The organism is Cupriavidus sp. Met-2, from assembly GCF_049843575.1.
Classification (GTDB): Bacteria; Pseudomonadota; Gammaproteobacteria; order Burkholderiales; family Burkholderiaceae; genus Cupriavidus; species Cupriavidus metallidurans.
In genome coordinates this window covers 1-452317 of the sequence record NZ_JBBHZL010000001.1, presented here as the reverse complement: position 1 = coordinate 452317, position 452317 = coordinate 1, and the positions used below count along the sequence as shown (strand labels likewise).

At 64.4% G+C, this 452317-nt stretch carries 425 protein-coding genes, 3 tRNA genes, 1 other RNA gene and 1 pseudogene (1 of these 430 cut by a window edge); 206 read left to right on the top strand and 224 right to left on the bottom strand.

Annotation, left to right across the window (positions count from 1 at the left end; genetic code table 11):
* From fdhD to WD006_RS02135, 4 genes are all read right to left on the bottom strand, one after another.
* A protein-coding gene (fdhD, locus tag WD006_RS02150; RefSeq protein WP_011515418.1) for a formate dehydrogenase accessory sulfurtransferase FdhD crosses the window boundary here: on the bottom strand, positions 1-683 show its 5' portion. Its footprint begins 163 nt before the window's first position; only the first 683 of its 846 coding nucleotides appear in the window; it begins with the start codon at positions 681-683; the stop codon falls past the left edge of the window.
* Between the two features lie 16 nt (positions 684-699).
* Positions 700-3573: a formate dehydrogenase subunit alpha gene (gene fdhF / locus WD006_RS02145; protein ID WP_011515417.1), complete on the bottom strand. Its 2874-nt coding sequence runs from the start codon at positions 3571-3573 to the stop codon at positions 700-702.
* 88 nt (positions 3574-3661) lie between these two features.
* Complete coding sequence (locus WD006_RS02140) at positions 3662-5218, bottom strand: formate dehydrogenase beta subunit (RefSeq protein WP_011515416.1); 1557 nt, start codon at positions 5216-5218, stop codon at positions 3662-3664.
* The gene (locus WD006_RS02135) at positions 5215-5724 is read right to left on the bottom strand and encodes a formate dehydrogenase subunit gamma (RefSeq protein WP_011515415.1); all 510 of its coding nucleotides are present in this window, start codon (positions 5722-5724) and stop codon (positions 5215-5217) included. The genes WD006_RS02140 and WD006_RS02135 overlap by 4 nt, the downstream gene beginning before the upstream one ends.
* Before the next feature lie 143 nt (positions 5725-5867).
* On the opposite strand from WD006_RS02135, the gene WD006_RS02130 reads away from it, so the two are divergent.
* The gene (locus WD006_RS02130) at positions 5868-6959 is read left to right on the top strand and encodes a substrate-binding domain-containing protein (protein ID WP_029308395.1); all 1092 of its coding nucleotides are present in this window, start codon (positions 5868-5870) and stop codon (positions 6957-6959) included.
* A 51-nt stretch (positions 6960-7010) separates the two neighbouring features.
* Here the strand turns inward: WD006_RS02130 and WD006_RS02125 are convergent, their stop codons facing one another.
* The 4 genes from WD006_RS02125 to WD006_RS02110 form a co-directional block, all read right to left on the bottom strand.
* Positions 7011-8741 (bottom strand): M30 family zinc metallopeptidase, encoded by a 1731-nt coding sequence (locus WD006_RS02125; protein WP_375198923.1) that lies wholly within the window; start codon positions 8739-8741, stop codon positions 7011-7013.
* Between the two features lie 208 nt (positions 8742-8949).
* Positions 8950-9900: a polyphosphate kinase 2 gene (ppk2, locus tag WD006_RS02120; protein ID WP_011515412.1), complete on the bottom strand. Its 951-nt coding sequence runs from the start codon at positions 9898-9900 to the stop codon at positions 8950-8952.
* A gap of 94 nt (positions 9901-9994) precedes the next feature.
* Complete coding sequence (locus WD006_RS02115) at positions 9995-11035, bottom strand: transporter (RefSeq protein WP_029308396.1); 1041 nt, start codon at positions 11033-11035, stop codon at positions 9995-9997.
* 68 nt (positions 11036-11103) lie between these two features.
* A complete protein-coding gene (locus WD006_RS02110; protein WP_011515410.1) occupies positions 11104-12648 on the bottom strand; it encodes a sigma-54 interaction domain-containing protein in 1545 nt (514 codons plus the stop codon).
* 234 nt (positions 12649-12882) lie between these two features.
* On the opposite strand from WD006_RS02110, the gene WD006_RS02105 reads away from it, so the two are divergent.
* Both WD006_RS02105 and WD006_RS02100 read left to right on the top strand, forming a co-directional pair.
* The gene (locus WD006_RS02105) at positions 12883-14274 is read left to right on the top strand and encodes a GntP family permease (RefSeq protein WP_011515409.1); all 1392 of its coding nucleotides are present in this window, start codon (positions 12883-12885) and stop codon (positions 14272-14274) included.
* Between the two features lie 9 nt (positions 14275-14283).
* A complete protein-coding gene (locus WD006_RS02100) occupies positions 14284-15060 on the top strand; it encodes a 3-hydroxybutyrate dehydrogenase (RefSeq protein ID WP_011515408.1) in 777 nt (258 codons plus the stop codon).
* Positions 15061-15126: 66 nt separating this feature from the next.
* Here WD006_RS02100 and WD006_RS02095 read toward each other — a convergent pair whose 3' ends face one another.
* Genes WD006_RS02095 through WD006_RS02085 form a run of 3 tightly spaced genes read right to left on the bottom strand, consistent with a single transcriptional unit; the run spans position 15127 to position 17941 of the window.
* Complete coding sequence (locus WD006_RS02095; protein ID WP_011515407.1) at positions 15127-16224, bottom strand: Zn-dependent alcohol dehydrogenase; 1098 nt, start codon at positions 16222-16224, stop codon at positions 15127-15129.
* A 32-nt stretch (positions 16225-16256) separates the two neighbouring features.
* Positions 16257-16925: a TetR/AcrR family transcriptional regulator gene (locus WD006_RS02090; protein ID WP_011515406.1), complete on the bottom strand. Its 669-nt coding sequence runs from the start codon at positions 16923-16925 to the stop codon at positions 16257-16259.
* On the bottom strand, positions 16922-17941 hold the full coding sequence (locus tag WD006_RS02085; RefSeq protein ID WP_011515405.1) for a ferredoxin--NADP reductase: 1020 nt from the start codon (positions 17939-17941) through the stop codon (positions 16922-16924). Before WD006_RS02085 ends, WD006_RS02090 begins: the two co-directional genes overlap by 4 nt.
* A 172-nt stretch (positions 17942-18113) precedes the next feature.
* Here WD006_RS02085 and WD006_RS02080 point away from each other — a divergent pair, with 172 nt between their 5' ends.
* Positions 18114-19196, top strand: a complete 1083-nt coding sequence (locus tag WD006_RS02080) for a ferritin-like domain-containing protein (RefSeq protein WP_011515404.1) — start codon at positions 18114-18116, stop codon at positions 19194-19196.
* An 84-nt stretch (positions 19197-19280) separates the two neighbouring features.
* On the opposite strand, the gene WD006_RS02075 is transcribed toward WD006_RS02080, so the two are convergent.
* The 4 genes from WD006_RS02075 to xseA all read right to left on the bottom strand — a co-directional run bounded on the left by WD006_RS02075 (position 19281) and on the right by xseA (position 23784).
* Positions 19281-20615, bottom strand: coding sequence for an MFS transporter (locus WD006_RS02075; protein ID WP_011515403.1), 1335 nt, complete (start codon positions 20613-20615; stop codon positions 19281-19283).
* A gap of 172 nt (positions 20616-20787) precedes the next feature.
* A complete protein-coding gene (locus WD006_RS02070) occupies positions 20788-21531 on the bottom strand; it encodes a TetR/AcrR family transcriptional regulator (protein WP_029308397.1) in 744 nt (247 codons plus the stop codon).
* Between the two features lie 159 nt (positions 21532-21690).
* A complete protein-coding gene (sodB, locus tag WD006_RS02065; RefSeq protein ID WP_008640957.1) occupies positions 21691-22269 on the bottom strand; it encodes a superoxide dismutase [Fe] in 579 nt (192 codons plus the stop codon).
* 129 nt (positions 22270-22398) lie between these two features.
* Entirely contained in the window at positions 22399-23784 is a 1386-nt protein-coding gene (gene xseA, locus WD006_RS02060; protein WP_049799652.1) for an exodeoxyribonuclease VII large subunit, read from the bottom strand.
* A 1018-nt stretch (positions 23785-24802) separates the two neighbouring features.
* Here xseA and WD006_RS02055 point away from each other — a divergent pair.
* The 7 genes from WD006_RS02055 to WD006_RS02025 all read left to right on the top strand — a co-directional run bounded on the left by WD006_RS02055 (position 24803) and on the right by WD006_RS02025 (position 30041).
* Positions 24803-25423, top strand: a complete 621-nt coding sequence (locus WD006_RS02055; RefSeq protein WP_011515398.1) for a MotA/TolQ/ExbB proton channel family protein — start codon at positions 24803-24805, stop codon at positions 25421-25423.
* Positions 25424-25440: 17 nt separating this feature from the next.
* Positions 25441-25872, top strand: coding sequence for an ExbD/TolR family protein (locus WD006_RS02050; protein WP_011515397.1), 432 nt, complete (start codon positions 25441-25443; stop codon positions 25870-25872).
* Between the two features lie 131 nt (positions 25873-26003).
* The gene (gene lpxK, locus WD006_RS02045; RefSeq protein ID WP_029308399.1) at positions 26004-27122 is read left to right on the top strand and encodes a tetraacyldisaccharide 4'-kinase; all 1119 of its coding nucleotides are present in this window, start codon (positions 26004-26006) and stop codon (positions 27120-27122) included.
* Positions 27103-27312, top strand: coding sequence for a Trm112 family protein (locus WD006_RS02040; RefSeq protein WP_008644998.1), 210 nt, complete (start codon positions 27103-27105; stop codon positions 27310-27312). Before lpxK ends, WD006_RS02040 begins: the two co-directional genes overlap by 20 nt.
* 17 nt (positions 27313-27329) lie before the next feature.
* Positions 27330-28139 carry a 3-deoxy-manno-octulosonate cytidylyltransferase gene (gene kdsB / locus WD006_RS02035; protein WP_011515395.1) on the top strand — a complete coding sequence of 270 codons (810 nt, stop codon included), beginning with the start codon at positions 27330-27332 and terminating at the stop codon, positions 28137-28139.
* 334 nt (positions 28140-28473) lie between these two features.
* On the top strand, positions 28474-29139 hold the full coding sequence (gene adk / locus WD006_RS02030) for an adenylate kinase (protein WP_011515394.1): 666 nt from the start codon (positions 28474-28476) through the stop codon (positions 29137-29139).
* A 143-nt stretch (positions 29140-29282) separates the two neighbouring features.
* Positions 29283-30041 (top strand): 3-hydroxyacyl-CoA dehydrogenase, encoded by a 759-nt coding sequence (locus WD006_RS02025; RefSeq protein WP_011515393.1) that lies wholly within the window; start codon positions 29283-29285, stop codon positions 30039-30041.
* Between the two features lie 48 nt (positions 30042-30089).
* Here the strand turns inward: WD006_RS02025 and WD006_RS02020 are convergent, their stop codons facing one another.
* Entirely contained in the window at positions 30090-30884 is a 795-nt protein-coding gene (locus tag WD006_RS02020) for a helix-turn-helix transcriptional regulator (RefSeq protein ID WP_011515392.1), read from the bottom strand.
* Positions 30885-31008: 124 nt separating this feature from the next.
* Between WD006_RS02020 and WD006_RS02015 the strand changes: the two genes are divergently transcribed.
* Positions 31009-31779: a class I SAM-dependent methyltransferase gene (locus tag WD006_RS02015; RefSeq protein WP_029308400.1), complete on the top strand. Its 771-nt coding sequence runs from the start codon at positions 31009-31011 to the stop codon at positions 31777-31779.
* A 36-nt stretch (positions 31780-31815) separates the two neighbouring features.
* Here WD006_RS02015 and WD006_RS02010 read toward each other — a convergent pair whose 3' ends face one another.
* Positions 31816-32721: a LysR family transcriptional regulator gene (locus WD006_RS02010; RefSeq protein WP_011515390.1), complete on the bottom strand. Its 906-nt coding sequence runs from the start codon at positions 32719-32721 to the stop codon at positions 31816-31818.
* Between the two features lie 97 nt (positions 32722-32818).
* Between WD006_RS02010 and WD006_RS02005 the strand changes: the two genes are divergently transcribed.
* On the top strand, positions 32819-33841 hold the full coding sequence (locus WD006_RS02005) for a bile acid:sodium symporter family protein (protein ID WP_008645010.1): 1023 nt from the start codon (positions 32819-32821) through the stop codon (positions 33839-33841).
* A 119-nt stretch (positions 33842-33960) separates the two neighbouring features.
* Here WD006_RS02005 and WD006_RS02000 read toward each other — a convergent pair whose 3' ends face one another.
* Positions 33961-35454 (bottom strand): N-acetylmuramoyl-L-alanine amidase, encoded by a 1494-nt coding sequence (locus tag WD006_RS02000; protein ID WP_011515388.1) that lies wholly within the window; start codon positions 35452-35454, stop codon positions 33961-33963.
* Complete coding sequence (tsaE, locus tag WD006_RS01995) at positions 35448-35981, bottom strand: tRNA (adenosine(37)-N6)-threonylcarbamoyltransferase complex ATPase subunit type 1 TsaE (RefSeq protein ID WP_017513177.1); 534 nt, start codon at positions 35979-35981, stop codon at positions 35448-35450. The genes WD006_RS02000 and tsaE overlap by 7 nt, the downstream gene beginning before the upstream one ends.
* A 16-nt stretch (positions 35982-35997) precedes the next feature.
* On the opposite strand from tsaE, the gene queG reads away from it, so the two are divergent.
* Positions 35998-37182, top strand: a complete 1185-nt coding sequence (queG, locus tag WD006_RS01990; protein WP_029308401.1) for a tRNA epoxyqueuosine(34) reductase QueG — start codon at positions 35998-36000, stop codon at positions 37180-37182.
* Between the two features lie 20 nt (positions 37183-37202).
* Here queG and WD006_RS01985 read toward each other — a convergent pair whose 3' ends face one another.
* A complete protein-coding gene (locus tag WD006_RS01985; RefSeq protein WP_008645019.1) occupies positions 37203-38096 on the bottom strand; it encodes an AEC family transporter in 894 nt (297 codons plus the stop codon).
* 160 nt (positions 38097-38256) lie between these two features.
* Here WD006_RS01985 and WD006_RS01980 point away from each other — a divergent pair, with 160 nt between their 5' ends.
* The 6 genes from WD006_RS01980 to plsY all read left to right on the top strand — a co-directional run bounded on the left by WD006_RS01980 (position 38257) and on the right by plsY (position 42749).
* On the top strand, positions 38257-38874 hold the full coding sequence (locus tag WD006_RS01980) for a chalcone isomerase family protein (protein ID WP_011515384.1): 618 nt from the start codon (positions 38257-38259) through the stop codon (positions 38872-38874).
* A 103-nt stretch (positions 38875-38977) separates the two neighbouring features.
* The gene (locus WD006_RS01975; protein WP_008645024.1) at positions 38978-39958 is read left to right on the top strand and encodes a tripartite tricarboxylate transporter substrate binding protein BugE; all 981 of its coding nucleotides are present in this window, start codon (positions 38978-38980) and stop codon (positions 39956-39958) included.
* A gap of 185 nt (positions 39959-40143) precedes the next feature.
* Entirely contained in the window at positions 40144-40623 is a 480-nt protein-coding gene (locus tag WD006_RS01970) for a methylated-DNA--[protein]-cysteine S-methyltransferase (RefSeq protein WP_008645026.1), read from the top strand.
* A complete protein-coding gene (gene xerD / locus WD006_RS01965; RefSeq protein ID WP_011515383.1) occupies positions 40620-41528 on the top strand; it encodes a site-specific tyrosine recombinase XerD in 909 nt (302 codons plus the stop codon). Before WD006_RS01970 ends, xerD begins: the two co-directional genes overlap by 4 nt.
* A 22-nt stretch (positions 41529-41550) precedes the next feature.
* A complete protein-coding gene (ybaK, locus tag WD006_RS01960; RefSeq protein ID WP_011515382.1) occupies positions 41551-42042 on the top strand; it encodes a Cys-tRNA(Pro) deacylase in 492 nt (163 codons plus the stop codon).
* Between the two features lie 98 nt (positions 42043-42140).
* Positions 42141-42749: a glycerol-3-phosphate 1-O-acyltransferase PlsY gene (plsY, locus tag WD006_RS01955; protein ID WP_008645034.1), complete on the top strand. Its 609-nt coding sequence runs from the start codon at positions 42141-42143 to the stop codon at positions 42747-42749.
* 74 nt (positions 42750-42823) lie between these two features.
* Here the strand turns inward: plsY and WD006_RS01950 are convergent, their stop codons facing one another.
* Together WD006_RS01950 and WD006_RS01945 are read right to left on the bottom strand one after the other, a co-directional pair.
* The gene (locus WD006_RS01950) at positions 42824-44107 is read right to left on the bottom strand and encodes an ATP-binding protein (RefSeq protein WP_011515381.1); all 1284 of its coding nucleotides are present in this window, start codon (positions 44105-44107) and stop codon (positions 42824-42826) included.
* Positions 44104-44838, bottom strand: a complete 735-nt coding sequence (locus tag WD006_RS01945) for a response regulator (protein WP_008645039.1) — start codon at positions 44836-44838, stop codon at positions 44104-44106. Before WD006_RS01945 ends, WD006_RS01950 begins: the two co-directional genes overlap by 4 nt.
* A gap of 283 nt (positions 44839-45121) precedes the next feature.
* Between WD006_RS01945 and WD006_RS01940 the strand changes: the two genes are divergently transcribed.
* Genes WD006_RS01940 through WD006_RS01925 form a run of 4 tightly spaced genes read left to right on the top strand, consistent with a single transcriptional unit; the run spans position 45122 to position 54524 of the window.
* Positions 45122-46552, top strand: coding sequence for an MdtA/MuxA family multidrug efflux RND transporter periplasmic adaptor subunit (locus tag WD006_RS01940; protein WP_035833015.1), 1431 nt, complete (start codon positions 45122-45124; stop codon positions 46550-46552).
* Between the two features lie 21 nt (positions 46553-46573).
* Positions 46574-49729 carry an MdtB/MuxB family multidrug efflux RND transporter permease subunit gene (locus WD006_RS01935; RefSeq protein WP_011515379.1) on the top strand — a complete coding sequence of 1052 codons (3156 nt, stop codon included), beginning with the start codon at positions 46574-46576 and terminating at the stop codon, positions 49727-49729.
* The gene (locus tag WD006_RS01930) at positions 49729-53031 is read left to right on the top strand and encodes an efflux RND transporter permease subunit (RefSeq protein WP_375198922.1); all 3303 of its coding nucleotides are present in this window, start codon (positions 49729-49731) and stop codon (positions 53029-53031) included. The genes WD006_RS01935 and WD006_RS01930 overlap by 1 nt, the downstream gene beginning before the upstream one ends.
* Entirely contained in the window at positions 53031-54524 is a 1494-nt protein-coding gene (locus WD006_RS01925; RefSeq protein WP_375198921.1) for an efflux transporter outer membrane subunit, read from the top strand. The genes WD006_RS01930 and WD006_RS01925 overlap by 1 nt, the downstream gene beginning before the upstream one ends.
* A gap of 51 nt (positions 54525-54575) precedes the next feature.
* On the opposite strand, the gene WD006_RS01920 is transcribed toward WD006_RS01925, so the two are convergent.
* Complete coding sequence (locus WD006_RS01920) at positions 54576-55475, bottom strand: LysR family transcriptional regulator (RefSeq protein ID WP_286879619.1); 900 nt, start codon at positions 55473-55475, stop codon at positions 54576-54578.
* A 182-nt stretch (positions 55476-55657) separates the two neighbouring features.
* Between WD006_RS01920 and WD006_RS01915 the strand changes: the two genes are divergently transcribed.
* Together WD006_RS01915 and WD006_RS01910 are read left to right on the top strand one after the other, a co-directional pair.
* On the top strand, positions 55658-56119 hold the full coding sequence (locus tag WD006_RS01915; protein WP_011515375.1) for a PACE efflux transporter: 462 nt from the start codon (positions 55658-55660) through the stop codon (positions 56117-56119).
* Between the two features lie 106 nt (positions 56120-56225).
* Positions 56226-57782, top strand: coding sequence for a D-alanyl-D-alanine carboxypeptidase/D-alanyl-D-alanine-endopeptidase (locus WD006_RS01910; protein ID WP_011515373.1), 1557 nt, complete (start codon positions 56226-56228; stop codon positions 57780-57782).
* 68 nt (positions 57783-57850) lie between these two features.
* Here the strand turns inward: WD006_RS01910 and WD006_RS01905 are convergent, their stop codons facing one another.
* From WD006_RS01905 to WD006_RS01875, 7 genes are all read right to left on the bottom strand, one after another.
* Positions 57851-58843, bottom strand: coding sequence for an L-threonylcarbamoyladenylate synthase (locus tag WD006_RS01905; protein WP_011515372.1), 993 nt, complete (start codon positions 58841-58843; stop codon positions 57851-57853).
* Positions 58844-58858: 15 nt separating this feature from the next.
* Entirely contained in the window at positions 58859-60103 is a 1245-nt protein-coding gene (locus tag WD006_RS01900) for a 5-(carboxyamino)imidazole ribonucleotide synthase (protein WP_011515371.1), read from the bottom strand.
* A 29-nt stretch (positions 60104-60132) separates the two neighbouring features.
* Entirely contained in the window at positions 60133-60630 is a 498-nt protein-coding gene (gene purE / locus WD006_RS01895) for a 5-(carboxyamino)imidazole ribonucleotide mutase (protein ID WP_008652146.1), read from the bottom strand.
* A gap of 21 nt (positions 60631-60651) precedes the next feature.
* A complete protein-coding gene (locus WD006_RS01890; RefSeq protein ID WP_008652147.1) occupies positions 60652-61560 on the bottom strand; it encodes a phosphoribosylaminoimidazolesuccinocarboxamide synthase in 909 nt (302 codons plus the stop codon).
* Between the two features lie 102 nt (positions 61561-61662).
* Positions 61663-62727: a class II fructose-bisphosphate aldolase gene (gene fba / locus WD006_RS01885; RefSeq protein WP_008652148.1), complete on the bottom strand. Its 1065-nt coding sequence runs from the start codon at positions 62725-62727 to the stop codon at positions 61663-61665.
* A gap of 120 nt (positions 62728-62847) precedes the next feature.
* A complete protein-coding gene (pyk, locus tag WD006_RS01880) occupies positions 62848-64287 on the bottom strand; it encodes a pyruvate kinase (protein WP_008652150.1) in 1440 nt (479 codons plus the stop codon).
* An 83-nt stretch (positions 64288-64370) separates the two neighbouring features.
* Positions 64371-65567: a phosphoglycerate kinase gene (locus WD006_RS01875; protein ID WP_029308405.1), complete on the bottom strand. Its 1197-nt coding sequence runs from the start codon at positions 65565-65567 to the stop codon at positions 64371-64373.
* 377 nt (positions 65568-65944) lie between these two features.
* On the opposite strand from WD006_RS01875, the gene WD006_RS01870 reads away from it, so the two are divergent.
* Together WD006_RS01870 and WD006_RS01865 are read left to right on the top strand one after the other, a co-directional pair.
* The gene (locus tag WD006_RS01870) at positions 65945-67051 is read left to right on the top strand and encodes a helix-turn-helix transcriptional regulator (protein ID WP_029308406.1); all 1107 of its coding nucleotides are present in this window, start codon (positions 65945-65947) and stop codon (positions 67049-67051) included.
* Positions 67052-67073: 22 nt separating this feature from the next.
* Positions 67074-68192 (top strand): helix-turn-helix transcriptional regulator, encoded by a 1119-nt coding sequence (locus tag WD006_RS01865; RefSeq protein WP_375198920.1) that lies wholly within the window; start codon positions 67074-67076, stop codon positions 68190-68192.
* Positions 68193-68243: 51 nt separating this feature from the next.
* Here the strand turns inward: WD006_RS01865 and WD006_RS01860 are convergent, their stop codons facing one another.
* From WD006_RS01860 to WD006_RS01840, 5 genes are all read right to left on the bottom strand, one after another.
* On the bottom strand, positions 68244-68567 hold the full coding sequence (locus tag WD006_RS01860; protein ID WP_011515367.1) for an AzlD domain-containing protein: 324 nt from the start codon (positions 68565-68567) through the stop codon (positions 68244-68246).
* Entirely contained in the window at positions 68564-69364 is an 801-nt protein-coding gene (locus WD006_RS01855) for an AzlC family ABC transporter permease (protein WP_011515366.1), read from the bottom strand. The genes WD006_RS01860 and WD006_RS01855 overlap by 4 nt, the downstream gene beginning before the upstream one ends.
* A gap of 187 nt (positions 69365-69551) precedes the next feature.
* Positions 69552-70877, bottom strand: a complete 1326-nt coding sequence (locus WD006_RS01850; RefSeq protein WP_008652156.1) for an MFS transporter — start codon at positions 70875-70877, stop codon at positions 69552-69554.
* A 36-nt stretch (positions 70878-70913) separates the two neighbouring features.
* Positions 70914-72431 (bottom strand): amidase, encoded by a 1518-nt coding sequence (locus WD006_RS01845; RefSeq protein ID WP_011515365.1) that lies wholly within the window; start codon positions 72429-72431, stop codon positions 70914-70916.
* Positions 72432-72655: 224 nt separating this feature from the next.
* Positions 72656-75595 (bottom strand): DEAD/DEAH box helicase, encoded by a 2940-nt coding sequence (locus tag WD006_RS01840; RefSeq protein ID WP_035822026.1) that lies wholly within the window; start codon positions 75593-75595, stop codon positions 72656-72658.
* Positions 75596-75731: 136 nt separating this feature from the next.
* On the opposite strand from WD006_RS01840, the gene WD006_RS01835 reads away from it, so the two are divergent.
* The 6 genes from WD006_RS01835 (at position 75732) to WD006_RS01810 (ending at position 80186) form a co-directional block, all read left to right on the top strand.
* Entirely contained in the window at positions 75732-76652 is a 921-nt protein-coding gene (locus WD006_RS01835; RefSeq protein ID WP_011515363.1) for a branched-chain amino acid transaminase, read from the top strand.
* 59 nt (positions 76653-76711) lie between these two features.
* A complete protein-coding gene (locus WD006_RS01830) occupies positions 76712-76906 on the top strand; it encodes a zinc-finger domain-containing protein (RefSeq protein ID WP_008652632.1) in 195 nt (64 codons plus the stop codon).
* 115 nt (positions 76907-77021) lie between these two features.
* A complete protein-coding gene (gene waaF, locus WD006_RS01825; protein ID WP_008652635.1) occupies positions 77022-78044 on the top strand; it encodes a lipopolysaccharide heptosyltransferase II in 1023 nt (340 codons plus the stop codon).
* Between the two features lie 10 nt (positions 78045-78054).
* Positions 78055-78495 carry a YybH family protein gene (locus tag WD006_RS01820; RefSeq protein WP_011515361.1) on the top strand — a complete coding sequence of 147 codons (441 nt, stop codon included), beginning with the start codon at positions 78055-78057 and terminating at the stop codon, positions 78493-78495.
* Between the two features lie 17 nt (positions 78496-78512).
* A complete protein-coding gene (locus tag WD006_RS01815) occupies positions 78513-79550 on the top strand; it encodes a YheT family hydrolase (RefSeq protein WP_011515360.1) in 1038 nt (345 codons plus the stop codon).
* Positions 79551-79613: 63 nt separating this feature from the next.
* Complete coding sequence (locus WD006_RS01810) at positions 79614-80186, top strand: DUF2946 family protein (protein WP_011515359.1); 573 nt, start codon at positions 79614-79616, stop codon at positions 80184-80186.
* 44 nt (positions 80187-80230) lie between these two features.
* Here WD006_RS01810 and WD006_RS01805 read toward each other — a convergent pair whose 3' ends face one another.
* On the bottom strand, positions 80231-81922 hold the full coding sequence (locus WD006_RS01805) for a beta-barrel assembly-enhancing protease (RefSeq protein ID WP_029308408.1): 1692 nt from the start codon (positions 81920-81922) through the stop codon (positions 80231-80233).
* A gap of 163 nt (positions 81923-82085) precedes the next feature.
* On the opposite strand from WD006_RS01805, the gene moaC reads away from it, so the two are divergent.
* The 5 genes and pseudogenes from moaC (at position 82086) to WD006_RS01780 (ending at position 85406) form a co-directional block, all read left to right on the top strand.
* A complete protein-coding gene (gene moaC / locus WD006_RS01800) occupies positions 82086-82565 on the top strand; it encodes a cyclic pyranopterin monophosphate synthase MoaC (RefSeq protein WP_011515357.1) in 480 nt (159 codons plus the stop codon).
* 967 nt (positions 82566-83532) lie between these two features.
* Positions 83533-83661: pseudogene (locus WD006_RS01795) on the top strand (cyclic pyranopterin monophosphate synthase MoaC); the annotation flags it as partial.
* Positions 83662-83839: 178 nt separating this feature from the next.
* Entirely contained in the window at positions 83840-84085 is a 246-nt protein-coding gene (locus WD006_RS01790) for a hypothetical protein (protein ID WP_011515350.1), read from the top strand.
* Between the two features lie 320 nt (positions 84086-84405).
* Entirely contained in the window at positions 84406-84870 is a 465-nt protein-coding gene (locus tag WD006_RS01785; protein WP_011515349.1) for a hypothetical protein, read from the top strand.
* Positions 84867-85406, top strand: a complete 540-nt coding sequence (locus WD006_RS01780) for a glycine zipper family protein (protein ID WP_011515348.1) — start codon at positions 84867-84869, stop codon at positions 85404-85406. The genes WD006_RS01785 and WD006_RS01780 overlap by 4 nt, the downstream gene beginning before the upstream one ends.
* 22 nt (positions 85407-85428) lie before the next feature.
* Here the strand turns inward: WD006_RS01780 and WD006_RS01775 are convergent, their stop codons facing one another.
* The 9 genes from WD006_RS01775 to recA all read right to left on the bottom strand — a co-directional run bounded on the left by WD006_RS01775 (position 85429) and on the right by recA (position 94972).
* Positions 85429-87216 (bottom strand): PglL family O-oligosaccharyltransferase, encoded by a 1788-nt coding sequence (locus tag WD006_RS01775; protein WP_011515347.1) that lies wholly within the window; start codon positions 87214-87216, stop codon positions 85429-85431.
* Between the two features lie 230 nt (positions 87217-87446).
* Entirely contained in the window at positions 87447-88151 is a 705-nt protein-coding gene (locus WD006_RS01770; RefSeq protein WP_269750006.1) for a pilin, read from the bottom strand.
* A gap of 39 nt (positions 88152-88190) precedes the next feature.
* Positions 88191-88739 carry a pilin gene (locus tag WD006_RS01765; RefSeq protein ID WP_011515345.1) on the bottom strand — a complete coding sequence of 183 codons (549 nt, stop codon included), beginning with the start codon at positions 88737-88739 and terminating at the stop codon, positions 88191-88193.
* A 368-nt stretch (positions 88740-89107) separates the two neighbouring features.
* On the bottom strand, positions 89108-89803 hold the full coding sequence (locus WD006_RS01760; RefSeq protein ID WP_011515344.1) for a TerC family protein: 696 nt from the start codon (positions 89801-89803) through the stop codon (positions 89108-89110).
* A 313-nt stretch (positions 89804-90116) separates the two neighbouring features.
* Positions 90117-90998, bottom strand: a complete 882-nt coding sequence (gene sucD / locus WD006_RS01755; protein WP_008646503.1) for a succinate--CoA ligase subunit alpha — start codon at positions 90996-90998, stop codon at positions 90117-90119.
* 58 nt (positions 90999-91056) lie between these two features.
* Positions 91057-92223, bottom strand: a complete 1167-nt coding sequence (gene sucC / locus WD006_RS01750; protein WP_008646502.1) for an ADP-forming succinate--CoA ligase subunit beta — start codon at positions 92221-92223, stop codon at positions 91057-91059.
* A gap of 89 nt (positions 92224-92312) precedes the next feature.
* Complete coding sequence (locus WD006_RS01745; RefSeq protein WP_029310252.1) at positions 92313-92984, bottom strand: DUF2889 domain-containing protein; 672 nt, start codon at positions 92982-92984, stop codon at positions 92313-92315.
* A gap of 339 nt (positions 92985-93323) precedes the next feature.
* Positions 93324-93794 (bottom strand): recombination regulator RecX, encoded by a 471-nt coding sequence (gene recX, locus WD006_RS01740; RefSeq protein WP_029308413.1) that lies wholly within the window; start codon positions 93792-93794, stop codon positions 93324-93326.
* A gap of 116 nt (positions 93795-93910) precedes the next feature.
* A complete protein-coding gene (gene recA / locus WD006_RS01735) occupies positions 93911-94972 on the bottom strand; it encodes a recombinase RecA (protein WP_008646499.1) in 1062 nt (353 codons plus the stop codon).
* Positions 94973-95211: 239 nt separating this feature from the next.
* On the opposite strand from recA, the gene WD006_RS01730 reads away from it, so the two are divergent.
* The 5 genes from WD006_RS01730 (at position 95212) to WD006_RS01710 (ending at position 100115) form a co-directional block, all read left to right on the top strand.
* Complete coding sequence (locus WD006_RS01730; RefSeq protein WP_011515340.1) at positions 95212-95901, top strand: response regulator; 690 nt, start codon at positions 95212-95214, stop codon at positions 95899-95901.
* 21 nt (positions 95902-95922) lie between these two features.
* Positions 95923-97497, top strand: a complete 1575-nt coding sequence (locus tag WD006_RS01725) for a sensor histidine kinase (RefSeq protein ID WP_011515339.1) — start codon at positions 95923-95925, stop codon at positions 97495-97497.
* Entirely contained in the window at positions 97494-97814 is a 321-nt protein-coding gene (locus tag WD006_RS01720; protein ID WP_011515338.1) for a DUF4212 domain-containing protein, read from the top strand. The genes WD006_RS01725 and WD006_RS01720 overlap by 4 nt, the downstream gene beginning before the upstream one ends.
* Positions 97815-98172: 358 nt before the next feature.
* A complete protein-coding gene (locus WD006_RS01715) occupies positions 98173-99870 on the top strand; it encodes an MFS transporter (RefSeq protein ID WP_011515337.1) in 1698 nt (565 codons plus the stop codon).
* A 168-nt stretch (positions 99871-100038) separates the two neighbouring features.
* Positions 100039-100115: transfer RNA gene (locus WD006_RS01710), tRNA-Met, on the top strand.
* 362 nt (positions 100116-100477) lie between these two features.
* On the opposite strand, the gene panP is transcribed toward WD006_RS01710, so the two are convergent.
* Together panP and WD006_RS01700 are read right to left on the bottom strand one after the other, a co-directional pair.
* Entirely contained in the window at positions 100478-102136 is a 1659-nt protein-coding gene (gene panP / locus WD006_RS01705; RefSeq protein WP_011515334.1) for a pyridoxal-dependent aspartate 1-decarboxylase PanP, read from the bottom strand.
* Positions 102137-102263: 127 nt separating this feature from the next.
* Positions 102264-102887, bottom strand: a complete 624-nt coding sequence (locus WD006_RS01700) for a response regulator transcription factor (protein ID WP_011515333.1) — start codon at positions 102885-102887, stop codon at positions 102264-102266.
* A 329-nt stretch (positions 102888-103216) separates the two neighbouring features.
* Between WD006_RS01700 and WD006_RS01695 the strand changes: the two genes are divergently transcribed.
* A complete protein-coding gene (locus WD006_RS01695) occupies positions 103217-103651 on the top strand; it encodes a universal stress protein (protein ID WP_011515332.1) in 435 nt (144 codons plus the stop codon).
* A 54-nt stretch (positions 103652-103705) separates the two neighbouring features.
* On the opposite strand, the gene WD006_RS01690 is transcribed toward WD006_RS01695, so the two are convergent.
* Together WD006_RS01690 and WD006_RS01685 are read right to left on the bottom strand one after the other, a co-directional pair.
* Positions 103706-104752 (bottom strand): serine/threonine protein kinase, encoded by a 1047-nt coding sequence (locus tag WD006_RS01690; protein WP_011515331.1) that lies wholly within the window; start codon positions 104750-104752, stop codon positions 103706-103708.
* Between the two features lie 11 nt (positions 104753-104763).
* Positions 104764-106386, bottom strand: a complete 1623-nt coding sequence (locus WD006_RS01685) for a DEAD/DEAH box helicase (RefSeq protein WP_011515330.1) — start codon at positions 106384-106386, stop codon at positions 104764-104766.
* 239 nt (positions 106387-106625) lie between these two features.
* On the opposite strand from WD006_RS01685, the gene WD006_RS01680 reads away from it, so the two are divergent.
* From WD006_RS01680 to WD006_RS01610, 15 genes are all read left to right on the top strand, one after another.
* Positions 106626-108308: a ClcB-like voltage-gated chloride channel protein gene (locus WD006_RS01680; RefSeq protein ID WP_011515329.1), complete on the top strand. Its 1683-nt coding sequence runs from the start codon at positions 106626-106628 to the stop codon at positions 108306-108308.
* Between the two features lie 165 nt (positions 108309-108473).
* Positions 108474-108851, top strand: a complete 378-nt coding sequence (locus WD006_RS01675) for a hypothetical protein (RefSeq protein WP_011515328.1) — start codon at positions 108474-108476, stop codon at positions 108849-108851.
* A 63-nt stretch (positions 108852-108914) separates the two neighbouring features.
* A complete protein-coding gene (gene miaB, locus WD006_RS01670) occupies positions 108915-110267 on the top strand; it encodes a tRNA (N6-isopentenyl adenosine(37)-C2)-methylthiotransferase MiaB (protein WP_011515327.1) in 1353 nt (450 codons plus the stop codon).
* Between the two features lie 20 nt (positions 110268-110287).
* The gene (locus tag WD006_RS01665) at positions 110288-111283 is read left to right on the top strand and encodes a PhoH family protein (protein WP_011515326.1); all 996 of its coding nucleotides are present in this window, start codon (positions 110288-110290) and stop codon (positions 111281-111283) included.
* A 2-nt stretch (positions 111284-111285) separates the two neighbouring features.
* A complete protein-coding gene (gene ybeY / locus WD006_RS01660) occupies positions 111286-112023 on the top strand; it encodes an rRNA maturation RNase YbeY (RefSeq protein ID WP_011515325.1) in 738 nt (245 codons plus the stop codon).
* A 144-nt stretch (positions 112024-112167) separates the two neighbouring features.
* Positions 112168-113055 carry an HlyC/CorC family transporter gene (locus WD006_RS01655; protein ID WP_011515324.1) on the top strand — a complete coding sequence of 296 codons (888 nt, stop codon included), beginning with the start codon at positions 112168-112170 and terminating at the stop codon, positions 113053-113055.
* A gap of 92 nt (positions 113056-113147) precedes the next feature.
* A complete protein-coding gene (lnt, locus tag WD006_RS01650; RefSeq protein ID WP_011515323.1) occupies positions 113148-114680 on the top strand; it encodes an apolipoprotein N-acyltransferase in 1533 nt (510 codons plus the stop codon).
* Between the two features lie 483 nt (positions 114681-115163).
* Positions 115164-116117 (top strand): glycine--tRNA ligase subunit alpha, encoded by a 954-nt coding sequence (gene glyQ, locus WD006_RS01645; protein WP_011515322.1) that lies wholly within the window; start codon positions 115164-115166, stop codon positions 116115-116117.
* On the top strand, positions 116114-116734 hold the full coding sequence (locus WD006_RS01640) for a hypothetical protein (protein ID WP_011515321.1): 621 nt from the start codon (positions 116114-116116) through the stop codon (positions 116732-116734). Before glyQ ends, WD006_RS01640 begins: the two co-directional genes overlap by 4 nt.
* Before the next feature lie 30 nt (positions 116735-116764).
* The gene (gene glyS / locus WD006_RS01635) at positions 116765-118888 is read left to right on the top strand and encodes a glycine--tRNA ligase subunit beta (RefSeq protein WP_011515320.1); all 2124 of its coding nucleotides are present in this window, start codon (positions 116765-116767) and stop codon (positions 118886-118888) included.
* Positions 118889-118923: 35 nt separating this feature from the next.
* The gene (gmhB, locus tag WD006_RS01630) at positions 118924-119505 is read left to right on the top strand and encodes a D-glycero-beta-D-manno-heptose 1,7-bisphosphate 7-phosphatase (RefSeq protein WP_011515319.1); all 582 of its coding nucleotides are present in this window, start codon (positions 118924-118926) and stop codon (positions 119503-119505) included.
* 29 nt (positions 119506-119534) lie between these two features.
* The gene (locus WD006_RS01625) at positions 119535-120296 is read left to right on the top strand and encodes a lysophospholipid acyltransferase family protein (protein WP_011515318.1); all 762 of its coding nucleotides are present in this window, start codon (positions 119535-119537) and stop codon (positions 120294-120296) included.
* A complete protein-coding gene (locus WD006_RS01620; RefSeq protein ID WP_011515317.1) occupies positions 120293-121171 on the top strand; it encodes a M48 family metallopeptidase in 879 nt (292 codons plus the stop codon). The genes WD006_RS01625 and WD006_RS01620 overlap by 4 nt, the downstream gene beginning before the upstream one ends.
* A 363-nt stretch (positions 121172-121534) precedes the next feature.
* Positions 121535-121942, top strand: a complete 408-nt coding sequence (gene gloA, locus WD006_RS01615; protein ID WP_008644047.1) for a lactoylglutathione lyase — start codon at positions 121535-121537, stop codon at positions 121940-121942.
* Between the two features lie 6 nt (positions 121943-121948).
* Complete coding sequence (locus tag WD006_RS01610; RefSeq protein ID WP_011515315.1) at positions 121949-122854, top strand: DMT family transporter; 906 nt, start codon at positions 121949-121951, stop codon at positions 122852-122854.
* Positions 122855-122919: 65 nt separating this feature from the next.
* Here the strand turns inward: WD006_RS01610 and trpS are convergent, their stop codons facing one another.
* From trpS to WD006_RS01585, 5 genes are read right to left on the bottom strand one after another with little or no spacing between them, the layout of a single operon-like run.
* Positions 122920-123948: a tryptophan--tRNA ligase gene (gene trpS, locus WD006_RS01605; protein WP_011515314.1), complete on the bottom strand. Its 1029-nt coding sequence runs from the start codon at positions 123946-123948 to the stop codon at positions 122920-122922.
* Positions 123949-123990: 42 nt separating this feature from the next.
* Positions 123991-124827: a 16S rRNA (adenine(1518)-N(6)/adenine(1519)-N(6))-dimethyltransferase RsmA gene (rsmA, locus tag WD006_RS01600; RefSeq protein ID WP_011515313.1), complete on the bottom strand. Its 837-nt coding sequence runs from the start codon at positions 124825-124827 to the stop codon at positions 123991-123993.
* 3 nt (positions 124828-124830) lie between these two features.
* Positions 124831-125907, bottom strand: a complete 1077-nt coding sequence (gene pdxA, locus WD006_RS01595; RefSeq protein WP_011515312.1) for a 4-hydroxythreonine-4-phosphate dehydrogenase PdxA — start codon at positions 125905-125907, stop codon at positions 124831-124833.
* Positions 125908-125923: 16 nt separating this feature from the next.
* A complete protein-coding gene (locus tag WD006_RS01590) occupies positions 125924-127405 on the bottom strand; it encodes a peptidylprolyl isomerase (protein WP_011515311.1) in 1482 nt (493 codons plus the stop codon).
* A gap of 9 nt (positions 127406-127414) precedes the next feature.
* Positions 127415-129889, bottom strand: a complete 2475-nt coding sequence (locus WD006_RS01585; RefSeq protein WP_029308415.1) for an LPS-assembly protein LptD — start codon at positions 129887-129889, stop codon at positions 127415-127417.
* Between the two features lie 182 nt (positions 129890-130071).
* Between WD006_RS01585 and WD006_RS01580 the strand changes: the two genes are divergently transcribed.
* The 18 genes from WD006_RS01580 (at position 130072) to WD006_RS01495 (ending at position 146949) form a co-directional block, all read left to right on the top strand.
* Complete coding sequence (locus WD006_RS01580) at positions 130072-131118, top strand: aminoglycoside phosphotransferase family protein (protein WP_011515309.1); 1047 nt, start codon at positions 130072-130074, stop codon at positions 131116-131118.
* An 11-nt stretch (positions 131119-131129) separates the two neighbouring features.
* On the top strand, positions 131130-131927 hold the full coding sequence (locus tag WD006_RS01575) for an AzlC family ABC transporter permease (RefSeq protein ID WP_011515308.1): 798 nt from the start codon (positions 131130-131132) through the stop codon (positions 131925-131927).
* Positions 131924-132247 carry an AzlD domain-containing protein gene (locus WD006_RS01570; RefSeq protein ID WP_011515307.1) on the top strand — a complete coding sequence of 108 codons (324 nt, stop codon included), beginning with the start codon at positions 131924-131926 and terminating at the stop codon, positions 132245-132247. The genes WD006_RS01575 and WD006_RS01570 overlap by 4 nt, the downstream gene beginning before the upstream one ends.
* On the top strand, positions 132244-132951 hold the full coding sequence (murU, locus tag WD006_RS01565; RefSeq protein ID WP_029308416.1) for an N-acetylmuramate alpha-1-phosphate uridylyltransferase MurU: 708 nt from the start codon (positions 132244-132246) through the stop codon (positions 132949-132951). The genes WD006_RS01570 and murU overlap by 4 nt, the downstream gene beginning before the upstream one ends.
* A gap of 128 nt (positions 132952-133079) precedes the next feature.
* Positions 133080-134477: an aminopeptidase P N-terminal domain-containing protein gene (locus WD006_RS01560; protein ID WP_011515305.1), complete on the top strand. Its 1398-nt coding sequence runs from the start codon at positions 133080-133082 to the stop codon at positions 134475-134477.
* Positions 134474-134938: a hypothetical protein gene (locus tag WD006_RS01555; protein ID WP_011515304.1), complete on the top strand. Its 465-nt coding sequence runs from the start codon at positions 134474-134476 to the stop codon at positions 134936-134938. Before WD006_RS01560 ends, WD006_RS01555 begins: the two co-directional genes overlap by 4 nt.
* Positions 134916-136169, top strand: a complete 1254-nt coding sequence (locus WD006_RS01550; protein WP_011515303.1) for a UbiH/UbiF/VisC/COQ6 family ubiquinone biosynthesis hydroxylase — start codon at positions 134916-134918, stop codon at positions 136167-136169. The genes WD006_RS01555 and WD006_RS01550 overlap by 23 nt, the downstream gene beginning before the upstream one ends.
* A gap of 203 nt (positions 136170-136372) precedes the next feature.
* Positions 136373-137437: a tRNA dihydrouridine synthase DusB gene (gene dusB / locus WD006_RS01545; protein ID WP_017513201.1), complete on the top strand. Its 1065-nt coding sequence runs from the start codon at positions 136373-136375 to the stop codon at positions 137435-137437.
* Positions 137434-137667 (top strand): Fis family transcriptional regulator, encoded by a 234-nt coding sequence (locus WD006_RS01540; protein ID WP_008646031.1) that lies wholly within the window; start codon positions 137434-137436, stop codon positions 137665-137667. Before dusB ends, WD006_RS01540 begins: the two co-directional genes overlap by 4 nt.
* 22 nt (positions 137668-137689) lie before the next feature.
* On the top strand, positions 137690-139264 hold the full coding sequence (purH, locus tag WD006_RS01535) for a bifunctional phosphoribosylaminoimidazolecarboxamide formyltransferase/IMP cyclohydrolase (protein WP_011515301.1): 1575 nt from the start codon (positions 137690-137692) through the stop codon (positions 139262-139264).
* Positions 139265-139390: 126 nt separating this feature from the next.
* Positions 139391-139936 carry a crossover junction endodeoxyribonuclease RuvC gene (ruvC, locus tag WD006_RS01530; RefSeq protein WP_008646027.1) on the top strand — a complete coding sequence of 182 codons (546 nt, stop codon included), beginning with the start codon at positions 139391-139393 and terminating at the stop codon, positions 139934-139936.
* 114 nt (positions 139937-140050) lie between these two features.
* Entirely contained in the window at positions 140051-141229 is a 1179-nt protein-coding gene (locus tag WD006_RS01525; RefSeq protein WP_011515300.1) for a glycerophosphodiester phosphodiesterase, read from the top strand.
* A gap of 54 nt (positions 141230-141283) precedes the next feature.
* Complete coding sequence (gene ruvA, locus WD006_RS01520; protein WP_011515299.1) at positions 141284-141865, top strand: Holliday junction branch migration protein RuvA; 582 nt, start codon at positions 141284-141286, stop codon at positions 141863-141865.
* Positions 141866-141934: 69 nt separating this feature from the next.
* On the top strand, positions 141935-143002 hold the full coding sequence (ruvB, locus tag WD006_RS01515) for a Holliday junction branch migration DNA helicase RuvB (RefSeq protein WP_011515298.1): 1068 nt from the start codon (positions 141935-141937) through the stop codon (positions 143000-143002).
* Positions 143003-143203: 201 nt separating this feature from the next.
* Positions 143204-143815, top strand: a complete 612-nt coding sequence (locus tag WD006_RS01510; protein ID WP_011515297.1) for a hypothetical protein — start codon at positions 143204-143206, stop codon at positions 143813-143815.
* Positions 143816-143861: 46 nt separating this feature from the next.
* Positions 143862-144446, top strand: coding sequence for a BPSL1445 family SYLF domain-containing lipoprotein (locus WD006_RS01505; RefSeq protein ID WP_011515296.1), 585 nt, complete (start codon positions 143862-143864; stop codon positions 144444-144446).
* A 236-nt stretch (positions 144447-144682) separates the two neighbouring features.
* A complete protein-coding gene (locus tag WD006_RS01500; protein WP_034397972.1) occupies positions 144683-145888 on the top strand; it encodes a tyrosine-type recombinase/integrase in 1206 nt (401 codons plus the stop codon).
* On the top strand, positions 145885-146949 hold the full coding sequence (locus WD006_RS01495; protein ID WP_034397974.1) for a PDDEXK nuclease domain-containing protein: 1065 nt from the start codon (positions 145885-145887) through the stop codon (positions 146947-146949). The genes WD006_RS01500 and WD006_RS01495 overlap by 4 nt, the downstream gene beginning before the upstream one ends.
* 161 nt (positions 146950-147110) lie before the next feature.
* On the opposite strand, the gene chrA is transcribed toward WD006_RS01495, so the two are convergent.
* From chrA to WD006_RS01465, 6 genes are read right to left on the bottom strand one after another with little or no spacing between them, the layout of a single operon-like run.
* Positions 147111-148310 carry a chromate efflux transporter gene (gene chrA / locus WD006_RS01490; RefSeq protein ID WP_034397976.1) on the bottom strand — a complete coding sequence of 400 codons (1200 nt, stop codon included), beginning with the start codon at positions 148308-148310 and terminating at the stop codon, positions 147111-147113.
* On the bottom strand, positions 148310-149047 hold the full coding sequence (gene arsH / locus WD006_RS01485) for an arsenical resistance protein ArsH (protein WP_169901184.1): 738 nt from the start codon (positions 149045-149047) through the stop codon (positions 148310-148312). Before arsH (WD006_RS01485) ends, chrA begins: the two co-directional genes overlap by 1 nt.
* The gene (gene arsC / locus WD006_RS01480; protein ID WP_034397978.1) at positions 149025-149447 is read right to left on the bottom strand and encodes an arsenate reductase (glutaredoxin); all 423 of its coding nucleotides are present in this window, start codon (positions 149445-149447) and stop codon (positions 149025-149027) included. The genes arsH (WD006_RS01485) and arsC (WD006_RS01480) overlap by 23 nt, the downstream gene beginning before the upstream one ends.
* Positions 149448-149456: 9 nt before the next feature.
* On the bottom strand, positions 149457-150533 hold the full coding sequence (arsB, locus tag WD006_RS01475; RefSeq protein ID WP_034397980.1) for an ACR3 family arsenite efflux transporter: 1077 nt from the start codon (positions 150531-150533) through the stop codon (positions 149457-149459).
* Between the two features lie 7 nt (positions 150534-150540).
* Positions 150541-151035 (bottom strand): arsenate reductase ArsC, encoded by a 495-nt coding sequence (locus tag WD006_RS01470; protein WP_060544805.1) that lies wholly within the window; start codon positions 151033-151035, stop codon positions 150541-150543.
* A 4-nt stretch (positions 151036-151039) separates the two neighbouring features.
* Complete coding sequence (locus tag WD006_RS01465) at positions 151040-151363, bottom strand: ArsR/SmtB family transcription factor (protein ID WP_060544806.1); 324 nt, start codon at positions 151361-151363, stop codon at positions 151040-151042.
* A gap of 379 nt (positions 151364-151742) precedes the next feature.
* Here WD006_RS01465 and WD006_RS01460 point away from each other — a divergent pair, with 379 nt between their 5' ends.
* On the top strand, positions 151743-152252 hold the full coding sequence (locus WD006_RS01460) for a JAB domain-containing protein (RefSeq protein WP_048257694.1): 510 nt from the start codon (positions 151743-151745) through the stop codon (positions 152250-152252).
* A 72-nt stretch (positions 152253-152324) separates the two neighbouring features.
* Here WD006_RS01460 and WD006_RS01455 read toward each other — a convergent pair whose 3' ends face one another.
* Positions 152325-154628, bottom strand: coding sequence for an ATP-binding protein (locus WD006_RS01455; RefSeq protein ID WP_060544807.1), 2304 nt, complete (start codon positions 154626-154628; stop codon positions 152325-152327).
* 548 nt (positions 154629-155176) lie between these two features.
* Here WD006_RS01455 and WD006_RS01450 point away from each other — a divergent pair.
* The 3 genes from WD006_RS01450 to WD006_RS01440 all read left to right on the top strand — a co-directional run bounded on the left by WD006_RS01450 (position 155177) and on the right by WD006_RS01440 (position 159281).
* Positions 155177-156007, top strand: coding sequence for a DUF932 domain-containing protein (locus tag WD006_RS01450; RefSeq protein WP_060544808.1), 831 nt, complete (start codon positions 155177-155179; stop codon positions 156005-156007).
* Positions 156008-156087: 80 nt separating this feature from the next.
* Positions 156088-158154 carry a ParB/RepB/Spo0J family partition protein gene (locus WD006_RS01445; protein ID WP_060544809.1) on the top strand — a complete coding sequence of 689 codons (2067 nt, stop codon included), beginning with the start codon at positions 156088-156090 and terminating at the stop codon, positions 158152-158154.
* Between the two features lie 812 nt (positions 158155-158966).
* The gene (locus WD006_RS01440) at positions 158967-159281 is read left to right on the top strand and encodes a DUF736 domain-containing protein (protein ID WP_048257698.1); all 315 of its coding nucleotides are present in this window, start codon (positions 158967-158969) and stop codon (positions 159279-159281) included.
* Between the two features lie 275 nt (positions 159282-159556).
* On the opposite strand, the gene WD006_RS01435 is transcribed toward WD006_RS01440, so the two are convergent.
* Entirely contained in the window at positions 159557-159844 is a 288-nt protein-coding gene (locus WD006_RS01435) for a helix-turn-helix domain-containing protein (protein ID WP_072061696.1), read from the bottom strand.
* 319 nt (positions 159845-160163) lie between these two features.
* On the opposite strand from WD006_RS01435, the gene WD006_RS01430 reads away from it, so the two are divergent.
* From WD006_RS01430 to WD006_RS01380, 11 genes are all read left to right on the top strand, one after another.
* A complete protein-coding gene (locus tag WD006_RS01430) occupies positions 160164-160514 on the top strand; it encodes a DUF2958 domain-containing protein (RefSeq protein ID WP_028699139.1) in 351 nt (116 codons plus the stop codon).
* Between the two features lie 344 nt (positions 160515-160858).
* Positions 160859-161626 (top strand): DUF2285 domain-containing protein, encoded by a 768-nt coding sequence (locus WD006_RS01425; protein WP_060544810.1) that lies wholly within the window; start codon positions 160859-160861, stop codon positions 161624-161626.
* A gap of 112 nt (positions 161627-161738) precedes the next feature.
* Positions 161739-162023 carry a helix-turn-helix transcriptional regulator gene (locus WD006_RS01420; protein WP_048257332.1) on the top strand — a complete coding sequence of 95 codons (285 nt, stop codon included), beginning with the start codon at positions 161739-161741 and terminating at the stop codon, positions 162021-162023.
* A gap of 26 nt (positions 162024-162049) precedes the next feature.
* Positions 162050-162892 (top strand): replication initiator protein A, encoded by an 843-nt coding sequence (locus tag WD006_RS01415; protein WP_004883059.1) that lies wholly within the window; start codon positions 162050-162052, stop codon positions 162890-162892.
* Positions 162893-163157: 265 nt separating this feature from the next.
* The gene (gene parA / locus WD006_RS01410) at positions 163158-163796 is read left to right on the top strand and encodes a ParA family partition ATPase (protein WP_004883061.1); all 639 of its coding nucleotides are present in this window, start codon (positions 163158-163160) and stop codon (positions 163794-163796) included.
* Positions 163793-164068, top strand: coding sequence for a hypothetical protein (locus WD006_RS01405; RefSeq protein WP_048257333.1), 276 nt, complete (start codon positions 163793-163795; stop codon positions 164066-164068). Before parA ends, WD006_RS01405 begins: the two co-directional genes overlap by 4 nt.
* A complete protein-coding gene (locus tag WD006_RS01400) occupies positions 164065-164610 on the top strand; it encodes a DUF2840 domain-containing protein (RefSeq protein ID WP_048257334.1) in 546 nt (181 codons plus the stop codon). The genes WD006_RS01405 and WD006_RS01400 overlap by 4 nt, the downstream gene beginning before the upstream one ends.
* Positions 164607-165206, top strand: a complete 600-nt coding sequence (locus WD006_RS01395; RefSeq protein WP_077176576.1) for a S26 family signal peptidase — start codon at positions 164607-164609, stop codon at positions 165204-165206. The genes WD006_RS01400 and WD006_RS01395 overlap by 4 nt, the downstream gene beginning before the upstream one ends.
* Positions 165203-165646, top strand: coding sequence for a hypothetical protein (locus tag WD006_RS01390; RefSeq protein ID WP_077176575.1), 444 nt, complete (start codon positions 165203-165205; stop codon positions 165644-165646). The genes WD006_RS01395 and WD006_RS01390 overlap by 4 nt, the downstream gene beginning before the upstream one ends.
* Entirely contained in the window at positions 165643-167625 is a 1983-nt protein-coding gene (locus WD006_RS01385) for a relaxase/mobilization nuclease domain-containing protein (RefSeq protein WP_060544811.1), read from the top strand. Before WD006_RS01390 ends, WD006_RS01385 begins: the two co-directional genes overlap by 4 nt.
* Positions 167626-167701: 76 nt before the next feature.
* Complete coding sequence (locus tag WD006_RS01380; protein ID WP_048257316.1) at positions 167702-168010, top strand: antibiotic biosynthesis monooxygenase; 309 nt, start codon at positions 167702-167704, stop codon at positions 168008-168010.
* An 80-nt stretch (positions 168011-168090) separates the two neighbouring features.
* On the opposite strand, the gene WD006_RS01375 is transcribed toward WD006_RS01380, so the two are convergent.
* Positions 168091-168444: a DUF3817 domain-containing protein gene (locus tag WD006_RS01375; protein WP_200900573.1), complete on the bottom strand. Its 354-nt coding sequence runs from the start codon at positions 168442-168444 to the stop codon at positions 168091-168093.
* Positions 168441-169064 carry a TetR/AcrR family transcriptional regulator gene (locus WD006_RS01370; RefSeq protein ID WP_152678089.1) on the bottom strand — a complete coding sequence of 208 codons (624 nt, stop codon included), beginning with the start codon at positions 169062-169064 and terminating at the stop codon, positions 168441-168443. The genes WD006_RS01375 and WD006_RS01370 overlap by 4 nt, the downstream gene beginning before the upstream one ends.
* A gap of 192 nt (positions 169065-169256) precedes the next feature.
* On the opposite strand from WD006_RS01370, the gene WD006_RS01365 reads away from it, so the two are divergent.
* The 9 genes from WD006_RS01365 to WD006_RS01325 all read left to right on the top strand — a co-directional run bounded on the left by WD006_RS01365 (position 169257) and on the right by WD006_RS01325 (position 178970).
* On the top strand, positions 169257-170438 hold the full coding sequence (locus tag WD006_RS01365; protein ID WP_048257318.1) for an efflux RND transporter periplasmic adaptor subunit: 1182 nt from the start codon (positions 169257-169259) through the stop codon (positions 170436-170438).
* Positions 170439-170502: 64 nt separating this feature from the next.
* Complete coding sequence (locus WD006_RS01360; RefSeq protein WP_060544813.1) at positions 170503-173640, top strand: efflux RND transporter permease subunit; 3138 nt, start codon at positions 170503-170505, stop codon at positions 173638-173640.
* Positions 173633-175030: an efflux transporter outer membrane subunit gene (locus WD006_RS01355; RefSeq protein ID WP_048257319.1), complete on the top strand. Its 1398-nt coding sequence runs from the start codon at positions 173633-173635 to the stop codon at positions 175028-175030. Before WD006_RS01360 ends, WD006_RS01355 begins: the two co-directional genes overlap by 8 nt.
* A gap of 89 nt (positions 175031-175119) precedes the next feature.
* Complete coding sequence (locus WD006_RS01350; RefSeq protein WP_060544814.1) at positions 175120-175992, top strand: SDR family oxidoreductase; 873 nt, start codon at positions 175120-175122, stop codon at positions 175990-175992.
* Positions 175989-176321, top strand: coding sequence for a DMT family transporter (locus WD006_RS01345; protein WP_048257321.1), 333 nt, complete (start codon positions 175989-175991; stop codon positions 176319-176321). The genes WD006_RS01350 and WD006_RS01345 overlap by 4 nt, the downstream gene beginning before the upstream one ends.
* A gap of 84 nt (positions 176322-176405) precedes the next feature.
* Complete coding sequence (locus WD006_RS01340) at positions 176406-177176, top strand: SDR family NAD(P)-dependent oxidoreductase (RefSeq protein WP_048257322.1); 771 nt, start codon at positions 176406-176408, stop codon at positions 177174-177176.
* Between the two features lie 48 nt (positions 177177-177224).
* Positions 177225-177689 (top strand): nuclear transport factor 2 family protein, encoded by a 465-nt coding sequence (locus tag WD006_RS01335; RefSeq protein WP_060544815.1) that lies wholly within the window; start codon positions 177225-177227, stop codon positions 177687-177689.
* Positions 177690-177765: 76 nt separating this feature from the next.
* On the top strand, positions 177766-178710 hold the full coding sequence (locus WD006_RS01330; protein WP_048257324.1) for a LysR family transcriptional regulator: 945 nt from the start codon (positions 177766-177768) through the stop codon (positions 178708-178710).
* Positions 178707-178970, top strand: a complete 264-nt coding sequence (locus WD006_RS01325) for an EexN family lipoprotein (RefSeq protein ID WP_060544816.1) — start codon at positions 178707-178709, stop codon at positions 178968-178970. Before WD006_RS01330 ends, WD006_RS01325 begins: the two co-directional genes overlap by 4 nt.
* Here the strand turns inward: WD006_RS01325 and WD006_RS01320 are convergent.
* Positions 178937-179116 carry a hypothetical protein gene (locus WD006_RS01320; protein ID WP_048257325.1) on the bottom strand — a complete coding sequence of 60 codons (180 nt, stop codon included), beginning with the start codon at positions 179114-179116 and terminating at the stop codon, positions 178937-178939. The two genes, WD006_RS01325 and WD006_RS01320, sit on opposite strands and share 34 nt — an antisense overlap.
* An 87-nt stretch (positions 179117-179203) precedes the next feature.
* On the opposite strand from WD006_RS01320, the gene WD006_RS01315 reads away from it, so the two are divergent.
* The 13 genes from WD006_RS01315 to WD006_RS01255 are packed head-to-tail and all read left to right on the top strand — an operon-like array spanning position 179204 to position 191521.
* Positions 179204-181207 (top strand): conjugal transfer protein TraG, encoded by a 2004-nt coding sequence (locus tag WD006_RS01315; RefSeq protein WP_060544817.1) that lies wholly within the window; start codon positions 179204-179206, stop codon positions 181205-181207.
* Complete coding sequence (locus tag WD006_RS01310; RefSeq protein ID WP_048257327.1) at positions 181204-181668, top strand: ribbon-helix-helix protein, CopG family; 465 nt, start codon at positions 181204-181206, stop codon at positions 181666-181668. The genes WD006_RS01315 and WD006_RS01310 overlap by 4 nt, the downstream gene beginning before the upstream one ends.
* Entirely contained in the window at positions 181665-182732 is a 1068-nt protein-coding gene (trbB, locus tag WD006_RS01305) for a P-type conjugative transfer ATPase TrbB (RefSeq protein WP_060544818.1), read from the top strand. The genes WD006_RS01310 and trbB overlap by 4 nt, the downstream gene beginning before the upstream one ends.
* The gene (locus tag WD006_RS01300) at positions 182729-183112 is read left to right on the top strand and encodes a TrbC/VirB2 family protein (RefSeq protein ID WP_048257309.1); all 384 of its coding nucleotides are present in this window, start codon (positions 182729-182731) and stop codon (positions 183110-183112) included. The genes trbB and WD006_RS01300 overlap by 4 nt, the downstream gene beginning before the upstream one ends.
* Entirely contained in the window at positions 183109-183381 is a 273-nt protein-coding gene (locus WD006_RS01295) for a VirB3 family type IV secretion system protein (RefSeq protein WP_004883097.1), read from the top strand. The genes WD006_RS01300 and WD006_RS01295 overlap by 4 nt, the downstream gene beginning before the upstream one ends.
* Positions 183382-183393: 12 nt before the next feature.
* Complete coding sequence (gene trbE / locus WD006_RS01290) at positions 183394-185844, top strand: conjugal transfer protein TrbE (protein ID WP_060544819.1); 2451 nt, start codon at positions 183394-183396, stop codon at positions 185842-185844.
* Positions 185841-186578: a P-type conjugative transfer protein TrbJ gene (trbJ, locus tag WD006_RS01285; RefSeq protein WP_060544820.1), complete on the top strand. Its 738-nt coding sequence runs from the start codon at positions 185841-185843 to the stop codon at positions 186576-186578. Before trbE ends, trbJ begins: the two co-directional genes overlap by 4 nt.
* A gap of 12 nt (positions 186579-186590) precedes the next feature.
* Positions 186591-186917, top strand: coding sequence for a hypothetical protein (locus WD006_RS01280; RefSeq protein WP_060544821.1), 327 nt, complete (start codon positions 186591-186593; stop codon positions 186915-186917).
* Positions 186914-188278 (top strand): P-type conjugative transfer protein TrbL, encoded by a 1365-nt coding sequence (trbL, locus tag WD006_RS01275; RefSeq protein WP_060544822.1) that lies wholly within the window; start codon positions 186914-186916, stop codon positions 188276-188278. The genes WD006_RS01280 and trbL overlap by 4 nt, the downstream gene beginning before the upstream one ends.
* Positions 188279-188308: 30 nt before the next feature.
* Positions 188309-189013 (top strand): conjugal transfer protein TrbF, encoded by a 705-nt coding sequence (trbF, locus tag WD006_RS01270; RefSeq protein WP_048256810.1) that lies wholly within the window; start codon positions 188309-188311, stop codon positions 189011-189013.
* Entirely contained in the window at positions 189010-190011 is a 1002-nt protein-coding gene (gene trbG / locus WD006_RS01265) for a P-type conjugative transfer protein TrbG (protein WP_060544823.1), read from the top strand. Before trbF ends, trbG begins: the two co-directional genes overlap by 4 nt.
* A gap of 2 nt (positions 190012-190013) precedes the next feature.
* Positions 190014-191282, top strand: a complete 1269-nt coding sequence (locus tag WD006_RS01260) for a TrbI/VirB10 family protein (RefSeq protein WP_060544824.1) — start codon at positions 190014-190016, stop codon at positions 191280-191282.
* On the top strand, positions 191279-191521 hold the full coding sequence (locus tag WD006_RS01255; protein WP_048256813.1) for a DUF2274 domain-containing protein: 243 nt from the start codon (positions 191279-191281) through the stop codon (positions 191519-191521). The genes WD006_RS01260 and WD006_RS01255 overlap by 4 nt, the downstream gene beginning before the upstream one ends.
* Positions 191522-191884: 363 nt before the next feature.
* Here WD006_RS01255 and WD006_RS01250 read toward each other — a convergent pair whose 3' ends face one another.
* The 4 genes from WD006_RS01250 to tyrS form a co-directional block, all read right to left on the bottom strand.
* Entirely contained in the window at positions 191885-192559 is a 675-nt protein-coding gene (locus tag WD006_RS01250; protein WP_011515295.1) for a histidine phosphatase family protein, read from the bottom strand.
* Positions 192560-192620: 61 nt separating this feature from the next.
* Positions 192621-193268 carry a YbhB/YbcL family Raf kinase inhibitor-like protein gene (locus WD006_RS01245; RefSeq protein ID WP_011515294.1) on the bottom strand — a complete coding sequence of 216 codons (648 nt, stop codon included), beginning with the start codon at positions 193266-193268 and terminating at the stop codon, positions 192621-192623.
* A 33-nt stretch (positions 193269-193301) separates the two neighbouring features.
* Positions 193302-193772, bottom strand: a complete 471-nt coding sequence (gene dtd / locus WD006_RS01240) for a D-aminoacyl-tRNA deacylase (protein ID WP_011515293.1) — start codon at positions 193770-193772, stop codon at positions 193302-193304.
* A gap of 13 nt (positions 193773-193785) precedes the next feature.
* The gene (tyrS, locus tag WD006_RS01235; RefSeq protein ID WP_011515292.1) at positions 193786-195027 is read right to left on the bottom strand and encodes a tyrosine--tRNA ligase; all 1242 of its coding nucleotides are present in this window, start codon (positions 195025-195027) and stop codon (positions 193786-193788) included.
* A gap of 218 nt (positions 195028-195245) precedes the next feature.
* On the opposite strand from tyrS, the gene WD006_RS01230 reads away from it, so the two are divergent.
* Together WD006_RS01230 and WD006_RS01225 are read left to right on the top strand one after the other, a co-directional pair.
* On the top strand, positions 195246-196640 hold the full coding sequence (locus WD006_RS01230; protein WP_011515291.1) for a M23 family metallopeptidase: 1395 nt from the start codon (positions 195246-195248) through the stop codon (positions 196638-196640).
* A gap of 2 nt (positions 196641-196642) precedes the next feature.
* Complete coding sequence (locus WD006_RS01225) at positions 196643-197785, top strand: anhydro-N-acetylmuramic acid kinase (RefSeq protein WP_011515290.1); 1143 nt, start codon at positions 196643-196645, stop codon at positions 197783-197785.
* Between the two features lie 91 nt (positions 197786-197876).
* On the opposite strand, the gene erpA is transcribed toward WD006_RS01225, so the two are convergent.
* The 5 genes from erpA to rplM form a co-directional block, all read right to left on the bottom strand.
* Complete coding sequence (gene erpA / locus WD006_RS01220; protein ID WP_008646009.1) at positions 197877-198245, bottom strand: iron-sulfur cluster insertion protein ErpA; 369 nt, start codon at positions 198243-198245, stop codon at positions 197877-197879.
* 108 nt (positions 198246-198353) lie between these two features.
* Complete coding sequence (locus WD006_RS01215) at positions 198354-198848, bottom strand: bactofilin family protein (protein WP_011515289.1); 495 nt, start codon at positions 198846-198848, stop codon at positions 198354-198356.
* Positions 198849-198871: 23 nt separating this feature from the next.
* Positions 198872-199627: a DUF6776 family protein gene (locus tag WD006_RS01210; RefSeq protein ID WP_011515288.1), complete on the bottom strand. Its 756-nt coding sequence runs from the start codon at positions 199625-199627 to the stop codon at positions 198872-198874.
* Between the two features lie 218 nt (positions 199628-199845).
* A complete protein-coding gene (gene rpsI / locus WD006_RS01205) occupies positions 199846-200238 on the bottom strand; it encodes a 30S ribosomal protein S9 (RefSeq protein WP_008646004.1) in 393 nt (130 codons plus the stop codon).
* Positions 200239-200252: 14 nt separating this feature from the next.
* Positions 200253-200681, bottom strand: coding sequence for a 50S ribosomal protein L13 (rplM, locus tag WD006_RS01200; RefSeq protein ID WP_008646003.1), 429 nt, complete (start codon positions 200679-200681; stop codon positions 200253-200255).
* Between the two features lie 759 nt (positions 200682-201440).
* Between rplM and WD006_RS01195 the strand changes: the two genes are divergently transcribed.
* Positions 201441-201863, top strand: a complete 423-nt coding sequence (locus WD006_RS01195) for an OsmC family protein (protein ID WP_011515284.1) — start codon at positions 201441-201443, stop codon at positions 201861-201863.
* 82 nt (positions 201864-201945) lie between these two features.
* Here WD006_RS01195 and rnpB read toward each other — a convergent pair.
* The 5 genes from rnpB to WD006_RS01170 all read right to left on the bottom strand — a co-directional run bounded on the left by rnpB (position 201946) and on the right by WD006_RS01170 (position 206551).
* Positions 201946-202286: RNase P RNA component class A (gene rnpB / locus WD006_RS01190), an RNA gene on the bottom strand.
* Between the two features lie 35 nt (positions 202287-202321).
* Complete coding sequence (locus WD006_RS01185; protein ID WP_011515283.1) at positions 202322-203110, bottom strand: DUF3025 domain-containing protein; 789 nt, start codon at positions 203108-203110, stop codon at positions 202322-202324.
* A 5-nt stretch (positions 203111-203115) separates the two neighbouring features.
* Positions 203116-204150, bottom strand: coding sequence for a dihydroorotase (gene pyrC, locus WD006_RS01180; RefSeq protein ID WP_011515282.1), 1035 nt, complete (start codon positions 204148-204150; stop codon positions 203116-203118).
* A gap of 32 nt (positions 204151-204182) precedes the next feature.
* The gene (locus WD006_RS01175; protein ID WP_011515281.1) at positions 204183-205481 is read right to left on the bottom strand and encodes a glycerate kinase type-2 family protein; all 1299 of its coding nucleotides are present in this window, start codon (positions 205479-205481) and stop codon (positions 204183-204185) included.
* Positions 205478-206551 carry a tartrate dehydrogenase gene (locus WD006_RS01170; protein ID WP_024569481.1) on the bottom strand — a complete coding sequence of 358 codons (1074 nt, stop codon included), beginning with the start codon at positions 206549-206551 and terminating at the stop codon, positions 205478-205480. The genes WD006_RS01175 and WD006_RS01170 overlap by 4 nt, the downstream gene beginning before the upstream one ends.
* A gap of 129 nt (positions 206552-206680) precedes the next feature.
* Between WD006_RS01170 and WD006_RS01165 the strand changes: the two genes are divergently transcribed.
* On the top strand, positions 206681-207511 hold the full coding sequence (locus WD006_RS01165) for a class II glutamine amidotransferase (RefSeq protein ID WP_011515279.1): 831 nt from the start codon (positions 206681-206683) through the stop codon (positions 207509-207511).
* Positions 207512-207619: 108 nt separating this feature from the next.
* On the opposite strand, the gene WD006_RS01160 is transcribed toward WD006_RS01165, so the two are convergent.
* The 6 genes from WD006_RS01160 to WD006_RS01135 all read right to left on the bottom strand — a co-directional run bounded on the left by WD006_RS01160 (position 207620) and on the right by WD006_RS01135 (position 213429).
* Complete coding sequence (locus WD006_RS01160) at positions 207620-208354, bottom strand: amino acid ABC transporter ATP-binding protein (protein WP_008645995.1); 735 nt, start codon at positions 208352-208354, stop codon at positions 207620-207622.
* The gene (gene gltK / locus WD006_RS01155) at positions 208351-209034 is read right to left on the bottom strand and encodes a glutamate/aspartate ABC transporter permease GltK (protein ID WP_008645994.1); all 684 of its coding nucleotides are present in this window, start codon (positions 209032-209034) and stop codon (positions 208351-208353) included. The genes WD006_RS01160 and gltK overlap by 4 nt, the downstream gene beginning before the upstream one ends.
* Positions 209035-209045: 11 nt before the next feature.
* Complete coding sequence (locus WD006_RS01150; RefSeq protein WP_011515278.1) at positions 209046-209774, bottom strand: amino acid ABC transporter permease; 729 nt, start codon at positions 209772-209774, stop codon at positions 209046-209048.
* A gap of 65 nt (positions 209775-209839) precedes the next feature.
* Complete coding sequence (locus WD006_RS01145; RefSeq protein WP_011515277.1) at positions 209840-210739, bottom strand: glutamate/aspartate ABC transporter substrate-binding protein; 900 nt, start codon at positions 210737-210739, stop codon at positions 209840-209842.
* A 303-nt stretch (positions 210740-211042) separates the two neighbouring features.
* Complete coding sequence (locus WD006_RS01140) at positions 211043-212350, bottom strand: Glu/Leu/Phe/Val family dehydrogenase (protein ID WP_011515276.1); 1308 nt, start codon at positions 212348-212350, stop codon at positions 211043-211045.
* Positions 212351-212484: 134 nt separating this feature from the next.
* The gene (locus WD006_RS01135) at positions 212485-213429 is read right to left on the bottom strand and encodes a LysR family transcriptional regulator (protein ID WP_024569482.1); all 945 of its coding nucleotides are present in this window, start codon (positions 213427-213429) and stop codon (positions 212485-212487) included.
* Positions 213430-213606: 177 nt separating this feature from the next.
* On the opposite strand from WD006_RS01135, the gene WD006_RS01130 reads away from it, so the two are divergent.
* Positions 213607-214161 carry a cysteine dioxygenase family protein gene (locus WD006_RS01130; protein WP_029308419.1) on the top strand — a complete coding sequence of 185 codons (555 nt, stop codon included), beginning with the start codon at positions 213607-213609 and terminating at the stop codon, positions 214159-214161.
* A 63-nt stretch (positions 214162-214224) separates the two neighbouring features.
* Positions 214225-214683: an Lrp/AsnC family transcriptional regulator gene (locus tag WD006_RS01125; protein ID WP_011515272.1), complete on the top strand. Its 459-nt coding sequence runs from the start codon at positions 214225-214227 to the stop codon at positions 214681-214683.
* 67 nt (positions 214684-214750) lie between these two features.
* Here WD006_RS01125 and WD006_RS01120 read toward each other — a convergent pair whose 3' ends face one another.
* From WD006_RS01120 to WD006_RS01105, 4 genes are all read right to left on the bottom strand, one after another.
* Complete coding sequence (locus tag WD006_RS01120) at positions 214751-215530, bottom strand: ABC transporter permease (RefSeq protein WP_035833021.1); 780 nt, start codon at positions 215528-215530, stop codon at positions 214751-214753.
* Positions 215527-216372, bottom strand: a complete 846-nt coding sequence (locus WD006_RS01115) for an ABC transporter ATP-binding protein (protein ID WP_011515270.1) — start codon at positions 216370-216372, stop codon at positions 215527-215529. The genes WD006_RS01120 and WD006_RS01115 overlap by 4 nt, the downstream gene beginning before the upstream one ends.
* Entirely contained in the window at positions 216369-217427 is a 1059-nt protein-coding gene (locus WD006_RS01110; RefSeq protein WP_011515269.1) for an ABC transporter substrate-binding protein, read from the bottom strand. The genes WD006_RS01115 and WD006_RS01110 overlap by 4 nt, the downstream gene beginning before the upstream one ends.
* 182 nt (positions 217428-217609) lie before the next feature.
* Positions 217610-219502 (bottom strand): ABCB family ABC transporter ATP-binding protein/permease, encoded by a 1893-nt coding sequence (locus tag WD006_RS01105; protein ID WP_011515268.1) that lies wholly within the window; start codon positions 219500-219502, stop codon positions 217610-217612.
* Between the two features lie 87 nt (positions 219503-219589).
* On the opposite strand from WD006_RS01105, the gene WD006_RS01100 reads away from it, so the two are divergent.
* Positions 219590-219994 (top strand): acyl-CoA thioesterase, encoded by a 405-nt coding sequence (locus WD006_RS01100; protein ID WP_008645967.1) that lies wholly within the window; start codon positions 219590-219592, stop codon positions 219992-219994.
* Positions 219995-220075: 81 nt separating this feature from the next.
* Here the strand turns inward: WD006_RS01100 and WD006_RS01095 are convergent, their stop codons facing one another.
* From WD006_RS01095 to clsB, 7 genes are all read right to left on the bottom strand, one after another.
* Positions 220076-220852, bottom strand: a complete 777-nt coding sequence (locus WD006_RS01095) for an enoyl-CoA hydratase (RefSeq protein ID WP_011515266.1) — start codon at positions 220850-220852, stop codon at positions 220076-220078.
* Between the two features lie 34 nt (positions 220853-220886).
* Positions 220887-221843 (bottom strand): DegV family protein, encoded by a 957-nt coding sequence (locus WD006_RS01090; protein WP_008645964.1) that lies wholly within the window; start codon positions 221841-221843, stop codon positions 220887-220889.
* 113 nt (positions 221844-221956) lie between these two features.
* Positions 221957-223156 (bottom strand): acetyl-CoA C-acyltransferase, encoded by a 1200-nt coding sequence (locus WD006_RS01085; protein ID WP_029308421.1) that lies wholly within the window; start codon positions 223154-223156, stop codon positions 221957-221959.
* A 21-nt stretch (positions 223157-223177) separates the two neighbouring features.
* Positions 223178-225604 carry a 3-hydroxyacyl-CoA dehydrogenase/enoyl-CoA hydratase family protein gene (locus WD006_RS01080; protein ID WP_011515264.1) on the bottom strand — a complete coding sequence of 809 codons (2427 nt, stop codon included), beginning with the start codon at positions 225602-225604 and terminating at the stop codon, positions 223178-223180.
* A 113-nt stretch (positions 225605-225717) separates the two neighbouring features.
* Positions 225718-227505 carry an acyl-CoA dehydrogenase C-terminal domain-containing protein gene (locus WD006_RS01075; protein WP_011515263.1) on the bottom strand — a complete coding sequence of 596 codons (1788 nt, stop codon included), beginning with the start codon at positions 227503-227505 and terminating at the stop codon, positions 225718-225720.
* Between the two features lie 90 nt (positions 227506-227595).
* Positions 227596-228186 carry a TetR/AcrR family transcriptional regulator gene (locus WD006_RS01070; RefSeq protein ID WP_008645958.1) on the bottom strand — a complete coding sequence of 197 codons (591 nt, stop codon included), beginning with the start codon at positions 228184-228186 and terminating at the stop codon, positions 227596-227598.
* 382 nt (positions 228187-228568) lie between these two features.
* A complete protein-coding gene (gene clsB, locus WD006_RS01065) occupies positions 228569-229918 on the bottom strand; it encodes a cardiolipin synthase ClsB (protein ID WP_063834255.1) in 1350 nt (449 codons plus the stop codon).
* Positions 229919-230011: 93 nt separating this feature from the next.
* Between clsB and mobB the strand changes: the two genes are divergently transcribed.
* Positions 230012-230521 carry a molybdopterin-guanine dinucleotide biosynthesis protein B gene (mobB, locus tag WD006_RS01060; protein ID WP_011515260.1) on the top strand — a complete coding sequence of 170 codons (510 nt, stop codon included), beginning with the start codon at positions 230012-230014 and terminating at the stop codon, positions 230519-230521.
* A 16-nt stretch (positions 230522-230537) separates the two neighbouring features.
* Here mobB and WD006_RS01055 read toward each other — a convergent pair whose 3' ends face one another.
* From WD006_RS01055 to WD006_RS00980, 16 genes are all read right to left on the bottom strand, one after another.
* Positions 230538-231293 (bottom strand): endonuclease/exonuclease/phosphatase family protein, encoded by a 756-nt coding sequence (locus WD006_RS01055; protein ID WP_011515259.1) that lies wholly within the window; start codon positions 231291-231293, stop codon positions 230538-230540.
* Entirely contained in the window at positions 231290-231781 is a 492-nt protein-coding gene (nudB, locus tag WD006_RS01050) for a dihydroneopterin triphosphate diphosphatase (RefSeq protein ID WP_008645954.1), read from the bottom strand. Before nudB ends, WD006_RS01055 begins: the two co-directional genes overlap by 4 nt.
* Positions 231782-231857: 76 nt before the next feature.
* Complete coding sequence (locus tag WD006_RS01045; protein WP_011515257.1) at positions 231858-232793, bottom strand: hypothetical protein; 936 nt, start codon at positions 232791-232793, stop codon at positions 231858-231860.
* Positions 232794-232971: 178 nt separating this feature from the next.
* The gene (gene aspS, locus WD006_RS01040) at positions 232972-234780 is read right to left on the bottom strand and encodes an aspartate--tRNA ligase (protein ID WP_011515256.1); all 1809 of its coding nucleotides are present in this window, start codon (positions 234778-234780) and stop codon (positions 232972-232974) included.
* Between the two features lie 48 nt (positions 234781-234828).
* Positions 234829-235536 (bottom strand): DUF502 domain-containing protein, encoded by a 708-nt coding sequence (locus WD006_RS01035; protein WP_011515255.1) that lies wholly within the window; start codon positions 235534-235536, stop codon positions 234829-234831.
* 14 nt (positions 235537-235550) lie between these two features.
* The gene (locus WD006_RS01030; RefSeq protein ID WP_011515254.1) at positions 235551-235880 is read right to left on the bottom strand and encodes an FmdB family zinc ribbon protein; all 330 of its coding nucleotides are present in this window, start codon (positions 235878-235880) and stop codon (positions 235551-235553) included.
* 223 nt (positions 235881-236103) lie between these two features.
* Positions 236104-237540 (bottom strand): sodium:solute symporter family protein, encoded by a 1437-nt coding sequence (locus tag WD006_RS01025; RefSeq protein WP_011515253.1) that lies wholly within the window; start codon positions 237538-237540, stop codon positions 236104-236106.
* 334 nt (positions 237541-237874) lie between these two features.
* A complete protein-coding gene (gene ubiB / locus WD006_RS01020; RefSeq protein ID WP_011515251.1) occupies positions 237875-239452 on the bottom strand; it encodes a ubiquinone biosynthesis regulatory protein kinase UbiB in 1578 nt (525 codons plus the stop codon).
* Between the two features lie 41 nt (positions 239453-239493).
* Positions 239494-240165, bottom strand: a complete 672-nt coding sequence (locus WD006_RS01015) for a ubiquinone biosynthesis accessory factor UbiJ (RefSeq protein ID WP_011515250.1) — start codon at positions 240163-240165, stop codon at positions 239494-239496.
* Positions 240166-240285: 120 nt separating this feature from the next.
* Positions 240286-241275, bottom strand: coding sequence for a Tim44 domain-containing protein (locus WD006_RS01010; RefSeq protein ID WP_011515249.1), 990 nt, complete (start codon positions 241273-241275; stop codon positions 240286-240288).
* A 62-nt stretch (positions 241276-241337) separates the two neighbouring features.
* Positions 241338-242069 carry a bifunctional demethylmenaquinone methyltransferase/2-methoxy-6-polyprenyl-1,4-benzoquinol methylase UbiE gene (ubiE, locus tag WD006_RS01005; RefSeq protein WP_011515248.1) on the bottom strand — a complete coding sequence of 244 codons (732 nt, stop codon included), beginning with the start codon at positions 242067-242069 and terminating at the stop codon, positions 241338-241340.
* A gap of 35 nt (positions 242070-242104) precedes the next feature.
* On the bottom strand, positions 242105-242521 hold the full coding sequence (locus WD006_RS01000) for a gamma-butyrobetaine hydroxylase-like domain-containing protein (RefSeq protein WP_011515247.1): 417 nt from the start codon (positions 242519-242521) through the stop codon (positions 242105-242107).
* Between the two features lie 70 nt (positions 242522-242591).
* Positions 242592-244502 (bottom strand): ABC transporter ATP-binding protein/permease, encoded by a 1911-nt coding sequence (locus tag WD006_RS00995; protein ID WP_008644384.1) that lies wholly within the window; start codon positions 244500-244502, stop codon positions 242592-242594.
* Positions 244503-244652: 150 nt separating this feature from the next.
* The gene (locus tag WD006_RS00990) at positions 244653-245087 is read right to left on the bottom strand and encodes an HIT family protein (RefSeq protein WP_011515246.1); all 435 of its coding nucleotides are present in this window, start codon (positions 245085-245087) and stop codon (positions 244653-244655) included.
* Between the two features lie 78 nt (positions 245088-245165).
* Positions 245166-249140 carry a DUF3683 domain-containing protein gene (locus WD006_RS00985; protein WP_029308422.1) on the bottom strand — a complete coding sequence of 1325 codons (3975 nt, stop codon included), beginning with the start codon at positions 249138-249140 and terminating at the stop codon, positions 245166-245168.
* A 169-nt stretch (positions 249141-249309) separates the two neighbouring features.
* The gene (locus WD006_RS00980) at positions 249310-249888 is read right to left on the bottom strand and encodes a YqaA family protein (protein ID WP_011515244.1); all 579 of its coding nucleotides are present in this window, start codon (positions 249886-249888) and stop codon (positions 249310-249312) included.
* Between the two features lie 249 nt (positions 249889-250137).
* Between WD006_RS00980 and WD006_RS00975 the strand changes: the two genes are divergently transcribed.
* The 8 genes from WD006_RS00975 (at position 250138) to WD006_RS00940 (ending at position 258273) form a co-directional block, all read left to right on the top strand.
* Positions 250138-250632: a (2Fe-2S)-binding protein gene (locus WD006_RS00975; protein WP_017513308.1), complete on the top strand. Its 495-nt coding sequence runs from the start codon at positions 250138-250140 to the stop codon at positions 250630-250632.
* An 11-nt stretch (positions 250633-250643) separates the two neighbouring features.
* On the top strand, positions 250644-253022 hold the full coding sequence (locus WD006_RS00970; protein ID WP_011515242.1) for a xanthine dehydrogenase family protein molybdopterin-binding subunit: 2379 nt from the start codon (positions 250644-250646) through the stop codon (positions 253020-253022).
* A gap of 16 nt (positions 253023-253038) precedes the next feature.
* Entirely contained in the window at positions 253039-253839 is an 801-nt protein-coding gene (locus WD006_RS00965; protein WP_011515241.1) for an FAD binding domain-containing protein, read from the top strand.
* Between the two features lie 76 nt (positions 253840-253915).
* On the top strand, positions 253916-254812 hold the full coding sequence (locus tag WD006_RS00960; RefSeq protein ID WP_008644391.1) for an AAA family ATPase: 897 nt from the start codon (positions 253916-253918) through the stop codon (positions 254810-254812).
* An 89-nt stretch (positions 254813-254901) separates the two neighbouring features.
* Positions 254902-256101 (top strand): vWA domain-containing protein, encoded by a 1200-nt coding sequence (locus tag WD006_RS00955; protein WP_049799650.1) that lies wholly within the window; start codon positions 254902-254904, stop codon positions 256099-256101.
* The gene (locus WD006_RS00950; RefSeq protein ID WP_029308423.1) at positions 256092-256661 is read left to right on the top strand and encodes a CoxG family protein; all 570 of its coding nucleotides are present in this window, start codon (positions 256092-256094) and stop codon (positions 256659-256661) included. The genes WD006_RS00955 and WD006_RS00950 overlap by 10 nt, the downstream gene beginning before the upstream one ends.
* Positions 256634-257680: an XdhC family protein gene (locus WD006_RS00945; protein ID WP_029308424.1), complete on the top strand. Its 1047-nt coding sequence runs from the start codon at positions 256634-256636 to the stop codon at positions 257678-257680. The genes WD006_RS00950 and WD006_RS00945 overlap by 28 nt, the downstream gene beginning before the upstream one ends.
* A complete protein-coding gene (locus WD006_RS00940; RefSeq protein ID WP_011515237.1) occupies positions 257677-258273 on the top strand; it encodes a nucleotidyltransferase family protein in 597 nt (198 codons plus the stop codon). Before WD006_RS00945 ends, WD006_RS00940 begins: the two co-directional genes overlap by 4 nt.
* Positions 258274-258319: 46 nt before the next feature.
* On the opposite strand, the gene otsA is transcribed toward WD006_RS00940, so the two are convergent.
* The 3 genes from otsA to otsB are packed head-to-tail and all read right to left on the bottom strand — an operon-like array spanning position 258320 to position 262405.
* Positions 258320-259714: an alpha,alpha-trehalose-phosphate synthase (UDP-forming) gene (otsA, locus tag WD006_RS00935; RefSeq protein WP_029308425.1), complete on the bottom strand. Its 1395-nt coding sequence runs from the start codon at positions 259712-259714 to the stop codon at positions 258320-258322.
* Between the two features lie 31 nt (positions 259715-259745).
* On the bottom strand, positions 259746-261608 hold the full coding sequence (locus WD006_RS00930; RefSeq protein ID WP_011515235.1) for a glycoside hydrolase family 15 protein: 1863 nt from the start codon (positions 261606-261608) through the stop codon (positions 259746-259748).
* Entirely contained in the window at positions 261605-262405 is an 801-nt protein-coding gene (gene otsB / locus WD006_RS00925) for a trehalose-phosphatase (RefSeq protein WP_029308426.1), read from the bottom strand. The genes WD006_RS00930 and otsB overlap by 4 nt, the downstream gene beginning before the upstream one ends.
* 193 nt (positions 262406-262598) lie before the next feature.
* Here otsB and ilvA point away from each other — a divergent pair, with 193 nt between their 5' ends.
* Positions 262599-264134, top strand: a complete 1536-nt coding sequence (gene ilvA, locus WD006_RS00920) for a threonine ammonia-lyase, biosynthetic (protein WP_008644404.1) — start codon at positions 262599-262601, stop codon at positions 264132-264134.
* Between the two features lie 11 nt (positions 264135-264145).
* A complete protein-coding gene (queF, locus tag WD006_RS00915; RefSeq protein ID WP_011515232.1) occupies positions 264146-264979 on the top strand; it encodes an NADPH-dependent 7-cyano-7-deazaguanine reductase QueF in 834 nt (277 codons plus the stop codon).
* Between the two features lie 12 nt (positions 264980-264991).
* Here the strand turns inward: queF and WD006_RS00910 are convergent, their stop codons facing one another.
* Positions 264992-266398, bottom strand: coding sequence for a carbohydrate porin (locus tag WD006_RS00910; protein WP_227874058.1), 1407 nt, complete (start codon positions 266396-266398; stop codon positions 264992-264994).
* Positions 266399-266599: 201 nt separating this feature from the next.
* Between WD006_RS00910 and WD006_RS00905 the strand changes: the two genes are divergently transcribed.
* The 5 genes from WD006_RS00905 to WD006_RS00885 are packed head-to-tail and all read left to right on the top strand — an operon-like array spanning position 266600 to position 271885.
* A complete protein-coding gene (locus tag WD006_RS00905) occupies positions 266600-267292 on the top strand; it encodes a TetR/AcrR family transcriptional regulator (RefSeq protein WP_011515230.1) in 693 nt (230 codons plus the stop codon).
* A 17-nt stretch (positions 267293-267309) separates the two neighbouring features.
* On the top strand, positions 267310-268272 hold the full coding sequence (locus WD006_RS00900) for an HlyD family secretion protein (protein WP_011515229.1): 963 nt from the start codon (positions 267310-267312) through the stop codon (positions 268270-268272).
* A complete protein-coding gene (locus tag WD006_RS00895) occupies positions 268269-269255 on the top strand; it encodes an ABC transporter ATP-binding protein (protein ID WP_011515228.1) in 987 nt (328 codons plus the stop codon). The genes WD006_RS00900 and WD006_RS00895 overlap by 4 nt, the downstream gene beginning before the upstream one ends.
* Positions 269252-270406 carry an ABC transporter permease gene (locus WD006_RS00890; RefSeq protein WP_011515227.1) on the top strand — a complete coding sequence of 385 codons (1155 nt, stop codon included), beginning with the start codon at positions 269252-269254 and terminating at the stop codon, positions 270404-270406. Before WD006_RS00895 ends, WD006_RS00890 begins: the two co-directional genes overlap by 4 nt.
* A gap of 12 nt (positions 270407-270418) precedes the next feature.
* Positions 270419-271885: an efflux transporter outer membrane subunit gene (locus WD006_RS00885; protein WP_011515226.1), complete on the top strand. Its 1467-nt coding sequence runs from the start codon at positions 270419-270421 to the stop codon at positions 271883-271885.
* A gap of 71 nt (positions 271886-271956) precedes the next feature.
* Here the strand turns inward: WD006_RS00885 and WD006_RS00880 are convergent, their stop codons facing one another.
* From WD006_RS00880 to WD006_RS00870, 3 genes are all read right to left on the bottom strand, one after another.
* On the bottom strand, positions 271957-273156 hold the full coding sequence (locus tag WD006_RS00880) for a pyridoxal phosphate-dependent aminotransferase (RefSeq protein ID WP_011515225.1): 1200 nt from the start codon (positions 273154-273156) through the stop codon (positions 271957-271959).
* Positions 273157-273236: 80 nt separating this feature from the next.
* On the bottom strand, positions 273237-274106 hold the full coding sequence (locus WD006_RS00875) for a 3-keto-5-aminohexanoate cleavage protein (protein WP_011515224.1): 870 nt from the start codon (positions 274104-274106) through the stop codon (positions 273237-273239).
* An 11-nt stretch (positions 274107-274117) separates the two neighbouring features.
* A complete protein-coding gene (locus tag WD006_RS00870; RefSeq protein ID WP_011515223.1) occupies positions 274118-275443 on the bottom strand; it encodes an aspartate aminotransferase family protein in 1326 nt (441 codons plus the stop codon).
* A 203-nt stretch (positions 275444-275646) separates the two neighbouring features.
* Between WD006_RS00870 and WD006_RS00865 the strand changes: the two genes are divergently transcribed.
* Positions 275647-276543 (top strand): MurR/RpiR family transcriptional regulator, encoded by an 897-nt coding sequence (locus WD006_RS00865; protein WP_008644433.1) that lies wholly within the window; start codon positions 275647-275649, stop codon positions 276541-276543.
* Between the two features lie 12 nt (positions 276544-276555).
* Here WD006_RS00865 and WD006_RS00860 read toward each other — a convergent pair whose 3' ends face one another.
* From WD006_RS00860 to WD006_RS00840, 5 genes are all read right to left on the bottom strand, one after another.
* On the bottom strand, positions 276556-277464 hold the full coding sequence (locus tag WD006_RS00860) for a glutamate/aspartate ABC transporter substrate-binding protein (protein WP_017510969.1): 909 nt from the start codon (positions 277462-277464) through the stop codon (positions 276556-276558).
* 144 nt (positions 277465-277608) lie between these two features.
* On the bottom strand, positions 277609-278970 hold the full coding sequence (locus WD006_RS00855) for an MFS transporter (RefSeq protein ID WP_008644436.1): 1362 nt from the start codon (positions 278968-278970) through the stop codon (positions 277609-277611).
* An 83-nt stretch (positions 278971-279053) separates the two neighbouring features.
* Entirely contained in the window at positions 279054-279263 is a 210-nt protein-coding gene (locus WD006_RS00850; RefSeq protein ID WP_011515220.1) for a DUF2783 domain-containing protein, read from the bottom strand.
* A gap of 25 nt (positions 279264-279288) precedes the next feature.
* Entirely contained in the window at positions 279289-281043 is a 1755-nt protein-coding gene (locus tag WD006_RS00845) for an FAD-dependent oxidoreductase (protein WP_029308428.1), read from the bottom strand.
* Positions 281044-281146: 103 nt separating this feature from the next.
* The gene (locus WD006_RS00840; protein ID WP_008645261.1) at positions 281147-282106 is read right to left on the bottom strand and encodes an MBL fold metallo-hydrolase; all 960 of its coding nucleotides are present in this window, start codon (positions 282104-282106) and stop codon (positions 281147-281149) included.
* 217 nt (positions 282107-282323) lie between these two features.
* On the opposite strand from WD006_RS00840, the gene WD006_RS00835 reads away from it, so the two are divergent.
* The 12 genes from WD006_RS00835 (at position 282324) to WD006_RS00780 (ending at position 293016) form a co-directional block, all read left to right on the top strand.
* Positions 282324-283109, top strand: a complete 786-nt coding sequence (locus tag WD006_RS00835; protein ID WP_011515218.1) for an IclR family transcriptional regulator — start codon at positions 282324-282326, stop codon at positions 283107-283109.
* The gene (locus WD006_RS00830; protein ID WP_011515217.1) at positions 283106-283912 is read left to right on the top strand and encodes an IclR family transcriptional regulator; all 807 of its coding nucleotides are present in this window, start codon (positions 283106-283108) and stop codon (positions 283910-283912) included. Before WD006_RS00835 ends, WD006_RS00830 begins: the two co-directional genes overlap by 4 nt.
* A 183-nt stretch (positions 283913-284095) precedes the next feature.
* Positions 284096-285595, top strand: a complete 1500-nt coding sequence (locus WD006_RS00825; protein WP_011515216.1) for a lytic transglycosylase F — start codon at positions 284096-284098, stop codon at positions 285593-285595.
* 229 nt (positions 285596-285824) lie between these two features.
* On the top strand, positions 285825-286643 hold the full coding sequence (locus WD006_RS00820) for a class I SAM-dependent methyltransferase (protein WP_011515215.1): 819 nt from the start codon (positions 285825-285827) through the stop codon (positions 286641-286643).
* 193 nt (positions 286644-286836) lie between these two features.
* Positions 286837-287166, top strand: coding sequence for an ArsR/SmtB family transcription factor (locus tag WD006_RS00815; RefSeq protein WP_011515214.1), 330 nt, complete (start codon positions 286837-286839; stop codon positions 287164-287166).
* A 3-nt stretch (positions 287167-287169) separates the two neighbouring features.
* Entirely contained in the window at positions 287170-287658 is a 489-nt protein-coding gene (locus WD006_RS00810) for an ArsI/CadI family heavy metal resistance metalloenzyme (RefSeq protein ID WP_011515213.1), read from the top strand.
* 65 nt (positions 287659-287723) lie between these two features.
* Positions 287724-288236: an arsenate reductase ArsC gene (locus tag WD006_RS00805; RefSeq protein ID WP_011515212.1), complete on the top strand. Its 513-nt coding sequence runs from the start codon at positions 287724-287726 to the stop codon at positions 288234-288236.
* Entirely contained in the window at positions 288233-289297 is a 1065-nt protein-coding gene (gene arsB, locus WD006_RS00800) for an ACR3 family arsenite efflux transporter (RefSeq protein ID WP_011515211.1), read from the top strand. Before WD006_RS00805 ends, arsB (WD006_RS00800) begins: the two co-directional genes overlap by 4 nt.
* 9 nt (positions 289298-289306) lie before the next feature.
* Positions 289307-289729: an arsenate reductase (glutaredoxin) gene (gene arsC / locus WD006_RS00795; protein WP_011515210.1), complete on the top strand. Its 423-nt coding sequence runs from the start codon at positions 289307-289309 to the stop codon at positions 289727-289729.
* Complete coding sequence (arsH, locus tag WD006_RS00790; RefSeq protein ID WP_011515209.1) at positions 289726-290490, top strand: arsenical resistance protein ArsH; 765 nt, start codon at positions 289726-289728, stop codon at positions 290488-290490. Before arsC (WD006_RS00795) ends, arsH (WD006_RS00790) begins: the two co-directional genes overlap by 4 nt.
* A gap of 18 nt (positions 290491-290508) precedes the next feature.
* Positions 290509-291702 (top strand): MFS transporter, encoded by a 1194-nt coding sequence (locus WD006_RS00785; RefSeq protein ID WP_011515208.1) that lies wholly within the window; start codon positions 290509-290511, stop codon positions 291700-291702.
* Between the two features lie 783 nt (positions 291703-292485).
* Positions 292486-293016 (top strand): hypothetical protein, encoded by a 531-nt coding sequence (locus tag WD006_RS00780; protein ID WP_035820231.1) that lies wholly within the window; start codon positions 292486-292488, stop codon positions 293014-293016.
* Positions 293017-293208: 192 nt separating this feature from the next.
* Here the strand turns inward: WD006_RS00780 and WD006_RS00775 are convergent, their stop codons facing one another.
* The 8 genes from WD006_RS00775 to WD006_RS00740 all read right to left on the bottom strand — a co-directional run bounded on the left by WD006_RS00775 (position 293209) and on the right by WD006_RS00740 (position 302042).
* Entirely contained in the window at positions 293209-293334 is a 126-nt protein-coding gene (locus WD006_RS00775) for a hypothetical protein (RefSeq protein WP_011515206.1), read from the bottom strand.
* A gap of 123 nt (positions 293335-293457) precedes the next feature.
* Complete coding sequence (locus WD006_RS00770) at positions 293458-293850, bottom strand: hypothetical protein (RefSeq protein WP_011515205.1); 393 nt, start codon at positions 293848-293850, stop codon at positions 293458-293460.
* Positions 293837-295840 (bottom strand): putative integrase, encoded by a 2004-nt coding sequence (locus tag WD006_RS00765; RefSeq protein ID WP_011515204.1) that lies wholly within the window; start codon positions 295838-295840, stop codon positions 293837-293839. The genes WD006_RS00770 and WD006_RS00765 overlap by 14 nt, the downstream gene beginning before the upstream one ends.
* 4 nt (positions 295841-295844) lie before the next feature.
* Positions 295845-297485 (bottom strand): tyrosine-type recombinase/integrase, encoded by a 1641-nt coding sequence (locus WD006_RS00760; protein ID WP_051722973.1) that lies wholly within the window; start codon positions 297483-297485, stop codon positions 295845-295847.
* Positions 297482-298678, bottom strand: coding sequence for a site-specific integrase (locus WD006_RS00755; protein WP_011515203.1), 1197 nt, complete (start codon positions 298676-298678; stop codon positions 297482-297484). The genes WD006_RS00760 and WD006_RS00755 overlap by 4 nt, the downstream gene beginning before the upstream one ends.
* A 187-nt stretch (positions 298679-298865) precedes the next feature.
* Positions 298866-299732, bottom strand: coding sequence for a hypothetical protein (locus tag WD006_RS00750; protein WP_011515202.1), 867 nt, complete (start codon positions 299730-299732; stop codon positions 298866-298868).
* 232 nt (positions 299733-299964) lie between these two features.
* The gene (locus WD006_RS00745; RefSeq protein WP_011515201.1) at positions 299965-300510 is read right to left on the bottom strand and encodes a single-stranded DNA-binding protein; all 546 of its coding nucleotides are present in this window, start codon (positions 300508-300510) and stop codon (positions 299965-299967) included.
* A 275-nt stretch (positions 300511-300785) separates the two neighbouring features.
* A complete protein-coding gene (locus tag WD006_RS00740; protein ID WP_011515200.1) occupies positions 300786-302042 on the bottom strand; it encodes an MFS transporter in 1257 nt (418 codons plus the stop codon).
* Between the two features lie 274 nt (positions 302043-302316).
* Between WD006_RS00740 and uvrA the strand changes: the two genes are divergently transcribed.
* Complete coding sequence (gene uvrA / locus WD006_RS00735; protein ID WP_011515199.1) at positions 302317-305184, top strand: excinuclease ABC subunit UvrA; 2868 nt, start codon at positions 302317-302319, stop codon at positions 305182-305184.
* A 53-nt stretch (positions 305185-305237) separates the two neighbouring features.
* On the opposite strand, the gene WD006_RS00730 is transcribed toward uvrA, so the two are convergent.
* Positions 305238-306914 (bottom strand): Na/Pi cotransporter family protein, encoded by a 1677-nt coding sequence (locus tag WD006_RS00730; protein ID WP_011515198.1) that lies wholly within the window; start codon positions 306912-306914, stop codon positions 305238-305240.
* A 279-nt stretch (positions 306915-307193) separates the two neighbouring features.
* On the bottom strand, positions 307194-307766 hold the full coding sequence (locus WD006_RS00725; RefSeq protein WP_011515197.1) for an adenine phosphoribosyltransferase: 573 nt from the start codon (positions 307764-307766) through the stop codon (positions 307194-307196).
* A gap of 126 nt (positions 307767-307892) precedes the next feature.
* On the opposite strand from WD006_RS00725, the gene WD006_RS00720 reads away from it, so the two are divergent.
* Together WD006_RS00720 and WD006_RS00715 are read left to right on the top strand one after the other, a co-directional pair.
* Entirely contained in the window at positions 307893-308471 is a 579-nt protein-coding gene (locus tag WD006_RS00720; RefSeq protein ID WP_017511030.1) for a DJ-1/PfpI family protein, read from the top strand.
* 58 nt (positions 308472-308529) lie between these two features.
* Positions 308530-308958: a ribbon-helix-helix domain-containing protein gene (locus WD006_RS00715; RefSeq protein WP_011515195.1), complete on the top strand. Its 429-nt coding sequence runs from the start codon at positions 308530-308532 to the stop codon at positions 308956-308958.
* Here WD006_RS00715 and WD006_RS00710 read toward each other — a convergent pair.
* Positions 308948-310927 (bottom strand): monovalent cation:proton antiporter family protein, encoded by a 1980-nt coding sequence (locus WD006_RS00710; protein ID WP_029306755.1) that lies wholly within the window; start codon positions 310925-310927, stop codon positions 308948-308950. The genes WD006_RS00715 and WD006_RS00710 overlap by 11 nt on opposite strands.
* A 150-nt stretch (positions 310928-311077) precedes the next feature.
* Between WD006_RS00710 and WD006_RS00705 the strand changes: the two genes are divergently transcribed.
* The 11 genes from WD006_RS00705 (at position 311078) to WD006_RS00655 (ending at position 320445) form a co-directional block, all read left to right on the top strand.
* Positions 311078-312061, top strand: coding sequence for a KpsF/GutQ family sugar-phosphate isomerase (locus WD006_RS00705; RefSeq protein WP_011515193.1), 984 nt, complete (start codon positions 311078-311080; stop codon positions 312059-312061).
* A gap of 3 nt (positions 312062-312064) precedes the next feature.
* The gene (lptC, locus tag WD006_RS00700; protein WP_011515192.1) at positions 312065-312691 is read left to right on the top strand and encodes an LPS export ABC transporter periplasmic protein LptC; all 627 of its coding nucleotides are present in this window, start codon (positions 312065-312067) and stop codon (positions 312689-312691) included.
* 62 nt (positions 312692-312753) lie between these two features.
* Positions 312754-313398 carry a lipopolysaccharide transport periplasmic protein LptA gene (gene lptA, locus WD006_RS00695; RefSeq protein ID WP_011515191.1) on the top strand — a complete coding sequence of 215 codons (645 nt, stop codon included), beginning with the start codon at positions 312754-312756 and terminating at the stop codon, positions 313396-313398.
* 25 nt (positions 313399-313423) lie between these two features.
* Positions 313424-314215: an LPS export ABC transporter ATP-binding protein gene (gene lptB, locus WD006_RS00690; protein WP_011515190.1), complete on the top strand. Its 792-nt coding sequence runs from the start codon at positions 313424-313426 to the stop codon at positions 314213-314215.
* 123 nt (positions 314216-314338) lie between these two features.
* Positions 314339-315817: an RNA polymerase factor sigma-54 gene (locus WD006_RS00685; protein WP_011515189.1), complete on the top strand. Its 1479-nt coding sequence runs from the start codon at positions 314339-314341 to the stop codon at positions 315815-315817.
* Positions 315818-315867: 50 nt separating this feature from the next.
* A complete protein-coding gene (gene hpf / locus WD006_RS00680; RefSeq protein WP_008650960.1) occupies positions 315868-316221 on the top strand; it encodes a ribosome hibernation-promoting factor, HPF/YfiA family in 354 nt (117 codons plus the stop codon).
* A gap of 476 nt (positions 316222-316697) precedes the next feature.
* A complete protein-coding gene (gene ptsN / locus WD006_RS00675; RefSeq protein ID WP_017511024.1) occupies positions 316698-317153 on the top strand; it encodes a PTS IIA-like nitrogen regulatory protein PtsN in 456 nt (151 codons plus the stop codon).
* Between the two features lie 68 nt (positions 317154-317221).
* Positions 317222-318193 (top strand): HPr(Ser) kinase/phosphatase, encoded by a 972-nt coding sequence (hprK, locus tag WD006_RS00670; protein WP_008650955.1) that lies wholly within the window; start codon positions 317222-317224, stop codon positions 318191-318193.
* A 205-nt stretch (positions 318194-318398) separates the two neighbouring features.
* On the top strand, positions 318399-318740 hold the full coding sequence (locus WD006_RS00665; RefSeq protein ID WP_017511023.1) for a PsiF family protein: 342 nt from the start codon (positions 318399-318401) through the stop codon (positions 318738-318740).
* A 114-nt stretch (positions 318741-318854) separates the two neighbouring features.
* Positions 318855-319745 carry an RNase adapter RapZ gene (rapZ, locus tag WD006_RS00660; protein ID WP_011515185.1) on the top strand — a complete coding sequence of 297 codons (891 nt, stop codon included), beginning with the start codon at positions 318855-318857 and terminating at the stop codon, positions 319743-319745.
* A 46-nt stretch (positions 319746-319791) separates the two neighbouring features.
* Positions 319792-320445: an LON peptidase substrate-binding domain-containing protein gene (locus WD006_RS00655; RefSeq protein WP_011515184.1), complete on the top strand. Its 654-nt coding sequence runs from the start codon at positions 319792-319794 to the stop codon at positions 320443-320445.
* A 21-nt stretch (positions 320446-320466) separates the two neighbouring features.
* On the opposite strand, the gene mutY is transcribed toward WD006_RS00655, so the two are convergent.
* The 3 genes from mutY to mutM all read right to left on the bottom strand — a co-directional run bounded on the left by mutY (position 320467) and on the right by mutM (position 324918).
* The gene (gene mutY, locus WD006_RS00650) at positions 320467-321618 is read right to left on the bottom strand and encodes an A/G-specific adenine glycosylase (RefSeq protein WP_029306756.1); all 1152 of its coding nucleotides are present in this window, start codon (positions 321616-321618) and stop codon (positions 320467-320469) included.
* Positions 321619-321748: 130 nt separating this feature from the next.
* The gene (locus WD006_RS00645; protein ID WP_029306757.1) at positions 321749-323692 is read right to left on the bottom strand and encodes a dynamin family protein; all 1944 of its coding nucleotides are present in this window, start codon (positions 323690-323692) and stop codon (positions 321749-321751) included.
* A gap of 332 nt (positions 323693-324024) precedes the next feature.
* Complete coding sequence (gene mutM, locus WD006_RS00640) at positions 324025-324918, bottom strand: bifunctional DNA-formamidopyrimidine glycosylase/DNA-(apurinic or apyrimidinic site) lyase (RefSeq protein ID WP_011515181.1); 894 nt, start codon at positions 324916-324918, stop codon at positions 324025-324027.
* 270 nt (positions 324919-325188) lie between these two features.
* Here mutM and WD006_RS00635 point away from each other — a divergent pair, with 270 nt between their 5' ends.
* The 7 genes from WD006_RS00635 to pth all read left to right on the top strand — a co-directional run bounded on the left by WD006_RS00635 (position 325189) and on the right by pth (position 331417).
* Positions 325189-327096, top strand: a complete 1908-nt coding sequence (locus WD006_RS00635) for a tetratricopeptide repeat protein (protein ID WP_011515180.1) — start codon at positions 325189-325191, stop codon at positions 327094-327096.
* Positions 327097-327181: 85 nt separating this feature from the next.
* Positions 327182-327796, top strand: coding sequence for a lipoprotein insertase outer membrane protein LolB (gene lolB / locus WD006_RS00630; protein WP_011515179.1), 615 nt, complete (start codon positions 327182-327184; stop codon positions 327794-327796).
* Positions 327793-328671, top strand: coding sequence for a 4-(cytidine 5'-diphospho)-2-C-methyl-D-erythritol kinase (ispE, locus tag WD006_RS00625; RefSeq protein ID WP_011515178.1), 879 nt, complete (start codon positions 327793-327795; stop codon positions 328669-328671). The genes lolB and ispE overlap by 4 nt, the downstream gene beginning before the upstream one ends.
* A 67-nt stretch (positions 328672-328738) precedes the next feature.
* Positions 328739-328815, top strand: a tRNA-Gln gene (locus WD006_RS00620).
* A gap of 95 nt (positions 328816-328910) precedes the next feature.
* Positions 328911-329864, top strand: a complete 954-nt coding sequence (locus WD006_RS00615) for a ribose-phosphate pyrophosphokinase (RefSeq protein WP_008650936.1) — start codon at positions 328911-328913, stop codon at positions 329862-329864.
* Between the two features lie 170 nt (positions 329865-330034).
* Positions 330035-330646: a 50S ribosomal protein L25/general stress protein Ctc gene (locus WD006_RS00610; RefSeq protein WP_011515177.1), complete on the top strand. Its 612-nt coding sequence runs from the start codon at positions 330035-330037 to the stop codon at positions 330644-330646.
* 174 nt (positions 330647-330820) lie between these two features.
* Positions 330821-331417 (top strand): aminoacyl-tRNA hydrolase, encoded by a 597-nt coding sequence (gene pth / locus WD006_RS00605; protein ID WP_011515176.1) that lies wholly within the window; start codon positions 330821-330823, stop codon positions 331415-331417.
* Between the two features lie 123 nt (positions 331418-331540).
* Here pth and WD006_RS00600 read toward each other — a convergent pair whose 3' ends face one another.
* From WD006_RS00600 to WD006_RS00580, 5 genes are all read right to left on the bottom strand, one after another.
* Positions 331541-331801, bottom strand: coding sequence for a YfhL family 4Fe-4S dicluster ferredoxin (locus WD006_RS00600; RefSeq protein ID WP_008650933.1), 261 nt, complete (start codon positions 331799-331801; stop codon positions 331541-331543).
* 66 nt (positions 331802-331867) lie between these two features.
* Positions 331868-332353 (bottom strand): pantetheine-phosphate adenylyltransferase, encoded by a 486-nt coding sequence (gene coaD / locus WD006_RS00595; RefSeq protein ID WP_011515175.1) that lies wholly within the window; start codon positions 332351-332353, stop codon positions 331868-331870.
* Between the two features lie 211 nt (positions 332354-332564).
* Positions 332565-333197, bottom strand: a complete 633-nt coding sequence (gene rsmD, locus WD006_RS00590) for a 16S rRNA (guanine(966)-N(2))-methyltransferase RsmD (RefSeq protein WP_011515174.1) — start codon at positions 333195-333197, stop codon at positions 332565-332567.
* A gap of 108 nt (positions 333198-333305) precedes the next feature.
* Complete coding sequence (locus WD006_RS00585) at positions 333306-334670, bottom strand: M16 family metallopeptidase (RefSeq protein WP_011515173.1); 1365 nt, start codon at positions 334668-334670, stop codon at positions 333306-333308.
* A gap of 8 nt (positions 334671-334678) precedes the next feature.
* Positions 334679-336193 (bottom strand): M16 family metallopeptidase, encoded by a 1515-nt coding sequence (locus tag WD006_RS00580; RefSeq protein WP_011515172.1) that lies wholly within the window; start codon positions 336191-336193, stop codon positions 334679-334681.
* Positions 336194-336253: 60 nt separating this feature from the next.
* Between WD006_RS00580 and ftsY the strand changes: the two genes are divergently transcribed.
* Positions 336254-337516 carry a signal recognition particle-docking protein FtsY gene (gene ftsY, locus WD006_RS00575; RefSeq protein ID WP_029306758.1) on the top strand — a complete coding sequence of 421 codons (1263 nt, stop codon included), beginning with the start codon at positions 336254-336256 and terminating at the stop codon, positions 337514-337516.
* A gap of 71 nt (positions 337517-337587) precedes the next feature.
* Here ftsY and maiA read toward each other — a convergent pair whose 3' ends face one another.
* Positions 337588-338235, bottom strand: a complete 648-nt coding sequence (gene maiA, locus WD006_RS00570; RefSeq protein WP_011515169.1) for a maleylacetoacetate isomerase — start codon at positions 338233-338235, stop codon at positions 337588-337590.
* 4 nt (positions 338236-338239) lie between these two features.
* Complete coding sequence (locus WD006_RS00565; protein WP_029306759.1) at positions 338240-338941, bottom strand: fumarylacetoacetate hydrolase family protein; 702 nt, start codon at positions 338939-338941, stop codon at positions 338240-338242.
* A gap of 174 nt (positions 338942-339115) precedes the next feature.
* Between WD006_RS00565 and WD006_RS00560 the strand changes: the two genes are divergently transcribed.
* The 5 genes from WD006_RS00560 to ybiB all read left to right on the top strand — a co-directional run bounded on the left by WD006_RS00560 (position 339116) and on the right by ybiB (position 344307).
* Complete coding sequence (locus WD006_RS00560; protein WP_024569516.1) at positions 339116-339751, top strand: ANTAR domain-containing response regulator; 636 nt, start codon at positions 339116-339118, stop codon at positions 339749-339751.
* A 363-nt stretch (positions 339752-340114) separates the two neighbouring features.
* Positions 340115-341419, top strand: a complete 1305-nt coding sequence (locus tag WD006_RS00555) for a CmpA/NrtA family ABC transporter substrate-binding protein (RefSeq protein ID WP_011515166.1) — start codon at positions 340115-340117, stop codon at positions 341417-341419.
* Positions 341420-341529: 110 nt separating this feature from the next.
* Positions 341530-342399: a nitrate ABC transporter permease gene (ntrB, locus tag WD006_RS00550; protein WP_049799764.1), complete on the top strand. Its 870-nt coding sequence runs from the start codon at positions 341530-341532 to the stop codon at positions 342397-342399.
* A gap of 16 nt (positions 342400-342415) precedes the next feature.
* Positions 342416-343219, top strand: coding sequence for an ABC transporter ATP-binding protein (locus WD006_RS00545; RefSeq protein ID WP_011515164.1), 804 nt, complete (start codon positions 342416-342418; stop codon positions 343217-343219).
* Positions 343220-343317: 98 nt separating this feature from the next.
* A complete protein-coding gene (ybiB, locus tag WD006_RS00540) occupies positions 343318-344307 on the top strand; it encodes a DNA-binding protein YbiB (RefSeq protein WP_011515163.1) in 990 nt (329 codons plus the stop codon).
* Positions 344308-344347: 40 nt separating this feature from the next.
* Here ybiB and WD006_RS00535 read toward each other — a convergent pair whose 3' ends face one another.
* Entirely contained in the window at positions 344348-345223 is an 876-nt protein-coding gene (locus WD006_RS00535; RefSeq protein WP_011515162.1) for a pirin family protein, read from the bottom strand.
* Positions 345224-345554: 331 nt separating this feature from the next.
* Here WD006_RS00535 and rpoH point away from each other — a divergent pair, with 331 nt between their 5' ends.
* Complete coding sequence (gene rpoH / locus WD006_RS00530) at positions 345555-346490, top strand: RNA polymerase sigma factor RpoH (RefSeq protein ID WP_008642691.1); 936 nt, start codon at positions 345555-345557, stop codon at positions 346488-346490.
* A 53-nt stretch (positions 346491-346543) separates the two neighbouring features.
* Here rpoH and WD006_RS00525 read toward each other — a convergent pair whose 3' ends face one another.
* The 5 genes from WD006_RS00525 to WD006_RS00505 all read right to left on the bottom strand — a co-directional run bounded on the left by WD006_RS00525 (position 346544) and on the right by WD006_RS00505 (position 350712).
* Positions 346544-347158 carry an SCO family protein gene (locus WD006_RS00525; RefSeq protein WP_011515161.1) on the bottom strand — a complete coding sequence of 205 codons (615 nt, stop codon included), beginning with the start codon at positions 347156-347158 and terminating at the stop codon, positions 346544-346546.
* 84 nt (positions 347159-347242) lie between these two features.
* A complete protein-coding gene (gene cyoE / locus WD006_RS00520) occupies positions 347243-348169 on the bottom strand; it encodes a heme o synthase (protein ID WP_080710331.1) in 927 nt (308 codons plus the stop codon).
* Positions 348170-348177: 8 nt separating this feature from the next.
* Positions 348178-349281, bottom strand: coding sequence for a COX15/CtaA family protein (locus tag WD006_RS00515; RefSeq protein WP_011515159.1), 1104 nt, complete (start codon positions 349279-349281; stop codon positions 348178-348180).
* 5 nt (positions 349282-349286) lie between these two features.
* Positions 349287-349943, bottom strand: coding sequence for an SCO family protein (locus WD006_RS00510; RefSeq protein ID WP_029306760.1), 657 nt, complete (start codon positions 349941-349943; stop codon positions 349287-349289).
* A gap of 7 nt (positions 349944-349950) precedes the next feature.
* The gene (locus tag WD006_RS00505) at positions 349951-350712 is read right to left on the bottom strand and encodes an SURF1 family protein (RefSeq protein WP_080710330.1); all 762 of its coding nucleotides are present in this window, start codon (positions 350710-350712) and stop codon (positions 349951-349953) included.
* Between the two features lie 57 nt (positions 350713-350769).
* On the opposite strand from WD006_RS00505, the gene WD006_RS00500 reads away from it, so the two are divergent.
* On the top strand, positions 350770-350979 hold the full coding sequence (locus WD006_RS00500; RefSeq protein WP_008642681.1) for a twin transmembrane helix small protein: 210 nt from the start codon (positions 350770-350772) through the stop codon (positions 350977-350979).
* A 100-nt stretch (positions 350980-351079) separates the two neighbouring features.
* Here WD006_RS00500 and WD006_RS00495 read toward each other — a convergent pair whose 3' ends face one another.
* The 8 genes from WD006_RS00495 to WD006_RS00460 form a co-directional block, all read right to left on the bottom strand.
* Positions 351080-351940, bottom strand: a complete 861-nt coding sequence (locus tag WD006_RS00495) for a cytochrome c oxidase subunit 3 (RefSeq protein ID WP_008642679.1) — start codon at positions 351938-351940, stop codon at positions 351080-351082.
* A 97-nt stretch (positions 351941-352037) separates the two neighbouring features.
* Positions 352038-352265, bottom strand: a complete 228-nt coding sequence (locus WD006_RS00490; RefSeq protein WP_011515156.1) for a DUF2970 domain-containing protein — start codon at positions 352263-352265, stop codon at positions 352038-352040.
* Positions 352266-352267: 2 nt separating this feature from the next.
* Positions 352268-352864: a cytochrome c oxidase assembly protein gene (locus WD006_RS00485; RefSeq protein ID WP_011515155.1), complete on the bottom strand. Its 597-nt coding sequence runs from the start codon at positions 352862-352864 to the stop codon at positions 352268-352270.
* A 36-nt stretch (positions 352865-352900) separates the two neighbouring features.
* A complete protein-coding gene (locus tag WD006_RS00480; RefSeq protein WP_017511745.1) occupies positions 352901-353047 on the bottom strand; it encodes a cytochrome oxidase small assembly protein in 147 nt (48 codons plus the stop codon).
* 71 nt (positions 353048-353118) lie between these two features.
* Positions 353119-354729, bottom strand: coding sequence for a cytochrome c oxidase subunit I (gene ctaD / locus WD006_RS00475; RefSeq protein WP_011515154.1), 1611 nt, complete (start codon positions 354727-354729; stop codon positions 353119-353121).
* A 42-nt stretch (positions 354730-354771) separates the two neighbouring features.
* Positions 354772-356040 carry a cytochrome c oxidase subunit II gene (coxB, locus tag WD006_RS00470; protein WP_008642668.1) on the bottom strand — a complete coding sequence of 423 codons (1269 nt, stop codon included), beginning with the start codon at positions 356038-356040 and terminating at the stop codon, positions 354772-354774.
* 61 nt (positions 356041-356101) lie between these two features.
* A complete protein-coding gene (locus WD006_RS00465; protein WP_011515153.1) occupies positions 356102-356617 on the bottom strand; it encodes a DUF2244 domain-containing protein in 516 nt (171 codons plus the stop codon).
* A gap of 263 nt (positions 356618-356880) precedes the next feature.
* Positions 356881-357882, bottom strand: a complete 1002-nt coding sequence (locus tag WD006_RS00460) for a methyltransferase domain-containing protein (RefSeq protein ID WP_029306762.1) — start codon at positions 357880-357882, stop codon at positions 356881-356883.
* A 228-nt stretch (positions 357883-358110) separates the two neighbouring features.
* Here WD006_RS00460 and WD006_RS00455 point away from each other — a divergent pair, with 228 nt between their 5' ends.
* Together WD006_RS00455 and trmL are read left to right on the top strand one after the other, a co-directional pair.
* Positions 358111-358647 (top strand): ComF family protein, encoded by a 537-nt coding sequence (locus WD006_RS00455; protein WP_231138497.1) that lies wholly within the window; start codon positions 358111-358113, stop codon positions 358645-358647.
* A gap of 52 nt (positions 358648-358699) precedes the next feature.
* Positions 358700-359170, top strand: a complete 471-nt coding sequence (gene trmL / locus WD006_RS00450; protein WP_011515150.1) for a tRNA (uridine(34)/cytosine(34)/5-carboxymethylaminomethyluridine(34)-2'-O)-methyltransferase TrmL — start codon at positions 358700-358702, stop codon at positions 359168-359170.
* Positions 359171-359183: 13 nt separating this feature from the next.
* Here trmL and WD006_RS00445 read toward each other — a convergent pair whose 3' ends face one another.
* From WD006_RS00445 to WD006_RS00425, 5 genes are all read right to left on the bottom strand, one after another.
* Entirely contained in the window at positions 359184-360167 is a 984-nt protein-coding gene (locus WD006_RS00445) for a Bug family tripartite tricarboxylate transporter substrate binding protein (RefSeq protein ID WP_011515149.1), read from the bottom strand.
* A gap of 6 nt (positions 360168-360173) precedes the next feature.
* A complete protein-coding gene (locus WD006_RS00440; protein ID WP_008642656.1) occupies positions 360174-361202 on the bottom strand; it encodes an NAD(P)H-dependent glycerol-3-phosphate dehydrogenase in 1029 nt (342 codons plus the stop codon).
* A 118-nt stretch (positions 361203-361320) separates the two neighbouring features.
* A complete protein-coding gene (gene secB / locus WD006_RS00435) occupies positions 361321-361839 on the bottom strand; it encodes a protein-export chaperone SecB (RefSeq protein WP_008642655.1) in 519 nt (172 codons plus the stop codon).
* A 177-nt stretch (positions 361840-362016) separates the two neighbouring features.
* Positions 362017-362274: a glutaredoxin 3 gene (grxC, locus tag WD006_RS00430; RefSeq protein ID WP_008642652.1), complete on the bottom strand. Its 258-nt coding sequence runs from the start codon at positions 362272-362274 to the stop codon at positions 362017-362019.
* 78 nt (positions 362275-362352) lie between these two features.
* Complete coding sequence (locus WD006_RS00425; protein WP_011515147.1) at positions 362353-362766, bottom strand: rhodanese-like domain-containing protein; 414 nt, start codon at positions 362764-362766, stop codon at positions 362353-362355.
* Positions 362767-362910: 144 nt separating this feature from the next.
* Between WD006_RS00425 and gpmA the strand changes: the two genes are divergently transcribed.
* The 3 genes from gpmA (at position 362911) to WD006_RS00410 (ending at position 366339) form a co-directional block, all read left to right on the top strand.
* Complete coding sequence (gene gpmA, locus WD006_RS00420) at positions 362911-363657, top strand: 2,3-diphosphoglycerate-dependent phosphoglycerate mutase (protein ID WP_011515146.1); 747 nt, start codon at positions 362911-362913, stop codon at positions 363655-363657.
* A 197-nt stretch (positions 363658-363854) separates the two neighbouring features.
* Positions 363855-365462, top strand: a complete 1608-nt coding sequence (locus WD006_RS00415) for a S41 family peptidase (RefSeq protein WP_011515145.1) — start codon at positions 363855-363857, stop codon at positions 365460-365462.
* A gap of 124 nt (positions 365463-365586) precedes the next feature.
* The gene (locus WD006_RS00410) at positions 365587-366339 is read left to right on the top strand and encodes a HesA/MoeB/ThiF family protein (RefSeq protein ID WP_029306763.1); all 753 of its coding nucleotides are present in this window, start codon (positions 365587-365589) and stop codon (positions 366337-366339) included.
* A 216-nt stretch (positions 366340-366555) separates the two neighbouring features.
* Here the strand turns inward: WD006_RS00410 and bfr (WD006_RS00405) are convergent, their stop codons facing one another.
* From bfr (WD006_RS00405) to WD006_RS00360, 10 genes are all read right to left on the bottom strand, one after another.
* The gene (bfr, locus tag WD006_RS00405; protein WP_008645854.1) at positions 366556-367035 is read right to left on the bottom strand and encodes a bacterioferritin; all 480 of its coding nucleotides are present in this window, start codon (positions 367033-367035) and stop codon (positions 366556-366558) included.
* A 145-nt stretch (positions 367036-367180) separates the two neighbouring features.
* On the bottom strand, positions 367181-367423 hold the full coding sequence (locus WD006_RS00400) for a bacterioferritin (protein WP_234725296.1): 243 nt from the start codon (positions 367421-367423) through the stop codon (positions 367181-367183).
* A gap of 299 nt (positions 367424-367722) precedes the next feature.
* Entirely contained in the window at positions 367723-369480 is a 1758-nt protein-coding gene (gene ptsP / locus WD006_RS00395) for a phosphoenolpyruvate--protein phosphotransferase (protein WP_029306764.1), read from the bottom strand.
* A 50-nt stretch (positions 369481-369530) separates the two neighbouring features.
* The gene (locus WD006_RS00390) at positions 369531-369800 is read right to left on the bottom strand and encodes an HPr family phosphocarrier protein (RefSeq protein WP_008645869.1); all 270 of its coding nucleotides are present in this window, start codon (positions 369798-369800) and stop codon (positions 369531-369533) included.
* Positions 369769-370224 carry a PTS sugar transporter subunit IIA gene (locus WD006_RS00385; protein WP_008645870.1) on the bottom strand — a complete coding sequence of 152 codons (456 nt, stop codon included), beginning with the start codon at positions 370222-370224 and terminating at the stop codon, positions 369769-369771. The genes WD006_RS00390 and WD006_RS00385 overlap by 32 nt, the downstream gene beginning before the upstream one ends.
* Positions 370225-370348: 124 nt before the next feature.
* Positions 370349-371302 carry a glutathione synthase gene (gshB, locus tag WD006_RS00380; protein ID WP_029306765.1) on the bottom strand — a complete coding sequence of 318 codons (954 nt, stop codon included), beginning with the start codon at positions 371300-371302 and terminating at the stop codon, positions 370349-370351.
* A gap of 24 nt (positions 371303-371326) precedes the next feature.
* Positions 371327-372622: a glutamate--cysteine ligase gene (gshA, locus tag WD006_RS00375; RefSeq protein WP_011515140.1), complete on the bottom strand. Its 1296-nt coding sequence runs from the start codon at positions 372620-372622 to the stop codon at positions 371327-371329.
* 462 nt (positions 372623-373084) lie between these two features.
* A complete protein-coding gene (locus WD006_RS00370; protein ID WP_029306766.1) occupies positions 373085-374617 on the bottom strand; it encodes an ammonium transporter in 1533 nt (510 codons plus the stop codon).
* A gap of 31 nt (positions 374618-374648) precedes the next feature.
* Positions 374649-374987: a P-II family nitrogen regulator gene (locus tag WD006_RS00365; protein ID WP_008652254.1), complete on the bottom strand. Its 339-nt coding sequence runs from the start codon at positions 374985-374987 to the stop codon at positions 374649-374651.
* Between the two features lie 52 nt (positions 374988-375039).
* Positions 375040-375840, bottom strand: coding sequence for a TorF family putative porin (locus WD006_RS00360; protein ID WP_011515137.1), 801 nt, complete (start codon positions 375838-375840; stop codon positions 375040-375042).
* A gap of 552 nt (positions 375841-376392) precedes the next feature.
* On the opposite strand from WD006_RS00360, the gene WD006_RS00355 reads away from it, so the two are divergent.
* On the top strand, positions 376393-376650 hold the full coding sequence (locus WD006_RS00355; RefSeq protein WP_008652257.1) for an accessory factor UbiK family protein: 258 nt from the start codon (positions 376393-376395) through the stop codon (positions 376648-376650).
* A gap of 82 nt (positions 376651-376732) precedes the next feature.
* Positions 376733-378271, top strand: coding sequence for a YifB family Mg chelatase-like AAA ATPase (locus WD006_RS00350; protein WP_011515136.1), 1539 nt, complete (start codon positions 376733-376735; stop codon positions 378269-378271).
* Positions 378272-378322: 51 nt separating this feature from the next.
* On the opposite strand, the gene WD006_RS00345 is transcribed toward WD006_RS00350, so the two are convergent.
* The 3 genes from WD006_RS00345 to WD006_RS00335 form a co-directional block, all read right to left on the bottom strand.
* Positions 378323-378463, bottom strand: coding sequence for a hypothetical protein (locus tag WD006_RS00345; protein ID WP_155877842.1), 141 nt, complete (start codon positions 378461-378463; stop codon positions 378323-378325).
* 81 nt (positions 378464-378544) lie between these two features.
* Entirely contained in the window at positions 378545-379189 is a 645-nt protein-coding gene (locus tag WD006_RS00340; protein WP_011515135.1) for a LysE family transporter, read from the bottom strand.
* 42 nt (positions 379190-379231) lie between these two features.
* Positions 379232-379819 (bottom strand): hypothetical protein, encoded by a 588-nt coding sequence (locus WD006_RS00335; RefSeq protein ID WP_029306767.1) that lies wholly within the window; start codon positions 379817-379819, stop codon positions 379232-379234.
* A gap of 132 nt (positions 379820-379951) precedes the next feature.
* Here WD006_RS00335 and WD006_RS00330 point away from each other — a divergent pair, with 132 nt between their 5' ends.
* From WD006_RS00330 to WD006_RS00320, 3 genes are all read left to right on the top strand, one after another.
* Entirely contained in the window at positions 379952-380449 is a 498-nt protein-coding gene (locus WD006_RS00330; protein ID WP_011515133.1) for a SoxW family protein, read from the top strand.
* Positions 380450-380577: 128 nt separating this feature from the next.
* A complete protein-coding gene (locus WD006_RS00325) occupies positions 380578-381117 on the top strand; it encodes a TlpA disulfide reductase family protein (RefSeq protein ID WP_008652614.1) in 540 nt (179 codons plus the stop codon).
* Positions 381118-381270: 153 nt separating this feature from the next.
* Positions 381271-383379 (top strand): ATP-dependent helicase, encoded by a 2109-nt coding sequence (locus WD006_RS00320; RefSeq protein WP_011515132.1) that lies wholly within the window; start codon positions 381271-381273, stop codon positions 383377-383379.
* Positions 383380-383416: 37 nt separating this feature from the next.
* On the opposite strand, the gene cmdF is transcribed toward WD006_RS00320, so the two are convergent.
* The 4 genes from cmdF to WD006_RS00300 all read right to left on the bottom strand — a co-directional run bounded on the left by cmdF (position 383417) and on the right by WD006_RS00300 (position 389940).
* Positions 383417-385018, bottom strand: a complete 1602-nt coding sequence (gene cmdF / locus WD006_RS00315) for a tyrosine 2,3-aminomutase (protein WP_011515131.1) — start codon at positions 385016-385018, stop codon at positions 383417-383419.
* A 136-nt stretch (positions 385019-385154) separates the two neighbouring features.
* Entirely contained in the window at positions 385155-386480 is a 1326-nt protein-coding gene (locus WD006_RS00310) for a sigma-54-dependent transcriptional regulator (protein ID WP_008652608.1), read from the bottom strand.
* A gap of 45 nt (positions 386481-386525) precedes the next feature.
* Positions 386526-388532 carry a sensor histidine kinase gene (locus WD006_RS00305; protein ID WP_011515129.1) on the bottom strand — a complete coding sequence of 669 codons (2007 nt, stop codon included), beginning with the start codon at positions 388530-388532 and terminating at the stop codon, positions 386526-386528.
* A gap of 118 nt (positions 388533-388650) precedes the next feature.
* Positions 388651-389940 carry a dicarboxylate/amino acid:cation symporter gene (locus WD006_RS00300; RefSeq protein ID WP_011515128.1) on the bottom strand — a complete coding sequence of 430 codons (1290 nt, stop codon included), beginning with the start codon at positions 389938-389940 and terminating at the stop codon, positions 388651-388653.
* A gap of 449 nt (positions 389941-390389) precedes the next feature.
* Between WD006_RS00300 and WD006_RS00295 the strand changes: the two genes are divergently transcribed.
* The 7 genes from WD006_RS00295 (at position 390390) to WD006_RS00265 (ending at position 396124) form a co-directional block, all read left to right on the top strand.
* Complete coding sequence (locus WD006_RS00295) at positions 390390-390710, top strand: (2Fe-2S) ferredoxin domain-containing protein (RefSeq protein WP_008641760.1); 321 nt, start codon at positions 390390-390392, stop codon at positions 390708-390710.
* Between the two features lie 134 nt (positions 390711-390844).
* Positions 390845-391489, top strand: a complete 645-nt coding sequence (locus WD006_RS00290; RefSeq protein WP_011515126.1) for an alpha/beta hydrolase — start codon at positions 390845-390847, stop codon at positions 391487-391489.
* Positions 391490-391532: 43 nt separating this feature from the next.
* Positions 391533-392726, top strand: a complete 1194-nt coding sequence (locus tag WD006_RS00285) for a D-alanyl-D-alanine carboxypeptidase family protein (protein ID WP_008641765.1) — start codon at positions 391533-391535, stop codon at positions 392724-392726.
* Positions 392727-392743: 17 nt separating this feature from the next.
* Positions 392744-393052 carry a YbeD family protein gene (locus WD006_RS00280; protein WP_008641766.1) on the top strand — a complete coding sequence of 103 codons (309 nt, stop codon included), beginning with the start codon at positions 392744-392746 and terminating at the stop codon, positions 393050-393052.
* Positions 393053-393056: 4 nt separating this feature from the next.
* Entirely contained in the window at positions 393057-394250 is a 1194-nt protein-coding gene (locus WD006_RS00275; protein WP_008641768.1) for a class I SAM-dependent rRNA methyltransferase, read from the top strand.
* A gap of 403 nt (positions 394251-394653) precedes the next feature.
* The gene (locus tag WD006_RS00270) at positions 394654-395631 is read left to right on the top strand and encodes an NAD(P)H-dependent flavin oxidoreductase (protein ID WP_008641770.1); all 978 of its coding nucleotides are present in this window, start codon (positions 394654-394656) and stop codon (positions 395629-395631) included.
* Between the two features lie 40 nt (positions 395632-395671).
* Positions 395672-396124 carry a YbaN family protein gene (locus WD006_RS00265; RefSeq protein ID WP_011515125.1) on the top strand — a complete coding sequence of 151 codons (453 nt, stop codon included), beginning with the start codon at positions 395672-395674 and terminating at the stop codon, positions 396122-396124.
* Between the two features lie 50 nt (positions 396125-396174).
* Here WD006_RS00265 and WD006_RS00260 read toward each other — a convergent pair whose 3' ends face one another.
* The 7 genes from WD006_RS00260 to WD006_RS00230 form a co-directional block, all read right to left on the bottom strand.
* Positions 396175-397437, bottom strand: coding sequence for a phenylacetate--CoA ligase family protein (locus WD006_RS00260; protein WP_011515124.1), 1263 nt, complete (start codon positions 397435-397437; stop codon positions 396175-396177).
* Positions 397438-397451: 14 nt separating this feature from the next.
* A complete protein-coding gene (locus tag WD006_RS00255; protein WP_008641776.1) occupies positions 397452-398267 on the bottom strand; it encodes an ABC transporter ATP-binding protein in 816 nt (271 codons plus the stop codon).
* A gap of 62 nt (positions 398268-398329) precedes the next feature.
* A complete protein-coding gene (locus WD006_RS00250; protein WP_011515123.1) occupies positions 398330-399667 on the bottom strand; it encodes an ABC transporter substrate-binding protein in 1338 nt (445 codons plus the stop codon).
* A gap of 64 nt (positions 399668-399731) precedes the next feature.
* Positions 399732-400808, bottom strand: a complete 1077-nt coding sequence (locus WD006_RS00245) for a branched-chain amino acid ABC transporter permease (RefSeq protein WP_011515122.1) — start codon at positions 400806-400808, stop codon at positions 399732-399734.
* Positions 400809-400820: 12 nt separating this feature from the next.
* On the bottom strand, positions 400821-401735 hold the full coding sequence (locus tag WD006_RS00240) for a branched-chain amino acid ABC transporter permease (RefSeq protein ID WP_011515121.1): 915 nt from the start codon (positions 401733-401735) through the stop codon (positions 400821-400823).
* Positions 401736-401775: 40 nt separating this feature from the next.
* Positions 401776-402717 carry an ABC transporter ATP-binding protein gene (locus tag WD006_RS00235; RefSeq protein ID WP_011515120.1) on the bottom strand — a complete coding sequence of 314 codons (942 nt, stop codon included), beginning with the start codon at positions 402715-402717 and terminating at the stop codon, positions 401776-401778.
* Positions 402718-402733: 16 nt separating this feature from the next.
* Positions 402734-404698, bottom strand: coding sequence for an AMP-binding protein (locus tag WD006_RS00230; RefSeq protein WP_011515119.1), 1965 nt, complete (start codon positions 404696-404698; stop codon positions 402734-402736).
* Positions 404699-404954: 256 nt separating this feature from the next.
* Here WD006_RS00230 and WD006_RS00225 point away from each other — a divergent pair, with 256 nt between their 5' ends.
* Positions 404955-405632 carry a Crp/Fnr family transcriptional regulator gene (locus WD006_RS00225; RefSeq protein WP_024569295.1) on the top strand — a complete coding sequence of 226 codons (678 nt, stop codon included), beginning with the start codon at positions 404955-404957 and terminating at the stop codon, positions 405630-405632.
* A gap of 107 nt (positions 405633-405739) precedes the next feature.
* Here WD006_RS00225 and WD006_RS00220 read toward each other — a convergent pair whose 3' ends face one another.
* The 4 genes from WD006_RS00220 to WD006_RS00205 all read right to left on the bottom strand — a co-directional run bounded on the left by WD006_RS00220 (position 405740) and on the right by WD006_RS00205 (position 411047).
* Positions 405740-406594 (bottom strand): 3-hydroxybutyryl-CoA dehydrogenase, encoded by an 855-nt coding sequence (locus WD006_RS00220; RefSeq protein ID WP_011515117.1) that lies wholly within the window; start codon positions 406592-406594, stop codon positions 405740-405742.
* Positions 406595-406650: 56 nt separating this feature from the next.
* Complete coding sequence (locus WD006_RS00215; RefSeq protein ID WP_011515116.1) at positions 406651-407088, bottom strand: HIT family protein; 438 nt, start codon at positions 407086-407088, stop codon at positions 406651-406653.
* Positions 407089-407177: 89 nt separating this feature from the next.
* The gene (icmF, locus tag WD006_RS00210; protein WP_029306768.1) at positions 407178-410459 is read right to left on the bottom strand and encodes a fused isobutyryl-CoA mutase/GTPase IcmF; all 3282 of its coding nucleotides are present in this window, start codon (positions 410457-410459) and stop codon (positions 407178-407180) included.
* A gap of 249 nt (positions 410460-410708) precedes the next feature.
* Positions 410709-411047, bottom strand: coding sequence for a DUF2917 domain-containing protein (locus WD006_RS00205; protein ID WP_011515114.1), 339 nt, complete (start codon positions 411045-411047; stop codon positions 410709-410711).
* Between the two features lie 160 nt (positions 411048-411207).
* Here WD006_RS00205 and WD006_RS00200 point away from each other — a divergent pair, with 160 nt between their 5' ends.
* Positions 411208-412608 carry a PLP-dependent aminotransferase family protein gene (locus tag WD006_RS00200; protein ID WP_029306769.1) on the top strand — a complete coding sequence of 467 codons (1401 nt, stop codon included), beginning with the start codon at positions 411208-411210 and terminating at the stop codon, positions 412606-412608.
* On the opposite strand, the gene WD006_RS00195 is transcribed toward WD006_RS00200, so the two are convergent.
* The 3 genes from WD006_RS00195 to WD006_RS00185 form a co-directional block, all read right to left on the bottom strand.
* Positions 412609-414018 (bottom strand): amino acid permease, encoded by a 1410-nt coding sequence (locus WD006_RS00195; protein WP_011515112.1) that lies wholly within the window; start codon positions 414016-414018, stop codon positions 412609-412611.
* Between the two features lie 196 nt (positions 414019-414214).
* Positions 414215-415732: a CoA-acylating methylmalonate-semialdehyde dehydrogenase gene (locus WD006_RS00190; protein WP_008641802.1), complete on the bottom strand. Its 1518-nt coding sequence runs from the start codon at positions 415730-415732 to the stop codon at positions 414215-414217.
* Between the two features lie 40 nt (positions 415733-415772).
* The gene (locus WD006_RS00185; protein ID WP_011515111.1) at positions 415773-417104 is read right to left on the bottom strand and encodes an aspartate aminotransferase family protein; all 1332 of its coding nucleotides are present in this window, start codon (positions 417102-417104) and stop codon (positions 415773-415775) included.
* 290 nt (positions 417105-417394) lie between these two features.
* Here WD006_RS00185 and WD006_RS00180 point away from each other — a divergent pair, with 290 nt between their 5' ends.
* Complete coding sequence (locus WD006_RS00180) at positions 417395-418840, top strand: PLP-dependent aminotransferase family protein (protein ID WP_029306770.1); 1446 nt, start codon at positions 417395-417397, stop codon at positions 418838-418840.
* Between the two features lie 17 nt (positions 418841-418857).
* Here the strand turns inward: WD006_RS00180 and WD006_RS00175 are convergent, their stop codons facing one another.
* The 4 genes from WD006_RS00175 to leuC all read right to left on the bottom strand — a co-directional run bounded on the left by WD006_RS00175 (position 418858) and on the right by leuC (position 422956).
* The gene (locus tag WD006_RS00175) at positions 418858-419445 is read right to left on the bottom strand and encodes an acyloxyacyl hydrolase (protein ID WP_029306771.1); all 588 of its coding nucleotides are present in this window, start codon (positions 419443-419445) and stop codon (positions 418858-418860) included.
* Between the two features lie 554 nt (positions 419446-419999).
* The gene (locus WD006_RS00170) at positions 420000-420878 is read right to left on the bottom strand and encodes an alpha/beta fold hydrolase (RefSeq protein WP_029306772.1); all 879 of its coding nucleotides are present in this window, start codon (positions 420876-420878) and stop codon (positions 420000-420002) included.
* A 13-nt stretch (positions 420879-420891) separates the two neighbouring features.
* Positions 420892-421545 (bottom strand): 3-isopropylmalate dehydratase small subunit, encoded by a 654-nt coding sequence (leuD, locus tag WD006_RS00165; RefSeq protein WP_029306773.1) that lies wholly within the window; start codon positions 421543-421545, stop codon positions 420892-420894.
* Positions 421538-422956 carry a 3-isopropylmalate dehydratase large subunit gene (leuC, locus tag WD006_RS00160; protein WP_029306774.1) on the bottom strand — a complete coding sequence of 473 codons (1419 nt, stop codon included), beginning with the start codon at positions 422954-422956 and terminating at the stop codon, positions 421538-421540. Before leuC ends, leuD begins: the two co-directional genes overlap by 8 nt.
* Positions 422957-423090: 134 nt before the next feature.
* Here leuC and WD006_RS00155 point away from each other — a divergent pair, with 134 nt between their 5' ends.
* Complete coding sequence (locus WD006_RS00155) at positions 423091-424017, top strand: LysR family transcriptional regulator (protein ID WP_029306775.1); 927 nt, start codon at positions 423091-423093, stop codon at positions 424015-424017.
* Between the two features lie 130 nt (positions 424018-424147).
* On the top strand, positions 424148-425185 hold the full coding sequence (gene dmeF / locus WD006_RS00150) for a CDF family Co(II)/Ni(II) efflux transporter DmeF (RefSeq protein ID WP_029306776.1): 1038 nt from the start codon (positions 424148-424150) through the stop codon (positions 425183-425185).
* Between the two features lie 22 nt (positions 425186-425207).
* Here dmeF and WD006_RS00145 read toward each other — a convergent pair whose 3' ends face one another.
* From WD006_RS00145 to glmU, 14 genes are all read right to left on the bottom strand, one after another.
* Positions 425208-426191: a quinone oxidoreductase family protein gene (locus tag WD006_RS00145; RefSeq protein ID WP_029306777.1), complete on the bottom strand. Its 984-nt coding sequence runs from the start codon at positions 426189-426191 to the stop codon at positions 425208-425210.
* 80 nt (positions 426192-426271) lie between these two features.
* The gene (locus tag WD006_RS00140) at positions 426272-426715 is read right to left on the bottom strand and encodes a GNAT family N-acetyltransferase (RefSeq protein WP_008641821.1); all 444 of its coding nucleotides are present in this window, start codon (positions 426713-426715) and stop codon (positions 426272-426274) included.
* A gap of 361 nt (positions 426716-427076) precedes the next feature.
* Positions 427077-427151, bottom strand: a tRNA-Cys gene (locus WD006_RS00135).
* A gap of 84 nt (positions 427152-427235) precedes the next feature.
* Complete coding sequence (bfr, locus tag WD006_RS00130) at positions 427236-427712, bottom strand: bacterioferritin (protein ID WP_011515102.1); 477 nt, start codon at positions 427710-427712, stop codon at positions 427236-427238.
* 60 nt (positions 427713-427772) lie between these two features.
* Positions 427773-427901 (bottom strand): hypothetical protein, encoded by a 129-nt coding sequence (locus WD006_RS00125; protein WP_267880297.1) that lies wholly within the window; start codon positions 427899-427901, stop codon positions 427773-427775.
* 24 nt (positions 427902-427925) lie between these two features.
* The gene (gene ribA, locus WD006_RS00120; RefSeq protein WP_011515101.1) at positions 427926-428522 is read right to left on the bottom strand and encodes a GTP cyclohydrolase II; all 597 of its coding nucleotides are present in this window, start codon (positions 428520-428522) and stop codon (positions 427926-427928) included.
* Between the two features lie 409 nt (positions 428523-428931).
* A complete protein-coding gene (locus WD006_RS00115) occupies positions 428932-429375 on the bottom strand; it encodes a type IV pilin protein (RefSeq protein WP_011515099.1) in 444 nt (147 codons plus the stop codon).
* 2 nt (positions 429376-429377) lie between these two features.
* The gene (locus WD006_RS00110) at positions 429378-432758 is read right to left on the bottom strand and encodes a pilus assembly protein (RefSeq protein WP_029306778.1); all 3381 of its coding nucleotides are present in this window, start codon (positions 432756-432758) and stop codon (positions 429378-429380) included.
* Positions 432758-433354, bottom strand: a complete 597-nt coding sequence (locus WD006_RS00105) for a pilus assembly PilX family protein (protein WP_011515097.1) — start codon at positions 433352-433354, stop codon at positions 432758-432760. The genes WD006_RS00110 and WD006_RS00105 overlap by 1 nt, the downstream gene beginning before the upstream one ends.
* A complete protein-coding gene (locus WD006_RS00100) occupies positions 433351-434079 on the bottom strand; it encodes a PilW family protein (protein ID WP_029306779.1) in 729 nt (242 codons plus the stop codon). The genes WD006_RS00105 and WD006_RS00100 overlap by 4 nt, the downstream gene beginning before the upstream one ends.
* A gap of 11 nt (positions 434080-434090) precedes the next feature.
* Positions 434091-434633 carry a type IV pilus modification PilV family protein gene (locus tag WD006_RS00095; RefSeq protein WP_011515095.1) on the bottom strand — a complete coding sequence of 181 codons (543 nt, stop codon included), beginning with the start codon at positions 434631-434633 and terminating at the stop codon, positions 434091-434093.
* On the bottom strand, positions 434624-435244 hold the full coding sequence (locus tag WD006_RS00090) for a GspH/FimT family pseudopilin (protein WP_234710825.1): 621 nt from the start codon (positions 435242-435244) through the stop codon (positions 434624-434626). Before WD006_RS00090 ends, WD006_RS00095 begins: the two co-directional genes overlap by 10 nt.
* Positions 435245-435767: 523 nt before the next feature.
* A complete protein-coding gene (glmS, locus tag WD006_RS00085) occupies positions 435768-437606 on the bottom strand; it encodes a glutamine--fructose-6-phosphate transaminase (isomerizing) (RefSeq protein WP_011515093.1) in 1839 nt (612 codons plus the stop codon).
* Positions 437607-437620: 14 nt separating this feature from the next.
* Entirely contained in the window at positions 437621-438985 is a 1365-nt protein-coding gene (gene glmU, locus WD006_RS00080) for a bifunctional UDP-N-acetylglucosamine diphosphorylase/glucosamine-1-phosphate N-acetyltransferase GlmU (RefSeq protein WP_008641833.1), read from the bottom strand.
* Positions 438986-439272: 287 nt separating this feature from the next.
* On the opposite strand from glmU, the gene WD006_RS00075 reads away from it, so the two are divergent.
* Positions 439273-440079 (top strand): DUF6279 family lipoprotein, encoded by an 807-nt coding sequence (locus WD006_RS00075; protein ID WP_035821838.1) that lies wholly within the window; start codon positions 439273-439275, stop codon positions 440077-440079.
* A gap of 17 nt (positions 440080-440096) precedes the next feature.
* Here the strand turns inward: WD006_RS00075 and ttcA are convergent, their stop codons facing one another.
* From ttcA to WD006_RS00060, 3 genes are all read right to left on the bottom strand, one after another.
* Positions 440097-441041, bottom strand: coding sequence for a tRNA 2-thiocytidine(32) synthetase TtcA (ttcA, locus tag WD006_RS00070; RefSeq protein ID WP_011515091.1), 945 nt, complete (start codon positions 441039-441041; stop codon positions 440097-440099).
* Positions 441042-441156: 115 nt separating this feature from the next.
* Positions 441157-441555 carry a dihydroneopterin aldolase gene (locus WD006_RS00065; RefSeq protein WP_008641837.1) on the bottom strand — a complete coding sequence of 133 codons (399 nt, stop codon included), beginning with the start codon at positions 441553-441555 and terminating at the stop codon, positions 441157-441159.
* Positions 441556-441576: 21 nt separating this feature from the next.
* Positions 441577-442395 (bottom strand): SDR family oxidoreductase, encoded by an 819-nt coding sequence (locus tag WD006_RS00060; protein ID WP_029306781.1) that lies wholly within the window; start codon positions 442393-442395, stop codon positions 441577-441579.
* A 16-nt stretch (positions 442396-442411) separates the two neighbouring features.
* On the opposite strand from WD006_RS00060, the gene WD006_RS00055 reads away from it, so the two are divergent.
* Positions 442412-443608: a class I SAM-dependent methyltransferase gene (locus tag WD006_RS00055; RefSeq protein ID WP_029306782.1), complete on the top strand. Its 1197-nt coding sequence runs from the start codon at positions 442412-442414 to the stop codon at positions 443606-443608.
* Between the two features lie 25 nt (positions 443609-443633).
* Positions 443634-443828, top strand: coding sequence for a DUF2905 domain-containing protein (locus tag WD006_RS00050; RefSeq protein ID WP_008641842.1), 195 nt, complete (start codon positions 443634-443636; stop codon positions 443826-443828).
* Between the two features lie 26 nt (positions 443829-443854).
* Here WD006_RS00050 and WD006_RS00045 read toward each other — a convergent pair whose 3' ends face one another.
* The 4 genes from WD006_RS00045 to WD006_RS00030 form a co-directional block, all read right to left on the bottom strand.
* A complete protein-coding gene (locus WD006_RS00045; protein ID WP_011515088.1) occupies positions 443855-445099 on the bottom strand; it encodes a multifunctional CCA addition/repair protein in 1245 nt (414 codons plus the stop codon).
* A gap of 3 nt (positions 445100-445102) precedes the next feature.
* The gene (locus WD006_RS00040; RefSeq protein WP_011515087.1) at positions 445103-445792 is read right to left on the bottom strand and encodes a glutathione S-transferase family protein; all 690 of its coding nucleotides are present in this window, start codon (positions 445790-445792) and stop codon (positions 445103-445105) included.
* A gap of 168 nt (positions 445793-445960) precedes the next feature.
* Complete coding sequence (locus WD006_RS00035; protein ID WP_011515086.1) at positions 445961-446983, bottom strand: complex I NDUFA9 subunit family protein; 1023 nt, start codon at positions 446981-446983, stop codon at positions 445961-445963.
* 100 nt (positions 446984-447083) lie between these two features.
* Positions 447084-449051, bottom strand: a complete 1968-nt coding sequence (locus WD006_RS00030; protein ID WP_011515085.1) for a lytic transglycosylase domain-containing protein — start codon at positions 449049-449051, stop codon at positions 447084-447086.
* Between the two features lie 138 nt (positions 449052-449189).
* Here WD006_RS00030 and WD006_RS00025 point away from each other — a divergent pair, with 138 nt between their 5' ends.
* On the top strand, positions 449190-449798 hold the full coding sequence (locus tag WD006_RS00025) for a 5-formyltetrahydrofolate cyclo-ligase (RefSeq protein WP_035821843.1): 609 nt from the start codon (positions 449190-449192) through the stop codon (positions 449796-449798).
* A gap of 5 nt (positions 449799-449803) precedes the next feature.
* On the opposite strand, the gene WD006_RS00020 is transcribed toward WD006_RS00025, so the two are convergent.
* The 4 genes from WD006_RS00020 to WD006_RS00005 are packed head-to-tail and all read right to left on the bottom strand — an operon-like array spanning position 449804 to position 452250.
* A complete protein-coding gene (locus WD006_RS00020; RefSeq protein WP_011515083.1) occupies positions 449804-450604 on the bottom strand; it encodes a Mut7-C RNAse domain-containing protein in 801 nt (266 codons plus the stop codon).
* 51 nt (positions 450605-450655) lie between these two features.
* Positions 450656-451018 carry a TfoX/Sxy family protein gene (locus tag WD006_RS00015; protein ID WP_011515082.1) on the bottom strand — a complete coding sequence of 121 codons (363 nt, stop codon included), beginning with the start codon at positions 451016-451018 and terminating at the stop codon, positions 450656-450658.
* Between the two features lie 6 nt (positions 451019-451024).
* Complete coding sequence (metF, locus tag WD006_RS00010) at positions 451025-451855, bottom strand: methylenetetrahydrofolate reductase [NAD(P)H] (protein ID WP_011515081.1); 831 nt, start codon at positions 451853-451855, stop codon at positions 451025-451027.
* Between the two features lie 47 nt (positions 451856-451902).
* The gene (locus tag WD006_RS00005) at positions 451903-452250 is read right to left on the bottom strand and encodes a phage holin family protein (RefSeq protein ID WP_011515080.1); all 348 of its coding nucleotides are present in this window, start codon (positions 452248-452250) and stop codon (positions 451903-451905) included.
* Between the last annotated feature and the right edge of the window lie 67 nt (positions 452251-452317).

Sequence of the window (452317 nt, the reverse complement as noted above, 5' to 3'; positions counted from 1 at the left end):
ACCATCTCGTAGCTGGCGCGGCTGGTGACGATCACTGCGCCATGACTCACGTCCTCGCCGCCCCGCGCCAGCGCGCCGGCCAGTTTGTCGAGTGCGTTGTGGCGGCCCACGTCCTCGCGCACCAGCGATACGTCGCCATCCGCGCGCAACCACGCTGCCGCGTGCGTGGCACCGGTATCGCGCAGCAGCGCCTGCCGCTTGTGCAGCGCGGCGAAGGCATCATCGAACACCACGGGATCGAACACCGCAGTGCTATGCACCTTCCGCGGCGCGCGCATGACCTCCTCGAGCGATTCCGTGCCGCAGAGACCGCAACCGGTACGTCCCGCCAACGCCCTGCGCCGGCTCTTGAGCGTGACGAACGCAGCGCTGGCGATCTCCAGCTTCACCGTCACGCCATTCTCGGCGGCTTCCACCTCGATACCGTAGATGTCGCGCGCGCTGTCGACCACGCCCTCGGTCAGGCTGAAGCCGATCGCAAAATCCTCCAGGTCCGCCGGCGTGGCCAGCATCACCGCGTGGGAGATGCCGTTGTACTCGAACGCCACCGGCATTTCCTCGGCCAGATGATCGATCTCGGCGGAGGCGGCACCCTGCCGCCAGCGCGTGACCGCACGCGTGTGCTGCACTGGCAATACTCCAGCTTCACCCAGGCCGTTCTCGTCAGGCATGTCTCGCTTCATCGCCGTGCTCCCTGGCTCATCGCGTCGGTGTGGGTTCGCCGGCCGCGCGCAGATGTGCCAGCTGTTCCTCGTTGAAGGCATGGTAGTTGCGCTGCCACGTGGAGGGCTGCGCCACCGGCATCACCTGCACGGCCGTCACCTTGTACTCCGGGCAATTAGTGGCCCAGTCCGAGTTGTCGGTCGTGATCACGTTGGCGCCGGACTCGGGGAAGTGGAACGTCGTATAGACCACGCCGGGCTGCATCCGCTCGCTGACGATCGCTCGCAGCACCGTTTCACCGGCACGGCTCTGAATCCCGACCCAGTCGCCGTCCTTGATCCCGCGTTCCTCCGCATCGTGCGGATGGATCTCGAGGCGGTCCTCATCGTGCCAATGCACGTTGTGCGTGCGCCGTGTCTGCGCGCCAACGTTGTATTGGGACAGGATGCGCCCCGTGGTCAGGATCAGCGGGTACTTTCGGTTGACCTTTTCGCTGGTCGGCACGTACTTCGTGATGATGAACTTGCCCTTGCCGCGCACGAAAGTGTCCACGTGCATGGTCGGCGTGCCCTCCGGGGCCTCGGCATTACACGGCCACTGGATGCTGCCAAGTTCCTCAAGCTTCTTGTAGCTGACACCCGCAAACGTGGGTGTGAGGCGCGCAATCTCGTCCATGATCTCGGACGGATGGTTGTAGTGCATCGGATAACCGAGCGCGTTCGACAGCAGGATCGTTGCCTCCCAGTCCGAGTATCCGGCCTTCGGCGGCATCACCTTGCGCACGCGCGAGATCCGGCGCTCCGCGTTGGTGAACGTGCCGTCCTTCTCCAGGAACGACGAACCCGGCAGGAACACGTGTGCGTACTTGGCGGTTTCGTTCAGGAAGATATCCTGCACGACGATGCACTCCATCGACGACAGCGCTTCGGCCACGTGCTGCGTATTTGGGTCGGACTGGACAATGTCCTCGCCCTGACAGTACAGACCCCGGAACGATCCGGTAATCGCCGCTTCGAACATGTTCGGAATACGCAGACCGGGCTCGGGGTTGATCTCGACATTCCACGCGGCCTCGAAGCTGCCACGCACCGTCGAGTCCGACACATGACGGTAGCCCGGAAGCTCATGCGGGAACGAGCCGATATCGCACGACCCCTGCACGTTGTTCTGGCCGCGCAGCGGATTGACGCCCACGCCTTCGCGACCGATATTGCCGGTGGCCATGGCCAGATTGGCGATGGCCATTACCGTGGTCGAACCCTGCGCATGTTCGGTCACGCCCAGACCGTAGTAGATCGCAGCGTTGCCGCCGGTGGCGTAGAGGCGGGCTGCGCCACGCAGTTGTTCGGCCGGCACACCGGTCTCCGCTTCGAGTGCCTCGGGCGAGTTCTCGGGCAGCGCGACGAAATCTCGCCATTGCTGGAACGCGCGGTCCTCGCAACGCTCGGCGATGAATTGCTCGGCCAGCAGCCCCTCCGTGACGATCACGTGCGCGATCGACGTCACCACCGCCACATTGGTGCCCGGACGCAATTGCAGGTGATAGTCGGCGCGGATATGCGGCGATTCCACCAGATCGATGCGGCGCGGATCGACCACGATCAGCCGGGCCCCGGCGCGCAGGCGTCGCTTCATGCGCGAGGCGAACACCGGGTGCCCGTCGGTCGGATTGGCGCCGATGACCATGATCACGTCGGCCTTGGCCACCGAGCGGAACGTCTGCGTGCCGGCGGATTCACCGATGGTCGTCTTCAGGCCGTAGCCGGTGGGGGAATGGCAGACACGCGCGCAGGTGTCGACGTTGTTGTTGCCGAATGCGGCTCGCACGAGCTTCTGCACCAGATAGCCTTCCTCGTTGGTGCAGCGCGACGAAACGATACCGCCAATCGAATCCTTGCCGTGCTCGGCCTGGATGCGTCGGAACTGCGACGCCGCGTATCCGATCGCCTCCTCCCACGACACTTCCCTCCACGGGTCGGTGATCCTGGCGCGAATCATCGGCTTCAGGATGCGGTCCTTGTGCGTGGCATAGCCCCACGCGAAGCGGCCCTTCACGCAGGCATGACCCTCGTTGGCGGCGCCGTCCTTGTACGGCACCATCCGCACGACCTCGTTGCCCTTCATCTCGGCCTTGAACGAGCATCCCACGCCGCAGTACGCGCACGTGGTGATCTTGCTGTGGGACGCCTGGCCCAGCTGGATCACCGACGTTTCCGTCAGCGTGGCGGTGGGACACGCCTGGACGCAGGCGCCACACGACACGCAGTCCGATTCCATGAACGGCTGGCTGGTGCCGGCCGCCACACGCGAATCAAAGCCCCGGCCGCTGATCGTCAGCGCGAACGTGCCTTGCGTCTCCTCGCAGGCACGCACGCAGCGATTGCAGACGATGCACTTGGATGGGTCATACGTGAAGTACGGATTCGATTCATCCTTGGCCAGATGCGTGTGCGTGGCGATCGGCGGGGCAGTGCCGGCGCCATCGTTGTATCGCACTTCGCGCAGGCCCACCACGCCGGCCATGTCCTGCAACTCGCAGTTGCCGTTGGTCGGGCAGGTCAGGCAATCGAGCGGGTGATCGGAGATATAGAGCTCCATCACGCCACGGCGCAGATCGCCGAGCTTTTCGCTTTGCGTGCGCACCTTCATACCCGCTTCAACGGGCGTGGTGCAAGAAGCCGGGTAGCCGCGCCGGCCTTCGATCTCCACCAGGCACAGGCGGCACGATCCGAATGCCTTCAGCGAATCGGTGGCGCAGAGCTTCGGCACGCCCACGCCCGCCTCGGCGGCGGCGCGCATCACGGAGGTGCCGGCTGGCACGGTGACGGATACCCCGTCGATTTCCAGCGTAACCTGCGTTTCGGCGTCGCTGGCCGGGGTACCGTAGTCGAAATCGTCTCGAGCGTTCAAGGGATGTCTCCCGTCTTTCACTGCTGTGAGGTCGCGCGCTCCTGAGGAGCGCGTCGTGCTTTTTTTGATTGCCGCGCTCAGGCCGCGTTCAGGCTGCCTTCGCAGCCTTGCCCGACAGGCCGAAGTCTTCCGGAAACTCGTCCAGTGCAGACAGCACCGGGTACGGCGTCATGCTGCCCATCGCGCAAAGCGAGCCGTTGACCATCGTGTCGCAAAGATCGCGCACCAGCGCCACGTGCTTCACGGGCTGGTCGCCGGCGATGATGCGGTCCATCACCTCGACGCCGCGCGTGGACCCGATCCGGCATGGTGTGCACTTGCCGCACGACTCGATCGCGCAGAACTCCATTGCGTAGCGCGCCATCTTCGCCATGTCCACGGTCTCGTCGAACACCACGATACCGCCGTGCCCCACTACCGCGCCGAACGCCGCGTACGCCTCGTAGTCGATCGGTGTGTCGAATCGTGACTCGGGCAGGTACGCGCCGAGCGGCCCGCCCACCTGCACCGCGCGGATTGCACGTCCGCTGCGCGTGCCGCCGCCATAGTCGAGCATCAGCTCGCGCAGCGTCACGCCGAACGCCTTTTCGACCAGACCACCCTGGCGGATGTTGCCGGCCAACTGGAACGGCAGCGTGCCGCGCGACCGGCCCATGCCGAAGTCCTGATAGAACTTCGCGCCGCGCGCGAGAATCACTGGCACGGTGGCCAGGGAGATCACATTGTTGATAACAGTAGGCTTGCCGAACAGCCCCTCCAGCGCAGGCAGTGGAGGCTTGGCGCGCACCACGCCGCGCTTGCCTTCCAGGCTTTCGAGCAGCGCGGTTTCCTCGCCGCAGACGTAGGCGCCGGCGCCCTTGCGCACTTCCAGCTGGAAGCAGCGGCCGCTGCCGCGAATGTCGTCGCCAAGCCAGCCGGCACGCGTGGCGATCTCGATCGCTGCCTCGGTCGCGGCAATCGCGTGCGGATACTCGGATCGCGTGTAGATGTAGCCCTGCTCCGCCCCGACGGCCAGACCCGCGATCACCATGCCCTCGATCAGCATGAACGGGTCGTCCTCCATCACCATGCGGTCGGAGAATGTGCCCGAGTCGCCCTCGTCGGCATTGCACACCACGTACTTGACGTCGGACCGGGCGCCGAGCACGGTCTTCCATTTGATGCCGGTAGGGAACGCCGCGCCGCCACGGCCGCGCAGGCCCGAATCGACGACCTCCTGCACGATCTCCGCGGGCGCCATCGACAGCGCGCGGGTCAGCCCGACGAAGCCCTCGTGCGCGATGTAGTCGTCAAGCGACAAGGGGTCGGTAATGCCAACGCGCATGAACGTCAGCCGCTCCTGCTTCTTCAGGAACGGAATCTCGGCAGTCGCGCCGTGGCTTAGCGCATGGCTGCCGCCGTGCAGGAATCCCGCGTCGAACAGCGCGGACACATCGTCCTCGGTGACCGGGCCATACGCCACCCGGCCCGCATCGGTCTGCACCTCGACGAGCGGTTCCAGCCAGAACATCCCACGCGAGCCGTTGCGCACGATGCGCACATCCGCGCCGCGCTTTTCCGCCTCGCGCGCGATGGCCTGCGCCACTTCATCGGCGCCCAGCGCCAATGCGGTGGAGTCGCGGGGTACAAAGATCGTCGTGCTCATGCCTGGGCCTCCTCGCGCTCGCGGACTGCGTCGATCAGCTTGTCGAATCGCTGCATGTCGACGCGCCCATGCAAACGATCGCCGATCGTCATTGCCGGGCCGCAGGCGCACTGGCCGAGGCAGTAGACCGGCTCGAGCGTGAACTGGCCATCCGCGGTGGTCTCGTGGAAGTCGCACCCGAGTGCCTTGCGCGCATGGGCGGCAAGCGCGTCGGCGCCGACGGACTGGCAAGCCTCTGCGCGACAGACCTGCACCACGGTACGGCCAGCCGGCCGCTCGCGGAAGTGGTGATAGAACGTGATCACGCCATGGACCTCGGCGCGCGACAGATTGAGCGCGCGTGCGACGACCGATACCGCATCGGCCGGAATGAAACCCTGGCTGTCCTGGATGTCGTGCAGGATCGGCAGCAGCGCGCCTGGCATATCGCGCCGGGCGGCCACGATGCGTGCGACGGCGTCGGCAACGCCCGCGGCGTCACCGCCGGTGGGGATGGTATCTGGCATGAACTGTGTCTCCGTACCGTTTTGCGGCACCCACCGATATCGGCTTTTTTCTACATATTTGGTGGTACCGAGGCTGGCTTTTTTGCCGCTTTGTGCGACTATAGGACCGTGGTTTGCCCCGTTCAATATGCTATTTTCCGCATATGCTCCGCATTTCGATCCACCCCCACCTGCAGATTCGCGACGACACGGCCCGGACACCGGCGCCAGCGCTCGACGTATCGCGACTCGTGGCGTTGCTCGGCCATATCGAAGCCACCGGCAATATCGCCCAGTCGGCGGAAGCGGTGTCGTTGTCATATCGCTACGCCTGGGGAATCCTGCGCGATGCGGAGACCCTGTTCGGCGGCGCGCTGATCGCCAAGACACGCGGGCGCGGATCGGTGCTGACGCCGCTGGCGCAGCAACTCGTCTGGGCCAGCAAGCGCATTGCCGCGCGGCTGTCGCCCACACTGGAAAGCCTGGCCTCGGAACTCGAGATCGAACTCAAGAAGCTGATGGCCGAGTCCGACCCGGCCGTGCGCATCCATGCCAGCCACGGATTCGCGGTGGCCGCGCTACGCGATTTTCTCGATGAACAGAAGGTGCGGCACGACCTGAAGTACTGCGGCAGCCTGGAAGCCGCCGCCGCGCTGGCCGAAGGCGCCTGTGACATCGCCGGCTTCCACGTGCCGATCGGCGAGTTCGAGGAAGAGACACTGCGGCGATTCACGCGCCTGCTGCATCCGCAAACCCACTGCCTGATTCACCTGGCCACGCGCGCGCAGGGGTTGTTCGTGCGGCCGGGCAACCCGCTCAATGTGTTGACGCTGGAAGACCTGGTGCGCCCCGACGTGCGCTTCGTCAATCGCCAGATGGGCTCTGGCACCCGGTTGCTGCTGGACCTGATGCTCGCAAGGCGCGGCATCGACAGCAGCCGCATCGAAGGCTTCAACAACGGCGAGTTCACCCACGCCGCGGTGGCCGCATATATCGGCAGCGGCATGGCCGATGTGGGTTTCGGCGTGGAGACGGCCGCGCGCCGCTTCGGGCTGGAGTTCGTGCCGGTGCTCAAGGAGCGCTACTTCTTCGCCATCGAGACGAAGGCGCTGCAGAACCCGGCGCTGACGGGAGCGGTGAACGCGATGAAGAGCGGGAGTTTCCGGGAGCGCGTCAATGCGCTGCCCGGCTACGATGGCGAGATGACCGGACTGGTGCAGTCATTCGAGGAAGCGTTCCCGGGAATGCTGCCGTAGGCGCGTGGCGGGGAAATCCCATCCACGCGCCTGACGCGCCTGACTCCCGAATCAATACACCACGACCGACAGCGCCGCACCCGCCGGCACGCGCACCTTGTCGCTGTACACGCCGTTGCTGTCGCTACGCGCAGCCGCGTAAGTGCCATAGCCCTGCAGGAAGATCGGGGCGATGGCCGGCAGTTTTCGCAGCGCCGCATACGCCGGCAGCGACGGATCGATCTGTGGCAGCACATACACGCCATCCGTCCGGCCCGGGTAGCCAAAGCCGGCGGGCGCCGACGCAGCCGGCAGCGCAGCGGTCGTGGTCACCTTCCAGTTCAGCAGGGCCTGTTCAAACGTCCAGCCCGGTTGTGCCGCGCGAATCGCCTGATCGAGCACGGTCTTAGAACCCGTCGTGGCGCGCGTCAGCAGATCCTTGTAGAACGCCAGGCCTAGCTGGCGATTGAGGAAGCCTCCAAGGCTGCCGGACACCGAATAGCTTTCGCACGACGCGCCAAATCCCGTGAACTGCAGCACGTTGCAGTTATAGGCGCCATAGCGATAGAAGTCCGGCAGGCGCAGATCGCGGATGGGGTTGTACGTCGGATCGATATCGTGACTCTGGAAGTCCTCCATCTGCATCGCCGTCATTTCCTCGAGCCAGGTATCGTAGGCGTACGCAGCCCCCATGCTGACCTGGCGGCGATAGAAGTTCTGCATGTGCGTGCCTTCGTGCGCCATGACCGTCTTGACCGATTGCAGACCGGACGCGCCGCCGAGAGACAGGGTCTCGCTGTCCAGGTAGAGCGAGATCGCCTCGTTGCTGTTCTGTGCGCTGCTCTTCAGGAAGTTGTGCATGCTCCAGAAGTAGCCGACCGTACCGAACGGCTGGCCGTCGCGGTTGAAATTGAGAATGACGATGTCCAGCGGCTGGCCGTCGGGCAACATGGTGCCGCCGTAGCTGTTGGGTCCCCAGACCGGGCCGCCGATATTGACGAGCTTGTCGTAGATGCCACCGCTGTTCGCGAACGCGGCGGCCAGACCGTCGACCATCGCCTGCGTGATGTTTCCGGCAGTGAACTCGGCGTCCTCGACCCAGAAGTTGACTCGCACATTGCCCGGGGCCGTCACCTGCGTGCGCAACGTGGCCGGACGCGTGGTCTTGTCAGTGTGATACCAGCTCTTCTGCGCCCCCACAGCCAGACCGACCGTCGCGGATAGCGGCGCCGACACTCCCATTGTGCTCAGCCGTGGCTCCGGCCCGTTCTGCAGGGTGTCCACCCAGCCCGCGCGGTTGTACTCGCCGATGGCGCGCTGTGTGGCTTCGGCGTCCGAGACCGCGCTCAACGCCTGGGGCGATAGCATGTCCGCCGCCACACTCGACGAGACCGAGGCCGGCATGGCGACCAGCGTGTTCGACAGATTGGTCAGCATCAGCGAGATTGACCGTCCGGCCACGCCGGAGATGGCGTACTGGACGTCCATGTCACTGCTACCCGGAGCGCGACCCCAGATACCGGTGCCGGCTCCCGCATAGCTGCTGGCGGAGGCTGCGCCGCAGCCGCTGCACGACGGGTCAAGGCCGGTGACCAGCAACGGCGCAGGCGCAGCGGGGGGTGTGGTGGTGGTGGTGGTGGTGGTAGTGGCGGTAGAGGGCGTGGCGGTGGTGCCAGACCCACCATCGCCACCGCCGCCACAGGCTGCCAGCGCCAGCACACTCATCGCTGCCAACCCGGCCCAGCCAGAAACACGCGGAAAGGGTCGTACGCACGCGGACGCGCGTGCCAGGTTTTGACGCATCAAGGGGACTCCCGAGGAAAAGTAGACGGTCCCCAGTGATGCCGACGCGCCCTTGCGCGTCGTCCCCGGGGTCACCCTTGGATATCGACGCGCCCATGGCTGCGCTTGAGACCCGAATCACCCCGGTGCAGCGCAAGATTTGCGATAACGCAGGGTATCGGTCATCTCGGGAGCGCCGCGGCCGGGAGTCCGGGCGCGGCGTCCGGTGTCAGTAGATTTCCGGCACGATCATGTTGCCCGGCACGGGATGCCGCACGTAATCGGCATGACGCTCCCGCTCCGGCAGGAGGACGCTCTGCTGTTGCGGCTCCACGTACGGCATCTGCTGCAACAAGTGATGAATGCAGTTCAGGCGCGCGCGCTTCTTGTCGACCGCCTGCACCACCCACCACGGCGCCTCGTCGATGTGCGTGCGCTCGAGCATCACTTCCTTGGCGCGCGTGTACTCTTCCCAGCGACGGCGTGACTCCAGATCCATCGGGCTCAGCTTCCACTGCTTGAGCGGATCGTGGATCCGGCTCAGGAAGCGCAGATGCTGCTCGTCGTCCGTGATCGAGAACCAGTACTTGATGACCTGGATACCAGAGCGCACGAGCATGCGCTCGAACTCAGGCACCGAGCGGAAGAACTCCTCATACTGCTCGTCGGTGCAGAAACCCATCACGCGCTCGACGCCCGCGCGGTTGTACCAGCTACGGTCGAACAGCACCATTTCGCCGGCAGCCGGCAGATGCGACACGTAACGCTGGAAGTACCACTGCGTGCGCTCGCGATCGTTCGGCGCCGGCAGCGCGGCCACGCGGCAGACACGCGGATTGAGGCGTTGCGTGATCCGCTTGATCACACCACCCTTGCCCGCCGCATCGCGCCCTTCGAAGAGGATGACGACCTTGTGGCCGGTTTCGACCACCCAGCTCTGCAGCTTGACCAGTTCGCCCTGCAGGCGGAACAGTTCGCGGAAATAGCGATGGCGTTCGGCGCGCTCGACATCGTCGCCGTTGAGGTTGCTGTTGTCCCCCGGGCCACCAATATCGCCATCCAGCACACGCTGGATCAGTCCCGGGTCACGATCTTCGAGCTCGAGTTCGAGCTCTTCGTCATAGTAATCCGCCACTTCCTGGTGGATGCGGCGGATCAGCGCCTCGTCGTTGTAATCCATGGCTTTCCTCCATCACGTACGCCGGACTGACGTACGGCTGTGCGCCGGAAATCGTACGCTTTCAGTGTGGCACTTGCATGAATCGACTGCCAGCCTACTCGGCCTGCTTGCGGAATGCCCAGCGCCCGGCCAGCACCGTGAAGCTGGCCACCAGCACCACAAGCACCCAGAAGCCGTGCGGATGATCCGCCAGAGGAATCCCGCCCACGTTCATGCCGAAGAAGCCGGCCACGATGTTGATCGGCAGCGCCAGCACGGTAACCAGCGTCAGCGTGAACAGCGTGCGGTTGGTCTGTTCGTTGAGCTTGGCGGCGATCTCTTCCTGCAGCAGCTTGATCCGCTCCACCAGCGCGGCAAGGTCGTTCAGCACCAGCGAGAACTCTTCGGTCGACTCGCGCAACTCGCGTAAATCCCCTTCGAGCAGCCACGCCGGCGGACGGTTCAGCAGACGGAACAACGCGCCGGGCTCCGGCGCCAGCAGGCGCTGCAGTCGCACCAGACCACGACGCATCGCGCCCAGGTCCGCGCGGTTCGAGTGCAGCCGCTGGGACAGCAACTGGTCCTCGATCTGGTCGACATTGATACCGGTCTCGCGCACGATCTGCACGAGCACGTCGGCCTGATCGCGCAGCAGGTGCACCACCAGATCCAGCGGCGAGCGGAATGGCTCGCCCCTGCGCACCGCGGCGCGCAGGCGGTCCACCGAACGCAGCGGCCGTGCGCGGGCCGTCACCAGCAGCCGGTGATCGGCATGGGCCCACAGCGTGGAAATGTCGGTGGAGACGACGCCGAAGTTGTAGATCACATCGTTGACCACGGCCAGCAACGCATCGTCCTGACGCTCGATACGTGTCGAATGCGAGCCCTGCCGCAGCGCTTCGAAGAAGTCTTCTGGCAGGCCGAGCTGGCCTTTCATCCAGCGCTCGCAGGCGCTGTGGGACAGGTTGAAGTGAAGCCAGAGAAACGGCTGGTCGTGGCGTGCCGTGGTCGGCGCGGCATTGCCGTGCTGATGCAGCCAGGCCGCCGCGCCTGTCGAGTCGATCTCCCGCAAGGGCTGCCCCGGCTCGAACAAGAAACCGCTGACCAGACCGACCGGATCTGACCCGTAGCCCGACTCGACAATGCCCGATTGCATGAAGACTCCCGTGGATCGAAATAACTGTGTGACGCGCGACGTTAGCATGGCGCCGTGACGTCCCCGAACTACCTGGCCTTTCCGGCCGCCAGCTTCTTGTAGAACGCCGCGCGGCTGAGCCCGATGCGGGCGGCGGCCTCGGCTACACGGCCTCCGCAGGCGTCCAGCGCCTGATGCAGGAAGGCCGCTTCGAACTGCGCCATGGCGTCGGCATAGGATTGCGCGGGCACCGCGGTCTGAACGCCGGGGACGTGGGCGATGGCCACGTCTGCTGCCACCTCCGGCGGCACGGGTGTCTCCGGAATCACTGTCGTCGGATGGGGTGCGGATTCTGGTGCCGATTGAGGGCCCGCATGGATGGCGGACGGCACGCGCCCCAGCCCAAGCAGCGGCGCCAGTGTCGCGGCGTCGATCGCATCCTCGTCGCACAGCATCACCACACGCTCCAGCACATTGCGCAGTTCGCGTACGTTGCCCGGCCAGCCGTACTCGCCGAGGAGCTTCAATGCGTCCGCGCCCAGCCCCATCGGCTGCCGGGCAGCCTTGATGCAGAGTTCCTCGATCATTGCGTAGGCCATCGGCACCAGATCGCCCAGTCGCTCCCGCAGCGGCGGCAGTTCGATGGTCAGCACGTTGAGCCGGTAGTAGAGGTCCGGGCGGAACCTGCCTGCCGCCACCAGCCCCGGCAGGTCGGCGGACGTGGCGGCAATGATGCGCACATCGGATCGCACGATCCGGTTGGAGCCAAGCGGTTCGAATTCGCGATCCTGGAGCGCGCGCAGCAACTTGCTCTGCAGCGCGAGCGGCATGTCGCCGATTTCATCGAGAAACAGCGTGCCGCCATCGGCCAGCTCGAACTTGCCAACGCGGCCCTTGCGGTCGACACCGGTATAGGCGCCCGGCGCGGCGCCAAAGAACTCCACTTCGAGCAACGTGTCGGGAATCGCCGAGACATTGACGGTCACGAGCGGCTTTTCGGCACGCGCCGAGCCAGCGTGAATGCCGTGCGCCAGCAGTTCCTTGCCGGTGCCGGTCTCGCCGAGCAGCAGCACCGGCGATTCCACCTGGGCCGCCCGGCGCGCCTGACGCTTGACCTCCTGCGCCGCCCGGCTGGTGCCAACGAAGCTCGCGAACGTGTACTTGGCGCGGCGCGCCTGATCCAGCGATCGCCGCGCGGCAGCCAGTTCGGCCTGCACCCGCGCGTAGTGGGCATAGATCGGCGTGAGAGCCTTGAGCTCGTCGAACAATGCGAAGCCCACACCGCCGATGGTCCGACCCTCGTCGTCCTTGATCGGCAGGCGCGTGACGATCATCGGCTCGCGCCCTGTCTCCAGGATGTCCAACAGGATCGGCTTGCCGGTTGTTACGACCTCGCGCATCAGGCTGTGCGGAATCACCTGCTCGCAATCGAGCCCGATCGCATCCTGCGGATTGCTGAAGCCAAAACGCGCCGCGTAGCGCTTGTTGATCCACACCACGCGCGCCTGGTCGTCCACGACGAAAGTCCCCTCGCTAAAATTCTCGAAGGTGCGGAAAAGCGACTCCATGGCCCGCCGTGCGACATCGTCGTAGTCGAGCAGCAGCGCGCCGCCCGGTTCGGCGATCTTGTGCATGTTCCCGTTTTCGATTCTCGATTTGGAGACGCGAAGTGTCTCATATCAGAGACTCAAAGGTCTCCCGGGAGAACCCGACATCTCCATCGGGAGACATTTTCCATCAAACCGTCATATATATGACGTATAGATAACTTATCTGCTGGGCATGGAACGTGCTGAACAAGCGGCCCCCAAAAGTTGCCCCTTGCGCCACATCCAGGGGGTATCCAATAACAAGTCTTCGGAGACCTCATGTCTTTCGTCATCGTGCTCGCCGCCCTGGCGTTCCTGATGTTCGCCGCCTATCGCGGCTACAGCGTCATCCTGTTCGCACCGATCGCCGCGCTAGGCGCAGTGCTGCTGACCGACCCGTCAGCCGTCGCTCCCGTATTTACCGGCATCTTCATGGAGAAGATGGTCGGCTTCGTGAAGCTCTACTTCCCGGTGTTCATGCTGGGCGCCGTGTTCGGCAAGGTCATCGAGCTTTCTGGCTTCTCCGAGTCGATCGTCGCCGCGGCGATCCGCTATATCGGCCGCTCGCGCGCCAATGCCGTGATCGTGGCGGTCTGCGCGCTGCTGACCTACGGCGGCGTGTCGCTGTTCGTGGTGGTGTTCGCGGTCTACCCGTTCGCCGCCGAACTCTATCGCCAGAGCAATATCCCGAAGCGCCTGATGCCGGGCGCCATCGCACTGGGCGCGTTCTCGTTCACGATGGATTCGCTGCCGGGCACGCCGCAGATCCAGAACATCATCCCGACCACGTTCTTCAAGACCACGTCGTGGGCCGCACCCGTGCTGGGCGTGGCGGGCTCGCTGTTCATCATCATCGTTGGCCTGTCGTACCTTGAGTGGCGCCGTCGCGTGGCCGCCGCCAATGGCGAGGGCTACGGCACCAACCTGCTGAACGAACCGCAACGTGTGGAAGGCGGCAAGCTGCCGCCGCCGCTGCTGGCCATCCTGCCGCTGATCGTGGTGGGTGTGTCCAACTTCTGGCTCACGCGCATGATTCCGCTCTGGTATGGCGAGGCCAACAGCGTGTCGCTGCCCGGCCTGGCCAAGCCGGTGGAAACCAAGATCGCCAGCGTGACCGCAATCTGGGCCGTGGAAGCCGCGCTGCTGCTCGGCATCGTAGTGGTGCTCGTGACGGCATTCGGCGCGGTGCGTTCGCGCTTTGCCGAAGGTACCAAGAGCGCCGTGTCGGGCGCGCTGCTGGCCTCGATGAACACCGCATCGGAATACGGCTTCGGCGGCGTGATCGCCGCGCTGCCTGGCTTCCTGGTGGTGAGCGATGCGCTGCGCAGCATTCCCAATCCGCTGGTCAATGCGGCGGTGTCGGTCAGCACGCTGGCGGGTATCACGGGGTCGGCGTCGGGCGGCATGAGCATCGCGCTGGCCGCCATGTCGGACGTCTTCATCCAGGGCGCGCACGCCGCCCAGATTCCGCTGGAAGTCCTGCACCGCGTGGTGTCGATGGCCAGCGGCGGCATGGACACGCTGCCGCATAACGGCGCGGTGATCACACTGCTGGCGGTCACCGGCCTGACGCATCGCCAGTCGTATCGCGACATCTTCGCGATCACGATGATCAAGACGATGGCGGTGTTCTTCGTCATCTTCGTGTTCTACGCCACCGGTCTGGTCTAAGGAGCGGCAATGGTCAATCTGCAAGGCAAGACCGCGCTGGTCACCGGCTCCACCAGCGGCATCGGACTGGGTATCGCCGAAGCGTTGGGCCGCGCTGGCGCGAACATCGTGCTGAACGGCTTCGGCGATGTCGACGCGGCGCTCGCCACAATCGCGGCAACTGGCGCGCAATCGGCCCATCACCCGGCGGACATGCGCAAGCCCGATGAGATCGAAGCGATGATCGCCATGGCACGGGAACGCTTTGGCACCGTGGACGTGCTGGTCAACAACGCTGGTATCCAGCATGTGGCGCAGGTGGAGGACTTTCCCGCGCAGAAGTGGGACGACATCCTGGCCATCAACCTGACGTCGAGCTTCCACACGACGCGGCACGTGATTCCCGCGATGCGGGCCCGTAACTGGGGTCGTATCGTCAATATCGCGTCGGTGCACGGGCTTGTCGGCTCGGCCGGCAAGTCCGCCTACGTGGCAGCCAAGCATGGTCTCGTCGGGCTGACCAAGGTCACCGCGCTGGAAACGGCCGGTACCGGCATCACCTGCAACGCGATCTGTCCCGGCTTCGTGCTGACGCCGCTGGTAGCGGCGCAAATCGATGCGATCGCGAAGCGAGACGGTATTTCGATGGAAGCGGCCCGGGCACGGCTGCTGTCGGACAAGCAGCCCTCGGGGCAGTTCGTCACGCCGGAGCAGTTGGGCAATCTGGTGCTGATGCTCTGTTCGCCGTTCGGCGATCAGGTGCGCGGCGCGGCCTGGGCCATGGACGGCGGCTGGACCGCGCAATAGCTGTAGCAGTCGCGACACCGCGCGCCACGCCGCATCCGGCATGGCGCGCGGCAGATTGGCGGCGTCTTACAACCCGCCTACCCCAGGGAATGTGATCACGCTTCGCGCCACGCTTCCCGACTGCATGGCGATGAACCCCTCATTGATATCCTCCAGCGAGATCCGCTGCGAAATCAGATCGTCGAGCAGCAGCTTGCCCTGCATGTACAACTCGACCAGTCGAGGGATATCCAGACTCAGGCGGTTCGAACCCATGAACGAGCCCTGGATGCGCTTCTCTTTCAGGAAGTCGAGTGCGGGCAGTTCGATCCTCGCATCCGGACGGAACAGGCCGATCACCGTCGCCGTGCCACCGGGGGCCAGCATCGCGTAGCACTGCTCGGCGGTCTGCTTCAAGCCGATGCATTCGAAAGCGAATTCGGCACCGCCGCCGGTCAGTTGCATCACCTGCGCGACCGGATCCCCATCGCCCGCATTGACAACGTCGGTCGCCCCGAACTTGCGAGCCAGTTCCAGCTTGGCAGGCAGCATGTCCACGGCGATCACACGCGACGCGCCGGCAATCACCGCGCCGTTGATCACGGACAGCCCGACACCGCCGCAGCCGACCACCACCACGGTGCTGCCCGGCGGCACCTTCGCGCTATGGAAGACCGCGCCAGTGCCGGTGATGACCGCGCAGCCGAGCAGCGCCGCGCGATCGAGCGGCATATCGTCGCGAATCTTCACCAGCGCGTTCTCGTGCACGAGGATCTCTTCGGCGAAACCGGAGAGATTGAACACCTGGCTGAGCGGATTCCCCGCCAGGCGCAGACGGTTGGCCTTGCCGGGCGGAAGCTTCACCTCCGGGTTCTGGCACAGCACCTGATGGCCCGACGCGCATACCGAGCAGTGGCCGCAATAGACCGACAGGCAGCCCACCACATGATCGCCCGCCTTCAGTCCGGATACCTGCGTGCCAACGGCCTCCACCACGCCCGACACCTCGTGCCCAAGCACGGCGGGCAGTGGTAGCGGATAGGTGCCCTGCATCATGTGAAGATCACTATGGCACAACCCCACGGCCGCCGTTCGCACCCGCACCTCGCGCGGACCCGGTTCGGCAATGGCAACGTCATGGATCACGAGCGGCGCGCCTGCTTTTTCCATCACTGCGGCTTTCATCTTCTGTGTCTCCTTGGTTGAATCAACTTGCTTCACGGAGCCGGGACGTGCGGCGGCCCGGCCAGATAGCGTTGCAGCATCGCGGCAAGGCGAGGCTCGAGCGCCGCGTCCTCCATGCCGATGCCATGCGGCACTTCCAGCGCGATGCTCGTAAGGGTACTGACCACCAACCGGATCGCCATCCGGATCTCATCCTCGGCCCAGTCGCGCCCTTCCGCGCTCAGATGGCCGGACAGGCAGGGCACCATGACATCGAGAATGCGCTGGTTGGCATCGCGAATAGGCCCCCATAACGGTCCACCACTGGCGGCATGTCGCAGGTAGGCTGCGAACACACCGGCATATGAGCGAAAGGTGGCAACGTAGAACGCGATGATGCGTGCGCAGATGGCATCAGCCGGTCCGTCATGCCAGACCGGATCTTGCGCCATTTGCGCATCGAGCCCGGCCCGGAGTTCTGTCAGCATATCCTCGAGCACCAGCGCACAAAAGGTCTCCTTGTCGCGAAAGCGCGTGTAGAACGCGCCCACCGACGTGGAGGCCGCCTGGGTCAGTTCGGCCAGCGAGAAGCCGGTCAGGCTGCCGGATGCGTTGATCAACCCTCGCCCCGCCGCAAGCATGGCTCGCAGGGAGGCCTCGCTGCGCTCCTGGCGCGGCGCGCGCAAACCTTCCACGGTCTGCATCGGAATGGTCGGATTCATACGTCGTAGGTGATGATCAATGGACGATCGTGACGCGGACGAGCCTGGCACGCCAGTATCCAACCAGCGGCGAGTTCGTCAGGGCTGAACACGTCGTTGTGCGCATGGGCGACTTCGCCATCGAGGCATTTTGCGGCGCACGATCCGCAGTAGCCTTCCTCGCACGCGTATGGCACATCGAGCCCGGCCTCCAGCATGGCCTGCAGCAGCGACTGGCCGCCCTCCACCCGCACCGTATGCTGTTCGCCCTTCATCGTCACGCGCGCATCGCATGAGGTCATCGCTGCCGTGGCGGTAACCGCGGCGCTGGCGACCACGGGCGCGGCGTCGAAACGCTCCAGGTGCACACGCCCACCCGCCACGCCGGCTTCGCCCGCGGCCTGCTGAATCATGGCCATGAACGGCGCGGGACCGCAAAGATAAAGGTGGAAGTCCGCATTGCGCCGCAGCATTTGTCCGAGGGTCTGCGCGTCGGGGATGCCGTGCTCGTCATCGTAGTGCCACCGGACAGTGAGCCGTTCCGGATGATCCGCCACCAGCCTGGCGATGGCCTGCCCAAAGATGACGCTCGCGGCATCACGATTCGCATAGAAGAGCGTGATGTGGCGCGCGGTGGTGGCTAGTGCGGAGCGAATCATCGACAGGACTGGCGTGATGCCACTACCCGCCGCGCAGAACACCAGCGGCGCCGCGCCATCGTCACACACGAAGCGCCCGGTGGGCTCGCTCACGTCCAGCACGCTGCCGGGGCCCACGTTCGCGTGGAACCAGTTGGACACCCTGCCTTGCGCGACCCGCTTTACCGTCACCACCGGTAGCCCAAGGGACTCCGGCGCACTGGACAGCGAGTAGCTGCGCATCAGGGTTTCCCCGCCGACGTCCACCCGGAAGGTCAAATGCTGCCCCGCACGATATCGAAACGCGCCGCGCAGCGGCTCGGGTATCGCAAGCGCGAACGAACGTGCGTCTTCGGTCTCCGCAACCACATCGGCAACGGTCAGGCGATGGAACTGCATCCGCGTCTCCTCGTTCTGCGGAACCTGTATCGGGTCCTTGCATTAATCAGAAACAGAATTATTCTTCTGTTTATAGTCGGAAGCCCCCGCAAGAACAAGGCCGATCTTCCCGGCTCCGGCGCAGCAGGTCACGATGATCGGCCAAACCCCAAGGCAAGCCAAAGGAGACGTCATGACATCGATGCACCGTTACACCCTGCCTGTGGACCAGACCGGCTGGTCCGTCGGCAGCCAGGTAGCGACAGAGTTCAACTGGGAATACGACAATGGGTCGTCCAAGCTGCTGCAGCTCTACGAGACGAGCAAGAAACAGCAGTGGAACGCGAGCGACCGGATCGACTGGTCCCAGGAACTGGACCCGGAGAACCCGCAGGAACTCGATGACCGCATGATCCCGATCTACGGCACCAAGCTGTGGGACAAACTGGGCCATAACGACCGCATCGAGGTACGCCGCCACCAGCAGGCACATTCGCTGTCGCAGTTCCTGCATGGCGAACAGGGCGCATTGATGGTCTCCGCGCGCATCGTGCAGATGGTGCCTGGCATGGATGCCAAGTTCTACGCAGCCACGCAGACGATGGACGAAGCCCGCCACGTCGAGGCCTATTCGCGTCTGCTGCACGAGAAGGTCGGCCTGCTCTACCCCATCACGCCCGGCCTGAAGTCGCTGCTGGAAACCACGCTGACCGATTCGCGCTGGGACTTCTGCTACCTCGGGATGCAGGTGCTGGTGGAAGGGCTGGCGCTCGCCGCCTTCCAGCGCATTCGCGACTTCGCGAAGAACCCGCTGGCCGCTTCGATCAATGCCTACGTGATGCAGGACGAGTCGCGCCACGTCGCCTTCGGCCGCACCGCGCTGCGCGGCTACTATCCACAACTGACGGAGGCCGAACAACGCGAACGCGAGGACTTCGTGATCGAAGCCTGCCAGTTGATGCGCGAGCGCTTCGACCAGAAAGAAGTCTGGGGCCGGCTGGGCCTGCCCGAGGACGAATGCGCGCAGGCGGTACGCGATTCGGAAACCATGCGGCTGTTCCGCCAGCGCCTGTTCAGCCGGATCGTGCCGACGGTCAAGGACATCGGCCTGTGGAGCCAGCGCGTGCAGGACGCGTTTGCCGCCATGGGAGCGATCGAGTTCGCCAACGTCGACGTCGAGGCCCAGTTCGCCAACGATCACAAGGTGGCCGAGGAATTCGACGCGCGCCGCCATGTGATGGACACCATCAAGCAGGCCAGCGACAGCGCGCACTGAGTCCGTGCAAGTGAAAAAACCCGGCAAGTATTTGCCGGGTTTTTTTTCGTGCCAGAGATTCGCCGGCAAGCCGGCCTCTGCTCGTTAGCCTTGCAGCCGTCGCAGCGAGCGCTCGGGATGCTGACCCAGCCAGCTCATCACGAATCCCGTCAGCATCACCGCGCCGCCCAGTGCAAAGCCAAGTTCGTATCCATGGGCAAGGTCACCCGGATGCGCCTGCACGAACCATCCCATCGTGATCGGCGCGATGGCGCCCGCACAGGTGGAAATCGCGACATTGAGCGCGACGATGGCGCTGCGCTGCGCGTCGGGCGTAATCTCGGCCAGGATCGCCGGGCCGAACGAGAACACCATGTTCGGCAGCGTGGCGGCAGCGGTGAGCAATACCAGCCGATAAGGCGTCGGCATCGGCACGAACGCAGGCACCAGCAGGCCCAGCCCGCCCACGCCGACGCAAACGGCGCCGAACAGCACGCGGGCCACACGCGTGGATGCGCCACGCTGCAACATGCGCTGCGAGAGCCAGCTCAGCGTCATGCTGATGGGGATGCCCGCGGCAACCTGCAGGGCGAACACTTTGCCCGCGCTGATGCGATCGAAGCCGAGCGCCTGCTCCAGATATGAAGGAATCCAGGTCAGCACCAGCGCAAGGCTCCAGTACGCTGTGAAGCCGACGAAACAGGCAGACAGGATCGTGGGGTCGGTCAGCAGCTTGCGGTAAGGCACACGTCGCGGCAAGGTATCAGCGCGCGGGGCCCCGTCATCGGCGGCGGCCGAGCTCAGCGTGCCCTCGCGGCCGAAACAAAGCCAGCCCAGCCCCCACACCGCCGACGCAATCGCCAGCATGATGAAGTTGGTGCGCCATCCCCAGTTGTGCGAAACATAGGGCACAAGCAGGCCCGCCAGCAGCAGCCCAATGACCGCGCCCTGGTTGATCAGCGTCACCGGCAGATTGCGCTTGTCATGCGGGAACCACTTGAACAAGGCATGTGCCGAAACCGGAAAGCTCGGTCCCTCGCCAGCGCCCAGCGCCACCCGCGAGGCCAGCAGCACCCATGACTTCGTCGCGAAGGCGACCGGAAGCTGGACCACCGACCAGATGAACGCCATGCACAGCAGGATCCATCGCGAAGCCACCCGGTTGCCGATAAAGCCGACCACGACCGCTGACAGCGAGAACAGCCAGAAGAAGCTGCCGGCGATCACGCCGAAGCTCGTGGGCGTCAGATGAAAATCCTCCATGATCGGCACGGCCAACATGCCCAGCACGACCTTGTCGAGGAAGTTGATGGCGGAGAAGGCAGTCAGCCAGATGGCGATGGTCCATGCCTTGCGTGGCTGGTAGACATTGGACGGGCCGCTTTCCTCAGCCTCTTGCGGCAACACATTGCCTCGTGACGATGTCAACGCTTCTGCCATATTCGTGGTCTCCTTGCGTGCTCGCGCGCGCACCGGGGGCGCGCCGGAAGGCATGTGCCATCCGACCGGATTACGAACGGTAGTGCTATTTTTCGGTTCAGACAGCAGAGGGCAAATACTGATAGGGTTTCGCTCGAGAAACGCCTAACGCGAGACGCGCGATGACCGGAGGCTAGCGCTTGCTGCGGCGAGGCGTCGCGGAGGCGACAGGCGCGACTGCCTCAGGCAATCCGAGATAGCGGACCATCATGCGATCCAGGTGGAGCGCCAGAGCATCGTCATCGAGATGCAGCGGCCCCGGATCGTTGAGCAGGATGTTGGCGAGCGTGCCCACCATGAACTGCAGCGCGGCGCGGACTTCGAACTCCGCTGTGTCCTTGGGCCGATCGCCCAACTGCGCCGCGAGCGACGGCACGACCAGCCCGTAGATCCGCCGGTTGGCATCGCGCATCGGGTTGTCGCGCGCGTCACGCGCCGAGTAGTGCCGCAGGAATCCCCTGAACAAACCACGATTCAGCCGAAACTGGCTGACGTAGCTGCCGATGATGCGCTGGACGATTGCCTGCGCGGGGCCCGTCTGCCAGACAGGCTCCTCGTCGATCGAGCGTTGCATGACGTCCTCCGCCTCGCGCAACGCCACTTCGAGCACATAGCCGAGAAAGGCCTCCTTGTCCTTGAAACGCCCATAGAACGCGCCAATCGACGTGCCCGCCCTGGCAACGGTCTCGTTCAACGAAATGTCGTCGAGATTGCCGCGCTCCTCGGCCAGTGCGCGGCAGGCCGCCACCATCTTCTCCAGGCTCTTTTCGCTACGCGACTGCAACGGAGGACGTACCACCTCGTCGGCGCCTCGCTTGGCCGACCTGGCGCGGGATGCGGTAGCGGACCGGGTCGTGGGCTTGGTAGGCGTGGGCATGGCAGTGGGTGAAGACCGTTCGGGAACAGAGTGGATTATGCGGCAATTCACCCTGTACCAAACACGACGAACTGGCCTCCGTTCATCACCCTCGCCCCAAAGAAACAAGGCCCTCGCTAAGGAGGGCCTTGTTACTCAGCTTCGACTTGCCGAATTCGCTCAGGCGAAGTTCTTCGACGCGAAGTCCCAGCTCACGACGTTCCAGAATGCCTCGACGTACTTCGGACGAGCATTGCGGTAGTCGATGTAGTAGGCGTGTTCCCACACGTCGCAGGTCAGCAGCGGCTTGGCGTCGGTGGTCAGCGGGGTGGCGGCGTTGGAGGTCGACACCAGGTCCAGCGAGCCGTCGGCCTTCTTGACCAGCCAGGCCCAGCCCGAACCGAACGTGCCCACTGCCACCTTCGTGAATTCTTCCTTGAACTTGTCGAACGAACCCCACTTGGCGTTGATCGCGTCAGCCAGGGCGCCGGTCGGCTGGCCACCGCCGTTCGGCTTCATCGATTCCCAGTAGAACGTGTGGTTCCACACTTGGGCGGCGTTGTTGAAGATGCCGCCGGACGACTTCTTGACGATCTCTTCCAGCGATGCGCTCTCGAACTCGGTGCCCTTGATCAGGTTGTTCAGGTTCGTGACGTAGGTCTGGTGATGCTTGTCATGATGGAACTCCAGGGTCTCCTTGGAGATATGCGGAGCGAGGGCATCATGCGCGTACGGGAGAGAAGGGAGCTTGTGTTCCATTGTTCTGTCTCTGCGGTTTGTGGTGGGGAGAACTGCCGATTGTAGGTGACTTGCCAGACCCGCGCAAACGACGTCGGAAAGCCCCCTGCCCTCATGTTAGTTTCCCCGGCACAGGGCCGGGGGAGGTTGTCAGAAGCTCGCCAGCTTGGCCTGCACACCGGCGATTTCGATGTCGGCAACCCCGTCCGCCAGATGTGCTTCGACAATGCTGCCTGCACGCAACTCGACCGGCGACCGCAGGGCGCGGCCACGATTGTCAAGCAACACCGCATAGCCACGCTCAAGCGTTCGTTGGGGCGCCAGCAGTTCCAGCGCGCCCGACGCACGCGCCAAGCGTGCCGTCTCGCGCTCATGCCGCCGTGCGGCCGCAGCTGCCATGCGTGCCGCCAGGCGGCCCAGCTCCGCCTGCGCCGCACCAATGTCGGGCTTGCAGGCACGCCAGCGCATTGCCAGCACGTCCACGCGGTGGCGCTGTACGGCCACCGTATCGCGCAGTGCCGAGCGCATGTGCCGGGCCAGATTGTCGACCTGGGCGCGACGCTCCTGCAACTGCGCCTGCGGGCTGCGCAACCTGCGTCCGAGCCATTCCAGATGCTGCGCGCGACGCTCGAGTTGCCGGTCCATTGCCTGCGCCAGCGCATCACGGGCACGGCGCGTGGCCTGAAGCAGATGCGCGCGGTCGGGGCTCACCAGTTCCGCCGCGCCGGTTGGCGTCGGCGCGCGCACGTCGGCCACGAAATCGGCAATCGTGAAATCGGTTTCGTGACCGACACCGGAGACCACGGGCACGGCACACCGCGCGATGGCATGCGCCACCACTTCCTCATTGAACGACCAGAGGTCTTCGATGCTGCCGCCGCCCCGGCAGAGGATCAGCACGTCGCATTCGCGCCTCGCGCTGGCGGTGTCGAGCATCGCGGCGATTTTTTCCGCAGCGCCCGCCCCCTGGACTGGCACCGGATAGACGATCACCGGCACATGCGGGGCGCGGCGTTGCAACGTGGTCAACACGTCGCGCATCGCAGCGGCCTGCAGCGAGGTCACCACGCCGATCACACGCGGATGATCCGGAATGGGGCGTTTCCGCTCAGTATCGAACAGACCTGCCTGCGCCAGTTTTTCCTTGAGCCGCAAGAACGCCTCGTAGAGATTCCCGAGCCCGGCACGACGCATGGCTTCGACGCCGAGTTGCAGTTCACCACGCGCCTCATACATCGACACCAGCGCGCGCACCTCGACAGCCTCCCCTTCGCGTGGCGAAAAGTCGACATGCTGATTACGCCCGCGAAACATCACACAACGAATCTGCGCGCGTGCGTCCTTGAGCGAGAAATACCAATGCCCACTGGCCGCCCGCGTGAAATTCGAGATCTCTCCCCGGACCCAGGCGAGTGGAAAGCTGCGTTCGAGCACGCCGGCGATGGCGTGATTCAGTTCACTGACCTGGATCACATCACGGGTGCGCGTGGGCGGCTGAGACGGCATCGCGCGCGGAAAGTTCTCGTTGTCTGGCATGGTTCGCAGCCGCGCACGCGGCCTGGGATGGACATGTCCACAGCATACCGGCAATGTCAAGGGGCACCTCCCCCTTCACGCGCGCCTGGCCGCAATCCGCATGTTCTGGTGCAAGCCTTTGATTCTTATGATTTTTTGGACGGCGCAAAAAACAGGCAATGTAAGAGAAAACCTTACGCGTCAACGACTTACCGAAAGGCCCCTTGGCTTGTTCACAAAGTTATCCACAGAAGCTTTGGATAAATGATTTGTCAAGCGTCAATCCTGTGGATAATCGCGGCGATAGCGTCACGACTCAAGCTGCAGCAATGTCGGCCCCGCGAAATGTCCTCACCACGTCACGAGGGGCCGTGGCACCGCAAATGCCTATTTTTTGGGCAGCCAGTAGCAGGGCCAATCGAATCAACGGTTTACGTTGCTTCTCCCGTGCTTATCCACAATGCGTCCACAGTACTGTCCTGAACAGATGTGGAAAGTGACGGGGTTACCGGATCGACTGCCGGACCGGAGTCACACCTAAACTGCACATTTTTTAGGCAGACCTCGCTTCCCCCTTTCCGATCAAGGACTTAGCACGCTTTTCCGATAACTTTCCACAACCGATCCACAATCCTGTCCCGCGTCTGTGTGGAAAGTCGTCGCCACGCCCATCCAATGCGGTCGGAAGCGGTCGGAACAGGTGCTGGCAACCGTTGCGCCGAAGCCTGCACAAAAAACAGGCAGACCACACGCCTTCCTTTGCGATCAATGGGTTAGCGTGCTTTTCCGCGTGCTTTCCACAATCGGTCCACAGTCCTGTCCCGCACAAATGTGGAAAGTCGCCGGCGTGCGGCGATGCGCACGGCAGACACCGCGTACTTGCGCGGCTTGCCCCGCGCCAAGTCGCGGGGTAGAGTGGCGCCTGCAATTTTTCGAGCATTGCCGCTGCGCGGGGCGCGTCCCGGCGCATCAAAGGCTGCCACGCATCAATCGTTCTGATTTCGGGTCTGTCGTTGGTTTGTAGAATTCGGGGGTCCACGTGTTTTCCATCATTCAAGCGGCCGGCTGGCCGATCTGGCCGTTGCTGCTCGCGTCGGTCATCGCACTGGCGCTGATCGTCGAGCGGTTCATTTCCCTGAAGCGCAGCAAGATCCTGCCGCCCAAGCTGTACGAGGAGGCGCTCTCCGCCGCCCAGCAGCGCAGGGCGACGCCCGAGGTTGTGAACAACCTTGAGCAGAACTCGCCGCTTGGCCGCGTGCTGGCCGCCGGCCTGCGCCACGTGGTGCTGCAACCGCAGACGTCGCGCGACGCCGCCAAGGACGTGGTCGAGGAAGCCGGCCGCGTGGTCGCGCACGAACTCGAGCGCTACCTGAACGCATTGGGCACGATCGCCTCGGTGGCCCCGCTGATGGGCCTGCTCGGCACGGTCATCGGCATGATCGAGATCTTCGGCAACCAGGGCGGCACCGGTGCCAATCCGGAGCAGCTCGCGCACGGGATCTCGGTGGCGCTGTACAACACCGCGTTCGGCCTGATCGTCGCCATCCCGGCGCTGATTTTCTGGCGCTATTTCCGCCGCCGCGTGGACGACTACGTGGCCGAGCTGGAATTCCGCGCGACCTCGTTCCTCGACGCCATCCTGCCCCAGCGGCGGGTGTAACACCGCGGGAGCGCGCCATGCATTTCCGTTCCCGTCAGCGACGCGAGGAGCCGGAGATCAACCTGATCCCGCTCATCGACGTGTTGCTCGTGATCCTCATCTTCCTGATGATCACGACCACGTATTCGCGCTTCACCGAACTTCAGATTCAGTTGCCGACGGCCGATGCCGAGCGGGCGCAGCAGCGCCCGACCGAGATCGTCGTGTCCGTTTCGGCGCGCGGGATCTATTCCGTCAACAAGCAGGTGCTGGAGCAGACGGATGTCACCAGCCTCGCCGACCAGTTGCGTAGCGCAGCCGGTCCGGCCAGCAACGGGCAACCGCCAGTGGTCATCGTCAACGCCGATGCCCAGGCCACTCACCAGGCCGTGATCAATGTGATGGAGGCCGCGCGCCTTGCAGGTTTGTCGCGGCTGACGTTCGCCACCCAGAGCAGTCAGAAGCGATAAGGCGCTGGACGCCCGCAGTCCCGGCGCGGCGAACGGCAGGCTTGCGACAAGCGTCGGGCAATGCCCATAATGTCTGCATTCGCCCGGCGCCACCCTAGCGGTGGCGCCGCCCGCTCCCGTCCCCGATCTTCATGGCCGCTCCCCAACACACCCTCGCCGACTTCGTCACCGACCAGTGGCAGCGCCGTAGCTGGTTTACCTGGCTCATGTGGCCGCTGTCGCTGCTGTTCGGCCTGATCGCGCGCATTCGCCGGTACGGCTATCAACAGGGATGGTTCAAGTCGACCCGTCTGCCGATGCCGGTCATCGTGGTTGGCAACGTGACCGTGGGCGGCACCGGCAAGACCCCGGCCGTGATCGCGCTGGCCCATGCGCTGGCGGAAGCCGGCCTGCGCCCGGGCGTGGTTTCGCGTGGCTACGGCGTGAAGCTGAACCACCCGCGCCGCGTCAAGCCGACCTCGAAGGCCGCCGACGTCGGCGACGAGCCGCTGCTGATCGCACGCGCCGCGGACGTCCCGGTGTGGGTCTTCCCGGACCGCGCCCTGTGCGCGCAGGCCATGCTCGTCTCGCATCCCGGCGTCAACGTACTACTGCTCGATGATGGCCTGCAGCACTACAAGCTCCAGCGGGACTTCGAGATCGTAATGTTCGACACGCGCATGGGCGGCAACGGCATGATGCTGCCGGCCGGCCCGCTACGCGAACCGCTGACCCGGCCACGCGACGCCACGCTGATCAACGATCCGAATTTCCGCGCCACGCCAGACAAACCCGACGTCTACGGCATGCGCCTGGAGCTCGACGAAGCCTGGCAACTCAACGATCCGACGATGTCGTGCGACGTGTCCAAGTTCGCGGACAAGCGGGTGCTGGCGGCAGCCGGCATCGGCCACCCGGAACGCTTCTTCGCCAGCCTGCGTCAGGCGGGGCTATCCCCCGCCACGCTGCCGCTGCCGGACCATTACGATTTCGTGCAGGACCCGTTCGCGGACAATCCTGCCGCGCTCGAAGCCGACGTGATCCTGATCACCGAGAAGGATGCCGTAAAATGCGAGCGCTTCGACGACCCGCGTATCTGGGTCGTCCCCACCACGCCCGTGATCGACGCGGGCCTGATCGATAAAATCCGCCGCGTCGTGCAGGCGCGCAACCCGGCCATCGCCACACCCGTCACCGTGGGGCAATCCACCGCCACCGGGATGGCCGACGGTCTCGACAAGGAACACCAAGATGGACAACCGGCTGCTTGAAATCCTCGTTTGCCCGCTGTGCAAGGGCAAACTGGAATACGATCGCGCCGCCCAGGAACTGATCTGCCACGCCGACAAGCTGGCCTACCCGATCCGTGATGGCATTCCGGTCATGCTGGCGGACGAAGCGCGCCAGACCGTGCCGGGCCGTGTGGTACCGGTGGAACCCTCGGCGCCGGCCGGCAATTGATGGGCAAAGGTCGCACGATGAGCATCCCGACCTTTACCGTTGTCATCCCTGCCCGCCTCGCCTCCACGCGGCTGCCAAACAAGCCGCTGGCCGACATCGGCGGCCATCCGATGATCGTGCGCGTGGCTGAACGCGCCCACGCGTCGTCGGCCCAGCGCACCGTGGTGGCAACGGACTCCCAGGAAGTTGCGCAGGCCTGCGCCGCGCATGGCGTCGAAGCCGTGCTCACGCGTGCCGACCATCAGTCCGGCACCGACCGGCTGTCGGAAGTGGCGGCACAGCTCGGGCTGGCCGATGACGCGATCGTCGTCAACGTACAGGGCGACGAGCCGCTGATCGAGCCGACGCTGATCGACGAAGTCGCGCTGCATCTGGCGGCTCACACTGACTGCGCGATCGCCACGGCAGCGCATCCGCTGGACGACGTGGCCGAAGTATTCAACCCGAACGTGGTGAAAGTGGTCTGCGACAACGCGGGCCGCGCGCTCTATTTCTCGCGCGCGCCGATTCCGTGGGCACGCGATGCCTGGTCTGCCGTGCCGGCCCAGCCCGCGGCCACCGCGCAAGTCCCGCTGCCGGCCATGCCGGTGCTGCGTCACATCGGCATCTATGCCTATCGCGCGGGCTTCCTGCGCCGCTTCCCGACGTTGGCGGTCGCGCCGGTCGAACAGACCGAAGCGCTCGAGCAACTGCGTGCCATGTGGCATGGCGAGCGGATCGGCGTCATGGTGACGGCGGCTGCACCGGCGCCGGGCGTGGACACACCGGCGGACCTGGAACGCGTGCGTGCGCTATGGGTGCAGGGCATGGCTCAGGAAGGGCCGTGACAACATTCGCCCGCTGAAGTTCACACTGCTGCAACTTCGGCGGGGGCCGAATCCGTACGGCCCATGGCATAATGCTTGCCGAAACAGAGTCCGTGAGGCGCGTTCGCCGCTCTTCACAAAGACTCGGTGGGGAGATAGAGATCGAGCCCGACCGGATGCGCGCGTGCCCGCTGGCACCTGCTGCGCGCCCGGCGCGTCGAGCATGACCTGACTCCGGCACATGGCTCGACTCGCACAGTCTGGCCTGACCGCGTAAGTCCTGCGTCAAGTTGCGGCGGTACCCTCCTTCCATCCCTCCCGCCAGACCGAATTCAAATACCTTGAGGACCCGTAAATGCGTTTGATCCTGTTGGGCGCACCTGGCGCCGGCAAAGGCACGCAAGCCAAGTTCATCTGCGAGAAGTTCGGCATTCCGCAAATCTCCACGGGCGACATGCTGCGCGCCGCGGTGAAGGCGGGCACGCCGCTGGGCATCGAAGCCAAGAAGGTGATGGACGCGGGCGGACTGGTGTCGGATGACATCATTATCGGCCTGGTGAAAGACCGTCTTAAGCAGCCTGATTGCGAAAAGGGCTACCTGTTCGATGGTTTCCCGCGCACGATTCCGCAGGCCGAGGCAATGAAGGAAGCCGGCGTGGCGATCGACTACGTGCTGGAAATCGACGTGCCGTTCGACGCCATCATCGAGCGCATGAGCGGCCGCCGCGTGCATGTGGCGTCGGGCCGGACATACCACGTCAAGTTCAACCCGCCGAAGGCCGACATGGTCGACGACGAAACGGGCGAAGCACTGATCCAGCGCGACGACGACAAGGAAGAGACGGTGCGCAAGCGCCTGGACGTGTACTCGCAGCAAACCCGTCCGCTGGTCGACTACTACTCGAACTGGGCCGCCAACGGCGATGCCTCGGCGAAGGTATCGCCGCCGAAGTACCGCAAGATCGCGGGTCTTGGCGAAGTCGACAAGATCACGGCAAGCGTGTTCGACGCGCTGAAGTAAGTCGCGAAGCGCTTTCAGCATCAAGAAGAAGCGGCCCTGGGCAACCGGGCCGCTTTTTTATTTGCCGATCGGTTCGCGCGGTTCGTACAATAGCCTCCAATTGACGTTAACGTAAACGGCATTCACAACGAGGAGACAGGCGCATGGACATTCAGGGCAACGTATTCATTGTCACGGGCGGCGCATCCGGGCTCGGCGCGGGCACGGCGCGCATGCTGGCGGCTGCGGGCGGCAAGGTCGTGATTGCCGACCTCAACGAAGCCGCGGGCACGGCGCTGGCCACGGAGCTCGGCGGGCAGTTCGTCAAATGCGACGTGGCGTCGGAGGCCGACGGTCAGGCGGCCGTGGATGCCGCGCGGAAGCTTGGCCGGCTCTCCGGGCTGGTCAACTGCGCGGGTATCGCCGTGGCCGCCAAGACGGTCGGCAAGAACGGACCGCATCCGCTCGATGCGTTCGAGAAGACCATCCGCGTCAACCTGATCGGCACCTTCAACATGATTCGCCTCGCCGCCGCGGAGATGGTCCAGAACACTCCCGATGCCGAAGGCGAACGCGGCGTGATCATCAATACGGCCTCGGTGGCCGCGTTCGATGGCCAGATCGGCCAGGCTGCGTATGCGGCATCGAAGGGCGGCGTGGTGGGCATGACGCTGGCCATCGCGCGCGATCTTTCCCGCGACGGCGTGCGCTGCCTGACCATCGCCCCGGGGTTGTTCGAAACACCGATGCTGCTCGGGATGCCGCCAGAGGTGCAAGAGGCGCTCGGCAAGATGGTGCCGTTCCCGCCGCGCCTGGGCCGCCCCGCGGAGTACGCCAAGCTGGTCCAGTCGATCATCGGCAATACGATGTTGAATGGCGAAGTGATCCGCCTGGATGGTGCAATCCGCATGCAGCCGAAGTAAGCCCGCGCGTCGCGCGATGCAGGGCGACTCGCGGCGAATCGCGCCGAATCAGGGTGTTTCCGGCAGCAGCATCACCAGCATCATCCCCGGTGCAGCCGGGGGTACCAGCGTGAGTTGCTCGAAGTAGACCAGGCCGCGCATCGGGTGATGAAACCCGCGCCGGCCGCCTTGGCGCTCGTCGACGTCCTGCGAACGCCAGGCCGCCGCGAACGCGGGGCTGTCTTCCATGAGCCGCTCGATCAGTGCGCGTGTCGGCGGATCTTCGGCATGACGCAAGCTGTGGACACGAAACTCGGCCACGAGCCGTGCGGCGCGGTGCGGCCAATCCTCCACCAACGCCTGCAACGCCGTCGGCAGGAACATCGCTCGCAGCAGGTTCCGCTCTCCGGACGCAGCATCGAGCCAGCCGACGAACAGGTCGGCGGCCGCTGCATTCCATGCCCGGGCGGTCCATTGGCGATCCAGCAGATAGGCAGGCCCCGAGATTGCCTGAACGCTCGCAAGCAGTGCGACGGGCACGGCGGGCTCGGCATCCTGGCGCGGTTCGGGCTTGCCAGCCAGCGCGAACAGATAGGCGCGTTCAGCGCGAGACAGTCGCAGGGCCTCGGCCAGACTGCCCAGCGCGCGCACGGACATCGCCACCGGTCTCCCCTGCTCCAGCCACGTGATCCATGTGGCACTCAATCCCGAAAGCTGCGCAACTTCCTCGCGCCGCAATCCCGGTGTGCGGCGCCTGCGGCCCGGCGGCAGGCCGACGTCGCTTGGCGTCAGCCGCTCTCGGTGGGTGCGCAGAAATGCGCCGAGTTCGGCCTCGCGACTGACTTGAGTGGGTTCGATAGACATGGCTGGTGGTGCTTATACCAGGATAAATCTGTGACTTGTACCGGGAAAAGACCGCATCTACAGTACGTGAACCCCCGGGCCCGGGCAATCCCCATCGCCAATCCGACAAGAATCGAGGCACCCCATGCAACAACAGGAACTCGTCGCCGCCCAGTTCGGCGCCACCGCCAATGCCTACCTGACCAGTGCTGTCCATGCTCAAGGCGCCGATCTCGAACAACTCAAGCAAGCGCTGGCTTACCTGAAGCCCGTGGCGCATAGCCGCGTGCTCGACCTGGGCTGCGGCGCAGGCCACGCGAGCTTTGCTGCTGCAACGGTTGCCAACGAAGTGGTGGCTTACGACCTGTCGGCGGAAATGCTCGAAGTCGTGGCAGGTGCGGCACGCGATCGCGGCCTGGGCAACGTCAAGACGCAGCAGGGTGCCGCCGAGCAACTGCCGTTCGACGACGCCAGCTTCTGCGCCGTGGTCTCACGCATGAGTGCCCACCACTGGCGCGACGTCCCCGCCGCGCTGCGTGAAATCCAGCGCGTGCTGAAGCCGAACGGCAAGGTAGTGCTGATCGACATCGTCGGCGCCGAGGACCCGCTTTGCGATACATGGCTGCAATCCGTGGAATTGCTGCGCGACCCATCGCACATCCGCGACTACACGCCGACCGTGTGGACGCAAATGTTCGAGGCAGCCGGATTCCAGGTAGAGGTGTCGCCGGTCTGGCGCATCGACATCGAATTCACCAGCTGGGTGGCCCGGATGCGCACGCCAGAAGTTGCGGCAGCCGCGATCCGCCACCTGTGGGAAAAGGCGCCAGCCGAAGTTTGTGATCGCTATCGCGTGCAGCCCGACGGCAGCTTTGCGCTGGAAGCGGCAATGTTGGCCGCCTCTCCCCGCGCGTAACAGCCCTCCCCTCAGCCCTCCCCTCGCCCGTCGCAGTCAGCCGGTCGCGGTTTCGGCCGGGATCGGCATGGTCTGGACCATGTTCCAGACCGCAGCCGCCGCCGGTGACAGCGACCGGTCCTCGCGACGGACCATGACGATGCTGCGTTCCTCGCGCGGCGTCAGCGGCTTCGAGACCAGCGGGGACGCCTCGGGCAACGGCAACGAGAAGGACGGCAGGACCGACGCGCCGATCCCCGCCTCCACCATGCCGAATACGCTGGCGGAGTGCCCGAGTTCCTGCACCACCTGCGGCACCGCGCCATGACGAGCGAAGATCCGGTCGATCAACGGCCGGCTGCCGGAGGCAAAATCGAGCAGCACCAGGCGCTCGCCGTGCAACGCGGTCCAGGGCACCGAATCCGCCTCGGCCAGTGGATGGTCGCGCCGACATACGAAACAGAACGGATCGGTGGCGAGCGGCGCGATAGTCAGCCCCTCGCGCGCCATCGGATCGATCAACACCCCGAAATCGACCGCGCCGGCGCGGATCTGCTCGAGGCCGTCGGCCTGGACGTTGTCGCGCACGAACAACCGGATATCGGGATACTGGCTCGCGCAGGCCGCCACATACATCGGCATTAGTCGCGCCGAGATCGTCGGCGCACTGGCTATCACAACCCGGCCGCGATAGCGTTCGCCGGACTGCCGTGTCTCTTCCAGGGTGTCGTCAAGCTGGCCCAGCAGCCGCTCCAGCGCTGGTACCAGTGCCGTTCCAGCCTCCGTCAGCACGACTTCCCGAGTCGTACGATCCAGCAGACGTACGCCAAGTGCCTCTTCAAGCTCGGCAACACCCCGACTGACCGCCGGCTGCGTCAGCCCGACGGCATCCGCTGCCCGGCTGAAACTGCCATGCCCCGCCACCGCCAGAAAGACCCGCAACTGCCGCAGTGTGTAATTCATGCAACGTTGAAATGAATGAATGAAATAAATGAATTTGCATTCTAGACAGGACGAGGGTCCAATACCAAGCGGAAACCCTTACGCACTATCCCTATCAATGTCCGCCATTCTCGCCCCCTTCAAAAAGATCTACGACCTGATCGACGGGTTCGTGCTGATCATGCTGACCGCTATCGGCATCGCGCTGATTGCCCCTGAAATCGGAACCGGTGACGGCCCGCTGCGCCTTGGCGTGGTCACCAATCTCGGTGTCGCCTTGGTGTTTTTCCTGCACGGCGCCGCATTGTCGCGCGACAAGCTGGTAGCGGGTGCCAAGCATTGGCGTCTGCATGTCTTCGTGCAGTCTTTCACGTATATCGTGTTCCCGATCGTCGGCGTGCTGCTGATGCTGTCGCTGCGCAACACGCTGCCGCCCGAGTTGCTGCTGGGCGTGTTCTATCTGTGCGCACTGCCGTCCACGGTATCGTCGTCGGTGGCGATGACGTCGATGGCACGTGGCAACGTGCCCGGCGCCATCTTCAACGCCACGATCTCGGGCCTGATCGGCATGGCGCTGACCCCGTTGCTGATGGGCCTGGTGATCAGCGCCAGCGGCGCGTCGATGCCGCTGGGTCGCGCGCTGATGGGCGTGGCGCTGCAACTGCTGCTGCCGTTCGCGCTGGGTCAGGCCGCGCGCCCGTTGATTGGCAACTGGCTGGCCAAGAAGAAGCAGATCACCAACAAGATCGACCGTGGTGTGATCGTGCTGATCGTCTACTCGTCGTTCTGCGACGCCACCGCTGCTGGCCTCTGGCACCAGTACCACTGGCAGACCATCGGCGCAGTGATGGGTATCGCGGCCGTCCTGCTGTTCGTGATTCTGGGCACCACCACGTTCACGGCGCGTCGCCTGGGCTTTTCGGTGGAAGATGAAATCACGGCCGTGTTCTGCGGCTCGAAGAAGAGCCTTGCCAACGGTATCCCGATGGCCAAGATTCTGTTCGCCGGTCATCCGGCCCTGGGCCTGCTGGTGCTGCCGCTGATGGTCTATCACCAGCTCCAACTGATTGTCTGCTCGGTCATCGCCGCACGGTACGCAAACCGCGATGACGTGGAAACGCGTGAGGCGGTGCGTGCCTGAGACGTGCCTAATGCGTGCCTGAGGCAGGCTCGTTGATCAAATGAAAACGGCGCCCCAGGCGCCGTTTTCTTTTTGCATGGTGAAGGGTGGCCCGCTGCCGCATTGACCACCTTCGACCATCACACCGATGGATTCTTCGACAGCGGCGGATTGCGCGCGAAGTACGCCTTGATGCCTCGCAGGATGGCGTTGGCCAGTTGCTCCTGATGGCTGTCGTCGTTGAGCTTGCGCTCTTCCTCGGGATTGCTGATGAACGCGGTCTCGATCAGGATCGACGGAATATCCGGCGCCTTGAGCACCGCAAATCCCGCTTGCTCCACGCTGCCCTTGTGCAGCTTGTTGATCCCACCGATCTCCTGCAGCACGGACCTGCCTACCTGCATGCTGTCGTTGATCTGTGCCGTTGTGGACAAGTCCAGCAGCACGCGCGCCACCTGGGCATCCTTGTTGCCCATATTGGCACCGCCGATCAGATCGGCATTGTTTTCCTTGTTGGCCAGCCAGCGCGCGGCCGAGCTTGACGCGCCGCGTTCGGACAACGCGAACACCGATGCCCCACGCGCCTCGGGAGACAGGAAAGCGTCGGCGTGAATCGACACGAACAGGTCCGCCTGCACGCGGCGGGCCTTTTGCACGCGCACGTTGAGCGGCACGAAGAAGTCCGAATCGCGCGTCATCATCGCGCGCATATTGGGCTGCGCGTCGATCTTCGCGCGCAGGCGCGTGGCGATTTGCAGCACGACATCCTTCTCGCGCGATCCCGCGGCACCTATCGCCCCCGGGTCTTCACCACCATGGCCGGGATCGATGGCCACGGTCAGCAGGCGGCGCATCTTGAATTCGCTGGGTGGCGGCAGATTGGTCCGCGCCGTCGGCGGCGGCGCCACGGGCGCGGGAGACGGCAGGGGGGGCCTGGGCTTGACGCCGGCCAATGCGGGTGGCGGAGCGGTAGTCGGCGACGGAAGCTGGTCCCGATCCTCGAACTTGCGCACAATCGCGCCGATTGCATCCTCTTCCGCACCAGCGGGCGCGCCGGACACACCATCGGTACCAGCAGGCGGCGGCGCGGCGGCGAATCGCCGCTGCTTGTCCTCGGTATCACGCACGAGCTTCCAGAGCGGGTCGGGCGGATTGACCGGATACAGGTCGAATACGAGACGATTGCGGTAGTCGCTGATCGGCGCAAGCGTGAACACCTGCGGCGAGACGTCTTCCTTGAGGTCGAACACCATCCGCACCACGCGCGGGCGGTTCTGTCCCACGCGCACGGACTGGATATACGGATCGTTCGGCGTGATCTTCGCCACGAGTTCGCGCAGCGTCGGCGACAGGTCGAGCCCGTCGATGTCGACCACGAGACGGTCCGGGTTGCGGATCATCTGGTGCACGGCCACCAGGCGCTCGTCGGACTCGATGGTTACCCGCGTGTAGTCCTCGGCCGGCCACACCCGCACCGCGACAATGCCGGCGCCAAAGGCGATCTGCGGCCCGGCGATGGTCAATACGACCGTACCGGCACTGACTTTCAGCGCCTGCGCCATCCATTTGCGGCGGGCCTTCAGCAGTCCGTCGGGTCCATCGGGTCGGTCGGTTGCGAGTCGCTTGATCAGCATGCGTTCAGCAGGGTAAGTCCAGTGGGAGTATAGGCGCGCAGCGTTGCCATGCGGCGATCCGCGCCCGCATCGGCCCCGTTATCGGCCCAATGTGAGACACGATTGTCCGATTGGAGCAACACATGGAGGTCAGGTTCCCCCAGCAGGCGGCCCGCCTTTTCCGGCCACTCCACGAGATTGAGCGCCGGTTCGGCAAAACAGTCGCGAAATCCTGCGTCGATCCACTCCTCGGGGTCGGCGAAGCGATAGAGATCGAAGTGGTAGACCGTCAGCGGCGATCCATCGGCACGCAGCACTTCATAGGGTTCGCACAGCGTGTAGGTGGGGCTACGCACCTTGCCGGCGTGTCCGAGCGCGCGCAGCACGGCACGCGTCAGCGTGGTCTTGCCCGCGCCAAGGTCTCCGGACAACTGCAGATGGATCGTGCGCGGCGGCATCGCGCGCGCGGCGGTGGCCAGCGCCGCGCCAAACCGTTCGGTGGCGGCTTCGTCCGGTAGCGGCAGAATGCGTTCTTCGAGCAGGGGCATTGCGTACAATTCAGGAATGATCGACCGAGCAGTTCCCGCCTCCTCCCCCGCGAAAGACCCCGTTCCGGTGCCGTCCACGTCGTCCCCGCAAGCTGCCAGGGACTCTCTGGCGTCGCTGGTGGCACAGATTCGTGCCTGGGGGGGGGAGCTCGGATTCGATGCGATCCGCATCGCCGATGTCGATCTGCGGCACGCCGAAGCGGGCCTGTTGGCGTGGTTGCAGGCGGGCTACCACGGCGACATGGATTATATGGCCAACCACGGCACAAAGCGCGCCCGCCCGGCCGAACTGGTGCCCGGCACCGTGCGCGCCATCGTCGCGCGCATGCCCTATCTGCCCATGCAGCGTGACGACGGCTGGCGCCGACACGAACTCGCCCGCCTCGACGACCCCTCGACTGCCGTGATCTCGCTTTACGCACGTGGCCGCGACTATCACAAGGTACTCCGCAACCGGCTGCAGCAGCTGGCGGCCCGTATCGAGACCGCGATCGGCGCGTTTGGCTACCGCGTCTTCACCGATTCGGCCCCGGTCATGGAAGTGGCGCTGGCCAGCCAGGGTGGCCTGGGCTGGCGCGGCAAGCACACGCTGCTGCTCGACCGCGATGGTGGTTCGATGTTCTTTCTCGGCGAGATCCTCGTCGATATCCCGTTGCCCGCCGATTCGGCCGAGGCCCCGCACTGTGGCAACTGCCGCCGCTGCATTGACATCTGTCCGACCCAGGCCATCGTGGAGCCCTATCTGGTGGATGCGCGGCGTTGCATTTCCTATCTGACGATCGAACACAAGGGCGCTATTCCCGAAGACCTGCGCGCGCCGATGGGCAATCGCGTCTATGGTTGCGACGATTGCCAACTGACGTGCCCTTGGAACAAGTTCGCTCATCGCGCCACGTTGCCGGACTTCGACGTGCGCAATGGCTTCGACGCGCCCGACATGGCAACACTATTCGATTGGAGCGAAGCAGAATTCAACCAGCGGCTCGAAGGCAGCCCGATCCGGCGGATCGGTCATGAACGCTGGCTGCGCAACCTGGCCGTGGGCCTCGGCAACAGCCTGCGCGCCGCGGCGGTGAACGATCCGGCGCTGGCCGAACGCATCCGTGCCTCACTCCGCGCGCGGCTCGATGCGGCCACGCCATTGGTGCGCGAGCATATCGAATGGGCGCTCGCGCAGGACCGGGCCCCTGAGCGCGGCTAGGCGGCTAGGCGGCCAGGCCGCTAGCTCACCAGCGACAGCCACACCGGCGTGGTCACGATCGCCACGACAGTCATCGCGGAAATCGTCGCCGCCACCATCGGACCATTGCCGCCCATGCGCACGGCCAGGATGTACGAACTCGATGCCGTGGGCAGCGACGCATAGACCACCACGATCTGGTACTGCAATGGGGTCAGCGGCAGATACTTGCCCACCAGCCACGCGAAACAGGGCATGGCAAGCAGCTTCACGCCGCTCCACCACGCCATCGGGCCGGCCGTGCCGGTAGCCCCGCTCATCTGCAGCCCCGCGCCGACGGTCATCAGCCCGAGCGCGGTGGAAGCTGAACCAAGCCGGTTCAGCGTCATCGCCACCACCTCGGGCGGATGCAGGCCCAGCAGGTTCGTGACCAGCCCGGTGGCCGTGGCCAGGATCAGCGGATTCCGGACCAGTTCGCGCAGCACACGCGCCTCGCCATGTTTCGCCAGCGCCCACACCGCCACGACGTTGCACAGCGGCACCGTCACCCCGACGACCAGCGCCATCAGCGCCAGGCCCTCGCCATTGCCAAGCCGCGCGGCCAAGGCCAGGCCAATGTAGGAATTGAAACGGAAGGCTGTCTGCAGGCCCGAGGCGAAATCCGCCGGGGCCGGCCGCAACACCCACTTGACCAGATAGCCGGTGGCCATGCCGAAGACCATCGTGAGCAGGGCCAGGCCGAGCATGGCGGACGTCGACGAGAAGTCGAATTTGGCGCTGTTCGTCGATTGCAGCAGCAGCGCCGGGAACAGGACGAAGTAGACCAGACGCTCCACTCCGGCCCAGAAACCGCGGTCGAATGGGGTGTATCGAACCAGCAGCCAGCCAATCAAAATCAGGCTGAAATCCGGGACCAGCAGGAGTGCGGAAGACATTGTCTCGTTTGTTTTGTCGTTTTCATCACATCTGCTCGTTTGCCTTGCATCATGAAATGTGCAGCCTAGGGCAGATACGGATGGGTATTTTTTCAGAATTCCGGCAGCATGGCACGCTGTATTTCGTCTCGCCCGCGGTTTGCCCGCCGCCCGTCGCACCATGAAGTCCCTGAAGTCTCCCTCCCGTACGACCGCCCTTTCCCGCCGTTTCGCCGCCACGCTGTGCGCGACGCTGGCGCTTTGGACGCTGATGCCACCTGCATCGGCGATGGTCATCGAGGGGGTTCGCTTCGACGACGCGACGCGGCTCGGCGGCAAGGAACTGGCGCTCAACGGCGCCGGCTTGCGCTCGGTATTCGTGATCAAGGGCTATGTAGCGGGCCTGTACCTGCCCGAACGCGCGCGCAATGCAACGGTGGCGCTGGCCACGCGCGGGCCCAAGCGGCTGCAACTGCGCGTGCTGCGGGAAGTGGAGGCGGAGTCGTTCATCAAGGCGCTCAACGAAGGCTTGCGCGAGAACCATTCCGAGCTGCAGATGAGAATGCTGGCCGATCGCCTGGCGCAGCTCCAGCAGACCATGACCGAGATGGGCGCCGCGCACCGTGGCGACATCATCAATTTCGACTTCACGCCCGAAGGCGGCACCGTGGTGGCGCTGAACGGCATCCCACGCGGCCAGGCCATTGCCGGCGAAGACTTCTACCAGGCCGTACTGCGCATTTTCCTGGGCGACCACCCGGTAGACCGCAACCTCAAGCGCGGCCTGCTGGGCGGCTGACCCACGCACGCCGCCGTGCCGCGCAAATCCGCGCGAGGCACGCCGGCGATTCCAACCCCGGGCGTGATCCGCCCGGCTTTCACGTACGGGAGATCCTTTCCTCATGCAAGCTCGCAAAACCGCATTGATCGCTGCCGTCGCGGCGGCTGCCTCCGTGGCGTCGGTGGCTCACGCGCAGAGCAACTATCCGACCAAGCCGATCCGCCTGATCATTCCGTTCGCGCCGGGCGGCACCACCGACATCGTCGGCCGTGGCGTGGCGGATCAGATGAGCCGCATCCTGGGCCAGACGGTCGTGGTGGAAAACCGCGCGGGCGGGGGTGGCTCGATTGGCGCCGACTCGATCGCCAAGGCAGCACCGGACGGCTACACGATCGGCATCTCCACCGTGTCGACGATGGCGGTGAACCCGGCGTGCAACCCGAAGCTCTCCTACGACCCGATCAAGGACTTCAAGCCCATCGCCAACGTGGCCAACGTGGCCAATGTGATCGCCGTGAACCCGAACTTCCCGGCCAAGGATTACAAGGAGTTCCTGGCGGTGCTGAAGGCCAACCCGGGCAAGTACTCGTACGCGTCGTCGGGCACCTGCGGCTTCGGCCACATGCTCGGCGAGCAGTTCAAAGTCTCGACCAAGACGTTCATGGTGCACATTCCGTACCGTGGCGCGGGCCCTGCACTGAACGACGTACTGGCTGGCCAGGTGCCGATCATGGTGGACAACCTGCCGTCGTCGATGCCGTACATCAAGGCCGGCAAGCTGCGCCCGATCGTGGTGGCCTGGAACAAGCGCGTCGAGGGGCTGCCTGACGTGCCGACCTTCGGCGAAATGGGCCTGAAGGAGCCGAACGACCCGGCCTGGTACGGTCTGGTTGCCCCAGCCGGCACGCCTGACGACGTCATCAACAAGCTCAACGCCGCGGTGGTGAAGGCGCTGCAGGACAAGGCCTTCGTCCAGCGCCTGCAGGCGGCTGGCGCCGAACCGTCGGGCAATACGCCGGCGCAGCACGCTGCCGAAATCAAGAAGGAATTCGACAAGATGAAGAACCTGGTGAAGGTTCAGAACATCAAGCTCGAGCAATAAGCGGGTATCCGCAGGTAGCGAGAAAGGACCTCCACGGAGGTCCTTTTTTGTTGCGCCTGACAGACGCGGCACCAGCGTTCTTCCCCTGTCTGCCCCCGCCGAGCGGGCGGGTAGTCCCATTGCATTCGATATGCATCTGGAATCAGCATAAAATCGCTCATCGCCACGTTATCCCGCCATCCACCATGCAACATCACTTCGATGCCGTCCTGCCCGCGCCATTTGGCAAGGTCGGCGTACGTGTCGATGGCACGCAGGTTCACGAAATCGTCTATCTGCCCGACAGCTTTGCCGAGGTCCCGCCAACCAGCGCGTTGACAAAGCGCGTGGCGGAACAGCTCGACGCCTACTACGCCAATGCAGACACCGTGTTCGACCTGCCGCTGGCACGGCGTGGCACGGACTTCCAGCGCAAAGTCTGGGCGGCCATCAGCGCGGTGCCGCGTGGCGGCCTGACGACCTACGGCACCATCGCGAAATCGCTGCAGAGCATGCCGCGCGCCGTGGGCCAGGCCTGCGGACAGAACTGGTTTCCGATCGTGGTGCCGTGCCATCGCGTGGTGGCGGCCAACGGACTCGGCGGCTTCGCGCATCATGGCGAGGAAGGATTCCATCTGGGCGTGAAGCGCTGGCTGCTGCGCCATGAAGGCGCGATGCTGCTATGACGGCGGCACTCGATGGCGACCTGTCGCTGGTCGACCGGTTCTGCGATGCGTTGTGGCTCGAAGATGGCCTGGCACGCAATACGATCGACGCCTACCGGCGCGACCTGGCCATGCTGGCGCGCTGGCTGCACGAGTCCGGCACCACGGCGTTACTGGGCGTCGACGACACCGCGCTTTCCGGATACTTCGCCGCGCGTCACCTGGAGACGCGCGCTTCCTCGGCCAATCGCCGCCTGACTGTGTTCCGCCGTTTCTATCAGTGGGCCCTGCGCGAGCACATGATCGAGGCCGACCCCTGCCTGCTGCTGCGCCCCGCCAAGCAGCCACCCCGGTTCCCGAAGACGCTGTCCGAGGCACAGGTGGTGGCGCTGCTGGAAGCCCCCGATATCGAAACGCCGCTGGGCCTGCGGGACCGCACCATGCTCGAACTGATGTATGCGAGCGGGCTGCGCGTGTCCGAGCTCACGAACATGAAGACCATCGAAGTCGGCCTGAATGAAGGCGTGGCGCGCGTGGTTGGCGGCAAGGGCAACAAGGAGCGGCTGGTGCCATTCGGCGCGCAGGCCGGCGACTGGCTGCATCGCTACCTGTCCGATGCGCGCCCCACGTTGCTGGCGGGCCGCGCGTGCGACGAACTCTTCGTCACGCAGCGCGGCGAGGGCATGACGCGCCAGACGTTCTGGCACCTGATCAAGAAACACGCGCGTGACGCGGGCATTCACGCCCCGCTCTCCCCGCATACGCTCCGGCACGCCTTTGCCACGCACCTGCTTAATCACGGCGCCGACCTGCGCGTGGTGCAGCTGCTGCTGGGGCACGCCGATATCTCCACCACGCAGATCTACACGCACGTCGCGCGCGAGCGCCTGCGCGAACTGCACCTGCATCACCATCCGCGCGGCTGACCCGCGCGACCGACCACGCGATATGAGCAAGAGCAAGCACGTCTCCGAAACCCCCGCCACGCAAATGCTGCGCAAGCACGGCGTCACGTTCGGCGAGCACACCTACGACTACGTCGACCACGGCGGCACGGGCGAATCGTCACGTCAGCTCGGCGTGCCCGAGCACGACGTGGTCAAGACACTGGTAATGGAAGACGAAGCGGCCAAGCCGCTGATCGTGCTGATGCATGGCGACTGCTCGGTGTCGACCAAGAATCTCGCACGGCAGATCGGCGCCAAGAGCGTGCAGCCATGCAAGCCCGACGTGGCGCAGCGCCACAGCGGCTATATGGTTGGCGGCACGTCGCCCTTCGGCACGAAGAAGAAAATGCCGGTCTATGTCGAGGCGTCGATATTGACGCTGGACAAGATCTACATCAATGGCGGCCGCCGTGGATACCTGGTCAGCGTCGCGCCGGCGGTACTGGAGGCGCTGGTTGACGCCAAGCCGGTGGAATGCGCGCTGCCGGACTAACGCCGCGTCCGCGTATAGGGGAAAGTCACGGAGTTGGATGACCCGGCGCCGCGCTACAATCGCGCCAGCCTGAAATTCCTAGCCTTATTCCCACAGAAATGATCAACCTGCTATTTGCCGTCATCGCTTACCTGATCGGATCGGTGTCATTCGCCGTCGTGGTCAGCAAAGTCATGGGCCTACCCGATCCGCACAGCTATGGCTCCGGCAACCCCGGCGCCACGAACGTGCTGCGCACCGGCAACAAGAAGGCGGCCATTTTCACGCTGATCGGCGACGCGCTGAAAGGCCTGGCGGCGGTGCTGCTGGCCAAGCACTTCGGCCCGGCATACGGCGTGGACGAGACCGGCATCGCGCTGGTGGCGCTGGCCGTGTTCCTCGGCCACCTGTTCCCGCTCTACCATCGCTTCGCGGGCGGCAAGGGCGTGGCCACGGCCGCCGGCATCCTGTTCGCCATCGATCCGATTCTCGGCGCCGGCACGCTGGCCACGTGGCTGATCATCGCGTTCTTCTTCCGCTATTCGTCGCTGGCCGCGCTGATCTCGGCGATCTTCGCGCCGTTCTTCTATGTACTGATGAATGGCGTGGACATCATGGCCGGCGCGATCCTGGTGATCAGCGTGCTGCTGATCGCGCGCCACCGCGCCAATATCGCAAAGCTGCTGGCGGGCAAGGAAAGCCGGATCGGGGAGAAGAAGAAGGTTTGAACGTCTGAAGCACAAGCTGTGCTCCCCTCTCCCATTCGTGGAAGAGGGGGAAAACCATCGGCAGATTTATCGCATCAAGCCGCCTGCGCCATGGCCGCGAACGGAAACACCATTTCCACGCGCAGGCCGCCTTCCTCGCGGTTGGCAATGGACAGGCGTCCGCCGGCCTGCCGCACCAGGCGATCGACGATCGCCAGGCCCAATCCCGAATGCGCATTGCCGCCACGTGCCGGATCGAGCCGCACGAACGGCATCGTCACGCGTTCGATCGCGTCATCCGGAATCCCCGGTCCCTCATCCTCAACAATCAGCTTCCAGCCTTCCTGCGTGCGGCTCGTGGCCACACACACCGGCGGCTCACCGTAGGCGTAGGCGTTGTCGACGAGATTGCCGATGATCCGGTCGAGCTGAGTGGCGATCATGCGGAAGCCATCGCCCGCGTTCAGTTCCAGCACCACCTTCCTGTCCTGCTCCTGCAAGGATGCCGCCAGTTCGCCGATACGCTTGTCCACCGGCACGGGCCGCGCGGTAGGCTCGCTGCTTTGCGCGAAGGTCAGGAACTGCTCGACGATCGCCGACATCGACTCCACATCGCGCGTCACGCCGGCAGCGGCCTTCGGATCCGACAGCATCTCCGCACGCAATCGTAGGCGCGCGAGCGGGGTTTTCAGGTCGTGCGCGATGCCGGCCAGCATTGTGTTGCGTTCCTGATCGATGCGCACGAGGTCTGCGACCATGCGATTGAAACGCTCGATCAGTTGCCGCAGTTCATGCGGTCCGCGCTCGCGCAGCGGCGACACCAGTTGCTGGCGCGACAGCTTCTCCGCCGCCTCGGCCATATCCCGCACAGGGCGCTGGATCTGCCACGCGATCAGCAATGCGAAGATGATCGCTATCCCTACCACCAGCACCACGCCCGGCAACAGTCGATTGTCCGGCGGCGGGTTGTGCACGAACAAGATCGGCATGGCGATCCATCGATTACGCTTGGGAAGCTTGATCCACAGCCGCGGCGTGGACAGTTCGTCCTCAAGCCGCACCTCGGTACCCGGCGGCAGGCGCCGCGTGAACTGCTCCACCAGCCGGCGCGCCCGGCCGGCCTGCGGAACGGAGGCGTGCTCGTCGGCGGTGGAGGCATCCGCCACCTCCACCAGGCTCGGCAGGGGCAACGGCGGCGTCGCATCGAGCGCCCGCTGGATACTGTCGAGCTGGAAGATCATCTGCTCGACCGAATAGTCGATCTGCTGCTGGCGCCGGTCCATGCGTAGGATGGCCAGCCACGAAAAGTGGCTGATCACCAACACGGCCGCGATCAGCAGCGCGATGCGGCCAAACAGGGTATCGATGCGAAGCTTCATTGCGGAATGCTGTCCTCGGCCTCGTCCGGCACAAAGGTGTAGCCGCGGCCACGTACGGTCTGGATATAGCGCGGGCGCTGGGCGTCCTCGTCGAGCAGGCGGCGCAGGCGCCAGATCTGCACGTCGATGCCCCGGTCGCTGATGCCGTTGGCGGTGCCGTACATCAGTTCGACGATGCGCTCGCGGGAGAGCACTTCAAGCGGATGCGACAGCAGCAGCTTGAGCAGCGCGAATTCGGTGTCGCTGATGGAAACGGACTGGCCGCTGCGTTCGAGCGAGCGCTGGCGGAAGTTCACCCGGAACGGGCCGAACACCACGGATTCCCGATCCTCGGGTGCGGCAGCCGGGCGGGCCAGCTTGCGGCGCAGCACGGCATTGATCCGCGCCAGCAACTCGCGTGGCGAGAACGGCTTGCCGAGGTAGTCGTCCGCGCCGATCTCCAGCCCGACGATGCGGTCGATCTCGTCGCTGCGCGCGGTCAGCAGGATCACGGGGATATCGTCGTTCTTGGCGCGCAGATTGCGCAGGGCGGTCAGGCCGTCGACCTTTGGCATCATCAGGTCGAGCACGATCAGCGCCGGGCGCTCGCGCTCGAGTCGCGCCTGCAGGCCGTCGCCATCATGGAGCACGGAAACCGCGAATCCCTGGGATGTCAGGTACTCGCGCAGCAGGTCGCGCAGTTCGGGATCGTCATCGACGACGAGAATCTGGGTGGGCTGGTTTGTACGCATAGGCACATGATAGTCAGGCCGGACATGCGGCTTTGCAAATGTCCCGGACCGTTTTGTTTCCGGAGGTTACACCCACGTCGTTGGTAATCCGCTGTAATAAAAGCAGGGCGCGGCGAAACAGGTGGGATGGGAGCCGCACATTATGCTTCAGGCCATCCCCCTGACGGCGAGGCACCCTGCCCGTGCGATGCGGCATACTGCTGCAACTTCGACGTCACAATGCTTGTGCGAATACCGTTGGCACGCCCCACTTTTTCGTCGTGCCGCTCCCAGGATTCCGGTCATGTCCAACCCAGAACAAGGTCAACCCACTCCTCCCAATCCGCCCACACCGGGCGGTAATACCCGGTCGCGTCGCCGCACATGGATCGCCGGCGCAGTCATCGTCGTGCTAGCCGGTGCCGGCTGGTACTGGCACGGCCATCGCAAGGCCGCGCAGCAAGCCGGCGCCACGAGTGCCGGCGCGGCCAGTGGCGCTGCCGGGATGGGCGCGGGCAAGCGGGGCCCCGGAGGCGCTAGCGGCGCCGGTGGCCCTGGCGGCCCGGGCGCGCAGCAGCGCTCGCCAGTGGTGGTCAACCGCGTGACGCGCCGCAACATGGACGTGGTGCTGAACGGCCTGGGCAACGTGACGCCGGTGGCCAACGTCACGGTGCGCGCGCAGGTCTCCGGCCCGCTGCTCAAAGTGCTGTTCAAGGAAGGCCAGATGGTCAAGGCCGGCGACGTGCTCGCCGAAATCGACCCGCGCCCGTTCCAGGCCACGCTCGACCAGGCTGTCGGCCAACTCGCGCGCGACCAGGCATTGCTCCAGAACGCCCGCCTGGACCAGAAACGCTACAAGACGCTGCTGGCGCAGGACTCGATCTCGAGCCAGCAGGTAGATACGCAGGACGCGCTGGTGCGCCAGTACGAGGGGACGGTCAAGACCGATCAGGGTAACGTCGACAACGCGCGCATCCAGCTTGGCTACACGCGCATCGTCGCGCCGACGTCGGGCCGCATTGGCCTGCGTCAGGTCGACCCGGGCAATATCGTCAATCCAAGCGACACCAACGGCATCGCCCTGATCACCCAGATCCAGCCGATCGCGGTGCTGTACACGATCCCCGAAGACAACCTGCCCTCGGTGCTGAAGAAGCTCAACGCCGGCGAGAAGCTGGCGGTGCAAGCCTGGGACCGCCAGATGCGCAACCAGCTCGGTGAAGGCACGCTGCTGACCACGGACAACCAGATCGACACCACCACGGGCACCGTCAAGCTCAAGGCAATCTTCGCGAACACCGACGGCATGTTGTTCCCGAACCAGTTCGTCAACGTGCGCACGCGCATCGACACGCTGGAAGACGCCACCGTGATCCCGATCGCGGCGATCCAGCGGGGCCAGCAGGGCACGTTCGTGTATGTCGTGGATGACCAGAGCACGGTCAAGGTGCAGGTCGTCACGCTCGGGCCGGGCGACGGTAGCCACAGCGCCGTGCTCAAGGGCCTGGAGCCCGGGCAGCGCGTGGTTGTGGATGGCGCGGACCGCCTGAAGGAAGGCATGACCGTCGAGGCGGTAGACCCGGCGGCACGTGCCGCGGCGCTCACGCCGGCGAGTTCGCCACGCGCCCGCGGCCGTCGCGGCGGCGGCGCGAGCGGCGTCCACGGTGCCAGCGGCGCGCGGGCAGCCAGCGGCGCCCATGGCTCGGGCGCGAGCCCGCAGCAGGCACAGCCGTAAGGCGAGGAGTCGAGGAGCGGCATGAATCCCTCACGCATCTTTATCGAGCGGCCAGTCGCCACAGCGCTGCTGATGGTGGCCATCCTGCTGTCGGGGCTGGTCGCATTCCGGCTGCTGCCGCTCTCGGCCCTGCCCGAGGTGGACTACCCGACCATCCAGGTCACCACGCTCTACCCCGGCGCCAGCCCCGACGTGATGACCTCGTCGGTCACCGCGCCGTTGGAACGCCAGTTCGGCCAGATGCCTGGCCTAAAGCAGATGTCGTCGTCCTCCTCCGGCGGCGCATCGGTGATCACGCTGCAGTTCGAGCTGACACTGTCGCTCGACGTGGCCGAACAGGAAGTGCAGGCCGCCATTAACGCGGGCAGCAACCTGCTCCCGGCTGACCTGCCAATGCCGCCGATCTACAGCAAGGTCAACCCGGCCGACGCGCCGATCATGACGCTGGCGATGACGTCCGACACGCTGCCGCTGCCCAAGCTGCAGGACATGGTCGACACGCGCGTGGCCGCCAAGATCTCGCAGATCCAGGGCGTGGGCCTGGTCACGATCAGCGGGGGCCAGCGCCCCGCCGTGCGCATCCAGGCCAATCCGACGGCGCTGGCCAACCTCGGCATGTCGATCGACGACCTGCGCACCGCCATCGGCAATGCGAACGTGAACGGCGCCAAGGGCAGTTTCGACGGCCCCGCGCGCGCGTCGACAATCGACGCCAATGACCAGCTCAAGTCGGCCGACGAATACAAGCAGATCATCATCGGCTACCAGAACGGCGCGCCGATCCGCATCACCGACGTGGCCGACATCGTCGATGCGGCCGAGAACAGCCGCCTGGCCGCATGGGCCAACGCCAAGCCGGCCATCGTGCTGAACATCCAGCGCCAGCCCGGCGCCAACGTGATCGAGGTGGTCGACCGCATCAAGACGCTGATGCCCCAGTTGCGGGCGTCGCTGCCGGCCTCCGTGCAGGTGCAGCAGCTGACCGACCGCACCACCACAATCCGCGCCTCGGTCAAGGACGTCGAGTTCGAACTGCTGCTGGCCGTCGCGCTGGTGGTGATGGTGATCTTCATCTTCCTGCGCAACCTGTCCGCCACGATCATCCCGGGGGTGGCGGTGCCGCTGTCGCTGGTGGGCACGTTCGGCGTGATGTACATGGCCGGCTTCTCGATCAACAACCTCACGCTGATGGCACTGACCATCGCCACCGGCTTCGTGGTGGACGACGCCATCGTGATGATCGAGAACATCATGCGCTACATCGAGGAAGGCGATCCGCCGATGGAAGCGGCGCTGAAGGGCTCGAAACAGATCGGCTTCACCATCATCTCGCTGACGTTCTCGCTGGTGGCCGTGCTGATTCCACTGCTGTTCATGGGCGACGTGGTCGGCCGGCTGTTCCGCGAGTTCGCCATCACGCTCGCCGTGTCGATCCTGATCTCCGCAGTGGTCTCCCTGACGCTGACGCCGATGATGTGCGCGCGTCTGCTGCGTCACGTGCCCGAGAGCGAAATGTCCCGCTTCCACGTGGTCACGGGCCGCTTCTTCGACAGCGTGATCGAACAATATGGCCGCGCGCTGAACTGGGTGCTCGAGCGCCAGACGGCCACGCTGCTCGTCGCCGTGGGCACACTGGTGCTGACCGGCCTTCTCTACGTGGTGGTGCCGAAGGGTTTCTTCCCGGTGCAGGACACGGGCATGATCCAGGCGATCACCGAAGCCGCGCAGACCAGTTCGTTCCAGTCGATGGGCCGCAAGCAGGAGGCGGTGCAGAAGGTGATTCTCGAGGACCCCGCCGTGGATAGCGTGTCGTCGTTCATTGGTGTCGACGGCACCAACACGACGATCAACGCGGGCCGCATGATCATCAATCTGAAGCCGAAGGACGAACGCGACTCGATGGCAGTCGTGACCGACCGGCTGCAGGCCTCGGTGCAGAAGCTTGGCGGCGTGGCGCTGTACATGCAGCCGGTGCAGGACCTGACAATCGAGGACCGCGTGGCCCGCACGCAGTACCAGTTCACCGTCGAGGACCCGGACCCAGCCGTGCTGGCCGAATGGGTACCGAAGCTGATTGAGCGGCTGAAGCAGGAGCCGGAACTGCGCGACGTGGCCAGCGACCAGCAGAACAACGGCCTGCGCGCCTACGTGGAGATCGACCGCGACGCCGCCGCGCGTTTCGGCATCACCACCGCGGTCATCGACAGCGCGCTCTACAGCGCGTTCGGCCAGCGGCTGGTCTCGACGATCTTCACGCAGTCGAGCCAGTATCGCGTGGTGCTGGAAACGATGCCGCAATTCCGGGTGAGCCCGGAGTCGCTGTCCGCGCTGCGCCTGCCGTCGTCGTCGGGCGGCCAGGTGCCGCTCGGGTCGATCGCGCACATCTCGGAGCGCACCGGCCCGCTCGTGATCAATCACCAGGGCCAGTTCCCGTCCGCGACGATCTCGTTCAACCTCGCGCCGGGTGAATCGCTTGGCGCGGCGGTGGACAAGATCACCAAGGTCGAGAGCGAGATTGGCCTGCCGATCTCGATGGCCACCGAGTTCCAGGGCGCCGCTCTGGCCTTCCGCGCGTCGCTCTCCAACACCCTGTGGCTGATCCTGGCCGCTGTGGTCACGATGTACATCGTGCTCGGTGTGCTGTATGAAAGCACGATCCATCCGGTGACCATCCTCTCGACGCTGCCGTCGGCCGCCGTCGGCGCCCTGCTGGCGCTGCTGGTGTCGGGGCAGGATATCGGCATCATCGCGATCATCGGCATCATCCTGCTGATCGGTATCGTGAAGAAGAACGCGATCATGATGATCGACTTCGCGCTTGAGGCCGAGCGCGAAGGCGGCATGAAGCCGCGCGATGCGATTTTCCAGGCCTGTCTGCTGCGCTTCCGCCCGATCCTGATGACGACGATGGCCGCACTGCTGGCTGCGTTGCCGATGATGCTCGGCACGGGCATCGGCTCGGAACTGCGCCGTCCGCTGGGTATCACGATGGTGGGTGGCCTGCTGGTCAGCCAGGTGCTGACGCTGTTCACCACGCCGGTGATCTACCTGGCGTTCGACCGCGTCGCGATCCGCCTGAAGGCCTGGCGCCGCAACCGCTTCGGTGACCCCGATGAGGGCGGCACCGGAGAGGATGGCGGCCAGCAGCCGCACCGTCCGCAGGAGCCGAACGTCTGATGAACCTGTCGGCCACCTTCATCCATCGCCCGGTTGCCACCGCGCTGCTGACCATCGGCATTCTGCTGGCGGGCATCGCGGCGTTCCGGCTGCTGCCGGTCTCGCCGCTGCCGCAGGTGGACTTCCCCACCATCTCGGTGTCTGCGTCGCTGCCCGGCGCCAGCCCCGAGACGATGGCCGCCACGGTGGCCACGCCGCTCGAACGCGCGCTGGGGACGATTGCCGGTGTCACGGAAATCACGTCGAACAGCTCGCTCGGCTCCACACGCGTGACGCTGCAGTTCGACCTGTCGCGCAACATCGACGGCGCGGCCCGCGACGTGCAGGCCGCGATCAATGCATCGCGCGCCACGCTGCCCACGAGCCTGCCGAACAACCCGACCTATCGCAAGGTCAACCCGGCCGACGCGCCGATCATGATCATCGGCCTGACCTCGCAGACGATGTCACGTGGCCAGCTCTACGATGCGGCGTCGACGATCCTCGCGCAGAAGCTCTCGCAGGTGGAAGGCGTCGGGCAGGTGACCATCGGCGGCTCTTCGCTGCCGGCTGTGCGCGTGGAGCTGAATCCCACGTCGCTGAACAAGTACGGCATCTCGCTGGAAGACGTCCGCAACACCATCAGCGCCACCAACGCCAACCGGCCGCTCGGCGTGCTGGAGAACAGCAACAACGCGTGGCAGGTCTATGCCAACGACCAGGCGATGGCGGCCAAGGACTACATGCCGCTGATCATCCGCTACGCCACGCCGGGCACGTACTCGTCCGCGTCGGCCGGCGCGCTGATCGCCAGCACCGCCAACGCCGCCGCCGGCGGCAATGTCAGCACGAAGACCGTCAACGGTGTCACCACGACCACCATCACCACCAGCAGCGGCACCACGACGATCACCACCGGAGCCACCGGCGGCAGCAACGGCGCGAAGGGGCCAAACGGCTTCGCGGTGCCGATCCGCCTGCAGGACGTGGCCAATGTGGTCGACTCGGTACAGGACATCCGCAATGCCGGCTCTGCCAACGGCAAGCCATCGGTGCTGCTGGTGCTAAACCGCTCGCCCGGCGCCAACATCATCGAGACCGTGGACCGCGTCAACGACATCCTGCCGCAGTTGGGCAAGATGATCCCGGCCGCGATCTCGATGGACGTGATGATGGACCGCACACCCACCATCCGCGCCTCGCTGCGCGAGGTGGAACAGACGCTGATCATCTCGGTGGCTCTGGTGGTCATGGTCGTGTTCCTGTTCCTGCGCAACGTGCGGGCCACGCTGATTCCGAGTGTGGCGGTACCGGTATCGCTGGTCGGCACATTCTCGGTGATGTACCTGGCCGGGTTCTCGCTGAACAACCTTTCGCTGATGGCGCTGACCATCGCCACGGGCTTTGTGGTCGACGATGCGATTGTGGTGCTGGAGAACATCTCGCGCCATATTGAGGAGGGCATGAAGCCGCTGGCCGCCGCCTTGCGCGGCGCGCGCGAGGTCGGCTTCACGGTGCTGTCGATGAGTCTCTCGCTGATCGCCGTGTTCATCCCGCTGCTGCTGATGGGTGGCATCGTCGGCCGACTGTTCCAGGAGTTCGCGATCACGCTGTCGGTCGCCATCCTGGTGTCGCTGGTCGTGTCGCTGACCACCACGCCGATGATGTGCGCGCGGCTGCTGCGCCCAGTGCACGAAGAATCCCAGGGCCGTTTTCATCACGCAACCGAGCACGTCTTCACATGGATGCAGCAGGCCTACGCACGCACGCTGGGCGCGGCGTTGCGCCATAGCACGTTGGTCTGGATCGTTCTGCTGGCCACGGTGGCACTGAACGTCTGGCTCTACGTGATCGTGCCAAAGGGCTTCTTCCCGCAGCAGGACACGGGCCGCCTGATCGGCTTCATCCGCGCGGACCAGGCCACATCGTTCCAGGCGATGCGCACCAAGCTCGACAACTTTATCCAGATCGTCCAGACCGACCCGGCCGTGGTCAACGTGGTCGGCTTCACGGGCGGCTCGCAGCGCAATACGGGACAGATGTTCGTCACGCTGAAGCCGCTGTCCGAGCGCAAGGAATCCGCCGATGCAATCATCGCGCGGCTGCGTGGCAAGCTGGCGAAGGAGCCAGGCGCCAGCCTGTTCCTGCAGTCGGTGCAGGATATCCGCGTCGGTGGGCGACAGAGCAGTTCGCAATACCAGTTCACGCTGCAGTCCGATGACCTGGACGTGCTGCGCGAGTGGGAGCCAAAGGTTCGCGCGGCAATTTCGAACATCAAGGGCATCGAGGACGTCGACACCGATACCAATGACAAGGGCCTGCAGACGTCAGTGATCATCGACCGCGACACCGCGTCGAAGCTCGGCGTCAGCGCGCAGCAGATCGACGCGATCCTCAACGATGCCTTCGGGCAGCGCCTGGTCTCGACGATCTACCACCCGCTCAATCAGTACCGCGTGGTGATGGAACTCAGCTCCGAGTATCTGCAGGGGCCGCACGCGCTGCAGGATGTCTATGTCGTCACCGGCGGTGGCAAACGCGTGCCGCTCGCGGCCTTTACGCGTGTGATGCCGACCAGCACGCCGCTCGGCGTGAACCACCAGGGCCAGTTCGCGGCGTCGACGATCTCGTTCAACCTGGCCGAAGGCTATTCGCTGTCGCAGGCTACCGACGCGATCAAGGATGCGCTCGCGCGGATCGGCGCGCCGGAGACGTTACAGGCCAATTTCGCGGGTGGCGCCAAGGCGTTCCAGGATTCGCTCAAGAGCCAGCCGATCCTGATTCTGGCGGCGATCATCACGATCTACATCGTGCTGGGCATCCTGTACGAGAGCTACGTGCATCCGCTGACAATCCTGTCGACGCTGCCGTCGGCGGGCGTGGGCGCGCTGCTGGCCCTGCTGCTGTTCAAGACCGAGTTCAGCATCATCGCGCTGATCGGCGTGATCCTGCTGATCGGCATCGTGAAGAAGAACGCGATCATGATGATCGACTTCGCGATCGACGCCGAGCGGCGTGACGGCCTGAGCCCGCGCGACGCGATCTACCGCGCCTGCCTGCTCCGTTTCCGCCCGATCATGATGACCACGATGGCAGCGATGCTGGGCGCGATTCCGCTGGCACTGGGCCGCGGCGATGGCGCCGAACTGCGCGCGCCGCTCGGTATCTCGATCGTCGGCGGCCTGCTCGTCAGCCAGTTGCTGACGCTGTACACCACGCCTGTGGTTTACCTCACGCTGGATCGCTGGCGCCTCAAGGTCAAGGCCTGGCGCGAGCGTCGTCGCACCCAGGCAAGCGGCACCACGCCGCGCCTCGAACACTGATGAAGGCAATTGCCATGTCTCGAAGCCAATTCTCGTTCACCGTCGTCGCGCTGGCTTGTGCCCTGCTGACCGGTTGTGCGGTCGGCCCTGATTACCAGCGGCCCGATGCGCCCGTGCCCAAGGCTTTCAAGGAAGCCAGCGAGGACATGCCCGCATGGACCGGCGACTGGAAAACCGCCGAGCCGCAGGACATCATGGCGCGCCCCGACTGGTGGCGCGTATTCGACGATCCCGTGCTCGACGCGCTGATGTCTCAGGTCAAAATATCGAACCAGAACATCAAGGCGGCGGAAGCACAGTATCGCCAGGCCACGGCATCGCTATCCGCGGCACGCGCGGGCTACTTCCCGACGGTCGGCGCCAACGCCGGCGTTTCGCGCGGCGCGACGAGCAGCAATGGCCAGATCATCAACGGCCAGAACCTGACGCTGTCCGCCAACTGGGAAATCGACGTGTGGGGCCGCGTGCGCAGGCAGGTGGAAAGCGCCCAGGCCGGCGCGCAGGCCAGCGAGGCCGACCTGGCTTCGATCCTGCTCTCCACGCAGGCAACGCTGGCGCAGAGCTACTTCCTGCTGCGCGTGGCGGACGCCCAGCACGCGCTGCTGGACCGCACCGTGGCCGACTACGCGAAGTCGCTGCAGCTCGTGCAGAACCAGTACAAGGCGGGCACCGCACAACGCTCGGACGTGCTGCAGTCGGAAACCCAGCTCAAGTCCGCGCAAGCACAGCAACTCGATATCCAGATCACGCGGCAGCAGCTCGAACATGCCATCGCGGTACTGGTCGGCAAACCCCCGGCGGACCTGACCGTGGCGACCGTCGACAACCGCGACACGATTCCGCGCGTACCGGTGGCCGTGCCGTCGCAGTTGCTGGAACGCCGCCCCGATATCTCGGCTGCGGAACGGCGCATGGCATCTGCGAACGCCAATATTGGCGTGGCCGAAGCGGCCTACTACCCGACGCTCTCGCTATCCGCCACAGGCGGGCTGACGGCCAGCACCCTGGCGCGCTGGCTCTCTCTGCCTGACCGCGTCTGGTCAATCGGTGCCGGTCTGGCCGGCACCGTGTTCGACGGCGGCCTGCGCCGTGCCAATACAGCAATTGCCGTGGCCCAATACGACCAGACCGTGGCGAACTATCGGCAGACCGTGCTGGGCGCGTTCCAGGAGGTCGAGGACAACCTCGCCTCGGCCCGCGTGCTCGAACAGGAGTCGATCGTCCAGAACGACGCGCTGCGCTCGGCACGCGAAGCGCTTTCGCTGGTCAACCACCGCTACAAGGCCGGCACCGCAGCGTTGCTGGATGTGCTGACGGCACAGACCGCGGCCTATACGGCGGAGAACACCACATTGACGATCATGGGGCGGCAGTACACCGCGGCCGTCACGCTGATCAAGGCGCTTGGCGGCGGATGGCATGGACCGGATATGGAGGTGGGGAAGGCCGATAGCGCCCCGCCGGCTACCGCGCCCGCATCGACAGCGCAATAACAGACTCGGTGGCGGACTCAATAGCGGACTCGGTAGCGGCGCTGCAGCGCGCTACCGCCCCTCCGGCATCGGCAACGGCTGCTGACTGACCCGCTCCCGCAACCATGTGGCCGCCTTGCCCAGCGGCCGCTGCTTGTGCCACACGATTTCCATCGCCACGGGCCAGTCCTGGTCCTGGAAGGTCATCTGCGGCGATACCAGCCCGGCAGCGGCGGGCGAGTTGGCCGCCACGTGCCAGGGCACAAACGCCCAGCCGAGCTTGCGCTTGACCAGTTCGACGATCACCCACTGGCTTTCCACCCACCAGACTTCGGCCGCCACACGCAGCCGTTTCTTTTCCTCGCTGTCGCTGCGCGTGGCCACCATCAACTGCCGGTAGCGTTTCAACTCTTCGAAGTCCACGCGCGGCTGGGCGGCAAGGGGATGGTCGGGCGCGCAGATGATCGGCATCGGCACCCAGCCCAGCGCATGGAAGCCGAGTTCGGGCGGCAGGATCTCCTGGCGCCACATGATGCCGAGGTCCGCGCACTGGCTCAGCACCAGCCGGCTCACGTCCTCCATCAGCGGAAACAGCAGTTCGAGTTCGACCGACGGGAAGCGTTGCGAGAACTCGTCGAGCAGCACGCCAAGGGTCTCTTCCGGATATAGCTCGTCGACGGCCAGCGTGAGGCGGGACTCGACACCTTCGCCCAGGCTCTTGGCGACGCCCCGAAAGTGCTCGCAACGCTCCAGAATCACACGCGCCTCGACCAGCAGCCGCTCGCCGGCCGGCGTCAGAACCGGATAGCGGGCGGTGCGGTCGAACAGCGCGTTGCCGAGGTCGATCTCCAGATTGGCGACGGCGGCGCTGACGACGGACTGTGCCTTGCCAAGTTGGCGGGCCGCCGCGGAGAAGGATCCGGTCTCGGCTGCGGCGGCAAAGGCTTGCAACTGTTCGAGGGACAGGCTCATGGTGTGCGTTCTCGTTGGCTTTCTCCCCTCTCGCACAAGCAGGAGGGGGCGACGGGGGCAGACGGTGGCGAAAGCCGGTCGCAGGGGGAATCCCCTTCTATCGGAATAACCGATACTACCCAACTTGCGATTAGCTGTCCCGCCGATAGAATGCGCTCCATCGTTTCACAAAGGAGAGCTTCATGCGCACCACCGCAGACCGGATCCGTCACACCGTCGGTTTCGAGCTGATCGGGTTGCTGATCTTCGCCCCGCTTGCCAGCCTGGTATTTGGCTACGCGCTGCACCAGATGGGTCTGGTGGGCGCGGTCGCGTCACTGATCGCTGCCGTCTGGAATTACGTCTACAACATCCTCTTCGACCGCGGGATGCTGCGCTTCACCGGCCAACTCCGGAAGACGCCGGCGATTCGCGTGCTGCACGCAATCCTGTTCGAGGGTGGCCTGCTGCTCGTGTTCCTGCCATCGGTGGCGTGGTACCTCGACATGACCCTGCTCGACGCGTTCATCATGGACATCGCCGTGGCCGGCTTCTACATGGTCTACGCGCTGGTCTACAACTGGGTCTATGACGCGGTCTTCCCGATCCCTGGCCTCAAGGCGAAGGAGGATAGCCAGCCTGCCGATTGCCCGTCGGCCAACTAGGAACCGCGGAAATCCGACCGTGCGACGCGCGGTCGACCTCAGCAACAAAATGCGGCCAGAAACGGCCGCATTCACGTCATCCATCGGGCATGGGCCATGCGTTAACATGAGCGCCATGCCAATCCGCCCCTCCCTGCTCCGCCGCAGCCTGTCTCCCGTTATCGCAACGGCCGCGCTGCTCGCCTTCGGCCTGACTGGAGCCCAGGCCAAACCCGTCAAATCCGTCAAAGCCACCAAACCGTCGGTCCAGCGCGTCAGTGCAGAAGCCGCGGACCCGGCCGCCGCGCGCACCGGCCTGCCCGCTACTGTCACCACGGCGCTGCGCCGCGCGCATGTGCCGCTGTCGGCAGCAAGCTTCTACGTGATCAAGGTCGGCGCGCCGCGCCCGCGTGTGAGCTGGAACGCCGAGGCGCCGATGAACCCGGCGTCGACGATGAAGCTGGTCACCACGTTCGCCGGCCTGCAATTGCTCGGGCCCGACTATCGCTGGCTCACTTCGCTCTACGCCGATGGCCAGCCGGGTCCGGACGGGGTGATCAACGGCAACGTCTATCTGCGCGGCCGGGGAGACCCGAAGCTGGTGCCCGAGGAGATGGCCAAGCTGGTCAACACGGCGCGATCGACAGGCGCAACGGCCATCAACGGCGATCTCGTGCTCGACCGCAGCTTCTTCGCGGATACCCAGGACAACAGCTACACGATCGATGGCGAGACGCAACGCGCCTACAACGTCAATCCTGATGCGCTGCTTTATGCCTTCAAGACGCTCACCTTCACGATCACGCCCGACGCCGCCGGCCGCGCCGTCGACGTGGCCGTCACGCCGGCGCTGGCGCAATTGCGTGTGGATAACCGCCTGACGCTCGTCAACGGCCGTTGCGGTGACTGGCGCGCACGTGCCAACCCAAGCATCACGCCGCAGTCAGACGGCACCATCGTCGCCGCGTTCGACGGCAACTACTCCGCCGATTGTGGCGAACACGTGGTCAACCTGGCCACGCTCTCGCACAGCGATTTCATCTGGGGCGGCTTCGTGGCCGAATGGCAGGCGGCGGGTGGCCGCTTCGTGCGTCCGCCCGGGCTGCGTGGCGGCACCGTGCCGCGCGGCGCGTTCCTGCTGGCGCGGCACTACGGCCAGCCGCTCGGCGAGATCGTGCGCGACATCAACAAGTTCTCGAACAACGTGATGGCACGTCAGCTCTTCCTGACGATTGGCGCGGAGATCGACCGGAGCGGCCCAGCCAGCACCGAGAAGTCGACGCGCGTGATCAAGCGCTGGCTATCGCGCCAGGGACTGGACATGCCGGATCTGGTACTGGAAAACGGCTCGGGACTGTCACGCGAGGAACGGATCAGCGCTTATGACATGGCGCGTCTGCTGCAACAGGCACTGGCCAGCAATGTTGGGCCGGTGCTGATGGACTCCCTGCCGATCCTCGGCGTGGATGGCACCCTGCGCAATCGCCTGACCCGGGCCAATGCGGCCGGCAATGCCTACCTGAAGACGGGCACACTGCAGGACGTACGCGCGCTGGCGGGCTACGTCGACGCGCTCGACGGGCAGCGTTATGTGGTGGTGGCGTATATCAATCACCCGAACGCATCGGGAGCGCAGGAGGCGCACGATGCGTTGATGCAGTGGGTGTATAAGGGCACGCCTTGAGGTGAGGGTCTTGTGACAGGCGTGGTGGGGGATGGAGCGCCTGGCCTTCCCCTCGCCTTCCCCCAACCTCAGCAATCCTCGAACGCAGCCGCGGCGCGACCCAACCGGTCCCGCACCCCGTCCCATTCGAGACTCTCCGGCAAGGGTTCGAACACCAGCCGCTGGAATCCTTCCTTGTCGAGCCGGCGCAACAGCCGGTACAACTCCTGCGCGTAAGCATCCGGCGTGGCCGGTGCTTCAACGAACGTGCAGCGCGGATCGCTGGTTGCCGGCGCGCGACCCACCCAAGCCAGCCTGCCATCGGCGGACAGCCCATGCAGGTACTGCGGCAAGGCATCGGCCTGGGCCAGCGTCAGCGTGGTGCGGGGCGCGTAATGGGCCTTGAGCGTGCCCGACGCGCGCGGCGCGGCGGCGTCCGGCGGTAGCGGCATGGTGCCGAGCACGTCGGCCATCATCGCCGCCGTGATCGCGCCCGGGCGCAGCAGCACCGGGCCAGCCGTATCCAGGCGGGACAGATCGACGATCGACGATTCGATGCCAACGTCCACGCCATCGCCTTCGAGCACATAGACCGATCCACCGAACTCGTCGCGCACATGCTCGGCCGTGGTCGGGCTGACCTGGCCGAACTTGTTGGCCGATGGCGCAGCAATGCCACCCCGGCCACGGCGGAAGCGCGACAGCAGTGCCTGCGCCACCGGATGCGACGGGCAGCGCAAGCCGATGCTGTCCTGCCCACCGGCAACCGCTGCCGGGATGTGGGCGGCGCGTTTCAGGATGATCGTCAGCGGACCGGGCCAGAACGCATCGATCAGCTTCTGCGCGGCTTCGGGTACGTCGTCGCTCCAGTAGCCGACATCGGCGCCATCGACCACGTGAACGATCACCGGATGGTTCGACGGACGGCCCTTGGCGGCGAAGATACGCGCCACGGCTTCAGGATTCTCGGCATCGGCACCGAGACCGTAGACGGTCTCGGTCGGGAAGGCCACCAGCTCGCCGGCTTCGAGCAGGCGGACGGCTTCGTCCAGCTCCGCGGCGGTGGGCATACGTGAAGACATCGCGAACTACCGGTTTCAGCTGGGGATGTGCAGCGCCTTGGCGGCGGCATCGAACGTGCGGTCGGCCGCTTCGGCGTGGTCGCCAACGCAGTTCACGTGCCCCATCTTGCGCGACGGGCGCGCATCGTTCTTGCCGTAGAGGTGCAGCTTGGCGCCGGGCTGCGCCAGCACCTCATCCCACGCGGGCGTACGCTCCAGGCCGAACTCGAACCAGCAGTCGCCAAGCAGGTTCAGCATCTTGCCGGCCGAATGCTGGCGGGTGCTGCCCAGCGGCAGGCGAGCCATCGCGCGGACCTGTTGCTCGAACTGGCTGGTCTCGCAGGCATCCATCGTGATGTGCCCCGAGTTATGCGGGCGCGGCGCCATTTCATTGGCCACCAGCGTGCCATCGGTCAGCACGAAGAATTCGATGCAAAGCACGCCGACGTAGCCCATTTCCGAAGCAATCGTCGCCGCGGCGTTGCGGGCGCGTTGGGAAATATCGTCCGACACGCTCGTCGAAGGCATCGTCGTCGAAAACAGGATGCCATCGCGGTGCACGTTCTCGGCCAGCGGCCACGTGGCGGTGGAGCCATCGGCGGCACGCGCGGCCAGCACCGACACCTCGTACGCCAGCGGCAGCATCCGCTCGAGCACGCACGGTACATGCTGCATGGCCTTCCATGCGGCGCGCACGTCGTCGCGCGACTTCACGCGCGCCTGGCCCTTGCCGTCGTAGCCCATCCGCGCGGTTTTCAGGATGCCCGGCAGCACTTCGTCAGGCAGCCGGTCCACATCGGCATCGTGCTGGATCACCCAGTGCGGGGCCGGCGGCACGCCGGTACGGTCCGCACAGGAGGCGAAGAACTTCTTTTCGCCGATGCGGTTCTGCGCGATCGACACGCAGTAGCCGCGCGGCGCGACGAACACGCCGGCTTCCTCCAGACGCTCGAGCGAGATCGACGGCACGTTCTCGAACTCGGTGCTCACCGCCTCGCACAGGCTGGACAGTTCGGCCAGCGCCGCATCGTCGGTGTATGCCGCGCAGATGTGCCGGTCAGCCACGGAGCCGGCCGGGCTGTCCTGGTCCGGATCGAGCACGCAAACGCGGTACCCCATCGACTGCGCCGCGTGCGTGAACATGCGGCCGAGCTGGCCGCCGCCGAGCATGCCGAGCCAGGCGCCCGGCAGGATCGGCGAGTTCGGACTGTTCACGCCGAACTCGGCGCGCGACTCGGGGGTATGCGCTTCGGACAGGTGGGGATGGATATCGGTCGGCATGGCTCAGGCTACGGTGAGACTTCAGAAAGTTATACGGGCAGCGTCATCGCGCGCGCGGCTTCGGTCTGCTTTGCGCGGAACGCTTCCAGCGCGCTGGCCAGCGCGTCGTCAGTGGTGGCCAGCGTGGCGATCGCGTGCAGCGCCGCGTTGGCGGCGCCGGCCTCGCCGATGGCGAAGGTGGCCACGGGCACACCCTTCGGCATCTGCACGATCGACAGCAGCGAGTCCTCGCCGCGCAGGTACTTCGACGGCACCGGCACGCCGAACACCGGCACGATGGTCTTGGCGGCGATCATGCCCGGCAGGTGCGCGGCACCGCCGGCGCCGGCGATGATCGCGCGGATGCCACGGCCGCGCGCCGCTTCGGCATAGCGGAACATGTCATCGGCCATCCGGTGCGCCGACACCACCTGCGCTTCGAACGGCACGTTGAAATCCTTGAGCATGGCCACGGCGTGCTGCATCACGTCCCAATCGGAACTGCTGCCCATTACCACGCCAACCACAGGCTTCGATTCGTTGCTCATCGTCAATTACCTTTCCTGCCCTTACTGCAGCGCTTCGCCGGTCAGGCGGGTCAGCGCTTCCTTGTACTTGTCGGCGGTCTTCTGCACCACGTCTTCCGGCAGCTTCGGCGCCGGCGCGGTCTTCGGCCACGGCTTGCCGTCGATGCGTACGGCTTCGAGCCAGTCACGCACGAACTGCTTGTCGAACGACGGCGGGTTGGTGCCCACCTGATACGAATCGGCCGGCCAGAAGCGCGACGAGTCGGCCGTCAGCACTTCGTCCATCAGCGTCAGCGTGCCGTTTTCGTCCAGACCGAACTCGAACTTTGTGTCGGCGATGATGATGCCGCGCGTGGCGGCGTAGTCGGCGGCTTCCTTGTACAGACGGATCGAGATGTCACGCATCTTCGCGGCCAGTTCCTTGCCGATGCGGGCCTCGACTTCATCGAACGAGATGTTCTCGTCGTGCTCGCCCATCTCGGCCTTGGCCGCCGGCGTGAAGATCGGCTCGGGCAGCTTCTGCGCGTTCTGCAGGCCGGCCGGCAGGGCGATGCCGCACACCTTGCCCGTGGCCTGGTAGTCCTTCCAGCCGCTGCCGGCGAGGTAGCCGCGCACCACCGCTTCCACCAGGATCGGCTTCAGGCGCTTGACCACCACGGCACGGCCCTTCACCTGCTCCACCTCGTTCGGCGCCACCACGGACTCAGCGGTCACGTCGGTCTCATGGTTCGGCACGATGTGCGCGAGCTTCTTGAACCAGAAGTTGGCCATCTGGTTCAGCACGCGGCCCTTGGCCGGAATCGGCTCGCCCAGGATCACGTCGAAGGCCGACAGACGGTCGGTGGTCACGATCAGCAGCTTGTCGTCGCCGACAGCGTAGTTATCGCGGACCTTGCCTTTGCCGAGCAGCGGCAGGGACTGGATGGAGGATTCGTAGAGGGCGTCGGACATGGTGTGAAAACGGCTGCGGCTGAAAAACAAGCGGGGCTTCGAGCGCGATGCGAAGCCCCATGAAGAAGCAAAGCCCCGCACCAGGCGGGGCAACGACACAATTTACTGCACGACCTGGGCGAGCTTGCCGGCCTTGTACTGCTGGGCAACGTCGGTCAGCGACACGGCCTTGATCTTGCTGGCCTGGCCTTCACAACCGAAGGCGATGTAGCGGGCCTTGCACACGAGCTTGGCGGCTTCGCGGGCCGGCTTCAGGTACTCGCGCGGGTCGAACTTGCTCGGGTTCTCCACGAAGAAGCGGCGGATCGCGCCGGTCATCGCCAGACGGATGTCGGTGTCGATGTTGATCTTGCGCACGCCGTACTTGATCGCTTCCTGGATTTCCTCCACGGGCACGCCGTACGTTTCCTTCATGTCGCCACCGAACTGGCGGATTTCAGCCAGCAGTTCCTGCGGCACCGACGACGAACCGTGCATCACCAGGTGAGTGTTCGGAATGCGGGCGTGGATTTCCTTGATGCGCCCGATGGCCAGGATGTCGCCCGTGGGCTTGCGCGTGAACTTGTACGCGCCGTGCGAGGTGCCGATGGCGATGGCCAGCGCGTCGAGCTGGGTGGCCTTGACGAAGTCGGCGGCCTGCTCCGGATCGGTCAGCAGCATCGAGTGATCGAGCTTGCCTTCGGCGCCAATGCCGTCTTCCTCGCCGGCTTCACCGGTTTCCAGCGAGCCCAGGCAACCCAGTTCGCCTTCCACGGTCACGCCCAGCGCGTGGGCCATCTGCACCACCTTGCGGGTCACGTCGACGTTGTACTCGTAGTCCGACGGGGTCTTGCCGTCTTCCTTCAGCGAGCCATCCATCATCACCGACGAGAAGTTCAGGTCGATGGCGGCCTTGCAGATCGCCGGCGACTGGCCGTGATCCTGGTGCATCACCACCGGGATGTGCGGATAGGCTTCCACGGCGGCTTCGATCAGGTGACGCAGGAAGTGCTCGCCAGCGTATTTGCGCGCGCCTGCCGATGCCTGCATGATCACCGGGGCGTTGACCTCGTCGGCGGCCTGCATGATGGCCTGAACCTGCTCGAGGTTGTTCACGTTGAAAGCCGGCAGACCGTAGTTGTTCTCGGCGGCATGGTCCAGCAACTGGCGCATGGATACGAGTGGCATGTCTAACTCCTGAATGTAAATAGCTTGGGGTATTTCTGAATTCTTATCGTTGCTGCGCCAAACAGGCTCGCGCATCGGGCGCGGTCATGTCTGTCTGGCGCGCCACATGGGGCGCGCGTCCTACCGGGTGCCCACCCTCACGATCTTGAGCGTATTCGTGCCGCCGGGCTGGCCCATCGGCTCGCCGATCGTCAGCACGATGAAATCGCCGCGCTGCACCACGCCCTGGGACAGCAGCAGTTCCTCGGCCTGCTCAAGCGCCACGTCGCGGTCCGCGCTCGACTGCAGCGGCAGCGGCACCACATTGCGATAGAGCTGCATCTTGCGTTGCGACGCCAGGTTCGGCGTCATCGCGTAGATCGGCACATGAATGCGGTGACGGCTCATCCACAGCGCCGTGGCGCCGGAATCGGTCAGCGCCGCGATCGCCTTGACACCTAGATGATAGGCGGTGAACAGCGCACCCATCGCGATCGACTGGTCGATCCGCGCGAAGGTCTGGTTCAGGAAGTCGGTGTCGAGCTGCACCACCTCCGACTTCTCGGCTTCCAGACAGATCGCGGCCATGGCTTCGACCGTTTCCACCGGATAGCGGCCGGCAGCGGTCTCGGCCGACGTCATCACGGCGTCGGTGCCATCGAGCACGGCGTTGGCCACGTCGGACACTTCGGCCCGCGTCGGCACCGGGTTGACGATCATGCTCTCCATCATCTGGGTGGCGGTGATCGTCAGCTTGTTGGCCTCGCGGGCCAGCTTGATCATGCGCTTCTGCAGCGCGGGCACGGCGGCGTTGCCAACTTCGACGGCCAGATCGCCGCGCGCCACCATGATGCCGTCCGACGCCAGCAGGATTTCCTCGAGCACGCCCGGACGAATCGCCTCGGCCCGCTCGATCTTCGCGATCATGCGCGCCTTGTGGTTGTGCGGCTGGCCTGCCACGTTGGTGAGCTGGCGGGCCATTTCCATGTCAGTGGCGTTCTTCGGGAAGCTCACGGCCACGTAGTCCGCGCCCAGCGCCATGGCGGTCTTGATGTCCTCCATGTCCTTGGCGGTCAGCGCCGGCGCCGACAGGCCGCCACCCTGACGATTGATGCCCTTGTTGTTGGACAGCTCGCCACCGATACGCACCGTGGTGAAGATCTCGTTGCCGAGCACGCGGTCCACCACCAGCACGATCAGGCCGTCGTTGAGCAGGAGCAGGTCGCCCGGGCCCACATCGCGCGGCAGATCCTTGTAATCCAGGCCCACGCGCTCCTGATTGCCCATCTGGCAGGCCGAATCGAGGATGAACGCGTCGCCCGGCTTGAGCGTGATCTTGCCGTTCTCGAACTTGCCCACGCGGATCTTGGGGCCCTGCAGGTCGGCCATGATGGCCACCTCGCGCCCGCAGGCCGCCGCCGCCTCACGCACCAGGGCGGCGCGATCGATATGGTCCTGCGCGGTGCCATGCGAGAAGTTCAGGCGCACCACGTCAACCCCTGCTCCGATCATGCGGGTCAACACTTCCAGCGTGCTGGATGCGGGGCCAATCGTGGCGACGATCTTGGTGGAACGTGTCATGCGGGCAGCTTCCTTGGTGGGGGGCGCTTGGTTTTTCTGGAAACTGGCCGGACGGGGGTGTCCCGCGCCGGCCTGTCGGGTCATCAGCCTGCGGCGCGCTGTTCCAGCACTTCGAATGCGGGCAGCTTCTTGCCTTCCAGGAATTCCAGGAAGGCGCCGCCACCGGTCGAGATATACCCGACGCGATCGGCGATGCCGTACTTGGCGATGGCGGCCAGCGTGTCGCCGCCACCTGCAATCGAGAATGCCTTCGACGTGGCGATGGCTTCGGCCAGCACCTTGGTACCGTTGCCGAACTGATCGAATTCGAACACGCCGACCGGACCGTTCCAGACGATCGTGCCGGCAGCCTTGAGCTGGTCGGCCAGCATCGCGGCGGTCTTCGGGCCGATGTCGAGGATCATGTCGTCGTCGGTAACGTCCTTGACGTCCTTGACCGTCGCCGCAGCCGTGGCGCTGAACTCCTTGGCGCAGACCACGTCGACGGGAATCGGCACCGATGCGCCGCGCGCGGCCATGATGTCGATGATCGTCTTGGCGTCACCCACGAGGTCGGCCTCGGCGAGCGACTTGCCGATCTTCAGGCCAGCGGCCAGCATGAACGTGTTGGCGATGCCGCCGCCGACGATCAGGTTGTCCACCTTGTCGGCCAGTGCCTTCAGGATGGTGAGCTTGGTCGAAACCTTCGAGCCGGCCACGATGGCCACCAGCGGACGCGCCGGCTGGCCCAGCGCGCGGCCCAGCGCGTCGATCTCGGCGGCCAGCAGCGGGCCGGCGCAGGCGATCGGGGCAAACTTGGCGATACCGTGAGTGGTGGCCTCGGCGCGGTGGGCGGTGCCGAACGCGTCGTTCACGTAGACGTCACAGAGCTTGGCCATCTTCTGGGCCAGCTCGTCGCTGTTCTTCTTCTCGCCCTTGTTCACGCGGCAGTTTTCCAGGAGCACGATCTGGCCAGGCGCCACCTCGACACCGTCGACCCAGTTCTGGACCAGTTTCACCGGCTTGCCGAGCAGTTCGGACAGGCGCGTGGCAATCGGTGCCAGCGAATCCTCCGGCTTGAACTCGCCCTCGGTCGGACGGCCCAGGTGCGACGTCACCATGACGGTCGCGCCGGCTTCCAGGCAGGCCTGAATGGCCGGCACCGACGCGCGGATGCGGGTGTCTTCGGTGATATTGCCTGCGTCGTCTTGCGGCACGTTCAGGTCGGCACGGATGAACACACGTTTGCCGGAGATTTTGCCTTGGGAAATGAGATCGGTAAGACGCAGGACAGAGGTCATGGCGATAAGAGCGGGACGTGGGCGACATGCGCCGCCCGTGGAAATCGGGAAAACCGGCATTTTACCTGATCGTTACTACCGTACGACGCGATCTGCCCGTTTCGCGGCATATCCGTCACATGCCATGCCCAGCCCGGAACATCCCCTACCGAAGGGGGGGCACCCGATTGCACGCTCAACAACCGGGTTGGAGTAATGTACGCATTAATGTACTAAACGTATGCATGGCCAGACACTCACGTCAATTCTGGTGGTTTTAGTACATCACTGCAGGTCCGGCGCAACCGGGCCATAAGAAATATGACCCGCGGACCCGGGACACCCCGGCTACCAAGAGGCCAAGAATAAGCGCGGCGAATGCAAGGGGGTAGTCTGAAATGGATCAAGCGACCATGCATGGCGCGATCCGGGGGCTTTACGAGGGCATCCTGGACCCGGCAGCCTGGCAGCAAAGTCTGCGTGCGTTAACGGCAATAGCCGGCACGACGCACGCCTCCATGATGGTATGGGACACGGTCCGCGACCAGGTGACCGTCAACGAGGTGGTCAACCCGGTCGAGGAATTGTTTCTCGCCTATGAAAACGATTTCCAGGCCATGGACCCGGCCAAGGCGTTCGCACCCAGGCTGGTGCCCGGCGCCTGGTATGTCGATGCGCGCGACCTGGGCCATCAGGCCATGGCGCGTCATCCGTTCTATGGCGAGTTCTTCCACAAGTTCGAATTGGGTTCATACATGGCCTGCCTGGTAGAGCGCCAGCCGCACTACAAGGTTTACTTCTCGATGCAGCGCTCGCTGGCGCAGGGCAACTTCAGCGGCGATGACGCGCAGCGGCTCGATTGGGTGGTACCGCACATGCGCAGCGCGATCGCGATCCGCGACCGCACGCTGGCGCTGTCGACGATGACCACGCTGGCGACGCGGCTGATCGAACGACTGGCATTCGCCGTGGCCGTCTATTCGCCCGACCGGCGGCTGCTGCTGGCCAATACGGCTGGTGAACGCTGGGCACGCCGGCTCGACCCGTTGGGCAAGACCACCGAGTGGCAGCTTTCGCGCAGCTTCATGGAGATGCTGCACGGCGCCTGCGATCCCGCAAAACCGCAGGCCGCCATGGCGGCCCGCGCCACCGGCCCGAATGGCAGCCAGGCCGAAGTGCTGGTGCTGCCCCTGCCGGCCAGCCACGCCTTTGCCTCGACATGGCAGACGCCCGCGGCGCTGGTTGTCGTGCATGAGGCGGGCGCCCCGTCGGTGCTGCTCGACTCGGTCATGCGCAACCTGTACGGCCTGACACCCGCCGAGACCCGGTTGGTCGCGCGGCTGGCCACGGGCGAAGGGTTGCCCGAAGCCAGCCGGCAGATGCGCATCCGGCACGAGACCGCGCGCACCCAGCTCAAGGCGATCTTCCTCAAGACCGGCTGCACCAGCCAGGCACAGCTGACGCACTTGCTGACGCGACTCGCCACCACGCTCGACGGAGGTTGATCGAGTGATGGTGACAGAGGACATGCACGAGACCATTCGTGGTCTCTATCAAGGCGTTCTGGAACCGCAGGCCTGGCAGCGCAGCCTGTCCGCGCTATGCGACCTCAGCCAGAGCGAGCGCGCCTCGCTCCTGGTTTTCGACCCCGCGAGCGGCAGTGTGAGCGTGCGGCAGACGGCCGCGCTTGCTGCCCTTGCCTCGCAGGCAACGCCCCACGATTCGCCGCAAACGCTTTCCTTCAACGAACGGCTGAACGTGGGCGGTTGGTTCATTCATCGACGCGACACGGGATTCGCTGCAACCCTCGGCGCCTTTCCGCAGGAGGACATCGCCGGCGTTGCACCCGCTTCGATGATGACCTGCCTGATCGACAGGCAGCCCGGCCACGAGATCTACCTGTCGCTGCAGCGTCCGGCCGGCGCCGATGGTTTCCTGGAAGCCGATGCCCGCGCCCTGGACTGGATCATTCCGCACCTGCGCGAAGCAGTGGCCATGCGCGACCGCGCGCAGGCCGCCAGCACGCATGGCCGCGTGTCAGCCAATCTGCTGAACCAGTTGCCATTCGGCGTGATCGTCTTCACGGCTGCCGGCGAGCCACTGCTGGCGAATGCGGCAGGCGAGCCGTGGATCGGCCGACTGATGCCGATACGCGCGGACGGCGCCGCCGACGGCACGCTGGTACCGGCTGGACAAGGCTGGCGGCTCTCGAAGCCGTTCCACGAAGTCATGCGCGGGCTCACCGATGCGGGCGCGCCGCTGGAGGCTGGCGCCATTCACGCCGTGAGCACGGACGGCCACGAGGCCCAGATCGTTGCGATGCGACTGACGCCGGGCACGCCGCTGTCCTCGGCATGTCTCGGGCAGCCCCTGCTGGTGGCGATTCACGAAAGCCACGGCACGCCGCGGACGGTCCCCACCGTGCTGCGCGACCTCTACGGCCTGACGCCAGCGGAAACGCGGCTCGCCGCGCTGCTGACCACAGGCATCGGCCTGCCGGAGGCGAGCATCCAGCTCGGCATCAAGCGCGAGACGGGCCGGTCCCAGCTCAAGTCGATCTTCACCAAGACCAACACGAGCACGCAGGCGCAGCTTGCTCACCTGCTCACGCGACTGGGCAGCGTGCTGGCCGAACCCGCGCGGTAGCAGCCCGATAGCAGCCCAATAGCCGGTTCGGGGCCGGCGCTGCCGGCCTGGTCAGCCGAGCAGGCGCAGCGCCGTGTAGACCCCCATGCCGACGACGATCATGCCGACCATGCGCTTCGTGAGCAGATAGCAGGCGGTGGCCGCAATGCCGGCCATCAGCTTGTCGTTGGTCGGCGAGAACGAGAAATGCCCTTCGAAGCTCAGGAACTCGGGCAGGATGATCGCTGCCAGCGCGGCGGCTGGCGCGTAGCGCAGCGCGCGCTGGATACGATCGGGAACGGTCACGTGCTCGCCCGCCATCAGGAACAGCGCGCGCGTCACTACCGTGACCAGCGTCATGCCGATGATCGAGATCCAGATTTCGAGGTGGCTCATGTCTGGTCTCCGGCCTGGGGTTGCGCGGACTTGCGCGCGCGAATGCCGCGCAGCGTGGCGCGCGCGGCCATCTCATCGCTGGCCATGCCCGCCGCGATTGCCCCGATGACCGCCACCACCAGCCCCAGCCGGTACGGCAGGTCGAAACACAGCAGCGCCAGGACCGAGGACACCGCCACGGCCAGCAACGTCGAGCGCGAATTGATCGTGGAAACCATCACCGGGATCAACGCCATCATGCCGGCCAGCGCCAGCCCCCAGCTATCGGGGAACAGGCTCGCCAGCAGGATGCCGATGATCGACGATACCTGCCACGTGACGCAGTTGAAGAGCGCCATGCCCCAGAAATACCCTTCCTTGCCCGGCGCGTAGCCCGGCTCGGTGTAGCGCTGCATGAAGTAGACGAAATGCAGATCGCCATTGAAGAAGCCGAGCACGGTCCGGCGCCATAGCGGCAGGTAGCTGAAATGCGGCTGTAGCGCCGCGCTGAAGATCACGAAACGCAGGTTGACCACGGCGCTGGTCAGCAGCACGGTCCAGATCGGCATGCCGGCGGCGAACAGCGGCAGTACGGCCAGTTGCGCGGACCCCGCATAGACCAGCAGCGACATGCCGATCGCCTCCGGCACGGTCAGCGCCGACTTGCTCATCGCCACCCCTGTGACCAGCCCCCAGGAAAAAATCGCGGGCTGGAAACGGGCGAAGAAACGCGCGCCTTCGAGAAAGGCATCGCGCTCCACCTCGGCGAAGCGGTGCCAAAGGCGCTGCCACACCGGGGACAATGGTCGGGGTGTCATGACTTGGATGTGAAGAGGAGACGCAACGGCAGCCCGTCTGTCGTGGCTTGGCCGTCTTGAAGGACCATCGGCCACGCAGTGCGTGGCCGACAGCGAAAGAGCCATTATAGGCGTGTGACAGCCGCTGGTAAGTGGCGGCTTAAAAGTGTTGTTTCGGGGTCAATCCGCGGGCGTCGGCATCCCGGTTTCAGGCGGGGCGTCCGGCGGTCGGCGCCACCGTCACGGGCTCGGCCGCAGCCTGCTGTTTCGCCTCGCCGTCATCGCCGCCACCAGCCTGGCCCAGATCGATACCGGACGTTTCCGGCAACATCGCGGCGGACACCATCACCAGCGCATAGCCAACGCCCGCCACCATCGCGATCGCCAGCGCCAGCGTCGTGCGGCCACTGTTGAGCCAGCCTACAGCCAGCGGGAAGAACGAGCCGATCACGCGGCCGAGGTTGTACGACACACCATAGCCCGTGGCGCGGATGCTGCTCGGATACGACTCGGAGATCGTCGCGCCGATGCCCGAGAACACGCCCTGCATCAGCACGCCGAGCGGGAAGCCGAGGAACAGCATCGACGTGTTCGATACCGGGATGACCATGTAGATCATCGCCATCACGAACGCGCCCGCCGCGAATGCCATGTAGGTCAGGCGTCGGCCCCAGCGGTCCGTTGCGTACGCGCCGGCCACGTAGCCCACCAGCGAGCCAAGGATCGTCACCGCCAGATAGGAACTCGTGCCGAACACCGACAGGCCGCGCTCGGTCTTCAGGAACGTCGGCAGCCATGTGGCGATGGCGTAGTACGCGCCCAGCATCCCGCCCGAAAGCAGGCTGCACAGCACCGTCTTGCGCAGCAGCGGGCCCCGGAACACGCGCGCGAGATCGGCCGCCGCAGATACGTTGCCGCGTTCCGCGCGGCTCTTGAGAAAGACCTCGGGTTCCTGCAGGTTACGGCGCAGATAGACCACCACCAGCGCCGGCAGGATGCCCAGGAAGAAACAGACGCGCCACGCCACTTCCGGCTCGAACAGGTTGAACGTGATCGCGTAGGCAATGGCCGCGCCACCCCAGCCGAACGAATAGCTGCTGGCTGTGAAGCCCGAGTACTTGCCGCGGTGCGCGGGATTCCGGATCAGCTCGGTCACCAGCACCATGCATAGCGACGACTCGCCGCCGAAACCCAGCCCCTGCAGCATGCGGAACATCATGAGCTGTTCGGGCGAGGTGGAGATACCACACAGGAAGCACGACACCGCGAACACCAGAATCGTCCAGCGAAGCACGCGCACGCGGCCAAAGCGGTCGGCCAGCAGTCCCGCGCCGATCGCGCCGACCAGTGATGACACCAGCGTCCACGTGACGATGGCGCCCGCCATCGACTTGCTCATGCCCCACTGGGCCAGCAACGTGGAAATCAGGAACGAATAGATCATGAAGTCGAACACGTCGACCGCATGACCCAGGAAGGCGCCGTAGAACCCCTTGCGCTCGGCGCGCGACAACTCTCTGAACCAGTCCAGCATGGTCTTTCTCCCCTTTTACCGTTGTGAACTTGCGTGTCAGGCGCGCGGCTGGCGGAACACGTGGCCGGCTGCCTCAAGCTGCTGCGCGAACCGCAGCGATGTCAGGTCGCCAAACCGGCGCGCCACGATCTGCACGCCAACCGGTAACCCATCGCTGGCCGGACCGATCGGCGCCACCGTGGACGGCAATCCACACAGCCCCGAATGGCCGGCCCAGAACAACTGCGACGTCAGCGGCCATGCCGTGCCGTTCACATCGATCGTCCGCTGCCACGGTTCGCCGGCCTCGTCGAGCGGGAACGCCGTGGTCGAGGCCGCCGGGCACAGCAGCACGTCGTAGTCGGCGAAGAATCGCTCCCACGCGTCCGCGAACCGGGCGCGAGCGTGTTGCAGCAATAGCCAGTCGCGATGACTCAGCGTGGCGCCAGAGAACTGCAGCGTGGCGTAGTCTTCGTCGTTGCCGGCATCGCCTGCCTTGGCGAGCGCGTCGGCGAATGCCGCATCGTCCATGTAGAGCGAAGTGGTGGCACGCAGTAGCAGCACATAGGTGCGCCAAAGCGCCGCCGCATCGAAGTCCGGACGCACGTTCCAGTCCACGCGCGCGCCCTGCCCGGTCAGCCAGTGACCAAGGCCCTCGATCGCGCCGCTCACCGTGGCATCGACCTCCGCCAACGGATGCGTGGGCAGCACGGCCACGCGAAAATCGGCCAGCCGGGCGTGATCGCACGCCGGCAGATCGAGTTTCCAGGCGGGAAGTTCGGCCGCGTCGGGGCCGGAGATGGCTCGCAGGATCAGTTCGAGGTCATACGCGCTCCGGGCCACGGGGCCGGCCACGTTGATGTCCTGCCCGGCAAACCCTGCCGCTGCGTTGCCGTGGCCGCGCAGTGGCACGATGCCGTGGCTGCTCTTGTGCGAGAACACCCCGCAGTAGTGCGCCGGGTTGCGCAGCGACGAACCGATATCCGAGCCAATGTCGAAGTAGCTCATGCCGGCGCAGACCGCCGCCGCGCTGCCGCCGGAAGACCCGCCCGGCGTGCGCGACAGGTCGTGCGGATTGCGCGTGGTGCCATAGATCGCGTTGTAGCTCTGCCAGTCGCGCAGCCCGAGCGGCACATTGGTCTTGCCGAGCAACACGGCGCCCTGGGCACGCAGCCGTTCGACCACCACCGCATCGCTGCCGGCCCGATGCGCGCGCCGCGCAGGGCTGCCGCAGGTAGTCGGCCAGCCAGCCACGTCAAAGGACTCCTTGATCGAGAACGGAATGCCGTCGAGCGGTCCAAGCGCCTGCCCGGCCCGGCGGCGCGCATCGCTCTGCCTGGCGGCGTGACGGGCTGCCTCGAAATCCGCCAGCACCATTGCATTGATTTCGCCATTGCGGGCGGCCCAGGCCGCGTGACAGGCATCGACCAGCGCCTGCGCGGTGGTCTCGCCGCGCGCGAGTTGCGCGGCCGCCTGGTGAACCGGATGAAAGCTCGCCTCGGGCTGAACGGCGTCAGCCGGAGACAGGTCTGGCAGGGTCACGGTAGCTCCGTTGTCATCTTGGACCGAGCCCATCAGGCTTGGGGCGGTGGGTCGGTCTGTGGGGGCGATTGGAGAAGCAATCGGTATACTATATTCACAACACCACAGACCACAAGGCAGTATTTGTGCCAGGGTGGATGCACCGCAACAAGGCAGGAAAAGGGAAATGAGGGGAAATCAGGTGGCGGATTGATGGTGCGATGCACCATGCATGGGAGCCGTTTTGTATACCGTTTGGTGCCTGAGCGGCGTATCGCTCATCGCCGCAGCAGCCCTACCAGTTCATCGACATCGGGCAACGGCACATCGCGGCCGATCGCCTCGCCATCCATCGCGTCGAGCACGCCGTCCGCCAGCGCCCGCTTGCCCTGGTGCAGATCGACGATGCGCTCCTCGATCGTGCCGGCCGCGATCAGCCGGTAGACCGTGACCGGCCGCTGCTGGCCGATGCGGTGCGCGCGGCCCATCGCCTGATCCTCGGCAGCCGGGTTCCACCAGGGATCGGCAATCACGATGTAGTCGGCGGCGGTCAGGTTCAGGCCGAACCCGCCTGCCTTCAGGCTGATCAGGAACACATCGCCCTCGCCCGCCTGAAATGCCGCCACGCGTCGCGTGCGCTCGCCGGCCGGTGTCGCGCCGTCGAGGTACTGCCACGCCAGACCCGCGTCAACGAGCGCCTGCCGCAGCATCTGCAGGAAATCGACGAACTGGCTGAAGACCAGCGTCTTATGCCCGTTGGCGGCCAGCGTGGCCGCCAGTTCGGCGAATGCCCGCACCTTGGCGCCGGGCTGCCCTACATCGGGCGTGACCAGTCGCGGATCGCACGCGGCACGGCGCATCCGCATCAACTGGGCAAGCACATGGATGCGCGCCTCGGGCTCGGTCATGGCAGCGGGCGCCTTCTTGTCCTTGCGCGGACGCAGCAGCGCCCGTTCCGCCTCGGAAAGCGCCTGCCGGCGCAGCGCCTCGTAGTGGGCGGCTTCCGTGGGCTCGGGCGTGACGCGAATCACCAGTTCCGTGCGCGGCGGCAATTCGTCGAGGACCTGCGCCTTGGTCCGGCGCAACACGAACGGGGCAATCATGCGCCGGAGCCGCTGACGCGGATCGCGTGCGCCGCTGCGTTCGATCGGATTCGCGAAATGCTCGTTGAAGCGTGCCAGCGAGCCAAGCAACCCCGGCACGCAGAAACGCATCACGGCCCAGAGTTCGGCAAGACGGTTTTCGACTGGTGTACCGGAAAGCGCGATGCGGCAATCGGCCGGCAGCGCGAACATCGCCTGTGCGCGGCGCGAAGACGGATTCTTGAACGACTGCGCCTCGTCAGCCACGACCGTATGCCAGTGACGGTCGCAGAAAGCCTTGCGGGCCTGTTGCAGCAGGTTGTACGAGACGATCACCAGATCGTGCGCGGCGGCCTGCCCGACGATCGCCTCGCGGTCGCCATCGGCATAGACGTGGACCCGCAACGCCGGGGCGAAGCGACGCGCCTCTGTGGCCCAGTTGCCGCAGACCGAGGTTGGCGCGACAACCAGGGCCGGGCCACCCGCCGCCCGCGCCAGCAGCACGGCCAGCGACTGCAGCGTCTTGCCCAGGCCCATGTCATCGGCCAGGCATGCGCCAAAGCCGGCTTCTGCCAGCGACATCATCCAGCGGAAGCCTTCGAGCTGATACGGCCGCAACTCCGCCACCAGCGTCGGCGGCACCGGCGCATCGTGACCACGCGCGGCACGCAGTTGCTTCACGCGGGTGCGGAAGTGCGCGTCGGGGTCGATACCGGCGCCAGCCAGCACGTCGTCGAGCCAGGGCGCGGCCACCAGCGGCACACGGATGCCGTCCCGGACGCCATCGCCCACGCCGGCCAGATCGCGCAGCCGGTCTCGCAACTGGCGGGTCAGCGCCACGTAGACGCCGTGCGCCATCGGCATGAAGCGGCCCGCATGGCCGTGCGCCCACGCGACCAGTTTTTCGAGCGAGATCACCAGCCCCTCGGCCACGCGCAGTTCGCCCACGAGCTTGAACCATTCGCTGCCGGTCTCCACGCTGACGGCAAGCTGCGCGATATCAGCCGGCAAGACGCGCAACTCACGGCCACGCGGCCATTCGAGATCGATCACGCCGGCCAGTCCGGGCAACACCTCGATGGCGGTCAGCGCGTCCTCGGGATCGTCCAGCGTCCAGGTGTGCTCGCCGCCTGCGGGGGCCTGCTGCACGAGGAACGGCAACGCCTCGAATACCTCGGCCACGTGCGCGTGCTCGGCATCGAGATCGCGGTACGTCACGTGCGTCTCGCCGCCAATCGTCGCCATCAGTTGCGCGCGGCCGTGGCCCGGCGCGAGCCTGGGCCCGAGCACGCCAAGCGGCGTCACCACCAGCCGCAGGCTGATGCCGCGCCCAACCGGCGCCACCTCGGCACGCAGCCGCGACTCCGGGTCGCGCTCGCGTGCCTCGCCCGAGCTGTCGGCGTGAATCTGGAAGTGGCCCGCCAGCGCGCGCAACGTGCTGTCGAGCCGCGCCTGGGCATCGGCCGGCACGGAGAGTCCGCCCGCGATGAGCTTGGCCGCGCCCTGCTGCGCCGGCGTGAAGCGGACCACGCGCAGCCGGCGCGGACCATCCTGCAGCACGGTGATCTGGCGTAGCGACTCGGCTTCCTGACGCGCGGCGGCGGGCAGGAAGTCCTCCATGGCCAGCGCCTCGCGCAGTGGCGGCACGATCCGCAGCACGTAGCGGTCGCCCTCGCGCACCGCCTCGAGCGAAGGCGCGGACTCGACCACTTCCATCGGCACCGTCGGCGCATGGGACAGCACCACGGCCGGATGCCCCACCAGCGCCACCACGGCGGCGGCGCGGTCCAGCACGTGACGCCGGTTGCGCGATGCGTCCCGGCGGATGGCACGGGCGACGCGGACATCCCACTGTGGCAGGGTGTCGTCCTCGGCCACACGGGCCAGCGGCACCGGCCTGGGCTTGCTCCAGCCACGCGCCCCGTGAGTCTGCTCCAGCGGCTCGATCGTCCCGACCACACCGTCTGCATCGAGGGTCAGCGCCCAGAGCAGGCGGCGTCCGTCGCCGGTGCCGGCGGCTTCATCCACGCCCCCCGCCAATGCCTCAAGTGCGCAAAGCGTGGCCTGCCAGCCGCCATCCGCGACGGAATCGGCATCATGATCGGCACGCTCGACGGGGAGTTCGGGTTGGGACACGCGGCTGCGGAACGGTGGAAGGTCGGAAGGTGCGATTGTAGAACGCTCTATCCGCCGCCCTTCGTTGGCACGCAAGGACGCGCGGCTTACAATGGTGCCTTTGCGACATTTACCTGGGCTGCAGAGGGAGACGACCATGTCGATGGCAGATCGCGACGGCAAGATCTGGATGGATGGCAAGCTGATTGAGTGGCGTGACGCAAAGATTCACGTACTCACGCACACGCTGCATTACGGCATGGGTGTATTTGAAGGCGTGCGCGCCTACAAGACGCCGGAAGGCACCGCGATTTTCCGCCTCAAGGAGCACACGCGCCGCCTGTTCAACTCTGCCAAGATCTTCCAGATGGCCATGCCGTTCGACGAGGCCACGCTCGAAGCCGCCCAGCGCGAAGTTGTGCGCGCCAACAACCTTGAGTCGTGCTATATCCGTCCGCTGGTGTGGATCGGCTCCGAAAAGCTCGGTGTGTCGGCCAAGGGCAACACGATTCACGTGGCGATCGCCGCCTGGCCCTGGGGCGCGTATCTGGGCGAGGAAGGCCTGGAACGTGGCATCCGCGTGAAGACCTCGTCGTTCACGCGCCATCACGTGAATGTGTCGCTGGTGCGCGCCAAGGCATCGGGCTACTACATCAACTCGATCCTGGCCAACCAGGAAGCCACCGGCCTGGGCTACGACGAAGCCCTGCTGCTGGATACCGAAGGCTACGTGAGCGAAGGCTCTGGCGAGAATGTGTTCATCGTGCGCAACGGCGTGATCTACACGCCGGACCTGGCCTCGTGCCTGGACGGCATCACGCGCGACGCCACGCTGACAATCGCCCGTGACCTCGGCATCGAGGTGCGCGAGAAACGCATCACGCGTGACGAGATGTACTGCGCTGACGAAGCGTTCTTCACCGGCACCGCCGCCGAAGTGACGCCGATCCGCGAGCTGGACGACCGTGTCATCGGCGAAGGCCGCCGCGGCCCCGTTACCAAGCGCATCCAGGACGCGTTCTTCGCGGCCGTGGGTGGCACCGACGAAAAGTACAAGAAGTGGCTGACGCTGGTCTGATCGACGGCGCCGACCCTGCATTTCCAATCGACATCCCTGCAAGACAGAAAAGCAACACCATGACTCAAACCGCATCCGTCGTAGAAATCGGCGCAGAAGACATGCCGCTGCATTGCCCCACGGCCAACACCCCGGCATGGAACTACCATCCCCGCGTCTTCCTGGACGTGGCAGACACTGGCGAGGTCAGGTGCCCGTACTGCGGCACCGTGTACAAGCTCAAGCCGGGCACCGTACTGAAGGGTCATCACTGACCCGCCCGGCCCTCGCCAATTCCTGTCGTTTCGACCTGACGCCCCGGGCCGCCCAGCGCCCCGGGGCGTTGACATGCCCGGGCACCGCATCACAGGGCCACGCAATACCCACAATATGAGAAAAGCCCTCGTCATTGCCCCGAACTGGATCGGCGACGCGCTGATGGCGCAGCCGCTGTTCGCGCTGCTCAAGGCCCGTCACCCGCAACTGGTGATCGACGCGCTCGCCCCCAAATGGGTGGCGCCCGTGCTGGCGCGCATGCCGGAGATCGGCAAGGTCTTCCCGACCGATCTGGCACACGGCAAGCTGCAATTGAGCGCGCGCCTGCTGTTCGCGCAACAGCTCAAGCACGAAGGCTACGACATGGCCTACGTGCTGCCGAATTCGCTGAAATCCGCGCTGATTCCGTTTCTGGCCGGCATTCCACTGCGCATCGGCTATCGTGGCGAAGCACGCTTCGGCATGCTCAACGTGCGCCACGCCAATCCGCCGCGTGACAAGCGGCCGCCGATGGTGGAGCACTACGCGCGTCTGGCGCTCAAGCCCGGCGCCCGCCTGCCCGAGTCGATTCCCGACCCGAAGCTCAAGAGCGATCCCAGGCGCATGGCCGCCACGGCCGAGCGCTTCGGCATCGCGCCGGGCACACGTCTGATCTCGTTCTGCCCGGGTGCGGAGTTCGGCCCGGCCAAGCGCTGGCCGGCCGCGCACTTCGCCGCGCTGGCGCAGATGCTGCGTCGCTCGTTCCCGTACGCGCAGATCATCGCGCTCGGCTCGGCCAAAGATGCCGAGATCGCCGACGAGATCGTCAAAGGCGCGCCGTTCGTCAGGAATCTGTGCGGTCAGACATCGCTCGACGATGCCGTGGACCTGCTGGCGCTCTCAGAGGCCGCGGTCTGCAACGACTCGGGCCTGATGCACGTCACCGCCGCCCTGAACCGGCCGCAGGTAGCCGTTTTCGGCTCCAGCGATCCGCGCCACACGCCCCCGCTGTCACAGGCAGCGAGTATCATGTGGCTTCAACTCGAGTGCAGTCCCTGCTTCAAGCGCGAGTGCCCGCTCGGCCACCTGCGCTGCCTGAAGGAGATCGAGCCCGAAATGGTATTTGTCGAGCTGCGCAAGCTCCTGCACCGCCCCTGACTCATCCAACATGCCTCGTTTCGCCCGCCTGTTCGATTCCGCCGAAGACATCGTCGATGCCTTCCGTGAAGCCATGAAGTTGCGCGACGCCGATGGCGCGTTGCGGCTGTGGCTGGATGAAGACTCTGTCACGTGCGTGATGCCCGACGGCCAGCGCCTGATCGGCCACGACCAACTGCGCCAGGCATTCGCGCTGTTGCTCGAGGAGCAGCCCGTGCTGATCGATGCGATCGAGACCAGCAGCCATGCGTCGCTGGCCGTGTCGATCTTCGACGTGACGGAAGCGCTGCGATTCGGCACTGACCGCGTGGAGGCCGACCTCTACGTGCACACCACCTACGTGCTGATGCAGAACCACGAGGGCTGGCGCCTTGCCCACATCCACTGCAGCCCGGCGAATGCCGTGCAGGTAGCGGCCGTGGCGGCGGCTCCGGGGCAGGCACTGCACTGATCCCCGCGCAAGACGCCATGCTGTTCGGCGAAGCCTTTCAAACGCCATGGTGGCTGCGCGGTGGCCACGCGCAGACGATCCTGCCGGCACGCTTCACGCGCCACCGGCGCATCGTGTTCCGGCGCGAACGCTGGGACACCCCCGACGGCGACTTCATCGACCTGGACTGGACCACCCACCCGACCACCCCGGGCGCGCCGCTGGTGGTGATGTTCCACGGTCTCGAAGGCGATTCGCGCAGCCACTACGCGCAAACGCTGATGGCCGCGCTGCGCGAGCGCGGCTGGCAAGGCGTGATCCCGCACTTCCGGGGCTGCTCGGGTGAACTGAACATCGCGCCGCGCTTCTACCATTCGGGCGACTCGGCCGAGATCCGCTGGGTGCTGGAACGCGTGCGGAATCAGGTCCACACGGTGCAACCGGGACGACAGATGCTGGCCGTGGGCATCTCGCTGGGCGGCAATGCGCTGCTGCGTTATCTGGGCGAGGAAGGCAGCGGAGCGAACTTCCTTTCCGCCGCCGCGTCCGTCTCGGCACCGCTGGATCTGGCCGCCGGCGGCGCGGCGCTGTCCAGTGGCTTCAACATGATCTACACGCGCATGTTCCTGCAGACGCTCAAGCGCAAGTCGCTGGCGAAGCTGGAACAGTTTCCAGGTCTGTACGATCGGGAAACGATGCTCGGCAGCCGCGATCTCTATGCGTTCGACAACGTCGTGACCGCGCCTCTGCACGGCTTTCGCGACACGGACGATTACTGGGCGCGCGCATCGAGCAAACCGATCCTCGGCGAGATCCGCGTCCCGACGCTAGTCCTCAACGCCCGCAACGATCCGTTCCTGCCCGCCCGGCATCTGCCGGGCCCACGCGAGGTCAGCGCCGACGTGCTGCTGGAACAGCCCGAGCACGGCGGCCACGTCGGCTTCATGACGCCACGCGAGGGTCTGCTGGGCCAGTTGCCGCTGCTACCCTTCGCGGGCCATATCGAATGGCTGCCCACACGCATCCTTGATTATTTCGACAGCGTGCGCGCGACCCAAGCAACACCAGCCACCTGAGGCGGCGCATCTCCGGCCCAACGCCGGAACCGCCACACTGGCAGAGACAAGAAGGAGACAAACATGGATGAGGTGGTCAAGCAGGCCATGGCGCGCTGGCCCAATGTGCCGTACTGCTACGGCTGGCTAGCACTGGACCGGCGCGGACAATGGCGGATGCGCAACGAGTTCGCGCAGCAGCATGGACTCTCGGGCGATCCGATCCGGCACGAGGCGTTGATCGGTTTCATCGAGCGCAACTACACGCACGACGAACGCGGCGCGTGGTACTTCCAGAATGGTCCGCAGCGCGTGTTCGTATCACTGATGTACACGCCGTGGGTGGCGAGGCTGCACAACGGCCGGCTGACCACGACGTCGGACCGTCCGTTCACGCCGACCGCCTGCTATACGGATGAGCAAGGCAACGTGGTCTTCGCCGGCACGGTGCAGGGTGTCGACAATGCCGTGCAAGTCGCGCTGCTGCACGACCATGATCTCGAAGCGTTCAGCGAGGCGTGCGACTGGCATGGTGAAGCGTGCGGCGCCACATTGGGGGTGTTCCATCACGACGGCGTCGACATCGACATCGAACCGGTGACGGAAGCGGAATTACCCAAGCGCTATGGCTTTGTGCGAACGCCGGTAGCCGAGTAAGGCTTTTCTCCTCTCCCCACGCCTGGGCCAATCACCCAGGCCGATCAGTTCGGCATCCCCTTGTTGTCCTGCTTCTCTTCCTTGAACTGAAGCTGTAGCTGATGCAGACGCGCATCGACTTCGGACAACGTGTAGAAGTCGCCATCACCGGCCTTGCGCGCGATCTGGAGTTGTTCGATAGCTGCCTGGTACGAGCCATCCATCGCATACTTCTCGGCCATCGCCTGATGCTGCTGCAGGCGCTTGCCTTGCGCCGCGTAGGCACGCGCGAGCAGTTCCCACCATTCGGATCGGCTGGTTTCCTCGCGCGTGCGGGACCGCAGGAACGCTACGGCATCGTCTAGCTTGTTCGCTGCGACAAGCGTGTCGGCATAGGCCAGCGCCGCCGCGTGAGACAGCGGAAACGCGCGCATCGTGGCCATCGCCTGCGTCAGCGCATCCTGCGTCCTCCCCTCGGCACGCGCTAGTTCCACCGCCATCACATCCAGCATCGGACTGCCCGACGTCGCACCCGGGATATTTCCGTAGAGGCGACGCGCCTCCGCAAGCGCCTTCTCGGCATCGGCAAAACGGCCCAGCCGCTGATTGGCGAAGGCGATGCCGTAGTAGACCGCCGGCAGTCGCACCGCGGACGTGTTGCTGTTCACCTGGGCCTGGAAGACGGCCAGCACGTTGCGCACATCGTTCGGTGTGGGCTCCTGAATCACGCGTGCCCGCGCGCGGGCGAACTCGTACTCGGGCGTGTTCGGAATCTTGTGCGGGGGCACGTGACTCACGCGGTCCTGCATGTCGGCGATACGTTCGGAAGTCAGCGGGTGGGTACGCACATAGGCCGGCACGGAATTGTCCGAAATGCCCATCACGCGTTGCAGACGCTGAAAGAAGTCGGGCATCCCCTGGGGATCGAATCCCGCCGCCGTCATGATCTGGAAGCCAACGCGGTCAGCCTCGCGCTCGGCGCCGCGCGAAAACGAAAGCTGGTTCGCGACGGCCGCGCCCTGCCCGCCCATCGCCAGCGCCGCCGCGGCATCGCCGCTCTTGGTGGCGGCCAGGCCGGCCAGCACCATCGAGGCCAACGCGATCCACATCGACTGGTTCTGATTGGTGATGCCGCGCGCAATGTGCCGCTGCATCACGTGGCCGATTTCGTGCCCCAGCACCGACGCCAGTTCGGATTCGGTCTCCGACTGCACCAGCAGCCCGGTATGCACGCCGATGTAGCCGCCCGGCATGGCAAAGGCGTTGATCGAGCGATCCCGCACGCCAAACAGCTCGAAGCCGGTGGCAAAGGTGCCCGAACCGTTCGAGCCCGAGATGTTCTGCCGGCGGGCCGCCTGGACGAGCCTGTAACCAAGCGCATTCAGGTAGTCGTTCATAAGCGGGTCGGAGACATAGTCGGGATCCCGGCGGATGTCGCGCATGATCCGGTCGCCGAGGCGCTTCTCCATATCCGGCGACAGCGAAGCCGTCGACGGATCACCAAGATCGGGCAACTGATTGCCTGAACTCTCCACCACCGTGTTGGCGCTGCGCAGCCCGAATTCGGACTTCTGGCCGGCCCGCACGCTCCGGTTGAGGTTGTCGTAGACCTGATCGCTGGCGTCGCTTGGAGGGGGTGGCGCGGCTGGGGCAATACTCGTCGTGCCTGCCGGCTTTGCGCCCGTTCCCTGCACGCCCTGAGGCCACGCCGGAGCAGCCATTGTCAGCACCAGCACGGCGGCCAGCGCACGCGTCATATGTGATGCGCGCGAGGCTGGCGCGGCGGCTGCGAGTGGGCGAGCACTCGGCCGGGCTGACAGGCGGAAAGGCCGGAGGGTCTTGGGCATGTTGCTATGATAGCGGCCTGCGGATGACGTTCCCATCGGGCAAGCCCCAGCACACATTTCCTCCTGTTTCGCCATGAGCCAGCTCACACATTTCGACAACGCCGGACAAGCCCATATGGTCGACGTCGGCAACAAGGCCAACACCCATCGCGTCGCCGTGGCAACCGGCACGATCACGATGCTGCCCGCGACCTTCGCGCTGGTGCGCGACGGCAGCGCCAAGAAAGGCGACGTGCTCGGCATCGCCCGCGTGGCGGCGATCATGGCCACCAAGCGAACCGCCGACCTGATCCCGCTCTGCCATCCGATTGGCCTGACCAAGGTGGCGGTCGACTTCGCACTCGACGAACCGAGTTCGACAATCGCCTGCATCGTCCGCACCGAGACCCACGGCCAGACCGGCGTGGAAATGGAAGCGCTGACCGGCGTGCAGGTGGCCCTGCTGACCATCTACGACATGTGCAAGGCCGTGGACCGGGGCATGGTGATGGGGAACGTGAAGCTGCTGGAAAAGCACGGCGGCAAGTCGGGGGATTGGGTGGCGGGCGCTTGATTTCAAAGGGAAATCTTAGCCAAATGCAGCCCAATCTTGCCAACCTGCTAGGTAACGTGAGGCCCGGAAGGTCAACCCTGCAAGGGCCTCAATAGACACATTCACTTCGGTTTGTCCAACGTTTGTCCAAGTGAGGTCAAACGATGGCATCAATTAGGCGTAGAGGTAACGTGTGGCAGGCTCGGGTTTCCCGCAAAGGTTTCCCTGCTGAAGTCGGCACGTTTGAAACCAAGGGAGCGGCAGAACGCTGGGCTCGCACCATAGAGTCCGAGATGGACCGTGGCGTGCATGTCAGCCGCCAGGAGGCCGAGCGGGCCACCTTAGCGGAGGTCATTGGGCGGTACATCGAGGAGGTCTCCCCGCTGCACAAAGGGCACGACACCGAAGTAATCAGATTGCGTGCCTTGCAGCGGTCCCGGCTGGCTGAGTACAGCATGTCCACCCTCAGCCCCAAGGTTGTAGCTGAGCATCGAGATAAGCGGCTTGGTGAGGTCTCCAAGTCCACCGTTACCCGAGAGCTGGCAATCCTCAGCGCCATCATCAATCACGCCAGGCGGGAACCCGATGGACCCTCCGTTGGTCGGGGCCTGAGAACTCTATCCAAGTACCGAGACGCGTCTTCCCTGCGCCGTTCGCGCCTACAACCACGATGCTCGACTCACACTGAACTGCGCTTGCGTCCTGCCTCTGATTGGTTGATGGGGGAAATTGGACGGTCTTCATTTTTGGCTTCTAGATGGTTTGAGTACGCTGCGCTATACATTATGCCCAAGCTTCCACGTCCCCCAGAGGAGCGCATGAAACACGTATGTTGACCCTCAGCTTCCCTTGAACTCGCTCCTAGAATTCGCTACAGTCCGCCCCGGACGAGGCGCTTTCAGCTTGTCCAAATTTTGTCCAACCGGCGTTGGAAAAACCGAGTGAAGTTGCCACGTCAACCCACCCTAAGTCGTTGATTTATAAAGACGTGCAGGTGGCCCTGCTGACCATCTACGACATGTGCAAGGCGGTGGACCGGGGCATGGTGATGGGCAACGTGAAGCTGCTGGAAAAGCACGGCGGCAAATCGGGGGATTGGGTGGCGGGAGGCGCGTAACGACTCGGCTGCGTAGCCGGGCTTCGCGTTCCCGGTCACCGACGCCGCTTATGTCCCACCGAAATATCGCATATGACATTAATGTCGTAACTGCATTCGACCCCCACTACCGTCGCGCCTATATTGGAACGAACGCTTTAACGCCGGGGACAACAGCCACCTGAGGGGAGGTGGAAAAGTGAAGACACTCCTGATGCTAGCGGCCGCTTGTGCCGCGCTAGGTGCCGGCATGGCCCACGCCGGTAATGGTCCGAGAGATATGTACCTGGATGGCGCGAGGACGCCAGATCCGTACACCGATGGCGCCAAGGCCACCCGCTTTGACGTCTATACCGATGGGGCAAGCGTGCTTGGCACACGTGATGTGTTCAGCGATGGCTCGAGCACTATTGACAAGCGAGACGCATTCACCGACGGCGCCTGAAAGGCGTCTTCACAGGTGGCGAGATGGGCGCCGGAATACCAGGCCAGGGCAACGTCCCTGGCTTTTTCTTGTCCACATTAGCCGGCACCCATGACGTACCGTGGACGTATCGTGATTCACGACACCGAACCGCCACGTACCTGTCACCGCATATCCCGCCCGTAATAAAGGTAACGCCACATTTCGGAATGACCCGGGCCACCCCTGCCTGAGGCAAATTGCTATTCAATGTAATTGGATTGACGCGCGCCGCTGGCCTCGGTACGCGAGATCAGGACAAGATGCGTTAACAGCGAGACAGGCCAGGCAGGGGGTACATCATGAACGGGCGCAAGCTTTGCCAGATAGCGCTGGTGGCAGCGGCGGCATTGGCATTCGTCAGCACGTCCGCGCAGGCGCACGGCGGTGGACATGGCGGTGGCGGCGGACACGCGCATGTTGGTGTCGGCGTCGTCGTCGGACCGGGTTGGGGCTGGGGCTGGGGTCCTGGATGGGGCTGGGGCCCCGGCTGGTATGCGCCCTATGGTCCTTACTACTATCCCGGCTACTACCCGCCTTACTATCCGCCCGCCGCAGCAGTCGCCCCTTCCGAGCCTCCGCAATACGTCGAACAGGGCAACGTGAGCAACCACGGCGCGCCCGGCGACGCCAATGCGTGGTGGTACCACTGCAGCCGGCCGGAGGGCTATTACCCCTACGTCAAGGATTGCCCCGGAGGATGGCAACGCGTGCCGCCTCAGCAGCCGTCATCTTCGAATCCCTCTAACCCCGGAGTGTCTTCATGAACTTGCGTACCCTGAGCTTGCTGACCCTGGCCACGACAGCCTCGCTGGGCCTGGGAGCCTGCGCGGTGATGCCATCCGGGCCTACGGTGATGGCGTTGCCAGGCTCCAACAAGACGTTCGACCAGTTCCGCGGTGACGACTACAACTGCCGCCAATTCGCCTTCCAACAGATCGGCGGAACCACGGCTCAGCAGAACGCAAACGCAGCAGCGGTTGGGAGCACGGTGGTCGGTACGGCGCTCGGCGCCGCAGCCGGCGCGGCATTCGGTGGCGGCAGCGGCGCGGCCGTGGGTGCGGGCGCCGGCATGTTGACGGGCGCGGCCGTTGGCACTGGTGCCGCCTATAACTCCGCCTACGGCACGCAGCGCCAGTACGACGCCGCATACGTCCAGTGCATGTACGCGACCGGCAATCGCGTACCGGTGTACGGGCAGATGGTGTCAGCACCGCCGCCCGGGCCCGCGCACGAGCCGATGCCTCCGGCAAACTACCAGCCTTACTATCCGCCGCCTCCGCCGCCTGGCTACGTTCGCTGAATACTGCCGGCGCGAACGCGCTTCAACCGCGCCGGGCGCGCAGGCGCGCCCAGGCGCAGAACTCGCGGGGCCTGCGGTCGGCGCCTAACGCGTCGCAGTCGCGTGAGAGCATCTCTAAGATCGTCGCCTCGTCGCCCTGAAAGTAGTACGGCAAGCGCTCCACCCACTGGCGTGCTTTCGCCTGATCACCGGTCAACGCGAGCAACCAGGCGGTGCGCCCGATGAGGTTCGGCGTTGGCAGCAGATGCAATGCGGCCATATGCGCCGGCAGCAAGCTGGCAGCATTGTCCGGCGTGATCCTGGCGTGCTCGACGGTGTCCGATGCCGCGTGCTGGCGGAACCAGAGCCTGGGCATCGGCAGGCTATCCCGCTTATCTTCATGCGCATACTCGCGTGCCTCGACACGCTTGTAGTCCTGCCAGAGCGTCACAAGCAAGAAGGCGGACACAACGATGAACAACACACACGCTATCGCCGGAACGGCACGCGGCAAGCGCTTGCCAAAGCCGGACGGCTCCAGCCACGCCAGCAGGAAACAGAACGGCAGGAAGAAGTACAGGTAGTGCAGCGGATACTCGAGCATCGAGTGCGCCCCATACATCGCCAGCCAGAACAGCATCGGCACGGCCATGGCGCGCTCGCTCGACGAAGCTGCCCAGATCCGATCGCGCACCACGCGCCAGAGCCACCCTACCAGTACCAGCGCCACGCCGATCGTACCGACCAGACCCGTCTTGGCCAGCAGATCGAGTACTGCGTTATGCGCATGCAGCGACATCTCGGCCGTTTTGCCAACCTCGGCCATCTGCTGGAACTGGGCCCAGCCGAACTCGCCATAGCCAACCCCAAGCAGTGGATGCGCGCGGAACATCGCCCAGGCATGTGCCCACAAGGCGCCGCGGGCGGAAACCTGATCACCGGACTGGAGTTGCGCGACGGTGTCGAACAGCCGCCAGTCGAACAACTGACCAGCGTGCTTGATGGCTGGCTGGAGCACCACGATGCCGACGACCATCAGCACTGCCGCGACAATCAGCCCCGGCGCGCGATGCATCGGATCCGTGCCGCGAGGTGTGCCCCGTGCCAGATGCGCGGCGATCAGCGCGTACAGCGCAGCCAATCCGATATGCAGCACGCCCGTGCGCGACCCGCTCAACACGATGCCGCTTTCCAGCAGCAGCACCGCGACGAGCCAGCCCGGAAACCGCAGCCACCCACGCGTGGCGAGCCACACCGAAGCCACCAGTGCCAGGCCCTGAATCGTGGCCTGATGATTCGGCTGGTTCAGATTGCCCCAGAGGCGGCGGTTGTTGTCGTAGAAATATTCAGATACGAGGTTGAACGCTTGGTCTTCCAGATGGAAGACTTGCACCCATTGCGCCAGCGTGCCGAGGAGCCCCGCAATCATGAAGGCGATCGCGAGCGAATCGACAATACTCGCGCGCTCGTCGGTCGACATCGACTGGCTGGCACGCCATGCGGCCAACATCAGCGCCGCGCCCAGCGCCAGCACGATTTGCGTGAGTTGACGGCTGCCGGTGACATCGACCATACCCGTGACGGCTTGCGCGACAGTCGTGACAATCAACCAGATCGGCAGCAGCATGATCCACGGGAACGACCTGGACGCTCTCGAGCCCGACTGGCTTGGCCTCAGCGCCAGGGCGATGATCAGGAATACGCCAAGCAATCCGGCCGTCCACTCGCCATAGAACGTGGCAAGCGGCAGCGTGTGCTTCGAAACCAGCAGGGGCAAGGTAAATGCGACGACGATCGCCGTCGCGGGAAGCGTAGCTCGAGGTGCCGGCATTCGCGCGCAATCAGGGGCAAAGGCGACATGATAGCGCGGCACAGTGGGGGTGCCGAAAGATCGGTGACGTAGATCGGCGATGACTTGGAGGTATGAGCCCCCGCAGCGCGGTAGGACCAGGCGCCTGCACCAAGGTGTTCTTCGAACCAGCGGATGGGCCACGCGCTCGCGTACTACAGGCCAACACTACATTCGTCCCAGGCAGTCGGCCTAGACCGCCCCCGGATTAATTAAGTACAGGATCGAGGAATGTATCGATTCTCGGCATCGGACTTACAAAGCCACGCGATGGAGCCGCTACTGCCGCCAAACATCGTCAGTGTTAGCGTTTTTCCGCTGAGCCCCGGCGAGACGTTCTCAGTCCGGAAGGTTGCCGTGATCGTGCAACCAACCCCGCCCTCCGTCGCAGATCCGCCTACTATTACAGACTGAACATATGAGCCGGATATGTGCCCAGACACGGGAATACCGTCGTACTCACTATAAGAATTGCTCGGGCAGAAACCACGCTGCGAAAACGATTCGACGACCGCCGCCTTCTGCGCCGAAGCTAGCGTGAGGCCCTCGGCAAACTGCGCCCTGGCCACGTAGTCCTGATACTGCGGAACCGCGATCACCGCAAGAATGCCGACGATCGCGACGACGATCATCAGTTCGATCAGTGTGAAGCCTGCCTGGCGCCGTGCACGCGCTTGCGAACGTTGGGATGAGACCCGGTATTGCATATGACCCCCTGGGAAGTTGTTGTTGGCATCTGGCCGGGACGGCTTGAGTGCCGCCCGGCCCGAGGCATCTTCCAGGGAGTTGGTCGCGTAGAAATTGACGTTGCACAAGTCGCGGAGGAACGTCGCAATCGCTGGTATGTGCGACGAAAAGGCACAATTGTGCGATGCCTCGCCCGTTGCCGATACGCGGATCAGATGCCTCCGATCCATGCCATCGGCATCCCGGCGCGGGACGTAATGCTAGCTACCTCAGCCCGTGGTCGTCGTAGTTGTCTTACCCGACTCACTCGCTTTCGCGCAGGCCTGCGGCACGTACCGCTTGTCCGCCGAAGACTCGCACTGCCACGTCACCGATCCGCCGTCTGCATTACCCATAGTCAACGTCACCTGCTTGCCGAGCAGGCCCCTGGTAATACCTTCGTCCTTGAACTTGGCGATGATCGTGCAGCCGCCAGCATTGGAAGCCGTGCCACCCGTGGTGACGCTCTGTACATAGCTCCCCTTGATCGCCGAGGCCACGGGCACGCCATCGACGGCCGCGCTCGCATTGTTCGGGCAGGCGCCAGCCGCCGCGAACGATTCGATCACGCCGGCTTTCTGCCCGGAGGCCAGGCTCATGCCTTCGGCAAACTGGGACCGCGCGATGTAGTCCTGGTACTGCGGGATGGCGACGCCGGCAAGAATGCCGATGATCGCGACAACGATCATCAGTTCGATCAGCGTGAAGCCTCGACGATTCTTTCGCTCCAATGCGCGGCGTTGTTCGCGCAGGAAAACAACCTTGATTTGACGCGTCATGTTGACCCCTTTTCATTTGTGTTGTGCGATTGGAAAAGTGCGGGTGCGCCCGCAATCCGCGATGCGCACGGGGCCATGATCGCGAGCGAAACCGCGAGGTCTCAATGACCTCGGACAAATCTGACAGCGCTGTGGGAATTGTTTGGAAAACCACAGGAGTGCGTGGTGTGGATGCTGCAAGACGGGTGTTGCGTCGTAGCCACTGGGGACACTTGCGGCGCCCCTTGTCCAAACGCTTCAACCGCTCCAACCGCGCTTTCACTGGCGAAAGCGCGAGACAAGCCTGCTGGAGCCAGTACGCTCCCTACAAAACAAAACGGGCGACCCCGTGAGGGTCGCCCGTGTCAGGCTCGCGATATGGCTTGCGATCAGGCCGTCTGTGCGGAACGGCGACGCAGCAGCTTGCCGAGCATGACCACCAGCACGGCGCCCACGACGCCGAACACCAGGTGCGCATGCGGCACGTGTACCTGGAACCACTCGGCATCCACCGGGTCGCTGACGAGCATTTCGCCAGCCAGATAGCCCAGCAGCGCGGCACCCAGCACGATGATGATCGGGAAGCGCTCCATCACCTTAAGCAGGATCGTGCTGCCGAAGACGATCAGCGGAATCGACAGGCCCAGACCCAGCACCAGCAGCATCAGCTGGCTGCCTTCGGGACCCTTCTGCGCGGCTGCGGCCACGGCCACCACGTTGTCCAGCGACATCACCAGGTCGGCGATCAGGATGGTGCGGATGGCAGCCCAGATATTGTCCTTGGCGTCATGGCCTTCTTCATCGTCGTCGCCGGTCAGCAGTTGCACGCCGATATAGACCAGCAGCAAGGCACCCACGATCTTCAGGTACGGCAGGCTCAGCAGCTTGACTGCGGCCACGGTCAGAACCACCCGCATGATGATGGCGGCGGCACTACCCCAGAAAATGGCCTTCTTCTGCTGGGCAGGGGGCAGATTGCGGGATGCGAGCGCGATCACGACTGCGTTGTCGCCCGACAGGACGATGTTGGTCAGGATGATCGATCCCAGCGCAATCCAGAATGCGCTGCTGGACAACAATTCCACGGCAAGACTCCTTCCTCGATTTCTAAGTTATTCCAGGTCCGCAGGGGCTCCCACTGCGAACTTTTGGATGTCTGAATTACCAGACATGGAGATTTATCGTACGAACCTTTCGATTCGGTTTCAATCCGCGCTGCAACAGCCTCGGGATATACCCTAGGATTTTGCGTCGCAAGAATGACATTGCCCCCGCTTCTGAGGCGGGGGCAACGATTGCGGCGATGCGCTCCGGCAGGAGCCGGCATGCGCCGCAGGTACGGCAATCGCTCTGCACGTGCCATTAAGAGCACACACAAGCGACATCGGTGGGAATGCCTTACAGCATTGCCTTCAGCAGGCGGCCCATTTCCGACGGGTTCTTGGTGACCTTGATACCGCAGGCTTCCATGATTTCCAGCTTGGCCTGGGCAGTGTCGGCACCGCCCGAGATCAGCGCGCCAGCGTGGCCCATGCGCTTGCCCGGAGGCGCGGTCACGCCAGCGATGAAGCCAACCACCGGCTTCTTCATGTTTTCCTTGATCCAGTAAGCCGCGTTGGCTTCGTCCGGACCACCGATCTCACCGATCATGACCACGGCGTCCGTTTCCGGATCGTCGTTGAACATCTTCATCACGTCGATGTGCTTCAGACCGTTGATCGGATCGCCACCGATACCGACGGCCGACGACTGGCCCAGGCCCAGCGCGGTCAGCTGGCCCACGGCTTCATACGTCAGCGTGCCCGAGCGCGACACCACGCCGATGCGGCCCTTGCGGTGGATGTGACCCGGCATGATGCCGATCTTGATCTCGTCCGGCGTGATCAGGCCCGGGCAGTTCGGTCCGAGCAGCAGCGTCTTCTTGTTCTGGCGACGCATCTTGTCCTTGACTTCCATCATGTCGCGGACGGGGATGCCTTCGGTGATGCAGACCACCAGGTCCAGATCGGCATCAACGGCTTCCCAGATGGCGGCAGCGGCGCCTGCGGGCGGCACGTAGATCACCGACACGGTCGCGCCGGTTTGTTCCTTGGCATCCTTGACGCTTGCGTAGATGGGAATGCCTTCGAAATCTTCACCGGCCTTCTTCGGGTTCACGCCTGCCACGAAGCAGTTCTTGCCATTGGCATAGTCACGGCAGCCGCGGGTGTGGAACTGGCCCGTCTTGCCGGTGATGCCCTGGGTGATGACCTTGGTGTCCTTGTTGATCAGAATGCTCATTTGCTAGTCCTTTTAGTCGCCCCGCCCGGCTGCGGCCAGGCGGCAACGAAAGTTGTCCTTACTTGCCAGCGACGGCGGCCACGACCTTCTGGGCGGCTTCTTCCATCGTGTCGGCCGAGATGATCGGCAGACCGGAATCAGCCAGCATCTTGCGGCCCAGCTCTTCGTTCGTGCCCTTCATGCGGACGACCAGCGGCACGCCAAGCTGCACGGCCTTCGAAGCGGTGATCACGCCTTCGGCGATCACGTCGCAACGCATGATGCCGCCGAAGATGTTGACCAGGATGGCCTGCACGTTCGGGTTCTTCAGCATCAGCTTGAAGGCTTCGGTCACCTTCTCGGTGGTGGCGCCGCCACCCACGTCGAGGAAGTTGGCCGGCTCGCCACCGAACAGCTTGATGGTGTCCATCGTGGCCATGGCCAGGCCAGCGCCGTTCACCAGGCAGCCGATGTTGCCGTCCAGCGAGATGTAGGCCAGATCGAACTTCGAGGCCTCGATTTCGTTGGCGTCTTCTTCGTCCAGGTCACGGTACGCGACGATTTCCGGGTGACGGAACAGCGCGTTCGAGTCGAAGTTGAACTTGGCGTCCAGGGCAACGACCTTGCCGTCGCCGGTCAGGATCAGCGGGTTGATTTCGGCCAGCGAGGCGTCGGTGTCCCAGAATGCCTTGTACAGGCCTTGCAGGGCCTGGCGAGCCTGGGGAACGCTGGCGTCGGGCACGCCGATCTTGCGGGCGATGTCGTCAGCGTCCGAATCCTTCAGGCCTTCCGACGGTTCGATGATCAGCGTGTGGATCTTTTCCGGGGTGTGGGCAGCGACTTCCTCGATGTCCATGCCGCCTTCGCTCGAGGCCATCAGGGCCACCTTCTGCGACACGCGGTCCACCACCAGCGAAACGTAGAGTTCCTTCTTGATGTCAGCGCCTTCTTCGATCAGCAGGCGATTGACCTTCTTGCCTTCCGGGCCGGTCTGGTGCGTCACCAGCGTCATGCCGAGAATGTTGGTGGCGTAGGTCTTCACCTCGTCGATGCTCTTGGCCACCTTCACGCCGCCGCCCTTGCCGCGGCCGCCTGCGTGGATCTGCGCCTTGACGACCCACACCGGGCCGCCGAGCTGTTCAGCCGCCTTCAGGGCTTCTTCAACCGAGAAAGCAGGGATGCCGCGCGGAACCGGCACATTGTATTTGCGCAGGATTTCCTTGCCTTGATACTCATGGATATTCATGCGTGTTTCCTTTCGGGTAGGCGTAAAGGGATGGGAAAAATGATAGGAGACGAAGGGCTCTCGCCTTTTCCTGGGGCCGACCGTGACAGTCAGCCCGACGTACCGTTGGGCCGGTGGGCCAGGGTGTCTTCGCCACCTGATGCGGGGGCATCGGCGCGTGACGCGGTCTGGGGGGACGACGCCGCAGCGCCGGCTTTCGGTTTCGGCTGGTGACCATACCAGCGCGGGTAAAACTGACGAACCACCTCGCCCTCGAAATGGAGCGCGTGGCATCCATGGAGCTGCATGGGGGGTTCGGGATCGATGTCTTGCACGCCATCGCGGATATTGAACACATCGCCCGCGAAGGCTTGAATGGCCGCAGTCGGCAGCACGCCGGCCAGTTCGGTCAGATGGGTGCAACCGGCAACGCTGCCCAGACGCTCACGAACTGCCTTGCGGAACCCCTTTGACAGGTTCAGACCGATCAGCTTGCGGTAGGCGGGACCGATGAGATCGCAATGCGTCGGATAAGGCACCCAGTCAGAGCATGCCTCCGCATCGACGACGTTCATGCGCAGATCAATCGTGACGCGCAGCCACAGATCGTGCAGCGGCTGGCCTTCAGGGCGAATCCGGCCGCCCGCCAGTTCGATGTCGCGGGGCTTGGTGTCGGTCAGGCGCGCTTCGATGTCCCATAGGCCATCGTCCCGCAAATAGGCCTCGGCCGTGATGGCACGACGGTGACGCAGGACTCGGTTGGCTGGCGGGGAAAGCGGCATGACACCAGGGGCTGACGCGGCAGACTGAAAGTGGCGGATCGGGGGCAATTCATCACGGCAAACGGCTTGGTCCATGGGTAAGACCACCATGGACGGCCATTTGGGCCGCTGAACTCGTGGAGTTTAACATGCCGCGCTGCTTTGACCGGATACATCCTGCGCAACGAACTGTCCGCACGCAATTGTTGCAGCGACGATCCCGGCAAACCCAACCTGCGCAACGCCTGGCCGGTGTCCGCGTGACCCCTCGCTGCGATGCATCAGTGGTACGACGACTACGCCGACTTCTCACGAATACCCCTCATGCGTACACAGGTATGCGGCTGCCCGCATACCTCGTCATTCCCCCAAGTCGTCCATGCCTTCGTCCTCGGCCCCGCGGATGATCTTGCCCACCACCGATCGGGAAAATCCGCGCGCCATCATGAACCGGATTTGCTTGGCGCGGGCCTCCGGCGAGTCCGGCGGAACACCGAAACGCTTGCGCCAAACTTCGCGTGCGCGATCCAGCTCGGAATCGCGCAGGCGGTCCTGCAGATCGCGTAGCTGATCATTGCCGAGTTGGTGCGTCTTGGCTTCCTGCAGTACACGCGCCGCGCCGTAACGACTGGCCCGGCGGTGAACAAGGCTATCGACGAACCGCTCATTGGACAGCCAGTTGTCGCGTTCGAGCACATCGAGCAGAGCCTCCACCTCCTCGGCCGACTCGGCATGAGGCGCCAGCTTGCGCGCGAGTTCGGCCCGGCTGTGCTCCCGACGGGAAAGGTAGCCGACGGCACGGGCTTTCAGTGAGAGGGGGGGACGGGGCATTCGGCTGATAACGAGGAAGCCGGCAGTCGGCGCTGCGCGATACGGGAAACCGGGGTGAAAACAAAAAAGCCGCCGCACAAGTATGCGACGGCTTTCGTCAAGCAGCGACGTCAGGCTCAGCCTTCGACCTCTGCTGGCGCGCCCGCCACGGTGTTCAGCGGCGCCACGCCCAGCGCCAGACGCACCTTGTTCTCGATCTCGTCGGCGATGTCCGGGTTCTCGCGCAGATACTCGCGTGCGTTGTCCTTGCCCTGGCCGATCTTCTCGCCGTTGTAGCTGTACCAGGCGCCGGCCTTCTCAACGATCTTGGCGTCCACGCCCAGGTCGATGATTTCACCCTGGCGCGAGATGCCCTGGCCATAGAGGATGTCGAAGAACGCCTCGCGGAACGGAGGTGACACCTTGTTCTTGACCACCTTGACCTTGGTCTCGTTGCCGACGACTTCGTCGCCCTTCTTGATCGAGCCGATACGGCGGATGTCCAGGCGCACCGAGGCGTAGAACTTCAGCGCGTTACCGCCGGTGGTGGTTTCGGGAGAACCAAACATCACACCGATCTTCATACGGATCTGGTTGATGAAGATCACCAGGCAGTTCGTGCGCTTGATCGTGCCGGTCAGCTTGCGCAGCGCCTGGCTCATCAGGCGGGCCTGCAGGCCGGGCAGCGAATCGCCCATTTCGCCCTCGATTTCTGCCTTTGGCACCAGAGCGGCCACCGAGTCGATCACGATCAGGTCGATCGAACCCGAGCGCACCAGCGCGTCGGTGATTTCCAGGGCCTGCTCGCCGGTATCGGGCTGGGAGATCAGCAGATTGCCGACGTCCACGCCGAGCTTGCCAGCATATTGGACATCCAGGGCGTGCTCGGCGTCGATGAACGCGCAGGTGCCGCCCAGCTTCTGCATTTCGGCCACCACCTGCAGCGTCAGCGTGGTCTTGCCGGACGATTCCGGACCGTAGATCTCGACCACGCGGCCGCGCGGCAGGCCACCCACGCCCAGCGCGATGTCCAGCCCCAGCGAGCCGGTGGACACTACCTGGATGTCCTGTTCGATTTCGCCATCGCCCAGGCGCATGATCGAGCCCTTGCCAAACTGCTTCTCAATCTGGGAGAGCGCGGCGGCAAGCGCCTTCTGCTTCTCAGCGCTCACGCCGGCGCCGGCCTTCTTGTCGTCCATGGTCGTCCTTCAGTCAATGGTGTATAAATAGGCCGCATACGGCGCGACGCCCTGAACCCAAAGCCCTTTTCCGGGATGGATTCTCCAGGCCACGACGCCCAACCCGGCATGGTGCGATCACCTTTCATGGTAGCTCGCCCGGAATGTCGGGTACTGTATAAAAAAACAGTATGCTTGGCAAGCCCCACCGGCACCGCGGCCGGCGGCCGGCTGTGGCCGGCCACGAGGTGGAGACAATCATGCGGATTCTTATCGCCGAAGATGACGATGTGCTGGCAGACGGGCTGACGCGCTCGCTGCGCCAGTCCGGCTATGCCGTCGATCACGTTGCGAATGGCGTGGAAGCCGATTCGGCCCTGTCCACACAGTCGTTCGACCTGCTGATCCTCGATCTCGGCCTGCCCCGCATGTCGGGGCTCGAGGTACTCAAGCGGCTGCGCGCGCGCAGCGCCATGGTGCCCGTGCTGATTCTGACTGCAGCCGACAGCGTCGACGAACGCGTGAAGGGGCTGGACCTCGGCGCCGACGACTACATGGCCAAGCCGTTCGCGCTGTCCGAACTCGAGGCCCGGGTGCGCGCGCTGGTGCGCCGTGGCGCGGGCGGTGGCGCCACGCTGATGCGCCACGGGCCGCTCGCGTTCGATCAGGTCGGCCGCATCGCCTATCTCAATGAACAGATGCTGGATCTCTCCGCGCGAGAGGTCGGTCTGCTCGAAATCCTGCTCACGCGCAGCGGGCGGCTCGTATCGAAGGAGCAGCTCGTCGATCACCTGTGCGAATGGGGCGAGGAAGTCAGCAATAACGCAATCGAGGTGTATGTACACCGCCTGCGCAAAAAGATCGAGGTTGGCGGCATCCGCATCGCCACGGTGCGCGGGCTGGGCTACTGCCTCGAGAAATACCAGCCGGCCGTGGCCGCGCATGGCTGACACCACGGGGGCTGATCGCGCATGAGCCTGCTGCGACTGCCGTGGCGACGCCGTTCCGCCGCGGGCCCCGCACGCGCGACGGACCCCACCCGGCCCACGCTGGCCGATGCCGCGGCCGAAGACCAGGCGCTGGCCGACGCCCTGCCACACCTCGAGGAAACCTCGGCGCACCCTGCGCCCCGCTCGCTGTTTGGCGAGATTCTCGACTGGATGCTGGCACCGCTTCTGCTGCTCTGGCCGATGAGCATCGCCGTCACATACCTCGTCGCCAAGTCGATTGCAAACGGGCCGTTCGACCGCGCGCTCGAAGCAAGCGCCATCGTGCTGTCGCAGCAGGTGCGCGAGGTCAACGGCCGCGTCACGCTGCAGCTTCCACTGTCCGCGCGGGAAATCCTGCGCGCCGACGAGACCGACAATATCTACTACCAGGTGGTAGGCAAGCACGGCGAGTACGTGGCCGGCGATCACGACCTGCCGCTTCCGTCCGAGGACGAAGAGGGACATGCCGGGCTGGTATCGCTGCGCGACGATCGCGTGGCCGGCAACGATGTGCGTGTCGCCTATACCTACGTTGAACTGAAAAACATCAGCGGCGCCCAGCCCGTGCTGGTGCAGGTGGCCGAGACGCTGGACAAGCGCGCGCGGCTGGCCAATGAAATCATCAAGGGCGTCATCCTGCCGCAGTTCGTGATCCTGCCGCTCGCGGTGGTGCTGGTGTGGTTTGGCCTCACGCGCGGGCTGGCACCGCTGACCGCGATCCAGCAGCGCATCCGTGCGCGCAATCCCGGCGACACGAGCCCGATCGACGAGCGCGCGGCGCCGCAGGAAATCACGCCGCTGGTAGCATCGTTCAACGACTTGCTGTCGCAACTCGAGCAGTCGGTGCAGACACAGAAACGCTTCATTGCCGATGCCGCACACCAGATGAAGACACCGCTCGCGGGTCTGCGTATGCAGGCGGAACTGGCCCAGCGAGAGCAATCACCGGAGGAACTGCATCGGTCGCTGGCGCAGATCGCCGGCAGCTCCAAGCGCACCGCGCATCTGGTCACCCAGTTGCTGTCGCTGGCACGCATGGAGAATCTGGCAGGGGTAGGCGGCATGACGCCGGTGAACCTGACCGCCCTGGCGCGCGACGTGGTCAAGGATCTGCTGCCCCAGGCATGGGCGCGGCAGATCGACCTTGGCCTGGAAGGCGACGAGCATCCCGTGATGGTCACGGGCAATCGCGTGATGCTGACGGAGATGCTCAACAACCTCGTCGACAACGCCATTCGCTACACGCCGCCCGGCGGGCATGCCACGGTACGCGTCATCGCCGATGCATTCGAACCGTTCGCGTATCTCGATGTGGAAGACACGGGGCCGGGCATCCCCCCGAGCGAGCGCGGACGCGTGATGGAGCGTTTCTATCGTGTGCTCGGCACCAACACCGAAGGCAGCGGACTGGGGCTGGCCATCGTGCGCGAGATCGTGCAGCAGCACGGCGGCGAAATATCCATCGACGACAACGTGTACCAGACCGAGCCTCGCCTGGCCGGCGCCCGGTTCCACGTGACGCTGCGCCGCGCGCCGCCGGAAGAGACCAACACATGAGGAAAGCCCCGCCCGACCGCATGACGCCGCGCGAGCGGCTTGCCTGGCGCCACAATCTGCGCTGGATCGCCGTGCTGCTGGTGATCTGGTTCGTTGTGACGTTCGTCATCAGCTGGTTCGCACGCGAACTGCGTTTCGACTTCTTCGGCTGGCCCTTCTCGTTCTGGGCCGCCGCGCAGGGCGCGCTGATCGTATATGTAGCGATGGCCGCGCTCTACGCCTGGCACATGAATCGGGTGGATCGCGAACTCGACAGCGAGACGCCAGACGCCGAGACCCATCCCGCACCACCCACCAATCCCGCCGGTCGATCCTGACGCAGCCGGTCGATCCTGACGCAAACACGCGGCACCCCTCGTAAGGGGCAATTCGACGACTATGCCGCGCGACGTGCGCCAATGCTGCAAAGCAAGAATCCCGTGCGCCCCATAAGCCAGGCGGTTTGCGGGTTTCCGATCGACGCAATGCAGCAAATACCGCGCTGAAAACAGCCTCGAAACGTCTAGCGTATACCCCGACGAATCCGGCACGTTTTACGGGAACTCTGTCAGAACTCAGTAAGTTTCGCCTCCCACAATCCTTTGCAGCTTCGGTGCAGAGGCCGGCACGCGCGGATACCTCAAGCGCAAGACACGGCCAGACCGGGGACCCTTTCGACAGACGGAGGAGACAACAATGGCAAACGCGCAAAACGTGGCAATGCCTGGCGGCAAAGCCCACAATGCGCCGATGACGCGCGAGGAAAAGAAGGTCATTCTGGCCTCGTCGCTCGGCACGGTGTTCGAGTGGTACGACTTTTATCTATACGGTTCGCTGGCGGCGGTGATCGCCAAGCAGTTCTTCGCGGGCCTCGACCCCACTTCCGCATTTATCTTCGCCCTGCTGGCGTTCGCGGCAGGCTTCATCGTGCGTCCGTTCGGCGCACTGGTGTTCGGCCGTCTCGGCGACATGATCGGCCGCAAGTACACCTTCCTGGTGACAATCCTGATCATGGGCTTGTCGACATTCATCGTCGGCCTATTGCCCGGCTACGCCACGATCGGCTGGGCAGCACCGATCATCCTGATTGCACTGCGTATGTTGCAGGGCCTGGCGCTCGGCGGCGAGTACGGCGGCGCGGCCACCTACGTGGCTGAACACGCCCCGCACGGCAAGCGCGGCGCCTACACCGCCTGGATCCAGACCACCGCCACACTGGGCCTGTTCCTGTCCCTGATCGTCATTCTGCTGTGCCGTGAACTCACGGGCCCGCAGTTCGACACGTGGGGCTGGCGCATCCCGTTCCTGGTCTCGATCCTGCTGCTGGCCATGTCCGTGTATATCCGCCTGTCGATGAGCGAGTCGCCGGCCTTCCAGAAGATGAAGGCCGAGGGCAAGACCTCGAAGGCACCGCTGACCGAGGCATTCGGTCAATGGCGCAACCTGAAGATCGTGATCCTGGCGCTGGTAGGCCTGACCGCCGGCCAGGCCGTGGTCTGGTACACCGGCCAGTTCTACTCGCTGTTCTTCCTGACGCAAGTGCTGAAGGTGGACGCCAAGACGGCCAACCTGCTGATCGCCGGCGCACTGGTGATTGGTACGCCGTTCTTCATCTTCTTCGGCTCGCTGTCGGACAAGATCGGCCGCAAATGGATCATCATGCTGGGCTGCGCGCTGGCCGTGCTGACCTACTTCCCGCTGTTCAAGGCGATGACCCACTACGCCAACCCGGCGCTGGAACGTGCGCAGCAGACCGCGCAGATCGTGGTCACGGCCGATCCGAAGACCTGCTCGTTCCAGGGCAGCCCGATCGCTCGCGAAATCGACTTCCGCAGCTCATGCGATATCGTCAAGCGCACGTTGGCCCAGGCATCGGCCAGCTATGAAGTGGTGCAGGCCCCGGCCGGCACGATGGCTTCGGTGAAGATCGGCGACAAGGAAATCAAGGCCTTCGACGCCACGGTGACCGGCGGCCACAGCTTTGACGACGCCAGCAAGAAGCAGATCGCGGCGTTCAAGAAGGAAGTGAGCGAGTCCATGAGCGCGGCCGGCTATCCGACCAAGGCAGACCCGGCGCAGATGAACACGATCATGGTGCTGGTGGTCCTGGTGATCCTGGTGATCTACGTGACCATGGTCTACGGCCCGATCGCCGCGATGCTGGTGGAAATGTTCCCGACCCGCATCCGGTATTCGTCGATGTCGCTGCCGTATCACATCGGCAACGGCTGGTTCGGTGGCCTGCTGCCAACGATCTCCTTCGCCCTGGTGGCGCAGAACGGCAACATCTACTACGGCCTCTGGTACCCGATCATCATCGCGGCCATGACCTTCGTGCTGGGCGCGCTGTTCGTCCGCGAGACCAAGGACGTGGATATCTACGCGAACGACTGATCGCCAGTCGGTGAACCTTCGCTCAGGATGGCCAGCCGGCAGGCTGGTCTCCGCTTCCCAGGCAGGCCTTGCGCCTGCCGTTTTTTTTGGCAGCCACCGAGGCTTGCAGAAAGTTGTCACAAAGGTGTTGACAGCCTAAAAGGCACAGGTATAATTGCGGTCTTCGTTGGCGAATTAGCTCAGTTGGTTAGAGCGACGGAATCATAATCCGCAGGTCCGGGGTTCGAGTCCCTGATTCGCCACCATCTATTTGAAAAGCCGCAATCCTTCACGGGATTGCGGCTTTTTGTTTTGGCTCGTTGGAACGGGGCGGCGGACGAAGGCGAAGCCGAGGTTCTGCTTCATGTTCCGGATCGTGGCCTTGGGCAACTTGCGGGCGCGGGCAATGCCACGCGGGTCGCCCTTGACCAGCGGCAGTCAGGCCAAGCAGGTGGCCACGAGAATTACCAGCAAGGCGGCCGCCCATCCGCCACAGGCTACGGCGGAACTCCCTTGGAGGCGCTATCAAAATGAAGCGAAACGGTTCTGGCTAGACGCGCGGCCGCAGACAGTACAAGTGGCACGGCAAGGCTGCGCAACGACGCCAGAATCATGTTGATCGCGCCTCTTAACCGCCAACCATCGCCATCAACGCAGGCAGCATCGGACTCTGTTTTGCCAGCCCACGCTGCTCTTCCAGAAGGCTCTGCAGGATCTCGTGCGTCGTATCGGGATTCGCCAGCACCACACGAAACACCGCGATCGGACGCCCGCCCCACTGGGAGGACGTCAACTGCGTCCGCGACACGAACGAGCGGCCTGCGTCGCGCTGCATTTCCTGGATGTTGATGGTCAGCGCGTCGAGCGCCTCGAGCAGTTGTTCGCGCTGTTCGGGCGAGGCCGAAAGCAACGCCGCTCGCACCGGCGCCGGCACGTAGCGATAGGTGAGGATGCAAAGCTGCGGCCGGCTGTCCAGTTCGAAGTCGGGCTGCTGTTCGATCAACGACGCGAAGTACTTCGCGTTGTCGATGCCCGTATCGATCAGCTTCGCCAGCCCCTTGCGGCCAAGCAGGTGCAGGTTCGCATAGAGCATGACGGCCGCCGAACCGCGGGACCCTTCGAGCGTATGGCGCCCCAGGTCCACCGAGCCCTTCCGCACGATGTAGTTTGCGTGCTGGATGATGTCCTGCGTCCACGCCGGATCGCGGAACAACACCATGCCGGCGCCCATCGGCACATAGAACTGCTTGTGCGCGTCGATGACGACCGAATCCGCGCGCTCGATCCCGGCAAAGCGCGCGCGCTCGCGTGCGGAGAGCAGTGTGGCACCCCCCCACGCGGCGTCCACATGAAAGTGGCAGCCGATCTCCTGCGCCACATCGGCAATGGCATCGAGCGGGTCCACCGCACCAGTCTCAGTGGTGCCAGCGATACCGACAATCGCCACTGTCCGGATGTTGCGTTGTTGAAGATCGCGTAATGTGTCGCGCAACAGGTCGACGCGCATCCGCCCGTCTTCATCGACGCCTACCGGCACCAGATTCTCGCGGCCGATACCGAGGATATCCGCCGCCTTTCGCAGCGAATAATGGCCGCGCTCCGACACGACGATCGCCAGCCCTGCGTATCCGTAGTGCCGCAACGCCGCTACCAGCCCCGCCTGGTTGATGCCCGCGAAGCCGTCGCGCGCGCGCAGCGTGTTGTTGCGGCTGGCCCAGAGCGCGGTGAGATTGGCCGTGGTGCCGCCCGAGCAGAATGCTCCGAGAGAATGCTCGGCATTGTGCAGCCATTGCGCGTAGAACGCGTCGTCCCGCGCAAAGACCAGGTGATGCAGCATCCCGATTACCTGACGCTCCAGTCCCGTCAATGCACCCGACGTTTCAAGCTTGACCACGTTCTGGTTCAGCGCCGCCACGATCTTGGCCAGCGACGGCATGAACGATGGCAGCGACGACGTCATGTGACCGACGAACGTTGGCGACGCCACGGGCATCACATGCCGGAACACATCGTTGAGCAGATGATCCGCGTGTTGCTGCGGCGCGGTCGGATCTTCCGGTATCTGGACCGAGGCAAAGGACGCCTCGCGCGTCGCGCAGGCACCAACCGGATCGAAGTCCTGGCCGGCAAAGAAGTCCGCGGGATGCTCGGCAACGCGCCGCTCCAGGTCGTCGAACGCGCCAAGGTCCGCATCGAACCAGTGCAGCGGACAGCCCTCGCCCATTTCCGCGTCGTTGCCGGTTGCCTCGCGAGCGTTGTCTGACCTCCCCGCCTTGCGCGCCTTCATGTGCCTATTCCAGTCCCAGTCCAGTGTGGTGCCGCCGCTGCAGCGGCGGCGAATCGCTGGGATTATGCCGGATAAGCCGAGGCCGGCGCTGCACGCCCACCCGATCGCGCGACCGCCCAGGCGCCCGTCAGCAGGCCAGATGATGCCGCCGCGCAAACTCGGCCAGATCGATCAGGGAACGGAACCCCAGCTTGGTCATGATGCTGGCCTTGTGCGAGCTCACGGTCTTGTTGCTGATACCGAGCACCACGGAGATCGCCTTATTGGAATGCCCGGCCGCGAGGAAGCGCATGACGGTCAGCTCGCGTCGGCTCAAGACCAAGATCGGATCGGCCGGCGCATTGGCCGCGCGGCGAATCGTCGTAAGCAGGGCCAGCGGAAATGCAGCATAGCCACTCATGACCGCGCGCACGGCATGCTCGATACCGCCGATGCCGTTGCCCTTGTCGACATACCCGTGCGCGCCGCTGAGCAACGCGCGTTCGGCAGCGCCGGATGCGGCTGACAGCACCAGCACGCGCGTTGCCGGGTGATGGGACACCACCTCCTCCACCACGGCATCGCCCGGAAGATCGCCGAGATCCAGGTCCACCATTACCAGGTCGGGGCGCTGTCTTGTGCGCAGTTCCTCCAAGGCTTCAGTGGCAGTTGTGGCCAGGCGGACTTCCTCGAAGCCCATGCTTTCCATCAGCGCGGCGGAGGCCGCCGCGCGTACACCAGGATGATTGTCGATTACTAGCGCATTGGACATACGATTCCTCCGATGAAACGAACGTGCGGAGAGCATAGGTCGTCCGGTCATGCGCCGGATGTGGAAGGCGCCAGCGATGCACTTCGAAACTTCCAGGCCATCATGCGGACATTTCGGATGTTGCAGACTTGTTTCCGTCGGATTGCACCAATTCCGCGCGACACCAGACACCGGAGATCTGTGGCCGCAGAGGCTCCCAGTGCAGATGACAATCATGAAATCTTTAAAAAATTTAACGGGAATTGACCTAAGTTAGAGGTGTCGCATCAGGCACGTGCCATGATGGAAGCTAGCAGTTGCAGCCCCCCTTCAATTCAGGAGATCCAAACATGCCCCAAATCGTTCTTGCCACCGACGGTTCCGCTTTCAGCGACGCGGCAGCGCGCTTCCTTGCCGACGGCAAACTGCTGCAGACCGGCTTCACCGTCCACGTCATCCATATCACGCCCGACGTAACCGGGCAGGTACGCGCATTCGTCAGCAAGGAAACCATCGACGCCTGGCACCAGGAAGAAAGCGGCAAGGCGATGGCATCGGTCTGCGAAATCCTGTCAGCGGCCAAGGTACCGTTCGAGCAGCACGCGCTGCACGGATTCCCGCCGGAGAAGATCGTGGCCTACGCGAAGTCGGTCGATGCGGGCGCCATCGTCATGGGTACCCACGGACGTGGCTCGTTCCTTGATGCGGTGATTGGTTCGGTCGCGGGCCGCGTGCTGGCGCACGCCGGATGCCCGGTAATCATGGTCAAGCCGGAAAAAAGCTGAAGGCCGGCCCGTTCGGGCCAAGCTGTTCCATGACGGCGCGGCTTCGGGCTGATGTCAGGCCCAGAGCGGCGCCTCGTCCATGAGCGCGATCTGTTCGCGCAACTCCAGAATGCGATCCTGCCAGTAACGCGCCGTGCCGAACCACGGAAACGCGGCCGGAAAGGCGGGATCGCGCCATCGGCTGGCCAGCCACGCGCTGTAGTGCAACAGGCGCAGCGTGCGAAGTGCCTCGACCAGCCAGAGCTCCCTCGCATCGAATTCCGCGAAGTCCTCGTAACCCGCCACGATGTCGGCCAACTGGTCCTGCATCGCCACGCGGTCTCCCTCCAGCAGCATCCACAGATCCTGCACGGCCGGTCCCATGCGGCTGTCATCGAAATCAACGAAGTGCGGCCCGGGTGTGCCCCGGCCGCGTGCATCCTCTTCGTCGATCCACAACACATTGCCGCGATGGCAATCCCCATGCAGACGCAACAGGCGAACCTCTCCGGCACGCTCGTAGCTGCGGCGCACACCGTCCAGCGCGAGGTCCGCCGCCGCACGCCAGGGCGCCAGCAGGTCGGCGGGAATGCAATCGTGCGCGAGCAGATAGTCGCGCGATGCAATGCCGAAAGTATCGATATCCAGCGCGGGCCGCGCCTGGTATGGCGCGGTGGCGCCGATGGCGTGAATACGGCCGATGAAGCGCCCGAGCCAGGTGCGGGTTTCGGCCTTGTCGAGCGCGGGTTCGCGGCCCCCGCAACGTGGAAACACCGCGAAGCGGAAGCCCTCGTGTGTGAACAGCGTGGTGCCGGACTGGTCGCCGCTATTGGCCGCCAGGGCCGGCACAGCAGGCACTTCCGCACCGGCCAGCTGCTGCACGAATGCATGTTCCTCAAGGATCGCCGCATCGGTCCAGCGGCCCGGCCGATAAAACTTGGCGACGACCGGCGCGGCATCCTCGATGCCCACCTGCCAGACGCGGTTCTCGTAGCTGTTGAGCGCCAGCAGGCGCCCATCCGGATAGAACCCCGCCGCCTCGAGCGCATCGAGGATGCACTCGGGGGTCAGTCCCGCGTAGGGGACTTCATCGGTCGACGAGGGACGATCCGGCTCGCTCATGACGGATGCGATCAGTGGGCGGGCTTGCGGCCACCGCCGAGCAGGGCCGCCTGCGGGGCCGGCCGACGATTGCGAGCGGGCGGCGCGGCAGTGTTGTCCTGAGCCGGACGCGCTTGCTGCGGACGCGGGTTCGCACCCCTGGCGTTCGCATTGCCCTGCGCATTGCCCTGCGCATTGCCCTTGGCCGTGCCCTTGGCCGTGCCCTTGGCGGTGCTATTGGCGTGGCCGTTGCCGCGCCCACCTCCCTGCCCGGTACGCGGCGCATTACCACTGCCTCCGGCGTTGCCGTTACGGGCCTCGCCACGCGCCGGCTGTGCCGGACGCGGTTGGCGCGGCGCTTCCTGACGCTCGCCTTGCGCGGCGCGCGGCTGGCGGCGCTCGCCACCGTTGCCGGCATTCCCCTGGCCGTTGCCGCGCGGCTGACCGCCACGCTGCTGCTGCCGGCCCTTCTGGATCGGCTCGGCCTTGATGCTCGGATCGACTTCGAAACCGGGCAGCAGCACCTGCTCGATCTGGCGCTTGATCAGGCGCTCGATATCGCGCAACAGGCCATGTTCGTCCACGCAAACCAGCGAGATCGCCTCGCCTTCGGCGCCGGCACGGCCAGTACGGCCGATACGGTGCACGTAGTCCTCGGGCACGTTGGGCAGATCGAAGTTGACCACGTGCGGGAGCTGGTCGATGTCGATGCCACGTGCGGCGATGTCGGTGGCCACCAGCAGGCGCAGCGTGCCGGCCTTGAACTCGGTCAGCGCGCGCGTGCGGGCCGACTGGCTCTTGTTGCCGTGGATCGCCAGCGCTGAGAGGCCGTCCTTGGTCAATTGTTCGGCCAGCCGGTTGGCGCCATGCTTGGTGCGCGTGAACACCAGCACCTGATGCCAGTCGTGCTGGCGCACCAGATGGGCCAGCAGTTCGCGCTTGCGTTCCCGGTCGACCGGGAACACGCGCTGCGCCACGGTTTCCGCCGTGGTATTGCGGCGTGCCACTTCGATCGACGCCGGGTTGTCCAGCAGGCGATCGGCCAGCGCGCGGATATCGTCCGAGAACGTGGCCGAGAAAAGTAGATTCTGGCGCTTGGGCGGCAGAACGTTCAGGACCTTGCGGATATCGTGGATGAAGCCCATGTCGAGCATGCGGTCGGCTTCATCGAGCACCAGCAGTTCAACGTGCGAGAGGTCGATCGTGCGCTGCGCCACGTGGTCCAGCAGACGGCCAGGCGTGGCCACCACGATATCGACACCGCGCCTGAGCGCCTCGATCTGCGGATTGATGCCGACGCCGCCGAACATCACCATCGAACGCAGCTTCAGATACTTGCCATAGTTGCGCACGCTCTCTTCGACCTGCGCGGCCAGTTCACGCGTGGGCGTCAGCACCAGCGCACGCACGTTCGGGCGCGCGCCGCGGGGCGCATTGCCGCCATTGGCGCGCGCGGCGGTTTCGGAGAGCAATTGCAGCATCGGCAGCGTGAAACCTGCCGTCTTGCCGGTGCCGGTTTGCGCACCGGCAAGAAGATCGCCACCTTTGAGAATTGCGGGAATGGCTTGCGCCTGAATCGGGGTCGGCGTGGTGTAGCCCTGTTCGGCCACGGCACGCACCAGCTTGTCGGACAAGCCGAGTTCGGAAAAAGACATGAAATGACGCTTCGGCCGCCCGTCGCGCAAGAAAGTGCGCCAATCGTGGAGCGGCTCGGGTAGAAAACCGTAACCTGAGGGTCAGGTTCGGTGGGACAGGTCGATTGCCCCCGTCTCCGATCAGGAAAGGGCCGTAGTGTACCAGTCTGGCGAGAGGCCCGGAGCGATACGATAACGAGGTGGCGCTGCGCTATCATTGCGGCCACCCGGCCCGGCGCCCCACGTCACCGCTCATCGCCATGCGGCTCCGTTTTCTCGAAGATCAAGAAGTCACGCTTTTCGCGGCCATCCCCGTGGGGATCCTGGCCGGCATCGTCACGACGCTGTTCAAGGCCGCGCTCGAATCGAGCGGGCTGGTCATGTTCGGCACCGAGGCGGACATCGTCATGGTGTTCGCCGGGCTCGCCGTCGCCTGGCGCGTGGTGATCCCCGCACTTGGCGGCGCGCTGGCCGGCGGGTTGCTCGTGCTGGCCAACCGCCTGGCTGCCGCCGAGCCCGGCCCGGCCGATTACATGGACGCGGTGTCTCGCGGCACGGGGCAGCTGCCGCTGAAGATCACGCTGCTGCGCTCGTTGTCGTCGTTCTGCTCAATCATCTCCGGCAGTTCGGTCGGCAAGGAAGGCGCGATGATCCAGCTTGCGGCGCTATGCGGCTCGCTGTTCCCGTCGGCGCGTGCCGACCACACCTCGGGCGACACCAATATGCGCCGGATGCTGACCGCCTGCGGCGCGGCAGCCGGCCTGGCCTCGGTCTATCACACGCCGCTTTCGGCCGCCGTCTTCGTCGCCGAAGTCGTGTTCGGCGCACTGGCCGTGCAGCGGCTGATGCCGCTGTTCCTGGCCTCTGTGGCGGGCGCGATGGTCAGCCAGTGGCATGGCGGCCTGCAACCGCTCTATCCCGGCCTCCATATCGAACCCGACCTGCGCCCGCAGATGCTGATGGCAGCGGTCTTGCTCGGCGTGCTGGCCGGCGCGGCCGGTGCCCTGTTCATGCGCGCCACCACGATTGCACGCAACGGCTTCCGTCACGTGCCCGGTGGCCCGGTCGCCCGTCTGGCGCTCGGCGGCGCACTGGTCGGGCTGCTGGCGATCGTGGTGCCGGAGGTGGTCGGCAACGGCTACTTCACGATCCAGACGATCCTCCAGGGCCATCCGCTGTCGGTGCCTGTCTGGGGTGTGCTGGTGGCGAAGCTCGTGGCCACCGTGGCCAGCATCGGTTCGGGGGCGGTGGGTGGCGTCTTCACGCCATCGCTGTTCGTCGGCGCGGCCCTTGGCCAGTTGCTGGCGATGCTCGTGCCCGGTGGCGGCATGGCCCCGGTGCTGCCGCTGGTCGGCATGACCGCGTTCCTGGCGGCTACCAGCCAGGCGCCGCTAATGTCGGTGCTGATGGTATTCGAGATGACGCTGGCCCCGGCGCTGCTGCTGCCGTCGATGATCGGCGCCGTGGCGGCCTACTACACGGCGTCGCGCTGCCAAACCCTGTCGCTCTACAGCGTGGTGGTGGAGCGCGAGCAGGCTTCCGCGGCCGCCGAGCGCGCCCGCAGGCTCCAGCTGGCGGGCCTGTGCGACCCGACCGACACAGTCATCGACCCCGGCGCCAGCGTGGCCCAGGCCGCCGACAAGTTTGCCGAGACCGGCACGCGCTACCTCTATCTGGTCAATGCCGACGGCGCGCTGATCGGGGCAATCTCGATCCACGCCGTCCAGCGCGCCCAACGCGATGCACCCTCGGCAAATCTGCTGGACCTCGGCGACCTCGGCTTTCCGTCGCTGACGCCGGATTCGCGCCTGCGTGACGCGCTGGAGATTTTCTCGGTCCATGGCATCAACCGGATTCCGTTGGTCCGCGACACCACCAGCCGCGAACTGATGGGCACGGTGTCCAAGCAACGGGTGCTGCAGGAAGCCTCCTCCTTGTTCTGAATACGCCACACCGGGCCGGGCCACCGTCCCCGATCCGGGGACAAAAGGGTAGAATCGCGGCCTATCCTGCCAGCGCGATGCCGGCCGTTTTCGGGACCGCGGTGACCGCGTCCGGCGCCGGTGGCGTTGTAGTTCCACTCACTCGCCACTTTTGCCGGAGCCTTCATGCCCATGCTGTTTTCGCGTCTGTCGCTGGTCGCGTGCGCCGCGACGCTGCTGATGTCCGTGGCCCCCGCCATGGCGCAGGAAACCCAGCCGATTCCCGGCGCGCCGGTGCGCGTGATCCCTGCGGATGCCATGATGGCCCGCATGGAAATCGTGCGATCGACCGATACGGATCCGATGCGCGCCAAGCTCGACGGCAAGGCCTTTGGCCTGGCGCCAGGCCTGCGCATCTTCAGCACGGAAACGCTGCTGATGAATCCGGTCACCGTGGCCGGCAAGAAATTCCCGGTGCGCTACAAGCTCGACCTGTACGGTCAGCTGCTGACCGCCTGGGTCATGACCGACGCCGAAGTGAAGGCCTGGAAGGCCGCGCACTGACGCATTTTCGATTCAACCTGTTGTGCCCTTGATGCCCCCAGGTAAACCACTGAGACCGGCACCATGAAGAAGGTATTTGTCAAAACGTACGGCTGCCAGATGAACGAGTACGACTCGGACAAGATGGTAGACGTGCTGAACGCGACGCAGGGCATGGAGCCCACGGACAACGTCGAAGACGCCGACGTGATCCTGTTCAACACCTGCTCGATCCGCGAAAAGGCCCAGGAGAAAGTCTTCTCCGAACTGGGCCGCATGAAGGCGCTGAAGGCTGCCAAACCCGATCTGGTGATCGGCGTGGGTGGCTGCGTGGCCAGCCAGGAAGGCGCCTCGATCGTGTCGCGCGCGCCGTATGTCGACGTCGTGTTCGGCCCGCAGACACTGCACCGCCTGCCCGACCTGATCAACCGCCGCCAGCAGACCGGCCTGTCGCAGGTCGACATCTCGTTCCCGGAGATCGAGAAGTTCGACCACCTGCCGCCGGCGCGTGTGGACGGCCCGAGCGCGTTCGTGTCGATCATGGAAGGCTGCTCGAAGTACTGCAGCTATTGCGTGGTGCCGTACACCCGCGGCGAGGAAGTGTCCCGCCCGTTCGAGGATGTGCTGGCCGAAGTGGCCGGGCTGGCCGAACAGGGCGTGCGCGAAGTGACGCTGCTGGGCCAGAACGTCAACGCCTATCGCGGCGCGATGGGCGGCACGAGCGAGATCGCCGACTTCGCGCTGCTGATCGAGTACGTGGCCGATATCCCCGGCATCGAGCGCATCCGCTACACCACCAGCCACCCGAAGGAATTCACGTCGCGCCTGATCGAGCTCTACGGCCGTTGCGACAAGCTGGTGAACCATCTGCACCTGCCCGTGCAGCACGCGTCCGATCGCGTGCTGGCAGGCATGAAGCGCGGTTACAGCGTGCTGGAGTACAAGAGCATCATCCGCCGGCTGCGCGCGTTGCGTCCGGACATGTCGATGTCGTCGGACTTCATCGTCGGCTTCCCCGGCGAGACCGATGCCGACTTCGACAAGCTGATGGCCATGGTTCACGAGATCGGCTACGACACCTCGTTCTCGTTCATCTTCAGCCCACGCCCCGGCACGCCGGCGGCGAACCTGCACGATGACACGCCGCACGAGGTCAAGCTGCGCCGCCTGCAACTGCTGCAGGCCACGATCGAGGAGAACGTGCAGCGCATCAGCCAGAGTATGGTCGGCACGGTTCAACGCATCCTGGTGGAAGGCCCGGCGCGCAAGGACCCAACCGAACTGCACGGCCGCACCGAAAACAACCGCGTGGTCAACTTCGCGCTGCCGGGCGTGCCGCAGGCCCAGCGCGACCGCATGATCGGCCAGATGGTCGACGTGAACGTCACGCAGGCATTCCCGCATTCGCTGCGCGGCGAGTTCGTCGTGCGCCAGTAAGCGCCGTTCAACAAGGCTCCATGAAGATTCCAACCGCCGAATTCGTCGCTCCCAGGGACGACAACACGCGCCTGCAGAACCTGTGCGGGCCGCTCGACGAGAACCTGCGCCAGATCGAGCAGGCGCTCGACGTGACGATCCAGCGCCGCGGCCACCGCATGACGGTGCGCGGCGAACGCGCCCAGGACGCGACGCTGGCGCTGGAGCGCTTCTACAACAATGCCCGCGTGGCGCTATCGATCGACGACGTGCAGCTTGGGCTCGTGGAATCGCGTCAGGTGGCCGCGCATGGCGCCTACCTGCCGAGCACGGAAGGCAACGACGGTTCCAGCATCGACGACGAATCGCCGGTGCTGCATACGCGCCGCACCGGGCTTCAGGGCCGTACGGCCATGCAGCGCGACTATCTGCGCAACATCCTGTCGCACGATCTGACGCTCGGCGTCGGCCCGGCGGGTACCGGCAAGACCTACCTCGCCGTGGCCTGCGCCGTCGACGCGCTCGAGCGTGACGTGGTCAAGCGCATCGTGCTGACGCGCCCGGCCGTGGAAGCGGGCGAACGGCTCGGCTTCCTGCCCGGCGACCTGGCGCAGAAGGTCGACCCGTACCTGCGCCCGCTCTACGACGCCCTCTACGACCTGCTCGGCTTTGACCGCACGCAGAAGATGTTCGAACGCCAGATGATCGAGATCGCGCCGCTCGCGTACATGCGCGGCCGCACGCTCAATCACGCGTTCATCATCCTGGACGAAGCACAGAACACCACGCCGGAACAGATGAAGATGTTCCTGACGCGGATCGGCTTCGGCTCCAAGGCCGTGATCACCGGCGACACCACCCAGATCGACCTGCCGCGCGGCCAGAAAAGCGGCCTCGTGGAGGCGCAGCACGTGCTGCGCGACGTGCGCGGGGTGTCGCTCACGCGCTTTACCAGCGTCGACGTTGTTCGCCACCCGCTCGTGGCGCGCATCGTCGAGGCTTATGACGAATATCACGCCCAGCACAAGGACGCCTGATCTTGACCAAGAAGTCTCCCAATGCCACCAGCCTCGTGCTGTTCGATGCCGATGGCCGCGCCCGCAAGGCAAACGCGCACGCGCTGCGTATCCAGCTGGCCGACGGCCGCAGCCTGACGCTGGACCTGTCCCAGGCCGGCGACGGCGTGGTGGCGCTGCTCGCCGAGCACACCGATACCCGCCAGCAGGCTGGCCTGCTGGTGCGCCCGGACAACAGCGACGCGCTGTCCGTGGCCGTGACCGCCACGCCGATCGTCACCACCACGGGCACGCCGGCGACCCCGCCCGCGCTCGAGCTTGACGTGCAGCATGGCGACGGCGTGTCGAAGCGCAACGGCCTGCCGAGCCGCAAGCAAATCGAGAAATGGGTGAAGTCCGCGCTCTATGCCGACGCCGCGCTGACAGTGCGCTTCGTCGACGAGACGGAAGGTCGCACGCTGAACCGCAGCTATCGCGGCAAGGACTACGCCACCAACGTGCTCACGTTCGCCTATGCCGAGAACGACGACGATCCGGTGGCCGGCGACATCGTGCTGTGCTGCCCGGTAGTGGAGTCCGAAGCCAAGGCGCAGAAGAAGTCGCTCGAAGCCCACTACGCCCATCTGATCGTGCACGGGGTGCTCCATGCCCAGGGCTATGAGCACGATGACGACACCGAGGCCGAGGAAATGGAAGCCATCGAGACCGAAACGCTGCAGGCCCTGGGTTTCGAGGATCCGTACAAGCCGATCCGCGAGTAACAGACAGTCTGGCTCCCCACTCCCGCAAGCGTGAGCGGGGAGCACGAAAAGCCACCCGGACAGCCACCCCACCCGGCCCTGTCACGGGCCCGCAAGGCTTTTAGTGTATGCTTCAGACGATCTCCACCACGCGCTAGCCGCGACATGAACGACCCCTATCCCAGTTCGAAACCTGCCAATCACAAGCAGACGGATCGCCCACGATCCCTACTCGAACGCCTTTCGGACTTCATCTCTCCTGAGCCCGATACCCGCGCCGAATTACTGGAAGTGCTGCAGGACGCGCACGAGCGTAACCTGATTGACGCCGACTCGTTGTCGATGATCGAAGGCGTGTTCCAGGTGTCTGAACTCACCGCGCGCGACATCATGGTGCCCCGGGCGCAGATGGACACGGTCAACATCGCGGACGCGCCGGAGACCTTCATCCCGTACATGCAGCAGACCGCGCACTCGCGGTTTCCGGTCTACGAAGGCAACCGTGACAACATCATCGGTATCCTGCTGGCCAAGGACCTGCTGCGCTATTACACGGACCCGAACTTCGACCTGCGCGAAACGCTGCGCCCGGCCGTGTTCATCCCCGAGTCAAAGCGGCTGAACATTCTGCTGCGCGAGTTCCGTATCAATCGCAATCACATCGCGATCGTCGTCGACGAGTACGGCGGCGTGGCCGGTCTGGTCACGATCGAGGACGTGCTCGAGCAGATCGTGGGTGACATCGAGGACGAGTTCGACCTCGACGAGGACCATGACAACATCCTGCCTACCGCCGACGGCGCCTGGCGCGTGCATGGCCTGACCGAGATCGAGCAGTTCAACGAGACCTTCGGCACGGCATTTCCCGATGACGACGTCGATACGGTCGGCGGCCTGCTCACGAACCATGTGGGGCATGTGCCGCATCGTGGCGAGATCATCACGCTGCCGCCGATGCAGTTTGAAGTCCTGCGCGCGGATGCCCGCCAGGTGCACCTGCTGCTGGTGCGCCGCGAGGCGCCCGCCGAACCGGCTCTCGTCGCCGAAGCATGACGCGCGTCGGCACGCCCGGCGCCGTGGGCACCCCTCGGGCCGGTTCGGCCGACTCACCAATGGGCGGCACGCCGCCCTCCCCTTTTCAGACTATGCAAGTCACGTCCCGCTCCGGCACCGTGTTCCGGCTGCTGATCGCGGCCGTCCTGGGCGTGGCCCATACACAAGCCTTCGCACCGCACAACTGGTGGTGGCTGCAGATCCTGTCGCTGGCCGGACTCGTCGCACTGATCGCCGGCGCCCCACGCCCGCGCGCCGCAGCGGCCACGGCCTATGCCTTCGGGCTGGGCTGGTTCCTGTCCGGCATCTGGTGGCTGTTCATCAGCATGCACGTCTACGGCGAGATGCCGTCGTGGATGGCCGGTCTGGCCGTGGTGCTGTTTGCCGGCTACCTGTCGATCTGGCCCGCCCTGGCCGGCGCGGCCTGGCACTGGCTGACACAACGCGGCCGCAACGGCGTGCTCCCCGCGCTGGCGTTCGGCGCCACGTGGGCGCTCTCCGAGTGGCTGCGCGGCGTGGTGTTCACCGGATTTCCGTGGCTCGGCAGTGGCTATCCCCACACGGACGGCCCGCTGGCGGGTTTCGCGCCGCTGATCGGCGTCTATGGCATTTCCGCGCTGGCCGGGTTCATCGCGGCCTTGCTGGTGGCAGTCGTCGGCGCCATCGGCCGCCAGCGAAAAGCCCGATCGGCGGTGCTCGCCGGCGGACTCGCGGTGGGCGTGCTGGCCTGCGGCGCGGCGCTTGCGCCGATCCAGTACACCTCGCCCATCGGACAGCCGATCCATGTCCGGCTGCTGCAAGGCAATGTGGCCCAGGACATCAAGTTCGAACCCGTGGGCATCGAGCGATCGCTGGAGCTTTACCGCGACCTGATCACCGAGGCGCCGGCCGATCTGGTGGTCACGCCGGAGACCGCATTCCCGGTAATCCTGCAGGAACTGCCGGTCGAGATCGCCCGTGCGGTGCGTACCTTCATGGAAAAGACCGGCACCACGATCATCTTCGGCGCCGCCGGCGCCGATTCGCCGGTGGATTTCACCAACAGCGTGTTCGCGATCGGCCCGGAACAGGATCAGCTCTACCGCTACAACAAGCACCATCTGGTGCCATTCGGCGAGTTCATCCCGTTCGGCTTCCGCTGGTTCGTGGACATGATGAAAATGCCGCTGGGCGATTTCCGGCGCGGCACGCTGGACCAGCCGGCGGTTCCGGTACGCGGCATTCATGTGGCACCGAATATCTGCTACGAGGATTTGTTCGGGGAAGAGATCGCGGCCACGCTGCGCCAGCAGGCAACACCGGCCAACATGCTGGCCAACGTCACGAACCTGGCCTGGTTTGGCGACACGATCGCACTGGACCAGCACCTTCAGATCTCGCGGATGCGCGCGCTGGAAATGCGCAGGCCCATGCTGCGTGCCACGAATACGGGCATGACCGCCGTGGTGGCACCGGATGGCACAGTGCAGGCAAAGCTGCCGACTTTCCAGGTGGGAACGCTGACCGCGACCGTGCAGGGCATGCAGGGCCTGACGCCTTACATCCGCTGGGGTAACGTGCCGGTGCTGATCGGCAGCCTGCTGGTGCTGTTGGTGGCCGCCCGCGCGCGACGCGCGCGCGGGTAGGCGAAACGACGGTGCGAAGCCTCGGGGCTCAGCCGATCACCGAAGTGGCGATCGAGACGGCCGCAGCAGCGGCCATCACAGCGATGGCGACGAGGTACGGTTTGCGAGACAGCAGCGACATGACCAATCCCAAGAAGTAAAGATGATGATTCCCGGAGCGCCTTCCGGCCCGTGCATCGACCCACGCGGATAAGGGAGGCGGTTCCAGCCGCAGCCTGTTCGTTTTGTGTTCAGCCGCGTGCTTCAACTGTATACAAAAACGTTATCGGCACCTATAAGTCGGTTCTGAAACCCCGGTCGGGATTTACCCGACCCGTTGCAAAAGCCCGACAGTGTCGCCAAGCATGATTCGTGCCCCGGCACCCTTGTTTCCACGTCGCTTGCGCGGGGGGCGACCCAAAAACCCGATAGAATTCAAGGTTTGGCAAACCCCGCGCGAGACGGCTCGTGCACTTGCCCGCCAGATTTCCTTTTCGTCTTCCTATGCTGACCTTCCAACAAATGATTCTGACCCTGCAGGCCTACTGGGACCGGCAGGGTTGCGCGCTGTTGCAACCGATCGATCTGGAGGTCGGCGCCGGGACGTCGCACGTGCACACCTTCCTGCGCGCCATCGGCCCGGAACCGTGGCGTGCCGCATACGTGCAACCGTCGCGCCGCCCCAAGGACGGCCGCTATGGCGAGAACCCCAACCGCCTGCAGCACTACTACCAGTACCAGGTGGTGCTCAAGCCGGCGCCCGAGAACATTCTCGAGCTGTACCTCGGCTCGCTCGAGGCGCTGGGCCTTGACCTCAAGCAGAACGACATCCGCTTCGTCGAGGACGACTGGGAAAATCCGACGCTCGGCGCATGGGGCCTGGGCTGGGAAGTCTGGCTCAACGGCATGGAAGTGACGCAGTTCACCTACTTCCAGCAGGTTGGCGGCATCGACTGCAAGCCGATCACCGGCGAAATCACCTACGGCATCGAGCGTCTGGCGATGTACCTGCAGAAGGTCGAGAACATCTACGACCTGGTCTGGACCGAATGGCAGGAAAACGGCGAGACGCGCCGCCTGACCTACGGTGACGTGTACCACCAGAACGAAGTGGAACAGTCCACCTACAACTTCGAGCACAGCAACACGGAAATCCTGTTCCGCCATTTTGCCGAGCACGAGAGCGAAGCCAAGCGCCTGATGGGCGATACCGGCGAAAAGGCCGAAGGCGCGCAGGAGAAGGCCGCTGGCACACGCCTGGCGCTGCCGGCCTATGAACAAGTGCTCAAGGCCGCCCACACCTTCAACCTGCTGGACGCGCGCGGCGCGATCTCCGTGACCGAGCGTGCCGCCTATATCGGGCGAATCCGCAATCTGTCGCGCCAGGTGGCGCAGGCCTACTACGACTCGCGGGAAGCACTTGGCTTCCCGATGTGCAAGACCGAGGCCCGCGCATGACACCCCATCTGCGCGGCGTCTGTGCGATCGTCGCGTTGGCCGTGTCCGCCGTGGCGGTGTTCGGCGGCAGCGCCGACGCCCTGGCACGCACCGCATCCCCGCCAAGTCCGCAGGCGCTCTACCTGCCCGAGGACTTGAGCAATATTTGCGAAGCCGACCAGCAGGCCCTGCAACTGGCCATCACGCGGCACTGGCGCCCGGCGCTCAAGTCGATCGACCAGTGGACGCAGCTCGTGCGGTCGTTCTCGTGCGACCTGTCGGGCTCGCGCGATCTCGGCTGGCACCGGGTGCCGCTGCGCGCCTATGAAAGCGCGATCCGCTACCCGCTGCAGTGGGCCGAGTGGGAAGACCACAACGGCCGGCCGCGCCGCACCGTGCGCACTTACTATTCGGCCGCGCAGCTTCCCGCCAAGATCGAATTCTGGATCGGCGGACGCATCGACGAGATCCGTTATGACCGTCGTACGCAGCGGATCGACGCACGCTTTCCAGCCGCGGGTACCCGCGGCGCTTCCGGCGTGGCGGTGCAATGCGCCTACACCACGCTGCAATTCCGCCAGCAGAATGGCCTGTGGCTGCTGTCTGGCGTGGAACCCAATCTCTCGCCGCGCTGCTAAGCGCGCGCCCATACCTGTTGGATACGATTCATGTCGCAACCCATGACCGATTCGCTGCTGATCGAACTGTTCACTGAAGAACTGCCGCCGAAGGCGCTGGCACGCCTGGGCGAGGCCTTTGCCCAAGGCCTGTTCGACGGCCTCGGCGCGCGCGATCTGCTCGAAGCAGGCGCCACCGTTACGCCTTTCGCCACGCCGCGCCGCCTGGGCGCGCTGGTCTCCGGCGTGCGCCGCACCGCGCCGGACCGCGAGCAGCGCGAGAAGGTACTGCCGCTGACCGTGGCGCTCGATGCCAACGGCGCCCCGACGGCTCCGCTGGGCAAGAAGCTGGCGGCACTGGCCAAATCGGTCGGCGTAGCCGAGATTGACTGGCAGACGCTCGAGCGCGCCTCCGACGGCAAGGCCGATGCGTTCTTCTACCGCTACACCGCGCGCGGCGCGACGCTGGCCGATGGCCTGCAGGCAGCGCTCGACGAGACGCTGACCAAGCTGCCGATCCCGAAGGTGATGAGCTACCAGCGTCCGGACGGCACCACCGTGCATTTCGTGCGTCCGGCACACAGCCTGATCGCGCTGTACGGCGCGGAGATCGTGCCGGTTTCGGCGCTCGGCCTGCAAGCCAGCAATCTCACGCAAGGTCACCGCTTCCTGTCGCAGGGCACGATCGAGATTCCCCACGCGGCCGAGTACGCCGGCCTGCTGGAATCGCGCGGCCGCGTCGTCGCCAGCTATGCCGACCGGCGCGAGCGCATCCGCACGGCGCTGCTCAAGGAAGCCGGCGCCGACAAGGTCATCATGCCGGACTCGCTGCTTGACGAGGTGAACTCGCTGGTCGAATGGCCGGTGATCTACCCGTGCCACTTCGAGGAAGCCTTCCTGGCCGTGCCGCAGGAGTGCCTGATCCTGACGATGCAGACCAACCAGAAGTACTTTGCACTGACCGATGCCGAAGGGCACCTGCGCAACCGCTTCCTGATCGTATCGAACCTGGCCACCGACACCCCGCAATCGATCATCACGGGCAACGAGCGTGTGGTGCGCCCACGCCTGGCCGATGCGAAGTTCTTCTTCGACCAGGACCGCAAAAAGACGCTGGCCTCGCGCGTGCCGCAACTCGCCAACGTGGTCTACCACAACAAGATCGGCAACCAGCTCGACCGCGTGCAGCGCCTGCAGCAGATCGCCGGCCATCTTGCCGACGCGATGAACGCCACCGGCGCCCCGGTCGACAAGGCCGCCGCGATGCGCGGCGCCGAACTGGCCAAGGCCGACCTGCTGACCGATATGGTCGGCGAGTTCCCCGAGCTGCAAGGCACGATGGGCACGTACTACGCCCGCCACGACGACGAAGCCGAGGACGTCGCCCTGGCCTGCTCCGAACACTATCGCCCGCGCTTTGCCGGCGACGCGCTGCCGGCAGGCAACGTGAGCACCGCCGTGGCGCTGGCCGACAAGCTTGAGACGCTGATTGGCATCTGGGGCATCGGCCTGCAGCCGACGGGCGAAAAGGACCCGTTCGCGCTGCGCCGCCACGCGCTGGGCATCCTGCGGATGCTGATCGAGAAACCGCTGGCGCTGCCCCTGAACGACGTGCTGGGTCTGACCGAACAAGCCTTCGCCGGCATCGCGGCGGTCAAGCCTTCGCGCGAAGCGATCACCGACTTCCTCTTCGACCGCGTACGTGGCTACCTGAAGGACAAGGGCTACACGACCAACGAAGTAGAAGCCGTGGTCAGCCTGCGCCCGCAGCAACTGCACGACATCCTGGCGCGCATGGAAGCCGTCCGCACGTTCGCGGCGTTGCCTGAAGCCGAAGCCCTGGCCGCAGCGAACAAACGCATCACGAACATCCTGAAGAAGACGGACGAGGCAATCGGCAGCGTCGATGTATCGCTGTTCCAGGAGGCTGCCGAAGGCGCGTTGCACGAGGCGATCGAGCGCGTGCGCCCGGGCGTGGAAGCCGCGTTCGCGGGTGGTGATTTCACCGCCGCGCTGCGCGACCTGGCACAGCTTCGCGATGCCGTGGACCGCTTCTTCAACGACGTGATGGTCATGGCCGAGGACGCGAAGCTGCGCGCCAACCGCCTGGCGCTGTTGGCCACGCTGCACGGCCTGGCGAATCGCGTCGCGGACATTTCGAAGCTGGCGGCCTAAGCTGTCTCATACGCTGCATCACCGGAACGCGCGCCATGCCACAGTCCCAGTTGAAGTTCGTCATCCTGGATCGCGACGGAGTCATCAACCGCGACAGCGACCAGTTCATCAAGACACCCGACGAATGGATACCCATCGAGGGTAGCCTTGAAGCCATCGCCATGCTGAACCAGGCCGGCTACCGCGTAGTGGTGGCCAGCAACCAGTCGGGCATCGGCCGCGGCCTGTTCGAGATGAGCGCGCTCAACGCGATGCACGAGAAGATGTACAAGGCGCTGGCCAACCTCGGTGGCCGCGTCGAAGCCATCTTCTTCTGCCCGCACACGGCAGCCGACAACTGCGACTGCCGCAAACCCAAATCCGGCCTGTACGAGCAGATTGGCGAGCGGTTCGGCATCGAATTGCGCACCGTGCCCACGGTGGGAGATTCGCTGCGCGACCTTCAGGCGGGCGTGGCGGTTGGCTGCATCCCGCATCTGGTTCGTACTGGCAAGGGCATGAAAACGCTGGAAAAAGGCGGCCTGCCCGATGGCACGCGCGTGCATGACGACCTGGCAGCGTTTGCGCGCTGGCTGATCGACGATGCGGCGCCCAAGCCGCAACCAACCGCGCCCTGATATCCGTCCCCGATTACCGCCCCCGATCGATGACTTTCCTCCGTTCCCTGCTGTTCTCGCTGTACCTCCTGGCACTCACGCCCCCCTATGCGTGCCTTTGCTTCATCGTGTTTCCGTTCATGAATGCGGAGAACCGCTTCCGCTTCGTGCGCGGCTGGACAAGGCTCGTGATCTGGGCGGGCCGCCTGATCTGCGGCATCCACTATCGCATCGAGGGCATGGAGCAGGCGCAGTCGATGCTCGACAAGCACGTGGTGCTGCTGTCCAAGCACCAGTCCGCATGGGAAACCGTGGCCTATGTGGCCCTGATGCCCAAGCCGCTGTGTTTCGTCTTCAAGCGCGAGTTGCTGCTAGTACCGTTCTTCGGCTGGGCCCTGGGGATGCTGAAGATGGTCCATATCAATCGCAAGGACGGCCCGCGCGCGTTCGCGTCGGCCGCCCGCCAGGGCCGCGACCGCCTGGCAGAAGGCGCCTGGATCATCATGTTCCCGGAGGGCACGCGCACCGCCTCGGGCCTGGAGAAGCCGCGCTACAAGAGCGGCGGCGCCCGTCTGGCGGTGGAAACCGGCGCATGGGTTATCCCGATGGCTGTCAATTCGGGACGACTCTGGCCCCGCAACTCCTTCCTGAAATATCCGGGCATGATTACGATTTCGATCGGCGCCCCGATTGCGTCGGCCAACAAGACCGCAGACATGCTGAATCAGGAAGTCGAAGCGTGGATCGAGGCAGAGATGCGCCGCATCGATCCGGACAGCTATCGCCGCGCAGGAAACCAGGCCACCGCATGAAGCTGCTGCGCCCTGCTCCCGAGACACCCGGCGCGCAGCTCGAGCTGCCGCTGGCGGAGGCATTGCCGCCCGTCACGCCGGAGCAGCAGGACCTGTCGCCGACATCCGCGCCGCAAACACCCGAAACCGCGTCGCCCTGGCCCCCGGCCCTGCCCAACGGCCGGCGGCTGCAGGTGGGCGAACGTACGGTGCACTACGCCCTCAAGCGCTCGTCGCGGCGCACCATCGGCTTCACCGTGGACGATCGCGGCCTGTCGATCACCGCCCCCCGCTGGGTGACCCTGGCCGACGTCGAAGCAGCCATCCTCGAGAAGCAGCGCTGGATCTTCAACAAGCTGGGCGAATGGCGCCATCGCGAAGCACGCCGCATCCTGCCGACGGTGCAATGGCGCGACGGCGCGTCGCTACCGTTCCTGGGCCAGCCGATCACCCTGCAACTCGAATCGCCGGCCGGCGTGCTGATGTTCAATGCGGAATTGCGCATGCTGCATCTGGCCCTGCCCGCGCACGCCGACGAGCAGCAGATCAAGGACCGTGTGCAGGGCTGGATGCAGAACCAGGCGCGCCGCCTGCTGGCGGAGCGGCTGGACATCTATGCCGCGAAACTGGGCGTGCGTCATACCGGCTTCGCCCTGACCTCGGCAGCCACGCGCTGGGGAAGCTGCACGGCCGACGGCAAGATCCGGCTGAACTGGCGCCTCATGCATTTCCCGCTGTCAATGATCGACTACGTGGCCGCCCACGAGCTGGCGCATCTCAAGGAGATGAACCACGGACCGCGTTTCTGGGAAACAGTGGAATCGATCTTCCCCGAGTTCCGCGACGCCCGCGCCCAGCTTCGCGCTCATCCACCGGAACTGTTGCCGACGTTCTGACGTTCTGACGTTCTGACGTTCTGACGTTCTGACGTTCTGACGTTCTGACGTTCTGACGTTCTGACGTTCTGACGTTCTGACGTTCTGACGTTCTGACGTTCTGACGTTCCGGCGTTCAGACGCTCCGACGCCCTCGTCGCTCACCGCGCATACCGTGCGCCCAGGCGCCCTCGACGGATACGTTCCACTCCTGGCTGTAATCGCCGGCCTCCGGCGACTGGTCGCCCCGCACGCTGTTGTCGAACCACGCATACCGAAACCGGATATCGGCATAGGGACCGACATTGACGGCCGCCGACGCGTTCCGCGGCATGGGAATAGAATGGCGAACTCTGTCTTTACAGTTTTGCAAAAGAGACCCCCATGCGACTCCTCCACACCATGCTGCGCGTTGGCGACTACCAGCGTTCGATCGACTTCTACACGCGCGTGCTGGGCATGACGCTGCTGCGCGAAAGCGACAATCCCGAATACAAGTACCGCCTGGCCTTCGTCGGATACGGCCCCGAAACCGAGACCGCCGTCATCGAACTGACCTACAACTACGGCGTCGACAAGTACGATCTTGGTACCGCCTATGGCCATATCGCCCTGGAAGTACCCAGCGCGGCCGAAGCCTGTGAGCGCATCCGGTCGGCCGGCGGCAAGGTCACCCGCGAAGCCGGTCCGGTCAAGGGCGGCACCACGGTGATCGCGTTCGTAGAGGACCCGGACGGCTACAAGATCGAACTGATCGAGCGTCACTCGACGCGCGACGCTGCCCGCCCGTAACGCGCAATGAGCGCGCAAGCAATGACGCGGCGCCCGCTGGACGGCACGGCCATCGGGTTGATGGTGCTGCTGTGCGCCGCCTGGGGGCTCCAGCAGGTGATCATCAAGGTCACCGCGCCGCTGATGGGCGCCGTGCTGCAGGCGGGCGTGCGATCCGCCATCGCGGCGCTGCTGGTGTTCGGCTTCGCGGCCTGGCGTGGCACGCCGCTCTGGGAACGCGATGGCACATTGCGCGCGGGACTGGTAGCGGGACTGCTGTTCGGGGCCGAGTTCTTCTGCATCTTCGTTGGACTCGGCCACACCACCGCATCCCGCATGGCGGTGTTTCTCTATACAGCCCCGATCTTCACCGCACTCGGCCTGCACCTGTTCGTGCCGGGCGAGCATCTGCACCGGGGCCAGTGGCTCGGCGTGGTTCTCGCGTTCTGCGGCATTGCGCTGGCCTTCGCCGACGGCATTGCCTCGCCTTCCACGCAAGGCAGCACGGTGATTGGCGATGTCCTGGGCATGGTGGCCGGTGCCCTGTGGGCGGCGACAACCGTCGTCGTGCGCGGCAGCAAGCTGTCTGGTGCCCCTGCCAGCAAGACGCTGCTCTACCAGTTGGGCGTGTCGGCGGTGATGCTGCTGTTGATGGCGCTGGCGGCAGGCCAGGCGCATACGGTGGAAATCACAGGCTTCGTCGTGGCCAGCCTGTTCTACCAGTCGGTGCTGATCGCGTTCGCGAGCTACCTGATCTGGTTCTGGCTTCTGCGCCAGTATCTGGCGTCACGGCTATCGGTCTTCTCGTTCCTGACGCCGCTGTTCGGCGTGGCATTCGGCGTGCTGCTCATGCACGACCACGTCGGCGTGCGGTTCGCCTTGGCGGCGGTGATGGTGCTGGGGGGGATTGTGCTGGTGAATCGACGGGCGTAGTGAACGCCGTCGGTTTGTCGCCCTCTCCCGCGTAGCGGGCAAGGGCGACAACGATCAGTGCCGAATCACTGCGGGAACGAGAACATCCCCAGCGCGCCGCGCACTTCGTCCAGCGTCTGCTGGGTGATTTCGCGGGCTTCGGCGGTGCCCTTCTTCAGGATATCGAACACATAGCCCGGGTCCTGGGCAAGCTGCTCGCGGCGTTCGCGGATCGGGCGCAGCATTTCCTGCAGGACGCCTTCCACGCGGCGCTTCAGCACCATGTCGCCCAGTCCGCCACGACGGTAGTGCTCCTTGAGCGCTTCCACCTCAGCCGGATTCGGATCGAATGCGTCGAGGTACGTGAACACGACATTGCCTTCCACCTGGCCCGGATCGGACACCTTGAGGTGGTTCGGATCGGTGTACATCTTGTGCACGGCTTCGCGAATCTGGTCCGGCGACGCGCCGAGCGGAATCGCGTTGCCCTGCGACTTGCTCATCTTCGCCTTGCCATCCACGCCCGGCAGACGGCCATGCTTCGGGATAAGCGCGGCGGCTTCGGGCAGCACCTCGCGGCCCACCTGATTGTTGACCCGACGCACGATCTCGTTGGTCTGCTCGATCAGCGGTGCCTGGTCTTCGCCCACGGGCACCAGCACGGCCTTGAAGCCGGTGATGTCGGCGGCCTGCGAAGCCGGGTAGCACAGGAAACCAGCCGGGATGTCGCGGCCGAAGCCACGCGCCTGGATTTCCTCCTTGATCGTCGGGTTGCGCTCCAGGCGCGATACCGTGACGAAGTTCAGATACATCAGCGTCAGTTCCGCCAGCGCCGGCAGGTGCGACTGCACCGAGATCGTGGTCTTGGCCGGATCGATGCCCACGGCGAGGTAGTCGAGCGCGACTTCGAGCACGTTGCGGCGCACCTTGTCGGGGTCATGGGCGTTATCGGTCATCGCCTGGGTATCGGCCAGCAGCACGTACTGCTTGTGCGTCTCCTGCAGGGTGACGCGGCTCTTCAGGGAGCCGACGAAATGGCCAAGGTGAAGCGGGCCGGTAGGACGGTCGCCAGTCAGGATGACGGGACGCTTATCAGGGTTGGTCTGGTCAGTCATGGGCGTCGCAAGGACTTCAGGGTATTCAGGATAAAAAGGGGCTCAGGCCACGCGGGCGGGCGGCTCCGCGCCACCGACGATTCGCGCGAGCTCGACATACTCGGCAACGGGCACTTCCTCGGCGCGGCGGGTCAGATCGAAGCCTAGCGCGTCGAAATCAACCTGGTCGCGGAGGAACGACAGCGTATTGCGCAGCACCTTGCGGCGCTGCGAGAACGCGGCGGTCACCACGTCGCCCAACACGCCCGCATCGCACGCGGCATACGGCGACCGCAGCGTGCCATCCTCGGCGCGTGGCCACGGAATCATGCGCACCACGGCGGAATCGACCTTCGGCGGCGGATTGAACGACGCGGGCGGCACATCGAGCACGTGCTCCATGTGGTAGCGAACCTGCAGCATGATCGACAGGCGGCCATACGATTTGCTGCCGGGGTCGGCCACCATGCGCTCGACCACTTCCTTCTGCAGCATGAAATGCTGGTCGCGCACGTCATCGGCGAAATCCACCAGATGGAACAGCAGCGGGCTGGAAATGTTGTACGGCAGGTTACCGACGATGCGCAGCGCGCGGCCGGGCTCGCGCAGCTTGCCAAAATCGAACGCCAGCGCATCGCCGGCGTGGACCACGAGGCGGTCGCCGTAGCGCCGACGCAACCGCTCCACGAGATCCCGGTCGAGCTCGACCACCTGCATGCCTGGCAGCCGCTCCAGCAGCGGATCGGTCAGCGCGCCGAGGCCCGGACCGATCTCGACCACGATGTCGTTCGGCTGCGGGTCAATCGCGCTGACGATGCCGTGAATGATGCCGTCGTCGACGAGGAAGTTCTGTCCGAACCGTTTGCGGGCCACATGGCCCTGGTGCACGTTTGAACGCATAAGTCAGTGCTGGCCGTTGGAGATGCCGTTATCGGCGCGCCCATTGCTGTGGCGCCCGCTGGCATGTCCGGCCATGGTAATGGCACAGCGGATGGCTTCGATCATGCTGCCGTGCTCGGCGCGGCCAGTGCCGGCCAGGTCGAGCGCGGTCCCATGGTCCACCGATGTGCGGATGAAGGGTAGCCCCAGCGTGATATTCACGCCGTGTCCAAAGGTGCCGTACTTGAGGGGTGCCAGGCCCTGGTCATGGTACATCGCCAGCACGCAGTCGGCATCACGCAGATGGCGCGGCTGGAACAGCGTGTCGGCGGGATACGGGCCGCGCGCGTCGATATCGGCATCGCGCGCCTGCTCGAGCGCGGGAGAAATCACGTCGATTTCCTCGCGCCCCATATGACCGGACTCCCCCGCGTGCGGGTTCAGTCCCGTTACCAGGATGCGTGGACGCGCGATGCCGAAATTCCGGCGCAGGTCGGCATCGACAATCGCCAGCGTCTCGACCAACATCGGAATGTTCAGCGCGTCGGGCACCGCGCGCAGCGGCAGATGCGTGGTGGCCAGCGCCACGCGCAGCATGGCGTTGTCATGCGCCGGCTGCGGGCCGGCCAGCATCATTACCACACGCGGCACGCCGGCGCATTCGGCCAAATATTCGGTATGCCCGGAAAACGGCACGCCAGCATCATTGATCGTGCTCTTCTGCACCGGCGCGGTAATCATGGCCGCATAGCGGCCCGTCCGCAGGCCATCGACGGCGGCATCCAGCAGCGCCAGCACGTAGTGGCCATTGCGGGCATCGAGCCGCCCCGGTTCGCAGTGCACGCCCAGCGCGATGTCTTCTACGATCACGTCGCCGTCGGCAATCCGACGTGCCCACGCATGGGCCACGCCGAGCGCCTCGGCACGCTGATCGAGCAGACGCGCATCGCCGATCACATGGAAGCGGACCGCCCCCCCATGGCCGACGTTGCCGCCGTGATTGGCGGCGAACTGCAGCAGGGCACCGATCGTGATATCGGGACCGATGCCGGCCGGTTCTCCGGTCGTGATCGCTAGGTCGAGTGGCGCGGGGTCGGGCATGGTTCGGGCCAGCGCATCAGCGCTGGCGGTTGATCCGGTATTCGACATACGCCGCGCTGCGGAGCTGGCGCACCCAGTCATCATAGGCGGCGCGCAGCTTCTGCTCGCGAACTTCGGCACGTGCGAAGTCACGCTGCTTCTCGGGCGACACTTCGGTCTCGCGGCGATTTTCCACCTGGATCAGGTGCACACCGAACTGCGTGACTACCGGGTCGGAGATCTCGCCCGGGCGCAGGCGGTTCATGGCCTGCTCGAACTCGGGCACTAGTTCGCCCGGCGACACCCAGCCGAGTTCGCCGCCTTGCGACGCCGAGCCGTCCTGCGAGTAGCGACGCGCGGCATCGGCGAAATCTACGCCGTGCGTGATCCGGTCGCGGATCGTCGCCATCTGACGCTTGGCTTCGGCCTCGGGCATGTTCGGGCCGGTGCGGATCAGGATATGGCGCACCTGCGTCTGCGCGATGCGGTCGCTCGCTGCCGGCTGCGCGGCGGCCGTGCGCTTGGACACAAGCTTGACCACGTGGAAACCATTGGCCGATTCCAGAACCTCGGGCACCACCGCGCCCGGCTGCAGGTCGACCACGGCATTGGCGAACACGGCAGGCAGCCGGCCAATCTCGCGGAAACCCAGCGAGCCGCCTTGCGAGGCTTCCGGCGCCTCGGAGTTGGCCTTGGCCAGTTCGGCAAAGTCCGCCCCGCCCTGCACCTGCTTCAGCAGGCCTTCCGCTTTCGTCTTGAGCTGGGCCTTCTGTGCATCGGACGCATCTTCGGGCACGCGCACGAGGATCTGCGCCACATTGAACTCAGTCGGGCCCGAGGCTGCCGCCTGGCCACCATTACGCGCAGCCAGATAGTTGTCGATCTCGCCGTCGTAGACCTGCACCTTCGAGTCCACCTCGCGTTCGCGCAGGCGGATCACCTGGACCTGCTTGCGCAGTTCGTCGCGGTACTTGGTCCACGACATGCCGCTGGCTTCCACGCGGCTGCGCAACTCCGTCGCAGACATCTTGTTCTGTTGCGCCACCGATTCGATCGCCCGATCGACTTCCTGATCGGTCACCTTGATCCCGGCTTCCTGCGCGGCCTGCGTCTGCACGCGCTCCATCACGAGGCGTTCCAGCACTTCGCCTAGCAAGTCAGGCCGCGGTGGCACCTCACGCTTGGCGGCGCGAAGCTGGCTTTCGATCTCGTCGGCGCGGTCAAGCAGTTCCCGGCGCGTGATCACGCTGTTGTTGACGACAGCCACCACCTCGTCCACCAACTGCGAGCGCGGCTGGGACGAAGGCTGCGGCACGCCCATCATCGGCTGGCTCGGCGCCACGGTGCTGCCCTGGCTGGCCGATTGGCTGCCCTGCTGCGTGAAGATGCCCTGCGTACGCGTGCCGGGCGCGCGCAGTTGCGCAGCTGCCGGCGCGGCCAGCGTCACGAGCACGGCCGACAGCAGCAGCTGCTGCCAGGGGTTCAGGCGGGACAACAGGGAGAAGGCTTGACGTTTCATCTTGGTCCGTCATTCATAGTGATCGTACGGGGTTGTCGGCACCGGCCGTGCCGTCACGGGCTCGTAGCCCGGCACGTTCAGGCGCAACATGTCCAGCGGGTTGGAGCCGATCTTCGACAGCCCACGGAACTCCACCTGGAAGAAAACCCGCCCGGTGTAACCGTTCGAGGTATTGCGGAAACGCTGGTACACGAACCGGCCGACCCAGCAGTCGGCGGCATACTCGAAACCGGCCAGCGCATCCACGAGCTGGTTGGCCGACTTGTCGAACGCCACGCGGCCGATACCGTAAGTGCGTTGCGTGATCGGCCACTGTCCCGACATTTCGATCTGGTCGATCGCGGTATTGTCTGTCACCGAGGTCGGGCGACGGTAGCGATAGCCAAAATTGATGAGCTTGCGCGATTCCGGGCGGTACGCGAGTGCCACGTTCGAGTAGTTGACCTTGTCCTGGTCCGGATTCCACTGGATGCCGGCATCGAGATAGTAGCCACGGAACAGCTGGATCGTGGTGGCTGCCAGCAGGTCCGAGTAGCTCGGCTTGGCATCCGGCAGCGTGCCGTTGAGCTGGACACGCTGGCCCGTGAAGTCGACGCGCTGCGCAATCGTGCCACGGAAACGTTCGACACCGGTCTCCGATTCGATCAGGCGCGTGGTCAGGCCCAGCGTCAGCTTGTTATTGTCGGCGATGCGGTCGTTACCGGTAAACGGGTTCTCGGTAAAGATCTGGCCGTAGCCGAAGTCCGACTGCACTGTATCGAACAGCGGGAACTGACTCTGGTCGTAGAACGGCGTGTAGACGTAGAACAGGCGCGGCTCGAGTGTCTGGGTGTACTTCACGCCAAACAGCTTGCTCACACCCGGCGCGTCACGCTCGAACGTCATGCCCGAATCGAGGCTCACGGTCGGAATGGCGCGATTGAGCGTATTCGACGCGCCAGTGGTGTTGGTGCCGGCATCCATGTTGTACTGCGCCGCGTTGAAGATGAACTTCGGCGTCACGTACCAGCCCGGGTGGATGAGCGGGTAACTGATCGTCGGCTGGATGAATGCGCGATTGCCCTCGGGCTGCTGGAAGCCGGTACTGGTCAGCGGGATGCGGAACCGCGTGTAGTCAGTTTCGAGCGAAATATCGAAACCGTGGAAATCATAGCGGTTGTACTTCGCGTTCAACTGCGGCTCGCGCTCGTAGGACGGCTCGCTGGGCAACAGCGTCTGGAACTTCTGCACCCGTGCCATGAACACCCAGTCCTGCCACGCATAGATCACGCCACCTTCCTGCGTGTACTGACGCAGAGTCGACTGCGATACGGAACGCGTCAGGTCGTCGGGATACTTGTCATCCGAAACCTTGCTGACGTTCACATAGGCCGTCATACCAGGAATGATGCTCTGGTAGTGCTGGATCGAGTAGGCCCAACGGTTGCGGCCCGCCTTCTTGTCGTCGGGCAGGAACTCGCCGCGGATACGTCCGCTGTAGCCGTCGCCCACATACCGGAAATCCTCGCCAAGCTGCACGCCGCGCGACGTCAGGATACGCGGGTAGATCGTCAGATCGCGGTTTGGCGCCAGGTTGAAGTAGTAGGGCACCGTCAGGTCGGCACCCGAGTTCGACCCATAGCCGAACAACGGCGGCAGCACGCCGCTACGACGCTCGCCATTGAGCGGAAAACTGAACGCCGGCGCGCCGGCAATCGGCACGCCAAAGAAATTAAGCACACCGCCATAGGCCGTGCCGACCTGACGATCGCTGTCCAGGTCGAGCTTTCTGGCGCTGAAGTACCAGTCCGCGTTATCGGGCGAACAGGTCGTGTAGGTCGCCTTCTTCAGCGTGCTGCGGTCCGGATCCAGGAAATCGACGCGCTCGGCGCTGCCGGAGCCGCCAGTCTGCTGGAAGTAGTAGTCCGGGGACAGCATGTAGCCTTCATTGGCCTGCACGCGCATCCGTGCTTCCGGGCCCACGGCCAGCGTGCCGCTCTTGGAAAGCCGCACGTTGCCAGTGGCATGTGCTTCGTCGGTGTCCTGGTCGTAGGTGAGCCTGTCGCCCTTGATCACGCCACCGTCGCGGCGCAGTTCGGCGTGCCCTTCCATCTCCACGCCCTTCTCGCTGTAGCCCGTTACGCGATCGCCCGACACATAGGCCGGGGCGTTCGGATTCGAGGGCGTAGATGACGGCGAGAGGTTTAGCGTGTTGCCACTGGGGGCGGTCCGCGTGGCGGGCTCGGTCAGGCGCGGCACGAGATCGCCGCCTTCAGCCGGCGGCGGCGGCGCCTCCGGGGTCTGAGTGACCACCGGCTCGACAAGGTCGATGTTCGGAATGGCGGACGTCGCGCCGTACTGCGCATGGGCACTCACCGTCAGCCCGGCCATGGCGAGCACGAGCGGCCGCAGCGCGCTGGCGGGCAGGCGGACGCGCCGGGACGTGCCCGGAGGCGCTGGCGGTCGGGTGGCCGGATGATGCGGTGATCGTCGTTGTTCGGTCATGCAAACGGTGGTCGGTCAGCTCGGCGGGCCGGCGCTTCGAAGGGGCTGCAAAGTTTGCCCCTGCTTCAACGCCAGCCCATTGCCAGAGCGGGCTGCGGGGCGACAAAGGCCCCTCCCGGAGGCCACCCGGCGCCCGGGTCTGGTCGGGTATTATACGGGGCATCGTATTCTCCCTTTCAGGCATGTCTGCACTTCTTCACGCCCCGGGCCAGGACCCGCGCATCGAACAACTCAAAACGTGGGTAGCCAGACTCGGTGCGGCATGGTCGATCGACCCGGATTCCTGCGCCCCCGCGTCGGCCGACGCGAGCTTTCGCCGCTACTTCCGCGTGCGGACCGGCCACCCTGCACACCCCACCGCGATCGTGATGGACGCGCCACCCTCGCATGAGGATTGCCGCCCGTTCATCCATGTGGCAAAGCTGTTCGGCGATGCCGGCGTGACGGTGCCCACGGTGCTGGCCCAGGATCTCGATCAGGGGTTCCTGCTGCTGGCCGATCTGGGTAGCCAGACGTACCTGTCGCGCCTGGACGACACCTCGGCGCACAATCTCTATACCGATGCGGCCGCCGCGCTGGTCAAGATCCAGGCCGCCACCCGCCCAGGCGAACTGCCGGCGTACGACCGCGCGCTGCTGCAGCGCGAACTGGACCTGTTCCCGCAGTGGTACATCGCCAAGCACCTCGGCGTGACGCTCGACGACCGTCAGCAGGCCGACCTGCGTGAGGTGTTCGAGACCATCCTGACCAACAACCTGGCGCAGCCGCAGGTCTACGTGCATCGCGACTACCATTCGCGCAACCTGATGGTGCTGCCCGAAGCCGGCAACCCCGGTGTCCTGGACTTCCAGGATGCGGTGATCGGCCCGATCACCTACGACGCCGTGTCGCTCTGGCGCGACGCTTATATCGAATGGGAAGAAGAGCAGCAGCTCGACTGGCTGATCCGCTACTGGGAACGCGCCCGCAAGACCGGGCTGCCCGTGGCGGCCGATTTCGGCGAGTTCTATCGCGACTTCGAATGGATGGGCCTGCAACGTCACCTCAAGGTGCTCGGCATCTTCGCGCGCCTGTATCACCGTGACGGCAAGGACGGCTATCTGGCCAACCTGCCGCTCGTGCTCCGATACACCCGCAACGTGGCAGGCCGGTATAGCGAGATGCGCAAGCTCGTGCGCCTGCTCGATGCGATCGAAGGCACCGAGCGGCCCACCGGCTTCACGTTCTAGGCGGATGCAACGTGGAGGTCCCGTCCGACACCCCTGACACCCCCCTGGCCCCCGAGGCCATCACCCGCAGCGGCGAGTGGTGGGCTGGCGCCCGCGCGCTGGCGCCGATGCTGCTCGGCGTGATGCCGTTCGGCCTGATCTACGGCGTGCTGGCAGTCAATGCCGGCATGCCGGCCTGGCTGGCCTGCGCGATGAGCGCGATCGTCTTCGGCGGGGCATCGCAGATGATCCTGACGCAACTCTGGGCAGCCGGCACGCCGGCGCTGGTGGTTGCGTTCACGGTGGCGATGGTCAATCTGCGACACGCGCTCTATTCCGCGACGATTGCCGCATCCCTGGCGCCGCTGCCACGCCGCTGGAAGGCGCTGATTGCCTATCTGCTGACCGACGAGGCGTTCGCGGCCATGACCCGCCGTCTGGGAGACACCGGCCCCCGCGCGCGCTACCGGCACTGGTTCTACTTTGGCGCGGGCTTTGCGCTCTGGGCGAGCTGGCAGGTCTCCACGCTGGCCGGCGTGCTGGTTGGCGCGCAGGTGCCGCGTGACTGGCCGCTCGATTTCTTCCTGCCGCTGACCTTCATCGGGATCATCGTCCCGAACCTGAAGCACCGCTCGCAGACCGCCGCTGCGCTGGTGGCCTCGGTACTGGCCGTAGCGTGCTTCGCCATGCCGCACAAGCTCGGCATCATGGTGGCGGCGCTGGGCGGCATTGCCGCAGGCATGTTGCTGCGCGGGCGCGACCGGGACGGTACCGGGCGGCGCTCGTCGGACGCATCGGGCCGCACCGATGGCAAGGAGCACGCAGCATGAGCCAGATGACCCTGCTGTGGGTATTCATCGGCGCGGGACTGGCCACGTTCCTGATCCGGCTGTCATTCATCGCCGTCGAGGGCCGCGTGCGCCTTCCGGCATGGTTTCGCACGGCGCTGCAGTTCGTGCCGGCGGCCATGCTGTCGGCCCTGATCGCGCCGGACCTGCTGATGCGCGACGGCGCCGTGTTCGTCAGCCCGCACAATGCACGCCTGATCGCCGGCGTGGTGGCCATCGTCATCGCCGCGCGCACGCGCAGCGTTGGCTGGACCATCGCCGGAGGCATGGCCGCCCTGATTGCCCTGGAGGCCCTGATTTGAAAGCGATGATCTTCGCCGCCGGCCGCGGCGATCGTATGCGACCGTTGACCGATGCCTGCCCAAAGCCGTTGCTGGCCGTGGGGGGCAAGCCGCTGATCGTGTGGCAGGTCGAGGCGCTGGTGCGCGCTGGCCTCACCGATATCGTCATCAATCACGCCTGGCTCGGCGAGCAGCTCGAGTCGGCACTGGGCGATGGCTCGCAATTCGGCGCGCGCATCCATTGGTCGGCCGAAGGCACGGCGCTGGAAACGGCCGGCGGCATCGCCCACGCGCTGCCCCTGCTGACCGGCAAGACCGACGCCGACGACGTGTTCCTGGCCGTATCGGGCGACATCTTCTGCGACTTCGACTACCGCACCCTGTTGCCACGCGCCCGCGCCATGGCCATGGCCCCGCGACCGCACATGCATCTGGTGATGGTGCCGAACCCGCCCTTCCATCCGCGCGGCGATTTCGTGCTGGATACGGCCGGGCTGCTGCGGATGCCCAGCGCCGACGCCCACGCGCTGACGTTCGGCAATATCGGCCTGTACGACACCCGCCTGTTCCGCGAAATCGAACGCGGAGCGAAGGTGGCGATGTCGCCCTACTATCGGGAGTCCATCGCCGCAGGCCTGGCCACGGGCGAGCGCTTCGACGGCCGCTGGGAAAACGTTGGCACTCCTGCGCAACTGGCGGCGCTTGATCGCTCGCTGCGGGCATAGCGGCGCGTTCCCGAACGTTACCAAAGCCCCGGACGCGCCCACTTTTGCGCCGCATCGTGCGCACGCGCGGCCCGCTTTCCCCGCCGACGGGTTTAGAATCGGGGCATTCCCCTCACCGTCTTTCATCCATGTCCGCACCCGACTCCGCCCTCCTCGGCGCGTGCAGCGATCGCCGCGCCCGTGTGCTGAAACATCTGCGCGCCAACGGCGGCGGCGTGGCCATCGTGCCAACCGCGCCGGAGGCCATGCGCAATCGCGACAGCGACTATCCGTACCGGCACGACAGCTATTTCTATTACCTGACCGGATTCACCGAGCCAGAAGCAGTGCTCGTGCTGGTGGCGGGCGGCCCGGGCGACGACACCAACAGCAGCATCCTGTTCTGCCGACCCAAGCACGAAGAACGCGAGATCTGGGATGGCTTCCGCTATGGCCCAGAAGGCGCGCGCGCGATGTTCGGCTTCGACGAGGCGCATTCGGTCGAAGACATCGACAAGCTGCTGCCGCCGATGCTGGCCAATCGCGCCACGCTGGCCTACCCGCTGGCCGCCACCGCAGACTTCGACGCCCGCGTGCGTGGCTGGCTGGACGCGGTACGGATGCAGGGCCGCGCCGGGGTGTCCTCCCCGTCGGCCGCGCTCGACGTTCGCGCACTACTCGACGAGATGCGCCTGTTCAAGGATGCGGGCGAACTGGTCACGATGCGCCGTGCCGCCGAGATCTCGGCCCAGGCGCATGTTCGTGCGATGCGCACGTCGCGCCACGGCTTGCGCGAGTACCACCTCGAAGCCGAACTGCTCTACGAATTCCGCCGCCACGGCGCCCAGAGCGTGGCCTACAACTCGATCGTCGCCACGGGCCCCAACGCTTGCGTGCTGCACTACCGGGCTGGTCCGGCCGAACTGCGCGACGGCGACCTGTGCCTGATCGACGCGGGTTGCGAACTCGACGGCTACGCGTCGGACATTACGCGCACATTCCCGGTCAACGGCCGATTCACGCCGGCGCAGCGCGAGCTCTATGACCTCGTGCAGGCCGCGCAGGACGCCGCCATCGCCGAGACACGCGCGGGCGTGCCATACAACGTCCCGCACGACGCGGCGGTGCGTGTGCTGGCGCAAGGCATGCTGGACACCGGCCTGCTCGACCGCAACAAGGAAGGCACGCTCGACGACGTGCTGGCCAGCGGCAGCTATCGCCGCTTCTACATGCACCGCACGGGCCACTGGCTCGGCATGGACGTGCACGACGTGGGTGAATACCGCGTGCCCGGCCCGCTGCCGGCAGGCCACGAGGGCGAGCGGGCATGGCGTCCGCTTGAGGCGGGCATGGTGGTAACCATCGAGCCGGGCATCTACGTGCGCCCGGCCGAAGACGTACCCGAACGCTACTGGCACATCGGCATCCGCATCGAGGACGACGCCGTGGTGACTTCGGGAGATTGCGAACTGATCACGCGCGGCGTGCCTGTGAAGGCCGACGAGATCGAGGCACTGATGCGCGACAACGGAGGCATGTCGCGATGAAGGCATTGTTGAGCAAACTGTTCGGAACCGGCGTCACGAAGACCCACACGACACGAGCAGTCGATCCGAACGAACCATTCGTGATCAATATTTATGACGACCGCGTCGTGGTGCACCGCCCCGACGGCCAGCGCGAAGAACTGGCCTGGGACGCGCTGGAGAAAGTCGTGGTGCGCGTGTCCGACCGCGCGCCGTGGGCTGGTACGGCATGGCTGATCCTGGCCGGCGACGCCGCAAGTCAGCAAGGCTGCGTGGTGCCGATGACCGCGGCCAACCACGAGGCGCTGGTGCGACGCCTGCAGGAGCTGCCCGGCTTCCATCAGCAGAAACTCGACAACGCGATGCGCGACGCCACCTCTGGCAAGTCACGCACCGACGCGAATCTGTGGAAGCGATCCGAAGCCGAAGCCCAAGCGCGCAAGGACGAGGAAGCCAGCCATGACGCTGCCAGCCAGCACTGACGCGCTCGCGGTTGAGCCGCGCGACATCGCCATTGTCGGCGGCGGGCCGGTCGGCCTGGCGCTGGCGGCGCAGTTGCTACGCACCACCTCGTGGCGCATCACGCTGATCGACGCGGCCACGCCGGCGCGCGCCGCGCGTGACCCGCGCGCCATTGCCCTGTCGCACGGCAGCCGCCAGTTGCTCGAGCAGATCGGCGCATGGCCGGTGCCGGCGCAGGCGATCGAGCATATCCATGTATCGCAGCGCGGCCGCTTCGGCCATGTGAAGCTCCATGGCGATGACTATGGCGTGCCCGCGCTGGGCTATGTGGTCAGGTATGGCGACCTTTGCCAGACCCTCGAACGCGCGCTCGCCCGCGCCGCCGACGCCGCCCCGGGCCGGCTTGAACGCGCCTTCGAGACGCGTATCGACAACATCGACCAGGGCGACCGGAGCGACCGGAGCGACGCCGCCCTGGTCCGGCTGACCGGCACCTCGCACGCAGAGCACGAGGGATTACCGGTTGCGTTTGCGGCCCGCATCGCTGTGCAGGCCGAAGGCGGCCTGTTCCACCAGCAAATCCAGCGCCTGTCGCATGGCACCGAGGCCGTGCGGCGGCGCGACTATCAACAGACCGCGATCATCGGCCATGTGACGTGCACGCAACCGCAGCCCGGCTGGGCGTGGGAACGCTTTACCGAGGAAGGGCCGCTGGCGCTGCTGCCACATGAGGAACATGGCGTGCAGGGCTACGCGCTGGTCTGGTGCTGCCCGCCCGAGCAGGCCATGCGCCGGCTCGCGCTCACCGAGGACGAGTTCGCATATGAACTGGGCCAGGCGTTCGGTACGCGAATGGGGCAGTTCACGCTGGTTGGCAAGCGCCACGCATTCCCGCTCGGGCTCAATGCCGCGCCGGTCACGGTCGACGGGCGCGTTGCCGCGGTCGGCAATGCCGCGCAGACGCTACATCCGGTAGCCGGACAGGGGCTGAACCTGGGCCTTCGCGACGCGTTCGCGCTGGCCGATTCGCTGCGCGCAGGCTGCACACCACAAGCGCTGGAGGCGTTCGCGAGCCGGCACCGGGTCGACCGCGCGATGACAATCGGCATCACCGACCTGCTGCCGCGTGTGTTCGCCGTGGGCGGCCCGATGGCGGCCCACGCACGCGGCGCGTCGCTCGCAGCACTGGCCTGCGTGGCGCCGCTCAAGCACGCGCTGGCGCGGCAAATGATGTACGGCGCACGCGGCTAGTCGATATTTGCCAGGCAGTTCCCCGACGGCCCCCTTACGGGGCCGTCTTCATGATATTTGCTCATTTCTTGAGCAACCGTACCGGATTGGCGGTAAAATCCCGCCCTCGCACATGACCCGACTTGCGCCGGCCCCAAGGCTTGGCAGGGGCATGTTTTTGCATATCGCCAGCTTCGCCTGAACGCACCCAACACCGTTCCATCGTGCAGATCGGTCCGCACCAACTTCGCAACAACCTGTTCGTCGCCCCCATGGCCGGGGTGACCGACCGGCCCTTCCGCCAGCTCTGCAAGCAGCTTGGCGCGGGCTACGCGGTGTCCGAGATGGTTGCGTCGAACGCCCAGCTCTGGAAAAGCGAAAAGACCATGCGCCGCGCCAACCACGCCGGCGAGGTGGAACCGATCTCGGTGCAGATCGCAGGCGCGGAGCCGTCGATGATGGCCGAGGCGGCCCGCTACAACGTGGACCGCGGCGCCCAGATCATCGACATCAACATGGGCTGCCCGGCCAAGAAGGTCTGCAACGTGGCCGCCGGTTCGGCGCTGCTGCAGAACGAGCCGCTGGTCGTGCGCATCGTCGAAGCCGTGGTGGCCGCCGTGGGCGACCGCGTGCCCGTCACGCTGAAGATCCGCACCGGCTGGGACCGCGAGCACAAGAATGCGCTGCGCGTGGCGCGCATGGTGGAAGACGCCGGCATCAGCATGCTGACGATCCACGGCCGCACGCGCGCCGATCTCTATCATGGCGAAGCCGAGTACGAGACGATTGCCGCCGTCAAGTCGTCGATCCGCATCCCCGTGGTAGCCAACGGCGACATCACCACGCCGCAGAAGGCCCGACATGTGCTGGCCGTGACCGGCGCCGACGCGATCATGATCGGCCGGGCCGCGCAGGGCCGCCCCTGGCTGTTCCGCGAGATCGAGCACTACCTGAAGACGGGCGAGCTGCTGCCCTCGCCAGAAGTGGCCGAGATCCGCGCGATCATGAACCATCACCTGGCGGACCACTACGCGTTCTACGGCGAGTTCACCGGAGTGCGCACCGCCCGCAAGCATATTGCCTGGTACACGCGCGGCCTCAAGGGCGCGAACCTGTTCCGGCATCGCATGAACACACTGGAATCCACCGACGCGCAACTCGCGGCCGTCAACGCATTCTTCGACGAACAGGCTGCAATTTCCGACCGCCTGGTCTATGTCGACGAGAATGCCGCGCCGGACGACGACGCGCTCGACAACAACAAGAAACGGGAATTGCTTGCCGCATGAGCCGCAACGCTATCGACCAATGCATCCGGGACAGCCTGGATACTTACTTTCGCGATCTGGACGGCGAAGTGCCGTCCAACATGTACAACATGGTGCTGGAGGCCGTCGAGCGGCCCCTGCTGGAAGCCGTGATGACGCGCGCCGAGCGCAACCAGTCACTGGCAGCCGCGTATCTCGGCATCAACCGCAACACCCTTCGCAAGAAGCTGCAGCAACACGGTTTACTTTGAATTTGACGCGTTCCCCACAGCCATGATCAAGCAAGCTCTTCTCTCCGTTTCAGACAAAACCGGCATCGTCGACTTCGCGCGCGAACTCAATGCGCTTGGCGTCACGCTGCTTTCCACCGGCGGTACCGCCAAATTGCTGGCCGAGGCCGGCCTGCCTGTCACGGAGGTGGCCGATTACACGGGCTTCCCCGAGATGCTCGACGGCCGCGTGAAGACGCTGCACCCGAAGGTTCACGGCGGCATTCTGGCCCGTCGCGACCTGCCGGAGCACATGGCAGCCCTGGCCGAGCACAACATTCCGACGATCGACCTGCTGGTGGTGAACCTGTACCCGTTCCAGCAGACCGTGGCCAAGGATGACTGCACGCTGCCGGACGCCATCGAGAACATCGACATCGGCGGCCCGACCATGCTGCGCTCGGCGGCCAAGAATCACCGCGACGTGACCGTGATCGTCGATCCGGCCGATTACGCGGTGGTACTCGGCGAGATGCGCGCCAATGGCAACAGCGTCGGCTACGACACGAACTTCCGGCTGGCTACCAAGGTGTTCGCCCACACCGCCCAATACGACGGCGCAATCACGAACTACCTGACCAGCCTCGGCGCCGACAAGTCGCACCAGGCCCGCAGCGCCTACCCGCAGACGCTGAACCTGGCCTTCGAGAAGGTCCAGGAAATGCGCTACGGCGAAAACCCGCACCAGTCGGCCGCGTTCTACCGCGACCTCAAGGCCTTTGACGGCGCGCTGGCCAACTACGTGCAGTTGCAGGGCAAGGAACTGTCCTACAACAACATCGCCGATGCCGACGCCGCGTGGGAATGCGTCAAGTCGTTCGACGCCGCCAACAGCGCCGCATGCGTGATCATCAAGCACGCCAATCCGTGCGGCGTGGCGGTTGGCGCGAACGCGCTGGAAGCCTACGACAAGGCCTTCAAGACCGACTCGACCTCGGCCTTCGGCGGCATCATTGCCTTCAACGTCGAACTGGATGAAGCCGCCGCGCAAGCCGTGGCCAAGCAGTTCGTGGAAGTGCTGATCGCCCCGTCGTTCAGCGCGGCCGCGCGCAACGTGTTCGCCGCCAAGCAGAACGTGCGTCTGCTGGAGATTCCGCTGGGCAAGGGCGTGAATCAGTACGACCTGAAGCGCGTGGGCGGCGGCCTGCTGGTGCAGGGCCCGGATGCGCGCAACGTGCAGCCGTCCGAACTGCGCGTGGTGACGCGCCGTCATCCGACGCCGAAGGAAATGGACGATCTGATGTTTGCCTGGCGCGTGGCCAAGTTCGTCAAGTCGAACGCCATCGTGTTCTGCGGCAACGGCATGACGCTGGGCGTGGGCGCGGGTCAGATGAGCCGCGTGGACTCGGCACGCATCGCCAGCATCAAGGCCCAGAACGCCGGCCTCACGCTGGCGGGTTCGGCCGTGGCATCGGACGCGTTCTTCCCGTTCCGCGATGGTCTGGACGTGGTGGTCGACGCTGGCGCGACTTGCGTGATCCAGCCGGGCGGCTCGATGCGCGACGATGAAGTGATCGCCGCCGCCGACGAGCGCGGCATCGCCATGGTGTTGACCGGCACGCGCCACTTCCGCCACTAAAACGGTAGCGAGGGCACATCGCTGCCCTCGCCCCGACGCCTCTCCCGCGCTACGGGAGAGGCGCGCAACCCCCTCCCCTGCGGCGTAATCCTCTACACTACGCCCATCTCCCCCTGCCCTTGCTTCATGCGTATTCTCGGCATCGACCCCGGTTTGCGAACCACTGGCTTTGGCGTGCTCGAAAAGCACGGCAACAAGCTCGCCTATGTCGCGTCGGGCACGATCCGCAGCAATGGCGAGACCAGCCTTCCCGAACGCCTGAAGACGCTCTACGACGGCATCTCCGAAGTCGCGCGGACCTACGCGCCAGACTGCGCAGCAATTGAAAAGGTCTTCGTCAACGTCAATCCGCAATCGACCCTGTTGCTCGGCCAGGCACGCGGCGCGGCGATCTGCGGGCTGGTCGGACAAGGGCTGCCTGTATTCGAATACACCGCGCTGCAGCTCAAGGTGGCCGTGGTCGGATACGGCCGGGCCAACAAGGAGCAGGTTCAGGAAATGGTGATGCGGCTGCTGTCGCTGTCCGGCCGTCCGAGTTCCGATGCGGCCGATGCGCTTGGCGTGGCGATCTGCCATGCCAATGGCGGCGACACCCTCGGCACGCTGGCCGGGCTGGCGCCTGAGCTGGCGCGCAAGGGAATGCGCGTGCGGCGCGGCCGGCTGGTCGGCTGATTCGTCGCCGGCGAATCGATGCCGATCGATTGCCATTTTCAGAGCAGCGCCTACGGATGCCCGCTACAGCCGGCGTTTACAATCGTCGTTCGTGACACCGTCAGGACTGCACCGATGCATCATCCGTTCATCACCCGATTCACGCTTGCCGCGCTGACCGCTGGCCTCATTGCCGGCTGCGCGGCGCCGCCTCGTGCGCCCACGTCCACTGCTGCGCGGGAGGCGCCATCCACGGCATACGCTACCACCAGCGCTGCGCCGAAGCCCGTGCTGATCATCGGCCATCGCGGCGCTAGCGCGCTGCGGCCAGAACACACGCTGGCGTCCTATCAGAAGGCGATCGACGACGGCGCCGACATCATCGAGCCCGATCTCGTGGCAACGAAGGACGGCGTACTGGTGGCGCGGCACGAAAACGACATCACGGGTACCACCAATGTGGCCGAGATGCCGGAGTTCGCCGACCGCAAGCGTGTGAAGGTCATCGACGGCGAGCGGCTGACCGGCTGGTTCACCGAGGACTTCACGCTGGCCGAACTGAAGACGCTGCGCGCCCGGGAGCGGATTCCGAAGCTGCGTCCCGCCAATGCAAAGCTCAATGACCAGTTCGAGATCCCGACATTCGACGAAATCCTGAAGCTCGCCGAGCTGGCCGCCATGAAGCGTGGACGCCCGGTTGGGATCTATCCCGAACTCAAGCATCCCACTTACTTCCGCGGTATCGGTCTGCCGCTGGAGGAGCGACTCGTGACTGCGCTGCAGGGCAGCGCCTATGCGAAGACCGTGCCGGTGTATGTGCAGTCGTTCGAAGCCGCGCCGTTGCGCACCGTCAAGCGATTGCTGGGTAACTCGATGCCCAACGTGATGATCGTCCAGCTTATCGGCAATCCGCGCAGCCGTCCCGCGGACTGGCGACTGGCAGGTGATACGCGCACGTACGCCGACATGTTGAAGCCGATCGGCCTTCGCGAAGTGGCCACCTACGCCAACGGCATCGGCCCCGAGAAGAACAGCGTGATCCCGCGCGACGCCAGCGGCAATCTCGCCTCGCCGACCGCGCTACTCGCCAACGCCCACGCGGCGGGCCTGGTAGTGCACCCTTACACATTCCGGCCCGAGAACGCGTTCCTGCCGAAATCGCTGCGTGCGCCCGGTGACGATGCCACACGCAACCCGGCCGGCATGATCAGCGAGATCCAGACCTTCGCAGCCGCGGGTGTCGACGGCGTCTTCACCGACGACCCGGCGCTGGGTCGCCGCGCCGTGGATCCCCCCGCCAACGGCGGCCATTAAGCACGCTGGCCGCGCTACACTTGCGGCCAATTTCGCTTCTCCATCGCACCCACCATGATCGGACGTATCGCTGGCACCCTGCTCGAAAAGAATCCCCCGCATCTGCTGGTCGACTGCCATGGCGTCGGCTACGAGATCGATGTGCCGATGAGCACGTTCTACAACCTGCCGGCGATCGGCCATCCCGTAACGCTGCTGACCCAGCAGATCGTGCGGGAGGACGCGCACCTGCTCTTCGGCTTTGCCACGGCCACCGAACGCAATACATTCCGGGAGCTGATCAAGATCACCGGCGTCGGCGCGCGCATGGCGCTGGCCGTGCTGTCTGGGCTGTCGGTGCCGGAACTGGCGCAGGCCGTGACGATGCAGGAAGCGGGCCGACTGACCAAGATCCCGGGCATCGGCAAAAAGACAGCAGAGCGGCTGCTACTGGAGCTCAAGGGCAAACTCGGCGCGGATCTTGGCCATGCTCCCGGCGCCACACCGCTGGCCGATAGCGCCGTCGACATCCTCAACGCGCTGCTCGCGCTCGGCTACTCGGAGAAGGAGGCCGCGCAGGCCATCAAGCAGGTGCCGGCCGGCACTGGCGTGTCCGACGGTATCAAGCTTGCGCTGAAGGCGCTGTCGAAAGGCTGAGGACGCATCGCGAACGGCTCGGGGCGGGGGGGCGCAGCGTAGAATGGCGGCAAATTGCTTCTGACTGCCATGATTGAAACCGACAAGCTGACCGGCGCCGACCGCCTGCCCGACCGCGTGATCTCGGCCACGCCCGCTTCCACGCAGGAAGAAGCGTTCGAGCGGGCGCTACGGCCCAAGCTGCTCGACGAGTACGTCGGTCAGGAGAAGGTGCGCGGCCAGCTCGACATCTTCATGCACGCGGCCCGCAAGCGCCGCGAGGCACTGGACCACGTGCTGCTGTTCGGGCCGCCCGGCTTGGGCAAGACCACGCTGGCCCACATCATCGCGCGCGAGATGGGCGTCAATCTGCGCCAGACATCGGGGCCGGTGCTCGAGCGCCCGGGCGATCTGGCCGCCCTGCTGACCAACCTCGAAGCCCACGACGTCCTCTTCATCGACGAAATTCACCGTTTGTCGCCGGTGGTCGAGGAAATCCTGTACCCGGCGCTGGAGGACTACCAGATCGACATCATGATCGGCGAAGGTCCGGCGGCCCGCTCGGTCAAGCTCGACCTGCAACCCTTCACGCTGGTGGGCGCCACCACGCGCGCGGGGATGCTGACCAATCCGCTGCGCGACCGTTTCGGCATCGTGGCGCGGCTCGAGTTCTACACCCCGGACGAGCTCGCACGCATCGTCGCTCGCTCGGCGCTGTTGCTGAATGCCGCCATTGACCCGGCCGGCGCATTGGAAATTGCCCGCCGCGCGCGCGGCACGCCCCGGATCGCCAATCGGCTGCTACGTCGCGTGCGTGACTTTGCTGAAGTGAAAAGCGACGGAACGATCACTAGAGAGCTGGCCGATGCCGCACTGGAGATGCTCGACGTGGATAGCGTTGGCTTCGACCTGATGGACCGCAAGCTGCTGGAAGCCGTGTTGCATAAATTCGACGGTGGCCCGGTCGGCGTGGACAATCTGGCCGCAGCGATCGGCGAAGCCCGCGACACGATCGAGGACGTGCTGGAGCCCTACATGATCCAACAGGGCTACCTGCAGCGGACGCCGCGAGGACGTATGGCGACAGCCGCCGCCTACCGCCATTTCGGGCTGGCATCGCCCCGCGACGGTGGCGCCGATCTCGCCGAAGGGCTCTGATTTTCCGCATCCCGCCCAAGGCCGTTCCACGGCCTTTTTTTGCGCCTCCAGATGCCCCGGCGACCGCCAGGCGCGCCATTTAAACGTTTTAGCACCCCGTCGCAAATTTTTTCGAAGTGGATTGCTGGCCTCTGGCCGCTTGTCCACAATGGCTGCATCCCCTTTAATTACAGGTGCGCGTTTGCGCCATAAGGATCAGAAATGAATTTGCGAGCCAAACCAACTTCCCTGATCTCCGTACTTGCCGCGGCGGCGGCCCTGGCGATCGGCGCGACGGGCGTGGCGCACGCGCAAAAGCCGCAGGCAAAGACGCCGGCGCCGATCGGCGTGGCCGAGGAAGCCGTGGTCAGTGGCAAGGTGGTCGATGTCGATCCGCAGTCGAAGGCCGTACTCGTCCAGGGCCCGCGCGGCAATCTGGTCGAACTCGTGGCTGGCGATGAAGCCAAGAACATCGGCAACGTGCACAAGGGCGATATCGTGACGCTCACGCGCGGCGCGGCGGTGGTGGCAGCGCTCCAGCCGGTGGACAGCAAGGACACCCCGCTGCTGGAGCAGGTGGAACGCGTTTCCCACGCCGCCGAGGGCGGCAAGCCTGGCGTGATGCGTGAAATCACGACCACGATCACCGCTCAGATCACCAAGGTAGACGTGGCAAAACGTATGGTGACCTTCCGCGGCCCGCGTGAAACCCTGCGTACCGTGAAGGTGCAGGACCCGAATATCGACCTGGCGAGCATTAAGCAGGGCCAAATGGCCAAGATTGTTGTGCGCGAAGTGGTGGCCATCACCGTCAAGTCGCCGAATGCCGGCTGATTTTCAGCCGGAGAATCCACCTGCCATCCCAATCAGGAGAACAACAATGAATCGACGCAACTTTGTCACCCGTATGGCAGGTTCCGGCCTGCTCGTCGCTACCGCCATGGCTGCAGGTTGCACGACCACGGGCTCCAGCGATTCGAAAGACGCGGCCGCGCGGCGCCAGGAAATCGATGCCGGCGCCGACGGCGCGCTGAACCGGCTGTTCACGTCGGTCAATGGCTCGCGCGAACTAGCCGACAAGGCACAGGGCATTCTGGTGTTCCCGCGCGTGCTGGCCGGTGGCCTGGTGATTGGCGGCGAGTACGGCGACGGCGTGCTGCGCAGCAAGGGCGCGAATGTGGGTTACTACCGCACGCTCGCCGCGTCGTTCGGCCTGACGGCTGGCGGCCAGTCGCGCTCGGTGATCATCATGTTCATGACGCCGGAAGCCTACAACAAGTTCTTGCAGGCCAAGGGCTGGACTGCTGGCGTCGATGCCAGCGTGGCACTGGCCAAGGTCGGCGCGAACGGCAAGGTGGATACGGTTACTGGCCAGCAGCCGGTGATCGGCTTCGTCCAGACCAATGCCGGCCTGATGTTCGACGTTTCACTGGACGGGTCCAAGATCAGCAAGCTGGACCTGTAATTCGCAGGGTCTCTCCTCCTCTGCGATTGGACAACTCCCGGCCGTGGCCGGGAGTTTTTTATTTCACGATGACTCCAGCACCGAATTTCGCTGGACTACGCCGCAGCCCGATACAGCAGGTTTATCAATGGGTTAGGCGAGTTCAACATATGACGGTGCTTTCTGAAACCTGACCCGGCTTCCGTCCGCTTGGCCCCCATTTGGCTCTTGGAAACGGGTCTTTCCGAGGAGTCATCATGGCTAAGATCAAGCTCACCAAGACCGCCGTTGATGCGGCGCAACCCCAGGCACAGGCCGTCGAACTACGGGATACAGTGGTGCCCGGCTTTTTGTGCAAGATCACCCCGGCGGGCCGCAAGGTGTTCATGCTCCAGTACCGGACGAACACCGGGGAGCGCCGCAAGCCCGCCCTGGGCCTGTTCGGGGAACTGACCGTGGAGCAGGCCCGCGTCATGGCGCAGGACTGGCTGGCCGAGGTTCGCCGGGGCGGCGACCCTGGCGGTGCCAAGGCCGAGGCACGCAAAGCGCCGACGGTCGAAGCGTTGTGCAAGAAGTTCATGGAGGACTACTCCAAGAAACGCAATAAGGTCAGCACGCAGGAAGGCTATCAGGCGGTCATCGACCGCAATATCGTCCCGCTGCTGGGCCGCAAGAAGGTTCAGGACGTAAAGCGGCCCGACATTGCCGGGCTGATGGAAAAGCTTGCCTACAAGCCGGCCGACGCGAATCACACCTTCGGCGTGCTGCGTAAGATGTTCAACATGGCCGAAGTGTGGGGCTTCCGCCCGGATGGCACCAATCCCTGCCGACATGTCCCCATGTTCCCGGCCGGCAAGGCTACCCGTCTCATCAATGACGAGGAAATGGCGCGCATCTTCCGCCATTTGGAGCATCTGGAGGCCGAGGGGCTGGAGAACTACGTCATTCCGCTGGCGATCCGGCTGCAATTCGAGTTCGCCGGTCGCCGTTCCGAAATCTGCAAGCTCGAATGGGACTGGATCGACTTCCAGAACCGGCGCGTCGTCTGGCCCGACAGCAAGACCGGCGGCATGTCCAAGCCTTTGAGCGAAGAAGCCCACCGGCTGCTTTCGACTGCCCCTCGCCGGGAAGGTAGCCCCTACGTTCTGCCGTCGCCCAACGACCCGACCAAACACCTAACCTATGGCGAGCACTACGGCGGCTGGACTCGGGCGCTCAAGGCAGCTGGCGTGCCGCACGTCGGCACGCATGGTATCCGCCACCGCTCCGCGACCGATATTGCCAATTCGGGTATCCCGGTCAAGGTCGGCATGGTGCTGACGGCGCACAAGACCGTGGCGATGTTCATGCGCTATGTCCACACCGAGGACAAGCCGGTTCGGGAAGCGGCCGAACTGGTGGCGAGCCGGCGCAAGACGATCACCGGCACCAAACGCCCCCCTGCTGCGGAGGCGACGGCATGACCAGGCGCAAGGAATCCATCGCGTCGCCTACAGCGCCTTCGGCGCTGCTGGGCGACATTCGGGCGCTGATCGAAGCTGCGCGCAAGCGCGCCGCTTCGGCGGTGAATAGCGAGCTGTCGATGCTCTACTGGCGCATCGGCCAGCGCATCCATACGCAGGTCTTGGAAGGTCGGCGGGCCGACTACGGCGAGGAAGTCGTGTCCACGCTGGCGGTGCAACTGGTGAAGGAGTACGGCGGCAGCTTTTCGGTCAAGAATCTGCGCCGGATGGTGCAGTTCGCCGTCGCCTACCCGGACGAGCGAATTGTCGTATCACTGATACGACAATTGAGCTGGACGCACTTCATCGCCTTGATTCCGCTGAAAGACCCGCTTATGCGGGACTACTACGCGCAGATGGCGAGCGCCGAACGCTGGAGCGTGCGGACGCTGCGCGAGCGCATTGACTCGATGCTGTACGAGCGCACGGCGCTGTCCCAAAAGCCCGAAGAAACCATCGCGCAGGAGTTGGCGACCCTGCGCGATGCGCAACGCATGACGCCGGCGCTGGTCATGCGCGACCCGTACATTCTCGACTTCCTGGGCCTGCGGGATAGCTGGCAGGAAGGCGACTTGGAAGCCGCGATCATCCGCGAAATGGAAGCCTTCCTGCTGGAGCTTGGCGCGGGCTTTTCCTTCGTTGCCCGGCAGAAGCGCATCCCGATTGACGACGAGGATTTTCACCTTGACCTGCTTTTTTACAACCGCAAGCTGCGGCGGCTGGTGGCCGTCGAATTGAAGATCGGAGAGTTCAAGGCAGCGTACAAGGGGCAGATGGAGCTTTACCTGCGCTGGCTGGACAAGCACGAGCGGGAGCCGGAAGAAGCCTCGCCGCTGGGAATCATCCTCTGCACGGGCAAGAAGCGCGAACAAATCGAACTGCTGGAATTGGACAAGTCGGGCATCCACGTCGCCGAGTACCTGACCACCTTGCCGCCGCGTGCGGTGTTGGGCGAACGGTTGCAGCAGGCGACCGAGCGGGCGCGCTTACAGATCGAACAGCGCACACAGGACACGAAGTAGGCCAAGCAGCATTCGTGCGTCCTGGCGTGCCGCCGTCGGGTTCGCGGGCTGCACCCCGCGTTTCGCTCCGAATCACAGTCATCCCGTTTGCCTACCCGCATGCGCCTGATGCCCAGCACACCCAGGTGCATGACGTAGCGCCCTCCTGATTCTGCGCAGGATCAGGCAGACAGGATTTGCCCCGCTATGGCGGCCAGCACAACCACCAGCACCGGCGGCAAGCGTCCATAGACCAGCAGGCCGAAGGCGGCCAAGGCCAGAGCGAAATCGGTGCGTCCGTGGATGGCGCTCGTCCATACCGGGTCGTAGAGCGCGGACAGCAGGATGCCGACCACGCCTGCGTTGATACCCGCCATTGCAGCCTGGATGCCCTGGCGGTGGCGCAGCCGCTGCCAGAACGGCAGCGTGCCGATCAGCACGAGGAAGGCCGGCACGAAGATCACGACCAGCAGCACCAGTCCACCAAGCCAGCCGTGCAAGGGCCAGTCGGCCACAGTGCCGAGATAGGCCGCGAAGGTGAACAGCGGCCCCGGTACGGCCTGCGCCGCACCGTAACCGGCCAGGAAATCGGCATTGCCGACCGCGCCGGTCGAGCCGGTGACTGCTTGCAGCAGCGGCAACACAACATGGCCGCCACCGAACACCAGTGCGCCGGCGCGGAAGAAGCCGTCGATCAGCGCAGCCATCGTCGAGCCGCTGGTCGCCGCCCACAGCGGCAGACCAAGCAGCAACGCGGCTAGCAAGCCCAATGCCATCGCGCCTGTACGGCGCGACACCGCATATGAGGCCAGGTGCGCTGCCGGCAGCGGCGGCAGTTGCAGCCACCAGCGACCGATCAGGCCCGTCATGACGATGGCCGCGACTTGCACCCAGGCCGACGGCAGCAATAGTGTCAGCAACGCGGCCAGGATCGCTAGCGCGGCGCGGGGCCGGTCGGGGCACAGCGTTTTCGCCATGCCCCACACCGCTTGCGCCACCACGGCGACGGCAACCACTTTCAAGCCATGCACCCAGCCGGCTTCAGCGAGCGCGTGGTATTCGGAAATGCCGTAGGCGAACAGGATCAGTACGAGCGCCGAGGGCAACGTGAATCCGACCCAAGCCGCCAGTGCGCCCCACCCACCAGCACGGCCCAAGCCAAGCGCCATGCCGACCTGGCTGCTGGCCGGCCCCGGCAGGAACTGGCACAGCGCGACCAGATCGGCGTAGCTGCGATCGTCCAGCCAGCGGCGACGCTCGACGAACTCCGTGCGGAAGTAGCCCAAGTGCGCGATTGGCCCGCCGAAGGAGGTCAGCCCCAGCCGCAGAAAAACCAGAAAAACGCGCCAGGCGTTGTCGCGCTCTGCGGCTGGCTCTGGCATCAAATCGACTCCTGTTTCATGCGCTTGGACAACGCTTCGGCGCTTTCCTTGCGCTCGCTGTACCGATCCACCAGATACGGTGCCGCGTCGCGCGTGAGCAGCGTGAACTTCATCAGTTCTTCCATCACGTCCACAATGCGGTCGTAATAGGCCGAGAGCTTCATGCGCCCGGTTTCATCGAACTCCTGATATGCCTTGGCGACCGAAGACTGGTTCGGGATGGTCAGCATCCGCATCCAGCGACCCAGCACGCGCATCTGGTTGACCGCATTGAATGACTGCGAGCCGCCTGATACCTGCATCACTGCCAGCGTCTTGCCCTGGGTCGGGCGCACCGCTCCGGAAGACAGTGGAATCCAGTCGATCTGCGTCTTCATCAGGCCGGTCATCGCGCCGTGGCGCTCCGGCGAGCACCACACCATGCCTTCCGTCCATTGCGCCAGTTCGCGCAGTTCCTTGACCTTCGGATGATCGTCGCCGGCATCGTCCACCAGCGGCAGGCCCGACGGGTTGAAGAACCGTGTTTCGCCGCCGAGCGCACGCAGGATGCGCGCCGCTTCTTCGGCGGCAAGGCGGCTGTACGAGCGCTCACGCAGCGAACCGTAGAGCAGCAGGAAGCGCGGCGCGTGCGTGGCGCGTTCGGGTGTCAGGAGCCGTTCCTTGTCCGGCTGCTGGAACAGCGTGGCATCAAGGTTCGGCAGGCCGATACGAGTATCAGACACGCTGCCCCTTTGCATCCACTACCGCCTCGCCGTCTTCCTTGTTGAACGCGCCGCGCTGCGGATTCGGCAGAATGTCCAGCACGGTTTCCGAGGGGCGGCACAGCTTCGTGCCCAGAGGCGTGACCACGATGGGCCGGTTCATCAGGATCGGATGTTGCCCGATGGCATCGAGCAACTGATCATCCGTCCATTTCGGGTCGGCCAAGCCCAACTCCGCATAGGGCGTGCCTTTCTCGCGCAGCACCTCGCGCGCGCTCAGGCCCGCGTCCGCCAACAGCTTGACCAGCGTTTCACGCGTCGGTGGCGTCTTCAGGTACTCAATGACCGTGGGTTCCTCGCCGCTGTTGCGAATGAGGGCCAGCACATTGCGCGAGGTGCCGCAGTTCGGGTTGTGATAGATCGTGATGTTGCTCATGGGTTTCTCTCAGTTCGTTGCGTGGCCGCGCTCGTACCAGCCGCGCGAGCGGTTGACCACGCGCACCACCAGCAGCATCACCGGCACCTCGATCAGCACACCCACCACGGTGGCCAGCGCCGCGCCGGAATGGAAACCGAACAGGCTGATGGCCGCGGCCACGGCCAGCTCGAAGAAGTTGCTCGCGCCGATCAGGGCCGACGGGCCGGCGACGCAGTGTTGCTCGCCTGTCTTGCGGTTGAGCCAATAGGCCAAGCCGGAATTGAAGAACACCTGGATCAGGATCGGCACCGCCAGCATGGCGATGACCAGCGGCTGTTGCAGGATGGCCTGACCCTGGAAGGCGAACAGCAGCACCAGCGTCAGCAGCAGCGCGGCGATGGACAGCGGGCCGATGCGTTCAAGGGCGCGGTCAAATGCGGCCTGGCCCCGGCGCAGCAGCGCCCGCCGCCAGAGCTGCGCGACGATGACCGGGATAACGATGTAGAGCGCCACCGATATCAGCAGCGTGTCCCACGGCACGCTGATGGCCGACAAGCCCAGCAGCAGGCCGACGATGGGCGCGAAGGCGAACACCATGATGGTGTCGTTCAGCGCCACTTGCGACAGCGTGAACACCGGATCGCCACCCGTCAGCCGGCTCCAGACGAACACCATCGCCGTGCAGGGCGCGGCGGCCAGCAGGATCAGGCCGGCCACGTAGCTGTCGAGTTGGTCGGCCGGCAGCCACTCGGCGAAGACGTGCCGAATGAAGATCCACGCCAGCAGTGCCATCGAGAACGGCTTGACTGCCCAGTTGACGAATAGCGTCACACCGATGCCGCGCCAGTGCTGTTTGACCTGGCCGAGCGCACCGAAATCCACCTTGAGCAGCATTGGGATCACCATGACCCAGATCAGCACGCCGACCGGCAAATTGACTTGGGCGACTTCCATGCGGCCGATGGCCTGAAACATGCCGGGCGCGAACTGGCCGAGCGCGATGCCGGCGACGATGCACAGCAGCACCCACACGGTCAGGTATCGCTCGAACACGCTCATGGCAGGTGCGGCCGGAACGCGGCTGGCGGAGGCACTGGCGGTCATGGCAGCCTCACTTGCGGCCAATGTCGTGCAGCTCGCGCTGCAAGGACATGGCATCGAGGCGCTGGAGGGGCAGCGACAGGAACAGTTCGATGCGCCGGCGCAGCGTGATGGCCGCGTCCATGAACGCCTTGCGCTGTTGTTCCTCGGTGCCTTCGACGGCGGCCGGGTCGGGCACGCCCCAATGCGCCGAGACGGGCTGGCCCGGCCACAGCGGACATGCCTCGCCGGCGGCGTTGTCGCAGACGGTGAAGATGAAGTCGAACACCGGCGCACCGGGAACCACGAATTCGTCCCAACTCTTGCTGCGGTAGCCCGTGGTCGGCAGGCGCAGGCGCTCCAGCGTGGCGAGTGCCAGCGGATGCACTTCGCCCTTCGGGTGGCTGCCGGCCGACCAGGCACGGAAGCGGCCTTGGCCCAGCTCATTGAGCAAGCCTTCGGCGAGGATGGAACGGGCCGAATTTCCCGTGCAGATGAACAGTGCGTTATAGGTGGTGTCGGTCATGGCTTCAGCAGTTGCAGTTAGGGGGTTCGGAAACCTCGCAGACGCCGCCCTGGCAGCAATGCTCGGTCAGGTAGCCGATCAGGCCGTTCATGTGACCGTACTCGGCGCGGTAGATCAGGTTGCGGCCCTGCTGCTCGATGGAAACGAGGCCAGCGTGGGCCAGTTCCTTCAAGTGGAAGGACAAGGTATTGCGGGCCACGCCGAGCTGATCGGCGAGGACGCTGGGCGTGCGTCCTTCCGGCCCGGCGATGACCAGGGCGCGGAATACACGCAGTCGTTGCGTGTGGGCCAGCGCACTCAGGGCGGAAACGGCTTGATCTTCATTCATTATTCGATGATACAACAATTATGGAATCAATAAAAAGAAGAAAGGAAAACACGGCTTGGTGGCGTCCCGGCGTGCCGCCGCCGGGTTCGCGGGCTGCGCCCCGCGCTTCGTGCCGAATCGCGGCCATCCGGCTTTGACCCCTGACGCCTTCGGCCCTGGCGGGCCTGCGCGTTCCGCTTGCACAAAGGCGGGTGTGTGCATTGGACGGGTGTGGGCGGTCTTGCTGTTCCCTTCACCGTATCACGGCGTTCTCGCCGTCAAGGGCTTCGGGCCGATGGCCCTTGCGTCCTGGCGGCCGTCTTACGCCCCCTGACTGCTTGCGCTGCGCCGTGCTTCCCACGGTTCCGGGCAATTCCGCCCGAGCAACCGGAGCACGATCATGTCGCAACTGTCCTTTTCCTCGTTCGATTCCTCGCTGATGGTGCGTGACGCGCAGGGCCGCTACCTGCTGGCGACCGCCGAGCAAATTCTGGAGGCCGCGCGCCAGGCCATCGAGCGCAAGATGCAACGCGGTACGTCGTTCACGTCGCCGGCGGCGGTCAAGGAGTACCTGCGCGCCAAGCTGGCCGGCTTCGAGCATGAGGTGTTCGCGGTGCTGTTCCTCGATACGCACCATCGGTTGATCGAATACGCCGAGATGTTCCGAGGCACCATCGACGGCGCATCGGTGTACCCGCGCGAGCTGGTCAAGGAGGCGCTGCGGCATAACGCGGCGGCGGTCATCGTTTCGCACAATCACCCGAGTGGCAACCCCGAGCCATCGCAGGCCGACAAAGTGCTTACGCAGCGGCTTAAGGAGGCGCTGGGGCTGGTGGACGTGCGCGTGCTGGATCACGTCATCGTCGCGGGCACCGACACCACATCGTTTGCCAAACGCGGCCTGATCTGACCGCAGGGGGCTTCGGCCCCTTTTTGCTGCGCCCGGTGGCCCAGCACTAGCTAGTCCTCGCAGGTCTGATGCTCAGGCCGCCGCAACCTGAACCATCTCGTCGTAATGTTTCTTGTCCACTTCCTCCATCCACTGAAAAATGTGCCCAATGACGCTATGGCTTTCGCCAGCCAAGTTCTCTGCCGACTCCTCTGTTATCTCTATTACGTCGCTATGCGAATATTTATTGATAAAGCGGTAAATTTTCTCTTTGAGTTCTGGCGTCGTAACGGCGCAACCCTTCAGCCCAACATCCATTAGCTGGCTGATGTTGCTCCTCCGCATTGGGTATTTAAAGGTGAAAAACGACTCCAAAAGCTTGCGTGCGAGGTTCGCCGTCAAGAATGCTTCATCTCTGTTAAGAGTCGTATGTGCCCTGTATTCGTAGAGCTTCTTGAAGATATAGTGGTACTCCGAACCATAATTCTTCAGAGAGTCGTCGGCATCCACGAGTAAGGAGTGGCGGGGGGAGCCGGGTGGCGCATCCAAGCGATAAAAGAAACAATTCTCGGCCTTGCCTTTGTCAACTCGGTTCCGATTTGTTCCAGTGAACCAGTCTCTCACTAGCTTGAAGTACGTGAAGTTATGAGTCAACACAAAAAGTTGTTTAGCTTCAGCGCATTGAGTTCTTAGAAACGAATAGGCATGAAACAAGTGATTTGAATCGAAACTTGAGACCGGATCATCAACGACGACAATCGTGTCCTTGATGTTGTTTCCGTTCTCTTTGAGCTTCGTGATGAAGTACACAAATGCAATCGCAGTCTTCTCACCTTCGCTCAAATTCCCATCATGCTCACCCACTCCATTTCTGATGATCTCATAGCCTTTCTTCTTTTGATTGAAGCTCAAGCAAAGCTCTGAGCGGCCAATGAAGCGATGCAATATGTCGTTGAACTCCTTAGCCCCAACCGTCTCATTCGAGAGCAGCGCCTCTATGGCTCCGACCTCTTGACCAAGTTTTTCAATTGCTGTGTGATCGTTCTTTGCTTCTGATTCTAGGTCATTGCATTTCTTCTCACTGCCAGCATAGTCAAATTCTTGCACCTCAGCCGCCGCAAAGTGAAGCTCCAGTGCCACTTTGCTTTTTGAGGTTTCAGCTTTGAAGTTTGAAGTCTTGTTGTTGTGCTTTCCGACGAGCGTGACGATCGACTTCAGGATCTCATTGAAGCTCTTGACGTCCTCTTCAAGCACGTCCGAGATTTGAATGTCTGTCTTTGCAGGGTCTGTAATTTTTGCTTTCAGAGCTTCCCGCCATCCTTCGATTTGCTGGTCGATCTTATTAGCAGCAGATGTGTATTCCTTCTGAAGCCTCTCAGCCTCGGCCGTTAGCTCTTTATAAAACTCCGTCGTTGCGGGCAAATGATTAGCCGGAGCGCCCTGAGATTCAATCCAAGTTGCGGCACTCTGAAGTTGATTCTGAAAATCCGTGAATTCTTTGCTGAAGTGGGCAGCAAGTGTCTCGGCACGAAGCTGGGTGAACGGGGAGCCGCAGAACTCGCAGGATTGTGAGTCATGGTGTTTATGGATTTCCAGGCCAGTTTGAACCCATTCACGGATGTCCGGGTTATCAGTCAATCGCTGGACAGCTTGATTGACTGCCGTAGTCCCAATCAAGTCCCTGATGCGACCTGCTGCCTTCTTAAAGTAGTCCGGCTCAATGGCCGTTGAAGCGAAAGTGATGGTTGGAAGCTGATCTGGCTTGGCGGCATTCGTAAGGTCGATAACCTTGTCATCTGGAAGAACCGACTCAGCTTTGATAATGGCCTCGCCATTGCTCTGAATGAAAGCAGAGAGCTTTCGGCGGTCGTAATTCAGGTAGTAGCTATCGCTTGTATCAATCGCCTGAAGTCCTAGCTTCATTTTCTTAGCGGCATTGGTTAGAAATTTCTCCAGTGCTTCACGCTGCTTCTTGATATCGCTTTGTTTTTCGGCGTGAGCTTTATTTTTCGACTGAAGATCTCCTTTTAGCTTCTCCAGTTTTTGCAAGTCATCAATCTTCTCTTTCGCAATGAGAAGAATGCTTTTTACAGATTTATCCCAATCAATGTTCTCATGCACAAATCGTTGATTGAAGACGTGGATATTTAACTGGGATGAAGGGAGTGTGGTTTCCGTGATCGTCGAGCCATCCTCCAAAGCAACTGAAAACTGGCCTGCACTGAAGCGCGGAACCATCGAGCGAAGTTCAAAACAAGAGAACAGATTCGATAAGGTGGACTTGCCTGTTCCGTTCCAGCCATAGACCAGGTTGTACCGACCAAACTGCTGGATCTTCGTTCCATTGAAGTCGCTGAAGATGCCGAACTGCTTGAGACGATTAATGCAGACGATCATTTGTCGGGCCTCCGTGTTCTTGCTTTAGCAAAATTTTCTTGCAAAACAAATAATAAGCGAAGAGTTCTCTTGCGTCTCCGCTTCGCGGACCGCGCTGCTCCAGGTTCGCTATTCGCTCATCCCTGACGGGACTGGCGTCCGCCAGCCTTCCACATCCCTGACGCCTACGGCCCGGCTTCCAGCTTCGGGCCTGCGCGCTTCGCTTGCGTGCGGTTCGGCACACAGGGACGGCCGTTGCCATGTCCAGCCGTCTCCCCTGACTTCATCACCTTCTCCGCGACCGTAGCCCGCTCCCGTGTGCCGTCAAGGCGCGCAGGGCCGTGTCCTCGGCTGCGCCTGCGGGCCGCACCAACCCTGCGCTTGTCTCCTTGACGGCCCCCGTCCGCGCGCTCCTTTGGCCGCGGGCGATGAACTCAGGAAAGACGGTGGCAACAGGGCCAACCGGGTTCCTCGTGCCAACCGCACAGAACAGCCGAAAGGCTGGGCTCCGAATCTAGGAATCCGGTGTGCGGTGTGAACAGCAAACCCTTTTCGTCAGGAGAAAGACCATGCAACTCGCATCCCGCTTCGCTTCCCGTTCCCCCTCGCTGCGCAGCGATTACCCGCTGACCGATGACCAGATTCACCGCGTAGCGCCGTCCATCTTCGCGGACGCGCCGCATGAAAGCCGTTCGCAGCGGTACGCCTATATCCCCACCGCCGCCGTGCTGGCCGAACTTCGCAAAGAAGGGTTTCAGCCCTTCATGGTTTGCCAGACCCGCGTGCGCGATGAAGGCAAGCGCGAGCATACGAAACACATGCTGCGCCTGCGCCATGCCAGTCAAATCAACGGCGCGGAAGCCAATGAAATCGTGCTGCTCAATTCCCATGACGGCACCAGTTCTTACCAAATGCTCGCGGGCATGTTCCGGTTCGTTTGCAGCAATGGCCTTGTCTGCGGCGACACCGTGGCCGATGTGCGCGTGCCCCACAAGGGCGACGTTTCCGGGCACATCATCGAAGGCGCTTACGAAGTCTTGCGCGGTTTCGACCGGGTGAAGGATTCCCGCGATGCCATGCGCGCCATCACGCTGGACGAAGGCGAAGCCGAAGTGTTCGCCCGTTCCGCGCTGGCCCTCAAGTACGACCCCACCGACAACAAGCCCGCGCCCATCACCGAATCGCAAATCCTGATGCCGCGCCGGTTCGACGACCGCCGCCCGGACTTGTGGAGCGTATTCAACCGCACCCAGGAAAACCTGACCAAAGGCGGATTGCATGGCCGCAGCGCCAACGGACGCCGCCAGCAGACCCGCCCGGTGCAGGGCATTGATTCCGATGTGCGCCTGAACCGCGCCCTCTGGATGCTGGCCGATGGCCTGCGCCAGTTGAAAGCCTGATTCCCCACGCGGCAGGGGCAGGCAGCAGCCCTTGCCGCTTTCTTCGCTGCTACATCCCTGAACCGATAGGAGTTATCACCATGAACGCAGTTACCCAAACCGAAGCACGCGCCCTCAACACCACCGCTGCTATCCCGCTGGAAGCCGCCGACCCGACCAAGAACCTGATTTTGGTTCCGCTGTCGCGGCTGGTGTCGCGTCCTGCTGGCCGCAACGTGCGCAAGACCCCGCGCATGTCCATCCCCGAACTGTCCGCATCCATCGCCCGCGTGGGGCTGCTGCAAAACCTCATCGTCATTGCCGCCGCCGATGGCGAGCATTACGAAGTGGTGGCCGGTGGCCGCAGGCTGGCCGCGTTGAAGCTGCTGGCGAAGAAGCGCCGCATCAGCAAGGAATGGGACGTGCCTTGCCTGCTGGTGGCCGATGGCACCGCCCGCACGGCCAGCCTCACCGAGAACGTGCAGCGCGAAGCCATGCACCCCGCCGACCAGTTCGAGGCATTCGCGGCGCTGGTGGCCGAGGGCCGACCCATCGAGGACATTGCGGCAGATTTCAGCGTGTCCCCGCTGGTGGTGCAGCGCCGCTTGAAGCTGGCGAACGTCTCGCCCCGCCTGCTGGCCGACTACCGCGCCGAAGCCGTGACGCTCGACCAGTTGATGGCGCTTGCCATCACCGACGATCACGCCGCGCAGGAAAGTGCGTTCTACGACGCGCCGACGTGGCAGCGCAACCCTTCGCAATTGCGCGACCGCCTCACCGAGCGCGAGATTGACGCATACCGGCATCCGCTGGTGCGTTTCGTGGGGCTGGACACCTACGAAGCCGCAGGCGGCGGCATTCGCCGCGATCTGTTCGCGGAAGGCGATGCGGGCGTGTATCTGACCGATGCCGCGCTGCTGGAACGGCTGGCGGAAGACAAGCTGGCAGGCATCGCCGCCGAGGTGAAGGCCGAAGGCTGGGCGTGGGTGGATGCCACCCCCGCCGTGACCCATGCCGACCTGCACGCCTTCCAGCGTGCGCCGAGGGAGCGGCGCGAGCCGAACAAGCGCGAAGCGCAGCGCATCGAGAAGCTGCAAGCCAAGATGCACGAACTGGCCGCAGCCGTGGATGACGCGCTGGATGCCGAGGACGAGGAAAAGGCCGACGCGCTGCAAGAGGAAGGCGAAACCGTGGGCGAGCAGTTGCAGGCGCTGGAAGATGGCTTGCAGGACTACGGCGCGACCGTGAAGGCCGCAGCCGGTGCCATCGTCACCATCGACCGCAACGGGCAGGCCGTGATTCATCGCGGGCTGCTGCGCGAAGCCGAAGCGAAGGCGCTGCGCACGCTGGAACGCCTACGCCAAGGTTTCGGCAGCGAAAGCGAAGCCGGGAACGACGACGAAGGCGAGGACGACGAGCAGCCCAAGACCGCCGCCATGTCCGACAAGCTGGCGCAGCGGTTGAGCGCCCACCGCACCGCCGCGCTGCAAATCGAAGTCGCCCGGCATCCGCAAGTGGCGCTGGCCGCGCTGGTGCATGGCATGGTGCAGACCGTCTTGCAGGGCAGCCACTACGGCCACGACCTGCCGCTGGGCGTGCGCCTGACCGTGAAAGACCAGTTGGACGGCATGGCCCCCGACATACCGGATTCGTCCGCCGCCGTGGCGCTGCGCAAGTTGCAGCAGGTCGCAGGCGAAGGCTTGCCGGAGGACAGCGCCGAACTGTTCGCCGTGCTGCTAGCGAAGTCGCAAGATGAACTGGTGCGGCTGCTGGCGGTATCCGTGGCCGTCACGGTGGACGTGGTGACACCCCGCGCCACGCAGCAGCAACCGGGCGCGGAACTGGCGCAGGCTGTCGGCTTGGACATGGCCGCATGGTGGAAGCCCACCAATGAGGGTTATTTCCGGCATGTGCCGAAGGCCGCGATTCTGGCGGCCGTGGAGCAGTACGCCCCGGCGCACGTTACCCGGTTGGCGAAGTTGAAGAAGGCCGACATTGCCAGCGAAGCCGAGCGGCTGGCGGATGGCACCGGCTGGATGCCTGCCATCTTCAAGGCCGAAGGCACCGACGACACCACGGCGCAGGATGCGCCGCAGGCCGTGACGAACGACGAGCCGGAAGCCATCGACAACGACGACGAGCAGCAGGCCCACGCACTCGCCGCCTGACCTTCACCACCACCGAGCGCCCCGGTTTCGGCCGGGGCGCTTCGCTGTTCCATCAGCATCGGCCCCAGGCCGTTCCGCCCTGGTGCCGATGGTCAAAAATCCGGGCGCGGCGGTGGCCGCCCCCGGTTTCCAAGCCCAAAGCCAGAACGCCCCTTCGCCGCCTTCGGGCGGACGGCGAAGGGGCGGCGCACAAGTGACCTTGTGCGCGGGAAACCCTCGAAGCCCATAAGTGCGTCGGCGCACAGCGCCGACGACATTCCGAACGCGCCCCGCCGCAATGGGCGGAGCTTGTGGGGCTACGCCCCGGCTTGCTGCCGCAGGTTGCACGAAAGCGTGCCGTCCTCGACGCTGGCAGTTCGTCGCCTGTATGTCACGAAGGACGGTTCACCGACATGTCGCCCGGTCTTGCAATGGAGCTTCCACGCCACGCCTCATGCAAAGGGCCGCAAGCAGCGGCAGGGGCGCTTGCGCCCTTGTCGCCGGGTGTTGTCCTTGCCCGTGTCGGGGCGCAGGCCGGTGAAGCCGTCGCACGGGGATGCCGAGTCGGCCATGTCTCCATTTGGGAGCGGGCGGCCAGTACGTCCTTGTGTTGTTGTGAATCCTGGCGGTGGCTGGGCTTCATGGCCGCAACCTTGCAGCGAAAACAATTTCCCCTGCGCTGTGCGCATTCCTCGCGGGACAAATTCTTTTCGCTTCCAGGTTCTCCACGTTGTTGCGACCGCTGCGCGGTGCGGCCAGCCCATCCCCCGCCGGACGGATCACAACAAGGACGCACTGGCGCGACCTTGTTCAACCCGAAAGGAGAAATCATCATGGCAAACATCGGCACCTTCACCGCAGAGAAAGACGGCTTCACCGGCCAGCTCCGCACCCTGACCCTCAACGTCAAGGTCAAGCTGGTTCCCAACGACAAGGGCGAGAACGAAAGCGCCCCGGACTTCCGCCTGCAAGCGGCCGGCCACGACTTCGGCGCGGCGTGGAAGAAAACCAGCGAGGCGGGGCGGGATTACCTGTCGGTGGCCATCGACGATCCTTCGTTCCCGGCAACGGTCTATGCCCGCCTGATCGAAGGCGAGAACGGCACGCACGAGCTGATCTGGTCGCGCAGCAAGCCCAAGGCGGCCTGACGGCCGCCCACCGCGCCCCGCCCATTGCGGCGAGGCGCGGTGCTGCTGATCGCAGCACCGCACGCACAGGGTTTCGCTGGTTGCTTCATGCCCGGCATGTCCTGGGCTGGCGTTGCATCAGTGATGACCCGATGGTTCGACGCCCGTAGCAGCAGGAACAGCATGGCGTGTCGGCGCGTTGCGCCGCCGGGCTTTCGGGCTGCGCCCCGTGCCGGCAAGCCGTCACGGCCATTCGGCTTCAATCCCTCACGCCTTCGCGCCTTGCTTGCGGGCATTCAGTCGCGTTCTTTCAGCACGGCCTCAAACTCCTGGCGCACCTGCGCCAGCAGTTCATCGACCTTGTGCGCTTCGTCGCCGGCGTAGGCCAGCGTCAACAGCGTCAGCGGATGCACTTCCATGACCTCGCACAGCTCGGTCAGCTTGTGCAGGGTCGGACTTTTCAAGTCGCGCTCCAGCGTACTCATATAGGTGCGGCTGGACACGTCGGAGAACGCTTCCTGGCTCAAGCCTCGCGCCTTCCTGACTGTCCGTATTGCCGTTGCCAATGAGTGTTTCGCTGTCACTAACTTGGTTTCCCCATAAAAACCAAGATGACAGCCCATTGCGCCCTATAGGGCTACAATCTATAGTGTTCATTCATGGCTGAAAGGCCCGCTTTCGTGCTTTCACGGAAATCCGCAGATGCGGATTCCGACAGAACCGGGGAATCGCATCCGTGTCTTTCCGGCTTCCGACAATTCCGCTTCGGCGCTTCTGTTCTTCTACGGATGCGATGGCTTGCACATCGGTGCTTCCACACGAATGCACGGATGTGTTTCGGCAGTTCTGCGCTTCGGCACCAAAGCGCATTCGCGCATCGTCGGTTTCGTGGAGAAGCTGCCCATGACCCTGCCGCTTGTCACCGCTGATGAACGCGCCCGGCTGCTGGCCCACGGCGCGGCGCTCGCCGCTGGTCAGCGGCTCGACCCGCTGCCCGTGGTGCGCTTGTTCACCCCGGACGCGCATGTGACCTGGCTGCTGGTGTCGCTCGACCCGGCGGATGGCGACACGGCCTACGGCCTGATCGACCTCGGTATCGGTATGCCTGAGCTCGGGATGGTCAAGCTGTCCGACCTGGCGGGCATCGTCGGGCCGCGCAAGCTGCCGGTGCGGCGGGATCGGTATTTCCAGGCGGTGCGCCCGTTATCGGAGTACGTCCGGCTGGCGCAGGAGAACGGCGCGATCACGGACTGATGAAAACCAGCGCGGCCTAGCCAGCCGGGGCGCATCGTGACTATTTCAATCTTGATCAAGACCGTGCAGGTCTGAATCCGCATTCTTGCACCGAAGTGGTGCGATCCTGTTGAAAACAGTCCTGATCTTGGGCGCGGGCTGCGGCACGGTGTTCGGTGCTGCGCGTCATTTTCCTGAAGGCGTAGCCGTCGCATTCAGACGATTTCCGCAACACGCAGGAGCCAAATGGTCTTGACACCGACAGTTACAGCCTAACCAATTTTGATGACGACCTGATGGCATTTCGATAGTTCCCGCATCGCGGAAAGCGTGGCGACGCATCCCAAACAGAGGGAGGTTTCGCCATGACTGATCGCAGCGCCGAACACTGGTATCCGACAGCGGCCTATCTCTACGTTCTGCACCTTGACGGCCCTGCGCTGGCGTGGGAATACCTGCGCCGAAATCCCGACTACCGCCGCGACTGGCTGCGCCGCCGCCGCCGGCCGGACACGGCGCAGGCGTGGGGCCTGCGCCTGCTGGAAGACCCAGCCCTGGATGCGCGCGACGCGCATCCGGCCTGGTTTCCCGATCACGATGCCGTCGTGCAGGTTTACCCGGACGATGACCCGCCACCCGAAGCCCATGCCTTTGAGTTCTGGCGCGTCCCTGGCCGCAAGCAACTGATCCACGACGGCAAGCGCCTGGTGCTGGTGTCGCATTGGCCCGGCTGCTGCCTGCGGCTCGCGCTCGCGCCGGGCCTGGAAGACGGCATGGCCTACCTCTACGCCACCCGCGCCTGCGCCACGCCCTGCGCGCGCTATCGCACGCTCGCGTCCGAGCTGGACGCATTGGCCGTGGCCACGGTTGCCGCGCCTGCGGCGGCGGCCCGTTCCAGGCCCACGACGGCCGCGGTGCTGGAACTGCACACCTTGCAGACGCTCGACGCGACCCTGGCGGGCGCGTCATTGCGCGAAGTGGCCGAAGGGCTGTTCGGCGCCGATGCCGTCGCCGCCGACTGGCACAAGGATAGCGCCTTACGTGCCCGCGTGCGGCGGCTGGTACGTCGTGGCGATGCGCTGATGCGTGGCGGCTATCGCCGCCTGGCACAGCTTCCGCCGCCGTTGCAGTAGGGGGGGACGTTTCGCGTCCCCCGCAGATCGTCCCTTAGCAAGCAGCCTCGCTTTCTTGAAAGTGCCTCTAACCGGCCGCGTGGTGTGGCCGGGCTTGATGGAGGTACATCCCATGCGACCCGCTCCCTTGCGGCCTGCCGCCACTGCTGTCGCTGCGCCTGCGCAGCCCCAACGCTACCTGACCAACGACGAAGCCGCCGAGTACCTGCGCCTGTCGCCACGCACGCTGGAGAAACAGCGCGTGATCGGCGGCGGCCCGAAGTTCCGCAAGTTCGGCCGCCGCGTCATGTACGCGGTGTCCGACCTCGATGCCTGGGCCGACCAGCGCAGCTACGAGGCGACTTCCGACCCGGAATATGCCGAACGCCACGCGGGCGATTACCGTGATGGCCGCTGATCGCTGGCGCGTGGGTGGCCGTCGCCATGTCCAGCCCGCCAGGGCAAGCCTTGCAGCGCGAACAGCTCGACCTGTTCCGCGCGCTGCCGGGCGACATGGCACCCCGCGACAGCCAGGACTTGATGGCCTTTCCGTTCTTCTCGCTGGCGAAGTCGCGGCGTACCGCGCCGATCGACTTCCGCGCCGGCGGCATCACCATCCGCGTGGAGGGTACGCAGGAGCACGGCATCGCAACGATATGGGATGCCGACCTGCTGATTTGGGCCGCCTCACAGATCGTGGAGGCGCGCGACGCGGGCTTGCGCCCGTCGCGCTGGATACGCGCCACTCCCTACGAGATCCTGCGCTTCATCGGGCGCGGCACGTCTCTCAACGACTACCTGCGCCTGAAAGCCGCGCTCGACCGGCTGCAATCGACCACGGTGGCCACGTCCATCCGCGAAACCACGGGAAGGCGATTGCATCGCTTCTCGTGGATCAACGAGTGGAAGGAACTGGCCGATGCCAGCGGCGTGCCGCTGGGCATCGAACTGATCCTGCCGGACTGGTTCTATGCGGGCGTGCTCGATGCCGCCTTGGTGCTGACCATCGACCCAGCCTATTTCCGCTTGAAGGGCGGGATCGAGCGCTGGCTGTACCGCCTGGTGCGCAAGCACGGCGGCAAGCAGCCGGGCGGCTGGCAATTCGACTTCCGGCACCTGCACCGCAAGTCGGGCAGCGCTGCGCGCTTCTCCGACTTCGCTTACGACCTGCGCGTCCTGGTGGCGCGGCAGTCGCTGCCCGGCTACGTCCTGGGCATCGAGCGAATGCCGGACGACGGACAAGAACTGCTGACCTTCCGGCCCGTGCTGCACACGGCACGGGGATAACTCGGGGAAAAGGTGTGGACGGCCTCGTGCTATCAGGAGTACCGGGTATCGTGCTATCGGGAGTACGCCTATCGTGCTATCAGGAGTACGAAAACGCCGGAAAGCCAATAACGGCGCGGGTTTGCGGCCCCTCTAACTTCCCTAACAAGAAATACATAACTTTTAGTAGAAGCGCGCCGTTTCGGTGGACAACCGAGAAACGGCACGGCGAACAGCGTTTTGCACGGCAGGTAAAGCCCGGCTTTCCAGCAGGGAGGGCCGCGCCATGATCCTCGCTCTGCTCAACCAGAAAGGCGGTGTCGGCAAGACCACGCTCGCCACGCACATCGCGGGCGAACTGGCGATGCGCGGCCAGCATGTCGTCCTGCTCGATGCCGACCCGCAGGGTTCATCCCTGGACTGGACGCAGCGCAGAAGCCAGCAAGGCTTGCCACGGCTGTTCAGCGCCGTGGGCCTCGCACGCGAAACGCTGCATCAGGAAGCGCCAGAACTCGCCAGGCGGGCCGATCACGTCATCATCGACGGGCCGCCGCGCATCGCCGCCTTGGCGCGCTCCGCGCTGCTGGCGGCCGAGCGCGTGCTGATCCCGGTGCAGCCCAGCCCTTACGACCTCTGGGCCAGCTCGGAAATGGTTTCGCTGATCCGCGAGGCGCAGGTGTTCCGGCCGCTGCTCCGCGCGGCCTTCGTCATCAACCGGCGCGTCAGCACCACCATCATCGGGCGCGAGGCGCGGCAATCGCTCGCCGAACAGCCGCTGCCCGCCCTGCGCTCGGAGGTGCATCAGCGCATCGTCTTCGCCGACAGCGTGGCCGCTGGCCGGCTCGCACGCGAGACAGCGCCCGACAGTGCCGCCGCCCGCGAAATCACCGCCCTGGTGGACGAACTGCTGCGGTGGCCGACATGACAGCGCAGCAGCCACCCAACAGCAAACGCACGGGCAAGCGCGTCGGCATCGGCGCACGTCCGCCCGCGAATCCACACGCTGAGGCGTGGATTCGCCAAGGCGACGCCGATGTGCTGGGCAAAGGCGATCTCTACACCGCGCGCCTGACCCTCGACATCACGCCCGCCATGCGGGCGCGCATCAAGGTGTCGGCCTTCACGCAAGGCGTGACCGTGGCCGACCTGCTGCGCGGTCTGCTGGAACGGGAGTTTCCACCGGAGAACACACCATGACCACATCCGCTTTGCCTGCCGCGAACGCGGCACCGGCTGCGCTGCCGCTGCATCCCGTAGCACTCGCCGGACAGGCCGGCAACGTGCCGCTGACGCGCGTTTCGCTGGCCTATCTCGAACACCGCTTCAAGCTCTACCTGCGCTTCGGCGAACCCGCACGCACTCTGCGCCTGGACGACTGGCGGCGCTGCGCGGTGTTCCTGCCGAGCGCGATGTTCTGCCGCATCCGCTGGCAGGCCAACGACTACGGCACGATCCGCTGGCAACTCATGGTGATGCAGGCTTGCACACCGCTGGACGCGGCGCAGCGCATCCCCGGTGTTCAGCCGGGCGCGCGCTTGTTGCTGCACACCGAAGGCGATGCCAACGTGCGCGCTGTGCTGGAGCGCATCGACGGCATCGAGGCGCTGCGCATCGCAGCCATCGACGTGTCGCCCGCGTACTGGCGCACGCTGGGCAACCGTCTTGCGGCTCGCCTTGCGCTGCCCGAATACACCGCCGAGCGGCATACCGCCTGGCTGGCCGGGAAGGTGCTGCCATGACGGCCCCGACCACCACGGCCAACGCGCCCGCCGTGCCGCCGCGTCCTCGCTCACGCCTGCGCGCTCGCATCGTGCTGGGGACACTGGCCGCCATCGCCTTCGCTGCGCTGGCCTGGTCGGCTTTCGTGTCGCCGCTGCCGCGCCTGACCTACAACCCGTCCGACAGCGTGGCGGTCGGCTGGTATCGCATCGACCCGTTCGACCCGCGCACCGTCTCGCTGCCACGTCCGTTGTCCGTGGACAGCATCGTGCTGGTGCCGCTGCCGGCCAGGGCCGCCATGCTGGCTGCACAGCGCGGCTACCTGCCGACCCGCGTGCCGCTGCTCAAACGTGTGGGCGCAGTCGCGCCGCAACACGTCTGCATCGTCGCCGGTCAGGTACGCATCGACGGCGTGCCTGCGGCCGCCGTTCTGCCGACCGACCGGCTGGGTCGGCCGCTGCCGTCCTTGCAGCTTTGCCGCCGTCTCGAACCGGACGAACTGTTCCTGTTGAGCGTGACCAATCCGGCATCGTTCGACAGCCGCTACTTCGGCCCGGTCAGCGCATCCGCCGTGATCGGCGTCGCGCATCCGGTGTGGCTGGAGTCCCGCCCATGATGGCCGCCGATTCGCTGCGCTTCGGCGTGCCATCGGGCATGTCGTTCCGCTGGCTGCTGCCGTGTCGCCGCGCCTGCCGTGCGGGTGCATTCGCACCGCACGTCGCGCTGCATCCGGCGCAGCCTTCCAACGTGCAGGCGTCTTGCCTCGAACGCGCCCGGCCTGCGGCCATGGCCGCGTTCGCCGGCGCGCTGGCTGCTCACGCAGCAGCGCCGCCGGGCCGCCGGTGCCTGGAGCGAGAGCGGAAGGCAAAGGCGGAAGGCAAGACAAAAGGACGCGGCACCGGGCCGCGTCGAAAGCCTGTCTGCACGTGGGGGTGGCGCGGCACGCAGCGGCTTCGCCGCCGTGCCGCGTGGGGCGCGAGGCCCGCGCCAATGCAGGCATGTCCGCGTGCTTCGCACGACAGGACACGCCGTAACTTGCAGGGAGCACAGCCATGACCGACCGCCGCGACGACGATTTCCGAGTTCGCCCCAGCGCCCCGAAGAACCGTGGCAAGGGCCAAGGGCAGAGCTTCGTTTCCAATGTGCTCAAGCAGGCAGGCAAAGCCAGCAGCGGCAAGTCGGCGGTGCGCCGTCCTGGGGCGGCCGGCACCGGCCAGCGGCCCGGCTCGCGCCTGGGGCGCGGCCACACGGCGGCGCGCTTCGCGGGCGCGAAGCTGACGCCCATGTCGCGGCGCGTGACCATCAAGACCTTGCTGGTGAATCACCAGCGGGCCAGCCCGCAGTCGCTCGCCAAGCACCTGCGCTACATCGAGCGCGACGGCGCGGGCCGCGATGGCGAACCCGGCCGGGCCTACGGGCCACAGGCCGACGAAGCTGACCTCGATGCCTTCAAAGAACGCTGCGCCGACGACCGGCACCATTTCCGCTTCATCGTCTCGCCGGAGGACGGGGCCGAGCTGGACGACCTGCGCACCTACACCCGGCATCTGGTGAACCGCATGGAAGCCGACCTGGGCACGCGGCTGGATTGGGTGGCGGTGGATCACTGGAACACCGACAACCCGCACACCCACCTGATCGTGCGCGGGCGCGATGAGACCGGCAAAGACCTCATCATCGCGGGCGACTACATCGCCCACGGTTTCCGCCATCGGGCCGCCGAACTGGTGACCGAATGGCTGGGGCCGCGCACCAAACTGGAGATCCAGCAGACCTTGGGGCGCGAGGTGGAGCAAGAGCGATGGACGAGCCTCGACCGCACGCTGCAACGCGAGGCCGGCGAGGATGGTCGGGTGCGGGTCGAACGCTTCAACGAACCCCGGCTGCAACGCCAGCGCCTGCTGCTGATCGGCCGCCTGCAGCGCTTGCAGCGCCTGGGCCTGGCCGACGAGACGCAGGCCGGCTCCTGGGCCATCCATGCCGATGCCGAAAAGACCTTGCGCGCATTGGGCGAGCGTGGCGACATCATCCGCACCATGCAGCGGGCCATGAGCGGCCAGCCGCGCGAACTGGCAGTGTTCGAGCCGGGCGAGGATGGCCGCGCCGTCATCGGCCGCGTGGCCGCCAAGGGCTTGGCCGACGAACTGCACGACCGGGGCTATCTGGTCATCGACGGCACGGACGGCAAGGCCCACTACGTCGCACTGAACGCCCGTGACGAGCTGGCGAACTACCCCACGGGCGCGGTGGTGGAAGCGAAGGGTTCGGCCGATTTGCGCGCCGCCGACAAGAACATCGCTGCGCTGGCGAGCGATGGCCTGTACCGTGCCGATCATCACCTGGCAATCGAACAGGGCCGGGCCACGCCCGGACGCGACCCGCAGAAGGTTGTCGCTGCCCACGTCCGGCGGCTGGAAGCGTTGCGCCGGGCTGGCATCGTGGAGCGTGTGGCAGAGGGGCTATGGAAGGTGCCGGACGACCTGACCGAGCGTGGCCGCCAGTACGATGCGCAGCGCCTGGGCGGCGTGGCCGTGGAAATGAAGTCGCACCTGCCCATCGAGCGGCAGGCGCGCGTGATCGGCGCGACCTGGCTTGACCAGCAATTGATCGGCGGCGGCCGTGGGCTGGGCGATATGGGCTTTGGCGGCGATGCGAAGCAGGCCATGCAGCAGCGCGCCGACTTCCTTGAAGAACAGGGACTGGCGCAGCGGCGCGGGCAACGCGTGATCCTCGCCCGCAATCTGCTGGTTACGCTGCGCAATCGGGAGCTGGCGCAAGCCGCCAAGGACATCGCGGCGGAAACCGGGCTGGAGCATCGCGCGGTGGCCGACGGGCAGCGTGTGGCCGGTATCTACCGGCGTTCCGTCATGCTCGCCAGCGGGCGCTACGCGATGCTCGATGACGGCATGGGATTCAGCCTAGTGCCGTGGCGGCCGGTGATCGAAGAGCGGCTGGGGCAGAAGATCGCCGCAACGATGCGCAGCAGCGGTGTGTCATGGACGTTTGGACAGTCTCGTGGTCATGGACTTGGCTAAGCGAAGAGTAGATGTCCGCAAGGCACTCTGATGTAACCTACACCACTCCAAACTGTCATAGCCGAGGGCCCGTGCCATGCATGCAATGATCCAATGGAAGGTCAAGCCCGATCAAGTTGAAACAGAACTTGAGCTTTTGGCCGCTGTATACGAAGAGTTGCAGCAGCGCGAACCAGGAAACTTGGACTACTCGACATTTCAGCTTGATGACAAGGTGTCGTTTATCGCCTTTGCAAACATGCCCAAAGGTCTGGGTGTTCTCGGTGATTTGGCGGCATTTCAGCTATATCGCTCCACCCTTGACGATAGGTGTGAGCAAACACCGTCGGTCACGGTACTGCGTGAGGTCGGCTTGTACACGTCTGTGCCACGTAGGTTCGGGTGAGGGCGGCCCTCGATCCTAGAACGCAGCCAGAGAATCAGCATGCGTTCGTTGTGCAATGAGTCGATTCCGGCGATTTCTGTTCACCCCTTTGTACTCTGCATCTGCAACTTCCGGTCATCGGCACCGATGAGAAAACCATGGCGCTTGAACCAAGTCTCCATGGGAATCGTCACTAGCGGAGGAATGGCAGCGAGCAAAGCGATGTTCGTTACCCACCACGGCCATTGCAGTCGTCGGGCAGCGATGATGGAAACTACAACGTAGAACAAGAAAGCGACGCCATGCAAGCGTCCAAACAGCCAGACACCCAGCTCTGTGGTTTCTGTTGCGTACTTGAGGAAGAGACCGACCAACAGACCGGCCCATGTCAAACCTTCAAGCAGACAAGCAAGTGCAAAGAGTCGTCCGATGCCAGTCATTTTTGTCGAGTTCATATCTGCCTTTCAGCTTGACTCGACATGGAAAGAGTGGCGACACCATCATTGGCTGACGCAGGCTCGGCGCTGGCTCCGTGCAGGAACATCTTGTCAACGATTCCTGACATTCCAAGCGTGGCAATCTCGCCCCTCTGGGCTGACTCGATAGCGGCGTAGAGCAGAAAATCATACGACTTCGCCAGCCACCTTGCTGGCATGTCAATCCGAAAAACGCCTGCCTTCTGCCCGCGCAAAAAGAAATCTTCGAGCGCATCGCTAAAGAACGAAGGCGCGTAACCCTTGACGTCGTGGTCTTTAGCGTCCCCGAGGTTCACCCACATGGCTGCGTTCCAGAACAGGTAGAACTCACGGCCGGTCATCAGGTGATCGGTCAGACGATGGAGGGCCTGCGCAAAAGGGGGCTGGACGAGATCTGCTTTCTCCAGCGCTTCTCGCATGTGTCGTTCGGCACGCTGCATCAGCAGATCAATCACTCCCTCACGCGTTGTGCAGATTCGATAGAGAGTGCCCTTGGAAGTACCCGCTGCACGCGCGAGCTGTTGAAGGTTTGCTCTTGGGTGTTGGGACACCGCCAGTGCCAGCGCACCTGCCAGCTTGTCATCCAGTTCGATGGTCATGAGTGTGTAAGCCGTTGATTCATTTCTGGACTCATTTGAGTCCACGTAGGTTCAGATAAGTCAACTACTGCGAATCCGCACAGCATAACGCATCATGCAAACTAAGTCCAATCAGCTATTGCTGAGTCTAAGTTGACTCAATCAAGTCCATATGGCACTATCGGGTTCTATGCTGTCACAGAAAGGTGAGACATGAATTCCCGAAGGCCCCTCAAGGCGAAATACACAGTCAGGCTGGCAGCGCTCGCGTTGAGTGCCCCTTTGCTGCTCTTAGGGTGCGGCGGCGATCAGTCGGATCCCGGACAACAACCCACAGGTCAACCTGTACAGGTAAATGCACAAACCATTGAGCCAGCGGCCCATGCCGTCATCAGCGAGTTGCCAGGGCGAATTTCGCCCGCACGCGTCGCCGAAGTGCGGGCGCGCATCGCCGGAATCGTGCAAAAAAGGCATTTCGTGGAAGGAGCCTCAGTCAAACAGGGTGATTTGCTCTTCACCATTGAGCCGGCGCCGTTCGAGGCCGCTTTGGCACGTGCGCGCGGCTCGCTTGCGCAAGCTGAAGCCCAACTCAAGCAGGCAGAGTCTGTGGCGCGACGCTACGAACCGCTTGCGAAGGCGAACGCAGTAAGCCAGCAGGAGTACGACGATGCGGTTGCAGCGATGCAAACCGCACAGGCCCGCCGGGTGTCCGCACAGGCTGAGGTGAGAACCGCGCAACTTGACCTGAGCTACGCCACGGTTCGCGCTCCGATATCGGGGCGCGTAGGACGGAGCCTAGTCAGCGAAGGCGCGCTGGTCGGCCAGGGTGAAACGACTCCGATGGCGCTGATCCAGCAGATGGATCCGATTTATGCCGACTTCACTCAGCCGGCGAATGAAGTGCTGAGGCTTCGCGAAGCCATTGCGAATGGCAAATTGTCCGCCGACAGCAAGGGCCAGCCACCCGTCAGCATCAGCGTAGATGGCACGCAGTACAAAGCTCAGGGCCGCTTGATGTTCTCCGATGTGACGGTCGATCAAGGCACGGGACAAGTCATGCTGCGCGGCCTTTTCCCCAACCCCGACGGCGTCCTGCTGCCAGGTATGTATGTGCGAGTCAGTACCGAGCAAGGTATTGACCAAAAAGCCATCTTCGTCCCTCAGCGAGCGGTGTTGCGCGGGCCGGACGGTGTGGCCAAGGTCATGAAGATTTCAGCGGAAGGCACTGCGCAGGAGCAGCCAGTGCAAACCGGAGTGATGAGCGGCCCGCAATGGCAGATCACCGAGGGTTTGAAAGCGGGTGACAAGGTGATTGTCGATGGTGCGGAGAAATTGGCTCCCGGCACGCCAGTCGTCGTCAAGGCACCCGCCGAGCAGGGTGAAAACAAGAAGTAACCCTTGAATGCCGCGCAATCGCGTGGCGCACACCCTGATACGTGCTGACCCGACGGATATTTCAATGCCAAATTTCTTTATACATCGACCTAATTTTGCGTGGGTCATCGCAATTTTCATTGCATTAACGGGGTTGCTGGCGCTGTCGTCGTTGCCCGTTGCGCAGTATCCGACGGTGGCACCACCACAGATTCTCATCAACGCAACGTATCCCGGCGCATCGGCGGAAGTCGTCAAGAACAGCGTGACCAGCTTGATCGAGGAAGAGCTGAATGGCGCGAAGGGACTGCTGTATTACGAGTCTCAAAGTAACAGTGCTGGTATCTCCGAGACCTACGTAACCTTCCAGCCAGGAACCGACCCAGATCTGGCGCAAGTGGACGTGCAGAACCGCATCAAGCGTGTTGAGTCACGTCTGCCGCAGGCCGTCATGCAACAGGGATTGCAGGTCGCACAAGCCAGCGCCAACTTCCTGTTGATCTACGCCCTTACCTACAAGGAAGGCGACAAGAACCCGGTCGGCTTGGCGGACTATGCGGCGCGCAACATCAACAATGAAATCCGAAGGGTGCCTGGTGTCGGCCGCGTGCAGATGTTCGCTGCCGAACGTGCGATGCGCATTTGGATTGATCCGGCCAAGTTGGTCGGGTACAGCCTCTCGGTGGCAGACGTTGATCGCGCGATCGCGGCGCAGAACGCTCAGGTACCGGGTGGCAGCATTGGCGACCAGCCAGGCCCGAAGGATCAGGAAATCGCAGCGACCATCATGGTTCAAGGGCAACTGGTTTCCCCGGATGAGTTCTCTCGCATCGTGCTTCGTGCAAACGCGGATGGCTCGACTGTAAGGCTTGGCGATGTGGCACGCATCGAAGTTGGAAGCCAGGACTATCGGTTTTCTTCGCGGCTGAATGGGCGGCCTGCTGCTGCGATGGCCGTTCAGTTGTCTCCAGGCGCGAATGCGCTGAAGACCGCCGAAGGCGTGAAGGCGCGGTTGCAAGAATTGTCAGCTGGGTTTCCTGAGGAAATCTCATACAGCGTTCCTTACGACACCTCGCGCTTCGTTGAAGTTGCCATCAACAAAGTTCTTCAAACGCTGGTTGAAGCGATCATTCTGGTTTTCCTCGTGATGCTGCTGTTCTTGCAGAACGTGCGCTACACATTGATCCCCGCCATCGTAGTGCCGGTGTCGCTCCTGGGTACTCTCGCCCTGATGTTGCCGTTTGGCTTCTCGGTGAACATGATGACGATGTTCGGCATGGTGCTGGCAATCGGCATCTTGGTTGACGACGCCATCGTGGTCGTGGAGAACGTCGAACGCATCATGTCCGAAGAAGGTCTGTCGCCGAAGGAGGCGACGATCAAGGCCATGAAGCAGATCAGCGGCGCCATTGTCGGCATCACGTTGGTGCTGTCTGCGGTGTTCCTGCCGCTGGCCTTCATGAGCGGTTCTGTCGGCGTCATCTACCGGCAGTTCTCCGTCTCGCTGGCAATCTCGATCCTATTCTCAGGCTTCCTGGCCCTCACGCTGACGCCCGCGCTTTGCGCGACCCTGATCAAGCCTATTCCCAAAGGCCATCACGAAGAGAAGAAAGGGTTCTTCGGTTGGTTCAACCGCATGTTCGGGCGCATCACCAATGGCTATTCGTCAACCACAGCGCGACTTCTGAAGAGAACCGGCCGGGTGATGTTGATGTACTTGGCGATTGTCGCCGTACTGGTGTTTGCCTACATCCGGCTGCCGTCCGCCTTCCTGCCGACCGAAGACCAAGGCTACATGATCACTGACATTCAGTTGGCCCCGGGCGCTACCCTCCCGCGCACGCAGGCCACTGCCGAGCAAATGGAGCAGTACCAACTGTCACGGCCTGCAGTGAAAGACACGATTTCCGTGCTGGGCTTCAGTTTCTCGGGCATGGGGCAAAACGCTGGCCTGGCATTCACGATGTTCAAGGATTGGGCCGATCGTTCAAGCGAGGAATCGGCTATGAACGAGGTCAACCAGGCCAACGGCGCCTACCAAGGCATTGGCGACGGGACTTTGTTTGCTGTCGTTCCGCCGTCAATTGCAGGCATGGGCAACTCGGCAGGTTTTGCGCTGCGTTTGCAAGACCGCGGGGGCCTGGGCCGCGAAGCGCTCTTCGCCGCAGGCGACGAACTGATGGGCAAAGTTTATCAATCAGGCATGTTTGCCTACATCATGATTGAAGGCTTGAAGGACGCGCCACAGTTGGATCTGCGTATCGACCGTGACAAGGCCGAGGCACTAGGTGTGTCGTTCGATACGATCAACAGCTCGTTGTCCACGGCGTTTGGCTCCGCCCTAGTGAATGAGTTTCCGAACTCTGGCCGCATGCAGCGTGTGATCGTGCAAGCCGAGCCGGGAAGTCGCGCGACGCCCGAATCGTTGGGCAAGCTCTACGTGCCTAACCGTTCCGGGAAGTTGGTGGCACTTGAGGCATTCAGCGAAATCGGCTGGAAGACTGGGCCGGTGCAGATCGTTCGCTACAACGGCTATCCGAGCATCAAGTTCACCGGCAACGTCGCGCCTGGCCTTAGCAGTGGCGAGGGCATGAAGGAGATTGAGCGGATCGTGTCCGAATTGCCCAAGGGAATCGGTTACGAATGGACGGGTCTGTCCTATCAGGAAAAAGCGGCAGGCTCTCAGGCTCCGCTGTTGTTGGCGCTAGCTTTGATGGTGGTGTTCCTGATCCTAGTGGCACTCTATGAGAGTTGGAAGATTCCCATGTCGGTGCTGCTGATCGTGCCAATTGGTGCGCTAGGCGCAGTAGCCGCCGCCACGTTGGTTGGTATGCCGAACGATGTGTATTTCAAGGTCGGTCTAGTGACCATCATCGGTCTTGCGGCCAAGAACGCCATCCTCATCATTGAGTTCGCCAAGGATCTGCATGCACAGGGCAAGCCACTCGTAGAGTCGGCAATGGAAGCCGCACGCCTTCGCTTCAGGCCCATTGTGATGACCTCGCTAGCTTTCATCCTTGGTGTGGTGCCGCTCGCCATCGCCACTGGCGCAGGCGCCGAAAGTCAGCGCGCCATCGGTACCGGCGTCATCGGGGGAATGCTGAGCGCGACCATTCTCGGTGTGTTGTTTGTGCCTGTTTTCTTCGTTTGGGTGCTGTCTGTCATCAAGTCACGCCGACGCACCGGCTCGGACGCTGCCACGGAGGCTCAGGAAAATGCGTAATGCAAAATTGGTTCTGCTGTTGACTGCATCCGCATTCGTATTGAGCGCGTGCTCGCTTGCTCCCACCTACCAGCAGCCGCCCGCTCCGGTGCCAAGCAACTATCCATTCGTGGCTGATGCCGTGAATGGAGCTGGCATGGCGATGCCAGCCTGGGATGAGTTTATTGAAGATGCGAACCTTCGTTCGCTTGTGCAAGCCGCGCTGGTTCACAACCGCGACCTTCGGCAAGCACTGCTCAATATCCAGGCGGCTCAGGCGCAATACGGTATCCAAAGAGCTGAAAGGCTACCCACGATAGGCGCAAATGGCGCCTTGGATCGCCAGAGGATTCCTGACGCGGTTAGCCCAAATAGACAAGGCGGCGTGCAGTCCACCTATCGCGCGGATGTTGGCCTGAGCGCTTTCGAGCTTGACCTGTTCGGTCGTACGAGGAATCTGTCCGAAGCTGCGCTGCAAGAGTATCTAGCCACCGAACAGGCGGCGCGTGGTGTGCGCATCAGCTTGGTGGCGAATGTCAGTGAGGCTTATGTTCGCTATACGACAACGCAAGCCCGTATCACGCTGACGCGGCAAACCGTGAAAGCGCGGGAGACGTCGCTCGAACTCGTGCGCCTGCGTCGAGAGGTAGGGGCCGCTGGGGAAGTTGACTTGCAGGAAGCCATCGGCCTAGTCGAACAAGCCACAACGGAGTTGCTGCGCACCGAGAGGGAAAGCGAGCAAGCGCGAAATGCCCTGCAACTGCTGGTTGGAGAAGTTGGGCTGAATGCGCACATTGCGGCTTCATCCACTAGCCAAGTGCTATTTCAGGACGTTCAGGCCGGGATGCCTTCCGAGCTTTTGGCGCGACGTCCTGACATTGTGGCGTCGGAGCACCGCATCCAGGCGCGTAACGCGGACATCGGCGCGGCCCGCGCCGCGTTCTTCCCGCGCATCACGCTCACCGGATCGTTTGGAAGCGCGAGTCCAGAGCTATCCGACCTGTTCTCGTCCGGTACTCGGGCTTGGCAGTTCATGCCTCAAGTCAATCTCCCCATCTTCGCTGGTGGAAGGAATCGAGCAAACCTGAGCTTGGCACAGGTTCGTAAAGAATCCTCGATCGTCGAATACGAGAAGGCCATCCAGACTGCATTCACGGAAGTGGCTGACGCGCTCGTGGCCCGATCCACATTGCAGAAGCAGTTGGCCTCACAGGAGAGGCTTGCTTCCAGCAGTGAACAGACCCTACGCCTAGCAGAACTCCGCTATCGCGGTGGTGTGGATAGCCACCTTCGTTATCTCGACGCACAACGTCAGGATTTCTCCAACCAGTTAGCAGTGCTTGATACCTGGGCGGCGCTGCAAAACAGTCGGATTGCGCTCTATAAGGCGCTCGGCGGAGAGGAGCAATAGCTTCATCCAACTCGCTACATCAGCGGCAATCGCTAGAAAGCCAGGTAGTTTCATTTTCTGCATATCGCATATTTTCAAAGGAGATTTCCATGATTCTTGTAACAGGCGCATCTGGGCAGTTGGCGAGGTTGGTTATTGAGCACCTGATGGCACTCGTTCCCGCACAGCAGATCGTTGCCGCTGTGCGGCATCCCGAGAAGGTCGCAGACCTGGCGGCAAGAGGTGTTGTCGTTCGTCTTGCGGATTACGACAAGCCTGAGCACTGGGCTGATGCTCTTCAAGGTGTCGAGAAGGTGCTTCTCATCTCAGGCACTGAGGTCGGCACCAGGGTTCGACAACATCAAAACGTGATTGAAGCCGTAGCTGCGAGCGGGTCAGTCAAGCTTTTGGCGTACACGAGCATGTTGCGCGCAGACAGCTCAAAGGTTCCCTACGTGAGCGAAGACCGCGAGACGGAACGCCTGATTCGGGAAACCGGCGTTCCGTACGTCTTTCTGCGGCTTGGCTGGTACACCGAAAACTGCACGATGAATGCGGGTTACGCGGTGCAGGAAGGCAAGCTCTATGGCTGCGCACAGAACGGTCGAATCTCCGGCGCAAGCCGTAGCGACTATGCCGAGGCCGCCGCTACCGTTCTCACAGCCGCGGGACAGATGAAGCCGGTTTACGAACTGGCAGGCAGCACCAGCTTCACACTTTCTGAAGTGGCAGCCGAAATATCCCGGCAGTCAGGGCATCCAGTCGAATATGTCGACCTCTCTCAGCAAGATTATCAGGCGCTGCTGGAAAACTACGGCTTACCGAGCGGGCTATCGAAAACTTTGGCACTTGCAGTCACAGGCGCGGCTAATGGAGACGGTTACAGCGAGAGCGACGATCTGGCGCAGCTAATTGGCCGCTCCACAAGATCGCTCGCCACGGTCGTTGAAAACGCTTTGAGGACGGAGGTGGGTAAAGAATGAAGAGCTATCTATTCCTAGTCATAGCCATTCTCGGTGAAGTTGGCGCGACCAGTGCGCTTAAGGCATCGGATGGCTTCACGAAGCTATGGCCGGCAATCCTTTCGGTACTTGGCTACGGGATCGCGTTCTACTTTCTTTCCCTGACGTTGCGCACCATTCCCGTCGGAATTGCATACGCAATCTGGGCAGGTGTGGGCATCGTATTCATGGCGCTGATCGGCCTCGTGGCTTTCGGTCAGAAGTTGGACGCGCCAGCGATGGTCGGGATTGCACTGATCCTTGCAGGTGTCCTGACGATCAACGTGTTCTCAGCTTCAGCGCATCACTAGTTTCCAACGCGGGCGAACTATCCAAGAAGCCACAACGCAGCTGCGCTGAGTAATTCCTGTTTTCACTGAAGAAAGGAGAGAATCATGAAAGGTCTTGACGGTAAGCGGTTCATCATCGCTGGAGGTGCTACGGGAATTGGTGCGGCAACGGTAGAGCGCCTTGTCTCCGAAGGAGCGCATGTAGCCATCGGGGATATCAATGCGTCAAGCGCACGCGCGACCGCCGAACGCATGAATGAAGCCGGTGGCAGTACTTTTGCGGTTGAGTTCGACTTCGCAGATGAATCATCCATTCGTGATCTGATAAAAAAATCGGTTTCATTACTGGGTGGTGTCGATGGGATATTTAATGTTGGAGCCGATCTATCCCAAGAAACTATGAGCCGTGATCTCGACATTCTGTCAATGGACGTAGCCGTATGGCGAAGGACGATGGAGGTAAACCTTTTTGGCTATGCCCTCAGCTGTCGTGAAGTTATTCCCTATCTCCTGGAGAGAGGCGGTGGAGCGATAGTTAACACCAGCTCCGGCGCTGCTCTCGGCGGCGAACCGATGCGGCCTGCCTATGCGGCATCCAAAGCGGGCGTGAGTGCGCTGACCCGCCATATCTCGTCACGATGGGGGCGAGAGGGTATTCGTTGCAACGCCGTTGCTCCCGGTATCGTTCTAACGGAGGCGCTGCAACGCCACGATATCAGCGAGCTGAAGAAGGCTGCGGAATTCTCGCTCCGAACGCCGCGTCTTGGCGAACCTGAAGATTTGGCCGCCGTTGCAACATTCTTGCTCTCTGAAGATTCAGCCTATGTCAGCGGGCAGGTCTGGTCTGTCAACGGCGGCTGGACTCTGCGCGAATAGCAAGCCATTCGGCCTATATCCCATTAATTACTCCAACTTGGAACGACCATGCCAAAAATATTTCATTCTTTGATTATGGTATTTGCTATTTCGGCAGCGATGCTCGGCAATGTATCCGCACAAACGCGTGACCTTGCCATGGAAGAGTCGAACCGCAAGCTCGTTGTCGACTTTTACAACCAGTTCTTCAATCAGCATGACACGGTCAAAGCTGCGGAATCCGTTGCCGAAAACTATCTCCCTCATAACCCTCTTCTGCCAGACGGGAAAAAGGCATTTGTCGATTTTTTCAATGGTTTCTTCCAGGGTAATCCTGACGCGAAGGCTCAAATCATTCGCAGCGGTACAGATGGAGATTTGGTTTTCCTGCATGTGCATTTCAAAGTCAATACCTCGGATCGAGGACAGGCCCTCGTCGATATCTTCCGGGTGAAAGACGGAAAGATCATTGAGCATTGGGATGTGATGCAGGTGGTTCCCGAGAATGCTGCCAATACCAATACCATGTTCTGAAATGGTTGCATATCCGCAGATTGGTCAGCACGAATTCACCGTGCTGACCACTGCACGTAGCCGAAGGAGGCAGTAGATGGAGCTTCGCCATCTTCGCTGTTTCTTGGCCGTCGCTGAAGAACTACACTTCGCGCGAGCGGCTGAGCGACTGCACATAGAACAGTCGCCTTTGTCGCGCGCCATCAAGGAGCTGGAAGAAGACCTAGGCGAACAGTTGTTCGTTCGTACCAGTCGCAGCACGCGTCTGACGCGCGCCGGCAAGCTGTTCCTTGAGCACGTGCCGCGTGTGTTCGCCGCCTTGCAGCAGGCCCGCGACAGCGTGAAGGCCGCGGCTAATGGCTTTCACGGTCAGTTGCGCATTGCGCTGTCCGATGGCATCACTCCTTCGCGCCTGCCAGCCTTACTTGCGCTCTGCCGACAGGAGGAACCCGAGGTCGATATTCGCCTGTTCCAAGTGCCTTTGTCTCAGCAACTAAAGGGGCTGCAAGATGACCTTTACGACGTGGGTTTTGCACAATCTGATGAGGTAAGCGACGGTATCACAGCCGAAGCGGTGTGGAATGACCCGCTGATGGTGGCCGTACCTGCGCGCCACCATCTGCTCAAGTTCAAGCGCATTCCGCTGCATGATCTGCTTCAATTCCCGCTGGTGTTATGCGACCCGCAGGCGTGCGAGGGACACGCCCGCCAAGTCGAACGGGTGCTGCGGCGTTCTGACCGTGAACCCCTGATCGCAGAGCGCGTCGCCTCTTTCGAACTCATGATGGTAGTGGTATCGGCAGGGTTCGCTTTGGGCCTGGCCGGCGCGCCGCACATTGCAGCAAGCCGGGAGCTTGGAGTGGTAGCCCGGCCCTTGGCTGGACGCTCGCCCCTGCTGACGACGTATTTACTGCGGCGCGAGTGCGAGGTTTCAGAAGTGCTGGCCCGATTCATCGAAAGGGTGCAGGCCATCGACTTGCCGGAAGGCACGAGGCCCGCGCTACCTCGTGAACCTGATCCCCTGGAGGAAATCGAGCTATGAGGCGAATGACACCCCTGCTTCTGATCGCGGTGCTAACGGGCTGCGGCCCGTCGGAGGCGCCGAAGCCGCCCAACTTGCCAACTGTGGAAGAACTGGCCGCCGATCCGACACGCTTGAAGGAATTGCGCCAGAAATGCAAGACCGACCGTGCGACGCTTGGCGACGTGTTATGCAACCGGGTGGCCGAGGCCACGCGAAAGAGATTCTATGGCGACGGAAAGACACCCTACACGCCGCCTGAAACACCTCCGAAGTTCTGATCGCCGACCTTTTTCAAAAAGCTTTTCCCTTCGGAGTCAACACGCCGCAGCGCGCCCACGCCTGCGGCATTTTTATTGATTTTGCCACAACCTGAAACGATGCTTTTTGCATCATCTTGTTTCCGATAACAGTCTTTGACCGGCACTGACCCGGCACTGATCCTCGCTCTATGCGGCACGTCCTTGTGCCGTTCTTGGACGAGGAAAAGCGCAGGAATATCGGAGGCCAGTCAATGCAAGCTCAGGGCGTGCTGTTTGGGCAGATCGCCGCCGTCTTCGGCATCGTGATCGCCGGCGTATGGAGTGCAACGCAATGGACAGCCGCCGCCCTGGGTTATCAACTACGCCTTGGCTCGCCGTGGTTTGATTTCTTCGGAACGCCGGTCTATCACCCTTGGCGGCTGTTCGAGTGGTGGTTCTTCTTCGATGCCTATGCACCGCATGTCTTCGATATAGGCGGGGCCATCGCGGGCGGCAGCGGCCTCGTGGCCGTGGTCGTCGCCATTGCCATGTCGGTGTGGCGCTCGCGGCAATCACGCCTCGTCACCACCTACGGTTCGGCGCGCTGGGCCGAAGCGGACGACATTCGCAAGGCCGGGCTGACACAGCCGGCCGGCATCTTCCTCGGCAAGTACCGCAACGAGTACCTGCGACATGAAGGCCCGGAACACGTCCTGACCTTCGCGCCCACGCGCTCGGGCAAGGGTGTTGGGCTGGTCGTTCCCACGTTGTTGAGCTGGCCCGCGTCAGCGGTCATCCACGACATAAAAGGCGAGAACTGGCAGATCACCGCAGGCTGGCGCAGCCGGTTCAGCCATTGCCTGCTGTTCAACCCGACCGATGCGAAGTCAGCGGCCTACAACCCGCTGCTGGAGGTTCGGCGCGGCGCACATGAAGTGCGTGACGTACAGAACATTGCGGACATTCTCGTTGACCCCGAAGGCGCGCTGGAGAAGCGCAACCACTGGGAGAAGACTTCGCACGCGCTGCTGGTCGGGGCCATCCTGCATGTGCTCTATGCGGGCGAGGACAAGACGCTGCGCGGCGTTGCCAACTTCCTGTCCGACCCGGCCAGCCCGTTCGAGCTGACTTTGCATCGGATGATGACGACGAAGCACCTGGGCCATGCACCGCACCCTGTCGTCGCATCCGCCGCCCGCGAAGTGCTGAACAAGTCGGACAACGAGCGTTCGGGCGTGCTGTCCACGGCCATGTCGTTCCTCGGCCTGTACCGCGACCCGACCGTGGCAGAAGTGACCTCGCGCTGCGACTGGCGCATCGCCGACCTGATCGCATCCGAGCATCCCGTCTCGCTGTATCTCGTAGTGCCGCCCTCGGACATTTCGCGGACGAAGCCGCTCATTCGCCTGATCCTCAACCAGATCGGCCGGCGGCTCACCGAATCGCTCGACGGCAGCGACGGCATCGAGCGTCGCCACAAGCTGCTGCTGATGCTTGACGAGTTTCCGGCCCTGGGCCGACTCGACTTCTTCGAGACGGCGCTGGCCTTCATGGCGGGCTACGGCATCCGCAGCTTCCTCATCGCGCAGTCGCTCAACCAGATCGACAAAGCCTACGGCCAGAACCATTCGATTCTGGACAACTGCCACGTCCGCGTGACTTTTTCGACCAACGACGAACGCACGGCCAAACGGGTTTCGGAAACGCTGGGCACCGCCACCGAACTGCGCGCCCAGCGCAACTATGCCGGGCACAGATTGGCCCCGTGGCTGGGGCACCTGATGGTGTCGCGGCAGGAGACGGCCCGGCCGCTGCTGACGCCCGGCGAAGTCATGCAGCTTCCGACCGACGAAGCCGTGGTGATGGTGTCCAGCGTCGCGCCGATCAAGGCGAAGAAGCTGCGCTACTACGCCGACGCGAATTTCAAGAACCGCGTTTTGCCGCCGCCTGCGCTTGCGGCGCGGCAGTACGCCGATGCGCCACCGGCCCGGCCCAACGACTGGAGCGGCCTGGCGATTCCCGCAGTACCAGCGGCCCCGGCTGCGAGCATGCCCAGCGATGGCGCAGGCACCGCCGATGACGGCGGCCCACGCCGCCAGCCAGAGCTATCCGAAGTCGCCGAATACAGCCCCGAACCGCAGCCCGCCGGCAATGACCTGGCGCTGCTCGATGACGACGACGACCTGCCGCTGCCGCTTCCCGGCCAGCTCGACCCGGCCATGCAGCGCACGGCCCGGCTGGCTTCCCTCGACCCCAACGACGGAATCGACCTATGAGCCAATACCGCCTCAACCTGTTCATCCAGCCCGAGCACGCCAAGCGCCTCGAAGAACTAGCCGCCAAGAAAGGCGTGTCCAAATCGTCCATCGTCGCGGCGGCGCTCGCATCGTGGCTGTCGCCCGATGCAGGCGACCAGCGCGAGGCGGCCATCGCCAAGCGGCTCGATCGCCTGTCGCGCCAGGCCGAGCGCCTGGAGCGCGACCAGAACATCCAGATCGAAACGCTGGCGCTGTTCATCCGCTACTTCCTGACGGTCAGCACGCCGGTTCCCGAAGCCCATCAAGACGCGGCGCGCGCCCAAGGCCGGGCACGCTTCGAGCAATTCGTTGAACAGTTGGGCCGCCACCTGCTGCGCGGCCGCAGCCTGGTGCGGGACGTAGTGGACGAACTGCACCCCGACCCGGTGCGAATGGATGACGCGGCGGCGCTGGCCGAAGCGCAGGAGCGTGCCTCATGAGCGCCCTTCCGCAGACCCCGCCCGAACGCTCGTCCACCGCGGCTTCGCTGGATCGCCGCATCCAGATGCTGCGCACGGCAATGGGGCCGGTCATCGCCAGCGCGCTGGCCGATCCCGACGTGGTGGAAATCATGCTCAACCCCGATCGCACCCTATGGGTAGATCGGCTGTCCTCGGGCCGCATGCCGCTGGGCGTGGAACTGTCCGAAGACGATGGCGAACGCATCATCCGACTGGTAGCCGCGCACGTTGGCGCGGAGGTGCATCGCGGGCGGCCGCTGCTGACGGCCGAGCTGCCCGAAACCGGCGAGCGGTTCGAGGGCATCTTGCCGCCGGCTGCGCCTGGGCCAGCCTTCGCGCTGCGCAAGCGCGCCGTGAGCATCATCGGGCTGGATCGCTACGTCGCCGATGGCATCCTGACCACCGCGCAGGCCGAGTTCCTGCGCCGCGCCGTGCGCGAGCGCCAGAACATCCTGATCGCCGGGGCGACGAGCAGTGGCAAGACCACGCTCGCCAATGCCTTGCTTGCGGAAATCGCCGCCACGGGCGACCGCGTGCTGGTGCTCGAAGACACCATCGAGCTGCAATGCGCGGCCCGCGACCATGTGCCGCTGCGCACCCGCGCGGGCGTCGTGTCCATGACCGAGCTGGTGCGCGCCACGATGCGCCTGCGCCCCGACCGCGTGATCGTCGGCGAAGTGCGCGGCGGCGAAGCTCTGGACTTGGTGAAGGTCTGGGGCACCGGCCACCCCGGCGGCATCGCCACCATCCACGCCGGTTCCGCGCTGGGCGCATTGCTGCGCCTGGAACAGTTGATTCTCGAAGTGGCGGTGAACCCGCCGCGTGCGCTGATCGCCGAGGCGGTCAACGTCGTGATCCACATCGCCGGACGCGGCCGCAAGCGCCGCGTGGAAAGCATCGCCCGCGTCGTCGGCTTCGACGGTGTGGGCTACCGCCTGGCGGACGCGCTGGAAACGCCGTTTCCCGAGCTGACGCCGGTTCCTCTCGCAGCCGATGCCGCTGCGCCTTCCTTGTCCCCTGACCAACCTGGAGAACTGCCATGACGCAGATGCACATTCCTGCTTCCCGTATTTCCGTAAATCCGGCTTCGACCATCGCACGCCTGCGGCGGCTGGTCGGCCCCGCGCACCACGGCCTGCTGCTGGCCGCCGTCATGCTAATGACGGCGGGCACGGCGAAGGCATCCGGTTCCTCGATGCCATGGGAAGGCCCTCTGCAATCCATTCTGGAGTCGATTCAGGGGCCGGTGGCACGCATCGTCGCGGTCATCATCATCATCGCCACCGGCCTCGCGCTGGCCTTCGGCGACACATCGGGCGGATTCCGCAAGCTGATCCAGATCGTGTTCGGCCTGTCCATCGCGTTCGCGGCTTCGAGCTTCTTCCTGTCGTTCTTCAGCTTCTCCGGCGGGGCCGTCGTATGAGCGGGCCGGACAGCTTCGCGGCCGGCTTCGAGGTGCCGCTGCATCGCTCGCTGACCGAACCGCTTTTGATGGGCGGCGCACCGCGCACCGTGGCGATCGCCAACGGCACGCTGGCCGCCGCCGTCGGCCTGGGCCTGCAACTCTGGATTCCCGGTGTCGTGCTCTGGATCGTCGGTCATTCGCTGGCGGTGTGGGGCGCACGGGTCGATCCGCAGTTCATGCAGGTCTTCGCCCGGCACATCAAGCACAAGCCGCTGCTGGACGTGTAGGGGGACGCCGCCATGCTGAACCTTGCAGAGTACCGTCAGCGGCCCGCCTTGCTGGCCGATTGGCTGCCATGGGCGGGGCTGATCGCGCCGGGTGTCGTCTTGAACAAGGACGGCAGCTTTCAGCGCACGGCGCGCTTTCGTGGGCCGGATCTGGACAGCGCAACGCAGGGCGAACTGATCGCCACCACGGCGCGGCTGAACAACGCTCTGCGCCGGCTGGGTTCGGGCTGGGCGCTGTTCGTGGAAGCCGAGCGCCAGTCGGCGGCGGACTATCCGCATTCCGATTTCCCCGAACCGCTGTCGTGGCTGGTCGATGAGGAACGCCGCGCCGCCTTCGAGGAATCGGGCAATCACTTCGAGAGCGCCTATCACCTGACGCTGGCCTACCTGCCGCCGGAAGAATCCCGCGCCCGTGCGGCCAAGCTGCTCTACGAGCACGCGCCGGGCGATGGCGTGGACTGGCGCGGTCGGCTCGATGCCTTCGTGGCGGAAACCGATCGCGTGTTCGACCTGCTCGATGGCGTGATGCCGGAAATCGCCTGGCTCGATGACGCGCAGACGCTGACCTACCTGCACGCCACGGTTTCGACACGGCGCTACCGGCTGGCGTTGCCTGAGGTGCCTTTCCACCTCGACGCGCTGCTGGCCGATTCCGCCCTGGTCGGCGGCCTCGCGCCCATGCTGGGTGATCAGCACCTGCGCGTGGCGTCGGTGCGGGGCTTCCCGACTTCGACCTGGCCTGGCCTGCTGGACGACCTCAACCGCCTCGGCTTTGCCTATCGCTGGAGTACGCGCTTTCTCTGCCTCGACAAAGCCGAGGCGGAAAAGGAGCTGGGCCGCCTGCGCCGGCAGTGGTTTGCCAAGCGCAAGAACGTCATCGCACTGCTGCGCGAAACCATCTTCCAGCAGGAATCGCCGCTGGTGGACACGGATGCCAGCAACAAGGCAGCCGACGCGGACGCGGCCTTGCAAGAGCTGGGAAGCGATCAAGTCGCGTTCGGCTATCTCACCGCCACGGTGACGGTGCTCGATACCGACCCGGCCGTGGCCGACGAGAAGCTGCGCATGGTGGAGCGCGTGATTCAGGGCCGGGGCTTCGTCACCATCCCCGAAACGCTCAACGCAGTCGATGCGTGGCTGTCGTCCATACCGGGCAACGCCTATGCCAATGTGCGCCAGCCCATCGTCTCGACGCTGAACTTGGCGCACATGATGCCGGTGTCCGCCGTGTGGGCCGGGCCGGAGAAAAATGCCCACCTCGACGGCCCGCCGCTTATCGTCACGCGTACCGATGGCGCGACGCCGTTCCGGCTGGTGACGCACATCGGCGACGTGGGGCACACGCTGGTCGCCGGCCCGACCGGCATGGGCAAGTCTGTTCTGCTGGCGATGCTGGCCTTGCAGTTCCGCCGCTATGGCGGTTCGCGCATTTTCGCCTTCGACATGGGGCGATCCATGCGAGCGACGGTGCTGGGCCTGGGGGGCGAACACTACGATCTGGGCGCGGACGGCGGCATTGCCTTCCAGCCACTCGCGCGCATCGACAGCGAAGGCTACCGCACCTGGGCGGCCGAATGGATCGAAGGCCGCTTAGTGCATGAAGGCGTGACCGTCGGCCCCGACGAGAAAGCCGCTATCTGGTCGGCGCTGGGAAGTCTTGCCGGTGCGCCAATGGAACAGCGCACGATGACCGGGCTTTCGGTGCTGCTGCAATCGAATGCGCTGCGGCAAGCGTTGTCGCCGTATGTGCTGGGCGGCGCACACGGCAAGCTGCTGGATGCCGACCGCGACCGGCTTGGCAGCGGCGACGTGCAAGGCTTCGAGATGGAAGAACTCATGCACAGCCCCGCCGCCGTGCAAGCGGTGCTGCGCTACCTGTTCGCCCGCTTCGATGCGCGTTTCGACGGTGCGCCCACGCTGCTGATCCTCGATGAAGCGTGGTTGTTCCTCGATGAACCGTCCTTCGCGGCGCGCATCCGGCAATGGCTCAAGACGCTGCGCAAGAAAAACGTGTCGGTGATCTTCGCCACGCAGAGCCTTGCGGACATCAAGGATTCGACCATCGCGCCCGCGATCATCGAAAGCTGCGCGAGCAGGATCTTTCTCCCTAACCCGCAGGCGACCGAACCGCAGATTCGCACAATCTACGAGGGCTTCGGCCTCAACAGCCGGCAAATCGAGATCGTCGCCACCGCGCAGCCCAAGCGCGACTACTACTACCAATCGCGCCTAGGCAATCGCCTGTTCGACCTCGACCTGGGGCCAGCCGCGCTCGCCTTCGCGGGCGCATCCACACCGCAAGACCAACGCGACATAGACCGCGTGCTCACGCAGGCCGGCGCTCCCGGCTTCGCCGTCGCGTGGTTGCGCCATCGCGGCCTCGATTGGGCCGCCGACCTGCTGCCGTCCTCACCTGCGGCGGCTTCTTTTCTTTCCCAACCACGACAGGAGAACCTGCCATGAAGACCCGTGTGCTTTCCGTTTCGCTCGCCGCCGCGCTGGCCGGCTCGCTGATGCTCGCCCAGCCGGCGGCGGCACTCACCTTCGTTGATCCCGTCAACTTGGTGCAGAACACGCTGACTGCCATCCGCACGCTGGAGCAGATCAACAACCAGATCAACCAGCTCCAGAACGAAGCGCAGATGCTGATGAACCAGGCGCGCAATCTGGCGAATCTCGACTTCAACATCGTCAACCGGCTGCGCTCGACGCTCGCCACCACCGAACGCCTGATTGCCGAGGCGCAGGGACTGGCCTACGACGTGCAGAACATGGATCGGGAATTTGCCCGGCTGTACCCGGAGCAGTACGCGGCCACCGTCAGCGGCGACCAGATGCTGCGTGATGCCCGCGAGCGGTGGAAGAACACGCTTGACGGCCTGCACACCGCGATGCGGATGCAGGCGCAGGTGTCGCAGAACCTGGCGCAAGACGAAAGCGCGCTGGCCGATCTGGTCAGCCAGAGCCAGTCCGCGACCGGCGCGTTGCAGGCCGCGCAGGCGACCAACCAGCTTCTCGCCTTGCAGGCCAAGCAGTCGATCCAGGCCCAGCAGCTCCAGATCACGCAAGACCGGGCGGCCTCGCTGGAACTGGCGCGGCAGGCAGCGGCGACCGAACGCGCCCGCGAAGTGCGGCGGCGCTTCCTCGGCACCGGTACGCCGTACACGCCGCAGTCCGTCAATTTCTACAACAACTGACAGGGGGCGGCCATGCGATGCGTTCCTGTCCTACTGGCCGTGCTGCTGACCGCTTGCGGCCAGCAGCCGGCCGAAGACCTGGCCGCGACCTTGGCCGCCGATCCCGTGCGGCTCAAGGCGCTGCGCGCCCAATGCGCGGCCGACCGGCAAGCCGCAGGCGAAGACGCCTGCCGGGCCGCCGCCGAAGCCTTCCGGCGGCGCTTCTTCGCCGGCCACACCGGGCCGGGCGAATACGGCTCGCTGGCAGAACTGCCGCCGATCCCGGCGAGCTTCGACACGCCCGACGACGACGCGCAGCAAGGCGAGGCGCCGCTCGCCGCTACGGAGGACACGCCATGAACGACGTGACCATCATCGACCGCTTCCTCGATACGTTTTCGCGCTACATCGACTCCGGCTTCGGGCTACTTCAAGGCGAAGTGGCGTTCCTGACAGCCACGCTGATCGTCATCGACATGACCATCGCCGGGCTGTATTGGGCCATGAGCCATGCGACAGGCCAGGGCGAGGACGTCATCGCCAAGCTGCTGCGCAAGGTGCTCTACGTCGGCGCCTTCGCCTACATCATCGGCAACTTCAACTGGCTGGCCAGCATCGTCTTCCGGTCGTTCGCCGGTCTGGGCATCACCGCCACTGGCTCGGCCATCACGATGGAGAACTTCTTGCAGCCGGGCCGGCTGGCGAAGACCGGCATCGACGCGGCTGCGCCGATCCTCGACCAGATCGGCGACATGGCCGGCTTCCCCGAAGTGTTCGTGAACCTCGACCCCATCGTGGTGCTGTTCATCGCCTGGCTGGTGGTGATCCTCTGCTTCTTCGTGCTGGCGGTACAGCTTTTCATCACCTTGATCGAGTTCAAGCTGACCACGCTTGCCGGCTTTGTCCTGATCCCTTTTGCGCTCTGGAATAAAACCTCGTTCCTCGCGGAAAAGGTGCTCGGCAACGTGGTGTCGTCAGGCATCAAGGTGCTAGTGCTGGCCGTCATCGTCGGCATCGGTTCGGGTCTGTTCGCAGAGTTCCAGGTGCATCCCGACGAGCCTTCCATCGACCATGCGCTGGTCGTGATGCTGGCCTCGCTCGCGCTGCTGGCGCTGGGCATCTTCGGCCCTGGGATCGCCAGCGGCCTTGTGTCCGGTGCGCCGCAGCTCGGCGCCGGGGCGATTGCCGGTGCTGCCGTCGGCGCGGTCGGTACGGGCGTTGCCATCGGTGCTGCCGCGACGGGCGTGGGCGGTGCGGTCATGGCGGGCGCACGCATGGCCCCGGCCGCCGCCAAGCTGGCCGGCAGCGGCGCACGCGCTGCCACGTCGGCGGCCAGCAGCGCCAAGTCGGCATTCCAGGCCGGTTCCGCCGCTGCGGGTGGCGGGGCCAAGGGCGCGGCGGCTGGCTTCGGCAATGTCGCCAAGACCGGCGCACAGGCAGCAGGCCGCCGCGCTGCATCGGGTGTCTCCGCTGCCGGACAGAAGGTGGCCGATTCCTTCCGTTCTGGCTGGAACGGCGGCGCTGCCGGCTCCGGCCAGGCCGCCGCAGACGAAGGCGCGGACAGCACTGCCAGCGCACCGAAGCAGGAGCAGCCCGCTTGGGCCAAGCGGATGCACCGCCGCCAGCAAATCACCCATGCCGCGACCACCGCCGCCCACACGCTGCGCGGGGGCGACGGCGGCGGCTCGGGGCAAGGCCCGAGCCTGCGCCCCGATGAATGACCCGATACCTGACCACCAAGGAGAACCCTTATGCGATTCAAGCGACCGCAGGTGCGCTATGCCGACACGCCGCAGCCTGCCACCCCTTACCAGTCCGCCGCGCAGGTGTGGGACGACCGCATCGGTTCGGCCCGCGTGCAGGCGAAGAACTGGCGGCTGATGGCCTTCGGCTGCCTCACGCTCGCGCTGCTTATGGCTGGCGGCCTGTTGTGGCGCTCGGCGCAGTCCATCGTCACGCCCTATGTCATTGAGGTCGATCAGTCGGGGCAAGTGCGCGCCGTGGGCGAGGCGGCGACGCCGTACCGGCCCGCTGATGCGCAGATTGCGCACCACCTGGCGCGCTTTGTGACGCTGGTGCGCTCCCTGTCCATCGACCCCATCGTAGTGCGGCAGAACTGGCTGGATGCCTATGACTACACCACCGACAAGGGCGCGGCCGTGCTCAACGACTACGCCAGCAAGAACGATCCCTTCGCCCGCATCGGCAAGGAGTCGGTGACGGTGCAGATCACCAGCGTTGTCCGCGCCAGCGACACGTCTTTCAACGTGCGCTGGACGGAACAGCGGTTCATCAACGGCGCACCCGCTGGCACCGAGCGGTGGAACGCCGTGCTTTCCACCGTCCTGCAAACCCCGCGCACCGAACAGCGCCTGCGCAAGAACCCGCTAGGTATCTATGTCAATGGCCTGTCGTGGAGCCGCGAACTGGATTCTTCCGAAGGAGCCAAACCATGAGCCAGTCTTTCCGCTTTTACGCTTTCGTGCTGACAGTGGCGGCCCTGTCGGGCTGCGCCTCGCAGGGTAAGCCGCCACCGTCCATCTCGCTCGATGAGCCAGTGCAGGCGCAGGAGCTGCCAGAGCCGCTCGCGCCGGTGGAAGTGGTCGCCGTGCCCGAGCCTCTGGCACTCCCGGCACAGTTGAAGCCGTTGCCTGAAGTGGACACGTCCCCGGCCGCGCCGGAGCCGACCGACGAGAAGGTGCGCGTGTCCCGTGCCAATGCGGAGGCGCGCATCGCGCCGACCCGCGAGGGCTACGTCAACGCGATTCAGGTGTGGCCTTTCACCGATGGCGCGCTGTATCAGGTCTATGCCGCGCCGGGGCGCGTGACCGTGGTTTCGCTCCAGCCGGGCGAAGAACTGGTGACGGTCGCCGCAGGCGACACGGTGCGCTGGATCGTCGGCGACACGTCCAGCGGTAGCGGCGCCGACCTTCGCGTGAACGTGCTGATCAAGCCGATCCGCTCGGCCCTGAAAACCAATCTGGTCATCACCACCAGCCGCCGGACGTACCTGCTGGAACTGACCTCGACCGAGAAGACGTGGATGGCTTCGGTTTCCTGGGAGTACCCGAAAGACCGGATGCTGGCCTTGCAGCGCCAGTCGCAGGCGGCCAGCGCCGCCGCTCCAGTCGATACCGGCTTGTCGCTGGAAAAGATCCGCTTCCGCTACGCGGTCAGCGGCAGCAATCCGCCGTGGAAGCCGCTGCGCGCCTTCGACGACGGCGAAAAGGTCTATATCCAGTTCCCGCCCGGCATCGCCCAAGGCGAACTGCCGCCGCTGTTCGTCATCGGCGCGAAGGGTGACGGGCAACTGGTGAACTACCGATTCCGCCCGCCGTACTACATCGTGGATCGGCTGTTCGGCGCGGCAGAACTGCGCTTGGGCGGTGATGGCGGCGACGTGGTACGCATCGAGCGCACCGATGGCGTAGCCTCAAGGAGTGGGAGGAACTGACCATGAGCCAGGACAACACTTCCGACCTCACCACGCCGCAGGCGGGCAAGGTAGCACCCGAGGCGGTGGCGCTGCGCGCCCAGCCGCGCCCGGTCACGCGCCTGAACCGGCGCACGCTGGCCATCCTCGCAGGCACCCTGTCGGTCGCTGTGCTCAGCGCGCTGATGTGGTCGCTGCAACCGCAAAGGCGAGGCGCAAACGAGCAGACCGAGCTTTACAACGTCGATCGCGTGTCGAAGTCGGAAGGGCTGGACGCGCTACCAGCCGACTACTCGAAGTTGCCGCCCAAGGTGCCGGAGCTTGGGCCACCGCTGCCTGGCGATCTTGGCCCGGCCATCGTGAAGTCGCAGCAGCCGGTGACGGCCGCCTACGCGGCCCCCGGCCACGACCCAAACGACGCGCTACGCAAGGAAGCCGAATCGGCGGCGGCATCATCGGTGTTCTTCCGCTCAGGTTCGCAGAAGGCCGCGCCGGTAGCGCAGACGCAAGTGGCCGCTGCGCCGGGCTTCGCCGCTAATGCGGCGTTCGACCCACTCGCGGCTGGCCCAGCCTCGACGGCGGCCCAGCCTGCCGATCCGACCGCCGTACAGAACCGGCAAGACCAGAAAGAGGCTTTCCAGAAAGCCGGAACCACGGAAACCCGTAATTCTGGCAATCTGACCCTGCCGGCTTCGCCGTATCAGGTCATGGCCGGAACGGTGGTCGCCGGGGCGCTGCTGACGGGCATCAAGTCGGACTTGCCGGGCGACGTGATCGCCACGGTGACGGAGCCGGTCTATGACACGGCCACCGGCAAGTTCCTGCTGATCCCGCAGGGTTCTCGCATCCTGGGCAAATACAACAGCCAAATCAGCTACGGGCAGAGCCGCGTGCAGGTGGTATGGAACCGGATCATCCTGCCCGACACGTCTTCGCTCACGCTCGACAACCTGGCGGGCACCGACCCGGCCGGTTATGCCGGGCTGGAAGATGATGTGGATTGGCATTGGGGTCGCATTTTCGCCGGCGCGGCGCTGACCACGCTGTTGGGTGTCGGTGCCGAACTGGCCGCGCCGGAGAACCGGCAGGACGGTGATCGCATCATCATCGCCGGCCGCGACAGCGCCCAGGACAGCATCAATCAGGTCGGCCAAGAGATGACCCGGCGCAACCTCAACATCCAGCCCACCTTGACGGAGCGCCCCGGCTTGCCGGTACGCATCATCGTCAACCGCGATCTTGTGTTGCGGCCGTACCAGCCGCTTTTCTTCAACAGGGGGACTTCACGATGACGACGCGCAAGCTGCGGCTCGGGCCGCTGCCGAAAACGGAATCCACGAAGCTGACCTTTGCCTGCCCGGCCAGCCTGAAAGCCGACCTTGACCGATACGCGGCGCTGCACGCGCAAACCTACGGCGAGGCGGTCGATGCCACGGTGCTGATTCCGCACATGCTGGAAGCCTTCATGGCCGGGGATCGGGGATTCAGGAAGGGAGGCGCGAGCAAGGCCTCGCCGCCGAAGCCAAGCTGATGATGCGAGTTTCCGCTGGTGGTCATCCCTCTAACGCGCAGCCAAAGGCTGCGCGTTCTTCGTTCTGGAGGACGGCGACCTATTGGGCTATGATGACCAAATGCGGCCACCGTCTGCTGGCAATCGTCCCCGATACAGCACGCTCCGGCTTTCTACCGCAAAGCTCTTATGTGGCTCCCAGCCCACAACGCCGCAGTCTCGCAAGGCGGCCCGAAGTAGAGCTAAACCCGCGCCCCATTTAGACTTCCGGCCATCAAGCCATTTTCACAAATGACTTGACGCCGCCAATTTTTTATTGCACCGACGCTCGCGGCAGGACGCCAGGGCGTGACCCGGAGAATCGGATCAGGGGGATCAGGAGTATCAGGGGACGCGTCGATCGACTTCGTCCAGCGCCAGCGCCTCGAGGTGGCTGACGTCGGCCCACTGCAGCAGCGTGAGGTGGGCGGTGTCGCACCGCAGGCGGTTGACGCTGGCATTGAGCAGTTCGTGCTCGCGCGGCGCTTCGAGGGTCATGCCGGCAGCCTCGCGGTAGAGGCAGTCGAGGACGCCTCCGTGTGCCACCAGCGCGATCCGCTCGCCAGGATGGCGCCGCGACAGATACAGCGCCACCTCGACCGCCCGATCGTGAAACTCGCGCAGCGATTCGCCCTCGGGCGGCGCGTAGTCGGGCACGCGCGCCTGCCAGCGCGCGAAATCCTCAGGGCGCTTCTCCGCCACTTCAGCGTAGGTCATCCCCTCCAGATCGCCATAGCAACGCTCCCGCAGTCGACGCTCGGGCCGCACTTGCAAACCCAGCGTCTCGGCCAACGGCGCCGCCGTCTGCATGGCACGGCCCAGGTCACTCGAATAGACCGCGTCGATCGGCTCGCCGGCCAGCGCCTCGGCCAGCGCGCGCGCCTGGGCGCGGCCCGTGTCATTCAGTGGGATGTCGAGCTGGCCCTGCAGCCGCCGTTCGCGGTTCCAGGCCGTCTCGCCATGGCGAATCACGATCAGGTGGGTGTAGGCCAGCGATTGCGGGCCGGTGCTTTGCGACATTGCCGATTCCTCGGGGGGCGACGGTTCGGGCCGGATCTGACGCCCGGCGGGGCGAACGAGGTTACTTCACGAGCCTCGGGTTAAGGGTGTATGTGCCGGTCAGGCTGGCCTCGGCCAGAACATGGCCCTGGATCGCGCGGCGCACGTCGGCACCGGTGAACTTGCCTTCGACCGGAACGCGGTCGATATCGAGCGCGTACACGGTGAACACGTAGTGGTGAATGATCGAATCGTTCCACGGAGGGCACGGGCCGTCATAGCCGAAGTAGTCGCCCTTCATGTCCGCGTCACCGGCGAACCAGCCCGTGTAGTCGTTCAGGCCGTGGCGCAGGCCGCCAGCCGTGGCGGTACCCACCAGCGCCTCGGGGCCCGGCTTGCCTCGCGCGATCACGCCGTCGCTGTGCGAGCCGGCTGAGATCGTGTGCAGACCGGGCGGAACGTCGATCAGCACCCAGTGGAAAAAGTCCACGCGCGGCAGCGATTCCGGAACCTCGCGGCCCTCCTGATTGACGTCGTCGCCCTTGCTCGGCACATCGCGGTCGTGGCAGATCAGCACGAACGAACGGGTGGCGGCGGGCACGTCATCCCAATGCAGATCCGGGTTGCGGTTGCTCGACAGCGCGACATGACTGGCCGAGTCGGGCACGCAAAACGCAAACTCGCCGGGAATCGGCGCATTGTCGGCAAAGGCCTTGCTCCAGAGTTTCATGGGGATCTCCTTGGGTGTCGATCTCGGGCGACGTCAGGCATTCGCTGCCGGTGGCACGCGCAGCCAGAACGTCACGGGACCATCGTTGGTCAGGCTGACCTGCATCATCGCGCCGAACTCGCCGGTCTGCACCGACGGATGCGCGGCGCGGGCGCGGGTCACGAAATGATCGTAAAGGCGGCGGCCGTCCTCGGGCGCGGCAGCCGGGGTGAAGCTCGGCCGGGTGCCGCTGTTGGTATCGGCAGCCAGCGTGAACTGGGACACCACGAGCAGCCCGCCTGCGTTGCCCTGGCCGTCCATGTTCTGCACCGGCAGGTTCATCCGCCCTTCCGCGTCGGAAAACACACGGTACGACAGCAGCTTGGCCAGCAATCGCTCGGCCTGCGCCTCGGTGTCGCCGCGCTCGGCACAGACCAGCGCCAGCAGGCCCGCACCGATCTCGCCGGTGGTGCGGCCATCCACGGTCACGCGCGCCTGCGAAACGCGCTGGATCAGGGCGATCATCGCGGACCCGGGCTCAGGAAAGCGTCACGCGCGCGAAGCGGCGCTTGCCCACCTGCACCACGTACGTGCCGGCGACCACCTTGGTCGACTTGTCGCTGACCACGGCGCCATCGATCTTCACGCCACCCTGCTCGATATTGCGGTTGGCCTCGGACGTCGACGGCACGAGATTGGCCTGCTTGAGCAATTGGGCAATGCCCAGCGGCGCGCCTTCGAGGCTCACGGCCGGGATGTCGTCGGGCACGCCGCCACGAGCGCGGTGATTGAAGTCCTCGAGCGCCTTCTCGGCATCGGCCTGGCTGTGGAAACGCGTGACGATCTCCTGGGCCAGAGCCACCTTGCAGTCGCGCGGGTTGCGGCCCAGTGCCACTTCACTCTTCATCAGGTCGATCTCGCTCATCGGGCGGAACGACAGCAGCGTGTAGTACTGCCACATCAGTTCGTCCGAGATGCTCATCAGCTTGCCGAACATGTCGTTCGGGGCCTCGGTCACGCCGATGTAGTTGTTCTTGGACTTTGACATCTTCTCAACGCCGTCCAGACCCACCAGCAGCGGCATCGTCAGGATGCACTGCGATTCCTGGCCGTACTCCTTCTGCAGCTCGCGGCCCACCAGCAGATTGAACTTCTGGTCGGTGCCGCCCAGCTCCAGATCCGACTTCAGCGCCACGGAATCGTAGCCCTGCATGAGCGGATAAAGGAACTCATGGACCGAAATCGGAATCCCAGACCGAAACCGTTTGGTGAAGTCATCGCGCTCCATCATCCGGGCCACGGTGTACTTGGCCGCGAGCTGGATCATGCCGCGGGCGCCCAATGGGTCACACCACTCGCTGTTGTAGCGGATTTCGGTACGTGCCGGATCGAGCACCAGGCTGGCCTGGCGGTAGTAGGTCTGGGCGTTGGCCTCGATCTGCTCCCGGGTCAGCGGCGGACGAGTGGAGTTGCGGCCGGAGGGATCGCCGATCGTCGACGTGAAATCGCCGATCAGGAAGATCACCTGGTGGCCCAGATCCTGGAGCTGGCGCAGCTTGTTCAGGACCACGGTGTGGCCCAGATGGATGTCGGGCGCGGTCGGGTCCAGGCCAAGCTTGATCCGCAGCGGCACGCCAGTGGCCTCGCTGCGGGCCAGCTTCTGCAACCATTCGGATTCAACCAGGAGCTCGTCGCAGCCGCGCTTGGTGATCTCCAGTGCGCGCATCACCGACGGCGTAAGTGGATAGTTGGCCGCGGCGGCCGGGGACACTTCACTCATGACGTAAGTCTTTGAAATCTATAAAGAATTTGCGACGGACAATCAGATTCGTTCTGGTATAATCCGCGCTTTGCGCCAGACGGGATAAACCGTCGGCCAACCGTCATTCTAGGCGGCATACAAACAACGCCCGCACCGCACCTCGGGGGAGGAAGGCAGACGACACATATCGTCGCGGCAGCGGCCCTAGGTAATACGGAAAGCTTGAATTCTACGTGATGTGGTCTAGTCTCCGCGAAGTTTTCGCGCGCGAGCTGGTGGTACTCGTCGACCCTACCAATCCCCAGCACGCGCGTCGCCGCAAACAATTGACCGTCGCCGTTGGCACGGTTTTCACCCTTGGCATGGCTGCAGCCATGGGCGTTGCCCCGCGCAACGCCTTCGATGATCCGCTGGCCCCGCGCGTCGAGCAGGCCCTGCGGATGCCGGATGTGCGCCAGCAACTCGAACTGCTCACCGAAACGGACGAGCAGAGTGTCTACGTGCGTCAGGAACGAATGCAGCGCGGCGACACCATCGCCACGCTGCTGCGCCGGCTCGGCGTCGACGATCCTGATGCGCAATCGTTCATCCTCAAGAACCCGACCGCTCGTGGCCTGTTCGGCCTGAATCCCGGCCAGACGGTGCAGGCCGAGATCGACGACAGCAATCTGCTGGTCGCGCTACAGGCCAACCTGGGCGGCGACGCCGCGAGCTCTCGCGAACTCGTGGTCGAGCGCGTGGCCCCGCAGAAAGACGGCGGCGACTACACGTACAGGGCGCGTATCGCGTCGGTGGACAACGACGTGCACTACGAGATGGCCTCTGGCGCCATCGAGAACAACGGCTTCTTCAAGTCGATGGACGCGGCGAACGTACCGGACGAGATCGTCAGCCAGATGATCTCGATCTTCTCGGGGGTCATCGACTTCCACCATGACATTACCCGTGGCGACCGTTTCCGCATCGTCTACGAAGCCGGCTTCCGCGACGGCGCCTTCGTGCGCAACGGCCGCGTGGTGGCGATCGAACTGATCAACCGGAACACGCTGTACCAGGCGCTCTGGTATTCGCCCACGGACGGCGAGCCCGGGGCCTACTACACGTTCGACGGCCGCAGCATGAAGCGCCCGTTCCTGCGTTCGCCGGTGGAGTTCTCGCGCGTCTCGTCGGGCTTCGGCGGCCGCGACCATCCGTTGCATCACAAGTGGGCGCAGCACAAGGGCGTCGACTTCGCCGCCCCCACGGGCACCAAGGTGTTCGCCTCGGGCGAAGGCACGGTAGAGTTCGTGGGCCAGCAAAACGGCTACGGCAACTTGATCATCCTGCGACATGCCGGTGGCTATTCGACTTACTACGCCCACCTGTCCGGTTTTGCCGGCCTGCGTGACGGCCAGCACGTCGGCCAGGGCGAGGTAATCGGCTACGTCGGGTCCACCGGCTGGGCTACCGGGCCGCACCTGCATTACGAATTCCGCTACAACGACGTGCCTCAGAATCCGCTGACGACGACACTGATGGAAGCGCCCACGCTGACCGGCAAGTCGCGCTCGGAGTTCCTGAACTACACGAGCGCCATGCTGAGCCGGATCAACATGCTGCGCACCTACAACGTCCTGACGGCCAGTAACTGACCATGCCCGCCTCCCCGCAGTCCAGCGAGATGTTTATCGGCCTGATGTCCGGCACCTCCATGGACGGCGCGGACGGCGTGCTCGTCGACTTCTCCGGTGCACAGCCGGCGGTGCTGGCGGCCGCCCATACACCGTTCCCCGCGCCGCTGCGCGAGGCGTTTGGCGCCCTGCAGCAGCCCGGCGACGACGAGATCCATCGCGAAGCACTGGCATCGAACGGCCTGGCGCGCGTCTACGCCGATTGCGTGGCAACGTTGCTCCGGACGGCCAGTGTGACGGCCGACCGCGTGGCGGCCATCGGCGCGCACGGCCAGACGATCCGTCACCGGCCGGGCCAGTACGATGGCACTGGATATACCCGGCAGAGCCAGCACCCGGCGCTGCTGGCCGAACTGACGGGCATAGACGTGGTGGCTGACTTCCGCAGCCGCGATGTCGCCGCCGGCGGGCAAGGCGCGCCGCTGGTGCCCGCAGTACACGCCGCGCTGTTCGGCGCTGCCGACGAAACGCGTGTGGTCTGCAACATCGGCGGAATTTCGAACATCAGCATCCTGCCTGCGGCTGGCACCGGGCGCCCGGTGACGGGGTTCGACTGCGGCCCGGGCAATGCGCTGCTCGACGACTGGATTCATCGCCACCGTGGCACGCCATACGATGATGGTGGCGCGTGGGCGGCCAGTGGCAAAGTCGACGAAAGCCTGTTGGACCAGATGCTCGCCGAGCCCTACTTTCGCGCGTTGCCGCCCAAGAGCACCGGGCGCGACCTGTTTCATCCGGGCTGGCTGCAATCGCTGCTTGACACATATGGCAATGCCCAGCCGCAGCCGGTAGACATCCAGGCCACACTGGCCACGCTGACAGCCACGGCGATCGCCCAGGACGTGCAACGGTATGCGCCCGAGGCGCGACGGTTGATCGTATGTGGCGGCGGTGCGCACAACGACTTCGTCATGACGACGATGGCAAATCAGTTACCGGGTGTGTTGGTGCAGACGACGGGCGATTTCGGCGTGCCAGTGTCGCAAGTGGAAGCCATTGCGTTCGCATGGCTGGCACGGCAGTGCACGCGCCGCGCACCTGGCAACGTGGCCACCGTCACCGGTGCGGCGGGGCCGCGCGTGCTTGGCGCCATCTATCCGAGATAGGCTGCACGCTGATCCGGTCGGATTTTCGACGGCCCGAAAACAAAAAAAGCGCACCGACTGGTGCGCTTTTTCTTTGGGGGACGAACCCGGCTCAGACCGAGAACGACGAACCGCAACCGCAGGTGGTCGATGCGTTCGGGTTCTTGATCACGAACTGCGCACCGTTGATGTCTTCCTTGTAGTCGATCTCGGCGCCCACCAGATACTGGTAGCTCATCGAGTCAATCAACAGCGTGACGCCGTTCTTGACCATCGTGGTGTCGTCTTCGTTCACATCTTCATCGAAGGTGAAGCCGTACTGGAAGCCCGAGCAGCCGCCACCCTGCACAAACACGCGCAGCTTCAGTTCGGCATTGCCCTCTTCCTCGATCAACTGCTTGACCTTGTCGGCTGCGCTGTCGGTAAAGACGAACGGTGCCGGCACGTCCTCGGTTGCGGGTGCCTCTGCGACTGCGTTCATGGGAATCTCCTGGTTAGATACGCCCGTATTCTAAGCGTTACTGGCAAATCGTGCCGAAACCCCTTGTTTTCAAGGGGCTCTGGGCCCTCGGGGTACCGCTTGCTCCACTCAGGCCGGCACGCCCGCGCCTTCCGGCGCCTTGTCGTTATCGGCTGCCTGGTCCGACGCCGTCGCCTCGCCATCATTGGCCGGCGCGTCAGTCTTGGCTTCCGCGGACGGAGCGAGGTTCGGCAGCGCCCTCACCTCGGTTTGCGTCAGCGGCACAAGACGACCTTCGACGATTGCGCCCTGATGCATTTCGAGCGCTGCGTAGCGCACCTCTCCATACACCCGCGCGTGCGGCTGCAGTTCGAGCAACTCCGCAGCATGCACCGGACCGGTCACGGTGCCGTTCAGGATCAGGTGGTCCACACGGATCTCGCCCTCGACAAGCCCCTTCTCGCTGATCACGAGCATGCTCGACTTGCCTTCGGCAGCTATCACGTTGCCACGCACCCGACCATCGAGACGAAGCCCCCCGGAAAACGTAACATCGCCCTCGATCGTGGCACCCAGCCCGATCAGGGTGTCGATGGACAGGCCTTTCTTCTTCGAAAACAGCATGCTTTCTCTCCTTTTCGCGCAGACTAGGGCGTAGCCGACTGCGTTGCACGGACTTGGCCGTTCTGGACGATGCGGACCATGACGGCACGTACTTCAGCGCCCTGCGGAACCATCAGATCGCCTTCGATGCGCTGGTAATGCGTAAGCCTCACTTTTGGCAACGGCGGATCTCCCGGCTGCGGCAAGGTCAATGTCAACGGCTTGCCGTCGCGAACCGCCGAGATAGTGAACTGTAGCTCACCCATGAAATCCGGCTGCTCGACGAAGGCCTTCGACCCACCTTGCATCGCAAGCAGCCGATAGTGCACGGCACGCGGCTGGGCCTCGTCCAACGCGACTCGGAAACTCCGCACGTGGATGCCCGAGGTGTCCCCGGTGGCCGGGAGCAACGATTCGAAGAATCCAAGATCCTCCTTGAGCTGCCCGACGTCGGCTTCGGCGGTCTTGAGCTGCTGGGCCAGCCGCTCCTGTGCCGCACGGGCCATCTGCAACTCCGCTCCGGCAGTATTCGCAGTAGCCCGCAATCGATCACGCTCTCCAGTGACATCGACCAGTTGCTGCTGCAGCTGCGCGATCTTTTCGGAGCCATCCGTGAACGACTCGACAGCCGGCTTGCCGGCGCGGCGGCCCATTTCATACATCCAGGCCGCCAACGCACCCCCGACCAGAAGCAGCGCGACCACAAGTACCCAGACGCGCCAAGGCCGTTGCTGGCGGATCACCGCCGCATGCGAGCGCAAGCCGCGGCGCGGCCGCAGCGGCCGGTACGTCACGCCCATCGTGCCATCCCTCGACCCATTGTTCGCCCCCTCATTCCGCAGGCCGGTGATTGTATCGCTGGCTGGTCATCGCGCGAATGAAAATTGTAGCAATCGGCATACATGGGCCGTGCCGGCATTTGACCTGGGCTTGCTTTGGACGAAAAAAAACCGCACGCCAGGGCGTGCGGTTTTTCTGGATTTGCCGGCTCCGCTTGGCGGAACCTGGCAAATGCGCATTAGCGCTTCGAGAACTGCTTGCGGCGACGTGCCTTGTGCAGACCGACCTTCTTACGCTCGACTTCACGGGCGTCACGCGTAACGTAGCCTGCCTTCGACAGGGTCGGCTTCAGCGTGGCATCGTAGTCGATCAGGGCACGGGTGATGCCGTGACGGACAGCACCGGCCTGGCCGGTTTCGCCACCACCGGTCACATTGACCTTGATGTCGAACGTTTCGGCGTGAGCGGTCAGCTCCAGCGGCTGGCGCACGATCATCAGCGAGGTTTCGCGAGCGAAGTACTCTTTGATGGGCTTGCCATTGACGATGATATCGCCCTTGCCCGACTTGATGAAGACACGAGCCACGGCGCTCTTGCGGCGGCCAGTACCGTAATTCCAGTTACCGATCATGGATATTGGCCCCTTTAGATTTCCAGCACCTTGGGCTGCTGTGCGCTATGCGGATGTTCGGCTTCGGCATAAACCTTCAGCTTCTTGATCATCGCGTAGCCCAGCGGACCCTTAGGCAGCATGCCCTTAACAGCCTTTTCCAGGGCGCGACCCGGGAAACGCTGCTGCATCTTGCCGAACGTGGTTTCGTAGATACCGCCCGGGTAACCCGAGTGACGGTAGTACTTCTTGTCCTGTTCCTTGGTACCCGTCACGCGCAGCTTGGCCGCATTGACGATGATGATGAAATCACCAGTATCGACGTGAGGAGTGAATTCCGGCTTGTGCTTGCCGCGCAGTCGGCGTGCCACTTCGCTGGCAACACGGCCGAGGACTTTGTCCGTCGCGTCAATCACGTACCAGTCGCGCTTTACCTCTGCAGGCTTGGCGGAAAAGGTCTTCATGATTTTTCCTGAATTTTGAAAACTGCCCGAGGTGACGGTCGCCGTTTTAGCGTCCTGTCAATCGGCCGGTCCTTTGGACCTGACCTTCCTGCTTGTATCTGCAGGCTCTCCCTGACTTCTTTCCGGGGGCAATGACCGGAAAAGTCGGCCATTATACGGGCTGTCGAGTCGATCGCACAAGCAAAGTTGTGGCTTTTCGTCAAGATGGCCGGTGGCCAGCAAAGGGCCATAGAACTGGATGGGCAGCCCGCGTCACGATTTCGCTGGGCCGCCCTTGCAAAAGACGAAAAAAAACCCAAGTCGGTTGGACTTGGGTTCGAATCCACCAAAGGAGGAGGGTGGAGGAGACACCGGGCGATCGACGGGGCCGGTCTTGGCGGGCGGTGCGACGAGCGATTTGGGTACGTTACCGACTTTCGCTTTCGCACTCTGGCGCGCTCTCATGCGCCGTCGTTCGATGGATTGAATTATACATATCGGCACAGCCGTTGCAAGAAAATTTGCAGTGCGAAATGCGATACCGCAATATGAAATTGCGAATAAATCATATCGAATGCCTCACATTCCTTATTAAACAATGAGTTGGACAAGAATCCGCGAGGTCTCGCAGGCATCGCATTAGAAGAAACCCTCAGAATTTCGTGGGGAATGGCGTGGCCGGAGGCCAATTCCCGCATGTCATATACTCACGAAATGCAAGATGCGTGATCGCGCGGCGAAGCGCGCAAACACACAAACTAGAACCGAGGAACGAAAAAAATGGAATGCAAAGTGACATGGATGGGCCCGGAGGGCATGAGCTTCGTAGCCCAGACCGGCAGCGGTCACATCGTGGCGATGGATGGCGCGCCTGACGGCGGCGGCAACAATCTGGCGCCCCGGCCCATGGAAATGGTGTTGCTGGGCACCGGCGGCTGCACGGCATATGACGTGGTGCTGATCCTCAAGCGTGGCCGCCAGGACGTGCGCGGTTGCAGCGTCAAGCTGGAAGCCGAGCGCGCCGAGACCGACCCGAAGGTGTTCACGAAGATCAATTTCCACTTCACCGTGACCGGTCGCAACCTGGATCCGGGCAAGGTCGAACGCGCGATCGAGCTGTCGCACGAGAAGTACTGCTCAGCCTCGATCATGCTGGCCAAGACGGCCGAGATCACGCACACGACGGAAATCGTCGAAGGCTGACCGTCTTCGTCCAAGCCAGGCGGAAGCATCCGTCCCGGCCAAACAAAAACGCCCGGCATTGTGCCGGGCGTTCGCGTATCTGAAGCAAAGCAGGCCGATAAGCCGGATTCTGTGCGCCCCGCACGCCTTGCGGCGCCCGGAACGTGACAACCATTCCTCTAGGCCGACCGTTACCGGCCGGCTCCAGCTCCCTACCCGCAGACTCGGCGGGCCGCTTCATCGTCTGCCTATTTGGGATTGCTCCAGGTGGAGGTTACCGCGTTTCACCCTTCCCGCCAGCCGAAGCCAGCGGCAAGACTCGTCTCTGTGGCCCTATTCCGCACGTTACCGTGGATGGCTGTTAGCCAACACCCTGCCCTGTGGAGTCCGGACTTTCCTCCCCTTGCACCTTGCGATGCAAGCAGCGATTGTCTGGCCTGCTTTGCGGCCCGCAGTCTAACACCGATGCGCGGTGCCGGTCAGCCCGCCTCGGCATTGGCGGCCGCGCCGCGGCGTCCGGGCCGAAACACGCTGGCATCGTCGTAGAAACCAGGGGCAGCGCTCTCGCCACACCAACCCGGAATGCCCATCACCGGCAGCGGCGCGAAACTGCGGCCACCCTTGAGACGCCCCTGCTCCGCAGCCTCGGCCAGTGACGCCGCCAGCATGCCGTCGAGCCTGGCGATCGGCGTCGTCGGCGACGCCGGAATCCACCATGCATGGGCGGTCACGGACTTGTAGGGCTGTACCAATTTTTCCAGCAGCGCATGACCGAACGGCACTACCGCGCAGGTATCGCGCCAGGCATCACGACGTGAGACAAACAGTTTGCGCCAGGCAAATCCGCGCAGCGCATTGGCAATCGTTGCATCTTCGCTGACCAGAATCACGGCGTTCTCGTCGAACAACGTCGCCGCGTCACGCAGGCCCCCGCGCACGGCTTGCACGCCGTCCCGCTCGATGGCCTCGGCTTGCAGCCGGTTGAGCAGTCGCTTGGTCTCAGGGAAATGCAGCCAAATTAGCGCGTTGAATGTGTCGTGCAGGTTGTCGCGCGTTGGCACCTGCCCGGTGGCGAAGATGTGGGACTCGTAGGCCACACCTTCGGGCAGACTGTCCTGGGGCACGAAGCGCAGCGGCAAACCCTGGGCGTTGAGGCTGCCCAATGCCGCCGCGTTGAAAGCCTCGCGCAGGTCACTGCCATCGAGGCAGGATGCGGACGCGGCGAATGGCAGGAACCACGGCCGCGTCCAGTCGATCGTCGACAGCAACCGACTCAGCTCGCCTTCCAGCGCAGCGTTTCGCCGGCGCGCAGCGGCACCAGCGTGGTATCACCGTACGGCAGCTCGGCCGGCAGTTCCCAGTCTTCGCGCGTCAGCGTCAGCGTGCCGCTATTGCGCGGCAGGCCGTAGAAGGCCGGGCCGTTGAAGCTGGAGAATGCCTCGAGCTTGTCCAGCGCGCCGGCAGCGTCGAACGCTTCGGCATAGAGCTCCATCGCATGGAGCGCCGTGTAGCAGCCGGCGCAGCCGCATGCGTGCTCCTTGAGGCCGCGTGCGTGGGGTGCGCTGTCAGTGCCAAGGAAGAAACGCGGGCTGCCCGACGTCGCGGCCTTGACCAGCGCCTCGCGGTGGATCTCGCGCTTGAGCACCGGCAGGCAGTAGTAGTGCGGACGAATCCCGCCCGTGAAGATCGCATTACGGTTGTACAGCAGGTGGTGCGCGGTAATCGTCGCGCCGACCGGGCCTTCGGCCTCGGCCACGTACTGGGCCGCATCGCGGGTGGTGATGTGTTCGAACACCACCTTGAGCTCCGGGAAGTCGCGGCGCAGCGGCTTCATCACGCGGTCGATGAACACGGCCTCGCGATCGAAGATGTCGATGTCGCCATCAGTGACCTCGCCGTGGACCAGCAGCGGCACACCTTCACGCTGCATCGCCTCAAGCGTGGCGGCGCAGCGGCGGATATCGGTCACGCCGGCATCGCTGTTGGTGGTGGCGCCGGCCGGATACAGCTTGACGCCGTGGACGAAACCGCTGGCACGGGCCGCGACGATTTCCTCCGGCGGCGTGTTGTCGGTCAGGTACAGCGTCATCAGCGGCTCGAACGCCATGCCGGCCGGCAGCGCGGCCAGAATGCGCGCGCGGTAGGCACTGGCCTGATCCACCGTGGTCACGGGCGGCTTCAGGTTCGGCATGATGATGGCACGTGCGAACTGGCGTGCCGTGTCGGGCAGTACGGCCGCCAGCGCCGCGCCATCGCGCAGGTGCAGGTGCCAGTCGTCCGGGCGGGTGATGGTGAGTTTCTGGGTCATGGGGACGAGCGAAACGAGTAAGACGGGGAAATCTAGAGAATCAGAATGGCGCGGTAGTCATTCACATTGGTACGCGTCGGGCCGGTCACGACCAGGTCGCCGATCGCATCGAAAAAGCCCCACGCGTCGTGTGCGTCGAGCTTCTGCCGGGCCGAAGTGCCGCTGCCTTCCGCGCGGGCCAGCGAATCGGGCGCCAGCAACGCGCCGGCATTGTCTTCGGACCCGTCGATACCGTCGGTATCGGCCGCGATCGCGTGGACATTCGGCGTGCCTGCCAATTCGATCGCCAGAGACAGCAGGAATTCAGAGCACCGCCCGCCGCGCGCCGATTCGGACGCGCCGCTTGGCAATGTGACCGTGCATTCACCGCCAGAAATCAGCGCAACCGGCGCTGCGAACGGCGCATTGTACGCTCGAATCTCGCGCACCAGCGCCGCGTAGACGCGGGCCACCTCCTGCGCCTCGCCAGTCACGGTATCGCCGAGCACTACCGCATTGACGCCCTGGCGACGGAACTCAGCCGCCGCGGCTTCCAGGCTGTCGTGTGCCGTGGCGATCATGCGATTGTCCACGTTCATGAACAGCGGATCGCCCGGCTTCGGCGTTTCCTCGACCTCGCCACGCGCGCCGCGCTCCAGATGCGCCTGCACGGTTGCCGGCACCGCCGCGCCATAGCGCTTGAGGATCGCCAGCGCATCGGCGTACGTGCTTGCGTCCGGCACGGTCGGACCCGATGCAATCGCGCTCGGGTCGTCGCCGGCCACGTCCGAGACGATCAGCGTGGTGACTGGGGCGCGGCTGGCCTGCGCCAGACGGCCGCCCTGGATGCGCGAGGTGTGCTTGCGCACGATATTCATGTCCGTGATCGGCGCCCCGCACCGCAGCAGCTCGCGCGTGGTGGCCTTGAGGTCGGCCATGGGAATGCCTTCGGCCGGCAACGACAGCAGGCTCGACCCGCCGCCGGAGACCAGCACGATCAGCCGGTCATCCGGGCCCAGCGCCTGCACGCGGGCAAGGATGTCGGCGGCGGCCTGCTCGCCGGCCTCGTCCGGCACGGGATGGCCGGCTTCGATCACGCGGATATGTTCGGTCGGCAGGCCGTGCGCATAGCGCGTGACGACGATGCCTTCCAGTTTGGCCTTGCCCTGGTACGCGCGTTCGACGGCCAGCGCCATTGACGCCGCGGCCTTGCCTGCCCCAACGACCAGCGTGCGGCCGCCCGCGTGCGGTGGCGGCAGGTGCGCGGCCACGATTTCGAGCGGATCGGCTGCCGCCACGGCGGCGCGGAAGCTCTCCAGCAGCAATGTACGGGGATCGACCTGTGGATTCACAGCGCCTCCGCGATGGCCTGGCCGAGATCGGCCGTGGAGGCGGTACCGCCAATATCACGCGTCAGCGGCGCATGACCCGGTCCCGCGGCCAGCACCTGCTCGATGGCCGCCAGCACGGCCGCGCCAGCCTCGGCGTGGCCCAGGTGTTCGAGCATCATTGCACCGCACCAGATCTGGCCGATCGGATTGGCGATGCCCTGGCCAGCGATGTCGGGCGCCGAGCCATGCACGGGCTCGAACAAGCTGGGATAGACCTTATCAGGATTGATGTTGCCCGATGGCGCCACGCCGATCGTGCCGGTACAGGCCGGGCCGAGATCGGACAGGATGTCGCCGAACAGGTTGCTGGCCACCACTACGTCGAACCAGTCCGGGTGCTGTACGAAGTGGGCGGTCAGGATGTCGATGTGGTACTTGTCGACCTTCATGCCTGGATAGTTGGCGGCCATCGCCTCCACCCGTTCGTCCCAGTACGGCATCGTGATCGAGATCCCGTTGGACTTGGTGGCCGACGTCAGGTGCTTCTTCGGGCGTTTCTGCGCCAGTTCGAACGCGAATTTCAGGATGCGGTCGACGCCGTGCCGGCTCATCACCGTCTCCTGCATCACGATCTCGCGCTCGGTACCCGGGAACATGCGCCCACCGATACTCGAATACTCACCCTCGGTGTTCTCGCGCACCACGTAGAAATCGATGTCGCCCGGCTTGCGGTCGGCCAGCGGGCTCTTGATGCCGGGCATCAGCCGGACCGGGCGCAGGTTCACATACTGGTCGAACGAGCGCCGGAACTGCAGCAGGGAGCCCCACAGCGACACGTGATCGGCAATCTTCGCCGGCCAGCCAACCGCGCCAAAGTAGATGGCGTCGTACTTGACCAGGGTGTCAAACCAGTCGTCCGGCAGCATCTTGCCGTGGCGCTCGTAGTACGCGTAACTGGAAAAGTCGAAGTGGTCCCACTGAAAATCGATGCCGAAACGTCGTGCGGCGGCATCCATGACGCGGATGCCTTCGGGCATCACTTCCGTTCCGATTCCGTCTCCGGGAATGACAGCGATCCTGTATTGACTCATGGCTGGGAAGGAGGGGTGACTGCGGGGGAGGCGCGTACCGCCGCCGTGCTTGGCAGCGCCGGGCACGCGCAGGATAATGCCTGCATTCTATTGCAAAGCGGCAGCCCCCTGCCGCACGGTGCCTTCGCCATGTGCCAGCTTCTAGGCATGAATTGCGCCACGCCCACGGACGTGACGTTTTCCTTTACCGGCTTCGCCGCCCGCGGCGGTGTGACCGACCATCATTCCGATGGATTCGGCGTCGCATTCTTCGAGGACAAGGCCTGCCGGCTGTTCATCGACAACCAGTCGGCGGGTACCTCGCCGGTGGCCGACCTGATCAAGCGCTACCCGATCAAGTCGAAGAACGTGATCTCGCATATCCGCAAGGCCACGCAGGGCACTGTACTGCTCGAGAACTGCCATCCGTTCATGCGAGAACTCTGGGGACGGCACTGGATCTTTGCCCACAACGGCGACTTGCACGGCTTTGCGCCGTTCCTGTCCGGCGTCTACCAGCCGGTGGGAGACACCGACAGCGAGCTGGCGTTCTGCGCGCTGATGCAGGGCCTGCGCAAGCGCTTTCCCGGATCTCAGCCGCCGCTCAACGAACTCGGCCATGCGCTGGCCGACATCACGCGCGACATCACGCTGCATGGGGTGTTCAACTTCCTGCTCTGCAACGGGCAGGCGCTGTTCGCCCACTGCTCCACGCGCCTGTACTACATCGTGCGCCAGTGGCCATTCTCGAAGGCGCATCTGATCGATGCCGACCTGTCGATCGATTTCGCGCAGGTGACCACGCCCGATGACCGCGTGGCCGTGATCGCCACCGCGCCGCTGACGGACAACGAGACCTGGACCCAGTTCGCGCCGGGCGAGTTGATCATGTTCGAGGACGGTCGGCCCACCATGACGTGGAGCGTGCCCATCCCACCGGAAGTCCAGGCGAAGAACGCGGCAAATACGGCCTGCACCTGAGTCCGACCCTGAGCCCGCCACTGAGTCCGACCCTGACCAAATGAAAATGCCCCTTCCCGCGTGGCGGGAAGGGGCACTCGGCGCTTGCGTCCGTCTGGTTGCCTGCGCTCAGTGGTGCAGGATCTTCGACAGGAACTGCTTGGCGCGGTCCGAGCGGGCGTCGATGTTGCCGAAGAACTCTTCCTTCGCGCAGTCTTCCACGATCTTGCCGGCATCCATGAAGATCACGCGGTTGGCCACCTTGCGCGCGAAGCCCATTTCGTGGGTCACGCACATCATGGTCATGCCTTCCTGCGCGAGCTGCACCATCACGTCCAGCACCTCGTTGACCATTTCCGGGTCGAGCGCCGAGGTCGGTTCGTCGAACAACATGCAGATCGGGTCCATCGACAGCGCGCGGGCAATCGCCACGCGCTGCTGCTGACCGCCGGAAAGCTGGCCCGGGTACTTTTCCGCCTGGCTCTTCAGGCCCACGCGCTCCAGATACTTCAGGCCCTTTGCCATCGCCTCGTCCTTCGAGCGACCCAGCACCTTCATCTGCGCGATGGTCAGGTTCTCGGTGATCGACAGGTGCGGGAACAGTTCGAAGTTCTGGAACACCATGCCCACGCGCGAACGCAGTTTGGGCAGGTTGGTCTTCGGATTGCCCACCGACGTGCCGTCGACGAGGATGTCGCCCTTCTGGAACGGCTCCAGCGCATTGACGGTCTTGATCAGCGTGGACTTGCCCGAACCGGACGGACCGCACACCACCACCACTTCACCCTTGGCAACCTTGGTGGTGCAGTCGGTCAGCACCTGGAAAGCGCCGTACCACTTGGAAACGTTATTGATTTCGATCATACAGCCACCTTTTTCTGGTAACGCTTGACCAGCAGCGAAGCGGAGAAACAAATGATGAAGTAGATGAGGCCGGCGAAAAGCAGCATCTCGACGATGCGGCCATCACGTTCGCCAATGCCGTACGCCTGGCCGAAGAAGTCCGCCAGCGCGCTCACGTAGACCAGCGACGTATCCTGGAACAGAATGATGCCCTGCGTCAGCAGCAGCGGCACCATGTTGCGGAACGCCTGCGGCAGGATCACCAGCCGCATGCTCTGGCCATAGGTCATGCCCATCGCCTGCGCGGCGAACATCTGCCCGCGCGACACGCTCTGGATACCGGCGCGGATGATCTCCGAGTAATACGCGGCCTCGAACAGCGAGAACGCGATCAGCGCCGAAGTCATGCGCAGGTCCGATGCCGCCGACAGGTTGAACGTCTTCTGCAGCAACTGCGGAATGATCAGGAAGAACCACAACAGCACCATCACCAGCGGGATGGAGCGGAAGAGGGTCACATACCCCTGCGCGAACCAGTTCAGCAGCTTGTTCGACGACAGGCGCATCATCGCCAGAATCGTGCCCCAGACGATGCCGACGATCACCGCGGTCACGGTGATCTTGGCCGACACGAGCATCCCTTCGCCCAGCACATGCAGCGTGGAGGGGTTGATCGAGCTGAAATCAAATTCGTATGCCATGTTCCAGCTCCTTACTTGCCACCGATGAAGCCGGGCACGCGGGTGCGACGTTCCACCCAGCGCATGATCAGCATCACGGTGAAGTTGATGAGCGCGTACAGCACCGTGACGGCGATGAACGACTCATACGGGCGCGCGGTGTAGTCCACCAGCTGGCGCCCCTGCGCGGCCAGTTCCAGCAGACCGATCGTCGACGCCACGGCCGAGTTCTTGAAGATGTTCAGAAACTCGGAAGTCAGCGGCGGCACGATAACGCGGAATGCCATCGGCAGCAGCACGTAGCGATACGTCTGCGGCAGCGTGAAACCCATCGCCAGGCCGGCGTTCTTCTGGCCGCGCGGCAGCGAATTGATACCCGAGCGCACCTGTTCGCAAACCCGGGCGGCCGTGAAGGTGCCCAGACAGAGCATGGCGGCCAGGAACTGCTGGGTGAACGGATTCATCTGCTTGATCGCCTCGCCGCCGGGCAGCAGTTCGGGGCCGACGAAGTACCAGATGAAAAGCTGCACCAGCAGCGGAATGTTCCGGAAGATCTCGACGTAGGTGGCGGCGATCCCCGACAGCCACTTGTTCGGCACGGTGCGCAGCACGCCCAGCACCGATCCGATGGCGAGAGCGATGATCCACGAGGACAGGCCAAGCGCGATCGTCACCTTGAGACCGGAAATCATCCAGTCCAGGTAGGTCTCGTTCGCCGCCGCCTGCTCGAGGAAGACTCCCCAATGAAAAGCGTAATCCATGATGCGTCCTCAAAAAGAAACGGAAGGACTGCTCCTTCCGTTTCGCACTGCTCCAATCGTGGGGATCAGTCGAGTGCCTTGTCGTTCGGAGTCTTGAAGAGCGCCTTCATGTCGTCGGACAGCGGGAAGTCCAGGTTCAGGCCCTTCGGCGGCACCGGCTGCATGAACCACTTGGTGTACATCGTGTTGATCGAGCCATCCTTCATCAGGCCGGCGATCACCTGATCGGACACCTTCTTGAACGGCGCATCATCCTTGCGGATCATGCAACCATAGGCTTCGCGCGATTGCGGCTTGCCCACCACGATCCAGTCGTTCGGGTTCTTGGCCTTGGCGCGCTCGCCGTAGAGCAGCGCGTCGTCCATCATGAATGCCACGGCACGGCCCGATTCCAGCGTCAGGAACGACTGGCCATGATCCTTGGTGCTGATGATGTTCATGCCCAGCTTCTGGTCATCGTTCATCTTGCGCAGCAGGCGCTCGGACGTCGTGCCGGCGGTGGTCACCACGTTCTTGCCCTTCAGGTCGGCCCAATCCTTGATGCCGCCGTCCTTCTTCACCATGATGCGCGTGCCAATAATGAAGATGGTGTCGGTGAAGGAGACCTGCTTCTGGCGCTCCAGATTATTGGTCGTGGAGCCGCACTCGATGTCGATCGTGCCGTTCTGCAGCAGCGTGATGCGGTTCTGCGACGTGATCGGGATTTCCTTGACCTGCAGGTTCGGCAGCTTGAGCTGGTCCTTGATGGCTTCCACGATCTTCATATTGATATCGTAGGAATAGCCCACCTGACGCACGCCGCCCAGGTTGTAATTGAAAGGAATCGACGAATCGCGCACGCCCAGCGTGATGACACCCGTATCCTTGATCTTCTGCAGCGTGCCCGTGAGCTGCTCTGCGGCCTGCGCGTTACCGCACAGGACGCCTGCGGCGATCATCAGGCCAGCCAGCTTGGCTACATTCATAACATCTCCTTGACCATGAAGAGAAAGGCGGGACTGTATCAAATGTCCCACCGACGAAACAGTATTGCTTAGCTCGCCACCCAGCACAACGGGTATTCCCCTAATTGGGGCAAGTTAGAGCACAGATTCGCGGCGATGCGCCAAATCGAGACACAACTGCCCACATGGCCTCGCTCCCCCGCAAGCCCCGGAAATAAAAAAGCGGCGACTGGAACAAACCAGTCGCCGCGTTTCGGTGTCATCCAGGCAATGGGCAACCTTGCTGCGTCGCAGCACCAGCCGCCCACCGGGAGCCCTGCCTCATCAGGGATACAGGCCGCGCATTTCGCGCGCCTGCAGAATACGCGTACAGGCAACGATAAACGCAGCCGTCCGCAACGTGACCTTGTTGTCCTGGGCAACCTGCCAGATTGCCCGGAAGGCCTCTTGCATGATCCGTACCAGGCGCTCGTTGATCTCCTCTTCGGTCCAGAAGAAGCTCGAGAAATCCTGCACCCATTCAAAGTAGGACACGGTCACGCCGCCGGCGTTGGCGATCACGTCCGGGCAAACCAGGATATTGCGCTCGCGAAGAATATCGTCGGCTTCGGGCGTGGTCGGGCCGTTGGCGCCCTCGATCACCAGCTTCGCCTTGATCTTCGGCGCATTGCTGGCGGTCAGTTGCCCTTCCAGCGCGGCCGGGATCAGGATGTCGCAATCGACTTCCCAGAACTGTTCGGTGGAGATGACCTCGGCGCGGTAGCCTTCGATCGTGCCGCTGTGCGACGCGTACTCCATCATCTTCGGCACGTCCAGGCCGGCCGGGTCGAACAGCGTGGTGCGATGGTCCTGCACCGCCACCACCGTCGCGCCCGCCTCATGGAACAGCTTGGCTGCCACGGCACCCACGTTGCCGAAGCCCTGCACCGCCACGCGCGCGCCCTTGACGTCCATGCCCAGGTTGCGGGCCGCCTCGGAACCGACGACGAACACACCGCGGCCCGTGGCTTCATGACGACCCAGCGAACCGCCCAGCGAGATCGGCTTGCCGGTCACCACGCCGGTGGCCGTGCTGCCCGAGTTCATCGAGTAGGTATCCATCATCCAGGCCATGACCTGGGCGTTGGTGTTCACGTCCGGGGCGGGAATGTCCTTGCTCGGTCCGATGATGATGTTGATTTCGCTCGTGTACCGGCGGGTCAGGCGTTCCAGTTCGCCGTGCGACAGGGTGCGCGGATCAACGCGGATACCGCCCTTGGCGCCGCCGTACGGCACGTTCACGGCCGCATTCTTGACCGACATCCAGGCCGACAGCGCCATCACCTCGGACAACGTCACGTCCTGGTGGAAGCGGACGCCGCCCTTGCCCGGGCCGCGCGACAGGTTGTGCTGCACGCGATAGCCCTCGAAGTGGGCGATCGTGCCGTTGTCGAGTTCGATGGGTACGTCGACGATCATCGCGCGCTTCGGGCGCTTCAGGGTTTCCACCCAGCGTGCCAGCGAGCCCAGGTAGGGCGTGACACGGTCGACTTGCTGCAGGTAGATCCCCCACGGGCCGAGGTTGTCGGCGTTCAGGTACGAAGGCAGGGTATGACCATTGGAGACGTTTTGCGTCGGTGCTGCGGAAGACATCGTTGGGTCCCGAGTAAAGGTGACACGGAGCATATCGGCGGCTCCACTCCCGAATCCAATGCCGTTTGATTATCCGCCCATGCAGGGTTATGCAAGACACGCATAATCATTACCCCCTCCCCGAAATGGGTTTTTTACGAGGTCAGCGCCGCCCAGATCTTGTCCACGAGCTGGCGCTTGCGGCGCTGCTGGCTGCCGCGCCGCTCGTTGGCGTGTTCCGGCGGCCGTTCGCGATAGAGCCGGATTTCCATGTCGATCGACTGGGGCAAGCCCTTCGCGGCATCGGCGCGCACCAGCCGGCCGGCGGCAACGTCCTCGCGTACCGCGCTCTCGGGCAGGAAGGCCATGCCATGCCCGGCCAGCGCCATGACCTTGAGCGCCTCGGCCATATCAGTCTCGTAGCATTTGTCGAGCTTGAGCGTTTCCGGCGATTCGGCCAGCAGCATGTCCACCATGCGGCCAAGGAAGGCATTGGGCGTGTAGCTCAGGTACGGCACCGGCTTCTTGTCGGTGCCGGGCATCCGGAACAGCGGGCGGCCGGACGCATCGGGGACGCTATAGGGAGACAGGCGCTCGGTGCCGAGCACCAGCATGTCGTAGTGCGCCGGGTCGAGCTGGATGGCCTGGCGCGAGTGGTGATAGACCATGACGAGGTCGCACCCACCTTCGACGAGCATCAGCACCGCGTCGTGCACGTTCAGCGCCCGCAGCCGGCATGGCAGCGTGCCGACCTTGCGCTCGACCCCCTTGAGCCACTCCGGGAAAAACGTCAGCGACAGCGTGTGCGGCACCGCGAATTCCAGCACCTGCGCGTTGGCCGAGCGCTGGCCGCGCATTAGCGCCCGCGTCTCACTGACCTGCGCCAGCATCGCCAGCGCCTGTTCATAGAACACCTTGCCGGCGGCCGTCAGGCTGGTGGGATAGCTCGAACGGTCGATCAGTTCGGTGCCGACCCACGCCTCGAGCGACTGGATCCGACGCGAGAATGCCGGCTGCGTGACATGCCGCAGTTCCGCCGAGCGCGAGAAGCTGTGCGTCTCGGCCAGGCTGACGAAGTCTTCAAGCCATTTGATTTCCATGGCGCGGATTATCACCCGGCGCCCGCGCGGACGCACGGCGCGCAAGATAATTCCCAAAAATGCGCAACCAGTAGAACAGGATTACAATTCCAATCCATTCCAGACTGAAATTTGCATCATTGTGCTCGGAGGGTCCTCCTATGATGGAAGCCATAACACCACCAAGAAGAGCTCGCCATGCAAACCTCCGCCCCTTGCGCCAGCTCCGGCGCCCCAGAACCGTCGCCACTGACGCCGTTCACCAGCGGAATCGAAGCCACCCTGGCCAAGAACGCCCGCATGGTCGCCGAAGAAGTCGCCGCGAGCCTGCCCGATGCGGAAACGCTGCTGGCCAGCCTGCCGCCGGGCGCGCTGGAAGGCAGCCCGGATACCTACACCCGCCATCTGGTCCACGCCGACCCGTTCGAACGCTTTTCCGTGATGCTGCTGGTCTGGCGTCCCGGCCAGTTCAGCCCGGTGCACGGCCATCGCACGTGGTGCGCCTATCGCGTGCTGCGCGGCACCATGTACGAACGGCACTACCGCTGGGATCCGGAAAGCCGCACGGCGTCGCAGGTCGGCGCCGTGACGCGCGAAGCCGGCGATACGTTCAGCGTGCCGGCCGGCCTGCAACACATCCACGCCCTCGGCAATGCCAGCGACGACGTCACCGTCTCGCTGCACATCTACGGCGTGGAACAGAGCCGCATCTCCACCGGCGTCAACCTGCTGGTAGACACCGTCGTCAGCTGACACTCGCACCGCAAGGGCGGCGGGTGCCCGGCACCCCTTTCGCCCCCTTGATTGCGAGACCCCATGGACCGTTATGACCGCCAGATCCTCAGCATTCTGCAGGAGGACGCCACCGTGCCCGTCGCCGAGATCGGCGAACAGGTCGGCCTGACATCGACTCCCTGCTGGCGCCGAGTCCAAAAGCTGGAAGAGTCCGGCATCATCCGCAAGCGCGTGGCGCTGCTCGACCCCGCCAAGCTGAACGTCGGCGTGACCGTCTTCGTCTCGGTCCGCACCAACCAGCACAGCGAAAAATGGCTCAAGACCTTCCACGGGCTGGTGGCGTCGATCCCGGAAGTCACCGAGTTCTATCGCATGGCGGGCGATACCGACTACCTGCTGCGCGTGGTGGTGCCCGATATCGCCGCCTATGACGCCGTGTACAAGAAGCTGATCCAGGGCACCGAGCTTGCTGACGTCAGTTCCAGCTTCGCGATGGAGCAGATCAAGTACACGACGGCGCTGCCGCTGGATTACGCGTAGCGGGTCAGGCTTCAGAGAAGCCGGTCCGCTCTCCCCCGGAGCGGGAAAGCGGAGAAACACCGAAGCCTCACCCCCGATGCGCCCAGCCCGTCATCCGTTTCTCCAGCACCGAGAACAGCTCATACATGCCCATCGCCATGATGGCGATGACGACGAGACCGGCGAACGCCAGCGGCATCTTCATGGCCGATCCTGCGGACACGAGCAGATAGCCGATTCCTTCGTTGGCGGCGTTCATCTCCGACACCGTGGTGCCGACGAACGCAAGCGTGATCGCCACCTTCAGCGAGGCGAAGAAGAACGGCATCGCGCGGGGCAGGCCCACCTTCAGCAGCACGTCGCGACGCTTGGCGCCGAGCACGCGCAGTACGTCCTCGAGTTCGGGTTCGAGTGTCGCCAGCCCCGTCGCGATATTGACCATGATCGGGAAGAACGAGATCAGGAACGCGGTCACGATCGCCGGCCCGGCGCCAAGCCCAAACCACACCACCAGGATCGGCACGAACGCCGCCTTCGGCAGCGCGTTGAAGGCCGTCATCAGCGGATAGGTTGCCGCGTACGCCAGTTTCGACGATCCCATCAGCATGCCGAGCACCACGCCCACCGCGATGGCCAGGCCGAAGCCGACCATCGTGGTCCAGAAGGTGCGCCACGCGTGAGCGGCGATCACATCGCCATACTCGGTCATCGAAGCGACAATCGAAGACGGGCTCGGCAAGATGAAGTCCGACACGTTGAACGCGAGACACGCCACCTGCCACAGCAACAGGAACGCACCCAGCAACAGCCACGGGGCCACGCGCTGCACGCGTTTTGCCTGAATCGAAGACATCGTGTTCATGATCATTGCTGCCTGACGTGGCCGATCTTCTCGCGCAACTCGTGCACGCGTTCGGCGAAGGGTTCGGAATAGGTGACATCGAGCGGACGCGGGCGCGGCAGGTCGATCTCCCGGCGCAGCAGGATGCGCCCCGGCCGCGCGCTCATGACGTACACGGTATCGGCCAGGAACACGGCCTCGCGCAGATCGTGCGTGACGAGGATCACGTTGAAGCGCTGCGCCTGCCAGAGGTCCCGCAGCACGCACCAGAGTTCCTCTCGCGTGAACGCGTCGAGCGCGCCGAACGGCTCATCCAGCAGCAGCATTCGCGGCTGATGGATCAGCGCCCGGCAAATCGATGCCCGCTGCTGCATGCCGCCCGAAAGCTGCCACGGATACTTGTCCTCGTAACCAGCAAGCCCGACCGTCTTCAGCAGATCGCGGGCACGCGCCACATACTCGTCGCGCTTCGCGCGCATGGTCGAGCGGTACGGCTCGACGATCTCGAGCGGCAGCATCACGTTGTCGAGCGTGGTGCGCCATGGCAGCAGCGTCGGCGCCTGGAAAGCCATGCCCACCTGCTTGAGCGGCCCGCTGACCTTCTCGCCGTTGATGCTGACCGCACCACGCGTGGCCTGCCGCAGGCCGGTAGCCAGTTTCATGAACGTCGACTTGCCGCATCCAGAGGGGCCGACGATGGCGATGAACTCGCCTTCGGCTGCCTGCAGCGAGATGTCCTCGACCGCGAACTCCCCGCGCCGCGCCAGATCGTCGTCGTAGGCCAGCCAGACGCGATTGAAATCGACGAACGGCCGGGTTGCGTTGGAGGCTCCGCCAGTGGCGGGGTGAAGCGCTTGCCGGGCCATCATCGCAGGACATCCAGTTCGGCTGCCGACGGCAGGTAGGCATCGGTCCACAGCGCATCGGGATTGATGCGCCCCTTCGTGGCGAAGGCGTCGGCCACCTGGGATGCCATCAGCGACAGTCGCGGCTTGTTGACGCGCCCGAAACCCTCCGCCTTCGCGTCGGGCGACTTGACCACCGCGTCGAGCGCCATCTTCAGCCGGCGAACTTCAAGCTTCTCGTCGATGATCCCGTCGCGCGCCTTCACGGCCTTGATCCCCTCTTCCGGGTTCGCGATCACGTCCTTCGCCGATTTCGCGAACGCCCGCAGGAAGGCCTTGACCGCTTCAGGGTGGGCCTTCAGAAACTGCTCCGACGCAATGATCGCGTTGCCATACAGCTTCACGCCGTACTGCGGATAGGGGAGCACGACGATGTCCTCATCCTTCACGCCGCGCGCATTGAGATTCAGGATCGACGTGAACGAGAAGCCGGTGATCGCATCGAGATCGCCACGCGTCAGCATGGTCTCGCGCAGCGTCGGGTCCATCGCCTGCCAGTTGAACGACGCCGCCTGCAGGCCGTTGGCCTTGGCGAAGATCGGGAACGCGCGGCGGCCGGCATCGAATACCGGGGCGCCGAGCTTCTTGCCGGTCAGGTCCTTCGGCGCGCGAATGCCGGACTTCTTCAGCGCCAGCACGGCGGCCGGCGTGTTGTTGTAGACCATCATCACGGCCACCGGCTTGTTCTTCGCGTCCGGGTTGTTGCCGTAGAACTCCATTACCGATGCCAGATCGGCAAAACCCATGTCGTACGTGCCGGAGGCCACGCGATTGACCACGTTGCCCGATCCATTGCCGGCGTCGATCGACACGTCGAGCTTCTCGGCCTTGTAGTAGCCCTTCTGCTCGCCAAGCAGGAACAGCGCGGATGGCCCTTCAAAGCGCCAGTCGAGCTGAAAGCGGATCTTCGTCGCGGTCTGCGCCTGCGCGGTGCCCGCGCAGAGTGTCGACAGCACCATGGTGGTGCCCATGGCGGTGCACAGCTTCAGCAGATGACGGCGCAGAGGGGATTGCGGCATGGACCTTCTCCAGTAGTTGATCTCTCTGGAGAGGGCTTTTCGCAAGTGGCGTGCCAGCTTTTCAGGCGTCTCTCATGCACCGGGGCAAGGCGTGCCGGTGGCGCAATGACGAACCAGGATTGTGCGCGGACAGTTCTCAGCCGCGGTTGCTGGCATCGATTGTCGACAATCGATGCCTTGCGCTATGCATCCTGCGTGGCGTCGCCCACATCGATCGCCAGCGCGTCGGCATCGGGCGAGCCCTCCGCCGCGTTGCGCGCCTGGATCTGCCACATCTCGGCGTAGTGGCCATTGGCCCGCATCAGCTCGGCATGGGTGCCGCGCTCGATGATGCGTCCACGGTCCATCACAAGAATCTGGTCGGCGTGCACCACGGTCGATAGCCGGTGCGCGATCAGCAGCGTGGTGCGATTCTGCGCCAGCCGCATCAGTTCCGACTGGATCGCCTGTTCGGTGCGAGAGTCGAGCGCCGACGTGGCTTCGTCGAATACCAGGATCGGTGGGTTCTTCAGCAGCGTGCGCGCGATGGCCACCCGTTGCTTCTCGCCGCCGGACAGCTTCAGGCCCCGCTCGCCCACCGGCGTGTCGTAGCCCTGCGGCAATTCGCTGATAAAGGTGTCGATCTGCGCGGCGCGCGCTGCCTCGATGACTTCCTCGCGCGTGGCCTCCGGGCGGCCATAGGCGATGTTGTAGTAGATGCTGTCGTTAAACAGCACGGTGTCCTGCGGCACGATGCCGATCGACGCGCGCAGGCTGACCTGCCGCACCTTGCGGATGTCCTGCCCATCGACCTCGATGCTGCCCCGCGTGACGTCGTAGAAGCGGAACAGCAGCCGCGCGAGCGTGGACTTGCCCGAGCCGCTGTGGCCAACCACGGCCGTTGTCGTCCCCGCCGCGATCGTGAAATCGACGTCGTCGAGAATCACGCGGTTCTTCTCGTAGCCAAAGCCGACATGGCGGAAGCGCACCTCGGCGCCGTTGACGGCGAGCACCGGCGCGCCGGGCGTGTCGGCCACCTCCTGTTGCGTGCCGAGCAGCACGAACATGCGGTCCATATCGGTGGTGGCCTGCTTGATCTCGCGATAGATCACGCCCAGGAAGTTGAGCGGGATATAGAGCTGGATCATCAGCGTGTTGACCAGCACGAGGTCACCAAGCGTGAGCTTGCCGGCGGCAACGCCCACCGTGGCACGCCACAGGATCAGGATCAGGCCCAGGGCGATGATCGCCTGCTGGCCGAAATTCAGGAACGACAGCGAGTTCTGCGAGCGGATCGCCGCCGTGCGATAGGTACGCAGGTTCTCGTCGTAGCGGCGTGCCTCGTACTCCTCGTTCCCGAAATATTTCACGGTCTCGAAGTTCAGCAGCGAGTCGATTGCCTTCTGGTTGGCGCGCGAGTCGAGCTCGTTCATCTTGCGCCGGAAATGCGTGCGCCATTCGGTCACGACGATCGTGAACACGATGTAGCCAGCCAGCGCGCAGATCGTGATCGCGGCGAACCAGATGTCGTAGCGCACAACGAAGAAGCCGATCACTAGCGACATCTCGACCAGCGTGGGCAGGATGCTGTACAACGAGTACGAGATCAGTGACTGGATGCCGCGCGTCCCGCGCTCGATGTCCCGGCTCATCCCCCCGGTCTGCCGATCCAGATGGAAGCGCAGCGACAGCGCGTGCAAATGGCGGAACACCTGCAGCGCGATCTCTCGCACCGCGCTCTGCGTGACCTTCGAGAAGAGGATTTCACGCAACTCGGTGAACAGCGTGCTCGATAGGCGCAACAGACCGTAGCCAACAATCAATCCCACTGGCACGGCCAGCAACGCCGCCGGATCGCCAGGCGCGATGTTCATGCTGTCGACCAGCTTCTTCATCAGCACCGGCACGCCCAGGTTGGCCACCTTGGCGGCGACCAGGCAGGTAAGCGCCAGCATCACGCGCCACTTGTAGTGCCAGACGTAGGGGAGCAGGTTGCGAACGGTCTGCCAGTCACTGCGGCGCGCGCCGCCGCCCTGGAACAGCGAATTTGCCGGCTCGGCGGGGGCGGGCTCGGCGGTCGTGGAATAGCGGCGCATACGTTAGAATTCGGGCCAATGCCGCGATTGTCGCAGAGATCCGACAACCCGGCAGGCCTCCGCTTCATCCGCCCCGAAAGACCCGCCATGACCACTTCCAGCTTTGTTCCCGAACTCCCTTCCGGCAAGAATCCCGCGCTGCGCGTGGTGCCGATGCCGGCCGACGCCAACGTACACGGCGATGTGTTCGGCGGGTGGATCATGTCGCAGGTGGACATGGCCGGATCGATCCCCGCCGTGGAGCGCGCCCAAGGCCGCGTGGCCACCGTGGCGGTGAATTCGTTCCTGTTCAAGAATCCGGTGTTCGTCGGCGATCTGGTCAGCTTCTATGCCGACATCGTCAAGACGGGCCGCACGTCGATCACGGTCTCCGTGGAGGTCTACGCGCAACGGATGCGCCACGCCAACGAGATCGTGAAAGTGACGGAGGCCACGCTGACGTACGTGGCCACCGACGAGAGCCGGCAACCAAGGGTGTTGCCGGCGGCTTGATCGCAGGGAGTTCTCTCCTCTCCGCAGCCCCTCTCCCATCGCATGGGAGAGGGGCGCAAACAAGCTACAGCTTGCTTCGCCTTAGCTGAACTTCGAGAAATCCGGCTTGCGCTTCTCGAAGAATGCCGTAAAGGCCTCCTTCGCTTCCGGCGCGACCAGCATGCGGCGGAACACCTCGCCCTCCTCAAGCATCTTCTTTTCCACGGCCGCCGCGTCATCGCCCTTCATCAGGCGCTTGGTTTCGCGCAGCGACGACGCGGGCAGCACCGCCAGCTTGGCCGCCTGCTGACGCACATAACCCTGCAGTTCCGCCACCGACAGTACCTTCGTCACCAGACCGATTTCGAAGGCTTCCTGGGCGCTGAATGCCTCGCCAAGAAGCAGCTTTTCGGCGGCGCGCTGATAGCCGACCATGCGCGGCAACAGCAGGCTCGACGCCGCCTCCGGGCAGAGGCCGAGTTGGGCGAACGGCAGCGCCAGCTTTGCCGTCTCGGATGCGTAGACGAGATCGCAATGCAGCAGCAGCGTGGTGCCGATGCCAACGGCTGCGCCGCTGACCGATGCCACGATGGGCTTGGTCGCCCGGCTGATTGCCTGGAGGAACTGGAACACCGGTGCCGGCGCGCCATCGGCGCCGTTGGTCGGCGGGCGCTTCAGGAAGTCCTCGATGTCGTTGCCCGCCGTGAAGACTTCCGGCTTGCCTTCGATCACGATGACGCGAACCGCGGCGTCGGTCTCGGCGGCGCGCAGCGCGTCGGCCATGGTCTGGTACATCGCCGCGGTGATCGCGTTCTTCTTGTCGATGCGATCGAAGCCAATGGTCAGTACGCCCTGGTCGATGCTGGTTGCAATGCTCATTTCTACCTCGTCTCCGTTTTGAGAAGGAAGCCGATCACACGAACGGTGGCGGCGCTTCGGAAAGATAACTCAAGCCGAACGCGCCCGCTCCCACGTTCAGCGCGACGGTCAGGCTCATCGGCGCCAGCATCAGCTCCACGTTGCGCGATGCGGCGATGTGCTTCAAGGATTGCCAGGCCGGCAGCGATTCCACCTCATCGATATCGCCCGCATAGCACGCGGCCACGGCCGGCGTCAGCAGGCTGTCGGCGCGAATGCAGGCTTCGACGTGGGAGAGCAGCCGGCGAACGCCCTCTTCGTTGCCACGCGCCTTGGCAATGGCCTGGGTGACGCCCCGGTGCATATGGATTACCGGGCGGATGTTGAACGCGCTGCCAAGCATGTAGCGGCTCCACGTGATGCTGTTCTCGCCCTTGAGCTTGGCACGCGTGTACATGTAGAGCAGTTCGTCGGGAATCAGGAACATGTGGGCCGCATCGCGCAGGCGGTTCTCGACCGCGTCGACCACGGATGCCGCACTGGCGCCGTCGGCGAGCATTCGCGCAGCCTCGCGCACGATCAGCGCCTGGCCCGGGCCAATGGCACCGGTGTCGATCACGGTCAGGTCGAACAGCCCGCTGCGGCCGGCATCCTTGCGCAGCTTGAAACTGCGCGCGACAGTACCGACCACCGCGCCGGTGGCATTCGAATACAGCTTGCTACGGCTGCTGGCGATGGTCAGCAAAATGGCCCGGTCACAACCGGCCACCACGTTCTTGAGCAAATGGTCTTCCAGCTCGCGTTCGAGCAGCGGGATCGATTCCGCGTAGTGGTCCTGCTTGCCGACCAGATACTTCTGGTACAGGTTTGGAAGCTCGGCTTCGTCGCGGGTGTCGACCACGAAGCGGTCGCCGGCCCGGATGCGGAATGGAATCGTGCGGACGCCTAGCGCGTCCATCATCGCGCGCGGCATGTCACACGCCGCGTCGGCCAGAATGGCGGTCTCCTGCATATTGTTGTTCTCCCCTCGGTTTCAGTGTGTTGGCATCTCCGTGTCCATGCATTTCCTCACCTGATCGAAGGTCGGGACAGCCCACCCGTCGGGCTGTCCCTGGCGCGCTTTATTTATACGCGCTCGAAGATTCCGGCTGCGCCCATGCCCGTGCCCACGCACATGGTCACCATGCCGTACTTCATGTTGTGGCGACGCAGTGCGTGCACCACAGTGGCCGAACGGATCGCTCCGGTCGCACCGAGCGGGTGGCCCAGCGCGATGGCGCCGCCCATCCGGTTGACCTTGGCCGGATCAAGTTCCAGGTCACGCATCACCGCCAGCGATTGCGCGGCAAACGCTTCGTTCAGCTCGATCCAGTCGATCTGGTCCTGCGTCAGGCCAGCGGCCTTCAGCGCAGCCGGAATCGCTGCCTTCGGACCGATCCCCATGATCTCCGGCGGCACGCCACGCACCGCGAACGATACGAAACGGGCCCGCGGCACCAGGTTGAACTGCTTGAGGATCTTCTCCGAAACCAGGATCAGCGCGCCGGCGCCATCGGACGTCTGCGAGCTATTGCCGGCCGTCACGCTGCCCTTGTTGGCGAACACCGCGCGCAGCTTGCCAAGCCCTTCCACCGACGTATCGGGACGCGGTCCCTCGTCCAGCGAAATAGTACGCGTCTTGACGTTGATCTGACCAGACGCGAGATCCGGGAACCGCTCAACTACCTCAATCGGGGTAATTTCGTCCTTGAATTCGCCAGCCTGCTGCGCGGCGATGGCCTTCTGGTGCGATGCCAGCGAGAACGCATCCTGGTCCTCGCGGCTGACCTTCCACTGCGTGGCCACCTTCTCGGCCGTCAGACCCATGCCGTAGGCAATGCCGATATTCTCGTCGCGTTCGAAGATCGACGGCGACATCGACGGCGAGTTGCCCATCATCGGCACCATGCTCATCGACTCCACGCCGGCGGCGATCATTACATCCGATTCGCCCACGCGGATACGGTCCGCAGCCATTGCCACGGCCGACAGGCCCGACGCGCAGAAGCGGTTCACGGTGATGCCGCCCACGGTGTTGGGCAGGCCTGCCAGCAGCGCGCCGATACGCGCCACGTTCAGGCCCTGCTGCGCTTCGGGAATCGCGCAGCCGACGATGGCGTCCTCGATCAGCGCGGGGTCCAGGCTCGGCACCTGGGCCACGGCCGCTTGCAGGATCGTCGCCAGCAGGTCATCGGGACGGGTGTTCTTGAAAGCGCCCTTCGGGGCCTTGCCGATCGGCGAACGGGTAGCCGCGACAATGTATGCGTCTTGCAGTTGTTTCATGATGTCGGTTCCTCGTTGGCCTGATTAGTTGCGCACCGGCTTGCCCGTCTGCAGCATTCCCATGATCCGCTCCTGGGTCTTGCCGTTGCCCAGCAGGTCGATGAATGCGCGACGCTCCAGCGCCAGCAGCCAGTCTTCGCTGACCAGCGAGCCGGCCTCCACATCGCCGCCGCAAACCACTTCCGCGATGCGCGAGGCAATCAGGAAGTCGTGCGCCGAGATGAAGTTGCCGTCGCGCATGTTGACCAGCGATGCCTTGATCGTGGCGATGCCCGAGCGGCCAGCCACCGGAATCAGCTGGCCGGGCAGCGGTGCGCGATAGCCGGCGTTGGCCAGCGCGCGCACTTCGTTCTGCGCCACGTACAGCAGTTCATGGACGTTATAGACGATCGTGTCGGTCGGCTGGACGTAGCCGATCTTCTGCGCGTCGAGCGCCGACGACGACACCTTGGCCATCGCCGCTGCCTGGAAGCGATTGGTGATGAAGTTCAGGTAGTTCGTGCTGCCCGCTGCCTGCGCGGCCTTGGCTGCTGCGATCGCGGCTTCCTTGAGGCCACCGCCGGCCGGCACCAGACCCACGCCCACCTCGACGAGACCGACATAGCTTTCCAGCGCCACCACCCGCTTCGCGGAATGCAGCATCAGTTCGCAGCCACCGCCGAGCGCGATGCCCGACACGGCCGGCACCACCGGCACCGCCGCGTACTTCACGCGCATCATCGTGTCCTGGAACTTCTTGACGAACGGCTCGATGCCCTTGGCACCGCCCATCATGAAGGCCGGCATCGCGGCTTCCAGGTTGGCGCCCGCCGAGAATGGACCACCCGGCGCGCCCAGTTGCAGCGACGTCGGTTGCCACACCACCAGACCCTTGTAGCTGGCTTCGGCCAGTTCCACGGCGCGCACGATGGTATCGAGCACATCTGGGCCAACCGTGTTCATCTTGCTCTTGAACGAGATCACGAGCACATCGTCGGCACCATCAGTGGTCCAGATGCGCGCGCCATCGTTCTCCTCGATCGTTTTGCCGGCACGGCGCGGATCGGGCGAGTCGGTACCCTTCAGCGCGGCACGGAACACCTGGCGCTGGTACACCGGCAATTCGGCACGCTTGACGAATGCACTGGCCGCCGGCGACCACGAACCCTGCGCGCCATGCACGCCACCGTTCTCGGCCACGGCGCCGTTCAGCACCCATGCCGGCAGCGGAGCGTTCGAGAGCGCCTTGCCTGCCTCGACATCTTCCTTGACCCACTCGGCCACCTGCTTCCAGCCAGCGGCCTGCCAATCTTCGAACGGACCCGAGTTCCAGCCGAAGCCCCAGCGAATGGCCAGGTCGATATCGGCCGCCGAGCCAGCGATCTGTTCCAGATAGACGGCGATGTAGTGGAACACGTCACGGAACACGCCCCACAGGAACTGGGCCTGCGGATTGGTCGATTCACGCAGCAGCTTGATACGTTCGGCCGGTTCCTTCTTCAGGATGCGCACGACGATCTCGTCGGCCTTCTTGCCGGACTCGACGTACTGGCCAGACTTGGCGTCCAGCACCTTGATCGCCTTGCCTTCCTTCTTGTAGAAACCGGCGCCGGTCTTCTGGCCCAGCGCGCCGGCATCCACCAGCCCCTTCAGCACGGCCGGCGTCTTGTACACCGGCGCGAACGGGTCATCGGTCAGGTTGTCCTGCATCGTCTTGATGACGTGCGCCATCGTGTCCAGGCCTACCACGTCGGCGGTGCGGAACGTGGCCGACTTGGCGCGGCCCAGCTTGGTACCGGTCAGGTCGTCGACGATATCGAACGGAATGCCGAACTTCTCGGCTTCGGCGAACACGGCCAGGATCGAGAAGATGCCGACACGGTTGGCGATGAAGTTCGACGTGTCCTTGGCGCGCACGACACCCTTGCCCAGCGACGTGGTCAGGAACGATTCCAGACGGTCGAGAATCTCCGGCTTGGTCGTCGCGGTCGGGATCAGCTCCACCAGGTGCATGTAGCGCGGCGGATTGAAGAAGTGCACACCGCAGAAGCGCGACTTCAGGTCGGCATCGAAGCCATCGGACAGCGCCGTGATCGACAGGCCAGACGTGTTCGTGGCGAAGATTGCGTTCGGCGCGAGATGCGGCGACACCTTCTTGTAGAGGTCATGCTTCCAGTCCATGCGCTCGGCGATCGCCTCGATCACCACGTCGCACTCCTTGAGCAGGGCGATGTCGTCCTCGTAGTTGGCGGCGCGAATCAGGCCGGCCTCTTCCTTGATGCCGAGCGGCGCGGGCGAGAGCTTCTTCAGGTTCTCGATCGCGCGATCGGCGATACCGTTCTTCGGGCCTTCCTTGGCCGGCAGGTCGAACAGGATCACGGGAACGCGGGCGTTGATCAGATGGGCGGCAATCTGCGCCCCCATGACGCCGGCACCGAGCACAGCGACCTTCTTGACGATGAAATTGGACATGCGCGCTCCTTGGCTAGTGAGCGTTTGAGGAGAGATGAATATGCTGCGGGTGGATTCTCCCCTTCTCCCGTATCAGGGGAGAAGGGAGACAACCCTCAGGGGAGCAACCCCAATCAGAACAGATCTGCGTCCAGCGCCATCAGCGTGGATGCGCCAGCGCGAGCCTTGCGAATCTCGCCCGCGGTTTCCGGCAGCAGCTTGGCGAAGTAGAAGCGCGCCGTGGCCAGCTTGGTCGTGTAGAACTTGTCGCCGCTATCCTGCTTGTCCAGGGCGATCTTGGCCATGCGGGCCCAGAAGTACGAGAACACGAGGTGTCCCACCACGCGCAAGTACGGCACGGCGGCAGCACCCACTTCGTCGGCATTGCCCATCGCCTTCATGCCGATCTCCATCGTCAGCTTCTGCACCTTGTCGCCGATGTCGGCCAGCGGGTTGACGAACTCCTGCATCGCCTCGCTCGTGCCTTCTTCCTCGACAAACGTCTGCACGATCTTGCCGAAGGCCTTCAGCTTGGCGCCCATGTCGCCCAGCACCTTGCGGCCCAGCAGGTCCAGCGACTGAACCGTGTTGGTGCCTTCGTAGATCATGTTGATACGCGCGTCGCGCACGTATTGCTCCATGCCCCACTCGGAGATGTAGCCGTGGCCGCCGAACACCTGCATGCCCTCGTTGGTCGAGGTGAAGGCGTTGTCGGTCAGGAAGGCCTTGATGACCGGGGTCAGCAGCGCCACGAGGTCGCCGGCTTCCTTGCGCACGCTTTCGTCGGGGTGCGACAGTTCACGGTCGATCTGCAGCGCGGTCCAGTAGGCGAACGCGCGGCCACCTTCGGCGTAGGCCTTTTGCGTCAGCAACATGCGACGCACGTCCGGGTGCACGATGATCGGGTCGGCGGGCTTGTCCGGTGCCTTCGGGCCAGTCAGCGAGCGCATCTGCAGACGGTCCTTCGCGTAGGCCAGCGAGTTCTGATAGGCCACCTCGGTCAAGCCCAGACCCTGGGCGCCAACGCCGAGGCGCGCGGCGTTCATCATCACGAACATCGCGTTCAGGCCCTTGTTGGGCTCGCCCACCATCCAGCCGCGCGCGCCGTCGAGGTTCATCACGCAGGTGGCGTTGCCGTGAATGCCCATCTTGTGTTCGATCGAGCCGCACTTGATGCCGTTGCGCTCGCCCGGGTTGCCGTTGGCGTCGGGGATGAACTTCGGCACGACGAACAGCGAAATGCCCTTGGTACCGCCAGGTGCGTCCGGCAGGCGTGCCAGCACGAGGTGGATGATGTTCTCGGCCATGTCATGCTCGCCGGCCGAGATAAAGATCTTGGTGCCGGTGATCGAGTACGAGCCATCGGCCTGCGGTTCGGCCTTGCTGCGCAGGATGCCGAGATCGGTGCCGCAGTGCGGCTCGGTCAGGCACATCGTGCCCGTCCAGACACCCGACACCAGCTTCGGCAGATACGTCTGCTTCAGTTCCGGCGTGCCGTGCGCGTGCAGCGCTTCATAGGCACCGTGCGACAGGCCCGGATACATCGTCCATGCCTGGCCGGCCGAGTTCAGCATCTCGTACAGCGCGTTGTTGATCATGATCGGCAAACCCTGGCCGCCAAACTCCGGATCGCACGCCAGTGCGGGCCAGCCGGCTTCCACGAACTGCTGATAGGCCTCCTTGAAGCCCTTGGGCGCGCGCACCACGCCGTCGCCGACGTAGGTGCAGCCTTCACGGTCACCAGGCTGGTTCAGCGGGAAGACCACGTCGGAGCAGAACTTGCCGGCTTCCTCAAGCACCTGGTTGATGGTGTCCACGTCGATGTCCGCGTGCTGCGGCATCGCCTTGAGTTCGGCTTCGGCGCCGAGCAGTTCATGGAGCACGAACTGCATGTCGCGCAACGGTGCGGTGTACTGGCCCATCAAAGACTCCTTGGAGGTTTGCTAGTGCCACCACACGCGCGAGCCGCGCACCCTGAAGTGGGATTGCGCGAGCGCTGCCCGTGGGGCGGCTCAGGTTCGGTAAGACTGAATCAGTTTGTTGAGCGCAACCATGGCAAGCTCGGCGCTGTCCGGCAGGCGAAGGAAACGGGCGTCGTGATGCAAGCCTAGTTCAAGACTGTACATTTCGAACAGCATCAGGCGCGGATCGCAATCCGCGCGCAGGTGCCCCTCTTCCTTGGCCTGATCGATCGCACGCATCAGCGCGGCACGCCAGATCGTGACGCTCTTGACGAGCTCGTCACGCACCGGGCTTTCCGCGCGATCGTCGTACTCGACCGCACCGCTGATGTAGATGCACCCCGTGGTCACTTCCTGGATGCGCTTTTCCATCCAGCGTCGCACCATCGACCACAGGCGAGGCAACCCACGCGGCTCTTGCAGCGAGGGGTAGAACACCTCCTGCTCGAACCGCCGGTGATACTCGCGCACCACTTCAACCTGCAGGTCCTCGCGCGAACCGAAATGCGCGAAGACGCCGCTCTTGCTCATCTGCATACGTTCCGCGAGCAGGCCGATGGTCAGCCCTTCGAGCCCGTCGCGAGACGACAGTTCCAGTGCCGCATCGAGAATCGCCACGCGCGTCATCTCGCCCTTGCGCAAGGGCGCGGGCGCGGCGGCGGATTCAAGGCGAACTGACTGGTGGCGCATGTTTTTTCTCCGTTCTTTGCAGTGCTCTCAGGAGCACTGTTCTTGACCTGACGTTGCGGTCGGCAGGCACTTCGGTCGCTGATTTTCAATAGGGGCGGCCGCGAATGCACGAAGTCTAAGCCAAAAAAGAACGGTCGTTCAGATTATTCTGGCGAGGCCGATTGGCATCAAGCTTTTAATTAGACCCGTGTTTCTAAACGGACGGCATCGCGCTGGTAACTTGCGGCGCAATGCAGCATCGGCTTAAAACCGGCTTGAAATGGCCGGGGCACGTTTGCGCGGAAGGCGCGGCTTGCGGCAGGGCAGCATGTTACCGTGCCCGGCTTGCGCGGCGTCAGTAACGGCCTGTGACACCCGCGATCACGACGCCGAGACGCAACACGTAGTACGCCGCCCAATTGGCAAACCGGCGCAGTCGCGGCAGGCGTGCGTGAACCTCGGGCACCACGCGCGCGCTGCGCTGCGCCATGGCCCGCTCCAGACGCGCGCGCAGCACGCCGGCAAAGCTCGGGTCATACACCGCGACATTGGCCTCTCGTGCCAGCAGCAGGCTGAACGGATCCAGGTTGCTCGAGCCGACCGTCGCCCACGAGTTGTCGATGACGGCGACCTTCGCGTGCAGGAAGCTCGCCTCGTATTCGTAGATTTCGATGCCGGCCTCGAGCAGCCGCGCATAGAGCGCGTGCGTCGCGAAATGTTGCAGCCGGTACTCGACCATCCCCTGCAGCAGCAGTCGCACACGCACCCCGCGCTCACGGCACGCCAGCAACGCGCGCCGCATCTTCGTGCCAGGCAGAAAATAGGCGTTGGCGATGATCACGTCATGACGCGCGGCGCCCAGCGCGTAGAGATATTCGCGCTCGATCGTGCGGCGATTGCGCAGGTTGTCGCGCAGCAGCAATGCCGCAGCCACGCCGCCCGCGTGATGCTCGCGCCGGGCCTGCCGCGCGGCGGTGGTCAGCGTTTCCACTTCGGTGAAAGCCGTTGCGGTTTCGCGCAGCCCGCGTTGCTGTGCCATCCGGAACCACAGCCGCGCCGAAGCGAGCGCGATCTGCGCCACCAGCGGGCCGCGCACGCGCACGGCAAAGTCGTAGCGTGGGCCGACTTCGGGCAATTCCAGCGGGCCGTAGTTGTGGTCGTCGATGATATTGATACCACCGACGAAGGCCACGCTGTCGTCGATCACCGCCATCTTGCGATGCAACCGCCGCAGATGCCGGCGCGCCAGCCTGAATCCACGCACCGGACGAAAAACCTCGAGGCGCACACCTCCATCGCGCAGCCGGCTGGCGAGCGTCGCAGGCAGATCCCCCGCGCCGAATCCGTCGACGACCAGCCTGACATCCACACCGCGTTGCGCCGCCCGGATCAACGCATCAGTAACAAGGGCGCCGACATCATCGTCGGCATAAATATAGGTCTCGAGCACGACGTGCACGCGCGCGGCATCAATCGCCTCGATCAGGGCGGGAAAATACTCCTGGCCGTTGCTCAGCAGATCGACCAGGTTGCCCTGGACCGGGCTGCCGCGCCGGCGCACCCAGCGCATCAATGGCGCAGTGGCGTTGGCAACGGTGGTGGCAGCGGGATCGCCAACCTCTTGATGCAATGCGCTCGATGGCGATTCCGGCGTGCCTGGCGCACTCGACGTTGGGGGCGATACCCGATCGTTGATCCGTGACATGGCTCGATTATCGGCGAACGGGCGGCTCCTGCACATGGCCCTGGCGAAGTCTGATATTGTCGGAGCATTGTGACGCCCAACAGGGAAAGCATTGTGAAGGTATTCGGTATCGCCGGCTCGTCGGGCAGCGGCAAGAGCACGCTACTGGACCAGTTGATCCCCCGTTTCGTAGCCGATGGCCTACGCGTCGCGGGCATCAAGCACACTCACCACGGGTTCGACCCAGACACGCCGGGCAAGGATTCATGGCGGATGCGCGAGGGCGGCTGCCAGAACGTGGTGCTTGTGGGCGCCCGTCACCTGACGTTGATGCGGCACTACCCCGAAGAAAAGCCGTCGCCCGAGATCGGCGAGGCATTGTCGGTACTGCCGCCTGACACCGACTTGGTGATGGTGGAAGGCTACAAGTGGAGCGATTTCCCGAAGCTGGAAATCTATCGCCCTGCCAACGGCAAGGCGCCGCTATGGACGGATGTGCCGGGTGTGGTCGCGGTGGCGACCGACGTCCCGGAAGAGGTCTCCCGACAGACGACCCTGCCCGTTCTGAACCTCTCGGATGTCGACGCGATCTACGCGTGGATCCGCGGTTATCTCGATCGCTGAATCCGATCGCCAGACATCAGACCTCCGGAATTGCCACCCGCCGGGCCAGTTCCGCCATCAGCGGGACATGGTCCGAGCGCTGCGCCCATTCGCGGCCGGTCAGCGCTTGCGTGCGCTCGAACTCGAAGCCCCGCGCGTAGATACGGTCGAGCTGCCACCATGGCATATGGCTCGGGAACGTATGGATGCGTCCGTTCTTCGCATTCGCCGACTCCACGGCATTGAGCGTGTTGCAGATCTTCGAGTCGAGCTTGTGGTTCCAGTCGTTGAAGTCGCCCGCGATCACCAGCGGCGCATCGGCCGGCACCACGCTACGCACGCGCTCCACCAGCGCGGTGGTCTGACGCACGCGGCTACCCGCGAACAGGCCGAAGTGCACGCAGATCAGGTGTGCCTCGACGCCGTTGATATCGGCCACCGCGTGCAACAGCCCGCGCTGCTCGAAGCGGTGATCGGAGATATCGAGGTTTTCCGACATCAGGATCGGATGGCGCGACAGGATTGCATTGCCATGATGGCCATGGTCATACACTGCATTGCGGCCATAGACCGAATGCGGATAGGCATCCGTCGCCAGGTAGTTGAGCTGGGTGTGATCGGGGTCGAACAACTCGGCCGCGATCAGGCGATCATTGCGGTCCTGCACTTCCTGCAGGAACACAATATCCGCGTCCATCGACTGCAGGCCGGTTCGCACGCTCTGGATTCGTGGCTTGCCGGTGAATCCCTTTACACCCTTGTGAATGTTGTAGGTGACAACGCGCAACTTCATGGTGCGGCGGCTCCGTTCGTGACGTCGAGCCCGGCGCCCTGACCGCCTGCCACGCGCCAGGCAAGCTGGCGCACTGCTTCGGCATTGCTGCTGGAGAAGCAACGCGCCGCGGCCGCCTGCCAGGGCAGCCATTCGAAGCGCAGGTGCTCACGCGGCGCCAGCGTCACCGGCATCGGCGCGGGTACGCACAACCCGAACCAGTGCTCGGTATTGCGAGTGATGCCCGGCGCATAGCGGTGGCGCCATTGCGGATAGATCTCGTAGTCGATGGTGTGTTGCCAGTCGGTCAGCGAATAGCGGCTGGCGATAAGTCCGGTTTCCTCGGCCACCTCGCGCGCGGCGGTCATGGGTAGCGGCTCGTCCTCGGCATCGAGGCTGCCGGTCACCGACTGCCAATAGCCGGGCCGGTCGGCGCGCTCGATCAGGAGGACTTGCAGGTCTGGTGTGTGGATCACGACCAGTACCGATTCGGGAATCTTGTAGCGCATGGGAAGGGCGGCAGGGACAAACCAAAGCATAGCGCAGCCGGACGCCAATGGCGCGCTCCGGCCGCTGCCCTCCTACTCAGGCCAATGTATGTTCGCCGGGGCGGATCGTCGCCTGACGGTCACCCGGCTGCGCGGCCGGCGCGGCTCGGAGCCAAGTATCGAACACCTCGGGCGAATCGCCATGCCCCCATGCTGAGCGAAGCTGCTGCATCAGTGGCGCCAGCGCCTGCGTATAGCGCTGCGAGGCCGTATGCGCAAGGCTGGCCAGTGCATCGGCGGCCTCGCGTGCCTGTGCTGCCATGGACGCGCGTTCCTGCCCGATTTCCTTCTCGCGCACGCCGAGTTGGTTGTATTTCTGGATCAGGAACCGCTGATAGTCGCCTGCTTCCACGCCTTGGGCAACCTGCGCATTGACCTGCTCGAAGCGCATCACAATGCTTGCCGTTTCCTGCTCGACATGCGCTGCCTCGGCATTAAGTGCCTGCAACGCCTCCTGAAGCCGAAGCGCCTCGCGCCGATGGTTCTGCAGTGTGGTCGCTTCATCGTCGAAGGTGCGCTGGGCGTTCAGGTACGCCTGCACCACGGGTTGCGGCGCCACCACGAGCAGCGGATCCGCGCCACCGGCACGCCGGCCGGACAACAGCGCATCCTCGCCCAGGCGCAGGTTGCCAACGTCTTCGAGCCAGCGGCCACGCGTCATGACGGTAGCCACGGTATCGAGCGCGAGCTTGCGCAGTGCGTCCGCGCGCTGGGTGGCCACCGGTTCGGTGCCGGTAGCAGCCAGTTCGCCCGGCACCGTATGTCCTTGCTGCGCGGCGTGCGCGATATCCGGTACACAAGCGGCCACCGTGGCGGCCACCGATTGGGACATCGCCTGCGCCGACTTGCGTACCGCGCGGCGCAGTTCGAAGCGGGCCAACAGCATCATGAGCAACCCGGCTGCCAGCCAGGTCAAGATCGTTTCCGCATGAACTTGCAGGAACGCACGGATCAGTTCGGTATCTAGATTCACGCCTTGGTCCTCCCACGTCGCGGCGGCCTTCGAGGCGGGCCTGCATCACGCGTATCAACGCAGAAAGACATTCTCCCCGGCGGCTTCGTTCCGGGTAGTAACAAATGGAAACGCATCCTTGCACCAAGAACAAAAAAGCCGCGCATCGGCGCGGCTTTTTTGCGGGTCTGAACAACGATCAGGCCGTGGTCTTCGGCTCCTGGGCACGCAGACGAATGTGCAGTTCTCGCAACTGCTTCTCGTCGACCGTGCTCGGGGCCTGCGTCAGCAGATCCTGCGCACGTTGCGTCTTCGGGAACGCGATCACGTCACGGATCGAGTCAGCGCCGGCCATCATCGTCACGATACGGTCCAGGCCGAAGGCCAGGCCACCGTGCGGCGGCGCGCCGTACTGCAGCGCGTCGAGCAGGTAACCGAACTTGGCGCGAGCTTCCTCGTCGTTGATCTTCAGGGCGCGGAACACCTTGCTCTGCACGTCCTCGCGGTAGATACGCACCGAGCCGCCGCCCATTTCCCAGCCGTTCAGCACCATGTCGTAGGCCTTGGCGATGCACTTGCCCGGATCGGTTTCCAGGTACTGCAGGTGCTCGTCCTTCGGGCTCGTGAACGGGTGGTGCATGGCCACCCAGCGGGCATCTTCCTCGTCGTACTCGAACATCGGGAAGTCGATCACCCACAGCGGCTTCCAGGTGTCTTCGAACAGGCCCGTGCTCTTGCCGAACTCCGAATGGCCGACCTTCAGGCGCAGCGCGCCGATCGCGTCGTTGACGATCTTGGCCTTGTCGGCGCCGAAGAAGATGATGTCGCCGTCCTGGGCGCCAGTGCGCTTCAGGATCTCGGCAATCGCGGCGTCATGCAGGTTCTTCACGATCGGCGATTGCAGGCCGTCGCGGCCCTTGGCCACTTCATTGACCTTGATCCACGCCAGGCCCTTGGCGCCATAGATCGCCACGAACTGCGTGTAGGCATCGATTTCGCCACGCGAGATCGCGCCGCCACCCGGCACGCGCAGGCCGACCACGCGACCGTTGTCGCTGTTGGCCGGGCCCGAGAACACCTTGAAGTCGACGTCCTTCATCACCTCGGTCAGTTCGGTGAATTCGAGCTTGACGCGCAGGTCCGGCTTGTCCGAGCCGAAGCGGGCCATCGCCTCGCGGAACTCCATCACCGGGAACTTGGCGTCCAGGTCCACGTCGATCGCGTTCTTGAACACGGTGCGCATCATGTCCTCGAACAGGTCACGGATTTCCTGTTCGGTCAGGAACGACGTTTCGCAGTCGATCTGCGTGAATTCGGGCTGGCGGTCGGCGCGCAGGTCCTCGTCACGGAAGCACTTGGTGATCTGGTAGTAACGGTCGAAGCCCGAGACCATCAGCATCTGCTTGAAGATCTGCGGCGACTGCGGCAGCGCGAAGAAGTGACCCGGGTTCACGCGCGACGGCACGAGATAGTCGCGGGCGCCTTCGGGCGTGCTCTTGCCGAGCATCGGCGTCTCGATGTCGATGAAGCCCTGTGCGTCCAGGTACTTGCGCACTTCCATCGCCACCTTGTAGCGCAGGCGCAGGTTGTATTGCATCTGCGGACGGCGCAGATCCAGCACGCGGTGCGTCAGGCGGGTGGTTTCCGACAGGTTGTCGTCATCGAGCTGGAACGGAGGCGTGACCGACGGGTTCAGCACGGTCAGCTCATGGCACAGCACCTCGATCTTGCCCGAGGTCAGGTTGGCGTTCTCGGTGCCGGCCGGACGCGGGCGCACCTTGCCGGTGATGCGGATGCAGAACTCGTTGCGGATTTCTTCCGCGGCCTTGAACATCTCCGGACGATCCGGGTCGCACACCACCTGCACCAGGCCCTCGCGATCGCGCAGGTCGATGAAGATCACGCCACCGTGATCGCGGCGGCGCTGCACCCAGCCGGTCAGGGCCACTTCCTGGCCGATCAGTTGTTCGGTCACCAGACCGCAGTAGTGAGTACGCATGGAGGACATAGGAGAGATTCCCTGTAATGCGCGGCCGCGATGAACGGCCGCGCGCAATCAATTGGTATGAGTATCGGCTACGGCGTCGTCGGCATCGGCATCGGCCACTGCGCCATGCGCCGGGCGCGTGTCGGCACCGGACTTGCGCGGCAGGTCCGCCGGGGCCACGACGCCCATCGACACGATGTACTTCAGCGCGGCGTCGACGGTCATGTCGAGTTCGATCGTATCGGCCCTGGGCATCATCAGGAAGAAGCCCGAGGTCGGGTTCGGCGTGGTCGGCACGTAGACGCTGACGTAATCGCCCTGCAGGTGATTCTGCACGTCACCGCCGGGCCGGCCGGTCAGGAACGCGATGGTCCACGATCCCTCGCGCGGGTACTGCACCAGCAGCGCCTTGCGGAACGCGTTGCCCGACGACGACAGCAGCGTGTCCGAGACCTGCTTGACGCTGGTATAGATCGGACCGACCACGGGGATATGACGGAGCAGCGCTTCCCACCACTTCACCAGCCGCTGGCCGATGAAGTTATGGGCCAGCACGCCCACCACCAGGATGAACAGCAGCGTCAGGATGGCGCCCAAGCCCGGAATGCGGAGCCCGAACAGATTTTCGGGCTGCCATGCCAGCGGCAGCAGCGCCATGCTCTGATCCATCGTGCTGATGACGGCGTTGAGCACCCACAGGGTGATGCCCAGCGGCACCAGCACGAGCAGCCCGGTCAGGAACCAGGTCTTCAAGGCGGAGGTTTTCTTGGTGACCACGGCTTGCCTGGGCGTCAGTGGCAGGCGCACGAATCGCCGCATCCACCGGCGGCCGGAGCCGCGGAAGTTGTCGATGCGGTAGACGATTCGGCGGATGCTGCCGGGGCGGCAGGCGCGGTGGCGTTGCCCGAGGTGGCCGGGGCACTGGTGCCGCCGCTGCCACCGCGGAAGTCCGTGACGTACCAGCCAGATCCCTTGAGCTGGAAGCCGGCGGCGGTCAGCTGCTTCTTGTAGGTTCCGGCGGCGCCGCAGGATGGGCAGTCCGTGAGCGGGGCATCGCTCATCTTCTGCAGCACATCGCGCCCGTATCCGCAGGCGTCGCAACGGTAGGCATAGATCGGCATGGTGGTTCTTTCGCGGAAAACTGAAACGTAAAACTGATAGATGGCAGCGCCACGCCAAATGACAAGGGCGTCGATCAAGGCGAATTGCGCGAGATCGGGGGCGCTCGGCGATGCAAAGCCGTTGATTATAAACCGTTGCCGGACCGGCTACCGACCGGAAAAGGGGACATTCGGGGCCGCAAACGTCCACAAGCAGCCCGGATAAGGCCTTGAAGGCATAAAGTTATGCAATATGCACTTCACGAACGGGCGGCCGATCGCTGATCCATTGAGGCAGCAGCGACCCGAATACCATCCCGCTGATCGAGAACAGCAACCCTACCATTTGCGGTGGCACCGTGGCATCGGCAAAGGCGATCTCGCAGGTCAGCCACGAGGCCAGGCCAAGCAGGATCGCGGCCAGACCGCCCTGGCGGGTGGCCGGCTTCCAGAACATGCCGAAGGCCAGCGGCACGAACGACGACACCAGCGTCACCTTGTAGGCGTTCTCGACCATGTGGAAGATCGACAGGTGCGAGTTCAGCGCGAACAGCGTGACCAGCGACGTGAAGACGAGCACCACCACCTGCATCACGCGCAGGAACTGCTTGTCCGCGAGATGGCGGAAGTACGGGCGCAGGATGTTCTCGGCGAAGGTTACCGACGGCGCCAGCAGCGTGGCCGAGGCGCAGCTCTTGATGGCGGAAAGCAGCGCACCGAAGAACATCACCTGGGCGAACATCGGCGCGTGCGTCAGGATCAGCTGCGGAAGAATCAGTTGCGAATCCGAGTTGATGTACTTCTCGACCATCGCCGGGTCGATCAGTGTGGCCGAATAGGCCAGGAACATCGGAATGAAGGCGAAGAAAAAATACAGCACACCACCCAGCACCGACGCACGACCGGCGATCTGCTCGGTGCGCGAGGAGGTGACCCGCTGGAACACGTCCTGCTGGGGAATCGAGCCGAGCATCATCGTGAACAGCGCCGCGGCAAACCCGATGATCTGCACCAGGTCCAGCGACGGCAGGAACTCGAACTTGCCGGCCGCCGCCGCGTGTGACACCACGGCCGTCACGCCACCCGCCTGGCCGCTGACTTCGTAACCGATATAGAGCATGCCGATCACGATGATGATCATCTGGATGAAGTCGGTCACGGCCACCGACCACATGCCGCCGAACAGCGTATAGACCAGCACGCTGGCCGCGCCGATCATCATCCCGGCATCCTGGGACAGCGCGCCGTCCGACACCGTATAGAACACCAGCCCCAGCGCCTTGATCTGCGCAGCCACCCAGCCCAGATACGAGACCACGATACATAGCGTGGTCAGCACTTCGGCCAGCCGGCCATAGCGGTTGTGATAGTAGTCGCCGATCGTCAGCAGGTTCATCCGGTACAGCGGCCGGGCGAAGAACAGGCCAACCAGGATCAGGCAGAGCGAGGAACCGAAGGGATCCGAAACCACCCCGGACAGGCCTTCCTTGAGGAACACGGCCGGGATGCCGAGCACGGTTTCAGAGCCAAACCAGGTGGCAAAGACCGTGGCGGTGACGATATAGAACGGCAGGCTGCGGCCGGCCACGGCGAAGTCGGCGGTTCCCTTGACGCGAAGCGCCGCCCACAGGCCGATACCGACCGAGATGATCCAATAGATGATGACGAACCAGATCAGCATACCGCTGCCCTTATCCCAGAATGGCCAGAATTGATGTGCCCTGGCGGCGAGAAACCGAATGCCGGCGGGGCACCTGACGCCCTTGACCGGGTCAAGGGTTGGGGCCAGCCGGAGTCCAATTCATCGGTCGGGGCCGCGGGCGCCCGGGCGGGCATTTGGCGGTCGTAGCCGAATCAAAACGCGGATTATAGCGACGCGCCCCCATCCGGGGGGCAAAAATTCCCCCGAGGGCGGGCAAATCCCCATCTTGGTTCACTTGGGTGTTGTATGGTGGTTCTCCCCTCCCACCGCCTGCGGGAGAAAGGGGAAACCAGCGACGCTTCAGGCGCGGTGACTACCAGTATCCCGCCCAGGCCAGTGCCTGGACGATCACGATGCCGGCCAGGAACCCGCCCATCAGCAGCAGGGCCGTGGACAGCCGGCGGTTCGTGCGGCGCTGCTCGGCCACCAGTTGGGTAAGCAGACGCTCCTGCCCTTCGTTGTTCTGCAGCGCGCGGCGCTCCAGGAACTGGTGGGCCAGCCGGGGAAAGTCGGGCAACATCTTCGCCCATTGCGGCGCCTCGATCTTGATCCGCTCCCAGGCGCCCTGCCAGCCCACCTGCTCGTACATCCAGCGTTCCAGGAAGGGCTTGGCGGTCTTCCAGAGGTCGAGGTCCGGGTCAAGCTGGCGGCCCAGGCCTTCGATATTGAGCAGCGTCTTCTGCAGCAGCACAAGTTGCGGCTGGATCTCGACGTTGAAGCGGCGCGAGGTCTGGAACAACCGCATCAGCACCATGCCGAGCGAAATCTCGCGCAGCGGTTTGTCGAAGTACGGTTCGCAGCAGGCACGCACGGCGGATTCGAGTTCCTCGACCCGGGTCTCCGGCGGCACCCAGCCCGACTCCACGTGCAGGAGCGCCACACGATGGTAGTCGCGGCGGAAAAACGCGATGAAGTTCTGCGCCAGGTAGTTTTTGTCGAACTCGGACAGCGCGCCGACGATGCCGAAGTCCAGCGCGATATACCGGCCGAACGTCTCGGGTCTGACCGACACCAGGATGTTGCCGGGGTGCATGTCCGCGTGGAAGAACCCGTCGCGGAACACCTGCGTGAAGAAGATCTCGACGCCCTCTTCGGCCAGCTTGTGCATGTCGACGCCCGCCGCCTTCAGCGATTCGGTGCGGGAGATCGGAATGCCATGCATCCGCTCCATCGTGAAGACGCTGCTCGTGCACCAGTCCCAGAACACCTCGGGCACGCAAAGCAGGTCGCTTTCGGCAAAGTTGCGGCGCAACTGGCTGGCATTGGCGGCCTCGATCATCAGGTCGAGTTCGTCGTGCAGGTACTTGTCGAACTCCGCCACCACCTCGCGGGGCTTGAGCCGGCGACCGTCCACCCAGACGCGCTCGAGCCACGTGGCCATGTCGCGCATCAGCGCCAGGTCGCTATCGATTACCGGCAACATGCCCGGACGCAGCACCTTCACGGCCACCTCGCGGCCATGGCTCGGACCGCCGCGCAGCGTGGCGAAGTGAACCTGGGCGATCGACGCGCTGGCCACGGGCTCGTGCTCGAATGTCTCGAACAGTTCCGTCAGCCGGCGGCCCAGCGATTTCTCGATGATCTTCACCGCCACCGCTGACTCGAACGGCGGCACCTGGTCCTGCAGCTTGGCCAGTTCGTCGGCGATATCGGGCGGCATCAGGTCACGGCGCGTGGACAGCACCTGGCCGAACTTGACGAAGATCGGGCCCAGCGCAGTCAGCGCCATACGCAGGCGTTCGCCGCGCGGCTGATCGAGCTTGCGGCCGATGGTGATGACTCGGACGAGGAACTTGATGCGCCGGTTCTTGAAGCCGGACAGCACGAGTTCATCGAGCCCGTAGTACAGGATGACAAACAGTATCTTGCAGAGACGCAGCAGGCGGGTCATGCGAAATCTTCAGGAAACGACACGTGGCGGGTCAGGGCAGGTCAGCGATGGGCCGAGGGTAAGGCATCCGGGGAGCCCGCGCCCGGAGCACGCTCCAGCCGTTCGAGCCGTTTTTCCAGGCGGGCCAGATCGTCGCGCAGCCGCGCCAGGTCGTCGCCGAAGCCCTCCAGCGCTGCGTGCCGTACCAGCGTCGGCTGTTCATCCAGCAGGTACTCGGTGACATTGTCGAGCAGGGCGCGGCCGGCTCGCGTCGCGCTTTCGTGCACCTGACGCGCGCCTTCCACCACGCGCTGCGCCACGCTGTCGCTGACCGGCCCGCCCATCACGCCACGCAGCGCGCGGGACAGATCCTCGGCCGCATCCCAACGCAGGTTGCGTGCGAGCGTCGACACCACATTGGCCAGTTCCGCGTCACCGTCGATGCGCACGTGACGCATCGCGGCTGCCTGACCGCCTTCGGCAACATCGGCCACGACCAGCGGCCACTGCTGCAACGGCACGATCAGCGTGACGGCGGCCGCCTCGGCCTCGGGTGCCTGGTCGATGCCGCCCTGCTCCGTGACCTTGAGCGACAGCGCGAACGCTGACGCGTCGAACCGGATCACGCGTCCGGCAAACGGCGTGAGCAGGCTGCAAGCCCACGGCTCCTGTTCGATCAGGTGATTCAGCGCGGCAACGATCGGTGCGGCCAGCGGGGTCGGCAATGCGTTCATGGCATCCGGTGCTCGGGCAGACAGCCCAAATAAAAAGGCCCACGCAATGCGCGGGCCTCCATTCTAAGCTACTCGCCCGCCGCATCATGTCACCGATGCGGCGGAGGATTCATGCGGCGCTCAGGATTCCTGCTGGATGCCGGCGAGCAGCCAGCCACCGTTGCCCGACGTCGCCTTTGCCAGGTTCCAGACCTCACCGAACGGCTGAGCCGGTTCGCCTGCCTTCTCGCGGATCATGCCCGAGAAACGCACGCTGGCGATGTGCTGGGCCGGGGTCGACTCGATACCGAGCAACTGGGCGTCCAGCGTCACGACGTCGGTCTTGTTGACCTCGCTGCCGCGCTCGGACAGGTCCATCTTGATCTCGGCAAACATTTCCGGCGTGGTGAATTCGCGGATGTCGTCCTGATTGCCCGCATCCCAAGCAGCCTGCAGACGCACATAGTGAACCTTGGCGTTACGCAGGAAGGACTCGGTGTCGAAATCCGCCGGCACGCCCCACGGCTGCTGGACAGCCGCCGCGGTTGCGGCTGCTGCCGCGCCACCCATGACCGGATTGCTGGCGGCGCCGCCATTGCCAACAGGCTCGGCCGTGCGCAGCGTCGGTTCGGCATGCGACGGACCACCGTAATTCGACCCATTGCCGCCCATGCCGGCGTACGAAGGCTGCTGCGTGCGAGCCGAGCCACCGCGGAACTTGCGGATCAGCCACATTGCGATCAGCGCAATCACGCCGAACAGGATCACGTTGGACAGGATGCTGGCGGCCGCGCCGCCCAGGCCGAAGTGCGAAAGCAGGTAGCCGATGCCGAGGCCGGCTGCCAGACCACCCAGCATCCCACCCCAGTTACGCTTGGGCGCTGCCGCGGCGGCCGCGCCACCTGCCGCACCTGCCGCACCCGCCGTAGCCGGTGCCGCCTGCGCCGGTTGCTGGGCCGGCGGCGTGTTTTGCTGCGCCGGCGCCTGCTGGCGCTGCTGCGTCACGCCCGACGACTGCTTGCCGATACTGCGCGATCCGCCCAGACGCTTGGCATTGGCGTCGAGCGCTGCCCCGAGAGCCAGTGTCGCGATGAGCGACATGGCCAGGAATTTTCCGCGAAAAGATGACATATTCTTCTATCCCCTGTCATTCTCGGCCAACATGCCTTGCATTGCCGACCGAACATGGCGAATTAATACTTTCTCCCGACGTGGAGCGCCACTACTCCGGCCGTCAGATTGAAGTATTCGACCTGTTCGAGCCCAACTTGTTCCATCATGCGTACAAGTGAGCCCTGGTCTGGATGCATTCTGATCGATTCGGCCAGATAACGGTAGCTAGGGGCATCCCCCGCCACGCGCTCGCCAAGCCACGGCAGAACCTTGAAGGAATAGACATCGTAGAACTTCTCGAGCGGTTTCCAGACCTTCGAGAACTCGAGCACCATGACCTTGCCGCCCGGCTTGATCACCCGGCGCATCTCGGCCAGCGCGGCGTCCTTGTGGGTCATGTTCCGCAAGCCGAACGCTACCGTGACGAGGTCGAAGTAGTTGTCCGGAAACGGGATCCTCTCGGCATCGCACAGCGCCACCGGCGTCACGACGCCCTTGTTGAGCAGGCGATCACGGCCGACGCGCAGCATCGACTCGTTGATGTCGGTCAGCCAGACTTCGCCGGTGGGGCCGGCCTGCTTCGCGAAGGCCTTTGCCAGATCGCCGGTGCCGCCGGCAATGTCGAGCACTTTCTGGCCCGGGCGCACATTGGCCTGGGCGATGGTGAACACCTTCCAGAGCCGGTGCATCCCACCGGACATCAGGTCGTTCATCACGTCGTACTTGCTTGCCACCGAATGGAAAACGCCAGCAACCTTGCCGGCTTTTTCAGATTCGTCGACCTTCTCGAAACCGAAGTGGGTTTCGCTCATCTCTCGGACTCCAGGATTCTTTCAATCAATAGTGGTCAATGGTGATGACCACATGCATGGCCGCCGGCGGCCGCCATGGGCGCATCGCGATCCAGCCCCGCGTCTGCCAGACGCTTCAGGTAATCGGCCCAGAGCGCTTCCTGCTGGTCGCCCAGCCGGTACAGCAACTCCCACGAATAGATGCCGGTGTCGTGGCCATCGTCGAACCGGATCTGGATGGCGTAGTTTCCCACCGGCTCCACGGCGGCAATGCCGACGTCGCGCTTGCCGGTCTGCAGCGTTTCCTGTCCCGGGCCATGACCCTGGACCTCGGCGGACGGGGAGTATACGCGGAGCAACTCGAACGGCAGCCGCCAGGTATTGCCATTGTCGAAGCCGATTTCGAGCACACGCGACTGCGTATGCACGGTCAGCGCGGTGGGATGAGGGGTGTCTTTTTCGAGGCCAGCCATAGATGAAGGGCACGATGCCGCGACCCGACCACCCTCCGCCACTGCTGCGAGGCCGGCCGCGACGGCGCCGTCACGCGTCTTGTACGACCCGATAGCTTACTCCACCGCCCTCCAATTGCCCATCCCGCGGCCCGCCGCCGCTCTCATCCGAGGCATCGCCAACCGGCAGGTAATGCAAGCGGCGGTCGTGGAACGCGGCCACGGTGCTACGGTGGGCGATGCTGATGATCGCGGCATCCGGCAGGGTCTCGACCATGAGCCGGTACATCGCGCCTTCGGTTTCCTCGTCGAGCGCGCTCGTCGCCTCATCGAGGAACAGGTAGTCGGGCTTCTGCAGCAATGCACGCGCGAACGCCAGCCGCTGCTGTTCTCCCGGCGACAGCCGAAGCGACCAGTTGTCGAACACATCCAGATGCTTGATCAGCATGCCGAGGCGAGCCTGGCGCAGCACGTTGGCCAGCGCTTCGCGCGAATGCGCGTTGCCGGCATCGGGGTACGACAGCGCATCGGCCAGCGTGCCGATCGGCAGGTAACTGCGTTGTGGCAGGAACAGCATGCGCTTGTGCGGCACCGTGATCTGGCCATGACCGTACGGCCAGATGCCCGCCAGCGCGCGGAACAACACGCTCTTGCCGCAGCCGGAAGGGCCATTGACGAGCCAGCGCTCGCCCGGCCCGATCGACAGCGAGAACGGCGCCACCAGCGGACGTTGTCCCGGGCGCTTCAGCGGATCGACGCCTTCGTCGTCCGGGCCGGGGCCGCCACGCACCGGCAGGGCCAGACCCAGTCCAGTGATCGTGATGCTGTTGTCGGCCTTGTCGGTGGACTCGACCACCTCGATGTCGCCCGGACCCTCGTGGGTCAGATCCTCGCGCTCAGCCACGCGAATCGCTTGCTGGAAGTCGATCAGACGGTTGGCGGCCGCCTTCCAGCCGACCAGCGTGGCGTAGCTATCGACGAACCATGACAGGGCGCCCTGTACCTGCCCGAACGCCGAGTTGATCTGCATGAGGCCGCCCAGCGTCAGCTTGCCGGAGAAGTAGCGCGGCGCGGCCACCAGCAGCGGAAAGATGATCGCGAACTGGCCGTAGCCCGAGTTCACGAACGTCAGCCGTCGCGTATAGCGCATCAACTGGTTCCAGTTTTCCCGGATGCGTTCGAAACGCGCGCGCAGGCCGGCCTGCTCCGTCGCCTCGCCACGGTATAGCGCCACCGGCTCGCTGTTCTCGCGCAGGCGAACCAGCATGAAACGGAAGTTTGCTTCGTACTGTTCCTGCTGGAACGACAGGCCGATCAACGGACGGCCGACGAAGTGGGTAATCAGCGAACCGACCACGGCGTAGCCGATCGCGAACCACACCATATAACCCGGGATGGTCAGTTCGGACCCGCCGAGCGCCAGGCTGATCGGCCCGGACACCACCCAAAGGATGCCGATGAACGACACCAGCGTGACCACCGAGTTGAGCAGCCCCATCGACAGCGACAGCGCGCCATCCGTGAACTGGCGCAGGTCGTCGGCCAGTCGCTGGTCGGGGTTGTCGGTCGAATGGGTCTGCTCGATGCGGTAGTAGGCCTGGTGGCCAAGCCAGCGCTGCATGAACCGGCCAGTCATCCATGTACGCCAGCGCATCTGCAGCATCATCTGGTAGTACTGGCGCGAGATCGCCAGCACGATGAAGCAGGCCGCGATCCAGGAGAATCGCAGCAGCAATGCCTTGAAGGAGACGAAGTCGCGCTGCTCGATGGCGTTGTAGAACACGCGGTTCCACTCGTTGAGCAGCACGTTGATATAGACGATACCGAGGTTCAGCGCCACGACCAGGGTCAGCAGGCCGAGCCCCGCCTTGCGGTCTTCGGATTTCCAGTAGGGCATGATCAGCGCCCAGGTGGCAGCCAGGCGCAGGCGGCTCTGGTCCTTGAGCGCCTTGGCCGGTACGGCCGGGCCGGGGACGATGACAGACGACGGTGTGGTGGACATGGAAGACGCCCGGAATGGCCCGCGGCCTGGGGACGCCGGCAGGCATGTTGTTGTTTGACTGGTATCAGACGCACCGTCACGGCGGTGGGTTCCTTACCAGACTGCAACGGCACTTTACCAAGGTGGCACGGCGTCGTGCCGAGGGAAGTGTCAGTCGGCCGAATCCAGTGCCGAAAGTGCAGCACGCAGCGCCGGCAGCCGGTCGGCCAGTTCGGCGACGCGCGCCGTGTCGGCCGTCCGTTGCGGCGCGGCCCAGATCGCTTCCGGAAAATGCGAATCCCAGCGATAGCGCGGAATGATGTGCCAGTGCAGGTGCGGCACCATGTTGCCGAACGCGGCCAGGTTGACCTTGTCCGGCGTCATCACCTCGCGGACGATCCGCTCCACACGCGCCACCAGCCGCATCAGCCAGGCCATGTCGTGCTCGTCCAGATCGGTCAACTCGGCCACATGGTCGTTCCAGACCACGCGGCAGAAACCGGGAAAGCGATCATGCTCGACCAGGATGACGCGCGCGCGGTCGCCCATCCAGACGAGTTCTCCACCATCGGCTTCACAGAGGGGACAGTTGCGGGCTCGGGTCATGGGAATTGATTGGAGAGTGTTGTTTTGCTCCCCTCCCCCACATATGAGAGAGGGGAGCTCATGACTACGGCCGGCGGTTTAAACCAGCACCCGCTCGATACCACCCGCGTTGGCCTTTGCCACGTACTCCGGCAGCCAGTTCTCTCCCAGCAGGTGCTTGGCCATCTCCACGACGATATAGTCCGCCGTCACCGACGCATCCTCGTTGTAGCGCGACAAACCCTGCAGGCACGACGGGCAGCTCGTCAGGATCTTCACGTCGCCATTGAAGTCGCCGGCACGCAGCTTGTCGGCACCCTTGCGCATTTCCTCTTCCTTGCGGAAGCGGATCTGCGTCGAGATATCCGGACGCGTAACGGCCAGCGTGCCCGATTCCCCGCAGCAGCGCTCGTTCTTCTCGATCTTGCCGCCACCCTGGTTACCGCCCATCAGGTCATTGACGAGCTTGGTCGGGTCCATCGTCTTGATCGGCGTATGGCAGGGGTCGTGGTACATGTACCGCGTGCCGGTGACGCCTTCGAGCTTCACGCCCTTCTCGAGCAGGTACTCGTGGATGTCGATGATGCGGCAGCCCGGGAAGATCTTGTCGAATTCATACCCGGCGAGCTGGTCGTAGCACGTGCCGCAACTCACCACCACGGTCTTGATGTCGAGGTAGTTCAACGTGTTGGCCACGCGATGGAACAGCACGCGGTTGTCGCTGACCATCTTCTCTGCCTTGTCGTACTGGCCGGCGCCGCGCTGCGGGTAACCGCAGCACAGGTATCCCGGCGGCAGCACGGTCTGCACGCCCACGTGCCAGAGCATGGCCTGGGTGGCCAGACCCACCTGCGAGAACAGACGCTCCGAGCCACAGCCCGGGAAATAGAACACGGCTTCCGTTTCGGCCGTGGTCTGTTTCGGGTTGCGGATGATCGGCACGATCTCGTTGTCTTCAATATCAAGCAGCGCGCGCGCGGTCTTCTTCGGCAGGTTGCCCGGCATCTTCTTGTTGATGAAGTGAATCACCTGCTCCTGCACAGGCGGCTTGCCGACCGTGGCGGGAGGATGCTGGGTCTGCTTGCGGGCGAACTTCTTCAGCAGTTCGTTGCCCAGGCGCTGCGCCTTGTAACCCCAGCCGATCATGGCCGCACGGGTCATGTTGATCGTCTGCGGGTTGGTCGCGTTCAGGAAGAACATCGACGCGGCGGTACCCGGGTTGAACTTCTTCTGGCCCATCTTGCGCAACAGGTTGCGCATATTCATCGACACGTCGCCGAAGTCGATCTTGACCGGGCAAGGCGTCACGCACTTGTGGCAGACCGTGCAGTGATCGGCCACATCAGAGAACTCGTCCCAGTGCTTGATCGACACGCCACGGCGCGTCTGCTCCTCGTACAGGAAGGCCTCGATCAGCAGCGACGTGGCCAGGATCTTGTTACGCGGGCTGTACAGCAGGTTGGCGCGCGGCACGTGTGTGGCGCACACCGGCTTGCACTTGCCGCAACGCAGGCAGTCCTTGACGCTCTCGGCGATCGCGCCGATGTCGCTCTGCTGCATGATGATCGACTCATGCCCCATCAGGCCAAACGACGGCGTGTAGGCATTGCGCAGGTCGGCGCCCGGCAGGAGCTTGCCCTTGTTGAAGCGGCCCTGCGGATCGACGCGCTGCTTGTAGTCGCGGAATTCGGAGATCTCGTCTTCCGTCAGGAATTCGAGCTTGGTAATGCCGATGCCATGCTCGCCCGAGATCACGCCGTCCAGCGAACGCGCCAGCGTCATGATGCGGGCCACCGCGCGGTGCGCGTCCTGCAGCATGTCGTAGTCGTCCGAGTTCACGGGGATGTTCGTGTGGACGTTGCCGTCGCCGGCGTGCATGTGCAGCGCCACGAAAACGCGGCCGCGCAGCACCTGCTTGTGGATCTTCTGCGCCTCGTCGAGGATCGGCTTGAACTCGCCGCCGGAGAAAATCTTGCGCAGCTCGGCGCGGATCTCGTTCTTCCAGCTTACGCGGATCGTGCGGTCCTGCATCAGGTGGAACACGGTCGCATCCGGCTGCGTTTGCAGACGCTGCTCGAACGCCGGGCCGAGCAGGCCCAGGCCATGCCCGATCAGCGCGGCGCGCGCGGCGGCCAGCGGCGTGTCGAGGTGGTCCTGCAGATAGCGCCAGCGCGCGCGGATTTCACGCAGCAGCGTCAGCGCGTGTTGCACGCGGTCTTCCAGCAGTTCGGCGCTGGGAATCTCGTTCGCGTCGTCGCTGCGGCCAAGCGGCAGGTTGCCGCGCGCGAAGAACGCCTCGAGCTCGTCGGTCAGCTTGAGCTTGTTCTTGATCGACAGCTCGATGTTGATGCGCTCGATGCCGTCGGTGTACTCGCCCATGCGCGGCAGCGGGATCACCACGTCTTCATTGATCTTGAAGGCGTTGGTGTGGCGCGCGATGGCAGCCGTGCGCGAGCGGTCGAGCCAGAACTTCTTGCGGGCCTCGGGGCTCACCGCGATGAAGCCCTCGCCGCTCTTGCCGTTGGCCATGCGGATCACTTCCGAGGTGGCGCGGGCCACGGCGTCCTCGTCGTCACCGACGATATCGCCGATCAGCACCATCTTCGGGAACGCGTTGCGCTTGCTCTTGGTGGCGTAGCCCACCGCGCGCAGATAGCGTTCGTCCAGATGCTCCAGACCGGCCAGAATGGCGCCGCCCTCGCGCTTCGACTCGCCGTCGAGGAAGTCCTTGATTTCGACGATGCTCGGAATCGCGTCGCGCGGCTGGCCGAAGAACTCCAGGCAGACCGTGCGCATATGCTTCGGCATCCGGTGCAGGACCCAGCGCGCGCTGGTGATGATGCCGTCGCAACCTTCTTTCTGCACGCCAGGCAGGCCGGCCAGGAACTTGTCGGTGACGTCCTTGCCCAGACCTTCCTTGCGGAACTTGCGGCCTTCGATCGCCAGCGTCTCGGTGCGCAGCACCTTCTCGCCCGGCTTGCGGTTACCGTCCGACCACTTCAGCTCGAACGTGGCCACCGGCACGTCGTGGATCTTGCCGAGGTTGTGGTCCATCCGGGCGATCTCGAGCCAGTTGCCCTCGGGATCGACCATGCGCCACCACGCCAGGTTGTCCAGCGCGGTACCCCACAGCACGGCCTTCTTGCCGCCCGCGTTCATCGCCACGTTGCCGCCGATGCACGATGCGTCGATCGAGGTCGGGTCGACTGCGAACACCAGCCCGGCCTTGTCGGCGGCATCAGCCACGCGGCGCGTGACCACGCCGGCGCCGGAGAAGATCGTCGCCACCTTGCGCGACACGCCGGGCAGATCGGTCTGCTCGACTTCGCCAAGCTGCTCCAGCTTTTCCGTATTGATGACGGCAGAGAACGGCGTCAGCGGCACGGCGCCGCCGGTGTACCCGGTGCCGCCTCCGCGCGGGATGATGGTGAGACCCAGCTCGAAACAGCCCTTCACAAGGCCCGCGATCTCTTCCTCGGTATCTGGGGTCAGCACCACGAACGGGTACTCGACGCGCCAGTCGGTGGCGTCGGTCACGTGCGACACGCGCGAGAGTCCGTCGAACTTGATGTTGTCGTGCTGCGTCACCTTGCCCAGCACGCGCTGGGCGCGCTTGCGCAGCGCGTAGGCGTCGGAGAACTCCTGCTTGAAGGCCTCGATCGCCTGCTTGGCGAACGCAACCAGCTGCTCCACACGGTGCGAGCGATCTTCCGCGGCGGGCTCGGCGTGCTCGGCACGGTCGGCGGCGCGGCGCTTTTCGATTTCGCCCAGGCGGTGGTGCAGCGCGCTCACCAGCATCTGGCGGCGCTTGGGATTTTCGAGCAGGTCGTCCTGCAGGTACGGGTTGCGGCGCACGACCCAGATATCGCCGAGCACCTCGTAGAGCATCCGCGCCGAGCGGCCGGTGCGGCGTTCCCCGCGCAGTTCGTCCAGGATGCGCCAGGCTTCCTCGCCGAGCAGGCGGATGACGATCTCGCGATCCGAAAATGACGTGTAGTTATAGGGGATCTCGCGCAGACGCGGGGGTGCGTCCTTGGCGGCGAGCTTGGCATCGAGCACGAGTGGGGCGTTCATGGCGGGACCGCTTCCTGCTGCGCACGGGGACGGTGCGCGATTTCGTCTTTAAAGCGCGATTGTACTTCAACGCCCATGTTTGCCGCACCGCAACAACCCCGAAAACCCCCTATAACCCTTGGTTTCGTCAGGGATCTCGCCGTTTTCTGCCCGTCCGGCGCATTCCCGCTCAGAACAACCGGTGGAAGATCTGGCCCACGCCGTGCCAGAAGGAGTCCGGAATCCACAGCAGGCTGCCCGTCATCGCCAGATAACGCAGGAACTTGCCGATGGCCATATAGCCGACGCTGGGCCAGAACGGCATCCGCAGCCAGCCCGCCAAAGTGCACAATGGATCACCAATACCAGGAAGCCACGACACCAGCATCGTCGGGGGCCCCCAACGGCGCATCCAGCGGAAGTACTTGGCATCGAGCGCCGGCTTGCTGGCCTTCTTCGGGTGTTCCAGGTGCTGCTCGTGTTCGCGCTCATGCTGCCGATTCTGGCGCCGTAGCCGATAGCGCACCACGGCAAGCTTGGCCGCGTAACCCATCCACCAGTCGATGGCCCCGCCGACCGTGTTACCGAGCGTGGCCACCAGCACGGCCGGCCAGAACATATCGGGGTTGAGCTTGACGTAGCCGAACACGGCCGGCTCGGAGCCGAGCGGCAGTAGCGTGGCCGACACCAGGCTGACCACGAAAATGGCGGGCAACCCCACCGTCGGGAGGGCAAGGGTGTCAAACAGCCAGTGGATGAAGGCGTCCATGCGCTAGAGAACATAGGGCCGCGAATCGCAGGAGAACCCGCATGGCAGCACCGGTGGTTTTGTGTTTAACTGGGAGAGCCTTTTGCGTCCAATCGTTCACAACGCTTTCGCAAACCGGGCAAACCCGGCAGCACCAATATCACGAAATAGCCGTCTCAACCAAACGGCAGTACCGCGTCGTGGCCAGTCCCGCGCAGTGAATCGGGATGGATGGAGCTGGCCATGCGTGCACCCACACAGGAGACAAGCATGGCGATTCCGATCCGCCTGACGGTCAATGGCAAGCCCGTTGACGCCCAGGTCGAACCTCACACACTACTCGTCCAGTTCCTGCGCGAACACCTGCGCCTCACCGGCACGCACGTGGGCTGCGATACCGCCCAGTGCGGCGCCTGCACCGTCCACCTGGATGGCCGCGCGGTGAAGTCCTGCAACGTGCTCGTGGTGCAGGCGGACGGCGGCAGCGTGACGACGATCGAGGGCCTGGCCGTCAACGGCGAAATGCACCCCGTACAGCAAGCGTTCCGTGAATGCCACGGCCTGCAATGCGGCTTCTGCACGCCGGGCATGGTGATGGCGGCCACGGCCCTGCTCAAGGACCGCCCCAACGCCGACGCGCAGGCGATTCGCGACCAGCTCGAAGGCAACCTGTGCCGCTGTACCGGCTACCACAACATCGTGCGTGCGGTGCAGCAAGGTCAGGCGGCCATGCAGGGCTCGGCGGCCGTGGCCAGCGCGGAATAAGGAGACCGGCCATGAACGCACCCGAAAAGCTGATCGGTTCGCCGGTCCGCCGCAAGGAAGACTATCGCTTCCTGACCGGCAACGGCCAGTACACCGACGATGTCGTCCTGCCGCACCAGAGCTACGGTTATTTCCTGCGCTCGCCGCATGCTCACGCGCGCATCAAGTCGATCGACACGTCCGAGGCGGCGGCCTCGCCCGGCGTGATCGCCGTGCTGACTGGCGATGACATGGCAGCCGACAAGGTCGGCGGCCTGCCCTGCGGCTGGCTGATCCACAGCATCGACGGCTCGCCGATGAAAGAACCGCCCCACCCCTCGCTGGCGCACGGCAAGGTGCGCCACGTGGGCGACCAGGTGGCGCTGGTCGTCGCAGAATCGCTCCAGCAGGCACGCGACGCCTCCGAGAAGATCGTTGTCGACTACGAGGAACTGCCAGCCGTGATCGGCCTGGCCAATGCCTCGTCGGCAGCTTCACTCGTCCACGACGATGTCCCCGCCAACACCTGCTACACGTGGGGCCACGGCGACAAGGCAGCCACGGACGCGGCATTCGCCAAGGCCGCTCACGTGACCACGCTGCAGATCGTCAACAACCGGCTGATCCCGAACGCGATCGAACCGCGCGCGGTCAATGCCAGCTATACGCGCCAGGATGACGGCTACACGGTCTACGTCGCCAACCAGAACCCGCACGTGGAGCGGCTGTTGATGGGGGCATTCGTGCTGGGCCTGCCCGAGTCGCGCCTGCGCATCATCGCGCCGGACGTGGGCGGCGGCTTCGGCTCGAAGATCTTCCTCTACCCCGAGGACGTGGCACTGACCTGGGCATCGAAAAAGGTGGGACGTCCGATCAAGTGGACTGCGGAACGCTCCGAGTCCTTCCTGACCGACGCCCATGGTCGCGATCATGTGACCAAGGCTGAACTCGCGCTCGACGCCGACGGCAACTTCCTGGCGATGCGCGTGCACACCATCGCCAACATGGGCGCGTACCTGTCGACGTTCGCCAGTAGCGTGCCGACGATCCTCTACGCGACACTCCTGGCCGGCCAATACGCCACGCCGGCGATCTATGCCGAAGTCCACGCGGTGTTCACCAACACGTCCCCCGTCGATGCCTATCGCGGCGCGGGACGCCCCGAGGCCACCTACGTCGTCGAGCGGCTGGTGGAAGCGGCCGCGCGCGAGACCAACGTCGATCCGGCCACGCTGCGCCGCAAAAACTTCATCCGCACCTTCCCGTATGCCACTCCGGTGGGTCTGACCTACGACACCGGCGACTACGAGCCCTGCCTGGCTCGCGCGGAGGAACTGGCCGACGTGGCGGGATTCCCGGCCCGGCGCGCGGAAGCGAAGCAACGCGGCAAGCTGCGCGGGCTCGGCTACTCGTGCTACATCGAGGCCTGCGGGCTTGCGCCCTCGAATATCGCCGGAGCGCTGGGCGCGCGTGCCGGGCTGTTCGAGGTGGGCGAGATCCGCGTGCATCCGACGGGCACCGTGACGGTCTTCACCGGATCGCACAGCCACGGTCAAGGCCATGAAACCACGTTCGCGCAGATCGTGGCGGACCGCCTGGGCATCGCACTGGATGCCGTCGAGATCGTGCATGGCGATACGGGCCGCGTGCCGTTCGGCATGGGGACCTATGGTTCCCGCTCACTGGCAGTGGGCGGCTCGGCGATCATGAAAGCGCTCGACAAGATCGAGGCCAAGGCCAAGAAGATCGCCGCGCACCTGCTCGAGGCATCCGACGCCGACATCGAGTTCAAGGACGGCGTGTTCCGCGTGGCCGGCACCGATCGCACCAAGACGTTCGGCGAGGTGGCGCTGACGGCATACGTGCCGCACAACTACCCGCTCGACAAGCTTGAGCCAGGCCTGAACGAGAACGCGTTCTACGATCCGACGAACTTCACGTATCCGTCCGGCGCGTACATCTGCGAAGTCGAGGTCGATCCCGATACCGGCGAGTCGCACGTGGTCAAGTTCACCGCTGTGGATGACTTCGGCAACGTGATCAACCCGATGATCGTGGAAGGCCAGGTACATGGCGGCATTGGCCAGGGTCTGGGTCAGGCGATGCTCGAACAGTGCGTCTACGACCCCGAGAGCGGCCAGCTCCTGACCGGTTCGTACATGGACTACGCGATGCCACGCGCCGGAGACCTGCCCGACTTCACCGTCGAGACGTCCACCGGCACACCGTGCACGCACAATCCGCTCGGCGTGAAAGGCTGCGGCGAAGCCGGCGCGATCGGCTCGCCACCGGCCTTCATCAACGCCATGGTCGACGCCTTGTCGCCGCTCGGCGTACACGATCTGCAGATGCCTGCCACGCCGCATCGCGTGTGGCAAGCCATCCAGTCCGCGCAATCTGGCACCGCGTAACCGGGGAGAGCACAACATGTATGCATTTCAGTATGAACGTGCCGCCGACGCCAATGCCGCGGTGGCCAAGCTGAAGGCCGATGGCGACGCCAAGTTCCTGGCTGGTGGTCAAAGCCTGCTGGCGGCGATGAAGCTGCGCCTGGCTTCGCCGTCGACGCTGGTCGATGTATCGCGCATTCCGGGCATGAACGGGATTCGCGTCGAGGGTGACGCGCTGGTGATCGGCGCCGCCACGCGCCATGCCGATGTGGCGGCCAATGCCGACGTGATGCGCCGCATTCCGGCGCTGGCCGCGCTGGCCAACGGCATCGGCGACCGGCAGGTACGCGCGATGGGGACGATCGGTGGCTCACTCGCCAATGACGACCCGGCGGCGGACTATCCCGCCGCCGTGCTCGGGCTGAACGCGACGGTCGTCACCGATCGTCGCAGCATCGCGGCGGACGACTTTTTCAAGGGGCTCTATGAAACAGCGCTCGAGCCCGACGAGTTGATCACCGCGGTGCGTTTCCCGTCGCCGGATCAGGCTGCCTACATCAAGTTCCGCAACCCCGCATCGCGCTTCGCGCTGGTTGGCGTGATGGTCGCGCGCACCGGCAAGACCGTGCGCGTGGCGGTGACCGGCGCGGCAGACAGCGTGTTCCGGGCGCCGGCGCTCGAGCAGGCATTGGCGGCCAGCTTCACGCCGGCTGCCGCCCGAGCCGTGAAGATGGACCCGTCTGGCCTCAACGTGGACCTGCATGCATCTGCCGAGTACCGCGCGCATCTGATCCCCGTGCTGGCGGCGCGAGCCGTGGAGCAGGCGCTGAAGGGCTAAGGCTGCGTCGTGTTTGTACCTCTCTCCCGCGCGGCGGGAGAGAGGTGCGCATAGCGACGGAACTCGCATTCTCACCATGCTCCCCACCTCGATCGACCAAACCCTCTCGCTGCTCGAAAAGCAGCAATATTTCGCCGACCGCGAGACGGCCACCGTGCTGTATCTCGCGCTTCGGATGCAACGCCCGCTTTTTCTCGAAGGCGAGCCCGGTGTCGGCAAGACAGCGCTGGCGCAAGCCATGGCGCGCGCGCTCGGCACGCGGCTGCTGCGCCTGCAATGCTATGAAGGTCTCGACGCCGCCAGCGCGCTCTACGAATGGGACTACCCGCGCCAGATCATGGCGCTTCGGCTAGCCGAAGCGCGTGGCGAACGGCCCGAGCAGCAATCGCTCTATCACGACGACTACCTGCTCAAGCGCCCGCTGCTTGAGGCGCTGTTGCCGGACCCTGCCGCGCCGAACGTGCCGCGCGTGCTGCTGATCGACGAAATCGACCGCGCCGACGAACCGTTCGAGGCGTTTCTACTCGAAGTCCTGTCCGAATACCAGGTGTCGATCCCCGAAATCGGCGTGGTCCAGGCCGAACGTCCGCCACTGATCGTGATCACATCGAACCGCACGCGCGAGGTGCATGACGCGCTCAAACGTCGCTGCCTTTACCAGTGGATGGGTTACCCGGGCCGCGACCGCGAGTTGCAGATCGTCGCGGCGCGCGCGCCCGAAGCGGCGATGGCCCTGCAACGGCAGGCCGTCGATTTCATCCACCGGCTGCGTGGCATCGACCTGTTCAAGGCTCCCGGCATTGCCGAGGCCATCGACTGGTGTCGCGCGCTGGCCGCGCTGGGCGTGACCGAACTCGATCCGCAATCGGTGCGCGACACGCTAGGCGTCCTGCTCAAGTATCAGGACGACTTGGCACGCGCGGACGGACCGACCATCGCCGAACTGCTCGCCGGGGCAGCACCAGCAGGCTGACCATGCCACGCGCCGTACCTTCCGCCCCCTCTGCCCCGTTTGCCCCCTTTTCCCGACCGGACACATCGGGCACGCCGCCCCCGCTGCCGATGCTGGCCCGCAACGTCACGCATTTCATGCGGCTGCTGCGTGACACCGGGTTCGGGCTATCGCCAGCGCATGCCGTCGATGCATTGGAAGCCCTGCGGCATATCGATATCGGCGCGCGCGACGAAGTGCGGGCCGCGCTGGCGGCGCTGGTGCTATCGGGCCCCGATCAGCGCCCGCTGTTCGATGCCGCCTTCGACCTGTTCTGGCGCGACCCCGACTGGGAAAGCAAGCTGCGGGCGATGCTGCTGCCGCGCGTCGATGCCGGGATTCCGCCGCCCCGACGCAGCAACCGCCTGGCCGATGCCCTGGCCGCCCGGCAACCGCCATCGCCAAAGCCGGACCAGCCGCCCCGTGAGGAACGCTTCACCGCCCCGCTTACGTTCTCCGATCAGGAGCGTCTGGCGGGGCGCGACTTCGAAACCCTGAACGCCGAAGAGTGGCGCGCGCTCCAGCATCTGGTGCGCACACGGCGCGCGCGTCTGGCCCTGCAGAAGACACGGCGTCTGCGCCCATCCACCTGCGGGACGCACGCCGACCTGCGCGCGAGCGCGCGACTGGCGGTGCGCCAGCATGGTGAATGGCTGCGCTGGAAGTACCGCAAGCGTGCCGAGCGCAAGCCGCCCGTGGTCCTGCTGCTCGATATCTCTGGCTCGATGAGCCAGTACTCGCGCGCCGTCCTCTACTTCTGCCACGCGCTGACGCAGTCCCGCGAGCGACTGCACGTCTTCCTGTTTGGCACGCGGCTGACCAACGTGACGCGCGCGCTACGCGAACGCGATCCGGACGACGCGGTGAACCTGATCACCGAACAGGTCCGTGACTGGGCTGGCGGCACCCGAATCGGTGCCGCGCTGGCCACGTTCAACCGGCAATGGGCGCGTCGCACGCTGTCCGGCCGCGCCACGGTGCTGCTGGTCAGCGACGGTATCGATCTGGAGCACATCGATCTGCTCGAACAGGAGATGGCCCGCCTGCGCCGATTTGCGCATCGCATCATCTGGCTCAATCCGCTGCTGCGCTATGAAGGCTTCACGCCGCAGGCGCGCGGCATCCAGGCGATCCTGCCCCACGTCGACGCGCTGCGTGCGGCGCACAACCTGGACAGCCTGTTCGCGCTGGAATCGCTGCTGGCCGATCCCGCGCGCGTTCCGCCTGTCAAAGCATCACGCCCCCAACCAGGATATCCATCATGGAAATGACCCAGACCCAGCGACTGCCCGTGCCCCAGCAGGTCGCCTGGGATGCACTGAACGACACAGCGCTGCTCAAGCAATGTATTCCGGGATGTGAGAGCATCGAGCCCGACGGCGACAACGCCTACCAACTGGCGCTGACCGCCGCCGTCGGACCGGTCAAGGCGCGCTTCAAGGGGCGCATGGCGCTGCAGGACATCCAGGCGCCGGAGAGCTACACGATCCAGTTCGACGGACAGGGCGGCGCGGCCGGATTTGGTAAGGGGTCCGCGCAGGTCAAGCTCACGCCCGAAGGCGACGAGACGCTGCTCACCTACGTGGTTCACGCGCAGGTCGGCGGCAAGATCGCGCAGATCGGCTCGCGGCTGGTGGATGCCGCCGCGCGCAAGATGGCCGATACATTCTTCGCCCGCTTCACCGAGGCGGTTGGTGGCGGTGGCGCGAATGAAGACGACGACAATACGGAAACGGAACAATCAGCCGACGCGGGGAAAACGACCGACGGCGGCGATGACACAGGAACAAAGCGGAAACGATCATGGACAGCGTGGATCTCGAAGTCCTGAAATGCAGCGTGCGCTGGCAGCAGGAAGGGCATGGCGTATTGCTGGTGACAGTCGTCAGAACCTGGGGGTCGTCGCCCCGCCCCGAAGGCGCGATGCTGGCCGTGCGTGACGATGGCCACGTGGTGGGCTCGGTTTCCGGCGGCTGCATCGAGGACGACATCATCGACCGCGTTCGGCACGAGGGCATCCATTCGGGCCTCCCCGAAGCGATCAAGTACGGCATCAGCGCGGAGGAAGCGCACCGCTTCGGCCTGCCTTGCGGTGGCACGATCGAGCTGGTGACCGAGCCGCTGTCTGCGGCCAGTGGCATCGTCGATCTGCTCGACGCGGTGGAGAACGGCAGGCTCATCGCCCGCACGCTCGACATGGCAACCGGTGCGGCAACGCTCGGGCCAGCCGAGGCCACCGACGGCCTGGCGTTCGACGGCAAGACCCTGCTGACGATCCACGGCCCGCGCTACCGGATGCTGGTGATCGGCGCCGGCCAGCTGTCGAAGTACCTGTGCCAGATCGCCGTGGGGCTTGGCTTCCAGGTCACTGTCTGCGATCCGCGCGAGGAATACACCGAGACCTGGGACATCGCGGGGGTGACGATGGTCCGCACCATGCCGGACGACACGGTCATGGAGATGAAGCTCGACGAGCGCTGCGCGGTGATCGCGCTGACGCACGACCCCAAGCTCGACGACCTGGCCCTGATGGAAGCGCTGCGCACGCCGGCGTTCTATGTCGGCGCGCTCGGCTCGCGACGCAACAACCACGCGCGCCGCGAGCGGCTCAAGGAATTCGACCTGACAGAGCTGCAGCTCGCGCGATTGCATGGGCCGGTGGGTATCTACATCGGCAGCCGCACGCCGCCGGAGATTGCGATCTCGATCCTGGCCGAAGTGGTCGCGGCCAAGAACCACGTCTCGCTCCCTGACATCCTTCAAGTCGAAGGCGCGAAAGCGGCGCGGGAAATCGCCGCTGGCGAGGCGGCCTGCCCAATCCTGCCCACCGCTTCGGCGGCACAGCCATGACGAAGCCCGTGCTCTCTCAATCCGACCTGCCCATCGGCATCCTGCTGGCGGCCGGCTTTGGCCGACGCTTCGACCCGGCTGGCGCACGCAACAAACTGCTCGAGAAACTGCCCGACGGCCGCACCGTGGCATGGCGCAGCGCGCGAACGCTTGCGGCGGCGCTACCGGGTTCGATCGCCGTGGTGCGCCCCGGCAATCCCGAGCTATCGGAAGAGCTGCGCCGCGGCGGCTGCAAGGTAGTCGAATCCGCAGACGCCGAGGCCGGCATGGGCGCGGCGCTACGCGCTGGCGTGACGGCCTGCGCCGATGCGCGCGGCTGGGTCGTGGCACTGGCGGACATGCCGTGGCTATCGATGGAACTGGTGCGCGCCGTGGCACTGACGATCACGTCGCGCGACACCATCGCCGCGCCGTGGCGTGATGGCCAGCGTGGGCACCCGGTCGGTTTTGGCGCCGCATGGCGCGAGGAACTGCTGAAGCTCGACGGCGACGAAGGCGCCCGCGCACTGCTCAAGTCACAACCAGTGACGCGCATCCTGACCGACGACGATGGTCCGTTCCGGGATGTGGATGTGCCGGGCGATCTGAAGTAGGTGTAGGCGCTGCGGATTTAGCGGCGCCTGCCTGCGGCCTCAACCATCACCCCCCTTCCGTCTCCATTAGCGCCCGCAGATATTCCCCGCTCCACCAGTGCACATCCTGCTGGCGAATCCGCTCCAGCAGCTTCTGGTGACGCGCCTGGCGCTCTGACAGCGACATATGCAGTGCCTGCTGGATCGCCTGCGCGGTGGCACGCGTGTCGTATGGATTGACCAGCAGCGCTTCCTTGAGCTGTTCCGCCGCGCCCGCGAAGCGGGACAGCACCAGCACCCCGGGATCCTCCGGGTCCTGGGCCGCGATGTATTCCTTGGCGACGAGGTTCATGCCGTCGCGCAATGGCGTCACCAGCGCCACGTTGCACGCACGGCACAGGCCCGGCAGGCGGCGACGCGCGGTGGAGCGGTGGATGTAGCGCACCGGCATCCAGTCCAGCTCGCCATACTCGCCGTTGATCGCGCCGGTGATGCCTTCCATGTCGCGCCGCAGGTCCGCATAGGCGTCGACCGATTCCCGTGACGGCGCGGTGATCTGGATCAGCGTGGCGCTTGAACGGTTCTCGGGGTACTCGGCCAGCAGCGTCTGGAAAGCCTTGAGCCGCTGGGGCAGGCCCTTCGAGTAATCGAGGCGGTCGATGCCAAGCAGCAGCCTGCGTCGCGCGTACTGGCCGCGCATCATCTCGTAGGTCTCGCGCGCTTCGTCGGCGCGGCCCAGTTCGATGAACTCGTCGACATCGATACCGATCGGAAACGCCTGCGCACGCACGGTGCGATGGAATGCACGGAAGCGGTATTCGCCCATCGGTTCGGCGCCGGCCTCGCCCTGCACATAGCGGGAGAAGTGCTCGACATCGTCGTGGCTCTGGAAGCCGAGCAGGTCATAGGCAAACAGCGCGCGCATCAGCCACTCGTGCTGCGGAATGGTAGCCAGGATCAGCCGTGGCGGCAGCGGGATATGCAGGAAGAAGCCAATGCGCTGGCCGCAACCGATCGCCCGCAATTCCGCAGCCAGCGGAATCAGGTGATAGTCGTGGATCCAGATCACATCGTCGGGCTTGAGCAGCGGCGCCAGCTTGCGCGCGAAAAGCTGGTTCACGCGGCGGTAGGCATTCAGGTTGCCGCCGGAATCGAAGTCGGCCAGGTCCACCCGATAGTGGAATACCGGCCACAGCACGCCATTGCTGTAGCCCAGGTAGTAGGACTCGAAGTCCTCCCGGCTCAGATCCACCGTGGCCAGCGTGACATTGCCGGCCTGGATCTGGTGCAGCTCGCCCTCTCCGGGCGTGCCGCCGCGGCTGGCGTCCACTACCTTGCCGCTCCAGCCGAACCACAATCCACCGGTCTTGTTCAACGTGTCGGACAGCGCGACGGCAAGTCCGCCCGCCGCATGATTCCGCGGGTCGGCAACCCGGTTCGATACTGCTACTAGTCTTCCCATATCTCGCTTCTGGTTGAGATCCACTCCTCGTTCAAATCACGCTGTCCCAGGGGGCCGACAGCCGTACGGCGCCATTGATCAGGCCGACCATCGAATAGGTCTGGGGGAAGTTGCCCCACATCTCGCCCGTGACCGGGTGCGTGTCCTCCGACAACAACCCGAGCGGATTGCGCGCCGCCAGCATGGCCTCGAAGATTTCGCGCGCTTCCTCGCGACGGCCGATGCGTGCCAGCGCGTCGATGCGCCAGAACGTGCAGATATTGAAGGCTGTCTCGGGCTTGCCAAAGTCGTCCGGCGCCTCGTAGCGCCGCATGTACGGTCCGTCGCAGAGCGTTTCCTCGAGCGCCTTCAGCGTCGCAATGAAACGCGGGTCCTTCGGGTCGATGAAATTCACTTCCGCCATCAGCAGCACGCTGGCGTCGAGCACGTTACCGCCGAAACTCTCCGCGAAAGCCTGTCGCGACTCGCTCCACGATTCGGCCAGGATGCGTTGCTTCATGCGGTCGGCATGTTCCGCCCAGTACGCGGCGCGCTGCGGGTGCTCGAGCTTGGTGGCGATCTTGGCCAGCCGGTCGCAGGCTGCCCAGCTCATCAGCGCCGAAGACGTATGGACCCGCGCGCGCGTGCGCAACTCCCACATGCCCGCGTCCGGCGTGCCGAACACGCGCACCGCCTGCTCGCCGACGTCCTCGAGCCGGTGAAATTCCGTCAGGCCGCCACGATGCAGCAGCCGGTGGTCGTGAAACGCCTGCGCGGCGCCGAGCACCACGTTGCCGTAGACATCGTGCTGGAAATGCTCCTGCGCCTGGTTGCCCACGCGCACCGGGCCCATATTGCGATATCCGCCCAGATGATCGAGGACGCTCTCCGGCAGCTCGCGTTCGAGCCCGATGCCGTAGAGCGGCTGGATATGGCCATCCTGCGCCTGCACGACGACATTCGTCAGCCAGCGCATGTAGTCCTCCATCGTGCCGACTTCGGACAGGCTGTTGAGCGCGCGCACCACGAAGAACGCGTCGCGCAACCAGCAGTAGCGGTAGTCCCAGTTCCGGCCGCTGCCGGGCGCCTCGGGAATGCTCGTTGTCATCGCCGCGACGATCGCGCCAGTCTCCTCGTAGAGCGACATCTTCAGCGTGATCGCCGCGCGGATCACGGCGTCCTGCCATTCGCGCGGCACGGCCAGCCGGCGGCTCCAGATACGCCAGTAGGACGTGGTCTCCTGTTCGAAGTCGCGCGCGGTCTCCTCCACGCCATGCGCCAGCGTTTCATCTGGCCCGAGAATGAAGTTGTAGTTGCGCGTGACCAGGAACGGCGTGTTCGACAGCACATAGGCCAGCGGCGCGTCTGTGGTCATCCGCAGCGTCAGGTCCTCGCCGATATAGCGCACATGGCTGCTGCCGCGTGTCATCTGCGGCTTGATCCGGCCCCAGTTGAAGCGCGGTGCCACCGTGACCCGCACCCGTGGCGCGCCACGGACCGGCCGGATCCGCCGCACCAGCGTCAGCGGGCGGAAATAGCGTCCGAGCCGGAAGAACCGAGGGCAGAAGTCGGTGATTTCCAGGCAGTGACCATGCTTGTCGTACAGGCGCGTGCGCAGGATGGCCGTATTCGGCTCGTACCACTGCGTGGACTTCGCCAGGTCTTCCACCTCGATGGAAAAGTGGCCACCGTTCTCGCTCGAATCGAGCAGCGCATTGAAAACGGGGTCGGCATCGTAGCGCGGCAGGCAACACCAGACGATGCGGCCGCGTCCGTCGACCAGTGCCGAGAATGCGCAGTTGCCAATCATCCCGAGCGATAGCGACGGATCGGCGTGACGGCCAGTGCAGTTGGTATCGGTATTGAAAGCGGGCGCTTCTGGATGATGCGCGGCAGGTGTGGGGGGGGCGTTCACAGCGAGTCCTCCGTTTCGGACGAAGTGGATGAGACGGACTGCGGCTTGCCGCCGCGTTGCGCCCTGAGCGCCAGAAGAGCATGGGCGGATCGATGAAGCCAGCAACGCAACGCAGCGGGCCCGGTCACGCTGACCGTGGCGGCGGTGGCGCGCTCGCCAACCAGCACGCCCACCCCGCCGAGTTCACGCGCCACAACGAAACCGGCTTCGTCGGTGACATCGTCACCCGCGAACAGCGGCTTGCGTCCTTCGAAGGGGGCCATGCGCATGAACGCGGCGATCGCGCCCCCCTTGTCGACGCCGGCAGGCTTGATCTCGACAACCATTTTTCCGGGCAAGCCTTCCAGCCCATCCACGTCGTGCAGGGTGTCGGCCACCATCGCTCGCACCTGTGCCTCGAGTTCCGGAGCCTGTCGATAGTGAATGGCGACTGCCACGGATTTCCGCTCGATGCGTAGGCCGGGATGGCGCGCGACGAAGGCTTCGAGCCTCGGCATCAATGCCGTGATGCCCGGGGCCGGTGGCATGAACAGCGCTTCGCCGTCATGGCGCAGTTCGGCGCCGTGCACGCCTGCCGCGGGGAGCCTCAGCGGCTGCAGGAAGCCATCGAGCTCGGCAACGGGCCGGCCCGAGATAATGGCCAGGGCGCCGTCCAGGCAGGTGTGCAGCGCGCGCAGCGTGCCAACCAGTTCCGGCTCGACCTGCACCAGCTCGGGGCGTGGCGCGAGGTCAGCCAGCGTGCCGTCGAAATCCAGAAACAGCGCGGTATCGGGTTCGATGAGAGGTAGCGAAGACATCACGCAAGACCGTAACACGTCGATTTGGAAGGTGTCAGCCGGACGCTGTCCTACAACTGTGGCTGTCACTGCACCCGTCGCACGGCAACTGCCAACCTGGCACTGCCAAGTGCGCCATCCATTATCATTGGCGGTTTCCGCCGATTTTTCCGGTTTTTTTGCCGCTGCCCCCCGGCGCCGCACTCCGCAGACCATGACCCGCACGCCCGCCAAGCCCGACTATCTGAAAAAAATCCTGACCGCCAAGGTCTATGACGTGGCCCAGGAGACCGAATTGACCTATGCGCCCGCGCTGTCGGCACGCACCGGCAATGCGGTCTGGTTCAAGCGCGAGGACACCCAGCCGGTGTTCTCGTTCAAGTTGCGGGGGGCGTACAACAAGATGGCGTCCCTCACGCCCGAGGAACTCAAGCGCGGCGTGATCGCTGCTTCGGCAGGCAACCACGCCCAGGGCGTGGCGCTGGCGGCGGCCCGCATGCAGTGCAAGGCGATCATCGCCATGCCGACCACCACGCCGCAGGTGAAGATCGACGCCGTGCGCGAGCGCGGCGGCGAGTGGGTGCAGATCGTTCTGCACGGTGAGTCGTACAGCGATGCCTACCTGCACGCGGCCGAACTCGAGAAGAAGCACAAGCTCGCGTTCATCCACCCGTTTGACGACCCCGAGGTCATCGCCGGCCAGGGCACCATCGCGATGGAGATCCTGCGCCAGCACCCTGGCCCGATCCACGCGATCTTTGTCGCCATCGGCGGCGGCGGCCTGATCTCCGGCATCGCCGCCTACGTCAAGGCGGTGCGCCCCGAGATCAAGGTGATCGGCGTGCAGACCTTCGATTCCGATGCCATGAAGCGCTCGGTGGACGCCGGCAAGCGCGTGGAACTGAAGGATGTGGGCCTGTTCTCGGACGGTACCGCCGTCAAGCTGGTGGGCAAGGAAACGTTCCGCATCACGCGTGAACTGGTCGACGACATCATCCTGGTCGATACCGATGCGATCTGCGCGGGCCTGAAGGATGTGTTCCAGGACACCCGCAGCATCCTCGAGCCGGCCGGCGCGCTGGCCGTGGCCGGCCTCAAGGCGTACGCCGAGCGCGAGAAGCTCAAGCACCAGCACCTGGTGGCGATCGCCTGCGGCGCCAATATGAACTTCGACCGCCTGCGCTTTGTGGCCGAGCGCGCCGAAGTGGGTGAAGCGCGCGAAGCGGTCTTCGCCGTGACGATCCCCGAGGAACGCGGCAGCTTCAAGCGCTTCTGCGAACAGGTCGGCACGCGCAGCGTGACCGAGTTCAACTACCGCATCGCCGACAAGGGCGTGGCGCATATCTTCGTCGGCGTGCAGATCGCCAGCCGCGCGGAGAGCGACAAGATCGCCGCCAACTTCCGCCGCCATGGCTTTGACACGCTCGACCTGTCGAACGACGAACTGGCCAAGCAGCACATCCGCTACATGGTCGGCGGCCATTCGCCGCTGGCGCATGACGAACTGCTGTATCGCTTCGAGTTCCCGGAGCGCCCGGGCGCGCTGATGAAGTTCCTGTCCAGCATGAGCCCGAACTGGAACATCAGCCTGTTCCACTACCGGAACCAGGGCGCGGATACGTCGAACATCCTGGTCGGCATCCAGGTGCCGAAGAACGAGAAGCGCGCGTTCCGCAGCTTCCTTTCGACGCTCGGTTACGTACACTGGGATGAGACCGACAACCCCGTCTACAAGCTGTTCCTTTCCTGACGCCCCCGATCATGACGCTTCCTGAGCACTCGCCGCTGGGCAAGCCCTCGGCGTACAAGACCGAATACGACGCATCATTGCTGTTCCCGATCCCGCGCCAGCCGAAACGCGCGGAGATCGGCCTGCCGGAAGGGCGCGCGCTGCCCTTCTTCGGCGTGGATATCTGGAATGCCTACGAGGTATCGTGGCTGAACCTGAAGGGCAAGCCGCAGGTGGCGCTGGCCACGTTCATCATTCCTGCCGATACGCCGAACATCGTCGAGTCGAAGTCGTTCAAGCTGTACCTGAACTCGTTCAACCAGACCAAGATCGCTTCGCCCGAGGCGCTGCAGCAGTTGCTGCATCACGACCTCTCCGAGGCCACGGGCGGCACGGTGCAGGTCCGGCTGGTGACCGAGGCCGACCTTGGCACGCAGAAGATGGGCGAACTGGACGGGCTGCTGCTGGACCGGCTCGACATCGAGACCGATATCTACGAACCCGATCCGACGCTGCTGTCGGCCGAACAGGAAGAGTCGCCGGTGGAGGAAACGCTGGTGTCGCACCTGCTCAAGTCGAACTGCCTGGTCACGGGCCAGCCAGACTGGGGTAGCGTGCAGATCCGCTACGTGGGCGCGCCGATCGATCAGGAAGGTCTGCTCAAGTACCTGATCTCGTTCCGGAACCATAACGAGTTCCACGAGCAGTGCGTCGAGCGGATCTTCACGGACGTCATGCGCATGTGCAAGCCGGTGAAGCTCGCGGTCTACGCACGCTACACGCGCCGCGGCGGGCTGGACATCAATCCGTTCCGCACCAACTACAACACGCCGTGGCCGGACAACCGGCGCAATGCGCGGCAGTAGGACCGCACTGACTCAAAACTCCGCGTGGGCCCGGATGCCGATGAACTTGGCGGGCCCGCGATCCCGGTTGTAGCCCGGGTTCCGCATGTACTGGAAGTCCGGGCTCAGGCTCAGCGTCTTCCAGACCGCGAAGCTGTAGTAGATCTCGAATACCTGCTCGGGGCCGTAGTTGAGCGCCCCATCCCCCAGGAACGCGCCCAGACCACCCGCCGCCAGATAGTTGCGATGGTTGGACCCAAGCATGTTGATCGCCATCCCCAGCCCCACCTCGTCTTTGGGACGACCCCACGCCGTTCCCTTGAGCGTGCCGCCCCACGCCACCTGCCGGCCGATTTCCGTGAACGCGTAGGTTTCGGTCTTGTCGTCGGACCAGTTGGCCCGCAGGAACAGGCCCAGTGAATCGTTGACCTCCTGCAGGAACGCAAGCCCCACGCCCACCTTCGCGTGTTCGCGGCGCACGTCGGCCACGTCCGGCGTCACGTTGTTGGCCAGTCCGAAAGCGATGGCGTCGTTGAACGCCCCCATCTTCGCCTTGTTACGCCACAGCAGCAGCCGGGCCTGGCCAGGGCGGCCACCGATCTGGTAGCGCTTTTCGAGTTCCAGCACGTCGCCGTAGTGCTCGAACATGCGCGTGTCGAGCTCCTGGCCATTTGATTCGAGCGGCTGCAGGAAACGGCCGAAACGCGCCGACCAGCCATCGCCGATGTACTCGACCGAAGCCCCCCAGTTGTAGCCTCGCGCATCCGCCGCGTAGTCGAACGAACCGTGCGTCAGGAACGACCAGTTCATGAACTGCGTGCGTGGATCGGACCCGTAGGGGTTCTGATCGAAGACATCGAGCACGCTAAAGTTGCCGGCGGTCAGCACCACGCGTTGCTTGTCGACGGTGCGGGCGAACTGGTTGAAATCGGCCTCGAGCTTTTCCTCGCCGCCTCCCAGCCCCCACGTCTGACGAATGAAGGCCCGTGCGCGGTAGAACTTCGGATTGGTGCTGGCCGTCTTGGCCAGTTCGCCATTGGAAGGGCCACCCACGCCATGCAGTTCGGAGAACGGCACGCCCTGGGCCACCTCCGGATTGAAATGGAACTCGGCGCCCTGCCAGAGCCGCAATCCCAGGTCGAGCGTGGCCGTGAACGAATAGCTCTTGGCACGATCGGGCGTCAGGCTGTTCTCGCCGGAGTACCCCGCGCCGAAAGACGGCTTGCGCTGCCAGATATACGTGGTCTGCCCATGGATGGCGAACGGGCTTTCCACATCGGACACGGCTTCCTGCCCTGGCCCGGTGGCTTCCTGCGCTTGCGCCGCCCACGGCAAAGCAAGCCCGCCCGCCACCAGCAAGGCGGCAAACGGGACGGCAAAGCGGCGGGCAAAGCTCGGGCGCAACCGCTGCGGAGCGGCTGGCGGACAAGAACGCGACATAGGAATTGGGGGCAGTGGATGCGCGCATGCAGGCATCCAATGGATTGGCGGGCAGCTTAGCCAAAGCCCCATGACATGTCTACCGTGAATTGTTGCAATGCAGCATATCCAACGCGCTGCGCTCTCACTCAACTTTGTAACCGATCTTGAATTAATTAATTCGAAAATTAATATCTACTCGATACCGTCTGGAGTTGACTGATGCCAGCCAAGTCCTCGTCCGATCCGTCCCCGGCACCGCGACAGCGCCGGCCGGGACGCCCCACGGCCAACGCCAATGATGCCGATCAGCGTAACCGCCTGATCGACGCCGCCGTCACCCTGTTCGCGCGCCACGGCGTGGCCGCCACCTCCACCAAGGCGATCGCCGCCGAAGCTGGCGTCACGCCGGCACTGGTCCACTACTACTTCCACGATCGGGAGCTACTGCTCGATGCCGTCTTCGACGAACGGCTGGAGCCGCTGTTCGAGCAGGTGTTCGAGACCCTGGCCGGGCACGCCGGTGACATCGTGACAGTAATCCCGGCGCTGGCGGGCCAATTGATCCGCACGGCGTCCGCCACGCCGTGGTTTCCGGGCCTGTGGATCCGGGAGATCGTCGGTACCGATGGCCATCTGCGCGAGCGGATGGTCGAGCGCGTGGCCCTGCGGCGTGCCTCGCTGATCATGGGGCCACTGGCAGCCGCACACGCGCAAGGCAAGCTGACCCCGGGGCTCGAACCGGCCCTTGTCATGGTGTCGCTGATCGGGCTGGCGCTGCTGCCGCCCGCCACCACGCACATCTGGCGCAGCCTCCCCGGCGCGGCCGATATCGATACCGAAACGCTCGTGCGCCACGTCACCACCCTGCTCACCCACGGGCTGTCCGCCGGCACCCCGTCCCAAGACAAATAAGCCCACCCGGAGCCCGTATGTCCTATCCCGTCCCCCGTCATGCGTGGTCCCTGCTGATCATGGCAGCGGCACTGGCCGCGTGCGGCAATGACAAGCCCGTCAGTTGGCAAGGCTACGTGGAGGGCGAGTTCGTCTCTGTGGCGTCGCCATTCGCGGGCCGCCTGGAAAAGCTGTCGGTCGACCGTGGCCAGCAGGTGGCCGATGGTGCGCCCCTATTCGTGCTGGAATCCGACGACGAACGCGCCGCGCGGCAACAAGCCGCCGAGCAGCTACGTGCGGCCGAGGCACAGCTTGCCGATATCCAGATTGGCAAGCGCCCCGTGGAAGTGGCCGTGACCCAGGCGCAACTGTCGCAGGCGCAGGCGCAGGCCCAACGCAGCGCGGCGCAACGCCGGCGCGACGAAGCCCAGTTCGAGATCGGCGGCGTCTCCAGGCAGCAGCTCGACGACAGCCGCGCCACGGCGGATGCGGATGCGGCACGCGTGCGGGAGTTGCAGCGCGATATCGACGTCGCACGCCTGCCGGGTCGCAAGGACCAGCTTGCCGCGCAAAGCGCGCAGGTGGATGCCGCGCGTGCGGCGCTGACGCAGGCCGAGTGGAAGCTCTCGCGCAAGTTCGTCAATGCCACGGTGCCGGGCCTGGTCTATGACGTGCCGTTCCGCCCCGGCGAGTGGGTGCCCGCGGGCAGCACCGTGGTCCGCATGTTGCCCGTCACAAACGTCAAGGTGCGCTTCTACGTACCTGAGACCGTGGTCGGCGCGCTCAAGAACGGGCAGGCCGTCCATATCCGCTGCGACGGTTGCGCGGCCCCGGTGGCGGCAAAGATCACCTATATCTCGAACGAAGCCGAGTTCACGCCACCGGTCATCTACAGCAACGAGACACGCCGCAAGCTCGTGTTCCTGATCGAGGCACGTCCGGACCCCGCCGAAGCACCGAAGCTGCGCCCTGGCCAGCCTGTCGAGGTCACGCAATCATGAACGGCGAACTGGCCATCGACGTGCACGGCCTCAACAAGCGCTTCGGCGACAAGCACGTGGTCAACGACCTGACGATGCAAGTGGCCCGTGGCGAGATCTTCGGCTTCCTGGGCCCGAACGGCAGCGGCAAGACCACCTCGATCCGCATGATGTGCGGACTGCTGACACCGGACTCCGGCGCGGGCACCTGCCTGGGCTTCGACATCATCAAGGAGTCCGCCGAGATCAAGCGCAACGTGGGCTACATGACGCAGCGTTTCTCTTACTGGGAAGACCTGTCGATCCGCGAGAACCTGGACTTCGTCGCACGCGTGTATGCCATGCCGAACCGGCGCGAGGTCGTGGACCGCGCGCTCGAGGACCTCGGGCTGGCGTCGCGGGCCGAACAACTGGCCGGGTCGCTTTCCGGCGGTTGGAAGCAGCGCCTGGCGCTGGCCGCGTGCCTGCTGCACGAACCGCAGTTGCTGCTGCTCGACGAACCCACGGCCGGCGTGGACCCCAAGGCCCGCCGCGACTTCTGGGAGCAGTTGCACCAGTTGGCCGCCCGTGGCATCTCGGTGCTGGTCAGCACGCACTACATGGACGAAGCGGAGCGCTGCCACAAGCTCGCCTATATCGCCTACGGCAAACTGCTGGCGCAAGGCACTTCGGCTGAAGTCGTCGCCAGCCAGAACCTGACCACGTGGAGCGTATCGGGCGACGAACTGGCCGAACTGTCGACCCAGTTGCAAGGCAAGCCCGGCGTGGACCAGACCGTCGCGTTCGGCACGGCGCTGCATGTCACGGGCAAGGACGGCACCGCGCTCGAACAGACACTCAGGCAGTACGCCGGCCGGGATCACCGCATCGAGCCGGTGGAGACGAGCCTGGAGGACGTCTTCATCCACATGATGGGTGACGCACAGGACAACATGGCCGTTCCCGCCAAGGAAGCCACCAAGGAGAGCGCAGAAAGGGCCAGCGGGCCGAAGGGGGACGCGTGAAAGCCGTACGCCGTCAGATCTCCCGCTTCTCGGCGCACCGTTGGTGGAGCATCGTCCTGAAGGAATTCCTGCAACTACGACGCGATCGCGTCACGTTCGGGATGATGATTGGGATACCGATCATCCAGCTACTGCTGTTCGGCTTTGCGATCAACAGCGATCCACGCCATATGCCCACCGCGGTCATCGTGGCCGAGCACAGCGACTTCTCCCGCACCTTCATTGCCGCGCTGGACAACACCACGTACTTCAAGGTGGTGCGCACGATGCCGGACGAGGCCTCCGGTCGCGAGGCGCTGATGCGCGGCGATGTGCAGTTCGTGGTCAGCATTCCGGCCGATTTCTCGCGACGCCTGCTGCATGGCGATCGCCCTTCCATCCTGGTCGAGGCCGATGCCACCGATCCTTCCGCGACGGGCCAGGCCATCGCCGCACTGGCGCAACTCCCGGCCACCGTTGCCCGGATCGACCTGAAGGGCGCGCTGGCGCCACTGGCCGGCGGGCAACCCGCCTTCGACGTCAACGTGCACCGGCTCTACAACCCGGAGGGCATCACGCAGTACAACATCGTGCCGGGGCTGATGGGCACGATCCTGACGATGACGATGGTCATGATGACCGGCCTGGCCATGACGCGCGAACGCGAGCGCGGCACGATGGAAAATCTGCTGGCCACGCCGGTGCAGCCGCTTGAGGTGATCTCGGGCAAGATCATCCCGTACATCTTCATCGGACTGATTCAGGCGACGATCATCCTGCTGGCGGCGCATTTCGTGTTCGGCGTGCCGTTCGTCGGATCACCCGTGGCCGTGTACCTGGCCGCATTGCTGTTCATCGCGGCCAACCTGACCGTGGGCATCACGCTGTCCTCGCTGGCGGCCAACCAGTTGCAGGCGCTGCAACTCACATTCTTCTACTTCCTGCCCAATATCCTGCTGTCCGGCTTCATGTTCCCATTCGCGGGCATGCCAACGTGGGCGCAGTGGATCGGCAACGTGCTGCCGATGACCTACTTCAACCGGATGATCCGCAGCATCATGCTCAAGGGCAGCGGCTGGATCGAACTCTGGCCGAACGTGTGGCCCGTGGCGCTGTTCACGGTGATCGTCCTCACCATTGCCGTGCGCTTCTACAAGCGCACGCTCGACTGAAAGGAGACCGCCATGCGCGCGATCCCCACGCTGTTGATGTGCGCCGCCGCGATGTCGCTGGCCGGCTGTGCGGTCGGCCCGGATTTCCGCACGCCCGATGCGCCGGCTGACGCTCGCTACACATCCGGCCCGCAGCCTGAACGCCTTGACGCGAAGGACTACCCATCGCAATCGCTGGTGGAAGGCGACGTCCCCGCGCAATGGTGGACGCTGTTCCGCAATCCGCAGCTCGATGAAACCATCCGCGTGGCCCTGGCCAACAGCCCGACGCTGACACAAGCGCAAGCCAAGCTGCGTGAGGCGCAGGAGAATCTCGCGGCCCGTACCGGCGCCACGCGCTTCCCGCAGGTAGACGCGAATTTCAACGCAACGCGGCAGCAGGTCAACCTGCAGTCAGTCGGCATCACGCAGTTCCCGAGCCCTGGGCCGTTCACGCTCTATAACGCGAGTGTGCAGGTGTCCTATGCGCTGGATCTGTTCGGTGGTCAGCGTCGAGAACTGGAAGGCTTGCAGGCCGCGGTCGACTACCAGCGCTACGAGTTCGAGGCGGCCCGACTTTCGCTCGCGGCCAACGTCGCCACGGCGGCGATTCGCGAGGCCGGGCTGCGCGCGCAACTCGCCGATACCGTGGCCCTGGCCGACGCGCAGAAACGCCAGCTAGCCATCATGCAGCAGCGCCTCGGTCAGGGTGGTGTCGCGCGCGTCGACGTGCAGCGCCAGCAGGCCGAACTGGCGCAGACACAGGCGCTGATTCCGGGACTGTCACAGCAGATCGATGCCACACGTCACCAGCTCGCCGTCTACACCGGCCAGACCCCCGCCGCCGCTCAGCTTCCAGAATTCCGGCTCGAAGACATGCAGTTGCCCGAGACGCTGCCGGTAAGCCTGCCCTCCGAACTGGCGCGACGTCGCCCCGATATTCGGGCGGCGGAAGCACTGCTCCATCAGGCCTCGGCAGATATCGGCGTGGCCACGGCCAATCTCTATCCGCAGATCACGCTGACCGCCAGCGGCGGCACGCAGGCCATGCGCATGAGCGACCTGTTCAACAGCTTCAATGTGTGGAGCCTGGCCGCCGGCGTCGTGCAGCCGGTGTTCCACGGGGGCGAGTTGCGTGCGCAGAAACGTGCGAAGGAAGCTGCCTACGAAGCATCGTTGGGCGCCTATCGGCAGGCGGTGCTCCAGGGGCTGCAGAACGTTGCCGACACCCTGCGCGCGCTGGACGCGGACGCCGGCACGCTGCAGGCGCGCGCGGACAACGCAAAGCAGACGCGCGACACACTGGCGATTGTCAACGAGCAGTATCGGCTTGGTGGCGTAAGCCAGTTCGCGGTGCTCGACGCCGAGCGGCAGGCACGACAGGCGGCGCTGGATCTGGCGCAGGCCCGCGCCACGCGGCTGGCGGATTCAGCCGCGCTGATGCAGGCGCTGGGCGGTGGATGGTGGGGAGAGTCGGAAACGGTGGGGAGTTTGAAATAGAGGTGGTTAGCGATCGTTAGCGGATCGTTAGCGCGGGAGGGGCCGAGCCAGAGGGTCAGGCCCATCAACCGCTACCGCCCCAGATACCCCCGCAACCGCTTCACCCCCTCATCGAGCCGCGCCTCGTCGCACGCATAGCACCACCGCACAAAGCCCTCGCCCTCGTCGCCGAACGCGCTTCCCGGCGCCAGCCCGAGATGGGCATCGCGCACGAGCCGCTTGCACAGATCGAGGCTGTCGGTCGCGCCTTTCAGGCGGAAGAACACATACATCGCCCCATCCGGCGCGTGCGCGTCGATACCGGGTAATGCCGATAGCGCGCTCACCAGATGATCACGCGCCGAACGCAGCCGTTTGACCAGATCCTGGGTGAATGCTTCGCCCTCACGCACGGCCACCACGCCGGCCTCCTGCACGAACGATGGCGCGCAGGACGTGTTGTATTCGATGAGCTTGCCCAGGTCGTCCATCATCGAAGATGGCACCACCATCCAGCCAAGCCGCCAGCCGGTCATCAGCCATGCCTTCGAGAACGAGTTGACCGCGATAACGCGCTCGTCGCGGCCGGCGATGTCAAGGAACGATGGTGCGACCGCCCCCTCGTCGCCGTAGTAAAGCCGCTCGTAGACTTCGTCGGCGATGATCCAGATGCCGTGGCGGCGGCAGTGGTCGAGCACGGCCTGTTGCGCGCCGCGGGGCATGACCCAGCCGGTCGGGTTGTTCGGCGAATTGATCATCACGGCGCGCGTGCCCGGCGTCAGCGCGGCCAGCAGCTTGTCGACATCGAGTGTCCAGCCATCCGCGCCATAGTCGAGCGTCACTGTTTCCACCGCCGCGCCAAGGATGCGCGGAATCTCGACGAGGTTGGGCCACAGCGGCGTCACCGCCACCACGCGGTCGCCGGGGCCGGTGACGAGTTGCGCGGCGAGCATCAGCGCATTGACGCCGGCGCTGGTCACGGCGATATGGTCGACCGGCGTGGCTCCGTGCAATCGGGTCACGTACTCCGACAACGCCGCCCGCAGCGGCGCGATGCCAAGATTGTGGTTGTAGAAGGTGGCCCCGTTTGCGAGCGCGCGGCTCGCGGCATCGCGGATGAATGACGGCGTGACCTGGTCCGATTCACCGAACCAGAACGGCAGCACGTCGGGCAGGCCGATCCCTGCATTAGCCACTTCACGGATGCGCGACGCGCGCAGCGCGTGCACGACGTCACGCGCCCGTGGCGGCGCTTCGGTCAGGGAAGACTGGCGGGACGGGCTGGTCGACATCGGCACTCCTTCGGGGGAACGATGAAACGCCTAGCGTACCGGAATCCGCCCCGCCCTGCTGTCGTCGCCAGAGGGCTTTTTCAGTCCGCGAAACGCTCGCGCAGCACGTCAGCCGTCATCGAGACATAGCCAAGCGCGAGGAGCGGCGTGCGCACCGCTTGCAGCAACGCGGCGTTGTCCGGCGCCATCGCGCCATCGGGCAAAGTCATGTTGTTCTCGAAGCCGATACGCGCGTGCCCGCCCAGCATCACGGCCGTGGCCGCGCAATCGGCCTCCTGCTTGCCGAATGCGCAGACCGCCCATTCGACGCCAGACTGATCGAGCCCGGTCTCGCGCCAGGCGGCCAGGAACGGCAGCAGGTCCGCCGGCGACGACTTCTGTCCGGCCGAGTACCGTCCCAGCACGAACAGCACCCAGTGCCGCCCGGCTGGAATCGCGCCGCTTTCGCGCAGGGCCGCATAGCGGCGCACGTCATCGGCATCGTAGAGGATGTATTGCGCCACCACGTGCTCGTGGTGCATCCACTGGAAGAACTCTGCGGCGGCAGGCAACGCGGCGACATTGGGCACGAGTTCGCGAATGGCCACCGATGCGGCCTCGGGGCGCAGCGCACGCACGGTCGCGATCTGCTGCGCCGGCTGGTAGATGCCGACCGCCTCGGTGGTCAGCTGCAGCACCAGCGCATTGCCCACAGCCTTGCGCACAGCGGCAATGGCCGGCTCGTAGTCGACCACTTCGAGGCTGTGCGTGGCGTCGGCCTTGCGCACGTGCAGATGGATCATCGCAGCGCCGGCATCCACGCATTCGCGCGCGCACTGCGCCAGCTCGTCGGGCGTGATTGGCAGGCACGCGTGGTCCGCGTGCGTCTTGCGCGCGCCATTCGGGGCCACCGCCAGAGCGAACGGGCGACGCAAGGTGTCAGCGGTAGCGACAGGATTCTGGTTCGGCATCGTCGCGCTCCTCAAGCCGGCAGTACCGTTTTCACGGCCTGCGTGAAGCGGTCTACGATGTTGTCGATGTCGGTGGGCGTGCAGATAAACGGCGGCGCAAACAGCACGTGGTCACCGTGGATGCCATCGACCGTGCCGCCCATCGGATAAACCAGCACGCCATGCTCCATGCAGGTGCGCTTGAGCACGGCGTGCGTCTTCTTCGCCGGGTCGAGCGTGGCCTTGGTGGCGCGATCGGCCACGAACTCCACGCCGACGAACAGTCCACGGCCCCGCACGTCGCCAAGGTTCGGATGGTCGCCGAGCGATTCGCGCAGGCGCGCGCGCAACTGTTCGCCACGCGCCAGCACGTTGTCCAGCAACTTGTCCTCGACAATCGTGCGCTGCACGGCCAGCGCTGCCGCGCAGGCCGTCGCATGACCGATATAGGTGTGGCCGTGCTGGAAGAAACCGCTGCCACCGATGATCGCGTCATAGATGCGCGACGTCGAGAGCATTGCGCCGATCGGCTGGTAACCAGCGCCGAGGCCCTTCGCGATCGTCACGATGTCGGGCACCACGCCGTCCTCTTCGCACGCGAACAGGTAACCCGTCCGGCCCATGCCCGACATCACTTCATCGAGGATCAGCAGCACGCCGTACTTGTCGCACACAGCGCGGATACGCTTCAGGTAATCGGCCACCGGCGGCACCGCCCCTGCGGTAGCGCCGACCACCGTCTCGGCGACGAAGCCGGCCACCGAGTCGGGGCCGAGTTCGAGGATCTTTGCTTCAAGTTCGTCGGCCAGACGCTGCGCGTACTGCGTGTCGGCTTCGCCGGCCGCCTGATCTCGGTAGGCATAGCACGGCGACACATGGTGCGCCGGCACCAGCAGCGGCAGGAACGGCTCGCGCCGCCACGCGTTGCCGCCGATCGCCAGCGCGCCGAGCGTATTGCCGTGATAGCTCTGGCGCCGCGCGATGAAGTGGCGGCGCTGCGTCTGGCCGATCTCCACGAAGTACTGGCGCGCCAGCTTCAGCGCGGCTTCCACCGCCTCGGAGCCGCCGGACACGAAGTACACATGATCGAGATCTCCGGGGGCCGCATCGGCCAGCGTCTGGGCCAGCGTCTCGGACACCTCGGTGGTAAAGAACGACGTATGCGCGTAGGCAATGGTGTCCACCTGCGCCTTGATCGCTTCGATCACGCGCGGGTGGCCATGACCGAGACAGGAAACCGCCGCGCCGCCCGAAGCGTCGAGGTAGCGCCGGCCATTGCTGTCGATCAGTTCGATACCCTGGCCGCCAACGGCGACCGGCAAGGTTTGCTTCGGATTGCGGTGGAATACGTGCGTCATGGTGAGGTGCGGGATGCGGGGGTCTGCCCGGAAACAGGTGTGAGTATAGGAACAACGTCCCGGCAGCGCAACAAGTGTTTCATTAAGGCACCAGCACGAAACATACGATGCCCCACCGGTGCCCCCCGTTCACAACACAAGGGCGCCCTGCGGCGGGCCAAGCTGTGCAACAATCGTTGCATCACAAGAATCCTGAACCAGAGATGCCCGCCTCCACGCCCAAGCCGCCGCAGTCGCTCGATGCGCTGCTGGCGCAACTCCGCGCCGATTTCCCGAATCTGAGCGCGCAGTTCCAGAGTGGCGCCAGATACCTGCTCGATCACCCGCGCGATATTGCTATCCAGTCGATGCGCAAGGTGGCCGGCAACGCCGGGGTGCAGCCCGCCACGCTGGTGCGACTGTCGCAGGCGCTCGGGTTCGAAGGCTGGCAGGGATTGCGCGAACTGTTCGTCGAGGCAGTGCGCGACGGCGACAGCCAGCCTTACGCCAGGCGCGCCCGCAAGGTGGTGCGGGAAAGTGGCTCGAGCCGCATGTTCGCGGAAATGATCGAAGTGCAGCATCACAACCTCGACGCGCTGCTGGCCAGCAACGCCGACGCGCTGCCACGTGCGGCCGAACTGCTGGCGGCCGCACCGATGGTCCACGTGGCGGGCTTCCGCTCGTGCTTTCCAATCGCGTTCTCGTTCCACTACATCTACGGGCTGTTCCGCAGCTCGGTGCGCCTGATCCGTGGCGACGCAGGCACGCTGGAGATGGAACTGCGCGCCTTGAGCCCCAAGGATGCGGTGCTGGTAGCCGGCTTCGCGCCCTACTCGCAGGAAAGCATGCGCGTGGCCACCGCCGCACGCGAGGCGGGCTGCACGGTGATCGCCTTGACCGACAGTACGGTGGCGCCAATCGCGCTGGAAGCCGATTGCACACTGCTCTTCGCCATCGACAGCCCATCGTTCTTCCCGTCGATCACCAGCGGCGTGGCGATGGTGGAGGCGCTGGTCGAGCATCTGCTGGCAAAGAAGGGCAAGGGGGCGATCCGGGCGCTGGAGCAGACGGAGGGGCAGCTGCACCGGACGGGGGCCTACCTCCCGTCGCGGCGCGGCTGAAACGCCAGTGCGTTACTCGAACGCCTCATCATTCGGATTGGCGTAGGCCTTCTTGATCTGCTCGCTCTGCGGCAAGTCGAAGCTGAGGTTCTTCGGCGGCACCGGCTTCAGGAACCACTTGGTGTAGAGCGTGTTGATCTCGCCGCTGCGCATCAGGCCCGTCATGGTGGCATCCACGACTTGTTTGAAGCCGGGGTCATCCTTGCGCATCATGAAGCCGTACGCCTCGAACGACTGCGGCGTGCCCACCACCACCCAGTCATTGGGGTTCGGCGCCAGCGTGCGCGAGCCGGACAGCAGCACGTCGTCCATCATGAACGCGGCCACGCGGCCCGACTGCAGGATCAGGAACGATTCGCCATAGTCCTTGGCGCTCTGGATCGTGATGTTGGCGCCCTTCTCGTCGTTGAGCTTGCGCAGGATGCGTTCCGACGTGGTGCCGGCGTTCGTCACCACGGCCTTGCCCGACAGATCGCCAAAGTCATGGACCGGGCTGCCCTTCTTCACCAGCAGTCGCGTGCCGGCCACGAAGAACGTGGTGGAGAATGCCACCTGCTGCTGGCGCGACTTCAGGTTGGTGGTCACGCCACACTCCAGGTCCACCGTGCCATTCTGGACCAGCGACTGCCGGTTCTGCGACGTCACGGGCACCATACGCACCTGCAGATTCGGCGTGCCGGTTTCCTTCTTGACCGCATCAATCACGCGATCGCAGATGTCCTGCGAGAAGCCGATCACCTTCTGGTTGGCGTCGTAGTACGAGAACGGGATCGACGATGTGCGGTGACCGATCGAAATCGTGCCGGACGATTTGATCTTGCTGAGCGTTGGGCTGGCGGCCACGTCGACCGCAAGCGCCGAACCGGCGCCGAGCGACACCGCCATCAGCACGGCGGCACGGGTCATGAAGAACTGGTTCATGGGAACACTCCTGTTGATGGAAAGCGTCAGGTGTTGCAATGCTAGGCATATAGCAACAAGTGTTCCATCATGGATAACCATGAAACAAATGATTTTTCCCCGATATCGGGCATGAACCGCCCGGTATCGGGGAACACCGCCCTGCTAGTGCGCCGTCGGTGTGCGCGGCACGCCCTTCCACAGCGCCAGCCCGCTGGCCAGCAGCAGCCCGGCCAACAGGTACAGCGCGTTGTCCATGCTGCCCGTGTGCGCCTTGATCTGGCCGATGACCCAAGGGCTGACGATGCCGCTGGTGATGCCGATGCTGGAGATGAAGGCAATGCCGGTGGCGGCGGTCTGGGCCGGCAGATGGCTTGGCGGCAGCGCCCAGAAGATCGGCAGCGCGGCGAAGATCAGCACGGCGGCAACGGAGAGGATCGCCAAGGACACGCCAAGGCTCGGCACATGTAGCGTCAACGCGGCCAGCGCCAGTGCGCCTCCTGCAGTGCAGCAGAGAAAATGCCCGTGACGCTCGCCGAGGCGGTCTGAGCGCCGCGCAATGAGGATCAAGCCCACCGCGCCGATGGCGTTCGGGATGACAGAGTAGAGGCTGACGGCCACCACGTCCTGGATGCCGAAATCGCGAATCATGAGCGGCATCCAGAATGACAGCGTCAGCGAGCCGCACGTCAGCGCGAAGTAGATGAACGCGAACAGATAGACCCGTGGGTTGGCCAGGGCCTGACGCAGGGCCTGCATCGAATGGGCGTGGCCACCCGCACCGCGCGACTCCGCCTCATGTTGGGCCACCAGGTAGTCCTGCTCGGCCGGTGTCAGCCAGCGCGCCTGGCGTGGGCCATCGACGAGGCACACGGCGGCGATCAGGCCCAGCAGCACTGCCGGCGCGCCTTCGATCGCGAACATCCATTGCCAGCCGCGCATCCCAAGCACACCGGCCATGTCGCGCATGATCCAGCCCGAGATCAGCCCGCCAAGCACGCCGGCCACTGCCACGCCCGCAAAGAAGATCGCCATCACCGCCGCGCGACGGCGCGCCGGGAACCAGTAGGTCAGGTACAGCACAATGCCCGGGAAGAAGCCCGCTTCGAACACGCCGAGCAGGAAGCGCAGCAGATAGAAGTGCGACGGCTGCGACACCAGCATCATGCCCACCGATGCGACACCCCACAGCAGCATGATTCGCGTGAACGTGCGGCGCGCGCCGAAGCGTGCCAACAGCATGTTGCTGGGGACTTCGCACAGCACGTAGCCGACGTAGAACACTGCGGCGCCCAGCCCGTACATCGCGTCACTGAACCCAAGGTCATGCTTCATCTGCAATTGCGCGAAGCCGATGTTGATCCGGTCCAGGAACGACACGACGTAGCAGATGAACAGGAACGGGATGATGCGCAGCCAGACCTTGCGGTACAGCGCGTCCTCCTGCTGCGCGGGAAGGACTTGCGGTAGTGCGTGTGACGGGATTTCAGGCAAGACGGGGGCGGCGCCCAGGCTCTGGGTATGCATGGTTGTCTCCGGAATAGGGTCGAGTTGGCCCCGGGGCGTCTGTCGCGCCCCTGTCGGGTCACTGGCGGGCAGGAATGAAGTGGCTAGCTTGCGGCAGGCTCGAGCGCGACATCGCGCGCCAGGCGCATCGCTTCGCGCAGCGTGTCGAGATCACCGATGTGGTTGGCCAGCAGCAGGATCAGTCTCGCGTTGACGGCCTGGCTTTCGGCGTCATCGAGGTCATGATGCATCTCGATGAGCGCCTCGTAGAACTCGTCGGGATAGGCAAGATTGGGAGCGGTGTTGAGCGGCATTGGCCTGTCTCCTGGTGACTGTCGATCAGGCCAGTGCCGGCGTGCGTGCCGCGGCTGGCGATTGCGCCGCGACGGTTGCTGCGGCATTGCATGTGGCGCGAGCGATCGCTCCGGCGATCTGGTTCGCATCGACCGCGCGCCACCGCGCGCAGACGTGCTGGTCGGGGCGAATCAGGTAGCAGGTGCCCGCGCGCGCGTCATAGCGCCGGGCCGCCACGCCGCCCGCGTCGCGCAGCACGACCGCGCCGGGCCAGGCTTCGGCCGATGCTGAAATGGCCGCATCGGTCACGAACACCACGCGCAGCGGAATGTCTCCCTGCTGCAGTTGCGTCAGCGCTTCACGGCATGCGGCGTCGATGCCAGCCGGCGCGCCAAAGATCAGCGCCACGAAGTCGTCGCCCAGATGCGGAAGCAACCAGGGCTTGCCTTCCGTGCCGGCCACGGGGGCATCGACGCATGCTGCGCCCGGCACCATCTGGCCGGAGAACGATTCCGCATCGGCGGTGTTCAGCGGCGAGTCGCGCAGCACGGCCGGCACCGACAGCCGGCCACTATTGACCAGTTGCCGCGCAAACGCGTGGTCGCGCGCCAGTGTCAGCACCGCGTCGCGGAAGATGCGGCTGACCGCGCTCTTCGGCGTAATGAAATCGGTCGAGCGCGTCGAGTTGAGGATGTTCTCGTCGGCCGCGAACTCGCGCTCGCTGGCGTAGGTATCCAGCAGGCTTCCCGGTGCCTTGCCCTGCAGCACGTAGGCCAGTTTCCAAGCAAGGTTCTCGGCATCCTGCACGCCGCTGTTAGCGCCGCGCGCGCCGAACGGCGAGACGCAGTGGGCCGAATCGCCCGCGAACAACACGCGGCCGTGGCGGAAGCTGTCCATCCGCACGCACGAGAACGTATAGACGCTGACCCATTCGAGCTCGAACTTCGCATCGGGGCCAAGCAGCGCCTGCACACGCGGCAGCACACGCTCGGGCGTCTTCTCGAATGCGGGATCGGCATCCCACCCGAGCTGGAAGTCAATGCGCCAGACGTTGTCAGGCTGCCGGTGCAGCAGCACCGACTGGTTCGGATGGAACGGCGGATCAAACCAGAACCAGCGCTCGGCCGGGAACGGCGCTTCCATCTTCACGTCGGCGATCAGGAAGCGGTCTCGGAACGTATGACCGTGGCTCTCCAGACCCAGCATCTTGCGCAGCGGGCTGCGCGAGCCATCGGCGGCCACCACGTAGGCACCGCGCAGCGCGTAACAGCCATCGGGCGTTTCGATCGTCAGCGTCACGTGGTCCGCGTGTTGCTCGATGGCAACTGCCTTGCTCTTCCAGCGGATCTCGATGTTGGGCATCGCCTGCGCGCATTCGAGCAGATAGCCCTCGAGGTAGTACTGCTGCAGGTTGATAAACGCCGGCCGCTGGTGGTCGGATTCGGGCAACAGGTCGAACGCATAGACCTGGCTGTCCCGCAGGAAGACCTTGCCAAGGTTCCAGCGCACGCCCTTGTCGACCATGCGGTCGCCACAGCCGAGCCGGTCGAAGATATCCAGCGTGCGCTTGGCGAAGCAGATTGCACGCGATCCGACCGAGAGCATGCAGTCGTCATCGACCACCACCACCGGCACGCCGTGGCGGGCCAGGTCGATGGCGGTGGCCAGGCCAATCGGCCCGGCCCCGACCACGATCACGGGATGCGGGGCGGCATTGGTCGATGCCCCCCGCTGCTCGGCGCATGGTACGTAGTCGTACTGGATGCGCTGGTAGTCGATGTCGACCTTGGTACTGCTCATGGTGTCTCCATCCACGCACTTGCGGCGCTTGATACTGCTTTCTGTTTGCTCCCTTCTCCCACTTCATGGGAGAGGGAAACCACACTCAACAACCGAACAACGCTCAGTCCTGCAGCGCCGCCCACATCTCCTGGTCACGCTGCGCGGTCCAGATACGGGGATGCGTGACGCCGGCTGCCTCGTCGAAGGCGCGCGACACGTCGAACGGCAGGCAGTGTTCGTAGATGAACACCTGGCCGAACTTCGGGTCCATCGACTTGCGCGTATGCGCCATCGCCGCTTTCAGGTCCATCTTGCCGGCCACGGCTTCCTTGCCAGCCTGGAACAGCGTGGACACGAAATCCTTGGTGTAGGCCAGGCCCTTGGCCACGTCCTCGCGCGTGGTCAGCGCTGGGCCACGGCCCGGCACCAGCTTCTCGGGCTGCAGCGCGGCCAGCGCGTCGAGCGTGGCAGGCCATTGCTCGAGCTGGGCATCGCCGCAGTAGCAGGCCGCGTCGTATTCGACCAGATCGCCCGAGAACAGCACCTTCTGCTGCGGCAGCCACACCACGGTGTCGCCCTTCGTATGGCCCGCGCCCAGATGGGCGATGCGCACTTCGAGCTTGCCCAGGAACAGCGTGATTTCGCGTTCGAACACGAGCGTTGGCCAAGTCAGACCCGGCACGGTTTCCACGCCGGCGAACAGACGCGGAAAACGTTCGATCTCGGACTTCATGTCGGCTTCGCCGCGCTCGACGATCATTTCGTAGGTGCCACGGCTGGCGATGATCTGCTGCGCGCCTTCGGCGAAGTACGCCGACGCGCCGAGCACACGCACCGCGTGGTAGTGCGACAGCACCACGTACTTGATCGGCTTGTCCGTGATCGCGCGGATCTTGGCGATCAGGTCCTGCGCCATGGCGGGCGTGGCGGTGGTGTCGATGATCATCACGCCGTCATCGCCGATGATCACGCCGGAGTTGGGGTCGCCCTCGGCTGTGTAGGCGTAGGCATTTTCGGAAAGCTGGGTGAAGGTGATCTGCTTGGCTTCCAGGTCGGCCTGGGATGCGAATGCTTTTGCCATGTCTGTCTCTTTATGGGAATCGTGGGGAGCGGTATGGGAATCTTAGGAATTCGACTATTTTTAGTCAATGGCAAATTCAATTGCTATTCGCTAACTATCCCGCAAACCCTTGTCGCTGCGTGGCCCGCCCCGGGAAAACCCTCATCCAGCATGGCAACAGGGGGCGCCTTGCGAGGCGCATGGATTACCATTTGGACTTTTCAGGCAAGGCACAGGCATGGCACGCACGCCGGGCGAGGGTTCAGGCAAGACGCAACGCGGCATCCAGAGTGTGGAGGTCGGCGGCCGCCTGTTGCAGGCGCTCGCCGATGCGCGGCGTCCGCTGCCGCTGGCCGAACTGGCGGCTGCCGCGCAACTGGCCCCGGCGCAGGCGCACACCTATCTGGTGAGCCTGATGCGGCTGGGACTGATCAAGCGCGAGCACGTGGACGGCTACTACGAACCGGGCCCGCTGGCGCTGCGGCTTGGCATGATGCGGCTCGACAATGAGCCGGCCTACCGTGCCGCAGTGCAGCGCGTGCGGACGCTGGCCACTGATATCGGCTTCAACGTCGCCATCAGCCTGCCCACGCCGCAAGGGCCGACCATCGTCCACTACGCGCCTGCCGGCACCTCGCTGCATCTGAACCTGCACGTCGGCACGGTGATGGCGCTGGCCACCACCGCCACGGGACGCGCCTACTGCGCGTTCCAGCCCGAATCGCACTGGCTGCCGATCTGGACGCAGCAGCAGACACCGGCCACGGCCTCCACCCTGCCCGCCTTTCTCGAAACACTTGCCGCCGTCCGGGCACGCGGCACGGAGCGCAGCATCGATTCGCCGAGCCCGGCTGTGAGCAGTCTGGCGATGCCATTGCTCGACGACGACAGCACGCTGCGACTGGTGCTGACCGCCATCGGCTCCACCGGGGCGATCGACGTCGCATGGGATGGTCCAGTGGCCAGCGCGCTACGTGCCGCGATCGGCGATATCGCGCGCGCGATGAGGGAAGGTGACGCATGAGCGACGACATGCTGGCGGACGCCGCCAAACCCCAACGCGGCATCCAGTCGCTCGACAACACAGGCCAGTTGCTCGGCGCGCTGGTCGATGCGGGGCAGCCACTCTCGCTTGGGGAACTCGCACGCGCGGCGGGCATGGTGCCTGCCAAGGCATTTCCGCATCTGGTCAGCCTGCAGAAGATCGGACTGATTTCCCGCAACGCCGATGGCGACTTCCAGGCTGGCACGCTTGGTCTGGAACTCGGCCTGATCGCGCTGCAGCGGCTCTCCCCGACGCGCGAGGCGGAGCCGGAGGTCATCGCCCTGGCCCATGCCACGGGGTTGTCGGTGGCGATGGCCGTCCAGGGGCCGCTCGGTCCCACCGTGATCCGGCTCGAGGAATCGGCCCGTCCGCAGCACGTGAGCCTGCGCGTGGGTACCGTGCTGTCGATGGTCAATACGGCGATTGGCCGCGTGGTGGCGGCGCATCTCCCCGACGACCTGCTGGCCGACGCGCTCGCGCAGGATGCTATCCGCATGGCGGGCACCGCCTTCGACGGCGCGTTGCCATCCGGATACCTCGAACGGCTGCGCGGCATCCGCGCCGGCGGCATCGACCACGCCGTGAGCCGGCCCGTACCCGGCATCGACACGCTGGCCGCACCGGTGTTCGACCACACCGGCGCGCTCGCCCTGGTGGTCGCGGTGATGGGCAGTAGCGGCAGCTTCGACAGCCGGCTCGACAGCGATACCGCCCACGTGGTGCGGCAGGCCGCGCGGCGGCTGTCATGGCGATTCGGCGCGAGCGGCGCGACGCCCGCCTGACCTGGCCGCACCGGCCAGCGCCGGCTTCGCGGCCGGCCCTCATCGGAACCTCAACGGAACCTCTACGATCGCCAATTGCCCGTCTATGCTTAGTCAACGGACGGCGATTGCCTGCGCATCCGGGCCCGCTCCCGGTGGCCGGCATCCGCGTGCCAGCAGGACCTGACTGTCGCGAGGTGTGCAATGGTCAACGATCGAAGGCGGTTCCTTGTCATCGGCGCCCGCGCACTGGCCGGCGCTTCCATCACGTGGTCAGGACTGGCGGCGGCAGCGACGCCCGCCATTCCAGCTCCCAAGGAAAAACGGCTCACCCCTCCGCGCCAGCTCAACCTGACCAACAAACCCTGGACCGGTGACTTCGATGGCATGTTCAAGCACCGCACCATTCGCGTGCTGGTGCCCTACAGCCGCACCCTGTACTTCAACGACCGGGGACGCGAGCGGGGCGTCACGGCGGACACCGTGCGGGATTTCGAGCGCTATATCAACAAGACCATGGCCGCTCAGCTTGCCAAGCGGCCGCTCACGGTCTACATGATTCCGGTCACGCGCGACCGTTTGCTGCCCGATCTCAATGCCGGTCTTGGCGACATCGCAGCCGGCAATCTCACGGTCACCGACTCCCGGCTCAAGCAAGCGGACTTCATTGTCGGGCAGACCAGCAAGCCGATCCGGGAGCTGGTCATCACGGGCCCGAAATCCCCCACGCTTGCCACGCTCGACGACCTGGCTGGCAAGGCCGTGCACGTGCGCCCCAGCAGCAGCTACTACGAAAGCCTGACCGCGTTGAACGACCGCTTCCGTAAGGCCGGCAAACCGCAGATGCACCTGGTGCTGCTACCCGACGCGCTGGAGGACGAAGACGCACTGGAAATGCTCAACGCCGGCACGCTGCAGATCCTGGTGGTCGACGACTGGAAGGCGCGCATCTGGGCCCAGATCCTGAAGCGCATCAAGGTTCGCGATGACCTCGCGGTACGTGAAGGCAGCAAGATCGGCTGGGCAATCCGCAAAGGCAGTCCAAAGCTGAACGCGGTCCTCGTGGACTACAACGACAACTTCATCAAGAAGCAGGGCATCGCCGACTACCGGCTGAAGCAATACATGAAGGTCATCAAGCAGATCTCGGACAACACCAACGGCGCGGAGATCAAGCGGTTCCAGGACACCCTGGCGTTCTTCGAGAAGTACGGCAAGCTCTACCATTTCGATCCGCTGATGCTGGCGGCGCAGGGCTTCCAGGAGTCCCAGCTCAATCAGAACGCGCGTAGCCATGTGGGAGCGATCGGTGTCATGCAGATCATGCCGGCCACTGGGAGGGAACTGAACGTCGGCAGCATCAAGATCACCGAATCCAATATCCACGCGGGTACCAAATACCTGGACCAGCTGATGACGAGGTACTTCTCCGATGCGAATTTCTCGGAATCTGACCGGCCACTGTTTGCATTCGCCAGCTACAACGCCGGGCCGGGAAATATCTCCAAGATGCGCACCGAAGCCAAGGCTCGGGGCCTGAACCCGGACAAGTGGTTCAACAACGTCGAGATCGTGACCTCCGAGCGGATCGGCATCGAGACCACCACCTACGTGCGCAACATCTACAAGTACTACGCCGCCTACAAGCTGATCGAGGATGCGCAGGAAGAACGAAGCCGCGCCATGAAGAAGGTAGCCGGGTAAAGGCTGGCCACAGCACCGGGTCTGGTGCCCGGCTCATACCGACGGCGTATCGGGGGTCCCCGATGCCATCGTCTTGCCTGTCGTCCTCATGCGTATGGATGGGTTCAATGGATTGAGCCCGCTCTGTGTATCAAACGGATGTGGGGTTTCGCACCGAACGGCGTGCACGGCCGGAACACTCTCTCTGCCATCGCCATCAGGGCGATGCACCGATCGTCGGGAGACAACCATGAGCACGGCCGTCGCGCAGGACACCATCAATCGCAAGGCATGGCGCAGCTGGGGAGCCAGGAGGTGGTTCAAGATCCTTTCGGACTGGACAGACCCCGGGGAAGCCGCGGCGCTAGCCTTCGTGGCCGATGCCGTGCGCGACACTCCCATCCTTGACGTTGGCGTAGGTGGCGGCCGAACGGTACCGATGCTGCGCAAGCTGAGCCAGCACTACGAGGCCATCGACTATATGCCGGAGATGGTGGAGATCTGCCAGCACAATCATCCTGATATACGCGTCAGTCAAATGGATGCGCGTGACCTGTCAGCATTTGAAGACAATACCTTCGGCCTGGTGGTGTTCAGCTTCAATGGCATCGATGCCGTGGACTACGCCGGACGCCGCGCCGTGCTTGCCGAGTTTGCCCGCGTACTGCGCCCGGGCGGCATGCTGGTGTTCTCCACGCATAACCTGCACGGCCCCACCTATCGCGAGAACCTGACACAGTTCCTGCGCTTGCCCGCATGGTCCAACAACCCGATACGACTCGGCTTCAACGTCGCGCGCACAGTCGTCAACCTGCCGCTGGCCACCATCAACTACCTGCGTAACTCACAACTGAACCGCGAGTTCGATGGCTACGCGGTGCGCGTGTGCGCCGCCCACAAGTTCGGCATCGTCATCGTCTATACGGACGTGCCCACGCAGTTGCGCGAGTTGAAGGCCTGCGGCCTGCAGACCGAAGCGGTGTTCGGCAACTTGAACGACAAGGCGTTTCAGCCCGGCGATCCCCTCGACGACGTCAACTGGTTCCACTTCGTGGCGCGGAAGTTGTAGACGCCGCGGCAGAGGTGCTTCGGGCACAAGGACCCCCGCCTCGCGCAGGGATCCTTGCTGCGGCTGCGGCGGCCTTCGTTGAGGCCGAATTGGTGACGATCAACACGCTTGCGCCCATTCGCCACGCGTTGGCGGCCAGCGACACTGCCAATCTTCCATTGCACGGTTTCCATGATTCGACTATATTCGAATCATGGAAACCGAAAACGCTCTTGAAGCCCTCGCCGCGCTGGCCCACGGCATCCGCCTGGCCGTTTTCCGCCTGCTTGTGCAGGCCGGCCCCGAAGGGCTGCCGGCTGGCCGTATTGCCGAACTGATGGAGATGCCAGCGTCGTCGCTATCGTTCCACCTCAAGGAACTGCACCGCGCCGGACTGCTGGCGAGCCGTCAGGAAGGCCGCTCGATCATCTACATGGCTCAATTCGAAACCATGAACGCCTTGCTGGGCTATCTCACGGAAAACTGTTGTGGCGGCGCGCCGTGTTCACCGGTGTCCTCCTGTTCAGTCGCTACGGAGTCCTGAACCATGAAGCGCTTCCACGTCCACGTCAGCGTGGCCGATCTGCCGGCCAGCATCCGCTATTACTCGGCCCTCTTCGATGCAGAACCGACTGTCGTCAGGGATGACTATGCCAAGTGGGCGCTGGACGATCCACGCGTGAACTTCGCCATCTCCAATCGCACCGAGAAGCTGGGCGTGGATCATCTCGGGATCCAGGTGGAGACGGATGCCGAGCTTGCCGAGATGCAGGGGCGGCTGGCCAGCGCCGACCTGCCCATGCAGTCCCAGTCCGAGACGAACTGCTGCTACGCGACCTCGAACAAGCATTGGTCAGTGGACCCAACGGGTATCGCCTGGGAATCGTTTCACACGCTCGGCAACGTGCCGACCTATGGCGAATCGCGCGATCGCAGCGCCGAAGCCTCCGCGTGCTGCGTGCCGGTTCAATTGAACGCCACGCCGAAGCCATCAACCAAGACCGCCTGCTGTACGCCGGAATCCGGCTGCTGCTGAGCTTTCGCTAACGGCCTCCCGTACCGATACCTCGGGCGAGGAGGCACCCGCTCGCCCCTACGACCATGACCGACAAGACCTTCAACGTGCTGGTGCTGTGCACCGGCAACTCAGCCCGCAGCGTGATGGCCGAAGCGCTGTTCAATGTCCTCGGCAAGGGACGCTTTCACGCCTACAGCGCCGGCAGCCATCCATCTGGCACGGTCAATCCCTTCGCCATCGAACGATGCCAGGCAATTGGCTACGACACGACTGGCCTGCGTAGCAAGAGCTGGGACGAGTTCGCACTGCCCGATGCGCCCAGGATGGACTTCGTTATTACCGTCTGCGACCAAGCCGCAGGCGAGGTGTGCCCGATCTGGCCAGGTACACCCATCACGGCACATTGGGGCTTCCTCGACCCGGCAGCCATACAGGGCTCCGATGACGAGAAGCGCAAGATATTTGCCCAGGTTTTCCGGCAGATTCTGAATCGAGTCAGCCAGTTCGTGAACCTGCCGTTGCACGTGCTGGACCGGAACGCCATTCAGAAGGAGATGCACGCCATTGGCGAGCAACCCGTGGAGTCCGCGCAATGAGCACGGCACAAAGGACGGCAGGAGCCTCCCAACCCAGTGCCATCGGCTTCTTCGAGCGCTATCTGACGGTCTGGGTGGCGCTTTGCATCGTGGCCGGCATCCTGCTCGGCCAATGGCTGCCAGCGGCGTTCCACACCATCGGCGCCATGGAAATCGCTCAGGTGAACCTGCCGGTCGGCATCCTGATCTGGATCATGATCATTCCGATGCTGATCAAGATCGATTTCGGCGCGATGGGCCAGGTGGCGGGCCACTGGCGCGGCATCGGCGTGACGCTCTTCGTGAACTGGCTCGTCAAGCCGTTCTCGATGGCATTGCTGGGCTGGATCTTCGTGCGCCATCTGTTTGCGGGCTGGCTGCCGGCGGACCAGCTCGACAGCTACATCGCCGGCCTGATCCTGTTGGCGGCTGCGCCTTGCACGGCGATGGTGTTTGTCTGGTCCCAGCTCTGCAAGGGCGATCCGTACTTCACGCTTTCGCAGGTGGCACTCAATGACGCGATCATGGTCGTGGCCTTCGCGCCTGTCGTCGCGCTGCTGCTGGGCCTGTCGTCGATTACCGTGCCGTGGGATACGCTGATGACCTCGGTTGCGCTCTACATTGTCGTGCCGGTGCTGATCGCGCAGGTCATCCGGAAGGTATTGCTGGTGCGAGGCGACGCTACGTACAAGCGTGTGGTCGGCGCACTCGGCCCCTACTCGATCACCGCGCTGCTCGCAACGTTGGTGCTGTTGTTCGGCTTCCAGGGGAATGCCATCGTCGAACAACCGCTGATCATCCTTCTGCTGGCCGTACCGATCCTGATCCAGGTCTTGTTGAACTCCGGCCTGGCCTACTTGCTCAACCGCAAGCTCGGCGTAGCGCACTGCGTGGCCGGCCCGTCGGCGCTGATTGGCGCAAGCAACTTCTTCGAACTGGCCGTGGCGACCGCGATCAGCCTGTTCGGCTTCCAATCCGGCGCGGCGCTGGCCACCGTCGTCGGCGTGCTGATCGAAGTGCCAGTGATGCTCTTCGTAGTGGGCGTCGTGAACCGCTCGCAGCACTGGTACGAATCGCACTGAGGTATCCCCATGACCGTCACCATCTATCACAACCCCGCGTGCGGTACGTCACGCAATACGCTAGCCATGATCCGCAATGCGGGCATCGAGCCGATTGTCGTCGAATACCTGAACATGCCGCCGGACCGGCAGACCTTGCAGTCGATGATCCGCGCCGCCGGTCTCTCCGTGCGCGAAGCAATCCGCGAGAAAGGCACGCCCTACGCCGAGCTTGGCCTCGGCGATCCTGCACTGACCGACGACCAGTTGCTTGATGCGATGCTGGCCCATCCGATCCTGATCAATCGGCCCTTTGTCATCACTGAGCTTGGTGTGCGGTTATGCAGGCCGTCGGAAGTCGTGCTGGATATCCTGCCGGCGCCGCAGCAAGGTGCTTTCACCAAGGAGGACGGCGAGGCCGTGATCGACACACAAGGCCGGAGGATACGATGACCGTGGATCTGCCCAATATTGTCCCTGCGGTGCTCGATACGCCTGACCTCAGTAAGCTGGAGCCGGCACGCGCCAGCACACACCCGCCGCGCATCCTGCTGCTCTACGGATCGCTGCGAGAGACCTCGTATAGCCGCCTGCTAGTACAGGAAGCCGAACGAATTCTTCAACATTTCGGCGCGGAGACCCGCGTGTTTGATCCACGCGAGCTGCCGATGGCCGACAGCGTGCCTGCCGACCACCCGAAGGTGGTTGAGTTGCGCAAGCTCTCGGAGTGGTCGGAGGGCCAGGTGTGGTGCAGCCCCGAGCGCCACGGCACGCTGACTGCCGTCTTCAAGAACCAGATCGACTGGTTGCCACTGGAGATGGGCGGCATTCGCCCGACACAGGGCCGCACGCTGGCCGTGATGCAGGTGTGCGGCGGCTCGCAGTCCTTCAACGCCGTCAACGCGCTGCGCGTGCTCGGACGCTGGATGCGCATGGTGACGATTCCGAACCAGTCCTCGGTCGCCAAGGCCTACCAAGAGTTCGACGCCAGCGGGCGGATGAAGCCATCGTCCTACTACGACCGCGTGGTCGATGTCATGGAAGAACTCTACAAGTTCACGCTACTGGTGCGCGATCGCAGCGACTACCTGACCGATCGCTACAGCGAGCGCAAGGAAGCCGCGCCGGCCAACGCGACGACGCTCGCGGCGGCCGCCATGAGCCACGAGAGCGAAGCGCAGATTAGCGATACCGATAGCGGCGAAGTGGAATAACAAGAACCAGGACGGGCCATGGAGCCGAGCAGTAGCGTGATTGCCAGGCTGGGAGTTGCCCAGACGCTGGCCTGGGGTTCGACGTACTACCTGCCGGCCATGCTGGCAACGCCGATGGCGCAGGATCTCGGCGTCTCGACGCCCACGATCTTTGCGGCATTCAGCGTCGCGCTGGTGGTATCGGCACTGCTCGGACCTGCAGCCGGACGGATGATCGATCGTACCGGTGGGCGATCTGTCCTCGTGGCAACGAGTCTTGTTTTCACCATCGGGCTTGCCAGGCTAGGTGTGGCGCAGGGCGTCGTCGGACTCTTTGCCGCATGGGTGATTCTTGGCATCGGCATGGGTGCCGGCCTCTACGAAGCCGCATTCGCAACACTGGTCGCACTCTATGGCAATCGCTCGCGCGGCGCCATCACCGGGATCACGCTGATCGCTGGCTTTGCCAGCACGGTCGGCTGGCCGCTTTCCACCTCTATGGAGGCGCACATCGGATGGCGGGGGGCCTGCTTGTCCTGGGCGGCGTTGCATCTCACGCTAGGACTTGCGCTGAACCTGAGCATCCCGCGCGTAGCCGCCACAGCAACGGCACCGAGCAGGCCTACGTCGCAAACGGGTAGCGCGTTGACGCACCATGCTGACGAGCGTTCGCAACGAACGGCCTCCTATGCGTTGGCTTTCGTTTTCGCGGCGACCTGGTTTATCAGCACTGCGATGGCGGCACATTTGCCGCGGCTGCTTCAAGCGGGTGGCGCGTCTCTGGCCACTGCCGTTATGGTGGGCGCGCTGATCGGCCCGGCGCAGGTTGGCGCCCGGATTCTGGAGTTCGGCCTACTGCGCAAGGTCCACCCCTTGCTGTCCGCCCGGATCGCGGCAGCACTTCATCCCCTTGGCGCACTTGCGTTCGGCCTGGTCGGAGCGCCCGCGGCGGCCTTGTTCGGCGTGCTGCACGGAGCCGGCAACGGCATCCTCACCATTGCCAAGGGCACGCTGCCGTTGGTCATTTTCGGACCGGGCGGCTACGGTCATCGCCAGGGAGTATTGATGGTCCCGGCCCGGGTCGCACAAGCATTAGCACCCTGGATTTTCGGGATGTGTCTGGACCAGTTCGGAGCGAAGTCGCTGTGGTTATCTTCCGCTCTTGGCATGATGGCAATCTTGACGCTCATGGCGGTCAGGCAATCGGCTCCGCTCAAGACCAGCACAACATAGTCCAGTTGCAACTGCTACGCACCACGGTCCATGAGCTAGCGTTTCCCGTCCGCCGTGTTCAAACGCTCGGACTTCTCCGGCCAGTCAGTGAGCGCCTCCATGACCCTCGCCCATGTTGTCATTGATGAGACCCCAAGACACCGCCACCATAAAGTACTGATAGAAAAGAAAAACCCCGCAAAAAAGCGGGGTTTTTCTTTATAGCTTTCCGTTACGAGGTCTCAGAACGGTTCTGTTACGTCACAACGTAAACCTTGACCGCAATCCATTATGGGGAGCCGGTTTCGGAGAGAGGCAGCCCGGCAACTGTAAAGATTCGGGCGTATTGGCCGCGACGGGCCGGGGATCGATGCGCGATGCGCGCGGGGGTGTGCCTATTTTGCGCTGCGTGCGAGTTCACTTGAGCGCGAATCCTCGGCAATTTCGGGGCTCTTTCTCCAGCGCCCTATAAAGCACAACAGCAACTGGCAGAATGAGGCCCCGTCGGCAGCCGACCTGCTGGCGACGACGGGCTGGAACCGACCCTGAGCTGCCTATCAAACTCCGTCTTGCGGACGACCGATGTTTGGGCTGAATCGGTCATTCAGTGCCGTGCGCAACAAGCGAAGCCGTATCGCGACGAAATCCCGGTCAAGTGATTCGCGGTTGCTCGCAACAGAGTTGAGGGTCAGTGTTGCACGACTCATACACCCCACTTCGTTGGCCGCGGTTGCGGGGGAAACCTTGCTAGATTGTTCAGAGCCGGCCAGGTTTGCCCTGAGCTTTAAGCAATCGATACTTGTCATGATCACCTACTGCCCCAGCTACCCCAAGCGCGCCGTGCAGCACCGTCTTCTATACTGGGCGATGCCTTTGCTGGCTTCGCTTTTTCTGGGGGCGTGTGCCTCGTCTCAGAAGGCCGCCAATCACTCCTTTAGTTTTGATACTCGTGGAGCCGTGCCCGCGGTAGAGGTGCTGAATTATCGCTACGGCGACTCCGACATGACCGGTACACGTCCGCCGAAATGGGCGTTGGAGGAGGGACGGATTGGCCAACAGGCAGGTGTCTACGGACGTATGCGTCCTGCCGATACTCTCTATGTCAAATGGCGCATCAAGAGTACCGGTCAAATCTTTGAGGATAGCGTCGACCTCCGGCACCGATTGCCGAATGACATGACGGACAAGATAGTCTACTTCGACATCAAGGGACCGCAACTGTTCGTGTATGTAGTATCTCCTGAGGACTACCCCTTGGGCACGCCAAGGAACAGCCTCCGTTTGTACTCTTACCGTCCGTACGTCCAGATTTACCCCGATCAATCCAAGCAATAGGGGGGCGCTGTAGCCGCGAATACTACAGGTGCGCCGACGGATGACCAGCAGGCGCAGCGGGGCGATTAAGGCTTGCGAGGCGTCCCGCCTGGACAAGGTGGGGAACTGCGGAGCGACTCGGGAACTGGGGGCGTTGCATTGGCTGCAACCGAAGCCGTGGCGGCCTTTGGCAATCGAACTTTTGAGTGTCGCCTAGTGGCCGATAGCTGCCCTTGAGGGCGGAAGCGGGATTTCGATCAGGAACTGCGGGAACGCAATCAGGTGCATCACCATCGCCGTTTCGAGGATCTCGCCATAGATCGCGTCTACATCGCGCACGCCGTGTCGAGCCGCCCGAGCGGAGCAATACGTCGATGCTATCGCCCAGGCGACCTTGGACGGCTGCGGATATCTCAGTACACCCACACTTGACGCGAGCACGTCCAACACCGCCCAAACAGGCTAGCCTCTCCGGTTTAATGGATCCAATGGGCGATCCAGATCCTCGATACTAAGCCCGCGCTGCAAACACTGATTGGCAATGCGCTGCCAGCGTTGCAGCCATTGCGCTTCAAGTTGCTCATACCAGCGGATCTTTGCCCGCAGGCTCACAACCGTTTGATCTAGATAGGCAAGCTCGTCACGACGCAATCGCGACCTCGACTTTCTGTCGCTATCGGCCAACGCGCGCTTGGCCTCCTGGTAGGCGTACACGATGTCCGGATGACGGCTCAGCGCCTGACGGGTGTATCCGGAGAACGCTTCGACACGCTCCCAGGTCAGCCGTGTGCCCAACTCCCTATCCTGCCAGCGTTCAAGCTCGGCGATGATGCAGGCCTTCTTACGCTCGCTCATCTTCGCGCTCGCGCGAATCCTTGTCGGCATCTCCGCACCCCTCCACGTATCGCACCAGATCAGCTTGATGGAAGCCTATCGTGGCCAGTTGCTCCATCAGTTGGCCATATCGAGTCGCAATGTGTCGATACCAATCCGACTGCATCAAGGATCGCGACCGCGCGCGGGCCGTCACCGTACGCAGGCTGATGTATGCCACTGCGGCTTGTCTCTTCAGTTCATGTGCTCTGGCCTCTTCGCCCTTGATCCACAGGTAGTCCTCGCACTTCGCCGTACATTGCAGGTGGCGCTCACAAGGAGACATCTGGAAGTCATGGACGCACAGACCCGGCCCCACATCGTGGACTGCCTGAATGCGTGCGGCCAGGAATGTCTTGGCTACCTCCAGCGGGAGAGATTTGGCTACCTCAACGATGCCACCCGCTAGTTTTCCCTCCAGAACCTCCTTAACCACCTGCGCCGCGCGCTGGGCAGCCGTCAGATGTTGGTAGGCTCGAGTATCCGCCTCATGCTGGCGACCAAACCACTTCGTTTGCACCAGGTCCGGTGCTCCACCTTCGTCGAGCAGATGGTTCAGGAAGTGCCGGAGTCCATGTGATCGAACACGTAGTACCAAGCCGTCTTCGCCCACGAGTCCATACCGCTCGAACGCCGATGGGATGGCGGGCCGACCGGCCAGGAAGTCCTGCACGTTCTGGTCTGACACCGGCCGGGCTGCATATGTAAGCGTCGTCCGCGTCCCGCGATGGAACTGGTTCGCGTAGACCACGCATAGCGCTTGGTGGAGCTTGAGGCCTTGACTGGGAGGGCCCGGAATCACTGGTCCGAACCAGTGGTCCTTCTCAATACCTCTGCACAGCGCATCGCGGTTCACGCGCAGCCGTCGATCCACGATTTCGAAGGGAATCGCACGAGCCCGCAGGAACTGAGCAAGTTTCCAACTGTTCAACCCAAGAACGGCTCGTAGATCAGACGTGAATAGAACTGGGGGAAGAGCACTTCGCGGCATCAGAGATCCGCAGCGGCTGGCCTTCAGGGCAACCTGTCTCGGCCCCGCGGTTGCCTCGCGCAGTTCCGCCACCGCTGCCTCCACCAACTCCACAGTCTCGGATAGCAATGGCTTCGAATGCCATTCGACCATCACGTCGTCAGCCCGTCCTTTCAGCCTTGCATAGCGCAGGTTCCGACTGCCATCCTTCGCAATGGAGATGGGATTCACCGGCAACGTCAGCATCTCGCCAACTCTCAGGCCCGTACATGCCATGATCGTGGCGATCAGAATCAGTGTGCGGTCCGCGGCGCGCCCATCGTCAGGGCGTTCGGCTCGCGGGATCGTCTGGTAGAGCCATCCAAGCGCCCGGATCGCTTCTTCTGTTGGCAGCCTGTCCGATACTTCTGTCGAGGGGTCTCCAATCCTGTCGGGCGTCAGTGACCGCGGCCGTGCTTTTCGCCGGCAGCGCCAGTCCAGCCTCATTCGACTGAGCCGGTATCCGTCCACCATATCGGCGAACTCCTCCATGTGGCCAAGTACCTTGTATGCCGAGGTCTCCCGCTCTCTGCGTAGAAGCACGGTCGCCGCCCTATCCAGATCATCCTTGCGCAACTCACCTAGTTGATGCCCGGTCCCTCGGATGGCGTCGCAGATGTAGCGTGCAGCACGGATAAAGACGCTGTGGCTCGCCATGGACTGGCCGCGTCTTTGATGGCGCATGCACACAAGCGCCTTGACGACATCGGCAAAGCCCTCTGGCAACGGATCGCCCACCCCCTTCCCCGCTTGCCTGTGCTGAGTAAATGGCAGTCGTAATCCCCGGGCATTGGCCTTGTATCCTCGCGTGCGATGCTCATAGGCAGCCGAGACATCCCAGACCGGGGCATCCCACTCGACATCCCCGAACGGCATCAGAGCTTTCGCCTTGCCAATCAGTTGCCTTCCGTTCTCGATCCAGTCGTCTCCTGCGGGTGCTTCCAGGCGGCCTACGGCCGCCATCGTCTTACGCCTTACCGCCGTTCCGTTTGGCATGGTGAGCCACCAGTTGAACAACCTCCGCTACGGCGTAGATCACTTCATCCATCTGAACTGACAGGCGCATGCCGAGCCGACCACGACGCTCATCCCTTCCTTTGAGCAGCGCATCCAGTACGGCCTGATGGTCGGCCTCCAAGTATGGCTGGAACTTGGGACAGACGTAGCAGGAGAATGGCGGATCCAACGAGCAGTGCGGTGACTGGCCACATGCACCGATCTCCACCGGATCTATCACTTCCACATCCCCCACGAAGCGAACTCTCTTTTCCTGGCGAGTGTCCTTTGCCGCTTCGGAATCCACTCCAATGGGCGTCCCTTTGAACAGCTTCATGAGGGGGCCGAGCCGCAACGCAGCAGCGCGATCCAGAATGCGAGTCAGCCGCGCTCCCTTCAGCGAGTAGTAGACCCGTACATGTTGCGTATCGGAATGGTCCAACATCGTCGCGAGCACGGTCTTGGAAGCGCCAAGCTCCACCATCGTCGTGGCAAACGTGTACCGCAAGCGGCGTGAACTCAAGCGAAGCTGACTTCCGGTACGCGGGGATTCGATTGCCATTCTCGTAGCGAATCCCCGTATGAGCGCCAAGAACTCCTTCCCCGTCATGTGATACGCATACTCTTCGACACCGGTATCGGCCCGCCATTCGTCCACACTGTCACGCATAAACAGCGGTCGCGGGTAGCCTTTGCAATCGATACTCCCATTGGCCGCCAGCAGCTCATGTATCAACGGCAACAGATCGTTGCTCACCCGCTCTTGCGCAAACTGCTGGCGCACACCAATTCCCCACTTCTTGATGCGGGGAATGGACAATATCCACTGTGGGGGCACGTCGAACCCGGCCAACTGGTTTGACAGATCCTCCTCCCTTAGGAGGCAATAGTTCGATGGATTCCGACCATATGCTAGGCTCAACGCAATCGCTGCACGCTGCATCACGTGCGCCCGCTCCTGCGAGCGGTCACTTGCCAGTGCCGCACGTAGAACAGCCACTTCCGTGTCCCAGAGCGGCCCGCGCTCTTCATCTTCCAACTCCACCGCGAGCTTGGAGGAGCGTGCGGGTATGGAGACCTCATCCAATTCAAGCGCGAATTGCTCATCGAACCCCAGGCGCGCGAGCATTGTTGCGGACCAGCGATACCAGCTTCGCAGAAGGTAAAACTCGTCCATCGCCTTTCTGGCCCGTAGCGCGCGAACAGTTGTCTCGACATGCCGACACAATGCTACCTTCAGGTCTTCCGTCTGCTCCACCGATGCCAAGGCTCGCCACTGTTCCAATAGCGGCTGCCCCTGCGTACCGATGCCTGAGGACCTTCCTCTCAGGGCCCCTAGCACTTTGGTCAACGCATTCATGACGCTCCGGCTCGCTAGCCGCATCATTAGCATCGATGCCCATCGACGCAACGCGTAGCCCACTACGGCGCTTCCGTCCGACTGCCTGTCCCAGTGAAACGCGACGTTGCTGGTCGGCACATTGAACTTCCAGTACGCTCCACTCATCTCCATACGACGGCCATCTCGGTCGATGACGTAGCTCGGCAACGGTGGAAGCTTGTTCTTTCGCAGCAACGACATGATTGCGCGATTGACCTCGGCGTTCGTCATTCGATACCTGTCATCGACGCATTAAAGATCGTCGATTGGTACGCAAGGCTGAGCTCACAGGACTCCCGCCTGATCGCGTGCCAAACGTAAGGGCGGATGGAATCCGACGAGCGCCAGCCGAAGAAGTACATCATGTGCTTCTCGACGCGCTCCTCGTCCAGGCCCGTCCGCAGTGCTCGCGCTCGGAAGTTCGTCGCGCACGTGCTGCGCAGGCAGTGCGGGTGCAGATCGCGGAATTCAGCGTGTGCAGCGCCCACCTGGGTGAGCAAGCCATTGACGCGAGACAGGCTCATCGGCGCGCCATCTCGGCTCAGGAACAGGAACGGACTTTTGTCTGCCCCCGGTATCGCTCGACGCGTACGACAGATATAGGCATTCAGCAGTGAAGCCAGCGCCCGATCGCAAGGCAACTGGCGCGATTCTGTCTTCACCTGGGGTTCATGGCGACGAGGGTCCTTCGCGTCGTCGGGCGAGCGCTCGACCCGAATCTCCGGAATCGTACCCGATAGGACGCAGTCCGCAACCCGTAGTTTGAGGAGTTCGCCCCGCCGGATACCCAACAACAACAGTACCAATACGATGACGTAATTGCGGTCCTGATACGCAGCCTTCCAGGGATTTTCATCATTGCCGGGACGGCAGATGCTCAGGAGGCGACTCACCCGCTCCTCGGAAAGCGGCGACGCATGATGTACCGGTTCGGCCCGCCTTGGCCCGGCCGTGGCGAACGTGCGCTGCATCGTGGTCAGTCGCTCCCTGACGTGGCTCAGCTCCGGGCTTCCAATCGGCAATCGGGCCATAACCCTTTCCAGATGCCAACGAACGAATTGCATGACGACCTGCAGACGCTGCGCTACGGTAGTCGGGGCGACGACCAGCCGGCGTACCGCCACTCGCGATTGGAAGTCGCGCCTTAACCAAGGATAGAGTTGACTGGCAATCTCGTCAGATGAGAGGCCGTCGCCGGCAAGCAATCTAACCTGCAGCGGAATGGAATGCTGGACCGCCCACAGCCACAGCAGCCCGAGGACATGCAGTGTCTTAGTCAGGCTGTTGGCCGAAAGCCGCGAACGCAGCCGCTGAATCGCATACTCATTGATCCAGCCAATAGGTTGCCGGTCTGCGTCCAGAAGGATCGGCAGGCGTTCGCCGTCCCGGTGCCGGACCACTACCATATGGAATCGGGTGTGCATGGGGCTCCTTCGGCCGACGCATCCCAACTACCGTAGGCAATGTTTACGACTTTTCCGTGTCACGAAGCAATCTCGCACTGGGAGTCCAATATGGCAGTGTTCGAGCCCAGCTTTCAACGGCCTACTGCCTGCTAGGCTCAGCTTCTGTGGTTGAGAGCAGCGGACAACGGCTGCCCCCCAACTGCCATTACGCACGATTTCCGCCCGCCATGTTTAGGCGCTCGGACTTTTCCGGCCAGTTGGTGTGCGCCTCCAGAACGACCTTACCCATATTTTCATGCTGGAAGGAGTGCTCAAATGGCACGGTCACCACGTCCAGTCGGTCTGGCTTCCCTCCTACTGCAATGGCTGAGATCCCCTCGTACAGATCGGGCGAGTATCCCGGCAGGAACACGATTGCAATCAGTCCATCAAAGTAGAAACGATAGGTCTTCGCCGGCGGAAGTCCGCGTTCGGCGTCAGGGCCGAAGTGATAGTCCCGATAGATGGGTGTTTGATTGTGATGAGGGCCCAAGGTGGAGAGTTGCGTGAGCGTGATGGGGTAAAAATCCGCGGGCTCCGCAGTCCCTTCCAACAGCATGCGGCGTAGTTGCTGCTCGTCGCCCGCAGGCAGCTTGATCTCCTCAAACTCTGGCCGCTTCGTTACCGCCGCCCGCCAGAGAAGGCTGAGCAAGAAGAGCCGAAGTCGGGCGGTATCGATGCCCTGAATCGAATGCACGCCAAGATGGTTGTCATGCTCCTCAAGGAGCTGATGGGTCGCGCTGAAGTCCATTGACGGCTCAAGAACGGTGCTTTCTCCCCAACCGCTCCATACCAGCTTTGCCCGCCTCATGTTTGCAATGGCCCAGGTGTCGAACTCGGTGAGGATCTTCTCGCCGCGCTGGATTACCAACTCGCTATCGAACCAACTGTTCCAGGTTCGCTTAGGAGGGCGGCCGTTGCCCGCCTCTATGAACGGGGCAGACTTGTCCTTCCGAGTGAGGGCAGCAGGAATGATGTGGGACTTCAGGAAGATGCCATGCTGCCCCGTCAGTTTGCAGATGCCAGCGCGCATTTACATTTATGCGGTCTTAGCCGCACTCAGTTTAGACATTGAGAATCCTAACTAAGATTTTCGCGTTAGGACGTCGAAAGTTGACACTTCCGCTTCCGGACGGAAATTTCACACGCCGCCGGAGATCCGCCCTCAAATCTTTCCAATGCACCACCGCCCATAAGATACTGATTAAAAAGAAAAACCCCGCTCTTAAGCGGGGCTAATCTTCACAGATATCAATTACTCAAGGTTAGAACGGAATATCGTCGTCCATATCCTCGAAGCCGTTCGACGGTGCCTGTTGCTGGCGACGCTGGCCGCCTTGCTGACCGCCGCCCTGGGCACCACCGCCCTGGCTGCGGCCACCGCCGCCTTGCGATTCGCGGCTGTAGCCACCGCCACCGCCCGCACCGCCACCGGCACCACCGCCGTAGCCGCCTTCATCGCCGCCACCGCCCTGGCCACGGCCACCCAGCATCTGCATCTGGTCCGCGACGATTTCGGTGCTGTACTTGTCCTGACCGGACTGGTCCTGCCACTTGCGCGTGCGGATGCGGCCCTCGATATAGACCGACGAACCCTTGCGCAGGTACTGGCCGGCGATCTCGGCCAGCTTGCCGAAGAACGCGATGCGGTGCCACTCGGTGGCTTCCTTGAATTCGCCGGACTGCTTGTCCTTGTAGCGGTCGGTCGTCGCCAGCCGGATGTTGGTCACGGCATCGCCGCTGGGCATGTAGCGGGTTTCGGGGTCGGCGCCCAGGTTGCCGACGAGAATGACTTTGTTGACCGATGCCATGTAGATGATCTCCAGGGACCGCGCCCTTTCAGCGCGGTACTAAACGTAAGGAACGTGCAAAAAAAGCTGGGACGTAAACGACATCACGCGCCCTACGGATGAACCGTCAAGCGCGTGTTCATGCTAACGCCAATACAGCAGGAAAACGTATCGGACTAATACCGATACGAAAAAAACTGTGTCTAAAAAACCGCTTCAGGATGAAGCGAAGCGGTTCTGGCTAGACGTGCGGCCGAAGGCAGTACACCAACGCCAGAATCATTCTGAAGTGGTTTCTAAGCCGCCACCGCAGAAGCACTCCCTTGGCTACGGGCCGGGGGCGCCTTCATGCTCCACGCGATTATAAGCCAGAGCACCAGAACCACCGCGCACCCTATGAACACTGCGCTGCGTCCTTCGTGCTGGAGCAGCCAGCCGCCGGCCACGCCACCGAGGAACAGGCCCAGCGACTGGGTCGTGTTGTAGACGCCAAGCGCCGCCCCACGGCTGACCGCGGCGTAACGCGACACCAGCGATGGTTGCATCGCCTCCAGCACGTTGAACGCGACGAAGAACAGCAGCAGCACGCCGACGATCGGCCACAGGCCATGGACCGACGCGAACAGGATCTGGACGACCGTCATCAGGGCCACCGAGGCCAGCAGCACCGGGCGCACCTTGCCGTAGCGCTCGGCCGCCATCATCGGTGCCAGCATCAGCAGGAACGACACCAGCACGACCGGCAGATAGACCTTCCAGTGCTGGTCCAGCGGCATCCCCGCGTCGCTCAGCATGGCCGGCACCACCATGAACATGGCCACCTGGCTCGCATGGAGCGCCAGCACGCCGACATTCAGACGAATCAGGTCGGCATTCATCAGCACCTGGCGGAACGGTAGCCGCACCGGATGCGGCGGCGGCGGCGCAGGCACCAGGAACAGCGTCACGCCGATCGCCACCACGCCGAACACGGCCATCAGGCTGAAGATGCCCGACATACCGATCGAATGCAGAAGTGGCGAAGCAATCACCAGCGAGAGCGCGAACGTCAGGCCGATACTGCCGCCGACCATTGCCATGGCCTTGGTGCGATGGCGTTCACGCGTCAGATCCGCGATACAGGCCGTGATGGCCGCCGAGATCGCGCCCATGCCCTGCAACGCGCGGCCGATGATGATGCCGGTCAGGGTATCGGAGAACGCTGCAACCAGCGCGCCGGCTACGAAGAGCAGCAGCCCCGCGACCATGACCGGCTTGCGCCCGACCCGGTCGGACAGCCAGCCCAATGGAATGTGCAGGAAAGCCTGCATCAGCCCGTAGATCCCCATCGCGATGCCAACCCGCTGGGCATCGTGCCCGTCGGGCAGCGTGCGCGCGTACTCGGCAAAGACCGGCAGGATCAGGAACAGGCCCAGCATGCGCAGGGCAAAGATGCTGGCGAGTGTGAGGCTGGCGCGCAACTCGCCTTTGGTCATGCGGTCACGCGCGGGCTCGGTCCGGGTGGACTCGTCGGCAAGGGATGCGGGCTGGGAAGAAGGCGGGATCGACGGCATTGCGGTCGTATAAGGAATCTGGTCCGGTCGGCGACTGCTTCGATCGTCCGAACGCCGGGAAGTTGCTGACGCGGGGCTGTCTCCACCCTTTTGTCATTCGCCTGTCTGGCGCCGGGCAACCCCGGAAACCGAAGTTCGGTATATTAGCAGGTTTGCTTCCCGCGCTTTCCGCATCACGCTCCGCTTTCGGCGGGCCCGGAAATCGCGTGTCGCGGCAGGCTGGCGCCCCTGTTTCGGGCGCCCCAGGCGTTGCGCAAGGCACATTGACGGGGATATGGAAGAAATCAAGATCCGTGGGGCGCGTACCCACAACCTGAAGAACATCAATCTCGACCTGCCGCGTAACAAGCTTGTGGTGATCACGGGGCTGTCGGGGTCAGGCAAGTCGTCGCTGGCATTCGACACCCTCTACGCCGAGGGGCAGCGCCGATATGTCGAATCGCTGTCCGCCTACGCCCGCCAGTTCCTGCAACTGATGGAAAAGCCCGACGTCGACCTGATCGAGGGGTTGTCCCCGGCGATCTCGATCGAGCAGAAGGCCACGAGCCACAATCCGCGCTCGACCGTTGGCACCGTCACAGAGATTCACGACTACCTGCGCCTGCTCTTCGCCCGCGCCGGCACGCCCTACTGCCCCGACCACGGCATCGCGCTGCAGGCGCAGAACGTGTCGCAGATGGTTGATGCGGCGCTGGCGCTGCCAGAAGACACCAAGCTGATGATCCTGGCGCCCGTGGTCTCGGACCGTAAGGGCGAGCACACCGATCTGTTCGACACGATGCAGGCGCAGGGTTTCGTGCGCTTCCGCATCCGCTCCGGCGGCGGCACCGCGCATGAGGCCGAAGCCAAGGTCTACGATGTCGACGCGCTGCCCAAGCTCAAGAAGACCGAAAAGCACACGATCGAGGTGGTGGTCGACCGCGTCAAGGTCCGCGCCGACATCAAGCAGCGTTTGGCCGAATCGTTCGAAACGGCACTGCGCCTGGCCGATGGCCGCGCGATCGCGATGGAGATGGACACCGGCCGCGAGCATGTGTTCAGCTCGCGCTTTGCCTGCCCTATCTGCTCCTACTCCTTGCAGGAGCTGGAACCGCGCCTGTTCTCGTTCAACAACCCGATGGGCGCCTGCCCCAGCTGCGACGGCCTGGGCCAGATCACTTTCTTCGATCCGAAGCGGGTGGTGGCCTTTCCGAACCTGTCGCTGGCCTCGGGCGCGATCAAGGGCTGGGATCGCCGCAACCAGTTCTATTTCCAGATGCTGCAGAGCCTGGCGGCGTTCTACGACTTCGACACGGAAACCCCGTTCGAGGAACTGCCACCCGAAGTGCAGCAGGTAATCCTGCACGGTTCCGGCGAGACCGAGATCCCGTTCACGTATATCAACGAACGCGGCCGCACCACACTGCGCGCGCACGCGTTCGAAGGGATCATCCCGAACCTCGAACGCCGCTATCGTGAAACCGATTCGGTGGCCGTGCGCGAGGAACTGGCCAAGTACCAGAACAACCAGGCGTGCCCGGTCTGCCAGGGCACCCGCCTGCGCACCGAGGCGCGCCATGTAAAAGTGGGCGAGGCAGATCAGGCCCGCGCGATCTTCGAGATCAACGGCTGGCCGCTGCGCGACGCGCTGACGTACTTCCTGACGCTGGACCTGCACGGCGCCAAGCGCGAGATCGCCGACAAGATCGTCAAGGAAATTACCGCCCGGCTCAACTTCCTGAACAACGTCGGGCTCGACTACCTGTCGCTCGAGCGCAGCGCGGACACGCTGTCCGGCGGCGAGGCGCAGCGCATCCGCCTGGCCTCGCAGATCGGCTCCGGCCTGACCGGCGTGATGTACGTGCTCGACGAGCCGTCGATCGGCCTGCACCAGCGCGACAACGACCGCCTGATCGGCACGCTCAAGCATCTGCGCGACATCGGTAACTCGGTGCTGGTGGTGGAGCACGACGAAGACATGATCCGCGCGTGCGACTACGTGGTCGACATCGGCCCGGGCGCGGGCGTGCATGGCGGCATGATCGTGGCGGAAGGCACGCCGGACCAGATCGAGAGCTCACCGGCATCGCTGACGGGGCAGTACCTGTCCGGCCAGCGCCGCATCGAGGTGCCGAAGACGCGCGCCCTGCCCGACGACGAGCGGCTGCTCCGCATCGTCAACGCCACTGGCAATAACCTGCGCAACGTTACGGCCGAAATCCCGGTGGGCCTGCTCACCTGCGTCACTGGCGTTTCTGGTTCAGGCAAGTCGACGCTGATCAACGACACGCTCTACCACGCGGTGGCACGCCATCTGTATGGCTCGACTGCGGAGCCCGCGCCGCATGACCGCATCGAAGGCCTCGAGCACTTCGACAAGGTCATCAACGTCGACCAGAGCCCGATCGGCCGCACGCCGCGCTCGAATCCGGCTACTTACACCGGCCTCTTCACGCCGATCCGCGAACTGTTCGCGGGTGTGCCCTCCGCCAAGGAACGGGGCTACGACCCGGGCCGTTTCTCGTTCAACGTGAAGGGCGGCCGCTGCGAGTCATGCCAGGGCGACGGCGTGATCAAGGTGGAAATGCATTTCCTGCCCGACGTCTACGTGCCGTGCGATGTCTGCCACGGCCAGCGCTACAACCGCGAGACGCTAGAGGTGCTGTACAAGGGCAAGAACATCTCCGAGGTGCTCGACCTGACCGTCGAGCAGGCGCACGAGTTCTTCAACGCTGTGCCGGTGGTGCGCCGCAAGCTGCAGACGCTGCTCGACGTGGGCCTGGGTTACATCCGGCTGGGGCAGTCGGCCACCACGCTCTCCGGCGGCGAAGCGCAGCGCGTGAAGCTGTCGCTGGAACTGTCCAAGCGCGACACCGGCCGCACGCTGTACATCCTCGACGAGCCCACCACGGGCCTGCATTTCCACGATATCGAACTGCTGCTCAAGGTCATCCACAAGCTGCGCGACCAGGGCAACACGGTCGTGATCATCGAGCACAACCTCGACGTCATCAAGACGGCGGACTGGCTGATCGACATGGGCCCGGAGGGCGGTGCGGGTGGTGGCCAGGTGATCGCGAAGGGATCCCCGGAAGTCGTGGCCGCCAGCAAGGCGAGCTTCACGGGCAAGTATCTGGCGCCTCTGTTGAAGAAGCAGGGGTAGGTCTCCAGGGCGTGGTCGGAAATCGACGCGCCCTGCCCGCTCCCCCAGCCCCGCTAGCGAGCGCCCGCCACCGCCGCGACCTTCTCCTCCGGATCCTCCTTCATCCGGCTGCGGTTCATCATCCCCGCCCGCTCCAGCACCGGATATGCGGTGGAGCAGAACAGCGAATTGAGCCGCTTCAGTTCCGCGATCAGATCCAGATGGAGCGAGCTGGTCTCGATGCTCTCCACGGTCTGCACGGCCACACGCTGCAGGTGCGAGCGCGACAGATCGCGCTCCAGATCGCGGAAGGCCGCCTTCTCCGCCATCAGTTGCTGGGCGCTGCGCAGGTCGCCGGTCAGGAACACCGACAGTCCCAGACGCAGGTTCGCCACCACGCGGGCGTGCATCTCGGCGATCTCCTGCATGCCGGCCTCGGAGAACGACAGGTTGTGCGCGATCTTCTTTTCCTTGGTGTCGACGATCACGCGTTCGATCAGATCCCCCGCGTGCTCCAGGTTGATCGTCAACGAGATGATTTCGGTCCAGCGCTCGCCATCGTGCTCATCCAGCGCCTCGGTGCTGATCTGCGTCAGGTAGAGCTTGATTGCGGTGTAGAGATCGTCGACTTCGTTGTCGATACGACAGGTGGCATTGGCCAGCTTCAGATCGTTGGTCCGCAGCACGCGCAGCAGGTTGTCGAGCATTTGTTCGACGCGATCGCCGATGCGCAGCACCTCACGCGCGGCGTTAGACAACGCGAGCGTCGGCGTGGACAGCGCGGCCGGATCGAGGTGGCGCGGCGTGACCTGGCTGTCGCCGGTGTTCCGGCCCGGCAGAATGGCCTCGCACAGGCGCGCCAGCGGCGCGGTAGCGCCCAGCAGCAAAAGTGCCAGCGCCACGTTGAACAGCAGATGGAAGTTCACGATCATCCGCTGCGGCTCGCTGCCAACCAGCGCCAGCAGTTCCTCGGCCTTCGTCAGCAGCGGCAACGCGATCACGCAACCGAGCAGGCGCGACAGCAGGTTGCCCAGCGTCACGCGCTTGCCGGGCTGGTTGTTGCCCGACGTCGACATCAGCGCCGAGATACCCGAGCCGAGATTGGCGCCCAGCACTAGCGCCATGGCCACGTGGATCGACACCACCCCGGCCGATGCCAGCGCGCCGCAGAACAGCACCATGGCCAGGCTCGAATAGCAGAGGATCGTCAGCACCGCGCCGATCAGCATGTCCAGCGCAGCGTCGCCAGTCAGCGTGCTGAATAGCACCTTGACACCGGCCGCCTGCACCACGGGCCGCGTGGCGATCGAAATCAGTTCCAGCGCCAGCGTGATCAGACCCAGCCCGATCAGCACGCGCCCCACGTGGCCGGCCTTGCTGCCCTTCCATGACAGATGCAGGATCACGCCAATAAAGATCAGCAGCGGCGACAGCCATGACAGATCGAGCGAGAACACCTGCACCATCAGCGCGGTACCCACGTTCGCACCCAGCATGATCGCCAGCGCGGGGGCCACCGCGATCAGTCCCTGTCCGACGAACGAACTGACGATCACGGCCGTGGCATTGCTGCTCTGGACGAGACCGGTCACGCCGACGCCCGCGAGGAACGCAGCAAACCGGTTGGACACGCTGACGGAAAGCACGTGGCGCAGATTGGCGCCGTACACGCGCAGGATACCGACCTTGACTATGTTGGTGCCCCAAATCAGGAGCGCCACGCCGGAGAGAAGATGAAGCAATACGCCCATAGTGCAGCCTTCTTCGTGACCGGTACCGCGAGGGGCGGAAGCGAGGCGCGCAGCCCGGTCATCACCTTGTTATTTCAAGGAGGCATTATGCGCCCCCCTGCCGAAGGGAGCAAACCCGGGAGAGGGCGGCGATTCGAGCCATCCTGGAAGCTGTCTCAGGATGAAGCGAAGCGGTTCTGGCCTGGAGCGGGGCCGCAGACAGTACAAGCGGTACGGCAAGGCCCCGCAACGACGCCGGAATCCTTTTGAAACGACTTCCTAATGGCTTCCTAGGGCTTTCTAGTGGCCGTCGAAATTGCAGACCGTGAACAGCGACAGGCCGCTGGCTTGCAAAAGCTTGGAGCCGCCGAGCTCAGGCAGGTCGACGATCGCCCCGCCTTCCACCACCGTTGCGCCAAGACGCTCCAGCAGCTTGCGTCCCGCCATCATCGTGCCACCCGTGGCGATCAGGTCGTCGATCAGCAGCACGCGGTCTCCCGGCTTGCAGGCATCGGCATGGATCTCCACGGTGGCGCTGCCATACTCGAGCTCGTATTCCTCGGCCACCGTCTGGAACGGCAACTTGCCCTTCTTGCGGATCGGCACGAAGCCCAGGTTCAGCTCGTACGCGATGATCGACCCGAGGATGAAGCCGCGCGCGTCGATGCCAGCCACGAGGTCCAGGTTCTGGTCCATGTAGCGGTGCACGAAGACGTCGATCAGCACGCGCAGCGTCTTGGGGTTCTGCAGCAGCGGCGTGATGTCGCGGAACATCACGCCCGGCTGCGGCCAGTCCGGCACGGTGCGGATGCGGTCACGCAGGTAACCGGTGACATCGCCAAGATCGGGGGACTGGATGATGGAGTTCGACATGAAAGAAACTGGAAAGTGAAATTACGCGCGATGCGGTAACGGGCTACCACCCGTGTCCAAAACCATCGCCGCACAATGGCCCGGCAGTTTGAACATCCGCAACCCGCAACGATACAGGAGACAACCGTGGCCAAGAAGATCTTGATGCTGGCTGGCGACTTCGCCGAAGACTACGAAACCATGGTGCCGTTCCAGGCACTGCAGATGGTGGGCCACACGGTTCACGCGGTCTGCCCGGACAAGAAGGCTGGCGACCACTGCGCCACCGCCATCCATGACTTCGAAGGCGACCAGACCTACACGGAGAAGCGCGGCCACAACTTTACGCTGAATGCCACGTTCGCGGACATCGATCCGGCGCGGTATGACGCCCTCGTCATTCCAGGCGGCCGCGCCCCCGAATACCTGCGGCTGAATGCCCGCGTGCTTGAGATCGTGCGCCACTTCGCCCAGGCCAACAAGCCGATCGCCGCGGTCTGCCACGGCGCGCAACTGCTGGCGGCAGCCGGCGTGCTCGAAGGTCGCACCTGTTCCGCCTACCCCGCCTGTGCGCCCGAGGTGCGGCTGGCCGGCGGCAAATATGCCGATATCCCGGTCGACCAGGCCCATACCGACGGCAACCTGGTAACGGCGCCGGCCTGGCCTGCCCATCCGGCCTGGCTGGCGCAGTTCCTTGCAGTGCTCGGGACGCGGATCGTAGAGTAGAGGCTTCCGAACGCGACGCGGGCCATCGGGCCCGCGGCCGCGCCGCACGGAGGTATCCATGTGTGAGATCTTCATCCGGGCCAATCCGGATTCGTACCAGACCCAGTCCCGATCGTTGCGCCTGCACGGCATGGCCACCAGCATCCGGCTGGAAAATCTGTTCTGGGAGGTCCTGGAAGAACTGGCGCAACGCGACGGCATGACCGTCAACCAGTTGCTGACGCGGCTACACGACGAACTCGCCGAACATCGCGGCGAGACGTCGCTGTCGGCCAACTTTGCCTCGTTCCTGCGGGTGTGCTGTATGCGCTACCTGCTTCTACAAAACGATGGGCGCATCCCGGCCGATACTAGTGTGCCCATTCGGTCGCTCGATGCGCGAGCCGTGCTGGATAGTCTGCCGGCATCGTGGGTGGAGGCCGGCAATTCGCCGTTGCCAAGAGCAGCCAGAGGCGAGCACGCCTCTGCGTCTAGTTCTAGTCCTTGATTAGCCGTTCCTCGGCCGACTCCAGCGCCTCGGGCGTGCCACGCAGCACCACGATGTCGCCCGGCTCCAGCACGGTGTCCGGCTCGGGGTCGAAGGCGCGGATGCCGCGCCGGCGCACCGCCGTGACCTCCACGCCGATCCGCTCCAGCCCCAGCGCGCCCAGGCGACGCCCCACGGCCGTGTGTTCCGGCCCGAGGGACACCGCGTGCAGCCGCACCGTGTCCCGTTCCACCATGTCTTCCTCGTCGTCACGGCCGTGGAAATAGCCGCGCAGCAGGCTGTAGCGTGCGTCGCGCGCCTGCTGCACGCCCCGTACCACGCGGCGCATCGGCACGCCCAGCAGCACCAGCGCGTGTGAAGCCAGCATCAGGCTGCCCTCGATGATTTCGGGCACCACCTCGGTCGCGCCCGCCTTCTGCAAGATGTCCAGTTCGGAATCATCGACGGTCCGCACCAGCACCGGCAGCGCCGGCGCCAGCTCCTGCACGTGGTGCAGCACCTTCACCGCCGATGGCGTATTGGCATAAGTCACCACCACCAGCGCCGCGCGGTGGATACCGGCCGCGATCAGCGCCTCGCGCCGGCCGGCATCGCCATAAACCACCGTATCGCCCGCAGCCGCCGCGTCACGCACGCGATCCGGGTCGAGGTCGAGCGCCACGTAGGTGATGCCCTCGCGTTCCAGCATATGAGCCAGGTTCTGGCCGCTGCGGCCGTACCCGCAGATGATCGCGTGCTTCTCGGTCTGCAGACTCTGCGCCGCGATCCGGGTCATGTTCAGCGATTGCAACAGCCATTCGTTCGCGGCAAACCGCAGCACGATCGCGTCGCTGTACTGGATCAGGAACGGCGCGGCCAGCATCGACAGCAGCATCGACGCCAGGATCACCTGGATCAGCACCGGGTCCACCAGCCCCATGCCATCGATCTGGTTCAGCAGCACGAAGCCGAATTCGCCCGCCTGCGCCAAGCCAAGGCCGGTGCGGATCGCCACCCCCTGGCGCGAACCGAACAGCCGCGCCAGCACCGCGATCAGCACCAGCTTGAACAGGATCGGCACGATCAGCAGCGCGAGCACGAGCCAGACGTGGTCGAACACCACCCGGATGTTCAGCAACATGCCGATCGTGACGAAGAACAGCCCGAGCAGCACGTCCCGGAACGGCTTGATGTCCTCTTCCACCTGATGGCGGTAGGGCGTTTCCGAGATCAGCATCCCCGCCATGAACGCGCCGAGCGCCATCGACAGGCCCAGCCGCTCTGTCAGCGCGGCCATGCCCAGCGTGACCAGCAGCAGGTTCAGCATGAAGAGTTCCTGCGACCGGCGCGCCGCCACGACGTGGAACCAGCGACTCATCAGGCGCTGGCCCAGGAAGAAGATCGCGCCCAGGGCCACGGCGATCTTGACCGTGGCCAGCCCCAGCGCGAACGCCAGGTCTCCCGGGTCGCGCGACAGCGCGGGGATCACAATCAGCAGCGGCACCACGGCCAGATCCTGGAACAGCAGGATGCTGATGATGTTGCGCCCGTGCTCGCTTTCCAGCTCCATGCGCTCGGAAAGCATCTTGGAAACGATGGCCGTGGAGGACATGGCCAGCGCGCCACCCAGGGCCACGGATGCCTGCCAGGACAACGGGAACAGCCAGTTGAACATCCAGCTCGCCGGCACCACAGCCAGCATCGACAGGATGACCTGTGATCCACCCAGCCCGAACACCAGCCGCTTCATCGCGCGCAGCTTGGCCAGGCTGAACTCGAGCCCGATCGAGAACATCAGGAAGACGACGCCGAATTCGGCCAGGTATTTGGTCTGGCCCGAATCGCTGGCCAGGCCGAGCGCGTGCGGGCCGATCAGGATACCGACCGCCAGATACCCGAGCATCGGCGGTAGTTGCAACATGCGGAACGCCACCACGCCAAAAACGGCAGCGGCCAGCAGCACCAGGGTCAGTTCCAGCGGAGAATGCATCGGCGATTGAAAAGTACCAGCCAGGCACGCGCGCCGTCCCGGCATTTGCGCCCTGCCGGCGAAACACGGCAAGCGCGGCGGTCGTCAAGGCGGCAAAAGGCTGGAAAGCCGGGCCAGACGCCATCGCATTCGTTGGTATACTCCGACGCCATGATAGCCAATTTCGATGCGGATCGAGCACTCAGGCTCGCCCGCCAGACCCTTGAAATCGAAGCCGAGGCCGTTTCCGCGCTGGCCGGAAGGCTCACGCCCGCGTTCACGACGGCGGTGGAGATGATTCTCGGCTGCACCGGGCGCGTCGTCGTGTCCGGCATCGGCAAGTCGGGCCATATCGGCCGCAAAGTGGCCGCCACGCTGGCATCCACCGGCACGCCGTCCTTCTTCGTGCATCCCGCCGAGGCCAGCCATGGCGACCTCGGCATGATCACGCGCGACGACGTCCTGATCGCCTTCTCCAATTCCGGTGAAACGGCCGAACTGCTGGCGATCATTCCGATCGTCAAGCGCATCGGCGCCGGGTTGATCTCGATCACCGGCAACGCCGAATCGAACCTAGCCAAACTGTCCAACGCCCACCTCGACGGTGCTGTGGCGCAGGAGGCCTGCCCGCTGAACCTGGCCCCGACCGCCAGCACCACCGCCGCGCTGGCGCTGGGCGACGCGCTGGCCGTGGCGGTGCTCGACGCGCGCGGCTTTGGCGAAGACGACTTCGCGCGCTCGCACCCCGGCGGCGCGCTGGGCCGCAAGCTGCTCACCCACGTGCGCGACGTGATGCGCACCGGCAATGCGGTGCCTGCGGTGCGTGAAAGCACGCCGCTGGCCCAGGCCCTGATGGAAATCACCCGCAAGGGCATGGCCATGACCGCCGTGGTGGACCCCGACGGCCGCGCCGTGGGCGTGTTCACCGACGGCGACCTGCGCCGCCTGCTGGAAACGCCGCGCGACTGGAAGACCGTGCCGATCGGCGAGGTCATGCACCGCAACCCCCACACCGTGCATCTCGACAAGCTCGCCGTGGAAGCCGTGCAGATCATGGAAACGAACCGCATCAACCAGTTGCTCGTCGTCGATGACGATGGCCACCTGGCGGGCGCGCTCCACATCCATGACCTGACCCGGGCCAAGGTCATCTGATCAATGCCAGAGTTCCTGTCCAGAATCACCGGCCTGATCATGCGGCTGCTGCCGCTGCTGCTGATGGCGATCGTTGCCGGCAGCACGTTCTGGCTCGTGCAGATCAACTCGCCGCATGAAGCCACGGCGCAGGCGCAGGTCAAGCGGCACGTCCCCGACTACTACATGGACCGCTTCTCGGCCACGGAACTGGCCGAGGATGGCAATACCAAGATCCGCTTCACCGGCGTGAAGATGGTCCATTTCGAGGACGACCAGACCTACGAGGTGACCACGCCGGCCATGCGCAACTACGAGCCGGATCGCCCGCCCGTTACCGCCAACGCGAATCGCGGCGTGATGAATGCCGAGGGCTCGATCATCGACCTGTACGGCAATGCGTTCATCGTGCGCCAGGCGGGTACCGATGTGTCGAAGGACCCGCGCATGACGGCGGCGTCGCAGTACTTTCAGCTGCTGGTCAACGACGACATCGTCAAGACAGACAAGCCCGTGGAACTGACGCGCGGACCGTCGGTAATGAACGCCAACGGCCTGATCTTCAACAACGTCACCCGCGAAGTACAATTGCTGGGTAACGTTCGCGGCACCATCATCATGAATTCGCCGGGGCAGGCCAGCGCCCAGTGACATCGGGATTTGCGCCCCACCGTCCGCCTGACTGCTGCCTTCCCCTTTCAGCAAAGCCAAAAATGACTGCTTCCCTGACGACATCGTCCTGTCGCCGCACCGCGCCCGCCCTGATGGCGGCCATCGCCGCCATCGGCCTGTTCCTGGCCCAGCCTGCTTTCGCCGAGCGCGCGGACCAGACCAAGCCGCTGGTGCTGGAAGCCGACAATGCCAGCTACGATGACGTCAAGCAGATCTACACTCTGACCGGCAACGTGGTGCTGACCAAGGGCACGATGGTGCTGAAGTCTGACGCCGCCGAACTCCGCACCGACCCCGAGGGTTACCAGTACGCCATCGCCACCTCCAAGCCGGGCCGCCAGGCCTATATCCGCCAGAAACGCGACGGCGTGGACGAGTACATCGACGGCTGGGGTGACCGCATCGAATACGACGGCAAGTCGGAGATCAACAAGCTGATCGGCAATGCACGCGCGGCGCGTGTTTCCGGTGTCGGCGCGAAGATCCTGGATGAAATCCGCGGCGCGGTAATCACGTACGACAGCCGCAATGAGTTCTATACCGCAACCGGCGGCGACAACAACGCGTCAGCCGGGAACCCTTCTGGCCGCGTGCGCGCTGTGCTGTCGCCGCGCGCGAACCAGGCCAGCGCGCCCGCCGGCGCGCCGCTCGACCTGAAGCCGTCCTCACAGCCGGCCAAGCCCTGACCGTTTCAAGCTCTATCCGTACCCGATGAACGATACCGCCACGCTCGCCGATCAGGCTTCTTCCGCCCCATCCACGGATAGCAGCACGCTGGTCGTGCGCCATCTGAAGAAGCGCTATGGCTCGCGCACCGTGGTCAAGGACGTCTCGCTCGACGTCAAGAGCGGCGAGGTCGTCGGCCTGCTCGGCCCGAACGGCGCGGGCAAGACCACGTCGTTCTACATGATCGTCGGACTGGTCGCGCTGGACGAAGGCGATATCGTGCTCGATGGCCAGCACATCAGCGGCCTGGCCATCCACGAGCGCGCGCGCATGGGACTGTCCTACCTCCCGCAGGAAGCCTCTGTCTTCCGCAAGCTCAACGTGGAGGAGAACATCCGCGCGGTGCTGGAACTGCAGGTGGTCAACGGCAAGCCGCTGCCCAAGCAGGAAATCGATCGCCGGCTCGACTCGCTGCTCGATGACCTGCAGATCGCCCACCTGCGCAACAACCCGGCGCTGTCGCTGTCGGGCGGCGAGCGCCGCCGCGTGGAAATCGCGCGCGCGCTGGCGTCGGCGCCGCGCTTCATCCTGCTCGACGAACCATTCGCGGGCGTGGACCCGATCGCCGTGGGCGAGATCCAGCGCATCGTCAGCTTCCTGAAGGCACGCAACATCGGCGTGCTGATTACCGACCACAACGTGCGCGAAACGCTGGGCATCTGCGACCACGCATACATCATCAGCGAAGGCACCGTGCTGGCCGAGGGACAGCCCGAGGAAATCATCGCCAACGAGTCTGTGCGACGCGTCTATCTGGGCGAGAACTTCCGCATGTGATCAAGCGGCCGCGACGCCGCTTTGCAGCATTCGTCAACTAGCCGTTGGCGATCACGAAGTGTCAGCGATAGGCGATAGCAATTTCCGTTCCAACAACGGGAAGATGCGCATAGAATAGGTCGCATGAAACCATCGCTTCAGCTTCGACTTTCCCAGCATCTGGCTCTGACTCCTCAACTGCAGCAGTCCATCCGGCTGCTGCAGTTATCCACACTGGAGCTGCAACAGGAAGTCGAGCAGGCGCTGACCGAGAATCCACTGCTCGAACGCGAGAACGACTGGATCGAAAGCCCGCTGCGCGTGGCCGCGGACGGGTCGGTCAACGTGCAAAGCGCCCCGGCGCCAGCATCTTCCGAACCGCAAGGTAACGGCGACGATCGCGCGAACGGCGCCAATGGCGAAGACGACAGCTACGGCGACAGCGCGGGTGACGATTACGGCAGCGACTGGAGCCTGGACGATTTCGCTCGCCGGCCTCAGGGCGATGATGACGAGAAGACGCCGATGCAGCTTCGCGAAGCGGAACCCACGCTGCGCGAATACCTGATGGAACAGCTCACGCCGCTGAAGATCTCCACGCGTGACAAGGGCCTGGCCATCTTCCTGATCGAGTCGCTTGACGACGACGGCTACCTGGGCGCAACGCTCGACGAGATCTGTTCGGAACTGCCCAAGGAACTCGAATTCGAAGTCGATGAAGTGCAGGCGATACTGACCCTGCTGCAGAGCTTCGACCCGCCTGGCGTGGGTGCGCGCAACGCGGCGGAATGCCTCACCCTGCAACTGCGCCGTCTGCAACATCCGCAGCGGGACCTTGCATTATCGATCGTCAACCACCACCTGGAGTTATTGGCCGTGCGTGACTACACGCGGCTCAAGAAAGCCCTGCAGGTTGACGAAATTGCACTTAAGGCCGCGCACGATCTGATCCGCTCGCTCGCACCGTATCCCGGACATGCCTACAGCCGTCCGGAAGCGGACTTCGTGGTACCGGATGTGTTCGTGCGCAAGAGTGGCAGTAGCTGGATCGCACAGCTCAATCCCGACGTGATGCCGCGTCTGCGCATCAACGACATGTACGCGCAGATTTTGCGCGGTGCAAAAGGGGAAGCGGGCGCGGCCGGGCTGCAGCAGAAGCTCCAGGAGGCGCGGTGGCTCATCAAGAACATTCAGCAGCGTTTCGACACGATCCTGCGTGTTGCGCAGGCAATTGTGGAGCGTCAAAGGAACTTTTTCTCGCACGGGGAAATCGCGATGCGCCCCTTGGTTTTGCGGGAGATTGCCGATACACTGGGTCTACACGAGTCGACCATTTCCCGGGTGACTACGAATAAATACATGGCCACGCCGATGGGTACTTTCGAGTTGAAGTACTTCTTTGGTAGCCACGTCTCCACGGAGACTGGCGGCGCGGCCTCATCCACGGCGATCCGCGCGCTGATCAAGCAACTGATAGGAGCCGAAGAACCCAGGAATCCCCTTTCCGACAGCCGCATCGCCGAGTTGCTGGGCGAACAGGGCTTTGTGGTCGCACGCCGCACGGTGGCCAAGTACCGCGAAGCGCTGAAGATCCCCGCAGTCAATCTCCGCAAGACTTTGTAGCCGAGCCGCAACCGCCTGCCTGGTGCGGCTCTTTCAGAAGGAGAAGCGCTATGAACTTCAAGATCAGTGGACACCACCTCGACATCACGCCGCCGCTGCGTGAGTATGTGGAAACGAAACTGGAGCGAATTGTCAGACATTTCGATCAGGTCATTGGCGTAAGCGTGCTGCTATCCGTAGACAACCATAAGGAAAAGGACAAGCGTCAGTACGCGGAAATCAACCTGCACCTCAAGGGCAAGGACATCTTCGTCGAAGCGCATCATGAAGACCTTTATGCTGCAATCGACTGCCTGGTCGACAAGCTCGACCGCCAGGTGATCCGCTACAAGGACCGCGTGCAAGGGCATGACCGGGAAGCGGTCAAGTACCAGATGGCCGCCGAACAACTACAACAACAATAAGTTGGCGGCGACACCAGGTCGCCCCTTAGAGGATAGATAGGAAGAGCAAAGCCGCGCATCTGCGCGGCTTTTTTGATGGGCGCGAGGCGGACGCGCCGCTGGCGCACCCGTTACCCGAGTACCAGCCCTGCAACATTTGGTCAGCCGGGGGTGTTCGCAACTGACGCCGCTCGGTGTATGCTGCGCCATACAACAACTACAGACAGGACGGCCCCGGACAACCGGCCCGGCATTCCGCGTGGCAAAAGATCACGCGATGGCGGGTGGCAGTTTTCTGGGTGGGCAATCCGACCGGCAAGCTCGCGGCACCACTCGCGGCGCCGGCGCCGCAGCGCACAAGTGCGCAGTGGCCCTGCTCTATAATGGCCGGACGCTCCAATGCGGGCGTCCTTTTGCGCTCAATAGCCTGAATTGCCCAACGCAGCGGGACGACTCATGTGCGTCGGCTCGCCTTTCTGACTCCTCGTGCATCGCCCATGAATCGTTTGGCCAAATTGCTGCCACCCGGCAACATTAATCTCGACGTCACCGTCACCAGCAAGAAGCGGGTCTTCGAGCAAGCCGGGCTCCTGTTCGAGAACAACCATGGCGTAGCCCGGGCCACCGTGACCGACAACCTGTTCGCGCGCGAATCGCTCGGGTCCACCGGTCTTGGCGCCGGCGTCGCCATTCCGCATGGCCGCATCAAGGGACTCAAGCAGCCTCTGGCTGCCTTCATGCGCCTGGCCGAGCCAATTCCGTTCGAATCGCCCGACGGCAAACCGGTGTCGCTGCTGATCTTCCTGCTTGTGCCCGAGCAGGCCACCCAGCAGCATCTGGAGATTCTTTCGGAAATCGCCCAGTTGTTGTCGGACCGGGAAATGCGTGAAGGACTGGCCACGTTACCCACGCCCGAAGCGGTCCACGAGTTACTGACCCAGTGGCACCCCTGACACGACGGCAGGCCAGCGCAGCCTGACGCGATACCCGCGATACAGCCCCTCCCGAAAAGTCATCCCGCATGGAACTCACCGGCGTCACCTCCCAGTCGATCTTCGACGACAACGCAGCCGACATCAAACTCTCCTGGGTCGCCGGTCTGGAAGGGGCCGATCGTGCCTTCGACGTGGAATTCGCGCGGGAGGCAACATCGGCTGCCGATCTGGTCGGCCACCTGAACCTGATCCACCCGAACCGGATTCAGGTACTCGGCAAACCCGAGATCCTTTACTACCAGCGCCTCGACGACGAACCCCGCAAGCGTCAGATGGGCGAGCTGATCCTGCTGGAGCCGCCATTCCTGGTGGTGGCGGATGGCATGGAGCCGCCGCCCGACCTGGAACTGCGCTGCACGCGCTCATCGACTCCACTGTTCACGACGCCGGTATCCTCGGCGGCCGTCATCGACCACCTCCGCCTGTACCTGTCGCGCATCTCCGCACCGCGCGTCACCATGCACGGCGTGTTCCTCGACATCCTCGGCATGGGCGTGCTGATCATGGGTGAGTCGGGCCTTGGCAAGAGCGAACTGGGCCTGGAACTGATCTCGCGCGGACACGGCCTGGTGGCCGACGACGCCGTCGATTTCGTGCGGCTTGGCCCGGATTTCATTGAGGGCCGCTGCCCGCCGCTGCTGCAGAACCTGCTTGAAGTCCGCGGCCTGGGCCTGCTCGACATCAAGACGATCTTCGGTGAGACCGCCGTGCGGCGGAAGATGAAGCTCAAGCTCGTGGTGCAATTGGTGCGCCGCAACGACGGCGAGTTCGAGCGCCTGCCGCTTGATTCCCAGTACCTCGACGTTCTTGGCCTCCCGATCCACATGGTGAAGATCCAGGTGGCAGCCGGCCGAAACCTCGCCGTGCTGGTGGAAGCCGCCGTCCGCAACACGATACTGCGCCTGCGCGGCATCGATACCCTCCGCGACTTCATGGATCGTCAGCGGGCAGCAATGCAGGCTGACGTGGTTTCCCGCGGCCAGGGTCGGCTGCTCTGATCAGACAATTCCGGCAGTTTTGTGAAACGCCGGCGTCGCTTTCAATTGCTTACAAGCGGCCGGCCTCCCCTCGTCAACGCGCTTTGGGCGTGCGCCGTTTTGTGCTTCAATGGGCATCGAGCCCAGTCCGGTACCGCCAGCCGCCGCGCTGCATCCTGAAGGTCGGCGTCCGGCCATGATGTGTTTCCACAGCCAGGAGAGAAGCATGAAGAAACTGATCGCGATGTGCGTGCTGGTTACCCCTCTGTTCGCCACGGGCGCGTTCGCCCAAGGCGCCTCGGCCCCGGCCGCTGAAAAATCTGGCAAAGCCCCGACCGCGCAGCAAGAAAAGATGTCGGCCTGCTCCAAGCAGAACAAGGGCAAGAAGGGCGACGACTACAAGAAGTCCATGAGCGATTGTCTGTCGGGCAGCGCGGCAGCCACCGCGCCGGCCGCACCGAAGACCCAGCAGGAAAAGATGTCGGCCTGCTCGAAGGAAAACAAGGGCAAGAAGGGCGACGACTACAAGAAGTCCATGAGCGATTGCTTGTCAAAGCCGGCGGCCTGATCGCCAGATCTGACAGATCCCGTGGCAATGATGGCGAATCGGCGACGATTCGCCATTTTGCTTTAGGGAAGGTGTCATGACGCCGCCATCACGCGATGCTATGCTTGCATCGCTATGCGGATCATCCTTATCACCGGAATTTCCGGCTCAGGCAAGTCAGTCGCGCTGAACGTACTGGAGGACGCGGGGTACTACTGCGTCGACAACTTGCCGGCCCAGTTCATCCCCGATCTCGCCTGCTATCTGGCGGATCAGGGTTACTCACAGCTTGGTGTCGCCACCGACATTCGCAGCCGCGAATCGCTCGCGCGACTGCCCGATACGGTGCGAGAGCTGGCCGCGAACCATCAGGTACAGGTGCTGTACCTGACCGCCAGCACCGATGCGCTGGTTCAGCGCTACTCGGAAACGCGCCGGCGCCACCCGCTTTCGGCACAAGTCGACGTTGGCGCGGCCGCTGGCACGCCCAACGATACCTCGCTGATCGAGGCCATCGAGAAGGAGCGGGAGCTGCTAAGCCCGCTGGCGGAATCGGCTCACCGCATCGACACCAGCAACGTGCGCACCAATACGCTGCGCAGCTGGATCAAGGAACTGATTCAAGACGAGAACGAGAACAAGAACAGCCAGCAGCTCACGCTGCTGTTTGAATCGTTCGGGTTCAAGCACGGCGTGCCCAGCGACGCCGATCTCGTCTTCGACGTGCGCTCCCTGCCGAACCCCTATTACGATCTCGCGCTGCGCCCGCTCACTGGGCGCGATGCGCCAGTCATCGACTTCCTGCAGAGCCAGCCAATGGTGCTGGCCATGGCCGAGGATATCCGCGCCTATGTGGAGAAGTGGCTGCCGAGTTTCATTGCGGACAACCGCAGCTACCTGACCGTCACCATCGGCTGCACCGGAGGCCAGCACCGTTCCGTGTTCATCGCGGAAAGACTTGCCAACTACTTCCGGGCACATGGTAATGTGCTGGTCAGACACCGCGAGTTGGCCCCCGCTGGCTGACGCGCGGCGCCCCGCCGTTTTCCCATGACTGGAGCCGGCCAACCGCATGTCGACCTTTCTTTCCGGCACCGCATCCGATTCCGCTACCCTGGATGCGCTGCCGCTGTTCCCTCTGCACACGGTCCTGTTTCCAGACGGCCGTCTGCCTCTCCGTGTATTCGAGAAACGCTACGTCGACATGGTGCGCAACTGTATGCGCGACCATCTGCCGTTCGGCGTCTGTCTGATTGCCACCGGAGAGGAAGTCGCGCAGCCGGGCCAGACCACCGAACCTGAATCCATCGGCTGTCTTGCGGAGATCGTCGATTGCAACGTGGAGCAACTCGGCGTCCTGCTGATTGAAACACGCGGACGCCAACGCTTCCGGGTGCTGTCCCACGCCACGCGCGATGACGGCTTGCTCGTGGCGAACGTGGAACTGCTGCCTCCGGATGTCATCGACTGCAAGCTGGAATTGCTGGGCGAGTGCCTGGCCGCGTTGCGTCGAATCGTGACCTCGCTCCACACAGACCAGCCCGACAAGCCGAAACTGCCCTTCGGAGAGCCCTATCTCTGGGACGATCCGAGCTGGGTGGTCAACCGGCTGTGCGAGTTGTTGCCGGTGCCACTCAAGGCCAAGCAGATGCTGATGGAGCTACCTGATGCCGGCGTGCGCATCGAGATCGTGCATCGCTACATGCGACAGCACCACATCGTCTGAGCCGCTTTCTGAACGGGCAACTCAGAAAAGTCCGAGCCTCGCCTGATCTTCCAGCAGCTTGCGCACCGGGGCCGGGGTGCCCAGCATATCGAGATCGTCAAGAGACAGCCACCGGCTCGCGGCATCACCTTCAAGCGCGACAGTGTCCAGATCGACGCGAATCGCGCGAATCAGCAAGCGAAAATGAGTAAACACGTGCGTCAGCTCGCCAGCCAGATATGCGCGCGCAGGCAAGCCATACGCGCGGGCTAACTCCAGCGCCGATTCCTCGGCGGCCTCCGAATCGAACGGTACCGTGTCGACCGGCATTTCGGGCAGGCTCCACAACCCGCCCCAGATGCCGCGGCTGGGACGCAACTGCACCAGCACATCACGTCCATGCCGGACGATCAGCATCACGGTGCTGCGCTCCGGAATCGCCGCGCGTGGCTTCGGCGTGGGCAGCACGGCGGTGAGGTTGTCCTTGCGGGCCAGGCAATCGGCTACGAGCGGGCACGCCTCTGCGTCGGCCAGACAGGCTGGCTTGCCGCGCGAGCAAATCGTGGCGCCGAGGTCCATCAATCCCTGCGTGTAGGCCACCATGTGATCTGCCTGATGACGTCCGGCAGGCGGCAGCGCCTGTTCGGCCAGCGCCCACATCCGATTTTCGATCGCACGCTCGCCGGGATAACCGTGAATGCCGAACACCCGCGCGAAGACGCGCTTGACGTTGCCGTCAAGGATCGGAGAACGAACGCCGGCACTGAACGCCGCGATCGCCGCAGCCGTGGAGCGACCGATGCCGGGCAGCGTCACGAGCACCTCGGGGTCGGTCGGAAACACGCCAGCGTGCTCATCCACCACGGTCTTGGCGCAGCGATGAAGATTGCGCGCGCGCGAGTAGTAGCCCAGCCCGGCCCACAATGCCATGACCTCGTCGGCAGACGCTGCCGCCAGAGCGGCAACCGTGGGCAGCGCCGTCACGAAGCGCTGGAAATACTCGATCACCGCTGCCACCTGCGTCTGCTGCAGCATGATCTCGGACAGCCAGATGCGATACGGATCGCGTGTGTTCTGCCAGGGCAGGTCGTGCCGTCCGTGCTGGCGCTGCCACGTCACCACGCGCATACCGAAATCGGATGGCACGGCGATGGTTTCGGGCATGGCGGGGGCGGCGGCAGGCTTGCGGGGCATTGCGGGATCTTGAAAAGAAAAAGCGCCGCTCACTGGCGGCGCCACATGATACATCGGCGGTTGCAATACCCTTCCCAGATGGCCGGGCCTGCCCCCTCCCCCACAAGTGGACGAGGGGGGAACGCACCGACTACGCCGCGCGCGCCGTTGCTTCCGGGGGCGCGTCCACCAGCCTGCGCGCAAAGCTCTCGATCTTGGTGCTCCGCTCATCGAGCCCGTTCAGCACTTCCTCAAGTTCGGCAATGCGCGATTCCAGCGTGTCCGTGGCCTCGTGGATACGCTCGATCGAATCGACGCGTCGGCGCAATTGCTTCTGGTGCTCGCGTACCTGCGCCTCGAGCGGCGTCATCACCGACTTCAGCCAGATCTCGATATCGCGATTCAGATCGCGGAAGTTCTCGAGCACGCGGCTGGCCATCGTCGCGAACGCGTTCTGCACCAGTTGCGGACGCGAGCGCGTCAGCATGTGCACGGCGCCGAAATGCGTGTTCACCAATTGCAGCGTTTCCTGCAGTTCGTTGGTATAGCGCGACGTCACGAACTGCATCGGCGAAGGCAGCGTGAAACCATGTTCGGCATTGAAGCGCCGATACATGCTTTCCACGAGCTGGTGCAAGCCGACGATCTTCTGATCGGCGTCGGTAATCAACCCGGTAAGCTGGCCGAACAGCGCTTCCATATCCTCGCGCAGGCCGCGCGAGAAGAAGCGCTCCTTCATTTGCTCGCGCGCATCGCGCATCGTGCGGCGCACGTCGCGCAGTTGCAGGCTCTTGATGATGTCCGCGCTATGCCGCCCGAAGACCAGCCGCAGCGCCTGGAACTTCGCGATGCTCTGCTCGAACTCCTCCTTCTCGCTCTGCACGCGCATCAGCATGTGCTTGACCATCGCATGATTCTTGCCACGCAGGCCGCGTAACTCGAACAACTGCTCGACGATATCGCGCCGGCGGCTCTGCAGCAGTTGCTGGGCGCCGCGCGACATCTCCTGCACCAAGCGCTGTACCTGGTCGGCCACGATCTCGCGTCGCTGCGGAATGAGCTGGTCCGACAGCACGTGCTCGAACTGCATCAGGTTGCTGCGCACGAGCATCGGCTCGTCGTTGGTGACCTTGGCCACCAAGCCCTTCTGTGCCGATACCGGGTAGACCCGGCGTTCCTCGATGCCGAGCGTCTGCGCGGTCGTACGGACCTGGCGCGAAATCTCCGACGCAATCTCGGATGATGACTTGAGCGGGTCCCAGAGACCATCGATCTTGTTCAGCACGGCCAGGCAGCCGCGGCGATGGCCGGCGCCCACATGGCTGCGCCAGAGATCGAGGTCGCTCTTGGTCACGCCGGCATCGGCGGCCAGCACGAATACCACCACGTGCGCATCGGGAATCAGGCGCAGCGTCAGTTCAGGTTCGGTACCGATCGCGTTCAGGCCCGGCGTGTCCAGGATCACCAGACCCTGGCGCAGCAGCGGATGCGGGAAGTTGATCACCGCATGGCGCCAGCGCGAGATCTCCACCATGCCATCGGCGTCCACTGCCCAGGCGGCATCCGGATCGTTCTCGTTGTACAGGCCCAGCGCCTCGGCCTCGGCCGGGCTCACGCGCGTGGTCTCCACCACGTGCTGGAACGCGGCCAGCATGCCCTCGGGTGACGACGGGTCGAGCGGTACCGTAGTCCAGTGAGAATTCGCCGAACCGGGCTCCATGAAGTCCGCCGTGGACGCATCCTGCAAGCGCGTCTCGATCGGCAGCAGCCGGATGCACGGCGCCTCGTTCTCGTCGTAGCGCAACTCCGTCGGGCACATCGTGGTGCGGCCCGCCGACGACGGCAAGATGCGCCGACCGTAGTCGGCAAAGAAGATGGCGTTGATCAGTTCGCTCTTGCCGCGCGAGAACTCGGCGATGAACGCGACCTTGAGCCGGTCGCTCCTGAGCACGTTCTGGATGCGCTGCACGCGGTCTTCCGCGGTGGCGTCATAAAGATCGTATTGCTGCAGCCAGGACTGGAAGTCGGCGAGAGAATGAAGAACCCCGGTTCTCCAGGCGCCATATTGTTCGAATTGCTGTGCGAGGCTCGTCATGGAGTGGTTCGCTTTTCGGCTCGGATTTATTGGTTTCGGGCTCGTATTGCACAACTGGCCCCGGGATGGTTCCACTGACCCTGCGGTCCCTGGGCAAGTCGACGGCCAGGTCCATGCCCCGTCGACAGGGTGGCTTGGCGCATTTTGTAACTTTTTATGTCTGCGCACACGATACAGGTTTCTTGCACGATTTTGTGGAATTCACGCCCCTTACGGCATTCCACTTGCGCGAGTGTTGCGCCGACCCATCGGCAGGCGATTTCAACAAGAAATCCAGACCGGTTCGGCGCGTGCCAGACCGTCCCGGACAGGCTTTGCGCCCCGGTGACGGATCAATGCTGGCAGTGCGGGCAATAGAACGTCGATCGCTGGCCTTGCAGGATCTGACGGATCGGAGTGCCGCAAATGCGACATGGCTCGCCGGCACGATCGTAGACAAAACAGTCGAGCTGGAAATAGCCGCTACTGCCGTCGCTGCCGACGAAGTCGCGCAATGTGCTGCCGCCGCGTGCGATGGCCTCCGCCAGCGTCTCGCGCACGGCCACGGCCAGCTTCTCGCAACGCGCCAGGCTCAGCCGCCCGGCCTGCGTGGTCGGCCGAATGCCCGCGCGAAACAGGCTCTCGGAGCAGTAGATGTTGCCAACGCCGACGACCACGTCGCCCGCCAGCAGAGCCTGCTTGATCGCCATGGAGCGCCCGCGCATGCCACGATGTAGCCAGGCGCCGTCGAAGCGCGGGTCGAAGGGCTCGATGCCGAGCCTGCTCAGCAGCGGATGCCCGGGCAGGTCCGATTCGGCAAGCGGAGTCCAGAGAATGGCGCCGAAGCGGCGCGGGTCGCGGAAACGCAGGACAACCGGCTCTGCCTCCGCGGTATCCGGGCCGGCAGCCAGCAACAGGTCGAGATGATCGTGCGCGCCCGGCGCGGGCGGAGCGGGATAGACGCGCAGCGTGCCCGTCATGCCCAGGTGCACCAGCAGCCAGCCCGGCGCGGCGTCCTCGCCTGTCCCCGCCCGGGTCGCGTCGGCCGGCGGCAGGCATTCCAGCAGCAGATACTTGCCGCGTCGCTCGATACGGCCGATGATGCGGCCCGTCAGTCGCGCCTCCAACTCCGGCTCGACCGGCCAGCGCAAGCCCCGGTGGCGCACGATCACGTCGGCAATGCGGCGGCCCACTACGTGTGGCAGCAACCCGCGCCGCGTAACTTCGACTTCCGGCAGTTCTGGCATCGCCCCCCCTTTAGTCCATCCGCCGGCCGGCAGCAGGCTTCCGGACCCTTGTCAGCCCTTATCTAATCAGTTCCCAAGAACCTCTTGCCTGTTTTTCTGATCCAACGAGGCAGGATTTGCCCTGCCATGTGACCGGAAGCGGCGCGCATTGTGCGGGTTGCCGTACGTAGCCAACCCAAGGGCGCCGGGCAAGGCAAGCAGCGCATTGTAGCGGCAGGCTACAATGCCTCCATTGACTGCAACGCCCCCGCGCGCCGGAGCATCGATTTCATGCAGGACCATCTTTCGTCCTTTCAGGCCATGCGCCCGGAATCTTCGCAAATGAAAGCTTTCACTGTCACCGGTCCGACGATTTCCCCCGCCGGACGTTTCCGTCGCCATGCGCGCGCCTTGGGCGTGGCCGCGTGCCTGGCGCTGGTTTCGCTCGCTTCCCATGCCGCATCGGCCAAGGTTGCCCAGAACGATGACGAGGTCATCGACGTTCCGGCGCCATCGTCGGCAGCACGCGCGCAGCGGACGCCGCTACCCAATGTTTCGCTGTCGCCGGACATCCTCTACCGGGTGCTGGCGGCGGAAATCTCGCTGCAACGTGGGATGGCCGGCGCGTCATACCGGACCTATCTTGATCTTGCTCGCGAAACGCGTGACCCGAGACTGGCCCAGCGCGCCACCGAAATCGCATTCAACGCGCGCAGTTCGCAGCAGGCGCTGGATGGCGCCCGGCTATGGTCCGAGCTGGCGCCGAAATCGCCGGCGGCAAGCCAGGTCCTGGCAACTCTGCTCGTGCTCAACGGACGCTGGGAGGAAGCCGAGCCCCTGCTGAGCCGCCAACTGGCGACGGCGCCGGCCGCGCATCGCGGGGACGCCATCCTGCAATTGCAGCAGCAGATGTCGCGCACGAGTGACCCCGCAGGCGCAGTCGCCGTGCTCCAGCGCCTGACCGCCAACGATTCGAAGCTGCCGGAAACCCACCTGGCCCTGGCGCGTGCGCAAGAGATCGCCGGAAACAGCCAAGGTGCACTGACCGAGCTTGATGAGGCACTTCGACTCAAGCCCAATCTCGAGGCTGCCGCGCTCATGTCGGCCGAAATGCAAGCCGAATCGGCCCCCGACAAGTCGATCGCGGTGATGAAGCGCTTCCTGGCCAAGTCGCCCTCGTCGGTCAACGGCCACATCACGCTGGCAAGGCTGTATCTGCAACAGAACGACATGGATTCGGCCCGTGCCGAGTTCGAGGTCCTGCGCAAGGTTGCGCCGACCGATCCGCGCGTGCCGCTGGCTCTGGGACTGACCAGCCTGCAGGCGCGCAGTTATGACGATGCCGAACGCTATCTGAAGGAGTACCTGCAGATGGCGGAGAAGTCGCCGGCGGCCAACCCCGACATCGCGTACCAGTACCTGGCGCAGATCGCCGAGGAAAAGAAGGACTATCCCGCGGCAATCGACTGGCTCGACCGTATCGAGGACCCGCGCCTGACCCTGGCCGCGCAGGCCAAGCGTGGCCAATTGCTGGCACGCATGGGCAAGCTCGACGATGCGCAGGCCGTGTTTGGCGACATGCTGGCCGACGCCGAAGACATCCCCGATCCCGCGCAGCGCGCCCTGCGCATGTCCGCGATCCGCCAGGCCGAGGTGGCCGCGCTGATGGACAGCAAGGCATACGACCGCGCGCGCAAGGTGCTGGACGAGCGCGTCAAGGCCGAACCCGACAATGCGGACTGGATCTACGAACTGGCGATGCTCGACGAACGCGAGAAGCGCTACGACAGCATGGAGCGTGGGCTGCTCAAAGTGATCGCGCTGCAGCCCGACCAGAAGCAGGGCTACAACGCGCTCGGCTACTCGCTGGCCGACCGTAACGAGCGTCTGCCGGAAGCGCGCAAGCTGCTCGAACGCGCATCCGAGCTCGGACCGGATGACCCCTACATCATGGACAGCCTGGCGTGGGTCAAGTACCGTCAGGGCGAACTGCAGCCCGCGGCTGATCTGCTCAAGAACGCGTTTGCCAAGGCCCCCGAGGCCGAAATCGGCGCGCATCTGGGCGAGGTGCTCTGGCAGCTCGGCCAGCGCGACGAGGCACGCAAGACGTGGAACGAGGCGGCGAAGGTCGAGCCGGACAATCAGACGCTGATCGACACGCTGCGCCGTTACAACCAGAACGTCCTGCTGTCGAAGTAGTTCACATCAGGCAAGCACGTTGCACGCCCGGGCCAGTGCCCGGGCGGTTCGTTCTGGCGTGCGCCATTTATCCCAACACTTGAACATGCTCCGATCCCGTCGATTGGCCCTGCTCTGCCTGGCCACACCGCTCTGGCTCGCCGCGTGCGCCAGCGTGACGCCAACGCGCGGCTTCGATGCCAGCGAAACCGCCGCCAGCCAGCTTTACACCGGCCGGTTCTCCGCCAACTACGTCCGCTACGGCCGCAACGAAGGCGTACAGGGCAGCTTCCGCTGGCAGGAACAAGGCCGCAACGTGCGGCTCGATCTCGTTTCGCCGCTGGGCCAGACGCTGGCCATCGTTACGGCGACCCCATCCGGGGCCACGCTCGACCTGCCCAACGAGGCGCCGCGCAATGCGCCCGAGGTCGACAGCCTGATGGAGCAGGCGCTCGGATTCTCGTTGCCGGTATCGGGCATGCGCGACTGGCTGCATGGCCGCGCCGCGCCGGGCACACCATCGAACGTCACGCGCGACGCGAACGGCCGCCCCGACACTCTGCGGCAGAGTGGCTGGACCGTGCGCTACCTGGCCTGGCAGGACACGCCCGAGAACGCCACGCCCACGACCACGCTGCCCCGCCGTATCGACATGGCACGCGATGGCAATGAATCGCCGCTGTCGGTGCGGCTCGTAATCGACCCGGAGAACAAAGAATGACCGTCGGCACGGCCCTGCCGCCACCCGAGCTGCGCAACTGCCCGGCCCCAGCCAAGCTCAACCTGTTCCTGCACGTGACCGGCCGCCGCCCCGACGGCTACCACACGTTGCAGACCGTGTTCCAGCTCATCGACTGGTCTGACACGCTGCACTTCCATCGCCGTGACGATGGCGTGATCACGCGTGTTACCGACATCCCCGGGGTGCCGGCCGATACCGACCTCGTCGTGCGCGCGGCCCGCGCAATGCAGGCGGCCAGCGGCACGCGTTTCGGCGTGGACATCGCCATCGACAAGATCCTGCCCATGGGTGGCGGCATCGGCGGCGGGTCGTCCGACGCCGCCACCACGCTGCTGGCGCTGAACCGCCTGTGGGGCGTGAACCTGCCGCGCGAAGAACTGATGCGTATCGGCCTTTCGCTCGGCGCGGACGTGCCCGTATTCGTGTTCGGCCAGAACGCGTTCGCCGAGGGCGTGGGCGAGGAATTGACGCCCGTGGCGCTGCCGGACAGCTGGTTCGTGGTCATCCATCCACGGCAACATGTGCCGACCGCAGCAATATTTTCGGACGAACGCTTGACAAGGAATTCGCCAATCTCTATAGTTGCGGACTTCGCTGCTTGCACAAACAAATTCGCTTTCGGTCGCAACGATCTGGAAACGATAGCAACAGCGAAGTTCGGCGAAGTTGCCCGAGCCCTTGAGTGGCTGAAAAATTACAGTCCACATGCAAGGATGACCGGTTCCGGAGCCTGCGTATTTGCCCGCTTTGAAGACGAGCAGACTGCGCAGAGAGTGATGGAAAGGTTGCCATCCGAGTGGGATGGCAGGTGTGTGAAAAGTTTGTCACATCACCCGCTCGCAACGTTCGCGTAGCAGGTTTTCGCCTGGCGATGTACTGACGGTTTAAAGTCAGCGCAACGACAGACGTTAAAGGTTGTGTAGGGGAGTCGCCAAGTTGGTCAAGGCACCGGATTTTGATTCCGGCATTCGAAGGTTCGAATCCTTCTTCCCCTGCCATTACTTCCTATAGTGTCCAGAGCGGACATGCAGAAATTCGCTGCCGGCATTGCCGGTGGCGCAAAGCCCCCCCAGTAGCAAGACAGGTGCCCCGAATGAGCGTCGAAGGCTTGATGGTATTTACCGGCAATGCCAACCCTAAACTCGCGGAGGCTGTCGTACAGCACCTCGGCATTCCGCTCGGCAAGGCTCTGGTCGGCCGTTTCTCCGACGGTGAAGTCCAGGTAGAAATCCAGGAAAACGTTCGCGGCAAGCACGTCATCGTGCTGCAGTCGACCTGCGCGCCGACCAACGACAACCTGATGGAACTGATGGTGATGGTCGACGCGCTCAAGCGCGCTTCGGCACGCAGCATCACCGCAGCCATGCCCTACTTCGGCTATGCCCGCCAAGATCGCCGCCCGCGTTCGGCGCGCGTGGCCATCTCGGCCAAGATCGTGGCCAACATGCTGGAAGTGGCCGGCGTGGAACGCGTGCTGACGATGGACCTGCACGCTGACCAGATCCAGGGCTTCTTCGATATCCCCGTCGACAACATCTACGCATCCCCGGTCCTGCTTGGCGATCTGCGCGAGAAGAACTACGGCAATCTGCTGGTAGTGTCTCCGGACGTCGGCGGCGTGGTGCGCGCCCGTGCGCTGGCCAAGCAGCTCGACTGCGACCTGGCCATCATCGACAAGCGTCGCCCGAAGGCCAACGTGTCCGAGGTGATGAACATCATCGGTGAAGTCGCCGGCCGCAACTGCGTGATCATGGACGACATGATCGACACCGGCGGCACGCTGTGCAAGGCTGCGCAGGTGCTGAAGGAGCGTGGCGCCCAGAAGGTATTCGCGTACTGCACGCACCCGGTGCTGTCGGGTGGCGCGGTTGCCCGCATCGCCGCGTCCGCGCTGGACGAAGTGGTGGTGTGCGACACGATTCCGCTGTCTGACGAAGCCCGTCAGACCGGCAAGATCCGTCAGGTCACGACCGCCCCGCTGCTGGCCGAGACCTTCACCCGGATCGTCCGGGGCGATTCGATCATGTCGCTGTTCGCCGACGCCTGATCGGCACTGATCGGGACGGTACTGGCGGATACCTGCTAGAATATTTGGCTTTACTGCGTTGGCCGCCTGAATGGGCGGCCAACGTGATTCAGGCGGCGCAATCTCTTGATACGTGCCGCCAGTCGAGGCTGTCTGGTCGCGGACAGCCTTCTTCACATTTGGAGTTGAAAATGAAAGTTGTCGCTTTCGAGCGTAGCGTACAGGGAACGGGTGCGAGCCGCCGCCTGCGCAATTCGGGCAAGACCCCCGGCATCATCTACGGCGGCGCCGCCGAACCGAAGATGATCGAACTGGATCACAACGCGCTGTGGCACGCCCTGAAGAAGGAAGCCTTCCACTCGTCGATCCTGGATCTGGAAGTGGCTGGCAAGTCCGAGAAGGCCCTGCTGCGTGCGTTCCAGATGCACCCGTTCAAGCCGCTGGTGCTGCACGTTGACTTCCAGCGCGTGTCGGCCACCGAGAAGATCCACGTGAAGGTGCCGCTGCACTTCATGAACCAGGAAACCGCTCCTGGCGTGAAGCTGGGCCACGGTATCGTCAGCCACATCCTGAACGATCTGGAAGTGTCGTGCCTGCCGGCCGACCTGCCTGAGTTCATCGAAGTGGATCTGGCCGCAGCCGAGCTGAACCAGACCATCCACCTGTCGGACCTGAAGCTGCCGAAGGGCGTGACCGCCATCACCCATGGCGACGAAAACCCGGCCATCGCCAGCATCACGCTGCCGGCTGGCGCTCAGTCGTCGGAAGCTGCCGAAGGCGGCGAAGAAACGCCCGCTGCCTAAGCGTCTTCGCGCCAGATGCCATAGCGGTCTCGCAACCGCTGGCGCATCAAGAAAGACCGCCGGTTCGCCGGCGGTTTTTTTTCGCGCGGCTTTTTCGTACGCTTTTTCGCGTATCCTGTGTCGCGTTCCACGGTGCCCTCAGGCGTCCGATTTACCGCATTCCGTTCTCAACGCATGATCAAGCTCATCGTCGGCCTCGGCAATCCCGGGGCGGAGTACGAAGCCACCCGGCACAACGCCGGCTTCTGGCTTGTCGACCAACTCGCCCGCATGGGTGGCACAACCCTGCGCGTGGAAAGCCGCTTTCACGGCCTGGCTGGCCGCGCCCGTTTGTGGGATCAGGATGTCTGGCTGCTCAAGCCTTCCACGTTCATGAACCGCTCCGGCCTGTCCGTGGTGTCGCTGGCGCGCTTTTACAAGATCCTGCCCGACGAAATCGTGGTCGCCCACGACGAAATGGATCTGCCCGCCGGCTCGGCCAAGCTCAAGCGCGGCGGTGGCTCGGGTGGCCACAATGGCCTCAAGGACATTTCGGCGCACCTGACCACTCAGGACTATTGGCGTCTGCGCATCGGCGTCGGCCATCCGCGTAACGCGCCGGGCGGCGCGGCCGGTGGCCGCGAAGACGTGGTCAACTTCGTGCTCAAGCCACCACGCAAGGAAGAGCAGCAAGCCATCGACGAAGCGATCGACCGCTGCATCGGCCCGCTGGGCACGCTTGCGCGCGGCGAGAGCGAGCGCGCGATGATGGAACTGCACACGGGCCGATAGCACGCGCCCCGACAGCCGGCTCCAAAGAAAAAACCCCGCAAACCTGACGGTTTCGCGGGGTTTCTCTTTTCTGCTCTTGCCTGTGGGGGCCGGAACGATAGCAGCCGGATAAGAGATCCAGCTTCAGGCCACGTGCTTGGCTGCCGTGAGCAGCCGATAGCGTTGCATCAGCACCTCGTGCGTTTCGACGTGGTTCGGGTCTTTCGGAATACACGCCACAGGGCATACCTGCTGGCACTGCGGTTCGTCGAAATGGCCGACACACTCGGTGCACTTGCCGGGGTCGATCTCATAGATCTCGGGCCCCATCGAGATGGCTTCGTTCGGGCACTCAGGCTCACAAACGTCGCAATTAATGCAGTCGTCGGTGATCATCAGCGCCATGATATTTCCTTCCTGCGATCCGCCCGCGCCCGACTGGCCACGGAGACGGCATCGAAGGCCTCTATTCTATTCGGCTTTGCCGATCTTCTCCTGAAGCCAGCGCTCCACGGAGGGGAAGACGAACTTGCTGACGTCGCCACCCAGCACCGCGATTTCACGCACGAACGTGCCCGAAATGAACTGATACTGGTCCGAAGGGGTCAGGAACATCGTTTCGACGTCCGGCAGCAGGTAGCGGTTCATGCCCGCCATCTGGAACTCGTACTCGAAGTCGGAGACGGCGCGCAGGCCGCGCACGATCACGCGCGCATTGTTCTTGCGGACGAAGTCCTTGAGAAGTCCCGAAAAGCCCTCCACACGCACATTCGGGTAGTGGCCAAGCACCTCGCGCGCGATACCGATACGCTCCTCGAGCGAGAAGAACGGCCGCTTGTTGGGGCTATGCGCCACGCCGACCACGAGTTCGTCAAAGATATTCGACGCACGGCGGACGAGATCCTCGTGTCCCCGGGTCATGGGATCGAATGTACCGGGATAGACGGCGACGACCATGTTTCCTCCTTTGGGCTGCCCGTTGCCGGCCCACAAATCAGCGGGGCCGAGTCAATGTGATTCTTGCTGCGTGACGGGCGTTGAACAAACAACAGCGGCGTAGTGTAACCCCAAACGGGGCAATTGGAAGTCCATCAGGCCGCATTTCTGCCGCGCCGCAGCAGGCCCGCAAACCCTTGTCTGGCATACCAAAGAGGTCGTACGACCCAGGTCAGCCAGCGCCGTTGGCGAGGCGATGCTGCAGCAGATGGAAATGCACCGCCCCCGCGCGTGCCTGGCGAACGATCTCCAGGGACGCCGGTATCGGCGCATCGGGGCCGATCAGCGCACGATCCGTTTCGACATAGATGGCTCCCCCCGGACGTGACAGACGCGCCGCGTGTTCAAGCGCCGGCCCGAGCCAGTCTTCGGCAAAGGGCGGGTCCAGGAATACCACGTCGAAGCTGGCCGCCGGCATCTGCGCGGCTGCCGCGAAGGCGTCGCTTTGGATGATCTTCACCTGCGAGGCATCGAGCCGGTACTGGTTGTCGCGGAGCTGACGCACCACGTGCGGGTTGGCTTCGACCAGCGTCACGGCACTGGCCCCCCGGGACGCTGCCTCGAAGCCGAGCGCGCCCGAACCGGCGAACAGGTCGAGGCAGGTCAGGCCGGACAGGTCCTGGCCAAGCCAGTTGAACAACGTTTCGCGCACACGGTCAGGTGTCGGACGAAGCCCTTCGGCTTCGAGCACCGGCAGCAGCGATCGCTTCCAGCGCCCGCCGATGATGCGCACCTGGGTGGGGGACTTGCGGGGAACAGAAGTTCGCCCGCGCGGTGCGGGCGAAGGTCGGGATTGCGAATTCATGCCGTGATTGTAGAGCCTGCCACGCGCCGGCACAGCAAGGTCAGTCGCCGCCGCGGGTGGCCCGGCCCACACATGGGTGCCAAGCCACGCGAAATCACGTCCGGCGCGTCACTTTTCCGGGCCGCCGACGATCACCGTCGCCATGGCGTCCGGATGCACATGCCGCTGGAATGCGGCGCGCACCTGTTCGCGCGTGACCTTGTTGATCTGGCTCGTCCACGTGTCCAGGTAGTCCAGCGGCAGGCCATACCAGCCGATATTGGCCACGTTGGTCAGCAGCTTGCGGTTGCTGTCGATGCGCAGCGGGAAACCATTGACCAGGTTGTCCTTGGCCGCGCGCAGTTCGGCGTCCGTAGGGCCCTCCGCCACATACTTCGCGACGATCTCGCGCACCAGCGCCAGCGCCTCGTTGGTGTTTTCCTTCTTGGTCTGCAGCGAGACACTGAACGGCCCCGGCTGCTTGGACGGCGAGAAGTAGCTGTCCACACCGTAGGTGAGCCCGCGCTTCTCGCGAACCTGATCGGTCAGGCGCGAGCTAAAGCCGCCGCCGCCGAGCACGTAGTTACCGACCAGCAACGGGAAATAGTCCGGATCGCCGCGCGCGATGGCCGGCTGCCCGAGCGCCACGCTGGCCTGCTGGGCCGGATGGGGAATCCGTTGCTCGCTGGCCGGGATCGTCATCTGCACGTCCGGCATCGTCGGCGGGGCCGCGCCGGCGGGCAAGCCACGCGTAAGTTCCTCGGCGATCTGTTCGGCCTGCTTGCGGTCGATCGCGCCGATCAACGTCACCACGGCGCGCTTCGCCGTGTAGTTGTCCTGCCAGAACTTGACCAGGTCGTCATGCGTGATCGACCCGACAGTTTCGGCCGTGGCCGATACGCCATATGGATGATTCGGATAGATCGCCTTCGACAGCTTCTTGTCCGCGATCACGCCCGGCCGTGTGTCGCCCTCGCGGATTGCCGTGATCAGGCGCTGCTTTTCGCGTGCCACCACGGCGTCCGGATAGGTCGGCGACTTGATTAGCTGAGCTGCCAGACGCAGTGACTGCTCACGTTCTGGCGAAGCGGTCAGCGTGCGCAAACCGATGCCGCCACGGTCGCCGCCCGCTGCGCCACCAAAATCGGCGCCGGTATCGGCAAAGGCATCGGCGATCTGCGCCTCATTGCGGGCCGGCTGGCCATCCTGCGCGCTAGCGCCCTTGTCGAGCAGCGCAGCGGTCAGCGTGGCAAGGCCGGCCTTGCCGGGCGGGTCATACCGGCTGCCGGCGTCGAAGTCGATATTGACGTCAAGCATCGGGATCGACGGGCTCGGCACGAAGAACACCTTCGCGCCCGTGGAGGCCGTCCAGCTTTCGATCGGAATGGCTGCGTGGGCAACAGCGCCGGCGAGCAGCGCCGCTGCCCCGAAGGCCGCGCCGGCAAGCCGGCGCAACAGACGCGGAGACGCAATCGTCATGACAGACAAGGACATTGTTGCTCCTAGTGACGCAGGCCTTCGGGGACCGGGGTCTTGGGCTTGTTGGGGTCGATCGGCTGCGGCAGAAGCGTGGCCACGGTCAGGTTGTCGTCGCTGAAATACTTGGCGGCGACGGCCTGCACCTGGGCCGGCGTGACTTCCTTGATCTTGTCGAGCATGCGGTCGATCTGGCGCCAAGAGATTTCAGAGATTTCCGACACGCCGATTTCCATGCCCTGGCCGAACACCGAGTCGCGCTTGTAGATCTGGCCTGCCACGACCTGGGCCTTGACGCGCTTGAGCTCTTCCTCGGACACGCCGTTCTTGGCAATGCGCTGGATCTCCTCGCGCAGCGCGGCCTCAATCTCTTCCGTCGTGTGGCCGTTGGCGGGCGTGCCATCCAGCACGAACAGAGAGTCCGCGCGGTTGATGCTGTCGTAGCCGACGTTCACGTCGTCGGCCAGTCGCCGTTCACGCACGAGTTCACGTGTCAGACGCGCATTGTCGTAGCCATTCAGCACGGCGGACAGGACTTCCAGCGCGTACGGATCGACATCCTTTTCCACGTCGCGCAGGCGCGGCACCTTGTAGGCCATCACCATGTAGGGATTCTCGGCAGGCGCCTTGACCCAAATACGCTTGATGCCCTTCTGCGGCGCCTCGATCTGCGTCTTGCGCAGCGGCAGCGGATGCGGTTTCAGCTTGCCGTAGTAGCGTTCGGCCAGCGCGCGAACCTCATCCGGTTTGACGTCGCCGGTCACGATCACCATGGCGTTGTTGGGCACGTACCAGGTCTTGTACCAGTCGTGCACGTCCTCGACCCGCATGTTGACCAGGTCGTCCATCCAGCCGATGACCGGGTGCCGGTACGGCATCGCCGTGTAGACCGTGGCCAGCAACTGCTCGTAGACGGTGCCGCGGGGAGAATCATCGGTGCGCAGGCGACGCTCTTCCATCACCACCTTCATCTCTCGCTCGAACTCTTCCTTCTTGAAGATGAGGTTGGCCATGCGGTCGGCCTCGAGCTCCATCATCTTCGGCAGGTATTGCTTGGAGATCTGCTGGTAGTAGAGCGTGAAGTCTCGGTTGGTCAGGGCGTTCTCGCGGCCGCCCAGCAGGGCGATCTGGCGCGAGAACTCACCCACCGGTACCTTCGGCGTGCCCTTGAACATCATGTGTTCGAGCATGTGGGCTACGCCGGTGGTGCCGCTGACCTCGTCGAATCCGCCCACGCGGTAGAAAATCATGTGGGCCACCGTGGGCGCTCGATGGTCTTCCTTGACGATCACGCGCAAGCCATTGGACAAGCGGAATTCGGTCGTGCCGGCCTGGGCCTGACCAACTGTCGCCGTTGGCTGGGTTGGTGGTGGCCCCTGTCGTGGCGAGGCAGACGTGGCGGTAGTGGGCGCTTCGCCTGGGGTCTGGGACCACGCAGTGCCGGCCAAGGGGCCGATCAGGGAAGCAAGAATGAGAGAAGAAAGAATGCGCCGCGGAAATTTCGCGACACCCGCTCCGGACACGTCAGCGCAATGGTTCATGCGACCCCGTCTGCTAGAATTTTGCCGATTGATTCTACCGGGGTATTGACCCCTTTCCCAATGTTTAGTTTCTGGAAGAAGCGCAAGGCCGAACCGGCTCCCGAATCGGTCGAGCCGCCCGCGGCCGCCCCCACACCGGCGCCTGCTCCCGCGCCGGCCCCGCTTCCCGCCCCCGCCCCGGCTGCGGCACCTGCGGTAACCCCTGTCGCCCCCCCTGTAGCGGCACCCGTTGCAACCCCGGTTTCGGCCCCGGCTTCAACACCTGCGCCAGTTCCAACGCCCGCCCCGTCGCCGGTCCATGTGGCGCCACCCGTGGCGCCTCCGGTCGTGCCGCCCGTGGCGTCGGCTCCGCCTCCGGCCAGCTATACGCCGCCGGTCATCGAGGAGCTGGAGCTGACCCCGCCGCCCGCGCAAACCGCCGAAGCCAAGCGCGGCTGGATGTCGCGGCTGCGTGCCGGCCTGTCGAAGACCAGCCGCAACATCGGCGTGCTGTTCGTCGGCGTCAAGGTCGACGAGGCGCTGTTCGAGGAACTGGAAACAGCGCTGCTGATGGCCGATGCCGGAGTGGAGGCCACCGAGTACCTGCTGGGCGAACTGCGCCGCCGCATCAAGAATGATCGTATCGAAACGGCCGAAGGCGTGAAGGCCGCGCTCAAGGATCTGCTGACGCAGCTGCTCAAGCCGCTCGAGAAGACGATGGAACTGGGCCGCGAGCAGCCGCTGGTGATGATGATTGCCGGCGTCAACGGCGCGGGCAAGACCACCAGCATCGGTAAGCTCTGCAAGCATTTCCAGTCCTATCACCAGTCCGTGCTGCTGGCCGCCGGCGACACATTCCGCGCCGCCGCGCGCGAACAACTCACGATCTGGGGCGAGCGCAACAACGTGACCGTGGTGGCCCAGGAAAGTGGCGACCCAGCCGCCGTGATCTTCGATGCCGTCAACGCGGCGCGCGCGCGCAAGATCGACATCGTGATGGCAGATACCGCTGGCCGCCTGCCCACGCAGCTTCACCTGATGGAGGAACTCAAGAAGGTCAAGCGCGTGATCGGCAAGTCGATGCCGACCGCACCGCATGAAGTGCTGCTTGTGATCGACGCCAATACTGGTCAGAACGCACTGGCCCAGACGCGCGCGTTCGATGACGCGCTCGGCCTGACCGGCCTGATCGTGACCAAGCTCGACGGCACGGCCAAGGGCGGCATCCTGGCCGCGATCGCGCGCCAGCGTCCGGTACCGGTGTACTTCATCGGCGTGGGCGAGAAGGTCGAGGACCTGCAGCCGTTCAAGGCGGACGAGTTCGCCGAGGCGCTGCTGGGCTGAGTCCGGCTGGCACGCAAAAACAAAAACCCCGGTGAGGACACCGGGGTTTTTGTTTCTGGCAACGCTACCGCTTACTCGCTGTCCGGCTGCGCCCCGGGCGCGGCCTTCTGGAACGCGTCCAGCTCCATGCAAGTGGCATGGATCTTCGCGATCGTCGGGAAGCGGCTCACATCAACATTGAAGCGCTGCGCATTGAATACCTGCGGCACCAGGCAGCAGTCGATCAATGTCGGCGTATCGCCGAACGCAAAGCGACCCACACGCCCCAGTTGCGACAGATTGACTTCGAGCGAGGCAAACCCCTGTTCGATCCAGTGGCGGTACCACGCATCCTTGGCTTCCTCCGACACCTTGAGCTCGTGCTTGAGGTACTTGAGCACGCGCAGGTTGTTGAGCGGATGGATCTCGCAGGCGATTTCCTGAGCCAGGCCGCGCACGACGGCACGCTCGAACGGATCCTTCGGCAGCAGCGCAGGCTCCGGATGGGTTTCGTCGAGATACTCGATGATCGCCATCGACTGAATCAGCGGCCTGCCATCGACCACGAGCGTCGGCACCACGCCATCGGCATTCAGCGCGCGATATTCGGGCTTCAGCTGCATGCCGCCTTCCTTCAGCAGATGCACACCCTTGTAGTCATAGGGCAAGCCCTTCAGGTTCAGCGCGATACGCACCCTGAACGACGCCGAGCTGCGGAAGTAGCTATGGAGTTCGAGCATCGCCTCACACCACCTTGACGGTCAGGTCGCCCACACCTTCGATGTGGCATTGCATGACGTCGCCCTTCACCACCGGCCCCACGCCTTCAGGCGTTCCGCTGTAGATCAGGTCGCCCGGCTGCAGTTCGAACAGCTTCGACAGGTACGACACCATTTCAGGCACTGACCAGATCAGGTCCGACAGATCGCCACGCTGCTTCTCCACACCATTGACGGCGAGCGTCACGGCGCCCTTTGCCGGGTGGCCGATGGCCGAGACCGGCACGATCGGGCCGATCGGCGCGGACTTGTCGAATGCCTTGCCGGTTTCCCAAGGGCGGCCGGTTTTCTTCGACTCGTTCTGCAGGTCGCGGCGTGTCATGTCGAGGCCGATGGCATAGCCGAAGACATGGCTGGCGGCCTGCTCGACCGGGATGTCGCGGCCGCCCTTGCCAATGGCGACAACCAGTTCCACCTCGTAGTGGCAATTGCCCGTGCCCGGCGGGTACGGGAAGGCGCCTTCGGTCTTGTCGGCCACGTAGCTGACCGCGTCGGACGGCTTGCAGAAGAAGAACGGCGGTTCGCGGTCGGGGTCCGAACCCATTTCACGGGCATGGGCGGCATAGTTCCGGCCCACGCAGTAGACCCGGCGCACGGGGAAACTTGCGCTGCCACCACGCACGGGAACACCGACGGGGGCTTGCGGCGCGAAGACGAATTCGGTCATCCAACTCTCCAGCTTTCTCTTTTTTGATGGAACGCCGCACCCGGTGTCGTGTCCGGTCGTGCCCAGTCGGGTGGGCCGCGGCAGGGGCAAAGGATACACCTTGAATACGGTGGCATACAGTGGAAGCAGACCCGGCGCGAATCTTGCATATTGCACCGCAACCAAGCGCCCTCCATGACCCGACGCCATCCGCCCCCTTCCGCCGTAGCACCGCCAGCCACCACGAGCCGGAGCCTGCGCATCCTGCTGGTTCGTGATCCGCATGAGGCCGATCCGCTCAACGTGGAGACGATCCGCGCCGGTCTGGCGCAGGCAGGCTTCACTGAGGTGCAAACCGTCGACGCGGACCTGCGCCTGCCGGACACCATTACGGCCAGCCAGCCGGACCTGGTCATCATTGCCTCCGAATCGGCCGCGCGCGACACCATCGAACATGTCTGCGTCTCCACCCAGCATGCGCCGCGCCCCATCGTGCTGTTCACGGATAACGACGACGCTCAGCGCATCAAGGCCGCCCTGTCGGCCGGCATCACCGCCTACATCGTCGACGGCCTGCGTGCCGAACGGGTGAAGACAGTCCTCGATGTGGCTTACGCCCGCTTCCAGCTGGACCAGCAGCTACGCGCCGAACTTGACGCCACCAAGCTCAAGCTGGCCGAGCGCAAGACGGTGGAGCGCGCCAAGGGCCTGTTGATGCAGGCACGCGGCATCAGCGAGGACGAAGCCTTCAAGCGGCTGCGCTCGATGGCTATGGAGCGCGGTATCCGGCTCGTGGATGCCGCACAGCGCGTGATCGATGTGATGGCCTGATCCCTCCGCGCTGGCGGGCGCGGCACACGGACGCGTGCGCGGCACGCCGTTGGTGCGTTGCACAAGACTGGCGCGGCGCCATTCCCCGGCGGCGCATCCCGACAGTGAAACGGGCACCACCGGCCCCGTCATTTCCCCTCCGACACCCCAAAAAACGCTGGCATAGCGCTTGCGTTACCCAAGGCACGGCCAACGACGGCCGCGCATCACCCGGAAGCACCTCACAACATGTGTGCCCGCGATCAACGTCGACCGCGAGGTATCGGACAACGGCGTCCTGAACCCCGCCCCGGACTCTGGCCTTCCTGGCCAAGTGTCCGGGCCGGGGATCGGGACGCCTTTTCTCTTTCTGGAGCGTATCGCATGCCCTCTCGCCTCAAAGTCCTGAAGCCCCAGCGCGCCAACGACACCGCTGCCGCGGATGCCGCCCCCGCCTGCCACGGCCGCCGCCGCGCGCTGGCCACTATCGCCGGTGCCAGCGTGATGACGCTGGTCGATCCGCTGGTGCGCAGCGGTGCGTGGGCCGCCGGCTCCGATGCGCCGGAAAAGCCGGAGGTCAGGATCGGCTTCATTCCGCTGACCGATTGCGCATCGGTGGTGATGGCGTCGACGCTGGGCCTGGACAAGAAGTACGGCATCAAGATCACGCCGAGCAAGGAGGCTTCGTGGGCTGGCGTGCGCGACAAGCTGGTCAATGGCGAGCTGGACGCCGCGCACGTGCTGTACGGGCTGATCTACGGCGTGCAGCTCGGCATCGGCGGGCCGAAGAAAGACATGGCCGTGCTTATGAACCTGAACCACAACGGCCAGGCCATCACGCTGTCCTCGAAACTGGCGGAAAAGGGCGTCAAGGATGGCGCGAGCCTGAAGGCGCTGATGTCCAGGGAAAAGCGCGATTACGTGTTCGCGCAGACCTTTCCGACCGGCACCCATGCGATGTGGCTCTACTACTGGCTGGCCGCCAACGGCATCGATCCGATGCGCGATGCCAAGGCCATCACTGTGCCGCCGCCGCAGATGGTGGCCAACATGCGCGTGGGCAACATGGATGGCTTTTGCGTCGGTGAGCCTTGGGGCGCGCGCGCGATCGCCGACAAGATCGGCTTCACCGCCGAGACCACCCAGGCGATCTGGAAGGATCACCCGGAGAAGACGCTGGGCACCACGGCCGAGTTCGTGCAGAAGTACCCGAACACGGCGCGCGCGATGGTGGCCGCCGTGCTGGATGCATCGAAGTTCATCGACGCTTCCGCATCCAACCGCCGCAAGACGGCCGAGACGATCGCCGCCAAGTCCTACGTGAACACGGATATGGACATCATCCTGGACCGGATGCTGGGCCGCTACAGCAACGGCCTGGGCAAGACCTGGGATGACCCCGATTCGATGAAGTTCTACCAGGACGGCCTGGCGAACTATCCGTTCCTTTCTGATGGCATGTGGTTCCTGACCCAGCACAAGCGCTGGGGGCTGCTGAAAGAGCATCCGGACTATCTGGCCGTGGCCAAGCAGGTAAATCGCATCGACATCTACAAGCAAGCCGCTGTGGCCGCGCAGGTGCCGTTACCCAAGAGCGACTTCCGCACCGCCAGGCTGATCGACGGCGTGACGTGGGATGCGACGAAGGACCCGAAGGCCTACGCCGACGGATTCAAGATCAAGGCCTGACGCGCCGCACGGACCGGCCCGGTCGGTCCTGCCCCATCCAGCCCCATCCACACGAACAGGAGCTTGCCGTGAATGCTCTCGCCCAGTCATCGCCGGAAGGCGCCACGCCCATGAATCCGGAGGCCGTCGATCCGGACGCCAAGGAACAGTCGCGCCGCCGCGCACAGGAGATCGCCGCACTTGAGCAACGCGCCGCGCGCCGCGACGCGCTTGCCGCGTTCGTACTCAAGTGCGTGCCGCCACTGATCGGCTTCGCGTTGTTCGTGCTGGTGTGGCACGGCATCGCCACGCTGATCCCGTCGATCCCGACACCTGGCGCCACATGGAACGCCGCGGTGCCGCTGTTCGCCGATCCGTTCTATCGCAATGGGCCGAACGACCAGGGCATCGGCTGGAACGTGCTGGCGTCGCTGGCGCGCGTGGCGGCGGGCTTTGGCCTGGCCGCGGTCGTGGGCATTCCAGCCGGCTTCCTGTTGGGGCGCTTCGCGTTCCTGAACGCGATGGCGTCGCCCGTCATCAGCCTGCTGCGTCCGGTATCCCCGCTGGCCTGGCTGCCGATCGGCCTGCTGCTGTTCAAGGCCGCCAACCCCGCCGCGATCTGGGCAATCTTCATCTGCTCGATCTGGCCGATGATCATCAATACCGCCGTGGGTGTGACTCGCGTGCCGCAGGACTACCTGAACGTGGCACGCGTGCTCGACCTGTCCGAGTGGAAGATCTTCCGGCACGTGCTGTTTCCTGCCGTGCTGCCGTACATGCTGACCGGCGTGCGGCTGTCGATCGGCACGGCGTGGCTCGTGATCGTCGCCGCGGAAATGCTCACGGGCGGCACCGGCATCGGCTTCTGGCTCTGGGACGAGTGGAACAACCTCAAGGTCGAGCACATCGTGATCGCGATCTTCATCATCGGCGTGGTGGGCCTGGTGCTCGAGCACCTGCTGCTGGCCCTCGCCCGCCGCTTCAGCTACGGCAACACCTGATCCGGGGACGACCATCATGGAAAAGTTCGTCAGCATCGAAAACGTCGGGCAGACCTTCAAGACACGCAAGGGGCCGTTCGTGGCGCTGCGCGATATCGACCTGTCGATCGCGGAAGGCGAGTTCGTGACACTGATCGGGCATTCGGGCTGTGGCAAGTCCACGCTGCTGAACCTGATCGCCGGGCTGACCGCGCCGACGACCGGCGCGCTGATCTGCGCGGGACGTGAGATCGCCGGCCCCGGCCCGGAGCGGGCCGTGGTGTTCCAGAACCACTCGCTGCTGCCCTGGATGACGTGCTTCGAGAACGTCCATCTGGGCGTGGAGCGTGTGTTCGGCCAGAGCGAGACGCCGGCGCAACTCAAGGCGCGCACGCACGACACGCTGGCGCTGGTGGGCCTGACCCACGCGGAAAGCAAGTATCCGCACGAGATCTCCGGGGGCATGAAGCAGCGTGTGGGCATCGCCCGGGCGCTGGCGATGCAGCCGAAGGTATTGCTGATGGACGAGCCATTCGGCGCGCTCGACGCGCTGACACGTGCCCACCTGCAGGACGCGTTGCTGAAGATCGTTGCGCGCACCAGGAGCACCGTGGTCATGGTCACGCACGATGTGGACGAGGCCGTGCTGCTGGCGGATCGCATCGTCATGATGACCAACGGGCCCGCGGCGACCATCGGCGAGATCCTGCGCGTCGACATCCCGCGCCCGCGTGACCGCGTGACGCTGGCCGACGACAAGACATTCCACGCGTGCCGCACTGCCGTGCTCGACTTCCTGTATCGCAAGCAGCGCAATCCGGCGCTGGAGGAAGCCGCCTGACGCTTGCCCGGCGCGGGGATCATGATTGACTCACGGCATTGGGATAAGCGGCGAGCCTCCGCTATCATGAACCCCAACCCCACGATCCCCGCAGCATCATGACCTCTGCATCCCGCGCGCCATTCCCGGCGGCCAAGTACATCAAGGAAATCGGACGAGGCGTCAATGGCGCGCGCGCGCTGCCGCGTGAAGACGCCCAGGCGCTGTTCGATGCCATGCTCGCCGGTCGTGTGTCCGATCTCGAACTGGGCGCCGTGTTGCTGGCCTATCGCATCAAGGGCGAAGCACCGCACGAGTTGGCCGGCATGCTGGACGCCGCGCACGATCACTGCGCGCCGCTGGCCGCGCCGGCCGACAAACCCGTGGTGGTGATTCCGAGCTACAACGGCGCACGCAAGCAACCGAACCTGGTGCCGCTGCTGGCGATGCTGCTGGCGCGCGATGGCGTGCCGACGCTGGTCCACGGCATTCGCGAGTTTCCGGGCCGCGTCACCAGCATGGCGCTGTTCGAGGCACTGGGCGTGCCGCTATGCGCCACAGCGCAGTCCGCGGAGACGCAGCTTGGCGCGGCATCGAATCCGCTGGCCGCGCTGCCGATCGACGTGCTGTCGCCCGCGCTGTCGCAACTGCTCGACAAGCGCGCGATCATCGGCCTGCGCAATTCGGCGCATACGGTCGTCAAGATGCTGCAACCGGTGGGCGGACACTCCCCTGCCGAGGCATTGCGGCTCTACAGCTACACCCACCCCGAGTATCGGGAAACGCTGACCGAGTATTTCTCGCACGAACCCGCCAACGTGATGCTGGCCCGGGGTACCGAGGGGGAAGTCGTGGCCGACGCGCGCCGCAGCAGCCGTATCGACTGGCTGCACGACGGCCATCAGCGCACGATGGTCGATCCGGTCGGCGGTTCGGTCGCGGATGTGCCCGAACTGCCGCAGGGCACGGACATCGCCGAGACGGCCGCGTGGATTCGCAAGGTGCTGGACGGCGCGGAACCGGTGCCCGCGCCCGTTGCCACCCAGGTGGCGGCGATCAAGGAGTGCCTGGCGCAGGCCACGCGGGTGACCTGGGCCAGCCCGCTGTAACACCTCCCGCTACAGGATGCAGGATGGCCCGCCAGCGCGATCAGGGCCGGCGCGGCGGCAGCGGAATGCGCTCCGTCTCGCCCGGAACGTGCGGAAACTGGTCGTCCTGCCAGCGCTGGGCGGCCTCTTCGATCGCTTCCTTGCTGCTTGCCACGAAGTTCCAGTAGATGAAACGCCGTCCGTCCGTGGGATCGCCGCCAAGCAGCATCACGCGCGAGGGCATCGTCGCCTTGATCGTCACGGGCTCGCCAGGTACCAGCACCACCAGATGTTCGGCCGGCAGCGTCTCGCCATCGACCTCCAGGTTGCCGTCGACCGGATAAATGCCACGCTGGACGTGTTCGGCGGGGATCACAAGGCTTGCGCCGGCATCCATCTCGATTGCCACATAGAGCGTGCGGCTGTAGACCCTGACCGGCGACTCGGCGCCGAAGGCATCGCCCGCGATGACGGTCATCCGCACGCCTGGCAGTTCGAGCTTGGGCAGCGTAGCACCCGGATGGTGGTGGAACGAAGGCGGATCATTCTCATGCGCCTTCGGCAGGGCCACCCAGGTCTGGATGCCGTGCAGATGCGGCCCGGCCGAGCGCGCGCCGTCCGGCGAGCGCTCCGAGTGCGTGATGCCACGCCCAGCAGTCATCCAGTTCACGTCACCGGGTCGAATCACCTGCTCGCTGCCGAGGCTGTCGCGATGCATGATCTCGCCTTCGAACAGATACGTGACTGTCGCCAGTCCGATATGAGGATGCGGACGCACATCCATGCCCGCGCCGGGCTCCATCTCCACCGGCCCCATGTGATCAAAGAAGATGAATGGCCCGACCGTTTGCGTCGTAGCGGCGGGCAGCAATCGGCGGACGGTGAACTCGCCGATGTCTCGCACATGAGGCTTCAGCAAGTGTTCGATAGCAGACATGTGGGGCTCCTGGGGGATGCGTCTGAAAAACGACTTCAGTGTAGCGAATCCTGCAATACACCATCCCGAAATCGCTGCGAAACCGAATCGGGGCTGCCCCCTCTAATAACAGTGCTCCGAGAGCGCTGCCCGCCAGGCCTTGTCAGGCTTGGGCTGGACCACTATAAGGCGACATCAGGCTATCCAGAAGATTTTTCCGATTGCCTGGAACTATCAACCCTATAGGCCTTCTAACTTAGCACTCGTCCGGTTCGAGTGCTAATATGCGTTGCAATGCGGTGTCCCTTCGGGACACACCGGCAACCCACCGCCGGATGCGAAAGGAGTCATAGTGAACGCAGTCCTGTCTGCCGATCAAACCCAAGTTACCCGCCGTCTGCCCACGGCGCCCCAGAATGCCGCCGCGAATGCCTTCGCACTGACCTTCCCCGGCACACTGGGTAATCTGGACAGCTACATTCAGGCTGTCCACCGCATCCCGATGCTCACCCCCGAGGAAGAGCTCAGCCTGGCTCGCGACCTGCGCGACAACGACTCAGTCGATGCCGCCCGCCGCATGGTGATGTCGCACCTGCGTCTGGTGGTCTCCATTGCTCGCCAGTACCTGGGATACGGCTTGCCTCACGCCGACCTGATCCAGGAAGGCAACATCGGGCTGATGAAGGCCGTCAAGCGCTTCGACCCCGAACAGGGCGTGCGCCTGGTGTCGTACGCGATGCACTGGATCAAGGCCGAGATCCACGAATACGTGTTGAAGAACTGGCGCATGGTCAAGGTGGCCACCACCAAGGCCCAGCGCAAGCTGTTCTTCAACCTGCGCAGCCACAAGCAGGGCTCGCATACCTTCACGCCCGAGCAGATCGAAGCCGTTGCGCGCGAGCTCAACGTCAAGCCCGAGGAAGTGATGGAGATGGAAACCCGCATGTCGGGCGGCGATATGGCGCTGGAAGGCCAGATCGAGGACGGCGAGGAAGAGTTCGCGCCGATCGCCTACCTTGCGGATAACCACAACGAGCCGACGCAGGTGCTGGAAGCCAAGCGCCACGACCGTCTGCAGGTCGAGGGCCTGGAAGAGGCGCTGACGAAGCTGGACCCGCGCAGCCGCCGCATCATCGAGGCGCGCTGGCTCGACGTCAACGACGATGGCTCGGGCGGCGCCACGCTGCACGAACTGGCCGACGAGTTCGGTGTATCCGCCGAGCGGATTCGCCAGATCGAATCGGCGGCAATGAAGAAGATGAAGGGCGCGCTGGCGGCATTCGCCTGAGGCCACGCACCCCGCAATGAGAAAGGCCGGTCATTAGACCGGCCTTTTCTTATTTACGACATCAACTGCTTGAGGTCATGCGCGATCGGCTCCGGCCCCTGGCCGTGGCGGATGAACAGCCGCAACTGGCCGTTCTGGTCGAACACGTAGCTGCCGGCCGAGTGGTCCATCGTGTAGTTGTCCGGCGACGAACCCGGCACCTTGGCGTAGTAGACCTTGAAGTCCTTGGTCACCTTCTTGAGCGCGGCCTCGTCGGCCGGGCGCAGGCCCAGGAAGCGCGAGTCGAAGGCCGGCACATACTGGGCCATCAGCGCCGCCGTATCGCGATCCGGATCGACGGTGACGAACAACACCTGCACCTTGTCCGCATCGGGCCCCATCTGCTCCATCACCTGCTTGAGCTCCACCATCGTGGTCGGGCACACGTCCGGGCAATGGGTGTAGCCGAAGAACATCAGCACCACCTTGCCCTTGAAATCGGCCAGCGTGCGGGTCTTGCCGGTGGGATCCAGCAGCGCGAAGTCCTTGCCGAACTCGGTGGCACCCGAGATATCGACGTTGCGGAAGGACGGCTTTGGCTGCCCGCAGGCGGCCAGCAGGGCCGTGCAGAGCGCGAGCAGCCAAAAGCGGCGGAATGCGGCCCAAAGGCCCTGGGAAGAGGTCGACATGCGCAAGAATTGGGAGGAGTTGCCCGAAAGTATCGCCGATCGGGCCGCCGATGACTTCCGGGCGCGGCAAGATGCCGCAGGCGGTCAGACCTGCGGCACGAACTTGAAGTAGTGATCCACAAGCAACACCGCAAACAGCAGCGACAGGTACAGGATCGAATAACGGAAGGTGCGCTGGGCGAGACCGTCGGAGTAGTTGCGGTACAGCTTCCAGGCATAGCCCAGGAACACCAGGCCCAGCCCCAGTGCCGCCACAAGGTAGATGTAGCCACTCATACCGTACACGAACGGCAGCAGCGTGGCCGCGATCATGATCAGCGTGTACAGCAGGATATGCAGCAGCGTGTAGCGCTCGCCGTGCGTGATCGGCAGCATCGGCAGGCCGGACTTGGCGTAGTCAGCGCGGCGGTACAGAGCCAGCGCCCAGAAGTGCGGCGGCGTCCAGGTGAAGATGATCAGCACCAGGAACCAGGCCTCGGCAGGCACCGTGCCCGATACCGCGGACCAGCCCAGCGCCGGGGGCATGGCGCCCGACAGGCCACCGATTACGATGTTCTGCGGCGTCGCCGGCTTCAGAAGGATCGTATAGACCACGGCGTAGCCAAGGAACGTGGCGAAGGTGAGCCACATCGTCAGGTCGTTGGCGAAGACGTGCAGCAGCCACATGCCGGCACCGCCCAGCACGGCCGAGAAGATCAGCGTCTGGGTGGTGGTGATCTCGCCGGTGGCCGACGGGCGCCACGCGGTGCGGCGCATCAGCGCGTCGATCTTCTGTTCCACCAGGCAGTTGATGGCGAAAGCCGCGCCGGCCAGCAGCCAGATACCGGCCGCGCCGCCGATCAGCACCGACCACGGCACCATGCCCGGCGTGGCCAGGAACATGCCGATGATGGCGCAGAACACGGCGAGTTGGGTCACGCGCGGCTTGGTCAGCGCGGCGTATTGGCGGGCCAGATGGCGTAATCGGCCCACGGAGGATTGGGAGTGGGTAGCAGTTACCACGGGGGGCATCTTGTCCTTCATGTGGCGCGCGCGGCAATCGAGGGTTGCGTGGCGGCGCCGGCGGAGCGAGTGGCGAGGCCGATATTGTAGTTGAGACGGAGCAACAACATCAGCAGCAGGGCTGCTCCGCCGTTATGGGCCACCGCCGCGACCAGCGGCCAGTCGAAAACGATGTTCGACATGCCGGTGCACAACTGCAGCGTCAGCACGACCAGCAACCACCGCGCATGCCGCGCCAGCCCTTCCATCCGGCGCGCGCGCAGCGCGAACCAGAGCAGGAAACCGAGCACGACGAAGGCGAAGCCACGGTGCACCCAGTGGATAGCCACCAGCGCCGCGTGCGGAATGTAGTCGCCGTCGGCCGTCATGCCCAGCTGGCGCCACAGCGTAAAGCCATGGCGGAAGTCCATCTCTGGCACGAGCTGGCCGTTGCAGAGCGGAAAGTCGGTACAGGCCAGCACCGCGTAGTTGGTGCTGACCCAGCCGCCCAGGAAGATCTGGACGACCAGCAGCACCAGGGCCAGCAGGCCGGCCCAGCGCAGCGAAGCCGCCTGTGGCGCCACGACATGCGGCGGTTCGTTACGTGACCCGAGCAGGATCAGCGACGCCAGCAGCGCCATCGCCAGCAGCAGGTGGGTGACGACGATGATCGGTTGCAGCTTCATCGTCACGGTCCACATGCCGAACGCGCCCTGCAGGCAGACCAGCAGGAACACGCCGGTGGCGAACCACGGCGACTGCTTCAGTTCCCGGCGCTTGACCCATGCCAGCACCATCAGCGAGATGATCAGCACACCGACCGCCATGGCGAAATAGCGATGGATCATCTCGATCCACGCTTTCATCAGCGTGACCGGGCCGCTCGGGAGCGCCGTTTCCGCCGCGCGAATCGGCTCCATCGCCGCGTGCGGGTTCGAGTGGCCGTAGCAGCCGGGCCAGTCGGGGCAGCCAAGGCCGGAGTCGGTCAGCCGGGTAAAGCTGCCGAACATGATCAGGTCCAGCGTCAGGAACGCCGTGATCCAGACGAGTCTGCGATATTTGTCGCGATCGCCGCGCACCATCACGTAGGACAGGGGCAGCAGCGCAATCAGGATGCCAATGATGGCCAACTGAAGCAGCATGGGATTCAGCCAATACGGGAATACTTCAGCAGCTTCTTCAGGTCGCTGCTGATCTTCTTGGGGTCGGGGTCCTTCGGCCAGCGCATCATCAGGTTGCCGAGCGGATCGACCAGGTAAATCGCATCCTCGACGCGCGCGCCGTCCTCGGCCGGCAGCCATTGGGCAATCGTGGCCCGGTCCATGCGCAGGAAACGCACGCCCGCATAAGGTTCGTTGTAGGCGGCGGCGAGCCGGTCGTCCACATCGCCCCGGTCCTGGATCAGCCAGACAGGCACGATCCGCTCGCGGTCCTCGCCCTGTCCGACGCGGATCTGGCGCACCGTGAACAGTTTCTTCGCGCAGGTCTCGTCGCAGGCGGACGGGTCGGTCATCACCATCAGCCACTTGCCGCGCATGGACGCGAGCGGCACCGACTCGTTGCGCTCATTGGTCACCTGCACGGGCGGCATGGGCCGTTGCGGGTCGATCAGCACGCCGTAGTTAGTGCTGCCGCCGGTCGGCTTGATCACGTAGTACGTGAAGTACGAAAAGAGTACGGGCGATGCGCAGACCAGCAGCAGCATCAGCATCTGCAGGCGGCCGCGGCGCGTGCGCGCGTCGATGCGGGGGTCCGGCGAAGCCGTGGGATCTGGCTGCGGCATGGCGTTCGTCTGTGCGTTCATCGTTCGTTTATAGGTTTCCATTGCCGTCTGCCCGGTCCAGCCGGGCGCGCCGCCAGCCGAGGACGGCCACCAGCACCAGCGTCAACACGGCCAGCCCGAACCACTGGGTAGCGTACCCGTAATGCCGGTCCGCGCCGAAATCGGCCGGGGCCCAATCGCGGGCCAGTCCATCTCCGGCATCGCCCGATTGTTCTACCACCACCGGCAGGAGTGACGCCCCGATCTCATGAGAAAAAGCGGCAAGGTCGATATTCTGACGGATCTTGCGTCCGGCCTCCGCGGAAGCATCCTGCCCGAGGCTGTAGACGCGCGGCACAGCGGCCAGCGCGGTGCCTTCGACAGTGACTTCCCCCGTGGGCGTCGGGAACGGCGCGATGCGCGTGCGGTCCTGCGCGTCGCGAGGCAGCCAGCCACGCATCACCAGCACGCTGCCACCGTCCGTGAGGCGCAACGGCGTGAGCACGAGGAACCCCGCACGGCTGTCAGTACCGTTGCCGTGCGGACGATTGTCGAGCAGCACTGTCTTGTCCGCGTCGAACGTGCCGCGCGCGCGCACGCGGCGCTCGACCAGTTGTGCGGCATCGGTCTGGCCCGCGCGCAGTTCGACGGGCGCCTGCTTCGCCAGCGTGGCCAGCCGCTCCGCACGGTCGATCTTTTCATGCGCGCGGCGCAGTTGCCAGTTGCCGAGCGCGCAGGTGACGACGATCACCACGAGCGCCGCCACCATTGGCACCGTGCCCGGCGAACGCCAGAGCGTGCGGGTCGTCACGGGTTCCCTCCGGGCATCGCAGTGCGATAATGGGCGCTTCGCAGAACGGGCCCCCACATGCGCTTCGTCATCCTTGTCGCCTTCATCCTGATCATTGGCAGCCTGGCCTCCGCGCTGTTCTTCATGATGCGCGACCGTGGCCGCACGCCCAACATGATGCGTTCGCTGATGTTCCGCGTCGGCTTCTCGGTGGCGCTGTTCCTGTTCATCCTGTTCTCGCACTGGATGGGCTGGATCCAGAGCACGGGCATCCATACGTCGCCCTGACAGGCATCCTCGCGAAAAAAAGCGCCGCCGAGATTTCTCTCCCGCGGCGCTTCGCTTTCTTCGATACCGCACGCCGCCCGCAGGCGGCGCGGCGAAATCCTTACAGCCAGTAGACCACCACGTACAGGCCCAGCCAGACCACGTCCACGAAGTGCCAGTACCAGGCTGCACCTTCGAATGCGAAGTGATGCTCCGGCGTGAAATGGCCCTTCAGCACGCGGATCAGCACCACCGTCAGCATGATCGCGCCCATCGTCACGTGAAAGCCGTGGAATCCCGTGAGCAGGAAGAACGTCGAACCATAGACACCCGAGGTCAGCTTCAGGTTCAGTTCGCTGTAGGCGTGCATGTACTCGTAGGCCTGCAGGCACATGAAGATCGCGCCCAGCAGGATCGTCAGGACCAGGCCCTGAATCAGCTGGCTGCGCTTGCCGGCCAGCAGCGCGTGGTGCGCCCAGGTCAGCGTGACGCCCGAGGTCAGCAGCAGCGCCGTGTTGATGGTCGGGATCGGCCACGGGCCCATCGTCTGGAAGTCTTCCACGGTGCCGGCAGGGCCCATGTTCGGCCACACGGCCGCGAAGTCCGGCCAGATGATCTTGTTGTTCAGGTCGCCCAGCCACGGCATGGCGATGGTGCGCGCGTAGAACAGGGCGCCGAAGAACGCCGCGAAGAACATCACTTCGGAGAAGATGAACCAGCCCATCGACCAGCGGAACGAGGTGTCGATGTTCTTGCCGTACATGCCGCCTTCGGATTCGCGGATGGCGTCACCGAACCAGCTCTTGAGCACGAAGAGGAACCACAACAGGCCGAAGCCGCACAGGTACGGCGCCCACGGCTGCCCGTTGACCCAACCCGCGGCTCCCGCGCCGGTCATCAGCAGGCCGAATGCCGCCGTGATCGGATGGCGCGACGGGCCCGGCACGAAGTAGTACGGGGCGTTTGCGCGATTCGCACTCATTCTTCTATCTCCAGCTCAGAGTCTCTAATGGTTATTCGCCAGATCCGCTTCGCTTCGGTTGCCAGCGGCTCTGTCCTTTTTCCCTGCTAGTTTCCTGCTACGACTGACTCACCACGGTGCGCACCACCAGGATCAGCACCGTCACGAACACTGCCGCCGCGATCAGCCCGGCGATGATCACGTGCACCGGGTTCAGCCGCGCCATATCGGACTCATGCTCCGACCCCTTGCGCAGCCCGATAAACGACCACAGCACCGCGCGCACCGTCTGCGCGAAGGACGCCTTGCGATGCACCGGATCCACCGAATCGTCGCGGTTGGTCATCGTCAGCTCCCCTTCTGCACCGAGGCCTGCTCATCCTGCGGCGCCTGCGCCACCGGCGTGCCCACCTCGAAGAACGTGTACGACAGCGTGATGGTCTTCACGTCCTTAGGCAGCTTCGGGTCGATCACGAACACCACCGGCATCTCGCGCGCCTCCTTCGACTTGAGCGTCTGCTGCTTGAAGCAGAAGCACTCGATCTTCTTGAAGTACTCGGTGGCCTGCTTCGGCGCGTAGCTCGGAATCGCCTGCGCGGAGATGTCCCGCGATTGCCCGTTGGCCACCTCGTACACGATCGTCGTCAGTTCGCCCGGATGCACTTCCATCGAATGCTTCACCGGCCGGAATGCGAACGGCCCGCGCGCGTTGGAATCGAACTCGACCGTGATCGTGCGGCTCGTGTCCACCTGCGAGTTCTTCAACGCCGACCCGCCATACAGATCGCGCGTGGTCAGCACATTGATGCCCGTAACCTCGCAGATCGCCTTGTACAGCGGCACCAGCGCGTAGCCAAAGCCGAACATCAGCGTCACCACCACCAGCAGGCGCAACATCATCCCGCGGTTGAAACGCTTCTCGATTGCCTTGTCCTGCCCGTCCACGCGTCTGCCTCCTACTTCATCGATCTGATCGGGACATCAGCCGCCAAGGAACACCATCTTGGCAAAGAATCCCAGAAAGAAGACCACCACGATCGAGAGCAATATCCAGCCAAGACGGCGGTTGGCGGCCCGCTGGGCGGCCTTGCGATCCTGCGGCGATGGGCTTGTTTCCGAGGGCTGCATGAGCATCTGGTTAGCGGGCCGGATACCTGCCCCGAGGGCTGGCATCCGGCCGGTGTTACTGGATTACTGGATTACTTGACGACCGGCGGCTCTTCGAACGTGTGGAACGGTGCCGGCGACGGCACGGTCCACTCGAGGCCTTCCGCGCCATCCCACGGCTTGTCGCCAGCGGCCTGGCCACCGCGGTACGACGGCAGGACCACGCAGAAGAAGAAGTACACCTGCATCAGGCCGAAGCCCAGCGCGCCGATCGAGGCGATCGCGTTGAAGTCCGTGAACTGGGTCGGGTAGTCCGCATAGCGGCGCGGCATGCCGGCCAGGCCCAGGAAGTGCATCGGGAAGAAGGTCACGTTGAAGAAGATCAGCGAGCCCCAGAAATGGATCTTGCCGCGCATCTCGTCATACATGAACCCGCTCCACTTCGGACCCCAGTAGTAGAAGCCCGCGAACAGCGCGAACAGCGAGCCCGCCACCAGCACGTAGTGGAAGTGCGCCACGATGAAGTAGGTGTCCTGCAGCTGGATGTCGATCGGAGCGACAGCCGGCATCAGGCCCGTGAAGCCGCCGATCGTGAACACGAAGATGAAGCCGATCGCGAACAGCATCGGGGTCTCGAACGTCATCGAGCCGCGCCACATCGTGGCGATCCAGTTGAAGATCTTCACGGCCGTCGGCACCGCGATCAGCATCGTCGCGTACATGAAGAACAGCTGGCCCGTCACCGGCATGCCGGTGGTGAACATGTGGTGCGCCCACACGATGAACGACAGGATCGCGATCGAGGCCGTGGCGTACACCATCGAGCTGTAGCCGAACAGGCGCTTGCGCGCGAAGGCCGGCACGACGTGCGAGATGATGCCGAACGCCGGCAAGATCATGATGTAGACCTCGGGGTGACCGAAGAACCAGAAGATATGCTGGTACATCACCGGGTCACCGCCGCCGGCGGCCGAGAAGAAGCTCGTGCCGAAATGGCGGTCGGTCAGCACCATCGTGATCGCGCCAGCCAGCACCGGCATCACGGCGATCAGCAGGTAGGCGGTGATCAGCCACGTCCAGCAGAACATCGGCATCTTCATCAGCGTCATGCCAGGCGCGCGCATGTTGAGGATGGTGACGATGATGTTGATCGAGCCCATGATCGACGACGCGCCCATGATGTGCATGGCGAAAATCGCCATGTCCATGCCCGGGCCCATCTGCACCGACAGCGGCGCGTAGAGCGTCCAGCCCGCGGCGGTGGCGCCGCCCGGCGCGAAGAACGAGCCAACCAGCAGCAGCGCGGCCGGCGGCATCAGCCAGAAGCTGAAGTTGTTCATGCGCGCGAACGCCATGTCAGAGGCGCCGATCTGCAGCGGGATCATCCAGTTCGCGAAGCCGACGAACGCCGGCATGATCGCGCCGAACACCATGATCAGCCCGTGCATCGTGGTGAACTGGTTGAACAGTTCGGGGCGGAAGAACTGCAGGCCCGGCTCGAACAGCTCCAGGCGGATCAGCAGCGCCAGCACGCCGCCGGACAGCAGCATGGTGAACGAGAACAGCAGGTACAGCGTGCCGATATCCTTGTGGTTGGTGGCGAACAGCCAGCGGCGCCAGCCATGCGGGTGATCGTGCGCATGATCGTGATCGTGCGCGTGGTCGTGCGGATGGCCCAGTGTCTCCGGGGTAGCGGTACTCATCGCAATGACTCCATCAATTCCTGAATGCGGGGCTACCGCGGGTCAGCCTGCGACGCGGTTGCCCGCGAGGCTGGCCTGCTTGTCGGGGGTGCTGGACGGCGCGGCAGCCTTCGGGGCTGCATCGCCTGCGCCGGCCTGTGCGCCGCCGCCTTCCGGGAACTTGCCCGTGCGGGCGCCCGTGAAGTCCGCCGGCTGAATCACTTCGCCGGTCTTGTTGCCCCAGCTATTCCGCGTGTACGTCATGACAGCGGCCAGCTCGGTGTCGGAAAGCTGCTTCCACGACGGCATGGCGTTACGGCCTTCCAGCAGCACGTGCATCTGGCCAGCCTTCGGACCGTTGACGACCTTGGAGCCGTCCAGCGCCGGGAACGGACCACCGCCCTTGCCGGTCGGCTGGTGGCAGACCGCGCAGTTGGTCGCGTAGACCTTTTCGCCGCGCGCCTTGATTTCGTCGAGGGTCCAGACCTTGTTGGGATCGTCCGCCGCCGCGGCCATCGCCTTCTTCTTGTCGTCAACCCACTTCGTGTACTCGGCATCGGACACGACGCGCACCACGATCGGCATGAACGCGTGTTCCTTGCCGCAGAGTTCGGCGCACTGGCCACGATAGACGCCGGTCTTCTCGGCACGGAACCAGGTGTCGCGCACGAAGCCCGGGATCGCATCCTGCTTGACGCCGAACGCCGGAATCATCCAGGCGTGGATCACGTCATTGGCAGTGGTGACGATACGGATCTTCTTGTTGACGGGCACCACCAGTTCGTTGTCCACCTCCATCAGGTAGGTGTTCGACTTTTCCTGCTGGTTGTTGATCTGCTCGCGCGGCGTGGTCAGCGTGGACACGAACGAGATGCCCTCGCCCTGGCCCTTGAGGTAGTCATAGCCCCACTTCCACTGATAGCCGGTGGCCTTGATCGTGATATCCGAGTTCGTGGTGTCCTTCATCGCCACCACGGTCTTCGTCGCCGGCAGCGCCATGGCGATCACGATCAGGAACGGCACGATCGTCCAGACCACTTCCACCGTGATGCTTTCGTGGAAAGAGGCCGGGCGGGCGCCCTTGCTCTTCCGGTGCTTGAAGATGGAATAGAACATCACGCCGAACACGGCGACGAAGATCACCGTGCAGATGATCAGCATCATCCAGTTCAGCCAGTGAATCTGTTCGGCGATTTTTGTAACGGGTTCGGCCAGGTTGAGCTGTCGGACGGCGGGGCCGCCTGGCATGTCACTGACCGCGGAGGCCGCCTGGCTGACAAGCAGGGACGCGCCTGCCAGACATGCTGCGGATGCCTTCTTCCACATTTTCATTGTTTATCTACCCAATTTACAGATTCAAATCTGTCCCCGCCCTGCCCCGCAACCTGTCCCTTCAGACACGCTGCAAGGCCACCGCGAGTTCCTGCGCGAACTTGCGCCGCCGATACGGGTCCAGATACAACCCCACCTGCACGGAGCGCTTGTCCGACCGCAGTACCACCGGCGCCCGGAACGATTCACCCAGTTCAACCCGCACCCAGCGTGGGTTGAATACTTCCCGCGTGATCCGGCTGGCGCTGGCTGTCTCCACGACCAGCATTCCGTCGGTCACACTCACGCGTTCATAATCCGCCGCATGGCGCGCATACGCCAGCAGGGCAATCCCCAGCCCGAGCAATTCCAGGCCAGCAAACGGCAGTACGAGCCAGGCCCCCAGCCACACGGCGAAGAACACCGCGATAGCTGTCGAGAAACATACGATGGAGAAGTAGAACCAGCCGGCCTGGCGCGGAGTGAGCGAGCAATTTCGCTTCATCAGCCAGTCGTTACTCGGCAAGGGGGTGCGTCCGTCGAGATTTCCGCCGGAGTCACCAACTGCCGTCTGGAATGCGATACCCAAGTCTTGCATCGCCAACCACTCCGCATCGGATGCACACCCGGGACGAAACACATCGGAGGTTTGCACATGCGAAGTGCATTCCAGGGACGTTCTTGTGCCAGGGGACCACTGCGACAAACTGGCGCATTATATGGCGCTTCGCATACCTGAACAAGGTAGGATTTGACCGAAGTGCTTGCGCTCATCTAGTTTTTGTGCATGGCCGCATCGCCCCCGATAGTCAACACAATCGGCGCGCGCGCATTGTCGCGCAACCATGCGCGACGCCGCTTTCACGGTCGCGGCCTGGCGCGTCCGATGCTGTCGACCGGCACAACTGCGCGGCCCTGATCGTCGGTTGCCTGCCTGCCACGCGGCGCCAGCTTCCATGCATGGCCGTAGACAATTTCGAACGTCAATGGGATCACGCCATCGGCGTTACGTTGACGTTCGAGCGCGGCCAGCACGGCCCGATACCACCGCCTGCCACGCAGCCCGACCGCCCCCGGACGACGGAAGCCGCCGAACGATTGCACTTCGCGCAACAGGTTCTCTGGCGACTCGTAGGTGACCGTCAGCGTTTCCATGTCCATCACCGGGGTGGACCAGCCGCTGTGCACGAGCATGTCGCCGATATCGTGCATGTCGACGAAGCGCATCGTGTGCGCGTCGAGATCGACATCGGCAAACGCCGCGCGCAGTTCCTTCAGCGTGTCGGGGCCGAACAGCGAGAACATCACGAGCCCTTCGTCGCCGGTCACGCGATGCCATTCCGGAAACACGCGATGCGGCTCCGGATGCCAGTGCAAGGCGAGGTTCGACCACAACAGATCGAAGCTGGCCGCGCCGAATGGCAGTGTGGCAAGATCGCCCTGCACCAGGTCGAACATCGGCCGCTTGCCGAGCAGGCGTCCGATCCAGCCGGGGCGCCGCTGCGGATCGCGCTGTCCCGCTTGCTGCAGCATAGCGCCGGAAATATCGAGACCGGCAATCTGCGCATCGGGAAAGCGCGCGCGCAATCCCGCCAGGCCCTGCCCGTGGCCGCAGCCGATATCGATGGCCCGGCGCGGCGTCAGCTTGACCACGTCCATGCGCTCGTGCATCCGCTGGCCGATTTCGCCCAGCAGAAAATCGAGCTGGCCGAAGCTGGGACTGCGGCGGTCAAAGGCAAGCCGGGTCAGGCGCGCGGGCGGCAACCAGGCATCGGGGGAATCAGCAGCATGCAGGGACACGGAGAGACGGAACGGAATCAGTGGAATCGGCGGGCGGCGCAACAGCGTGTCGCACCTCGGCATGGGCCGGACCCGGATGGCCGGCCAACAGGGACTGGAGTATACGCGCCCTCTTCGCAGCTCGCCGGGCGTGCCGGCGGGATCACCGGGCTCTGGTCAGCCCTGCTGCCGTCGGTTTGCCTGATCTGCGCGAAGGTCCAGCGCGACGTGGTCTGCGCGGGTTGCGCCGACACGCTGTTGAGAATCGTTCCACGCTGCCCGCGTTGCGCGATGCCCGGCACCATACCCGGTGTGAAAGCGGGCCGATGTGACGCCTGCGCTGACGACGACCCCATCGACGCCACATTGACGCTGGGCAACTACATCACGCCAGCCGATCGACTGGTTTTGCGCCTGAAGTTTGCCGCGCGCCTCCCCGCCGCCGCATGGATCGCCCGGCAAATGGCGACCCGGATGCAAGCGGCGGGTATCGCGCCCGATGTTCTGGCGCCGATTCCTCTTGCGCCACAACGGCTGGCGGGCCGCGGCTTCAACCAGGCGTGGGAAATCGCGCGGCCGCTGGGCAGGCAGCTTGGCATCGCGGTCTCGGCAACATTGCTGACCCGCCGGCGCGACACGGTCAGCCAGCGTGTGCTCGACCAGTCGGCACGGCAGGCGAATCTGCGGGATGCGTTCGTGCTGGACCCGCCCTGCCGGCTAGACGGACTGCATATCGGACTGGTCGACGATGTGATGACCACTGGCGCCACGCTACGTGAGGCGGCACGGGTGCTCAAGGCGCATGGCGCCGCGCGGGTGACGGCGCTGCCGGCACTGCGCACGCCGTGACACCGGCTGCGACTAGCGGTAAGCTGCGCTCCGGTTTTTCGCCTATCCCATCATGTTCAACGTCGTTCTTGTCGAACCCGAAATCCCGCCGAACACCGGCAATGTGATCCGCCTGTGCGCCAACACCGGCGCGCAGCTCCATTTGGTCAAGCCGTTGGGATTTCCACTCGAAGACGCCCGGATGCGCCGCGCGGGGCTCGACTATCACGAGTACGCGACGATGCGCGTGCATGAAAGCTGGGATGCGTTGATGGCTGCCGAGCAGCCGGACCCCACGCGCATGTTCGCGCTGACCACGCACGGCTCCACGCCGTTCGGCCAGGTCAGCTTCGCGCCGGGCGACTGGTTCGTATTCGGTTCGGAGACCCGCGGGCTCGCACCGGAGCGCCGCGAGTGGTTCCCGTCCGCGCAGCGCATCCGCCTGCCGATGCGCCCCAACAACCGCAGCCTCAATCTGTCGAACACGGTGGCCGTGGTCGTCTTCGAGGCATGGCGTCAGAACGGCTTCGCGGGCGGAAGTTGAATCGACAGCGCGGTCAGCCCTCGGGCTGCACGCCGGCCGCGCGAATCACCTTGTCCCAGCGTGCCTTCTCGCTGACCATCGTTTCGCGCAACGATGCCGGCGCGGTACCCGCCGGGACGAAATACTGCGTGCGCATCTTTTCGCGGATGTCATCGCTGCCGATGATCCGAACGAGTTCGCGGTAGAGCCGGTCGACGACCGGCGCCGGCGTGCCGGCCGGCGCCAGAATCGCCTGCCATGAAATCGCCTCGAATCCAGGGTAGCCCGATTCGGCCACGGTCGGCACCGATGGCAGCAGGGACGTCCGGCCCGTGGTGGTCACGGCCAGAATGCGCAACTTGCCCGCGTTGACCATCGGCATGGCAATCGCCGGCACCATGAAGCCGGCCTGCACCTGCCCGCCGACGATCGCCGTGGTGATCTGCGGAAAGCCCGGATACGGCACGTGCTGCAGATCGATGCCAGCCATCGCTTTCAACTGCTCCATCGCCAGATGCGCCGCGCTGCCGTTGCCGACCGAGCCATAGTTCAGCGCGCCCGGCTTCGACTTGGCCAGCGCGACGAACTCGCGCAACGTATGCACCGGCAGGCGGGCGTCGATGACCAGCACGTTCGGCGACGTCGCCACCAGCGTGACCGGCGCGAGCTGCTTCATCGGGTCGTAGCTCAGATGGCGATACAGCGACGGCGCGGTGACAAGCGGACCGTTGATCGTGAACAGCAGCGTGTAGCCATCGGGCGCAGCCTTGGCAACCATGCCGGTGCCAATATTGCCGCCGGCGCCCGGCCGGTTTTCGACAACCACGGGCTGACCGAGCACTGTGGCGAGCTTCTCGGTCACGATACGCGCGATCAAGTCCGGCGAAGAGCCCGGCGGGAACGGCACGATCATGCGGATCGGCTTGGCGGGCCAGGTATCGGCATGGGCAACGGCAGGAACCGCGCCGGCTGCGAAGGTGGCGATCAGGGCCTTGAGGGTGTGGCGTCGACTCGGCATCAAGTGTTACTCGTCGCGCGCGTCACGCTGCAGCAACTGCGAGACCGCATCGGCAACAGGCAACCCTTCGAACAGCACCGCGCATACCGCGCGCGTGATCGGCATTTCCACACCGACGCGCGCCGCCAGCGCGGCAACGGCCTGCGCGCAACGCACGCCTTCGGCCACATGGCCAAGGTCTGCCAGGATCTGGTCGAGCGTCTTCCCGCCCGCCAGTTGCTGGCCGACCTTACGGTTACGAGACAAATCGCCGGTGGCGGTCAGGATCAGGTCACCCATGCCGGCCAGACCCATGAAGGTCTCGACGCGACCGCCGAGCGCAAGGCCCAGGCGGGTCATCTCGGCCAGCCCGCGCGTGATCAGCGCCGCGCGCGCATTGAGCCCAAGCCCCAGGCCATCGCTGGCACCGGTGGCGATCGCCAGCACGTTCTTCACCGCGCCACCGACTTCGACGCCGATCAGGTCGTCGCTGCCATAGATGCGCATGGCATGGTGATGGAATGCCGCCTGCGCGCGATCGATCAGCACGTGCGCGGTGCCGGCCACGGTCAGCGCGCACGGCAGACCCTGCGCCACTTCCTTGGCAAAGCTCGGCCCCGTCAGCACGCCATATTCGATCTCGCCCGGCGCCACGCCGAGCGCGTTCAATTCATCGTGCACCATCTGGTGCGGCATCGCATGGGTCTCGGCCTCGAAGCCCTTGCAGAGCCAGAGCATCGCCAGCGGCCCTTTGCGACGCGCGGCCAACCTGCGCGTCATCTCGCGCAGGCCGGATACCGGCGTGCCGATGATCAGCAGCCCCTCCGGATCGGTCAGGGCGTGATCGACGGCGCGATCGAAATCGGGCTCGCAGACAAGCCGGGGCGACAGGCTCACGCCCGGCAGATAGGTGGCGTTGACGCCAGTTGCGGCGATGCCGGCAAGCTGAGCCGGATCGCGCCCCCAGAGCACCACGTCATGATCGGCGGCGGCCGTGGCCGCGTGGCTTGCAAGCGCGGTACCCCATGCGCCGGCGCCGAGAATGGTCAGTTTCATGGCAGGCCTGTGAAGTCAGCGGAAAGCGCTGTCGTCGCGACAGTATGAACGTTGACGCCTCGCAGAAACACCAAACGGGGCCGCAGCCCCGTTCTGGTGTCCGACAGGCAGTCGCCGATCAGTGGCGGGCCTGGCTGCCGTCAGGCATCACGATGCCCGAGTCGCCGCCCTGGCCTTGCGCTTCTTCCATCGCGGCCTGCAGGCGTTGCTCGTACAGCGCCTGGAAGTTGATTTCCGACAGGTGGATCGCCTGGAAGCCGGCACGCGTGATCACGTCGGCGATGTTGCCGCGCAGGTACGGGTACAGGATGGTCGGGCAGGCGATGCCCAGCAGCGGGTCCAGTTGCTCCACCGGCACATTGCGGATGTCGAAGATGCCAGCCTGGTGCGCTTCCACCAGGAAGGCCACCTTGTCTTGCACCTTGGTCGTCACAGTACCGGTCACGACCACTTCGAAGATGCCTTCCTGCAGTTGCGAGGCGCCCACGTTGACCTGGACTTCCACCGAGGGGGCTTCCGATTCGAGGAAGATGCCCGGCGAATTCGGCTGCTCCAGCGACATGTCCTTCAGGTACACGCGCTGAATGTTGAAGAAGGGCTGGTCGTCCTGCTGGTTGGCTTGTTGCTGGTCGCTCATGAAAGGCTTCCGGATGGATCGGTTTGGGCGCGCTGCGCCATGCGGCGCCGGTGGTGTCGATCACCGGCGGCCAGTTGGAAAGCGCATATGGTACATGACGCCGTGGGCGAATTCACCCGGGGCCGGCGTCAATCGGATAGGTCGTTGATCTCGCTGGGAAACCGCCGGGGCCGGGGCTCAGGCCGCCAGCAGCGGCACCAGGCCGCCCTGACGGTCCAGCGCGGACAAGTCGTCGAATCCACCCACGTGTGTCTCGTCGATATAGATCTGCGGCACGGTCCGGCGGCCGGTGCGAGTCATCATTTCCTCGCGCTTGCCGGGTTCGCGGTCGATCAGGATTTTCTCGATCGACTCGACGCCCCGCTGCTTGAGCAGACGTTCTGCCATCTGGCAGTAGGGGCACACCACCGTGCTGTACATGACGACGCGGGCCATGCGAAATCTCCTTGAATTCAAAACAACGGCGCGGACCGCCCGGGGCGGTCCGCGCCGCGAATACTTCGATGAATGGGCTTACTTGATGACCGGAAGTCCGGCCTGCTGCCAGGCGGCCATGCCGCCTTCGAGCGCATAGACCTCACTGTACCCGGCTTCCTTCAAGGCTGCCTGAGCCTTGCTCGAGCGCTGGCCGTTCTGGCATACCACGATGATGGGGATGGCCTTATCCTTTGCAAGACCGCCGGCCCGGTTGGGCAGGTCGTCGAGTGGCGCGCTCTTCGCTTGCGGCATGTGGCCCTTGGCGAACTCAGCAGCGTCGCGGATATCCACCACCACCGCATTGCGCTTGTTGATCAGCTGCGTGGCTGCGGCCGCATTGACGCGTTTTCCGCCCGTGCCGCTCTTGATCGTCGGCCAGGCCAGCAGGCCGCCAGAGACCACGGCGATGGCGATCAGGGCCAGGTTATTGTAATCGGCGAAGAAATTCACGTTGGCATTCCGTTGGGTTGGGTCGGCGGCATTATAAAATACGCGGTTTCGTGCCCACGCCGATATTTGTCCGTCGCCTCCCGGCCGCCGCCGGCCTTGCGACGGATCGTGCGCACTGCAGGTCATTTACTCCCTGGAAGCAGCATGTACAAGCTCGTTCTCATCCGCCACGGCGAATCCACGTGGAACCTCGAAAACCGCTTCACCGGCTGGGTCGACGTCGACCTGACCGATACGGGCGCCGCGCAGGCCAAACAGGCCGGCACGCTGCTCAAGGAAGCCGGCTTCGCCTTTGACGTGGCCTACACCTCCGTGCTCAAGCGCGCCATCCGCACGCTCTGGCACGTGCAAGACGAAATGGACCTGATGTGGATTCCGGTGCGCAATGAATGGCGCCTGAACGAACGTCACTACGGCGCGCTGGCCGGCCTGAACAAGGCGGAAACGGCCAAGAAGTACGGCGACGAGCAGGTGCTGGTGTGGCGCCGCAGCTACGACACGCCGCCGCCCGCGCTGGAGCCGACCGACGAACGTGCCTCTTTCGGCGACCCGCGCTACGCCAATGTGCCGCGCGCGGAGATCCCGCTGACCGAGTGCCTGAAGGACACGGTGGCCCGCGTGATGCCGCTGTGGAACGAATCCATTGCTCCCGACATCAAATCCGGCAAGCGCGTGGTGATCGCCGCCCATGGCAACAGCATTCGCGCCCTCGTAAAGTATCTGGACCAGATTTCGGATGACGATATCGTCGGCCTCAATATCCCCAATGGCACCCCGCTCGTCTACGAGCTGGATGCCGACCTGCGCCCCCTGCGCCACTACTACCTGGGCGACCAGGAAGCCATCGCGGCGTCCCTGGCCGCCGTGGCCAGCCAGGGCAAGGCCCGCTGACAGCCGGCGCGCGGATGCGCCGGCCCGGGTCGCACCCGGGTAGGCGCGCCGCGTTGTGTGGCCGCCACCACCATGGAATGGCGGCCCGCAGGTCTTTTTCTCCGCACCCTCTTATACTGTCGGTCAAATCCGCCCCCCGGGTCATCCCGGCACGGACCTGACCCTTGCACAAATCCTCACACGTTCAGGCTGCCCTCATGCGTAAGACGCTCAAGAACATTAGCCTCGTCTCAATAGGCGTCGTTGCCGGCGTGCTCGCCACGCTGCAGATTTCGGCGACCGCCCAGAATACGACCGGGCCGCTGCCGCTGGACCAGTTACGGCTGATGGCCGATATCTTCGGGCAGATCAAGCGCGAATACGTGGAGCCGGTCGACGACAAGAAGCTGCTGACCGAAGCCATCAAGGGCATGGTCGCCAGCCTCGACCCGCACTCGGCCTACCTGGACGAGAAGGATTTCAAGGAACTGCAGGAAGGCACGCGCGGACGCTTCGCCGGCCTGGGCATCGAGATTTCCCAGGAAGAAGGCCTGGTCAAGGTCATCAACCCGATCGAGGACACGCCCGCGTTCCGCGCAGGCATCCAGCCGGGTGACCTGATCACGCGGATCGACGACAAGCCGGTGCGCGGCCTGCCGCTGGAACAAGCGGTCAAGCGCATGCGCGGCGAGCCGGGGACCAAGGTCACGCTGACGATTTACCGCAAGAGCGAGGAACGCACGTTCCCGGTGTCGATCACGCGCGCGGAAATCCGCGTGCAGTCGGTCAAGACCAAGATGCTCGACAACAACACCATCGGCTGGGTGCGCCTGACAAGCTTCCAGGAACGTACCGTGACCGATCTGGGCCGTCGCCTCAAGGAGATGGCTGATAAGAATCCGAACCTGCGCGGTATCGTGCTGGACCTCCGCAACAACGGTGGCGGCGTGCTGCAAGGCGCGGTAGGCGTGGCCGCGGCCTTCCTGCCCGAGGATTCGGTCGTGGTATCGACCAACGGCCAGGTGCCGGATGCCAAGCGCGTCTACAAGGCGTCGTTCAGCAACTACCGCCTGTCGTCGCTCGAGGACGATCCGCTCAAGGACCTGCCGGCAGAGTTCAAGAAGCTGCCGATGGTCGTGCTGACCAACGCCTACTCGGCGTCAGCATCGGAAATCGTGGCCGGCGCGCTGCAGGACCACAAGCGCGCGACGCTCATGGGCAAGACGACGTTCGGCAAGGGCTCGGTCCAGACCGTTCGCCCGCTGACCAACGACACCGGCATCAAGCTGACGATCGCGTACTACTACACGCCGTCGGGCAAGTCGATCCAGGCCAAGGGCATCCGCCCGGATATCCCGGTCGACCAGAACCCCGATGGCGATCCGGACGACGCGCTGATCACGCGTGAAATCGACACCGAACGCCACCTGCACAACAAGCAGGAGTCGGAAGAGCCGGAAATGGCCGAACGCGAGCAGCGCCGCGTGGAAGAACTGCGCCGCCTGGAAGAAGAGAACGCCAAGAAGACGCCGGAAGAGCGCGAGAAGGAACGCAAGAAGAAGCCGGTGGAATTCGGTTCTGCTGACGACTTCATGCTGCAGCAGGCCATCGCACAGCTCGACGGCAAGCCGGTGCAACGTTCGAAGTCGCGCCTGGAAGCCACCGGCACGGCTGGCAAGCCGGACAGCTCCGACAACCCGAAGCCGGCCAGCAAGGCGCCCGCCAAACCGGCAGCCAAGCCGGCGGCCCCGGCCAAGCCTTCCAGCCCGCCGCCCGCGAGTGCCCCGATCGGCGAACCGCTGGGTACGCCGACCGGCAAGAAGTAACGGCAGGACGCGAGAAGCCCCGCCGCGCGACACTGGCGCGTGGCGCTTCCCGCCTTCAGCCCTGCGGCCCGCGGTATTGCACCGGCGGGCCGTTTTTGTTTGATCTCCTGATTCCACGTGGACCATGAACGACGATCAGCTTCTGCGCTACTCGCGCCATATCCTGCTTGACGAGCTCGGCATCGAAGGCCAGGAGCGCCTGCTGGCCGGCCATGCGCTGGTGATCGGCGCAGGCGGGCTAGGTGCAGCGGCGTTGCCCTACCTGGCCTCGGCCGGCGTGGGCACGATCACGATCGTCGACGACGATGACGTTGACCTGACCAACCTGCAGCGCCAGATCCTGCACACCACCGCCAACGTGGGCCGCCCCAAGGTCGAATCGGCCAGGGAGGGAATGCTGCGCATCAACCCCGACATCGACATCCGCATGGTGCCGATGCGGGTGGGCGACGCCGAACTGGATGGTCTCGTCGCGCAGGCTGATGTAGTGCTCGATTGCTGCGACAACTTCGCCACACGCCACGCGGTGAATCGCGCCTGCCTGCGTCACCGCAAGCCGCTGGTATCCGGCGCCGCGCTACGTTTCGACGGCCAGGTCACCGTATTCGACCTGCGCAATCCCGATGCGCCGTGCTACGCCTGCCTGTTCCCGCCATCCGAACCGGCGCCTGAGGCCGCCTGCGCCACGATGGGCGTGTTCGCGCCGCTGGTCGGCATGATCGGCACGGTACAGGCCGCCGAGGCCCTGAAGTTGCTGACTGGTGTAGGAGAGACGCTGGCGGGCCGCTTGCTGATGGTCGACGCCATGTCGATGGAGTGGACCACGATGCGCCTCGTGCGCACGCCGGGCTGCGAGGCCTGCGGCGGGGACCACTGAGTCCCCCCGGGCTGCGGACGATGGACGATCCGGCGCTGGAGCCCACCGGCGCGGACCGTCCATGCTGATACAGCTGGATGAGTACAAGAATCCGAATGAGAACGGTTACTAACCAATCACGCATTCGGGCGCGGCGTCTCGAAACGCCGCGCTTCTGACCAGCCGTCGCCGCGCGTCATCGCGACGCGCGCGGCGGCCAATCCTTTGCCTGCGCGCTTACTGCTCGCCCGGCTCCATCTGAGACTGCAGGTAGTTCGGCAGGCCGACCTTGTCGATCAGGTCAAGCTGCGTCTCCAGGTACTCGATGTGCTCCTCGGTGTCCGTGAGGATATCGACCAGGATTTCGCGGCTGACGTAGTCACCAACCGATTCGCAGTACGCAATGCCTTCCTTGACGGTGGCGTGAGCACCCTGCTCCAGCTTCAGGTCGCACTTGAGCATTTCGGGCGTGTCTTCGCCGAGGAGCAGCTTGTGCAGGTCCTGCAGGTTGGGCAGGCCGTCGAGCATCAGAATGCGCTCGATCAGGCGATCGGCGTGCTTCATTTCGCCGATGGATTCCTTGTACTCCACGTCGCCGAGCTTTTTCAGCCCCCAGTGGCGATACATGCGGGCGTGCAGGAAATATTGGTTGATCGCGGTGAGTTCGTTCTTCAGCTGCGCGTTCAAATGCTGGATGACCTTCTTGTCACCTTTCATAAGGGGCTCCTGTTGCAAACGACAACGGACCCAGGCAGCGGCACGAATGACAAAGACCGCAAATACAAGAAAGCGCGCCTCGGACTTTCGTCCGTGGGCGCGCTCTCAATGCACGCGTTCTTTGGGTAATTCTGCGGTATTCGAATCAGGCAACCAGCGCTGTACGCCGGTCGTTCGCGACTGCCGGGTCCCGAGCGTCCATTATGGCATGTGACGTAGTCGTCGAACAGGATGAAATTTCGACAACTTTGATCGTAGCCATACTTGAAGACCTCACGGTCTTCACCGCAGCGACGCCTTCGCACAGCACTTGCTGCGCGCATTCGCGGCAACGGCCGCAGCAGGTCCCAACGCCGAGCGTTTCCGCCAGCTCATCCATCGTCGACACGCCGAGGTGGGCGGCGCCATGGATTTCATGATCGGTGACCTGGTTGCAGATGCAGACGTACACAAAAGCCTCCTTGGGGGCAGCGTCGGCACCGGCATGCCGCACGCGATGAGAGGCAGAATATCAGAGATCAGAAATGATAACAATTCCCATTAATGCACTTGTAACGGACTACCCGCATACATCACAAATCAAGGAATTCAAGCGATTAACAAGCCACTTCCAGACACGCGAGTGCCGCAAACGACGCCACATTCGCACCCTAAAAACCCTGAAAACCACAGGGTTTCAGGGTGGCGTCACGCTGTCAGTTGCTTCAACGCGGCCGTAAGCTCGTCCGGTTCATAGCAGTTCAGGATCTGGTCGACCGCCTTGCTCAGGCGCTCGCAGTCCGCATGGATGACTTCCTGCTTCACCCGCAGCAATTGCGCCGGGTGCATCGAGAACTCGCGTAGTCCCATGCCCAGCAGCAGCCGGGTCATCGCCGGATCCCCCGCCATCTCGCCACACACGGCGACGGGCACGCCCGCATGGTTGGCTTCGCGGATCGTCCGGGCAATCAGCTGCAGCACGGCCGGGTGAAGCGGGTCGTAGAGGTGCGCCACGGCATTGTCGGCGCGGTCGATCGCCAGCGTGTACTGGATCAGGTCATTGGTGCCGATGGACAGGAAGTCCATGCGCTTGAGGAACAGCGGCAGCAGCAGCACGGCAGCCGGGATCTCAATCATCGCCCCGACCTTGATACCCGGGTCGTACGGCAGGCCGCGTTCGTCGAGCTGGCGCTTGGCTTGCTCGATCAGGTCCAGCGTCTGGTCGATCTCACCGGCGTGAGCCAGCATCGGGATCAGAATCCGGACCGGGCCGAACGCGGAAGCGCGCAGCAACGCCCGCAACTGGGTCAGGAACATCCCCGGCTCTGACAACGACCAGCGGATCGCGCGCAAACCCAGTGCGGGGTTCAGCGCGGTCTCGAAGTCGTCGCCACGGCCGTCGAGCGGCTTGTCGGCGCCGATGTCGATGGTCCGAATCGTGACCGGCAGCCCGTGCATCGCTTCCACGGCGTTGCGATACGCTTGAAATTGCTCGTCTTCATCCGGCAGCTCGTCGCGCCGGTTCATGAACAGGAATTCGGACCGGAACAGCCCCACCCCGACGGCGCCGGCGGACAGCGCCGCACCGGCATCCTCCGCCATCTCGATATTGGCCAGCAGTTCGATCTCGAGCCCGTCCAGCGTCACCGCCGGCATGTGGCGCAGCCGCTGCAAGCGCTTCTTCTCGAGCGCGCGCTCGCTCTGGCGGTGCCGATACTCTTCGAGAATGATGGCCGACGGATCGACGATCACCAGGCCGGCATCGCCATCGATGATGATCCAGTCGTCCTGACGGATCAGTTCGCTCGCGTTCTTGACGCCCACCGCGGCGGGGATGTCGAGACTGCGCGCGACGATAGCCGTGTGCGATGTACGGCCGCCCAGGTCCGTCACGAAACCGTGGAACACGGTGTGCTTGAACTGGAGCATGTCGGCCGGGCCGATGTCGTGGGCCACCACGATCACCCCCGGCGTGGCCTCGCCATCCGGCGCGAGTGTCGGCACGGGCGCCGGCGCCAGCACGGGCGCTCCGGCCAGCACCTTCAGGATCCGCTCCACCACCTGCTCGATGTCGGCCTTGCGCTCGCGCAGATACTCGTCCTCGATCTCGTCGAACTGACGCATCAGTTCTTCGAGTCGCGTGGTCAGGGCCCACTCGGCGTTATAGCGGCGTTGGAGAATCAGCGTCTCGGGTTCGCGCGACAGGGCCTCGTCGTCGAGGATCATCGCGTGGACATCGAGAAATGCCCCCATTTCCTCCGGCGCGTCGCGCGGCAGGTCACGCTTGAGCGTGATCAGCTCGGCCCGCACCGCGGCGCGTGCCGAACGCAATCGCTCCACCTCGGCTTCGAGCCGGTCTTCATCGACCAGGTAGTGCGACACATCCAGCGCAGCCGGCGCAAGAATATGGGCTCGCCCGATGGCGACCCCACGAGAAACCGGAATGCCGTGCAAGGCAAAGGGCATGAACCGCTCCGTCAGGAACGTTTAGAAAAAGCCTGGATTACCGTCGAACTTCACTCGCCTTCGCCGAAGCGGTTGGCGATCAGCGCCAGCAGCGCATCCATCGCCTCCTGCTCGTCAGGGCCGTCAGTCTCGATCGAGACCGTCGATCCAATTCCGGCTGCCAGCATCATCACGCCCATGATGCTCTTGGCGTCGACCTGGCGGCCGTTACGGGACATCTTGACCTGGCTGTTGAAGCTACCTGCCAACTGCGTGAGCTTGGCGGATGCGCGGGCATGAAGCCCGAGCTTATTGATGATGGTGGTGTCCCTCTGCAGCATATTTGTCGGGATGATTTGCGGTTTGGTTCTGGACGGCGGTCGTGCCGATTTGCAGCACGCCCTGGGCGCCTCCGGCCAAGGCCTTGGTGGCAAGCTGGTCGAGCTTCTCCGTCCGATAGCAGATAGCGCGCACGAGCATCGGCAGGTTGACACCGGCCAGCACCTTGACCCGACCCGGCTCGGCAAGCCGCGCGGCGATATTGGCAGGCGTAGCGCCGAAGATATCGGTCAGCACCAGGGCGCCGTTCTCTTCGCAAACGTCTGCGAGACGCTTCCGCGCCTCGGCCAGCACCGCCGCAGGGTCGGCATCGGCGATAACGTCGATCGCCTCCACCCGCTGCGGCTGGCCGCAGTAGACGTGGCCAGCGCAATCGCGCAGCGCCGAAGCCAGTGGCGCATGAGCGATGATCAGAATTCCTGCCATGATGGTGAATCCGTTGGACTGCCCGAATTGTAGCAGGCAGCCTGACCACCCAATCCGCGGCCCCGCCCGCCGCGCCAACTGTGGCGCCTGAACATCGGCGGCGACCGGCTGCGGTTGGAGACCGTCAGCGACGGTCGGCGGCTACAGCCTGCTCCAGCGCGTCGATGAACATGCCTGCGACATTGAAACCGGTCTGCTGGGCGATCTCCTGAAAGCAGGTCGGACTCGTCACATTTACTTCGGTCAGGTAGTCGCCGATCACGTCCAGCCCTACCAGCAGCAAGCCCTGCTTCCAAAGTCCGGGCGCCAGGGTTTCGGCGATCTCGCGATCGCGCGCGCTCAACTCCTGCGCCCGCCCCACCCCGCCGGCGGCCAGGTTGCCGCGAATCTCGGTGCCCTGCGGAATCCGCGCCAGCGAATACGGCACCGGCTTGCCGCCGATCAGCAGAATGCGCTTGTCGCCGTCCTTGATCGCCGGGATATAGCGCTGGACCATCAGCGTGCGCGCGCCATTGTCGCCAAGCGTCTCGACGATCGCACCCAGATTCATGGCGTCGGCGCCTACCCGGAACACACCCATGCCGCCCATGCCGTCCAGCGGCTTGACGATGATGTCCTTATGCTCGGCATGGAATTCGCGGATCCGGCCGGCATCGCGCGTCACCAGCGTCGGCGTGATGAACTGCGGATGCTGGCCGATCGCCAGTTTCTCCGAGTGGTCCCGAATCGCGCGCGGCTTGTTGAAGACGCGCGCGCCCTGCGCCTCGGCCAGTTCCAGCAACCAGGTGCTGGTCACGTACTCCATGTCGAACGGCGGATCCTTGCGCATCAGCACCGCATCGAACGCGAACAGCGGCATCAGCGCGGCATCGCCCAGCCGATACCAGGCCTGGGCGTCGTCGGTCAGCTCCAGCGGCCGCACCATGGCCTCCACGACGTTGGCCGACAGCGAAAGCTGCGATTGCAGGCAGAAGAACAGCTCGTGCCCGCGCGCCGCCGCCTCGGTCATCATGGCGAAGGTGGAGTCCTTGTAGGTCTTGAAGGTCTCCAGCGGGTCGGTAATGAACAGAATGCGCATGGTGGATTGCAGGGGCGTTACGAATCAGAGGATCGGATTCGGGTCGGTCTTCTCGAGTTCCAGCGACGCGGCCAGCAGGGCCAGGCGCGCCACCACGCCATACATGTAGAAGCGGTTCGGCACGGCCGCGCCCGGCTTGGCGTGGCTATCCGGCATACCGTTCGGCGCGAAGGCCAGCGGCACGAAGTGCATGCCCGGCGCGTTCAGGTTCTCGTCGATGCCACGGCCCGTGTGCACGCGGTAGAAGCCGCCCACCACGTAGCGGTCGATCATGTAGACCACCGGCTCCGCCACCGCGTCGTTGACCTTTTCGAAGGTGTGCACGCCTTCCTGGATGATGACGTCGGAGACCTCGAGGCCCTCCTTCACGACACTCATCTTGTTGCGCTCCTTGCGGTTCAGGCCCTTCACCTCGGACGGGTCGCGCACGGTCATGATGCCCATGCCGTAGGTGCCGGCGTCGGCCTTGACCACCACGTAGGGCGTTTCCTTGATGCCGTACTCGCGGTACTTTTTCGCGATCTTCTTGAGCACGCCTTCCACCGCGTCAGCCAGCTCTTCCTCGCCGATGCGCTCATGGAAATTCACGCCAGTCTGCCGCGCGAAATACGGGTTCACCATCCACGGGTCGATGTCGATCAGCTTGGCGAACTTCTTGGCCACCTCGTCATAGGCGGCGAAGTGGCTGCTCTTGCGGCGGGTGGACCAGCCGGCATGCAACGGCGGCAGCAGGTACTGCTCGTTGATGTTCTCCAGGATCGGCGGAATCCCGGCCGACAGGTCGTTATTCAGCAGGATCGAGCAGGGATCGAAATCCTTCAGGCCCAGCCGGCGGCCCTTGGCGCCAAGGCGCGCGAGCGGCTCCACCACCAGCGTCTGGCCGTCGGGCAGCTCGATCGGCGTGGGTTCGGTGATTTCCTCGGACAGCGAGCCCAGGCGCACATTGAGGCCCGCCTGGCGCATGATCAGCGACAGCCGCGCCACGTTCTGCAGATAGAACATGTTGCGGGTGTGGCGCTCGGGAATCAGCAGCAGGTTCTTGGCGTCCGGGCAGATCTTCTCGATCGCGGCCATGGCGGCCTGGACCGCCAGCGGCAGCATTTCGGGCGCGAGGTTGTTGAAACCGCCCGGGAACAGGTTGGTGTCGACCGGCGCCAGCTTGAAGCCGGCGTTGCGCAGGTCCACGGAACAATAGAACGGCGGAGTATGCTCCTGCCATTCCAGCCTGAACCAGCGCTCGATGGACGGTGTGGCGTCCAGGATCTTCTTCTCGAGTTCGAGCAGCGGACCGTTCAGCGCGGTGATGAGATGCGGGACCATATCCATCCTAATGAATCAGCTTTATTGTCCGCCCCGATTGTAGTGGAACGGCCACGAGGCTGCAGGCCCGCCCTGAATAAGCATATGCGGAGCCCAGCATAAGGGATCTGGATATGGGGATGTTTGACGCATTTCAAAGGTCCGGAGACCATGCGCCGCCCCATGGGTGCTACATGCGTGCTCCATGGGCAAAAAAAAGCGCGACATGGCGTCGCGCTTTCAAATGGCCTGACAGATACGGGGAGCGTTCTGCAGGTGGAGGAAACTGCCTCACTGGCACTCTATGCCCCGCAGGCATTAAAGACAATTGAGACTTTTTAAGATCCGATTTAAGCACCCTGCGAATACTGACACCCGTTTGAGGGGCGAGCCCGAAAATAAAAAAGCCCCGGCACATGGCCGGGGCGAAACTCCTGAGAGAAGATTCCCAATCAGCTCTCCAGCACAACACCTTGGCAGATATCAGACCTCATACGCGGTTTCACCGTGCGAGGTGATATCCAGACCTTCGCGCTCTTCCTCTTCCGGCACGCGCAGGCCAATCAGCATATCGACCAGCTTGTAGGCCACCAGCGCGACCACGCCGGACCAGACGATCGTGGTCAGCACACCTTCGAACTGGATCCAGACCTGACCGGCGATCGAGTAGTCGTCGGCCACCTTGTTGGCAACGTAGTCATAGATGCCCGTACCGCCCAGGCTCGGCGCGGCGAACACACCGGTCAGCAGCGCGCCGAGAATACCGCCCACGCCGTGCACGCCGAACACGTCCAGCGAATCGTCCATGCCCAGCAGGCGCTTCAGACCGGTCACGCCCCACAGGCACAGCAGGCCGGCGATCAGGCCCATCGCGATCGAGCCCATCGGGCCAACGAAGCCGGCAGCCGGGGTAATCGCCACCAGGCCGGCGACAGCCCCCGAGGCGCCACCGAGCATCGACGGCTTGCCCTTGCCGATCCACTCGCCGAAGGTCCAGGAAACCACCGCGGCGGCCGTGGCCAGCAGCGTGTTGACGAAGGCCAGCGCGGCGCTGCCGTTGGCTTCCAGGGCCGAACCGGCGTTGAAGCCGAACCAGCCGAACCACAGCAGCGAGGCGCCCACCATCGTGAAGGTCAGGCTGTGCGGGCGGATCGCTTCACGACCGAAGCCGATGCGCTTGCCGAACATGAACGCGCCCACCAGACCGGCCACGGCCGCGTTGATGTGCACCACCGTGCCGCCCGCGAAATCGAGCGCGCCCTTCTGGAACAGCCAGCCGGCCTTGGCGGTGGCGGCGGTGCCTGCGGCGGCGTCGGTGTACGCATCCGGGCCGGGCCAGAACCAGACCATGTGGGCCATCGGGATGTAGGCGAACGTGAACCAGAGGACCACGAAGACCAGCACCGCTGAGAACTTGGCGCGCTCGGCGAAGGCGCCGATGATCAGGCTGCAAGTGATCGCCGCGAACGCGCACTGGAACGCGAAGTAGCCCAGTTCCGGCACCACCACGCCCTTGCTGAACGTGGCGGCCACGGCATCGACCGTCAGGCCCTTCATGAACAGACGGTCCGTGCCACCGAAGAAGGCGTTGCCCTCCGTGAACGCGAAGCTATAGCCGTAGATGGCCCACAGGATCGAGATCACCGAGAAGATCATCAGGCACTGCATCAGCACCGACAGCATGTTCTTCGAGCGGACCAGGCCACCGTAGAACAGCGCCAGGCCCGGCAGCGTCATCAGGATCACGAATGTGGTGGAGACCAGCAGCCAGGCCGTGTCGCCCTTGTTGGGCACCGGGGCAGCCGGCGCGGCGGCAGCTTCGGCGGGCGCCGCGGCAGGCGTGGCCGCAGCCGGTGCTGCAACGGCGGCTGCGGGGGTTGCGGACGCCGTCGCGGCCGATGCTTCCGCGGCGGGCTTGTCCTGCGCCACGGCGTGGGTGGAGAGGCCGAGACCGGCCGTGCCGAGCGCCAGCGTCATCGCGCCGGCCGTCAGGATTCGCTTGAACCAGGTTTTCATTTGCTTAACCTCTTTCCGGGGGTGTCTCGTGTCACAGTGCATCGCCGCCGGTCTCGCCGGTGCGGATGCGAATGACTTGTTCTATGGGTGCGACGAAGATCTTGCCGTCGCCGATCTTGCCGGTGCGGGCCGACTTCTCCACGGCCTCGATGGCTCGCTCCACCACTTCGTCGGGCACCGCCACCTCGATCTTCACCTTGGGAAGGAAGTCGACGATGTATTCGGCGCCGCGATACAGCTCCGTGTGGCCTTTCTGCCGGCCGAAGCCCTTGACCTCGGTCACGGTGATCCCGGACACGCCCACATCGGAGAGCGCCTCGCGCACCTCGTCGAGCTTGAACGGCTTGATGACTGCAATGATGAGTTTCATCGGTTATCTCCTCTGGACGGGCCAGCTTCGGCCCACCCTGACTGACGCGCAATTAGAAAGTCTTGGAAAGCGAGACCCACGCGGTGTTGTTGCCCACGTTGTGGTTATAGCTGTTCGTGTAGAACGACTCCTTCGCATTGGTGCCGATGTAGGCCACCGCCAGCGCGAAGCCCTTGCCCAGGTCCTTCGTCAGGCCGACCTTCCAGTCCAGATAGGAAGCGGCGCTGTTGTGCTGGACGTTCTGGTAGCCAAGGTGCGCGTTCAGCGTCAGGTCCCACACGTTCAGCGGATAGTTGAAGGCGAGGTCGATGTAGCTGCTGTACTGGCTGTTGGCGATCCCGAACAGGTTGGTCACGGCCTGCGAGTACTTCAGGAACACCGGGCCATAGCCGATGCCCGCGTACAGTTCGGTGGTGTACGGGCGCGGGTTGGAGTAGCCGCCCGGGTAGAAGTACTGCAGCACGCCGACGTCATAGTTGAACTCCAGGTCGCTCATCTTGAACGTGTTCTTGAAACCACCATAGAAGTCCATCTCGACCGGCGCCGACACGCTCTTGTCGGCGTCCGAGATCCAGCTGATGGTGGAGTTCCAGTTGCCGATGTAGAAGCCGCTCTCATGGGCATAGTCGAACCCGCCCTGGATGGCCGGACGGCGGTTGGTCTGGCTGAGACCGCGATAGCGGTAGTCAGAGACCAGCGACACGTTGGCCGTGATCGTGTGGGGCGATGCCGGCTCGGCGGCGGGTGCGGCTGCCGGCGCTGCCGCCTCCGGCGCGCTCTGTGCGAACGCAACGGAGGTGGCAAGGCTGAACAGGGCCGCAGCGGCGCTGACTGCGAGGCTCGACTTCTTCATCGGTTTTTCTCCTTTTCCTTTAGGTTCTTCGCTGGCTCGAGGGTGAGAGGCTGCTGTTTGTGCACAGCGTTATGGTGTGGACGCTCCCGGTTGCTGTACTGCAACACCCGTGCCAGCTCATGGCCATCGCCCTGCGACAGCGTTGATTGCCCAGTCAGAAAACGTCGACAAGCGGTGTCCGAACCACTTTGACGACAATACCGGGCGACATGTATTTGCCGCCCGAAGGATCGAAAAACCGCTAAAAAATGTGCGCTGGCGTTGCCGGAGCTTTCATGGCGGCCGCCGAAGCGCCATAATCCGCGTCATGCAAGGTCAAGTGCCGCGTGCTTGGCGTACGAGCACCCGACGGCTGGCATGGCACGGCGTGTCAGACACCCACCGGGGCGCTACGCCCCAGAGCAGTGCATCTGCGCGACAGGGATGCCCGCCGAGCGCCGCGATGCGACGCCCCACCACGGTGCAGACATGGTGAATGGGGCGCAGCCGCCCGCCATGCGCACGCCGGCCTGACCCGAATCATTCGAAATTGGTCACCACAGGAGTTCCACCATGAAACCGACCGATCTCTTCAACGACCTGCAGAGCAAGGTCAGCGAAGCGCTGCGCAACTCGCCGGCCAAGGACATCGAAAAAAACGTGCGCAGCATGATGACGCAGGGCTTCGCGCGCCTTGACCTGGTCACGCGCGAGGAATTCGACGTCCAGTCGCAGGTGCTGGCCCGCACCCGCGCCCGACTGGAGGAACTTGAGGCCCGCGTGGCAGAACTCGAGCGCCGCGTTGGCGGCACGCCAACCGGCGGAGCATGACGCCGCGTCCACGGCACCCCGTTCAATGCCAGAAAGGCCACCGGATCCCGGTGGCCTTTTTCGTTAACACTTCCGCAAAGATATGAGCCTAGCCGTCCTGCGCAGCCGCGCCCTGACTGGAATCGAGGCACCGCCCGTCTCCGTCGAAATCCACCTCGCGAACGGGTTGCCCGCCTTCAATATCGTCGGGCTGGCCGATACCGAAGTCCGCGAGAGCCGCGAGCGCGTGCGCGCGGCACTGCTCAACAGCGAGTTCGAATTTCCCAACCGGCGCATCACGGTCAACCTGGCGCCCGCCGATCTGCCCAAGGAGTCCGGTCGTTTCGACCTGGCGATTGCGCTGGGCATCCTGGCGGCCAGCGGGCAGTTGCAGGCCGATACGCTCGACGCCTTCGAGTTCGCCGGCGAGCTTTCGCTGGCGGGAGATCTGCGCCCGGTACGCGGCGCGCTCGCGATGGCAATGGGACTGGCCCGCGACAACGCCCGACGCGTAGCAGAGGATCGCCCGCCGCGCGCCTTCGTCGTCGCCAGCGAGAATGGCGCGGAAGCGGCCCTGGTCGAAGCCGTGATCGTCCATGCCGGCGCGACACTGCGCGACGTCTGCCATCACATCGGCCTGCTTCCCGAGCGGCCGCTGCCGCGCGCCCGGCCGCCAGCCCGGGTTGAGGCATCCGCCGATGGCCCCGATATGCGCGACGTTCGCGGCCAGGCACAAGCCCGACGCGCCATGGAGATCGCCGCCGCGGGTCAGCACTCCGTACTGCTGGTCGGCCCGCCCGGCACCGGCAAATCGATGCTGGCCCAGCGCTTCCCTGCCCTGCTGCCGCCGATGACCGAGGCCGAAGCGCTCGAGGCAGCGGCCGTGCAGAGCCTGACCTCGGGCGGCTTCCACCCGTCCCGCTGGGGCCATCGCCCGTTCCGCAGCCCGCACCATACGGCCAGCGCGCCTGCCCTGGTCGGCGGGGGCGCCTCGCCACGCCCCGGAGAAATATCGCTGGCGCATCACGGCGTGCTCTTTCTCGACGAACTGCCCGAGTTTGAACGGCGCGTGCTCGAAGTCCTGCGCGAGCCGCTCGAAACCGGCCGCATCACGATCTCGCGTGCCGCCGGGCAGGCCGATTTCCCGGCGCGCTTCCAGTTCGTGGCGGCGATGAATCCCTGCCCTTGCGGCTACCTCGGACACCCCACCCGCATGTGCCGCTGCACGCCGGATCAGGTGCAGCGCTACCAGTCACGCCTGTCGGGCCCGCTGCTCGATCGCGTGGACCTGCAGATCGAAGTGCCCGCCCAGAGCCAGCAGGAAATGTTCGATGGACAGCCAGGCGAGCCGAGCCAGACCGTGCGCGCCCGCGCCGTCGTCGCACGCGAACGTCAATTGACACGACAGGGCACGCCGAACAGCGAACTAGCTGGTCGCGCGATCGAGACACACTGCCCACTCGACAACGAGGCCCGAACGCTGCTGCGCGACGCGATGCAGAAGCTGGGATGGTCGGCGCGCGCGTACTTCCGGGTGCTCAAGGTAGCCAGAACGATCGCGGACCTGGATGGCGCGGAGGTTCTGACAGCCGGCCACGTGGCCGAGGCGATTCAGTACCGGCGCGTGCTGCGAACCGCCTAAGAAAAAATGACGAGGCCCGCAAACGCGGGCCTCGTCATTTTCAGCTTCCACTCAAACCGGTGGCTCCACCGGTGGCGGTGGCGGTTCCTCGATCGGCGGCTGGTCGGCGGGGAAGCCGGGCGGCGTCGGCTCACCCGGTGGAGGCTCCCGATGGGCGCGATACGTGGTTTGCAGGTGGGCGACGGCAGGCATCGGGGTTCTCCATAGATTCCTGATCACTCCCTATTGAAGCAAACCTGTCGACTGCGCGCCACCCGCCCTCGCCATCAACGCTCAGGCGTGATGACGCCGGACAAAGAACAGCGCGGTGCCCACGGCCACCAGCACGCTGCCGAAGAAGCGGTTTTGCCAGCGCACGGCACGCGCGTTGCGGAACAGGCCCTGCATGCGCGACGCCAGTAGCGCATAGCCGTGCATCACGATCAGGTCCACAAAGCACATCGTCGCCGCCAGGATAGCCAGTTGCAGCCCGAGCGCATGCGTCGGGTCGATGAACTGCGGCAGCACGGCCACCATGAAGATGATGCCCTTGGGGTTGGTGACGTTCGTCAGCAGCCCCGTGGCGAAGCGCCGGCGCCGGCTCATGATGGTCACGCGCACCGTCTTGTCCTCGCTGTTCTGCGGGTTCGTCTCAACCTTGGCACGCCACTGCTGGATACCCAGGTAGATCAGATACATCGCGCCAATCGTCTTGACCACCAGGAATGCTTCTTCGGACGCCAGCAGCAGTGCGCCAAGTCCACCGCCTGCGATCAGCAGGATGATCACCAGGCCGGTCTGCAGGCCCAGAATCGTCGTCGACGTCTTCTTCAGGCCGTATGACAGGCCGTGGCTCATCGACAGCACGGCGCCCGAACCGGGCGAGACAGCGATCACCCAGCACGCGGCAAAATAGGCCAGCCAGACTTCCCAACGCATGACGAACTCCTTGATTGACTACCTGAAAGACTTGGAACGGATTTAGAACGGGTGAAAACCGGTGAGGAACTGCTCGACCTGCTCGGCCTGGCGCGCATCCTTCGCCGCATCGCCGGCCTCGAGCACCACTGCCTGATAGACACGCGAGCCGGACGCCACCAGCCGCGCGGTCAGTCGGCGCGGTGATTTGTCCTGGGGCGATATGCCAGCGACGGTCACCTCCACGCCGTCCAGCGCGACGGGGGGCTGCCCCGCCGACATGACCGTGACCGGACGCGAGCGCGCGGGGCTGTCGGGATGCGCACCAAGGTTGCCTACCAGTCCGGCCTGCATCGACGCCAGCGCCTCACGCCGTAGCCCCGCATCGTCGGCGGGAAGGGAAACCACGCCGACGGCGAACAACGTGTTGTCGATCCGGGCTGCCTCCATGCGCATCGGCAACTGGCGCCCGGCGATCGCCACATCGCGCGCGGCGCTGGTCGGCTTGTCCGGATATAGCGCCGCATACTGCCCTTCGTTCGAGACGATGGTGCGCCAGTCATAGCGCGGCGAGCAGCCGGCCAGGGCCAGCAGCACGATGGCAATCAGCAGGGGAACGCGAGGGGCAGGTCGGGGGCTGGGGCGGCGCATGGGGGATGTCGGCGCAATCTGGCGCAAGCCGGTATTATCCGGGAAGCCGCGCACGTTCGCACCAGATGCGCACGAAATCAAATGCGGCGACGTCTTCACCAAGTTCTCACGAATACCCACCGACGCCCCAGCATGACGCCCCGCTCGCCCCTGCTTCGCACCGTTCTGCATGGTCTCGCCGCGCTGTTGCTGCTGGTGGGCCCGGCCGTGTCGATGGCGGCAAGCCATCTGCCGCCCGTCACTGACATCGCCGCCCAATCCGCCGACGCCGCGAAACAGGGCGGGCCGCTGGTCGTGCTGGTCAGCTTGCCCGGCTGCACGTATTGCGAGACCGCCCGCCGCAACTATCTGGCGCCACAGGCAGCCGCCGGCGAGATCACCGCGCGCGAGCTCGACATGACGGCCGACACGCCGCTGCGCGACGCCGACGGCACCATGACCACCGCAAAACAATGGGCACGCGCCCACAACATCACGGTGGCCCCGACCGTCCTGTTCCTGGATCGCAACGGCCGCAACCTGGCCAGCCCGCTGCGCGGCCTGCAGCCGGACTTCTACGGCGCTTACCTCGAACAAGCCGTGGATACGGCACGTGCCAAGCTCACCGAAGGGCTGGCGGCGTCCAAGTAGTCAATCACCAGAAAATGCGGCGGAATGCCGCAGATAGTGCGCATTTGATCCGGCTTGCCACTGCCGGCTAACAGCGGCAGTAGAATAGCCGCTGTCTGTAGATGGCCTCCCCTCGGGACCGTAACCCCATGTCGAATTCCGCCACCCCTGCCACACCTTCGAGCAAGAAGCGCTGGCCGATCGCTGTAGCCGTTGTCATCGTCGCGCTGCTCGGCTTCTTCGGCTACCGCGCCATGACGCCCGCGAATACGGTCCCCGACGCCACCTTCACGCTACTTTCGGGCGAAAAGCTCAGCACTGGCGACCTGAAGGGCAAGGTCTACCTGATCAACTTCTGGGCCACAAGCTGCGCCACGTGCGTCAAGGAAATGCCTCAGATGGTCAGCACCTACAAGCAGTTCAAGGACAAGGGGCTGGACTTCGTGGCGGTGGCGATGAACTACGACCCGCCGATGTACGTGATGAACTACGCCAAGACCCGTGAACTGCCATTCAAGGTGGCGATGGACGCCGACGGCGCGGCGGCCAAGGCCTTCGGCAACGTCCAGCTCACGCCGACGACCTTCGTGGTGGACAAGAACGGCAAGATTCTCAAGCGCTACGTGGGCGAGCCTGAGTGGGACGCCCTGCACAAGCTGCTCGACGGCGCACTGGCCAACGCGGCCTGAACAACGCCAAACCCAACGAAAAGGTGCCCATGCGGCACCTTTTTTATTGCCCGGCTCACATCGTCGGGCATCCGGCTTGCCTGTCAGGGCTGTATGGATATACAGTGAGCGCCAGATTTTTCTCATCGCATCCATCCGACTGCCTGCCCTGACGTGTTACCGGAACTTGCCCCTGAAGCCGCTGCCGAGTCGCCCGACACCGAGGTCACCGACGCCCCCGCCTATCTTTCCCGGCTGAATCCGGAACAGCGCGCGGCGGTGGAGTACGACGGTGACGCGCCGCTGCTGATCATTGCCGGCGCGGGCTCTGGCAAGACCAACACGCTCGCGCATCGGGTGGCGCATCTGGTCGTGAACGGCGCAGATCCGCGCCGCATCCTGCTGCTGACGTTCTCGCGCCGCGCCGCCTCCGAAATGGGCCGCCGTGTCGAGCGCATCGTCGACCAGGCACTCGGCATCCAGACCGGCGCGGGGCGCGCCGCGCTGCAGTGGTCAGGCACGTTCCACGCCATCGGCGCCCGCCTGCTGCGCGAGTACGCCGAAACGCTCGGGCTTGCTCCGACCTTCACCATCAGCGACCGCGGCGATGCGGCCGACCTGATGCACGTGGTACGCCATGACCTCGGACTATCCGAGCAGACCTCACGCTTTCCGCGCAAGGAAACCTGCCTCGCGATCTATTCACGCGTGGTCAACACGCAGTTGCCGCTCGAGGTTGTGCTGAAGACGCAGTTCCCGCGCTACGCGATGTGGGCGGACGCGCTCAAGGGCCTGTTCGCCGCCTACGTGGAAGCCAAGCAGAAGCAGCAGGTGCTCGACTACGACGACCTGCTGCTCTACTGGGCGCAGGCGATGACCGAGCCCGCACTGGCGCAGGACATGGGCGCGCGCTTCGACCACGTGCTGGTCGACGAGTACCAGGACACCAACGCGTTGCAGGCGTCGATCCTGCTGGCGCTCAAGCCGCAAGGGCGCGGCCTGACCGTGGTGGGCGATGACGCGCAGTCGATCTACGCATTCCGCGGCGCCACCGTGCGCAATATCCTCGATTTCCCGACACAGTTCTCGCCGCCGGCCGAGCAGGTCACGCTGTCGCAGAACTATCGCTCGACGCAGCCGATCCTCGGCGCCGCCAATGCCGTGATTGGCCTTGCGGCCGAACGCTTCACCAAGGATCTCTGGTCCCTGCGCGAATCGGCGGAGAAGCCCGGCGTGGTGGTGGTCAACGACGAGGCCGAGCAGGCGCGCTTCGTCGTCGAGCAGGTACTGGCGCGGCGCGAGGCTGGCTTGTCGCTGACGCAGCAGGCGGTGCTGTTCCGCGCGGCCGACCACAGCGCCCAGGTCGAGATCGAGTTGGCCCGGCGCAATATCCCGTTCGTGAAGTTCGGCGGACTGAAGTTTCTGGAGTCGACGCACGTCAAGGACGTGATGGCCGTGGTGCGCTGGCTGGAAAATCCACGCGACCGCATGGCCGGATTCCGCACGCTGCAGTTGCTGCCCGGCATCGGCCCGAAAACGGCCGCGCGCGTGCTCGAAGGACTGGAAGCCGCCACCGAACCGTTGATCGCGCTCGAAGCCTTCGAGCCGCCCCCCGCCGCCGCGCCCGCCTGGGATGAACTGGTGACGCTGGCGCGTGCGCTGATGGCGCCGACCTCGCCCTGGCCATCTGAATTCGAACAGGTGATCGCCTGGTACATGCCGCACCTCGAACGGATGCACGACGATGCCGCCGCGCGGCAGGCGGACCTGCAGCAGATCGAGCGCATCGCGGCCACCTATGCGTCGCGGGAACGCTTCCTCACCGAACTCACGCTCGACCCGCCCAGCGCGTCGAGCGACGAATCCGGCGTGCCCTCGCGCGACGAGGACTACCTGATTCTGTCGACGATCCATTCGGCCAAGGGGCAGGAGTGGAAGGCCGTGTACGTGCTCAATGCGGTCGATGGCTGCATGCCATCCGATCTTGCCACCGGCACCACCGAGGAAATCGAGGAAGAGCGCCGCCTGCTGTACGTGGCGATGACGCGCGCGCGCGACCACCTCGACATCGTCGTGCCACAACGCTTCTACGTGCACAACCAGGTCGGCTTTGGCGATCGCCACGTCTACGCATCGCGCACGCGCTTCCTGCCGAACCGCGTGATGCCGAATTTCTACAGCCGCTCGTGGCCGCCCGCGCCGATGCCGGGGGAAGGCCAGCAGGCGAAGGCCTCGCTACCGCAGGTAGACCTCGCCAGCCGAATGCGCGGCATGTGGAAGTAGGAAACCGCTAGTTACCGAAAGTTACCGCCAGAGTTCGTCAGGCCAGTTCGATGCCCGCGCCACGCACGACCTCAACCAGCGCGCCCTGACGGAGCAGCGCCGCCATAGCCTCGATGTCGTCGGTCATATAGCGATCGATCGACAGGAACGGCACGCGCTCCCGCACGAACGCGAACACGGCGCGGCCTGCCGGCGCCAGTTGCTCGACCGCGCCCGCGAGTTCGGCGGCCTGACATGACGCCAGCAACTCCAGCGCGAGGATGTACTGGTTATTGTCGAGAATGCGGCGGGCATTGCGGGCAGCGATCAGCCCCATGCTGACCACATCCTGGTTGTCGCCGTTCGACGGCACACTCTGGATGCTCGCCGGGCTGCAGATCGTGCGGTTCTCGGCAATCAACGCCGTGGCCGGATACTGTGCCCCGGCAAACCCGCACGACAACCCCTCGTTCGCCGCCGCCAGGAACGCCGGCAGATTGTTGTTCAGATGCGGGCTCAGCAGGCGGTTCAGGCGGCGCTCCGACACCACGCCCAGTTGCGTGGCGGCGATGGCCAGGAAGTCCATTGCGAATGCCACCTGCTGGCCGTGGAAGTTGCCGCCGTGGAACAGCTCGCCGTCTTCGAAGAACAGCGGATTGTCATTCGATGAATTCAGTTCGCGCTCGACCACGGTGGCGCAATGGTCGAGCGTATCGCGCACCGCGCCAAGCACCTGCGGAATGCAGCGCAGCGTGTAGGCCTTCTGGATGAACACGCCAGTGCCGGTGTTCTTGGCCTCGCCCGCGCGTGTCTTCATCTCGGCGGACAGTTCGCCATGTCCGGAGAGCCGTGCCGAATCGGCCAGCAGCGCGCGCATGTTCGCCGCCGAGCGGATCTGTCCCGGATGCGGTTTGGCGATGTCGTGCCCATGGGCCATGAAGGCATCGGCCGAGGCGGATAGTCCTTCGAGCGCCAGCGCCGCGATGATCTCGGCCTGCTGGACCTGCGCGCGCAGCGTCTCCAGCAACAGGCACGACACCCCGGTCATGGCCGATGTCCCGTTGATCAGCGCCAGCCCTTCCTTGTACGCCAGCGCGAGCGGCGTGATGCCACGCTCGCGCAGGACTTCGGCCGTGGGTGCCGTACCGCCATCCTCGGTCAGCACCTTGCCTTCGCCGATCAGCGTGATGGCGACGTGCGACAGAGGCGCGAGATCACCGCTGGCCCCGAGCGAACCCACCTGCGGCACGGCTGGCGTGATGCCGGCTTCCAGATACTTCAGCAGTTGTTCGATAACGGCCGGCCGCACCGCCGAGTATCCGCGTGCCAACGCATTGGCACGCGCGACCATCATCGCGCGGACCTCGTCGCGCGAAAACAGCGGACCCACACCCGCGCAATGGCTGCGCAACAGGTTCTCCTGCAGCGCACGGCCATGTTCGATGTCGACCCAGTTGTGTACCAGTTCGCCAAAGCCCGTGGAGACGCCGTAGATCGGCACATTGGCCGCAGCCACCTGCTCGAAGCGGGCGCGGGCATCGGCAACCTTGCCGAGGACGGGCTCCGGGACGATGGCGGCGCGCTGGCCGCGTGCGATGGCGGCGACGGTGTCGGGGGTCAGGTGGTGGCCGTCGATGTCGGCCGGATGGGCGTGGGGCATGGGTCGGGGCGGTAGCAATGGAGGCGCTTGCCCTCTGCCCTGCCGTTATTCCGCTCGCGGGATATCGCGGGACAGGAAGCCGGGGAAGAGAGCCGGGCCAGAGTGTACCGACCCCCGCCTGCCCCGAGTACGGCCGTTACAGTCCGTAGCGTTTGATCTTGTCGTAAAGCGTCGCCTTGCCCACTTGCAGCAGGTCCGCTGCCTGGCTGACCGCACCGCCCGTGCGGGCCAGCGTATCGGCGATCACGGCGCGCTCGTAGCGCTCCATCCGCTCGCGCAGCGGCGTCGATTCGTCAACGGGATCCGCCTTGCCGCCGGCGTGCCCGCCTTCCGGCACGCCCAGCACCAGTCGATCTGCCGCGTTGCGCAGTTCCCGCACATTGCCGGGCCAGGGCCGTTGCATCAGTTGCTGGCGCTGCATCTCGGACAGAATCGGCGCCGGCCGCTGATAGCGCACGGCGGCAACGAGCATGAAGTGCTCGAACAGCGGCACGATGTCCTCGCGCCGCTCGCGCAGCGGCGGTAGCGGAATCGTCACCACGTTGAGCCGGTACAGCAGATCCTGCCGGAACGTACCTTGCGCCACCAGTGCTTCCATGTCGCCCTTCGAAGCCGCGATGATGCGCACGTCGATGGGTATCGACGTATTCGAGCCGAGCCGCTCCAGCGTGCCCTCCTGCAGCACGCGCAGCAGCTTCACCTGCAAGGCCAGCGGCATGCTCTCGATCTCGTCGAGGAACAGGGTGCCACCCGACGCATGTTCGAGCTTGCCCACGCGCCGCTTGCCCGCGCCGGTAAATGCGCCGGCCTCGTGGCCGAACATCTCGCTCTCGAAAATCGACTCTGGCACGGCACCACAGTTCAGCGCGATGAAGGGTTGGTCACGCCGCGTGGAGAGCGCGTGCAGGCTCCGCGCCACGAGTTCCTTGCCCGTACCGGTCTCGCCGTTGATCATCACCGGCACATCGGTAGCCGCCACATTGGCGATCAGGTCGCGCACCTGCGCGATCGCCGGCGACCGGCCGATGATCCGCGTGCCGGCAGCCGGGCCAGCCAGCTCGCGGCGCAGCGCGTGGTTCTCCAGCTCGAGCGCGCGGCGCTCGAGCGCACGGCGCACCGTTTCGGTCAGACGATCCGCGCCGAACGGCTTCTCGATGAAGTCATAGGCGCCCTCGCGCATCGCCTGCACCGCCATCGTGATATCGCCGTGCCCCGTGACCAGGATCACCGGCACGCCCGGCGCGGCATTGCGGCAGTGCTGCAGCAGATCCAGCCCGCTCGCGCCGGACAGGCGCACATCGGTAACCAGCACCCCGGGAAAATCCGCGCCAAGATGCGGCATCGCCGCTTCGGCCGAAGGCAGCGCCAGCACCGAGAAGCCAGCCAGTTCCAGGCTCTGCGCCGTCGCCTGACGCACCAGTGGTTCGTCCTCGACGAACAGCACACGCAATCCGTCCTGCATCGCAATCATGTCTTTACCTGTCATCCTTGACGCCGTTCATGCGCCTCACGCCGTGGCCGTCTGGCGCGAGCGTCGCAGTGTCACGACGAATTCCGCGCCGCCGCCCTCGACATTGCCGGCCGTCAGTTGCCCGCCGAACTCGCGCACGATCGACGACGAAATCGCCAGCCCCAGGCCGAGCCCCTGACCGATCTCCTTGGTCGTGAAGAACGGCTCGAACAGCCGTGGCAGCGCGTCCGGCGCGATGCCGGGTCCATTGTCGCGCACGACCAGCGTCACGGTCTCGTCTGTCGCGCTGACGGCGATATCGACGCGGCCATCCTCGGCGCCGGCCGCTGCAATGGCATCGAGCGCATTGCCGACGAGATTCAGCAGCACCTGCTCGAGCTTGAGTTCGTCGGCCCATACGGCCAGGTCCGCAGCGTCGCCATCGAGCCCCCGCACCCGTAGCATCACCCGACCCAGCCGTGGCGCGATCAGTTGCAGCACATGGTCGATGGCGGCGCGCACGCGCACGGCATTGCGGCGCTGACGCGCCTTGCCCGCGAACAGCTTGAGCTGGCCCGTGATCTTGCCCATCCGCTCGGTCAGATCAGCGATGGCGGAGAGATTGCCGGTGGCTGCATCGAGCTGGCCGCGCTCCAGCAACACGCGCGTGTTGTCCGAGAACGTGCGCAGGGCCGCCAGCGGCTGGTTCAGTTCATGGGTGATGCCGGCTGCCATCTGCCCCAGCGCCGCCAGCTTGCTGGCCTGCACCAGTTCATCCTGCGTCGCGCGCAGTTCGCCTTCGGTCCGCGCGCGCTCGGTCACTTCGGCTTCGAGTTGCTCGTTGATCGCCATCAGGTCGGCCGTACGGGCCTCCACGCGCCGTTCCAGTTGATCGTAGGCCGCTTCCAGCAGCCGGCGGCTGTATTGCATGTCACGCGCGCGCTGGCGGCGCTGGCGCAGGTTCACCAGCAGCAGGCAGATGCACGCATAGGCCAGCGCCGCGCCAATCGTCGCGGTGCGCGCACTGGCCAGCACCGGGTCCAGTTGCGCCATCACCTGCATGTTCCAGCCGGCGGGCCCGACGGCGCGATTGATTTCCAGGTAGCGGTCCGCGCCATCGCTGGACAGACCGAAGTGCGCGCCTTGACCGTCATCGCCATCTCGTGCCGTGGCCCCCGTGCTGCCCGCGGCGCCAACTCTCACCAGCCGTTCGCCATCGTTGAGCGTGGTGCTGGCCAGCCAGCGCGAGACCGGGGAATCCAGCGGCTGGATCGGCAGCGGCGTGACATCGACGTCATGATACTGACGCGTGTTGTGCAGTTCGGCCTGAAGCGTGGGCGGCAGGGGCCGAAGCGTGCGGTACTGCCAGCCCGGCACCGACGACAGGAAGATCACGCCGTGGTCGTCGGACACCATCAGTGGCTCGGTGCTACCGGAGCCCGCGCGCTGGAACCATTCGAGGTTCAGCTTCACCACCGTCACGCCGATGACCTTGCCGCCCGACTCGATCGGCTGGGCGATGTAGTAGCCAGGCTCGTCGCTGGTGATGCCGATCGCGTAGAAGCGGCCAATCTGACCGCGCGATGCCATCTGGAAGTACGGGCGGAAACGGTAGTCGGTACCGACGAAGCTGCCCGGCTCGCCATGATTGCTGGCGGCCAGTGCCAGCCCGCTGGCCGCGATGACGTAGGTGGCCGACGCGCGGGCCCGGGTATTGACCTCGGCCAGGTAGTTGTTGGCCACGGCAATACGGGCCGGGTCTTCAGGATTGGCCAGCAGCGCGCGCACCGAAGGGTGCAGCGATACCAGCGCGGGAAGGAATTCGTAGCGGTCCAGCGTCGATTCAAGCGTGGCCGCATAACGGTCGGCACGCATGGCCGTGGACTGCTGCAATGCGGCGATGCCGCGCTGGACCGAAAACAGCCAGGTCAGCGAGCACAGCGCCAGGAGCCCCACCATCAGCGCGGCGGCAAACCCCCACCAGCGCGTGCTCGACTCCGGCGCGTGCACCGGGCCGGGCGCGGCAGGGTCATGCACGGCAAGGAAGTCGTCGGAATGGGGCATCGGCGCGCGCGGAAGCTCTCGCGCCGATGATACCCGCTGGCGGGGATGGCCGGCAGGTTCATCCGGGACAGCGCCGGCGTCCCCTTCCTGCGGGGCGCCGGTCCCTGCCCGGGTCACGTCAGCGGGCGCTGGCGTCGGCGAGGCTGCTCGCCTCATCTTCGCCCCGCAGCACGCGGGTCAGGCGGGCGCGGTCGAGCTCGTGCTCCCACGCCGAGACCACCACCGTGGCCACGCCGTTGCCAACGATGTTCGTCAGCGCGCGGCATTCGCTCATGAAGCGGTCGATACCGAGGATCAGCACCATGCCGGCCACGGGAATCGTCGGCACCACGGCCAGCGTGGCTGCCAGCGTGATGAAGCCCGAGCCGGTCACGCCGCTGGCGCCCTTCGAGGTCACCATCGCCACGGCCAGGATCGTGAGCTGCTGCATCAGCGTCAGCTCGATGTTGGTGGCCTGCGCGATGAAGATCACCGCCATCGTCATGTAGATGTTGGTGCCGTCCAGGTTGAACGAGTAACCGGTCGGCACAACCAGGCCCACCACCGACTTCGAGCAGCCGAGCTTCTCCATCTTCTCCATCAGGTGCGGCAGCGCAGCCTCGGAGGAGCTGGTGCCGAGCACGATCAGCAGTTCTTCCTTGATATACGCGACAAAGCGGATGATCGAGAAACCGGTCAGGCGCGCCACGGTACCCAGCACCACCAGCACGAACACGATCGCCGTGAGGTAGAACGTGCCGATCAGCTTGAGCAGCGGAATCAGCGAGCCCAGGCCGTACTTGCCGATGGTGAACGCCATCGCGCCGAATGCACCGATCGGGGCCACCTTCGTGATCACGTGCACGATGTGGAAGAACACCTTCGACACCTGGTCCACCATGTCGTGGATGATGCGCGCGCGCTCACCCACCACGGCCAGCGCCGAACCGAAGAACATCGAGACCATCAGGATCTGCAGGATGTCGCCGTTGGCGAACGCGCTGAAGATCGTGTCCGGGATGATGTGCATGAAGAACTCGACCGTGCTCTGACCGTGTGCCTTCGACACGTACTGCGCGATCGACTTCGTGTCCAGCGTGGCCGGATCGATGTTGAAGCCCACGCCCGGTTTGAGCGCGTGCGTGGCGATCAGGCCGAGCAGCAGCGCGAACGTTGACACGATCTCGAAGTAGAGCAGCGCCTTGCCACCCACGCGGCCCACCTTCTTCATGTCGCGCATGCCGGCAATGCCGGACACCACGGTACAGAAGATGATCGGACCAATGATCATCTTGATCAGCTTGATGAAGGCGTCACCGAGCGGCTTCATGGCCACGCCGGTGTCGGGCCAGTAGTGGCCCAGCAGGATGCCCACGAATATCGCGAACAGGACCTGCACGTACAGGATCTTGTAGAAGGGTTTCCTCATGATGTCGTCCTCGGTGTTTGACCGGTGCCCCGGCGCTCGATGGCGTGGCGCGTTGCGCGCCTCGACCTGAACGGCGGCGCGTCTGGAAGTAACTATTTGCAACAGGCGTGCCACCTGGGCACCCAGACGCAAGTCATTGATTTCAAAGAAAAGAGGAGAAATCCAGTGGCACCGGGTTCTGGAATTCCGGAAATCCGGAATTCGCAGCTCCGGAGATTCGGAAGGCCAGATGGCCCCAAACCTCGATATTTGTGAAGCCTTCGTCGCATTCTGGCGTCCATCATGACGGGAGAGCGGCCCGACGGCCCCGGCCAGGGCCCGGATTCCGGAATTCCGTGCACCTCGTGTTACGCGGAGCGGAGGCCGTGAACACGTATAATTCCGAGCTTCCAATTACGGGCGATGGCAGGCCACGACGCCTCGCCACACCGCGCCCCAAGTCAGCCGTCATGAGCAGCTACTACCAACACCACGTCTTCTTCTGCCTGAACCAGCGCGACGATGGCTCTGCCTGCTGCGCCGATCACAATGCGAAGGCCATGCAGGAATACGCCAAGAAACGCTGCAAGGAGCTTGGTATCGCCGGTGGCGAAGGCCGCGTGCGCATCAACAAGGCCGGCTGCCTGAACCGCTGTGAACTTGGACCGGTGCTCGTGGTCTACCCCGAGGCCGTCTGGTACACCTTCGTCGACGAGCAGGACATCGACGAAATCATCGAAAGCCATCTGATCAACGGAAAGCCCGTGCAGCGCCTGATGGTCGATCGCTGAAACGCGTTACCCGCCGAGCCATGCCGGGTCCAGCCCGGTTTTTTGTTGTGCCGCTGTTGTAGTTCCGTAGCTGCGCTGTAGTTACCCAGTAGTTGCCCAGTAGTTGCCCCGTTGTGCGAGAGCCGCCTGCCACCATGAACGCGCATACCCAGGTCACCACCTTCGCCGGCCCTGTCGGCGCCATCGACATCTCCATCGATCTGCCGCAGAACGCGCCCGTGCGCGGTCTGGCTCTCGTCGCGCATCCGCACCCGCTGTTCGCGGGCACCAAGGACAACAAGGTGGCGCAGACGCTGGCGCGTACCTTCGTTGCGCTGGGGTACGCCACGGTGCGCCCCAACTTCCGTGGCGTTGGCGGCACGGCCGGTGAGCACGACAAGGGCATTGGCGAGCAGGACGATCTGCTCGCCGTGATCGACTGGATGCGCACGCAGACCGCGTGGTCGCCCGACGTGGCCACGCTGCCGCTGGCACTGGGCGGTTTCTCGTTCGGCAGCTTCGTGCAGACGCACGTGGCGCGCCGTCTGGCCGAAGCGGGCACGCCCGCGCAACGCCTGGTGGTGGTGGGTACCGCCACGAGCCGCTGGGACGTGGCCAACGTGCCGGCCGACACAATCGTGATCCACGGCGAGCAGGACGACACTGTGCCGCTCGCCAGCGTGTTCGACTGGGCACGCCCGCAGGACCTGCCGGTCATCGTCATTCCTGGCGCCGACCATTTCTTTCATCGCAAGCTGCACCTGATCAAGCAGCTCGTCGTCAACGCGTGGGACCGGTGAATCGCCCCGCCCGCGCCAATCCTTTCTTGTTGGAAACCTACACATGCTGAACAGAGTCACGCCGTACGTCGCATCCGCCATTGCTCCCGTAATCGTTGCGGCAACGCTCGCCGCCGCGCCCGCAGCCGTGATGGCGCAAGGCGTGCCGGTGCCACAGGTCGCCGCCAAGTCCTGGATGCTGTACGACGTGACGAGCGGCCAGGCGCTGGCGTCACAGAATGCAGATATGCGCATCGAGCCGGCGTCGCTGACCAAGCTGATGACGGCTTACCTGGCCTTCGAGGCGCTCAAGGAAAAACGCCTGACGCTGGATCAGACCGTCACGCCGACCGACATCGTCCGCAAGGTGAAAAGCGATGAATCGCGCATGTTCATCGAAGCCGGCAAGCCGGTCAGCGTGCAGGACCTTCTGCTGGGCCTGATCGTCCAGTCGGGCAACGACGCCTCGCTGGCGCTGGCCGAAGCCGTGGGCGGCTCGGAAGAAGGCTTCGTCGTGATGATGAACCGTGAAGCCCAGCGCATGGGCATGAAGAACACGCACTTCACGAACACCGACGGTGTGCCCGATCCGAACCACTACACCACGGCGGTGGACCTGGCGATCCTGACCACGCGCCTGATCAAGGACTTTCCCGAGTACTACTCGATGTACTCGCAGAAGGAGTTCACCTATAACAAGATCAGGCAGCCGAACCGCAACCGTCTGCTGTACATCGACCCGACCGTGGACGGCGTGAAGACCGGCCATACGAAGTCCGCGGGCTACTGCCTGATTTCGTCGGCAAAGCGTCCGCTGGCCAATGTGCCCAACGGCTCGCGCCGACTGGTGTCGATCGTGATCGGCACGGCCACCGAGCAGATCCGCACACAGGAAAGCCTGAAGATCCTGAACTACGGCTTCCAGTTCTTCGACACGCTGCGCCTGTACGACAAGGGCCAGGTGCTGGCCACGCCCGACATCTACAAGGGCAAGACCGGCACGATCAAGATCGGCGTGGCCAACGAGACGTTCGTCACGGTGCCCAAGGGCACGGGCTCGCGCCTCAAGCCGGTGCTGGAGCGCCAGGAACTGCTGATCGCGCCGATCACGGCCGGCCAGCAGGTGGGCACCGTCAAGCTGATGGACGGCGCCAACAAGGTGGCGGAATTCCCGGTGGTGGCGCTCGAGGAAGTGCCGGAGGCCGGCTTCTTCGGCCGCCTGTGGGATACGATCCGCCTCTGGTTCAAGCGCAAGTAAGAGTTCAAGGATTCGAGATGTCTACAGATTCGAACAACGGTCCGCTGATTCCGGGGGAGATTCCGCCGGAACAGTCGCTGATCGAGTACCCGAGCGATTTCCCGATCAAGGTCATGGGCGCGATGCAGGATGGCTTCGCCGAAGCGATCGTGACCCTGATCCAGGACTTCGACCCGAACTTCCACGCCGGCAAGATGGAGATGCGTCCGTCCCGCAACGGCAACTATCTGGGGCTGACGGTGACCGTGTGGGTCACGAGCCGCGAGCAACTCGACGAGCTGTATCGCGCGCTGACCGGGCATCCGATGGTCAAGGTGGTGCTGTAACCGCATGAACGTCATCACCCTCAAGCCGGGCAAGGAAAAGTCCCTGCTCCGGCGCCATCCGTGGGTCTACGCCACGGGCATCGCCGCTACCGAAGGCCGTTGCGAACCGGGATCGACCGTGGTCATCCGCAGCGCGGACGGCCGCTTCCTGGCGCGCGGCGCGTACAGCCCCGAATCACAGATCCGCGCGCGTGTCTGGACGTTCGACGAGAACGAGCCGGTCGATCACGCGATGTTCAAGCGCCGCGTGTCGGCGGCCCTGGCACACCGCAAGCAATGGGTGCGCGACACCAACGCCGTGCGCCTGATCTTCGGCGAATCCGACCGCCTGCCGGGTCTGATCGTCGACTACTACGGCCAGGGCGAACGCGGCCAGCTCGTCTGCCAGTTCAACGCCGCGGGCGTGGAGCAATGGAAAGACGCGCTGGTGCAGGCGCTGATCAAGGAAACCGGCTGCCCGAACGTCTACGAACGTTCTGACGCGGCGGTGCGCCAGCGCGAAGGACTGCCGCTGGTGACCGGCGTGCTGGCCGGCGCCGAGCCCGACCCGGAACTGTCGGTGACCGAGCACGGCGTGCGCTACCACGTCGACGTGCGCAACGGCCACAAGACCGGCTTCTACGTGGACCAGCGCGACAACCGCAAGCTCGTCGGCGACCTCGCCGAGGGCCGCGAGGTGCTGAACTGCTTCTGCTACACCGGCGGCTTCTCGCTGGCGGCGCTGCGTGGCGGCGCCACGTCGGTGACGTCGATCGATTCGTCGGGCGAGGCGCTCAAGATCGCGGCCAGCAACGTGACTCTGAACGGTTTCGATCCGGCGCGCGCCACGTGGCTCGACGCGGATGTCTTCAAGACGCTGCGTGAATTCCGCGCCGAGGGCCGTCAGTTCGACCTGATCGTGCTGGACCCTCCCAAGTTCGCGCCGTCGGCACAGCATATCGACCGTGCTGCCCGCGCTTACAAGGAAATCAACCTGGTCGGGATGCAGTTGCTGCGTCCGGGCGGCCTGCTGTTCACGTACTCGTGCTCGGGTGCGATCAGCATGGAGCTGTTCCAGAAGATCGTGGCGGGCGCGGCCACCGATGCGCGCTCGGATGCGCGGATCCTGCGCCGCCTGTCGGCCGGCACGGACCATCCGATGTCGGCGGCCTTCCCGGAAGGCGAATATCTGAAGGGTCTGCTGCTCGAGAAGATCTGACCGGAATCAGGGACGGGCCGAGAATCGCCAGGAAAGGCCAGACTCAGGGTTTTCCGGAATTGTCCTCGGCCTGACTTCTTGCGGTCACAAACAGCTACTAAGATTCGTCTCACGGTAAGGCATTGGCAGGTGTCTGACCGTCTCTTCTTATCAGTCTTCGTGGTAATCGCCCCGCTAACCCAGCGGGGCCTTTTTTTTGGCTCTGCGCTAACTCGCGCCTCGTCGTAGCCTTCAGCAAGCAGGCAAGGTCTTCGCCCCCCGACCGCCCAGGGGACGATCGGCAGGATTCCGATTCCAGACACCAAGGCAAGCGCATAGACTGCGCCCTCTAGCCCGGCGCCACGCTACCCGAAACTCCCTATAATCGAACGATCGTTCCATAACACGGATGTGAGGAGACTTCATGCCTGCCGCCAAGCTTATTCCGCCAGTGCTGCAAAACCTGGCCCTGCCCGTTATCGCGTCGCCAATGTTCATCGTCAGCTATCCGGAACTGGTGCTGGCGCAGTGCAAGGCCGGCATCGTCGGCTCGTTCCCCGCGCTAAACGCGCGCCCCGCCGAACTGCTCGATGAATGGCTGACCCAGATCCAAGCGGAACTGGCCAACTTCAAGGCGGCGAATCCCGGCAAGCCGGTGGGCCCGATCGCGGTCAACCAGATCGTGCACGCCTCCAACGCGCGCCTCGAGCATGACGTGAAGGTCTGCGTCGAACACAAGGTGCCGATCTTCATCACGTCGCTGCGCGCGCCGCCCAAGGAAATGATCGACGCCGTGCACAGCTACGGCGGCATCGTGCTGCACGACGTCATCAACATTCGCCACGCTGAAAAAGCGATCGAGGCCGGCGTTGACGGCCTGATCCTGGTGGCGGCCGGTGCAGGCGGCCATGCCGGCACGCTATCGCCGTTCGCGCTGGTGGGCGAAGTGCGCAAGTTCTTCGACGGCCCGATCGCGCTGTCCGGCTCCATCGCCACCGGTGAAGCCGTGCTGGCCGCGCAGGCCATGGGCGCGGATTTCGCCTACGTGGGCACACGCTTCATCGCATCGCAAGAGGCGCACGCAGCGCTCGAGTACAAGCAGTCGATCACCAGTTCGGCCGCGTCGGACATCATCTACACGAACCTGTTCACGGGTGTGCACGGCAACTACATCCGCGAGAGCATCGTCAATTCGGGGCTCGATCCGGAGAACCTGCCCGTGGCCGACAAGAGCAAGATGGACTTCTCCAGCGGCAGTTCGAAGGCCAAGGCATGGAAGGACATCTGGGGCGCCGGTCAGGGCGTGGGCCAGATCGAAGACATCCCCACCGCCGGTGAGATCGTGGCACGCATGAAGAGCGAGTACGACGCCGCGCGTGCCCGCCTGGGGCTGGTAGCATAAGGGCGTTTCCGCCCTTGGCGCGCTAGCCGCATTTCTCCAGTTGCAACCAGACGACCCCGAACGCCAGACCACGCTAACGCACCGCGAACGCGCCATTCGAGCGTTCTGGGTCACTTGCGGCACCCTGAGCCTCGCGCTCGGGGTCATCGGCATCTTCCTGCCAGTCCTCCCCACCACGCCATTCGTCCTGCTGGCGGCCGCGTGCTTTGCGCGTGGCTCGGAGCGCTTTCATCGCTGGCTGCTCGCGCATCACCGCTTCGGTCCGCTCGTGCACGACTGGCAGACCCACCGCAGCATCCCGTTTCGGGCCAAATGCCTGGCGTTGTCGATGATGTGGCCTTCGATGATCATCACGGCATGGCTGATGCGCGAACGGCCTGTGGCGTCGATCACGCTGATCGCGATCGCGCTGGGGACCACCGTGTGGATGGTGCGCCTGCCCACGCGGCCTCGCGGTGGCCATGTGCGGAGCAGCAACGCGCAGCCGGAATGATCCAGCGTGCGGATCAGGCGGCCGCGCGGGTCGGCACACGTCAGTCGTAGTCAGTCGTAACTACGCGCATCCTCGATCACCTTGCCATCCTGCGGCAGCGATCCTGCCGGCACGAAGCGGACTTCGCCCCGCAGCCGCAGGACTTCACGCATGGATTCGCGGATGGCCGCCGCCAGCGCCTCGTCTTCGCGCGTGACGTCGCAATGGAGCGTCATCACATCGGCCCCAACTGTGCCTGTCACGATCAGCCGCGCCGCGCGAATCTCCGCATGACGCCGAACGACATCGCCCACCTGCCCCGGGTGGACGAACATCCCCTTGACCTTGGTGGCCTGGTCCGCGCGCCCGAGCCATCCCTTGAGCCGGATATTGGTCCGGCCACACGGGCTTGCCCGATGCGATGAATCGGCCACGATCGCCGACAGGTCGCCCGTGCCAAAGCGGATCAACGGGTAATCGCTATTGCCAAGTACCGTTACCACGACCTCGCCGACTTCGCCTTCCGGCATCGGCTCCGTGCCGCCCGGCTCGACGATCTCGACCAGCACGCCCTCGTCGACCACCCAGCCATCGCCGCCTGCGGTCTCATAGGCGATCAGGCCGAGATCGGCAGTGCCATACATCTGCCGTGCGGTGATGCCGTGGTCCTGCAGCCAGGCACGCAGCGCGGGCGGACAGGCCTCGCCACTGACCAGCGCCTTGGAAATGCTGGAGCACGCCATGCCCATCTCCTCGCCCCGCTCGATCAGCAGCTTCAGGAACGACGGCGTGCCCGCGTAGGCGGAAGGCTGCAGGTTGGCCAGCGCCTGCACTTGTGACTCAGTCTGCCCGACGCCGGCCGGAAACACGCAGCATCCAAGCCGGTGCGCACCCGACTCCATCATCATGCCGGCCGGCGTGAAGTGGTACGAGAACGTGTTGTAGACCAGATCGCCCTCACGGAAGCCGGCGGCGAACATGGCGCGCGCCGTGCGCCACCAGTCTGGTCCATGACCGTCGGGCTCGTGGATCGGGCCCGGCGACTGGAACACATGCCGCAGATCGCGCAGCGGGGTCGCGTTCAGGCCGCCTAACGGCGGCGCGATACGCTGCTGCATGGTCATTTCGGACTTGCGTGTGACCGGCAGCGTCGCCAGCGCGGCACGCGACGTGATGTCGCGCGCGTCGATGTCGCAGAGTATCTCCGCGAAGTAAGCCGCGTGCGACTGCGCATGGGCAATCTGCCGCACCAGGGCGGCAAACAGCGCCGCCTCGCGCTCGGCCGGATTGCGTGTCTCGAGGGCATCGAAATATTCAACAGGATCAGCAGCCATGGTCTGTCTTGTGTTCACGCCAGCCAGCGCTTGCGGCGGCGGTAGCTCTTCACATCGCGGAACGACTTGCGCGCGGCACCATCCGCATCGTTGGCGGCCACGCCCAGGTAGAACTCCTTGACGTCCTCGTTGGTGCGCAGCGATTCCGCATCGCCATCCATCACCACGCGGCCGTTTTCGAGGATGTAACCGTAGTCGGCATGGCGCAGCGCCACCATCGTGTTCTGCTCGGCCAGCAGAAAGCTGACGCGCTCGCGGGTATTCAGGTCACGCACGATCTCGAAGATCTCCTCGACGATCTGCGGCGCCAGGCCCATCGACGGCTCGTCGAGCAGGATCATCGCCGGCTTGGCCATCATGGCCCGCCCGATCGCGCACATCTGCTGCTCGCCGCCGGACGTATAGCCTGCCTGCGATTTGCGGCGCGTCTTCAGGCGCGGAAAGTACGCGTAGATCTTCTCAAGTTCATCGCGTGTCTGGCCGCGCGACAGCCCGCGGGTATAGGCGCCCGTCAGCAGGTTTTCCTCGATCGTCAGGTGCGCGAAGCAGTGGCGCCCCTCCATGACCTGGATCACGCCGCGCTTGACCAGATCGTTTGGCGTGAGCTGGTCCACGCGCTGCCCGCGATATTCGATCGAGCCCTTGGTGACATCGCCACGCTCCGCATGCAGCAGATTCGAGATCGCCTTGAGCGTGGTGGTCTTGCCCGCGCCATTGGCGCCCAGCAACGCCACGATGCGACCCTCAGGCACTTCGAGCGACACGCCCTTGAGCACGAGGATCACGTGGTCGTAGATGACTTCGATGTTGTTGACGGATAGAAGGGTCATGTCCGCATCCCAGATCGTTTTGCTCCCCGCCCCCACGAGTGGGAGCGGGGGAAAGGCAACGCCTACGACTTCATGCAAGCCGGCGTGATGCCCTTTTCCTTCGCGTACTGCGCCGCCGTGGCCTTGAACAGCGGGTGGATCAGGCTCTTGTTACCCTCGATCCAGTCGGACACCACCACCCACTTGGCGCCGTCCCACTGCTGGATCTTCACCTTGCCGGAGCCCTCGTGGTTGTCGCAGCTCGTCTTGATCTCCGGCAGCAGGCCGGTGGCGCCAACCTGCTGCAACCGCGCGCTGGTCAGGTTCAGGTTCTCGAAGGCCCAGCGCATTTCGTCGCCGCTCATCACCTTGCCCTTGCCGAACTTCGCCTGCGCCCCGCGGATGGCTTCGACGGTCACCACGGCCGCCGACACGCCGCGGTTATAGAGCACCGAGCCGACCTTGTTGCGATCCTGCATGTTGCCCTTGCCGGCGCCGTAGACCACCTTCTCGATGTCAGCAATCAGCGGCACGTTCTTGCCAGCCACGTTCCAGGTGGCGCTCATGTAGCCCTTGGCGGCCTCGCCGGCCGGTACCGTGTCCTCCTCGGACCCGGCCCACCACGACCCGATCATCTTGTCGCGCGAGTAGCCGACCTTCTGCGCAGCCTTCAGCGCGGTCTGGTTCATCACGCCCCAGCCCCAGAAGATCACGTAGTCAGGATTCTCCTGGCGGATCTTGAGCCACTGCGCACCCTGCTCGTTGCCCGGGTGCGCCACGGGAATCTCGACCAGGTTGAACTTGCCGAGTTTGGCTTCGGCCTCGAGCGCGACGATCGGCTCCTTGCCGTAGGCCGAATCGTGATACAGGTAGACGATCTTCTTGCCGGCCAGCGATCCGCCGTTCTTCGACGCCAGGAACTTGACGATGGCCGATACCTGCATCTGGTACGTCGTCACCAGCGGAAACGCGTACGGGAAGACCGAGCCATCCACTGCATCGGTACGTCCGTAGCCCATCATCACCAGCGGCACCTTGTCGGCGGCGGTCTTGTCGACCAGCGCGTACGAGATACCCGTGGACATTGTGTGATAGGCGGTGCCCTTGCTCGCGCTGCTCTTGGCCTTCAAGCGCTCGTAGCACTCCACGCCCTTGGCGTTGTTGTACTCGGTCTCGCACTCTTCCCAGCCCAGCTTGACGCCGTTGACGCCACCTTCCTTGAGATTGACGTAGTTCAGGTAGTCCACGAAGCCGCCATAGAACGACTGGCCGTTGGCGCCGTACGGGCCAACACGGTAGCTCGGCAGCGCGACGAACTGATCATTGGTTTGCGCCAGCGCCGGCAATGCCGGTACCAGCATGGCAGCCGCGACGCTGACCACAAGGGCGGCGCGCTGCACGTTGCGAAACACGGTTGTCATCACAGTCTCCTTCACCTCGATCGGGCGTTGTTATGGGAACGACATGAAATACGGGCACACGGGACTAGTGCGGGAATGGCCACAAGCGCAGCTTCTCCTTGGCGATCTGCCAGAGGCGAGCCAGGCCATGCGGCTCGACGATCAGGAAGAAGATGATCAACCCGCCGAACACCATGAGCTGGATATGCGACACCGTGGCGTTCGTGAACGGCAGGTGCAGCGACGACGCCAGCGCGGGCAGCACGTTGTCGAGAAATATCGGCAGCAGCAGGATGAATGCGGCGCCCAGGAACGAGCCCAGGATGCTGCCCACGCCGCCGATGATGATCATGAACAGGATGCGGAACGACAGATCGAGCGAGAAGCCATCTGGCTCCACCGAGCCCAGATAGCAGAACGCATACAGCGCGCCAGCCACGCCGCAATAGAAGGAGCTGACTGCGAACGCCAGCAGCTTGGTGCGCATCAGCGGGATGCCGATCACCTCGGCCGCCACGTCCATGTCGCGCACCGCCATCCACGCGCGGCCCGTGGCCGAGCGCACCAGGTTCTTGGCGATCAGCGCCAGCACGGTGACGATGCCCAGCACAAACAGATACTTCTTCACCGGGGTGTCGATCGCCACGCCAAACAGGTCGAGCCGCTGCGCCGTGATCACGCCCGAGGAACTGTTGTTCGACAACCAGGGAAACTTGGTCAGCGCCCACACCACGAAGAACTGCGCGGCCAGCGTGGCCACCGCCAGGTAGAAGCCCTTGATGCGCAGCGACGGCAGCCCGAACGCCACACCCACCACCGCCGCCGACGCGCCGGCCAGGATGAACGTCAGCAGCACCGGAATGCCTTCGATCCGAAGCTGGAAGTTGTAGGCCGCGTACGCGCCCACCGCCATGAATGCGGCCGTGCCGAGCGAGAGCTGGCCAGCGTAGCCGGTGAGAATGTTGAGTCCAAGCGCCGCCAGCGAGAAGATCAGGAACGGCGTCAGGATGGCGCTGAGCCAGTATTCGGTGCCGACGAACGGAATCGCCACGAACGCCACCGCCATCAGCAGGGCAAAGAAGATGCGGTCCTGCCGGATCGGGAAAATCTGGCTGTCGGCAACGTAGCTGGTCTTGAACTGTCCGGATTCGCGATAAAGCATGTCGGCTCTCCGTCAGACGCGGTCGATGTGCTTCTCGCCGAACAGCCCCTCTGGCCGTACGAGCAGAAACAGCAACGCGAACACATACGGGAACCAGCCTTCGATCCCCCCGAAATTGCCGCCGAACACCGACTGGAACACCGGCGGGATGTAGATCTCGGCCAGCTTCTCCGATGCGCCGATGATCAGCCCGCCGACGATCGCGCCGGGCACCGACGTGAAGCCGCCGAGAATCAGCACCGGCAGCGCCTTGAGCGCCGTCAGCGTCAGCGCGAACTGCACGCCATTGCGCGAGCCCCACAACATGCCGGCCACCAGCGCCACGAATCCGGCCACGCCCCAGACGATGGCCCAGATGTTCTGCAGCGGAATCCCGAGCGAAAGCGCGGCCTGATGGTCGTCCGCCACCGCGCGCAGCGCGCGGCCGACCTTGGTGTACTGGAAGAACAGCGCCAGCCCCGCCACCAGTACTGCCGCGATCAGCGCGGCGGCCAGGTCGAACTTCGACACGACGATGTTGAAGCGCGTCAGGATCGATTCAATCGGCTCGTCAACGATGCCGAGCTGGATCGGGCGCACCTCGTTGCCGAAAAGCAGCGGCCCCAGCCCCTCCAGGAAGAACGACAGCCCGATCGTGGCCATGAACAGCGTGATTGGCGGCTGGTTGACCAGCTTGCGCAGCACGAAGCGCTCGGTGCTCATGCCGACGATGATCATGACGATGAACGCGCCGATCACGGCGGCCCACATCGGCAGCCCCTTGTCCATCAACCCGACCACGGCAAGCGCGGCGAAGTAGACCATCGCGCCCTGCGCGAAGTTGAACACGCCTGACGCCTTGTAGATCAGCACGAAGCCCAGTGCCACGAGCGAGTACATCAGTCCTGACAGCAAGCCGCCGATCAGGATTTCGAAGAAGAAACTCATCGCCGCTATCCTCTCAATGCTCTCTATGACCCCGGGGCGCTCAGTGCGCCGTGCCGAGGTATGCGCGAATCACGTCCGGGTTCGACTTGACCTCATCGGGCGTGCCATCGCCGATCTTCTTGCCGTAGTCGAGTACCACCACGCGGTCGGAGATATCCATCACCACGCCCATGTCGTGCTCGATCAGCACGATGGTGGTGCCGAACTGATGGTTCACGTCCAGGATGAAACGGCACATGTCCTGCTTCTCTTCCACGTTCATGCCCGCCATCGGTTCATCGAGCAACAGCATCGACGGTTCCGCAGCCAGCGCGCGCGCCAGTTCCACGCGCTTCTGCAGGCCGTAAGGCAGCCTGCCGACCGGTGTCTTGCGGATCGCCTGGATCTCGAGGAAGTCGATCACCTCCTCGACCTTGCGGCGATGACGCATCTCTTCGGCGCGGGCCGGCCCCCACCAGAGCGCGTGGGCGAACACGCCCGTGCGGAACTGCGTGTTGCGGCCGGTCATGATGTTGTCCAGCACGGTCATGCCCTTGAACAGCGCGATGTTCTGGAACGTCCGTGCGATGCCCTGGCGCGCAGCAGCCGTGGGATGCATCTGGCGACGCTCCTGGCCTCGAAACACGATGCGGCCCTGCTGCGGGTGATAGACGCCGTTGATCACATTCAGCATCGAACTCTTGCCCGCGCCGTTCGGGCCGATGATTGCGCGGATCTCGTGCTCGCAGACGTCGAACGAGATATCGGTCAGCGCCTTCACGCCGCCGAACGACAGCGAGATGTTCTGCAGATCGAGAATCACGTCGCCGCGCGTGCGAACGTGGGACGTCGACTCTGGCTCACGCGCACTGCCGGGGCGCGGGCTGTCGCCGTGCGTGCCCTCCACGTGCCCGGCCGGGGCAATCGCGCCCGGCGGCACCAACGTGCCTGTGGCGTCCACGCGGGCCATGCCGCCTTGCCACGCTGTCTGGGTGACCGTCATGCCATACCCTCCGTGCTCACGCCGCGCGCGCGCCGCCTACGGGCGGGAAGCGCTTCACATCCACCAGCTTCAGCGTGGCCGACACGCTGCCCTCGCGCCCATCCTCGAACTTCACGCGCGTCTCGATGAACTGCTCGGGCTTGCCCGCATAGAGCGCCTCGACCAGCACGCCGTACTTCTCCGCGATGAAGCCGCGCCGCACCTTGCGCGTGCGCGTGAGTTCGTCGTCGTCCGGATCGAGTTCCTTATGCAGGATCAGGAAGCGTGCGATCTGCGACCCAGCCAGCATCGCATCGGCGGCCAGATCGGCGTTCACCTGCTCGACGCATTCGGCGATCATCGCGATCACGTCGGGCTGGGCAGCCAGGTCGACGTAGCCCGCATAGGGCAAATGGCGGCGCTCGGCCCAGTTGCCCACGGCGTCGAAGTCGATATTGATAAACGCGCAGACGCGGTCGCGGTCGGTACCGAAGGCCACCGCTTCCTTGATGTACGGGAAGAACTTGAGCTTGTTCTCGATGTACTTGGGCGCGAACATCGAGCCATCGGCCAGCTTGCCCACGTCCTTGGCCCGGTCGATGATCTTGAGGTGCCCGTCGGCATCGATCACGCCGGCGTCGCCGGTCAGGAAGTAGCCTTCGTCGTTGATCGCCTCGCGTGTGGCGTCGTCGCGCTTGTAGTAGTTCTTGAGCAGCCCCACGCCGCGCACCAGCACTTCGCCGTTTTCGGCGATGCGGATTTCCATGCCTGGGGCGGCCGGTCCCACCGTATCGAACTTGACCTGGCCGTCCGGCTGCAGGCAGACGTAAGCGCAGGTTTCGGTCTGGCCGTAGAACTGCTTCAGGTTAATGCCGATCGAGCGATAGAAGCGGAACAGGTCCGGGCCGATCGCCTCGCCCGCCGTGTAGCCCACGCGGATGCGGCTCATGCCAAGCACGTTGCGCAGCGGGCCGTAGATTAGCGCTTCACCCAGCGCATAGCGCAGCCGATCCAGCGTCGCTACCGGCCGCTTGTCGAGGATGTCCGCGCCGCAACGGCGCGCCACGTTCATCGCCCATTGAAAGAGGCGGCGCTTGATCCAGCCCGCGTCCTCCATGCGAATCATGACTTGCGTCAACAATCCTTCATAGATGCGCGGCGGCGCGAAGTAGTAGGTCGGGCCGATCTCGCGCAGATCTGTCATCACGGTCTCGCGGGACTCCGGGCAGTTCACGGTGAAGCCTGCCACCAGCGCCTGCGCGTACGAGAACAGGTTGTCGCCTACCCAGGCCATCGGCAGGTACGACAGCACGTCGTCATCGGCACCAAGGCCATCGAACTTGCAGCCGTTACGGGCCGAGCCAATCAGGCCCGCATGCGAGTGGCACACGCCCTTCGGTTTGCCAGTGGTGCCGGATGTATAGAGGATGATGGCCGTGTCTTCCGGCGCGCCGGCCTGCACTGCCGCGTCAAAGAATCCGGGGTTCGCGCGGTCGAACTCGCGGCCGATCTCCTGCACGCGTTCGTACGAAAGCAGCGACGGATGATCGTAGTCGCGCAATCCGCGTGGGTCTTCGTAGATCAGGTGGCGTACCGCGCGGCCACGCGCGGCGAGCTGCGATTCCACTTCGAGCAGCTTGTCGACCTGTTCCTGGTCCTCGACGATCGCGAACTCGATCTCCGCATCGTCGAGCACGTAGATCATCTCGTTGGCGATCGCGTCCTGGTACAGCGGCACCGGAATGCCGCCCAGCGCCTGGGCGGCGGTCATGGCCCAGTAAAGACGCGGACGGTTGTCACCGACCACGGCCAGGTTCATGCCGCGCCGGAAGCCCAGCGCCGCGAGCCCACAGGCAAGGGCCCTAACCTCGTTCGCGGTCTGCGACCAGCCATATGTCTGCCAGATACCGAGATCCTTCTCGCGATAGGCCGGATGATCGGGCCGCTGCGTGGCGTGCGCCAGCAGGCATCGCGGGAAGGTCGTTGCCGACGATTCCTGCATCGCTGTCTCCTCTCCACCATCGGACGCAGGGTTGGTTCCCTACGGGCCACGCCGGGTATCAAGCCCCCAGACCGGTCGTTATACTGGGCACGTCACATGCGGCGCTGCCGCACTGCATCATGCCTGCCTTGCCTGTTTGTGCAATCGCACCTGGATGTGCTGGCAAAGGCCGGTTCCGCGTGATCGTAAGATAGCCGATGCCATCCCCCGGGGTTGTCACGCCGATGACAATTCCGGGTTAATCCCTACGATTGAGATGACCGCCACCAACAACGACTTCATCGACCGATGCGCCTGGGCCACCAACCTGAGCCCCGAACAACGCGCGCGTGTCAAACGCGTGACTACGGTGCGCGAGTACACCCAGGGCGAGTATGTCTGCCACAAGGGCGAGATGGCCGAGCACTGGCTCGGCGTCGTGGAAGGCGTGGTCAAGATCACAACTGTCTCGCCGTCGGGCAAGTCGGTCACGTTCACGGGCGTGCCCACGGGCGGATGGTTTGGCGAAGGCGCGGTGCTCAAGCACGAGATCCGCAAGTACGACGTCATGGCGCTGCGCCGATCACGTATCGCCTTCATTCCCATCGAGACTTTTCAGTGGTTGCTGGATACCAGCCTGCCGTTCACGCGATTTCTGCTGATGCAGCTCAATGACCGGCTTGGCCAGTTCATCGCGGCGGTCGAATACGAACGGCTGCTCGACATCGATTCACGCGTGGCACGCGCCGTGTCGTCGCTGTTCAATGAGAGCCTCTATCCCGGCATTGGCACCACGCTCGAAATCTCGCAGGAGGAGATCGGACTGCTCGCAGGCATCTCGCGTCAGCGCGCGAACCAGGCCCTCAAGGTGCTGGAACAACAGGGGCTGGTGCGTGTGGATTATGGTGTGATCGAAGCACTCGATCTGGAGGGACTGCGGCAGTATGGGGAATGACGATCAGCCAGCGCTGCGCAGCCATTTCCGGTAGGCCTTTCGCCACCTTCGGCCCCTCCTCGCCGTGGCGGAAGGGGCCGGATCAGCGCGCAACGCGCGCGTGAGACTTACTTGCTGTACACGTACACGCCACGGCCCGTCTTGCGGCCCAGATAGCCTGCGGCCACCATTTCGCGCATCAGCATGGCCGGACGGTACTTCGGATCGGCGAACTCGGTGTAGAGCACTTCCATGACGGCAAGCATCGTGTCCAGACCGATCATGTCGGCCAGCGCCAGCGGACCGATCGGATGATTGCAGCCGAGCTTCATGCCTTCGTCGATTTCCTCGGGCGAGGCCAGGCCTTCACCGAGCACGCAGAACGCTTCGTTGATCATCGGGCAGAGAATGCGGTTGACCACGAAACCCGGGCTGTTCTTGACCGTGATCGGGTACTTGCCCAGACGCTTGGCGAGGTCCTCGACGTCGGCGTGCGCGGCATCGCTGGTCTGCAGGCCACGAATCAGTTCGACCAACGCCATCATCGGCACCGGGTTGAAGAAGTGCATGCCGATAAAGCGGTCCGCGCGCGACGTTACAGCGGCCAGCTTGGTGATCGAGATCGACGAGGTGTTCGATGCAACGATCACGTCGGGGCCGACGATGCCATCGATCTGCTTCAGGATCTTGACCTTCAGGTCGAAGTTTTCGGTGGCCGCCTCGATCACGATGTCGGCGCGCTTCAGATCGTCGTACGACGTGCTGCCGTGGATACGTGCCAGCGCCGCGGCCTTGTCCGCCTCGGTGGCCTTTTCCTTCTTGATCAGACGGTCGAGGCTGCCGGCCACGGTGGCGATGCCCTTCTGGACGGCGGCGTCGCTGATGTCGATCATCACCACGTCGATGCCGACCACCGCGCAGGCCTGCGCAATGCCGTTACCCATCGTGCCGGCACCAACGATGCCCACTGTCTTGATTGCCATGTCTGTCTTCCTTCCTTCAGTTTCCAGTTGTTTGGTGATTCGATTTTCGGGCGCGCTCAGCCCTTGAGCTTCGCCAGCGCGGCAATGACGCGCTCGGCGTGCTGCTTGAGCACGCCCATGTCCTGTTGCTGGCGTGCATGGCCGCGCAGCGGCTGGTCCACGTAGCGCGGCACGATATGAAAGTGGATGTGCGGCACGGTCTGGCCGGCCGCTGCGCCATTGAACTGGCTGATCACCACGCCATCGGGCTGGAAGGCCTCGCGCACGCCACGCGCGACGATCTGCGTCGCACGGATCGCCGCGGCCGCGCCGGCCTCGGACAGGCCGAACACGTCGACGGCCTGCTCCTTCGGCACCACTAGTGTGTGACCGTCTGATTGCGGCATGATGTCCATGAACGCAATCGTGTCCGCGTCTTCATAAACCTTGAAGCACGGGAGTTCGCCGCGCAGGATGCGCGCGAAGATGTTGTTGCTGTCGTACTCGGCCTGCATGGGTGTCTCGGTTTTTCAAGCGGAACGCTGAGTGTAGCCCCAGCGTCCGCCGCCGTGAACCGCCCCACCCATTATTTCCATCGACGCAATTACATATTGCGCCGGTATTGCCCACCGACCTCGAACAGCGCGTGCGTGATCTGCCCCAGCGAGCACACGCGCACGGCGTCCATCAGCACGGCAAAGACGTTCCGGTTGTCGATCACGGCCTGGCGCAGCCTTGCCAGCATCGCCTCCGCATCGGCCTGGTGCGCCCCATGGAATTCCGTCAGGCGGTGCAACTGGCTCTGCTTCTCGTCCTCGCTGGAGCGGGCCAGTTCCAGCGTTTGTGGCGTCGGGTCCCCGTTCGGATTGCGGAACGTGTTCACGCCGATGATCGGCAAGGTGCCGTCGTGCTTGAGCTGTTCGTAGTACAGCGATTCCTCCTGAATCTTGCCGCGCTGGTAGCCGGTTTCCATCGCGCCCAGCACCCCGCCGCGCTCGGCGATGCGCTCGAACTCCTGCAGCACGGCCTCCTCGACGAGATCGGTCAGTTCCTCGATCAGGAAACTGCCCTGATTCAGGTTCTCGCACTTGGCCACGCCCCATTCGCGATTGATGATCAGCTGGATCGCCAGCGCCCGGCGCACCGATTCGGCCGTCGGGGTGGTGATGGCTTCGTCATATGCGTTGGTGTGCAGCGAATTGCAGTTGTCGTAGATCGCGATCAGGGCCTGCAGCGTGGTGCGGATGTCGTTGAAATCGATCTCCTGCGCGTGCAGTGACCGGCCCGATGTCTGGATGTGGTACTTGAGCTTCTGGCTGCGGTCGTTGGCGCCGTACTTGTCGCGCATCGTCACCGCCCAGATGCGGCGTGCCACGCGGCCCAGCACGCTGTACTCCGGGTCCATGCCGTTCGAGAAGAAGAACGACAGGTTGGGCGCGAAGTCGTCGATATGCATGCCGCGCGCCAGATAGGCCTCGACATACGTGAAGCCGTTGGCCAGCGTGAAGGCCAGTTGCGAAATCGGATTCGCACCGGCTTCGGCGATGTGATAGCCCGAGATCGACACGGAGTAGAAGTTGCGCACCTGATGGTGGACGAAGTACTCCTGGATGTCCCCCATCACCTTGAGCGAGAACTCGGTCGAGAAGATGCACGTATTCTGGCCCTGGTCTTCCTTCAGGATGTCAGCCTGCACCGTGCCGCGCACGTTCTGCAGCACCCACGCGCGAATCTTCGCTTCCTCGTCGGCTGTCGGATCGCGGCCGTTATCGGCGCGGAAACGGTCGATCTGCTGGTCGATGGCCGTGTTCATGAACATCGCCAGGATCGTGGGCGCCGGGCCGTTGATCGTCATCGAGACCGACGTGGACGGGTTGGTCAGGTCGAAGCCATCGTAGAGAACCTTCATGTCCTCGAGCGTGGCGATCGACACGCCGGAGTTGCCCACCTTGCCGTAGATGTCCGGCCGCTCGTGCGGGTCTTCACCGTAGAGCGTGACCGAGTCGAACGCCGTGGACAGCCGCTTGGCCTCCATGCCTTCGGAAACGAGCTTGAAGCGGCGATTGGTGCGGAAAGCATCGCCCTCGCCCGCGAACATGCGCGTGGGGTCCTCACCCTCGCGCTTGAACGCGAACACGCCGGCCGTGTACGGGAAGCTGCCCGGCACGTTCTCGCGCATCAGCCACTTCAGGATCTCGCCTTCGTCCTCGAAGCGCGGCAGCACCACCTTGCGGATCTTGGTGCCCGACAGCGTGGTGCTGATCAGGCCGGTGCGGATTTCCTTGTCGCGAATCTTCACGACGTACTCGTCGCCGCTGTAGGCCTGCTGCATTTGCGGCCACATCGCCAGCAGCTTGCGCTCCACCGCGCCAAGCGAGACGTCGCGTTCGCTGGCCAGCGTCTCGAGCGCGGCACTCTCGTGGCCAGCGCCCTGCAGCATGTCATGCGCCGCGCGCAGTTGCTGGCGCTCACGCGCCAGTTTGCTCTGGGCGACCACGCGGCGATGGTAGGCGCGCACCGTATCGGCCAGTTCCGCCAGATACCGGCTGCGCGCAGGCGGCACGATCACATTCTGGCCGGTCGAGATCCGGCCTTCCAGATTCGGCAGCGTGCCCGGCTTCAGGCTCATGCCACGCGCGCCCAGCGCCCCCACCAGTCCCTGGTAGAGCATGGTCACGCCATCGTCATTGAAGCGCGATGCCTGCGTGCCATAGACCGGCATGTCCTCGGCCCGGCTGTGCCATTGCTCGCGGTTGCGCTGCACCTGCTTGGCCACGTCGCGCCAGGCGTCCTGCGCACCCTTGCGGTCGAACTTGTTGATGGCCACGAAGTCGGCGAAGTCGAGCATGTCGATCTTCTCGAGCTGGCTGGCCGCGCCGAATTCCGGCGTCATCACGTAGAGCGACAGGTCGACGTGCGGCACGATGGCTGCGTCGCCCTGGCCGATGCCGGACGTCTCCACGATCACGAGATCGAAACGCGCCGCCTTGCACGCGGCGATGACGTCGGGCAGCGCCTGGGAGATCTCCGAGCCAGCCTCGCGGGTGGCCAGCGAACGCATGAAGATGTTCGGGTGGTTGATCGCATTCATGCGAATGCGGTCGCCCAGCAATGCGCCACCCGATTTGCGGCGCGACGGGTCGATCGAGATCACGGCGATCGAAAGCGCGTCGTCCTGATCAAGCCGGAAGCGGCGAATCAGTTCATCGGTCAGCGATGACTTGCCCGCGCCGCCCGTGCCAGTGATGCCCAGGACCGGCACGGCAGCGGCCTTCGCCTGGGCATGCAGTGCGCTGACCAGTTCCGGGTCCGCCTTGCCGTTCTCGAGCGCGGTAATCAGTTGCGCCAGCGCGCGGCGGTCGCCGGCGACCACGGTGTCGAGCGTAGTGGGTGCGTAGCGCGTCAGGTCGATATCGCAACGCTGCGCCATGTCGGTGATCATGCCGGCCAGCCCCATGCGCTGGCCGTCCTCGGGACTGTAGATGCGGGCCACGCCGTAGGCCTGGAGCTCGCGAATCTCGTCCGGCACGATCACGCCGCCGCCGCCGCCGAACACCTGGATGTGCTCGCCGCCGTGCTCGCGCAGCAGATCGATCATGTACTTGAAGTATTCGACGTGCCCGCCCTGGTAGCTGGAGATGGCGATGCCCTGCACGTCTTCCTGCAGCGCGGCCGTGACGACCTCTTGCACGGAGCGGTTGTGGCCGAGGTGGATGACTTCACACCCCTGCGACTGAAGGATGCGCCGCATGATGTTGATCGACGCGTCGTGGCCGTCGAACAGCGACGCCGCGGTGACAAAGCGCACCTTGTTGGCCGGTCCCCGGCCAGGCACTGCCGGCGGCTTGGCGGCCGCGGTCCTGCTCACATCAGAAAGATCAGTCATTGTCTCCACCGCTCTGTTTTGTGGCTGGCTGCCGCACGCCGGTGGTTCTGACGACCACGTTGACGAGGGCCGGACGATTATATGACGTTTACGTTAACGTAAGGCAAGGCGCGCGCGTAAGCCTCGGTCGCCATGGCGGCATCGTCGCACAGAGGAGGGACTGGGTGAAGCGGCGTGATGGCCACGGACGCCCGCCAGGCGGGCGTCGGGGTCCAGACAGTAAAGCCGTAGCGGCGAATCAGGGGCGGATCAGGCGCTGATCCGCGGGCAGTCGCCGAAGGCGGCGGTCTTGTGTTCGCCCCAGCGGCGGGCAAACTGGCGGGTGATGAAGACCGCGCGCCGCAACGACCACGGCGCGGGGGATTCGGTCAGCAGGAACCGCGACCCGGGTGCGTCGCCCGACAGCCAGACGCGCGTGCCTTCCGGCAGCGTCATGACATCGCCGGGCCGCAGCCAGATATCGGCCAGATGCCCTTCCACGGTCAGCCACAACCGGCCTTCCAGCGCGGTGACGCTGTGGCCGTGCCGGGCACGCCACGTCACGGGTTGGTCGGGTTCTTCAAGCTCAAATGTCCTGAGTTCGCGCATGGGTGTCTCCTGATCTTGCCGGCGCGACGGTGAGGATTCCGGTGACGCCGCGCCACGCTTCCATTATTCATGGCGCGGACTACAATCCCATGCACAGTTCCGAACAGTTTTCATTGAACTGTTCAGTAGTTTTTGCTGACAGTTGCCGCTGCCGCCTCCTATGAGACTCCTACTAGACCCCTCCACCGGCGTACCGCTGACCGAACAGATCGTGCTGGGCGTGAAGGCCTGGATCAGCTCGCGGGAAGCGCTGCCTGGCGCGCGTCTGCCGTCGATCCGGCAAATGGCCGCCGAGCACGGCATCAGCCGTTTTCCGGTTATCGAGGCCTACGACCGCTTGGTCTCGCAGGGATTGGTCGATTCGCGGCAAGGCTCGGGCTTCTACGTCGCGGACAGCACGCTGGCCGGGCGCAGTGGGCGCGGCTGGTCCGACCCGAGTCTGGCCGAGGACCTGTCGCTCCATATCATCGACCAGTTCCACCACCCCAGTGGCACGCTGAAGCTGGCTGGCGGCTTCGTGCCCGAGGAATGGCGCGACGTGGAGGGCCTGACGCAGGCCATTCGCCACATCACGCGCCACGACATCGACAGCGTGATCCACTACGCCACGCCGCTGGGTCATCCGGAACTGCGCAAGCAGGTGCTGACGCGCGTGCGGCAGGTCGGCATCCAGGCCGAGTTGTCTCAGATCCTGATCACGACGGGCGCAAGCCAGGCGCTCGACCTCGTGGCGCGCCACCTGCTCAAGCCCGGCGATACCGTGTTCGTGGAAGACCCCGGCTACTACAACCTGTTCGGCTTGCTGCGCATGCAGGGCGTGCAGCTCGTGGGCGTGCCGCACACGCCGAACGGGCCTGACCCCGAGGCCTGCGAGCGCCTGCTGCGTGATCACAAGCCGAAGCTGTTCTTCACGAACAGCGTGCTGCAGAACCCCACCGGCTCGACGCTGGCGCCACCGGTGGCATTCCGGCTGCTCGAACTGGCGCGCAAGCACAACTTCCGTTTCGTGGAAGACGACATCTTCTCGGACTTCCAGCTCAACTTCACCGACCGGCTGGCCACGCTCGACCAGCTCGAGCACGTGATCTACGTTGGCGGGTTTTCGAAGACGGTGTCGGCGGCGCTGCGCGTGGGCTACATCGTCGCAGACAAGGCGCTGGTCAAGGACCTGATCGACGTGAAGGTGCTGACGAGCGTGGCGGGCTCCCATTTCGCCGAAGCCGTCACCGCGACGATGCTGGAGCGCGGCAACTACCGCAAATACGTGGAGCGGCTGCGCGTACGCACGCGCGAAGTCACGGCCGATGTGGTCAAGCTTCTGGGTCAGTACAACTGGGACGTGTTCTGCGAGCCGGCAGGCGGCAATTTCCTGTGGGCGCGTCCGCGCGGCATCGAGGACTCGCGCGAACTCGTCGCGCTGGCCGAAAACCACGGCGTGGCGCTGGCGCCGGGACACTTCTTTCGCCCCGGCGGCGAGACCACGGCGTGGGTGCGCATCAACTCGGCCTACGCGAGCGATCCCCGCGCACGCGCGTTCCTCGAGGACGCCGGCAGCCGCTGATCAGCCCTCGGCGTCGCCGCCGTGGTTGTGCAGCACCGCGTTGCGGCGCGAGTAAGCGAAGTAAATGATCAGACCCAGCCCGATCCAGCACAGGAATGCAATCCAGGTCAGCGCCTGCAGATGGGCCATCAGGAACAGGCAGAAGCCAACGGCCAGCAGCGGCACCACGGGCACGCCCGGGCAGCGGAAGCCGCGCCGCAAATCTGGGCGCGTGCGGCGCAACACAAGGATCGCGATCGAGATCAGCGTGAACGCGGCCAGCGTGCCGATGTTGATCAGTTCGGCCAGTACGTTCAGCGGCACGAAGGCGGCGATCGCCGCGAACACGATGCCGACGGTCCACGTGGCCGTGTACGGCGTTGCATGAACCGGGTGCACCGTCGATAACGCTTCCGGCAGCAACCCGTCGCGCGACATGGCGAAGATGATCCGCGTCTGCCCGTAGGTCATCACCAGAATCACGGTGGTCATGCCGAGGATGGCGCCCAGATCAACAAACCCGGCCACCCAGTTCTGCCCCGCGTATTGCAGCGCCAGCGACACCGGATGGTCAACGCCCTCGAACTTCATGAATGGCACGATGCCGGTCATGATGGCTGCCACGGTCACGTAAAGGATGGTGCAAACCGCCAGCGAGCCGATGATGCCGATCGGCAGGTCACGGCGCGGGTTGCGCACTTCCTCGGCGGCCGACGTCACCGCATCGAACCCGATGAACGCGAAGAAGACGAGCGCGGCGGCGTTGAAGACGCCGGTCATGCCGAACGGCGCGAACGGCTGCCAGTTGGCGGGCTTCACGTGCCAGACGCCGACGGCGATGAACAGCAGCACGACGCCGATCTTGATCGCCACCATCACGTTGTTGAGTCGCGCCGACTCCTTGACGCCGTATGAAACGATCCAGGTGATCGCCAGCATGATCAGGCAGGCGGGCAGGTTGAACAGCGTGTGTTCACCGGGCACCGCGCCCGGCGCGGCAGTCAGCACGGTCGGCAGATGGATGCCGAACCCGGCGATCAGCGACTGGAAGTAGCCGGACCACCCTACTGACACCGCCGACGTGGCCAGCCCGTACTCGAGCAGCAGGTCCCAGCCAATCATCCACGCCACGATCTCGCCGAGCGTGGCGTAGCTATACGTGTAGATCGAACCCGATACGGGGATCGCGGAAGCGAACTCCGCATAGCACAGCGCCGCGAAGCCACAGGCCATGGCCGCGATCACGAACGACACCGTCAGCGCGGGGCCCGCGGTCAGCGCCCCGGTGCCAGTCAGCACGAAAATCCCGGTGCCGATGATGGCCCCGATACCCATCAGCACCAGATCCACCGCCCCCAGCACCTTTCGCAATCCGTCGTGCTCGCTGACTTCCAGCATGGCGTCGATGTTTTTGGTGCGAAAGAGACTCATGGCGCGGCTCCGGCAGAAAGTCCGTGTAAGGACTATAGGTTGTGCGGAATCCGCCGGCGGTTTGGGCTGCGCATCTTTTGAACGGCAGCGGCGCCAGCGAAAGGGCGGCATGATACTCGCAAAAGAAACTCGCCAAAAAAAGGGCGCCCCCTAAGGGACGCCCGATCCAACCGACAGTCGCCGTGCGCTGACGCCGTTACTTCGCCACCGGCATCGTGAACTCCGCACCCTTGGCGATGCTGTCCGGCCAGCGTTGCATCACGCTCTTGTAGCGTGTGTAGAAGCGCACACCTTCCTCGCCGTAAGCGTGGTGATCGCCGAACAGCGAGCGCTTCCAGCCACCGAACGAATGCCACGCCATCGGCACCGGAATCGGCACGTTGATGCCGACCATGCCCACCTGGATCTGACGCGCGAAAGCGCGTGCGATGCCGCCGTCGCTGGTGTAGCACGACACGCCATTGCCAAACTCGTGGCGATTGATCAGATCCACCGCCTCGGCAAAGTCGTGCACGCGTACCACTGACAGCACCGGACCGAAGATCTCTTCCTTGTAGATCGTCATGTCCGGCTTGACGTTGTCGAACAGCGTGCCACCGACGAAGAAGCCGTTCTCGTGACCGTCCACCTTGTGGCCGCGGCCATCGGTCACCAGCTTCGCGCCTTCGGCCACGCCCTTGGCGATATAGCCCTCGACCTTCGCCTTGTGCGCGGCGGTCACCAGCGGACCCATTTCGGCGTCGTCCTCCATGCCGTTGCGGATCTTCAGCGTGGCCGCGCGCTCGGCCAGACGCGGCACCAGACGGTCGGCCACGTCGCCAACGGCCACGGCCACCGAGATCGCCATGCAGCGCTCACCGGCGGAACCGTACGCCGCGCCAACCAGCGCGTCCACGGCCTGATCGAGATCGGCGTCGGGCATCACCACCAGGTGGTTCTTCGCGCCGCCCAGCGCCTGCACGCGCTTGCCGTGCTTCGTGCCTTCCGTGTAGATGTACTCGGCGATCGGCGTGGAACCGACGAACGACAGTGCCTGCACGTCCGGGTGCGCCAGCAGCGCGTCGACGGCGACCTTGTCACCCTGCACCACGTTGAACACGCCATCGGGCAGACCGGCCTGCTTGAGCAGATCGGCGATCAGCAGGCTCGGCGACGGATCTCGCTCGGACGGCTTCAGCACGAACGTGTTGCCACACGCCAGGGCCACCGGGAACATCCACATCGGCACCATGACCGGGAAGTTGAACGGCGTGATGCCGGCCACCACGCCCAGCGGCTGGCGCAGGTTCCAGTTGTCGATGCCACCGCCGATGTTGTCGGTGAAGTCGGTCTTGAGCAGGTTGGGGATGCCGCAGGCGAATTCCACCACCTCGATACCGCGCGTCACTTCACCCTTGGCATCGGAAAACACCTTGCCGTGCTCACGCGTGATCAGCGCGGCCAGGTCGTCGTGATGGCGGTCGAGCAGTTCCTTGAACTTGAACAGGATGCGGGCGCGGCGCAGCGGCGGCATCTCCGCCCATGCCGGGGCCGCGGCCTTGGCGGCGGCGACTGCTGCCGCCACGTCATCGGCTGAGCCCATGGCCACGCGCGCAGCCACTTCGCCCGTGGCGGGGTTGAACACATCGGCAAAGCGGTCCGTGCCCGCACGGCGCACGGTTCCGCCAACGTAGTGATGGATTTCGGCGATCTGCCGGTTTTCTGCAATGTTCACTGCGGTCTTCCTCGTTGTCTCTGGCGCTCTGGGGCGGGTCTTACTTGATGCTATGCAAGGCTTGGCGCACGGTGTCGAACATTTGGTCGATCTCGGCCTCCGAAATGATCAGCGGCGGCGAGAACGCCAGGATATCGCCCGTGTAGCGTACCAGCAGACCCAGCTCCAGGCATTTCAGGAATGCCTCGTAGGCACGTGCGCCCGGCGCGCCGGGGCGCGATTCCAGTTCCACGCCCGCCACCAGGCCAAGGTTGCGGATGTCCTTCACATACGGCGCACCACGCAAGCCGTGGACGGCCGACTCGAACTTCGGCGACATCTCGGCCGCGCGTTCGAACAGCTTGTCGCGCTTGTAGATGTCGAGCGTGGCGATACAGGCCGCCATCGCCAGCGGATGGCCCGAGTACGTGTAACCGTGCGGCAGCTCGATGCCACCTTGCGGCGTGGCGTTGATCACCGCGTCATGTACTTCGCGGCGCACGGCCACGGCGCCCATCGGCACGGCGGCGTTGTTGATGGCCTTGGCCATGGTGATCAGGTCCGGCGTCACCTTCAGACGCTCGGCGCCGGTTGCGGCGCCCAGGCGGCCGAACGCGGTGATCACTTCGTCGAAGATCAGCAGGATGCCGTGCTTGCTGGTGATCTCGCGCAGTTTTTCCAGATATCCGACCGGCGGAATCAGCACGCCGGCCGAACCGGCCATCGGCTCCACGATCACAGCGGCGATGTTCGAGGCATCGTGCAGCGCGACCAGCCGCTCGAGTTCATCGGCCAGATGGGCGCCCCATTGCGGCTGGCCCTTCGAGTACGCGGCCTCGGCGATGTTCAGCGTGGCCGGCAGGTGATCGGTGCCGGGCATCACATTGGCCGACCACATCTTGCGGTTCGGCCCGATACCGCCAACGCCCATGCCGCCGAAGCCCACGCCGTGGTAGCCGCGCTCGCGGCCGATGATGCGCGTGCGCTGGCCTTCGCCACGGGCACGGTGATAGGCCAGCGCGATCTTCAGCGCGGTATCGACCGATTCGGAACCGGAGTTCGTGAAGAAGATGCGGTCCAGCCCCTGCGGCATCAGCGACGCCACCTTGGTCGCCGCTTCGAATTCGAGCGGGTGGCCCATCTGGAACGGCGGCGCGTAGTCGAGCGTGGCGGCCTGTTGCGCGATCGCCTCGACGATTTCCTTGCGGGCGTGGCCCGCGGCCACGCACCAGAGGCCGGCGCAACCGTCCAGGATCTGGCGACCGTCATGGGTCGTGTAGTACATGCCGCTGGCCGATACCAGCAGGCGCGGCGCGGACTTGTACTGGCGATTGGCCGTAAAGGGCATCCACAGGGATTCGAGATCGGGGATCACGGTCTTGGCGGCGTCCATACATTCTCCTGATGGCGGTGTGAGGCGGTGTGGGGCGGAGCCGGGCTCATTTCGGGAGTTCGGCCACGGTTTCGGGCAACTCTACCGGCGAGGTCTGGCATCAAGAATATACGGTCGCGAGATCGACGCCGTACCGTACAGTTTAGGAAGCTCAAACCGTACAGGTACATCACATCACACGGCGCGAGCAGAAGGCCCCGTGCTGGCACTGGAATAAGGACTCACGCTGCAACGCATCAATCCGCCGTACCCGCTACACTGTACAGGTTTCGTTCTCTTGCGGGCGTCGAATGCTCAACCTGAACCTTGTTCGCAGCCGCCGTGGCGGCGAGACGCTGACCGAACAGATCGTCGCCGGCATCGCCGCGCTCGTGGACAGCCGGGCCCTGCGGGCCGGCGCGTTGCTCCCGTCGGTGCGTCGCTTCGCCCAGCAACACGATGTCAGCACCTTCACCGTAGCCGAGGCCTATGGCCGGCTGACAGCGCTCGGGTATCTCGCGGCCCGCCCCGGCTCCGGCTACACGGTGGCACACCGGCACGCCCCAGCCGGCCATGCGCGCGTGCCGCACTGGGAAGCCCCGGGACTCAACGCGGCCTGGCTGCTTTCCGACGTATTCGCCGACCACTCCGTGCCGATCAAGGCAGGGGCCGGCTGGCTGCCCGGCGACTGGCTCAACGAGGAAGGATTGCATCAGGCCATGCGCAGCGCGGCGCGCGTGCCGGCCGCGCAGGTGTCTGGATACGGCCATCCCTATGGCTTCGGCGCGCTGCGCGAGCATATCGCCGCGCACCTGAGCCAGTACGGCATTCCGGCGCAATCGCAACAGGTGGTGCTGACCCAGGGCGCCACGCAGGCGCTGGATCTGGTCGTGCGCACACTGTTGCGCCCCGGCGACACGGTACTGGTGGAGTCGCCGTGCTACTGCAATCTGCTGCAGATCCTTCGGCTGGCGGGCCTGCGCGCGATCGGCGTGCCGCGCACGGCTGCGGGCCTCGACACGGACGCGCTCGAAGACGCCATTCGCCAGCACTCGCCGCGTGCGTTGTTCATCAACACGGTGCTGCAGAACCCCACCGGCGCGAGCCTGACCAGCATGAACGCGTTCCGCGTGTTGCAGATCGCGGAGCAGCACCGGCTACTGGTGGTGGAAGACGACATCTATCGCGAACTGGCGCCGGCCGGGTCGCCGATGCTCGCGGCAATGGACGGGCTCTCGCAGGTGGTCTATGTGAACGGTTTCTCGAAGACGATCGCGCCGTCGCTGCGCGTCGGCTATCTGGCCGCAAGCCCGGATCTGGCCAAGGCCTTCGCACGCACGAAGATGGCCGTGGGACTGACGTCCTCGGAAGTGACCGAGCGGCTCGTGTATTCGGTCCTGACCAGCGGGCACTATGGCCGGCACGTGGCGGCGCTCGCCGAGCGGCTACGCGCCCAGCAGGATCTGGTGACCGAGAAGATGGACGCGCACGGCCTGGAGGTCCTGCTGCGCCCCGAAGGCGGGATGTTCGCGTGGGCACGCATGCGAGAAGCCGACGGGCCCGCGCCGTCGGGCAACCGGCTGGCCACGCTTGCGCTGGAACACGGCATCTGGCTGGCGCCGGGCGCCTACTTCGAGCCCGGCGAAGCCGATTCGCCCTGGATTCGCTTCAATGTGGCGACCAGCGACGCACCGCAGCTGTGGGACTTCTTCGATGCGGTACGCAGCGATCAGGGCGCGTTGGCGCGCGCCGCCTGATCAGCCGGCCGTCAGAATCAGAAGCGATAGCGCACGTACCCGGTGTACAGGTTGGTGCCCGGGTTCGGTTCCTTGATGCCGGCGTTCGAGATGTGCTGGAAGCGCATGCCCACTTCGGTCGCGGCATTCTTGCCGAACCCCACACCCAGGCCGACCATGTCGCCAAACTGGAAGGCTGTGCTGAAATTGTGCTGGTCTGACGTCGATGTGTGCGTCAGCAGGCGCAAACCCACGCCGGCTTCCAGGAACGGCACAAAGTAGCCGCCGCGCTTTTCCACACGCAGGATCGGCGTCAGGCCGAACTCCATCAGGTTCTGGCGATTGGTGCCGCTGCGCGCGTCCCAGTAGCCCATATTGGCTTCCGCCTGCAGCCTGAACAGCCAGCCATCGGGATTGCCGTACTGGATCGGCGTGTTGAAGTTGACCGCGATTTCGTACTTGTTGATGCCATGGTCGGTATCGCGCGCGAACGCGGCCTGCACGGCGGGGTGCGCCCAACCAACCAGTTCCTCGGCGCTGGCCGCCGAACTGGCGCCCGCCACCAGCGCGGCAATGGCCAGAAGGCGGGCGGAGGGTAGCTTGCGGGAGAGATTAGCGGGGGGCATGTGATGTTCTTGTTGTTCTGTCTTCTTGTTCATGGACATGGAAGAGAGATTGGCTCGGCAACGGACATCGAAGGGAACTGCATAGGCAGCCATGCCGGCTGAAGCACTCTACCGCTCAGAGGCGGTCAAGCCCAGAGTCGCTCCACCAACCAGCTCGCGGCGACACAGATTCCGAGCCAGACGGCAAGACAGCTTGCAATAAATCGGTACGTCATTGTGAAAACTAACAGCAGTAAAGGGGTCTTGGAATGAATTTTTGCTGCGCATTATACATCCATTCATGAATGTATGTTTGCGCAGGTTGTCGCGCACGTTGACACGACAACATCCGACTCATCAAAGAATCACCTGGCCGCCATCATGCCAGCGTAGGACATATGCTGCACAGCAGCGGTTAAACATGAATATCAAAAAAATTGGAGATAGTGCGAGGCGGGATATGGTGGGGCCTACGCGGGCGCGATCGGCGCGAGTCACACGCTGATGCCGATTATCCCTCTCCCGGCTGACTGCGGGAGAAGGATAAACATCGCGGAATCAACAGGTTGCCGCGCTCAGGCGCGCAGGAACGGGAGCACTTCCGCCAGCAGTTGCTCCGGGATTTCCTCGGCGATGTAGTGGCCGCATGGCAGTGCGCGACCAGTCACACGGCGGGCGACCTTGCGCCATTCTTCAAGTGGCTGAAAACACTTTCCGACAGCCCCGTCGGCTCCCCACAACGCCAGCATCTCGCATTCGATCATGCGGCCAGCCTCGATATCGGCGCGGTCGTGATCGAGATCGATGCCCGCGCTGGCGCGATAGTCCTCGCACAGTCCATGCGCCGCGCCCGGCTGGCGCAGCCCGCGCAGGTATTCGGCCAGCGCCTCTTCCGTGAACGGCGCCAGGCCGGCGCTGCGGCTACCCATGGTCTGGCGCAGGTAAAGCTCGGGGTCGGCCTCGATCAGGGTCTCCGGGAACGGCGCGGGACGGATCAGGAAGAACCAGTGATAGTAGGCCCGGGCAAACGCCTCGATGGTCTGCGCGTACATCGCCAGCGTCGGGGCGATATCGAGCGTCACGAGCTTCTCCACGGCCTGCGGATGATCGACGGCCAGCCGGTGCGCCACGCGCGCGCCGCGGTCGTGAGCGAGCACGCGGAAACGTTCGAAGCCGAGTGCCCGCATCACCGCCATCTGATCGGCCGCCATTGTCCGCTTGCTGTAGTTGCTGTGGTCGGGCAGACCCGCCGGCTTGTCGCTATCGCCGTAGCCACGCAGATCGGTGGCCACCACCGTGAAATGCCGGGCCAGTTCACCGGCCACCTTGTGCCAGATCACATGGGTCTGCGGATGGCCGTGCAACAGCAGCAGCGGCGGACCTTCTCCGCCGACCACCGCATGGATCGCCACGCCGTCGTGATCAATGCGCTGGGTCGTGAATCCTTCGAACATCGTATCTCCTCCGTCAGCCAGCCATGCGGCCGAGCCGTGCCATGGTAGTCGCGGCCACGTCGCGTAGCCAGCGGTTGTCCGCGTGGTGCCGGCTTGCGAATGTCGCAATCGCATCGGCATGCGTCAACGACATGCCGATGACATCGAGGCCGAGCCGGAACATGTCGAGGTGGCGCGGAGAGAGCGAGAACGACTTGGCGAAGTCGCCGGCATTGACCGTCATGGTCGACAGGTCGATACGGATCGACGCCGGCGCCACGGGGTCACTCACGGCCGCCATGATCTGGTCGACATCCGCCTGCGGCAGCGCCACCAGCAACAACCGGTTGTTCATCGCGTTCGAGTAGAAGATCTCGCCGAAGCTCGGCGCGATGACCGCGCGGATGCCATATTGCTGCAGCCCCCAGACCGCGTGCTCACGGCTCGAACCGCAGCCGAAGTTCGGCCCGGCGACCAGCACGCGCGTGTCGCGCCACGCCGGCTGGTTCAGCACGAAGTCCGCACGCGGGGCGCCGTTCGCGTCGAAACGCATGTCGTGAAGCAGCCCGCGGTCGAGCCCCGCCTTGTCGATGCCACGCAGGAACTGCTTCGGCATGATCTGGTCGGTATCCAGGTTCGGCAGCGGTAGTGGCGCGCCGACACCTTCGATCGTCGTGATGTCATCCATGTTGGATCTCCAGTTCCCGCACGTCGGTGATACAGCCGGTAACGGCTGCGGCGGCTGCCATGGCCGGGCTCATCAGGTGCGTGCGTCCGGCACGGCCCTGGCGGCCCTCGAAGTTTCGGTTGGTGGTCGACGCGCAGCGCTCGCCCGGCGCCAGCACGTCGTCGTTCATCGCGAGGCACATCGAACAGCCTGGCTTGCGCCATTCGAATCCAGCATCGATCAGCAAGGCCGCGATGCCCTCGGCTTCAGCCTGATCGCGCACGGCGCCGGAGCCCGGCACCACCATTGCACGTACGCCCGGCGCCACCCTGCGACCGCGTACCACGGCGGCCACCTGGCGCAAGTCCTCGATGCGGCCATTCGTGCAGGAGCCGATAAACACCCGCTGCACAGGCAGCCCCTGCAGCGACACGCCGGGCGTCACGCCGATGTACTCAAGCGCGCGCTCGGCGGAGACGCGGGCGATGCTGTCCCCGGCGTCGGCCGGCTGCGGCACCGTGGCGCTCACGGGAATCGCCTGATCCGGGCTCGTGCCCCAGGTGACGAACGGCTCCACCGCAGCGGCATCGAATGCCAGTTCGAGATCGAAGCCGGCATCGGCATCCGACCGCAGCCCGGCCCATGCCCGGCGCGCGGTTTCGGCCATGTCGGCGTCGATGTCTGGTGCCCGGCGCAGGACATAGTCGATCGACGTGGCATCGGGCGCGATCAGTGCCCCGCGCGCGCCCGCCTCCACGGTCATGTTGCACAGGGTCATGCGCGCTTCCATCGACAACGCACGGATCGTGCTGCCCGTGAACTCCACCGCGTAGCCACGCGCGCCCTGCGCGCTGATACGCGCGATGATGTGGAGGATCAGGTCTTTCGAAGTCGTGCCCGATGGCAGCGGGCCATCCACGCGGATACGCATGTCGCGCGCCAGCCGGTAGACCAGCGTCTGCGTGGCCAGCACGTGCTCCACCTCGGAGGTGCCGATACCGAAGCCCAGCGCGCCGAATGCGCCGTAGGTGGTGGTATGGCTGTCGCCGCAAAGCACGACCATGCCGGGCCGGATCATGCCGTGCTCGGGCGCGATGACATGCTCGATACCCTGCAGCGGATCATTGGTGTCGAACAGCGGAATACCGTGCAGGTCGCAATTACGTTTCAGGTTGCGAGCCTGCAGCGCCGAGGCGGGATCCTGGATCACGCGCGGGGATTCCGCGTGCGTCGGGATGATGTGATCGACCACGGCCAGGTTCTGGCCCGGCGCCGCCACCTTGCGGCCCTGCTCGGCGAGCCCGGCGAACGCCTGCGGACTCGTGTACTCGTTCATGATGTGGAGATCCGCGTACAGCAGCACGTTGTCCGCATCGAGCGTGACGACCGTGTGCGAGTCCACGAGCTTCTGATATAGCGTGCGACCGGTCATGGCATTGGCTGGGTGAATGCAATTCGAATGAATGAATGCACGCAGTCTAATCGCGGAATCCATCGCTATAATTTCGCCAAATTACTTACATTCGTGCCTTTAATTCACGAATGCATCACGAATAATCGGCCGCCATGGATGCCTTCTCCGATCTCGCGTTCTTCGTGTTGCTCGTCAAGCGCGGCAGTCTTGCCGGCGCGGCGCAGCAGCTTGGCGTCACGCCATCGGCGACCAGCAAGCGGCTGGCGGCGCTTGAGGCACGCCTGGGGGTGCGGCTGCTGAATCGCACCACGCGGCGACTGTCGGTCACGCCGGAGGGCGAGGCATATCTGGCCCAGGGTGGAAGAATCCTGGCCGAGCTCGACGAGCTGGAGCAGGGCTTGCGTGGCAGCCGCGTGGCGCCGCGCGGCCTGCTGCGCGTCAACGGCACGCTCGGGTTCGGACGCCGCCACCTGGCACCCGCCATCGGTGATTTTCTCGTGGCCTGTCCCGATATCGAAGTGCAGCTTCAGTTGACTGACCGCGCGCTGAATCTGGCCGAGGAAGGCTACGACGTCGGCATCCTGGTGGGCGACCTGCCCGACGCCCGCCTCAACGCCCGACGGCTCGCGCTCAATAGCCGGCTCCTGTGCGCATCCCCCGCCTACCTCGCCCGCCACGGCGAGCCCGCCTCGCCACGCGCGCTGACGCAGCATCGCTGCATCGTGATCCGCGAAAGCGAGGCCGCATACGGCACCTGGCACCTCCAGCACCAGCAATCCGCCGCACGGCAGGAGACGGTCAAGGTACGCGGCATGGCGGCGACCAACGATGGCGAGGTGGCCGTCAACTGGGCGCTGCAGGGCCACGGCATCGTGCTGAGGTCCGAATGGGAGGTCGCGCCACTGCTGCGCTCGGGACGGCTGCGGCAAGTGTTGCCGGATTGGTCCGCGCAGGCCGCCGACATCCATGCGGTGTATCTGTCTCGTGACAAGCTCTCGGCACGCGTACGCGCATTCGTCGACTTCCTCGCCGAGCGCTTCGGCCACTACGACCCCGCCGCGCCATATCACGGGTGGTAGCTCCCCGTTGGTAGCCGACTGCAGCCGGGCAGCCATGTCGACGGCAGGGATGAAGGCCCTGTCGACCGCCCATGCTGCTACCCTTCGCGCATACTTCAAACCCGATCCAACCCATCCGGACTGCACCGCCGTGCACACGCAAAACCTCTCCGCGTGGACCCACTCCCACGTGTTCGACGCAGGCAACCAGGCGGCCGAACGCGGCACGCGGCTAGTCATGTGGATCACGCTGGCGATGATGATCGTCGAAATCGCCGCGGGTCTCGTCTTCAACTCGATGGCACTGCTAGCCGATGGCTGGCACATGAGCTCGCACGCACTGGCCATCGGCCTGTCCGCGTTCGCCTATGCGGCGGCCCGCCGGCTGTCGCAGGATGGCCGATTCTCTTTCGGAACCTGGAAGATCGAAGTTCTCGCCGCATTCGCCAGCGCCATCTTCCTGCTTGGCGTCGCTGGCCTGATGGTGTTTGGCTCGGTCGAGCGGCTGCTCACTCCCCAGCCGATTCACTATCAGGAGGCGATGGCGATCACCGCGATCGGCCTGATCGTCAACCTGGCTTGTGCGTTGATCCTCGGCGGCGCGCACCACGGCCATGATCACGGGCACGACCACGGCCATCAGGCGCACGGGCATGATCACCACGATCATGGTCATGGTCATGGTCACGGCGGTCACGACGATCATGGCCACCGCCATCACGACATCAACCTGCGTTCGGCCTATCTGCACGTGGTGGCCGATGCCGCCACCTCGGTATTGGCGATCGTTGCATTGGCGGGTGGCTGGTGGCTGGGATGGAGCTGGCTCGATCCGGTGATGGGTCTGGTCGGCGCGGTGTTGGTAGGCCGCTGGGCCATCGGCCTGATGCGCCAGAGCGGGACGGTGCTGCTCGATCGCGAGATGGATCACCCGGTGGTCGAAGAAGTACGCGAAGTGCTGGCGCAGTTCTCGCACGGCGAGGACGGCACGCGCGTGGCCGACCTGCACGTCTGGCGCGTGGGCCGTGAAAAATTCGCGTGCATCGCCAGCCTGGTCACCCACGACGCCAGCCTGACGCCGCAGCGCGTGCGGCACGCGCTATCGATACACGATGAACTCGTGCACGTGAGCGTCGAAATCAATCAATGCGACGATGGCCACGCGGCGCATCGCGGCCACCGTCACTAGGCGGCAAACCCGCTCAGGTCACTCAGGGCAGCAGCAGGATCGCGCCGGTAGTCGCCCGGCCTTCGGCAGCCTCGTGCGCGCGCGCCACGTCCGCCAGCGGAAAGCGCGCGCCAATCTGGACCTTCACGTGACCGGCGGCGATGGCATCGAACAGGTCCTTCGCATTGGCGCGGAAACGTGTTGCATCAGCGTTGTGCGGGAACACCGAGGGCCGCGTCAGGTACAGGCAGCCCTTCTTGTTGAGCAACTCGGGCTCGATGGCAGGCGCCGGGCCGGACGCGCCGCCGTAGAGCACCACCATGCCGAAGGTCTGCGCGCAATCGAGCGAGCCGAGGAAGGTGTCCTTGCCCACGGCGTCATAGACTACGTTCACGCCGCGCCCCTCGGTGGCGTCACGCACCTGCTTGACCCAATCGCCATGGCTGTAGTCGATCGCGACGTCGCATCCCACGGCGCGGGCAATTTCGCATTTTGCCGCCGACCCGGCCGTGCCGATCACGCGGGCGCCCAGCGCCTTCGCCCAGCCACTCAGGATCTGCCCGACGCCCCCTGCCGCCGCGTGCACGAGTACCGTGTCGCCCGGCTTCACCGCGTAGGTATGGCGGACCAGGTACTGCGCGGTCATGCCCTTGAAGATCACGGCCGCGGCCTGCTCGTCGCTGATCGCATCCGGCAGCTTCACAAGCTTGTCCACGGGGATATTGCGCCCTTCGGCGTAGGCGCCGAGTCCGGCGTTCATGTAGGCCACGCGATCGCCGACCGCGACATCGGTCACACCATCGCCAATCGCCTCGACCACGCCGGCGGCCTCATGGCCCAGACCCGTGCCGACCGGCAGTGGATAGGTGCCGCGCCGCTGGTAGACGTCGATGAAATTGAAACCGATTGCGGTATGCCGCACGCGCGCCTCGCCCGCCGCTGGTGGCGGCAATTCGACGGACTCGAGCCGCATCACTTGCGGCAAACCAAATTCGTGAAGGCGGACGGCGCGGACGGTGGTTGGCATGGGGGCTCCTCGATGCTCGTGCGAATTGCGGAGACCCGATTATTGACGCTTTTGCGGAATCCTGCCGACGCCCAAGTCACTCAGGCCAGCTCGCAGCACATGCAAAGCGCGCTGGTATTGCGCATCCGCTGGAACTCCTTGCTTTCGAGAATTTCCGGCGGCAGCTTCGATGCGTGAATCAGCGTGAAGCCATAACGCGCGAAGTAGCTCGGACAAGTCGACGTCAGCAGCACGGCGCGGCGGCTGCCGTTGGCACGGGCGCGCATCATCACGGCGTTGACGAGATGGCTCGCAATCCCCTGGTCGCGCCATTCGCGCAGTACCGCCACCGATCGCACGATGGCGGAGTCGCCGAACAGTTCGGCACACGCGCAACCGACAATCTGCGATTCGAGTACAGCCACATGGAACTCGCCGACGAGTCGCGCCAGGTCGTCCACGGGAAGGCCACACCGCTCGAGTACCGCTCCGATTGCGGCGGCATCCGCCGGCTGCGCCGCGCGGATTCGCAAGTCCCTAATCATCTGGAGCCTCTGTATGTCTCATCACGTTGGACGGATACGCCATGGAAGCCCTGCATGGTCAGATAATGTCGCCGGCGGCTGTACCAGAGCCGGACTTGTCGTACGACGAACGTGCGCCCTTGGGGAGCTGCGAGATGCTGACATTTGGTGCACGCCCGGTTCGACAGTATCGCAATCGGGGCGGACTTACCAGAGGGAGATGGCCCAATGCGACGCGCGCCACGCCTGACCGCGCATGACGCTGCAAATCACCTTCCATGCAGCATGAAGCGCGCCAGCTTTTATTCACGAGCCCAAAGACACCGCGATGACGAAAATGCGTCCGGAAAATGAAAAGGGATTTCGGGGGGGATTGGGGAATTGGAGGCGGGGATACGGAATCGAACCGTCGTAAACGGCTTTGCAGGCCGTCGCATAACCACTCTGCCACCCCGCCGTGGGATGCCGGTCCGCGTGTGGGACCGCTCCGAGGTGCGGGGCGCAGTGTATCCGATGTTGGAAAAACCTGCAGGCGATGGGCTTATTCGACGCCGCCCATCGCGCTTTGCTGGTAGTTCTGCAGGCCGATCTTGCCGATCAGCTCGAGTTGCGTCTGCAGCCAGTCGATATGATCCTCGGTATCGGAGAGGATCTCGCTCAGGATCTCGCGCGAGACATAGTCGCCCACCGACTCACAGTACTTGATCGCATCCTTGCTGGTGACCTGAGACGCGAGTTCGAGCTTGAGGTCGCAGCCAAGCATCTCTTCGGTATTCTCGCCCAGCAGCAGCTTGTCCAGGTCCTGCAGATTAGGCAGACCGTCGAGCATCAGGATGCGTTCGATCAGCTTGTCCGCATGTTTCATCTCCTCGATCGACTCTTCGTACTCGTGCTTGCCGAGTTCCTTGAGCCCCCAGTGACGATACATGCGCGCGTGCAGGAAATACTGATTGATGGCGGTCAGCTCGTGCTTGAGCTGGCCATTCAGTAACTGGATAACCTTTTTGTCTGCCTTCATGACAAATCCCTCCGGAAGACTTTCGGCGTGATTTTCATGGTAATTCCCGACAGCGGAAGATCAAGCTCCGGCGTGGCTTTGCCCGAAAATATCATTGGTGCCGGCGATTATGCGACTGATTTTGATTTCGATTTCGACGCATAAAAGAAAAGGCGCTTCGTCATACGAAGCGCCTTCGGTGTCAGCCATCGGCTGCGGCCACAACCCAGTCGATCAATCGAGCAGGTGCCCCATGCGCGACCGCTTGGTGGCCAGATACTTCTCGTTCTCGGCATTCGCCGGCACCACATGGCGGACCTGCTCGGTCACCTTGATGCCTGCATCCTCGAGCGCCTTGATCTTGATCGGGTTGTTGCTCATCAGACGGACCGAACTCACCCCCCACTGACGCAGGAAATCGGCCGCGAACGCATAGGTGCGCGAATCGATCGCCTGGCCTAGCGCCAGATTGGCATCAACCGTATCCAGTCCGCCATCCTGCAACGCGTACGCGCGGATCTTGTTCGACAGGCCGATGCCGCGCCCCTCGTGACCACGCAGGTACAGCAGGATGCCGCGGCCCTCTTCGGCGATCCGCTGCATCGCGAGGTCAAGTTGCTCGCCGCAGTCGCAGCGGCAGGAACCGAAGACGTCACCGGTCAGGCATTCCGAATGCAGGCGCACGAGCAGGTTTTCGCCCGAGATTTCGCCCATCGACAGCGCAAGATGTTCAGTACCGGTATCAACGCCCTGGAAGGCGTGTGCGGTAAATTCTCCATAGCGGGTCGGCAGCCGGGCAGAGCCGATCAGCTCACTTTCTAGATCTTTCATAGGGTATGCAAAATGCTTGATGCGCCGTGGGGCCCGAGCGGCATGATACCGGGCCGGGGCAGGCGCGCCGGGCGGCGCCGGGCAGGCGGCGCGGACGTGGCACGCCGGCAAGGATACCGCGAAACGCAATTTCCTACCCTGCGCGGGGTTACCGGGCGGTAGATGGAACGCATCCTTCACGGCCGGCGCCGCGGTATGGGCATGTCCTCAGGCATTAAGAGGCGCTATCAAAATGAAGCGAAGCGGTTCTGGCTAGGCGCACGGCCGCGGACAGTACAAGTAGTACGGCAAGGCCGCGCAACGACGCCAGATCATTTTGATGATGCCTCTTGGACCTGCGGCCTTGGAGTGACCTGCCGGCCATCACATGCGGCACTTCCCGCGCGCGCATCGACGCACCTCTTGCTGCCTACCAGCAGGTGGCGGACGTGGCCCCGTTGGACGTCCCGGTGTTGGACTGCACTCCCAGATTGTTGATGACATACGAGCCGCAGTCATCCCCGGCCTGCGCGCCGACCGGCGCGGCCGTGGCCGTGTACGTCGTACCCGAGTTGGCTGTGGCAACGGTGAGCTGATAGAACGTTTGTCCGCTCGATTGAATCTGCACCGGATACGCGGCGCCCGCGTAGCCCAGATCGCCCGGGGCGCCACCGTACAGGTTTTGCGTACTAAAGACCTTCTCCTGCCTTGCCGCAGCATCGAGCAACGCCGTCTTGGCATCGGTTCGACGTGACTTGCGCACATGCTGCATGTACGAAGGGAATGCGATAGCCGCCAGAATCGCGACGATTATCGCGACGATCATGAGTTCGACGAGCGAAAAGCCCGCGGAATGTTTTGGTCGACGGTTCATGATTAGCGCAACTTGATCCAGTTGATGCGTGATCCCGTGGCATTGGCACCGGGGTTGATCTGGGTAACGACGCCCGTGCCCCCAACCGTCTGCTGCACGATGTACGGTCTCTTCTGCGCTGTCACGATCGACGGGGAGCCCGTACCGCTCAGGCCAATGCCGCTGACGATTCCGCCATTAAGCAGCGGGAATGTGTTGCTGTTGGCAGTACTGAAGAAGGATTGGGATGCCGCGCCGCCAGTGGCCATGGAAACCCCCATCGTGAATCCAGTAGGCACCTCCGTATTGCAGGAGAGCGCCTGCGCAGCCGCCGAACTCGGTGGGATCGTCGTATTGACGATGAACATTCCGTATGCGATCACGGGGTTGTAGATCACCTGTTCGCCAGGATTCGTGGACAGCGGCAATTGCCAGCCATACTTGGTGTTGCCACTGGAGCAAACGGTACTGCCCTGCCAGCAGACGGCGGTGGCGCTGACCGTGCGCAACATCGCGGTATTCGAACTGGCGCGGCCTTCGTTGGTGATCGACTGCGCCGTAAGGTTGGCGATTGCCAGCGGCTGCGGCGCGGTTGCCAACGCCGCATACTTCGCGCTGGCCGGGGCCACGCCGTTCCATGCCGTCATGTTCCAGTCCCACACACCGAAAAGTGACTGGGTGGCGCTCTCGAACACAGCTTCGCTGCTCTGCGTCTGTTCCAGGCGACGACCGGTGCCGAAGCTGACCATGACACGCGGTATCGCATTGGCCCCGGTACCGCTGCCGGGCACGGCAGCCACGGCAACCTTGCTGGTAATGGGGAGCCCGGTGGCCAGCAGCGGCTTGGCCGACGCACTCCAGTTGGCAGGCGTGTTCGAAGTCAGGTCAAAACGCCAGACATTGCCGAACATATCGCCGGCATAGACGTAGTCGGTAATGTGGTCGCCATCGAGATCCGCGGGTGTCACATAGGCAATGCCATTCTTGGAATTCTTGCCGGCCGGATCCTTGGCCGGACCGTATCCCGTATCCAGGTACAGGAACGACTTTGAGCCGTCCGCCGGGTTGACCAGCATCACATACAGTCCCGCCGAGCCGGATGCGCTGTTCAGGCCGTTGCCGAACAGCACCGCCCAGTTGCCGTTGTGCAGGCGGCGAATCACTGGTGTGCCGTAGGTGTTTCCAAGGTTCGTGCCACAGCCGGTATTACCGGTGCATTTCAGCGTGTTGTCCCACTCGCCGATTACCAGGCTGCTTGCCGTTGCGGCGTCATCGGCAAACCCGGCAGGGTTCGTGACATCGAGCGCGTAGATCGCACCACCCGTACCCGTCGTCGTCTTGTCGCCGATCGGCCCGGTTGCGTTCGCGCCGGGACCGAGGCCTCCAACCAGCCATGTATGCCAGGCATTCTGATAGTAGAGATCACCCGTGCCTGGCGTCGCATCCACGAAGTAGTTGTGCACATACTGCGCCGAGGCGAGGTCCAGCGCACTGGTCGAGGAATGGATCGTCTTCAGCACGGCGCCCGGCATGTAAGCGATCGCCTCGCTCCCGTCATTCGGCTTGCTGGCATCGCTGCCGACGAAGTTTCCGCCCGCGTCGTAGTAGCCGGAACGGAAGCCGTGCAGCAGACCATCGTTGGCCCCGACGTAGACGATATTCTGGCGCAGCGCGTTGTTCTGCTTGAACGTGTCATAGCTGCCTTTTGGCTCTGCAGCGGTGGCGGTCTTGTACAGGGCGTCCGTCCAGGGCCCGCTGTAGGGCGAGGAAGGCGCCCCCACCCAGGTCGGACTTGAATCCATGATGTCGCCCAGCACACCCGTGCGTGCGCGATACAAACCCGTTCCTGATGTCGTGATCTCGTTGGTACGGTCACCGCGCAGATAGTTCAGGCGCTTGTTGGTCGCACTGGCGTCGCCCGCGGTCATGAGTGTCTGCACGGCAGCTGGCGGCGTATAGGTGCTATCCCAGCGGAAGGGGATGCCAGTCGAGCCACTCCAGGTGAGGATCTTTCGCGCGGTCGGAGATTGCGCGGTGTTGGTGCCGCCAGTGGACGGGCAGCTTCCACCGGTCAGCACGCAACTTGCATTCCAGTTGGCGGTGGTGCTCATCGAGACCGTGTCGCTCGAAGCGTCGTAGAGCAGGTTCTGCGCGCTCAGCTCTCCCCACCAGTTGGTCGGATGGTAGTAGGCCAGGTACACCTGCGATCCAGCTTCCACGCGCGCGGACTGCTGCACGTTGGTGCCTGCCGAACTGCTTGACTGACCAACAGGCTCCGCCTTGAAACAGGTAATCTCGTGAACGTTGCTACCGCTACCGGTGCCCGCGGCAAACCCGAAACGGAACTGGGTCGGCACCGGTCCGTTCGACTTCGTGATGTCCTGGTTCGTGATGATTGGCGTGGCCGCACCGCCGTTATAGCTGTACGACATGCTCAGCAGTCCGTTTTGCGTGAGCTTGAGCGAGTAGACGATCGGGATGGCCTTGCCACGGGTTGGCGTGGCTGTGGCCTGCTGGTTCGCGATCGCGTTCGGCAGATCGCTCGATGCAATGAAGTTGTAGTTGTAGGCCAGTGGCTTGCTTGTTACCGAGCCATTGTCCTTGCCACTCGACCAGTCTTGTACATATCCTGCAGCGCACGTGTTCTGCACCGCAGTAGGAATCTTCGATGTGGGGACCTTCTTGTAGTACGAGTTGTAGGTCGCCAGCAGATTTGCCCAGTTCGTATTCCCCGAGCCACGAATACTGATCCGGTTCGCCTTGAAACCCGGTCCAGTGCTGGTGTTGTCATTCTTGGAGCCACCGGAACTCCCATTGGAGAAGTTGCCATACTCGTCGATGCCGATCCCGATGTAACCGGCAACCACCCCGTCATAGACAGCGTTCACGTTGGAGCAGCTATATCCCAGGCTGCCACCCAGCGCCCCGACGCTCGCGGCCTGATTGCCGTCGGCAAGGAAGAAGCTGATGCCGTCGGCACCGGTATTGCCGAATGCATTGCCGCCATAGGTCACGGTGGAGAACGTAACCTGCAAGCCCTCCTGCATCGGGAAGGTGAAGTTCGATACGACAGCGCCGTTCTGGCTGTTCCCGTTCGAACCCTTACCCGTGTCACCATTGGTCAACCGAAGCGCGCCGGAGCCAGCCGTATCGGGAAGCGTTCCTGTCACGCCGCCCACGAGCTTCGAACTCTTGCTCGAGTAGTACGTAAAGCTTGATGCCGTGCATCCAGGGATCGTCCCCGAGCCATCGCCAGCGGTCAGGCAGGCACCATTGATTGCGGTCCATGGATAGCTGGACGATGCCCCATTCAGATTGTCCTGAATCACAACCGCGCGAGCCTGCGCAGCAAGCAGCGCCGCCACGGCCGAGGCCACCAATGCGAGACGTGGAGGATTTCTCATCATTCTTTCCCGAGATCTTTGGTACTCGCGCCAACCTGATAGGTGCTTTGCACCACGGCAGCCGTGGCCGCGCTGCCGCCGTAACCGGCGCCAGTCACGCTGTACAGCATTGACAACCCGTCCTGTGAAAGGCCGAGGTAGTTGATGTAGAGGCTCGGCGGGGCCGCATAGTTGATGTCGCCGCTCGCTGCCTTCCCGCCAAGATTGCCATTGAGCGCCACGGCCATAGATGGCGGGCTGTAGTCGGCACGCGCCGGCGTCCAGGGCAAGGCCGTTGGGTTAGTCAGCGCGTTGCTGCATACCTGCATGCTTGACCAATCATTGGCCGTGACACTGACAATGCTTTTGCATAGGGCTCCGCTTGAACCGTTGCCCTGGCCAAGCCACCATTCGCCATATCGCAATGCGCTTTGCGCTGCCTCGAACGCACGTTGCTTCTCGCGCGTATTGCCGGCGATCTTTTCCTGCATGCCGAAGCTCTTCATCATCGAGACCGCCAGTAACGAGAGCACCAGCAGGAACAGCAGCCCGACGATCAGGACATAACCCTGACTGGTACCCCGTCCGGGCGGGCGATGGCGCGTGGGATGTTTCATGACCGGTTCATCAAGCTGATCGTCTGGGTCCAGCTCAGTGTTGCCGGCTGGCTCGGTTGCGTGGCATACGGATTGACGAAGGTCACCGTCACCCTCGCGGTACGGACCTGGGGCCAGTACCCAGCTGCGGTCACCGCGGCGGCGGACAGATACTGATCGACGTTGCCACCGTTTGCGGTGTCTGTTCCATAAAGGACGCTGAATCCCGTCACGCCGCTGACCAGCGGCACCGCCGCGCCACCATTGATGGCACACGTCAGTTCGTTGTTCACATTGACTGCAAAACTGTTGACGTACACCACATTGGCACCGGACGTATTGGACTGACCCTGACAGTTGAGAATGCCATCGCCATTGGCCGTCATGAAACGGGCAGTCAGCGTATCGCTTGCGCCGTTCGCACCCGACGTACCGACCACGGCCTGCCCCGCGGCAAAGTCGCCATAGGTATTGCCCGTCGATAGCGGCAACGCGCCGGTCACCACATTGTTCACGGGGTCTGGAAAATAGCCCGCGGACTGAATGGTGGTGGAGAACATGGTCAGCGCCAGGCGCTCATTGTCCTGAAGCTGGGCCAGTTGATCCTGATCCCTGAAGGTGCCACGAAAATTGAGAAACAGCGTGCTCAGGGCCAACAGCATGAATAGCCCGATGATCATCGCCACCATGATTTCCACCAGCGATACCCCCGCCTGGCGTGATCTGGTTCTTCTAAGGTGTCGCATTGATTGACCCATCACGGTTGCACGTAGAGCGTCAGGCTTTGCGCCGTCTGACCGGCAAGGGTTGCCGTGGTCTGGTTGTATGCCAGATTGGATTCATTCCAGTTTGCGGACACCGTGCAGGTGACGGGCTTGTTGATCAGCACGACGCAGTTGACGGCAGCCGAATAGGTCGGGAAATGGGCGTTCATCTCCGCGGCCCAGCCCTGGACGTCATAGGCGGCCAGTTGCGTCGGCGTGCACGTCGTTGCCTTGCAATCCGGTGCGGTAGTGCTGAGCTTGCCAGTGGTGTCCGTAACAGTCGCGCCCGTCATGCTGAACGTCGCTGGCACCAGACCGGCCGCCCAGAATCCCTTGTTGCCGTGCATGGCACCAGCGAGACTTTCCAGTTGCAGCGCAATCAGCGACTGTCCTCGTGCGACTTGCGTATTGGCAATCGCGGCGGCCTGCATCTTGGCAATGCCGAACAATCCGATCACCGTGATCACCAGGGCAATCAGCACTTCGAGCAGGGAGAAGCCCGCGGCGTGCCGATTTCCTGTCGTCTTCAGTTGCATGCGCCCACCCCCGATTGCTGCACGGTCTGCCGGCCAACCATGTTGAGCGCGATGCAGCGCGTGGCCGGAGCAGAAACTGGATGGGTCTGTGCCGCGAGTGTCACGGCGCCGCCCGGCAGATTGACCCCGAAACCATCGCGGTTGTAGGTCACGAATGTCGCGTTCGGTGTGGCCACGAACGTATCGGTACCGGCCCAGGGTGCCCGATACTGCAGAAGATCCGCCGCGTTCGCGGGCGTGTCGACAACACCATCGGCATTGCGATCCACGAACACGAGCCAGCCGACATTCCAGGTATTGGCACCCAGGCAACTGGAACCATTGCTGGACGGACAAATGCTGACCGACTGGCCGCGCTTGATGGCTTCACTGCGCGCTAACTGCAGTGAGTTCACCATCGAGTTCACCTCGCTCTGGACGCGATTGGACTGGATGAATGAGAGGAACGACGGCGTGCTGATGGCCGCCACGATGGCAACGATAGCAACCGTCACCGCCATCTCGATCAGCGTCAGACCAGCCGATCCCGATACGGTACGGAGAGAAGGCTTCCGGTTGGCACGTGAAGCGCGCACGCCATCGACATCCGCATCCTCGATGCGGACTGCCAACGCGCGCCCTCCACGCCCGGTCAGCCGAGCGTGAGGAAGGCGAGCCATGTCAGCGCAACCACCGGCTGACGAGCAAAGCTTCCTGCGAGATTCCTGAATTGACCCTGTGCATCTGACCCCCGATAGGCACTGTTGGCACGCGAGCCGCCCTCTGTGGAGCGATTTCGCGGCACACCCGAAAAGGATTCTTCTTGATTGTTTATGGCTTGCCGAATTCCGTCGAAACGTGTTTCGGCAGCATTAGCACTTTTACTGGCGAGGCGACGAAATAGTGGAATACCCGCCACCCTATGTCAATCACCGCGTGGCGAGAACACCAATTCTATGTCGGCGTTTAGCAACCACTATGTGGCCCTGACAACCATTCCGGCCATCGAATATGGCATAAATGATGCGTTTGCGGCACAAAATCGGCATTTGCGCAGCAAACCGTCACAGTTCCGTCGCCACGGCGGACGTGTCCAAACCAACGTCACGACCGAGGCGAGGATAAAGAGGAGAGGAAACAGCAGGACGGCCGCGCTTACTCCACCGTCACCGACTTGGCCAGGTTGCGCGGCTTGTCGACGTCGGTACCGCGTGCGCAGGCGGTGTGATACGCCAGCAGTTGCAGCGGCACCACATGCAGGATCGGGGACAGCGCACCATAGTGCTCCGGCAACCGGATCACCTGGATGCCATCCGACGACTGGATATGCGTATCCGAGTCGGCGAACACATAGAGACGGCCACCGCGGGCGCGCACTTCCTGGATGTTCGACTTCAGCTTCTCGAGCAGCGCGTCGTTCGGCGCTACGGTCACCACCGGCATCGCCTCGGTCACGAGCGCCAGCGGGCCGTGCTTGAGTTCGCCGGCCGGATAGGCTTCAGCGTGGATGTACGAGATTTCCTTGAGCTTGAGCGCGCCTTCCAGGGCGATCGGGTAATGCAGGCCGCGCCCCAGGAACAGCGCGTTCTCGCGGCGCGCGAAGTCTTCCGACCACGCGATGATCTGCGGCTCCAGCGCCAGCACGCCATGCAGCGCGGCCGGCAGGTGGCGGAGGTTGGTCAGGGCTTCGGCTTCCTGCGCATCGGTCAGGTAGCCGCGCACCTTGGCCAGCGCCAGCGTCAGCATGTACAGCGCGGCCAGTTGTGTCGTGAAGGCCTTGGTCGACGCCACGCCGATCTCGGTACCGGCGCGTGTCAGGAAGCTCAGCTCGGTCTCACGCACCATGGCGCTCGTCGCCACGTTGCAGACGGCCAGCGTGTGCGTGTGGCCCAGTGAGCGGGCATGACGCAGCGCGGCCATCGTGTCGGCCGTCTCGCCCGACTGCGAAATCACCACCACCAGCGCGCGCGGGTTCGGCACGGTGTCGCGATAGCGGTATTCGCTGGCCACTTCCACCTGGGTCGGGATCTTCGCGATCGATTCGAGCCAGTACTTGGCCGTGCAGCCCGAGTAGTAGCTCGTGCCGCAGGCCAGGATCAGCACACTGTCGATTTCCGAGAACACCTGCGCGGCGTTCTCACCGAACAGCTCGGGCGTGATCGCGGAGATGCCTTCCAGCGTGTCGCCCAGCGCGCGCGGCTGCTCGAAGATTTCCTTCTGCATGAAGTGCCGGTACGGGCCCAGTTCCACCGCGGCGGCGTGGGCTTCCACCACGCGCGCTTCGCGCTCGACCTCGTGGTCGTGCACGTCGCGAATCCGCGCGCCACCGCGCGAGATCTCGACCACGTCGCCCTCTTCCAGATAGATGATGCGATTGGCGGTGCCGGCCACGGCCAGCGCGTCAGAGGCCAGGAACGATTCGTCCTCGCCCAGTGCCACCACCAGCGGCGAGCCGGCGCGCGCGCCGACCACCACGTCCGGCTGGTCCTTGGCCACCACGGCGATCGCGTAGGCGCCATGCAGGCGCTTGGTGACCGCGCGCACCGCGCCGAACAGGTCGCCTCGCGTGGCGCTGCTCGGGTACGTGTAAGCCTGGTGGATCAGGTGCGCCACCACTTCAGTATCAGTCTGCGATTCGAAACCGTACCCGACCGCGCGCAGTTCGTCGCGCAGCGGCTCGTAGTTCTCGATGATGCCGTTGTGAACGAGCGCGATGGTCTCGTCCGAGAAGTGCGGGTGGGCGTTGACGGTGTCCGGCTTGCCGTGCGTGGCCCAGCGCGTGTGCGCGATGCCGATGTGGCCGGCCAGGCCAGACGACTGCGTCTGCGCGTCCAGTTCGGCCACGCGCGATACGGTACGGGCGCGCTCGAGAATACCGTCACGCACCACGGCCACGCCGCAGGAATCGTAGCCACGGTACTCAAGGCGGCGCAGGCCTTCGATCAGGACAGGAACGATATTGCGGTGAGAGACCGCCCCAACGATGCCACACATGTTTTGAACCCCTCTTATTTCTTCGGTTGCTTGACCGGACGCTGCCACGCATCCAGGGTCATCTGCTTGGCGCGCGACAACGTCAGCTTGTCAGCCGGCGCTTCCTTGGTCAGCGTGGTCCCCGCGCCAATCGTGGCGCCGCGGCGCACCGTCACCGGCGCCACCAGCTGGGTGTCAGAGCCGATGAACACATCGTCCTCGAGCACCGTGCGGTGCTTGTTCACGCCATCGTAATTGCAGGTAATGGTACCCGCGCCAATATTAACGCGCTGCCCCACCGTCGCGTCGCCCACGTAGGCCAGGTGATTGGCCTTGCTGTGGTCGGCGATCTGGCTGTTCTTGATCTCGACGAAATTGCCGATATGCACGTCCTGGCCGAGTTCCGTGCCCGGGCGCAACCGCGCGTACGGTCCGATGCGTCCGTCCGGCCCGACCTTGGCGTCCTCGAAGTGGCAGAACGGCTGGATACGCGCGCCGGCGCCGATCGTCGTGTTGCGAACGACGCAGTGCGCGCCAACGGACACGCCGTCTTCCAGATGCACGCGGCCCTCGAACACGCAGCCCACGTCGATGGTGACGTCGCGCCCGCAGGTTAGCTCGCCGCGCACGTCGATGCGTGCCGGATCGAGCAGCGTGACGCCCGCCTCCAGCAACCGCTGGGCAATGTTGCGCTGGTGAATACGTTCGATCTCGGCAAGCTGGACCTTGCTGTTGACGCCGAGCGTCTCCCACAGCGCGGCCGGCTGGGCCGACACGACCTCCACGCCATCATTGACGGCGCGCTCGATCGTATCGGTCAGGTAGTACTCGCCCTGCGAGTTGTCGTTGCGCAGCGTGGCCAGCCACTGGCGCAGATGCGCCGTCGGGCAGACGATAATGCCGGTGTTGATCTCGCGAATCGCGCGGACGTCCTCGCTGGCGTCCTTCTGCTCGACGATGCGCACGATATTGCCGGCGGCGTCACGAACGATCCGTCCATATCCGGTAGGATCGGGCATCTCGACAGTCAGCACGCCCAGGCGCTCGGCGCCCGCGGCCTGCACGAGGCCCTTCAGGGTGTCGACCGAGGTCAGCGGCACGTCGCCGTACAGCACCAGCGTGGGCTGGCTGTCGTCGAGCAGCGGCAGGGCCTGCATCACGGCGTGGCCGGTGCCCAGTTGCTGAGCCTGCTCGGCAAAGGCAACATCGTCCGCGCCAACGGCTTTGCGCACCAGTTCGGCACCATGACCCACCACCACCACGAGCCGCGACGGCGACAGCGTGCGCGCGGTATCGAGGACGTGGGATAGCATTGGCTGGCCGGCCACCGGGTGCAGCACCTTGGGCAGAGCGGAGTTCATCCGCTTGCCCATGCCCGCGGCAAGAATGACGATATTCACAAGGAGGTCCCTAAGTGAGTGTGTCTGAGAATAAGCTGGAGAATCCGTGCCTGGGAGCGCCGCGTCCGGCCGTGCACCGAACTGGCTGGCCGCGCCCAAACCCTTGCCACGCTTGGGCTGGCGGGCGATCCGCCACCCCTGGAAACATGCGCGCAGATTCTAGCATGCCCCCCCGGACCGATCTGGCCCGATCACGTCGAGTTACCGTTGTTCACAATTGGTCACGTCGCGTGTTTGTGGTGATCACAACACTCACGTTCGTCGCGATACTTGGCGGTTGCAATGCCATGAAACTGGGCTACGAGCAGGGAGACCGGCTCGCCTATTGGTGGGTGGACCGCTACGTGGATGTCTCGGATGCCCAGGAGGTGCCAACGCGCGACGCCATCGCCCGATTCTTCGCGTGGCACCGGCGCTCGCAGCTTCCGGAAGTTGCCAAGGTCCTTGCGAGAGTCAAGGGCGAGGTGGCCGGACCCGTCGATATCGCGATGATCCGGCAGGCCCAGCAGGACAGCCAGCGACTGGGACGTCAGGCGTACGAGAACACGATTCCTGACCTTGCAGATTTGATGCTCACGCTATCGCCCGACCAGATCAAACGGATGGAGACGAAGTTCGCCGAGAGCAATACGAAATATCGCAAGCAGTTCCTCGGCTCCGATGCCGACGCGCGCACCGATGCCCGCTTCGACAAGATCATGGACTATACCAAGCTGGTCTATGGCAGCTTCTCGCGCGACCAGGAGAAGGCCATCCGCGACGCGATGGGGCCCTATATGCTGAACGCCGACGCCCGATACAGCGAGCGCGTGCGCCGCCAGCAGGAATGGGTGGCGCTGGCGCGCGAGATCTCGACGACGCGCCCGCCCAAGGCCCAGGCCGAGGAGATGCTGCGCCACTATGCCGACGACTGGCAGCGCCCGGCTACGGGCCAGCAGCGGAGTACCGATGCGGGGATCAACCTGACGGTGACGATCGCCAACCTGACAACGCCGGAACAGAAGGCCCACGCGGTCAAGCGCTTCCAGGGATGGATCGAGGATGTGCAGGCGTTGATGCGCGAGCCCGGGCGCTCGACGCGGGCGTCACAGTAGCCAGCCTTTGGGGGGCGTCAGGCCGACGGTTCCGAAGCTCGCTCCGGCGCCTCCTGGACCTTCTGGATCTTGTCGAAACGCACGAACTCCATCCGGTTCGCCTCGACATTGCCCGTGAAGGTCAGCGCCTGCTGCGTGAACGTGGTCTCGCCGAACAGCGATGCCTCGTCGATTTTGGCCAACCCGGTAGCCAGCCCCGTGAACGGGAACAGGTCCGTATCGGCCAGGTGCGACGGCACCACGTTGCGTAGCGCCGCGAAGATGTTGTCGATCCGGCCCGGGTTCTCGCGCTCCCATGCCTGCAGCATTTCGCTCACCTTCTTGCGCTGCAGGTTTTCCTGCGAGCCGCACAGGTTGCACGGGATGATCGGGAACGCCATGGCACGCGCATACGACGCGATGTCCTTCTCCGCGCAGTACGCCAGCGGCCGGATCACGATGTGCTGGCCGTCGTCGGTGGCCAGCTTCGGCGGCATCGCCTTCATCTTGCCGCCGAAGAACATGTTCAGGAAGAACGTGTTGACGATGTCGTCGCGGTGATGGCCCAGCGCGATCTTGTTGGCGCCCAGCTCCTTGGCCGTGCGATAGATCACGCCGCGGCGCAGGCGCGAGCACAACGAGCAGGTCGTCTTGCCCTCGGGCACCTTCTCCTTGACGATCGAGTAGGTGTCCGCCTCGACGATCACATACTCCACACCGAGTGACTTCAGGTATGCCGGCAGCACATGCTCGGGAAAGCCGGGCTGCTTCTGGTCCAGGTTCATCGCGATCAGCTTGAACTGGATCGGCGCCCGTTTCTGAAGCGCCGTCAGCACCGACAGCATCGTGTAAGAGTCCTTGCCGCCACTCATGCAGACCAGCACTGTGTCGCCGTCTTCGATCATGCCGAAGTCGCCGATGGCCTTGCCGGTCAGCGACTGCAGACGGGTTTCGAGACGATAGAAGTTAGCGGAGTGACTCATATGACATACCTGGATCAGTACGGGCGCTGAACAATGGCCCGGTTTCAACGGGCCAACATTCTACTGGAGCCCACCGCCCGGCGCTGCGCGGCCCCGCTCAGGCAGAGCGGCCAGATCAGGCTGGCTTGACGTGGAACACCTCCACGCCGACGGCATCGCAATCCGGGTAGACGTCCGGTTTTTCGGTCGACACGCGCACGGCGCGCACCTTCGGATGCTGCAGCATGGCACGCGCCACGTCGTCGCACAGCGTTTCCTGCAGGTGGATATGGCCACGCGCCATGCGCTCGGCCACGGTGTTGCGCATGAAGTCGTAGTCGACCACTTCCTCGAGCTTGTCGGCCTGCGGCGTGGTCTCGGCCAGCGACACGAACAGGTCGATATTGACGAGCACGCGCTGTTCGCCCTTCTTCTCGAATTCGTGCACGCCAATGTTGATCTGCACTTCATAGTTGCGCAGGAACATGCGACGGCAGTTTTGCAGGCTGGGATGGGAAAGGGCGGCAAAGGTCATGGCTGGCAAATCAGAAACAGCTTATTCAGTAAGGAACATCACGTCGCGGGCCAGCGGCATCAGGTGCTGGCCTCCGTCGACGTACAACGTGGTGCCGGTAACGGCGCGCGCCACGGCCAGGTAGGCCACGGCCTGCGCGATGTCTTCCGGCGTGGACGACTTGCCCAGCGGCGTCATCCCATGGGCGCGGACAAAGCCCGGGTCGGACTGGTCGCCGGACACCAGCGTGATGCCGGGCGCGACGCCCACCACCCGCAGACGCGGCGCCAGTGCCTGCGCAAGCTGCACCGTGGCAGTCTGCAGCGCGGCCTTCGACAGCGTGTACGACAGGAAATCTGGATTCAGGTTGTTCAGCTTCTGGTCGAGCAGATTGATCACAACGCCGAGCTGCCCGGTCTCGTTGCCGTCGGCGCCAAGCGCCTTGTGCATCTCACGCGCCAGCAGCAGCGGGGCCGCCACGTTGGTGCGCATGTGCGTGTCGAGCGACCCATAGGAGAAGCTCGTCGCCACGTCGTACTGGAACAGCGACGCGTTGTTGACCAGGCAGGCCGGCACGCCAAGGGCGTCGATGCAGGCGGGAATCAAACGGGCCGTGGCGGCTTCATCCGACAGGTCGGCCTGCAGCACGGCGGCGCGGCGACCGAGGCCGCGGATCTGGGTGGCCAGCGCGTCCGCTTCGTCGCGCGAGCGGTTGCAGTGAACGGCAACGTCCCAGCCTTGTGCGGCAAGTTCGAGAGCGATGGCACGACCCAGGCGGCGTGCGGCGCCGGTGACCAGCGCCACGCCGCGAGATTTGTCGCTCGAAGCCTGTGAAGTGCCCGTAGTCTGAGAATCTGGCATTGCTACAATTCGCGGTATGCAGAAAGTCGCTAGTCTACCCCTTCCCTCCGCAGATGCGCTGGACGCCTCCGCGGCCCTTTCCATCTGTATTGCCGGCGCCATCGACGCAGCGGGCGGCTGGATCGGCTTCGACCGATTCATGTCGCTGGCACTCTACGCCCCCCGGCTGGGCTACTACAGTGGCGGTGCGGCCAAGTTCGGCCGCGACGTCAACGACGGCAGCGACTTCATCACCGCCCCCGAACTGACGCCATTCTTTGCTCGCACGCTGGCACGCCAGTTCGCGCCGCTGGTCAGAATGAACCTGCCGCGCGTCATGGAATTCGGCGCGGGCACCGGCCGGCTCGCCGCCGACCTGCTGCTCGCGCTCGAAACCGAGGATGCACTGCCAGACACCTACCAGATCGTCGAACTGTCCGGTGAACTGCGCGCGCGCCAGCAGGCCACGCTGGACCAGCGGGCCCCGCATCTGGCCGGGCGCGTCACCTGGCTGGACGCCCTGCCGGACCGCTTCGAGGGTGTGGTGGTCGGCAACGAAGTGCTCGATGCGATGCCGGTGCGCCTCTACGCGCGTACTGGCGGCCGCTGGCACGAGCGTGGCGTGGTCTGCGCGAAGGATGGAAAGGCGGGCGCCGAGGCCTTCGCCTTCGAAGACCGGCCATTGGAGGACGGCGCGATCCCTGCGGTACTGCTCGGGATTCCGGGCGACCACGACATCGTCACCGAGACCCATGCCGAAGCGGAAGGATTCACCCGCGCCGTGGGCGCGCTGCTGGCGCGCGGCGCAGCGTTCTTTATCGACTATGGCTTCCCGGCGTCCGAGTACTACCATCCGCACCGTACCGGCGGCACGCTGATGTGCCATTACCGTCATCACGCCCACCCCGATCCGTTCCTCTACCCCGGACTGCAGGACATCACCGCGCACGTGAATTTCAGCGGGATCGCCCAGGCGGGCGTGGAGGCAGGCCTGCAAGTGTCCGGCTACGCCTCGCAGGCGCGCTTCCTGATGAATGCCGGCATCACGGAACTTATGATGTCGCTCGACCCGAGCGATGCCCGCGCGTTCCTGCCGCAGGCCAATGCGGTGCAGAAACTGTTGTCGGAAGCCGAGATGGGTGAGCTGTTCAAGGTCATCGCCCTCACCCGCGGCATCGACGACGCCGTGCCGCTCGACGGCTTCGCGCGCGGCGACCGCAGCTTCGCACTCTAAGTCTACTAAGGGAGCCCGGGTCGCCATGTTGCGCTGGACGTTCACCATCTTTCTATGCGTGATCGTGCTGTCAGCCTCGCTGCCGTGGCTGCAGAAGATCGGGCTGGGACGCCTGCCGGGCGATGTCCGGTTCCGGTTGTTCGGCCGCGAGTACGTGCTGCCATTCGCGTCGACGATCCTGTTGTCGCTCGCGGCGCTGGTGATCGGGAAGCTGCTGTAGGGGGCCGGCCCCCTATGTCTGGCCCCCTATTCCTCCGCCATTCCCAGCCGCTGCGCCACCGCCGCCACCCTGGCCTTGTGCACCCGGTCCTTGATCTGATCGACCTTGTCCCCGCAAGCCTTGGCAATCGCGCCGGCGTCCACGGATGCCGCCGCGTCACGCGCAGCTAGCAGGCGATCCGCCTGCGGGTAGTCCTTATCCGCAAAACCCAGGCGTCCACGCGCATCGGCCTCGCAGGCCAGCAGCGCCTCAGCGAACCGCTCCGGCTTGCGCAGCGCGTCGCAACGCTCGACCAGCCGCGTCAGTGCCGCCGCGCCGAACTCCGTGCTGCGATGGATATTGCCGTGCTCGCGCGCCACCACCAGGGCCAGCTCACGGCAATCGTTCGGCACGCGCAGGCGCTGGCAGATGGCTTCGAGCAATTTGACGCCACGTTGCTCGTGGCCGATGTGCCGGGGCAGCATGTCCTCGGGCGTGGTGCCCTTGCCGAGGTCGTGCGCCATCGCGGCGAAGCGCACCGGCAGCGATGCGCCGACGCTGGCCGCGTAGTCGATCACCATCATCACGTGCACGCCGGTATCGACTTCGGGATGATATTCCGGGCGCTGGGGCACGCCCCATAGGCGATCGAGTTCCGGCAACAGGTGGGCCAGCGCGCCGCATTCGCGCAGCACGTCGAACATGCGTGACGGCTTTGCCTCCATCAACCCGCGAGACAGTTCCTGCCAGACGCGCTCGGGCACCAGCGCATCCACCTCGCCCGCGTCGACGATCTTGCGCATCAGCGCGACGGTCTCCGGCGCCACCGTGAATTCGTGGAAGCGCGCCGCGAAACGCGCCACGCGCAGGATACGCACCGGATCCTCGGCGAAGGCGTCGGACACGTGGCGGAATTTGCGCGCGGCCAGGTCCTTCTGGCCGCCATAGGGGTCGATCACCGGGCCGACGAGGTTGTCATGCTCGTCCACCGCCTGGGCCATCGCGTTGATGGTCAGGTCGCGCCGGACGAGGTCCTCTTCCAGGGTCACGTCGGCGCCGGTATAGAAGGCAAAGCCCTTGTAGCCGACCGCGGTCTTGCGTTCGGTCCGCGCCAGCGCGTACTCGGCCTTGGTGTGCGGATGGAGGAAAACGGGGAAATCCTTGCCCACCGGCTTGAAGCCGGCGGCCTCCATGTCCGCGGGCGTGGCGCCCACCACCACGTAGTCACGGTCCTGGCTCGGCTTTCCGAGCAACTGGTCGCGGACGGCGCCGCCCACTGCGTACACCTGCATGAATCAACCCGAAACGATGATCGCGTCCGGACGATCCGGCTCGGTGCGATACGGTTCATCGGCCGGGACAAAGTCCCGTTCCTCGCGTGCCGCCGCCGCCCATTCCTGCATCGCGGGCAGCGCCAGCACGAAGTCCGCGTACGCCTTGGCGGATTCGGGCAGATGCACGCCGTAGGTGGCAAAGCGGCTGACTATCGGCGCGTAGAACGCGTCGGCAATCGTAAAGCTGCCGAACAGGAACGGACCTTCGGACGCGTAGCGCGTGCGCAGATCGGTCCAGATCGACGCGATGCGGTCGATGTCACGCTGCACGGCGACGTTCCAGCCCAGCCCCGGCAGCATTGCCGTCACGTTCATCGGCATCTGGCTGCGCAGGTTGCCAAACCCGGAATGCATCTCGGCGCAGATCGAACGCGCCAGCGCGCGCGCGGCGGCGTCCTTCGGCCACAGGGCCTTCTCCGGAAAGCGTTCGGCGACATATTCGCTGATCGACAGCGAATCCCATACGGTCACGTCGCCATCGATCAGCGCCGGCACCTTGCCAGCCGGCGAATAACGCGCGATCTCGGCCGCGAACTCCTTTGTGAACAGACGTACCGCGATTTCCTCGAAGGCAATGCCGGCGTGGCGCAGCAACAGCCACGGGCGCAGCGACCAGGAAGAGTAGTTCTTGTTGCCGATGACGAGCTTCATCGCAGATCCTTGGGGCGAGGGTCGAAAAGGTTTTCGGGCGGTGAACGTGCGGAAAGCGACGCGCGCGCCCCGAACCGGTCATTCTATCGACCTCGCGGGGCGCGTTCCAAGCGAATTACGCTCGCAAGCGTGTGAGCCACAATCACATCGATCGCGCGCGAGCCCCGGTTATCGATGCACGCTGCCCCGCATGAACTGCAGCGCGCTGTCGCGATTGCGGCCGGACAGCACGTCGGTCATCACGACTTCCAGGCTGACCGGGCGCACGCCAAGCTCGGCCGCCATCGGGTGCGCCAGCACGTTGTCCAGCCGCATCGAGTCGAGATTGTCGCGCGACAGCACCGTGCCACCGGGCACGTGTTCGAGCACGGCCGCCTGCATCCGCGCGAGCGCGTCGGGTAGCGCGATGACGGGACGGGGATGCCCCGACGCGCGGCCGGCAAAGCGGACGAGTTCCTCGAGCGTGTAGACCTGCGGACCGCCAAGCTCGTAGACCTGCCCGATCGTTTCGGGATGGACCATCGCATTGACGAAGGCCTGCACCACGTCCAGCACGAACACCGGCTGGAACCGCGCATGGGCGCACGCCAGCGGCACCACCGGCGCCATCTGCTGCAACTGGGCGAACAGGTTCAGGAAATGGTCGTCGGGACCGAATACGACAGACGGACGGAAGATCGTCCAGTCGAGCCCGCTTTCGCGCACGATCCGCCCGCCATCGCCCTTGCTGCGCAGATACATCGACGGTCCTTGTGGATCGGCGCCGAGCGCGCTCATATGAAGCAGCCTGCGAACGCCAGTGCGCTTGCAGGACTCGACGACCTGGCGCGGCAGATCGACATGCGCGGCGGCGAACTGCGGCCCATACGGGTCGCCACGCTCGCCATGCAGGACGCCGACCAGATTGACGACGATACCGTCGACGCCAAGCGAGCCGATGGCGTCGTCGAGCACTGCGTCGTCGGCCAGGCCAAGCTCGATCACTTCGACGCGCGGCAGCAGCAGCAGGTGCTGGGCGTGCTCGACATTGCGCGTGCCGACGATAATGCGTTCGGGCGCGATGGGACTATCGGGATGGGAAGCCGGATCGAGCGGCGCGCCAGAGGCGGTGGCTGCGCCGGCAAGGCGGGAAATCAGGTGGCTGCCGATAAAACCGGCGCCCCCGATGACAAGAACATTGCTGGTCTGCATGGTGGGCTCCGTGACGAACACGTTACGCAGGCATCGATGCGCGCGTCCGTGGCCACGGGGCCCACCGCCTCCGTCTGAGTGCGAGAGTGCCTCGTCAGGCTCAGGGGAGGCTGGTCGTCGTAACCGCTGACGGCGCGACCATTCCCAGACGGTCTTTCAGGGACTGGGGCCGGCCACTCATTAAAGCAGCATAGTACGTGGCGTTCGAAAGCACATTCTTCACGTAGTTCCGCGTCTCGGTGAACGGGATCGTCTCTGCAAAGATCGCGCCTTCCACCGGTCGCGACAGGCTGGTACGCCACGCCTTGGGCCGTCCCGGACCGGCGTTGTAGCCGGCGGACGCCAGCGTCCAGGAGCTGTCCAGATCGGTCAGCACCATGCTCATGTAGTTGGTGCCGAGCATGATGTTGATGTTGGGGTCTCCCATCATCGACGGCGAGAAATCGGTCATGCCGATCTTGCGCGCGACGTACTTGGCCGTGGCCGGCATCACCTGCATCAGGCCATGCGCGCCCGCCGACGAACGCGCATTCATGATGAAGCGCGATTCCTGACGGATCAGGCCATAGGCCCATGCCATGTCGAGGCCGACATCGTCCGTGGCACGCTGCATGATGTCCCGGTACGGCATCGGGAAGCGCTGCGTGAAATCGTGCTCGGCCTTGGTGCGGTCGGACGTGTTGACGGTACGGTCGAGCAGTTCGATCTTGCGCGCGTACTCGGCCGCGGCCAGCAGGTCACGATCGTTCATGCCGCGCAGTTCCCAGTTCCACTCGCGGTTGCCTTCGAAGCGCAGGTTCAGGTCATAGAACTTCTTGGCGCGCGTGAAGCCGGCGCGCGAGCGCATCGCCATCGCCTCGGCATCGCTGACCGTGGTCCGCGTCGGAATCGTGATGCGGTTGCCCAGTTCCTCGCTGGCCAGCTGGCCATAGAAATTGAACTGGCCGGCGATCGACTGGAACTGCTGCTGGGCATCGCTGCCACGGCCATCGGCCTTGAGCGCGCGCGCGTACCAGTACGTCCATGCCGGATCCTTGGCACGCAGTTCGGGACGCATCGATTCGATGGACTGGCGCACCTGCTTCCAGTCGCCCTGACGCAACGCGGCCCGCACGCGCCATTCCTGCGACTCATCGGACAGCCACTGGTTACCGCCCAGGTCCATTTGGCGACGGTAGTAGCCGGCAGCCTCCGGCATCAGCTTCTTGGCCGCGAACTGGCCAATCACGCCCCAGGCCGCACCCTGCTCGTCGCGCGACAGGTTGCCCGAGATCGTGCCCATGTAGGCGGCGGCCTGCGAGGGATCATTACGTGCCATCTTGACCACGGTGGCCAGCGAATCGCCATCCACGCGCGCATCGGGCAACGCTGCGGCGATCTTGCCGGCCAGCGTCGTGTAGTTCTGCTCCAGCGCCTGGCGTGCCTGGAAAGCCACGTCGCCGCGCTGGATCTGCTGGCTCTGCGCCATGTAGCTGATCAGGTCGACACAGCCGTCGCCGTAGTAGCGCGGATCGACCAGCATCGCACGCGCATCGGCGGCCACGTTCTGGCCCTTGAGCGCGCGCGACAGCAGCGCGTAGCACTCCACCTGCGTATCGTCCTTCAGCACGAACTGCGGATACTGGACATCGAAGTTGGCCCAGTCGCGCTTCTTGCCCAGCACCAGCAGCCAGTCATTGCGCATCCGGTCGGCAATCGCCTCGCCCTGGTAGCGTTGCAGGAACGCGCTGATCTCGGCATCCGGCGTATCGATCAGGGGCTGGCCGCTCGAGTCGAACATCTGCGACTTGATGCGGAAGTATTCGACGTACGACGGAATCGGATAGTCGACCAGCGTGGCCGAGATGGCCGCGGCGCGGTCCGCGTCATTCTTGCGGGCGGCCTCGCGCAGCGCGACGAAGGCATCGTCCGGGTCCGACGGAATCGTCAGGGCGGCCGGTTGCTGCTGTACCGCTTTCTGGGGCGTCGCCGTACGTTTCTGCGCGTAGACTGGGGTAGCCAGCAGCGCACCTGCGAACGCAAGCCAGGCGAAGCGCCCGGCACGGCGCAGATATACTCCCTTCGGCATTCTTGGTATTCCTTGTTGGGTGCGCGCCTGTCACGCGACAGGCACGCAGGATTCGTGATTCGTACCACCGGCGCGCATCTTCATTTGCGCGTCCAGCATTGTTTTCAAATGTCTGTTCGATGGCCATTATTGCACGCCATGCCGCCAAACCAAGCACCGGACAACGGGCCGGACAGCCTTTATTTCACGGCCCCTGAGGACCGTCGCGCCCTGCGCCGCCGGCTGCTCGCGCTGCGCGCCGCGCTACCCGATCGAGAGACGGCGGATGCACAGATCGCGGCAGCGCTCGCGCCACTGCTCGAACGTCTCGGCGTGCAACGACTGGGGTTCTACTGGCCGATCCAGCAGGAATTCGACGCACGCGACACCGTGGCCCGATGGCTGGCCGCCATGCCCGGCCGCGTGGCCGCCCTGCCCGTCGTGAGCCGGGCCGCCGCACCGCTCGATTTCCATGCCTGGACGCCAGACACAACAATGCGCGTCGGCCAGTACGGCATTCCGGTGCCCGATGGCACCGGCGCCGTGACGCCCGACGCGCTGCTCATTCCATGTGTCGGATTCAGCGCCAATAAGTTCCGCCTCGGATACGGCGGCGGCTTCTACGACCGCACGCTGGCGGCCATGGCTGCCGCGAACGCCACGCCGATAGCGATCGGGATCGGCTTTGCCGCGTGCGAGGCGCCGCTGCAGGCAGCGTCACATGACCTGCCGATGGACTGGCTGGTCACGGAACTAGGGGCGCGCTAGCTATTTCAACCAGGGCCACCTGAGCTACCTGAGCTACCAGAACCATCTGGGGCCACCTGGTCGGCCTGGGCGCTCATCAGCTCCTCCACCAGCGTCCGCATCTTGCGCCAGTGCGATCCTTCCCAGAACACGCGGTGGCAATGCGGGCAGGTGACGAAATGCTCGTGGCGCTCGAACACCCCTTCCGGCACGCGCCCATCCACATCGGTCTTGCCAATACGACGCAGGGGCACGTTGCAATCGAGGCAGAGCGAGAATGGCCTGGCGCTGCGAGCCAGGTCCAGTCTGGAAAAGATCTCCCTGACCTGCAATGACGACCGGATCGCCCGCACGTAGCAGCCGTGGGTGATGCCGCGGCGCTTGAGCAGTTCGCGGTCGCGGGTCAGTACGATGCGCTTTTCGTCCGAGGCGATGCGGGCGATCTCGCAATCTTCAAAGTGGTTGTCGTAGAGCGTATCGAAGCCGGTCATGCGCAGCAGATGCGCCAGGCCGCCGAGATGGGCGTCCGCCACGAAGCGGATTTCGCGCAGCGGTTGCTCGCGGACACGTAGCAGCGGCGCGATATCGAACGATTCGAATTTTGGATAGACCGCGATGCGGTCGCCGTCGCACACGATGCGCTCGAACGGCGACGACTCGCCGTTGACGAGAATCAGCTCCACCTCGGTATGCGGCACGCCCAGCGCTTCGATCATGTGCTTGACCGTGGCGGCGCGCGCGCAGGGGCACGACAGATCCCGGCGACGTTGTGCCGGCGCCAGGAAGTCGTTCAGTTCCTCGTAGAAACGGAATGTGGCGGTGACCATGCCGCCGAGTATGACACCAACGGCCACGCCAGTGACCAAGTGGCCAGGTCGTCAGCGTGCGTTGCCCAGACGCAACGCGGCTTCCACGGCCATGCGCGCCCACGGTGTCATCGCTGCGGGCGATTCCAGGCATGCGGCTGGCAGGCTCAGGTAGTGACGCATCGTCACCTCGCGGCGCGCGGACTGATACCGGAACGGCTCGCTGCCCTCGGCCTCGAAGCGCGCCAGCGTGACGTCATCGGCCTTCAGGAAACACTGGCCGTCACTGATGAGCGCGAACATCAGGCCATCGTAGAACAGGCCATGCCCGCCGAACATCCGCTTGGCCGCGATGGCCCCGATGTTGGCCGCCAGCGGCGTCATCAGCTCGAGCAGGTGCTCGACGAATGGGTCCGGGCGGCGCGCGGCGGGCATCGGGGATTACAGCTTCAGGCGCTGCCAGATCGCCTTGGTCGCGCCGGCGGCGTTGAGCGTGTAGAAGTGCAGGCCCGGCACGCCCGCTTCGAGCAGGCGCGTGCACAGGTCGGTCACCACGTCCAGGCCGAAGGCGCGGATTGCTTCCTTGTCATCGCCGAACGACTCGAGCCGCTTGGCCACCCAGCGCGGCACTTCGGCGCCGCACATCTCGGAAAAGCGCATCAGCTGAGAGTAGTTCGTGATCGGCATGATGCCGGGCACGATCGGCACTTCCACGCCCATCGCGCGCACGTCGTCGACGAAGCGGAAGTACGCATCGGCGTTGAAGAAGTACTGCGTGATCGCCGAGTCCGCGCCGGCCTTGACCTTGCGCACGAAGTTTTCCAGGTCGTGACGCGGCGAACGGGCCTGCGGGTGGTACTCGGGATAGGCGGCCACTTCGATGTTGAACCAGTCACCGGTTTCCGCGCGGATGAACTCGACGAGTTCGTTGGCATAGCGGAACTCGCCGATCTCGCCCATGCCCGACGGCATATCGCCGCGCAGGGCCACGATGTGGCGGATGCCGCCATCGCGATAGGTCTGGAGAATCTGCCGGATGCTGTCGCGCGTGGAGCCCACGCAGGACAAGTGCGGCGCGGCCTCGATACCTTCGCGCTGGATCTCCAGCACGGCATCGAGCGTGCCCTGCTGCGTGGTACCGCCGGCGCCGAACGTCACCGAGATGTACTTGGGCTGCAGCGGCGCAAGCTGCGCGCGCGTATTGCGCAGTTTCTCCGCGCCCTCCGCCGTCTTGGGCGGGAAGAATTCGAAGCTGAAGTAACGATCAGTCATGGTTGGCACGCCGCCGTGGCGGCGCCCAGAAAAAGAGTCTCAACGCGTCAGTTGCGCTCGCCCAGCAGCACGCTGGCCAGGATCCACGCAATCACGCTGTACAAGATCGAGCCAAGCAGCGCCGGACCAAAACCGTCCACGACGAATCCCTGCAGCAGGTTGCCCACGAACAGGAACAGCAGCGCGTTGATGACGAAGATGAACAGGCCCAGCGTCAGCAGCGTGACCGGAAGCGTCAGGATGACGAGGATCGGTCGAATCAGCGCATTGACGAGGCCCAGCACCAGCGCGGCAATCATGGCGGAGCCGAAGCTGCCAAGATGGACCCCGCTGATCAGGTAGCCCACCAGGAACAGCGCTGCGGCATTGATGATCCATACGGCCAACAGTCTCATTGCAACTCCTTTGTTTTTGGTTGGATGACACTAATTGTGCACGGTCTTGATGACGCCGTGTCGCACG

Excerpts from the sequence above, each read along its gene's own strand:
- WD006_RS00850 (WP_011515220.1), bottom strand. The coding sequence starts at position 279,263 with ATGCCGCTCAACACCGCTCCCAATCTTGCCTATCCCGACGAGTTCTAC.
- WD006_RS01675 (WP_011515328.1), top strand. The coding sequence starts at position 108,474 with ATGCCCATGCTGTTTTCGCGTCTGTCGCTGGTCGCGTGCGCCGCGACG.
- trbL (WP_060544822.1), top strand. The coding sequence starts at position 186,914 with ATGAACGACGTGACCATCATCGACCGCTTCCTCGATACGTTTTCGCGC.
- WD006_RS00225 (WP_024569295.1), top strand. The coding sequence starts at position 404,955 with ATGACCGCCACCAACAACGACTTCATCGACCGATGCGCCTGGGCCACC.
- WD006_RS02115 (WP_029308396.1), bottom strand. The coding sequence starts at position 11,035 with ATGCAATCGGGCATTGTCGAGTCGGGCTACGGGTCAGATCCGGTCGGT.
- WD006_RS00290 (WP_011515126.1), top strand. The coding sequence starts at position 390,845 with ATGAACGCGCATACCCAGGTCACCACCTTCGCCGGCCCTGTCGGCGCC.
- WD006_RS00515 (WP_011515159.1), bottom strand. The coding sequence starts at position 349,281 with ATGCTGCTTCAGTTGGCCATCATTGGCATCCTGATTGCGCTGCTGCCC.
- WD006_RS00185 (WP_011515111.1), bottom strand. The coding sequence starts at position 417,104 with ATGGACGCCGCCAAGACCGTGATCCCCGATCTCGAATCCCTGTGGATG.
- WD006_RS01860 (WP_011515367.1), bottom strand. The coding sequence starts at position 68,567 with ATGAGCCACCTCGAAATCTGGATCTCGATCATCGGCATGACGCTGGTC.
- WD006_RS01730 (WP_011515340.1), top strand. The coding sequence starts at position 95,212 with ATGCGGATTCTTATCGCCGAAGATGACGATGTGCTGGCAGACGGGCTG.
- WD006_RS01130 (WP_029308419.1), top strand. The coding sequence starts at position 213,607 with ATGCAAACCTCCGCCCCTTGCGCCAGCTCCGGCGCCCCAGAACCGTCG.
- WD006_RS02140 (WP_011515416.1), bottom strand. The coding sequence starts at position 5,218 with ATGAGCACGACGATCTTTGTACCCCGCGACTCCACCGCATTGGCGCTG.
- WD006_RS00760 (WP_051722973.1), bottom strand. The coding sequence starts at position 297,485 with ATGACGAACGCCGAGGTCAATCGCGCAATCATGTCGTTGCTGCGAAAG.
- WD006_RS01685 (WP_011515330.1), bottom strand. The coding sequence starts at position 106,386 with ATGTCTTTTTCCGAACTCGGCTTGTCCGACAAGCTGGTGCGTGCCGTG.
- WD006_RS00995 (WP_008644384.1), bottom strand. The coding sequence starts at position 244,502 with ATGTCCACCACACCGTCGTCTGTCATCGTCCCCGGCCCGGCCGTACCG.
- WD006_RS00560 (WP_024569516.1), top strand. The coding sequence starts at position 339,116 with ATGACCCGACGCCATCCGCCCCCTTCCGCCGTAGCACCGCCAGCCACC.
- WD006_RS02040 (WP_008644998.1), top strand. The coding sequence starts at position 27,103 with ATGGACAACCGGCTGCTTGAAATCCTCGTTTGCCCGCTGTGCAAGGGC.
- WD006_RS01335 (WP_060544815.1), top strand. The coding sequence starts at position 177,225 with ATGCCAAAAATATTTCATTCTTTGATTATGGTATTTGCTATTTCGGCA.
- WD006_RS01555 (WP_011515304.1), top strand. The coding sequence starts at position 134,474 with ATGAAGGCATTGTTGAGCAAACTGTTCGGAACCGGCGTCACGAAGACC.
- rsmA (WP_011515313.1), bottom strand. The coding sequence starts at position 124,827 with ATGCGTTCAAACGTGCACCAGGGCCATGTGGCCCGCAAACGGTTCGGA.
- WD006_RS01360 (WP_060544813.1), top strand. The coding sequence starts at position 170,503 with ATGCCAAATTTCTTTATACATCGACCTAATTTTGCGTGGGTCATCGCA.
- ruvB (WP_011515298.1), top strand. The coding sequence starts at position 141,935 with ATGATTGAAACCGACAAGCTGACCGGCGCCGACCGCCTGCCCGACCGC.
- WD006_RS00200 (WP_029306769.1), top strand. The coding sequence starts at position 411,208 with ATGAGACTCCTACTAGACCCCTCCACCGGCGTACCGCTGACCGAACAG.
- WD006_RS00350 (WP_011515136.1), top strand. The coding sequence starts at position 376,733 with ATGAGCCTAGCCGTCCTGCGCAGCCGCGCCCTGACTGGAATCGAGGCA.
- panP (WP_011515334.1), bottom strand. The coding sequence starts at position 102,136 with ATGAAGGCGCGCAAGGCGGGGAGGTCAGACAACGCTCGCGAGGCAACC.
- WD006_RS01765 (WP_011515345.1), bottom strand. The coding sequence starts at position 88,739 with ATGACGCGTCAAATCAAGGTTGTTTTCCTGCGCGAACAACGCCGCGCA.
- glyS (WP_011515320.1), top strand. The coding sequence starts at position 116,765 with ATGTCGCAACCCATGACCGATTCGCTGCTGATCGAACTGTTCACTGAA.
- WD006_RS00580 (WP_011515172.1), bottom strand. The coding sequence starts at position 336,193 with ATGAACCATTGCGCTGACGTGTCCGGAGCGGGTGTCGCGAAATTTCCG.
- WD006_RS00045 (WP_011515088.1), bottom strand. The coding sequence starts at position 445,099 with ATGCAGGTGTACGCAGTGGGCGGCGCCGTCCGCGACCAGTTGCTCGGA.
- gltK (WP_008645994.1), bottom strand. The coding sequence starts at position 209,034 with ATGGCATACGAATTTGATTTCAGCTCGATCAACCCCTCCACGCTGCAT.
- WD006_RS00615 (WP_008650936.1), top strand. The coding sequence starts at position 328,911 with ATGAGCGTCGAAGGCTTGATGGTATTTACCGGCAATGCCAACCCTAAA.
- WD006_RS00270 (WP_008641770.1), top strand. The coding sequence starts at position 394,654 with ATGCCTGCCGCCAAGCTTATTCCGCCAGTGCTGCAAAACCTGGCCCTG.
- recX (WP_029308413.1), bottom strand. The coding sequence starts at position 93,794 with ATGCCCCGTCCCCCCCTCTCACTGAAAGCCCGTGCCGTCGGCTACCTT.
- WD006_RS00175 (WP_029306771.1), bottom strand. The coding sequence starts at position 419,445 with ATGCCCCCCGCTAATCTCTCCCGCAAGCTACCCTCCGCCCGCCTTCTG.
- WD006_RS01340 (WP_048257322.1), top strand. The coding sequence starts at position 176,406 with ATGAAAGGTCTTGACGGTAAGCGGTTCATCATCGCTGGAGGTGCTACG.
- WD006_RS01745 (WP_029310252.1), bottom strand. The coding sequence starts at position 92,984 with ATGCCGCTTTCCCCGCCAGCCAACCGAGTCCTGCGTCACCGTCGTGCC.
- trbG (WP_060544823.1), top strand. The coding sequence starts at position 189,010 with ATGAGCCAGTCTTTCCGCTTTTACGCTTTCGTGCTGACAGTGGCGGCC.
- WD006_RS01910 (WP_011515373.1), top strand. The coding sequence starts at position 56,226 with ATGAGCGCCATGCCAATCCGCCCCTCCCTGCTCCGCCGCAGCCTGTCT.
- WD006_RS00825 (WP_011515216.1), top strand. The coding sequence starts at position 284,096 with ATGGTCAACGATCGAAGGCGGTTCCTTGTCATCGGCGCCCGCGCACTG.
- mutY (WP_029306756.1), bottom strand. The coding sequence starts at position 321,618 with ATGCCCCGCAAGCCTGCCGCCGCCCCCGCCATGCCCGAAACCATCGCC.
- WD006_RS01160 (WP_008645995.1), bottom strand. The coding sequence starts at position 208,354 with ATGATCGAAATCAATAACGTTTCCAAGTGGTACGGCGCTTTCCAGGTG.
- WD006_RS01560 (WP_011515305.1), top strand. The coding sequence starts at position 133,080 with ATGTCCGCACCCGACTCCGCCCTCCTCGGCGCGTGCAGCGATCGCCGC.
- ptsN (WP_017511024.1), top strand. The coding sequence starts at position 316,698 with ATGAATCGTTTGGCCAAATTGCTGCCACCCGGCAACATTAATCTCGAC.
- nudB (WP_008645954.1), bottom strand. The coding sequence starts at position 231,781 with ATGCGCTACAAGATTCCCGAATCGGTACTGGTCGTGATCCACACACCA.
- WD006_RS01830 (WP_008652632.1), top strand. The coding sequence starts at position 76,712 with ATGACTCAAACCGCATCCGTCGTAGAAATCGGCGCAGAAGACATGCCG.
- WD006_RS00585 (WP_011515173.1), bottom strand. The coding sequence starts at position 334,670 with ATGTCCTTGTCTGTCATGACGATTGCGTCTCCGCGTCTGTTGCGCCGG.
- waaF (WP_008652635.1), top strand. The coding sequence starts at position 77,022 with ATGAGAAAAGCCCTCGTCATTGCCCCGAACTGGATCGGCGACGCGCTG.
- WD006_RS01300 (WP_048257309.1), top strand. The coding sequence starts at position 182,729 with ATGACGCAGATGCACATTCCTGCTTCCCGTATTTCCGTAAATCCGGCT.
- coxB (WP_008642668.1), bottom strand. The coding sequence starts at position 356,040 with ATGAAAATGTGGAAGAAGGCATCCGCAGCATGTCTGGCAGGCGCGTCC.
- queF (WP_011515232.1), top strand. The coding sequence starts at position 264,146 with ATGACGCTTCCTGAGCACTCGCCGCTGGGCAAGCCCTCGGCGTACAAG.
- WD006_RS01350 (WP_060544814.1), top strand. The coding sequence starts at position 175,120 with ATGATTCTTGTAACAGGCGCATCTGGGCAGTTGGCGAGGTTGGTTATT.
- WD006_RS02005 (WP_008645010.1), top strand. The coding sequence starts at position 32,819 with ATGTCCGCCATTCTCGCCCCCTTCAAAAAGATCTACGACCTGATCGAC.
- WD006_RS01000 (WP_011515247.1), bottom strand. The coding sequence starts at position 242,521 with ATGGCTGGCCTCGAAAAAGACACCCCTCATCCCACCGCGCTGACCGTG.
- WD006_RS01210 (WP_011515288.1), bottom strand. The coding sequence starts at position 199,627 with ATGGGCGTGACGTACCGGCCGCTGCGGCCGCGCCGCGGCTTGCGCTCG.
- WD006_RS01590 (WP_011515311.1), bottom strand. The coding sequence starts at position 127,405 with ATGAAACGTCAAGCCTTCTCCCTGTTGTCCCGCCTGAACCCCTGGCAG.
- WD006_RS00360 (WP_011515137.1), bottom strand. The coding sequence starts at position 375,840 with ATGAAGAAGTCGAGCCTCGCAGTCAGCGCCGCTGCGGCCCTGTTCAGC.
- WD006_RS01365 (WP_048257318.1), top strand. The coding sequence starts at position 169,257 with ATGAATTCCCGAAGGCCCCTCAAGGCGAAATACACAGTCAGGCTGGCA.
- WD006_RS00525 (WP_011515161.1), bottom strand. The coding sequence starts at position 347,158 with ATGTCGACCTCTTCCCAGGGCCTTTGGGCCGCATTCCGCCGCTTTTGG.
- WD006_RS02025 (WP_011515393.1), top strand. The coding sequence starts at position 29,283 with ATGGACATTCAGGGCAACGTATTCATTGTCACGGGCGGCGCATCCGGG.
- WD006_RS00710 (WP_029306755.1), bottom strand. The coding sequence starts at position 310,927 with ATGCATTCTCCGCTGGAACTGACCCTGGTGCTGCTGGCCGCTGCCGTT.
- WD006_RS00145 (WP_029306777.1), bottom strand. The coding sequence starts at position 426,191 with ATGCCAACCACCGTCCGCGCCGTCCGCCTTCACGAATTTGGTTTGCCG.
- WD006_RS01980 (WP_011515384.1), top strand. The coding sequence starts at position 38,257 with ATGAAGTCCCTGAAGTCTCCCTCCCGTACGACCGCCCTTTCCCGCCGT.
- WD006_RS00110 (WP_029306778.1), bottom strand. The coding sequence starts at position 432,758 with ATGAGAAATCCTCCACGTCTCGCATTGGTGGCCTCGGCCGTGGCGGCG.
- WD006_RS00105 (WP_011515097.1), bottom strand. The coding sequence starts at position 433,354 with ATGAAACATCCCACGCGCCATCGCCCGCCCGGACGGGGTACCAGTCAG.
- lpxK (WP_029308399.1), top strand. The coding sequence starts at position 26,004 with ATGGCCGCTCCCCAACACACCCTCGCCGACTTCGTCACCGACCAGTGG.
- WD006_RS01420 (WP_048257332.1), top strand. The coding sequence starts at position 161,739 with ATGCGACCCGCTCCCTTGCGGCCTGCCGCCACTGCTGTCGCTGCGCCT.
- WD006_RS00975 (WP_017513308.1), top strand. The coding sequence starts at position 250,138 with ATGGCGATTCCGATCCGCCTGACGGTCAATGGCAAGCCCGTTGACGCC.
- ruvC (WP_008646027.1), top strand. The coding sequence starts at position 139,391 with ATGCGTATTCTCGGCATCGACCCCGGTTTGCGAACCACTGGCTTTGGC.
- WD006_RS01095 (WP_011515266.1), bottom strand. The coding sequence starts at position 220,852 with ATGAGCATTGCAACCAGCATCGACCAGGGCGTACTGACCATTGGCTTC.
- WD006_RS00785 (WP_011515208.1), top strand. The coding sequence starts at position 290,509 with ATGGAGCCGAGCAGTAGCGTGATTGCCAGGCTGGGAGTTGCCCAGACG.
- WD006_RS01325 (WP_060544816.1), top strand. The coding sequence starts at position 178,707 with ATGAGGCGAATGACACCCCTGCTTCTGATCGCGGTGCTAACGGGCTGC.
- rsmD (WP_011515174.1), bottom strand. The coding sequence starts at position 333,197 with ATGAATTCGCAATCCCGACCTTCGCCCGCACCGCGCGGGCGAACTTCT.
- WD006_RS01920 (WP_286879619.1), bottom strand. The coding sequence starts at position 55,475 with ATGAGCCTGTCCCTCGAACAGTTGCAAGCCTTTGCCGCCGCAGCCGAG.
- WD006_RS00240 (WP_011515121.1), bottom strand. The coding sequence starts at position 401,735 with ATGAGTTTCTTCTTCGAAATCCTGATCGGCGGCTTGCTGTCAGGACTG.
- WD006_RS02020 (WP_011515392.1), bottom strand. The coding sequence starts at position 30,884 with ATGTCTATCGAACCCACTCAAGTCAGTCGCGAGGCCGAACTCGGCGCA.
- WD006_RS00745 (WP_011515201.1), bottom strand. The coding sequence starts at position 300,510 with ATGGCATCGGTCAACAAAGTCATTCTCGTCGGCAACCTGGGCGCCGAC.
- WD006_RS01165 (WP_011515279.1), top strand. The coding sequence starts at position 206,681 with ATGTGCCAGCTTCTAGGCATGAATTGCGCCACGCCCACGGACGTGACG.
- WD006_RS01430 (WP_028699139.1), top strand. The coding sequence starts at position 160,164 with ATGACCCTGCCGCTTGTCACCGCTGATGAACGCGCCCGGCTGCTGGCC.
- WD006_RS00490 (WP_011515156.1), bottom strand. The coding sequence starts at position 352,265 with ATGACCAACCGCGACGATTCGGTGGATCCGGTGCATCGCAAGGCGTCC.
- sucD (WP_008646503.1), bottom strand. The coding sequence starts at position 90,998 with ATGAGCATTCTGATCAACAAGGACACCAAGGTCATCACCCAGGGCATC.
- WD006_RS00875 (WP_011515224.1), bottom strand. The coding sequence starts at position 274,106 with ATGCCGAACCAGAATCCTGTCGCTACCGCTGACACCTTGCGTCGCCCG.
- miaB (WP_011515327.1), top strand. The coding sequence starts at position 108,915 with ATGAAGAAGGTATTTGTCAAAACGTACGGCTGCCAGATGAACGAGTAC.
- recA (WP_008646499.1), bottom strand. The coding sequence starts at position 94,972 with ATGGACGACAAGAAGGCCGGCGCCGGCGTGAGCGCTGAGAAGCAGAAG.
- WD006_RS01090 (WP_008645964.1), bottom strand. The coding sequence starts at position 221,843 with ATGCAGGAGACCGCCATTCTGGCCGACGCGGCGTGTGACATGCCGCGC.
- WD006_RS01250 (WP_011515295.1), bottom strand. The coding sequence starts at position 192,559 with ATGTCGCAAAGCACCGGCCCGCAATCGCTGGCCTACACCCACCTGATC.
- ubiB (WP_011515251.1), bottom strand. The coding sequence starts at position 239,452 with ATGACCCGCCTGCTGCGTCTCTGCAAGATACTGTTTGTCATCCTGTAC.
- WD006_RS01255 (WP_048256813.1), top strand. The coding sequence starts at position 191,279 with ATGACGACGCGCAAGCTGCGGCTCGGGCCGCTGCCGAAAACGGAATCC.
- chrA (WP_034397976.1), bottom strand. The coding sequence starts at position 148,310 with ATGCCAGAGCCAGCCGCAGAGCGCGACAACGCCTGGCGCGTTTTTCTG.
- WD006_RS01415 (WP_004883059.1), top strand. The coding sequence starts at position 162,050 with ATGTCCAGCCCGCCAGGGCAAGCCTTGCAGCGCGAACAGCTCGACCTG.
- ppk2 (WP_011515412.1), bottom strand. The coding sequence starts at position 9,900 with ATGGATTACAACGACGAGGCGCTGATCCGCCGCATCCACCAGGAAGTG.
- ribA (WP_011515101.1), bottom strand. The coding sequence starts at position 428,522 with ATGAAAGATCTAGAAAGTGAGCTGATCGGCTCTGCCCGGCTGCCGACC.
- WD006_RS01395 (WP_077176576.1), top strand. The coding sequence starts at position 164,607 with ATGACGGCCCCGACCACCACGGCCAACGCGCCCGCCGTGCCGCCGCGT.
- WD006_RS00465 (WP_011515153.1), bottom strand. The coding sequence starts at position 356,617 with ATGCAAGACTTGGGTATCGCATTCCAGACGGCAGTTGGTGACTCCGGC.
- WD006_RS00310 (WP_008652608.1), bottom strand. The coding sequence starts at position 386,480 with ATGCAGGACGGATTGCGTGTGCTGTTCGTCGAGGACGAACCACTGGTG.
- secB (WP_008642655.1), bottom strand. The coding sequence starts at position 361,839 with ATGAGCGACCAGCAACAAGCCAACCAGCAGGACGACCAGCCCTTCTTC.
- mutM (WP_011515181.1), bottom strand. The coding sequence starts at position 324,918 with ATGCCAGAACTGCCGGAAGTCGAAGTTACGCGGCGCGGGTTGCTGCCA.
- lolB (WP_011515179.1), top strand. The coding sequence starts at position 327,182 with ATGCTCCGATCCCGTCGATTGGCCCTGCTCTGCCTGGCCACACCGCTC.
- WD006_RS02125 (WP_375198923.1), bottom strand. The coding sequence starts at position 8,741 with ATGCGTCAAAACCTGGCACGCGCGTCCGCGTGCGTACGACCCTTTCCG.
- WD006_RS00600 (WP_008650933.1), bottom strand. The coding sequence starts at position 331,801 with ATGGCGCTGATGATCACCGACGACTGCATTAATTGCGACGTTTGTGAG.
- WD006_RS01780 (WP_011515348.1), top strand. The coding sequence starts at position 84,867 with ATGAACTTGCGTACCCTGAGCTTGCTGACCCTGGCCACGACAGCCTCG.
- WD006_RS00555 (WP_011515166.1), top strand. The coding sequence starts at position 340,115 with ATGCCCTCTCGCCTCAAAGTCCTGAAGCCCCAGCGCGCCAACGACACC.
- WD006_RS01640 (WP_011515321.1), top strand. The coding sequence starts at position 116,114 with ATGACACCCCATCTGCGCGGCGTCTGTGCGATCGTCGCGTTGGCCGTG.
- bfr (WP_008645854.1), bottom strand. The coding sequence starts at position 367,035 with ATGAAAGGTGACAAGAAGGTCATCCAGCATTTGAACGCGCAGCTGAAG.
- WD006_RS01495 (WP_034397974.1), top strand. The coding sequence starts at position 145,885 with ATGACCAGGCGCAAGGAATCCATCGCGTCGCCTACAGCGCCTTCGGCG.
- WD006_RS00095 (WP_011515095.1), bottom strand. The coding sequence starts at position 434,633 with ATGCAACTGAAGACGACAGGAAATCGGCACGCCGCGGGCTTCTCCCTG.
- WD006_RS01225 (WP_011515290.1), top strand. The coding sequence starts at position 196,643 with ATGCCCGCCTCCCCGCAGTCCAGCGAGATGTTTATCGGCCTGATGTCC.
- hpf (WP_008650960.1), top strand. The coding sequence starts at position 315,868 with ATGAACTTCAAGATCAGTGGACACCACCTCGACATCACGCCGCCGCTG.
- WD006_RS00365 (WP_008652254.1), bottom strand. The coding sequence starts at position 374,987 with ATGAAACTCATCATTGCAGTCATCAAGCCGTTCAAGCTCGACGAGGTG.
- WD006_RS01440 (WP_048257698.1), top strand. The coding sequence starts at position 158,967 with ATGGCAAACATCGGCACCTTCACCGCAGAGAAAGACGGCTTCACCGGC.
- WD006_RS00055 (WP_029306782.1), top strand. The coding sequence starts at position 442,412 with ATGCAGAAAGTCGCTAGTCTACCCCTTCCCTCCGCAGATGCGCTGGAC.
- WD006_RS00780 (WP_035820231.1), top strand. The coding sequence starts at position 292,486 with ATGATCACCTACTGCCCCAGCTACCCCAAGCGCGCCGTGCAGCACCGT.
- WD006_RS02130 (WP_029308395.1), top strand. The coding sequence starts at position 5,868 with ATGCTCCGCATTTCGATCCACCCCCACCTGCAGATTCGCGACGACACG.
- WD006_RS00115 (WP_011515099.1), bottom strand. The coding sequence starts at position 429,375 with ATGAACCGTCGACCAAAACATTCCGCGGGCTTTTCGCTCGTCGAACTC.
- purH (WP_011515301.1), top strand. The coding sequence starts at position 137,690 with ATGATCAAGCAAGCTCTTCTCTCCGTTTCAGACAAAACCGGCATCGTC.
- WD006_RS00955 (WP_049799650.1), top strand. The coding sequence starts at position 254,902 with ATGCTGGCCCGCAACGTCACGCATTTCATGCGGCTGCTGCGTGACACC.
- WD006_RS00985 (WP_029308422.1), bottom strand. The coding sequence starts at position 249,140 with ATGAACGCCCCACTCGTGCTCGATGCCAAGCTCGCCGCCAAGGACGCA.
- pdxA (WP_011515312.1), bottom strand. The coding sequence starts at position 125,907 with ATGCCCGACCCCGCGCCACTCGACCTAGCGATCACGACCGGAGAACCG.
- queG (WP_029308401.1), top strand. The coding sequence starts at position 35,998 with ATGATCGACCGAGCAGTTCCCGCCTCCTCCCCCGCGAAAGACCCCGTT.
- WD006_RS00900 (WP_011515229.1), top strand. The coding sequence starts at position 267,310 with ATGTCCTATCCCGTCCCCCGTCATGCGTGGTCCCTGCTGATCATGGCA.
- pyk (WP_008652150.1), bottom strand. The coding sequence starts at position 64,287 with ATGACACGTTCCACCAAGATCGTCGCCACGATTGGCCCCGCATCCAGC.
- WD006_RS00730 (WP_011515198.1), bottom strand. The coding sequence starts at position 306,914 with ATGGGCGTATTGCTTCATCTTCTCTCCGGCGTGGCGCTCCTGATTTGG.
- plsY (WP_008645034.1), top strand. The coding sequence starts at position 42,141 with ATGATCAACCTGCTATTTGCCGTCATCGCTTACCTGATCGGATCGGTG.
- WD006_RS00125 (WP_267880297.1), bottom strand. The coding sequence starts at position 427,901 with ATGGCTGACACCGAAGGCGCTTCGTATGACGAAGCGCCTTTTCTTTTA.
- WD006_RS01805 (WP_029308408.1), bottom strand. The coding sequence starts at position 81,922 with ATGACGCGTGCGCTGGCCGCCGTGCTGGTGCTGACAATGGCTGCTCCG.
- WD006_RS00100 (WP_029306779.1), bottom strand. The coding sequence starts at position 434,079 with ATGCGACACCTTAGAAGAACCAGATCACGCCAGGCGGGGGTATCGCTG.
- WD006_RS00765 (WP_011515204.1), bottom strand. The coding sequence starts at position 295,840 with ATGGCGGCCGTAGGCCGCCTGGAAGCACCCGCAGGAGACGACTGGATC.
- WD006_RS01280 (WP_060544821.1), top strand. The coding sequence starts at position 186,591 with ATGCGATGCGTTCCTGTCCTACTGGCCGTGCTGCTGACCGCTTGCGGC.
- arsB (WP_034397980.1), bottom strand. The coding sequence starts at position 150,533 with ATGACCGCCAGTGCCTCCGCCAGCCGCGTTCCGGCCGCACCTGCCATG.
- WD006_RS01390 (WP_077176575.1), top strand. The coding sequence starts at position 165,203 with ATGATGGCCGCCGATTCGCTGCGCTTCGGCGTGCCATCGGGCATGTCG.
- WD006_RS01510 (WP_011515297.1), top strand. The coding sequence starts at position 143,204 with ATGAATTTGCGAGCCAAACCAACTTCCCTGATCTCCGTACTTGCCGCG.
- WD006_RS00610 (WP_011515177.1), top strand. The coding sequence starts at position 330,035 with ATGAAAGTTGTCGCTTTCGAGCGTAGCGTACAGGGAACGGGTGCGAGC.
- WD006_RS01470 (WP_060544805.1), bottom strand. The coding sequence starts at position 151,035 with ATGACCGACACCACCTATAACGCACTGTTCATCTGCACGGGAAATTCG.
- WD006_RS01500 (WP_034397972.1), top strand. The coding sequence starts at position 144,683 with ATGGCTAAGATCAAGCTCACCAAGACCGCCGTTGATGCGGCGCAACCC.
- WD006_RS00250 (WP_011515123.1), bottom strand. The coding sequence starts at position 399,667 with ATGACAACCGTGTTTCGCAACGTGCAGCGCGCCGCCCTTGTGGTCAGC.
- leuD (WP_029306773.1), bottom strand. The coding sequence starts at position 421,545 with ATGGATGACATCACGACGATCGAAGGTGTCGGCGCGCCACTACCGCTG.
- WD006_RS02085 (WP_011515405.1), bottom strand. The coding sequence starts at position 17,941 with ATGCAGTTCCATCGCCTGACCGTTGCCGATGTGGTTGCGGAGACCGAA.
- gshA (WP_011515140.1), bottom strand. The coding sequence starts at position 372,622 with ATGGTCCCGCATCTCATCACCGCGCTGAACGGTCCGCTGCTCGAACTC.
- WD006_RS02000 (WP_011515388.1), bottom strand. The coding sequence starts at position 35,454 with ATGCTGATCAAGCGACTCGCAACCGACCGACCCGATGGACCCGACGGA.
- WD006_RS00235 (WP_011515120.1), bottom strand. The coding sequence starts at position 402,717 with ATGACGGTCACCCAGACAGCGTGGCAAGGCGGCATGGCCCGCGTGGAC.
- WD006_RS01945 (WP_008645039.1), bottom strand. The coding sequence starts at position 44,838 with ATGCGTACAAACCAGCCCACCCAGATTCTCGTCGTCGATGACGATCCC.
- moaC (WP_011515357.1), top strand. The coding sequence starts at position 82,086 with ATGAGCCAGCTCACACATTTCGACAACGCCGGACAAGCCCATATGGTC.
- erpA (WP_008646009.1), bottom strand. The coding sequence starts at position 198,245 with ATGAACGCAGTCGCAGAGGCACCCGCAACCGAGGACGTGCCGGCACCG.
- kdsB (WP_011515395.1), top strand. The coding sequence starts at position 27,330 with ATGAGCATCCCGACCTTTACCGTTGTCATCCCTGCCCGCCTCGCCTCC.
- WD006_RS01915 (WP_011515375.1), top strand. The coding sequence starts at position 55,658 with ATGCGCACCACCGCAGACCGGATCCGTCACACCGTCGGTTTCGAGCTG.
- WD006_RS01620 (WP_011515317.1), top strand. The coding sequence starts at position 120,293 with ATGAAGCTGCTGCGCCCTGCTCCCGAGACACCCGGCGCGCAGCTCGAG.
- WD006_RS01025 (WP_011515253.1), bottom strand. The coding sequence starts at position 237,540 with ATGCTGATCTGGTTCGTCATCATCTATTGGATCATCTCGGTCGGTATC.
- WD006_RS01815 (WP_011515360.1), top strand. The coding sequence starts at position 78,513 with ATGCTGTTCGGCGAAGCCTTTCAAACGCCATGGTGGCTGCGCGGTGGC.
- trbF (WP_048256810.1), top strand. The coding sequence starts at position 188,309 with ATGCGATTCAAGCGACCGCAGGTGCGCTATGCCGACACGCCGCAGCCT.
- WD006_RS00065 (WP_008641837.1), bottom strand. The coding sequence starts at position 441,555 with ATGACCTTTGCCGCCCTTTCCCATCCCAGCCTGCAAAACTGCCGTCGC.
- WD006_RS00945 (WP_029308424.1), top strand. The coding sequence starts at position 256,634 with ATGGACAGCGTGGATCTCGAAGTCCTGAAATGCAGCGTGCGCTGGCAG.
- WD006_RS01540 (WP_008646031.1), top strand. The coding sequence starts at position 137,434 with ATGAGCCGCAACGCTATCGACCAATGCATCCGGGACAGCCTGGATACT.
- WD006_RS00810 (WP_011515213.1), top strand. The coding sequence starts at position 287,170 with ATGAAGCGCTTCCACGTCCACGTCAGCGTGGCCGATCTGCCGGCCAGC.
- WD006_RS01170 (WP_024569481.1), bottom strand. The coding sequence starts at position 206,551 with ATGAGTCAATACAGGATCGCTGTCATTCCCGGAGACGGAATCGGAACG.
- WD006_RS00030 (WP_011515085.1), bottom strand. The coding sequence starts at position 449,051 with ATGCCGAAGGGAGTATATCTGCGCCGTGCCGGGCGCTTCGCCTGGCTT.
- WD006_RS00685 (WP_011515189.1), top strand. The coding sequence starts at position 314,339 with ATGAAACCATCGCTTCAGCTTCGACTTTCCCAGCATCTGGCTCTGACT.
- WD006_RS00885 (WP_011515226.1), top strand. The coding sequence starts at position 270,419 with ATGCGCGCGATCCCCACGCTGTTGATGTGCGCCGCCGCGATGTCGCTG.
- sodB (WP_008640957.1), bottom strand. The coding sequence starts at position 22,269 with ATGGAACACAAGCTCCCTTCTCTCCCGTACGCGCATGATGCCCTCGCT.
- WD006_RS00060 (WP_029306781.1), bottom strand. The coding sequence starts at position 442,395 with ATGCCAGATTCTCAGACTACGGGCACTTCACAGGCTTCGAGCGACAAA.
- WD006_RS00715 (WP_011515195.1), top strand. The coding sequence starts at position 308,530 with ATGTGTGAGATCTTCATCCGGGCCAATCCGGATTCGTACCAGACCCAG.
- coaD (WP_011515175.1), bottom strand. The coding sequence starts at position 332,353 with ATGGTCGTCGCCGTCTATCCCGGTACATTCGATCCCATGACCCGGGGA.
- WD006_RS01450 (WP_060544808.1), top strand. The coding sequence starts at position 155,177 with ATGCAACTCGCATCCCGCTTCGCTTCCCGTTCCCCCTCGCTGCGCAGC.
- maiA (WP_011515169.1), bottom strand. The coding sequence starts at position 338,235 with ATGCTCGAACTCCATAGCTACTTCCGCAGCTCGGCGTCGTTCAGGGTG.
- WD006_RS02010 (WP_011515390.1), bottom strand. The coding sequence starts at position 32,721 with ATGAATTACACACTGCGGCAGTTGCGGGTCTTTCTGGCGGTGGCGGGG.
- WD006_RS01680 (WP_011515329.1), top strand. The coding sequence starts at position 106,626 with ATGCGGCTCCGTTTTCTCGAAGATCAAGAAGTCACGCTTTTCGCGGCC.
- WD006_RS00835 (WP_011515218.1), top strand. The coding sequence starts at position 282,324 with ATGGCACGCACGCCGGGCGAGGGTTCAGGCAAGACGCAACGCGGCATC.
- WD006_RS00005 (WP_011515080.1), bottom strand. The coding sequence starts at position 452,250 with ATGAGACTGTTGGCCGTATGGATCATCAATGCCGCAGCGCTGTTCCTG.
- arsC (WP_034397978.1), bottom strand. The coding sequence starts at position 149,447 with ATGAGCAACATCACGATCTATCACAACCCGAACTGCGGCACCTCGCGC.
- WD006_RS01690 (WP_011515331.1), bottom strand. The coding sequence starts at position 104,752 with ATGAGCGAGCCGGATCGTCCCTCGTCGACCGATGAAGTCCCCTACGCG.
- WD006_RS01625 (WP_011515318.1), top strand. The coding sequence starts at position 119,535 with ATGACTTTCCTCCGTTCCCTGCTGTTCTCGCTGTACCTCCTGGCACTC.
- WD006_RS01055 (WP_011515259.1), bottom strand. The coding sequence starts at position 231,293 with ATGAAGTTGCGCGTTGTCACCTACAACATTCACAAGGGTGTAAAGGGA.
- WD006_RS02050 (WP_011515397.1), top strand. The coding sequence starts at position 25,441 with ATGCATTTCCGTTCCCGTCAGCGACGCGAGGAGCCGGAGATCAACCTG.
- WD006_RS01295 (WP_004883097.1), top strand. The coding sequence starts at position 183,109 with ATGAGCGGGCCGGACAGCTTCGCGGCCGGCTTCGAGGTGCCGCTGCAT.
- WD006_RS01695 (WP_011515332.1), top strand. The coding sequence starts at position 103,217 with ATGCCCCAAATCGTTCTTGCCACCGACGGTTCCGCTTTCAGCGACGCG.
- WD006_RS00385 (WP_008645870.1), bottom strand. The coding sequence starts at position 370,224 with ATGGCAGGAATTCTGATCATCGCTCATGCGCCACTGGCTTCGGCGCTG.
- xerD (WP_011515383.1), top strand. The coding sequence starts at position 40,620 with ATGACGGCGGCACTCGATGGCGACCTGTCGCTGGTCGACCGGTTCTGC.
- glyQ (WP_011515322.1), top strand. The coding sequence starts at position 115,164 with ATGCTGACCTTCCAACAAATGATTCTGACCCTGCAGGCCTACTGGGAC.
- grxC (WP_008642652.1), bottom strand. The coding sequence starts at position 362,274 with ATGGCCCGCGTCGTCATGTACAGCACGGTGGTGTGCCCCTACTGCCAG.
- WD006_RS02105 (WP_011515409.1), top strand. The coding sequence starts at position 12,883 with ATGTCTTTCGTCATCGTGCTCGCCGCCCTGGCGTTCCTGATGTTCGCC.
- WD006_RS01425 (WP_060544810.1), top strand. The coding sequence starts at position 160,859 with ATGACTGATCGCAGCGCCGAACACTGGTATCCGACAGCGGCCTATCTC.
- WD006_RS02080 (WP_011515404.1), top strand. The coding sequence starts at position 18,114 with ATGACATCGATGCACCGTTACACCCTGCCTGTGGACCAGACCGGCTGG.
- tsaE (WP_017513177.1), bottom strand. The coding sequence starts at position 35,981 with ATGCCCCTGCTCGAAGAACGCATTCTGCCGCTACCGGACGAAGCCGCC.
- parA (WP_004883061.1), top strand. The coding sequence starts at position 163,158 with ATGATCCTCGCTCTGCTCAACCAGAAAGGCGGTGTCGGCAAGACCACG.
- WD006_RS01315 (WP_060544817.1), top strand. The coding sequence starts at position 179,204 with ATGCAAGCTCAGGGCGTGCTGTTTGGGCAGATCGCCGCCGTCTTCGGC.
- hprK (WP_008650955.1), top strand. The coding sequence starts at position 317,222 with ATGGAACTCACCGGCGTCACCTCCCAGTCGATCTTCGACGACAACGCA.
- glmS (WP_011515093.1), bottom strand. The coding sequence starts at position 437,606 with ATGTGTGGCATCGTTGGGGCGGTCTCTCACCGCAATATCGTTCCTGTC.
- WD006_RS01865 (WP_375198920.1), top strand. The coding sequence starts at position 67,074 with ATGCACGAGACCATTCGTGGTCTCTATCAAGGCGTTCTGGAACCGCAG.
- rplM (WP_008646003.1), bottom strand. The coding sequence starts at position 200,681 with ATGAAGACCTTTTCCGCCAAGCCTGCAGAGGTAAAGCGCGACTGGTAC.
- WD006_RS00255 (WP_008641776.1), bottom strand. The coding sequence starts at position 398,267 with ATGACCCTTCTATCCGTCAACAACATCGAAGTCATCTACGACCACGTG.
- WD006_RS01855 (WP_011515366.1), bottom strand. The coding sequence starts at position 69,364 with ATGACACCCCGACCATTGTCCCCGGTGTGGCAGCGCCTTTGGCACCGC.
- WD006_RS00180 (WP_029306770.1), top strand. The coding sequence starts at position 417,395 with ATGCTCAACCTGAACCTTGTTCGCAGCCGCCGTGGCGGCGAGACGCTG.
- WD006_RS01230 (WP_011515291.1), top strand. The coding sequence starts at position 195,246 with ATGTGGTCTAGTCTCCGCGAAGTTTTCGCGCGCGAGCTGGTGGTACTC.
- WD006_RS01720 (WP_011515338.1), top strand. The coding sequence starts at position 97,494 with ATGAGGAAAGCCCCGCCCGACCGCATGACGCCGCGCGAGCGGCTTGCC.
- WD006_RS00195 (WP_011515112.1), bottom strand. The coding sequence starts at position 414,018 with ATGAGTCTCTTTCGCACCAAAAACATCGACGCCATGCTGGAAGTCAGC.
- WD006_RS02095 (WP_011515407.1), bottom strand. The coding sequence starts at position 16,224 with ATGAAAGCCGCAGTGATGGAAAAAGCAGGCGCGCCGCTCGTGATCCAT.
- WD006_RS00220 (WP_011515117.1), bottom strand. The coding sequence starts at position 406,594 with ATGGCAATCAAGACAGTGGGCATCGTTGGTGCCGGCACGATGGGTAAC.
- pth (WP_011515176.1), top strand. The coding sequence starts at position 330,821 with ATGATCAAGCTCATCGTCGGCCTCGGCAATCCCGGGGCGGAGTACGAA.
- WD006_RS01355 (WP_048257319.1), top strand. The coding sequence starts at position 173,633 with ATGCGTAATGCAAAATTGGTTCTGCTGTTGACTGCATCCGCATTCGTA.
- WD006_RS01405 (WP_048257333.1), top strand. The coding sequence starts at position 163,793 with ATGACAGCGCAGCAGCCACCCAACAGCAAACGCACGGGCAAGCGCGTC.
- WD006_RS01655 (WP_011515324.1), top strand. The coding sequence starts at position 112,168 with ATGAACGACCCCTATCCCAGTTCGAAACCTGCCAATCACAAGCAGACG.
- WD006_RS00510 (WP_029306760.1), bottom strand. The coding sequence starts at position 349,943 with ATGAACGCACAGACGAACGCCATGCCGCAGCCAGATCCCACGGCTTCG.
- WD006_RS00355 (WP_008652257.1), top strand. The coding sequence starts at position 376,393 with ATGAAACCGACCGATCTCTTCAACGACCTGCAGAGCAAGGTCAGCGAA.
- adk (WP_011515394.1), top strand. The coding sequence starts at position 28,474 with ATGCGTTTGATCCTGTTGGGCGCACCTGGCGCCGGCAAAGGCACGCAA.
- aspS (WP_011515256.1), bottom strand. The coding sequence starts at position 234,780 with ATGTCCTCCATGCGTACTCACTACTGCGGTCTGGTGACCGAACAACTG.
- trbJ (WP_060544820.1), top strand. The coding sequence starts at position 185,841 with ATGAAGACCCGTGTGCTTTCCGTTTCGCTCGCCGCCGCGCTGGCCGGC.
- WD006_RS01550 (WP_011515303.1), top strand. The coding sequence starts at position 134,916 with ATGACGCTGCCAGCCAGCACTGACGCGCTCGCGGTTGAGCCGCGCGAC.
- WD006_RS01785 (WP_011515349.1), top strand. The coding sequence starts at position 84,406 with ATGAACGGGCGCAAGCTTTGCCAGATAGCGCTGGTGGCAGCGGCGGCA.
- WD006_RS00415 (WP_011515145.1), top strand. The coding sequence starts at position 363,855 with ATGCGTAAGACGCTCAAGAACATTAGCCTCGTCTCAATAGGCGTCGTT.
- WD006_RS01930 (WP_375198922.1), top strand. The coding sequence starts at position 49,729 with ATGAACCTGTCGGCCACCTTCATCCATCGCCCGGTTGCCACCGCGCTG.
- WD006_RS01770 (WP_269750006.1), bottom strand. The coding sequence starts at position 88,151 with ATGGATCGGAGGCATCTGATCCGCGTATCGGCAACGGGCGAGGCATCG.
- WD006_RS01925 (WP_375198921.1), top strand. The coding sequence starts at position 53,031 with ATGAAGGCAATTGCCATGTCTCGAAGCCAATTCTCGTTCACCGTCGTC.
- sucC (WP_008646502.1), bottom strand. The coding sequence starts at position 92,223 with ATGAATATCCATGAGTATCAAGGCAAGGAAATCCTGCGCAAATACAAT.
- WD006_RS00815 (WP_011515214.1), top strand. The coding sequence starts at position 286,837 with ATGGAAACCGAAAACGCTCTTGAAGCCCTCGCCGCGCTGGCCCACGGC.
- WD006_RS00725 (WP_011515197.1), bottom strand. The coding sequence starts at position 307,766 with ATGTCGAACTCCATCATCCAGTCCCCCGATCTTGGCGATGTCACCGGT.
- WD006_RS01845 (WP_011515365.1), bottom strand. The coding sequence starts at position 72,431 with ATGGGCTCGGTCCAAGATGACAACGGAGCTACCGTGACCCTGCCAGAC.
- leuC (WP_029306774.1), bottom strand. The coding sequence starts at position 422,956 with ATGACCGGTCGCACGCTATATCAGAAGCTCGTGGACTCGCACACGGTC.
- purE (WP_008652146.1), bottom strand. The coding sequence starts at position 60,630 with ATGAGCAACGAATCGAAGCCTGTGGTTGGCGTGGTAATGGGCAGCAGT.
- WD006_RS00340 (WP_011515135.1), bottom strand. The coding sequence starts at position 379,189 with ATGCGTTGGGAAGTCTGGCTGGCCTATTTTGCCGCGTGCTGGGTGATC.
- WD006_RS00015 (WP_011515082.1), bottom strand. The coding sequence starts at position 451,018 with ATGCCCGCCGCGCGCCGCCCGGACCCATTCGTCGAGCACCTGCTCGAG.
- arsC (WP_011515210.1), top strand. The coding sequence starts at position 289,307 with ATGACCGTCACCATCTATCACAACCCCGCGTGCGGTACGTCACGCAAT.
- ctaD (WP_011515154.1), bottom strand. The coding sequence starts at position 354,729 with ATGAGTACCGCTACCCCGGAGACACTGGGCCATCCGCACGACCACGCG.
- lptA (WP_011515191.1), top strand. The coding sequence starts at position 312,754 with ATGACTGCTTCCCTGACGACATCGTCCTGTCGCCGCACCGCGCCCGCC.
- WD006_RS00965 (WP_011515241.1), top strand. The coding sequence starts at position 253,039 with ATGTATGCATTTCAGTATGAACGTGCCGCCGACGCCAATGCCGCGGTG.
- otsB (WP_029308426.1), bottom strand. The coding sequence starts at position 262,405 with ATGTCTTCGCTACCTCTCATCGAACCCGATACCGCGCTGTTTCTGGAT.
- WD006_RS01505 (WP_011515296.1), top strand. The coding sequence starts at position 143,862 with ATGAATCGACGCAACTTTGTCACCCGTATGGCAGGTTCCGGCCTGCTC.
- WD006_RS00330 (WP_011515133.1), top strand. The coding sequence starts at position 379,952 with ATGACGCCCCGCTCGCCCCTGCTTCGCACCGTTCTGCATGGTCTCGCC.
- WD006_RS00705 (WP_011515193.1), top strand. The coding sequence starts at position 311,078 with ATGATAGCCAATTTCGATGCGGATCGAGCACTCAGGCTCGCCCGCCAG.
- WD006_RS01080 (WP_011515264.1), bottom strand. The coding sequence starts at position 225,604 with ATGTCCAATTTCATCGTCAAGAAGGTCGCTGTGCTCGGTGCCGGCGTC.
- ilvA (WP_008644404.1), top strand. The coding sequence starts at position 262,599 with ATGACCCGCACGCCCGCCAAGCCCGACTATCTGAAAAAAATCCTGACC.
- WD006_RS01810 (WP_011515359.1), top strand. The coding sequence starts at position 79,614 with ATGGATGAGGTGGTCAAGCAGGCCATGGCGCGCTGGCCCAATGTGCCG.
- trbB (WP_060544818.1), top strand. The coding sequence starts at position 181,665 with ATGAGCGCCCTTCCGCAGACCCCGCCCGAACGCTCGTCCACCGCGGCT.
- metF (WP_011515081.1), bottom strand. The coding sequence starts at position 451,855 with ATGACTGATCGTTACTTCAGCTTCGAATTCTTCCCGCCCAAGACGGCG.
- gmhB (WP_011515319.1), top strand. The coding sequence starts at position 118,924 with ATGCCACAGTCCCAGTTGAAGTTCGTCATCCTGGATCGCGACGGAGTC.
- WD006_RS00230 (WP_011515119.1), bottom strand. The coding sequence starts at position 404,698 with ATGCAGGAATCGTCGGCAACGACCTTCCCGCGATGCCTGCTGGCGCAC.
- WD006_RS01835 (WP_011515363.1), top strand. The coding sequence starts at position 75,732 with ATGTCGATGGCAGATCGCGACGGCAAGATCTGGATGGATGGCAAGCTG.
- WD006_RS00860 (WP_017510969.1), bottom strand. The coding sequence starts at position 277,464 with ATGAACCAGTTCTTCATGACCCGTGCCGCCGTGCTGATGGCGGTGTCG.
- WD006_RS01460 (WP_048257694.1), top strand. The coding sequence starts at position 151,743 with ATGTCGCAACTGTCCTTTTCCTCGTTCGATTCCTCGCTGATGGTGCGT.
- WD006_RS00865 (WP_008644433.1), top strand. The coding sequence starts at position 275,647 with ATGCCCGCCTCCACGCCCAAGCCGCCGCAGTCGCTCGATGCGCTGCTG.
- WD006_RS00295 (WP_008641760.1), top strand. The coding sequence starts at position 390,390 with ATGAGCAGCTACTACCAACACCACGTCTTCTTCTGCCTGAACCAGCGC.
- WD006_RS01580 (WP_011515309.1), top strand. The coding sequence starts at position 130,072 with ATGTCTGCACTTCTTCACGCCCCGGGCCAGGACCCGCGCATCGAACAA.
- WD006_RS00280 (WP_008641766.1), top strand. The coding sequence starts at position 392,744 with ATGTCTACAGATTCGAACAACGGTCCGCTGATTCCGGGGGAGATTCCG.
- ttcA (WP_011515091.1), bottom strand. The coding sequence starts at position 441,041 with ATGAGTCACTCCGCTAACTTCTATCGTCTCGAAACCCGTCTGCAGTCG.
- WD006_RS00840 (WP_008645261.1), bottom strand. The coding sequence starts at position 282,106 with ATGGCAAAAGCATTCGCATCCCAGGCCGACCTGGAAGCCAAGCAGATC.
- WD006_RS00285 (WP_008641765.1), top strand. The coding sequence starts at position 391,533 with ATGCTGAACAGAGTCACGCCGTACGTCGCATCCGCCATTGCTCCCGTA.
- WD006_RS01385 (WP_060544811.1), top strand. The coding sequence starts at position 165,643 with ATGACCGACCGCCGCGACGACGATTTCCGAGTTCGCCCCAGCGCCCCG.
- WD006_RS01890 (WP_008652147.1), bottom strand. The coding sequence starts at position 61,560 with ATGTCCGACGCCCTCTACGAATCCTCCATCCAGTCCCTGCCGCTGCTC.
- WD006_RS00205 (WP_011515114.1), bottom strand. The coding sequence starts at position 411,047 with ATGCGCGAACTCAGGACATTTGAGCTTGAAGAACCCGACCAACCCGTG.
- WD006_RS00750 (WP_011515202.1), bottom strand. The coding sequence starts at position 299,732 with ATGCGCGCTGGCATCTGCAAACTGACGGGGCAGCATGGCATCTTCCTG.
- ftsY (WP_029306758.1), top strand. The coding sequence starts at position 336,254 with ATGTTTAGTTTCTGGAAGAAGCGCAAGGCCGAACCGGCTCCCGAATCG.
- WD006_RS00655 (WP_011515184.1), top strand. The coding sequence starts at position 319,792 with ATGTCGACCTTTCTTTCCGGCACCGCATCCGATTCCGCTACCCTGGAT.
- WD006_RS01010 (WP_011515249.1), bottom strand. The coding sequence starts at position 241,275 with ATGTCATCTTTTCGCGGAAAATTCCTGGCCATGTCGCTCATCGCGACA.
- WD006_RS00035 (WP_011515086.1), bottom strand. The coding sequence starts at position 446,983 with ATGCAGACCAGCAATGTTCTTGTCATCGGGGGCGCCGGTTTTATCGGC.
- tyrS (WP_011515292.1), bottom strand. The coding sequence starts at position 195,027 with ATGAGTGAAGTGTCCCCGGCCGCCGCGGCCAACTATCCACTTACGCCG.
- WD006_RS01715 (WP_011515337.1), top strand. The coding sequence starts at position 98,173 with ATGGCAAACGCGCAAAACGTGGCAATGCCTGGCGGCAAAGCCCACAAT.
- dtd (WP_011515293.1), bottom strand. The coding sequence starts at position 193,772 with ATGATCGCCCTGATCCAGCGCGTTTCGCAGGCGCGCGTGACCGTGGAT.
- WD006_RS00545 (WP_011515164.1), top strand. The coding sequence starts at position 342,416 with ATGGAAAAGTTCGTCAGCATCGAAAACGTCGGGCAGACCTTCAAGACA.
- WD006_RS01030 (WP_011515254.1), bottom strand. The coding sequence starts at position 235,880 with ATGCCGATCTATGCCTACCGTTGCGACGCCTGCGGATACGGGCGCGAT.
- WD006_RS01310 (WP_048257327.1), top strand. The coding sequence starts at position 181,204 with ATGAGCCAATACCGCCTCAACCTGTTCATCCAGCCCGAGCACGCCAAG.
- WD006_RS01950 (WP_011515381.1), bottom strand. The coding sequence starts at position 44,107 with ATGAAGCTTCGCATCGATACCCTGTTTGGCCGCATCGCGCTGCTGATC.
- WD006_RS01700 (WP_011515333.1), bottom strand. The coding sequence starts at position 102,887 with ATGTCCAATGCGCTAGTAATCGACAATCATCCTGGTGTACGCGCGGCG.
- WD006_RS01875 (WP_029308405.1), bottom strand. The coding sequence starts at position 65,567 with ATGACCTCTGTCCTGCGTCTTACCGATCTCATTTCCCAAGGCAAAATC.
- arsH (WP_011515209.1), top strand. The coding sequence starts at position 289,726 with ATGACCGTGGATCTGCCCAATATTGTCCCTGCGGTGCTCGATACGCCT.
- WD006_RS00345 (WP_155877842.1), bottom strand. The coding sequence starts at position 378,463 with ATGCCTGCCGTCGCCCACCTGCAAACCACGTATCGCGCCCATCGGGAG.
- rapZ (WP_011515185.1), top strand. The coding sequence starts at position 318,855 with ATGCGGATCATCCTTATCACCGGAATTTCCGGCTCAGGCAAGTCAGTC.
- WD006_RS00565 (WP_029306759.1), bottom strand. The coding sequence starts at position 338,941 with ATGACCGAATTCGTCTTCGCGCCGCAAGCCCCCGTCGGTGTTCCCGTG.
- WD006_RS00845 (WP_029308428.1), bottom strand. The coding sequence starts at position 281,043 with ATGAGCAGTACCAAGGTCGACATCGACTACCAGCGCATCCAGTACGAC.
- WD006_RS00950 (WP_029308423.1), top strand. The coding sequence starts at position 256,092 with ATGGAAATGACCCAGACCCAGCGACTGCCCGTGCCCCAGCAGGTCGCC.
- WD006_RS01455 (WP_060544807.1), bottom strand. The coding sequence starts at position 154,628 with ATGATCGTCTGCATTAATCGTCTCAAGCAGTTCGGCATCTTCAGCGAC.
- WD006_RS00390 (WP_008645869.1), bottom strand. The coding sequence starts at position 369,800 with ATGCTGCAGAGGGACACCACCATCATCAATAAGCTCGGGCTTCATGCC.
- WD006_RS00535 (WP_011515162.1), bottom strand. The coding sequence starts at position 345,223 with ATGTCTGCTATCGAACACTTGCTGAAGCCTCATGTGCGAGACATCGGC.
- WD006_RS01140 (WP_011515276.1), bottom strand. The coding sequence starts at position 212,350 with ATGTCTTCCGCAGCACCGACGCAAAACGTCTCCAATGGTCATACCCTG.
- trmL (WP_011515150.1), top strand. The coding sequence starts at position 358,700 with ATGTTCAACGTCGTTCTTGTCGAACCCGAAATCCCGCCGAACACCGGC.
- WD006_RS01075 (WP_011515263.1), bottom strand. The coding sequence starts at position 227,505 with ATGGGCCAGTACACCGCACCGTTGCGCGACATGCAGTTCGTGCTCCAT.
- WD006_RS01245 (WP_011515294.1), bottom strand. The coding sequence starts at position 193,268 with ATGAAACTCTGGAGCAAGGCCTTTGCCGACAATGCGCCGATTCCCGGC.
- WD006_RS01775 (WP_011515347.1), bottom strand. The coding sequence starts at position 87,216 with ATGCCGGCACCTCGAGCTACGCTTCCCGCGACGGCGATCGTCGTCGCA.
- WD006_RS01870 (WP_029308406.1), top strand. The coding sequence starts at position 65,945 with ATGGATCAAGCGACCATGCATGGCGCGATCCGGGGGCTTTACGAGGGC.
- WD006_RS00830 (WP_011515217.1), top strand. The coding sequence starts at position 283,106 with ATGAGCGACGACATGCTGGCGGACGCCGCCAAACCCCAACGCGGCATC.
- WD006_RS00960 (WP_008644391.1), top strand. The coding sequence starts at position 253,916 with ATGCTCCCCACCTCGATCGACCAAACCCTCTCGCTGCTCGAAAAGCAG.
- WD006_RS00040 (WP_011515087.1), bottom strand. The coding sequence starts at position 445,792 with ATGAAGCTCGTCATCGGCAACAAGAACTACTCTTCCTGGTCGCTGCGC.
- WD006_RS01900 (WP_011515371.1), bottom strand. The coding sequence starts at position 60,103 with ATGCCGACCGATATCCATCCCCACCTGTCCGAAGCGCATACCCCCGAG.
- WD006_RS01120 (WP_035833021.1), bottom strand. The coding sequence starts at position 215,530 with ATGATCATGAACACGATGTCTTCGATTCAGGCAAAACGCGTGCAGCGC.
- WD006_RS01525 (WP_011515300.1), top strand. The coding sequence starts at position 140,051 with ATGCATCATCCGTTCATCACCCGATTCACGCTTGCCGCGCTGACCGCT.
- WD006_RS01940 (WP_035833015.1), top strand. The coding sequence starts at position 45,122 with ATGTCCAACCCAGAACAAGGTCAACCCACTCCTCCCAATCCGCCCACA.
- ntrB (WP_049799764.1), top strand. The coding sequence starts at position 341,530 with ATGAATCCGGAGGCCGTCGATCCGGACGCCAAGGAACAGTCGCGCCGC.
- ispE (WP_011515178.1), top strand. The coding sequence starts at position 327,793 with ATGACCGTCGGCACGGCCCTGCCGCCACCCGAGCTGCGCAACTGCCCG.
- WD006_RS00855 (WP_008644436.1), bottom strand. The coding sequence starts at position 278,970 with ATGCATACCCAGAGCCTGGGCGCCGCCCCCGTCTTGCCTGAAATCCCG.
- WD006_RS01445 (WP_060544809.1), top strand. The coding sequence starts at position 156,088 with ATGAACGCAGTTACCCAAACCGAAGCACGCGCCCTCAACACCACCGCT.
- WD006_RS01375 (WP_200900573.1), bottom strand. The coding sequence starts at position 168,444 with ATGAACTCGACAAAAATGACTGGCATCGGACGACTCTTTGCACTTGCT.
- trbE (WP_060544819.1), top strand. The coding sequence starts at position 183,394 with ATGCTGAACCTTGCAGAGTACCGTCAGCGGCCCGCCTTGCTGGCCGAT.
- WD006_RS01110 (WP_011515269.1), bottom strand. The coding sequence starts at position 217,427 with ATGCCGCAATCCCCTCTGCGCCGTCATCTGCTGAAGCTGTGCACCGCC.
- WD006_RS00370 (WP_029306766.1), bottom strand. The coding sequence starts at position 374,617 with ATGAAAACCTGGTTCAAGCGAATCCTGACGGCCGGCGCGATGACGCTG.
- WD006_RS01195 (WP_011515284.1), top strand. The coding sequence starts at position 201,441 with ATGGAATGCAAAGTGACATGGATGGGCCCGGAGGGCATGAGCTTCGTA.
- WD006_RS01985 (WP_008645019.1), bottom strand. The coding sequence starts at position 38,096 with ATGTCTTCCGCACTCCTGCTGGTCCCGGATTTCAGCCTGATTTTGATT.
- WD006_RS00480 (WP_017511745.1), bottom strand. The coding sequence starts at position 353,047 with ATGCAGCCCTCGGAAACAAGCCCATCGCCGCAGGATCGCAAGGCCGCC.
- icmF (WP_029306768.1), bottom strand. The coding sequence starts at position 410,459 with ATGACTGATCTTTCTGATGTGAGCAGGACCGCGGCCGCCAAGCCGCCG.
- WD006_RS02075 (WP_011515403.1), bottom strand. The coding sequence starts at position 20,615 with ATGGCAGAAGCGTTGACATCGTCACGAGGCAATGTGTTGCCGCAAGAG.
- WD006_RS02015 (WP_029308400.1), top strand. The coding sequence starts at position 31,009 with ATGCAACAACAGGAACTCGTCGCCGCCCAGTTCGGCGCCACCGCCAAT.
- WD006_RS00635 (WP_011515180.1), top strand. The coding sequence starts at position 325,189 with ATGCAGGACCATCTTTCGTCCTTTCAGGCCATGCGCCCGGAATCTTCG.
- bfr (WP_011515102.1), bottom strand. The coding sequence starts at position 427,712 with ATGAAGGCAGACAAAAAGGTTATCCAGTTACTGAATGGCCAGCTCAAG.
- xseA (WP_049799652.1), bottom strand. The coding sequence starts at position 23,784 with ATGCCAGACAACGAGAACTTTCCGCGCGCGATGCCGTCTCAGCCGCCC.
- WD006_RS00075 (WP_035821838.1), top strand. The coding sequence starts at position 439,273 with ATGAAACTGGGCTACGAGCAGGGAGACCGGCTCGCCTATTGGTGGGTG.
- WD006_RS00980 (WP_011515244.1), bottom strand. The coding sequence starts at position 249,888 with ATGGACGCCTTCATCCACTGGCTGTTTGACACCCTTGCCCTCCCGACG.
- WD006_RS00050 (WP_008641842.1), top strand. The coding sequence starts at position 443,634 with ATGTTGCGCTGGACGTTCACCATCTTTCTATGCGTGATCGTGCTGTCA.
- gshB (WP_029306765.1), bottom strand. The coding sequence starts at position 371,302 with ATGCGCATTCTGTTCATTACCGACCCGCTGGAGACCTTCAAGACCTAC.
- cmdF (WP_011515131.1), bottom strand. The coding sequence starts at position 385,018 with ATGCCCCACGCCCATCCGGCCGACATCGACGGCCACCACCTGACCCCC.
- WD006_RS01585 (WP_029308415.1), bottom strand. The coding sequence starts at position 129,889 with ATGACCGAACAACGACGATCACCGCATCATCCGGCCACCCGACCGCCA.
- WD006_RS01610 (WP_011515315.1), top strand. The coding sequence starts at position 121,949 with ATGAGCGCGCAAGCAATGACGCGGCGCCCGCTGGACGGCACGGCCATC.
- WD006_RS00445 (WP_011515149.1), bottom strand. The coding sequence starts at position 360,167 with ATGCCGAGTCGACGCCACACCCTCAAGGCCCTGATCGCCACCTTCGCA.
- arsH (WP_169901184.1), bottom strand. The coding sequence starts at position 149,047 with ATGCAAAGGGGCAGCGTGTCTGATACTCGTATCGGCCTGCCGAACCTT.
- WD006_RS00300 (WP_011515128.1), bottom strand. The coding sequence starts at position 389,940 with ATGAGGAAACCCTTCTACAAGATCCTGTACGTGCAGGTCCTGTTCGCG.
- WD006_RS00025 (WP_035821843.1), top strand. The coding sequence starts at position 449,190 with ATGCCGCCAAACCAAGCACCGGACAACGGGCCGGACAGCCTTTATTTC.
- WD006_RS01465 (WP_060544806.1), bottom strand. The coding sequence starts at position 151,363 with ATGAATGAAGATCAAGCCGTTTCCGCCCTGAGTGCGCTGGCCCACACG.
- WD006_RS00755 (WP_011515203.1), bottom strand. The coding sequence starts at position 298,678 with ATGCACACCCGATTCCATATGGTAGTGGTCCGGCACCGGGACGGCGAA.
- WD006_RS02110 (WP_011515410.1), bottom strand. The coding sequence starts at position 12,648 with ATGCACAAGATCGCCGAACCGGGCGGCGCGCTGCTGCTCGACTACGAC.
- WD006_RS00020 (WP_011515083.1), bottom strand. The coding sequence starts at position 450,604 with ATGGTCACCGCCACATTCCGTTTCTACGAGGAACTGAACGACTTCCTG.
- WD006_RS01665 (WP_011515326.1), top strand. The coding sequence starts at position 110,288 with ATGAAGATTCCAACCGCCGAATTCGTCGCTCCCAGGGACGACAACACG.
- WD006_RS01260 (WP_060544824.1), top strand. The coding sequence starts at position 190,014 with ATGAGCCAGGACAACACTTCCGACCTCACCACGCCGCAGGCGGGCAAG.
- rpsI (WP_008646004.1), bottom strand. The coding sequence starts at position 200,238 with ATGATCGGTAACTGGAATTACGGTACTGGCCGCCGCAAGAGCGCCGTG.
- arsB (WP_011515211.1), top strand. The coding sequence starts at position 288,233 with ATGAGCACGGCACAAAGGACGGCAGGAGCCTCCCAACCCAGTGCCATC.
- WD006_RS02070 (WP_029308397.1), bottom strand. The coding sequence starts at position 21,531 with ATGCCCACGCCTACCAAGCCCACGACCCGGTCCGCTACCGCATCCCGC.
- gpmA (WP_011515146.1), top strand. The coding sequence starts at position 362,911 with ATGTACAAGCTCGTTCTCATCCGCCACGGCGAATCCACGTGGAACCTC.
- WD006_RS00140 (WP_008641821.1), bottom strand. The coding sequence starts at position 426,715 with ATGATTAGGGACTTGCGAATCCGCGCGGCGCAGCCGGCGGATGCCGCC.
- trpS (WP_011515314.1), bottom strand. The coding sequence starts at position 123,948 with ATGACTGACCAGACCAACCCTGATAAGCGTCCCGTCATCCTGACTGGC.
- WD006_RS01125 (WP_011515272.1), top strand. The coding sequence starts at position 214,225 with ATGGACCGTTATGACCGCCAGATCCTCAGCATTCTGCAGGAGGACGCC.
- WD006_RS00770 (WP_011515205.1), bottom strand. The coding sequence starts at position 293,850 with ATGAGCGAGCGTAAGAAGGCCTGCATCATCGCCGAGCTTGAACGCTGG.
- gloA (WP_008644047.1), top strand. The coding sequence starts at position 121,535 with ATGCGACTCCTCCACACCATGCTGCGCGTTGGCGACTACCAGCGTTCG.
- cyoE (WP_080710331.1), bottom strand. The coding sequence starts at position 348,169 with ATGCCCCCCGTGGTAACTGCTACCCACTCCCAATCCTCCGTGGGCCGA.
- WD006_RS00305 (WP_011515129.1), bottom strand. The coding sequence starts at position 388,532 with ATGCCCCATTCCGACGACTTCCTTGCCGTGCATGACCCTGCCGCGCCC.
- WD006_RS02090 (WP_011515406.1), bottom strand. The coding sequence starts at position 16,925 with ATGAATCCGACCATTCCGATGCAGACCGTGGAAGGTTTGCGCGCGCCG.
- WD006_RS00275 (WP_008641768.1), top strand. The coding sequence starts at position 393,057 with ATGAACGTCATCACCCTCAAGCCGGGCAAGGAAAAGTCCCTGCTCCGG.
- WD006_RS01850 (WP_008652156.1), bottom strand. The coding sequence starts at position 70,877 with ATGCTGGACTGGTTCAGAGAGTTGTCGCGCGCCGAGCGCAAGGGGTTC.
- WD006_RS01115 (WP_011515270.1), bottom strand. The coding sequence starts at position 216,372 with ATGATGGCCCGGCAAGCGCTTCACCCCGCCACTGGCGGAGCCTCCAAC.
- WD006_RS01820 (WP_011515361.1), top strand. The coding sequence starts at position 78,055 with ATGCCTCGTTTCGCCCGCCTGTTCGATTCCGCCGAAGACATCGTCGAT.
- WD006_RS00880 (WP_011515225.1), bottom strand. The coding sequence starts at position 273,156 with ATGTCGACCAGCCCGTCCCGCCAGTCTTCCCTGACCGAAGCGCCGCCA.
- WD006_RS00170 (WP_029306772.1), bottom strand. The coding sequence starts at position 420,878 with ATGTTCGAAGGATTCACGACCCAGCGCATTGATCACGACGGCGTGGCG.
- WD006_RS00460 (WP_029306762.1), bottom strand. The coding sequence starts at position 357,882 with ATGCCGAGGTGCGACACGCTGTTGCGCCGCCCGCCGATTCCACTGATT.
- WD006_RS00940 (WP_011515237.1), top strand. The coding sequence starts at position 257,677 with ATGACGAAGCCCGTGCTCTCTCAATCCGACCTGCCCATCGGCATCCTG.
- WD006_RS00645 (WP_029306757.1), bottom strand. The coding sequence starts at position 323,692 with ATGACGAGCCTCGCACAGCAATTCGAACAATATGGCGCCTGGAGAACC.
- WD006_RS00215 (WP_011515116.1), bottom strand. The coding sequence starts at position 407,088 with ATGCAGGCCGAGTACGACAGCAACAACATCTTCGCGCGCATCCTGCGC.
- WD006_RS01145 (WP_011515277.1), bottom strand. The coding sequence starts at position 210,739 with ATGAATGTAGCCAAGCTGGCTGGCCTGATGATCGCCGCAGGCGTCCTG.
- WD006_RS00970 (WP_011515242.1), top strand. The coding sequence starts at position 250,644 with ATGAACGCACCCGAAAAGCTGATCGGTTCGCCGGTCCGCCGCAAGGAA.
- WD006_RS00500 (WP_008642681.1), top strand. The coding sequence starts at position 350,770 with ATGCGCTTCGTCATCCTTGTCGCCTTCATCCTGATCATTGGCAGCCTG.
- WD006_RS01100 (WP_008645967.1), top strand. The coding sequence starts at position 219,590 with ATGACCACTTCCAGCTTTGTTCCCGAACTCCCTTCCGGCAAGAATCCC.
- WD006_RS01345 (WP_048257321.1), top strand. The coding sequence starts at position 175,989 with ATGAAGAGCTATCTATTCCTAGTCATAGCCATTCTCGGTGAAGTTGGC.
- ybaK (WP_011515382.1), top strand. The coding sequence starts at position 41,551 with ATGAGCAAGAGCAAGCACGTCTCCGAAACCCCCGCCACGCAAATGCTG.
- WD006_RS02135 (WP_011515415.1), bottom strand. The coding sequence starts at position 5,724 with ATGCCAGATACCATCCCCACCGGCGGTGACGCCGCGGGCGTTGCCGAC.
- WD006_RS01935 (WP_011515379.1), top strand. The coding sequence starts at position 46,574 with ATGAATCCCTCACGCATCTTTATCGAGCGGCCAGTCGCCACAGCGCTG.
- lptB (WP_011515190.1), top strand. The coding sequence starts at position 313,424 with ATGAACGATACCGCCACGCTCGCCGATCAGGCTTCTTCCGCCCCATCC.
- WD006_RS00905 (WP_011515230.1), top strand. The coding sequence starts at position 266,600 with ATGCCAGCCAAGTCCTCGTCCGATCCGTCCCCGGCACCGCGACAGCGC.
- otsA (WP_029308425.1), bottom strand. The coding sequence starts at position 259,714 with ATGGGAAGACTAGTAGCAGTATCGAACCGGGTTGCCGACCCGCGGAAT.
- WD006_RS01015 (WP_011515250.1), bottom strand. The coding sequence starts at position 240,165 with ATGAACGCATTGCCGACCCCGCTGGCCGCACCGATCGTTGCCGCGCTG.
- WD006_RS01370 (WP_152678089.1), bottom strand. The coding sequence starts at position 169,064 with ATGACCATCGAACTGGATGACAAGCTGGCAGGTGCGCTGGCACTGGCG.
- WD006_RS01105 (WP_011515268.1), bottom strand. The coding sequence starts at position 219,502 with ATGCGCCGCTATTCCACGACCGCCGAGCCCGCCCCCGCCGAGCCGGCA.
- WD006_RS01970 (WP_008645026.1), top strand. The coding sequence starts at position 40,144 with ATGCAACATCACTTCGATGCCGTCCTGCCCGCGCCATTTGGCAAGGTC.
- WD006_RS00155 (WP_029306775.1), top strand. The coding sequence starts at position 423,091 with ATGGATGCCTTCTCCGATCTCGCGTTCTTCGTGTTGCTCGTCAAGCGC.
- WD006_RS00990 (WP_011515246.1), bottom strand. The coding sequence starts at position 245,087 with ATGACCCGAGCCCGCAACTGTCCCCTCTGTGAAGCCGATGGTGGAGAA.
- WD006_RS00495 (WP_008642679.1), bottom strand. The coding sequence starts at position 351,940 with ATGAGTGCGAATCGCGCAAACGCCCCGTACTACTTCGTGCCGGGCCCG.
- WD006_RS00260 (WP_011515124.1), bottom strand. The coding sequence starts at position 397,437 with ATGGCTGCTGATCCTGTTGAATATTTCGATGCCCTCGAGACACGCAAT.
- ubiE (WP_011515248.1), bottom strand. The coding sequence starts at position 242,069 with ATGAGCGAAACCCACTTCGGTTTCGAGAAGGTCGACGAATCTGAAAAA.
- WD006_RS00805 (WP_011515212.1), top strand. The coding sequence starts at position 287,724 with ATGACCGACAAGACCTTCAACGTGCTGGTGCTGTGCACCGGCAACTCA.
- WD006_RS00895 (WP_011515228.1), top strand. The coding sequence starts at position 268,269 with ATGAACGGCGAACTGGCCATCGACGTGCACGGCCTCAACAAGCGCTTC.
- lnt (WP_011515323.1), top strand. The coding sequence starts at position 113,148 with ATGCAAGTCACGTCCCGCTCCGGCACCGTGTTCCGGCTGCTGATCGCG.
- WD006_RS00410 (WP_029306763.1), top strand. The coding sequence starts at position 365,587 with ATGAACGACGATCAGCTTCTGCGCTACTCGCGCCATATCCTGCTTGAC.
- ruvA (WP_011515299.1), top strand. The coding sequence starts at position 141,284 with ATGATCGGACGTATCGCTGGCACCCTGCTCGAAAAGAATCCCCCGCAT.
- WD006_RS01215 (WP_011515289.1), bottom strand. The coding sequence starts at position 198,848 with ATGCTGTTTTCGAAGAAGAAAGGCCTGTCCATCGACACCCTGATCGGG.
- clsB (WP_063834255.1), bottom strand. The coding sequence starts at position 229,918 with ATGTCACGGATCAACGATCGGGTATCGCCCCCAACGTCGAGTGCGCCA.
- WD006_RS01905 (WP_011515372.1), bottom strand. The coding sequence starts at position 58,843 with ATGTCTTCACGTATGCCCACCGCCGCGGAGCTGGACGAAGCCGTCCGC.
- WD006_RS02100 (WP_011515408.1), top strand. The coding sequence starts at position 14,284 with ATGGTCAATCTGCAAGGCAAGACCGCGCTGGTCACCGGCTCCACCAGC.
- WD006_RS01975 (WP_008645024.1), top strand. The coding sequence starts at position 38,978 with ATGCAAGCTCGCAAAACCGCATTGATCGCTGCCGTCGCGGCGGCTGCC.
- WD006_RS00820 (WP_011515215.1), top strand. The coding sequence starts at position 285,825 with ATGAGCACGGCCGTCGCGCAGGACACCATCAATCGCAAGGCATGGCGC.
- WD006_RS00910 (WP_227874058.1), bottom strand. The coding sequence starts at position 266,398 with ATGTCGCGTTCTTGTCCGCCAGCCGCTCCGCAGCGGTTGCGCCCGAGC.
- WD006_RS00440 (WP_008642656.1), bottom strand. The coding sequence starts at position 361,202 with ATGAAACTGACCATTCTCGGCGCCGGCGCATGGGGTACCGCGCTTGCA.
- WD006_RS00325 (WP_008652614.1), top strand. The coding sequence starts at position 380,578 with ATGTCGAATTCCGCCACCCCTGCCACACCTTCGAGCAAGAAGCGCTGG.
- WD006_RS00665 (WP_017511023.1), top strand. The coding sequence starts at position 318,399 with ATGAAGAAACTGATCGCGATGTGCGTGCTGGTTACCCCTCTGTTCGCC.
- WD006_RS01150 (WP_011515278.1), bottom strand. The coding sequence starts at position 209,774 with ATGGATTACGCTTTTCATTGGGGAGTCTTCCTCGAGCAGGCGGCGGCG.
- WD006_RS00870 (WP_011515223.1), bottom strand. The coding sequence starts at position 275,443 with ATGACGCACGTATTCCACCGCAATCCGAAGCAAACCTTGCCGGTCGCC.
- WD006_RS01330 (WP_048257324.1), top strand. The coding sequence starts at position 177,766 with ATGGAGCTTCGCCATCTTCGCTGTTTCTTGGCCGTCGCTGAAGAACTA.
- WD006_RS01400 (WP_048257334.1), top strand. The coding sequence starts at position 164,065 with ATGACCACATCCGCTTTGCCTGCCGCGAACGCGGCACCGGCTGCGCTG.
- WD006_RS00245 (WP_011515122.1), bottom strand. The coding sequence starts at position 400,808 with ATGCTTTATCGCGAATCCGGACAGTTCAAGACCAGCTACGTTGCCGAC.
- lptC (WP_011515192.1), top strand. The coding sequence starts at position 312,065 with ATGCCAGAGTTCCTGTCCAGAATCACCGGCCTGATCATGCGGCTGCTG.
- WD006_RS00740 (WP_011515200.1), bottom strand. The coding sequence starts at position 302,042 with ATGCCGTCGATCCCGCCTTCTTCCCAGCCCGCATCCCTTGCCGACGAG.
- WD006_RS01725 (WP_011515339.1), top strand. The coding sequence starts at position 95,923 with ATGAGCCTGCTGCGACTGCCGTGGCGACGCCGTTCCGCCGCGGGCCCC.
- fba (WP_008652148.1), bottom strand. The coding sequence starts at position 62,727 with ATGCCACTCGTATCCATGCGCCAGTTGCTGGACCATGCCGCCGAGAAC.
- uvrA (WP_011515199.1), top strand. The coding sequence starts at position 302,317 with ATGGAAGAAATCAAGATCCGTGGGGCGCGTACCCACAACCTGAAGAAC.
- ybiB (WP_011515163.1), top strand. The coding sequence starts at position 343,318 with ATGACCTCTGCATCCCGCGCGCCATTCCCGGCGGCCAAGTACATCAAG.
- WD006_RS01135 (WP_024569482.1), bottom strand. The coding sequence starts at position 213,429 with ATGGAAATCAAATGGCTTGAAGACTTCGTCAGCCTGGCCGAGACGCAC.
- WD006_RS00335 (WP_029306767.1), bottom strand. The coding sequence starts at position 379,819 with ATGCGCCGCCCCAGCCCCCGACCTGCCCCTCGCGTTCCCCTGCTGATT.
- pyrC (WP_011515282.1), bottom strand. The coding sequence starts at position 204,150 with ATGACCCAGAAACTCACCATCACCCGCCCGGACGACTGGCACCTGCAC.
- WD006_RS01570 (WP_011515307.1), top strand. The coding sequence starts at position 131,924 with ATGAGCCAGATGACCCTGCTGTGGGTATTCATCGGCGCGGGACTGGCC.
- ptsP (WP_029306764.1), bottom strand. The coding sequence starts at position 369,480 with ATGCCCTTTGCCTTGCACGGCATTCCGGTTTCTCGTGGGGTCGCCATC.
- WD006_RS01380 (WP_048257316.1), top strand. The coding sequence starts at position 167,702 with ATGCATGCAATGATCCAATGGAAGGTCAAGCCCGATCAAGTTGAAACA.